Origin of the sequence: Spirosoma pollinicola (assembly GCF_002831565.1) — a bacterium.
GTDB classification, from domain to species: Bacteria; Bacteroidota; Bacteroidia; order Cytophagales; family Spirosomataceae; genus Spirosoma; species Spirosoma pollinicola.
On the sequence record NZ_CP025096.1, the window covers coordinates 5,276,234 to 5,737,606 of the forward strand.

Annotated in this window: 388 protein-coding genes and 2 pseudogenes (2 of these 390 only partly in view); 195 read left to right on the plus strand and 195 right to left on the minus strand. The window is 48.6% G+C overall.

The features are described 5' to 3' along the window. The 25 genes from CWM47_RS22170 to CWM47_RS22290 form a co-directional block, all read right to left on the minus strand. Positions 1–1,101: the 5' portion of an aminotransferase class V-fold PLP-dependent enzyme gene (locus CWM47_RS22170; protein ID WP_100990375.1), read on the minus strand. 120 nt of this gene lie to the left of the window's left edge; only the first 1,101 of its 1,221 coding nucleotides appear in the window; its start codon is at positions 1,099–1,101; its stop codon lies off the left edge, out of view. 63 nt (positions 1,102–1,164) lie between these two features. Continuing rightward, positions 1,165–1,635: a RidA family protein gene (locus CWM47_RS22175; protein WP_100990376.1), complete on the minus strand. Its 471-nt coding sequence runs from the start codon at positions 1,633–1,635 to the stop codon at positions 1,165–1,167. A 22-nt stretch (positions 1,636–1,657) separates the two neighbouring features. Further along, complete coding sequence (locus tag CWM47_RS22180; protein WP_100990377.1) at positions 1,658–3,463, minus strand: PQQ-dependent sugar dehydrogenase; 1,806 nt, start codon at positions 3,461–3,463, stop codon at positions 1,658–1,660. Positions 3,464–3,672: 209 nt separating this feature from the next. After that, on the minus strand, positions 3,673–4,917 hold the full coding sequence (locus CWM47_RS22185) for an amidohydrolase/deacetylase family metallohydrolase (RefSeq protein ID WP_100990378.1): 1,245 nt from the start codon (positions 4,915–4,917) through the stop codon (positions 3,673–3,675). Positions 4,918–5,038: 121 nt separating this feature from the next. Then, positions 5,039–6,262: an aminotransferase class V-fold PLP-dependent enzyme gene (locus tag CWM47_RS22190; protein WP_100993991.1), complete on the minus strand. Its 1,224-nt coding sequence runs from the start codon at positions 6,260–6,262 to the stop codon at positions 5,039–5,041. A 29-nt stretch (positions 6,263–6,291) separates the two neighbouring features. Further along, positions 6,292–7,011 carry a carbohydrate-binding family 9-like protein gene (locus CWM47_RS22195; protein ID WP_240625391.1) on the minus strand — a complete coding sequence of 240 codons (720 nt, stop codon included), beginning with the start codon at positions 7,009–7,011 and terminating at the stop codon, positions 6,292–6,294. Positions 7,012–7,129: 118 nt separating this feature from the next. Next, positions 7,130–7,588: a RidA family protein gene (locus CWM47_RS22200; RefSeq protein WP_100990379.1), complete on the minus strand. Its 459-nt coding sequence runs from the start codon at positions 7,586–7,588 to the stop codon at positions 7,130–7,132. Positions 7,589–7,749: 161 nt separating this feature from the next. Beyond that, on the minus strand, positions 7,750–9,312 hold the full coding sequence (locus CWM47_RS22205; protein ID WP_100993993.1) for a SusD/RagB family nutrient-binding outer membrane lipoprotein: 1,563 nt from the start codon (positions 9,310–9,312) through the stop codon (positions 7,750–7,752). An 18-nt stretch (positions 9,313–9,330) separates the two neighbouring features. Beyond that, positions 9,331–12,774: a SusC/RagA family TonB-linked outer membrane protein gene (locus CWM47_RS22210; protein WP_100990380.1), complete on the minus strand. Its 3,444-nt coding sequence runs from the start codon at positions 12,772–12,774 to the stop codon at positions 9,331–9,333. Positions 12,775–13,059: 285 nt separating this feature from the next. After that, positions 13,060–14,181 (minus strand): FecR family protein, encoded by a 1,122-nt coding sequence (locus CWM47_RS22215; protein WP_100990381.1) that lies wholly within the window; start codon positions 14,179–14,181, stop codon positions 13,060–13,062. A gap of 287 nt (positions 14,182–14,468) precedes the next feature. Then, a complete protein-coding gene (locus CWM47_RS22220; RefSeq protein WP_100993994.1) occupies positions 14,469–15,548 on the minus strand; it encodes a dipeptidase in 1,080 nt (359 codons plus the stop codon). A gap of 127 nt (positions 15,549–15,675) precedes the next feature. Continuing rightward, the gene (locus CWM47_RS22225) at positions 15,676–16,671 is read right to left on the minus strand and encodes a 3-hydroxyacyl-CoA dehydrogenase family protein (RefSeq protein ID WP_100990382.1); all 996 of its coding nucleotides are present in this window, start codon (positions 16,669–16,671) and stop codon (positions 15,676–15,678) included. Between the two features lie 12 nt (positions 16,672–16,683). Continuing rightward, entirely contained in the window at positions 16,684–17,973 is a 1,290-nt protein-coding gene (locus tag CWM47_RS22230) for an MFS transporter (protein WP_100993995.1), read from the minus strand. A gap of 189 nt (positions 17,974–18,162) precedes the next feature. Continuing rightward, positions 18,163–18,861, minus strand: coding sequence for a bifunctional 4-hydroxy-2-oxoglutarate aldolase/2-dehydro-3-deoxy-phosphogluconate aldolase (locus CWM47_RS22235; RefSeq protein ID WP_100990383.1), 699 nt, complete (start codon positions 18,859–18,861; stop codon positions 18,163–18,165). Beyond that, on the minus strand, positions 18,858–19,865 hold the full coding sequence (locus CWM47_RS22240; protein WP_100990384.1) for a 2-dehydro-3-deoxygalactonokinase: 1,008 nt from the start codon (positions 19,863–19,865) through the stop codon (positions 18,858–18,860). The genes CWM47_RS22235 and CWM47_RS22240 overlap by 4 nt, the downstream gene beginning before the upstream one ends. A 22-nt stretch (positions 19,866–19,887) precedes the next feature. Further along, a complete protein-coding gene (locus CWM47_RS22245; RefSeq protein ID WP_100990385.1) occupies positions 19,888–22,146 on the minus strand; it encodes an outer membrane protein assembly factor BamB family protein in 2,259 nt (752 codons plus the stop codon). A 218-nt stretch (positions 22,147–22,364) separates the two neighbouring features. Then, entirely contained in the window at positions 22,365–23,354 is a 990-nt protein-coding gene (locus CWM47_RS22250; RefSeq protein ID WP_100990386.1) for a hypothetical protein, read from the minus strand. Between the two features lie 125 nt (positions 23,355–23,479). Continuing rightward, positions 23,480–24,958, minus strand: coding sequence for a RagB/SusD family nutrient uptake outer membrane protein (locus CWM47_RS22255; protein ID WP_100990387.1), 1,479 nt, complete (start codon positions 24,956–24,958; stop codon positions 23,480–23,482). Positions 24,959–24,979: 21 nt separating this feature from the next. Beyond that, a complete protein-coding gene (locus CWM47_RS22260) occupies positions 24,980–27,970 on the minus strand; it encodes a SusC/RagA family TonB-linked outer membrane protein (protein WP_100990388.1) in 2,991 nt (996 codons plus the stop codon). 48 nt (positions 27,971–28,018) lie between these two features. Beyond that, positions 28,019–29,266, minus strand: coding sequence for a galactonate dehydratase (gene dgoD, locus CWM47_RS22265; protein WP_100990389.1), 1,248 nt, complete (start codon positions 29,264–29,266; stop codon positions 28,019–28,021). 282 nt (positions 29,267–29,548) lie between these two features. Further along, positions 29,549–30,904, minus strand: coding sequence for an enolase C-terminal domain-like protein (locus CWM47_RS22270; RefSeq protein ID WP_100990390.1), 1,356 nt, complete (start codon positions 30,902–30,904; stop codon positions 29,549–29,551). Between the two features lie 159 nt (positions 30,905–31,063). Then, positions 31,064–32,599, minus strand: coding sequence for a SusD/RagB family nutrient-binding outer membrane lipoprotein (locus CWM47_RS22275; protein WP_100990391.1), 1,536 nt, complete (start codon positions 32,597–32,599; stop codon positions 31,064–31,066). A gap of 47 nt (positions 32,600–32,646) precedes the next feature. Continuing rightward, positions 32,647–35,778 (minus strand): SusC/RagA family TonB-linked outer membrane protein, encoded by a 3,132-nt coding sequence (locus CWM47_RS22280; protein ID WP_100990392.1) that lies wholly within the window; start codon positions 35,776–35,778, stop codon positions 32,647–32,649. Between the two features lie 273 nt (positions 35,779–36,051). Further along, positions 36,052–37,293: a mandelate racemase/muconate lactonizing enzyme family protein gene (locus CWM47_RS22285; RefSeq protein ID WP_100990393.1), complete on the minus strand. Its 1,242-nt coding sequence runs from the start codon at positions 37,291–37,293 to the stop codon at positions 36,052–36,054. A gap of 87 nt (positions 37,294–37,380) precedes the next feature. Further along, positions 37,381–38,421: a LacI family DNA-binding transcriptional regulator gene (locus CWM47_RS22290; protein ID WP_100990394.1), complete on the minus strand. Its 1,041-nt coding sequence runs from the start codon at positions 38,419–38,421 to the stop codon at positions 37,381–37,383. Positions 38,422–38,649: 228 nt separating this feature from the next. Between CWM47_RS22290 and CWM47_RS22295 the strand changes: the two genes are divergently transcribed. Together CWM47_RS22295 and CWM47_RS22300 are read left to right on the plus strand one after the other, a co-directional pair. Further along, complete coding sequence (locus tag CWM47_RS22295) at positions 38,650–39,465, plus strand: purine-nucleoside phosphorylase (protein ID WP_100990395.1); 816 nt, start codon at positions 38,650–38,652, stop codon at positions 39,463–39,465. 214 nt (positions 39,466–39,679) lie between these two features. After that, on the plus strand, positions 39,680–40,081 hold the full coding sequence (locus CWM47_RS22300; protein WP_100990396.1) for a hypothetical protein: 402 nt from the start codon (positions 39,680–39,682) through the stop codon (positions 40,079–40,081). Between the two features lie 107 nt (positions 40,082–40,188). On the opposite strand, the gene CWM47_RS22305 is transcribed toward CWM47_RS22300, so the two are convergent. The 6 genes from CWM47_RS22305 to CWM47_RS22330 form a co-directional block, all read right to left on the minus strand. Next, positions 40,189–40,599: an arsenate reductase ArsC gene (locus CWM47_RS22305; protein ID WP_100990397.1), complete on the minus strand. Its 411-nt coding sequence runs from the start codon at positions 40,597–40,599 to the stop codon at positions 40,189–40,191. A gap of 11 nt (positions 40,600–40,610) precedes the next feature. Beyond that, complete coding sequence (locus CWM47_RS22310; protein WP_100990398.1) at positions 40,611–41,102, minus strand: GNAT family N-acetyltransferase; 492 nt, start codon at positions 41,100–41,102, stop codon at positions 40,611–40,613. Between the two features lie 64 nt (positions 41,103–41,166). Beyond that, positions 41,167–42,063, minus strand: coding sequence for an arsenite methyltransferase (locus tag CWM47_RS22315; RefSeq protein ID WP_100990399.1), 897 nt, complete (start codon positions 42,061–42,063; stop codon positions 41,167–41,169). A gap of 149 nt (positions 42,064–42,212) precedes the next feature. Beyond that, positions 42,213–44,243: an alpha/beta hydrolase domain-containing protein gene (locus CWM47_RS22320; RefSeq protein ID WP_100990400.1), complete on the minus strand. Its 2,031-nt coding sequence runs from the start codon at positions 44,241–44,243 to the stop codon at positions 42,213–42,215. A gap of 13 nt (positions 44,244–44,256) precedes the next feature. Continuing rightward, positions 44,257–45,147 (minus strand): alpha/beta hydrolase, encoded by an 891-nt coding sequence (locus CWM47_RS22325; RefSeq protein WP_100990401.1) that lies wholly within the window; start codon positions 45,145–45,147, stop codon positions 44,257–44,259. 240 nt (positions 45,148–45,387) lie between these two features. After that, positions 45,388–45,717, minus strand: coding sequence for an ArsR/SmtB family transcription factor (locus CWM47_RS22330; protein ID WP_100990402.1), 330 nt, complete (start codon positions 45,715–45,717; stop codon positions 45,388–45,390). A gap of 243 nt (positions 45,718–45,960) precedes the next feature. Between CWM47_RS22330 and CWM47_RS22335 the strand changes: the two genes are divergently transcribed. The 4 genes from CWM47_RS22335 to CWM47_RS22350 all read left to right on the plus strand — a co-directional run bounded on the left by CWM47_RS22335 (position 45,961) and on the right by CWM47_RS22350 (position 52,119). After that, complete coding sequence (locus CWM47_RS22335) at positions 45,961–48,954, plus strand: alpha-amylase family glycosyl hydrolase (RefSeq protein ID WP_100990403.1); 2,994 nt, start codon at positions 45,961–45,963, stop codon at positions 48,952–48,954. A 267-nt stretch (positions 48,955–49,221) separates the two neighbouring features. After that, a complete protein-coding gene (locus CWM47_RS22340; RefSeq protein WP_100990404.1) occupies positions 49,222–49,956 on the plus strand; it encodes a (Fe-S)-binding protein in 735 nt (244 codons plus the stop codon). Positions 49,957–50,158: 202 nt separating this feature from the next. Further along, positions 50,159–51,538 (plus strand): lactate utilization protein B, encoded by a 1,380-nt coding sequence (locus CWM47_RS22345; protein ID WP_100990405.1) that lies wholly within the window; start codon positions 50,159–50,161, stop codon positions 51,536–51,538. Continuing rightward, positions 51,535–52,119: a LutC/YkgG family protein gene (locus tag CWM47_RS22350; protein WP_100990406.1), complete on the plus strand. Its 585-nt coding sequence runs from the start codon at positions 51,535–51,537 to the stop codon at positions 52,117–52,119. The genes CWM47_RS22345 and CWM47_RS22350 overlap by 4 nt, the downstream gene beginning before the upstream one ends. A gap of 54 nt (positions 52,120–52,173) precedes the next feature. Here the strand turns inward: CWM47_RS22350 and CWM47_RS22355 are convergent, their stop codons facing one another. From CWM47_RS22355 to rpmH, 6 genes are all read right to left on the minus strand, one after another. Next, positions 52,174–52,887 carry a LytR/AlgR family response regulator transcription factor gene (locus CWM47_RS22355; RefSeq protein ID WP_100990407.1) on the minus strand — a complete coding sequence of 238 codons (714 nt, stop codon included), beginning with the start codon at positions 52,885–52,887 and terminating at the stop codon, positions 52,174–52,176. After that, entirely contained in the window at positions 52,884–53,948 is a 1,065-nt protein-coding gene (locus tag CWM47_RS22360; protein ID WP_100990408.1) for a sensor histidine kinase, read from the minus strand. The genes CWM47_RS22355 and CWM47_RS22360 overlap by 4 nt, the downstream gene beginning before the upstream one ends. After that, positions 53,945–55,039 (minus strand): DUF4932 domain-containing protein, encoded by a 1,095-nt coding sequence (locus tag CWM47_RS22365; RefSeq protein ID WP_157816044.1) that lies wholly within the window; start codon positions 55,037–55,039, stop codon positions 53,945–53,947. Before CWM47_RS22365 ends, CWM47_RS22360 begins: the two co-directional genes overlap by 4 nt. A 174-nt stretch (positions 55,040–55,213) precedes the next feature. After that, positions 55,214–56,872, minus strand: a complete 1,659-nt coding sequence (locus CWM47_RS22370; RefSeq protein ID WP_100990410.1) for a S41 family peptidase — start codon at positions 56,870–56,872, stop codon at positions 55,214–55,216. A gap of 112 nt (positions 56,873–56,984) precedes the next feature. Then, positions 56,985–57,365 (minus strand): ribonuclease P protein component, encoded by a 381-nt coding sequence (locus CWM47_RS22375; RefSeq protein ID WP_100990411.1) that lies wholly within the window; start codon positions 57,363–57,365, stop codon positions 56,985–56,987. 74 nt (positions 57,366–57,439) lie between these two features. Continuing rightward, a complete protein-coding gene (gene rpmH / locus CWM47_RS22380) occupies positions 57,440–57,607 on the minus strand; it encodes a 50S ribosomal protein L34 (RefSeq protein ID WP_100990412.1) in 168 nt (55 codons plus the stop codon). Positions 57,608–57,749: 142 nt separating this feature from the next. On the opposite strand from rpmH, the gene CWM47_RS22385 reads away from it, so the two are divergent. Both CWM47_RS22385 and CWM47_RS22390 read left to right on the plus strand, forming a co-directional pair. Next, the gene (locus CWM47_RS22385) at positions 57,750–59,333 is read left to right on the plus strand and encodes a M61 family metallopeptidase (protein ID WP_100990413.1); all 1,584 of its coding nucleotides are present in this window, start codon (positions 57,750–57,752) and stop codon (positions 59,331–59,333) included. A gap of 152 nt (positions 59,334–59,485) precedes the next feature. Next, positions 59,486–60,580, plus strand: coding sequence for a glycoside hydrolase family 130 protein (locus CWM47_RS22390; RefSeq protein WP_100990414.1), 1,095 nt, complete (start codon positions 59,486–59,488; stop codon positions 60,578–60,580). A gap of 36 nt (positions 60,581–60,616) precedes the next feature. Here the strand turns inward: CWM47_RS22390 and CWM47_RS22395 are convergent, their stop codons facing one another. Further along, the gene (locus CWM47_RS22395) at positions 60,617–61,543 is read right to left on the minus strand and encodes a DUF389 domain-containing protein (RefSeq protein ID WP_100990415.1); all 927 of its coding nucleotides are present in this window, start codon (positions 61,541–61,543) and stop codon (positions 60,617–60,619) included. 110 nt (positions 61,544–61,653) lie between these two features. Here CWM47_RS22395 and CWM47_RS22400 point away from each other — a divergent pair, with 110 nt between their 5' ends. The 4 genes from CWM47_RS22400 (at position 61,654) to CWM47_RS22415 (ending at position 66,464) form a co-directional block, all read left to right on the plus strand. Beyond that, the gene (locus tag CWM47_RS22400; RefSeq protein ID WP_100990416.1) at positions 61,654–63,183 is read left to right on the plus strand and encodes an amidase; all 1,530 of its coding nucleotides are present in this window, start codon (positions 61,654–61,656) and stop codon (positions 63,181–63,183) included. A gap of 296 nt (positions 63,184–63,479) precedes the next feature. After that, positions 63,480–64,190: a hypothetical protein gene (locus tag CWM47_RS22405; RefSeq protein WP_157816045.1), complete on the plus strand. Its 711-nt coding sequence runs from the start codon at positions 63,480–63,482 to the stop codon at positions 64,188–64,190. Positions 64,191–64,200: 10 nt separating this feature from the next. Beyond that, on the plus strand, positions 64,201–65,799 hold the full coding sequence (locus CWM47_RS22410) for a hypothetical protein (protein ID WP_100990418.1): 1,599 nt from the start codon (positions 64,201–64,203) through the stop codon (positions 65,797–65,799). Positions 65,800–65,957: 158 nt separating this feature from the next. Further along, entirely contained in the window at positions 65,958–66,464 is a 507-nt protein-coding gene (locus tag CWM47_RS22415; RefSeq protein ID WP_100990419.1) for an OmpA family protein, read from the plus strand. A 28-nt stretch (positions 66,465–66,492) separates the two neighbouring features. On the opposite strand, the gene CWM47_RS39345 is transcribed toward CWM47_RS22415, so the two are convergent. The 8 genes from CWM47_RS39345 to CWM47_RS22450 form a co-directional block, all read right to left on the minus strand. Beyond that, a complete protein-coding gene (locus tag CWM47_RS39345; protein WP_240625392.1) occupies positions 66,493–67,185 on the minus strand; it encodes a hypothetical protein in 693 nt (230 codons plus the stop codon). 24 nt (positions 67,186–67,209) lie between these two features. Next, positions 67,210–67,614: a hypothetical protein gene (locus tag CWM47_RS39350; RefSeq protein ID WP_240625393.1), complete on the minus strand. Its 405-nt coding sequence runs from the start codon at positions 67,612–67,614 to the stop codon at positions 67,210–67,212. A 108-nt stretch (positions 67,615–67,722) separates the two neighbouring features. After that, entirely contained in the window at positions 67,723–68,958 is a 1,236-nt protein-coding gene (locus tag CWM47_RS22425; RefSeq protein ID WP_100990420.1) for an MFS transporter, read from the minus strand. A 100-nt stretch (positions 68,959–69,058) separates the two neighbouring features. Further along, on the minus strand, positions 69,059–69,457 hold the full coding sequence (locus CWM47_RS22430) for a GxxExxY protein (protein ID WP_100990421.1): 399 nt from the start codon (positions 69,455–69,457) through the stop codon (positions 69,059–69,061). 145 nt (positions 69,458–69,602) lie between these two features. Further along, on the minus strand, positions 69,603–71,300 hold the full coding sequence (locus CWM47_RS22435) for a sodium:solute symporter family transporter (protein ID WP_100990422.1): 1,698 nt from the start codon (positions 71,298–71,300) through the stop codon (positions 69,603–69,605). A gap of 233 nt (positions 71,301–71,533) precedes the next feature. Further along, a complete protein-coding gene (locus CWM47_RS22440) occupies positions 71,534–71,947 on the minus strand; it encodes a hypothetical protein (RefSeq protein ID WP_100990423.1) in 414 nt (137 codons plus the stop codon). Between the two features lie 115 nt (positions 71,948–72,062). Further along, positions 72,063–73,304: an MFS transporter gene (locus tag CWM47_RS22445; RefSeq protein WP_100990424.1), complete on the minus strand. Its 1,242-nt coding sequence runs from the start codon at positions 73,302–73,304 to the stop codon at positions 72,063–72,065. A 106-nt stretch (positions 73,305–73,410) separates the two neighbouring features. Further along, positions 73,411–74,679: an MFS transporter gene (locus tag CWM47_RS22450; RefSeq protein WP_100990425.1), complete on the minus strand. Its 1,269-nt coding sequence runs from the start codon at positions 74,677–74,679 to the stop codon at positions 73,411–73,413. 253 nt (positions 74,680–74,932) lie between these two features. On the opposite strand from CWM47_RS22450, the gene CWM47_RS22455 reads away from it, so the two are divergent. Then, complete coding sequence (locus tag CWM47_RS22455; RefSeq protein ID WP_100990426.1) at positions 74,933–76,312, plus strand: hypothetical protein; 1,380 nt, start codon at positions 74,933–74,935, stop codon at positions 76,310–76,312. A 67-nt stretch (positions 76,313–76,379) separates the two neighbouring features. Here CWM47_RS22455 and CWM47_RS22460 read toward each other — a convergent pair whose 3' ends face one another. The 6 genes from CWM47_RS22460 to CWM47_RS22485 form a co-directional block, all read right to left on the minus strand. After that, on the minus strand, positions 76,380–77,324 hold the full coding sequence (locus CWM47_RS22460) for a hypothetical protein (RefSeq protein WP_206170536.1): 945 nt from the start codon (positions 77,322–77,324) through the stop codon (positions 76,380–76,382). Positions 77,325–77,400: 76 nt separating this feature from the next. Next, a complete protein-coding gene (locus CWM47_RS22465; protein WP_100990427.1) occupies positions 77,401–77,898 on the minus strand; it encodes an NADH-quinone oxidoreductase subunit B in 498 nt (165 codons plus the stop codon). Positions 77,899–77,902: 4 nt separating this feature from the next. Next, entirely contained in the window at positions 77,903–78,427 is a 525-nt protein-coding gene (locus CWM47_RS22470; protein WP_240625395.1) for a hypothetical protein, read from the minus strand. Between the two features lie 26 nt (positions 78,428–78,453). Continuing rightward, complete coding sequence (locus tag CWM47_RS22475; protein ID WP_100990429.1) at positions 78,454–78,921, minus strand: NADH-quinone oxidoreductase subunit A; 468 nt, start codon at positions 78,919–78,921, stop codon at positions 78,454–78,456. A gap of 89 nt (positions 78,922–79,010) precedes the next feature. After that, positions 79,011–79,619, minus strand: coding sequence for an outer membrane beta-barrel protein (locus CWM47_RS22480; RefSeq protein ID WP_100990430.1), 609 nt, complete (start codon positions 79,617–79,619; stop codon positions 79,011–79,013). A gap of 146 nt (positions 79,620–79,765) precedes the next feature. Then, positions 79,766–80,326, minus strand: a complete 561-nt coding sequence (locus CWM47_RS22485; protein WP_100990431.1) for a YqgE/AlgH family protein — start codon at positions 80,324–80,326, stop codon at positions 79,766–79,768. A 238-nt stretch (positions 80,327–80,564) separates the two neighbouring features. Between CWM47_RS22485 and CWM47_RS22490 the strand changes: the two genes are divergently transcribed. Continuing rightward, complete coding sequence (locus CWM47_RS22490) at positions 80,565–81,149, plus strand: outer membrane beta-barrel protein (RefSeq protein ID WP_100990432.1); 585 nt, start codon at positions 80,565–80,567, stop codon at positions 81,147–81,149. Positions 81,150–81,205: 56 nt separating this feature from the next. Here the strand turns inward: CWM47_RS22490 and CWM47_RS22495 are convergent, their stop codons facing one another. Next, positions 81,206–81,391 carry a hypothetical protein gene (locus CWM47_RS22495; protein WP_100990433.1) on the minus strand — a complete coding sequence of 62 codons (186 nt, stop codon included), beginning with the start codon at positions 81,389–81,391 and terminating at the stop codon, positions 81,206–81,208. Positions 81,392–81,564: 173 nt separating this feature from the next. On the opposite strand from CWM47_RS22495, the gene CWM47_RS22500 reads away from it, so the two are divergent. Together CWM47_RS22500 and CWM47_RS22505 are read left to right on the plus strand one after the other, a co-directional pair. Continuing rightward, on the plus strand, positions 81,565–82,800 hold the full coding sequence (locus CWM47_RS22500) for a sulfite oxidase (protein WP_100990434.1): 1,236 nt from the start codon (positions 81,565–81,567) through the stop codon (positions 82,798–82,800). A gap of 23 nt (positions 82,801–82,823) precedes the next feature. Then, positions 82,824–83,234 carry a hypothetical protein gene (locus CWM47_RS22505; protein WP_100990435.1) on the plus strand — a complete coding sequence of 137 codons (411 nt, stop codon included), beginning with the start codon at positions 82,824–82,826 and terminating at the stop codon, positions 83,232–83,234. A gap of 36 nt (positions 83,235–83,270) precedes the next feature. Here the strand turns inward: CWM47_RS22505 and CWM47_RS22510 are convergent, their stop codons facing one another. Next, positions 83,271–83,864: a DUF4230 domain-containing protein gene (locus CWM47_RS22510; RefSeq protein WP_100990436.1), complete on the minus strand. Its 594-nt coding sequence runs from the start codon at positions 83,862–83,864 to the stop codon at positions 83,271–83,273. A 230-nt stretch (positions 83,865–84,094) separates the two neighbouring features. Between CWM47_RS22510 and CWM47_RS22515 the strand changes: the two genes are divergently transcribed. After that, positions 84,095–84,697, plus strand: a complete 603-nt coding sequence (locus tag CWM47_RS22515; RefSeq protein ID WP_240625396.1) for an OmpH family outer membrane protein — start codon at positions 84,095–84,097, stop codon at positions 84,695–84,697. Between the two features lie 97 nt (positions 84,698–84,794). On the opposite strand, the gene hemA is transcribed toward CWM47_RS22515, so the two are convergent. Further along, on the minus strand, positions 84,795–86,078 hold the full coding sequence (gene hemA, locus CWM47_RS22520; protein ID WP_100990438.1) for a glutamyl-tRNA reductase: 1,284 nt from the start codon (positions 86,076–86,078) through the stop codon (positions 84,795–84,797). Between the two features lie 347 nt (positions 86,079–86,425). Here hemA and CWM47_RS22525 point away from each other — a divergent pair, with 347 nt between their 5' ends. Next, entirely contained in the window at positions 86,426–87,622 is a 1,197-nt protein-coding gene (locus tag CWM47_RS22525; RefSeq protein ID WP_100990439.1) for a sensor histidine kinase, read from the plus strand. A gap of 499 nt (positions 87,623–88,121) precedes the next feature. Here the strand turns inward: CWM47_RS22525 and CWM47_RS22530 are convergent, their stop codons facing one another. Next, entirely contained in the window at positions 88,122–88,670 is a 549-nt protein-coding gene (locus tag CWM47_RS22530) for a hypothetical protein (protein WP_100990440.1), read from the minus strand. 38 nt (positions 88,671–88,708) lie between these two features. On the opposite strand from CWM47_RS22530, the gene CWM47_RS22535 reads away from it, so the two are divergent. Beyond that, entirely contained in the window at positions 88,709–89,860 is a 1,152-nt protein-coding gene (locus CWM47_RS22535; protein WP_100990441.1) for an acyl transferase, read from the plus strand. 154 nt (positions 89,861–90,014) lie between these two features. Here CWM47_RS22535 and CWM47_RS22540 read toward each other — a convergent pair whose 3' ends face one another. Further along, the gene (locus CWM47_RS22540) at positions 90,015–91,166 is read right to left on the minus strand and encodes a sigma-54-dependent transcriptional regulator (RefSeq protein ID WP_100990442.1); all 1,152 of its coding nucleotides are present in this window, start codon (positions 91,164–91,166) and stop codon (positions 90,015–90,017) included. A gap of 379 nt (positions 91,167–91,545) precedes the next feature. On the opposite strand from CWM47_RS22540, the gene CWM47_RS22545 reads away from it, so the two are divergent. After that, a complete protein-coding gene (locus CWM47_RS22545) occupies positions 91,546–92,493 on the plus strand; it encodes an alpha/beta hydrolase (RefSeq protein WP_100993996.1) in 948 nt (315 codons plus the stop codon). Positions 92,494–92,528: 35 nt separating this feature from the next. Here the strand turns inward: CWM47_RS22545 and CWM47_RS22550 are convergent, their stop codons facing one another. Then, positions 92,529–93,059: a DUF2911 domain-containing protein gene (locus CWM47_RS22550; protein ID WP_100990443.1), complete on the minus strand. Its 531-nt coding sequence runs from the start codon at positions 93,057–93,059 to the stop codon at positions 92,529–92,531. Between the two features lie 87 nt (positions 93,060–93,146). On the opposite strand from CWM47_RS22550, the gene CWM47_RS22555 reads away from it, so the two are divergent. Continuing rightward, entirely contained in the window at positions 93,147–93,632 is a 486-nt protein-coding gene (locus CWM47_RS22555; RefSeq protein ID WP_100990444.1) for a CdiA C-terminal domain-containing protein, read from the plus strand. 115 nt (positions 93,633–93,747) lie between these two features. On the opposite strand, the gene uvrB is transcribed toward CWM47_RS22555, so the two are convergent. Then, a complete protein-coding gene (gene uvrB, locus CWM47_RS22560) occupies positions 93,748–95,769 on the minus strand; it encodes an excinuclease ABC subunit UvrB (RefSeq protein ID WP_100990445.1) in 2,022 nt (673 codons plus the stop codon). Positions 95,770–95,971: 202 nt separating this feature from the next. On the opposite strand from uvrB, the gene CWM47_RS22565 reads away from it, so the two are divergent. Beyond that, entirely contained in the window at positions 95,972–96,496 is a 525-nt protein-coding gene (locus CWM47_RS22565) for a hypothetical protein (RefSeq protein WP_100990446.1), read from the plus strand. Positions 96,497–96,498: 2 nt separating this feature from the next. Here the strand turns inward: CWM47_RS22565 and CWM47_RS22570 are convergent, their stop codons facing one another. Then, entirely contained in the window at positions 96,499–97,212 is a 714-nt protein-coding gene (locus tag CWM47_RS22570; RefSeq protein ID WP_100990447.1) for a VIT1/CCC1 transporter family protein, read from the minus strand. Positions 97,213–97,507: 295 nt separating this feature from the next. On the opposite strand from CWM47_RS22570, the gene CWM47_RS22575 reads away from it, so the two are divergent. The 4 genes from CWM47_RS22575 (at position 97,508) to CWM47_RS22590 (ending at position 101,205) form a co-directional block, all read left to right on the plus strand. Then, positions 97,508–98,365, plus strand: coding sequence for a chromate resistance protein ChrB domain-containing protein (locus CWM47_RS22575; protein WP_100990448.1), 858 nt, complete (start codon positions 97,508–97,510; stop codon positions 98,363–98,365). 225 nt (positions 98,366–98,590) lie between these two features. Beyond that, positions 98,591–99,010 carry a hypothetical protein gene (locus tag CWM47_RS22580; protein WP_206170537.1) on the plus strand — a complete coding sequence of 140 codons (420 nt, stop codon included), beginning with the start codon at positions 98,591–98,593 and terminating at the stop codon, positions 99,008–99,010. Between the two features lie 46 nt (positions 99,011–99,056). Continuing rightward, positions 99,057–100,037: a DUF1259 domain-containing protein gene (locus tag CWM47_RS22585; RefSeq protein WP_100990449.1), complete on the plus strand. Its 981-nt coding sequence runs from the start codon at positions 99,057–99,059 to the stop codon at positions 100,035–100,037. A gap of 22 nt (positions 100,038–100,059) precedes the next feature. After that, entirely contained in the window at positions 100,060–101,205 is a 1,146-nt protein-coding gene (locus tag CWM47_RS22590) for a chromate transporter (RefSeq protein WP_100990450.1), read from the plus strand. Positions 101,206–101,250: 45 nt separating this feature from the next. On the opposite strand, the gene CWM47_RS22595 is transcribed toward CWM47_RS22590, so the two are convergent. Both CWM47_RS22595 and CWM47_RS22600 read right to left on the minus strand, forming a co-directional pair. Continuing rightward, a complete protein-coding gene (locus CWM47_RS22595) occupies positions 101,251–102,183 on the minus strand; it encodes a sugar phosphate isomerase/epimerase family protein (protein ID WP_100990451.1) in 933 nt (310 codons plus the stop codon). Between the two features lie 93 nt (positions 102,184–102,276). Beyond that, positions 102,277–103,932, minus strand: coding sequence for a GH39 family glycosyl hydrolase (locus CWM47_RS22600; protein ID WP_240625974.1), 1,656 nt, complete (start codon positions 103,930–103,932; stop codon positions 102,277–102,279). Positions 103,933–105,620: 1,688 nt separating this feature from the next. Here CWM47_RS22600 and CWM47_RS22610 point away from each other — a divergent pair. Continuing rightward, positions 105,621–108,911, plus strand: coding sequence for a SusC/RagA family TonB-linked outer membrane protein (locus CWM47_RS22610; protein ID WP_100990453.1), 3,291 nt, complete (start codon positions 105,621–105,623; stop codon positions 108,909–108,911). 85 nt (positions 108,912–108,996) lie between these two features. Further along, entirely contained in the window at positions 108,997–110,754 is a 1,758-nt protein-coding gene (locus tag CWM47_RS22615; RefSeq protein WP_100990454.1) for a RagB/SusD family nutrient uptake outer membrane protein, read from the plus strand. Positions 110,755–110,894: 140 nt separating this feature from the next. On the opposite strand, the gene CWM47_RS22620 is transcribed toward CWM47_RS22615, so the two are convergent. The 7 genes from CWM47_RS22620 to CWM47_RS22650 all read right to left on the minus strand — a co-directional run bounded on the left by CWM47_RS22620 (position 110,895) and on the right by CWM47_RS22650 (position 117,123). Then, on the minus strand, positions 110,895–111,122 hold the full coding sequence (locus tag CWM47_RS22620) for a type II toxin-antitoxin system MqsA family antitoxin (protein ID WP_100990455.1): 228 nt from the start codon (positions 111,120–111,122) through the stop codon (positions 110,895–110,897). Next, entirely contained in the window at positions 111,119–111,400 is a 282-nt protein-coding gene (locus tag CWM47_RS22625) for a DUF4258 domain-containing protein (protein WP_100990456.1), read from the minus strand. Before CWM47_RS22625 ends, CWM47_RS22620 begins: the two co-directional genes overlap by 4 nt. A 4-nt stretch (positions 111,401–111,404) precedes the next feature. Then, positions 111,405–115,040 carry a DNA polymerase III subunit alpha gene (gene dnaE, locus CWM47_RS22630; RefSeq protein WP_100990457.1) on the minus strand — a complete coding sequence of 1,212 codons (3,636 nt, stop codon included), beginning with the start codon at positions 115,038–115,040 and terminating at the stop codon, positions 111,405–111,407. Positions 115,041–115,217: 177 nt separating this feature from the next. Next, on the minus strand, positions 115,218–115,832 hold the full coding sequence (locus CWM47_RS22635; protein WP_240625398.1) for a nucleotidyl transferase AbiEii/AbiGii toxin family protein: 615 nt from the start codon (positions 115,830–115,832) through the stop codon (positions 115,218–115,220). Continuing rightward, positions 115,787–116,086, minus strand: a complete 300-nt coding sequence (locus CWM47_RS22640) for a DUF6922 domain-containing protein (protein WP_100990458.1) — start codon at positions 116,084–116,086, stop codon at positions 115,787–115,789. Before CWM47_RS22640 ends, CWM47_RS22635 begins: the two co-directional genes overlap by 46 nt. Continuing rightward, positions 116,083–116,358, minus strand: coding sequence for a hypothetical protein (locus CWM47_RS22645; RefSeq protein WP_100990459.1), 276 nt, complete (start codon positions 116,356–116,358; stop codon positions 116,083–116,085). Before CWM47_RS22645 ends, CWM47_RS22640 begins: the two co-directional genes overlap by 4 nt. A gap of 21 nt (positions 116,359–116,379) precedes the next feature. Further along, positions 116,380–117,123: a PD-(D/E)XK nuclease family protein gene (locus CWM47_RS22650; RefSeq protein WP_100990460.1), complete on the minus strand. Its 744-nt coding sequence runs from the start codon at positions 117,121–117,123 to the stop codon at positions 116,380–116,382. Positions 117,124–117,272: 149 nt separating this feature from the next. On the opposite strand from CWM47_RS22650, the gene CWM47_RS22655 reads away from it, so the two are divergent. Next, positions 117,273–117,788: a pyridoxamine 5'-phosphate oxidase family protein gene (locus tag CWM47_RS22655; protein ID WP_100990461.1), complete on the plus strand. Its 516-nt coding sequence runs from the start codon at positions 117,273–117,275 to the stop codon at positions 117,786–117,788. Between the two features lie 79 nt (positions 117,789–117,867). Here the strand turns inward: CWM47_RS22655 and CWM47_RS22660 are convergent, their stop codons facing one another. Both CWM47_RS22660 and CWM47_RS22665 read right to left on the minus strand, forming a co-directional pair. Beyond that, a complete protein-coding gene (locus CWM47_RS22660; protein ID WP_100994000.1) occupies positions 117,868–118,305 on the minus strand; it encodes a hypothetical protein in 438 nt (145 codons plus the stop codon). A gap of 91 nt (positions 118,306–118,396) precedes the next feature. Next, positions 118,397–119,689, minus strand: coding sequence for an NAD(P)/FAD-dependent oxidoreductase (locus CWM47_RS22665; protein WP_100990462.1), 1,293 nt, complete (start codon positions 119,687–119,689; stop codon positions 118,397–118,399). Positions 119,690–119,866: 177 nt separating this feature from the next. On the opposite strand from CWM47_RS22665, the gene CWM47_RS22670 reads away from it, so the two are divergent. Further along, positions 119,867–120,196 (plus strand): endonuclease domain-containing protein, encoded by a 330-nt coding sequence (locus tag CWM47_RS22670; protein WP_240625400.1) that lies wholly within the window; start codon positions 119,867–119,869, stop codon positions 120,194–120,196. 46 nt (positions 120,197–120,242) lie between these two features. On the opposite strand, the gene CWM47_RS22675 is transcribed toward CWM47_RS22670, so the two are convergent. Continuing rightward, on the minus strand, positions 120,243–121,583 hold the full coding sequence (locus tag CWM47_RS22675) for a TldD/PmbA family protein (protein ID WP_100990464.1): 1,341 nt from the start codon (positions 121,581–121,583) through the stop codon (positions 120,243–120,245). A 5-nt stretch (positions 121,584–121,588) separates the two neighbouring features. Beyond that, positions 121,589–123,229, minus strand: a complete 1,641-nt coding sequence (locus CWM47_RS22680; RefSeq protein WP_100990465.1) for a TldD/PmbA family protein — start codon at positions 123,227–123,229, stop codon at positions 121,589–121,591. Between the two features lie 220 nt (positions 123,230–123,449). Between CWM47_RS22680 and CWM47_RS22685 the strand changes: the two genes are divergently transcribed. Both CWM47_RS22685 and CWM47_RS22690 read left to right on the plus strand, forming a co-directional pair. After that, positions 123,450–123,965: a hypothetical protein gene (locus tag CWM47_RS22685; protein ID WP_100990466.1), complete on the plus strand. Its 516-nt coding sequence runs from the start codon at positions 123,450–123,452 to the stop codon at positions 123,963–123,965. A gap of 36 nt (positions 123,966–124,001) precedes the next feature. After that, entirely contained in the window at positions 124,002–125,303 is a 1,302-nt protein-coding gene (locus CWM47_RS22690; RefSeq protein WP_100990467.1) for a serine hydrolase domain-containing protein, read from the plus strand. A gap of 116 nt (positions 125,304–125,419) precedes the next feature. Here the strand turns inward: CWM47_RS22690 and CWM47_RS22695 are convergent, their stop codons facing one another. After that, on the minus strand, positions 125,420–125,935 hold the full coding sequence (locus tag CWM47_RS22695) for an acyl-CoA thioesterase (RefSeq protein ID WP_100990468.1): 516 nt from the start codon (positions 125,933–125,935) through the stop codon (positions 125,420–125,422). 224 nt (positions 125,936–126,159) lie between these two features. Here CWM47_RS22695 and CWM47_RS22700 point away from each other — a divergent pair, with 224 nt between their 5' ends. Next, positions 126,160–127,026, plus strand: coding sequence for a sterol desaturase family protein (locus CWM47_RS22700; protein WP_100990469.1), 867 nt, complete (start codon positions 126,160–126,162; stop codon positions 127,024–127,026). On the opposite strand, the gene CWM47_RS22705 is transcribed toward CWM47_RS22700, so the two are convergent. Further along, complete coding sequence (locus CWM47_RS22705; protein WP_100990470.1) at positions 127,018–127,497, minus strand: hypothetical protein; 480 nt, start codon at positions 127,495–127,497, stop codon at positions 127,018–127,020. The two genes, CWM47_RS22700 and CWM47_RS22705, sit on opposite strands and share 9 nt — an antisense overlap. A 169-nt stretch (positions 127,498–127,666) precedes the next feature. Here CWM47_RS22705 and CWM47_RS22710 point away from each other — a divergent pair, with 169 nt between their 5' ends. After that, positions 127,667–128,659 carry a fasciclin domain-containing protein gene (locus tag CWM47_RS22710; protein ID WP_100990471.1) on the plus strand — a complete coding sequence of 331 codons (993 nt, stop codon included), beginning with the start codon at positions 127,667–127,669 and terminating at the stop codon, positions 128,657–128,659. A 151-nt stretch (positions 128,660–128,810) separates the two neighbouring features. Here CWM47_RS22710 and CWM47_RS22715 read toward each other — a convergent pair whose 3' ends face one another. The 3 genes from CWM47_RS22715 to CWM47_RS22725 are packed head-to-tail and all read right to left on the minus strand — an operon-like array spanning position 128,811 to position 132,231. Beyond that, positions 128,811–130,103, minus strand: a complete 1,293-nt coding sequence (locus CWM47_RS22715; RefSeq protein WP_100990472.1) for a Zn-dependent hydrolase — start codon at positions 130,101–130,103, stop codon at positions 128,811–128,813. Between the two features lie 52 nt (positions 130,104–130,155). Further along, the gene (locus CWM47_RS22720; RefSeq protein WP_100990473.1) at positions 130,156–131,022 is read right to left on the minus strand and encodes an alpha/beta fold hydrolase; all 867 of its coding nucleotides are present in this window, start codon (positions 131,020–131,022) and stop codon (positions 130,156–130,158) included. Between the two features lie 45 nt (positions 131,023–131,067). After that, a complete protein-coding gene (locus tag CWM47_RS22725) occupies positions 131,068–132,231 on the minus strand; it encodes a cytochrome-c peroxidase (RefSeq protein ID WP_240625402.1) in 1,164 nt (387 codons plus the stop codon). Between the two features lie 172 nt (positions 132,232–132,403). Here CWM47_RS22725 and polA point away from each other — a divergent pair, with 172 nt between their 5' ends. Continuing rightward, positions 132,404–135,478 carry a DNA polymerase I gene (gene polA, locus CWM47_RS22730; protein WP_100990475.1) on the plus strand — a complete coding sequence of 1,025 codons (3,075 nt, stop codon included), beginning with the start codon at positions 132,404–132,406 and terminating at the stop codon, positions 135,476–135,478. 171 nt (positions 135,479–135,649) lie between these two features. Here the strand turns inward: polA and CWM47_RS22735 are convergent, their stop codons facing one another. Next, complete coding sequence (locus CWM47_RS22735; protein ID WP_100990476.1) at positions 135,650–136,576, minus strand: DUF808 domain-containing protein; 927 nt, start codon at positions 136,574–136,576, stop codon at positions 135,650–135,652. A gap of 560 nt (positions 136,577–137,136) precedes the next feature. Here CWM47_RS22735 and CWM47_RS22740 point away from each other — a divergent pair. The 4 genes from CWM47_RS22740 to CWM47_RS22760 all read left to right on the plus strand — a co-directional run bounded on the left by CWM47_RS22740 (position 137,137) and on the right by CWM47_RS22760 (position 140,628). Beyond that, on the plus strand, positions 137,137–137,727 hold the full coding sequence (locus CWM47_RS22740; RefSeq protein WP_100990477.1) for a TetR/AcrR family transcriptional regulator: 591 nt from the start codon (positions 137,137–137,139) through the stop codon (positions 137,725–137,727). A 140-nt stretch (positions 137,728–137,867) separates the two neighbouring features. Then, positions 137,868–138,593, plus strand: coding sequence for an SDR family oxidoreductase (locus CWM47_RS22745; protein ID WP_100990478.1), 726 nt, complete (start codon positions 137,868–137,870; stop codon positions 138,591–138,593). Between the two features lie 138 nt (positions 138,594–138,731). Beyond that, positions 138,732–139,733 carry an NADP-dependent oxidoreductase gene (locus tag CWM47_RS22750; RefSeq protein ID WP_100990479.1) on the plus strand — a complete coding sequence of 334 codons (1,002 nt, stop codon included), beginning with the start codon at positions 138,732–138,734 and terminating at the stop codon, positions 139,731–139,733. A 616-nt stretch (positions 139,734–140,349) separates the two neighbouring features. Beyond that, entirely contained in the window at positions 140,350–140,628 is a 279-nt protein-coding gene (locus tag CWM47_RS22760; protein WP_100990481.1) for a hypothetical protein, read from the plus strand. Positions 140,629–140,940: 312 nt separating this feature from the next. On the opposite strand, the gene CWM47_RS22765 is transcribed toward CWM47_RS22760, so the two are convergent. After that, a complete protein-coding gene (locus CWM47_RS22765) occupies positions 140,941–143,289 on the minus strand; it encodes a TonB-dependent receptor (RefSeq protein ID WP_100990482.1) in 2,349 nt (782 codons plus the stop codon). Between the two features lie 219 nt (positions 143,290–143,508). Here CWM47_RS22765 and CWM47_RS22770 point away from each other — a divergent pair, with 219 nt between their 5' ends. Both CWM47_RS22770 and CWM47_RS22775 read left to right on the plus strand, forming a co-directional pair. Continuing rightward, a complete protein-coding gene (locus CWM47_RS22770) occupies positions 143,509–144,552 on the plus strand; it encodes a hypothetical protein (protein WP_100990483.1) in 1,044 nt (347 codons plus the stop codon). 446 nt (positions 144,553–144,998) lie between these two features. Continuing rightward, positions 144,999–145,412, plus strand: a complete 414-nt coding sequence (locus tag CWM47_RS22775) for a hypothetical protein (RefSeq protein WP_100990484.1) — start codon at positions 144,999–145,001, stop codon at positions 145,410–145,412. Positions 145,413–145,594: 182 nt separating this feature from the next. Here CWM47_RS22775 and CWM47_RS22780 read toward each other — a convergent pair whose 3' ends face one another. Further along, positions 145,595–145,924, minus strand: a complete 330-nt coding sequence (locus CWM47_RS22780; RefSeq protein ID WP_100990485.1) for a hypothetical protein — start codon at positions 145,922–145,924, stop codon at positions 145,595–145,597. 763 nt (positions 145,925–146,687) lie between these two features. On the opposite strand from CWM47_RS22780, the gene CWM47_RS39355 reads away from it, so the two are divergent. From CWM47_RS39355 to CWM47_RS22800, 4 genes are all read left to right on the plus strand, one after another. Continuing rightward, positions 146,688–147,929, plus strand: a complete 1,242-nt coding sequence (locus tag CWM47_RS39355; RefSeq protein ID WP_240625404.1) for a TonB-dependent receptor plug domain-containing protein — start codon at positions 146,688–146,690, stop codon at positions 147,927–147,929. Positions 147,930–148,007: 78 nt separating this feature from the next. Beyond that, positions 148,008–149,990, plus strand: coding sequence for a TonB-dependent receptor domain-containing protein (locus CWM47_RS39360; protein ID WP_240625405.1), 1,983 nt, complete (start codon positions 148,008–148,010; stop codon positions 149,988–149,990). A gap of 36 nt (positions 149,991–150,026) precedes the next feature. Next, positions 150,027–151,454, plus strand: coding sequence for a SusD/RagB family nutrient-binding outer membrane lipoprotein (locus CWM47_RS22795; RefSeq protein ID WP_100990487.1), 1,428 nt, complete (start codon positions 150,027–150,029; stop codon positions 151,452–151,454). A 110-nt stretch (positions 151,455–151,564) separates the two neighbouring features. Continuing rightward, positions 151,565–152,905 carry an MFS transporter gene (locus tag CWM47_RS22800; protein WP_100990488.1) on the plus strand — a complete coding sequence of 447 codons (1,341 nt, stop codon included), beginning with the start codon at positions 151,565–151,567 and terminating at the stop codon, positions 152,903–152,905. Positions 152,906–153,098: 193 nt separating this feature from the next. Here the strand turns inward: CWM47_RS22800 and CWM47_RS22805 are convergent, their stop codons facing one another. Then, positions 153,099–154,346 carry a DUF418 domain-containing protein gene (locus CWM47_RS22805; protein ID WP_100990489.1) on the minus strand — a complete coding sequence of 416 codons (1,248 nt, stop codon included), beginning with the start codon at positions 154,344–154,346 and terminating at the stop codon, positions 153,099–153,101. Positions 154,347–155,122: 776 nt separating this feature from the next. Here CWM47_RS22805 and CWM47_RS22810 point away from each other — a divergent pair. From CWM47_RS22810 to CWM47_RS22905, 20 genes are all read left to right on the plus strand, one after another. Beyond that, positions 155,123–155,371: a helix-turn-helix domain-containing protein gene (locus CWM47_RS22810; RefSeq protein WP_100990490.1), complete on the plus strand. Its 249-nt coding sequence runs from the start codon at positions 155,123–155,125 to the stop codon at positions 155,369–155,371. A 138-nt stretch (positions 155,372–155,509) separates the two neighbouring features. Continuing rightward, a complete protein-coding gene (locus tag CWM47_RS22815; RefSeq protein ID WP_100990491.1) occupies positions 155,510–156,181 on the plus strand; it encodes a tetratricopeptide repeat protein in 672 nt (223 codons plus the stop codon). 110 nt (positions 156,182–156,291) lie between these two features. After that, entirely contained in the window at positions 156,292–156,966 is a 675-nt protein-coding gene (locus tag CWM47_RS22820) for a tetratricopeptide repeat protein (RefSeq protein WP_100990492.1), read from the plus strand. A gap of 26 nt (positions 156,967–156,992) precedes the next feature. Beyond that, complete coding sequence (locus CWM47_RS22825; protein ID WP_100990493.1) at positions 156,993–157,739, plus strand: 3-oxoacyl-ACP reductase family protein; 747 nt, start codon at positions 156,993–156,995, stop codon at positions 157,737–157,739. A gap of 45 nt (positions 157,740–157,784) precedes the next feature. Further along, positions 157,785–159,014, plus strand: a complete 1,230-nt coding sequence (locus tag CWM47_RS22830; protein ID WP_100990494.1) for a beta-ketoacyl-[acyl-carrier-protein] synthase family protein — start codon at positions 157,785–157,787, stop codon at positions 159,012–159,014. Then, positions 159,008–159,472 carry a 3-hydroxyacyl-ACP dehydratase FabZ family protein gene (locus tag CWM47_RS22835; protein WP_100990495.1) on the plus strand — a complete coding sequence of 155 codons (465 nt, stop codon included), beginning with the start codon at positions 159,008–159,010 and terminating at the stop codon, positions 159,470–159,472. The genes CWM47_RS22830 and CWM47_RS22835 overlap by 7 nt, the downstream gene beginning before the upstream one ends. A gap of 14 nt (positions 159,473–159,486) precedes the next feature. Beyond that, positions 159,487–160,737: a beta-ketoacyl synthase N-terminal-like domain-containing protein gene (locus tag CWM47_RS22840; RefSeq protein ID WP_100990496.1), complete on the plus strand. Its 1,251-nt coding sequence runs from the start codon at positions 159,487–159,489 to the stop codon at positions 160,735–160,737. A gap of 47 nt (positions 160,738–160,784) precedes the next feature. Then, positions 160,785–162,053 carry a lysophospholipid acyltransferase family protein gene (locus tag CWM47_RS22845; protein WP_100990497.1) on the plus strand — a complete coding sequence of 423 codons (1,269 nt, stop codon included), beginning with the start codon at positions 160,785–160,787 and terminating at the stop codon, positions 162,051–162,053. A gap of 43 nt (positions 162,054–162,096) precedes the next feature. After that, positions 162,097–162,498: a DUF2141 domain-containing protein gene (locus tag CWM47_RS22850; protein WP_100990498.1), complete on the plus strand. Its 402-nt coding sequence runs from the start codon at positions 162,097–162,099 to the stop codon at positions 162,496–162,498. Positions 162,499–162,538: 40 nt separating this feature from the next. Further along, a complete protein-coding gene (locus CWM47_RS22855; protein WP_100990499.1) occupies positions 162,539–164,029 on the plus strand; it encodes a class I adenylate-forming enzyme family protein in 1,491 nt (496 codons plus the stop codon). A 3-nt stretch (positions 164,030–164,032) separates the two neighbouring features. Continuing rightward, on the plus strand, positions 164,033–164,692 hold the full coding sequence (locus tag CWM47_RS22860; protein ID WP_100990500.1) for a 4'-phosphopantetheinyl transferase family protein: 660 nt from the start codon (positions 164,033–164,035) through the stop codon (positions 164,690–164,692). 5 nt (positions 164,693–164,697) lie between these two features. Continuing rightward, positions 164,698–165,423 carry a thioesterase II family protein gene (locus tag CWM47_RS22865; RefSeq protein WP_100990501.1) on the plus strand — a complete coding sequence of 242 codons (726 nt, stop codon included), beginning with the start codon at positions 164,698–164,700 and terminating at the stop codon, positions 165,421–165,423. A gap of 118 nt (positions 165,424–165,541) precedes the next feature. Further along, the gene (locus CWM47_RS22870) at positions 165,542–165,823 is read left to right on the plus strand and encodes an acyl carrier protein (RefSeq protein WP_157816047.1); all 282 of its coding nucleotides are present in this window, start codon (positions 165,542–165,544) and stop codon (positions 165,821–165,823) included. 864 nt (positions 165,824–166,687) lie between these two features. Beyond that, positions 166,688–167,950, plus strand: coding sequence for a M50 family metallopeptidase (locus CWM47_RS22875; RefSeq protein WP_100990503.1), 1,263 nt, complete (start codon positions 166,688–166,690; stop codon positions 167,948–167,950). Positions 167,951–167,995: 45 nt separating this feature from the next. After that, positions 167,996–170,197, plus strand: coding sequence for a TonB-dependent receptor (locus tag CWM47_RS22880; protein WP_100990504.1), 2,202 nt, complete (start codon positions 167,996–167,998; stop codon positions 170,195–170,197). A gap of 35 nt (positions 170,198–170,232) precedes the next feature. Next, positions 170,233–171,264 (plus strand): NADP-dependent oxidoreductase, encoded by a 1,032-nt coding sequence (locus tag CWM47_RS22885; RefSeq protein ID WP_100990505.1) that lies wholly within the window; start codon positions 170,233–170,235, stop codon positions 171,262–171,264. 89 nt (positions 171,265–171,353) lie between these two features. Continuing rightward, positions 171,354–171,620: a helix-turn-helix domain-containing protein gene (locus CWM47_RS22890; RefSeq protein ID WP_100990506.1), complete on the plus strand. Its 267-nt coding sequence runs from the start codon at positions 171,354–171,356 to the stop codon at positions 171,618–171,620. A gap of 36 nt (positions 171,621–171,656) precedes the next feature. Then, on the plus strand, positions 171,657–171,884 hold the full coding sequence (locus CWM47_RS22895) for a transposase (RefSeq protein WP_100990054.1): 228 nt from the start codon (positions 171,657–171,659) through the stop codon (positions 171,882–171,884). Between the two features lie 297 nt (positions 171,885–172,181). Next, positions 172,182–172,787 (plus strand): hypothetical protein, encoded by a 606-nt coding sequence (locus tag CWM47_RS22900; protein WP_100990507.1) that lies wholly within the window; start codon positions 172,182–172,184, stop codon positions 172,785–172,787. A gap of 149 nt (positions 172,788–172,936) precedes the next feature. Next, on the plus strand, positions 172,937–173,830 hold the full coding sequence (locus CWM47_RS22905; RefSeq protein ID WP_100990508.1) for an NmrA family NAD(P)-binding protein: 894 nt from the start codon (positions 172,937–172,939) through the stop codon (positions 173,828–173,830). Positions 173,831–173,845: 15 nt separating this feature from the next. On the opposite strand, the gene CWM47_RS22910 is transcribed toward CWM47_RS22905, so the two are convergent. The 4 genes from CWM47_RS22910 to CWM47_RS22925 form a co-directional block, all read right to left on the minus strand. Further along, positions 173,846–175,003 (minus strand): FAD-dependent oxidoreductase, encoded by a 1,158-nt coding sequence (locus CWM47_RS22910; RefSeq protein ID WP_317046647.1) that lies wholly within the window; start codon positions 175,001–175,003, stop codon positions 173,846–173,848. A 26-nt stretch (positions 175,004–175,029) separates the two neighbouring features. Next, positions 175,030–175,788: a helix-turn-helix domain-containing protein gene (locus CWM47_RS22915; protein ID WP_100990509.1), complete on the minus strand. Its 759-nt coding sequence runs from the start codon at positions 175,786–175,788 to the stop codon at positions 175,030–175,032. Positions 175,789–175,822: 34 nt separating this feature from the next. Further along, positions 175,823–176,704 (minus strand): sugar phosphate isomerase/epimerase family protein, encoded by an 882-nt coding sequence (locus CWM47_RS22920; RefSeq protein WP_100990510.1) that lies wholly within the window; start codon positions 176,702–176,704, stop codon positions 175,823–175,825. Between the two features lie 347 nt (positions 176,705–177,051). Beyond that, positions 177,052–178,065 carry a fasciclin domain-containing protein gene (locus CWM47_RS22925; protein WP_100994002.1) on the minus strand — a complete coding sequence of 338 codons (1,014 nt, stop codon included), beginning with the start codon at positions 178,063–178,065 and terminating at the stop codon, positions 177,052–177,054. A 251-nt stretch (positions 178,066–178,316) separates the two neighbouring features. Between CWM47_RS22925 and CWM47_RS22930 the strand changes: the two genes are divergently transcribed. Further along, positions 178,317–179,354, plus strand: a complete 1,038-nt coding sequence (locus CWM47_RS22930) for a Gfo/Idh/MocA family oxidoreductase (protein ID WP_100994003.1) — start codon at positions 178,317–178,319, stop codon at positions 179,352–179,354. 401 nt (positions 179,355–179,755) lie between these two features. On the opposite strand, the gene CWM47_RS22935 is transcribed toward CWM47_RS22930, so the two are convergent. After that, entirely contained in the window at positions 179,756–180,538 is a 783-nt protein-coding gene (locus tag CWM47_RS22935) for a hypothetical protein (RefSeq protein ID WP_100990511.1), read from the minus strand. A gap of 406 nt (positions 180,539–180,944) precedes the next feature. Between CWM47_RS22935 and CWM47_RS22940 the strand changes: the two genes are divergently transcribed. Then, a complete protein-coding gene (locus tag CWM47_RS22940) occupies positions 180,945–181,199 on the plus strand; it encodes a hypothetical protein (protein WP_100990512.1) in 255 nt (84 codons plus the stop codon). Between the two features lie 253 nt (positions 181,200–181,452). After that, on the plus strand, positions 181,453–181,695 hold the full coding sequence (locus CWM47_RS22945; protein ID WP_100990513.1) for a hypothetical protein: 243 nt from the start codon (positions 181,453–181,455) through the stop codon (positions 181,693–181,695). A gap of 170 nt (positions 181,696–181,865) precedes the next feature. Here the strand turns inward: CWM47_RS22945 and CWM47_RS22950 are convergent, their stop codons facing one another. Beyond that, positions 181,866–182,270, minus strand: a complete 405-nt coding sequence (locus tag CWM47_RS22950) for a hypothetical protein (protein ID WP_100990514.1) — start codon at positions 182,268–182,270, stop codon at positions 181,866–181,868. A 427-nt stretch (positions 182,271–182,697) separates the two neighbouring features. Between CWM47_RS22950 and CWM47_RS22955 the strand changes: the two genes are divergently transcribed. Beyond that, on the plus strand, positions 182,698–183,471 hold the full coding sequence (locus CWM47_RS22955; RefSeq protein ID WP_100990515.1) for a tyrosine-protein phosphatase: 774 nt from the start codon (positions 182,698–182,700) through the stop codon (positions 183,469–183,471). A gap of 10 nt (positions 183,472–183,481) precedes the next feature. Here the strand turns inward: CWM47_RS22955 and CWM47_RS22960 are convergent, their stop codons facing one another. The 3 genes from CWM47_RS22960 to CWM47_RS22970 form a co-directional block, all read right to left on the minus strand. Then, positions 183,482–184,471: a glycosyltransferase family 9 protein gene (locus CWM47_RS22960; protein ID WP_100990516.1), complete on the minus strand. Its 990-nt coding sequence runs from the start codon at positions 184,469–184,471 to the stop codon at positions 183,482–183,484. After that, a complete protein-coding gene (locus tag CWM47_RS22965; RefSeq protein ID WP_100994004.1) occupies positions 184,468–186,057 on the minus strand; it encodes a hypothetical protein in 1,590 nt (529 codons plus the stop codon). Before CWM47_RS22965 ends, CWM47_RS22960 begins: the two co-directional genes overlap by 4 nt. A 155-nt stretch (positions 186,058–186,212) precedes the next feature. Then, positions 186,213–186,845, minus strand: coding sequence for a hypothetical protein (locus tag CWM47_RS22970; protein WP_100990517.1), 633 nt, complete (start codon positions 186,843–186,845; stop codon positions 186,213–186,215). A gap of 238 nt (positions 186,846–187,083) precedes the next feature. Between CWM47_RS22970 and CWM47_RS22975 the strand changes: the two genes are divergently transcribed. The 6 genes from CWM47_RS22975 (at position 187,084) to CWM47_RS23000 (ending at position 195,293) form a co-directional block, all read left to right on the plus strand. Beyond that, complete coding sequence (locus tag CWM47_RS22975; protein ID WP_100990518.1) at positions 187,084–188,181, plus strand: acyloxyacyl hydrolase; 1,098 nt, start codon at positions 187,084–187,086, stop codon at positions 188,179–188,181. Between the two features lie 220 nt (positions 188,182–188,401). Further along, a complete protein-coding gene (locus CWM47_RS22980) occupies positions 188,402–189,916 on the plus strand; it encodes a capsule assembly Wzi family protein (protein ID WP_100990519.1) in 1,515 nt (504 codons plus the stop codon). 20 nt (positions 189,917–189,936) lie between these two features. After that, positions 189,937–191,550 (plus strand): ArnT family glycosyltransferase, encoded by a 1,614-nt coding sequence (locus CWM47_RS22985; RefSeq protein ID WP_100990520.1) that lies wholly within the window; start codon positions 189,937–189,939, stop codon positions 191,548–191,550. A 43-nt stretch (positions 191,551–191,593) separates the two neighbouring features. Next, entirely contained in the window at positions 191,594–192,574 is a 981-nt protein-coding gene (locus CWM47_RS22990) for an NAD-dependent epimerase/dehydratase family protein (RefSeq protein ID WP_100990521.1), read from the plus strand. After that, the gene (locus CWM47_RS22995; RefSeq protein WP_100990522.1) at positions 192,571–193,530 is read left to right on the plus strand and encodes a glycosyltransferase; all 960 of its coding nucleotides are present in this window, start codon (positions 192,571–192,573) and stop codon (positions 193,528–193,530) included. Before CWM47_RS22990 ends, CWM47_RS22995 begins: the two co-directional genes overlap by 4 nt. 605 nt (positions 193,531–194,135) lie before the next feature. Then, positions 194,136–195,293, plus strand: a complete 1,158-nt coding sequence (locus CWM47_RS23000) for an endo-1,4-beta-xylanase (RefSeq protein ID WP_100990523.1) — start codon at positions 194,136–194,138, stop codon at positions 195,291–195,293. Positions 195,294–195,396: 103 nt separating this feature from the next. On the opposite strand, the gene CWM47_RS23005 is transcribed toward CWM47_RS23000, so the two are convergent. From CWM47_RS23005 to CWM47_RS23075, 15 genes are all read right to left on the minus strand, one after another. Then, entirely contained in the window at positions 195,397–196,443 is a 1,047-nt protein-coding gene (locus CWM47_RS23005; RefSeq protein ID WP_100990524.1) for an endo-1,4-beta-xylanase, read from the minus strand. 36 nt (positions 196,444–196,479) lie between these two features. Next, a complete protein-coding gene (locus tag CWM47_RS23010) occupies positions 196,480–197,244 on the minus strand; it encodes a WecB/TagA/CpsF family glycosyltransferase (protein ID WP_100990525.1) in 765 nt (254 codons plus the stop codon). A 214-nt stretch (positions 197,245–197,458) separates the two neighbouring features. Next, positions 197,459–198,205 carry a (d)CMP kinase gene (gene cmk / locus CWM47_RS23015; protein ID WP_100990526.1) on the minus strand — a complete coding sequence of 249 codons (747 nt, stop codon included), beginning with the start codon at positions 198,203–198,205 and terminating at the stop codon, positions 197,459–197,461. A 116-nt stretch (positions 198,206–198,321) separates the two neighbouring features. Further along, positions 198,322–199,110: a 6-hydroxymethylpterin diphosphokinase MptE-like protein gene (locus CWM47_RS23020; protein WP_100990527.1), complete on the minus strand. Its 789-nt coding sequence runs from the start codon at positions 199,108–199,110 to the stop codon at positions 198,322–198,324. A gap of 64 nt (positions 199,111–199,174) precedes the next feature. Beyond that, positions 199,175–200,506: an O-antigen ligase family protein gene (locus tag CWM47_RS23025; RefSeq protein WP_157816048.1), complete on the minus strand. Its 1,332-nt coding sequence runs from the start codon at positions 200,504–200,506 to the stop codon at positions 199,175–199,177. Between the two features lie 148 nt (positions 200,507–200,654). Continuing rightward, complete coding sequence (locus CWM47_RS23030) at positions 200,655–201,635, minus strand: hypothetical protein (RefSeq protein WP_100990529.1); 981 nt, start codon at positions 201,633–201,635, stop codon at positions 200,655–200,657. Further along, positions 201,632–202,432, minus strand: a complete 801-nt coding sequence (locus CWM47_RS23035) for a 6-hydroxymethylpterin diphosphokinase MptE-like protein (protein ID WP_100990530.1) — start codon at positions 202,430–202,432, stop codon at positions 201,632–201,634. Before CWM47_RS23035 ends, CWM47_RS23030 begins: the two co-directional genes overlap by 4 nt. 6 nt (positions 202,433–202,438) lie before the next feature. Further along, positions 202,439–203,875 (minus strand): polysaccharide biosynthesis protein, encoded by a 1,437-nt coding sequence (locus CWM47_RS23040; protein ID WP_100990531.1) that lies wholly within the window; start codon positions 203,873–203,875, stop codon positions 202,439–202,441. Positions 203,876–204,016: 141 nt separating this feature from the next. Then, entirely contained in the window at positions 204,017–204,748 is a 732-nt protein-coding gene (locus CWM47_RS23045; protein WP_100990532.1) for an SDR family NAD(P)-dependent oxidoreductase, read from the minus strand. 1 nt (position 204,749) lies between these two features. Beyond that, entirely contained in the window at positions 204,750–205,694 is a 945-nt protein-coding gene (locus tag CWM47_RS23050) for a phosphoglycerate dehydrogenase (protein ID WP_100990533.1), read from the minus strand. Further along, positions 205,691–206,374: an acylneuraminate cytidylyltransferase family protein gene (locus CWM47_RS23055; protein ID WP_100990534.1), complete on the minus strand. Its 684-nt coding sequence runs from the start codon at positions 206,372–206,374 to the stop codon at positions 205,691–205,693. Before CWM47_RS23055 ends, CWM47_RS23050 begins: the two co-directional genes overlap by 4 nt. A gap of 87 nt (positions 206,375–206,461) precedes the next feature. After that, positions 206,462–207,406 carry a glycosyltransferase gene (locus tag CWM47_RS23060; RefSeq protein ID WP_100990535.1) on the minus strand — a complete coding sequence of 315 codons (945 nt, stop codon included), beginning with the start codon at positions 207,404–207,406 and terminating at the stop codon, positions 206,462–206,464. Positions 207,407–207,408: 2 nt separating this feature from the next. Further along, entirely contained in the window at positions 207,409–208,083 is a 675-nt protein-coding gene (locus CWM47_RS23065) for a sugar transferase (RefSeq protein WP_100990536.1), read from the minus strand. 37 nt (positions 208,084–208,120) lie between these two features. Then, positions 208,121–210,451: a GumC family protein gene (locus CWM47_RS23070; protein ID WP_100990537.1), complete on the minus strand. Its 2,331-nt coding sequence runs from the start codon at positions 210,449–210,451 to the stop codon at positions 208,121–208,123. A gap of 7 nt (positions 210,452–210,458) precedes the next feature. After that, positions 210,459–211,121, minus strand: coding sequence for a polysaccharide biosynthesis/export family protein (locus CWM47_RS23075; protein WP_240625407.1), 663 nt, complete (start codon positions 211,119–211,121; stop codon positions 210,459–210,461). Positions 211,122–211,802: 681 nt separating this feature from the next. Here CWM47_RS23075 and CWM47_RS23080 point away from each other — a divergent pair. Next, positions 211,803–212,426 carry a hypothetical protein gene (locus tag CWM47_RS23080; RefSeq protein WP_157816049.1) on the plus strand — a complete coding sequence of 208 codons (624 nt, stop codon included), beginning with the start codon at positions 211,803–211,805 and terminating at the stop codon, positions 212,424–212,426. 70 nt (positions 212,427–212,496) lie between these two features. On the opposite strand, the gene CWM47_RS23085 is transcribed toward CWM47_RS23080, so the two are convergent. After that, positions 212,497–213,165, minus strand: a complete 669-nt coding sequence (locus CWM47_RS23085) for a TetR/AcrR family transcriptional regulator (RefSeq protein ID WP_100990540.1) — start codon at positions 213,163–213,165, stop codon at positions 212,497–212,499. Between the two features lie 369 nt (positions 213,166–213,534). On the opposite strand from CWM47_RS23085, the gene tsaB reads away from it, so the two are divergent. Then, on the plus strand, positions 213,535–214,242 hold the full coding sequence (tsaB, locus tag CWM47_RS23090) for a tRNA (adenosine(37)-N6)-threonylcarbamoyltransferase complex dimerization subunit type 1 TsaB (protein ID WP_100990541.1): 708 nt from the start codon (positions 213,535–213,537) through the stop codon (positions 214,240–214,242). 97 nt (positions 214,243–214,339) lie between these two features. Further along, on the plus strand, positions 214,340–215,113 hold the full coding sequence (locus CWM47_RS23095) for a type III pantothenate kinase (RefSeq protein WP_100990542.1): 774 nt from the start codon (positions 214,340–214,342) through the stop codon (positions 215,111–215,113). A gap of 80 nt (positions 215,114–215,193) precedes the next feature. Here the strand turns inward: CWM47_RS23095 and CWM47_RS23100 are convergent, their stop codons facing one another. Both CWM47_RS23100 and CWM47_RS23105 read right to left on the minus strand, forming a co-directional pair. Continuing rightward, positions 215,194–215,376, minus strand: a complete 183-nt coding sequence (locus tag CWM47_RS23100; protein WP_100990543.1) for a ribbon-helix-helix domain-containing protein — start codon at positions 215,374–215,376, stop codon at positions 215,194–215,196. Positions 215,377–215,508: 132 nt separating this feature from the next. Continuing rightward, complete coding sequence (locus tag CWM47_RS23105) at positions 215,509–216,372, minus strand: SPFH domain-containing protein (protein ID WP_100990544.1); 864 nt, start codon at positions 216,370–216,372, stop codon at positions 215,509–215,511. A 209-nt stretch (positions 216,373–216,581) separates the two neighbouring features. On the opposite strand from CWM47_RS23105, the gene lysS reads away from it, so the two are divergent. Next, complete coding sequence (lysS, locus tag CWM47_RS23110; RefSeq protein WP_100994005.1) at positions 216,582–218,357, plus strand: lysine--tRNA ligase; 1,776 nt, start codon at positions 216,582–216,584, stop codon at positions 218,355–218,357. Positions 218,358–218,523: 166 nt separating this feature from the next. On the opposite strand, the gene CWM47_RS23115 is transcribed toward lysS, so the two are convergent. Further along, a complete protein-coding gene (locus tag CWM47_RS23115) occupies positions 218,524–218,730 on the minus strand; it encodes a cold-shock protein (protein ID WP_100990545.1) in 207 nt (68 codons plus the stop codon). A gap of 338 nt (positions 218,731–219,068) precedes the next feature. On the opposite strand from CWM47_RS23115, the gene CWM47_RS23120 reads away from it, so the two are divergent. Further along, positions 219,069–219,290 carry a PspC domain-containing protein gene (locus CWM47_RS23120; RefSeq protein ID WP_100990546.1) on the plus strand — a complete coding sequence of 74 codons (222 nt, stop codon included), beginning with the start codon at positions 219,069–219,071 and terminating at the stop codon, positions 219,288–219,290. Positions 219,291–219,364: 74 nt separating this feature from the next. Here the strand turns inward: CWM47_RS23120 and CWM47_RS23125 are convergent, their stop codons facing one another. The 3 genes from CWM47_RS23125 to CWM47_RS23135 form a co-directional block, all read right to left on the minus strand. Then, complete coding sequence (locus tag CWM47_RS23125; protein WP_100990547.1) at positions 219,365–220,390, minus strand: glycosyltransferase family 2 protein; 1,026 nt, start codon at positions 220,388–220,390, stop codon at positions 219,365–219,367. Positions 220,391–220,508: 118 nt separating this feature from the next. Continuing rightward, positions 220,509–220,853: a YbaB/EbfC family nucleoid-associated protein gene (locus CWM47_RS23130; RefSeq protein ID WP_100990548.1), complete on the minus strand. Its 345-nt coding sequence runs from the start codon at positions 220,851–220,853 to the stop codon at positions 220,509–220,511. A gap of 30 nt (positions 220,854–220,883) precedes the next feature. Then, a complete protein-coding gene (locus CWM47_RS23135) occupies positions 220,884–222,851 on the minus strand; it encodes a T9SS type B sorting domain-containing protein (protein ID WP_100990549.1) in 1,968 nt (655 codons plus the stop codon). A gap of 211 nt (positions 222,852–223,062) precedes the next feature. Here CWM47_RS23135 and CWM47_RS23140 point away from each other — a divergent pair, with 211 nt between their 5' ends. Together CWM47_RS23140 and trxA are read left to right on the plus strand one after the other, a co-directional pair. Further along, positions 223,063–224,355 carry a bifunctional 3,4-dihydroxy-2-butanone-4-phosphate synthase/GTP cyclohydrolase II gene (locus CWM47_RS23140; protein ID WP_100990550.1) on the plus strand — a complete coding sequence of 431 codons (1,293 nt, stop codon included), beginning with the start codon at positions 223,063–223,065 and terminating at the stop codon, positions 224,353–224,355. A 105-nt stretch (positions 224,356–224,460) separates the two neighbouring features. After that, positions 224,461–224,766: a thioredoxin gene (trxA, locus tag CWM47_RS23145; protein WP_100990551.1), complete on the plus strand. Its 306-nt coding sequence runs from the start codon at positions 224,461–224,463 to the stop codon at positions 224,764–224,766. Between the two features lie 81 nt (positions 224,767–224,847). Here the strand turns inward: trxA and CWM47_RS23150 are convergent, their stop codons facing one another. The 3 genes from CWM47_RS23150 to CWM47_RS23160 all read right to left on the minus strand — a co-directional run bounded on the left by CWM47_RS23150 (position 224,848) and on the right by CWM47_RS23160 (position 227,842). Further along, on the minus strand, positions 224,848–225,330 hold the full coding sequence (locus CWM47_RS23150) for a hypothetical protein (protein WP_100990552.1): 483 nt from the start codon (positions 225,328–225,330) through the stop codon (positions 224,848–224,850). A 139-nt stretch (positions 225,331–225,469) separates the two neighbouring features. Then, positions 225,470–226,741 carry an AGE family epimerase/isomerase gene (locus tag CWM47_RS23155; RefSeq protein WP_100990553.1) on the minus strand — a complete coding sequence of 424 codons (1,272 nt, stop codon included), beginning with the start codon at positions 226,739–226,741 and terminating at the stop codon, positions 225,470–225,472. A 96-nt stretch (positions 226,742–226,837) separates the two neighbouring features. Beyond that, positions 226,838–227,842 carry a bifunctional heptose 7-phosphate kinase/heptose 1-phosphate adenyltransferase gene (locus CWM47_RS23160; RefSeq protein WP_100990554.1) on the minus strand — a complete coding sequence of 335 codons (1,005 nt, stop codon included), beginning with the start codon at positions 227,840–227,842 and terminating at the stop codon, positions 226,838–226,840. 323 nt (positions 227,843–228,165) lie between these two features. On the opposite strand from CWM47_RS23160, the gene CWM47_RS23165 reads away from it, so the two are divergent. Together CWM47_RS23165 and CWM47_RS23170 are read left to right on the plus strand one after the other, a co-directional pair. Next, the gene (locus CWM47_RS23165; protein WP_100990555.1) at positions 228,166–229,527 is read left to right on the plus strand and encodes a D-arabinono-1,4-lactone oxidase; all 1,362 of its coding nucleotides are present in this window, start codon (positions 228,166–228,168) and stop codon (positions 229,525–229,527) included. A 367-nt stretch (positions 229,528–229,894) separates the two neighbouring features. Then, positions 229,895–230,578, plus strand: a complete 684-nt coding sequence (locus CWM47_RS23170) for a hypothetical protein (RefSeq protein ID WP_100990556.1) — start codon at positions 229,895–229,897, stop codon at positions 230,576–230,578. Between the two features lie 37 nt (positions 230,579–230,615). Here CWM47_RS23170 and CWM47_RS23175 read toward each other — a convergent pair whose 3' ends face one another. Beyond that, the gene (locus CWM47_RS23175; protein WP_100990557.1) at positions 230,616–231,887 is read right to left on the minus strand and encodes a neutral/alkaline non-lysosomal ceramidase N-terminal domain-containing protein; all 1,272 of its coding nucleotides are present in this window, start codon (positions 231,885–231,887) and stop codon (positions 230,616–230,618) included. A 353-nt stretch (positions 231,888–232,240) separates the two neighbouring features. Here CWM47_RS23175 and CWM47_RS23180 point away from each other — a divergent pair, with 353 nt between their 5' ends. Both CWM47_RS23180 and CWM47_RS23185 read left to right on the plus strand, forming a co-directional pair. Next, complete coding sequence (locus CWM47_RS23180; RefSeq protein WP_100990558.1) at positions 232,241–233,296, plus strand: methyltransferase; 1,056 nt, start codon at positions 232,241–232,243, stop codon at positions 233,294–233,296. A 115-nt stretch (positions 233,297–233,411) separates the two neighbouring features. Then, entirely contained in the window at positions 233,412–233,861 is a 450-nt protein-coding gene (locus CWM47_RS23185) for a hypothetical protein (RefSeq protein WP_100990559.1), read from the plus strand. A gap of 462 nt (positions 233,862–234,323) precedes the next feature. On the opposite strand, the gene CWM47_RS23190 is transcribed toward CWM47_RS23185, so the two are convergent. From CWM47_RS23190 to CWM47_RS38260, 6 genes are all read right to left on the minus strand, one after another. Then, the gene (locus CWM47_RS23190) at positions 234,324–234,929 is read right to left on the minus strand and encodes a DUF1684 domain-containing protein (protein ID WP_100990560.1); all 606 of its coding nucleotides are present in this window, start codon (positions 234,927–234,929) and stop codon (positions 234,324–234,326) included. Positions 234,930–234,949: 20 nt separating this feature from the next. Beyond that, positions 234,950–235,306, minus strand: coding sequence for a VOC family protein (locus CWM47_RS23195; RefSeq protein ID WP_100990561.1), 357 nt, complete (start codon positions 235,304–235,306; stop codon positions 234,950–234,952). Positions 235,307–235,311: 5 nt separating this feature from the next. Further along, positions 235,312–236,349: an aldo/keto reductase gene (locus CWM47_RS23200; RefSeq protein ID WP_100990562.1), complete on the minus strand. Its 1,038-nt coding sequence runs from the start codon at positions 236,347–236,349 to the stop codon at positions 235,312–235,314. Positions 236,350–236,512: 163 nt separating this feature from the next. Next, on the minus strand, positions 236,513–237,175 hold the full coding sequence (locus CWM47_RS23205; protein WP_100990563.1) for a mannitol dehydrogenase family protein: 663 nt from the start codon (positions 237,173–237,175) through the stop codon (positions 236,513–236,515). 294 nt (positions 237,176–237,469) lie between these two features. Next, on the minus strand, positions 237,470–237,781 hold the full coding sequence (locus CWM47_RS23210; RefSeq protein WP_170069441.1) for a hypothetical protein: 312 nt from the start codon (positions 237,779–237,781) through the stop codon (positions 237,470–237,472). Positions 237,782–237,860: 79 nt separating this feature from the next. Beyond that, positions 237,861–238,025 (minus strand): hypothetical protein, encoded by a 165-nt coding sequence (locus CWM47_RS38260; protein ID WP_157816050.1) that lies wholly within the window; start codon positions 238,023–238,025, stop codon positions 237,861–237,863. 425 nt (positions 238,026–238,450) lie between these two features. On the opposite strand from CWM47_RS38260, the gene CWM47_RS23215 reads away from it, so the two are divergent. The 3 genes from CWM47_RS23215 to CWM47_RS40325 all read left to right on the plus strand — a co-directional run bounded on the left by CWM47_RS23215 (position 238,451) and on the right by CWM47_RS40325 (position 240,110). Continuing rightward, on the plus strand, positions 238,451–239,473 hold the full coding sequence (locus CWM47_RS23215) for a LacI family DNA-binding transcriptional regulator (protein ID WP_100990565.1): 1,023 nt from the start codon (positions 238,451–238,453) through the stop codon (positions 239,471–239,473). A gap of 73 nt (positions 239,474–239,546) precedes the next feature. Then, entirely contained in the window at positions 239,547–239,882 is a 336-nt protein-coding gene (locus CWM47_RS23220) for a DUF6883 domain-containing protein (RefSeq protein WP_100990566.1), read from the plus strand. A 12-nt stretch (positions 239,883–239,894) separates the two neighbouring features. Next, a complete protein-coding gene (locus CWM47_RS40325; protein ID WP_100990567.1) occupies positions 239,895–240,110 on the plus strand; it encodes a DUF4926 domain-containing protein in 216 nt (71 codons plus the stop codon). Between the two features lie 171 nt (positions 240,111–240,281). Here CWM47_RS40325 and CWM47_RS38800 read toward each other — a convergent pair whose 3' ends face one another. Further along, positions 240,282–240,530 (minus strand): hypothetical protein, encoded by a 249-nt coding sequence (locus CWM47_RS38800; protein ID WP_170069442.1) that lies wholly within the window; start codon positions 240,528–240,530, stop codon positions 240,282–240,284. A 79-nt stretch (positions 240,531–240,609) separates the two neighbouring features. Continuing rightward, positions 240,610–243,090: a ribonucleoside-diphosphate reductase subunit alpha gene (locus CWM47_RS23235; RefSeq protein WP_100990569.1), complete on the minus strand. Its 2,481-nt coding sequence runs from the start codon at positions 243,088–243,090 to the stop codon at positions 240,610–240,612. A 602-nt stretch (positions 243,091–243,692) separates the two neighbouring features. Between CWM47_RS23235 and CWM47_RS23240 the strand changes: the two genes are divergently transcribed. The 3 genes from CWM47_RS23240 to CWM47_RS23250 all read left to right on the plus strand — a co-directional run bounded on the left by CWM47_RS23240 (position 243,693) and on the right by CWM47_RS23250 (position 244,720). Further along, positions 243,693–243,965, plus strand: coding sequence for a type B 50S ribosomal protein L31 (locus CWM47_RS23240; RefSeq protein WP_100990570.1), 273 nt, complete (start codon positions 243,693–243,695; stop codon positions 243,963–243,965). Positions 243,966–244,052: 87 nt separating this feature from the next. Further along, positions 244,053–244,289: a hypothetical protein gene (locus CWM47_RS23245; RefSeq protein ID WP_100990571.1), complete on the plus strand. Its 237-nt coding sequence runs from the start codon at positions 244,053–244,055 to the stop codon at positions 244,287–244,289. Further along, positions 244,286–244,720, plus strand: a complete 435-nt coding sequence (locus CWM47_RS23250) for a type II toxin-antitoxin system VapC family toxin (protein ID WP_100990572.1) — start codon at positions 244,286–244,288, stop codon at positions 244,718–244,720. Before CWM47_RS23245 ends, CWM47_RS23250 begins: the two co-directional genes overlap by 4 nt. 199 nt (positions 244,721–244,919) lie before the next feature. Here CWM47_RS23250 and CWM47_RS23260 read toward each other — a convergent pair whose 3' ends face one another. Further along, positions 244,920–245,534, minus strand: coding sequence for a trimeric intracellular cation channel family protein (locus CWM47_RS23260; RefSeq protein ID WP_100994006.1), 615 nt, complete (start codon positions 245,532–245,534; stop codon positions 244,920–244,922). 301 nt (positions 245,535–245,835) lie between these two features. Between CWM47_RS23260 and CWM47_RS23265 the strand changes: the two are divergent. The 3 genes and pseudogenes from CWM47_RS23265 to CWM47_RS23275 all read left to right on the plus strand — a co-directional run. Continuing rightward, positions 245,836–246,520 (plus strand): annotated as a pseudogene (locus CWM47_RS23265) (acyl-[acyl-carrier-protein] thioesterase); the annotation flags it as partial. Positions 246,521–246,541: 21 nt separating this feature from the next. Beyond that, positions 246,542–247,489 (plus strand): DUF1338 domain-containing protein, encoded by a 948-nt coding sequence (locus CWM47_RS23270; RefSeq protein WP_100994007.1) that lies wholly within the window; start codon positions 246,542–246,544, stop codon positions 247,487–247,489. A gap of 81 nt (positions 247,490–247,570) precedes the next feature. After that, positions 247,571–248,407 (plus strand): sugar phosphate isomerase/epimerase family protein, encoded by an 837-nt coding sequence (locus CWM47_RS23275; protein WP_100990573.1) that lies wholly within the window; start codon positions 247,571–247,573, stop codon positions 248,405–248,407. Positions 248,408–248,464: 57 nt separating this feature from the next. Here CWM47_RS23275 and CWM47_RS23280 read toward each other — a convergent pair whose 3' ends face one another. From CWM47_RS23280 to CWM47_RS23310, 7 genes are all read right to left on the minus strand, one after another. Next, positions 248,465–248,908 carry a hypothetical protein gene (locus tag CWM47_RS23280; RefSeq protein ID WP_100990574.1) on the minus strand — a complete coding sequence of 148 codons (444 nt, stop codon included), beginning with the start codon at positions 248,906–248,908 and terminating at the stop codon, positions 248,465–248,467. A 65-nt stretch (positions 248,909–248,973) separates the two neighbouring features. Then, positions 248,974–250,059 carry an aminotransferase class I/II-fold pyridoxal phosphate-dependent enzyme gene (locus tag CWM47_RS23285; RefSeq protein WP_100990575.1) on the minus strand — a complete coding sequence of 362 codons (1,086 nt, stop codon included), beginning with the start codon at positions 250,057–250,059 and terminating at the stop codon, positions 248,974–248,976. Beyond that, positions 250,056–251,078 carry a dipeptide epimerase gene (locus CWM47_RS23290; protein ID WP_100990576.1) on the minus strand — a complete coding sequence of 341 codons (1,023 nt, stop codon included), beginning with the start codon at positions 251,076–251,078 and terminating at the stop codon, positions 250,056–250,058. Before CWM47_RS23290 ends, CWM47_RS23285 begins: the two co-directional genes overlap by 4 nt. 28 nt (positions 251,079–251,106) lie before the next feature. Next, positions 251,107–251,757, minus strand: a complete 651-nt coding sequence (locus CWM47_RS23295) for a response regulator transcription factor (RefSeq protein ID WP_100990577.1) — start codon at positions 251,755–251,757, stop codon at positions 251,107–251,109. A gap of 187 nt (positions 251,758–251,944) precedes the next feature. Next, positions 251,945–252,745: a sensor histidine kinase gene (locus tag CWM47_RS23300; RefSeq protein WP_170069443.1), complete on the minus strand. Its 801-nt coding sequence runs from the start codon at positions 252,743–252,745 to the stop codon at positions 251,945–251,947. Continuing rightward, positions 252,721–253,368 (minus strand): hypothetical protein, encoded by a 648-nt coding sequence (locus CWM47_RS23305; protein ID WP_100990578.1) that lies wholly within the window; start codon positions 253,366–253,368, stop codon positions 252,721–252,723. Before CWM47_RS23305 ends, CWM47_RS23300 begins: the two co-directional genes overlap by 25 nt. 40 nt (positions 253,369–253,408) lie before the next feature. Next, entirely contained in the window at positions 253,409–253,624 is a 216-nt protein-coding gene (locus tag CWM47_RS23310; protein ID WP_100990579.1) for a hypothetical protein, read from the minus strand. A gap of 478 nt (positions 253,625–254,102) precedes the next feature. Between CWM47_RS23310 and purQ the strand changes: the two genes are divergently transcribed. Beyond that, on the plus strand, positions 254,103–254,789 hold the full coding sequence (gene purQ, locus CWM47_RS23315) for a phosphoribosylformylglycinamidine synthase subunit PurQ (protein WP_100990580.1): 687 nt from the start codon (positions 254,103–254,105) through the stop codon (positions 254,787–254,789). A 66-nt stretch (positions 254,790–254,855) separates the two neighbouring features. On the opposite strand, the gene CWM47_RS23320 is transcribed toward purQ, so the two are convergent. Together CWM47_RS23320 and CWM47_RS23325 are read right to left on the minus strand one after the other, a co-directional pair. Then, entirely contained in the window at positions 254,856–255,947 is a 1,092-nt protein-coding gene (locus tag CWM47_RS23320) for an alkene reductase (protein WP_100990581.1), read from the minus strand. Between the two features lie 94 nt (positions 255,948–256,041). Beyond that, positions 256,042–256,311: an ArsR/SmtB family transcription factor gene (locus CWM47_RS23325; protein WP_100990582.1), complete on the minus strand. Its 270-nt coding sequence runs from the start codon at positions 256,309–256,311 to the stop codon at positions 256,042–256,044. An 87-nt stretch (positions 256,312–256,398) separates the two neighbouring features. Between CWM47_RS23325 and CWM47_RS23330 the strand changes: the two genes are divergently transcribed. Together CWM47_RS23330 and CWM47_RS23335 are read left to right on the plus strand one after the other, a co-directional pair. Beyond that, positions 256,399–256,968 (plus strand): type 1 glutamine amidotransferase domain-containing protein, encoded by a 570-nt coding sequence (locus CWM47_RS23330; RefSeq protein ID WP_100994009.1) that lies wholly within the window; start codon positions 256,399–256,401, stop codon positions 256,966–256,968. Positions 256,969–257,232: 264 nt separating this feature from the next. Beyond that, positions 257,233–259,419, plus strand: coding sequence for an alpha-galactosidase (locus CWM47_RS23335; RefSeq protein ID WP_100990583.1), 2,187 nt, complete (start codon positions 257,233–257,235; stop codon positions 259,417–259,419). Between the two features lie 12 nt (positions 259,420–259,431). On the opposite strand, the gene CWM47_RS23340 is transcribed toward CWM47_RS23335, so the two are convergent. From CWM47_RS23340 to CWM47_RS23365, 6 genes are all read right to left on the minus strand, one after another. Further along, positions 259,432–260,169, minus strand: coding sequence for an HNH endonuclease family protein (locus CWM47_RS23340; protein WP_100990584.1), 738 nt, complete (start codon positions 260,167–260,169; stop codon positions 259,432–259,434). 3 nt (positions 260,170–260,172) lie between these two features. Continuing rightward, entirely contained in the window at positions 260,173–261,465 is a 1,293-nt protein-coding gene (locus tag CWM47_RS23345) for an AAA family ATPase (protein ID WP_100990585.1), read from the minus strand. 139 nt (positions 261,466–261,604) lie between these two features. After that, entirely contained in the window at positions 261,605–262,861 is a 1,257-nt protein-coding gene (locus CWM47_RS23350) for an FG-GAP repeat domain-containing protein (RefSeq protein ID WP_100994010.1), read from the minus strand. 233 nt (positions 262,862–263,094) lie between these two features. Next, positions 263,095–265,968, minus strand: a complete 2,874-nt coding sequence (locus tag CWM47_RS23355) for a PVC-type heme-binding CxxCH protein (RefSeq protein ID WP_100990586.1) — start codon at positions 265,966–265,968, stop codon at positions 263,095–263,097. A 229-nt stretch (positions 265,969–266,197) separates the two neighbouring features. Then, positions 266,198–266,965, minus strand: coding sequence for a 3-keto-disaccharide hydrolase (locus tag CWM47_RS23360; protein WP_100990587.1), 768 nt, complete (start codon positions 266,963–266,965; stop codon positions 266,198–266,200). Between the two features lie 21 nt (positions 266,966–266,986). After that, complete coding sequence (locus tag CWM47_RS23365; RefSeq protein WP_100990588.1) at positions 266,987–268,375, minus strand: glycoside hydrolase family 140 protein; 1,389 nt, start codon at positions 268,373–268,375, stop codon at positions 266,987–266,989. A 181-nt stretch (positions 268,376–268,556) separates the two neighbouring features. On the opposite strand from CWM47_RS23365, the gene CWM47_RS23370 reads away from it, so the two are divergent. Then, positions 268,557–269,000: a VOC family protein gene (locus CWM47_RS23370; protein ID WP_100990589.1), complete on the plus strand. Its 444-nt coding sequence runs from the start codon at positions 268,557–268,559 to the stop codon at positions 268,998–269,000. Positions 269,001–269,105: 105 nt separating this feature from the next. Here the strand turns inward: CWM47_RS23370 and CWM47_RS23375 are convergent, their stop codons facing one another. Next, on the minus strand, positions 269,106–269,684 hold the full coding sequence (locus CWM47_RS23375) for a dihydrofolate reductase family protein (RefSeq protein ID WP_100990590.1): 579 nt from the start codon (positions 269,682–269,684) through the stop codon (positions 269,106–269,108). Positions 269,685–269,777: 93 nt separating this feature from the next. Between CWM47_RS23375 and CWM47_RS23380 the strand changes: the two genes are divergently transcribed. Continuing rightward, on the plus strand, positions 269,778–270,218 hold the full coding sequence (locus CWM47_RS23380; RefSeq protein ID WP_100990591.1) for an EVE domain-containing protein: 441 nt from the start codon (positions 269,778–269,780) through the stop codon (positions 270,216–270,218). 43 nt (positions 270,219–270,261) lie between these two features. On the opposite strand, the gene CWM47_RS23385 is transcribed toward CWM47_RS23380, so the two are convergent. After that, complete coding sequence (locus CWM47_RS23385; RefSeq protein WP_100990592.1) at positions 270,262–272,043, minus strand: ABC transporter ATP-binding protein; 1,782 nt, start codon at positions 272,041–272,043, stop codon at positions 270,262–270,264. Positions 272,044–272,342: 299 nt separating this feature from the next. Between CWM47_RS23385 and nusB the strand changes: the two genes are divergently transcribed. From nusB to CWM47_RS23420, 7 genes are all read left to right on the plus strand, one after another. After that, positions 272,343–273,479 carry a transcription antitermination factor NusB gene (nusB, locus tag CWM47_RS23390; protein WP_100990593.1) on the plus strand — a complete coding sequence of 379 codons (1,137 nt, stop codon included), beginning with the start codon at positions 272,343–272,345 and terminating at the stop codon, positions 273,477–273,479. Positions 273,480–273,617: 138 nt separating this feature from the next. After that, positions 273,618–273,920 (plus strand): YtxH domain-containing protein, encoded by a 303-nt coding sequence (locus CWM47_RS23395; RefSeq protein WP_100990594.1) that lies wholly within the window; start codon positions 273,618–273,620, stop codon positions 273,918–273,920. Between the two features lie 106 nt (positions 273,921–274,026). Continuing rightward, positions 274,027–274,479, plus strand: coding sequence for a DUF1573 domain-containing protein (locus tag CWM47_RS23400; RefSeq protein ID WP_100990595.1), 453 nt, complete (start codon positions 274,027–274,029; stop codon positions 274,477–274,479). Between the two features lie 12 nt (positions 274,480–274,491). Then, positions 274,492–274,809, plus strand: a complete 318-nt coding sequence (gene yajC, locus CWM47_RS23405; RefSeq protein ID WP_100990596.1) for a preprotein translocase subunit YajC — start codon at positions 274,492–274,494, stop codon at positions 274,807–274,809. Positions 274,810–274,812: 3 nt separating this feature from the next. Beyond that, positions 274,813–275,517: a hypothetical protein gene (locus tag CWM47_RS23410; RefSeq protein WP_100990597.1), complete on the plus strand. Its 705-nt coding sequence runs from the start codon at positions 274,813–274,815 to the stop codon at positions 275,515–275,517. A gap of 77 nt (positions 275,518–275,594) precedes the next feature. After that, positions 275,595–276,203, plus strand: coding sequence for a dephospho-CoA kinase (coaE, locus tag CWM47_RS23415; RefSeq protein ID WP_100990598.1), 609 nt, complete (start codon positions 275,595–275,597; stop codon positions 276,201–276,203). A gap of 50 nt (positions 276,204–276,253) precedes the next feature. Continuing rightward, complete coding sequence (locus CWM47_RS23420) at positions 276,254–277,921, plus strand: amidase (protein WP_100990599.1); 1,668 nt, start codon at positions 276,254–276,256, stop codon at positions 277,919–277,921. Positions 277,922–278,039: 118 nt separating this feature from the next. On the opposite strand, the gene CWM47_RS23425 is transcribed toward CWM47_RS23420, so the two are convergent. After that, a complete protein-coding gene (locus CWM47_RS23425; protein WP_100990600.1) occupies positions 278,040–278,951 on the minus strand; it encodes a nucleotidyltransferase family protein in 912 nt (303 codons plus the stop codon). 236 nt (positions 278,952–279,187) lie between these two features. Here CWM47_RS23425 and CWM47_RS23430 point away from each other — a divergent pair, with 236 nt between their 5' ends. The 4 genes from CWM47_RS23430 to CWM47_RS23445 all read left to right on the plus strand — a co-directional run bounded on the left by CWM47_RS23430 (position 279,188) and on the right by CWM47_RS23445 (position 282,914). Beyond that, entirely contained in the window at positions 279,188–280,378 is a 1,191-nt protein-coding gene (locus CWM47_RS23430; RefSeq protein WP_100990601.1) for a homogentisate 1,2-dioxygenase, read from the plus strand. Between the two features lie 106 nt (positions 280,379–280,484). Continuing rightward, a complete protein-coding gene (gene hppD / locus CWM47_RS23435) occupies positions 280,485–281,609 on the plus strand; it encodes a 4-hydroxyphenylpyruvate dioxygenase (protein ID WP_100990602.1) in 1,125 nt (374 codons plus the stop codon). A 98-nt stretch (positions 281,610–281,707) separates the two neighbouring features. After that, positions 281,708–282,430: a phenylalanine 4-monooxygenase gene (gene phhA, locus CWM47_RS23440; RefSeq protein WP_394341948.1), complete on the plus strand. Its 723-nt coding sequence runs from the start codon at positions 281,708–281,710 to the stop codon at positions 282,428–282,430. A 46-nt stretch (positions 282,431–282,476) separates the two neighbouring features. Continuing rightward, entirely contained in the window at positions 282,477–282,914 is a 438-nt protein-coding gene (locus tag CWM47_RS23445; protein WP_100990603.1) for a MarR family winged helix-turn-helix transcriptional regulator, read from the plus strand. A 57-nt stretch (positions 282,915–282,971) separates the two neighbouring features. On the opposite strand, the gene CWM47_RS23450 is transcribed toward CWM47_RS23445, so the two are convergent. Next, positions 282,972–285,311 (minus strand): PDZ domain-containing protein, encoded by a 2,340-nt coding sequence (locus CWM47_RS23450; RefSeq protein WP_100990604.1) that lies wholly within the window; start codon positions 285,309–285,311, stop codon positions 282,972–282,974. Between the two features lie 266 nt (positions 285,312–285,577). On the opposite strand from CWM47_RS23450, the gene fahA reads away from it, so the two are divergent. The 4 genes from fahA to CWM47_RS23470 all read left to right on the plus strand — a co-directional run bounded on the left by fahA (position 285,578) and on the right by CWM47_RS23470 (position 289,786). Then, positions 285,578–286,750: a fumarylacetoacetase gene (gene fahA, locus CWM47_RS23455; protein ID WP_100994012.1), complete on the plus strand. Its 1,173-nt coding sequence runs from the start codon at positions 285,578–285,580 to the stop codon at positions 286,748–286,750. Continuing rightward, complete coding sequence (locus CWM47_RS23460; protein WP_100990605.1) at positions 286,747–287,634, plus strand: flavin reductase family protein; 888 nt, start codon at positions 286,747–286,749, stop codon at positions 287,632–287,634. The genes fahA and CWM47_RS23460 overlap by 4 nt, the downstream gene beginning before the upstream one ends. Before the next feature lie 82 nt (positions 287,635–287,716). Next, positions 287,717–288,310 carry a hypothetical protein gene (locus CWM47_RS23465; protein WP_100990606.1) on the plus strand — a complete coding sequence of 198 codons (594 nt, stop codon included), beginning with the start codon at positions 287,717–287,719 and terminating at the stop codon, positions 288,308–288,310. A 237-nt stretch (positions 288,311–288,547) separates the two neighbouring features. After that, a complete protein-coding gene (locus CWM47_RS23470) occupies positions 288,548–289,786 on the plus strand; it encodes a glycosyltransferase family 87 protein (protein WP_100990607.1) in 1,239 nt (412 codons plus the stop codon). Here CWM47_RS23470 and CWM47_RS23475 read toward each other — a convergent pair. The 3 genes from CWM47_RS23475 to CWM47_RS23485 form a co-directional block, all read right to left on the minus strand. After that, a complete protein-coding gene (locus CWM47_RS23475; protein WP_100990608.1) occupies positions 289,767–291,224 on the minus strand; it encodes a M20 family peptidase in 1,458 nt (485 codons plus the stop codon). The two genes, CWM47_RS23470 and CWM47_RS23475, sit on opposite strands and share 20 nt — an antisense overlap. A gap of 225 nt (positions 291,225–291,449) precedes the next feature. Then, the gene (locus CWM47_RS23480; RefSeq protein WP_100990609.1) at positions 291,450–292,136 is read right to left on the minus strand and encodes a DUF421 domain-containing protein; all 687 of its coding nucleotides are present in this window, start codon (positions 292,134–292,136) and stop codon (positions 291,450–291,452) included. Between the two features lie 7 nt (positions 292,137–292,143). After that, positions 292,144–292,833 (minus strand): DUF421 domain-containing protein, encoded by a 690-nt coding sequence (locus CWM47_RS23485; protein WP_100990610.1) that lies wholly within the window; start codon positions 292,831–292,833, stop codon positions 292,144–292,146. Between the two features lie 181 nt (positions 292,834–293,014). Here CWM47_RS23485 and CWM47_RS23490 point away from each other — a divergent pair, with 181 nt between their 5' ends. The 7 genes from CWM47_RS23490 to CWM47_RS23520 all read left to right on the plus strand — a co-directional run bounded on the left by CWM47_RS23490 (position 293,015) and on the right by CWM47_RS23520 (position 303,533). Continuing rightward, positions 293,015–294,751 (plus strand): alpha-amylase family protein, encoded by a 1,737-nt coding sequence (locus CWM47_RS23490; protein ID WP_100990611.1) that lies wholly within the window; start codon positions 293,015–293,017, stop codon positions 294,749–294,751. A gap of 41 nt (positions 294,752–294,792) precedes the next feature. Further along, positions 294,793–295,050 (plus strand): alpha-glucosidase C-terminal domain-containing protein, encoded by a 258-nt coding sequence (locus CWM47_RS23495; RefSeq protein ID WP_262512027.1) that lies wholly within the window; start codon positions 294,793–294,795, stop codon positions 295,048–295,050. A 246-nt stretch (positions 295,051–295,296) separates the two neighbouring features. Next, positions 295,297–297,207 carry a malto-oligosyltrehalose trehalohydrolase gene (gene treZ / locus CWM47_RS23500; RefSeq protein WP_100990613.1) on the plus strand — a complete coding sequence of 637 codons (1,911 nt, stop codon included), beginning with the start codon at positions 295,297–295,299 and terminating at the stop codon, positions 297,205–297,207. A gap of 222 nt (positions 297,208–297,429) precedes the next feature. After that, on the plus strand, positions 297,430–297,906 hold the full coding sequence (locus CWM47_RS23505) for a MarR family winged helix-turn-helix transcriptional regulator (RefSeq protein WP_100990614.1): 477 nt from the start codon (positions 297,430–297,432) through the stop codon (positions 297,904–297,906). A gap of 60 nt (positions 297,907–297,966) precedes the next feature. Next, the gene (locus tag CWM47_RS23510; protein WP_100990615.1) at positions 297,967–299,304 is read left to right on the plus strand and encodes a TolC family protein; all 1,338 of its coding nucleotides are present in this window, start codon (positions 297,967–297,969) and stop codon (positions 299,302–299,304) included. 20 nt (positions 299,305–299,324) lie between these two features. Then, a complete protein-coding gene (locus CWM47_RS23515) occupies positions 299,325–300,380 on the plus strand; it encodes an efflux RND transporter periplasmic adaptor subunit (protein ID WP_100990616.1) in 1,056 nt (351 codons plus the stop codon). 21 nt (positions 300,381–300,401) lie between these two features. Beyond that, the gene (locus tag CWM47_RS23520; protein ID WP_100990617.1) at positions 300,402–303,533 is read left to right on the plus strand and encodes an efflux RND transporter permease subunit; all 3,132 of its coding nucleotides are present in this window, start codon (positions 300,402–300,404) and stop codon (positions 303,531–303,533) included. 74 nt (positions 303,534–303,607) lie between these two features. Here CWM47_RS23520 and CWM47_RS23525 read toward each other — a convergent pair whose 3' ends face one another. From CWM47_RS23525 to CWM47_RS23540, 4 genes are all read right to left on the minus strand, one after another. After that, entirely contained in the window at positions 303,608–304,192 is a 585-nt protein-coding gene (locus tag CWM47_RS23525) for a TetR/AcrR family transcriptional regulator (protein ID WP_100990618.1), read from the minus strand. 169 nt (positions 304,193–304,361) lie between these two features. Next, positions 304,362–305,171 (minus strand): ferritin-like domain-containing protein, encoded by an 810-nt coding sequence (locus tag CWM47_RS23530; protein ID WP_100990619.1) that lies wholly within the window; start codon positions 305,169–305,171, stop codon positions 304,362–304,364. A 15-nt stretch (positions 305,172–305,186) separates the two neighbouring features. After that, entirely contained in the window at positions 305,187–305,906 is a 720-nt protein-coding gene (locus tag CWM47_RS23535; RefSeq protein WP_100990620.1) for a ferritin-like domain-containing protein, read from the minus strand. A 90-nt stretch (positions 305,907–305,996) separates the two neighbouring features. After that, the gene (locus CWM47_RS23540) at positions 305,997–307,277 is read right to left on the minus strand and encodes a sensor histidine kinase (protein ID WP_100990621.1); all 1,281 of its coding nucleotides are present in this window, start codon (positions 307,275–307,277) and stop codon (positions 305,997–305,999) included. Between the two features lie 827 nt (positions 307,278–308,104). On the opposite strand from CWM47_RS23540, the gene CWM47_RS23545 reads away from it, so the two are divergent. Then, on the plus strand, positions 308,105–309,235 hold the full coding sequence (locus CWM47_RS23545) for an acyltransferase family protein (protein ID WP_157816051.1): 1,131 nt from the start codon (positions 308,105–308,107) through the stop codon (positions 309,233–309,235). Here CWM47_RS23545 and CWM47_RS23550 read toward each other — a convergent pair whose 3' ends face one another. Together CWM47_RS23550 and ggt are read right to left on the minus strand one after the other, a co-directional pair. Next, entirely contained in the window at positions 309,236–309,940 is a 705-nt protein-coding gene (locus tag CWM47_RS23550; RefSeq protein WP_100990623.1) for an SGNH/GDSL hydrolase family protein, read from the minus strand. A 371-nt stretch (positions 309,941–310,311) separates the two neighbouring features. Continuing rightward, positions 310,312–312,120, minus strand: coding sequence for a gamma-glutamyltransferase (gene ggt, locus CWM47_RS23555; protein ID WP_100990624.1), 1,809 nt, complete (start codon positions 312,118–312,120; stop codon positions 310,312–310,314). Positions 312,121–312,323: 203 nt separating this feature from the next. Between ggt and CWM47_RS23560 the strand changes: the two genes are divergently transcribed. The 5 genes from CWM47_RS23560 to CWM47_RS23580 all read left to right on the plus strand — a co-directional run bounded on the left by CWM47_RS23560 (position 312,324) and on the right by CWM47_RS23580 (position 317,544). Next, on the plus strand, positions 312,324–313,565 hold the full coding sequence (locus CWM47_RS23560) for an ABC transporter permease (RefSeq protein ID WP_100990625.1): 1,242 nt from the start codon (positions 312,324–312,326) through the stop codon (positions 313,563–313,565). Positions 313,566–314,203: 638 nt separating this feature from the next. Then, positions 314,204–314,536 carry a winged helix-turn-helix transcriptional regulator gene (locus tag CWM47_RS23565; protein WP_100990626.1) on the plus strand — a complete coding sequence of 111 codons (333 nt, stop codon included), beginning with the start codon at positions 314,204–314,206 and terminating at the stop codon, positions 314,534–314,536. A gap of 7 nt (positions 314,537–314,543) precedes the next feature. Then, positions 314,544–315,689, plus strand: coding sequence for a fatty acid desaturase family protein (locus tag CWM47_RS23570; protein ID WP_100990627.1), 1,146 nt, complete (start codon positions 314,544–314,546; stop codon positions 315,687–315,689). Positions 315,690–315,744: 55 nt separating this feature from the next. Beyond that, positions 315,745–316,650 carry a class I SAM-dependent methyltransferase gene (locus CWM47_RS23575; protein ID WP_100990628.1) on the plus strand — a complete coding sequence of 302 codons (906 nt, stop codon included), beginning with the start codon at positions 315,745–315,747 and terminating at the stop codon, positions 316,648–316,650. A 30-nt stretch (positions 316,651–316,680) separates the two neighbouring features. Continuing rightward, the gene (locus CWM47_RS23580) at positions 316,681–317,544 is read left to right on the plus strand and encodes a transglutaminase family protein (protein WP_100990629.1); all 864 of its coding nucleotides are present in this window, start codon (positions 316,681–316,683) and stop codon (positions 317,542–317,544) included. A gap of 71 nt (positions 317,545–317,615) precedes the next feature. Here CWM47_RS23580 and CWM47_RS23585 read toward each other — a convergent pair whose 3' ends face one another. The 3 genes from CWM47_RS23585 to CWM47_RS38265 form a co-directional block, all read right to left on the minus strand. Then, a complete protein-coding gene (locus tag CWM47_RS23585; RefSeq protein WP_100990630.1) occupies positions 317,616–319,658 on the minus strand; it encodes an alpha-1,4-glucan--maltose-1-phosphate maltosyltransferase in 2,043 nt (680 codons plus the stop codon). A gap of 136 nt (positions 319,659–319,794) precedes the next feature. After that, positions 319,795–320,196 carry a LytR/AlgR family response regulator transcription factor gene (locus CWM47_RS23590; RefSeq protein WP_100990631.1) on the minus strand — a complete coding sequence of 134 codons (402 nt, stop codon included), beginning with the start codon at positions 320,194–320,196 and terminating at the stop codon, positions 319,795–319,797. A gap of 92 nt (positions 320,197–320,288) precedes the next feature. Further along, complete coding sequence (locus CWM47_RS38265) at positions 320,289–320,450, minus strand: hypothetical protein (RefSeq protein ID WP_157816052.1); 162 nt, start codon at positions 320,448–320,450, stop codon at positions 320,289–320,291. Between the two features lie 200 nt (positions 320,451–320,650). On the opposite strand from CWM47_RS38265, the gene CWM47_RS23595 reads away from it, so the two are divergent. After that, positions 320,651–321,082 (plus strand): DUF6526 family protein, encoded by a 432-nt coding sequence (locus CWM47_RS23595; protein ID WP_100990632.1) that lies wholly within the window; start codon positions 320,651–320,653, stop codon positions 321,080–321,082. 151 nt (positions 321,083–321,233) lie between these two features. On the opposite strand, the gene CWM47_RS23600 is transcribed toward CWM47_RS23595, so the two are convergent. The 12 genes from CWM47_RS23600 to CWM47_RS23655 all read right to left on the minus strand — a co-directional run bounded on the left by CWM47_RS23600 (position 321,234) and on the right by CWM47_RS23655 (position 335,847). Beyond that, entirely contained in the window at positions 321,234–322,742 is a 1,509-nt protein-coding gene (locus CWM47_RS23600; RefSeq protein WP_100990633.1) for a phosphatase PAP2 family protein, read from the minus strand. A 105-nt stretch (positions 322,743–322,847) separates the two neighbouring features. Then, entirely contained in the window at positions 322,848–323,765 is a 918-nt protein-coding gene (locus CWM47_RS23605) for a hypothetical protein (RefSeq protein ID WP_100990634.1), read from the minus strand. 163 nt (positions 323,766–323,928) lie between these two features. Next, on the minus strand, positions 323,929–325,158 hold the full coding sequence (locus CWM47_RS23610) for a DUF3179 domain-containing (seleno)protein (protein WP_100990635.1): 1,230 nt from the start codon (positions 325,156–325,158) through the stop codon (positions 323,929–323,931). 8 nt (positions 325,159–325,166) lie between these two features. After that, positions 325,167–325,754, minus strand: a complete 588-nt coding sequence (locus CWM47_RS23615; protein WP_100990636.1) for a carboxymuconolactone decarboxylase family protein — start codon at positions 325,752–325,754, stop codon at positions 325,167–325,169. Between the two features lie 119 nt (positions 325,755–325,873). Beyond that, positions 325,874–326,452: a carboxymuconolactone decarboxylase family protein gene (locus CWM47_RS23620; protein ID WP_100990637.1), complete on the minus strand. Its 579-nt coding sequence runs from the start codon at positions 326,450–326,452 to the stop codon at positions 325,874–325,876. 50 nt (positions 326,453–326,502) lie between these two features. Next, entirely contained in the window at positions 326,503–327,723 is a 1,221-nt protein-coding gene (locus CWM47_RS23625) for an MFS transporter (RefSeq protein ID WP_100990638.1), read from the minus strand. 34 nt (positions 327,724–327,757) lie between these two features. Next, positions 327,758–330,550 (minus strand): TonB-dependent receptor, encoded by a 2,793-nt coding sequence (locus CWM47_RS23630; RefSeq protein ID WP_100990639.1) that lies wholly within the window; start codon positions 330,548–330,550, stop codon positions 327,758–327,760. Positions 330,551–330,714: 164 nt separating this feature from the next. After that, positions 330,715–331,275: a carboxymuconolactone decarboxylase family protein gene (locus CWM47_RS23635; RefSeq protein ID WP_100990640.1), complete on the minus strand. Its 561-nt coding sequence runs from the start codon at positions 331,273–331,275 to the stop codon at positions 330,715–330,717. A 22-nt stretch (positions 331,276–331,297) separates the two neighbouring features. Beyond that, entirely contained in the window at positions 331,298–332,845 is a 1,548-nt protein-coding gene (locus tag CWM47_RS23640) for a phosphatase PAP2 family protein (protein ID WP_100990641.1), read from the minus strand. Between the two features lie 18 nt (positions 332,846–332,863). Further along, positions 332,864–333,760, minus strand: coding sequence for a transporter (locus CWM47_RS23645; RefSeq protein ID WP_100990642.1), 897 nt, complete (start codon positions 333,758–333,760; stop codon positions 332,864–332,866). Between the two features lie 96 nt (positions 333,761–333,856). After that, on the minus strand, positions 333,857–334,972 hold the full coding sequence (locus CWM47_RS23650; protein WP_100990643.1) for a hypothetical protein: 1,116 nt from the start codon (positions 334,970–334,972) through the stop codon (positions 333,857–333,859). A 335-nt stretch (positions 334,973–335,307) separates the two neighbouring features. After that, positions 335,308–335,847, minus strand: a complete 540-nt coding sequence (locus CWM47_RS23655; RefSeq protein WP_100990644.1) for a hypothetical protein — start codon at positions 335,845–335,847, stop codon at positions 335,308–335,310. A gap of 204 nt (positions 335,848–336,051) precedes the next feature. Between CWM47_RS23655 and moaA the strand changes: the two genes are divergently transcribed. Then, entirely contained in the window at positions 336,052–337,032 is a 981-nt protein-coding gene (moaA, locus tag CWM47_RS23660) for a GTP 3',8-cyclase MoaA (RefSeq protein ID WP_100990645.1), read from the plus strand. Between the two features lie 152 nt (positions 337,033–337,184). On the opposite strand, the gene CWM47_RS23665 is transcribed toward moaA, so the two are convergent. Further along, entirely contained in the window at positions 337,185–338,138 is a 954-nt protein-coding gene (locus CWM47_RS23665; RefSeq protein ID WP_100990646.1) for an ABC transporter substrate-binding protein, read from the minus strand. A gap of 273 nt (positions 338,139–338,411) precedes the next feature. Further along, entirely contained in the window at positions 338,412–339,185 is a 774-nt protein-coding gene (locus CWM47_RS23670; RefSeq protein ID WP_100990647.1) for an NUDIX hydrolase, read from the minus strand. Positions 339,186–339,273: 88 nt separating this feature from the next. Between CWM47_RS23670 and CWM47_RS23675 the strand changes: the two genes are divergently transcribed. From CWM47_RS23675 to CWM47_RS23685, 3 genes are all read left to right on the plus strand, one after another. After that, positions 339,274–342,063 (plus strand): PQQ-dependent sugar dehydrogenase, encoded by a 2,790-nt coding sequence (locus tag CWM47_RS23675; RefSeq protein WP_240625409.1) that lies wholly within the window; start codon positions 339,274–339,276, stop codon positions 342,061–342,063. 21 nt (positions 342,064–342,084) lie between these two features. Then, positions 342,085–343,113: a sugar phosphate isomerase/epimerase family protein gene (locus CWM47_RS23680; protein ID WP_100990648.1), complete on the plus strand. Its 1,029-nt coding sequence runs from the start codon at positions 342,085–342,087 to the stop codon at positions 343,111–343,113. Positions 343,114–343,221: 108 nt separating this feature from the next. Further along, a complete protein-coding gene (locus CWM47_RS23685; RefSeq protein WP_100990649.1) occupies positions 343,222–344,061 on the plus strand; it encodes a ThuA domain-containing protein in 840 nt (279 codons plus the stop codon). A 124-nt stretch (positions 344,062–344,185) separates the two neighbouring features. Here CWM47_RS23685 and CWM47_RS23690 read toward each other — a convergent pair whose 3' ends face one another. From CWM47_RS23690 to CWM47_RS23700, 3 genes are all read right to left on the minus strand, one after another. Further along, complete coding sequence (locus tag CWM47_RS23690) at positions 344,186–345,049, minus strand: polysaccharide deacetylase family protein (RefSeq protein WP_100990650.1); 864 nt, start codon at positions 345,047–345,049, stop codon at positions 344,186–344,188. A 259-nt stretch (positions 345,050–345,308) separates the two neighbouring features. Then, positions 345,309–346,250: a polysaccharide deacetylase family protein gene (locus tag CWM47_RS23695; protein WP_100994014.1), complete on the minus strand. Its 942-nt coding sequence runs from the start codon at positions 346,248–346,250 to the stop codon at positions 345,309–345,311. A gap of 216 nt (positions 346,251–346,466) precedes the next feature. After that, a complete protein-coding gene (locus CWM47_RS23700; protein WP_100990651.1) occupies positions 346,467–346,865 on the minus strand; it encodes a VOC family protein in 399 nt (132 codons plus the stop codon). Positions 346,866–347,049: 184 nt separating this feature from the next. Between CWM47_RS23700 and CWM47_RS23705 the strand changes: the two genes are divergently transcribed. Next, complete coding sequence (locus CWM47_RS23705; protein ID WP_206170538.1) at positions 347,050–347,649, plus strand: isochorismatase family protein; 600 nt, start codon at positions 347,050–347,052, stop codon at positions 347,647–347,649. Between the two features lie 99 nt (positions 347,650–347,748). On the opposite strand, the gene CWM47_RS38270 is transcribed toward CWM47_RS23705, so the two are convergent. Continuing rightward, positions 347,749–348,309 (minus strand): hypothetical protein, encoded by a 561-nt coding sequence (locus CWM47_RS38270; protein WP_157816053.1) that lies wholly within the window; start codon positions 348,307–348,309, stop codon positions 347,749–347,751. Between the two features lie 249 nt (positions 348,310–348,558). On the opposite strand from CWM47_RS38270, the gene CWM47_RS23715 reads away from it, so the two are divergent. From CWM47_RS23715 to CWM47_RS38275, 8 genes are all read left to right on the plus strand, one after another. Beyond that, a complete protein-coding gene (locus CWM47_RS23715) occupies positions 348,559–349,116 on the plus strand; it encodes a gluconate 2-dehydrogenase subunit 3 family protein (protein WP_100990654.1) in 558 nt (185 codons plus the stop codon). Between the two features lie 171 nt (positions 349,117–349,287). Next, positions 349,288–350,997 (plus strand): GMC oxidoreductase, encoded by a 1,710-nt coding sequence (locus tag CWM47_RS23720; RefSeq protein WP_100990655.1) that lies wholly within the window; start codon positions 349,288–349,290, stop codon positions 350,995–350,997. A gap of 191 nt (positions 350,998–351,188) precedes the next feature. Then, the gene (locus tag CWM47_RS23725; protein ID WP_100990656.1) at positions 351,189–352,157 is read left to right on the plus strand and encodes an NAD(P)/FAD-dependent oxidoreductase; all 969 of its coding nucleotides are present in this window, start codon (positions 351,189–351,191) and stop codon (positions 352,155–352,157) included. A 153-nt stretch (positions 352,158–352,310) separates the two neighbouring features. Next, positions 352,311–354,476, plus strand: a complete 2,166-nt coding sequence (locus tag CWM47_RS23730; protein WP_100990657.1) for an alpha-amylase family protein — start codon at positions 352,311–352,313, stop codon at positions 354,474–354,476. Positions 354,477–354,749: 273 nt separating this feature from the next. After that, on the plus strand, positions 354,750–356,522 hold the full coding sequence (locus CWM47_RS23735) for an L-lactate permease (protein ID WP_100990658.1): 1,773 nt from the start codon (positions 354,750–354,752) through the stop codon (positions 356,520–356,522). 170 nt (positions 356,523–356,692) lie between these two features. Then, positions 356,693–357,649: a D-2-hydroxyacid dehydrogenase gene (locus tag CWM47_RS23740; protein WP_100990659.1), complete on the plus strand. Its 957-nt coding sequence runs from the start codon at positions 356,693–356,695 to the stop codon at positions 357,647–357,649. A 106-nt stretch (positions 357,650–357,755) separates the two neighbouring features. Continuing rightward, entirely contained in the window at positions 357,756–359,807 is a 2,052-nt protein-coding gene (locus tag CWM47_RS23745; RefSeq protein WP_240625410.1) for an alpha/beta hydrolase domain-containing protein, read from the plus strand. 91 nt (positions 359,808–359,898) lie between these two features. After that, positions 359,899–360,222: a hypothetical protein gene (locus CWM47_RS38275; RefSeq protein ID WP_170069444.1), complete on the plus strand. Its 324-nt coding sequence runs from the start codon at positions 359,899–359,901 to the stop codon at positions 360,220–360,222. Positions 360,223–360,238: 16 nt separating this feature from the next. Here CWM47_RS38275 and CWM47_RS23750 read toward each other — a convergent pair whose 3' ends face one another. The 4 genes from CWM47_RS23750 to CWM47_RS23765 form a co-directional block, all read right to left on the minus strand. Continuing rightward, positions 360,239–360,793 carry a rhodanese-like domain-containing protein gene (locus CWM47_RS23750; protein WP_100990660.1) on the minus strand — a complete coding sequence of 185 codons (555 nt, stop codon included), beginning with the start codon at positions 360,791–360,793 and terminating at the stop codon, positions 360,239–360,241. A gap of 92 nt (positions 360,794–360,885) precedes the next feature. Then, on the minus strand, positions 360,886–361,737 hold the full coding sequence (locus tag CWM47_RS23755) for a DUF5958 family protein (RefSeq protein ID WP_100990661.1): 852 nt from the start codon (positions 361,735–361,737) through the stop codon (positions 360,886–360,888). Positions 361,738–361,889: 152 nt separating this feature from the next. Beyond that, complete coding sequence (locus CWM47_RS23760) at positions 361,890–364,055, minus strand: glycoside hydrolase family 31 protein (protein WP_100990662.1); 2,166 nt, start codon at positions 364,053–364,055, stop codon at positions 361,890–361,892. A gap of 240 nt (positions 364,056–364,295) precedes the next feature. Beyond that, positions 364,296–366,377: a CehA/McbA family metallohydrolase domain-containing protein gene (locus CWM47_RS23765; RefSeq protein ID WP_100990663.1), complete on the minus strand. Its 2,082-nt coding sequence runs from the start codon at positions 366,375–366,377 to the stop codon at positions 364,296–364,298. 163 nt (positions 366,378–366,540) lie between these two features. On the opposite strand from CWM47_RS23765, the gene CWM47_RS23770 reads away from it, so the two are divergent. Together CWM47_RS23770 and CWM47_RS23775 are read left to right on the plus strand one after the other, a co-directional pair. Further along, complete coding sequence (locus CWM47_RS23770) at positions 366,541–367,887, plus strand: Gfo/Idh/MocA family protein (protein WP_100990664.1); 1,347 nt, start codon at positions 366,541–366,543, stop codon at positions 367,885–367,887. 98 nt (positions 367,888–367,985) lie between these two features. Then, positions 367,986–369,737 (plus strand): alpha-L-rhamnosidase-related protein, encoded by a 1,752-nt coding sequence (locus CWM47_RS23775; protein ID WP_100994016.1) that lies wholly within the window; start codon positions 367,986–367,988, stop codon positions 369,735–369,737. Positions 369,738–369,932: 195 nt separating this feature from the next. On the opposite strand, the gene CWM47_RS23780 is transcribed toward CWM47_RS23775, so the two are convergent. Continuing rightward, positions 369,933–371,882 (minus strand): glycoside hydrolase family 127 protein, encoded by a 1,950-nt coding sequence (locus CWM47_RS23780; protein WP_100990665.1) that lies wholly within the window; start codon positions 371,880–371,882, stop codon positions 369,933–369,935. An 812-nt stretch (positions 371,883–372,694) separates the two neighbouring features. Here CWM47_RS23780 and tcmP point away from each other — a divergent pair. The 4 genes from tcmP (at position 372,695) to CWM47_RS23800 (ending at position 376,269) form a co-directional block, all read left to right on the plus strand. Further along, entirely contained in the window at positions 372,695–373,417 is a 723-nt protein-coding gene (gene tcmP, locus CWM47_RS23785; RefSeq protein WP_100990666.1) for a three-Cys-motif partner protein TcmP, read from the plus strand. Between the two features lie 2 nt (positions 373,418–373,419). After that, entirely contained in the window at positions 373,420–374,133 is a 714-nt protein-coding gene (locus CWM47_RS23790; RefSeq protein ID WP_100990667.1) for a DUF5131 family protein, read from the plus strand. A gap of 170 nt (positions 374,134–374,303) precedes the next feature. After that, entirely contained in the window at positions 374,304–374,627 is a 324-nt protein-coding gene (locus CWM47_RS23795; protein WP_100990668.1) for a hypothetical protein, read from the plus strand. 358 nt (positions 374,628–374,985) lie between these two features. After that, positions 374,986–376,269: a Gfo/Idh/MocA family protein gene (locus tag CWM47_RS23800; protein WP_100990669.1), complete on the plus strand. Its 1,284-nt coding sequence runs from the start codon at positions 374,986–374,988 to the stop codon at positions 376,267–376,269. A 113-nt stretch (positions 376,270–376,382) separates the two neighbouring features. Here CWM47_RS23800 and CWM47_RS23805 read toward each other — a convergent pair whose 3' ends face one another. Beyond that, entirely contained in the window at positions 376,383–379,241 is a 2,859-nt protein-coding gene (locus CWM47_RS23805) for a two-component regulator propeller domain-containing protein (protein WP_100990670.1), read from the minus strand. A 233-nt stretch (positions 379,242–379,474) separates the two neighbouring features. Between CWM47_RS23805 and CWM47_RS23810 the strand changes: the two genes are divergently transcribed. The 5 genes from CWM47_RS23810 (at position 379,475) to CWM47_RS23830 (ending at position 388,350) form a co-directional block, all read left to right on the plus strand. After that, a complete protein-coding gene (locus CWM47_RS23810) occupies positions 379,475–382,504 on the plus strand; it encodes a SusC/RagA family TonB-linked outer membrane protein (protein ID WP_100990671.1) in 3,030 nt (1,009 codons plus the stop codon). Between the two features lie 12 nt (positions 382,505–382,516). Continuing rightward, positions 382,517–384,052, plus strand: coding sequence for a RagB/SusD family nutrient uptake outer membrane protein (locus CWM47_RS23815; RefSeq protein ID WP_100990672.1), 1,536 nt, complete (start codon positions 382,517–382,519; stop codon positions 384,050–384,052). A 169-nt stretch (positions 384,053–384,221) separates the two neighbouring features. Beyond that, positions 384,222–385,118, plus strand: a complete 897-nt coding sequence (locus CWM47_RS23820; protein WP_100990673.1) for a LamG-like jellyroll fold domain-containing protein — start codon at positions 384,222–384,224, stop codon at positions 385,116–385,118. A 74-nt stretch (positions 385,119–385,192) separates the two neighbouring features. After that, a complete protein-coding gene (locus tag CWM47_RS23825) occupies positions 385,193–386,860 on the plus strand; it encodes a glucoamylase family protein (protein WP_100990674.1) in 1,668 nt (555 codons plus the stop codon). Between the two features lie 104 nt (positions 386,861–386,964). Beyond that, complete coding sequence (locus CWM47_RS23830; RefSeq protein WP_100990675.1) at positions 386,965–388,350, plus strand: glucoamylase family protein; 1,386 nt, start codon at positions 386,965–386,967, stop codon at positions 388,348–388,350. 14 nt (positions 388,351–388,364) lie between these two features. On the opposite strand, the gene CWM47_RS23835 is transcribed toward CWM47_RS23830, so the two are convergent. Together CWM47_RS23835 and CWM47_RS23840 are read right to left on the minus strand one after the other, a co-directional pair. Beyond that, positions 388,365–389,885: an FG-GAP-like repeat-containing protein gene (locus CWM47_RS23835; protein ID WP_100990676.1), complete on the minus strand. Its 1,521-nt coding sequence runs from the start codon at positions 389,883–389,885 to the stop codon at positions 388,365–388,367. Between the two features lie 90 nt (positions 389,886–389,975). Next, on the minus strand, positions 389,976–392,144 hold the full coding sequence (locus tag CWM47_RS23840) for a S9 family peptidase (protein WP_100990677.1): 2,169 nt from the start codon (positions 392,142–392,144) through the stop codon (positions 389,976–389,978). 164 nt (positions 392,145–392,308) lie between these two features. Between CWM47_RS23840 and CWM47_RS23845 the strand changes: the two genes are divergently transcribed. The 22 genes from CWM47_RS23845 (at position 392,309) to CWM47_RS23955 (ending at position 416,502) form a co-directional block, all read left to right on the plus strand. Next, complete coding sequence (locus tag CWM47_RS23845) at positions 392,309–392,983, plus strand: DUF3431 domain-containing protein (protein WP_100990678.1); 675 nt, start codon at positions 392,309–392,311, stop codon at positions 392,981–392,983. Between the two features lie 218 nt (positions 392,984–393,201). Then, a complete protein-coding gene (locus tag CWM47_RS23850) occupies positions 393,202–394,701 on the plus strand; it encodes a M20/M25/M40 family metallo-hydrolase (protein ID WP_100990679.1) in 1,500 nt (499 codons plus the stop codon). 93 nt (positions 394,702–394,794) lie between these two features. After that, a complete protein-coding gene (locus CWM47_RS23855) occupies positions 394,795–395,193 on the plus strand; it encodes an FtsL-like putative cell division protein (RefSeq protein ID WP_100990680.1) in 399 nt (132 codons plus the stop codon). Continuing rightward, positions 395,183–397,312: a penicillin-binding protein gene (locus CWM47_RS23860; protein WP_100990681.1), complete on the plus strand. Its 2,130-nt coding sequence runs from the start codon at positions 395,183–395,185 to the stop codon at positions 397,310–397,312. The genes CWM47_RS23855 and CWM47_RS23860 overlap by 11 nt, the downstream gene beginning before the upstream one ends. Before the next feature lie 86 nt (positions 397,313–397,398). Then, positions 397,399–398,868: a UDP-N-acetylmuramoyl-L-alanyl-D-glutamate--2,6-diaminopimelate ligase gene (locus CWM47_RS23865; RefSeq protein ID WP_100990682.1), complete on the plus strand. Its 1,470-nt coding sequence runs from the start codon at positions 397,399–397,401 to the stop codon at positions 398,866–398,868. A 160-nt stretch (positions 398,869–399,028) separates the two neighbouring features. After that, the gene (mraY, locus tag CWM47_RS23870) at positions 399,029–400,237 is read left to right on the plus strand and encodes a phospho-N-acetylmuramoyl-pentapeptide-transferase (RefSeq protein ID WP_100990683.1); all 1,209 of its coding nucleotides are present in this window, start codon (positions 399,029–399,031) and stop codon (positions 400,235–400,237) included. A gap of 126 nt (positions 400,238–400,363) precedes the next feature. Next, positions 400,364–400,807 carry a 50S ribosomal protein L13 gene (rplM, locus tag CWM47_RS23875; protein ID WP_100990684.1) on the plus strand — a complete coding sequence of 148 codons (444 nt, stop codon included), beginning with the start codon at positions 400,364–400,366 and terminating at the stop codon, positions 400,805–400,807. Positions 400,808–400,813: 6 nt separating this feature from the next. Beyond that, the gene (gene rpsI, locus CWM47_RS23880) at positions 400,814–401,200 is read left to right on the plus strand and encodes a 30S ribosomal protein S9 (RefSeq protein ID WP_100990685.1); all 387 of its coding nucleotides are present in this window, start codon (positions 400,814–400,816) and stop codon (positions 401,198–401,200) included. A gap of 163 nt (positions 401,201–401,363) precedes the next feature. Next, a complete protein-coding gene (gene rpsB / locus CWM47_RS23885; protein ID WP_100994017.1) occupies positions 401,364–402,200 on the plus strand; it encodes a 30S ribosomal protein S2 in 837 nt (278 codons plus the stop codon). A 202-nt stretch (positions 402,201–402,402) separates the two neighbouring features. After that, positions 402,403–403,236: a translation elongation factor Ts gene (gene tsf, locus CWM47_RS23890; protein ID WP_100990686.1), complete on the plus strand. Its 834-nt coding sequence runs from the start codon at positions 402,403–402,405 to the stop codon at positions 403,234–403,236. A gap of 381 nt (positions 403,237–403,617) precedes the next feature. After that, positions 403,618–404,223 (plus strand): RNA polymerase sigma factor, encoded by a 606-nt coding sequence (locus CWM47_RS23895; protein ID WP_100990687.1) that lies wholly within the window; start codon positions 403,618–403,620, stop codon positions 404,221–404,223. 209 nt (positions 404,224–404,432) lie between these two features. Next, positions 404,433–405,269 (plus strand): mechanosensitive ion channel family protein, encoded by an 837-nt coding sequence (locus CWM47_RS23905; RefSeq protein WP_100990689.1) that lies wholly within the window; start codon positions 404,433–404,435, stop codon positions 405,267–405,269. A gap of 46 nt (positions 405,270–405,315) precedes the next feature. Beyond that, complete coding sequence (locus CWM47_RS23910) at positions 405,316–406,272, plus strand: DUF3078 domain-containing protein (protein WP_100990690.1); 957 nt, start codon at positions 405,316–405,318, stop codon at positions 406,270–406,272. A gap of 77 nt (positions 406,273–406,349) precedes the next feature. Next, on the plus strand, positions 406,350–406,682 hold the full coding sequence (gene mscL, locus CWM47_RS23915) for a large conductance mechanosensitive channel protein MscL (protein WP_100990691.1): 333 nt from the start codon (positions 406,350–406,352) through the stop codon (positions 406,680–406,682). A gap of 91 nt (positions 406,683–406,773) precedes the next feature. Further along, positions 406,774–408,126 carry a UDP-N-acetylmuramoyl-L-alanine--D-glutamate ligase gene (gene murD, locus CWM47_RS23920; protein WP_100990692.1) on the plus strand — a complete coding sequence of 451 codons (1,353 nt, stop codon included), beginning with the start codon at positions 406,774–406,776 and terminating at the stop codon, positions 408,124–408,126. Between the two features lie 67 nt (positions 408,127–408,193). After that, complete coding sequence (locus tag CWM47_RS23925) at positions 408,194–409,315, plus strand: FtsW/RodA/SpoVE family cell cycle protein (protein ID WP_100990693.1); 1,122 nt, start codon at positions 408,194–408,196, stop codon at positions 409,313–409,315. A 124-nt stretch (positions 409,316–409,439) separates the two neighbouring features. After that, positions 409,440–410,531 (plus strand): undecaprenyldiphospho-muramoylpentapeptide beta-N-acetylglucosaminyltransferase, encoded by a 1,092-nt coding sequence (gene murG, locus CWM47_RS23930; RefSeq protein WP_100990694.1) that lies wholly within the window; start codon positions 409,440–409,442, stop codon positions 410,529–410,531. An 87-nt stretch (positions 410,532–410,618) separates the two neighbouring features. Then, on the plus strand, positions 410,619–412,004 hold the full coding sequence (gene murC, locus CWM47_RS23935; RefSeq protein WP_100990695.1) for a UDP-N-acetylmuramate--L-alanine ligase: 1,386 nt from the start codon (positions 410,619–410,621) through the stop codon (positions 412,002–412,004). A gap of 37 nt (positions 412,005–412,041) precedes the next feature. Continuing rightward, positions 412,042–412,815, plus strand: a complete 774-nt coding sequence (locus tag CWM47_RS23940) for a cell division protein FtsQ/DivIB (RefSeq protein ID WP_100990696.1) — start codon at positions 412,042–412,044, stop codon at positions 412,813–412,815. Further along, positions 412,812–414,209, plus strand: coding sequence for a cell division protein FtsA (gene ftsA, locus CWM47_RS23945; protein ID WP_206170539.1), 1,398 nt, complete (start codon positions 412,812–412,814; stop codon positions 414,207–414,209). The genes CWM47_RS23940 and ftsA overlap by 4 nt, the downstream gene beginning before the upstream one ends. A gap of 83 nt (positions 414,210–414,292) precedes the next feature. After that, complete coding sequence (gene ftsZ, locus CWM47_RS23950) at positions 414,293–415,726, plus strand: cell division protein FtsZ (protein WP_100990697.1); 1,434 nt, start codon at positions 414,293–414,295, stop codon at positions 415,724–415,726. A gap of 68 nt (positions 415,727–415,794) precedes the next feature. Further along, positions 415,795–416,502, plus strand: a complete 708-nt coding sequence (locus CWM47_RS23955) for a DNA alkylation repair protein (protein WP_100990698.1) — start codon at positions 415,795–415,797, stop codon at positions 416,500–416,502. Positions 416,503–416,566: 64 nt separating this feature from the next. On the opposite strand, the gene ffh is transcribed toward CWM47_RS23955, so the two are convergent. After that, complete coding sequence (ffh, locus tag CWM47_RS23960; RefSeq protein ID WP_100990699.1) at positions 416,567–417,886, minus strand: signal recognition particle protein; 1,320 nt, start codon at positions 417,884–417,886, stop codon at positions 416,567–416,569. A 376-nt stretch (positions 417,887–418,262) separates the two neighbouring features. Here ffh and CWM47_RS38280 point away from each other — a divergent pair, with 376 nt between their 5' ends. The 4 genes from CWM47_RS38280 to CWM47_RS23980 all read left to right on the plus strand — a co-directional run bounded on the left by CWM47_RS38280 (position 418,263) and on the right by CWM47_RS23980 (position 425,090). Continuing rightward, a complete protein-coding gene (locus tag CWM47_RS38280; protein WP_157816055.1) occupies positions 418,263–418,610 on the plus strand; it encodes a hypothetical protein in 348 nt (115 codons plus the stop codon). A gap of 356 nt (positions 418,611–418,966) precedes the next feature. After that, a complete protein-coding gene (locus tag CWM47_RS23970) occupies positions 418,967–422,245 on the plus strand; it encodes a SusC/RagA family TonB-linked outer membrane protein (RefSeq protein ID WP_100990701.1) in 3,279 nt (1,092 codons plus the stop codon). Between the two features lie 19 nt (positions 422,246–422,264). Next, positions 422,265–424,052 carry a RagB/SusD family nutrient uptake outer membrane protein gene (locus CWM47_RS23975; protein ID WP_100990702.1) on the plus strand — a complete coding sequence of 596 codons (1,788 nt, stop codon included), beginning with the start codon at positions 422,265–422,267 and terminating at the stop codon, positions 424,050–424,052. A 195-nt stretch (positions 424,053–424,247) separates the two neighbouring features. Then, the gene (locus tag CWM47_RS23980; protein WP_100990703.1) at positions 424,248–425,090 is read left to right on the plus strand and encodes an endonuclease/exonuclease/phosphatase family protein; all 843 of its coding nucleotides are present in this window, start codon (positions 424,248–424,250) and stop codon (positions 425,088–425,090) included. 230 nt (positions 425,091–425,320) lie between these two features. Here the strand turns inward: CWM47_RS23980 and CWM47_RS23985 are convergent, their stop codons facing one another. Beyond that, positions 425,321–427,021 carry an amidohydrolase gene (locus tag CWM47_RS23985; protein ID WP_100990704.1) on the minus strand — a complete coding sequence of 567 codons (1,701 nt, stop codon included), beginning with the start codon at positions 427,019–427,021 and terminating at the stop codon, positions 425,321–425,323. Between the two features lie 379 nt (positions 427,022–427,400). Here CWM47_RS23985 and CWM47_RS23990 point away from each other — a divergent pair, with 379 nt between their 5' ends. Beyond that, on the plus strand, positions 427,401–427,829 hold the full coding sequence (locus tag CWM47_RS23990) for a response regulator (RefSeq protein WP_100990705.1): 429 nt from the start codon (positions 427,401–427,403) through the stop codon (positions 427,827–427,829). Between the two features lie 26 nt (positions 427,830–427,855). Here CWM47_RS23990 and CWM47_RS23995 read toward each other — a convergent pair whose 3' ends face one another. Beyond that, complete coding sequence (locus tag CWM47_RS23995) at positions 427,856–429,031, minus strand: hypothetical protein (RefSeq protein ID WP_157816056.1); 1,176 nt, start codon at positions 429,029–429,031, stop codon at positions 427,856–427,858. Between the two features lie 250 nt (positions 429,032–429,281). On the opposite strand from CWM47_RS23995, the gene CWM47_RS24000 reads away from it, so the two are divergent. Further along, positions 429,282–430,499: an NADP-dependent isocitrate dehydrogenase gene (locus tag CWM47_RS24000; RefSeq protein WP_100990707.1), complete on the plus strand. Its 1,218-nt coding sequence runs from the start codon at positions 429,282–429,284 to the stop codon at positions 430,497–430,499. Positions 430,500–430,610: 111 nt separating this feature from the next. After that, the gene (locus CWM47_RS24005) at positions 430,611–431,018 is read left to right on the plus strand and encodes a Dabb family protein (RefSeq protein ID WP_100990708.1); all 408 of its coding nucleotides are present in this window, start codon (positions 430,611–430,613) and stop codon (positions 431,016–431,018) included. Between the two features lie 76 nt (positions 431,019–431,094). Here the strand turns inward: CWM47_RS24005 and CWM47_RS24010 are convergent, their stop codons facing one another. The 4 genes from CWM47_RS24010 to CWM47_RS24025 all read right to left on the minus strand — a co-directional run bounded on the left by CWM47_RS24010 (position 431,095) and on the right by CWM47_RS24025 (position 436,669). Next, positions 431,095–434,388: a M4 family metallopeptidase gene (locus CWM47_RS24010; protein ID WP_100990709.1), complete on the minus strand. Its 3,294-nt coding sequence runs from the start codon at positions 434,386–434,388 to the stop codon at positions 431,095–431,097. A gap of 198 nt (positions 434,389–434,586) precedes the next feature. Further along, positions 434,587–435,087: an FAD-binding oxidoreductase gene (locus CWM47_RS24015; protein ID WP_240625412.1), complete on the minus strand. Its 501-nt coding sequence runs from the start codon at positions 435,085–435,087 to the stop codon at positions 434,587–434,589. Positions 435,088–435,213: 126 nt separating this feature from the next. Then, the gene (locus CWM47_RS24020) at positions 435,214–435,720 is read right to left on the minus strand and encodes a SixA phosphatase family protein (RefSeq protein WP_100990710.1); all 507 of its coding nucleotides are present in this window, start codon (positions 435,718–435,720) and stop codon (positions 435,214–435,216) included. Between the two features lie 151 nt (positions 435,721–435,871). Continuing rightward, a complete protein-coding gene (locus CWM47_RS24025) occupies positions 435,872–436,669 on the minus strand; it encodes a 3-keto-disaccharide hydrolase (RefSeq protein WP_100990711.1) in 798 nt (265 codons plus the stop codon). Positions 436,670–436,792: 123 nt separating this feature from the next. On the opposite strand from CWM47_RS24025, the gene CWM47_RS24030 reads away from it, so the two are divergent. Both CWM47_RS24030 and CWM47_RS24035 read left to right on the plus strand, forming a co-directional pair. Continuing rightward, complete coding sequence (locus tag CWM47_RS24030) at positions 436,793–438,694, plus strand: family 16 glycoside hydrolase (RefSeq protein WP_100990712.1); 1,902 nt, start codon at positions 436,793–436,795, stop codon at positions 438,692–438,694. Positions 438,695–438,788: 94 nt separating this feature from the next. Further along, positions 438,789–440,798, plus strand: a complete 2,010-nt coding sequence (locus CWM47_RS24035; protein WP_100990713.1) for a c-type cytochrome — start codon at positions 438,789–438,791, stop codon at positions 440,796–440,798. Between the two features lie 453 nt (positions 440,799–441,251). On the opposite strand, the pseudogene CWM47_RS40330 reads toward CWM47_RS24035, so the two are convergent. The 3 genes and pseudogenes from CWM47_RS40330 to CWM47_RS40675 all read right to left on the minus strand — a co-directional run. Next, a pseudogene (locus CWM47_RS40330) lies at positions 441,252–441,422 on the minus strand (hypothetical protein); the annotation flags it as partial. Between the two features lie 755 nt (positions 441,423–442,177). Beyond that, a complete protein-coding gene (locus CWM47_RS38290; RefSeq protein WP_157816057.1) occupies positions 442,178–442,465 on the minus strand; it encodes a hypothetical protein in 288 nt (95 codons plus the stop codon). Between the two features lie 7 nt (positions 442,466–442,472). Beyond that, entirely contained in the window at positions 442,473–442,703 is a 231-nt protein-coding gene (locus CWM47_RS40675) for an ISAon1 family transposase N-terminal region protein (protein ID WP_240625413.1), read from the minus strand. A gap of 349 nt (positions 442,704–443,052) precedes the next feature. Here CWM47_RS40675 and CWM47_RS24050 point away from each other — a divergent pair, with 349 nt between their 5' ends. The 4 genes from CWM47_RS24050 to CWM47_RS24070 all read left to right on the plus strand — a co-directional run bounded on the left by CWM47_RS24050 (position 443,053) and on the right by CWM47_RS24070 (position 447,530). Continuing rightward, a complete protein-coding gene (locus CWM47_RS24050; RefSeq protein ID WP_100990715.1) occupies positions 443,053–444,333 on the plus strand; it encodes a site-specific integrase in 1,281 nt (426 codons plus the stop codon). Positions 444,334–444,344: 11 nt separating this feature from the next. Further along, the gene (locus tag CWM47_RS24055) at positions 444,345–445,106 is read left to right on the plus strand and encodes a hypothetical protein (RefSeq protein WP_100990716.1); all 762 of its coding nucleotides are present in this window, start codon (positions 444,345–444,347) and stop codon (positions 445,104–445,106) included. Between the two features lie 69 nt (positions 445,107–445,175). Then, positions 445,176–445,538: a hypothetical protein gene (locus CWM47_RS24060; protein ID WP_100990717.1), complete on the plus strand. Its 363-nt coding sequence runs from the start codon at positions 445,176–445,178 to the stop codon at positions 445,536–445,538. A 639-nt stretch (positions 445,539–446,177) separates the two neighbouring features. Further along, entirely contained in the window at positions 446,178–447,530 is a 1,353-nt protein-coding gene (locus CWM47_RS24070) for a DUF3987 domain-containing protein (protein WP_157816058.1), read from the plus strand. A gap of 390 nt (positions 447,531–447,920) precedes the next feature. On the opposite strand, the gene CWM47_RS24075 is transcribed toward CWM47_RS24070, so the two are convergent. Next, positions 447,921–448,247: a hypothetical protein gene (locus tag CWM47_RS24075; protein WP_100990720.1), complete on the minus strand. Its 327-nt coding sequence runs from the start codon at positions 448,245–448,247 to the stop codon at positions 447,921–447,923. Between the two features lie 628 nt (positions 448,248–448,875). Here CWM47_RS24075 and CWM47_RS38300 point away from each other — a divergent pair. The 6 genes from CWM47_RS38300 to CWM47_RS24105 all read left to right on the plus strand — a co-directional run bounded on the left by CWM47_RS38300 (position 448,876) and on the right by CWM47_RS24105 (position 456,283). Then, a complete protein-coding gene (locus CWM47_RS38300; protein ID WP_157816059.1) occupies positions 448,876–449,136 on the plus strand; it encodes a hypothetical protein in 261 nt (86 codons plus the stop codon). 48 nt (positions 449,137–449,184) lie between these two features. Then, on the plus strand, positions 449,185–449,844 hold the full coding sequence (locus CWM47_RS38305; RefSeq protein WP_240625975.1) for an ISAs1 family transposase: 660 nt from the start codon (positions 449,185–449,187) through the stop codon (positions 449,842–449,844). Between the two features lie 508 nt (positions 449,845–450,352). Beyond that, positions 450,353–452,536 (plus strand): beta strand repeat-containing protein, encoded by a 2,184-nt coding sequence (locus CWM47_RS24090; protein ID WP_100990723.1) that lies wholly within the window; start codon positions 450,353–450,355, stop codon positions 452,534–452,536. 487 nt (positions 452,537–453,023) lie between these two features. Then, complete coding sequence (locus CWM47_RS24095; protein WP_100990724.1) at positions 453,024–453,599, plus strand: dihydrofolate reductase family protein; 576 nt, start codon at positions 453,024–453,026, stop codon at positions 453,597–453,599. 847 nt (positions 453,600–454,446) lie between these two features. Then, on the plus strand, positions 454,447–455,283 hold the full coding sequence (locus tag CWM47_RS24100; RefSeq protein ID WP_240625415.1) for an AAA family ATPase: 837 nt from the start codon (positions 454,447–454,449) through the stop codon (positions 455,281–455,283). A 13-nt stretch (positions 455,284–455,296) separates the two neighbouring features. Beyond that, on the plus strand, positions 455,297–456,283 hold the full coding sequence (locus CWM47_RS24105; protein ID WP_100990725.1) for a DUF3871 family protein: 987 nt from the start codon (positions 455,297–455,299) through the stop codon (positions 456,281–456,283). A gap of 188 nt (positions 456,284–456,471) precedes the next feature. On the opposite strand, the gene CWM47_RS24110 is transcribed toward CWM47_RS24105, so the two are convergent. Next, positions 456,472–459,750 carry a ligand-binding sensor domain-containing protein gene (locus tag CWM47_RS24110; RefSeq protein ID WP_100990726.1) on the minus strand — a complete coding sequence of 1,093 codons (3,279 nt, stop codon included), beginning with the start codon at positions 459,748–459,750 and terminating at the stop codon, positions 456,472–456,474. An 811-nt stretch (positions 459,751–460,561) separates the two neighbouring features. Between CWM47_RS24110 and CWM47_RS24115 the strand changes: the two genes are divergently transcribed. Next, on the plus strand, positions 460,562–461,373 hold the 5' portion of the coding sequence (locus CWM47_RS24115) for a PAS domain-containing sensor histidine kinase (protein WP_100990727.1). It continues 370 nt past the right edge of the window; 812 of the gene's 1,182 nt are visible here — the first part of the coding sequence; its start codon is at positions 460,562–460,564; its stop codon lies off the right edge, out of view.

The following is a 461,373-nucleotide window of genomic DNA, read 5'->3' on the forward strand; positions in this document are numbered from 1 at the left end:
CGAGGGGTCGCCTTTGCGTAGATTTTCCTGTAACTCTTTGCCCGTGATGTGCAGTTTCGCGGGGTCCCACGAGATACGTAAGGTTGGCGTATGGTTACCTAGTGGCGGCACGTGGACTTCGGTCGTTACGCCGTTGACTGTTTTGACCGTGTTTTCGATATGGGCCGTGTTTTCTTCCCACATCCTCCATACTTTGTCGTGGTCTTCATTGATAAACCGCTCCAGGGCAACATACATCCCCAGAATTTCCTCTTTGTTGACCTTCATACCCCGCCCTATATTGAACCCACGGGGTGGCATATGCAGACGAGCCGCCGATATGATGTCTTTTTTGCCCATCAGTAACCCGGCACTCTGCGGACCGCGCATGGCTTTGCCGCCCGAAATGACGACAAAATGAAAGCCCATATCGTTGAATTTCCAGAGGTTTTCGACGGGCGGCACATCGGCGGCAATGTCGATGGACGTTGGAATGTTGTGTTTCTTCCCCAAGGCTACCCATTCTTCGTGCATGATCTTGCCTTTGTCGGCTTCGATGTGCAGAAAGTGCATCAGGGCGGTTTTCTCGTTGATGGCCTTCTCCACGTCTTCGGCTGTTTCGACAACCACAATTTTACAGCCTGTGTTGGTTAGAGCATGGTTGTAAACAATGTCGTGGGCTTTCTGGCAGATAACCTCGGTTTTCATGCCGGTGCCCTCCAGATGGGGCAGCATCTCTACTTTTTTCTGATCCATTCCGGTCAGAATTCCCGCCAGTCCGAGGGTCATACCGGAGAAGGCCCCTGAGGTGACAACGGCCGCTTCGGAGTGAACCATCTGCGCGATTTTCACCCCGACTTTGTCCTGAATTTCGTCGAGCAGACAAAATTCTTTCGCGCCATAATTAATGGCATCCAGTACCTCGTCGTGCATCAACGAGCCGGTCATGTAGGTGAGTGTGCCAGCCGCATTGATGAACGTGCGTATGCCGAACTCTTTGAACAGGTCGCGTTTGGGCGTGGGTTTGGCTTCGGCCTCAAGCGATAGAGGAAGTCCGCCCACCAATCCGCCTAAAATGGGGACGCTCGAAAGGCGTTTGATGAGTTTGCGTCTGCTTAACATGGGAAGGGAAACGGTTAAGAGTTTTGTTTTTGGAAGCTGTCGCGTGGCGTCCATGCTACAGAATTAGATATACGCGATGCAATCCATTTCAACTAGTGAATCGCCCGGAACACCGCCATAAACGGCAACTGTTGTACGAACGGGAGGCTTTTTGCCAAAGCGGCCTTTGTAGACTTCGTTCATGCCTTTGTAGTCGTTGAGGTCGTGCAGGAATACGCTTACTTTCAGGACTTTCTCCATCGATGAGCCTGCCTTGATGAGTTCTTTCTCAAGCTCCTTCAGTACCTCATCGGTGTGCACTTTAATGTCGCCCTCTTTGTGATAGCCTTTGCCCGCTACAAACACCAGGTTGCCCATTTTGGTAGAACCTGAGAATAATGGAACATCATCCTGCATGACCACGTTGAAGACTTCTTTTTCGGCGGCAGCTTCGGTAACAGGTGCAGCGATGGTCTTGCTGGCAGCACCCAACCCAACGATACCGGCGGCAGATGCGAAAAGGCGTTTAAGAATAGAACGGCGTTGTGTTTCCATGAGAAATTGACCTGGTTAATTGTTATCGTTTGCTTTTTAAAGTAGGCTTACGTTTTGGGGTATTCTCTTTCCGCTCCTGCTGGTTGATCGCCAGCCGGACTTCATTGACCTCGGCCGCGCTGATGCTATCGGCCGTGTTGCCGAAGTTCTGCCGGATGTGGGTCAATACTTCAGAAAGCTCCTCATCTTTCAGGAAGCTGTGTTGCGGCATGGCGTTGTTATACGATTGTCCTTTGACCTCAATGGGACCTTCCAGACCTTTTAGTAGCACTGAAATCAGCTTTTTCTTATCGCCCGTTACCCATTCCGAACCGGCTAAAGGTGGAAACCGCTGCGAATCGCCAAGGCCGTTGCGCTGGTGGCAAGCCGAGCAGTAAACGCCATAAACTTTACCGCCTGCCACAGGTCGGTCTCTGTCCAGATCGTCCGTAATACTATCCGGGTCGCGGATGTTCGAAAGGGTTTTACGCTTTTCCATCTGGGCCAACTGAGCCGCACCAAAGGTCTGTTTGTTGCCTTTGTAAGTCACACGCCAGATCTTCCCTTTCTCTGTTTCGGCGAAATACAGCGAGCCATCTGGCCCCATAGCAACACCCATTGGGCGATAGGCTGCATCGCTTACGTTCACGATTGGGTCGACCCCAGCAAAGCCATCGGCAAAGACTTCCCAATCGCTGGACAGCGTGCCCTTTTTAGCGGGGACGAAGCCAATAAAATAACCCGCCTGCGGATAGGGAGCCCGGTTTGTGGAACCATGAAAAGCAATAAATGCCCCGTTTTTATACCGCTCTGGGAAGCCATTCGTGGCGTTGGTGCCCTGATAAAACAGGATGTCGTTGGGTGCCCAGTGCGCAGGAAAGCCAATTAGCGGCTTTTCATAATCGCCACAACGGCCAACCAGTTTTCCATCGCCCCCATATTCGGGATTGAGGAGTTTTTTACCCTGAATCTGATCGTAATAGCAATAGGGCCAGCCGCCATGCATACCGTCTTTCACCTGGAAAAGCTCTTCAGCCGGAAACACGGCACTTTGCCACGGACTGTATTTTTCAGCCCATAACATCAGTAAATCATCGCGTCCGTGCTGAAGTGCATATAAACTATTATTGGCCGGGTTCCAGTCCATGCCCACCACGCTCCGCAGGCCGGTGGCGTAACGATACCCGTCTTTCTGGGTCTGATCGGTTTTGTTGGCATCGAACCGCCAGATGCCGCCATGATCTTCCAGCATCGGGCAGGGGTCAATACCGGCCATGTTGGGCGTCCGATTTTTGGGCTGACATCCGTTAGAAGCCGCTCCGAAGGCAACGTAAATATGGCCGTCATTGTCGAAGGTAACGGGTTTGGCAATGTGTTCGTGCAGTCCGTGTTTGTGGTCGTCGGTCAGGATAGTTTCCATTGGACTACTGGGCACCAGCTCACCCGGCTTGAGTTTGTAGCGAAACACGTTTAGCTCAGAACTGAAATACAGGTAACCGTTGTAGATGCGCATGGCGGTTCCATAAGCTCGCTCCTTACCGATACCGCCGAACGTTTTGATGATGTCGGCCCGACCATCGCCATTCGTATCCCGCAACGCGATAACCGATTCGTCTTTGTTTCGCGCGAAGCGGGCTTTCACATAAATGTCGCCGTTTTCATTGACAGCCAGGTGCCGGGCGCGACCAGGAAGGCTATCGACAACGACCGTAGCTTCAAAGCCTTCGGGCAGAAAAAGCCCACCGTTGGCTTCGGTCTGAATGGGCAGTCCATTTTTTGTCGCCCGCTGCGTAAATCCGACAAAAGCCAGTAGGGCGAGGATAAGGCCTTTGATGTAAAATTTTGTCATTGGAGTTGAGAGTAAAAAAAGGGTTAAAAATTACCACCCCCGGTTTACCACCCCCAACCCCCTCCTAAAACAGGAGGGGGCTATGCCAAAGGGGATTCCACTCTCGGTTCCACTTATAATAGGAGGGAACTAGAACAAGAATACCCCGTTACAAAGCCCCCTCCTGTTTTAGGAGGGGGTTGGGGGTGGTCCGACCGGGGACGGTAAACTCACTTCGAATCAGCTATGCCAATCCCATTCAAATCATACACGACTTTGCCACCTTTGATGGTCATTTCGCATTCGAATTTCTGCTTGCCCATCATTTTATAGCCTGTTTTGTCATAAAAGCCGAATGTTCCCTGCCGCATTGAGAAAATAGCTACGTCGGCAATGGCGCCCACTGACAAGTGCCCCAGGTTTTCGCGGTGAATTACCTGTGCCGGAGTCCAGGTGCTGGCTTTAATGACACTTGGAATATCTTCGCCCATCGCCACGAATTTGGACATGATGCTGAGCATATCTTTCATAGAGCCGTTCATGCTGCCGGTGTGCAGATCGGTGCTGATTGTTGTTGGATAAAACTTGGCTTTGATGGCTGGAATCGCCTGTGAGTAGTTGAAGCTGGCCCCTCCATACCCCACGTCGAATACGATTCCTTTTTTGCGGGCTGCCCAGGCAAATGGCTTCACCGTTTTGGTCGCTTCGTCTACAATTGTCTCCCGGACATTGCCTTCCAGCAGGGTATAGGCATGGGTGAAAATATCGCCCGGACGGAGGTGCTTCATGAATAGCTCTTCGAGCGATAGGGGTGGGTTGTTACCGCCAAAGTCAATGATAACGGGCATATCGGCCAGTTTTCCGGCGGCTACTGCATGATCGACGGGTGCCCAGCTTGGTCCCTGAAAGTGGGCAACTTTAAAGCCGACCACGTCATTTTTGTTTTCGAGCGCGACCTTAGCGGCCATCTTGGGGTCCATGTCGGTGGTGTCCTGCTCGAAAACGCCCCCGCGCATACCTTCGCCAACGATGTTCATGAACGACAGAACGCGTGTCTTCGATGTAAAAATGATGTTCTTCTTGAACGTTTCGAAGGACTTCCACCCAGCACCACCCGCATCGACAATGGTGGTTACGCCTACGCGAAAGGTGAACCCGTCCGGCGATACCGCCACAAGTCCATTGCTGAGATAGTGGTCAGGTTCGGTGCCATAAAACACGTGCCCGTGAATGTCGATCAGGCCGGGTGTTACATACATACCCTTGGCATCGACAACCTGTTTGGCCTGTTTTGCATCAATCGACTTCGCTACCTGCGTCACCTTTCCATCGGTGATAGCCACGTCCATAATGGCGTCGATGTTGTTTTTCGGGTCAATCAAATGCCCGCCTTTTATGACGATGCTGTATGGCTGCGCCAGGGCGGAAAGGCTGAGGAAGGAGAGTAGGAATAGAAAAAGGTATCTGTTCTTCATGGGTAAAGGGTATCTGGTATGTAGCGAGTAGCGCGGACATCCTGTCCGCGTAGCCGTAGGCTAAAATACGGCTTGAGATGGTTAGCCTACGGCTACGCGGACAAGATGTCCGCGCTACTCGTTACACGGCTGCTTTCGTAAATTCTTCTTTCAGCCTTGCCGCTACGATCTTATCTTGGCCGGGCTTCAGCATCCATGTCGTCATACTGATGCCAGTTGGTTCGCCGACGACTTCGATGGATGGGTTTCCATTACGTAGATTTTCCTGTAATGTTTTGGTAGTCAGGTTGATCTTGCCCGTATCCCAGGTGACGCGCATCGTCGGTGTGTGATTGCCTAAGGGTGGCGCATAGGTTTCGACGGTGATACCGTTGATACCTTTCACCGCCCCCGAAATGGTGGCTACCCGGTCTTCCAGTATTTTCCACTCTTTCTGATGATCGGTGGCGATGAATTTGTCGAGGGCGACGTACATCCCCAAGATTTCTTCTTTGTTGACTTTCATGCCCCGGCCAATGGTCGACCCGCGTGGCGGCATACTGAGCCGGGCGGCTGCGATGTACTGCTTTTTGCCCATCAACAAGCCAGCACTTTGTGGACCGCGCATGGCTTTACCACCCGATACGCAGACCAGATCGAACCCCATGTCATTGAATTTCCAGAGATTTTCAACGGGAGGCACATCGGCGGCAATGTCGATCATGGTAGGGATATTGTGCTTCTTGCCCAGATTTACCCATTCCTGATGCTGAATTTTACCCTTATCGGACTGGATGTTCAGGAACCAGAGCAAGGCAGTTTTGTCGTTTATCGCTTTCTCGGCTTCTTCCAGCGTTTCTACCTGAATGATTTTACAACCCGTATTAGTCAGGGCGTGCGAATAGCCAATGTTGTGCGCTTTTTGGGCAATCACTTCCGATTTCATATCGGTGCCTTCGAGGTGCGGGAGTAGTTCCACTTTTTTCTGATCCATGCCCGTAAGCACGCCCGCCAGCCCCAGCGTCATGGCCGAGAAACAGCCCGCCGTAACCACCGCCGATTCGGCATGAGTCAGGGCGGCAATTTTTTCGCCCACTTTGGTCTGCACATCATCGAGCATGACGAACTCTTTCGACGATGCATTGATCGTTTCAACAACGTCATCTTCCATGAGCGAACCCGTCATGGCGGTGTAAGTGCCAGCTGCGTTGATGAACGTGCGGAGACCTAATTCTTTCAGTACATTCCGTGAAGCAGCTTTGGCCGGAGCCGCCAAAACCGATTGCAAAGGAACTGCACTACCAAAAAGACCGCCGAGTAACGGCATCGCCGATAGGTGTTTAATGAGGGTTCTTCTATTGATCATGATGAAATAGATGTTAAAAATTTTAATGTTCACTCAAAAACGAGCGTTCCGAACTTTTTGAATTCGTGGAAACTGCCACTTGTCTTTTGCCAAGACCAGGTTTGGTATCCCTCGTCATAATCAATGCGGTAGAGATTGCCTCGCCAGGTTGTTCCGGACGTTGGTGCCGCCGAAACGATAGGGTTTAACAAACTATACGGGATAAAAAACTCAGCCATCCAGCCCTTTATCGTCGCCTTGCTTACCTTATCTCCACCCTGAATACTGGTCGCGTGCTGCACCTTCGATTTGCCGGTGTAATTCCAAGGTTTCCAGCCCATGAATTTCCCATTCAGATTCGGCACCAGAATAGGTAGTTCGTAATTCAAGGGTGAAACTTCGTACTCAAAATAAATGGGAACTGACTCATCGGGCCAGAGGAAAACTTCCACCACGTCTTCAGTATACAACGCCCCAAAATCTTCCTGAATAGTTGCCGTCAATTTTTCATCTTCACACTGAAACAGGAAGTAAATGCCCGTGCCTGAATATAGCGTTTTTGTCTTCGTTGCTAAGGTTCGCCCCGCCGATTCCTGAACGGTTATGGGCACCCAATCTGTCTTCGCCCACGCGCTGTTATCGCCAGTTCCGTTCACCTGAAAATCGTCGGTCTTTCGGATACGCAAGTGCGTTTGATCGCTGGTTTGGGCATTGATAGACATGTGGCTGAATCCGAGTAAAGTAGCTAAAGTGAGCGTGGTGAATTTCATTGATTGTATGTTTTGTACCGAACAGCTTCCAGCTGTTTGAGCCGAAGGCTAACAATGTCGCTACCTTATTAGCCGCTTCGCGACTCAAACAGCTGGAAGCTGTTTGGTACGGAACTCACTATACATACGCGACACAGTCAATTTCGACCCATGAGTTGCCCGGCACGCCAGCATGGACGGCTACCGTTGTGCGCACAGGCGGGTTTTTGCCAAACCGGCCTTTATAAACCTCATTCATCGCTTTGTAATCCTTGAGGTCGTGCAACAGCACATTCACTTTCAAAACCTTTTCCATCGACGAACCCGCTTTGATCAGTTCCTTCTCAATCTCCTTAAGCACATGGTCGGTGTGCGAACGGATGTCCCCTTCGAAGTGAGCCCCCGCCCCCGACACAAATACCAGATTACCCAACTTGGTCGAGCCTGAATACAGCGGGATGTCATCCTGCGCTACAACTCCCGTTACTTCCTTTTCGAGCGTTGGCTCAGCCAGAGCTCGGGTAGATGTACCAAGTCCGGCAACACCGGCGATGGAAGTAAAAAGGCGTTTTAAGAGGAATCGGCGTTGTGTTTTCATGAATCGGTTAAAAAAGGGAAAGGGAGTTTTTTTAGAACTTACTCTAAAATTAACCTACTGCCTGTCAATTTATTAAAAAATATTAGAAACGTGTTGGTCTTGTGGTTTAGTTGGTGTGGTGTCAGGTTCAGGAACACCACACCAATCAAATCAACACTCAATTACTTGTCCCACCAGACAACGCTGGAAAGCGTGTTTGTGCCGCCCTGACGGGTACGCGCGTCAAGGAAATTAGTTTTGTTGTAGGTTTCTTCTGAATCGGGGATAACAAAGCGGGTCGGGATTTTGCCGCCGGTGAGGTTCCCCGGATAGTTCGTTGGCGTGAGAGCCGGATAGCCTGTACGGCGCCAGTTGGAGAAGATCTCGTATTCATCTTCCAGAAAGAGCGACACCCATTTTTGCGTCTGGATCTGTTCCATTTGCTGCGCCACCGTGCCGCTGGTTTTGTAAGGATTGGCCGTTAGGTAAGCGTTGATACGAGCGTCGGAAATGGTGCCGCCGGTTCCGAACAATGCCCACTGCCGCATACCGGCTTTAACGGCATTGGGATAGGCTACCGCAGCCGTAGTTCCGCTGGCCCAGCCGCGTACCGAGGCCTCCGCCAGTAACAGGTTCGTTTCGGCATTTCCCAGAACGATCAGCGGGCTGCTGTACTTCAAGAGCGTGTTGGGGTTTGGCTCCGAGAACGAATTGAAGTTGGCCGGTAAGTTGTTGTAGGCCGCGTTTGGCATGCCGCTTTGGAGGGCCGTTGTCGTATCAGCTGTGAAGGTTTTACCATCGGTAGTCGTCCAGACAATGGAAATCACGTTCAGACGTGGGTCTTTGGTATTCTTCAAATAGTCGATAAACGTTTTGGCATACTTGCCGCCTTCTACATTGTCGCCACCGGGTGTAACGTAGTCGGTGCTGATCAGGCCGTTGGCGATGAAGTTACGGCTGGCCGTCTGCGAACCGTCGACATAGGCAATGACTGCCCGGTCGGCATCGTCCAGAATGACACCCCCGGCAATGGCTTTTTCACTCCAGGTTTTGGCCAGAGCCGGGTCCACTTCGGTCAGGCGCATACCCAGGCGCAGCATCAGCGTGTAGGCAAATTTCTTCCACTTGGTAATGTCACCGCTATACATCAGGTCGGCCGTGCCGAAGGTCGCTTTGCTGGCGTCGAAAGCCGAAATCGATTCGTCAAGCTCTTTCAGCAGATCGGCGTAAATGGCTTGTTGCGTATCGTATTTGGGGCTGTAGTTTTTGTTAGAAAGGGCCTTCCCTGCGTCGAAATAGGGAATATCGCCATACATGTCCGTCAACCGGTGGAACATATACGCTTTCCAGATGCGAGCCGCCGACAGTTTATTGACATCGAGCGGACTGGTCGACACGGCGTCGATAACCTGGCGAATGGAAATGACAGCTCCCTGTCCGGCCAGGGTTCCGGCGTAGGCGCTCCAGTTGCCGGTCGAGTAGCTATAATTGAAGTATTTGTCGCCTGCTGCCGGTACTTCCTTATAGGTTGCGAACTGCTGCATCGACTGGCCAATGGTCAGGTAAGCGGCTCCGGTAAAGTTGGTGCTTACCCCGTCGAGCTGGGCTCTGGTGAATAGATAGCCAGGCACAACTTCAGAATATTTATTCGGGTCCACGTTCATCTCTTCGAAACCTTTGTCGCAGGCCGATAAGAGTAGACACAGTGGAGCTATATACAGTATTTTTTGGATCAGATTGTTCATCGTCAGCATGTTAGTTGGTTAGAATTTCACCATTAAGTTGACCCCGAGGCTTCTGGTTCTGGGTACGCCAAACGCTTCCAGACCCTGTGCATTGGTGCTGGTATAGCCCGACTCCGGATCGAAATACTGATTCTTTTTGTCTTTGTAGAGAATGGCCAGATTACGCGCCACGAACGAAATCGTTGCCGATTGCAGCTTCAGGAAGGGCAATTTGCTGACAGGCAGGTTGTAGCTCAGAATCACCTGACGAAGCTTCACGAAGTCGTTGTTGAACATGAATATGGAGGTGTAGTTCTTGTCGTTGTCGTAGTACGTATCGACTTCTTCTTTCGCCCATGTTTTGCTGTATGGGTTCCCCTCCGGCGTTACGCCCGTAACGGTGATACCGGTTTCACGACCCGGAAGCGTCTCCTGTGGCAGACCAAACCGATACGCATACTGGTACAGGTTCGAGTAAACGATGCTGCCGAATTTGCCATCGACCAGGATGTTCAGCGAGAAGTTTTTGTAACGGAAATTGTTGGTGATCCCCATCGTTAGTGGCGGGGTACCCTGTCCAATTTCTTGCAGATCACCCCGCACGGCGTAGCCGCTGGCCGTATTGAAAACAACATTACCACTGGCGTCAGTTTTTTTACTGTATCCCCAAACGGTACCATACGGTCTGTCCAGAACGTTCCGTACCAGTCCGCCACCAACACCAGTGCCCACGTCGATACCGGTTATGCCATCGGCAAGCCGTTCGATTTTGCTTTTGTTGTAGGCCATGTTGTAGCTAACATCCCAGGTAAAAGGGCCCTTGCTAACGGGCGTTCCGGTCAGCAGCAACTCAACACCCTTGTTGCTCAGCACACCCACGTTCAAGAGCGCAGAGGTATAACCCGACGAAAGGGCGATGTTGGACGTTACGATATCGTCGGTTGTTTTCCGGTTGTAGAGCGTCAGGTCAATACCCAGGCGGTTATTCAGGAATTTGGCTTCGAAACCGCCTTCGTAGGTGGTTGAGGTTAGCGGTTTCAGGTCGGGGTTTGGCACCTGCGACGAAGACAGAACCTGTACCGGACGGCCATTATGACCACCCTGCTGCATTGAATAGTACTGGTAAATCTGATACGCATTCACGGTAGCACCACCGACCTGTGCCCATGAGGCCCGTAGTTTGGCAAAGCTGATGGCTTTCGGCAAACGCATCGCATCCGTTAAAATCAACGAGCCTCCAACGGATGGGTAAAAGATGCTGTTGCTCTTTGGATTCAACACCGAGAACCAGTCCTGCCGACCGGACAGGGTCAGGTAGGCCACGTTTTTATACCCGAAATCGGCCGACGCGAATACCGAATTAATGGCACTCTTCAGGTAGGTTGGGGTGGTTGTCGAGGTCGCCAGGTTGGTGTAGCTGTAAAAATACGGCACCGTAAATTCGCTACCCGCAATAACGGTCTGATCGAAAATGCTCCGCTGGGCGTTGAGTCCCGCCAGCGCCGAGAAGCTTATGTTATTAAAATTGGTATTGTAGTTCAGCGTCAGCATGCCGTTGGTTTCCGACGAGGTCGTTTTCCGGGCTTCATACGTACCCAGCGGCTGATAGGCGTTGTTGGTTGGCTGGACATACTCCGACGAGAAACTATAGTAATCCTGGCTCACACTGCCTTTGAGGAACAGGTTGTCGAGAATGTCGTAGCGGATGCTTCCCTGGCTGATGAACCGGTGTTTAACGTCATTATTTTTGAATTTATTAATGACGAAATACGGGTTTGGTGCGGCAGGTACCGGGTTCCATTCCATCTCTTTGCCCGTTACTGGGTCATAACCCGGTGCCAGACTGCGAATGTCGACCACGTTGGCAATCAGGTAAGTAGCCCAGTGAGGGTTGAAATCGGCATACCCAACTTTAGGGCGGTTTGTGCCTTCTTCCACGTTGTACTGAAACACGGTTTCAACGCTCAGTTTTTTGCCCAGAAAGGCATTCATGCTGAGGTTCGCAATGCGTCGGGCAAACGAGGAGTTCGGTACGATGCTGTTCGATTGTGTATTGTTCAGACCCAGCCGAAAGTTCATCGTCTCGCTGCCACCGGTAAAGGCAATCGAGTTGATGTAGTTGCTCCCGGTGCGGTAGAAGTTCTTCAGGTTATCTTTCTGGGGCGAGTAAGGGTGCAATTGGCCGTCGACCTGAATGGTAGGCAGACCATCCATCCGGGCACCGTACGAAAGCCGTCCTGTACTTTTTGCCTCCGTAATGGTGGTTGGTTTTTTGCCATCCACCCCCTGGCCATATTCATACTGCCAGTTCGGAATTACGGCGATATCTTCAAAGGTGGTGTTGCTGTTAACCTCCACACCGATTCCTTTCTGGGAACGTCCTTTTTTGGTGGTGATAAGAATGACACCGTTGGAGGCACGGGCCCCGTAAAGGGCTGCCGCCGGGCCGCCTTTCAATACGCTGATCGACTCGATATCGTCCGGGTTTATTCCGCCGATACCATCGCCCCGGTCCACGTTCATACCGTTGCCATCGGCTGCGGTGCCACCTGGCGTGCTGTTGTCCATCGGCATCCCGTTGATGACGTACAAGGGCTGGTTGTTTCCGTTCAGGGAGCCATTACCGCGGATAATGATCCGGCTTGAGCCGCCGGGGCCGGTGGCCATACCGGTTGCGTTTACCCCGGCAATTTTACCGGTCAGTGCATTGGCAACGTTGTTTTCACGGGCCTGGGTAAGCTCGTTTCCTTTCACTTCGGTAACGGCGTAGGAGAGGGCTTTTTTCTCCCGTGCAATACCAAACGCAGTAACCACCACTTCGCCGAGGGTACTGGCTTCCGGAACCAGACTTACCGACAGGTTACTCTGACTGCCCACGGTGACCTCCTGACGTTTGTAGCCCACAAAACTGAACACCAGTACGGCCGGTACGCCGTCGCGGCCCTGATCGGGAATGTCCAGCGAAAATGTGCCATCGGCAACGGTAGTTGTTCCCTTTTGGGTTTCTTTCAATACGACACTTACGCCAGGCAGTGTGGCTCCTTTTTCGTCGAGAACGACCCCGGTTATTTTGCGTTTTGGGGCTTCCTGTTTTGTTGCCGACTGGCCATTCGACTGCGACTCCTGCCGCTTCAGGATAATACGTTCTTGGAAAACCTCGTAGGCAACCTGATAGGGCGAAAGAACCCGGTTGAGTACGTCGGAAAGTGATTCGTTCTGGAATTTATAATTGAGTTTACGCTCTGGCCCGAAGATTTGCGGGTTGTACAAAAACTTGACGTGCGTGACTGTCTCGATCTTGTCCAACACCTTTTCCACATCGGCGTTGGTCATCTGGAAGGTAACTTTTTGCTCAAGCACCTTCTGTCCATTTACCACGTGGGCATGGACCAGGGTCACGAAAGCGACAGAAAGAAAGGCCTGGTAAAATCCAATGCGCATGATTTTCTGTAGTGTCTTTTGACAAAGTACTCGTTTTGACATAGTTTTGGCTTTTGTCGGGTGAAAAATTCGGCACAATGATGTCCCACTCCGCATTATTGCGGATATCGTAATGAGCTTACACGAGGGGCGGTTTTAAGTCGGGGATGTTAGCGCATCTTCGACTTTTTTTGTGAGCATGTCGGGTCGTCGTTGACCATAGGCGATTGGTTGATTAGGTTATTGGTTAAGTGGTTAAATAGTGGAGTGGTTAATTGGTGGAGTGGTTTTATAGCTTGGTACTATTTAACCACTCCACTATTTAACTACTCCACCAATAACCAACATTTAGCAGCCGTTACTGCTGATAATGATGGTGCCATCCACTTGCTTGTAGGTGGCGTTTATTGTGCGACAGATGAGTTCCAGTTTATCGAAAAGGGGTTCGTCGGAAAAGGACGCCGTAAGTGAGCAAGTGCGCATGACTTCTTCGTCGAAAACGATTTTTATGCCATACGACTGTTCGAGCGCCGTGAACACCTCGGCAATGGGTGCACGCTTGAAGGCAAATGTATGCTGTTGAGCCGCCTGCTCCAGCGGAACCGGCTTCTCCACTAAGCTCTTGGTTAAATGCGTTTCGGTTTCGGCGGGGGAAAAGACAATCTGCTGATTGGGCGTCAGGACAACACCTTCCAGCTTGTAGGTTTCTTTTTTTGCGTTGAGAGCTACCTGATCCTGCGTATAAACGGCCACCCGACCTGTTTTAACCATAACCTGCATTTGTCGGGCACCTTCAAAGGCCTGTACTGTAAAACTGGTGCCTAATACTTTAGTGACCAGTCCATTAGCATATACATAAAATGGCTTCGACGGATTCTTGGTGACCTCGAAAAAACCTTTCCCAGACAAATAAATTTCCCGTTTGGCACCCGCAAATGTGCTGGCGTAGCTCACCCGGCTTTTAGGGTAAAGCATGATCGTGCTTTTGTCCGGCAGGTTTACCAGTTGTGGGGCATTGGTCGTATTGCTTACCTCCAGAAGTGGCTCCGTTACCTGTGTTACCAACTCGCTATAGGTCACGCCCGTTTTCTCAGTCTTTGGCTGAAGCAGATACCAGCCAAACAGACCAAGCACAACCAGAATACTGGCAGCCATGCCATACCGGATCGGCGCAAATTGAAACCACTTTACGGCGACAACCGGACGTTCAAGCGAGTCGTGTAACCGACGGATTTCTGACTGAATTTCTGAATCAGAAATGGCTACCCGTTCCGAAAATTGCTGGTCGTAGGAGTGGTGCAGTGAAAGAAGCAGGGAAGCCGCTTTGTCAACGAGATCAGCTTTATCGGGATTTTGAATCAGCCACTCCTGCCAGAAAGCACTGGCCGTTGGGTCATTGCTCAATTGCCAGCGTTGGAAAGACGAATCAAGGGCTAATTCTTCGGGTTCTACATCCCTGTACTCCTGCATACGATCTAATGCGCTATTGGTGCATTTGAAGGAAAGATGCAGGAGTCGTTGGCGAATACTCTCTTTTCCGGAATTTTATTTTAATTTTTTTTAAAATGGCAGATTTTACCATACCCCGGATTGCATCCGGGGCTAACCATAGTCAACCCCTTTGGGGTTGGGGCATTGATGAGAACCCCGGAGGGGTTGACTTTGGCTAACCCCGGATGCAATCCGGGGTTAGCAGGTACTTCAGGGTATGACAGATGTGCCTTGTGGCAACAACCCCAACGGGGTTGACTATGCCATCACCTCCACGCTCCCCGCAAAAACCGTAGCCAGTTTTTATGGAAGATATTTTCAATGTCCTCGGGCGAGTAGCCTCGCTTGGTGAGCAGTCCGGTCAGATTCTGTAAGTCGGCGATTGTGTCGAGGTCGCTGGGGGATTGTTCGATGCCGTACGTGCCGTCGAGGTCGCTGCCGATGGCAATGTGCTGGCTGTTGCCGGTGAGCTGACAGATGTGGTCGTAGTGGTCGATGATGGTTTCGAGACTGATACCGAATTCGGTGGGGTTGCTCACGCGCTGGGTGAAACCGGGCTTCATCATCCAGGCGTCGAAGCACCCGCCAACGACCCCATCCCGTTCAGTTAACTGCTTGATCTGGTCGTCGGTGAGTTGCCGCTGGTGTGGCACCAACGCCCGACAGTTGTGGTGACTGGCCCAGACTGGCCCCTTGTATAAAGACAACGCTTCGGTAAAGCCGTCGTCGGTAAGGTGTGTTGCATCCAGAATAATCCCCAGCCGATCCATTTCCTTGACCAACTCGCGCCCTTGGGCGGTCAACGGACCCGTCAGGCCGGTGCCGGGCGCATACCGCCCCGTACTGTAATGCGCGGGGCCAAGTGCCCGTAAGCCATAGTTATAGGCTTTTTCGAGGTACGACAGGTTTACTATCGAGTCGGCACCTTCCAGACTGAGAATATAACCAACGGGCTTCTTGTCGTTGGCAATGCTTTCGTCGAGCCACAGCGTCAAGTGATTTTCGAGACTGGCCCGATCCAGAATCTGGACCATCTCGCCTGCATCGACCATTGTTTCGTACCAGGCCCGTTGCGCCTGCGTCATAGCCCAGGCCTGTTCGGGAGAGTTCCAGCCAGCACCGGGCAGGTTGCCGTTGCTTTGGTTGAAGCGGGCAATCTGCGTGGCTACCACCAGACCGATGTTGCCACGGCGGAGGTCGGGCAGGGAAACGGTGCCTTTCGCCCGGTCTATTTTATCGGTCAAATCCGCTTCCAGTTCGCGGAGTTGATAAGCCGAAAGCCGGTAGTCCCGGTTCCATTCGATGGCGTTCAGCGCCATGTCGAGGTGGGCGTCGATGATGAACATGTATGTGTTTAGTTTTGTACCAGACAGCATCCCTGCTGTCTGAGCGGAAGGCTAAGTGTTAGTGCAGGGAAATTTATCAGCCGCTATCGCGGCTCAGACAGCAGGGATGCTGTCTGGTACAGTCAGACTAGTCTTCAGTATTTTCTCCCAGCTTCTTCTTCACCACATCGGCCGGGTATTTGAGGGCCAGTTTACGAATGTCGTAGCTGAATTCTTCGTAGGTTTCCTTCCAGAGTTTGGCTTCTTCAGGGGTGTATTCGTAGAACCCGTGGGCATTTTGTACGCCTTTGCCCCCCGCTTTCACAATATCGTCGATGAGTTTGGGTACTTCGGTCTGGTTGCTAAGGGTCGGGAATAAATCTTTCATAACGGTGTGATAAGCCGCTACGCCCGTCAGGTCCATCCACCGGAAAACACCTACCAATGTCATCCAGTAGCCGGTATTGTTTCGGCAGGCGCGGTCCACATCCTCAACCGTAGCGTACCCGTTTTCTACCAGATTGAAAGCCTCGCGATACATAGCGTAGGCCAGCCGGTTAGCAATAAACCCCCGAATATCCTTGCGTACCAGCGTTGGTTCTTTGGCCCATAAATGCGCGAGTTCATAAAGCCAGTCGCCGGTTTGTTGATCGCTTAAGTCGCCACAGATGATTTCCAGAAAGCGGGTGGTGTGCGAAGGTTCGGCCCAATGCAGACCCAGAAATCGCTCCGGCAACCGAATTTGCCGCTGGAGAATACTGATCGGAATGGCCGAGGTGTTGCTGGTAATCACAGTATCATCGGCAACAACGGCGTCGATTTTGTTGTAAACGGCTTTCTTGATGGCGATATCTTCGAGCGTACATTCAAGTACAAGCCTGCAGGGTTTCAGCAGGCCGTAGTCTTCGGTAATAGTCAGTTTCTCCAGGTAAAGCTCGGGGCTTTTGGTAATTAGTCCCTTGTCAAATGCTTTGGTCAGATGCTCCCGAATACGGGGCTCGGCCGTTTCCATATCGACCGGGAGCGGGGCAACGGCCACTACCGGATGACCTGCAATCAGCAGACAGACGGTAATGCTACAGCCCATCAGACCCAGCCCTACGACGCTTACGGGTATTTCTGCCGGATTTAATGGTTGGTTCATTTAATGGCCAGGTTAAGTAAGTTGGCTTATATCGACTAATTTCGGTTTTCTCGTAAGCAAATGAATGATCAGCCAGGCGATCAGATAGGTGCATCCGCAGATGGTGAATAACACGTTGTAGCCACCCGATAGGTTTCCGGCTGCTTTGTACGTATCCAGTAAATCACCAACCAGCATCGGGAAGAATATTCCTCCCACGGCTCCGGCCATCCCTGCAATCCCAACCACTGAGCTGACGGCTTGTTTCGGAAAAAGGTCGGACGCCAGCGTAAATACATTCGTTGCCCAGGCTTGGTGAACGGCCACCGCTAAACTAATCAACCCCACGGCTACCCAGACATCCGTTGCAAATTGAGCAAGGATAATGGATAATTCCAACCCGGCAAATATGATAAGAACCGTTTTTCGGGCTTTCAGCGTTGGCCATCCCCGTTTTATGAGCCAGGACGATAAATACCCTCCGCCAATGCTGCCCACGGTGGTAGCCAGGTAGATAAGCATCAGTTCCAGGCTCGGCTTTTTTAGATCCAGCTTAAACGTAGATGAAAAGTAGGAGGGAAGCCAGAACAGGAAAAACCAGTAAATGGGGTCAATGAGTCCTTTGCCCGTAATGAGTGCCCATGTTTGCGGCAACGTGAACAGCTTAAACCACTTGACGGGCAGTTTCTTTTTCGTTTCGGCTTCCTGACCGCTGACGATATACCTGTATTCTTCTGCCGATAGTCGTTTCTGTTTGGCTGGTATTTCATAAAATACCAGCCAGAAAATGAGCCATACAAATCCCATTGCGCCTGTAATCCAGAATACTTCCTGCCAGCCGTAGTTATTCAGTATCCAGGGCACAATCAGCAGGGCCGCTACCACGCCAATGCTTGTCCCGGCATTGAATAGTCCTGTTGCCAGGGCGCGTTCTTTCTGTGGAAACCACTCTGCTACGGTCTTTACCGCAGCCGGGTAATTTCCCGCTTCGCCCAGCCCTAATCCAACGCGGGCAACGCCAAATCCAAACGCACTTCGGGCCAAGGCATGGAGCATACCCGCCACACTCCACCAGATGATGGTGACGGTATAGCCTAGTTTTGTGCCAACCTTGTCAATGAACCAGCCGAACACCAGCAAACCGACAGCGTAAGCAGCCGTGAAGGCAATGACAATCCGGGCGAAATTGGTTTCGGTCCAGCTAAATTCAACCTCTAAAATGGGTTTTAATAACCCTATTATCTGGCGGTCGAGGTAGTTGATGGTTGTTGCCGTAAATAATAAAATGACGATAATCCATCGGTAGTTATTGGTTTTGGAAATAGTCACAGGGGGTAGGGGGTTTAGGATGAGTAGAGATTTCGGACGTGGGTATTTACTCGTGCTTTTCACCACCCCCAACCCCCTCCTAAAACAGGAGGGGGCAATGCCGAAGGATGTTCCACTCTCGGTTCCACTTATAACAGGAAGGAACTAGAACAAGAATACCCCGTTTCAAAGCCCCCTCCTGTTTTAGGAGGGGGTGGGCCGGGCGGCCGATGCCGGTGGTAAGACGGTTGCCGGTGGTGAAATTGCCTTCTGCATTCGTTCGACAAAATCCCGTAGATGGTTTGTCAAGCCAGCCCAGTTCTTCTCGTTAATAAGCTTCTTGTCGAAAAGGTGGCTCCCGATGCCTAAGCCATCGGCACCAGCCTTAAAATAGGCGGCCATGTTATCGAGGCTGATACCACCCGTAGGCATGAGTTTCAATTGGTTAAGGGGTGCTTTTACATCCTTGATGTATTCTGGGCCGAGCGACGTAGCCGGATACACCTTGACCATCGACGCGCCTAATGACCAGGCTTTGTAGATTTCGGAGGGGGTAAATGCACCGGGGAAAATAGGGACTCCGTGCTTCACACAGGCTTTTATGACTTTTTTGCTGATGACGGGCGTAACAATAAACTGGGCACCCGCTGCCAGTGCCTTGTCCAGATCGTCGAGCGTGCAAACCGTTCCGGCACCGATGTTCAGGCCCTCGCTGTGGTGGTCTATTGCCTGTTGAATAATGGCTTCGGCACCGGCAGTGTTCATCGTTATTTCGATGGTTGTCAGGCCCGCTTCCCGGTACACGGGGAGGATTTGGTTAATGTCATCGGGCTGCAACCCTCTGATAATGCCTACGACGGGCGCTTTATAAAATAACTCCCAGGAGAATGGTTGTCGACTCATTTTGGTAAGGTTACGAATTGGATTTGGGCAATCTTGACTTGTCCGGCAATGGTTGCTTGATCAATTAGATCGGCAGAAATAGTCGTTGTTCGTTCACTCAACTGAAGTTCTTCCATTGCTAGCTTGTACAGCTCATACAAATTATTTCCACTGCATAAAATCAGTTGCCACTGCTCTTGGTCGACAAGCGTTTTTAGTTCGGCACCTATCAATAATCCACTTAAATACAGGGCGTTTTCGGTCTTAGTCAATTTGCCGAACAATTGATTTGTCCGCACCCGAAATAAGCTGTTCAGGATGGATGGAGAATTGGATTCATTAACCCCTAATTTGAACGCGTCGAGTTCGTTAGTCGAAAATGTGTTTCGTTCGGTTAGCGAAACAGAGTCCTTTAAAATGCTGTTCATCGCCATAAGATTAAACACTTCACCGGTCATAAAGGTCTGAAAGTCAATAACCTGCTGATGTTGAATGTAGATGTGCTTTGAATGAGTACCGGGAAAAATAAGAATAGAGACTTCGGGCGTATAATGCTGTATATCCAATAGCGCCAGTAAACCAATAAGCTGCGTTTCCTCCCCACGCATCACATCGTGCTGCGTTTGAACGCCCGAAATGAGGGTAATGTCGTGCGGAAAATCGGGCTGTGCCGAAAGTCGTTTTGTGCTGGCCCGGCTACCATCGACCGGAAAAGGCAGGGTCGCATAGGGCACTTCCTCCATGCCAATGGAAGACGAAGCCATACCGGAAACAATGATAGGAATACCGGCCAGGTTACCCGCTACTTTGGTGGATAATAAATCGACCTGCCTTTTTAATTGCTGACGAAAGAACTGTGCCCGGACAATTCCCTGACTTTCTCCGTTCATTTTCCAGTCGGTAAACGTACTGGCAACACCTTCCGATGATCTGATTTCGCCAATAAGCTGAAGGTTCGTGCTGTCTATGAGCCGTAGCCGAAACGAGGAGGTGCCCCAATCACAACCTAATAGATAGTTTTTCATTAATTCACTTTTTATGTACGACTTACGGTAATGCAAAGGCAACGTATGAACCGCCGGATTTCAGGCCGTAGCGGGTTCCACCCGCAGCAATAGCGATATACTGTTTTCCATTCACCATGTAGGTGATGGGCGTGGCAAAACCACCGGCGGGCAATTTGTATTCCCACACGATTTTGCCCGTTTTCTTATCAAATGCCCGAAGCTTTTCGTCATACGTAGCCGCAATGAAAACCAGTCCGCCTGCCGTTACGATTGGCCCACCGTGATTTTCTGTACCGGTGGGCGGAATGCCTTTCTTTGTCAGTTCCGGATATTCGCCCAGCGGCACTTGCCACAGGTACTCACCGGTGTTCAGGTTAATAGCGTTCAATGTGCCCCAGGGTGGTTTGATGGCCGGATAGTTATCCTGATCCCGAAACTGTGTGTTGCCATTGTTCAGGTAGGGTGGACTATATGGAAAGTCAGCACCTTCGGGCGTCGCCGTGTTCACCACCGAACTGTGCTGATCATTGGCCGCTATGGGCGTTGTCACTGACCTGGTGTCCAGTTTTAGCAGGAAGCGGATAATAGCTTCCCGATCATCGCCGGAAAGATGCCCAAAGGAAGGCATCCGGCCGCGTCCAGTTGTCAGAATGGTACTGATTTGTTCTTTGGTCAGTCGTTTGCCAACGTCGGTCAGGTCAGGATACGCCTGCGCTGTTTGACTTGCCCCGCCCGATTTGCCGCTTGCTGTCTGACTGCCTGCCGCGTGACATACCGCGCAGTTTGTGTTGAACAGGCTACCTCCGCGTGACAAGGCTACGCCATTGCCCTGAGCGCGAACGTCCCGCATTTTCAGCCACCAGAGCATTGTATTGGCATTTTGATACAGAATGCCGTCTGGGTCGGCGGCATTACCGCCCCACTCGGCCCCACCGCCAAAGCCATAATACAACGTGCCTTCTTCGCTGGGGGGCATGTATTTGCTGCCATGCCGACTGTTGCGATAGCGGTCGAGTACGTAGGCGTGGGCTTCGGGCGTGCGGGTCGTGATTTCGTCTTCCGTTAACTCCTGCCGAACAAACGGAGCCGGTTTAGTTGGGACGGGTTGCGTAGGCCAGGGGTGTTCGCCGGGTAAAGCGGGCGACATGATAACGGGCACCTCCTTTACCGGAAACAGCGGTTTGCCGGTATCCCGATCAAGCACAAACACGTACCCATCTTTAGTCGCCTGTGCCACCGCATCGACCAGCCGGGGCCGACCGTTGGGGTCGTTATGTTTTACGGTAATGAGGTTGGGTGGACAGGGTAAATCGCGGTCCCACATATCGTGATGCACGGTTTGGAAATGCCACACCCGTTTGCCGGTTTTTGCATTCAGCGCAATAACACAGTTGGCAAAGAGGTTTTGCCCCTCTCTGGCCCCGCCATAAAAATCGACGGAGGGCGAGCCCGTACCGGCATAGACCATACCCCGCTTTTCGTCGACAACCAGCCCGGCCCAACAATTAGCTCCCCCCAGCTTCCTGTATGAATCTTTAGACCAGGTTTCGTAGCCGTATTCGCCGGGCAATGGAATGGTTCGGAACACCCATTCCAGCTTGCCGCTCCGCACATTGAACGCCCGAATGTAGCCCGGTGGCGCGTCGCCCCCTTCGTTCACGGCCGAGCCTGTAATTAACAAGTCTTTATAGATAACGCCCGGTGTCGTAACGCGAATGGACAGGTTGGCGATCTCATGGCCGAGGGTTTCTTTATCGCCCAGTCCTTCGTGCAAATCGACCGCACCATTGTTGCCGAAGCTTTCGATCAGTTTGCCCGTCGATGCATTGACGGCATACAGGAACGAGCCAACGGTATAGAGTATCCGTCTGTCATCGCCAGATTCCCAATACATGACCCCGCGTACCGGATGAAATCGGGGTTTCTTGTCCGGGTCGGCGAAGGGGTCAAACTGCCAGTGTTGCCTGCCGGTGGCGGCATCGACGGCAAAGAGTTTCATGCGGGGCGATGTGCCGTAGAGGACGCCTTTTATCACAATGGGCTGGCATTGGATGTCCATGCCCCGTTGCGACGCGTCTTTATTATCGCCCGTATCATATGCCCAGGCCAGTTGCAATTGCTTTACGGTTTGGGTATTGATCTGCGACAAAGGCGAGTAACGATTACCCGCATTGTTACCCCCATAGGTTGGCCAGTCGTCGTTCGGGGGCGACTGTTTAACGGGGGGCTTGTCGTCTTTCAGGGATATAAAACTTCCCAGAATCAGCAGGCCAACTAAGGATTTCAGGAATGTATTCATTGATGAGTTTAGGTTGTTAATGGGGTTTTACCACCCCCAACCGAAGCGTTGGACCGTCCCCTCCTAAAACAGGAGGGGGCTTAAACAAGGGTACTCTTGGCACAGTCCCATCTTCATACAGGTGGAGCCAAGAACAGGCTGCCCCTCAGCATAGCCCCCTCCTGTTTTAGGAGGGGACGGTCCGACGCTTCGGTTGGGGGTGGTGTTTTCAGTAAACATTACTTCGTTTTCTCATAAAACCCGTACACGATCTTCCAGCTAACTTCCTGACCGGGGGCTGCTTCCAGTCGTATGTAGGGCTCGGGGCAGGAGGTGGTTGCGCAGGCCCAGTAAACCAGTTTTTCCATAGGCTGGTCGCTGGTGATGTGGACGCCCGCGCCCGTTTTCTGGTTCTCGATGCGGATGTTATAATCGGTAGCAACAGGTTTGAATCCCTGCAAACCGGCGCTGTAGACCTGCTCTTTTTTCTCTAAATCGCGCGAATAAACAAGCCGGTTTCCTTGTGCCTGAATCGTACTGCCAAAGCCCTTTCCTTCTGCGTTTACCTCGAACGGAAACTGAATGTTAACCGTCGGGCCGGTGGGCTGTTTGTCCAGGATAAAGAAATTGTGGTCGTATACACTCGTCTTGATCGGCAGCTTGCCAGTGTTGGTCAGGCTGTGTTCCAGCACCATTTCCGGCTTCCCGTTCACGAGTCTCACCGTTTTGCGATAGCGGTAGCCGTAGCCCGACGGGTCGCTTAGTTCATGCGTGAAGTCGATGCGGTCTTTGTGCCGTTTTACAGTCCATTTTCCGTGGTCGGCTACGTCGTAGTAGGCCGCAAAGGTGTACGGTTTGTCATCTGGCTTACGAAGTGTTCCAACACCAATCTTGACGAACGTTTCGCCGGGTTTGGCCTCTGCATAGCCAAGTGGCGTAAACTCTTCGGCGGGGCCATTGATGGCGTCGTGCATTTTGGGATCATACTTCTCAAACCATTGGTCAATGAAACTATGCTCCTTATAGGTAAGGCTTTTGAACGCCCCGCCCCAGTCGAAACGAGTACCCTGATAATACCCCTGGCTGGTATCCGGCAGATAAAGAGTAGTTTGAATAATTCCGTTTGACAGGTCAGCCTGTGGCCATTCGGCTACGGGTAGGGTAGTGCCAATACTGAATAAGGCAAAAACAGGGAGGACGATTCGTTTCAAGAGGCTTAGGTTGTTCATGAGTTGATTCGAGTAGAGTAGGTGAAGTAGGTGGAGTAGGTGGTGTGAGTGGAGTGGTGCTAGTGGCGTTCCAGGACCCGACACCACTAGCACCACTCCACCACTACTCACTCACACCACTCACCTCACTGATTCAAATTCGGATTAATTGACGTATCGGTATACGGCAATGGAAACCAATAGTTTGCCTTCGTAATGGCCTTGATGGGTTGCAGATCGTCGGGGCTTTTGGCTGCATTGGCCGCTTCGACCCGTTCGAGCCGAATCAGGTCAAACCAGCGTGTGCGCTCGCAGGCAAACTCCCAGGCTCGTTCCTGTACCACAGCGTCGGCAAATTGAGTGGCTGTCAAGCCGTCGGCTGACGATAACGCTTTGGTGCCCGCAGGTAAACCCCGCAACCGAATCTGGTTGAGCGCATCGTAGGCCGCCTGATCGGGGCCACCCGCTCCGCGTGCTTTGGCTTCGGCATAAATGGTCAATACGTGAGCGTAGCGCATCATGACCGAAGGTAACGAAATGCTCGACGTTACGATGTTGCCCTTGATGTACCACTTCTTGTAATACGGGTGCTTGGTCAGGCTTTGCTGCCAGGGAATGGTGGTTGTGCCCAGGCCAAACTCCGTCCGGAAGGTGGCATCTTTTCGCGGACCAGCGGGGAACGAGTTGAAAAAATTAAGCTCGGCAAACATATCGTCCCAGCCGCCTTCTTCACCCGGCATGGTGGTATTGCCATAAGTCGCATTGGCCGTACCACTACCAGCCGCAAAGCCACTGATCTGGTAAACGGCTTCGGCAGTGCCCGCCACGGCCGGGTCATTTTCGAATACGGCCGCAAAGGTTGGCAGAAGTTGAAAACCATAGGTAGCCCGGTTGTCGATTACCTCTTTGGCTTTGGCCGCAGCCAGATCATATTTGTCGGTTTGTTTCAGGGGCCAGCCCGCCATCGTCAGATACACATCCGCCAGAAACGCCTTGGCCGAACCAACGTTCGGACGACCCGGATCACGTTTGGTGTTGGGCAGCAAGGTTTCGGCTTTCTTCAAATCAGATATGATTAACTCATAAATCTGCGCTGGTGTCGACTTCTTGATCGTGAGCAAACTATCCGAATATTCACCCGCCAGAACGAGCGGAATGTTGCCATAAAACCGGGTGAGCCAATAGTAGGAAAACCCACGGATAAAATACGCTTCACCCGCAATGATGTCGATTGTGGCCTTGGTGCCAACGGTTTTTGAGTAATTATTAATGACGTTGTTCGCACCCTGAATGGCTTTGTAGCAGCCATTATACACCGCCCCCGACCGTTGATTGGTTGTCGATACGTTGAACTGGTCAAACTCCCGCCAGTCGGCTTTGTTGCTGGCCGGGTGCGTCGTTACGTCATCGGCCCCAAGCACGGCGCCATTGGCCGATGGGTGAATAAATCCGTATGTCCATTGGGAACCCAATCCTTTATAAGCACCTGTCAGGGCAGATTCCAGACCATCCTGCGTCGACAGTACATTTGGGCCGTAAAGCAAGCCCGTCGTATCTTCAGTGAGGTAATTTTTGCAGCCTGCCACCAGCATAACCGCAACTATAAAGAGTGTTATCTTTTTCATGTTTCAACGAGTTTGACGGGCTTAGAAACCCAGATTGAGGCCGATTGTGTATGTTTTTGAATTTGGGTAGGAACCGTAGTCGATACCAATTGCTGTATCTGTCGTGGAACCCACGTTGCTTGTTTCCGGATCGGGCCCTTTGTATTTGGTGATCGTCAGCAGGTTAGTCGCGCTGGCAAATACCCGGATACTTCCTTTGTTGTGAATGAAGGCCGGTGGTATCGTATAGGACAGGCTCACGTTTTTCAACCGAACAAAACTGCCGTTTTCAATGAATCGGCTGGATTGAGTGAAGGGCTGATAGGTTTTCGTGAACGCCGGTATGTCCGACGTTTCGTTGCCGGGGCGGTAGTAATCCCGAATTTCCGACAGGATGAACTGCCGGGCATCGCCCGCACCCGACAGCGCAGCCGCCCGCGTGTAGTTGAGCTTATCGACGCCAAATACACCATTGAAGAACACGTTCAGTGTTAGTCCTTTATACGTAAACGTGTTGTTCCAGCCACCCGTTAATTTAGGAAATGCGCGGCCAATGATCTGGAAATCATCGGTAGTAATTGAGTTGTCGCCGTTGAGGTCCTGGTAGTGAGGGTCGCCCGGAACGCGGCCAAATTTGGCAGCCAGATCGGCTTCGTTGGGTTTAAAGGTGCCGAGGTAGTTCAGGCCCCAATAGGAGCCAAGGGGTTCGCCGGGCATGAGCATAAACTCGTTGGTGGTCGACATACCTGCACCCACACCGGTGCCGGTACCCAGCCGGGGCAAGCCGCCCAGGCTGATAACCTTATTCTGCAAAGTCGACAAATTCAGGTTTGTCTCCCAGCGGAAACCTGTGCCGGTGAGGGGCGTACCGCCAATTGAAAATTCAAACCCTTTGTTCTCTATTTCGCCAATGTTCCGGGTCTGGGTTCCGCCACCGGCGTAGCTTGGTAAGGCGGCATTGAGCAATAGGTCGGTGGTGTTTTTGTGGAAATAATCGGCTTCAATGCGAACTCGACCGTTCAAGAACTCCATTTCCAGCCCTACGTCCGTCTGGCGGGTAGTTTCCCATTTCAGGTTTCTATTTCCCTGATTGCCCTGAATTACGCCCGCCACGGCCGCCGTGTTATTGAACGCGACGAATGTGGTGGTGTAGGGCGACAGGGTGGCGTATGAATTGATGGCCTGACTGCCCGTCATTCCCCAGCTTCCGCGCAGTTTCAGGTTACTGAAAATGTTGAGGTTTTTGATGAATTTCTCTTCCGACAACCGCCAGCCTGCGGCTACAGACGGGAAAACGCTGTACCGATTTTCGGGGCTGAACTTGGACGAACCATCGCGCCGAACGGCGGCCGTTATCAGGTATTTGTCTTTATACGCATAATTCACCCGGCCCAGCAAGGAAAGTAACGTCGATTTCGAATAGGACGAAGCCACCGAAGCCGCCGAATTGCCGCCTATGTTGTCGTAGCCTAATTGCGGGAATCGCAAACCCGTAGCCGTAGCGGTGAAGTCCCGGTTTGTGAACTGCTGCGTTTCCAAAACGGCCACCGCTGTGATCGAGTGATTACCAACCGTCAGGTTATAATTCAGATTGTTGGTGTTTTGCAGCGTTACCTGTTCTGCCGAATAGCGGCTGGCACTGGGGTTGTTGTTGGAAAGCCGCTTGCCGGTAAAATTGAGATTCTGCGCGTTCAGGTAATTAATGGCATACGACACGTCCAGCGAAAGCCCTTTGATCGGCAGTTTATAGTTAAGGCCACCAATGGCGTTGAACGTAGCCCGGTCAACATCAGCCGATTGGTCGTATAAGTAGTCGATAGGGTTTCGGTAAACTGACCCAATTGGGTCCGTAAACGTAGGCTGACCGTCGGCACCGTAGGCGGGTGTGGTAGGTGCCCAGGCCAGTACCTGAATGAGGGCGCCACCGCCATTGGTATTATGATTGTGGGTTTTCGATCCCGATAAATTGAGCCGCAGCGATAGTTTGTCGTTAATCTGTGACGTAAAATTAGACCGGAGAATATACCGTTTGAAATCGCTGTTCTGAACAATACCCGACTGCCCAACGTAGTTTCCCGAAATCATAAAGGTTGTTTTGTCGCTGCCTCCCGAAACCGTCACCTGGTGCTGTTGGCCGCTTCCTTTTCGGTAGACAAGCCCCTGCCAGTCGGTGCCGCCGGTTTGTTTGAAGCCCGCAACCTGATCGGCCGTAAAAGGCAGATTCGACCCTGTAGCCAACGCCCGTGCATTCACAATGTCGGCAAATTCACCGGCGGGCAGTACATCGAAACGCTTGATTATATCCGAAGTACTGGCCTGCCCTTCATACATCACCTTGATACCTTTCGACCCTTTTTTTGTCGTGATAATGACTACCCCGTTCGCACCCCGACTTCCGTAAATAGACGTAGACGCGGCATCTTTCAGGATTTGAAGGGTCTCAATATCACTCGGATTCACGAAGTTGAAATCGGCACCAACAAACCCATCCACCACGTAGAGCGGGTTGTTATTGCCCAACACCGAGTTGGCCCCCCGAACCCGGATGCGCGAATCACCACCCGGCGCTCCATTGGCCTGGGTTACCTGAACACCGGCCGCCCGCCCCTGTAAAACCTGATCCAGACGGGTAATGGGCTGTTGAGCAAAATCCTTGGTAGAAATAGCCGTTAACGCACCCGTTACGTCCGTTTTTCGCTGCGTGCCGTAACCAACGACCACCACTTCGTTGAGCGTTTTCTGATCATCGGCCAATTGAACATTAATAACCGAGCGGCCATCAATCGCCACCGTTTGACCAACATAACCGATGTTCGAAAACACCAGCGAACCCGTACCCGGTGCATTCAGCGTAAAATTCCCGGATACATCGGTTGCTGTACCCACAGTCGTGCCACTAACTTGGACATTGACGCCCGGCAGCCCCTGATTGTCGGGGCCGGTGACTTTGCCGGTCACTCTGGAGTTTTGTGCAAAGGCATAGCCCTGGCCCAGAAACAACAGTAAAAGGAAAAGTTTTACATTTTTTTTCATGGTAAAATTGATTGAGTAAAAGGGAATTGATTGTGTTTAAAATATTGACTACCAGTCGACTACTGAGCCATCAAGCGCATTGTATAATTCCGGGTTTTTCCAGTCGTGGCCGATTTTGTCTTTCATTTGAGCTTCGTCCAACTCGACACCCAAGCCGGGCCCTTGCGGAATCATAACCGTTCCATCTTTTTGTAATTTGAAGGGGTTCTTTAAGTATCCTTCGCCCAGCGAGACTTGCTCCTGTACTAGAAAATTCGGGACACTGGCGGCTAATTGTAGACCAACGGCCAGCGAGATTGGCCCCATTGGGTTGTGCGGGGCAATGGGGACATAGTAAGCTTCGGCCATACCTGCAATCAGGCGGCCTTCCGTAATGCCACCCGCATGACAGAGGTCGGGTTGAACGATGCTGACGGCCTTTTTCTCCAGCAATTCACGGAAGCCCCATTTGGTGAAAATCCGTTCCCCGGCGGCAATGGGCAGGTGAGTTCCCCGCGCAATGTCGACCATCGTATCTACGTTCTGTGCCTGACAGGGTTCTTCCACGAACATGGGCTGGTACTGCTCCAGTTCTTTGATCAGAATTTTGGCGGTCTGCGGTGGAATGTTGCCGTGGAAGTCGATGGCAATATCCATATCGTCGCCCCCGGCTTGCCGCAACTCGGCAAAATTATTGATCGCATTTCTAATGAATCGGGGGTTTTCGATAAAGTTGGCAGGGTCTTTTTTGTACACCCCCGTTTTAATGACGGTGTACCCTTCGGCCTTGCGTTTCTTTATCTCCTCGCCCGAACTCGCCCGGCCATATACGCGCACCCGGTCGCGGGTAGGGCCGCCTAGTAATTCGTAAACCGGCACGTTGAGGAGCTTGCCTTTAATGTCCCATAACGCCTGGTCGATACCGCTCAGGGCGCTCGTCAGGATGGGGCCACCGCGGTAAAAAGCTTGTCGGTAAATGGCCTGCCAGTGGTGAACAATGTGCCGGGGATCTTTCCCGATCAGGTACGATTCTACTTCTTTGATGGCCGTTTGTATCGTGAGCGCCCGACCTTCTAGCAGCGGCTCACCCAGTCCGACGACACCCACATCGGTATGGATTTTCAGGAAGATCCATCGGGGCTTGACCAGAAAGGTTTCCAGCCTGGTAATCTTCACCTTACTGTAATCGGCAAAGTGGCCGGGATTGGCAGCATAGGACGATTTGGGTAGGGCCATTGCCGTCATACCCGTTACGCCCAACACCGACTGTATGGCCGCTCGTCGGGATATGCCGGTTTTTTTATTTGATGATTTCATGCAGGTTCAGGAGTAAAGGAGATGGTTGTTTAATCGGTTAAGCAAGAGGGGGGTGGGGTGTGAGGGCTTTACCACCCCATTTTACCACCCCCAACCCCCTCCTAAAACAGGAGGGGGCTATGCCGAAGGGTATCCTTGTCTTTGTCCCGGCAACCTTTATAAGAAAGTTTTCTTACTTCCCCTAAAGACAGGTGGAAACCTTAAAATAGCTACCCTTATAGAAAGCCCCCTCCTGTTTTAGGAGGGGGTTGGGGGTGGTTGGGCCAGTTGGGGGTGGTAATCCTACGGCCTGATAATCGTCCCATCCATTTTTCGTACCTGCCAGTTCGACTTAGTGCTGATGGGATATTTTGCCGCTTCTTTCTCGTTGATATCGACACCCAGACCCGGTACCTCATTGACGGACATATACCCTTTGTTCATCGTTGGGCAACCACTGAAAACGGCTTGTGTCTTCTCCGAAAACTGCACCGCTTCCTGAATGCCGAAGTTCCAGACAGCCAGATCAATATGCGCGTGAGCTGCGTGCCCTACCGGCGACACATCGCCGGGGCCGTGCCAGGCCGTGCGGATGTTGAACCACTCGCCCAAACGAGCCACTTTTATGGCCGGGCTGATGCCGCCAATCTGCGAAACGTGTATCCGAATGAAATCGAACCACTGGTTGATCATCGGTTCTTTGAACTCGTTGATGTTGTTGAACAACTCGCCCATCGCGATGGGCACCGAAGTCGCCTGCCGAAGATTCGCGAACCACTTCATGTTTTCCGGCGAGAACGGATCTTCAATGAAGAACGGTTTGAATTCTTCTAGCCGCTTGATCATGTTAATGGCGTCGATAGGCTGTACCCGCTCGTGAATGTCATGGAGTAGTTCGATCTCTTCACCGCACTGTTTGCGAACAACTTCGAACATCTTGGGCACCGATTTCAAATACAGCCGTTCATTCATGTAATTATCCGTTTCGCCCCCAAAGCCAGCGGCTTTAAAATCGGGTTTGTCGGCAGTGGCACCTACGGCCCCGTAGCCGCCCTGCTGAATACGGATGTATTTGAAGCCATCATCCATGAACTTCTTAACACTGTCGGCGCAGGCTTCGGGGGTATTGCCGCCCGCGTGGGTGTAGCACGGAATAGCGAAACGAACTTTGCCGCCAAGTAGCTGGTAGACAGGCATATTGGCACGTTTGCCTTTGATGTCCCAAAGTGCCTGATCGAGTCCGCTCAGGGCGTTGTTAAGGACCGGCCCGTTTCGCCAGTAGGAACTCACGTAAGCGGCCTGCCACATGTCTTCGATATTGTCAACGTCTTTGCCAACGCAAAACTCGTTGAGGTAGGTGTTGATGGCGACAATGACGGTGGCCGCCCGCTGGGTGAAAGTGGCGCAACCCAGCCCATAAAGGCCCGGCTCCGTAGTTTCGACCTTCACCACAATCAGGTTAGAGCCTTGTGGAGCCGTGGCGATGGCTTTAACACTTTTGATCTTGACGGGTGCCAATCCTTTGGCATACTGCGGGACTACCTGTTGTTCGCGGGCTTCGGCCGTAGAGATACCACCAAAAAGGCTTAACAAACCGGCTGTAGAGCCAGCACCAAGCATTTTTAACGTGTCGCGTCGGCTTTGATCAGGTTTATTCATGAATGATTTAGTAAAGAGTTTTGAATGATTGAAAGTCTGATGCTTCGGGTATTTACCGCTTTTAAAACTGAGCTTATCGGTGCTGATTTTATGTATCAGACAGCAGGCCGGGTGGTCGGAGCCATGCTGTCTGATACACTGATACACTTATTGTAAAAACTACTTCTTATCCCACCAAACCCGCGTATCGAGCGTGTTAGGACCCTGTCGCGCAATGGCTTCGTTTAATTTGCCCGAGTTAACAACTATCTCGCTGTCAGGGTACGGCATGCGCCGGATGAAGTCGCCTTTTACTTCAGAGCCGGGATAAGGGTTTTTGGTCAAGGCTGGAAAACCGCTGCGCCGGAAATTGGCGAACGCTTCGTTACCGTCCAGAAAAGACGCTACCCAGTACTGCGTGTTGATCTGATCCAGTGCTTTGGCGGCATCCAGCGGGTGAGCGTCCAGATACGCTTTGATGGATGCTTCCGGCAGGGTTGACCCATACGATGCCATTTGTTCCAGATTGGCTCGAATACCTTTGGCAAAATAGTCGGCAGCCGCCCCCGCCACCCATCCGCGAACAGCCGCTTCGGCCAGCAGGAGTTGAACTTGTGCGTAGGTGATGTGAAATTCGGGAGCGTCAAGTTTAAGCACCGTGTTCAGGTTGACCTGTGAAAAGTCCCACAGGCTTGCCACATTATTCTGCGCCAGCACGGTATTGATCGAGACATCGTTATAGCCCATCGGCATGCCAATCTGAACTGCCGGGTCAGAGGAGGCCCGTGCGGCCACCTGCTCCTGACCACCTTTGGCACCTACATAGCGCACGGCAAAAATGGGTAACCGGGGGTCGTTATTGGCCTTCAGATAATTCACAAAGGGGGCAGCGAGGTAGAAGTTGGTTTTTTCGCGGGCGGCTAAGTGGTTGGCAATGTAGTTGTTGTAAATGGCTGTATGCCGAATGATCGAGTTGTCGGCATTCGATTGGAACACCCCACCCGTAACGGCTTTGGTCACATACGACTGGGCCGTTGCCGGATCGACCTTGGTTAAGCGCATGCCAGCCCGTAACATAAAGGAGTATCCCAGTTTTTTCCATTTAGCCACGTCGCCACCATACAGAATGTCCGTAACAACCGGCGACTGTGCCGTAGTCAGAGCTGCCGATGCTTCGTCGAGCTCCTTCAAAATATCCTTGTAGATAGCCTCCTGCGGATCGTATTTGGGCGTGATGATCTCGTTGGTATAGCCCTGTCCCGCTTCAAAATAGGGAATGTCCCCATAAGTATCGGTCAGGATCATGAAGATGTAAGCTTTCCAGATACGGGCTGCATTGTAGGTGTTGGATTGTAAGGGATCGCTTTTGGTTTGATCAATCACCGCCACCAGTTGTTTGAGCACGTTGCGGTAAAAATTTACCCACACCAGGGGTGTATTACCCCCATTGATCTGATCGTAATTAGCCCCCGACAATGAGCTGCCATAAGGGGTAATGATCTGCTGGACAATGCCGAAATTGTAGGTCAGCATACCCAGCGTACCAAATCCGTCGAGGTAGTTCGTGCTGATAATGCCCTTGTTGAGCACCATCGAAGGAGACAGGGACGTTGGGTCAACCTTGTTTATATTCACCTCGTCGAAGCCCTGATCGCAGCCTGAAAGAAGACTCAGTGACAGGCCTAACGCTAGTATATAATTGAGATTTGTTTTCATGATGTTTGTCGCTTGGATTTTGTCATTTTTGAGAGACGACAGAAAAATTAGAATCGAACATTCAGGTTAAAACCGATGCTGCGGGTAGGGGGCAGACCGGGCCAGAAATCGAGTCCCACGCCATTATCCGACGAAACAAGCGCTTCTTCGGGGTCCATATTTTCCGTCCATTTCTTGATAATCAGGACGTTGTTGGCTACGGCATTCAGTTTCAGACCTTTGATGAAAAGCCCCTGGGGGAGAAGCTTGCTGAAATCATAGCCCAGCGAAACTTGCCGCAGTTTCCAGAAGCCAGCGTTAAAGACAAAATCTTCGTTGATTCCCAATGGGTTAATGGATTCGTAGAATGGTTGTACAGCCGCTTTTGTCTGGTTTATTTCACCGTTAGGATTGACACCGTTACCGATCACGTAGCCCACATCCCGACCCGGTAGCGTCCGTTTCGACAGGCCGTGGCGCATGTAGTTTATGTTCCGGCCAGCAATCATTTTATGCCCCAGCTTAAAGTCGATCAGGGCAGATAATGAAATGCCCCGATAGGTGAACGTATTGGTGATACCCCCGAAATAAGTTGGGAGCGCATTGCCCACATTTTTCAGGGTATTGTTGCGTAGAGGCATGCCGCTATTCTGGTCGAACACCTGCCGCCCCTGTGCATCGCGCAGATACGTGAAGGTGTACAGTTGCCCGATTGGTTTGCCAACAACCTGATTCAGCGTCCGTCCACCACCGCTGTTCACTGTGATGACAGTATCATTGGGCGACAACCCTAAGCGCAGGACTTTCGAGGTATTGTAGGAGACGTTGGCGCTTACATCCCACCGGAAGTTCTGGGAAACAACGGGCGAGCCGGTGAGTAGTATCTCAAGGCCCTGATTCATACTCCGGCCTACGTTGATCAGCTTGCTGGTATACGACGAGGCATCCGAGATCTGGGCGGCCAGAATCTGATCGTCGGTAGTTTTGTGGTAATAGGTAAAGTCGAGGCCTAATTTGCTGTTAAACAGCTTTAATTCCAGACCAACTTCGGCTTCCTGAATGCGGAGCGGACGGAGGTTTTTGTTTGGAACGACCGTTGCATTGATGCCCCCCACCGGTACCAACTGCCCCGACGGATTGGGAAACGAGTTATTGTCAACGGCATAATAAAGCGCGTTGGAATACGGATCTACGTTATCCGAACCCACTTGCGCATAGGCTGCTCGCAACTTCCCAAACGACAGCCAGGGGGGCAGGTTTTCAAAGGCCTGTGAGAACACAAAACTGCTCGTAACGGAGGGGTAAAGAATGCTGCGGTTTGCCGGTGCCAGCGTGGAAAACCAGTCGTTTCGGGCCGTTACGTTCAGGAACATGTAATCCCGATAGGAGAGGGTTGCCGCCCCAAACAGGGAGTTGATGTTCTTCTCGGCCAGCGCGTAAATAGGGTTTTTGATCCGGCCATTGGCCACCGTGTACAGTCCCGGTGTCACGAAATCCTGCACCGTCACGCTGTTGTAGTCATTCCGGGCATAACGCGCGTTGCCGCCGAGCGTAATGTCTACGCCAATTTTTCCGAAGGTTTTATTGGCCCCCAGAATGAAGTCCAGGTTTCGTTCGGTATTCTGGCGTACATCCTGTGTGTACGAGCCGTTTACGTAGCCAACGGGTGCTTTGGCAATGGGTGCATACCCGTTCGGAATGTTGTAATCCTGATTACGTATGTAATAGTCCTGAGCAATTCTTGCCTGTAAATAGAGCCAGTCGGTAAACTGGTACTTAAGGGCCACATTGCCAAACAGACGGTCGCGCCGGATGTTTTCGAAGTGGCGGCTCATGGAATAGTAGGGGTTGTTACGCACCAGAAAGCGCGAGAACACATACTCATCACCGTTGGGCTTGGTCTGGTTGTCGCGGAGGGCGTCGAAGGGCATGGAATTGGCCAGGGTGAAAACCACCGTCGAGACCGAAAAATCCTGCGTATTCAACTGGGGCGGGTTGATGTTATTCTCCTTCGAGTAATTGATATTTCCCGATGCCGTTAACTTGCTGGTGATGTTCTGAGTGAACCCCAGGTTAATTACTTTGCGGTTGAAGGTATTATTCTCCATAATTCCCTTGTTGTCGGTATTGCCAAATGACAGGCTGAACCCACCATTCTGCCCGTTATTTGCCACGGTAACGGTGTTGGTAAAGTTGGTGCCTACGCGGTAGAACTGCTTCACCCGATTATAGACGGGTTCGTAGGGGTAGGTTTTATTGTCGAACAGCACCTGTGTCATGCCCGGCTGAAACTTCTCGCCGAAGCTCCACACTCCCGATGTAGGGTCTGGAGTGGTGGGTCGTTTGCCGCCCTCACCCTGCCCATATTCGTACTGAAAATCGGTAAAATCCAGTGGAGTATCGGTGGTGAAGTTGGTGTTGTATGTAACGCTATACCCCTTGCCCGCCCCCCGGCTTTTGGTGGTAATCATGACCACGCCGTCTTTGGCACGGGAGCCGTATAAGGCCGCTGCGGTAGCGCCTTTCAGCACGGTCATGGTTTCGATATCGTCAGGATTGATACTGCTCAGGCCATCGCCCCCGTCGGAACTGTTGGCGGCACGTGAGCCAAAATCACCCCCGAGGGAGTAGTTGGAGTTGTCGATTGGCACCCCATTCACTACGATGAGCGGGTTGTTTTGTCCGCTGAAAGACGACTGCCCGCGAATACGGATTTTGGCTGTTCCGGCAGGGCCTGTTCCCATCGTGGTAATGTTTACACCCGCCATTTTGCCTTGCAATCCGCTTACAAAATTGGGCGTACGGTTCACAGAAATCTGATCGGCATTAACCGTTGCGGTTGCATAGCCCAGCGTTTTGGCTTCTTTCTTGATACCTAGCGCTGTAACGATAACTTCGTCGATGGCTTTGGCATCCTCTATTAATTGTACATTGACGATGGAGCGATTGTTAATTGGTACCGTCTGGCTTACGTAACTGATATAGGAAAAAATCAGCGAAGCGGTAGCGGGTGCATTGATCGAATAATTACCTGAAGCATCGGTGGCGGTACCTACCGATGTGCCGCCAACTAGAACGTTTACACCGGGCAGTCCCTCCTTATCGGGTCCGGTTACTCTACCGGTTATTTTGTTCGTCTGGGCAAATGCCAGACTACTACACACGAGTAGATGAAAAAGTAGAATTAGAGCTTTGTTCATGTTCAATAGAGATTAAGGTTTAAAAGGCAAAATCATCCATTTATATCAATACTTTAAATTGATATAATTACAATTTACGGGGGCTCTGAAAATGACTCCTCAATCCAGCTATAAGGTCGGATTTTGTATGGTTTTGGTAGTCGTATCAGACAGCATCCTGCTGTCTGGCCGTCAGGCTAAAAAATGACCACAAGTAGTCAAATCCCAATGGGTAAGTAGTGTATTTTAGCCTAACGGCCAGACAGCAGGATGCTGTCTGATACATGGGCACGCTTACCAGTTATGAATGGCACCATCCGGGCTTTTCAAAATCGGGTGTGGAAACTGCGTTTTGGCCGCTACTTCCAGCACAAACGTTGCTTTTTTGGGATCGAATTTGACACCCAGACCCGGCGCCGGATTCAGGTATAATTTGCCGTTTTTGAAGTTTATGAAATCCTCATTGAAATAATCGGGCCGTTCGGGTTCACCACCGCCCAGTTCCATCAGGCAGCGCGTTGGGCTGCTGGAACCAAGTACATGCACCAGTGCCGCCGTGGATAGAGGGCCGGTAAAGTGCGGAATCATACCCGCATAGTGTGTTTCGCACAGAGCGGCAATTTTCTTGAATTCGCCAATGCCGCCCGTATTAGGTAAGGTAATTCGCGTATAGTCGATCAGGCGCTGTTCAATGAGCTCGTTGATGTCCCAGCGGTCGCCAAATTGTTCGCCAACCGCAATAGGTACGGTGGTCATCTGCCGGACGGTTTTATAAACAGCCGGATTTTCAGACCGAACAATGTCCTCTACGAAATAAGGCTCCATATTCTCAAGCGCCCTGCAGATTTTGATGCCTTCGGTGGTATCAAAACGTGTATGCAGATCAAGTGCCCATTTGCCGCCACCACCAACCGCCGAGTCAATTCGCTTGCAAAATTCGATGGTCTTTTTGGCGTTGTCATAAAAGTCAAAGGGTTGATCGCCGTTGCCGCCGGTTGGGCCAATTCGGTAGGCTCGCAGGCCCGCTTCGATACAATCCCGCGCCCGTTCTTCTTCTGTTTTGGCTTTGGAAGCCCGAAAGCCAGTGGCGTAACATTCAACATAGTCGCGGGTGGCCCCGCCCAGCAAGTCATAGACTGGTACGCCCAGGGCTTTTCCTTTAAGGTCCCATAAGGCCATTTCCAACGCTCCAAGCGCGTGCAATTTCTCCCGACCGGGTGGATAAAACATGCCCCGGTACACGTTTTGCCAGAGGTGCTCAATGCGAAACGGATCTTCGCCAATAATCATCTGAGCGCACTGCTCGATCATATCTTTAGAGCCGCCTTCGCCAATGCCGATAACGCCCCCATCGGTATAGATTTCAACAATGCCGCGAGCCTGGTTGAAGAGGGGTTTGTTATAACCGGGGGCACTGTAATACCTGATTTTTGTGATTTTTAATTTTGGAGCCGCCTGCGCCATGCTCATGGGCAGACCGCTCCAAATAGCTGTTGAACCGACCAATGCAGACTTAAGAAAGTTTCTTCTTTCCATGAAGGTAAGGGAATAGGAATAATCAGTTAGTGGCAATGAATTTGTAAAGAAAAGTGCTTGCTTAATCGGTTAAGCAAGGGTTTAAAACTAGGTGACCACGCTCTTTTTTGTTTTTGACGAGGCTCGTTCGATCAATTCTGCTTTCATAAGTATCTGCGCGGGTTCAGTTGATTTGTGCGTCAATTTTTTCACCAGTAATTCAACGGCAGTTTGGCCCAGCAATACAATGGGCTGTTTCAAATAGGTTATGGGGCAATAATAAAGCTCAAAAACTTCGGCCTGGCCAAAACTGACAATGCCTAAATCATCCGGCACCTTTATACCCAGGCTATTTATATGTTTCAGGCCACTTACAGCCAGACTATATGTCGCAAATAAGAGCGCATCGACGGGTTCATCAGCCGCCAGCATAGTATCAATGGCCGCTTTTACACCGGCGTCAATCGCGTTGATTTTTATCCGTTTTAACCAGTGTTCCTGACCGGTAACCTTACTGTCTCTCAGCGCATCCTGATACCCTCTGATGCGCTCCTGCATATGGAAAAGTTGCGAATCATAAGCAATCATCCCAATGCGTTGATACTGGTTCCTGATTAAATGGGTACCTGCGTCATACGAGGCTCTGTAATGGTCTGTCGAAACAAAATCGGTTGGTATTTCCGGGAAATACCGGTCTAATAAAACAAAGGGAATATGCTTATCTAGTAAAAGCTGAATCTGTTCTTTCGAGTCTTCTGCCGAAACAATGATAAATCCATCAACTTGCCTGTTAATCAGTACATCCAGTAAGTCCCGTGACTTGTCGGCGTTTTCATCTGAACTGCCAATGATGACCGTATACCCGTTCCGTTTTGCTTCGTCTTCAACTACCCTGGCTATATTCGCAAAGAACGGGTTCGATATATCGGCTATAATCAGCCCAATGGTGTGTGTTTTTCCGCTTCGCAAACTCTTCGCCAAATGGCTTGGCTGGTAGTTTAATTCTGTCGCTATTTGCTTAACCTTCAATGCAATTTCCTGCCCAACCCGACTCTCTTTTTCTTTTCCGTTAAGCACATAAGACACTAACGCTGTTGAAACGCCCGCTTTTTGGGCTATGTCTTTTATAGACACCTTTGTCTTACTCATGCTCGCTATAAATGATCCTGCTGACACGGTAGGATGGATAGATGGGTGCCGCTAACAAAATCAAACAAATATATAGTTAATCGTTTAAGCAAAGCAAGAACTATTATTATTTCTACTCAAATTTGTTTTATTATCAGATGAGAGGTTTTTAATTGGGGCTGACAAAAACGTCGAAGATTAAACAAGTAAGCGGTTAATTTGCAAAAAAAAGACATCCACCTTATTTGTATGCTCGAACAAATTCAGGAAACGGCACAGTTTATACAGTCGAAAACAAATCTTACGCCAACCATCGGCATTATTCTCGGAACCGGCCTTGGTGCCTTAGCCAACGAACTGGACATTGAAACGACGCTCCCGTATGCGTCTATTCCTCATTTTCCCCTGTCGACGATTGAGTCTCATTCGGGCAAATTATTGGTGGGTACATTGGCGGGGAAGCCGGTTATGGTGATGCAGGGACGCTTTCACTATTACGAAGGATACACTATGCAACAGGTAACGTTTCCGGTGCGGGTGATGCATGCGCTTGGCGTAAAAACGTTGCTGGTATCGAACGCGGCTGGTGGCATGAATCCAGCCTTCCAAACTAGTGACCTGATGGTAATCGACGATCATATTAGCTTACTGTTGCCGGGAAATCCATTGATTTGCCCGAATCCGCCCGTGTTTGGCGAACGCTTCCCCGATATGTGTGAGCCCTACCGACAGTCGTTAATTGATCTGGCTTTCTCGATTGCCGACGAGTTGGGTATCTCCCTCAAACGTGGGGTATACGTGAGTGTAACGGGGCCGCAATTGGAAACGCGTGCCGAATACCGGATGCTGCACCAGTGGGGTGCCGATGCCGTGGGCATGTCTACGGTACCGGAAGTTATTGTGGCCAATCAACTGAGTATGGCCGTTTTTGGCGTGTCGGTCATTACGGACCTTTGTTTCCCCGACACCCTCGAAAAAGCCGAACTCGTTAAAATACTGGCAGCCGCAGCGAAAGCCGAACCGAAACTAACGATGTTGATTCGCGAAATGATAAGCCGGTTGTAAGGCCAGACCCGGATCCGGTTGATTCAAAGGAGCCGTGTTTCGGTTTCCTACAAACTGGAATTGTACGATAGTGGACCTTATTTGTCCGCTATCGTACAAGATGCAGAATGGTATTTTTATGTAACTAGCTGACTGTTAGTTATTTTATTCTGTTGGCACGCTTGTTGGCATTTAAGTAATCGAACTCAAAAACTTACAACAACAACATACTGCCATGAACAACTCACTTACGTCCGCTTTTGCAAAAACAGTTGCCGCTCTTTTTATCAGCGCTACACCTATGTTAGCGAATCCCGCCAACCCAACAAAACCTGCTTCGTTCGAGGCCAGTGTCTACGTCACGAATAAAAACACGATTAAACTGTCCATCGATAAAACGACCGCTGAGTCGCTAAGTATTAGTTTACGCCCAACTGACAAGAGCGGTGATTTGTTCATCAAACAGATTGGTAAACGACAAACTAATGCTCGTTTACAACTCAATGTGGATGAATTGCCGAATGGCGTTTATGAATTAGAAATCAGATCGGCTGGCGGTGTTCGCATCGTTAAACAAGTCCAGCTTGGCACGACAACGCCGACAATACCCACCGGACGCCTGGTCGCTATTAATTGACCTGGTCTGGATGTTGCCCCAATACCAAAAAAGGCTTAAATCGACTAGTGCCGATTTAAGCCTTTTTGGTATTGGGTAGGGTAGCTGGGTTTTTGATTCCGGAATACCTAGGCCAGCCGGTCGTTAATAAATTGTTCGCAATAAAGTTTGATCTGATCCCGAACGACGCGAAACTGCGCCAACTTTTCGCTCTCGGGTGCATGAGACGGATCGCTAAAACTGTGGTGAATGAGTTGTGCCGTTGAGGGGAAATAAGGGCATTGCTCCCGGGCATTGTCGCAAACGGTAATAACGTAGTCGATGGGCTGATTCACGTATTCATCAACATGGTTAGAGGTGTGATGCGAAATGTCAACACCGTCTTCGGCCATCACCTGAATAGCCAGTGGGTTGACACCGTGAGGTGCTACGCCGGCGCTATAAACCGTAGCGCGGTCGCCCGCAAAATATTGGAGGTAGCCGTGAGCCATTTGCGACCGGGCCGAGTTGCCCGTGCAGAGTACTAAAATTGAGGTCATTTTATTGATATTTAATCAATGCCAACTTGTGTGCTGCGCCGTTCGAGCAGCAGAATATTTCGCCAGATGCCAGCGCGTTTGCCAATCCGTTCGTGGTGGCCGATCTCCCGGAAGCCGCAGCGTTTATGAAGGGCTATGCTGGCTGTGTTTTCGGGAAATATGCTGGCCTGCAATGTCCACAGGTTCTTTGTTTCGCTCTCTATAATCAGTTGATTCAACAATTGTTGTCCAACACCTTTGCCCCGGTGGGCGGCATCGACATACAGGCTCACTTCAGCTACGCCTGAGAACACGCACCGGCCCGATACGGCTGTTAACAGTGCATACCCAATTACGGTACCGGCCTCAACGGCCACTAACTGCGGAGAGGTCATATACGCGTTTGCCATTGCTTCGGGCAATGGGGCCCGCGTTTCCATTGTGGCATTGCCCGTGTCGATGCCTTGCTGGTATATAGCGGCCATTGCGGACCAGTCATTTAGTTGTACAGATCGGATTTTCATGACGTAACGCGGGTGGAAACCCGCGATTATTGTTCAGAAATCGCGGGTTTCCACCCGCGTTACATTAACAACAACCGCTGCCGGGCTCGCAGCAGGCATCCGCTTTCCTGGTTAAGTCGGCGAGTTGAACACGTGGTTTCGACGGTGTCGTTGGCTTCTCGGCATAGGCCGTGAGGCTGACGATACCCGTACCTGACTGCCGATAAGCGGCTATTTCGTCTATAGTCAGGTAGTTTGCCAGTAGTTCATCAGGGAGGAAAATGGCTTTCTGTTTTTGCAAGGTCAGGTTGGTGAAGCCTGCTTCCTGAATCAGACCAATATATACGTCCTGCTGAATCGCTCCCGAAACACAACCGGCATAGAGTTCTGCTGCTTTGAGTAGGTTGGCGGGGAGGTCACCAGCCAGCACAATGTCGGAAATGCTGAAATGGCCGCCGGGTTTGAGAACACGCCAAATTTCGGCAATCACGTTTTTCTTGTTAGGAACCAGATTCAGTACGCAGTTCGACACGATCACGTCCGCCGTGTTATCCACAACGGGCATTTGTTCAATGTCGCCAACGCGAAATTCGACATTGTTATAGCCCAATGTATCGGCGTTTTTCCGGGCGCGGTTAATCATGGCATCAGTGAAGTCGATGCCAATTACTTTGCCAGTTGGTCCCGTTTCATGACGAGCCACAAAACAATCGTTACCTGCCCCCGAACCCAGATCAATAACCGTATCGCCGGGTTTGATTTGGGCAAATTGCGTCGGCAAGCCACAGCCTAAACCGAGGTCGGCATCGGCAACATAACCGGCTAACTGGCTATAATCGTCGGCCATAATAGCCGGGTTATCGGTTGGCGAACAGCAATTGGTGGCACCGCAACAGGAAGCTTCGTTGTAAGCCTTCGATTGGGTAGCAATCTGGCCATAGGCCTCCCGAACAACGGTTTTTAACTGGTCATCAATTTGCATGGTAGTATGTGTTAATTGTAATATTACGATTAATTTGGCTGTTGTTAGGATAATTGTCTCGCTATCTACTTGACAATCAGTAAAATTATCTTCCCAATTCTTTCGGTCAAAGCAAGCGAGAAAACCATTAGCACCGGCAGGGGTGGGATTTAGTTTAATACGGTACTATTTTGTGCCTTTTGTATCTCATGCTGTGCATCCTCCGGCAAAAGTAGTCCTTCCTTCACCAGATCATTTGCGGCTTTCTGAACTGCCGCTACATAGGCCGCATGCGTACCGTAGCGTTCTTCCAGCGACAGGCGCGGGTCGTTAGCAACTATCCGCTCGGCTTTGGTTTTTTTAAAGGGAATGAACATACCGTTGAGTGAGGCTAGGTCGCCTTCGCCATAGCCTGCCCGACGCAAACTCCACCCCGTATATGTGCCAAGTGGTACGCGCATAGTGGTGTTCCGAATGCCCCCCAGTTCGTTGCCATCCTGATCGACCTTTGGCACCAGAACCGTGTATACGTTTGCCTTGATGACTTTCGGGGGTTCCTGTAGCACAATGCCTGTAATATGGTGGCTGTTGTAAGCTGGTCCAAAATCAAGCAGCGGTACATTGTTGAACTGGCCATTGTATACCACGCCCGGAATTGATGGCCAGCCGATACTATTCTGGTCGGGGCGCACCAGTGTTTTGGCTTTGATGGTTGGATATATGCTGGCAGGAGGCAGCTTATCCTGCAACACCCACTGCTCCAGCGCAATCAACAACGCACGCAGGTTAGGCTGATTCTGATTGGGATTCGTCATGAAGCCCGATACCGGGTCCAGTATACTACCCGGCGAATGTTGCGTACCGGCAAATAGATAAATTCGAACGTTGTCGGGAATGACGAGGTCCTGCTTCCCATGAGAATCTGTCGTTGGCAGCGACGCCCGTATCTGGCGATATTCTGACGAGCTGAGCGTTTGCATGATTTTAGGGCAATTACCCATGGGCGAACAGGCTTCCAGAATACCACCGGTAATACCCGAAACCGGATCGCGGGTAACGTTCCAGGTAAAGGGGGCTTCATTGCTCGGGTAAAGGTGATCTTCGTGCTGAAGCCCTCCGCCCCCCGGCCGACCAAAGCGAATGTTCAGGGAGATCCGGCGAGTGGCGATGTGGGCGTTGATGCCATCGAACACCCGCTGGCCCGGTTCGTCCTGATTAAAGCCCAGTTGCAGAAATGTACGGGTGAAATTACTGCACTGAGATACCCCCTGCATGATCGCGGCCCGAATTGGAAGCGTAGTTGCCCCCGCTACCAACAGGGGATTTGGGTTGCGGGCGTCGTCGGTGGTTGACTGCCGCAGAAATGACGCCATATCCCGAACCGCAGCAAAACCCAGCCCCAACACCAGCGGATTTTTGGCGGTATATACCAGTTCGTAAATGTAATTTGGGTCGAATCCTTCCTTCAACGAAAGCTTTGTATTGCTGGCTGTGCCGGGAAAGGGCTGAGTTGTACAGTCAGAAAAGGCCCAGTCACTGTTAGGAATAGGCATACGGGCATCAGCTTCATGTACACGTTTGGTTAGTACTAACCCGGTGTTGTCGAGACTGATGGTTTCGTAGCTGTGGTGTGTTATACCGCTGAAAGGGCCGCTGCTCAGACTCTGTGTTTTAGCGGGTACAGTGACCTGAAATTCGGCCCGGAGCAGGCCCGTTATTTCCTTGCCATTGTTGGTCGCTACGGGCACCTTAATCGTCAGGCGCGGACTGCCCGGAACGGTTTCTCCGGCTAAAACATCGCCCTGCCAGCCGCACCAGACATACACATAACCTCGTTTGAGCAGGGCCGTATCGGCCGGAAATACGTTTCCCCGGTTGGGCAGGCTCAGAAACAGCAGGCCGTTACTCTTACCTATGTCTTTGGGGCGCAGCAATGCAAACTCAGACACGTATTCGATCATACCCCGCTCATTTTTAGGAGCCAGTTGCAAATCCTGGATGATCTTGTTCTGGGCCAGCTTCGGGTCTACTTCGCCATATGCCTGACCCGTAACTCGCTCATAAGCACCCGCGTTGCCGAAGGCGCGACCACTCGCGTAGGCTTCTGTTTTGGTGATAACTAACTTGACAATACGCGCCTGCGCCGTGAGCGTGAGACCAAGCAACAACAGTACGAAACGAAGGGATAGGGCAAATTTCATATTGATAAAAGACTTAGTTTCCGTTTAACACCTTACTGAAAAACAGCACTTGGTAAGGAAGGGCGTTTTGCCAAAATTCCCAGCTATGACCGCCGGGCCGTTCGCTGTAATCGTGCGGTGTTTGGTTGAAAACCAGCCGATGATGTAATTCGCGGTTGGGCTCAATCAGAAAATCATCTACCCCACAGTCGATGACCAGTTTCAAGCCGTTTGTTTTCATTTTATCGGCCATGCCCACGACCGAATAGGAGGCCCATCCGTCGGGCGCCTGGTCGAATGGCCCCAGAATTTTTTCGAACTCTGCCTTGATGTTCTTTGTCGCATCGGGCGGAAGCTTCCAGGCGTTCATATCGAGATTCAGTGCCCCACTCATGCTTCCAGCTGCACAATAGAGGTCGGGATGGCGGGTCGCCAGATATAATGCGCCATAGCCCCCCATCGACAGCCCTGTAATTACCCGGCCTTTAGGTGTGCGAATAGTGCGATAGGTATTATCAATTTTAGCAATAACCTCTTTGGTCAGGTAGGTCTCAAACTGGCTGTCTTTGATGACGGGACTATCCACATAGTAGCTGAACACCTCGCCTTCGGGCATGACAATAATGAGGTTATACTGATCGGCGAGCCGGTGAATCAGGGTTTTATCGGGCGTTTTTGTAATCCAGTCGTTAAAGTGCCCAAAGCCGCCGTGGAGCAGATAGAGTACCGGGTACATCGTTTTATTCTTTCCGGCAGATGCATAGGAGTCGGGCAAAACGACCACCGCCCGAAGGTTCTTTTTCATCACCGCGCTGGGTACGTCCAGGGAATCGACTTTGGCCGCATAGAGCGGAAGTGTTAGCAGAAAACTAAGAAGGAATAGTAATGGCCAGAGCGAAGGTTTAGGCTGATTTATTTTACGCATACGAGTTTGACGTTAATGCCGGTTTAATAGGGTGAAATATCCTCTGAAAATGCCTGGTAACGTGTCTTTGGAGAATATGTGTTGAGACAAGTTGCCCAATCGTTTTGACAAAAAGCTGTTCGATCACTACTTGGCCAATGACGTAATAAATAGATCAGCATTAATAAACTAGACCTTACTAGAAGTCCACTGTAGTAACAGTAATTATTTATAGCCTCTCGTTAAAGAGGCCAATACTGATCAACAACAGCTTTTTTGATTAACAAATGAGTCCAGTACTTCGCCAAACACCTGCCGGGCTTCTTCCCAAACGGGTTCGTTGATGCAGTAACAAACGCGGGGTGGGTCGATGCTGCCCTGGATGATGCCAATACGTTTCAACTCCTTCAAATGCTGTGATACGGTAGCCTGAGCCAGGGGCAATTCATCAACAATATCGCCACACACACAGGCTTTTTTCTGAGCTAACAATTGCAGAATAGCTACGCGAGCCGGATGCGCAAAGGCTTTGGCCAGATCGGCCATGCGGTTCTGCTGATCCGTAAAGATTTCGGTTTTCGTCGCTCCCATGTGCCAAAGGTATGAAGAAATTTGATTATCGCAATATTACGATGAAGTTGTTTTTTGGCTATGTATTTGCGAGGCTTGTTTACCACCCCCAACCGAAGCGTCGGACCACCGTAAATAAATTTTAACCCTAACCCCACTTATAAATAACCGGGAAATAAAAGCCCATGTAAGAGTCCGTAAGCTGTTGATTACCTTGAGATAAAGCCTCATTATACAACCTTTCACATTTTAATTCTTCACACCATGTTCGTTCTAATCCACGCGTTTTCCCGGCTCGCAAGTCCCGGTCTGTATGTATGGCGATCCGAAGTAGCCGGTAATCTGGTTGCCCCGTTTAGTGATGATCGTACTACTGGCTGGTCGACGTTTCAGGTGCTGCTCGATCCGCAGATAAAGCCCCTTGTTCAGTTCAAATTAGTTGGTCGCGACTCGGAAGGGAAAGGTGTCGACTGGGAACTGGACGATTATAACCGGGAGCTAAAACGATTGCCCGACGATACGTTTCCGGCTGAAATCTGGATATTCCATAACGCCCGCCGTATACTTGATGTCGACCCAATGACGGCCTTGCCACAAAGCCGACTGACAGTCCATCTCATTACGTTGAATCGGTACCGGGAAAGTCAGCTTTGTCTGAGCGATGCCAACGCTCACGAAGTCCGGTTTGAACCCGGTCTGCCTGATAATCTCGGACCTGTTTTTACCGTTGACCTGACTGGCCTTCAACAGCAATTCTTTTATTTCAGGTTTGTCAAGGGGGATAAAGTAAACGGAAACCGGACCGATTTTGAGCCGCCCATTGCCAACAAAGTATACGTTGCCGATGATGGCAACGAGATATGGGTCCACAGTGATGCCGATATTATTCGGGATAGCCAGCCCGTTCTACGGCAGCTGACGGTTCATGTTCACAAAGAATCTGATTGGAACGACGCTCCCGAGATTCACCTTTGGCAACCGGGTTCGGGTTTCGAAGTAGACTTACCAGCCGAACAGGAAGATGACGGATGGAGCGCCCACCGGATATTACTTTACACCAATATTGAGTACCGTTTTTATGTACGCTATCGGTCGCTAGCGGTCGTCTGGCAGGAACCTAATCGGGCGCATCGGCGGCTGACCATTTTGCAGGAAACCGAATGCTGGACCATTGAGGGCGATGATGTGGTATTCGACAGTCGGCCTGCGCGCGACCTGGCCGTAACGATTCGTATTGCTGCCCGACCCGCTGGTGGAGCCTATGCCGGGCCGTTCCAGGCGCGGGTGGGTGTTCTGGATGCCGGCGGCTGGTCTGAATCGAATTTGACGGTGTCGGCTAGTGATTCGATAAGCTTTAGTACCTATCAGGGTATTGCCTTGAAGCTTGATTATATGCGTGCCGGAACCGTCATCTCGTCGCATCGGTTCGATACACCCGAAACGGGAGATACGTTCGATGGGTTTTCGGTTTTGTCGAAGCCGATTGTGTTGCGTGAAGCTCCACCAGCCGCTCTGTTTGCCGATCCGCCTTTCACGATTTTACGGCCGGGCATATGGGAGCAGGCTGGGACGCTTCATTTTGCTCTTCATGTTCAGGATGTATCGCGGGCACGGCTCAAAGGGGCATGGACAAATACACTCGTCGACCTGTCGCTCACTAACGATGGTACCTTTTTCTGGGCGCAGATACCCATTACAGATATAGCACCCTTGGGGACAGACTATCATAAACAGGCGTATAACTACATTCTCAACGACGATTGGCTGATTCACGATCCAGCCGCTCAGTGGGTGGAAGGGTCGACGCCGGGTAAGCATTCGCTCTTGTTCAATCCAGATCGTCATCAATGGCGGTCTTATTCCTGGCAGCGACCGGGTTGGGAGTACCTGATTATTTACCAGATCCACCCTGCTCGCTTTTCAGATCGGCATCCAGAGTTAAGTCCTCTATTGCAGGTAGCCCGCGAAATAGATGAACAGGCCGGTCATTTGCGCGATCTGGGTGTTACGGCTATTGAATTGTTGCCCGTCAACGAAGTAGGATCGCCAATATACGGCTGGGGATATGATCCGGCGTTTTTCTTTGCCGTTGAAGCCAATTACGGTGGCCCCGCCGATTTGCAGGAGCTGGCCGATACTTGTCATGCGCATGGTATAGCGTTGATACTGGATGTGGAGTTCAACCATACCGGCAATACGGATAATATTCTGTTCTCCACGGCTCATGACACGTTCATTGACGGCGATACACAATGGGGGCCGCTGATTAACTTCGACAACCCTATTTGCCGTTTCTTTTTCAGGACGAACCTGATTTATCTCGCCGAGACGTTCCGTATCGACGGATTCCGGTTCGACCATACCGACACCATTATTAATGGCCACAAACAGCAGGGGTATATCAATGTTCCCGGCTCAGGTGGCGGTTGGGAGTTCCTGAACGACATGCGTCAGGCACTAAAAAAGCTTGATCCGAACATCGTTATGATCGCGGAGGAGTTGCCGAACGACTGGTATCTCACGAGTCAGGGGGCTATGGATAGTCAGTGGTGCGATGATTTTCACGACCGCATGGTTGACGTGTGCCGCCGTCGGGAATCTGTTTTTAGATTGGGGCAGGCGTTGGAACTAACCAATCCTGTTTATCAGCACTGGTATAGTGCAACTAACTATGCCGAAAGCCACGATGAGGTTGGTAATGAAGATAACCGGATTGCCAAATGCGCTGAGTTTGGTTCAGGCCTGCGGCTGGCTAAAGTCGCACTCGCTACAGTGTTGCTTGGTCGGGGACTACCACACATTTTCATGGGTGGTGAAGCGGGCGAAACGCGTCAGTTTGCGAAAGATAAACTCGACACACTGCCGCTGGCTGTTTACCGATCCGATGTCAACCAGAAAAACGTATTGGCCTGGTTTCAAATACTTTGTGGATTACGGAAAAATGATAGCCGAATCAAAGGCCCCTCACCCTTAAACGTTCGTTATGCCGATGGAAACCTGTTGGCTTTTTCGCGGGGTGGCGCTGGTGAGTTTTTCATCGTGCTGAACTTTGGTACTTGGTCGGGCAGCATCGGCCTGTCTACGCTAAATCTGCCCGACGGCGTTTATTGCGAACTATGGAATTCGACATGGCCTGCGTTTGCCATTTCGGGCGAGTGGGAAAACGAGCACACCAACTGGGGGCGGGATGCCCGGTTGAGCCGAAACAACTCGCTGAACATCCCGGATTTTGGCGTAGTAGTTCTTGAGCGGGTGTAAACAAGTAGCATGGACATCCTGTCCGCGTAGCAGTAAGCTAACGGTTGTGGGTCTTGTTTTAGCTTACGGCTACGCGGACAGGATGTCCACGCTACAGAAAAAAGAACGATTTGGAATTAGCCAGAACACAGTAACGTTTCCTGATATATGCCTTTTAAGTAGGAGAGTACAGGACAGATTAAGCTTTGTAGTATCTACATTTGTTACTCAATGCTACCCTGTTTGGCCCAACGTTTTTTGTGGGCAATTGCATAGTCTGAATCGAATATGAAAGTTGGTCTGTTTATTCCCTGTTACATTGATCAGTTCTATCCGCAGGTAGCCATCGCTACCCTGAAATTGTTGGAAAAAGTCGGCTGCAAGGTGTCGTATCCGCTCCAACAAACCTGCTGCGGTCAGCCAATGGCCAACTCCGGCTTTGAACACCTGACGGGGGGATGCAACGAGAATTTCGTTCGCAACTTTGCCAACTGCGACTATATCGTTTCGCCCTCCGGGAGCTGCACACTGCACATAAAACATCACCTGCATTCGGCCAATGAGGAAGTAGCTACGGGTATCCGCTCCCGTATTTATGAACTTACCGAATTTCTGACAGATATCGTGAAAGTCAATACACTAGATGCAACGTTTCCCTACAAAGTTGGCTTGCACCAAAGCTGCCACGGACAACGGGGGTTACACATATCCCAGATGTCGGAATTGGTTGCACCGCCCTTTTCGAAGCCGGTACAGTTGCTCAACTTAGTGAAGGATCTGGAACTAATTCAACTCGACCGGCGCGATGAGTGCTGTGGATTTGGCGGTACATTCTGCGTAACGGAAGAAGCCGTTTCGGTTAAAATGGGGAAAGACCGCGTAGCCGATCACCTGCGTCACGGGGTCAATTTCATCACCGGCGTCGATGTGTCGTGCCTGATGCATATGGAAGGTATTCTGAAACGGGCTAATTCGAATGTAAAAGTTAAACATATTGCAGAAATATTAACGGCTACCATATGACCACCCCCAACCCCCTCCTAAAACAGGAGGGGGCTATGCCGAGGGGTAGCCTGTTGTGCAATTGAAGAGGTTTTTTCTTTAAAAACAGGTGGTAATCTTAAAAAAAACTGCCATCATGTAGAGTCCCCTCCTGTTTTAGGAGGGTGTTGGGCCGGGCGGCCGGTGCCGGTGGTAAGAATAGCTTGACTAACAACATTACTCAATGAACAAGCAGCTCACATTAGATCACGCTGACGCAGCGCTGGAGTTTAATAAAAACGAAGCGAAAGTCGATTGGCACGACGAAACGCTCTGGTTTGTACGTACCAAACGCGACCGGGCCGTGGCGCAGATTCCCGAATGGGAGCAACTTCGGGAAGCGGCCTCGCAGATTAAAAACTACGGGCTGTCCAACATGCACGATCTGCTGATCCAGTTTGAAGAAAACGCGATTCGCAACGGTATCAAAATTCACTGGGCCGCCGATGGTGACGAACACAATGCCATCATTCTCGACATTATAAAACAAGCGGGGGCGAACCGAATGGTTAAGTCGAAGTCCATGCTGACCGAAGAGTGTCACCTGAACCAATTCCTGACCGACAAGAGGATTGAAGTAATAGACAGCGATCTGGGCGAACGAATTGTGCAGATGCGGGGCGAGCCACCGTCCCATATTGTGCTGCCCGCCATTCACCTGACCAAGGCCGAAGTAGGCGAAACCTTTCACGAGCATCTGGGCACCGACAAAGGCGCAACTGATCCGCAATACCTAACCGAAGCCGCTCGCCAGCACCTGCGCGAAACGTTTCTGACGCGCAAGGTGGCACTCACGGGTGTCAACTTCGCCATTGCCGAAACGGGTGGATTTGTCGTGTGTACCAACGAGGGAAATGCCGATATGGGCGTCCATTTGGCCGACGTGCACATTGCGGCTATGGGTTTTGAAAAGATCATTCCCCGTGCCGAACACCTGAGTGTATTTCTACGATTGCTGGCCCGTTCAGCAACGGGCCAGCCTATTACTACATTTTCGAGCCATTTTCATCGGCCTCGTCCGGGTCAGGAGATGCACATCGTTATTGTCGATAATGGCCGTAGCCGTCAATTGGGACGCCCTGATTTTCGCAATTCGCTCAAGTGTATTCGATGCGCGGCCTGTTTGAATACCTGCCCGGTTTACCGACGGTCAGGTGGATTTAGTTACCACAGTGCCGTTGCCGGGCCAATTGGCTCTATTCTGGCGCCGAATCTGGATATGAAACAAAACGCCGATCTGCCGTTTGCGTCAACGCTCTGTGGGTCGTGTTCCAACGTGTGCCCGGTCAAGATCGATATTCACGACCAGCTCTACAAATGGCGGCAGGTGCTTATGAAAGAAGGCTATGGTCCTGGTAGCAAGACCGTTGCCATGAAGGCGATGGCTACCGTCCTGGAGTCGCCCCGGTTGTACCGGATGGCGGGTAAAGTTGGGCGGGGGGTATTGCGGTTTGCGCCGATCACGGTCGAAAACGGGCTGAATCCCTGGTATACCCAACGAGAAATGCCCGAACCGCCCGCAGAAAGTTTCCACGACTGGTACGTTAACCACAAAAAAGCATGACCACCCGCGACCAGATGCTGGCGAATATAAAGGCCAACCAGCCAGCCTTACGCCCTGTTCCAACCGACTTTACATTCACATCAGTTTACCCAGACCTGACAAAGCAATTTATTGATGTGCTCACGTTTGTGGGTGGGGCAGCCCTAATTGTTGAGGATTTTGCCGCTATCCGCGCTTCGTTGCAAACGCAGTTTCCAAATATGACCAGCGTTGCAACTACCTGTCCGGAACTCGCTGATCTGGCCGATGTGACCATGAACGTTACTGACCCGCATGAGTTGTCGGGACTCAATCTGGCAATTATAGAAGGGCCATTAGCGGTAGCCGAAAATGCCGCTATCTGGGTCGACGAGCGGCAGATACCCCAGCGGGTAGCACCCATGATCACGCAATACTTGGTGATCATTATCCATCAATCGACTATTGTGCCTAATATGCACGACGCCTACAAGTTGCTGAAGGTCGATGCAACCGGCTTTGGTACGTTCATCTGTGGCCCGTCAAAAACCGCTGATATTGAGCAAAGTCTGGTGATTGGTGCGCACGGTGCCCGGTCGTTGATGGTGTATATATTGCCGTAATGAATATCCCCGATCCGCACAGGAATGTAGTCGTATCCGTTCTGTGAACTTAATTTACGTTCCTAGCAACTTATAAAACCTGTCTCGATAGGCATCGCCAATCGGAATGTTCACCGGTTCCCGATTGCCATTGTTGATGTAAATACGACTCCGTTCTACCGTAGAAATATGGGCCAGGGCCACGATAAATGATTTATGCACCCGGACAAAAGCCGATGGTGGCAAGCTAGTTTCCAAACTACTGAAGGTTTGCCGGGCTATCACTTTTTCGGTTACGGTATGGACTATTGTATAGTTCTGCAACCCCTCTGCGTATAGGATGTCGGCTATATTGACCCGTTGCATGCGGTGCTCCGTGCGAATGAACAGATAGGCTCGCGGCTCAGGTGATAGATCGAGTGAAGGTCGCATCTGCTGCTGAACTTTCAGGACTGCCCGATAAAATCGCTCAAACGAAATTGGCTTGAGCAGATAATCTACCACATCATGTTCGAAGCCATCCAACGCATACTCTGCGTAAGCCGTCGTTAAGATCACCCGTGAACGGCTGTTGAGGGCTGTAAGGAACTGCAGGCCGGTAAGCTCCGGCATTTGAATATCCAGAAAAACCAGGTCTATCGGTTCGTCGGCTATCCGCATCAGCGCGTCGAGTGGGTTCGTCGTTGCCGCTACCAGGTGCAAAAAAGGCACTTTGCCGATGTAATCGGTTAAAATGTCGAGAGCCAGGGGTTTGTCGTCAACAACCAGACAACGAATGGGTGAGGTCATAGGTCGAGGTGCAGGTTTATCCGGTAATCGATTGGATGGTCGATCACCTCCAGACGGTGCTGACCAGGGTATAACAGCTCAAGCCGCCGTTTGACATTGGCCAGGCCGATACCACCCGTATGATCTTTATGCTGCTGGTTTTTACGGTTGTTCAGTTGAAAGTCCAGGGTTGTTCTGGTTAAGTTGAGTGTCAGGCAAATGGGGTGCTGCGGGTCTGATACCACGCCATGTTTGAAAGCGTTTTCGACAAAAGATACAAGCAGTAAAGGGGCTATCATTTGTCCGTTGATCGAACCCTGAAGTTGATACTCAACATATAGATTGTCTTTAGCGCCGATACGCTGCAAATCGATCAAGCTATGCAGGTAATCAAGTTCGCGGGCCAGAAGCACGTAATCGTGCCGGGCCTCGTGCAGAACATAGCGGAGTAATTCTGATAGCTTAAGTAGGGCTCTTGGTGCCTCTTCAGATTTACAATAGACTAACGCATAGATGTCGTTGATGGTGTTGAACAGAAAATGCGGATTCAACTGTGATCGTAGAAAAGCCAGCTCGGCAGATGTTCGGGCCTGTTCCGTTTCCCGGCGGAGTTGTTCGTTGATAAAATGACGTTTGATAAAGGTGTAGAGCAGCCCATACGTAATGTAGTCGGCATAGTAAAACACGCTATTGCGTATGAACCAGGCTGTCGTAAGTGCTTTATTACGGCTGTAATTATCAAAACCCAGCACTGGCTTGAAGAGGTGCATCTCCAGAATATAGCGCCATGAAATGATGCCTAGCATGGTCGTCAGGAGTCCGCCCATAGCCCACCCATACTGTCGCCAGCTAAGTGGTCCCGTCAATAAAGGTCGGGCTACCAGAAAAATGGAACCATAGAATGCACCGGCACTGATGGAGGTATAGCCGATAACCAGCAGCCAGTAAGTAGCGATGGCCGTTTTGGGAACCGGATACGTCGGATTGTAATACATATCCGCAACGTCTTTTATTACCAGAAGCGTCCAGACGAGCACATGAATGCTCCACTCGGGTAACGCGCGAAATCGAAACGTGTTCATCGATCAGTCAATTGCCTATTCGGGTATTTCTGAGCCAGATAGGTTAAGATTTGCGGAAAGAATTGGGGAAAACTGCCGTAGGCAGGATTACCAATGTAGTTATTCGTCAGCACATCGGCAATGTCTTCCGCGTATAGGAAATCGCCAACTACTTCGCGAGCTGTCTGTTTTCGAGCTTCTTTGGGGCTACGATATTGGCGGAAGAGGGCAATGACAATACCCCGGACCAGATTCTCATCGAAACAATGGGCCCAGGTATTGATGTTGTTGCGTTTCATGCCCTCATCGTCTTTGTTCAGCAGATAGGCCAGCTTGTCAATATCGGCCGCGTATCGCTTTTGCAACTCGTTGGTATAGCTATGACTCCCCTCATGCCAGACCATTGAAACCGGCTCCGAACCAATTGTAAAGGTAGGCGCGTCCGTTTCTTTGGCGTCTTGATTAAAGAAGCCAACATTGTACACCACATGGTCTGCATACCAGGGATTGATTGTTTTGGTCATGATTGCATGTGCCCCCCAACTATTAAGGGCGTCCAGACAAATTGTCCAGTTGGTATGACTATCAAATCGATAAAAGGAGTCCAGTTTAGCTACCCATCCTTTCTGCGTAAATTCTTTCTTTACGGGTGTGGCCCAGGCCGTGTAATCCGTTTGGTGTTGCTGGTAGAAGTCCCAGAATTTCGTGTCCTGAGAAAATTGTTTACACAGTTTCATATACGTCTGTACCGTGTCTTTTCCATATTTTTTGTACCAGTGCAGACTGTCTGGATAATAAATCCGGATGGACGGAAACTGGTCAAAGCAGTAACCCAGTTCGGCCAGGTCGGCATATACACGGCCCATTTTTTTTACCTGCTCCACCGCCGGGTGGTTGGCATAAGGCTTGAAATAGGTTTCAACCGCTTTGGCATAGGCTGATGGATTGGGCATTCTATACTGACCAGCCAGCAGTTGTACCACCGTGAAGAGTTCAATGCCCGGATGGACAATGACCTCGACCCGTTTAGAAGGCGGAACCGAGGTAGACAACTGAGCCTGTATGGACTGCGTTAGTCCGAGTAGTAGGAGGCAAAAGAGTGTAGGTTTCATGGCAGACGTATTGATTGGACGTTTCATCCATAAACCTACGCACCCAGTCATACAGCATCAAAAGCGATTGACCAATGCTTGATTTTCGTTGACGAACCGGGCTGTTACAAGACGAACGCCATATCTCTCAGATATGGCGTTCGTCTTGTAACAGCCCGGTTCGAATCTTAGTGGTTATTTTCCCTTCAAAATCGTCCCATAGCGGGGCATATCCTTGAACAAATCCAGAGCGGCCTTCATCTCTGGGTCAGTGGCGAACGAGGCTTCTTTAAGACCCTTTTGCAGGTAGTAATGCCCGGCTATTTCCTGTTCCAGTAAGGTTTTGAGTTCAGTCCTGAATGTACTCAAATCGGCATCTTTGCTATGCGACATTTTGGTTTTCAGCGACTTTAGCTGATCCTGAATCTGGTCGAAATACTTCTCCTTTTTTGCCGACGCTTCGAGGGTGCCGAGGTCTTTTTCAACCTGCGTTGTGTAGTCGTATTCTTTATCGCCGACCCACTTGGTAAAGTCGGTGTATTCGGCATCGGTCAGGCGGAACTCGCGGGCGGGCTTAATGCTCGCGTGTTCGTGACGGTACTTCACGGCATAGTCGAAAATCAACCCTTTGTTGGTCAGGCTGAGGGCAACGGGAGAAGGCGTCTGGGCGTCAATGACAACATCGGGCAACACGCCCCCGCCATCATACACCACACGTCCAGCTTTGGTTTTAAACGCCGTCTTAAGCGAATCGGGAATCTTGCCAACGCTACCGTCAGCGTTGCGGTGGCTGTAGTCGATAGCCTGAATACAACGGCCGCTTGGAATGTAGTACTTGGCGGTAGTGATCTTGAGCTTGGTATTGAACGACAATTCGCGGGTGGTTTGAACAAGGCCCTTGCCGTATGTACGCTGTCCGATCAATACGCCCCGGTCGTAATCCTGAATAACACCCGAAACGATTTCGGCAGCCGATGCGCTATGGCTGTTGGTCAAAACAACAATCGGCATGTCGAGATCCAGCGGTGGATTCATGGCCGTATAGGTCTTGTTCCATTCCGTCACTTTGCCCTTGGTGGTCACTACTTCCGAATCCTTCGAAATGAAGATATTACAAATGTCGATGGCCATATTGAGCAGTCCGCCCGGATTTTCACGGACATCGAGAATAAGTTTTTTCATGCCCTTACCCTTCAACTCCTGGTAAGCGGTGCGAACTTCGCGCGAGGCTGTAGCCGTAAAATCCTTGAGGTCTATATACCCAACGTCTTCGGTGATCATGCCGTAGTAGGGTACGTTGGTCATCTTCACCACATCGCGAATAACGCTGAGGTCTACCGGGTCTTTCTGCCCAAACCGACGAACCGTTAGTTTTACGGCTGTGTTGTTCTGGCCTTTCAGGAGTTTACCGGGGTCAGCGTCTTTGCGGGTTTTCAGGTCAACGCCATCGACTTTTATAACCTCATCGCCAATTTGCAGACCCGATTTCTCGGCGGGGGTTCCCTCATAAACCATCAGCACAATACTCTTGCCCTGACGCTGCCCGATGAGCGCACCAATACCGTTGTAACGGCCGGTGGTCATCGTCATATAGTCCTCGATTTCGTCTTCGGCGAAGAAGTTCGTGTAGGGATCGAGGTTTTTCAGCATGGCGTCGATGCTGGTTTTAACCATGCGGTTCGGGTTCACCTCATCTACATAATAGAGGTTGAGCTCCTTGAACAGCGTGGCGTAGATATCGAGGTTACGGGCTATCTCGAAAAACCGGTCGTCGGTTTTAAACGAAAAGAAGCCAATACCCCCCGCTACAAGGGCCGAGGAGGCTAACAGAGTAAGTCGTTTAGAGAAGCGCATAGGAATTTTTGAATGAAGAATGTATAATGAAGAATATATAATAAAGAATGAAGAATATATAATAAAGAATGAAGAGTTTATTGCTAGTATTCTTCACTCTACATTTTTCATTCTACATTTTCTTCAAGGCTAATTTCATACCTTTTTCTATCTCTTCAAACGAAATTATTTGTTTGGCGGTATAAAGAAAGGCAATGTAAGCCGGTGATGGCTTTTGCGGGCTAAAAAGAGGCTTATTGAGCCGATACGCTTCCCGCACCCGACGACGGATCAGGTTGCGGTCAACAGCTTTTTTGAAAATGCGTTTGGGAACGGTAATGACAATAGCGGGCAGAGGAGGCTCGGTGTCCGGACTGGTTTCGGCTTGGGGAATATAGAGCATCCGAAACGGAAAAAGGTAGAACGTCCGCGCGGAGGTACTACCTTTTTTAAATAATTCTCCCAGAATTTTTTTGCTGCAAAGCCGTTCGGATTTCGTAAAGGTTTGCGGCATGGGAGGCTGGCAAGTCAGTAAATTAATACATTTAGGACGTAGCTAGCGTATTAATTTGCTGACTTGCCTACTAATTAAATTTTAAAGCGTTCGCCTTTTTTCTCGTCAGAGACAGTCAACTTGTGGCGACCTTTGGCACGACGGCGGGCCAAAACCTGACGGCCATTGGCAGTAGCCATCCGCTCGCGGAAGCCGTGTTTGTTTTTCCGCTTCCGGTTCGATGGTTGGTACGTTCTTTTCATGATATATAATCCCTAAAACCTTTATTTTTCCAAATGAGTCCGCAAAGATACGGGAATGACCTCATTTTACCAAGTCTCAATTCATAAAAACGATTTGATTAGCTGGTAGTTACTTTTGTACGAATTATCCTCCTCTTAGTCTATGCATTATCGTCTGTCTGCTGACCCCTCGCACCCCCACTATATAGCTGTTGACGCATTTTTGACTGATATTTCGGCGCCGGAAGTTGAATTACAATTGCCCGCTTGGCGTCCGGGGCGTTATGAACTACAGCAGTTTGCGAAAAATATTCAGCGATTCGAGGTGGTTGATGGTGAGGGTAATCCGTTGATTTCTCGCAAAATTACGAAAGATCGCTGGCGGGTGCAGACAAATGGCACCACTGTATTAACAGTTCGGTACAATTATTATGCCCTGTTACCAACGCCTAACCAACTCAACGCGGGCAGTAGCTTTATCAGCGATACGCTCCTGTACGTAAATCCGGTCAACTTGTGTATATATGCCGAGGAGCGAATTTCGGAATCCTGTACCCTCGAATTAGCCATTCCCGATAGCTGGACGATCGCTTGTGGATTATCGGAATCGGACACGCAAAAAACGGGTTCGCGAACGCTCTACGCAGCCGATTTTTATGAACTGGTCGACTGTCCGCTCATAGCCGCCCCGGTAATTCAGGATATTCAATATGAACTAGCTGGAGTTACATTCCATGTCTGGATTCAAGGCGGACGCCGAACAGATGGTGACCTTACTTTTAGCACTGAGCGAATCATTGACGACTTTAGCCGGTTTTCGGCAAAACAGTTGGAACTGTACGGCGAATTCCCCGAAAAAGAATATCATTTTCTAACGCTTATTTTACCCGTTCCTTACTACCACGGCGTCGAGCACCGCAACTCGACGGTGTTGGTACTCGGCCCGAATGACGAGGGGGAGGGACTGTATCAGGATTTACTGGGCGTATCGTCGCACGAGTTGTTTCATGCCTGGAACATCATTCGAATTCGCCCCGTCGAGTTGTTGCCCTATGACTTTACCAAAGAAAACTACTTCACTACCTGTTTTGTGGCCGAGGGCGTAACGACTTACTACGGAGATTTAATGCTTCGGCAATCGGGGGTGTTTTCTGATGAAGCGTATCTGAAAGAATTGCAGGTCTTATTTAAGCGACATTTCGAGAACAACGGACAGGCGTTTCAGTCGTTGACCGAATCATCCTGGGATTTGTGGCTCGATGGTTATGACAAAGGTGTACCTGATCGCAAAGTGTCTGTGTATCATAAAGGGGCGATTGCCGCCCTGATTCTGGATTTGCACATCCGGCAATCGACAAACCACGCCCGTTCGCTGGATGATGTGATGCGGATCATGTGGGAACGCTTCGGCAAGCCTTTTGTAGGCTACACACTTGATGATTATCGGTCCATTACCGAATCGGTGGCGGGCGAATCGCTGGCCTGGTATTATGATTTATGTATTTTTGGTAATCAGCCGCTCGAAGCGAAATTAAACGAGTATCTTGCCTGGGTTGGTTTACTTATTGCGTATGAAGAGCCAACACCCGATCAGCCGGGTGGTATTCGGTTACTTGAGTTAGATAACGAAGATGGTCGTCAGCAACGGGCACACTGGTTTGGCGGATTTCTTAGCGAATCAACGCCCGATGTGCATATACACCCTATTTCCGAAGAAAAATTAGGCAAAAAAGTCGTAGCAAAATGATGGCGCAAGACTCTGGCCTTGTGTCTACTATTCGCCGGCCTCCGGCCGGTATCTTGTCAAGTTATTTACATAATCCGGCCGGAGGCCGGCGAATAGTAGACACAAGGCCAAAGCCTTGCGCCATCGCTAACATACAATTATAAAGTACATTCATGACAAAGCGTTTACCATTATTATTTCTTTTCCTGCCGGGCATGCTCCTGGCACAGCCGAAACCCGAAAAACCCTGGATGCTTGGCCCGTTTCAAAAAGAGAATGCCTACAATCCCATTTTAGACGCCAAAGCCAGCACTGTTTTCTATTGCCCGGTGCAGAAGAAAGACGTTCGCTGGGAAGAAAAGGACGTGTATAATCCGGCAGCCGTAGTACGCAACAATAAGGTGTACATGATCTACCGGGCTGAAGATACCGTTCGGGCGGTGGGGGGAACCTCTCGTTTGGGACTGGCTGTGAGTAACGATGGAATTCATTTCAAACGCATGCCCAAGCCCGTATTTTATCCCGATAATGATGCCATGAAAAAGTACGAGTGGCAGGGGGGTTGCGAAGATCCACGTATTGTGGAAAGCCCCAACGGCGTGTATATTATGACCTATACGTCTTACGATGGCGATAAGGCCCGGCTTTGTGTGGCGACATCACGCGATCTGATAACCTGGAACAAACAGGGGCTAATTTTCGGCGAGTTCGAGAATGGAAACTACCGCAATAGCTGGTCGAAATCGGGGGCTATCGTTTGTAAACGCATTGGAAGCCGTCTGGTGGCACAGAAAATAAACGGTAAATACTGGATGTATTGGGGTGACAAACCTCAGCTTCGTATCGCTACTTCCGATGACCTGCTGCACTGGACACCCCTCGAATCCAGCACCGGCCAACCAATGGTAGCGGCTGAGTCGCGCAAAGGAAAACACGACTTCCGATTGATCGAACCGGGACCCTTCGCCATGCTGACACCCAAAGGGATTCTGTTGATTTATAACGGCATGAACGACGCGAAGAACGGCGATGTAACTCTGCCCGAAGGCGCTTATGCGGGTGGGCAACTGCTGTTCGACGCCAATGACCCGACCAAATTACTCGACCGGTCGGAAAACCATTTCATCAAACCCGACCAGCCGTATGAAATGGTTGGACAGGTAAATCAGGTTTGTTTTCTGGAAGGCATGGTGCCCTTTCGGGGCAAATGGTTTTTGTACTATGGCACAGCCGATTCAAAAATTGGCGTGGCTGTGGCAAAGCAGTAAAGGATAGCGTGAGGCAGACCCTTGCGCTATCAGCGTTTAGGCTACGGGTCGGCGATGATGGAAAAATTGCTGCTTTCCCCAGAACACCAGCCCGCAGGATAGTAGTATGAGTACTATGTCGAATCCGAAGCGCTGCAATCCTTCTGCTGCCAGATCGTAGCGACCGCAGGCCAGACCAATGCCAATCATAGCGGCTGCATTGATAATAACCATAGCGATCAATGCACCGGCAATGACACTCTTGCGAAAGGACGACAGGATAATGGCGCCGGCCAGTGTCCCGCAAATGGACAGTAACGTGTCGGCGGGAGAAGGGTGGGACAGGTGGTGAATCTCCTCACTGGCGGCAAACTGGCTGGTATCGGCTTCCCCAAGAAATTGTAAAAGCAGAAATGTCAAGGCTGAGGCTGCAATCAGAATGCTGTATCCTACCAGGGTCGATTTGAGGGCTCGCCCTAATACCAGCCAGCGACGTAGAACCACAGCCAGGGCCATACCGGCTATAGGTTCAAAACCTGGAGCAATAATGGCGGCAGCTACGAAGGGCATGATCTGACGCGTCGACTCCGATACAAGGCCAATGGTTGCCATGATACCGCCTAGGCCCATCAATAGCATAAAGTTGGGTGTTACCCGCCCCTGATGCCGCATGCCGGATTCAATCTCTTCCCAGATGGCTTCATCGGCATCGTTCTCAAGCTTTTCGGCCTGGTTTGGTTCGATGATGCTCTCCGTCAGTGCTGTGCTAACCATATAGGGCGAATCGCCACAACATTCGGCTAGTGTTCGAAGCACTTTATCGGACCCTGTATTGAGCAATTGCACCGATAAGGCGTCGCCCGGCGGTTTATGAGAGCTGCCCGGATAAAAGGCTACGCCAATTACCTCATCAATGTCGAGCAGATGGGCCAGTACAGCAGCTGTTTTATCGGTAGATAGTTGAATCTGAAACGAGCGATGCATAGAATAGGTGATATGGAAATCTAACCCAAGGTGTTTCGTAAATGTTTGCCGTATGGTTCTGGCTGTAGCAGTTGAAAGAATGGTATATTTCGCAAAACCACTGGCTTCCTATGCAAACGTCCCGCTCAAAAACCCTGTCTTTCGAGGAATACGTCAAACACGATGCAACGGCTTTAGCTGAACTGGTTCGCAAGGGCGAGGTTACACCTACCGAACTGCTCGAAACGGCCATTGCGCGTGCTGAAGCCGTTAATCCACAACTCAACGCTATTGTAACACCCCTGTACGATAAGGGCCGGGAGATAGCGAATCAGTTGCCGGAAACAGGACCGTTTCGCGGAGTGCCGTATCTACTGAAAGATCTGGAACTTGAGTGGGCTGGAACGCCAATAAAATCAGGCTGTAGAGGTTTTCAAGATTATGTGTCAGCTACCGACAGTGAGAGCGTTAAACGCCTGAAAGCGGCCGGACTCGTGTTTTTCGGTAAGACAAACACGCCGGAGTTTGGCCTGACGCCCTATACGGAGTCGCAATTGTATGGTCCGGCACATAATCCCTGGAAAACAACCCATTCGCCAGGTGGGTCAAGTGGGGGTTCGGCGGCTTCGGTGGCGGCAGGGATTGTTCCGGCGGCATCGGCATCAGATGGGGGCGGGTCAATCCGGATTCCGGCGTCCTGCTGCGGGCTGTTTGGCTTAAAGCCCTCACGCGGTCGTATTACCCTCGGTCCGCGCTATGGCGAAATGTGGGGTGGAGCCGTAACGGCTCATGCCGTTACGCGAAGCGTTCGCGATAGCGCAGGTTTGCTGGATGTCATGGCTGGCGGTCCAACGTACCGGCCATTGGCGGGTGATCCGTATAGCATAGCTCCGCCTGTTCGACCATTCGCCGATGAAGTGGGCCGGGAGCCGGGTAAGTTGCGGATTGCTTTTTCTACACAGACATTGATAGCCTCGCAACCCGTTGATCCGATTTGTATTACTGCCGTTCGGGAAACGGCCAGATTACTGGAAAGCCTGGGCCATACAGTCGAGGAAATCCCCTTGCCCTACGAGAAAACGCTGGTTACGCAGGCTTTTTTTCTGAATGTCCTGAGCGAAACAGCCGCCACACTTAGGGAGTTGGGCACTTATCTGGGTCGTCCGGTTCGGCGAGACGATGTGGAATTGAATACATGGGCACAGGCTCGACTGGCCGAGGGTTTTTCTGCTGCCGATGCAGCTTATCAGAAGCGTCGCTGGAATACCCTTAATCGAAGCATGGGCCAACTGCACGAAACCTATGACCTGTTCTTAACGCCAACTTTACCACGACCACCCATTCCCATCGGAACGTTTCAGAATACAGAGTCGGAGAAACGCCTGCTTAAACTGGTCGATTCGCTGGGTGGGTTGAAATACATGAACGGCAGCAAAACAGTAAATGATCTGGCAGAGCGTTCGTTGGGATACATCTCATTTGCGGTCATTACGAACATGACAGGTCAGCCATCCATGTCGGTTCCGTTGTACTGGTCGGAAGATGGATTGCCTATAGGGGTGATGTTTGCTGCCAAACAAGGTGATGAAGCCACTTTGTTGCGGTTGGCCGGGCAATTGGAACAGGCGCAGCCGTGGTTTAATAAACGGCCTGCGTTGTAGTGATTGAATAAAAACAGCAAAGGTCTTTATACAACCTGGATGCCCTCACGGAAACCGATGGCGTCATTAGTAAGCTGTTTAAACTTTCTTAGATATCAATAGGTTATTTTTTGTCATTCCGACGATAGGAGGAATGACAAAAAATAACCTATTGATATCTAAGAAAGTTTAAACTGATTCCATAGAAAGTGTAAACGTATTATATTTTCAAAATATGATATGAAATAAACTTTATATTTACTTATTACTTATAATATAAACTAAAACATCGTTATTTGTAGGAAATAACGATGTTTATGCGCCCGTATCTACTGCTACTATTATTACAAGCATTTTCCTTGACGGCCCATAGCCAGGCAAATCCGACTGACAGACCATCCAGGCCACTACCACTATATAGGCCGGGAGTAGCTCTGGCTGTGCATGCTGGCACGGCTGGTATTGGTGTTGATATTTCCAAGTCGATTTTTCGCCAATTATCCATACGGGCTGGCGCTAATTTATTTACTTATAATGGCAATCTGAAGTCGGGGAAAGACAGCGACGATCTTCAGATTGGCTTCGATTACACCGTTAAATTATCGTCGTTCAACTTGTTGCTGGACTATTACCCGATCAAACGGGCGGGCTTTCGACTAACAGCCGGAGCATACTACAATCAAAACCAGATCAGCTTTTTTGGCAAGCCAACTAAAGATGTAAAATTCAACGATGTTGTGTTTACGGTTGATCAGGTTGGTACCGTCGATGGAAAGGCGAATTTTAGTAAAGTAGCGCCGTATGCGGGCATCGGCTGGGGGCACCCATTCCTAAAAAATCGACTGAAATTCATGGTTGATGTGGGTGTTTTTTACCAGCAGTCGCCCACGATCACTTTTGCAACAACGGGTATGCTGGAGCCTTCCAGCGATCAGGGCCCTATTATTCAGGATAACCTCAAACCGCTGAAATATTATCCTGTCGTCAATCTGGGTATCTCCTATAACCTCGTATCCACCCGTTTTTAGACTTACTGCTATGACTATTAAAAACTATACAGTCTGGCCTCGCCTGGTAAAAGGTGTGGTTATGACAATCGCTGCCGTGGCGCTGGGAACCGCTTGTCAGGATCTAAAAGACATTCAGAAACTCGACCCCTTAAAGGGCGTTGTGTTTAAAATCAATTACGAACCCTCGCCAACGGCGCTTCAGGGATTAGTGGTCGATGCGAAAACGGGCGAAGCGCTAAGCGTTCCGGTTCAGGTCAACATATATGGTCCCGACGCCAGCCGGGTACTTACCTATGAGGGTGTTGCGACAACATCGTTCAAAAGCCCCAAAGCTGATTTATTTCTGGGTTTAAAAGGTGTTGTTCCAACGACAGCCAAACCCGCTGAACTCCGTATTGTGGTCGATGCGCCCGGCTACATTGCTTCCAGCATTTATTTGTTCGTCGATAAAGCCAAGCCAGAGCCATTCGAAATCCGGTTAGTTAAAGAAAATGCGCCAGTAGGGGGAGTCGCCATAAAACAGGATGTTGTCGAAACGTCGGCAACGGGTGCCGTTAAGTCGGATGAGACGATAACAACGCCTATAAGCGCATCCATGACAACCAGCGTAACTGTACAAATACCGGCCAATACACAGCTGAAAGATGCAAAAGGACAAGTCGTAACCGGCAACCTGACTGCCCAGGTTGCTACCTTCTCCAGCAGAATGGAATCATCGTTACAAGCATTTCCCGGTGGTTTTACCACTCGTGTAAACAAGGACGATCAGGGAGGGGCCAATGTTGTAGGCACGTTTACAACAGCCGGGTTTGTGTCTATCGAACTGGCGAATGCCAGCGGTCAGGTCGTAACAACGTTTAGTCAGCCGGTTACAGTAAATGCAACAGTCGATAATACGATGACGAACCCTGAAACGGGTCAGAAACTAAAATCGGGCGATTTGATACCGGTATTCAGTTATAATGAGCTGACCGGCGAATGGGTGTATGAGCGGGATGCTGCCGTAAAACAATCGAGTAATGTCTTGCAGGTCGCCATTCCGATTACGCATTTGTCGGGCTATAGCCTGTCTTTCTGGGCGCCAAGTGGTGCCAGTTGTGCAGAGGGCGGCCAGTGGACAATTACCGGAAAGCCGGATGGCAAACCTTTGAACTGGACGCTTTATAATGGCGACCAGATTTATCAGAGTGGGTCTACCGCAGGCAATACCATTTCGTTTCCCCGGCCCTTTTCCGGTGCCGCCCGGCTTGATCTGTTTTCGCCCGATGGCAAGCAGATTGGTACGTCAACGGTTAGTAAGCTGTGCGGCACTCACACTGTGAGCGTTGTTTATCCCGTAAATCTGATCGACCTTGATGTGGCTATATCAGCTTATTGTGAAAATAAATCCGATGTGCAGATTACGCCCAGCGCCTGGGTTAAATACCGGAAACTGGGTACAAACAACTGGCAGCAGTCATTCCTGACGAGTGGAAAAGGCAAACTCGTTGGTCTTGAACCAAACGCCGATTATGAAGCCGGTGTGCAGTACAATGGCTTCAACCCAATTACCATCAACGCCGGACAGAACACGGGCACGCGGATGATCGAAATCAAATTCTCGAAAGACGTTAGTATCTGCCAGTAACAGCTCCTCGTTTACAGTCATCATGAACCAGACGGGAATCGTCTGGTTCATGATGACTGTATGACGGTAAAGAAAAGTCTGTTATTTTGCCTTCGGTCAGTCATCATGTAAATCCTGGTATTGCTGCTGGCTGGCTCTCGCCCAAACGATAAATCGGCATGCTGTTTTTGACCGTAGACCATCCGTTAACCGGATTGCTTAAAGCGTTGACCTTAGCTATTCGACCTAAGCGTGTCCAAAGGTTAATTGGTTTTCTATTGGCGCTAAGCACCTGTACTCAGGCGCAGGTAGTAGCTCAGGAACCGTCCGGAAAAGCGATGATGCTCCCGGTGAGTATCACCATTCTATACTTTGATCAAAGCAGCCCTATGCTGCGCCCCAGGGTAAAAACAACCCTTGATTCGCTGGCCCGGCTGTTGATAAACCAGCCTACGTTAAGCGCAACTCTGACTGGTTACACCGACGATGTAGGTAAGCGTGAGTTGAACCTGATTCTGGCCGAGAAGCGTACCAAAGCCGTTGCGATGTATTTAACGCAGCGGGGTGTGCCTGCCGATCAGATTATTGCTCGCTGGGAAGGGCCTGATAAAGACGCATTAGCGGATGACCCGAAGGCGGTAAAAACAATTGGTCGGCGAGTTGCTGTTCAGCTTTTACCGAGGTGAACTTAATTAATAAACCTGCATAACCGCTTTATCGTCGTAGCCGGGAGAGTTGTATATCCAGTGTGTCATGCCTCAGAATCCCCTGGAGTCGCATAGCCTCAGTTGTACGATTACTAAGGGTGGCCCGTAGGGTATCATGAGAATAGAAGGCTACTTGCAATTTGTTTTGCAGGCTATCGAATTCATAACTGCCGAATAAACTTTCACCAGGGTCAAACCGGTACGGATTCGGACTAAAAGCACAGCCTTCATAGCCCGCAAAGTAGATTCGGCTCCAGGCTTTCTTATTTGTTAACCAGGCCGTAGCTTGTTGGACTTGGCCGTTACGGACCAGTTTTTCCACTTGCCAGGTACCTTTTAGCGTTTGGTCATAAGGATGAGTGGCGATCAAGGCTTTAAGTGAGACAAAGGCTACCGCAATGGGCAGTACGCGCAGGCTGTGTTTAACCCAACCACGCCCTAATGGAATGCCAGGCAACTGATCGACTAAATCCCAAAAGATAAGTTTGAGTCGTTCTCGATGGAGCAAAAGCAGAAAGACTAGGGCGACTGAATAAAGGACTGAGTTAAAAAAGGCCCCAATACTAATTTTATAGAATATATTAATTAGGACGATGTTGACCATCACCGGCAAAAGGGTCATCGCTCCCAGTAAGGTTGTCCGGCGATAGAGCAGCAGGATAGACCCGCCTATTTGAAAAAGGGCAATAATAACCGCCAATTGATATGAGTAGCCAAAATAATACTAGGTCAGTCCCATTCCACTTACCACGCCCAAAGGCATATCGAGGAAGTAATCCGCAGTTTGGAATTGCGTTTTTAAAATCTTGGCAAAGCCATAAGACGATATCGATAAGGCCAGCCAATAGCGAATAATGCCTTGTAGCCAGGCATGCTGTAAGGCGCTGTGCATGGTATTTGCCTGTTCGCGACGGTGCCAAAACCAGACGTATAACAGGCTACCAAGCAAGGCTGCTCCAACCATGCCAGCTAACAAATACTCAAAATACTGGCCGTATTTCTCGAAAAATGAGGCAGGCAAGAACTCCAGAGGAAACAGAAGGAGGTTCAGCAACGCAATAGCCGCCAGCGCACATTCACAAAATTTAAAAAACCAGGAGGTACGGCTGTCTGATAAGGCTTGTGTCATAACTTGACTTTGGATCGACAGAGGAAGAACGGTTGGTTTTGTTTCTTTCTTGTGATTTTAGATTGTACCCCAGCAGATGCAAAAATCACAACCCTTAAAGCCAATCCCCTACTCCGTGTAATCCAGTTCTTTCCCAAATGTCTCGCCTAGTGTTGCCAGCGACCAGTAGCCCAGAGCGAAGCAGATAAAGGCGACTACGGCACCGGCTTCCAGAACGCCGATAACGGGCTTCATGGCCTGAAAAGCGGGGATGGTGAGTAAGGTTGTTGCGCGGACGTTGTTCGCGACGGATGTTGTAGCCGTGGCGCGGAGGTTGGTACCGAAACTCTCGGCCGTAATGGTCAGGAACATGGCAATGTAGCCAATGCCAAAGCCCATCATCAGACAAAGAGCATAAAAGGCACCCGTTGAGTTGATGCCGCCAAATAAATACATGATGACAAACACAAACGTCAGGCTCATCATCAGGCCGATGGCTTTCCGGCGGGAGCGGAGATATTGACTTAGCAGCCCGCTTGTTAAATCGCCTATTACGGTGCCCACATACGTAAACATCACACAGCGGCCGGGCGTGATGGCTTCGGTAATGCCGAGTGCCTTGCCAAACTCATTGCCAAACGTGGCCAGAATGCCAATAACGAGGTAGGTGGGCAGGGCTAGTCCCATGCATCGGAGGTAGCGCAGGAACCGTTCGCGCCCCTGGAACAATGCCCAGAAATTACCCCTGACTACGCCCGTTTGCTGCGTGCGTTTGAACATGCCTGATTCAAAGACGCTCACCCGCAAAATGAGCAGCCCAAGGCCCATGCTTCCGCCAATAAAATAGGTTGTACGCCAATCGAACAGAGTAACGGTGAAGTAGGCCACTACGGCACCAAGCAGACCAACACTCGCTACCAGCGATGAACCATAACCGCGCAAATGGGGTGGTAAAATCTCGCTAACCAGTGTAATACCCGCGCCCAGTTCACCCGCAAGTCCCAAACCAGCTACAAACCGCAGGATGGCGTACACCTGCGGGTCATGCACCCAGCCGCAGGCAATATTTGCCAGCGAGTACGTGATAATGCTACCAAACAACACTGACAGCCGACCGCGTTTATCGCCCAGAATACCCCAAAAAATACCGCCAAGTAGTAAGCCCGCCTGTTGAAAGTTCAGGATTCGTCCGCCAATGATAGAAATGTCGGCTTCTGACAGACCCAGTTCTTTAAGGCTCGGCACCCGTACAATGTTGAACAGCAGGAGGTCATATACATCGACAAAATACCCTAGTGCCGCTACAATGACGGGGAGTGCGAATAAGGGGCGTAGGGAAACGGGTGAGGAGGAAGATGTTTGCATAAGTGACTGACGAATGCACCAAAAAGGAACACAGATTTAACAGATTATACGGATAGACCACAGATTTAGTTGCTGTAGAAATCCGCTTTGTACTAAGATTTCAGCAGTTTCTTAACCTCTTTCGGTTATTGGTGTATACCAGACGCTTGAACTCTGGCTTTTTGCCAAAATTAAGTAGTAGACCGACCTCAATATCCGTAGCTCGGAGGTAGTTGAGTAATTGAACTTCGTGTTCTTCGGCAAGGGACTCTGTCGCTTTCAGTTCTAGTATGATACAGTTATCGATGAGTAAATCTGCAAAATAATCGCCCACCAGCAATCCCTTATAATATACTTTTATTTGCTGCTGGGCCGTTACGTCAAATCCTTCGTTTTTCAGTTCCGCGTACATCGCATTCTGATAGACGCGCTCCAGGAAGCCATAACCAAGTTCATTGAAAACATCGTAGTAGATGCCAATAATGGCATCGGTCAGTTCTCTATGAAGTAGTTTGGGCATATTTTATTGAAATTGGCAACGCCTTAATTAACACACACGGATGGAACGCATAACGGCGAGGGGCTGACAGCTCTATCCGTAAAAATCCGTTCCATCCGTACAATCTGTGTGCTAAAAAATAAATGTCTAGAGGCTACAAACAGCCTTACCAGAGTCGAACGTATAGCACCGTAATGAGCAGCAGGATAATAACTGCCAGAGCCGTTGCCGATGGGGCTAGTTTGAACATACTCGAATCGATGGCAAACGCTTTAGGGTTGATGGCTGGTCCTACAAGGCTAATCACCACCATCAGTAATACCGTAAAGAAAAACGCCCAGCCCATACAAATCAGGAAGGGAATTTCATACCCACCCGCACCATTCGGATAAGCCGTGTACAACAGGGTTTCGTTACCAAACAGCGAAGGAGCGAAGTTGTTGAACAATACGGCCAGGCCAAAACCACCCAAAATACCCGCTACTGCGGCAGCACCTGTGGTACGCTTCCAGAAAAAGCCAAGAATAAAGACCGCGAAAATGGCAGGACTTAGGTAGCCCGTGTATTTCTGAATGAACGTAAACCCACCTTCACGACCAATACCCAGTGCATCCTGCCACGTCAGGCCGATAGATAACAGCATGGCGGCAAAAATAGTGATACGGCCAACCCACACCAATTGTGTTTGGGAAGCGTCTTTTTTGATGTATTTCTGATAAATATCGAGGGTGAAAATCGTCGAGATCGAGTTGGCTTTACCCGCCAGCGAGGCCACGATAGCTGCTGTCAAGGCCGCCATCGAGAGCCCTTTCAGACCGTTTGGCAGGAAGGACAAAATTGCTGAATAGGCATTATCGGCGAGGAGTTTGCCGCCCGGAGCCATTTCGTTTTGCAGGCTACCATTTTTGTAGAGCACATAAGCCGCAATACCCGGCAGCATTACGATAAGCGGCATGAAGATTTTCAACAGGGCCGCAAAGAGAATACCTGTACGAGCCGTTTTCAAATCGGCACCCAACGCGCGTTGGGTAATGTACTGGTTGCAACCCCAGTAGTTCAGGTTCACAATCCAGATACCGGCGAAGTACATGGCAAGGCCGGGTAAGGTCAGGTATTTATTAATGTCGACCTGCGACGTATTTGGCCCCGGTTTTTCAAAAATCATGTGGAAGTGATCGTCGGCATCGCCCATCATGGCCGAGAAACCCGCAATAACGTCGTTCCCCAAACCGAACTTCTGACTTACCAGCGTAAGTGCAATGTAGGATGTTACCAGACCACCAATGATAAGAACGGCTACCTGAATTACGTCGGTGTAGCCAATTACTTTCATACCGCCCAGCGTAATCACGATCGCAAAGAGGCTAAGGCCAATAACGATCGGGTGAAACGAATCGCCCCCAACCAGCGTGCTGATGGCCAGTGCGCCCAGAAAAAGAATAGAGGTCAGGTTAACGAATACATACAGGAACAGCCAGAAAATGGCCATGATAAGACTAACCGTTTCATTATACCGCGTTTTCAGGAACTGCGGCATGGTGTAGATGTGGTTTTTGAGGTAGATCGGCATGAACCAGACCGCCACAATAATCAAGGCGATAGCCGCAAACCATTCATATACCGCAACGGCGGCTCCAAAGGTGAAGCCGTTTCCCGACATGCCAATGAACTGCTCGGCCGAGATGTTAGAGGCAATCATGGATGCTCCGATGGCCCACCAGGTTAACGACCCTTCGGCCAGAAAAAAATCTTTGGTGTCAAGTTTGGTAGTTTGTTTTCGTTTGTAAATCCAGTATCCGTAGGAGGAAACACCAATGAAGTACAGAAAGAAAATAATGTAGTCTATTTGTTTAAGTTGGTTCATTGCTTCTAGTATAGAATGAGTTTTTGGAATCAGCCTGTAAAAAAGCAATTATTTCTCCAAATAGGCTTACTGTAGGGTAAAATCATTTGCAGATTTGTGAAATCAGGATTAGTTCGTGAAGGCAAATTCCGGAATGACAGGAGATTATGTCTGGAACCCAGAAAGGCTCGGAGTCGACTCCGAGCCTTTCTGGGTTGGTACTCAAATAAAAATACCTCTTTAGCCTACTCTTTCTACTTAATGGCAATAAGCCGCACGGGCTGTATCGCTTCTACGGATGGCGTTGTAAGCTTAAACGTGCGTTCTTCCTTCTGAGTCCCCGCTATAATACGGAATGTGTAGGTGCCATCGCTTAGCTCGCTCATATCGAATTGCTGACGGTATGCATTTTGTTTGCTGTTTTTGCTGCATACCGTTTCCTGAAATAGAACCTCACCCCGTTCATTGACCAACATCAGGTCAATCTTGCTTTCTGATTTGTATTTTTCCAGACACAGCCAGAGTTTGGAATTTTTGGCGGCAGGAAACATGGCCGCGGCAAAAACCTTGTCTTGTGACTTGTGATCGTCGGCCAGGGCAGGCGATGAGAAAGAGGCTGTTAGAGCCAAGAGGAGGGTACTGGTGAGTAGTTTAATGGACGTTTTCATTGAGTTGATACTAGTTAAGTGATTACCTTTAGCTGTCAACCCAATGATGCCGTGAAGCCCCTCAAACGCTGTCGTTCTGGAGCAACGGCTTAGAAAAATGATGAGCGGTTAAGGCTCATTCCATAAAGTCTAAATCTTTCCCGAAGGTCTCATCCATTCGGCTCAGCGACCAGAATGATACACCATACACAACAATACCCAACAAACCAGCCGCCATTAAAGCACCCATCGAGGGCTTTAAAGCCTGGAAAATCAATGTCATCGGAATTAGGATACCACGCACAACACTAGGCACAGAGGTCGTGGCCGTATTGCGAAGGTTGGTGCCGTAGAGCTCGGCCACCATAGTCAGATACATAGCAATGTAACCTGTGCAAAGGCCTGCAAATAAGCACACTGTGTAAAGGCCGCTCGCCGTTTTGATGCCGCCAAATAGATAGATTCCACAAAACAGAGTGCCAAAAAGTAACAGGCCCGTAATAGCTTTCAGACGCGATTTCAGCCAGTGGCTCAGGGGACCACTGAGCAAATCACCAACGGCCATACCGACGTAGATCATCATAACGCACCGACCGGGTTTTACGACTTCGTCGATACCCAGCGCTTGGCCAAGTTCATTGGCAAACGTGGCCAGAATACCAACAACAAACCAGGTCGGCATACCTACCGACACACACCGAAGATACTTGATAGCTTGTGGCCAACTACTGAAAAAGTACAGAAAATTTCCCCGGCTAACTTCTTTATGCTCGGATTTCATGCGGCTGAAAACCCCCGATTCAAAGACGCTCACCCGAAGCAGGAGCAGGGCAATACCCATACCGCCACCTACCCAGAAAGCCGTGCGCCAGTTGAAATATTCGACAGTAAAGTACGCTACGCCCGCACCGAGATAGCCAATGCCCGCCACAATTGACGAACCATAGCTCCGAATGTTCTTGGGTAGAATTTCGGATACCAGCACAATGGCCGCACCAATTTCGCCGGACAGGCCAACGCCAGCAATAAACCGCAGGAGGGCGTAGGTATTCACGTCCTGCACAAAACCACAGGCAATATTAGTTAATGAATAGGTAACGATGCTTCCGAACAGGACCGACATCCGACCGCGTTTGTCGCCCAGGGCACCCCACAAAAAACCGCCAATTACCAGACCCGCCTGCTGGCAATTGAGAATAAATGTACCAGCTTGCGAAACGTCTATTTCTGATAAACCAAGCGATTGCAGACTCGGCACTCGTACAATGCTGAAAATCAACATGTCATACACATCGACAAAGAAGCCCAGTGCCGACACAATGACAGGTAAGGCAAATAACGGTCGGTAGGAAACGCGGGGAGGGGAGAGGGTTTGCATGAAAAGGGAGTTAGTCAGGCAGTGATGTGGTTGGATTAGGTGAAGTCAGTAGAATGCGATGGAGGTATTCATTTCACTGACTTCACCTACTCCAACCACATCACTACTATTCTTCTAAATAATTCAAATCCTTACCATGCGTTTCGGGGATGGTCAGAATGGAATAAAAGCCGATAATGAAACAAACCAGCCCCACAACGGCTCCGGCGTTGATAATGGCCAGAGACGGTTTTAGGAATTGATACGACATCGTCATGGGAATGACCAGACCCCGTACCATGTTGGGTATGGTGGTGGCGGCCGTAGCGCGAAGGTTGGTGCCAAATTGCTCGGCGCCAATAGTCACGAACATAGCCCAATAGCCAATTCCGAAGCCCATTGCCAGACACAAGCCATACAAAGCCGTGGCCGATTTGATACCCGTAAAGAGATAAACCAGACTGAAAACCAGAGCGATAGCCATGAGTAAGGATACCCCTTTTTTTCTTGAAGCCAGCGCATGGCTGATGAATCCACTGGACAGGTCGCCGAGGGCCAGACCAACATAGCACCACATGATCGCCAGACCCGGCTGAATTTCTTCAGTGATACCGAATGCCTTTCCAAATTCGTTGCTGAACGTAGCCAGAATACCAATTACGAACCAGGTGGGCAGGCCAATACCAATGCATTTGAGGTAGCGGCTGAGCCGGTCGGCATTGGTGAAAAATGAGAGAAAATCGCCCCGGTTAACGTGTTTTTGATCCGTCACATCTTTGAACATCCCCGATTCCACTACACCTACCCGCAATAATAACAGTCCGAAACCTAAGCCACCACCCACGAAAAAAGCGGTTTGCCAATCAAATAATTTAACAGTGAAGTAGGCAACTACGGCGCCAAAAAGACCAACGCCAGCCACGAGCGAAGTGCCGATAGCCCGTTTCTCTTTAGGCAGCACTTCGCTTACCAGCGTGATACCGGCACCCAACTCACCGGCCAACCCGATACCCGCCACAAAACGCATAAGGGCATAGTAGGTAGTGGGGTCCATAAATGTGATGTGCTTGACAAAGCCGCAGGCAATGTTGGCTATTGAATACGTGATAATGCTGCCAAACAGGACCGAAAGACGACCGCGTTTATCGCCTAGAATACCCCAGAAGATACCGCCCAGCAGTAAGCCACCCATTTGCCAGTTGATTATACTGGTACCAACGGTCGAGATCTGGTCGGGTGTGAGGCCGAGGTCTTTCAGACTGGGTACGCGAACAATACCAAAAAGGAGTAAGTCATAAATATCGACAAAGTAACCTAAGGCGGCCACAATAACGGGTAAACCGAATAGCCCGGTCGCAGAGGCTTTTGGTTTAGATGAAACGGTAGGAATAGCCATACGGCAAAATCAAGGATTAAAAAGCGAAATAGTTTTGCAAGTATACGAAATGACCAAAGAAGATTGTGCAGAAAGACGCATCCAGCATAAATCATTGACTACTTTATGGGTACTCGTGTTGCATTGATCTTTATCAGTAAGTACCGACAACCCGTGTCAACGAAAGAAGGGTTTTCATAGAACGGAACTACCCTAGGGTGTCGATTCGCGGGTAATCTATTAAATTTGACCAATTTAAATTTTAAGTAGCTTGATGAAACTATCAACAGCACCAGCCAATTTACCCGACGTTTCAAGAACAACAAATGAGAACAAGGCCTATGCTTGGTATTTCGCAGCCATCAGTGCGGTTTATTTAATCATTGCCGCCGGGCTCGCTGTACGGGTTAAATGGGGGGTTATGGATGAAGATTTTCATCTGGAATCCAGTAAGCCGTTTGCCCAGTTTGGGATCAATTACACCACCTTGTATAATCATGTACCACCCACGGGTGTATCCAGTCACTTTTGGTTTGCTTTTTGGCTCTGGTTATTTCCGGGTATTGATTACATCGGTCTTCGTCTGATTACCTGCGCCGGGCTAGCGTTGCTCGTAGGCCTGATTTACTTTTATCTAAGAACAATTTCGGTTGATTCACAGCGGAAAATCCTGGGTGCCAGTTTATTTATGCTGGCTTTCCCTTATTTTTTCCTGAGTGTCTCTACCGTTATGACGGAAGGCCCGTCTTATATTTTTCTGTTTGCCAGTCTGTTGATTCTTGCCGTTTCACGACTTAGGCAGCTTCCCCTCTTTTTTCTGGCTTGCGTGCTGCTGGGATGCACAACGGTGTCGCGCTTTTATTTTATTCCTCTTTTACCGGCTCTGTTTGTTGTTTTGTTTGTAGCTGATTGGGAGCAATACAACCAGCAGGGTGCCGTAAACGAGTTGGGCCGTAAACTACTGAGATACTTGTTTATTGCTGTGGGGATACTGCCACTGGTTGGCCTCGCTATTATATGGGGTGGGTTAACGCCACCAGCCTTCCATCAGTGGTCCAAGTTACGTTCGGGTATCAGTTTCAATACCTTCCGGCCCCTGTCAACATTCATATTGATAGGTATTTATGTTGCTCCTATTGTGCTGGTTAATGTGTATTGGAAGGCTAAAGGACTACTACGTTCGGTTGGTATTGGGGTAGCTGTCGCCCTGATTTTAGCGCTGGTAAATGTTAATCTCTTTCACGATTCTTCGTCAGTTAACGACGTAACAAGTGGGCCGGTTGAGCATACGTTAGCTTGGCTGATATCGAGAGGTGAGTTGGCTTATCGGGCAGGGCTTTTTATGTTTTATAGCTTGAGCTTTATCAGTATGGCAGTCATTATACCGTGGATAGTCGATTTTGTCAAGGCAAAAGATTATTCCGATAAGGCGCTTGTCTATTCGATTGCGTTTGTTGTGCTCTTCGTTATTTCTCAGGCGTTTGTGGGCGGAAATCATCCGTTTTTCGAGCGTTATCTTACGCACCCGTGGCCGTTTCTGGGCTATATACTGGTCTGTATGTTTCCTAGATTCCTTACAACACGAACGTATCTGGCGTTGGGCGTATTTACCGTCTTCTCGGTATTTATGTTAATTAAGTGGGGGGTACAGTAAACCGGTGTCGAATTTTCAATGACCGGTATTTTAACCGATTTAGTGTTTACCACTCACTGATTAAAACTCAGTAGGGATCAATAGTACTCAAGGGCGTTTCCGGGTCTATTTCCGCTAAGGGTTCGGGCTGGGGCGCTTGTCTCAAAACTGGTGCAGGTTTTGGTAAAAATTGATAACTGCCATAAGCCGTTCCTAACCACCAGACTTTCAGGCCCACACGAGCGAAAATCAATGTTTGCTGGATTAAAAACATAACGCCAATAGTGAGCCAGCCGCTCATCAGAATGGCTTCGTCAAGTAAATAGTAGATCCCAAACAGGGCAGTTCCCAACAGGATCATCAACCAATACAAGCCATATGTCCGGGCGGGGTTTCGCATAACGAGTCGCCCGGCATGCCCAAATGCACGAAAGGCATTGTGCTCATCTTCCCGAAACATGAGCACCTTTGCATAGTCGCCTATACAAAGCATTAGCGTAGCCGTTACCGCAAAGAGTGAAAAGAAACCGGCTCCTATCCAGAAGAGGCCGCGTTCTGTAAAAGAATCGTTGACCGCAATGCTGACTAACGAGCCTATAACCAGCCACAGGCCGCCCCCAACCACAACAAAAAGCAGTGTAACACCAAAAAGCCGCAGGAACCGTCCGGTATAATGCGCGCATCCCTGCCAGAACATACCACTACTAAATGGCGTGTTCGGCTGCGAAAAACGCAACAGGATTCCGCCCGCAAAAAAGACGCTTAGAAATACATATACTATGCCTAACCAACGGCCAACACTCATTAGCGGAGAAATGACCCGTCCACTGCGATTCATAAAGTCAGAATAGACCGTGTAATCGAAGCCTTTGAGCAAATTCAGAAAGGCCAGCGAATTCTGGTCTTCAACCTTGAGGGTATTATAAAACGGGAACGCAACCAGCAATCCCAACACCAGGGTGATGCCATAAATCAGCCACAAGAGCCGAAACGATTGCATCGTTTGGCCGAAGGATGTGCAGAGAGAGTTCACGTTCTTATACAGGGTTTCAGGTTCGCTGACTCGATGAAATTACAGGGGATTTTAACTGAGATCTGGCAAATGAAATTTATTTATTGTCAGAAAGCGGGTGTTCGGTTCTGATTTTCTCCTGCAATTTCAGAAAGCCATCAATTAACGCTTCCGGTCGCGGTGGGCAGCCGGGCACATACACATCAACCGGAATGATCCGATCAACTCCTTTCACAACGTGGTAACCATGCTGCCAGTAGGGCCCGCCACAGTTGGAGCATGACCCCATCGAGATCACATAACGGGGTTCAGGCATTTGTTCGTAAAGTCGTCGAATCCGGTCAGCCATTTTGTAGGTTACCGTGCCGGATACAATCATAACATCAGACTGACGGGGCGAAGGACGCGGAAAAATGCCGAACCGTTCGAGGTCGTAACTGGCCGCAAAGGCCTGCATCATTTCAATAGCGCAGCACGCTAGCCCAAAGCTCAGGGGCCACATGGATTTTTCCCGCGACCAATTCAGCAGGTCTTCGGAATGCATCATGATTACACTGGCTTCGCCAGTCTTGTCGGCTATAGATTGGGGTGTCATCGTTTTAATTAGGATTAGGCAAACTATTGATCATGTCTTCCTGATACCGGATTGTGAAGGGTTCTATCTGACGGAATAGAAATAGTTCGGGATTGTTTCGATCCAGCGGACGAATAACCCGGCCACTTATATTACTAATGAGCGAGCCTACCAATAACCCGGCGGCTGCACCGCCAGCCGCAGAGAGTGTTATGGTAAGGCCATAAATAAGGGGTGTGCGAACCTGGTTTTTCTGCAAGGATTGGTTGGCAGCATACCCCGTTAGTAAGCCGCCAACAATGGCTCCGCTTATAAACGCATTCTTTTTACTATTTCGACGAACAATCACTTTGCGGATAGTTGCCAATTGAACAAGGCCTCCCCGGCTATTGTTGGTTGCTCCTACTCTAAGGTACGAGTCATCAACGTCGGACAGTAAACCCCGAAGGCGCTGTCCGGTTTTCAACACAACCGTAACCCGATAAACAGCAGCTTCATGTTGTTGGGCAAATAACCCAACCGATACCAACAAATGTAGGGCTACTGCCAAACAGGTATGACGCAGCAAACGTTGACTTATCGCCTGTACCGTTCGTTTACCTGCTGGTATAGTTGGTCGGGTACTTTGGTTTCTATTGATGGTACTTTGGGTTGTGGTTTGACCCAGTCAAGGTAACCTTTTGCCCATACATAGGCAAGACCGAGGGCAAGAACGACGACAAACAAAATGGCTTCGGTCAGGGCAAACCAACCCCACAAACCACCTGTCTCGCTAATGTATCGCTCCTGGCCAAATACCGTTGCCCACGGAAAGAGAAAAACCAGTTCGACATCGAACAATACAAATACCAGCGCTACGACATAAAACCGAATGTTGAACTGCACATTAGCGTTGCCAATCGGTTCTTCGCCCGACTCATAGGTACTGTTTTTCTCAACGTTCGGCCTGTGCGGACGCAGCATACGCGCCACAAACAGCACGATGGCGATGAACGCAAACGCAGCTAGAATAAACAGCAGAATGATACCGAAGTCGGAAAGCACGTGGAGCTAATTTATGGTTTTTCGGTTTTCGGCAGGCGTACGCGTGAACAGTTACGCGTCAGCCCACCGAATACCGTAAACCGAAAACCTTATTTCTTCTTCTTTTTTGGGAACAGATTATATACAATCGACACCTGAAGGTTGCGGTTGTAATACGATGCTGTTGCTTCGTTCGATACGTTGGTAAAGCCATACACATAGCGAACATGCAGGCTGAACTTATTGAGCATATCCAGGAAGTCGTAGTGTACTCCTAAAACTGCACCCAGGTCATTTTGCGCACCAGGGCCATTTTCTGAACCCGCATTGAGGGCATAACTGAACTCAGGTCCGGCTTGTATGGTCAGCCCTTCAGTTGGAATGTAGCCAAGCAGGACAGGCACGCTGGAATAGTAATAGGAATGGCTTGATGTTGATCGGCCCCCCACAATTTCCTGTTGAAAAGTACCGCCTTTAACCGCAAGAAGCACTTCGGGCTGGAGCACCAGCTTGTTGTAACGATACCGATACATAACACCCAGGTTGGGTACCAAAGCCCGTTTCGGGATATTGACAGTTGTTCCTGAAATGGACACCTGTGAGAATGAAGCACCTATTTTAACACCGAAATGGCCGCCAATGGGTTTGTCACTTTGCGCCTGCGCAAGCAGGGATGAGGTCACTAAAAAAAATAGAATAAGGAAACGATATGTGTACATACGGGACTGCTGAAAGGTAACTAACCTTACAATAACGAGTTTCTGCCCGGGTAAGCCGGACTGCCCGAAACGTCGGACCGTCGTAAAATTGGTGAAAAAAGTTAAGAAATGGCTGTTAAGATTCGTTAACTGGATGAGCCGGGCAGCTAGTTAAGCCTTGGGTCAACGGGATAATGGGCTATCGACTTATATTCACCTCCCTTGCGTTTCAGGACCTCGCGCCAGAATTCGGTTGTTGGGGTATCGAATAAAAAATCGGCTTTGGTTCGGCTGATGATCCACGCTTTCTGCGTTAGTTCACTGTCCAGCTGCCCTTCGTTCCAACCCGAATACCCGATAAAGAAACGGATATCCCGCTCGGTAATGGTGCCCAGATTGACGGCTTGCTTGATTTGCTCAAAATCGCCACTCCAATATAGATCATCGACCACGCAGATCGAGCCATCAATCAAATCGGGCCGACGATGAATAAAATGCAGGGTATTTTGCTGAACAGGCCCACCCACAAATAGGGGCAAATCGGTATGAATGTCGTCAATAACATCGCCCAGGTGAATATCAGTCACTTGATTCAGAACCAAACCAAAGGTGCCAACGGCGTTATGCTCACAAACCAGTACAACACTGCGTTCAAAGTTATTGTCGCCCATAAAGGGCTCGGCAATCAATAAATCTCCATTCTTAACAATCGGCGAAGACGTATTCATAGGTCAAAATGCGGTTAACGAGTAATGTACTAAAACGCCTTTTCTGTAAGCGATATTGGTTAAAAACTGTTAAATACGCTAGCTGAAGCTATAAAATTGACCTTACGGACGGATTTTTAAATTAGTCTTATTGTAGAGAAGGAAAACATAGTAAATGACCCCTATATCTTACTTCTACTTTATAGATGAACATAACATCACTTATGTGTAGTCGATTAACGTCCTATCAGCTACCCTCATGAAAACGTTTATTTTTATCTTATTGGCAAACACTTGTCTATTAGCACAAAGTAAAGTGTCAATTGCTCCAAGTTACTGGTTTCTACATAGTAACTATAATTACCAAATTCAATCAATTTATGATGGGACAATTAAGGGATATGACGGTTATTCCGTGGCCTCATCTATTGGTCTCAATGCCAGATACCATTTTACACCAAGGTGGGATTTATCGGCTGGATTACTTTACAATAAAACAACATCACATTTGAAGGACCCATCAACTAATGACGTCAGGTTGGGAACCAAATATATCCAATTGCCTATACTCATAAATTTCAGGTCATCTGTCAAACGCATATCACCTTACTTCTCGGCCGGTGCTATTTTAGAGAAAAGTGCATTAGCTGGTAATGATCGGGTAAAGCCAAGTGCTGTTATTGGTATAGGAGTAGATTACAGAATTAGTAAGAATGTTGACTGGTTGGTCCAGCCAACTGGTAGTTACTTATTCTACAAGCCCGATTCAGGGTGGTTATACCAATTTAAAGATTATAACTCATACAGAATTGGCATACAGACTCAACTTATGTTTCACTTCTGAATAAGCGTCACAGACGTTTATTTTAGGGGCTGGCTTAGTATATCTACTAAGTCTAACTATGAAACGAGTCCGGGAATTAACTGACTGCCTGTAACGGTAGTAACCTTTGTTATACCAGCAATACCCATATAAGCAACGCCTTCCTTCGTGTCAATTCGCTGAACAGACTGGCACTCCTGCCCTTGACAAAACTGACTGAAGAAGCAACTACCAATTGTTAACAGGAGAATGTAAATCTTCATGTTGATGTTTTATGCGTGAAATCAGGGTTACTTGCCTGGTAAAAATAGGGTAAAAAGGACATTTGCCATGGTTTCCTGATTGAAAAAACGACCAATTTATTGATTGGACTTGCTGACTATATCTCGTTAGTATTTACCAACTTTGTCTACGCAAGAAAAACTAGATTGACTCAATGCACGATCAGATTCACGACCGGCGCGGTTTTCTCCGGAAAAGTGCTTTAGCTACGCTTACAACGTTAGTAGGTACCCATATTGCTTTTGCCGACAAGATTCCGCCTTTTTATACACCGATAGGCTTCGATTATGATCCTTTGAAGGGCAAGAGTCCTGACATGAAAGTGCTGGGCGATAAACCCTGGAATGTCGAATCGCCCATTCATTTGTTAGACGATGCCATTACGCCCGTCGAAAAGATGTTTATCCGCAACAACGGTTTGATTCCATCCGAACCGATTGATCCGGCGACCTGGACGCTCACTATAAAAGGAGAATCGGTAAAAGCGACAAAAACATACACGCTCAATGACCTCAAAAAACGTTTCAAACCGTATACGTACCAGCTTGTGCTCGAATGTGGCGGTAACGGTCGCTCAGGCTATGAGCCCCAAACAACGGGTAATCCGTGGGATCAGGGAGCCGTTAGCTGCGCCGAGTGGACGGGCGTTCGTCTGAAAGATATTCTGGCCGATGTGGGGCTGAAAGACGATGCCGTTTACATTGGCTATTATGGGAAAGACCCGCACCTGAGTCAGGACCCCACAAAAGTGGCTATCTCTCGCGGGGTGCCGATGAAAAAAGCCCTCGAAAACGAGACGCTTATTGCCTGGGCATTGAACGGAAAGGATATTCCGTTGGCTCATGGCTATCCGCTTCGGCTGGTCATTGGCGGTTGGCCTGCCTCGGTATCGGGCAAGTGGCTGCATACGATTGCCGTTCGGGACAAAATTCACGATGGGGCAAAAATGGAAGGCCATAGCTATAAGATGCCGATTCGGCCTGTACAGCCCGGCGAGAAAATTCCTGAAACACCCGAAAACTTCCGCATCATTGAGTCGATGCCCGTGAAGTCGATGATTACGTACCCTAAAACGGGTGCCATGGTCGATGCAAAAAAAGTGCTTTCCCTGCGCGGTCACGCGTGGGCGGGCGATCGGGCCGTTCAGGAGGTGCAAACATCCATCGACTACGGCGCTACCTGGCAAAAAAGTAAGCTACAGCCACCCAAAAATCGACTCGCGTGGCAACACTGGTCGGCCGAATTAACATTCCCCCAATCAGGTTATTATGAGGTGTGGGTGCGGGCTACCGACAGCAGTGGCGTTACGCAGCCAGTTGTCATTCCCCAATGGAACCCCGGCGGTTATTTAAATAATGCCTGCCATCGGATTGCTGTAAAAGCAAGTTAGGTCTGGCAAAAGCATCAAACGTAATGAAAACAGTAAATACCTTTTTGTTAATTGGCGTCCTACTAATTAGCCTGCTTAGTTTTCAGGGTGTTTATGCGCCCCGGAAACAGACAGCTTTAATTGCCGTAGCCGACACCGCCAAAATTGATGCCGAATCAGGAATGGTCAATGACCCAAGTCTGATGATGGTAAAAGCACAGTGTACGGCCTGCCATTCGTCGAAACTCATCTTGCAGCATCGGTTTAGCCGGGCTGGCTGGCTGGAACGTATCCGCTGGATGCAGAAATACCATAAACTCTGGGACTTGGGCGAATCGGAGAAGGTCGTGCTGGATTATCTCGAAAAAAATTACGGGCCTCAGACAGCCGTTAATCTGACAAATTTTCGACGCACTCCACTGAAAGAAGTCAAATGGTATAAACTGGATCAATAAGCAGGTATTCGTTCTTGAAAAACGTGCATCACTATGCTATTCCTGAAACGTCAGGCCTACTTTTTTGCCAGAAATGCGTTCGAGTAAGGGCCGAAGCATCTGGTTGGCATTTTGACGCGTTTGGTTGAGGATGCCGCCGTTCAATGCCGATTGTTTTACCAGATGCTCCGCTTTTCTGTAGGCATCGCTTACCAGTTGAGATTCGTTCAGAAAGGAGAACCGGGTGTCATACACCCTTGACCGGTCGTGGTTGATTTTCCAGGTGCAAAGCTCAGCTTTGGGAAGCTTGATAGTGATCGAATCGGTACCGGCCACAATGTCGTCCAGCTTGATTTGTGTTAGGTCAATACAGCCCGTGGCTTCTCCTTCCACGATTAAAATGGCGTTTGCATTGGGTAGAAACGTATTTACCTGCTCGTGTTCGACAATGTCTTTGAAGGTATATTTCACCAACTCCAGTTTTCCAAGCGCCTTCACTTCCGTCAAAACAATGCTCTGCGTTGTGTTTTCCCCCCGCCGGAATCGACTCATAAAACCGTTCCCACGAATCTGCTCCCAAAGGGCGATCAGGCCGGCCACTAGTAAGGTAATAAGGAATAGACGTAACAGTGTATTGATGAGTCGGGTCATAGAGTATGAAAAAGTAGGTTACTTGATTATGAGGCCAGGGTGTTGACCGTACTGAGCGGTAGTTAACGAAAGTTGTTGCGAAATCTGGCTGAACTTAACAATATTTAACGAATCAAAGCCCGGCCCTATCACTAAATTTGGCCAATTGCCGCAACTGCTTTCTGGCTCACACGTGTACAACGCCAAGGCAGATGTTCACTTGTCTAAACCTGAATAAACCAATAGTTAAAATGAAGAATACGTTTGTTTATGCGCTTGCAGGCGTTTTGTCATTAGTTTGTTTGGCTGTAGAAGCCCAAACGATGAAAATAGGTCATACGAGGATCGACTATATTTTATCTCTAACGCCTGAAAACAAGGTAATTACGGATTTATTAACAAATCAGCAGAAGCAAACACAGACTGAGATTAACCGGTTACAGCAGGAATTGCAGGATAAATATGCCCTGTATCAAAAAGGTGTAGCTCAGATGACAGATATTATTCGAAAAGACAGAGAAACGGAATTGCAGGGTTTGCAGTCTCGTATTCAGGAATTTAGTCGAACCTCCGACGAAGCTATCCAAAACAAATACAAGCAGCTGATATGGCCAACCGTTGCTAAAATCCAGCAGGCTATTGACACTGTTGCTAAGCAAAACGGCTACACACACATCTTAAGCACCGGAAATACCGGCGCTATACTTTACGCGCCTGAAGAAACCAATATTACAGAACTGGTCCTTAAGTATTTAGATATCACACCTGGTCAAAATGTGGGACAACCTGCTAAAGCTCCCAGTCCATCGACACCCGCGAAACGAGTAGCGCCGAAACCGGCTAAAAAGAAATAGCCATTTGCACAGCTAGCGTAACGCAAGATCACCAGGCAGAAAAGCAAAATGCCCGACTCAGCAATAAGTCGGGCATTTTATTTGACGGAAACGTCAGTTAGTACGTATGTTTTTGTTCGTCTACTGAGTGCTTTTCTAAATCGAATAAATCGTTCAGTACGTCAATCAGTGTTTCGGCTTCACCCCGTTTGCAGGCTGCTTTGAGTTGAAGAACGGGTAATTTTATTATTTTCTGCATAATACCCCGTGTGATTTTGTCTACTTTTTCTGACTCACCAGGTGTAAGATGTTTCAAATGGCGGGCAATTTCATCGCGACGAATCTGCTCCAGCGCATTTTTGAGTTTGTTGATCGTAGGCGATACAACCATCTCTTTCGACCAGTCGCCAAACTCTGCCACGGCCTGCGTAACAATCGCTTCGACCTGTGGAATAGCCGCTAAACGCTGGTTCAACGCTTCGTCGGCACGGTTACGGATATGGTCGATGTTGTACACCAGAACACCCGGAATCTGTTCAACGGCAGCATCAACACTGCGGGGTACAGATAGGTCAATAAAATATTTGAACGTCAGTACGTTTACGTCTTTAAGAAGCTCGGGGGTAATTAGTGGCTCATCGCGCATAATCGACGAAATGATCACATCGGCCCGGCGAATTTCGTCGGTCAGATTATCAAAGTCGGCTACCCGGAAACCGTATTGACTGGCAAGTACATCTGCCTTCGATTGGGTACGGTTGCAGAGCGTAATATTCGTCAGATTGCGGGCTTCGAGGTTTTTACAAACGTCGGTGCCAATTTCGCCCAGCCCAATGACCAGTACACTTGGGTTTTGCTTTTCGCCAATCAACTCGTCGATCAACTCAACCGCAGCGTAAGAAACAGAAGCGGCTCCGTCGCGGAAGGGTGTTTCCTGGGTTACTCGTTTATTGGTAAAGAAAATTGTGTGCATCAGTCGATGCAAAAACGGACCGGCCATATCCAAATCGGCCGACCATTGGTACGACTGTTTCACCTGATTCGGGATTTGCATATCGCCAACAACCTGCGAATGCAAGCCAACGCACACTTCGAACAAATGCCGAACGGCCTGATCGTGGGCGCCGAAAAACTGGAAATAAGGCAAATACGTGTCGGTATCTGTCAGGCCTTTTTCAATGAGTAACAGCCGGGCAATATCGGCGTTTAGATCCTGATCAAAGGCATAATAGACCTCGGTGCGGTTGCAGGTTGAAATGACCAGCAAATCGGACAGACCGAAAAAGTCTTTCAGCCGGAACATCAGCCGCTTGGCTTCGTCTTCGTTAAGTGCAATTAGTTCACGCACCTGAAGGGGTGCCGTTTTGTAGGATAAACTAATTGTTTTGAAGGTGTCTAACATGGTGGTAAATCACGCAAATTGGCTAGTAGCCTTTACAAATTTACGGCATAATTGCCGGACATAGACATACCCAATACAATGGATTTGCTATTTAGAATTCGTCCAAATAATTGACTAAATTCTTTGCTCAATCCTATTCAAATAGATAACGTAGCGGCCAGGTTTGTGGTTCTTATCTGCACAATTAAACCGATTTTCACGTTTACCTGATACAGGAATGTAGTTAGTATCTGAACGATCAATTACTTTACGGTTTAGTCGCCTGATACCCTTTATTTTGTAACACCACACAGGTTTCTTTTAGTCAACGGTCAATTTGGCCTTTTACACGAAAGGAGCAAGACGATATGCTGAAGTCATTTGATATTTATAATCAGAATAACGTTCTGAAAATTATTGTTGCCCTGAACCTGCTTCTGGTTGGAACGGGGTCATTACTTTATACAGACCGGCTTATTAATCGGCTGGAGGATCGGGAGGAACAGTATGTACAGCTTTACGCTAAAAGTATAGGTTATCTGTTTGGTTCAAGTCACCCAAATGCCGGCGACCTTACATTCGTAACCGATCAAATCATTCAGGCTAACACAACCATACCCGCTATTTATGTTGATCCAAGCGGAGCATTTGCAGCGCACAAAAATATTGACGACATGCCTGCCGGGTTGACGCCTGAAGAAACCCAGAAATTTTTAAAGCAAAAGACGCTCGAAATGCGTAAGAAGCATGGACCATTGATTGTGGATTTAGGCGATGGCGAACAGGGACTGGTTTATTACACCAACTCAAGCCTGCTTCGACAGATAGCCTATTTTCCGTATGCGTTGCTGGCTATTCTTACCGCTTTGGGCCTGTTGGCATATCTGTCGTTCAGCTCATCACGCAGGGCTGAGCAAAACCGGGTTTGGGTTGGGTTAGCCAAAGAAACGGCTCACCAACTTGGTACACCTATGTCGTCGCTTATGGCGTGGGTGGAGTATATGCGCTCAGACCCTGACCAGTTTGACGGATCAATCACCGACGAAATCGAGAAAGATGTTCAACGTCTGGAAACAATTACCGCTCGTTTTTCGAGTATCGGCTCTGTACCAACGCTAAAAGAAGAAGACGTGAACGAAGTTGTCCGGCAGTTTACGGATTACCTCGCAAAGCGTATTTCGACAAAGGTAAAAATGAGCGTTACCAGCCAGTTGCCACCCGGTCAGCAGGTGCAAATCAATAAACTACTGTTCGAATGGGTAATCGAAAACATCTGTAAAAATGCCGTCGATGCTATGAAAGGGGTAGGGGAGTTGCGGCTGAATATGGTATCGCTGCCACATCAGGAAGTAGCCATCGACATTACTGATACGGGTAAAGGAATGTCTAAAGCCCACATGCAAAAAGTATTCTCGCCCGGTTTTAGTACCAAAAAGCGAGGCTGGGGACTGGGCCTGACACTAGCCAAGCGAATTGTGGAAGAGTACCACGATGGGCGGCTCTTTGTAAAAAATTCAGAAGTGGGGAAGGGAACAACGTTTCGAATTGTACTCAACAGGAAATAGGCGATCGTAACTTACTTTTCTGCTTTTAAAAATCAACGTTTTTAAGAGTCAAGCCCGGTAGCTTAGCCAAATGTGCCAAATCCATCAACCGATGAACCCGTTTTCAGAGTTAGCGTTTTAACATTGCCCAACGACTTGATTTTCGGTGCACTATACTTTTTTTTAGCTATCAAACCTGCTCTCTTTTCTGTCATGGTACTTATTCCTAGAACTAATGTATAAGGATAAAGGAGTAATTTTAAAATTGAATCTGTTATATCGTTGCAAGATAAGTAATAATACAATATTGTTAAAATCGTTTACTTATTTGTTTTCAAGTACTTTTCGGCCTACCTAAATGCGGAGCACTTTCCGGAAGATTAAGGAAGGCTGAATCTAATACGGGGAGTTTAACACGGATTTATAGAAAAATAGGCATGATGAAAAGCAGAGGGTGTTTCATAAACCATACCTTAATGATATGGCCTACGAAACACCCTTTACTCTGTTCTGGTATAAGCTATAAGGTTTTGGGAAATGGAACTGAGATCGTGTCGGTTTCAACTATGTTGCTGGTATTCAGAACCCGATCCCGAATTTCAATCTGAAATTTGGTTGGGTATAGTTGATAACTTGTGCCGTACTGAAAAATTTGATTGAAGTCCAGCGAGCCTTCAATAGCCCCTTTTGGTTTGCCCTTGGTGAGGTCTGGAATGTACAGTGTGTTATTAACGGCTTGCAATAATTCTTCGTATTTGTTATTGACAAGCCGGAAGGTACGAATTCTATAACTACCCCAGTTACCATTTGATTGGTACAGAAGAGAATCGGCCTTCGGTAATGGAATACTGTTGCCAATGTTTCCATCGCCGTCTTTAAAACCAACGGTAATAACAACGGAATCCCGCTTGCCTTTACCTACGCCTTTACCCGCTTCAATAGTATATTTAAACATCCCCTCATAATTGATGGCGGGGGTATTTGAGTAATTGGGTTCGTTAAAACAGGACGATAGCGTAAGGACTATGCCTACTACGAAAAGATACGGTTGAATTAGTTGCCGTCGCATACTGTTGTATTCGTTGTGCAATAAACGCTTTTGTTACTTTGTCTTTCTTATCAACACTCTCAGCCGAGATCGCTGCACGCCGGCAGTTACTTCGGCAACAAATTCTGACGCTTGGTTTCGGTTCACCCGACCGCGACGCATTCGAGTCTCTGGCTTTGGCCGTTTTTCGCTATCAGGCGGCTTACAATCCCTTATATGCAGCTTACCTGCACCACCTGAACATTCTGCCCGAAACGGTTTCTGACTTGCGCCAGATACCGTTCATGCCTATTAATTTTTTTAAAATGCATCCGGTATTAACGGGTATCGATGCAAACCAACCCGTGGTAAACGGTGAAACCGAACTAACCTTTGCCAGCAGTGGTACTACCGATCGTAGTGTTGGTCCGGTGGTAACCAGTCAACATTTGGTGCCCGATCCAGACCTCTACGAAGCCATCAGTATCCGGATTTTTGAGGAAACGTATGGCCCACTTAGCAATTTCCACATTCTGGCTTTACTGCCGTCCTATCTTGAACGAAATAACTCCTCGCTCGTGTATATGGTTCAGCAATTTATGGACAGAAGCGTACGCTCACAAGCGGATACTAACCAGTCGGGATTTTTCCTTCATAATCATCGAGAATTAACAGAACGACTGCGGCAACTTGCTCAACAGCCTGATCAAAAGCGGATTTTGCTCATTGGTGTTACGTTTGGCTTGCTCGATTGGGCTGAATCAGAACCGGACTTGTCGTTTCTGGGCCAGCTACCCAATCTGGTTGTTATGGAAACAGGCGGTATGAAAGGTCGTCGGAAAGAACTCCTGCGCGAAGAGGTACATGAAATCCTGACAGACAGGCTGGGCGTGAAAGCAATCCATTCCGAATATGGCATGACCGAACTTCTTTCTCAGGCTTATTCGGCGGGCCGGGGAATATTCCGTCCAAGTTCAACCCTGCGTATTTTTCTGCGTGATATTAATGACCCGTTTTCCATCTATCCCGATCAGCCAGTTCAGACCCGCACCGGCGAGCGTCGCACTGGAGGTATTAATGTTGTCGACCTGGCCAATCTGGATTCATGTTCGTTTATCGAAACGCAGGATTTGGGGCAATATGTTGCCGAGGAAGAAATGCCGGGTAGTTTTCGGGTTATTGGCCGCTTCGATAATTCCGACGTGCGGGGCTGTAACCTGATGACTATCTGAACCGCGTAACCTGGACCGGGATTTTCTTAAGATTTAAAGGATTAAACAAGATTATCGAATAGAGCTCTTCGAACTATTCAAACAGGATAAGGATACTTTACCTGTTGGATAATCTTGTTTAATCCTTTAAATCTTAAGAAAATCCCGGTCCAGGTTACGCGTACAGTTTCACATCATCCAGCATGATTTCATCTCCGCACATAATAACAAGTCGCTCGATCACGTTCCGCAGTTCACGCACGTTACCTGACCAGGGCAATGACTGTAAGTAGTTCATGGCTTCGGGTGTGATCTCTTTAGCCGGAGCGCCGTACTCTGTGGCAATATCATGAAGGAATTTATCTGCCAGAAGTGGAATATCGCCCCGCCGTTCGGTCAGGGGCGGCACATGAATCATGATCACACTCAACCGGTGGAATAAATCTTCCCGAAAATTGCCATTAGCGATTTCCTGACGCAGGTCTTTGTTCGTAGCGGCAATAACCCGTACGTTGACTTTAATCTCTTTATCGCCCCCAACGCGCGTAATTTTACTCTCCTGCAAAGCCCGAAGCACTTTTGCCTGTGCGGAAAGGCTCATGTCGCCAATCTCATCGAGAAAAAGCGTTCCCCCGTCTGCTTGTTCGAACTTGCCTACGCGCCGGGCAGCTGCGCCTGTAAAGGCACCTTTTTCGTGACCAAATAGCTCACTTTCAATGAGTTCTCCTGGAATGGCAGCACAGTTTACTTCAATCAACGGTTGATTGGCTCGACTGCCTTTCTCATGAATTTGTTTGGCAACCATCTCTTTCCCTGAACCATTGGCACCCGTTACAAGTACCCGTGCTTCGGTAGCTGCCACCCGATTGATCGTATCTTTAACCTTCTTGATCGAGTCAGACTCGCCAACGATCTCATTCAGTTTATAGATGCGTTTTTTGAGCGTTTTGGTTTCCTGAACCAATTTTGCCCGTTCAATCGCGTTACGAACCGTAATGAGCAAGCGGTTCAGATCGGGCGGTTTGGTAATGAAATCGAACGCACCACGCTTGGTAGCCTCAACGGCGTTTTCGACATTGCCATAGGCCGAGATCATTATAATCTGCGTACTTTTTTCGGCTTCGTTGACTTTCATGAGCAATTCCAGCCCATTCAGTTTGGGCATCCGAATGTCGCACAGAGCTACGTCGTAGTTCGTACGCATAATCATGTCCAGTCCTTCTTCGCCGTCTTTCGCTTCGTCAACATCGTAGCCTTCATACTCTAAAATATCGCGTAGTGCCGCCCGAATAGGTTTTTCGTCGTCCACGATAATCAGTTTGGCCATACAAATGGGGTAATTTTGAACAGTGAATTGTAAGTGTGTAAAAGTAGTTAGTCCAGGAACGATCCGTTGGAGCGCCAAAGCTATTATTATTGTTAATAAATTATTGATAACTAGTTGGTTACTAATAGATCAATAGCAAAGTAACAGTTTATTACTACTTAGTATAGCCCGAAAATAGGGGATTTTGCATCGGCATCCGTTATAGAAGGGTTGATATTTGCTAAAATCTCTTTTCTTTTTCATAAAATGCCACAATAGTATGCTCACTAGCTGTCTCTATGTGTACAATTAAATAAAAAGCCTGATTCATGAGTTAGTTAAGTATAGGGCCGTTTTTTCACTATAAATTGAGTTACTATTAACTCATTCCATGAAGCGTATGGTTATTCGTAGTTTGCTGATTTGTTCATTGATGGCTTTTTGGGTAACAACGGTTTCGGCCCAGTCGCGCCGACGTGCGCAACTAACGGCTCAGCAAACCAATGGTCCCGTACCCGTTGTAGCCGCTCCGCAAACTCGGTTACTAGAGAGTATGGTGATGGGCAGTTCGCTGATGAACCAGGCCATTAAATTTTCGATCTACCTGCCGCCCGACTACTATACGTCTAACCGACGCTATCCGGTTCTGTATCTATTACATGGTTACGGCGACAACGAAACTAGCTGGATACAGTTTGGTGAAGCCGACCGCATTGCCGACGAGGGTATTAAAAATGGGGAACTTCCCCCTATGATCATTGTGATGCCAAACGGCGGAGCTACCTGGTTTGTGAACGACTACCAGAATAAAGTTCGCTACGAAGATATGTTTGTGCAGGAGCTGATTCCGCATATTGACTCGGCGTTCCGTACGCGTACTCAACGGGAATTTCGGGGAATTTCGGGCCTCTCGATGGGTGGATTTGGCTCGCTCACATTAGCTATGCACCACCCGGAACTGTTTGGTTCGTGTGCTGCCCTCAGCGCAGGTATTCGCACTGATGAAAGTTTTAAGGATATTCCCGATGACCGATATAATCTGGTTTTTGCGCCTGTATTTAGTGGACCGGCAAAAGGAGAAGAACGTCTAACTATTACCTGGAAGCGAAATAGTCCCATTACGCTGGCTAAATCGGCACCGGAAAATGACCTCAAACAAGTACGCTGGTATATCGACTGTGGTGACGATGACGCGCTGACCGTTGGTAATTCGATGTTGCATCTGGCATTGCTCGACCGTAAAATTTCCCATGAGTACCGTGTTCGCGATGGCGCCCATACCTGGTCATATTGGCGCACCGGCCTTCCCGATGCGCTCAAATTCATTGCCACGAGTTTTCACCGATAAAAGGCATTCCTTTTAGCAGTGATGGACTCACTAATTTACTGCCGCTTTTGAATGGGAACAATAGCTTCGGTTTCATCCCATGCCAGCACCATATCGGTACCGTTGGTGGCGGGTCTGAATGAAATATAAAACTGTTCGGCTTTGGGGCTGTGTTTATGCGAAGCAACAGGCACGCGTAGAATGTCTTTTGTTTGGTCGTAATTGGTGCCCCACTGACCGGTTTCACCGTTAAAAATAACAATCCAGCCATCAGGCGAAGGAATGGTCCACAAAGAGTATTCGCCTTTGTCTAGGGGCTGTCCGGCTACAATGACATTCTGGTCGAAGTCAATAACGGTAGCTTCATTGGCACCCGTGCGCCAGACTTGTCCGTAAGGAACCAGTCCACCAAAAATCTTACGTCCTTTTTTATACGGCTGGCAGTAATCAACCTTGATTTGGAGGCCGTTTTGATCGATTTGGGCAATGGCTTCCGGGCTACCGGATTTTGTCCAGCTACGTAAGGAAAAGAAGCCAACAAGGGCTATAGCGGCAATAACACCAAGAATTATAAGGATGCGTTTCATGGACATTCAGTGGTTATGAGCTGATAGATTGCAAGGTATGAAGATTTTGTAACTTGCGAACTTCTGAATAGTGCCCACCGTATCTTAATGTCCAGAATAGACTATCCACTCATTTACCCCGACCTGCGTAAGGACGAAACCGAGCCCTCTGGCGGGTATGTAGAAATGCATATAACGCACGCATCGCACGAAGCCGCTCGAAATATCGAAACTGCTATCATACTGGCTAGACAAGGTTTGAAAGTGCGGCTTTTACCGATCGATAATACACCCCACATCAAAAATCCAGATGCGTATTTTATTGATCAGGAAATTGTTGTTGAGTTCAAGCATAACTATACACCTACAGCATCTGCTATCGAGCGTGAAGTGCGCAATGCTAAAAAGCAGGCAAATCACATTTTGATACATGTGATGAGTGGAATTACAAAAGAAGAATTAATTCAGGGCTTAAGGCAACATTTACACCGAGCAGAGAATATTATTACCGTTTGGCTGATGTTCAATGGCAGTACATATACCTTCTCTTCTGAAGAGATACGTAACAAACACATAGAGGATAAAATGCAATGAGGTGACACAGTTGCCTGCATCACCTCAAGGTAGGGGCCTGGGATCTCTCCCTGACCAATGCAAAAGTACAATTTCTGTTGTTCAAAAACAAGCAAATTGGCGTGTTTTTGACTGTCTACGCCGTTTCCTTCTTCAGCTTATCACGTAGTTGAAACAACTCGTCACGAAGGCGGGCGGCTTCCATAAAGTCAAGGTCTTTGGCCGCACGCTCCATTTTCGATTGCGTTTCCTGAATAACTTTTTCTAAATCCCCTTTACCCATGTAACGCATAACGGGATCGGCGGCAATCCGGATTTCGTCTGGCTCCACATAGAAATGCTTTGCCTTCGAATCGGCCACTTTAGTTTGACCCATAATGGCTTCGCGCGATTTCAATACTGTTTTCGGTGTAATGCCGTTGTCGTTGTTATACTCCAACTGAATGGCCCGACGCCGGTTTGTTTCGTCAATGGCTTTTTCCATCGAGCCGGTAATTCGGTCGGCATACATAATCACCTTGCCGTTCACGTTCCGGGCGGCACGGCCAATTGTTTGAATTAATGACCGGATGTCACGCAGGAACCCTTCTTTATCGGCATCCATAATGGCGACCAGCGAGACTTCAGGCAAATCAAGTCCTTCACGAAGCAGGTTGACGCCTACCAGTACATCGAAATTGCCCAACCGTAAATCGCGCAGGATTTCGACCCGATCAAGGGTTTTTACTTCGGAGTGAATGTAGCGGGTTTTAATACCCACCCGGTCAAGGTACTTGGTCAATTCCTCGGCCATGCGTTTGGTAAGCGTTGTAACCAGCACACGTTCGCCGTTTTTGATGCGTCCGTCGATGGATTCGAGTAAATCATCTATCTGGTTCAAACTCGGGCGCACTTCGATTTCAGGATCAAGCAAGCCCGTTGGCCGGATAAGTTGCTCCACAATAACGCCATCGCTTTTCCGAAGTTCGTAGTCTGATGGTGTAGCTGATACATAGATTGACTGGCCGCACATATCTTCAAACTCCTGAAACGTAAGCGGGCGGTTGTCCATAGCCGATGGAAGTCGGAAACCATAGTCGACGAGGGCGGTTTTGCGGGAGCGGTCACCGCCCCACATGGCCCGGATTTGCGGAATGGTAGCGTGACTCTCGTCAATCACCATAAGGTAATCGTCCGGAAAATAATCGAGCAGACAGAACGGCCGCTGACCCGGTTTGCGCTTGTCGAAATAGCGGGAGTAGTTCTCAATACCGGAGCAGTAGCCCAGTTCGCGCATCATTTCGAGGTCAAATTCTGTGCGTTCGCGAATGCGGGTCGCTTCCTGTTCCCGAAACTCCGATTCAAAATAGCGGACCTGTGACACCATATCGTCCTGAATCTGATACATGGCGTCGTTCAACGTGTCACGACCCGTTACGAACAGGTTGGCTGGGAAGATCGTCACCAGTGTTTCGTTCGATATTTTCTTGCCCGTTTCGGGGTCGATTCGCTGAATGGTTTCGATTTCGTCGCCGAAGAAAATAACCCGGTACGCAAAATCGGCATAAGCAACATACAGGTCTACAGTATCGCCTTTTACGCGAAAATTGCCCCGCTGAAATTCGCCCTCTGTTCGGCTATACAGAATGCTCACTAACTGATGCAGAAACTGGTTGCGGCTCATGTTCTGCCCCACACCAATATTGACCACATTTCGTTTGAATTCTTCGGGGTTACCCATGCCATAAATACACGACACCGATGCGATTACGATAACATCGCGCCGACCGCTCATGAGGGCCGAGGTGGCAGCCAGCCGCAGCTTGTCGATTTCCTCATTGATGGCGAGGTCTTTTTCAATATACGTATTGGTGGTAGCAATGAAGGCTTCGGGCTGGTAATAGTCGTAGTAAGAGATGAAATATTCAACTGCGTTTTCCGGGAAGAACTGTTTGAATTCGCCGTAAAGCTGAGCTGCCAGCGTTTTGTTATGGCTAAGCACAAGCGTTGGGCGATTGGTTTGGGCGATGAGGTTGGCGACCGTAAAGGTCTTACCCGACCCAGTGACCCCGAGTAATACCTGTGCGGGTTCACCTTCATTTATACCCTTAACCAACTGTTCGATAGCCTTAGGCTGATCGCCGGTTGGTTGAAATTCAGAGGTTAGTTTAAAGTCCATTAATGCCGTTGATAATCTGGCTAATTTACGAAAATTCGGGATGGATTACAAGGGCGATTTTGATATAAATCGTATGTCAACGATACCTCTGTAAGTCACATTACCCTAGAATCTGTAATCGTTTGAGGTTAAAATTTACATTTATTCGGACTCAGCTCAATGCTTATTTTTATATTGAGCGCCAACTAAAAGAAGTGTACTGATGCAAAGTGGTTATGACTCGAATGGGTCTGTCGAGTATGTGAAAAAACAACCCGTTTGGGCGTTCTGTTTATTATCGTTTTTATCCTTCGGCTTATACACCGTTTATTGGTTTTATAAAAACTGGTACTTTTTCAGGGATCTGTACGAATGGGATATTTATCCAATCTGGCGTGCCATCTTCGATATCTTCTTTGTCCATACATTACTGGAGCAGATTAACGACCGCGCCATTGAGAAAGGGCACCCCGGTATCAGTAGCAACTTATGGGCAACGGGTTATGTAGTTGTCTCGCTTTTAGCCAGGATTCTGGATCGTACCTTACCACCATCTCTGGCTGTATTGACTGTGTTTTTGCCGCCCTTCCTGTTTCTGATTCCGAGCGTCATGCAAGTCAATTACCTCTACGAAAAAGCGCGTCCAAATGAGTATCAGCCCACGTTTAGTTCTGGCGAATATATTGTTCTGGCGCTGGGTGGAACCCTGATGGGATTTGTGCTGATTAGTGCGTTAACCGCAGCCTAGATCTAACTAATCAGTTTTGCAACTCCAAAGGCGGCAGCCGCAGCTAATGCGCCAATAACCATAACTTTAAACGCACCGGCAACAGGCGGTTGGTCGGTTACTTTGCTCTTGAAATAACCAAAAACAAAAAGGCAAATGAGCGTTATTCCACAGGAGTACAGAAGTGAATCAAAGGGGTTTGAAATTAAAAAATAGGGCGATAATGGAATCAACCCGCCAACAACATACGATAGCCCGATAGTCAGGGCACTCTTGGTGGCGCGGTTAGGGTCGGGTTCGTCGAGTCCTAATTCGTATTTCATCATAAAATCCACCCACTTCGCTTTATCTTTCGACAATTCGTCGGCAATGGTAATTTGTAAGGCCGGACTCAGGCCCATGTCGGCAAAAATCTCGCGCACTTCTTCTTTTTCCCGTTCGGGTACCGTTTCAACTTCGTTAATTTCCCGACGAAGTTCGGACGAGTAATGATCTGCTTCAGTACGCCCTGCCAGATAACCGCCCAGACCCATAGCAATAGACCCGGCAACGATTTCGGCAATACCCGCCGTAACCACAAGCGATGAATTAGCCACCGCCCCGCTCAAACCTGCCGCGAGTGCAAAGGGAACGGTGAGCCCGTCGGACATGCCAATAACAATATCAGAAATGAAATCGGAACTATGCAGGTGATGTTCCTGATGAGGTGTATGCGAATGCACACTGGTATTTGTCATTGTATTCTTTTTTACGGTTGGGCTTCGTTTTTTCAGGACAGTAAGGTAAGGAAGATCTGATCGAATACCCAATGCCCGGGCAGCGCTAACAAAACAGCCGCCCTCTAAATTAGATGGCGGCTGTTGTATCTCACCGTAATGTATTTGTAAATTATTGTTTCTACTGTTTTCGACCAGCTTTCGTTTTTTGCCAGACAGAATTATGAGGAAATGGGTCTAAACGAAGACGACTCTGAAGTAGTTTTACCATAAACTATGAAACAGGTGGCATCCAGCGCTGCCTTACTAATACCCTATGATCTGGGTCACCCGCGAGCGTCCTAAAATTGATCGATTAGCCTGTCCGTGGCTCATCAAGCGATTTATTGACCCGGAGGCTACCATTCTTTTTCTGCCTGAATCGCAGGTTCTTCAACAAGCGCAGATATTAGAGGCTACTCCGTTCGATGTGCCCGGTGTCGAGTATTCTCACTATGAAGACCGATGCACGTTCGATTACTTTTTGCAAAAGCATGCCTTGTCTGACCCGGCCCTGGATGCGCTGGCGTCTATTGTTCGGGGAGCCGATACCGACGACCATGCCCTGGCCGCACAATCGGCGGGATTATGGGCCATTTCGGCAGGATTGGCTTTTAACATTCCCGATGATCAGCAATTGCTGATGCAGGGAATGGTGATTTATGATGCGCTTTACAGTTGGGCAAAGCACCTTCAGTTCGTTAAACATACGCAAAACCCTACTGAGCGATTGCTTTTACAGGTACTAAATACGTATCTCAAACCTACGGGAAAGCGGAAAACGCCAGCCTGGGTCAGTGACTTGAAAGAGTTGATTCAGGATCAGATAGATACCAATCTCACGCTTAGCCTGTCGGAATTATCAGAAAGCCTGGATGTAAATCCGACCTACGTATCCCGGACTTTTGCCCGTTACTTCGATGACCTGTCATTTGGCGAGTATATTCGTAAATTACGCATTGAGAAAGCGATTCAATTACTGGAATCGACCACCTATAGCCTGTCTGAGATTGCTTACCTGACAGGCTTCTCCGATCAGAGCCATTTTACCCGAATTTTCAAAAAATTGATAGGACAAAACCCATCAGACTATCGAAAAAATAAGGCAAAAAGTAAAGCAGATACAAAAGGTTGAATCTGTTCTATTTCCTGTTTAGCGACTGGTTTATTCTTGTAGTAAAATTACGAATAAGCCAAATCAGGGATAATGGATCATAGTGTTATTGGTTGGAAAGGGAAAGATTGGGGCTACAACGCCACTTTTAGGAAGGCTTTTAAAGGCTGTTTTCTTTTTTTGGTTTTAACAATTTCGCCAGCGTTTTCGCAGACGACGACCACCACACCAGTAGCCTTTCCCCGCATGGCAGCTTATCTTGGTGTCCTGCATCCATTGGTAACTATTGATCAAAAAGGTAGTGAAACAAACTTCAACCGGTATTATACAGTCGGTTTCCCCATTGGCATAAATTTGTGGAAAACCGGTAATCTGGGATTCTCGGTAGAAATCGTTCCGCTCATTCGGGCCGAAAACGGAACCAGTAAGGTTGCCAATGTGCTGTTTCATCCGGGTGTTCTGGTGAACTTAGGCAATGATTTCACCTTTGCTGGTCGGCTTGCATTCGAGACATCCGGACGATATGGCATTACGCCTGTGTTAAATAAAATTGTGAAGCGTGGCAAGACGAATAATTATTTTGTAGCTGTACCTATTCCGATTCGCTTCGGTAATGATAAGCCAACTGCGCTGACTGTAGGCTTTCAGTTCGGTATTGTTTTCTAACTCTTCGGGCCGTAGATCGCTCAACTTTACCTTTCCTGACAAATCCATGAAACGACGAAATTTTTTACAGGCTGCGGCCTTGACAAGCGTGATTCCAATTTGCGGATTGCCTTCCATAGAACCCCTGCCGTTTGGCAAAACGCCTGCTTTATCAGCCGAAGAGCAAGAGGCTATTGCAGGAGCTTTAGGGAAAAAGGGAACGTACAATGAAGCACAGGCAACCTATGCTGTACCATTGCCCCGCAATGACCTGAAAGTGACGGTGAAAGGAGAAGCAGTACCCATTCCATTTGGGTTTGGCGGCTGGGTGGCTTTTAAAAAGACGCTGGATGGCAAGCAGACCGTAATGATGAGCGATACGGTGCTGCTCGAAGATGAAGTTAATCCATTGATCGACGCTACCCATGCCGCCGGACTGGAAGTAGGAGCCATTCATAACCACTTCTTTTACGAACAGCCCCGAATTTTTTATATGCACCTGCACGGTATGGGCAATACGGCTGATCTGGCAAAAAAATACGCACAGGCAATTCGTAACACCAAACTGTTTCCAGCCAATCAACCGGCTGCACCTGCGCCCGTTGCCGAAACGGCAGTCAACGTTCCAGCCTCTACGAGTAAAGAACTGTTCGATCTACCTGCACTGGATGAACTTGTCAAGTATAAGGGCGTTGTGAACGGACCTACTTATAAATATACCATTGGCCGCGACGACCTACAGATTGTAGCGATGGGGGCTGAAATGACAGCGGCTATCGGGTTAAATTCCTGGGCGTCGTTTGCCGGTAAACAGGATGCCGCTCATATTGCGGGCGACATCGCCATGCTGGAAGGTGAGGTAAATAACGTAGTTAAAGCCTTACGTGCCAATAACCTGGAGGTGGTTGCTTTGCATCACCACATGTTGGGCGAGCAACCGCGTACTGTCTTTCTGCACTATTATGGACGCGGTCCGGCTAGTACACTGGCCAAAGGCTTCCGGGCCGCCCTGGACCAGTTAGGAAAAGCGGGCCCTATGAAACACTAACGTGCAAGCTGGACATTCCCGTATGAAAACATCCCCATCTTACTCGTTGCGTGAGTTGGTGCGATACTTCCTGCGCCTGGGAACACTGGGTTTTGGAGGGCCACCCGCTCTGGTGAGTGCCATGTACCAGGACTTGGTGGTTGAGCGGCAGTGGATTACTGAAGCCGACTATCGGGAGGGGCTGGCACTGGCTCAACTGGCACCGGGGCCGCTGGCGGCTCAGTTGGCAATATACCTTGGCTATGTACATTATGGCGTTTTGGGTGCTACCCTGACGGGTGTCATTTTTGTGTTACCATCCTTTTTGATGGTGCTGATTGTCGGTTGGGCTTATGTGCGCTTCGAGGGCTTGCCCTTAATGCAGGCCATCTTTTACGGCATTGGAGCCGCCGTTATTGGTATCATCGCGGTGGGTACCTACAAGCTAACAACCAGGACTATTGCTAGAGACAGACTTGGCTGGGTCTTATTCGGTCTATCGGCTGTGGCTACCGCAGTTACGGAATCAGAACTACTTTGGCTGGTTTTGTTATCGGGTGCGATTTACTGGCTGATGAAAACGCCACCCCAGTTTTTACGGCCGGGTGCAGGAAGCAGTCTGACTCCGTTTCTGCCGCAACTGCTGGCATTACCAACCGACTCTATCCTCTGGAAACTAGCGTTTTTCTTTGCTAAAGCCGGTGCTTTTGTGTTTGGCAGCGGGCTGGCTATTGTGCCGTTTTTATACGGTGGTGTAGTGAAAGAAAACGGCTGGCTGACCGAGCAACAGTTTCTGGATGCGGTGGCTGTAGCCATGATTACACCTGGTCCGGTCGTTATTACGGTAGCGTTTATCGGGTATCTGATTGCTGGTTTTTGGGGTGCCTGCGTGGCCGCTTTGGCCACATTTCTTCCCTGTTATCTATTTACCATTTTGCCCGCCCCTTACTTCAAACGTTGGGGGAAACATCCAGGCATAAAAGCCTTTGTCGATGGCGTGACAATAGCGGCTGTTGGTGCCATTGCCGGAGCGGTAGTTGTACTGGCACGTCGACAGTTGATTGATGCACCCGCCATACTTATTTGCTTATCAACTGTAGGCCTGCTTTATCGTTTTAAAAAACTACCCGAATTGAGTATTATTGGTGGGGCCGCTGTTATTGGGCTGCTGCTTCAGCAGGCTGGTTAGCCACATAGTAATAGAATGATATTTGCGCTTAATCCTGGCTACCTGTCAAATGGTAATTCCTTCTTTCGCGCCTACGGATCGGATATAAGAAGCTGCTTTCTGGTATTCTTCGGTTGTTGGCAGGTGTTCCATCATCAGCGGAATATCTTTCAGTTTACTAAGTTCGGTTAAGTAAACAGAGTAATCCATCTGGCCCAAACCCGGTCGACATTCGACCAGTTGGGGCGTATACACCTCTTCTTTCAGAATAATATCTTTCCCGTGGCAACTCTTGATGTAGGGTCCCAGCTTTTTAAAACATTCTTTGATCAGGGCACCGTTCGTATAGAATACCTGCGGACTAACAATAATATTCATAGGATCCAGGTGAACCGCAAATCGTTTGTTGTCAATGGCTTTGATTAGGCGTACATACGAATCGACAGAGTCTGGGTAGCTCCAGGGCATGAGTTCCAGCGCGAAGTGAGTCCGGGTAGGTTTTACGGCATTGATAATTCGCCGGGTAACGTCAACTATTTGGTCGAAGGTTTCTTTTGTCAGGTTGTCTTTATGCGGTCCGGCCCATTGGGCGGGGTTTTTGGAGCCACTGATATTGACACAGCAATTGGCTCCAATGGCTTCGGCAAGAGCCAACGAATCCACGCATTTCCTGAACGCCAATTGAGCGCTGGCGGAATCAGTGCTGATTGGATTACTCCAGGCACCTACCTCGGCGATAACGATGTCTGCTTTTTTTGCCGCGCTTTCATACGCTTTTATCTGATCGGTGGGGGCGTCGGTTTTGAGTGGGCAATAGGCGGCTCGATAACTATACTTCTTTAAGGCAGCTACCCATTCATCGGGGCCGTCGTATTTGTCAAACAATGGTCCGCCTAAGCGGATGAAGGGCCTCTCGGCGGTGAAGGCTGGCAGAGAAGACATTACCCCAAGAATAGAAGCGGCTTGCACCGTTTTTTTTGTAAAGGCTCGGCGGTTCATGGTAATTTATTTGTGTTAAAGTTGCTGTACCCACGGGCTTCAGTCCGTGTTTATTTGGGAATACAACACGGGCTGAAGCCCGTGGGTACAATTTTACCAGGATAGCTTTACCAACGATACACCCTGACCCGGTAATAAAAAAGGCATGTCCACCTCGCCATTTTTGACATTAATCCACATTGGCGAGGTAAGCAATTGCAGTTGCCCGGCCTTTTCCAACTCAGAAATCTGCTCGGCGGTTGGCGATTTTGGCGAGCCCATTTTTTTCCAGACCTCATACGAATTGCTGAACTGCTGGTCGATGCGGTAATGCTGGACAAACACCCGTTGGGCTGGAATGCCTTTCAGCTTCACATCGACCGGCGACGCAGGAACCACAACGTTATCATCGTGATAATTCCAGACCATCACCGTGGCCGATTTGCTGTCTTTAGCTGCCAGCGCGTTGATATCCCGTTCTCCCCGAACACTTTCGTTTTTTATTTTAGTAAAATCATACGCTAAGTCAGTGTTGACCTCTACTCGATTTCCCTGCATCATGCCAAACATGCGGAACACATTCAGTACCGGTTTATCGACGCCGTTGGTTGCCAAATCCCGAAATCCCCGAAACCAGGGCTGGTCTTCGAATTCAAACGCCCAGGTCACGGCACCCAGCAGATTAACCCCGCGCGATTTCGCCAAATCATATTTTCGGGCAAAGGCTGCTGCTGTATAACTTGAATACATGGTGCCGTTCCGATAGGCATTTTGTGGATGTAAATCTTCCGAACAGGCCGCACAACCTTCCGGGTCCGACTCGCCAATTATAATGGGCAGGTTCTTCAGCGTAGGGTAGGAGGCAACGATCTCAAAGCCCTTGTCGATGTCGCGGAATTGCGTGCCCATGTTCATCTGCACAACACCATTGACCAATTTTGGTGAACCTTTGGCATGGAAAGTAATAAAGTCAATAGGTGCGCCTTTTTTGCCGGTGGCGGCATTCGTGCCACTGGCAATGTGGTCCATAAAGGCCCGGAAAAACCTGGCTGAGCTTTCGCTGCCTGGTCCGGTCACCTCCGGGCCACCCATTTTTGCGGTGGGAAGTGCCCGTTTTACCGCATCGGCGGTATAGTCATACAGCTTAATATATTCGTCAACGGTGCCTTTCCAGTAACCAATGTTTGGCTCGTTCCACAACTCCCAATACCAGCTTTCAACTTCTTTCTGACCATAGCGAGCTACCGAGTGCTTTACCCACTGATAGACCAGCTCACTCCATTTTTTATAGTCTTTGGGTGGGTAAGCCCAACCCGTATAGATATCGTTGTATTGGTTGCCTGGGCTCCAGTTATGTTTGTAGGGTTCTGGTTTTGTCGACATCGCTTCGGGCATGAACCCGATCTGGGCAATGGGTTTCATACCCCGCTCAATGTAGGTGTCGAATATTTTGTCAACAATAGTCCAGTCATAAACGGGGTTTCCGTTTTTGTCTTCGGTATACGCATTGGTCGAGCCCCACTTAAGAGCAGCCTTGCCATCGCCGGTAACCAGTAAGCTATGCGCCCGCACATACACTGGCACCTGACTCAGGTTGGCGATTTCGGACAGGAGTTTCTTCCCATCTTTCATATAGGTGTAGTTCGGCTCGTCGTAGCCAAACCACCCCCAAATAGGTTTTAAAGGCTCTTTTGTTTTTGATAGATCAACTCGAATTTCCACTGATTTTGGCTGGGCAAGGCTAATCGTATTGCTCAGTAAACCCACCATAAACAAGCCGGTAACAAGTAATTTAAATCTGTGGATGTGCATCCAAATAAGCATAAGCGTAAAAAGTAATTGGGGATGACCTGAGTCTGCAAGATTGGGCTGCTACTAAGACTTGAGCACCTGACTCGTAAAAGGCATCAATAGTAGACTGACTACTTTAGGTAGGTTAACTAATTGTGACTCGATGGGATACTGATAAGGCTAGGCTTACGCTCTGTTTCGCCCAATTTACAATCATCCTTGCCACTACATGGAGTCATTTTTAATGCATTATAATTACTTACTATAATGCTATCTATCTACTTGATTTATTACTGAAATCCGTTTGATTATATATCACATATACTAGTAAAATTACTCACTTAGTTTAAGCTTTTTTTAATTGACTGTAAATTTTATTTGCTGCTTTTTTCAATTAAATCTGTCCATATTTGCGCGAAAAACGGATTCTACGTTTGCTATTCATACTTATACGTAAGTCTGCATTTTGAGTATTAAATGAGTTGGTGATTTTAGTAGAAATTAGTGAGATAAAAAGCAATTTTTCACAATGCCTATTCTGAATTTATTAATGATTTCAACTACCAAAATTCCGGGTTTAACCACTTAAATCTGTCATTGACCATCTTTTATTTCGCCTTCATTATTTAGTTGGCAAACTTAGCCATGCTATTTTCCCGTTTCATATGATGAGCAAGCAATAGCCTGGCTAACGCAAAGATGTTCGCAGTCTATATCATTAGAATTTTTTAATAAAGTATTAAAAGAACAACGTTATGAATTATTATTTTTATGCGTATCTGCGAAACCCTAAAGTAACGCTTCATCGGGGAAACTGTCGCTTTTGTAACGATGGAAAAGGAATGCAGCCCAAAAAACTTGGGTACATAACAGGTCATTGGAAAGGAGGTTATCCGAGTTTTGAACTTGCTTTGGAAGCGGCCCATAGAATTAGCCAGAGACTGGGTATAGAGCCCGTTTACTGCCAGCGTTGCCTGTCTCAAAAGATGGAACTGTCATAGTGTAGAGCAATATTTTGCCAGTAGTCAAATCAATAAGCACGTATTTCTTATCGAAAACTGCTCGCTAACTTACCATTCGGTGAGGATCGAAATAAGTGTGTTTAATTATTTACTTAAACAGATTGGCAAGTATTGGAACCTCTATACTATTGTATGAATTTGCTTTACGCTTCAGGAAAATTGGGCGGCCCATCCTCTACAAGAGATGCTGGTAGGTATGAATTATACTATTCTATTTTATACTAGTTTGATTTTCCATGAAAAAATTCATTTTTTTATGGAAAACTAAGTACTTATAGCTAAGTATTATTACGTTTAATTTTATTGCTAACTCCTATTTATCAACAAATTAGCCCGTCATAAAAATTCGTTTTTTTACGTAAAAAAACGAATTTTTATGACGGGCTAATTTGTTGATAAATAGGACAAAACTATTAATGTTTATAAAAATTTAATTTGTAAAAAATAAAGTAATTTAATTAACATAATTTGATAGTTAACTTACTGATAATCAGTTGATGGGTTATATATAAATTTAATTATTTTTATAATTGAATTATTTGGTGAAAAAATGAGCCTTAGTACTATTTCTATATCTTTTTGAAATATAATTTCCTTGCTATAATATTGGAGCGTTTACTTATAATATAAACCAACCTATAATTTATGAAATCAACGTTCTACAGGTTTCTGCAAACCGCTTTTTTGGGTGCAGTCCTCCTGCTGGGAAGTTTAAAGGCTTCCGCCCAAGACCATCAGGTAACGGGCAAAGTTGTTGGTGCCGATGGCCCCGTTCCAGGTGCAAACATTGTACTTAAGGGTACACAAACCGGAACCTCCACAGATGCCAATGGTAGCTTTAAGATTAGCGTACGGGGCAGCAGCCCTACACTTGTGATTTCGGCCATCGGTTTCAAAACCCAGGAAGTGGCCGTCGGTAATCAAACCAACATTGACATACGAATAGAGGACGACGCAACCGCCTTGAGCGAGGTCGTTGTAACGGGTTACACGACAGAGAATCGACGGGATGTGACCGGGGCTGTTTCGACAGTGAAGCCTGCCCAATTGAAAGTTGTTCCGTCAACCAACGTTGAGCAGCAATTACAGGGACGTGTGGCCGGAGTTACGGTTATCACGAACGGACAGCCTGGAACTTCCAGCCAGATTCGTGTTCGGGGCTTTGGCTCATTTGGAGGTAACCAGCCACTATATGTAGTGGATGGTGTGCCTACCCAGAACATCCAGTACATTTCGCCTGATGATATTGAAAGTACAACGGTACTGAAAGATGCAGCATCGGCCTCTATCTATGGAGCGCGGGCAGCCTCGGGCGTTATTGTTATTACCACTAAAAAAGGCAAACGGCGGTCTCAAAAACTAAGCATCAGTTATGATGGATTGTATGGAGTAACTGACCCCGGAAATGGGCCAAAGAATCTTAATCCTCAAGAACAGGCCGACTGGACCTGGCAGGCTCGTAAAAATGATATCTATCAGGCTGGTGGTACGGTTGGCCCGGATAGCTTTACCGGTATTGCTAATGGACAGTATGGATCAGGTCCAACACCGGTATTGCCAGACTATTTGTTAGTAGGTACGAGAACCGGACTATCTGCATCGCAGGTTGATTTGACAGCAGAAGCTAAAAATTACAACGTAAATCCTCTCAACGGAGCTATTTATAATGTAATTCCATCCAATAAAGCAGGAACCGACTGGTATGGGGCTATTACAAGGGTTGCTCCATTGACCCGCCACACGCTGGGCTTTCAGGGTGGTACGGAATCCAGTAGCTTCTACATCAGTTTAGGGGTGCAGAATCAAGCGGGTATTGTGAAGTATAACAACTTCTCCCGCTATTCTCTGCGTGCTAATACGGAGTTCGACATCACCAAGAAATTACGTTTTGGCGAAAACTTTCAGATAGCCTACATATCCAACACAGGAGTGCTGGGAAGTGTAGGGAGTCAGCTAGGTAATAATACCAATAACAACTCCAGCTCGTCGTCGGATGAGAATGACGTTTTGCTTGCTTTCCGTCAATCGCCAATCATTCCGATTTATAACTCATTCGGTGGGTACGCTGGCACAGCAGCCAAGGGTTTTAACAACCCAAGTAACCCTGTCGCCAACCGGGATGCCGCACAGAACAACGGTAACTTCAACATATATGGGTTTGGCAATGCCTATCTCGAATATGATGTGATTCCGGACTTGACCCTCAGAAGCAGCATTGGTGGAACCTATTTCAGTAATTACTACAATAGCTATGGACGGGTGCAGTACGAAAACTCGGAAAATAACACGACCTATACGTACGGTGAAGGATCGGGTTACGGCTTATCATGGACGTTCACTAACACAGCCGCTTACAAACATAAGTTCGGCATTCATGACATCTCGGTGTTAGGCGGTATTGAAGCCCTAAACACCGGTTCTGGACGCAGCATTAGCGGGTCGGGTCAAAACCCATTTACCACCGATCCTAACTATGTGACAATCAGTACGACTACGCCTGGCGCTACTCGCCAAGTAGATAGTTTTTATGGATTGGGCAACAACTTCTTCTCACTGTTTGCACAGGCTCGGTACACGTTCAACGATAAGTATATCGTAACAGGTGTTGTTCGTCGGGACGGTTCATCGCAGTTTGCTCCCAGCAATCGCTACGGGGTATTCCCGGCTATATCGGGTGCATGGCGGATTTCTTCGGAGGAGTTCATGAAAAATCTGCCGTGGATATCGGATTTAAAGATTCGTGGTGGATATGGTATCATGGGTAACTCGAACTTCCTGAGCGCTACTAACCAGTATAACCTGTTTGCCTCTAATGCGGGTAATGGTTACGACATCGGTGCTTCAAATGGTACAGTTGCATCGGGATTCTACCGCAGCCAGATTGGTAACGCGGCTGCTAAATGGGAAAGCAGTATCACCTCGAACATCGGTATTGATGGCGCTTTCTTCAACAACAAATTAGAAGTTGTAGTTGATTTCTGGCAGAAGAACACCAAAGACCTCCTGTTCCAGTTGAGCCTGCCTGGTGTTGTAGGTGACCGGGCCAGCGCACCTTTCTCCAACGTTGCGGCTATGAGCAACAAGGGAATTGACCTGTTGCTGACCAATCGCGGAACAGTTGCCGGTGGATTGACGTACGAAGTGACGGGTATTGCCAGTTACTTAAGTAATAAAATTACATCGCTGGCTCCGGGTGTTCCTTATACCCAGTCGGGTGGTACGCGTTTGAGTGGTAACGTAGTTCGTAACGCGCCAAATCAGGCCCTCTCATCTTTCTACGGGTACAAAGTAATCGGTCTTTTCAATAGCAAAGCAGAAGTGGACGCGGCCCCTACGCAGGATGGAGCAGCTCCAGGCCGTTTCCGGTATCAGGACCTTAACGGCGATGGCAAGATCGATGACAACGACCGGCAGTTCCTGGGTAGCCCAATTCCGAAAGTGACGGGTAGTATTACACTGACTCTTCGCTACAAAGGATTTGATCTGGCAACCAACCTGTATGCTACGTTTGGCAACAAAATCTTTAATAACCAACGCTGGTTTACCGACTTCTATCCTTCTTTTACAGGAGCCGCTGTTTCCGCACGGGTGAAAGATTCCTGGTTGCCAACGCACACGGATACAAAGATTCCTATTTTCGAAAGTGCGTCGAATTTCAGTACCAACACACAGCCAAACTCATACTATGTTGAAAATGGCTCATATGGCCGGATGCAGTACCTGACTTTAGGTTACACACTGCCATCTAACCTGCTGACCAAGGTTAACTTAAACAGACTGCGGCTCTCGTTAACAGCAACCAACTTATTCACGATCACCAAATACCAAGGTCTCGATCCCGCCGTTGGTGGCTCGGCAGATACCAACTTTGGTATCGATGTGGGTAATTATCCTATCACCCGTGCCTACAACGTTGGCTTAAGTTTCGGTTTCTAAATTAATTGACAGGCTATTCAGCCAATGGTTGAATAGCCTGCTTCAACGACTCTAAATCATCTATTTTCTGAGGAAAATTAGCACTATGAAAACATCGATTATAAAGGGTACGCTCATGGCCAGTATGCTCGCGCTGGTTACGTTCGCCTGCAACGACAAATTTCTGCAAGTACCGGCTACGGGTCAGTTGGCGAGTGACCAATTAACATCACGAGCCGCGCTGGATGGGCTGTTGATTTCAGCTTACTCTCAATTAAATGGCCGGGGCTACGACCAGTCGGCGGCTTCTTTGGATTGGGTACGGGGCGATATGTCGGGGGGGGATGCTAACAAAGGCTCTAACTCCGGTGACTTTAATGCCCTGACACCTTTTCAAACCTATGTGTCATTGAACGCGACGAATGCCGAGGTTAACTTTAAATGGCGGGCATTGTATGAAGGCATTAGCCGGGCCAATATGGTGCTTCGACTAATACCCAGTGCGGCATCGGATGTTACGGATGCCGACAAGAAGCGCATCTCGGGCGAAGCTCGTTTTCTGCGGGGGCATTATTATTTCATGCTAAAACGCCAGTTTAACATGGTTCCTTATGTTGACGAAACTGTCGACTACGGTACGGGCGTTGATAAAGTTCCTAACACAGAAGATATCTGGGCTAAAATTGAGGCTGATTTCCAATTTGCGCAAACGAATCTTCCTGCTACGCAATCGGCTTCCGGCCGGGCGAATAGCTGGGCGGCAGCATCTTATTTAGCCAAGACATACTTGTATGAAAAAAAGTATGCACTGGCTAAAGCGTTGTTTGACCAGATTATTGCCAGCGGAACAACGGCGTCAGGGGTTAAATATGCACTGGTTGCCAATTACACCGATATTTTTAATGCGGCCAAGGAAACCAATTCGGAATCTATTTTTGCCGATCAGGCTGCTGCCAACACGGGTAGCGCAGATAATGCTAACCCAAACCTGAACCTGAACTTCCCTTATAATACGGGTTCAGCAGGTCCGGCAGGTTGCTGCGGATTTTTCCCGCCTACCTTCGAAATGGCCAACTCGTTTCGGGTAAATGCCAATGGGTTGCCTTTACTGGATGGCTCGTATAATTCGTCGGCTAATGAGTTAGTGACCGATATGGGCCTAGCCTCCAGTGCAGCTTTCACACCTGATGCAGGCCCGGTTGATCCACGATTGGATTGGTCAGTTGGTCGTCGGGGTCTTCCTTATTTGGATTGGTCGGTTCACCCAGGTCAGGACTGGATTCGTGACCAGACATTTGCGGGTCCTTATTCACCTAAAAAGTTCGTTTTTTACAAATCGCAGGATAAAACGCTGACCGATGGTAGTTCCTGGACGGATGGATACTCGGCTATTAACTACAACTTTATTCGTTATGCCGATGTACTGCTGATGGCTGCCGAATGTGAAGTTGAAGTAGGTAGCTTAGCCACATCGCTGAACTATGTTAACCTGGTGCGTAATCGCTCTGCAAATTCTGCTTTCTGGGTGAAAACAGCTGCCGGTGCTAATGCAGCTAACTACAAAATTGCCCCTTACACGGCTTTTGCTGATCAGGCAACTGCCCGGACAGCGATTCAGTTTGAGCGTAAACTGGAACTATCGGGCGAAGGCCACCGGTTCTTTGACCTTGTTCGTTGGGGTGTAGCCGCTCCGGTGCTGAATGCGTTTATCGCCTACGAAAGCAAAAAACTACCCGTAGCCTATGCCGGTGCTAAATTCACCGCAGGTCGGGATGAATACCTGCCGATTCCACAAACGCAGATTGATTACCAGGCTACAGACGCCAGCGGTAAGAAAATCCTGACTCAGAATCCAGGTTATTAATTTACAGGTTACGTATCATAAAAAGTCCCCGATCTCCTGAGCAGATCGGGGACTTTTTATGTATGGGTCATTACGCTACGCCACCTTACAGGTCACACCGTCAATCGCTTCCAGTGCCTTCAGAAGCAAGAGAGAATTGATTAGGCTGCCTGTAAACGAACAACTTCCAATTCTGCACCTTTTTCCACAGCATCCTGTGCCTGGGTAAGCAGGCGATTAGTAATTTCAGCGTCAAAATACTTTTCTCCACAATTAGAACAAATACGGGCTGGAACGTCCTTAAAAACGATAATCGCTCCATCCCGTTCTAAAGTAACGGTTGTCAAGCCAGCCTCAGGCGTGCCAACTTTGCAGGTTAAACAGGTCATCGCTTTTTGGTTTTAAAATCAGCTTCCCAAATAAAAACGCTTGGTTCGTAAGCAGTTACGATAAAGCACTCTCCTGTTTCATCTTGTGCTACAACAATGTGAATAGGACGGCTGTGTACGAAACCTAAACGTAGAACGCTCGGATAAGGTTTATCATTGGGATACTCTGTAATAGTTTCACCTTTATTAATAACCGCATCTACTTCAGGTTGTGTAATGTTACGCTTAAACATCTGTTCAACTGCATGAAGTCTGTATGTTACTTTTTTGCAATTCATTACGCTACGCCACCTTACAAGTCACACCGTCAATCGCTTCTAGTGCCTTCAGGAATGAGTTGGCGGGGGAGACTTTCAACGTTCTTGCCTGCAAACTAACTTCGATTCGCTCGCTGTGATCAATCACATTGAGCGATAGTGTACAACTGCCGGGGTGGGCATTCACTAACTCGTTAATTCTGGCTACAAGTTGAGCATTCAACGCATCTAAAGTCAGCGATACGCGCAGCTCTTTGCAGAATTTCTCCCGCATATCGTTCAGTAACCGGATGCTGGTGGGCTTGAACTCTAATTGCTCGGAACCCCATTTGTTCTGAGTTTTGCCCGTAATGTGCAGGAAACGACCCACCTCAATGTATTGCACCAGCCTCACATAATCATCGCCGAAAAGGGCCATTTCGAGGGATGAATTATAGTCCTCGACTTTGAAAATACAGAACGGGTTACCGCTTTTAGTGACCCGCATTTGCACGGCCGATACGATGCAGCCAACCTTGATTTCGGGTTGTTTCGTCTCGAAAATGTTGGCCAGTGTACAGTTGCAGAATCCGTCCATTTCGAGTTTGAACTCATCGAGCGGGTGTCCCGTGATGTAAAAGCCAACGACGTCCTTCTCGAATTTCAATTTTTCGATCTGGTTCCATTCTGTTACCATAGGGGCCTTGGGCCGCGCAAGCATCGGCTCCCCATTCATCATGGCGCCAAACAGCGACTGTTGGGCGGCTGCTTTCTCGGCGTGGTAGTTACTGCCGTAGCGGATAATTTTGTCAAGAAATGGCGAGGTATCGGTGTCCGACATATCGAAATACTGCGCCCGGTGATACTCGTCGATACTATCGAACGCACCGGCGTAAGCCAGCGATTCCCAGGTTTTCTTGTTCACCGTGCGGAGGTTGACCCGAACTGCAAAATCAAATATATCTTTAAACGGTCCGCCCGCCTTGCGCTCCTCAATGATGGCTTCTACGGCGGCATCACCTGCACCTTTAATACCCCCCAGGCCGAAGCGAATTTCGCCCTTTTTGTTAACACCAAAGAAGCGTTCCGACTCGTTTACATCGGGCCCCAGAACGGGAATGTTAATATTCTTACATTCTTCCATGAAGAACGTAATCTTGTCAATCGTACCCAGACAGCTCGTTAATACGGCCGCCATATACTCAGGCCGGTAGTGAGCTTTTAGAAAAGCCGTTTGATAGGCAACGAATGCGTAACAGGTTGAGTGCGATTTGTTAAAGGCGTAGGAAGCGAAGGCTTCCCAATCGGTCCAGACTTTTTCGCATACTTTCAGGGGCAGGTTGTTAGATGCACAGCCATCCATAAACTTACCCTTCATTTTATCCAGCGTGGCTTTGTCTTTCTTTCCCATCGCCTTTCGCAGTACGTCGGCGTCGCCTTTGGTGAAATTGCCAAGCTTCTGCGAGAGCAGCATCAACTGCTCCTGATAAACCGTAATGCCATAGGTGTCAGCCAGATACTCTTCCATTTCTGGCATGTCGTACTTGACTTCTTCGCGGCCGTGTTTGCGGTTGATGTAGTTCGGAATGTAAGCAATTGGACCCGGACGGTAGAGGGCGTTCATGGCAATGAGGTCACCAAAGCGGTCAGGCTTCAGGTCTTTCATGTGCTTTTTCATACCGTCGGATTCAAACTGGAAAACGGCATTTGTTTCGCCCCGCTGGAAGAGCTTGTAGGTTTCCTCGTCGTCAAGGGGAATATCATCAATGTCGGTTTCGACACCGTTGATCAAAAAGCCGCCGTGATTTTGCCGGATCAGTCGCAGACATTCCTTAATGATGGTCAGGTTTCGCAGACCCAGAAAGTCCATCTTGATTACACCCGCATCCTCAATAACTTTCCCCTCATATTGGGTAATAATCAGGTTTGTATCTTTTGAGGTCGACACCGGAACAATGTCCGACAAATCGCTGGGGGCGATGATAATACCGGCTGCATGAAGGCCGGTATTGCGTACCGTGCCTTCGAGTTTTCGGGCTTGTTTGAGTACGGCAGATACCTTTTCGTAGTCAACGATCCGCATGGCCGCTGCCGCGCTCTTATCGCCCGATTCGAGTGCCCGCATCCGCTTCACGTTATCCAGTTCTTCGGGCTGGATAACGCTTGCCAAACCGCCCGGCCCATCGAGTGGGTCCTCGAAAATGCGCTTGAGCGTCATGTTGTATGTCGGCTTGTCGGGCACAAGTTTCACCACGGCGTTGGCATCCTGCAACGGCAAATCCATCACCCGAGCCACGTCTTTGATCGACGATTTCGACGCCATTGTGCCGTAGGTTACAATCTGCGCTACCTGCGACTTGCCATACTTCTGAACAACGTAATCAATCACTTTCTGCCGGCCTTCATCGTCGAAGTCCGTATCAATATCGGGCATCGACTTCCGGTCGGGGTTCAGGAACCGCTCGAACAGCAAGTCGTATTTAATGGGGTCAATATTTGTGATACCCGTGCAATATGCCACCGCGCTACCCGCTGCCGACCCACGGCCCGGCCCAATCATAACACCCAGATCGCGCCCGGCCTTAATGAAGTCGGCTACAATAAGGAAGTACCCGGCGAATCCCATTGTCTTGATCGTGAACAGTTCAAAATCAAGGCGTTCCTGAATGTGGGGCAGGATGTCAACGTAGCGTTCTTTAGCACCCGTGTAGGTCAGGTGGCGCAGGTATTCCCACTGGTTCAGTACGTCGTCGGTATGCTGCTGGAACTCCTGCGGGATAGGGAAGTTGGGAAGCATAATATCGCGCTTCAACTTCAGCGTTTCGACCTTGCCAACGATCTCGTTGGTATTGTCGATGGCTTCGGGCAGGTCTTTGAACAGCGTCGTCATCTCCTGCGTGTTCTTAAAATAGAACTGGTCGCTGAAGAAGGCAAAGCGGGTGTTCTTCGGCATCACATCATCGTCGCTGAAATCCTTCATCGACGGCGTGCTTTGCTTTTCGTTGGTGTTCACGCACAGCAGAATATCATGCGCTACCCAGTCGTCCTGATCGACATAGTGCGAATCGTTGGACGCGATGATCTTAACGTTGTATTTCCGGGCGAACTTGATCAGAATTTCATTGGCTTTAATCTGATCGGGAATTTCATGGCGTTGAAGTTCAACGTAATAATCTTCGCCGAAGCGGTCGAGCCACCATTTGAATTCAATTTCGCCCGCAGCTTCGCCTTTTTTCAGAATGGTTTTTGGAACGGAGGCACCAATGCAGCAAGTAGAGGCAATCAGCCCTTCTTTATACTTATCAATCAGCTCTTTGGTAACGCGGGGATATTTACCATAAAGCCCCTCCATGTAGCCCAATGAACACAGTTTTGCCAGATTTTTATAGCCCTGCGCGTTTTTGGCTAACAAAAGCTGGTGGTATCGAACGTCTTTTTTCTCTTTTGTGAACTGTTTGATCGTATGATCTTCCACCACATAGAACTCGCAGCCGACAATGGGTTTGATGCCCTGCTTACTGGCTTCGGCCACAAATTCGAACACGCCGAACATATTACCGTGATCGGTAATGGCAACGGCGGGCATATTATCAGCTTTCGCCTTCTTGATCAGCTTCTTAATATCGGCCTGACCGTCGAGCAGCGAGTATTGGGTATGGCAGTGGAGGTGAGAGAATTGCATATGTCTGATCGGACCGCCGACGCGGCCGGGATTACAAAGATTTTCCTGATTTCTGATTTATCAGGATTTCGTTCGTCTGTAAATTTAAACTAAACAAGCCGGGAACGGATAACGATGTATCTGGATTTTTTAAAAGATTTTGATAAGCGTCTGAATGTGAAAAGCTTGGTAGAACATCTAGACTAATTCTTTAACGGCCTGTAAAATGCGTTGTTTTACCTCAGGCCACCCTATATCATTGAGCGTTATTGGGTCAAGTTGACTATCTGCGTCCTCAAAATAGGTTAAGGAACGAACCACGTAACCGGGGTCACTATTGGCGTATTTAGTTGTAAAGAACTGGAGCATTTGCTGGAGCGAAAAATGGTTAAGTAACTCAGTAATGTCCCAAAAATCTTTCTTTGCCCCTCGTCCGCTAACCGCTCCAAGCTTCATCGCGATAACGTCTTCAATTGACCAGAATCGGATGCCGGCCTCTTCAATAAAAGGACTAATTAACGGGTAACGATGGGCTAACAAATCGACTTTAACCCCTTCAATAAATAAACTGAGGGTATTTCTTGCTTCGTCTGTTTTGATTGTCGTTGGAAAATTAAGGAGCAGTTCGTCAAATAGCTCTTGCTCGGAAAATGATTGATTCGTGAATAAATCCAGATCGACCGATAAGCGATGCCCAAACTGTAAAGCAAGGCTTGTACCACCTGCCAGGGCGAATGACTTAAGAATTGGCTGTTGCATAAGCCGTTTCAATAATTCCAGGGTAGCGGGTTCGACTGTTGACGGGTGTAGCATCGAAACTGATTGGGAGTGAGATCAAAGATAGCGCAGCAGAATGAGAGCGTTTTCTTTTTGAGGTAAGCTGCCTGAACAACCTCCGCTTTCACACGTTCGCGGCCATAATACCGAACTACTTCCAGTATATCGGCCCACAAACCATAGTTCATTACTTTCTCAATCACGAAGCGGGCGTTGGTTTCGTAATCTATCGCTGCCATGTTTATGTCCCAGAAGGCTGTGGGGGAGAGGTGTGGTTTGGGCGCTGTCATTGTAGAAATGCTGTATCTAAAATGTGCTGCGCTTTTTTTAGGTTTTCTAGTGTTGCGTCAAAGTCAAGTTTTCCTTCCTTCACTTCTCGATAGTTACCTTTCCAGCGTGAGACTGTCATGTATCGTCCATTACCCATTCTAGCTGGCCGCTTTATTTCCAAGCCTAATTGTTCACTTGCTTTTGCTAGTTTATTGTAAGCATCAAGACGGTACTCTTGACGTTTGAGTTCATCTATTACTTCGATTTTGAAGCACAGTTCCTGATTTTCCAACTGAAGATACGGTTTATATGCCTAATCAGGTAATTCTATGAAATACCACCAGAAGCCGAAAAATCCGCCTGCTGGGTTGGCAATGTAACTCCAATTTGCCCCGTCATCTTGGGTAATAGTATAGAGTTGATCTCGGTTATCATATATCCTTAAGAAGAAACCTCGCCAGTCGTTGTCGCTCCATAAAGACTTACCCGATTCATCAAATAAGTTTGTTTTCTCATATTGGTTGACCACATATTCCATTCCTTCCAAGTGGTCTAGGAAATCTCGATAAATATTATTTGCTGTAGATTCTCCCCGCAAAAATTGCAGGAAATCTTTACGCAAATAGGTTTTGTATCGACCTACGTCAAACTTTGACTGATAGCCGGTTTTAAAATAGATTGGTACAATTTGGTCTTCTGTATACTCCTTCAATATATTACTGTAGTACCGATCAAGTTGGCCTGAGTGATGATCTGTGTGAGTTTTGTCTTCAATTAAAATAGCTAGTTGATTAGCTTCTTTTGCATTGATCTCAATTAATACGTCAAGTTTTTCCACTTGTCGGCGCACTTTTACAGTTTGAACACTTTCCATGGCGTAATCAGGCTTATGCTTATGAACGAGTGACAGTAGAAATTTACGAGATATTTGATGTAACTCAGCATCAGCTAGTGTTGGATCAGCCCAAGCGGCCAGCCAACAGATAAAGGCATCTTGTGATAACTCGCTGGTTGCGTAATGAAATAAATTCGGTTGGTGTGGTTTTTCGGTTTCCATGTGGTCGTTCTGGTTATGCTGAATTTTTAAGCAGTCGTTATGAGCCTTCTACTCCAGACCATTCCCTCAACTTATCAAAAATTTATAAAAATCTACAAACTCTATACTTTAACATATGATTCTGATTTTACAACAAAACCCAGAATCTCATGCAAACGCAACAGCGCACATTGAATCCGGTTGAACTGGATAAGCTTAAAGACAAAATCAAGGACATACGTATTGCCATGCTGACGACGCAGGAAGCCGATGGCGACTTTCACACGCGGCCAATGGCTACTCACGAAATAGAGCCCGACGGTACGATGTGGTTTTTTACCTACGACAACTCGAACAAGGTGAACGAAATTCGCCAGAACGAACGCATCGCGCTGGGATTTTCAGACCCCGGTTCAGAAGTGTATGTCTCTACGTCGGGCCATGCCGAAGTGGTGAAAGACAAAGCAAAAATTGATGAGTTGTGGAGCGATGTTCTGAAAACATGGTTTCCCAATGGCAAAGATGATCCAAATCTTGCCCTGTTGAAAGTAACAACCCACGCGGGCGAATACTGGGATCGGCCGGGCGGGAAAATGGTGAAGCTGTTCGAAATGGCGAAAGGGGCACTTACCGGCGAAACGGACAAAACGGGTCGCAACGAAAAATTTGGCGATGAGCCACAGTAATAAAATGACGAAAGCATAGTTCTGGCGCGGGTGTTCATCCGCGCCAGAACTATGAGTTCATTACTGAATGACAGAATGTTTACAAAGTTTGCTCTGCCCATACGTAGCAGGTTGAATCGGGAACAGGCCGTTTCACAAACGAAAAATACCTGGACTGGTAATCCTTACCAGTCCCGCAATTAACGGATACCTGAACGACAAATTTTGGCGCATCTTTAAGGATAGACTCCCCAATAATTATCTGTTCACCTGAGGCATTTCGGTAGGAACTAGTCGTGACGTCATTTGACAGGGTATCTTTCTGAAGAAAAATATTGTAATCAAACTGCAATACGGAGCCTACCCGATAATTAGATACTATTAATTGAACCCCTGGATAACCACTGTCGCAGGGGGCTTTGGCAATGAGTGTCGTTGGTGGCTGACAGTCGGTTTGCTGTGGGTCACTCTGTGTTTGACAGCCGATGAATACGAGGGAACCAATAAACTGACTTAAGAGTAAGGCCAGGTTTTTCATAGTCATGTTCAGAATGATTTATCCTTTATACAACTAATGAAGACGTATTTATGTGTTCAGTATAGCGCGTTTTTTTTAGTAAAATTTATACTTATCCAAGAAGTCGGGTTAGTGCAAACTGCTTGATCTTTCCCTGATCACCAGCAATGGTCCTGGCGGCAATCTCTCCAAATGAAGCTCCCTGTTTGTAGCCGTGCCCGGAATCACCACCCATTAACCACAGATTACTGGCTTCAGGGTGCGTGTCCAGTATAAAATCTGAGTCGGGCGTGCTTGTATACTGGCAAACCCGTTGTTCAATTAACGGCTGACCAACCATTTTGGGGAATCGCTTTTTGATGACGCCCAGCACCATGTCCAATTCTTCCTGTTTAGCCATGCGGTGATAAGTGTCGAATCGATCTGTTACATTGTTGTCAGGGGGTGTCAGGCCAACTTTGAATCCCCGAAAATCGCTGCCCGGTATGCCGAACGAGCGAAACGGGCCATCTATGTCCCGGTCCATCCAGGTTGGCAATTTATTCTCCATAAGATCGGCTTGACCTGATGGCGACGCAAAGAAGAAACATAGCGCCCGTGTCACTTTAAGCTTTTTCGTTAGCTCCGGAAACAAGCGCACTAGCCACGGACCACAGGCAAATACAAACTGATCGGCTTCCAGCAAACTCCCATCCGAAAGAGTTATCGATGTTACTCTGCCCCCTTTGATTGCTTCCTGTTTTACCTGGGTTTGCAGAAAGGTGCCGCCTTCTTTAACGAATAAATCACAAACAGCCTGACAGCCTTTTCGGGCATCCAGATACCCGGCGTTGGGATCGTATAAGACATGATCCAGACCTTCCGTCCCGATTTGGGGCCACCGTTTTACTGCATCAGTCAGACTAACGTTTTCGAGGGGTAAGCCCGCTTTTTTATAAATGGCAATGGCTGATTCGGATTCTGCCTTGCTGGATGGGTAATTGAAAAGCAACAGGCCGTTCTGATGAAGTAGTTTCTGCCCCATACGGGGTTCGTTCTCTTTCCATAAGGTTACGGCCCGCATGGCCATGTCAACGTAAATCGGGTCGCTGTAATAGGCACGAATTAGCCGGGTTTCGCCACCCGAACTGGCCTGACTATTACCAGCCCCGAACTGATCGATGAGTGTTACTTTGTAGCCTTGGCGCAGCAGATGCAAGGCTGTCCAGCCACCAAACGCACCAGCTCCAACAACAATGATCTTCCCTTTTTTGACGGGTGCTTTGATGAACGCAGCGGACGATTGCGCGGGTTTAAATAAGGTCGTACCAAAAGCAGTTAGGGCTGTAGCCTGAAGGCTGGATTTTAGTAGTTGGCGCCTGTTTATATGGGTTGTGTCTCGGTCGTTTTGAGATTCAGTTGGCATGGTCTTGATAAGTTGGTTGGAAGAATTAGAGTAGCCTCACGGCAGCGGCCCTCACCCCAACCCCTCTCCCAAAACGGGAGAGGGACTTTTTGTCGGTGACTTCGTAACCTGTGGCCTGTAGTTTCGTCTACTGTTGTAAAAAGTATATCTATGAAACGGGCTTCGAGTACACCCTCTATGAAAGAACTTCGTCGGGAACTTCGACAGAAACAGACAAAAGCGGAAGAAGTACTGTGGGCAGAACTACGCGGACGACGATTGATAAATGTAAAATTCCGTCGTCAACACAGTTTTGGGCATTTCATAGTTGATTTTTACTGCTTCGACTTTAAGCTTGTTATCGAAATTGATGGTGCCGTTCACAACACTAGAGAAGCTCGTATCAGTGACGCAGAGCGCGAAGTGGTTCTTTGTGACCTAGGCTTAACGGTAATGCGTTTTACAAATAACGATGTACTGAACAGGCTGGATAACGTCCTTCAAAAGATTCAAGAGAATCTACAGTAAAAGCCCCTCTCCCGTTTTGGGAGAGGGGTTGGGGTGAGGGTACTAATCACACCGCATCCGACAAACTCGTAAACGTAAATTCCCGAATCTTCATGGCTGGAATCAGGTAGTTCGTGAAGGAGCCTTCTGTGCTCACAACCCGTTCTACTTTCCCGAGCGTTTCCAGATTGTTGAGCATGATAACCGGGCTTTCGTTGAACCGGAAATTCTTGACTGGGTGCTTTATTTTACCGTTCTCAATGTAAAATGTCCCATCGCGGGTTAGTCCCGTAACCAGTAGCGACTGTGGGTCGACCGAGCGGATGTACCAGAACTTGGTAACCAGAATGCCGCGCTGAGTGCTTTTGATGAGTTCGTCGAGCGAAGCTGTTCCGCCTACCATCATCACATTCGTTGGGGCAGGAACAGCTTTTACGCCTTTCTTTTGCGCCCAGTAGCGAGAATATGACAGGTTTTTGACAACGCCTTTCTCAATCCAGTTTATTTTCTCCTGCGCTCGTCCGTCGGCAGCCCAGGGCGATGCGGGTAGTTCTGGATTGGTGGGGTCAGAGTAGATCGTTACCCGCTCGTCCATGAGTTGCTCGCCGAGTTTCGTTTTGCCGCCGGGTTTGCTCAGGAAGGAGCGGCCTTCATCGGCGCTACGGGCATCCAGACTACGAAAGAGGTGTTCGAGCAAAACAGCAGCCGCCAATGGTTCGAGAATAACGGTGTACTTGCCCGGCTCTATGGCCCGTGCACCGACCGAACCAAGTGCTTTTTGGAGCGCAATCTGTGTAGCCGATGCGGTATTTAATTTGGGGAAATCACTCACGCCCTGAGCTGAAAAGCCCGAACCTGTTCCGTTTTCGGTACGGATCGTTGCGCTGAAATTGACCTTTGTGCTGGGATAATACGCGAATAAACCTTTGGTGTTCATCATGGCCGAATAGCTGACCCTGTCTTCCAAATAACCAGCCACGGTCTGTTTCTCCGAACGGGCAATTTGTATACTCTGGCCGACTGCTTTGGCACGAGCTTCTGCCGAAAGGGTTGCCGTAGCATCGAAGAAGCCACTTGCTGGTACGTATTTTTGTGGTCCCAGTACGCCCATGTATTCCGGATTTTCGGGAGCCAGCCGGGCGATTTCTTCCGACCGACGAACGACTTTTTCCAGCGACGCATCGTCCAGTTCGTCGATGGTCGCAACGCCTACTTTTTTGCCATAAGCTGATTGAACCGACAGTGTTTTATAGACTTTGGAACCGCATGTGGAGACTTTATTGAGGGCGTATCGAATATTACTCCATTCTTCGCCCTCTAAATGCACTTCGCATTCGTCGGCTTTCGAGTAGGTTAATGCCTTTTGTAAGAGCGCTTTGGCGTCGGCTTCGGGTAGAATAACAGACATGGCTATTAAATTTTACGACCTGTATTGATCACATTTACCCCGTTGAAGCGGGCTGTTGCGCTGCCGTGCGATACGGCATTGATCTGAATTGGCTGCCCTTTTCCGTCGAAAAACGACCCGCCTAGTCGGTAATCACGCTCGTCGCAGACTTTCACGCAGGAGTTCCAGAATTCCTGTGTATTCGACTGGTAGGCTACATCTTTCAGCATGCCGATGATTTGCCCGTCCTTGATTTCGTAGAACAGCTGCCCGCCAAACTGGAAGTTATAGCGTTGCTGGTCAATGGAGTAGGAGCCATCGCCAATAATATAAATACCCTTCTTGACGTCTTTAATCAGTTCATCGACCGATAACCTTTCTTTCCCGGCAGCCAGTGAAACATTGGCCATACGCTGAAACTGAACCGAACCCCAATTGTCGGCATAACAGCAGCCTTGCGATTCGTTCTCGCCTAAAATGTGAACCTGATCACGGATGGTCTGATAGTTGACCAGAGTGCCATCTTTAACCAGATCCCAGCGTTTGGTTTGAACGCCTTCATCGTCGTAACCAACAGCCCCCAATGAGCCGACCTGTGTTTTATCGGCGAAGAGGTTGACCTGTTTACTTCCGTAATTAAAGCTTTTGGATTTCCATTTGTCGAGCGTGGCGAAACTTGTTCCGGCGAAGTTGGCTTCGTAGCCCAACACCCGGTCCAGTTCCAGCGGGTGCCCAACCGACTCGTGAATGGTAAGCCAGGTGTGCGATGGGTCGAGAACCAGATCGTATTTACCCGCTTCAACGGATTTGGCGGTAAGCTTTTGTTTGGCCTGTTTTGCGGCCGCTACGACATCTTCCAGCATATCGTAGCCTCGGTTATAGCGAGTCGTAATGCCCGGTATTTTGTCGGCTGGATTAACTTGCAGGTATTCGTAGCCCATGCCAACCGGTGCACTCAAGGCGTCTCTTGTTTCAAACTTGCCGCTCCTGGGGTCAATAACGGTTACTGTAAAACCCGGCCAGAGCCGGTGTATATACTGATCGATATACGAGCCATCTGTCGATGCGAAGTACTTCTGCTCGTTGACAAGAAATAACTGCGAGTTTACAAAGTTGGCTCCGTTCTTCATGGCTGCTCCGTTGACGGCCATCAGCAAGTCAACTTTCTCTTTGATGGGTACATTGAAAGCGTTTTTCTGAATCGGCGTTTTCCAGCTTGTTTCCCCAAAGCCCTTTTGAGGTGCCAGTTGAACCGGTTCCTGCGATAGCATGGCATTCGCTTTAGCCATAGCTACAGCTTTTTCGGCGGCTTTGGCCAGTTCGGCTTCGGTCTTTGCATCGCCTATTGCAGCAAAGCCCCAGCACCCATTCGCAATAACACGAACGCCTACGCCATACGACTCGACGTTGGAAATGCCCTCGACTTTATCTTCACGGGTTATTACAAATTGATTGAGGTACCGGCCAATACGCACGTCGGCATAAGAGGCTCCTTTTGCTTTGGCGGCATTGAGAGCAGCGTCGGCCAGCCGTTTTTTTACAGACACATCCAGTCCTGGTTCCAGCAGGGCTTCGGCAGATACGGGCCTACCGAAAACCGGAATTTGGGCTAACGTAAGTGCGCTGACGCCCTTACCCGTTGCGTACATAAAATCTCTACGATCCAAAAGTATTTCCTGCGTTTAGGTATGTAGTTATTGAATAAGCGTCTGTATGAGTTCCAGTTGTTCGCTTCGTTGAGCCGAGCTACCCGACTAAGAGCCTTTTTTTTACAGCTGGTCACGCTTCTATATAAATGTACGCTTTTTATGGGTTTTCATACTTGACAAACCCGGCACGGCGTTTGATAGAAAACGTCTACGCATAATTCACTATATATCCCCAATCATGGTTCCACATAATGCCGTTCGGTCTTTACGTACTATAGTTCTTGTTTTATTTGTCATTGGTTCGCTCACTACTGCCTGTAAGAAATCGGGTGGAGCCGATGACGTTGACCCCCGCGATCAGTATGCAGGAACGTATGTCGGTACATCACGGCGGACGTTTTATGTGAGTGCCGATATTTTTCAGGGACCTATTCCCGGGGTATCAACCACAACCGTTACCAAAGCCTCAAACCCCAAAGAAATATATATTGAAAATACGGTTGTGTTTAATGGTGGGTTTACGGGTGGATATACCGTGAAAGTGACCGCCGAATTAGATGGCTCAACCTTCACCGTCATTGATAAGTCAACCGATCAAATCGACTTGCCCAGTGGTAAAGTGGATTCCGATTACACCGCCACTGGTGTATTTGATACAAGCACCAAACAAATAGTGTATTCATCGACAGCAAGAGCGCTGCGCAATGGCGCCCAGTATTCCCGGACGGATGAAACGACCAGTACGCTAAAATAGCTATCTTAGCACCAGTTCCTAAAACTTCCGGTGTTTATGAAAATACGTGTATTAACCGGCCTGCTGGCCGGTTTTTTTGTTTTTGCCGGGGCACAGATATCTGTTGCCCAAAAGCCTGTATCAGGTCCCGTCTTGAAAGAGGCTGCTGCCGAAACGGTTGGTATGAGTACCGCCCGACTTCAACGGATGGATGCCGTGATCAACGATTATATCGCGAAGGGTCGTCAGGCGGGTGTTGGTGTTATGGTCGTGCGTAATGGCCAGATTGTTTATCATAAAGCGTATGGGATGGATAATGTGGTAACTAAAACACCTCTCAAGCGCGACGCTATTTTTCGTATTGCTTCGCAAACAAAGGCAATCGCCAGTATTGGCCTGATGATGTTGTTTGAAGAAGGGAAATTCCTGCTCGATGATCCGATCTCGAAATACATTCCGGCTTTCAAAAATCCGAAAGTGCTGGAAAAATTTAACGAAAAGGATTCATCATTTACGACTGTTCCGGCCAAGCGTGAGATCACTATCCGGCAGTTGCTGACGCACACATCGGGAATTAGTTATCCCGGAATTGGCGCGAAAGAGGCTGTGGCGATGTATGCCAAATATAGAATTCCCAGTGGTATCGGCACGCCCAGTGGTACACTTTCGGATGCGATGACTCGGCTGGGTGCGTTACCGCTTCTGCATCAGCCCGGCGAAAAATGGACCTATGGCCTGAGCGTCGATGTGGTAGGTTACCTGATTGAAGTGCTGTCGGGGCAGTCGCTCGACCAATATTTGCGGACCAGGTTATTCGACCCGCTGGGCATGAATGACACTTTTTTCTATCTCCCAGCCGGTAAGCAGAGCCGCCTGACAATGGTCTATACCGAAGATTCCACAAAGGCAGTTAAACCGTTACCGTCCTTAAATGGCCTCTCGCCAGATTATCCCAAACAGGCGGGTACTTATTTTTCGGGTGGGGCGGGTTTGTCGTCGACGATGTATGATTACGCTATTTTTCTGCAAATGATGCTCAATGGTGGTGAGTACGGCGGCAAGCGTTTCCTGAGTCCAACAACCGTCCGGCTGATTACGACGAATCAGATCGGGGAGTTGAATCAGGGCCTGAACAAGTTTGGCCTGGGCTTCTCCATCACATCGGAGAAAAGTGCGGCCCGATTGCCCGTTTCAGAAGGTACATTCGATTGGGGCGGCTTCTTCGGAACAACCTATTGGGTCGACCCGAAAGAAGGCATAGTTGCCCAGATTTATACCCAGAAGGTGCCCAATAGCTATGGCGACCTGACCGATAAATTCAAGGTGCTGGTGTATCAGGCTATTATGCAGATGAAATAACCTGAACCGGGATTTTCACAAGATTTAAGGGATTAAACAAGATTGCCGCAAGAGCAGAATGTTGGCTTCTCTTGCGGCAATCTTGTTTAATCCTTTAAATCTCGATATAATCCCGGTCAGACTTTCAAAAACTCCCTCAATTCCGTTGCCTCCTGGGCATTCATGCGTCCGGCAAGAACTAATCGAAGTTGCCGCCGACGGAGTGCGCTGGCGTAGCGTTCTTTTTCGTCGTCGGTTTCGGGGATTACGGCGGGTACTTCAATGGGCCGCCCGCTCTGGTCGACAGCTACAAATGTGTAATAGGCACTGTTGGTACTCACCCGATGGCCCGCCGGAATGTCTTCGGCCCAAACCTCAATAAAAATTTCCATTGACGAACTGAAAGCTCTGGTTACCTGCGCTTTCATAGTCACGATATTGCCCAGACGAATGGGTTCGGCAAATGAAACACTGTCTACTGAAGCCGTGACTACCAGACGGTTCGAGTGTTTTTGAGCGGCAATGGCAGCCGCGATATCCATAAAATGAAGCAGTCGCCCACCCATCAGATTACCAAGCGTATTGGTATCGTTGGGAAGTACCATTTCAGTCATAACCGTCATGGATTCGTGGGCATGTTTGGGTTGAGGCATTTTGTTTATTGACCGTTAATAAAGGAGTCGCTTGTTAAAAGTCGCTTGTTGAACATCAATTTCAGCAAGCTCTTGTTGTATATGGCGCACAAACCAACGACCAAAAAGGGAAACGCACAAACGAAGTGATAAGATTGGCAGCCTGTGAAGGCTTGAACAGATAAATGGGCGTTACTATTTCGTTGTAAATTTGTATAATTGAGTTAAAAAATAAGACAGAGTTTATGGAGCGGTTAGTAGACTATTTCGAGCATATCCCGTCATCGCACCGGAGTCTGATTTTGGTCGGCGGCATTACGCTGTTCTGGCTTATCGAAAGTGCAATACCCCTGTTTCGGTTTTCGCAGGCCACCCCCGGCTACAGTAAGCTCCATCACGCAGGGATCAATATATTCTTTACACTAACGACCATCGTCGTCAACTTCATACTGGCCTTTATTCTGTTCCGCACCAGCGACTGGGTCGTGCGTCAGCACGTTGGCCTGTTATCTTGGGTCGATATGCCGCTTTGGGCCGAAACAATTGTTGGGTTGCTGGGGCTGGATTTGATTGGGGCCTGGCTGGCTCACTGGACTCAACACAAGGTTACATTCATGTGGCGGTTTCACCTGATCCACCATACCGATGCGTATGTCGATACCACCACTGCTAATCGCCACCACCCCGGCGAAAGTGTCATCCGGTTTGTTTTTACAACGCTTGCTGTTCTGGTAATGGGAGCACCCATGTGGTTGGTATTTCTGTATCAGGCACTCTCTGTGTTGCTTTCGCAGTTCAATCACGCCAATATCGAACTGCCCCGCTGGGCCGACCGACTGTTAGGTTTGGTCATCGTAACGCCTAACATGCACCATGTACACCACCATTATGTGCTGCCCGTTACGAACACCAACTATGGCAATATTTTTCCCTGTTGGGACCGGCTTTTCGGAACCTATCACGAAATGGCGGGCAAAAACATTCACTATGGAATTGATACGCACACCGAGCCGAACGAGCATTCGCAGATCGGCAGTTTGTTGAAAATGCCATTCCAGAAATACCGTCCGCCGGTAGGGGAGAAGACTCCGGAAACTAAGGAACTAGCGTAGTGGAGTTGTAGAACAATCGACTTTCGGTAACATGTAGCGGTATCCAGACTGAGGGTCTTTCAGAATCCATTTGCCGTCTTTTTCAATGCGTTCACCCTCAAGCCAAGAAATGCCGCTGTCGCCTTTCAGTGTGAAATCCAGCGCATAAGGTTGTGTGGTGCCTTCGCCCGAACGCTGCCAATCGGCATGAATTTGCCCCTTATTCAGAATTCCCTGAAACGGCCCCCGCGCCCGATCTTTTTCATACGGGTTGCTATCTAAATAACCTGAAACCTGATTGCCGTTGGTGATCAGTTGCAACGTTGTGGTATCGCGGCTCAGGATCTGGCGGAAACAGAGTGTGTCGGGTGCAGTCGAGGTATCTGTTTGCGACGGATTTGTGCTGGATGTTTCCGTTGTGGATTGTTCCGACGGCCGACTTTGGCAAGCGAATGTGAGGGATAACAGACCGAAAATTAGGTAGTTGTGCATTGTAATGGGGAGTTTTGAGAAAATAACTACCGGTCTGAAGAATAGTTTTGCCTGATAGATCGCCTTTGAATAGAGTTGTTCCCTAACTAGCACCGAACAATATGGATAGATTGTTGTTTTTTTTCAGGACAGATAACCCAAACCATCCTTTACCAATTCCCATTCACTCATGTTAACGACTCAAAACGCTTTTTCAGCGCGTAAGTGGAGCTTAGTTGTGGCTTTACTCATTTCACTAACGTTCGCATTTACTGCCTGTAAAAAAGCGGATAATACAACCCCAACACTCTCAACAATTGGCGATCTTGTCAACACAGGAAGCAAGTTTACGTTGCTTAAAGCAGCGCTCGTCCGGGCAGGATTAGATGGTACGCTGGCCCAGCCCGGTACCTACACAGTGTTTGCTCCAACGGATGATGCCTTCAAGGCCTTTGGTTATGTCGATGAGGCCGCCATCAAGGCAGCTCCTGTCGATTTACTGAAAACAGTGCTCCAGTACCATGTACTCGGAACCCGAGTGGCGGCTGCGGATGTACCCACGGCTATAAATACAGCCCAGCAGACACTGGCGGGTATGCCCGTATATGTATCGAAAGTAGCGTCGGGAACCGGCACGTCAACGACTATTTCCGTCAATGGCGCGCATATTTTACAAGCCGATGGACAGGCAAGTAATGGTGTTATTCATGCCATTGACCGGGTGTTGTTGCCCCCTGTTTTCGGTAATATTGTTCAAACCATTCAGGGTATTCCATTACTGTTACCAACGGCCTCGTTTAAGCTGCTTCAGGCGGCTGTGACGAAAGCAGGCGTTGGAGCTGCACTAACGGCACCCGGCCCGCTTACCGTATTTGCACCGACGGATGCGGCTTTCAAAGCTGTAGGTATTGATTCGGCGGCAATCGCCAATACGCCTGTGGCTACCCTGACCAGCATTCTAACATATCATGTGCTTAATGGCCGAACATATACGCCAACTATTACAAACGGTTCAAGCTTATCAACGCTTCAGGGAGGAACAATTACAGCGGGGATCAGCACGACTGCGCTGACCGTTACAGGCACAGGAAATAAAGGAACGGCATCGAATATTACCGGACCTGATGTTTCGGCAACGAATGGCGTTGTACATATCATCGACCGCCTGTTATTGCCTCAGTAAAAAATTAAGCAGAATTAAAGAGATTTATTAAACACAGAGGCACCGAGAACACAGAGTTTATCAATGACTTGATCTCTGTGTTCTCGGTGCCTCTGTGTTTAATAAATCTGCATGGCTACCCAAGTTGTTAGATTGATTATTGGTACAATAATTAATTTCGGTCGATGGTCAACATCGTTTGCAATAGGACATTGGCCCCGTTGCCGATGTCAACGCCTTTCGAGAACTCTTTAGGTGAATGACTGATGCCGCCCACACTCGGTATAAAAATCATACCAACTGGTGCTATTTGTGCTATCTCCTGCGAATCATGCCCGGCTCCGCTCTGCATGTATCGGTACGAAAATCCCATCGATTTTGCGACACTGATAATTTTATCCTGAATTGGCTTGGCCGTAAGCGCGGGTGTAACACCTACACTCGACTGAGTAAACGTGATGGTCGTTTCTGAAGTCTTGGCAATTTCTTTGGCTTTGGCTTCTACCTCGTGAAACAGCTTCCATATTTTGTCGTACGACAAATCCCGAATTTCGATCCCCATCACCACTTTACCCGGAATAACATTGTAGGCACCCGGCTCGACCGCTAGTTTGCCGACGGTTCCAACCTGCCGCCCTTCCTGACTGGTAACTACCTCATTCAGTGCAACAATCAGTTTGGCCGCTGCCAGTAATGCATCGCGACGGACGTTCATGGGTGTTGTACCGGCATGGTTGGCCGCGCCTTCAATCGTGGCGTCCCAATGTTCAATCCCAACAATTCCTTCGACCACCCCGATCTGCTGGTTTTGGGTCATCAAGATGCCTCCCTGTTCAATGTGCAACTCAATGAATGCGGTCAGATCACCTTTCTTTCGGACCACTTTGCTCAGGCTGTCGGGGTTCCCGCCAATGGCCCGGATACCGTCGGCTATGGTCAGGCCGCTTTGTGTGACCGACTTCAGCGCGGCAGGGGTTATTTTGCCAATCATAGCGCCACTACCAACTGTTCCCCCTTCTTCATTGGCAAAAATGATCAGCTCCAGCGGGTGTTCGGTGACGACCTTGTTTTCGTTGAGGGTTTCAATGAGTTCCAGTCCGCTAATTGAACCGACGGGGCCATCATAATTGCCACCATTGGGAACACTATCAATGTGTGAGCCGAAGGCAATAGGTTTCAGACTCGGGTTTTTTCCTTTTCGTTTGCCAATGATATTGCCCGCATAGTCGATGGATACGTCGAGTCCGGCGTTTTTCATCAGCCCGATAAAATAGGCCCGGCCTTCCTGATCGGCTTTGCTGTAGCCCACCCGATCCACGCCACCATTGGGTAATGCGCCAATTTTGGACAACTCCAGCAGCCGGTTCTGAATCCGTTGCTGATTGATTTTCAGGTTGCCAGTCTGCGCCTGAGCAAAGGCTGTTGATGATGCCAGGGCAAGGCAAATAAGTAATCCTTTTTTCATGGAAAGATAGGTCGTATTGATGTAATTGGTTAGGTATTGGTTGCCACTTTTCTCATTCTAGTTGGGCCATACCCTTTATTTTTCGATAAGGTGTTTTGAAAAAATCCCCGACGACTTGGTTGAAGATATCCTTGTAAACAACGAGGGTCGAATGCCCGGAATTGGGTAAAATCCACAGGTACGCCTGTGAAATGGCATGAGCAATCGCCATCGTATGTCTTGGTAAAATCACATCATTATCGCCACCAATCACCAGCGTAGGGCACTTTACCTGTTTCAGATCTGTGATTGAAATATGAGGCTGGAGAATCATCAGGCTGAGCAGTTTCTTCTGCGCTTTTACCGCTGGTATTTGCGGTACCTTGGCCAGGCTATCATTGGTGGCAACGATCCACTGAAAAAGGTCGGGCTGAACGGCCGTTGTATCGGGCCATAGGTTTGCACCCGTAACGGCCAGTTTTTTTACCTTTTCGGGATGGCGCATGGCTAGTAATAACCCATCAATACCACCATCGCTCCAGCCAATGACGTAACACGAATCCACATGAAGTTTATTCAGCAGGGCGTTTAGATCGTCGGCCATCATTTCGTAGGTGAGCGAATCGCTGGTATCGGTCGATTTCCCCTGCGCCCGGCTATCGGCCACAATCACTTTGTAGTTTTTAGCGAAGTAAGGAATCTGATTTTTGAAGTTTTCGATGGAACCTCCGTTCCCGTGAATCAGTAGGAGAGGCTTACCGGTGCCATACACCTCGTAATACATGTTGAATCCCCGGATGTTGGCGTATTTCCCAACTTTAGGATTGTTGCCATACACCGTTTTGCCGGATGCCGCAACCGGCAATGTCGACTGAGCAAATGCAGACTGCATCAGCAAGGAGGCAATCAGGAACAGAAGGCGTTTTTTTGGTGGATTCATGATGAGTCTTTGCTAACTAGTTGTTGGAAGGTACTGAAACGTAAGCTACCGGATGTTGCCACCCGGATTAAGGCCGCTGGGGACGCGAGCCGGAATGTACTTATTAAAAGAAGGATCGGTTAGCGCGTTCAGAAAGGCAATCACCTGGTCCTGCTCATTGTTACCCAGTGCGATACGCTGTATTTTCGAGTCTAACTGCTGCACCGAAACATGTGGATTTTGGGAAATAGGCTCGCCGATATCATCATAAAATTTCATGATCTGCTTTAGATTCTGAAAAACACCATTGTGCATATACGGAGCCGTCAGCCCGACATTTCGTAACGAAGGGGTTCGGAACGCGTAGGTGCCGCCTGCGCCTGCGTCAGAGCTGGCCAGTTGCACATTATCAGGCACCGACATCACGTGCAGTTTATAGTCGGAAAACATCGGTCCCGAATGGCAAATGGCACAACCTTCATCTTTAAAGAGCAGCATACCCTGAATTTGCTGGTCAGTCAGGGCCGTTTTATCGCCTTTCTGGTAACGGTCGTAAGGCGAATTCATGGCAACCAGGGTGCGCTCGAATGTTGCAATGGCTTTGGTGATGGTTGCCGCCGTAATGGTCTGGCTGCTGCCAAAAGCCGCCTGAAACAGTTGCCGGTACTCTGCAATTTTCGTCAATCGAGCCACCAGACTATCCAGTGCAACGGCTTCGCTGTACGCATGGCCGCGCATTTCCTCAACTGTCGTTAGTGGGCCGATCAACTGATTTTCGAGACTTTGGAGCCGTGAGTCCCAGAACATGGGTGCAGTAAACGCTACATACTTTCCGTTGGCATCCATGCCATTAAAAGCCGCATTGAGGAGGGTCTGCGTATTTCGCTTCGTCAAGGGTATGTCGTTTGGTTGCAGAAACCGGCGATTTTGCCCATAGCCAATGGCATTGGCACCCAGGGAAAGCTCCAGGCCATCGGTATAGGCGTTGTTAGGATGATGGCAGGTCGCGCAGGCTACGTCCTTACCGCCCGACAGAATTGGGTCCCAAAACAGCGCCTGGCCAAGTAAGGCTGTATCGTTGGTAATGGGGTTCGTGGCCGTGACGGGCTGAACCGGTGTCGGTATTACGGGGGCGATACTGGTGCTGGAATCATCTTTCTTACACGCTTCAATAACAACTGTGAAAAAAATTAGTATCGACAGCAGGGTAAATAGATTTTTGCGCATCATACGGTGGAGGGCATTACGATCTGAGTCCCAATTTATAGGAATCAAACGGCTTCTACAACTGTTCTATTTTTATAGGATTCTCTGTCACTGCTTCGCAATTTGTCAGGCTTACACTGCGTGATTGTCCGCAAGACTTTCGACCTTTGGGCTATTGACCCGTTACTTCTATCGAATGGCCAAACCAACTAAAAAACTGTTTTTGTTAGACGCGCTGGCGCTTATCTATCGCGCGCATTTTGCCTTTAGCAAGTCACCCCGTATTTCATCAAGGGGCATCAATACCTCGGCCGTTTTTGGCTTCATGAATGCCATGATCGAGGTATTGACCAAAGAAAAACCAACCCACATTGGTGTCGCTTTCGACTCGGCCAAAAAGACCTTCCGGCACGAGTCGTTCCCGATGTATAAAGCTAACCGGCAGTCGCAGCCCGAAGATATCAGCGTGGCCATGCCCTATATCAAACAGATCATAGAGGCTATGCACATACCCATGTTGATTCTGGATGGTTACGAAGCCGATGATATTATTGGGACGATTGCCAAAAAAGCCGCTCTGGCCGATTTTGAGGTGTATATGATGACACCCGATAAAGATTACGGGCAGTTGGTGGAAGAGCACATTCATATTTATAAGCCCGCTTTTATGGGCAAACCTGCCGAAAAACTGGGTGTTAACGAAATACTGGAACGCTGGCAAATTGAGCGGATCGACCAGGTGACGGACATGCTCGGTTTGATGGGCGATTCGGTCGATAACATTCCGGGGATTCCGGGTATCGGCGAGAAAACAGCGCAGAAACTCGTAGCTGACTTTGGTTCGGTCGAAAATCTGATTGCCCGCGCCGACGAGCTGAAAGGGAAACTCAAGGAAAATGTTGTCAATTTCGCACAGCAGGGCTTGCTCTCGAAAGAGCTGGCAACCATTCATTTGACGGTACCGGTGCCTTTTGACGAAGAACACCTGCGCCATACTGAATACGACAAACCCCGGCTAGCCGCGTTGCTGGATGAGCTGGAATTCCGGCAAATGAAAACCCGTTTGTTAGGAGGTAGTTACGACGAAAAGCCGTTGCCTGATACATTCAAAACAGGCGGCACGTCGCAGATGAACCTATTCGATTCTCCTGGCGGTGACGCGCCTGCCTTCCTGCCTTTCCCCAATATGGGAGCCTCCAACCCATCGGGGGCGGGTGATCTGCCCTTTGATTTTGGTTCCGGCGATACACCAACGGCGACACCTGTTGAAAAGCCAAAAGGTAAACGAACGGCGGTAAAAGCGCCGGTTGCGTCGGCTACCGAAGCGACCCCCGGCGATGTGACGGATACCGTTACGACAGATGATAATACTGGGGCTGAGGTTACCGAAACCGAAGCACCGGCTTACCTCGACGTCTATCCGGATTACGAAATTGATGAGAATCAGCCTGAACGGCGCAAGACGATTCTGTCTGTAAAACACGACTATCGGCTGGTCGACACGCCCGAACTACGAGCCAGTCTGGTGCATTATTTAGGTATTCAGACAAGTCTTTGTTTCGACTCCGAAACGACCGCCATTGACCCTGTTGAGGCCGATCTTGTTGGTTTGTCGTTTGCGTATCGCACGGGCGAAGCTTTTTATGTGCCGGTTCCTGCGGATCGTGACGAAGCCCAGGCGATAGTCGATCAGTTCAAGCCTGTCTTTGAAAATCCGGTTATCGAGAAAATAGGCCAGAACCTGAAGTACGACTTGCTGATGCTGAAAAAGTATGGCGTAGAAGTGCAGGGCAAGCTGTTCGATACGATGGTTGCCCACTATCTTATTGAGCCCGAAATGCGCCATAATATGGACATGATGGCCATGACCTACCTGAATTACAGCCCCGTCGAAATTGAGTCGTTGATTGGCAAAAAAGGAAAAGGCCAGTTGACGATGCGCGACGTAGATATTCAGAAAGTGGTTGACTATGCGGGTGAGGATGCAGATATTACATTGCAGCTCAAAGAAGCTTTTGCGCCCCGACTCGAAAAAGACAGCTTACATAAGCTCTTCGATCAGGTTGAGATGCCGCTCGTTCAGGTTTTGACCGATCTGGAGCTGGAAGGTATTACGCTCGATACCAATGCCCTGGCAGAACTTTCTGCTACGCTTGAAGTCGATATGCGGCAGGTGCAGCAGGAGATTTTCGATATTGCGGGTGAGACGTTTAACATTGGTTCGCCGAAACAGTTGGGCGAAGTGCTTTTCGATCGACTCAAACTCGATAAGAACGCCAAAAAGACCAAAACCGGACAATATGCCACGGGCGAGGAAATCCTGTCGAAGCTGGAAGTCGAACACGAAATTGCCCGAAAGATTCTGGACTACCGGGAATTGATCAAGCTCAAGAATACCTATGTCGATGCCTTACCGTTGCTGATCAGCAAACGCACCGGGCGGATTCATACCTCGTTCAACCAGGCTGTAGCCGCCACCGGGCGACTGTCATCCACGAATCCGAATTTACAAAACATCCCGATTCGTACCCCACGCGGACAGGAAATTCGGAAAGCGTTCGTACCACGCGGGCCGGAGTTCGTGATCATGTCGGCCGACTATTCGCAAATCGAATTACGGATTATGGCGGCTTTCAGTGGTGACCAGACGATGCTCGAAGCTTTTAACAACGGCGTCGATATTCACACCCAAACGGCTAGTAAAGTCTTTCATGTTGAGTTGAACGAAGTTACGGGCGATATGCGTCGGAAAGCCAAAACCATCAATTTTGGTATTATCTACGGCATTTCGGCGTTTGGTTTATCGCAGCGGCTGAAGATTCCCCGGAAAGAAGCGGCTCAGATCATCGACGAATACTTTGCGGGTTTCCCGGCCGTGAAAGATTACATCGACCAGTGTATTGAAAAGGCGCGGGGCTTTGGCTATGCCGAAACCATTCTGGGCCGTCGGCGGTATTTGCGCGACATTAACTCCCGTAACCAGACCGACCGGATGTTTGCCGAACGCAACGCCGTAAACGCACCTATTCAGGGAAGTGCCGCTGATATGCTCAAGATTGCTATGATCCAGATTCACGAGTTTATGCAGGCCGAGCGGCTAAAGTCCAAAATGATTCTGACTGTACACGATGAACTGGTCTTCGATGCTCACCGCGACGAAATCGAGCTGCTCCGTGTTCGTGTCGACGAAATCATGCGGAACGCCATTCCAATGGGCGTGAAGATGGAAACCGGTATCGGCACGGGTGAGAACTGGTTAGTAGCGCACTAATATGACGAAAGCTATTTTTCATCCTATTGTGCGTGAAGTTCTTCTTAACGATGGTTAGGCAATTATACATGATCCGTATTTTGTTGCTGTAATGGATCGGAACAGTGATATTGACCTAGCGGCAGAGCAACTGGTTGGGGCAGAAAAAGGGGTAACGCAGAACTGTTTGCACTACTTCTCGGAGCGGGAAAATACCCTCTTCACCAGAACCACCAGTTTCTCAACGATAAACCCTATCGCAAGTCCGGCAACTCCACAGGCCAGAGCCTTGCTTAACCAGGCCACTACCGGCATTGAGGATAAGTTTTGTTCTAAATCGTGCAGTAAATGAGCCGTAAATGGTATGCCATGTGCAATAATTTCGGCACCTACCCAAAGCATGGCAGCTGTTCCTACATAACCGAGCCAACGCAGGAAATGCGGCATGAATTTTACAATGCCGCGACCTATTTTTTGAGTTGCCGGGGGGTATTTATCGCCAGTCAGGTGTAGCCCCATATCATCAGCCTTAACAATCAAGCCAACAAACCCATAGACGGCTACCGTAATAAAAACTGCCACCGCCAGCATCACTATAAGCTGGTTTACGATCGGCTGGCCGGTTATCTGGCTATAAGCAATGGCCATAATTTCTGCCGACAAAATAATATCCGTGCGAACTGCACTACCCACTCGTTCCTTCTCTAATTCCTCGGGAGTAATCTCTTTTATCTGCTCTTGTTCAGGGTGCCCGTCGGGGTGATGACTAAATAGTGAATGAACCTTTTCGTAGCCTTCAAAACATAAATAAGCGCCACCTACCATTAAAATAGGCGTAATTGCCCAGGGGGCAAAATAGCCAAGCAACAAGGCTGCCGGGCTTAATATCAGGAGTTTGTTGATCAGCGATTTTTTGGCAATCTGGTAAATAACAGAAAGCTCCCGGGATGGATCGAGCCCCACCACATACTTGGGCGTAACGGCCGTATCATCAATAACAATGCCCGACACTTTTCCGGTCGTTTTAGCTACTTGAGCAGGCACATCATCCAAACTGGCCGCACTTGCTTTTACCAACGCCGAGATATCATCCAATAAAGCAAAGAGTCCTGAAGGCATCGTCTAAAAGTTGGCTACTAATATAAATACTGGAGCGGTTGCATCAACAAAACCCCTATTTTCAGAGTCCCGCCCCTCAGATGGTACCGGTAGGGCAAGGCTGGTGTCAGGTTGCTGGAACGGTGCGATTGCCTACACAAAAATCGCTGTGTTTACTCCTTTATAGCCGTCTCTGAGATAGTTTAACTGGCTTGCCAGGTGAAAGTTGGAAAGAAGTTGATAATTCATGCCCCAGTTCAACTTCGTCAAAATCATCAGCCCCGCAAATGACGGCCAGCAGCGTGGTGACCAAAATGTCGAATAAGTCATGTTTCCTTATACAATTGAGCTGAAAATCCGGCACGTGGCAAGAAATGTTCACCAGTTCATGCCATAAAGGCCTGAACCAGGCCCAAACTCTACTAGTTAAATGCGTTTAACCTATCTGTTTATTGATCTGTAATAGTCGTTTATTGACAACTCTTCAGTTACTGAAAGATCAGAAGTTTTGAAAAAAAAATGACTTTACCTCGATTAGAAAATATACTATTTAGTATATTTGCATCAACATAAGGAATGCCATGTTCACAAAAGCAGAAAAGACGAAGCAGTTTATACTGGAAACGGCAATACCCCTTTACAATGTAAAAGGGATAGCAGGGGTAAGTATAGACGATGTACTGAATGCCACCAAGCTGACGAAAGGATGCCTGTATGGACATTTCCAGAGCAAGGAAGACCTGTCAGAGCAAGTTATTGATCTCGCTCTAAAGAAAACTGTTGATAAGATCCACTTGGCTGTTGCCGGTGGTAAAACAGCAAAGGCAAAAGTGTTTGCCTTTCTGGATTTTTACAAAGACCCCATACAAACCTATGTTCCAGGTGGTTGCCCTATTTTCAATACGGCTACTGAAGTCGACGACAATCATCCTGTTATGAAAGAAAAAGTAGCGGCAGTTATAAAAGCTGGCCAACAGGAGATGACCAAGCTGCTCGAAGAAGGTATTCAAAACGGGGAATTTTCGAACAAGCTGAACCCACCCGTCCTGGCTTTCAAACTTGTAGCGGCCGTAGAAGGGGGGCTGATCATGTGCCGTATAATGGACACAGTAAAGCCGATGCACGCCCTGATCAAAAGCCTGAAATCGGAACTGGAACAGTATATTTCATAAATTTTTTTCGATGAATATATACTTTTTAGTCTATTTTTTTTGCATCAGAAATAGACTAAAAAGTATAAAATGGAAATTTTAATAGTAGGGCTGATTAATCAGAATTGATTGAAAATCGTCTTTTTAAACAATCACAGGACATGAAAACAACAGGAAATACAGTATTTATAAGTGGTGGGAGTGCGGGCATTGGGTTGGCAATTGCCAAAAAGCTGAGTGCCGCAGGGAATCGAATTATCATTAATGGCCGCAATAGCCAACGACTACAAATTGCTTTGAGCGAGCTTAACGATGCCGTAGCCCTTCAGGGCGACCTGTCTGTAGAAGCCGATCGCATCCGCATCGCGCAGGAACTGGCCGCTCAGCATCCCGACGTCAATATTGTCATCAACAATGCGGGAACTGCTTTTATGAATAACCTCGGCGATAGCACCAACGATGCCGTTGGGAAAGCCTATCAGGAGATTAATACGAATTATCTGAGCGTCATTCACTTCACCTCGCTGGTATTGCCCCATTTATTGAAACAGGCCGATGCCGCCATCGTAAATGTGACCTCAATCGCGGTTTTCAGAGGCAACAAATACCTGCCGACGTATTCCGCCAGCAAGGCCGCCCTACACAGTTACACCCAGGGCCTGAGAGACACGTTTGCTGAAAATGACAAATTGAATATCTATGAATTATATCCACCCCTGGTCAATACGGAGTTCTCGGCCGAGATAGGAGGGGCCAACGGTATTCCGGCTTCGGAAGTAGCCGACGAACTTTTGCTGGCGCTGGCCAACGACCAGTTTGAGGTGCCGGTTGGCGATGCAAAACGATTTCATCAGTTAGCAGAACCGCTTTCAGTCAGCAGCCATTGAGTACAGTCGGCCAGCAATTTTCTGGAAATAAAAATTACCAAAACGCGATCATGATGACACACTATTATACGGTCGTGCGAAAAAAAAATACCAACCAAAAAGGTCGATAACACGGCTTCACGACAATAGATAATCACCATGAAAGCATTCTTGATTAACAAATACGACAAAGCGGGGGCCATGCAGCTTGCGGACGTACCTGAACCCGTGGTCAACGACACGGACGTGCTGGTAGACATCCATGCGGCCGGGTTGAACCTATTGGATTCTATGATAAAATCAGGTGAATTCAAGCTGGTTTTACCGTACAAATTTCCCCTGATCATGGGCCACGATGTGGCGGGTGTTATTACTCAGGTTGGCAAGCGGGTGAAGAAATTCAAGGTTGGCGATGAAGTCTACGCCCGGCCCGCCGATGGCCGGATTGGGACCTTCGCTGAACAGATTGCCATCCATGAAAACGACGTAGCACTGAAGCCCAAAAACCTATCGATGGCCGAAGCCGCTTCCCTGCCGCTGGTAGCGTTGACCGCCTGGCAAGCGCTGGTTGAGCAGGCTCACCTGAAAAAAGGGCAAAGCGTGTTCATTCAGGCCGGTTCCGGTGGAGTTGGTACCATCGCCATCCAGCTTGCCAAACACCTGGGAGCAAAGGTCGCTACCACCGCTGGAGCCTCCAGTTTCGATGCGCTGAAAAAGCTGGGAGCCGATGTCCTGATCGATTACAAAACCCAGGACTTTGAAACGATCCTGACCGACTACGACGTCGTGCTGAACAGTCAGGATACAAAAACACTCGAAAAATCGCTGAACGTAGTGAAACCTGGTGGTACGGTTGTATCCCTTACAGGCCCGCCAACGGCTGATCTGGCTGTGCAGAAGAACGCTCCCTGGTTTGTGAAAATTGTTATGGGCTTGCTAAGTATGGGCATCCGGCGAAAAGCAAAGAAACGAGGCATCAATTATCGTTTCCTGTTCATGCGGGCCAGTGGTCAACAGTTGACGGAGCTGACCAGACTGGTCGAAGCAGGCATCCTCAAACCTGTAGTCGACAAGGTTTATCCGTTCGAGAAAGCCAACGACGCTCTGGCTTACATGGAAAGCAAACGAGCCAAAGGAAAAGTAGTTATCAGCTTAAAATAAATTGGTCACTCATTCACGTAGTCGACTATCACGTGAAACCTATTACCTGGGAGAAGGGCATACGCTTGATAATATAGCAGTATGGTTTAGTAAAGAAAAAATTCTCTATGGTGGTTGTTTGACGAAGGGGGCTGATGCGGAGAATTTGGGTTACTTGGGCGATGCCAATGAAACTGACTATGAGACAACGCTAAAGCGAGTTAGAAAAAAGTGTCCCAAACCCAAGTTTATCATCGTTTCCCACCACGACTGGACGAATCTAAACTCGTTGAAAAACTCGATAAAATTGGCTAAGCGACTACGAATGAAGAAAACGCGAGCTATGGGATTTCCCGTGTTTAATGGCCCAGGCAAAGAATAAATAAGACTGCAAGAGGAGTAATGGATGCTTACTCTCGAATAGCAGCTTGAAGCCGCTGACGAAACTTCTTCCTTCTTGCAGCTTAGCAGTAAAAGGGTCATCAAAAACAGCGCTGAACTGTATCGCATGAGGTCTCGTTCCATTGCAAGACACTGAGTTACTCGAAAGGGTTGGAAGCACGTAATGCTGGTTGGCAGAATTCGTATATTGGGGCTTCTGAGTCACTTTCTTCTGAAATCTCAACGCTCATCAAGTATGAAAACCATTAACGTTGCTATTGATCTTCGCTCGTTTTTGCTGGGTGCGCTTGCTTTAGGCGGCCTGCTAACACTAACTAACTTCAAGTCCGCCCATGATGGCCAGCCCGACCCGGCGGTTGTGGATACACGCCGGTTTCAGGTGGTTACCAGCGATCGACAAACTATCATTCTGGATACGAAAACGGGACGGTTCATTCTGGATCCATTTGGCACCACCAAACCCAAATGGGTGGTTGGCGATTTTGAGGAACTACAAAAGCCGGAAGGTAAATAAAAAGCGCTACTCTTTAGCGTCTGAACCCCGTCGGGCGAGACTAGCCACTCCAGTAGCTGACAAACAGTAAATTTCGTGCAGAAAGCCTTGATGTGAATCAAGCATTTTTGCGAATGGTTATTGAGTAGGAAGGAGAAAACAACTGTCAACGCTAATTGGTAGAATACGGTCCCGGGTTCTCAATCCGCTGGAGAATCTCTTGATTGAGCAAATCAATCTGCTGGTGCAGAAGAGCAACTTGATCAGCAATAGACATAGCTGTGGTGGTTTAAGTATCGGAAAATGGTATTGAGCGTTAACATAGGCTTTCGCCTAAAAATGAATGCGCCAGTTCAGATTTGGGTAAAAACCGATCTGGTACACTGACACCAGCCGGTTACGCTGGTTGTCGTACTGAAAACCATATAAATTCCTGGCATTGGTAATGTTCTGGAAATCAATAAACCACTCCTGCATAGCCCGGACCGAGTTGCGTCGGTAGGTTAGCTTGACGTCCGTCCGGAAATATGGGTTCGTATGTTGGGAAAAGGCCAGTGCTGGATTATCGACCTCTGTATGCTGCTGACTGGAAGCAACAATGTCAATGGGTGTATACGGTTTTCCCCCCACCCAGCTTGTGCGCACATCAATCGCTAATACGTTACGAGTTCCAAGTCGTAACTCTTTTCCTGCCAGCAGGTTAGCTACGTGATTAACCGCATAGGCCGTGGCGCGCAGAATCCCGTCGCTGCCCCGGTATTGACTGTTGAACAGGGATGCCGTACCCAGAAAATAGTAGCCGTTGGTATAGGTGCGTTCCAGCGTTAGTTCAACGCCATAGTTACGTCCCGTACCGGAGTTGACCAGGTTCGTTCGGTCGGTTACGACATAGCCCGTACCTGAGTTCAGCAACGAATACGACGAAGCGATGCGTTCTACAGGCACGTTGCTGATGGCCTGGTAGTAGCTCTCCAGTTTAACCCGCCAGTTTGCCGGAAGCTGATGCTCATAACCCACGACGACCTGATCGCTGTAAGTGAAATCCAGGTTCCGGTTCGTTTGTTGATTCTCGGCCGGGTTCCCGGCCTGATTTAAATATAGACCCAGCGGCTGCATCTGACTGTGGCGACCCAGACCAAACGTCAGGTTTGTCGTCGGGTTTAGGGCATACCGCATGTTCAGTCGGGGTTCGAATGAATAATGACTGTTCAGCGCCAGCAGTTGGGTGTAAAAGCCGGTATTCAGGGTTAACCGTTCATCGAATCGGTGCTGGTACTGGGCATAGGCCTGATAGAATAGGGTCTGCCCCGAAAAATTACGGATTGTGCGGAAGCGATTGGTTACCAATACACTATCTACCAGATGTGCGGTCACTTGGTTCGTTATTAACCCCAGTATCAGGGTATTACGCGTATTAATTTTCCTGTTGAACGTCAGGTGAGCCGTCAATTTGCCCTGCCAGGAATGATCACGGAATTGCGGAAACGCCTGCCGGGCCTGATTCAGACTGTCCTGTAAAATACCCGTCTGAATCCCTGAATAGGCAATAACCAGTTTGGTAAACGTCGACCGATTCCAGAAGTAGGTGTGGGTTGCGCCCAGCACCCCGGAGCGATTCTGCGTCGTTACGTTCGTGTATGGGTCGGTATAGAAATTGGTCGTATCGGCCAGACTGCCTTTGAACGTGATATGGCTGCTCCCGGCCAACCCGAAAACAGTAAACTGCCCTGCCTTTTTGGTGGGAATATTCAGTTTTAGTGATAAATCCTGGTAGTAGGGAATGGCTCCGCCGGTACCGAAGTTAATGCCGAGACCCTGTAGCAACGCGGGGGCTGAGTAGCGATAATTAATCAGATAGGACGACCGCCCCCCTTTTTTGATTGGTCCTTCGGTCCCCAGTTCGAATCCGTTGAAGCCAATCTGCCCCACGTATTCACGCTTTTCAGCGTTGCCGTTCCGGAACCGTAAATCAAACACGCCGGACGTGGCATTGCCATACATGGCCGGAAACGCCCCGGTTAGAAATAGCGACCGGTCAAGTACATTGTTATTGATCTGACTGACCGGCCCGCCCGTGCCGGTCAGGCTGCCAAAATGGTTTGGATTGGGAATGTCGACGCCCTCCAGCCGCCAAAGTAATCCGGCCGGTGAGTTGCCCCGGATTATAATGTCGTTTCGGGCGTCGTTGGCACTTACCACACCCGCGTAATTGGCCGCCATCCGCGAAGGGTCGTTGCGGCTACCCGCAAACCGGCGTGTTTCTTCAGCATTGAACAGGCGGCTGCTACTGGCTGCGTACGACAGGGCCGCATTCGTGGGGTTGTCTGTTCCTTTCACCGTCACTTCCTTTAATGTACTGATGTCTTCGCCTGCCTCAATATCGAGTACCATCTCCTTACCCGACGTCAACAGAACGTTCGGAATAATCTGCTCCCCGTAACCCATATAGGTGAACCGAATCTGCTGTCGGCCGAGGGGTACGTTGGTCAGTCGGTAAACGCCATGCTCATCGGTAGTCGTGCCGATCAGGGGCGATGAATTCAGCACAACGACCGTTGCTCCGGCCAGCGGAGCTTTCGACTGGTTATCGATTACGCGGCCTTTCAGTGTCTGGGTCAAAAGCTGGCTGTGCCCCGGCAGCTGAACCAGCATCAGTCCCAGCGCGATGAGTACGTTTTTCATGATGAGTAGCTCGTTTACAAGCTGTTAGTTACGCCTGCATTAGGTGAAGCAAACTTATTGCACCCTCCGGTCTGCCGCAATAATGAACCGTTATAGTTTATAACCTGCCCCCAGGGTGTTCCTGTAATGGCTGCATAAACTAAAACCTCACGTTGTTGCCCACGCGCGGTGAAGCCCGGATTTTTGCTAAAAAAAACGCGCTAAAATGACGTATCGGCTATGCTTACCAGACTCGTTTGTTCGCCTGCTCCGGTCCGTTACCGGGCCTTTTTCAATCAACTAAATGGATTATGCAGCGCCTGTACGACGCTGGATGCCAAACCGCTTATGCACGAAACCATTTTTCAGCAATTGCTGCTGGATATGGTCGATGCGGAACGCCCGGTGGAGTTCCGGCGTTTCCAGCGCCTGATGTTTGAAGCTATGGTGCATTTCCGGCATATGAAAGAAGGCGACCTGTTGAATGGGTTTACGCAGCTACAGCGGCTGCGAACCACGTTCCCCCCGCTATCGCCCACGGTTCGGCAGTTGGGCGAGGCCATGCTGACGCCCATGATCGCCTATTATTATTTTCGGATTCGCGATTTTGCAACGGCCACCTACTATAATCAGTATTCTGTGGCGATCAGTAGTGAGTTGCAGGCTACGTATCCGGTATTGCACCTCCACCAGATTCAGCAGCAGTTTAACCTGAGCCGAATCGAACTGGCCCAGCACCGGTATGAGGAGGCCCTCAGCCGATTGAAAGAACTCATTGACTACCTGCTCACGGGCCGCGCTCCTAACCTGACCGGTGTGTGGACAAGCGCTATGCGGGCGGGACTGGCTCAGCCAATCGCGACCAATCAGTTGCTGGACATTATCAACGAACTCGTTTTTCATTCGCTTAAGTCAGACGAACTGGAAACCATGATTCCGCCGGTTGTACTAGCCGAATCCAGTTTGTGGACTGGTCGAAAAAAGCTGCGAATTCCTTCACCCGAAGCCGCCATCCAAACCTGGTGGCAGGCTTATCAGCCGGAGTCCGATGAGCAGCAGCACCTATTCCTGACGGGCATCATTACGCTCATTCAGCAGTACCCGCTGGAATATGACCAACTCAAGCTACTGCTGCTGGGCCGACTTCACCACTTCACCGCCCATTCGGAATGGGTCAGTTCTGAGCATCTGTTGCTCATTCGCCGGTTTGTTAACACTAAGCTGCATCTGTCTGATCGGCTATTGCGGCACATCCGTACAATCCGTAGTCAGCCCACTCGATAGCTGTACACACAGCTTCGATGGCCCGAATAATCAGTAGCTTCCTTTGCGATGGCTACTGGTTATTCGGGCCATTTATTATTCAGGCATTGGTTGTTTTGCCATTTCGTACGGCACCGGCCGCCCGCTCAAACGGCCCTGCGTAAAATGCGTCATCTGGTAGTCATCAATATGTATCATTACTTCAACAGATAGCTGAAAAAAAGACGCAGATTAATGCGATGGTAATTTGAGACCGTAGACTAGTTATAAAAATAAGATTATCCCTTAAAACAGGTTATCTTAGAAAAAGGGGCGTTTAATTAATCTGTTGCTTTCCTAAATTGCGTCAGGAAACTTCGGCTTACTAAGCCCGTGAATTATTTTTACAGTGTAAGACAGAAGGTAGTTTTTTGTCTCACAATTTGAATTACTTTACACAACAGCACTTATAAAACAGTCATACCACAATGAAAGCCTCGCAGATTGGTATTTCAACTTTGTTAATCCTGGCTATTGTAGCCTTGCTTGTTGTTTGGCTTAATACGACTGATACAAAGACCGCTCTAATTGTACTGGGGCTAATTCTAGTCTTATTTTACAAACTTGACGTCCAGGTAACAGATCAGGACGTTACGCTTAAGTTTGGTATCGGTCTAATTCGTCGAAAGATTCCACTTGATCAGATCACTAATGCTAAAGCTGTTAAAAACTCAGTATGGTCAGGATGGGGTATTCGAGTTGGTCCAAGTTTTACCCTTTACAATGTATCTGGATTTAGCGCCATTGAATTAACTTTAAGAGGTAAAAAACGAAAAGTCCGGATTGGTACGACAGTTCCTGAAAAGCTAAGCCAGTACATCAATCAAAAAGTTATAAGCTAATTGACTTTTTTCAAGCAGATCTTTCCAAGTTTAAAAGGACAGTGATACGGGCTACTACTTGATCCACGGAGTGACCTATCTACTTTCGCAACAGCCTCTGACTTCATGTAAAGAAATTTTTTTGAGATTACGATTTAACCTTCCTGGTAGCTGTCATAAGAAATGTGATGGTCCATAACTGGTTAGTTCTTCTTAGGCAGAGTTGTAGTAGGCATCACTCGGATCAATGAATCTACTGACCAATGCTTTACTTGCTCGCTCATAGCTTTCACACTCACTGAAACTTGTTCTTCAGAAGTTAAGACAACTGGCATAGACCGGTTGGGCATAGGTATTGCATCCCCCTTCCCATTTCGAGTAGGTATGTCCAACGCATTCCCTTGCCCTTTACGGATAGGCATGTTATCTATATTCTGATTCTGCAATGAATCGCTTTTTCCCTTCACTGGATTTTGTTGGGCAAAACTTGCTGTTACAACCAGCAAGCATACAAAGGTTGCTACTATTTTCATGGTCAGTTGTTTATGCGTTTATATATGGCCCCGCCTTTTACGTATAAGCTTATTGTATGTTAAACTCAGCGAGACTGTCTCCGGTCTCGCTGGTCTTCAAAGCCGTTCATGCCACTTTGGCGGCACACGGCTCCTCCGTGAGTTGGTATGCGCTCGTTTCAATTTACTACCTAATGGCGCTCAGAGAAACACTACCCGCTAATTTTTTTCTTTAACATACTTAAATTCAACGAAATACTGCTTGCTATTGAAACATTTTTCGGAATGTTGGTAACCTCCCTGTACGCTTGCCTCCATAGTTCAACTTTGTCCTTGGCATCTTCCCGTAATATGAACCAGTGAGCGTTCAAATATTCATCCGCGCAGGCAGCCCTGCCGAAAACTACCGCACAGGTTAGCAATATCATTTAAACTGTTTGGGAAGTTCAAGGAATCAACGCTTGGTGCAGGGAACATTGAGGCTGGCAAGAGTCAGAAAAGCACTCTGTTCTTAGCCCTTCTCCTCCGTCTAAACACTGCGATAGGCAACGCCAAAATACAGATTAATTTTTGCTTGATATTTTGTTTCAAGTCCCAATCAAGTTAGCAAACAATCTCCATAGACAATTGGATAAATAACTGTACTCAATGTAGTATTCACAATAAGAAGTTGAGGAATAGGCAACCAGGTGCTCGTTAAACAGTGAACAGGTTAGGCGTCAATGGTGAAGGCGTTTGATCAATCGGGCAGGGGCAACACTTACGCTAATTTTAACGAAACCATATGTATAAAACACTACTGCTAAGTCTGTTAATATTATTCACAACCCATGCGTCGCTGTGGGCACAGAGCCGCGACATCACTGGCATCGTACGTATGGAAGAAGCAACCGGCGGTTTTGCCGGGGCAACGGTACTTATCAAAGGAACAACCAGTGGTACGATAACAGATTCAAATGGGGCTTATCGCCTGACTGTTCCCGCATCGGCTACCACGCTGGTTTTCTCGGCGGTTGGGATGCAGACCGTCGAAGAACCTATCGGTGGACGCAAAACGATCGATGTTCAACTCCAGACCGATACACGGCAGCTCAACGAAGTCATTATTACGGCCCTGGGTACGAAAGCTGAACGCGATAAGTTTGCCTCGTCTATCACCACCGTAGAGGGCAAGAACATTGCTAAAACGGGAGAAACAAGCCTGTTGACAGGGTTAAGTGGCAAAGCGGCCGGGGTGCTCATCACTCGAAATGGGGGCGATCCCGGCGCGGGAGCCTACATCCAGATTCGGGGGCAAAATACTATAAATGGCAACATTCAGCCCCTGTTCATCGTCGATGGTATGCCGGTCAGCAATGCCAGCGACAATCTCGGTACAGCCGCTGGAAATGGCATCGTGCAGCAGTCACGAATCAATGATATCAACCCCGAAGACATCGAAACCCTGGAAGTATTGAAAGGGGCATCGGCAGCCGCACTGTGGGGAACGCGGGCGGCCAACGGGGTTGTCGTGATCACGACAAAAAAAGGACGCGACACCAACGGAAAAGTCAATATTACGGTCAAATCGACGGTTTCATTCGATCGGGTCAACAAGATGCCCGCGCTTCAACAGACCTACGGGCAGGGCTCAGGCGGCCTGTATGTGCAGGGACAGCGCAACAGTTTCGGGGATCGGATTGCCGATCGGACGGGTGGCGCTGACGCCTACATCACCGACCCGACAGGGGCAGCTTACCAGGGGTTCGTAACGTTTCCTGATGGTAGCCAGCGGTACGCGATTGCGTCGGGTACGTTGGCCAATCCGCACGGTGGCAAGAACTCCCGCGATACCTACGACCATACGACCGATGCATTTCAGACGGGTCATTTCACCGACAATAGCATCAACATCAGCGGAGGTAATAGCCGGTCGAATTTCCTGGTTAGCTACGGCAATCTGAACCAGCAGGGAGTCATCAGAGCCTATAGTAATTATCAGCGAAATACGGCCCGCGTGAGCGTATCGAGCCAGTTTACCGACTAGTTTCGGGCATCGGCCAATGTAGGCTACACCAAAACCTATTCCTCCCGAACACAGGAAGGCGACAACGTCGACGGCATCATGCTGGGGGCTTTGCGTACCCCGCCCGATTTTGACAACAGCTATTATACAGGCACGTACACCAATCCCGCCGGGCAGGTGTTCAATAACGCTCACGTGTCGTACCGCAACCCACTGGGCAAGGATTTAAGCACTATCTACTCCAACCCGATCTGGACGATCAACAATAACCGCAACACCAGCGATGTCGACCGGCTGATCGGAACGGTAGAACTGGACATTACGCCCGTATCGTGGCTGACCGTAACGGGCCGCACGGGAATCGATAACTTCACCGATAATCGTCTGGAACGTTTCGCCCGTAATTCCGCCCTGCAACTCAACGGCTATCTCTCGAAAAACTGGATTACGGAGAAGCAGTTCAACACCGACGTTTTTGCGAGTGCTAACAAGACATTAAGCAACAACTTCAGCGGATCACTGCTGGTGGGTGTCAACTATAACAGCCGCCGAAGGGCCACGTTGTCGGACGCCATTACGAACCTGATCGTGCCAACGGCTCCGGATATTCTGACCAATGCCCTCAACTCGAATCTGACGGCGGGAAATTACAATTCGCTCATTCGCACGTATGCCTATTACGCTCAGGCGGAGGTGCAGGCATACAACCAGCTCTTTCTAACCTTGACGGGCCGCAGCGAGAGTGCATTGACATTTGGAGCCAAAACCGACCCCAGTTTCTTCTTTCCATCGGCAGCGCTGGCCTGGCAGTTTAGCAAATCAGGCGCCCTGGAAAACAGTTCGTGGCTCAGCTTTGGTAAGCTGCGGCTTACGTGGGGGCAGGTCGGTATTCAACCGCAACCTTACCTCAATTTCACGACCTCCAGTCCGGCCGGATACGCCGATATGTTTACGCGGGGCCTGACGGGAACGAGTGCATTGTATGGCGGGGGCTATGTCCGTAGTAGCATAGCGGGCAACGATTTCCTCCGCCCGGAACGTAAAACCGAAGCCGAGATTGGCGTCGATCTTCGCTTTTTCAAGAACCGATTCAGCCTCTCGGCAACCGCCTACCGCAACTCCACCCGCGACGTAATTTTGTCGCTGAATGTGCCGAATGAAACCGGCTATACCATCCGTAACTCTAACGCAGCTGAACTTTCAAACAAAGGTGTGGAACTGGAAGCGAGCGCCGACTTGATTCCACAGGGGGCCTTTCGATGGAACATTTCGGCGAACTATTCGATGAACCGAAATAACGTCGTGTCGCTGGCAGGAGCTTCCGTTTACACCCTGCCCGATAGCTACATGCAGAATTCGTCGCTGATTCCGGGGCAGCCGTTCGGCATTTTTTATTCGACCGATTTTCGCAAGGACGAGTCGGGCAAGTACATCCTGGATGCCAACGGGTTTCCGCAGGCGGGGATCAACAACGAAATCATTGGTAACCCAAACCCTGCTTGGCGGGGTGGGCTGGGCAGTACGTTTGGGTACAAAGGGCTGTCGCTATACGTGCTGTTCGACCGGGTAGCAGGGAATGATTTCTTCAACGGCACGCGTGGGTCGCTTTATAATTTTGGCGTTCATGCCGATCAGGGCAACACGGTGGTAGCCCCGGCTGGTGGGTTGAAGGATGTCAACGGTACTACGATTGCTGCTGGCACAGCCTTTCAGGGGCGGATTCAGGATTTCGGAGCCGGTCCGGTGGCTATCAATCAGGCGTGGTGGCAAGGGCGGGGTTCGGCGTCCAACTCGGCGTCCTATAAGCAGTTTGTGGAAGATGCCAGTGTGACCCGGTTGCGCGAGATTACGTTGACGTACAGCTTGCGTAGTTCGGGCGGTCCGCCGGGGCGGTTCCTTCGGTTTACGCACCTCTCAAATGTCGATTTCAGCCTGACAGGGCGCAACCTGGTATTGTGGACCAAGTATACCGGTACTGATCCCGAGGTCAACATTACCGGCGCGGGCCTATCGCGCGGACAGGACTGGTTCACCAATCCGAATACGAAGTCGCTGCTGTTCTCGGTCAAAATCACGTACTAACCTCAACGGATCAATTCCCTCATTCGGCGTTCATTCATGAAAAAATCAATTTCCTGTAAAGTTATCATTACCCTGCTGGCAATCAATCTGTTGAGCGGGTGCCGACGCCTGTTCGACGAACCCAGCATCCAAAGTAATCCGAATGCGGTAACCGATGTCGATGTATCGACACTGTTAGCGGGTACGCTCCTTGGCGTTTCGTTCCTGCACGAAGATACCGACGTACGTATTGCGTCAATGTGGGCGGGTGAGTTGAATGGTCTGTCGAGGGCGCACCAGGGATTTGCGCAGTATATTGTCTCGTCGCAGAGTTTTATGTGGAGTCCGCTCTACCCGGTAGCGGGACAGGCCCGGCTCATTCAAACAAAAGCCGATGCCGTGGGTGACAAATGGACGAAGGGCGTCGGGCAGGTTCTGGAAGCGCTGGTCATCGCCAAAGTTACTGATCTCTACGGCGACGTACCCTACAGTCAGGCGTTCGACGACGTAGCGTACCCTACACCAGTCTTTGACAAACAAACCGATGTCTACGCGGCTCTGCATACCACCCTCGACAACGCCATTCAGAATTTATCGGCCTCGTCGGGACTGGCTTTTAACACCCAGGATTTTATTTATAAAGGCGATGTGGCAAAATGGCGGGCGGCTGCCAATACGTTAAAAGCCCGGCTGTATCTACATACCGGCGAGTATGCCAAAGCAGTTGCCAGCGCCAGTTCAGGCATTAACAGCACAGCAGGCGACGCCCTGATTCCGCACGGCACGAGTCTGGGGGTGGATATAAATCAGAATTACGATTTCTTCCGGGTTAACCGGGCGGGAGATACGGGTTTCGATGGGGCCTACCTGCCCGTACTCCTGCGGTCACGCATTGGGTCGGCCAATACCAAAACCGACGAAACGGCGATTTACAACCACTATATCAAAGTGGGTATCACCGCCACAGGTGCACTGGACCCCAACACGACCGACGGTGCGTTCACGGCCAACTCGCCCCACCCCATCCTGACATACTACGAAAATCAGTTGATCCTGGCCGAAGCACAGGCCCGATTGGGTGTATCTGACAAGGCACTGGCAGCACTCAATACCGTCCGGTCGGCATTGGCAAACGGGTACGTAAACGGCAAGACAATTTCGGGCACTGGCCGGAAATATGACGCTTACACGCTGGACGATTTCGGGCCTGCCGGATTAGCGAATTTAACAAAGCTGGCGACTGTACAAACGGCGCTGCTGTACGAAATAATCAGTCAGCGGTTTATCCTGTTTCTAATGCAATACGAAGCGTTTAACGACTACCGACGGCTGGCGAAAGCGGTGCCTGTTGTACAGTTGCCTATTCCGCTATACACTGGTTCACAACGGCCACAACGATTCATTTACCCGCAGGGCGAAATCAACACGAATCTAAACGTACCTAAACCGTTGCCCGATCAATTTACGAGAGTAGCCGTATTTTGACAGAACGCGGATTGTTATGATCCTTATTATTTTTTGATCTTGATTAGTCTTGACGATCAACCTTTTATTACGTTTTAATACCCCTGCATGACTCAATCAACTTCCTCTCCATGACTACCCGCACGACGTTACCCACTCTTTCGGAAAGTGCATTCTGGCGGTATTTCGCGTTCACCGCGTTGTACTTTGCGGAAGGGCTTAATATGGGACTTCTGTTCGTCGGGATTCCGGCCTGGATGGCCCAGAACAACAAAACGCCTACCGAAATTGGTCAGTTTGCAGCCGCCTGCGCCCTGCCCTGGACCTTTAAATTTGTGGTGGCCCCGTTGATGGACCGTTATGCCTACCTGCCAATGGGCCGCAAACGACCCTGGGTACTTTTCGGTCAGCTTGGCCTAATGGGAAGCCTGATCGTGATGGCGTATGTGCCTGACCCGTTGAACAACCTGAAACTCTTTGCGGGAGCGGCTTTTCTGGTATCTTCGTTCGGAGCCATTCAGGATGCGGCTGTCGATGGTATGGCCGTTGACACCATTCCTGGTGAGCAACAGGCCCGTGCCAACGGGTTTATGGGTGGTGCCCGAATGATTGGCAGTTCACTGGCGCTGGCCGGTGGTAGCTGGCTGATGAACCAGTATGATTTTACGGTATCAACCCTGGCACTGGCCTTCCTGATTGGCCTGATGACGCTGGTGCCTGCCGTACTTCGGGAAGATCGGGGCGAAAAAATCTTTCCCTGGACGGCGGGAGCGGTATCGCCGGAAGCGCAGAAAAGACAGATCACGAGCTGGACAACTATTTTGCAATCGCTATATAGCCTGTTTCGCCTGAAAAACTCGTTGCTGGTGGCCCTGCTCATGTTCATTACAATGGGGTCGTACAACTACTTCGAAACGCTGCTGCCACTTTTTGCTGTCAACGTTTCCGGCTGGACCAACGTATCGTATTCACAGGCCTTTGCTTCCGCCGATTTAATCGGGGGTATCAGCGGTATTCTGCTGGGTGGTGTGTTGATCGAGCGGTTTGGAAAAAAGCGTATGATTGGCCTGTATCTAGTCGGCATCATGGGCATCACCATCGCCCTTGCTCTGCTGACGCCCTACTGGACCGACAGCGTGTTCATTCACGGCTTTATCATTGTGTATCGCTGGCTAAATGCCTTTGCCAAGATCGGCGTTTACGCGATTGCCATGGAATGCTGCTCGAAGAAGGTCTCTGCCAGTCAGTTCACGTTTTACATGACCATTGGGGCTGTCGGGTCGATGGTTGGTGCAACGCTGATTGGGCCGATCAAGGAAAACTTTGGCTGGCAGTTCACGATGCTATTCTTTGTAGGACTGATCGCCCTTGCCTGGGTGGTGGTGCGGTTGCTGAACATCAGTAAGCTGGAAACGCAAATAACGGAACTGGATGAACAAACTATCGAGGATGGAGTATACTGGCCAGTGTAGACGCCCTTAAAAAAGGGGAAGGATGTAGAGCAGATACTTATCATTCCGGCATAAGTCTCAACCGGGAGGCCGGAGCCATAGTAATTCGGGCGTGATGGCCCATTAGAATAAGTACTGCTGATATGACCAAACAAATCCAGCTGATAAATTAGATTGGTCTAGTAGAAGGTACTCGTTCATACAGACTACCTGATTATACGCGCATCGCTTGGGCTTTACCATAGATCAAACTACGCCAAACCCATTCGACAGGCCCATAGCGAAAATGTTTCATCCAATACTTGCTAAAACCTAACTCAAACAGGAAAATAGGCACACTTAACAAAATTGCTTCCCACATGTCAACTACTCCCAGGAGACCCAAGCCGTATCCAAAAAACAGCAATGAGCCTAATAGCGTTTGGAGCAGATAATTAGTCAAAGCCATAGTACCAATCGGACTAAACATGGGTATGACCCATTGCCCAAGCCGATATTGGAAAAATAGTGTCAGGCTTCCTATGTAAACGAGAGTTTGTGAGGCATTACCCAAGTCATAAACCAGTTGATAAAGTGATTTAATTAACGCTGAGGCTTGTTGCTCAGAACCATACATGTGGTCGAAAATGATAATCGATACTTTAGTACCTAAAAAAGCCAGCACACAATAAATTGTGTATTTCCACCATAATGGCCGATCAGCTTTTAAATGTTGAAATAGTCGTTGCCGTCCAGCATACAAACCCACTAAAAAGAATCCCAGGGTTTTATAAATCCGACCAGAACTAAACTGAAAGCTGATCGATTCACTCATATGCTTTAAATTATCTAAGATCGTATCCGTGTAACTACCATATAAAAGGACACGAAAATTAGAAATTTCCCTCTGCGCCGACAACGTTATTTCAGCTTGTCGTTCCAGCTCTATCAATTTAGGGACAGCATCCCAATAGAAAAATAAGTCCATTAGCCTGGTTGGGATATTGAGGACAAGCAACATAGCTGTTAGCAAGATAATCTTATTGGAGGTTTGGTTAAATAGCAATAATGGCCATCCAAGCAGGGCATAGATTAGCAGGATATCACCCCGCCAGTGCAGATAGTGCAGTAAGCCAATGATACCTAGAATAAACAGCCTACGGGCGAAAATTTTCTTAAAAGCAGCAGGTTTTTCAAGCGAGCGGCTGAGAATCAGCGTGAAACTTAAGCCAAATAAGAATGAAAATATAGTATAGAATTTATTCTCAAACAGGAGAGCCATCTTATCAACTATAAACCTATCAACCACACTGGCGGCATGGATTTGATAAAAATCACTGGGCAGCCTTATTGGCGAAAAGTACTGGCTACAATGGGTTATCAAAATACCTAATAATGCAATTCCTCGTAAGGCATCGACTAGTTGAAGGCGCTCGGATTTAGGTTGTACAGGTTCTTGAACTTTGGAACTGGGATTTTGCATAAAATCTTTTTGAGAATATCACCAATCGAAGTAAGACGGGAAATCTAATAGATAACGCCACCATCTCGTATGCCTGTTGATTTACTCAGTGATATATTATTATAAGATGCGTTTTGTCGAACTTATTCGTAAATAACTTACAAATGTGAGCGACTATCCTGTCTTTTCAGACTGGACTTTCAACAAAAGTACCTAATCAAATCTAACTTACATTTTACTTTCCTGCGGTACGAGCCGCCAAAAACGCTGTATCACTCTGTCTGAGTCCGAGCGACTCACCTTGCGTGAAGCCATTAAAAACCATCCTGAGCATGAGTCCCGACGAGCTTGTCAAAGCTTACGTTGGAGTCGTAAGGTAAAGCTCATTCAAAACCAGTTTTCGTTGTCTTATATAGTTTCTGGCGTCGATTATAGAAGGCGGTTTTTGCCATAATTCTCTCGTTTGGCAAAGAGTATAGCCTCTGTTTCGATCAGTTAGTCACGCAGAATGAAATGTACTTTGATTCTGCGTGACTACTTACTCCGGGCGGTGCCGTACGAAATGGTAAAACAACACAGGTATTTGTCGAGCCGGTGCGGTTAGCTTCTCTGTTTCTGTCGATGAATGGCATTGGTCGATAGAATCGGCTGTCAATGACTGAATAAATGCACCTGACGGTGAAAGAAGCGCATTGGTCGAAGGCCACCGGGGATTGGTCGAAATAATTTTCGGAGCCGGGTAAGCCGACATTCCTTTGTACTATCAATCACGAATAAACACACAAAACTCAAGTAATATGGACGCTTTCGCAATCAAAATCCGCAAACTACGTGAGGTGTACGGCTATCCACAAGAGTACGTGGCGTATCAGATGGGGATCAGTCAGGCCGCCTATAGTAAAAAAGAAACCGGCAAAACCGAATTGTCTCTGATGGGCCTGCAACAGGTTTCACAGCTCTACAACGTGCCGCTCATCGACTTGATCAGCCTCACCTGGCAGGACCTGGTCGTGAACGTGGTTCGCAAAACCAATTTGCCCAACTAGGCAGAACGGTATATAACCATACCGACTACACTAGAAAGGCAGGTTGTTGTTCAAAGCAAACGCATTGATCAAATTTGTCAAGTCATTGAAAATCAGCGAATAATTCGTCACTACACATCCTTAAAACACGATAAATACATGAAGCCGCTTATTCCTATCCTTTCCCTGACCCTGATTCTGGCCGTGACCAGTGTAAAGGCTCAAGATCAGTACCAGGCCGCTATGAGTCAGCTTGTCACCTACAGCGATACGGCGAAGTCTATCGATAATCTCAAATTAGCCAACAGCTTCGGACGCATTGCCGAAACCGAAAAGACGAAGTGGCTGCCATTCTATTACGCGTCGCTTTTTACAACCCTGGAATCGCTAAAGCAAACGAACCTCGGTCAAATAGACCCGCTATGCGATCAGGCTACGCAATATCTGGATCAGACCGATAAGCTCGCCCCTAATAACTCGGAGGTGTATTGCCTGCGAAGCCTGATTGCGCTGGCACGCATCAAGGTCAATCAGACCGCACGGGGTATGGCGGGGCTGATGGAGGCTCAACAGGCCCTGGAGACCGCCAACAAACTTGACCCGACCAACCCCCGCGTGTATCATATGCTCGGCCAGCAGGCCTTCAATACACCTGAAGCGTTTGGGGGTAGCAAAGAGAAAGCGCTACAGTATTTCGAGAAAGCGCTCAGTCTGCTTGAATCCCAGAAAGACCGTGAGTCAACCATTGACGTACATTGGGGAACCAGAACAACGGTGCCGATGATAGCAATCTGCCGCAAGTATCTCAACACCGTTACGAAGGCAAATTAAGCCCAATCACACTACACACAGCTTTTTTACGCTTCCGGGCCCTACTTGCCCGGCTATTGGAACCTCGTTGGCAAATGGCTGATAAAACCTCCTCAAAACGCGATAATCGCATGAAACCACAGACACTTATTCCCACCCTTTGCCTGATTCTGGCCGTGACCAGTGTAAAGGCCCAGGATCAGTACCAGACCACCATGAGTCAGCTCGTCATTCGGATTGACACGACGAGGGGTCAACTGGATAACCTCACTATGGCCTCCGACTTCGAGCGGATTGCCAGGACCGAAAAGACGAACTGGCTGCCATTCTATTACGCAGCCTACTGCATGACCCGGGAGTCGTTGGATAAACCCGACGTGAGCAAGGTGGACTTCCTATGCGATCAGGCTACTCAGTATTTGGACCAGGCCGACAAGCTGGCCCCCAATAAATCGGAGGTGTATTGCTTACGCGGCCTGATAGCGCTGTCGCGCATTAAAGTCAATCAGGCCGCACGGGGAATGTCAGGGCTGATGGAGGCTCAGGAAGCCCTGGAAACCGCCCAGTACCACGACCCGGCCAACCCCCGCGTCTACTTTCTGCTCGGCCAGCAGGCATACAACACACCCGAAATGTTTGGCGGCAGCAAAGAAAAGGCTCTGCGTTATTTTGAGAAAACCCTCACCCTGTTCGAAGCCCGGCAGGAGAGCCAGTCAACTATTGAGGTGCATTGGGGCTACAAGACAACAATAGGAATGGTATCGGCCTGCCGGAGTCAGTTGCAGGCGAGTACCAAGTCAAATTAATTCAACCCTTTTCACCCTCCAAGATCATGAATGAGCAAATTATATTAGTTACGGGCGGTTCACGGGGTATTGGCCGCTCCATTTGTCTGACTTTAGCCGAGCGGGGTTGCACCGTATTATTCACCTACCTCAGCAGCGCCGATAAGGCCCTGTCGCTGATCGCTGAAATTGACGCATTGAACGGTGGACGGGCCTACGGGTATCAGTGCGATATGAGCGACCTAAAACAGGTACAGGCACTGGCAGCCCGGTTTCGTAAAGAACACGGTCGGCTGAGTGGGCTCGTCAATAACGCGGGAATTCTGGGCGACGGCAAGCCGTTTTTGATGGGCAACGATGATAATTGGTGGAACGTAATGCGGACCAACGTCGGCAGCGTGACCAACACCTGCCGCATCATGCTCCCCCTGTTTATCGCCCAGCGCAGGGGCCGGATTATCAACATGACCTCTATATCGGGCCAAAAAGGTAATGCTGGCCAGTCGGCTTACTCGGCATCCAAATCAGCGATTGTGACCTTTTCAAAAACGCTGGCTAAAGAAGTGACGCGGTTCGGGATCAGTGTCAACTGCGTGTCTCCGGGGCTAATTGAAACCGATATGACCGCCGATGTTCCGGATGAGTATGTAGCCAGTCGCCTGACGAATATGCCCATGAAGCGTAAAGGGAACGTAGAAGAAGTAGCCAATTTGGTCGCCTATCTGCTGTGCGACGCGCCAAATTATATGGTTGGCCAGGAACTGACCATCGACGGTGGACTGGCCATTTCCTGAGTGAAACCAGTCTAACCAATTTATTTCTATCAATACTGAAAAATTATGGAACGTGTTGTCGTGACCGGCATCGGCATTTGCTGCTCAATCGGTCGTACCAAGGATGAATTTCGAGATAACCTCTACCAGGGGCAGCTGGGTCTGAAACCCATTTCGGCAGACCGCTTTTCGACCGAAAACGCTTACTACGCGACCAAAAAGGCCTGCGTTATCAAGCAGGAGTGGTTTGAGGAAGCCAGCCAGGAAGATGATCGGGTGCTCAGCAGCCTGGCTACCAGGGTAATCAGTGAGGCCCTGACCGATTCAGGACTGCCTGCCACCGGGCTGAATCGTCGGCGCATAGGCTTGTTCATGGCTACTACCATCGGCGGATCTTACCCATTCGTCAAGTTCACCAGAAAGCGCCTGGCGGGTGATGTACAGCCGGCAGATTACGAGTTGCTGTTCCGGGCATCGACCCCGAACATAACGGGGGCGCTTATGAAACACTTCGATTTTCAGGGGCCCTGCTCAACGATCTCAACGGCCTGTGCGGCCGGTACCAACTCCATCGGGCGAGGGTTCGACTTCATCCGAAACGGGCGAATCGACGTAGCTGTCACTGGGGGTATCGATATCTTCACCGAGTTGAGTTTTGCCGGTTTCAACTCCCTCAAATCATTGTCCAAGACACTCTGCCAGCCCTTCGACCGGCACCGCGACGGCCTGACGTTAGGCGATGCCAGTGCGTTTGTAGTCCTGGAGAGTCTAAGTCACGCCCAGCAACGGGGAGCAACCATTTACTGCGAAGTGAAAGGCTACTCGGCCAACAACGAAGCCTATCACCCTACCGCACCTAACCCGGACGGCAGTACGGCTTTCCTGACCATGCAGCAGGCCCTGGAACATGGCGATATGGACCCCGCCGAGATCACGTATATCAACGCCCACGGTACGGCCACAGCTGTCAACGACAGTATGGAACTCAACGGCATTCGTCGGCTCATTGGCGACCGAAGCGTTCATGTCAGTTCTACCAAGTCAATGGTGGGCCATACCTTGGGGGCGGCTGGCAGCCTGGAGTTTATTGCCACCACCCTAGGCATGTACCACAACTTTATGCCGCCTTCCTGTAATATCGTCACCAACATGGCTGATGAAGACGAGCAGATTCGGATTGTTGGCGATCAGGCCATCGAACAGTCCTACGACGGCGCCTTGTCTAATTCATTTGGTTTTGGCGGCTGTATGGCTTCCATTGCCCTCAAACGCTTCACTGCCGAAACGCTATGCTAACCACTACCGCCCTGCCGCACCCGGCCGAATTGCTGCCGCACCGGCACCCGATGTTGCTTCTGGACACGATTCAGACCTATACGCCCGGCGAGTCGGTAACGGCGGCCACTTTTGTCCACCCGGAGACTATCTTCTTTGAGGGCCACTTTCCCGGCGAGCCGATACTGCCGGGGGTGATTCTGGTAGAAATGATGTTCCAGACCTGTGGGCTCTTTGGCAGACTGGAAGGATTACAGAACGCTCAAGCCGGGGAAGTAAGACAGATCAAATCGGGTCGTGCAATCAAGATCGACACGCTTACCTTCAACGAGCCCGTGCTACCCAACGACCACCTGCTGATTACAGCCGTTTTTAGCCACAAACTGCTCAATTTTTCCGTGTTCAACGCACGGGTAGATATTGCCGGGCGAGGGCGTACAGCCGCTCGCGGCACCGTCACTGTATTAATTAACCCTTAATCTGTTATACGATCATGCGCACAACCAGTCAGGTAGTTATCACGGGAGGAGGAGTCATTTCAGGACTAGGCATCGGGCTGGATGCGTTCTGGCAGGGTGTGCTGGCCAACGAGTCGGGGGTCGTTGTCAAGAACGACTGGAATGTCCCGGATCTGGCCACCGATGAGGCCATCTTTTATAGCCCGTCGGCTCCATTTGAAGTAGGGTCATTTGTGGATAACCTGAAGCCTCCTTATCCGCTCAAATATTCGCAGCTAGCTATGGTGGGCTGTCAGTTAGCGATCCAGAATGCACAACTTGACCTGACAACGCTGGTTCCTGAGCGACTGGGTCTTATTCTGGATACAAGTCTAAGTGCTAACCAGGCCACCGAAACATTCCTGACCAAGTTATTTCAGGATGGCCCGGCCAAAGTAAGTCCCTTTGTGTTTACCAAAACCACGACCAACTGCGCTCTCGGCGATGTGGCACGGGCATTTAAACTACGTGGTCCCAGTTCCATTCTGCTCGGCGAAAACAGCGCCTGCTATGGCTATGACCTGATCAGGGAGGGCAAGGCCGATGTGGTCATTTGCGGTGGCTTCGATGAGATGCGGGAAGCGTATCTGCTGGCCAACTGTAGGCGCGGTTATGTTCCCTCTGCGCAGATTGACGGTCGGTCCCGATCATTGGCCGAAGCGGTAGCCGACGATGATGGAGTGATCGTCTTTGGCGAAGCAGCGGCTTTCGTTGTGCTCGAATCTGCCGAACATGCCCGCCAGCGGGGAGCCACTATACTGGCAGAACTGGTTGATTACCACATCTCCCGCGACACTGCCTACCAGGATTTTATCTACGAACGAAGTGCTTCCGACCTGGTTGAACACGTTCAGGATTTGTGCGAACAGGCCCATATTGACCCCGCAGCCGTAGCGCTGGTAGTAGGGGGCGGGGGATTGCCCAAACACATCCGCTCCTACGAAACTTCCGCGATGAAGACACTATGGCCAACGGAAGAGGCTTTACCGCGTTACACCAACGTCAAAGCCCATACGGGCGAGACACTCAGTGCGTCTCCTATGCTATCGTTACTAACGGGTGCGCTCTGCCTGTTTCATAACAAGGTGGCGGGTACGCTCTATGAGCCGGAACAGCTCGGATTGGCCGGATTGGCCTCGGCTCACACCGCCGATCACCAATTCGCTTCCACCGACTATGCATTGGTCAACTCCCTGCACGTAGGCGGCAATACCGTTACGATGGCACTGCGGCCTTCAACGAACTAGGGTCAACGCATCAGCCTACCTGTTTAACCTTTCTATTCCCTTCTGCCATGATCTCCTCAACTGAACTCATTACCCCCTATCGAAAAACTGTTCGAGCTGCGTATCAGGCTGCTACAGAAGCGGTAACGATCCGCGAAAACATGAAAATGCAAGCCGGGCAACGGAAAGATTTTCAGTTTCTGGCCGCCAATCTGGCGCATTTTATGCCGCACATTCATGCGTCAGATTACGAGGCTATCTACCGCCAAATTTTAATTTATCACCTGCTGAGTAAGTCTTATCCGGCAGATGTCAATGTGGGCTCGATGGATGACATGCGGGTTGAGGGCGACACCGCCTTTCTGGACCCGCAGGCCGGGCGAACCGCCCGCATTTTCTGCTCGTTTCATATGGGCGGCTATCAATCGGTGATGGCCCTGCTGGCCAACGCAGGCTACTCCCTGTCTGTGGTGACTACCCGCGTGTTTTACGACACGCAGCGGGACACAATAGACCGTATTGCCCGGGAAATCAATTCGTTTAAAGGAACAGAGCTTACGATTCAGCTCCTCAATGCGGAAAGTACTGATATTGGAAAGCAAATGGCCATGTCGCTGGCATCGGGTCGATCCATACTGATTTTGCTGGATGGAAATACGGGGATTGGGGGAGCCCATCACCGGGATTCGCGCCAGTTGCGGGTGCCGTTTCTAAACCAGACCATCTTCTCCCGAACGGGCGTGGCTACTCTGTCGCACGCGTTTAAAGTGCCCATCATTCCCGTAACGTCGTATTACGTACACATCGACGGCATACCCATTCCACACTACCATTGTTCACCCGCCATTACGCCGGGCCTGCTGGCCATGCCCCAGGATGAGTACGTCCGCCATGCGACCAGCGTGATGTATCAGGTACTGGCCGACCGGGTCGGGCAATACGTCGATCAGTGGGAAAACTGGTTCTATGTCCACAAATTTCTGGACACCGACGCCCTGGTTGCCCAGGCCCTTCCTGCCCGGGAAGAGCCCATTAATCCAGTGGCAAAACTGTTCTTCGATAACCATCGCTTCGGCCTCTTCAAGTTGGAATCAGATGGCTACCTGTTTGACAAACTGACCTACCTGGCTTACCCACTGACTAGCTCAGTTTATAACTGGCTGAGTGATCTCTCGACTAACGTTTACCTGGGCCAGTCCATGACGGACATGCTCAGTCAGCAACCCGCTTCGGTTATCAATCGATTTTACCAACTCCGCTCGCTGATCTATTACCATGAAGCTTCTTCTTTCGACGTATACAAACAACCGTTAGTGGAGTTGGAGCCTCATTGCTGATTTTAACATGAATTTCTCACGTACCAATCAAACTCGTTTTTTTATGAAAACTGTCTTATTTTCGGCTGCTCTGCTGGCCGCTACACTGACCGCGAAGGCTCAGACCTACACGTTGACCGTGAAACTGGGTGAGTTTAAAGCCCCCTCCGGCACCATCTTTATTGCGTTGCAAGCCCCTGACCAGAAGCAGGTGCAGCGTCAGGCGGTACCGTTGAATACCAAAGATGCCACGGTTGTATTTCAGAATGTACCGGAAGGCACGTATGCGGTTCGGTTTTTTCACGACGTGAACAACAATCGGGAACTCGACCGGGGCATGTTCGGCATACCCAAAGAGGAGTGGGGCTGCTCCAACAACGTAAAAGCGAGCATGGGTCCCCCCAAGTTTGAAGATATGTTGTTCCAATTCACCACCGACAAAACCATCGCCCTCCGCGTCAATTAAGCAGGGTGGTCTTTTCTGGTTCTTTTTCCTTCTGAATTATATGGCTTCCAGTCTGACTACTCTGCCCCAGAGTGTCCGGTCAAAACCGGCGCTCCTTTCTCCTCCCGACCGTCTGGCCGAACTATTACGGTATCGAAACCAACTGCATCCTGAGGATACGGCGTTTATTGAGCATAATCAATCGGTGTCCTACGCGGAGTTGTGGCAACGGGTAGATCAGGTTCAGGCCAGTTTTCGCAGGCAGCAGATTGGGCCCGGCGAAGTAGTGGCCCTCTGCTCGCCCAATAGTCTGGCCCTCTGTGTGGCTTTCCTCGCTGCGTTGCAGCATGGAGCTGTACCCTTCGTGATCAACTATAAACTGGATGTTCTGGGCGATTTGAGTGCGCTCAATGTCAGGCACTTCCTGGTATCGAAGTCGAATAGTGCCGCCCGGCGATACTTTAAAGAACTGCCCTACTTTGACCAGAATGCCTTCAATGAGCAGTTTGACTGCTACCAGAATCCGTATGCTTCACTGGACCCATTAACCAACACCGCGCTGCTGGTGACCAGTTCGGGCAGCAGCGGCCAGGCTAAAGTAGTGCAGCTAACCCACCACGGCACACTGGCCAACATCCAGGCCAATGTGCGCGCCCTGCAACTGTGTTCCGACGATGTGACCGCTATCGGGTTGCCCATCGGGTATGCTTACGGGCTGGTGGGGCAGTTGTTGAGCCACCTGTATGTGGGGGCTACGGTCCTGCTGCTGGACAGCTTGTTTTTCCTGCCGAGTCTGACACAGGCCGTCAGCAAGTACAAGGTAACCAACCTGTTCACGGTGCCCCCAATGATTCGGCAGGTGAACTATCTGCGCAGCCAGAACCAGTTCAAAGGCGATTTTTCGTCGCTGCGGTTTGTGGCGGTGGGAGGCAACCGGATCGAGAGTACCTCGGTCAAAAAGGCGATGGAACTCTTCGGCTGTCCGATTATTAAAACCTACGGACTGGCCGAAGCTGGCCCACGGGTGGCGACCAACTTGATTACCGATCTGGAAGCCGTTACGGTCGAGTCAGTGGGGAAACCCAACGATGGCGTGCACATTGATGTGCTGGACAGTGCCGGGCAACTGGTGTCACCTTACCAGCCAGGAACGATCTGCATCCGGAGTCCGTCAGTTACGCTGGGGTACTTCAACGCGCCCAACCGGGATACCATTCGACCCGGCCAGGCGGTCATCACCAGAGACATTGGTTTTGTCGATGAGGAAGGCCATTTATTTATCCTCGGTCGCCAGGGAGACCAGTTCGTTATCGGCTCCCGACAGTACTGGTTTCGGGAGGTAGAGGGTGTACTCTATGCTCGGTTTGCCTTCCTGAAAATATCGCTTCAGTCCATTGATGATCAAGTGATTGTGAGCGTGGTAGCGATGCGGAACTACGAGGTTGATCTACCCTCGGTACAGCAGCACTTACGAACGGTCTTCGGGCCGGAAGCTGACACGACGTTTACCCTTAAGCTAATTCAATCCAACACATTGCTCAATGAAAAATAACTTATGCCATCCCGAACCCTGTACGTCTATTGGGCGGAACACGACCCATACCTCCCGCCGGTACCCGAAGATGATCTGCACCTGTCTGTTCGCGTGCAACAGCGGTGGAAGCGGTATCGGACGCTTCAGCAGCAAAATATGTCACTCCTCGCTAAACGACTGTTGTTCTTTGGATTACAGCAACTGCGGTGGCGGGTTGGGGGCGATCTAGCTGATTTCTCCTATCACCCCAGCGGCAAGCCCTACTTGGCCGATCTGCCTGTCCACTTTAGTCTGTCGCACTCTAAACAAGTAGCCGTTTGTGTGCTTTCAGCCGATATGCCGGTTGGCGTCGATGTGCAGGAGTGGCTGCCCGTACCACCCGACAGCGAAGGGCTATTCATCGTCACCGATGAACGGCAGAAAGTAGGGTCGGCCGACCGGCTGGCGCTTTGGTCTCAGAAAGAAGCAGCTTACAAGGCCGTTGGCAGCGACTTAGGGGTTTCGTTCAGCCAGTTTCGCTTCAGCGAACCCCAACGGGTGACGTGTCCACAGATGACGCTGGAGCTGATTCCGCAGTTTATTCGCCAGGGATACATCTGTTGCCTGGCCGTCCCGTCGCCTGATTCACTGCCTCTGGCTCCAATTCAGATTGCCGTCGAACGGGTGTTATATCCTTACTGATTATCATGGAACCTCTATTCGTATATAGTTTTCCGTTTGCCGCCGGTAGCCGCTACTCCTATCACCCGTTGGTGCAAACCTCTCCCGACTGGCTACGGTGGATACCGCTCGATTATGCGGGGCGGGGCCGGCGGTTGTTTGAGCCGCCCATGACGGTGCTGACCGACATTGTGACCGACCTGAAGACCCAGATTTTGGCCCGCCCCAAAACGTCCTTCGCTTTTTACGGACATAGTATGGGTAGTTTAGTGGCCTATCTGGTAACGGTGGAGTTGATGCGGGAGCAACAACCGCTGCCTCAACACCTGTTTTTGTCCGGTAGGAGCGGGGCCTGCATTCCCGAACGCCAGCGGCATGCCCTACAAATGAGCCGGGACGAGATGGTGGCGGAATTGCAGAGAATGGACGGTGATCTGTCGCTGCTCCTGCGCAATCCCAAACAATTTGATCGCTACGAGCAGGTGCTGCGGGCCGATATGGCCGCCCTGGACAGTTACCAGTACGTATCAATCAGCCCGGACAAGCTGCCCATGCCAGCCACCGTTTTTGTGGGTAGTGCCGACACCTGCACGCCTGAGCAGGCCCAGCTTTGGCAAGAGGAATTTCAGGAGCCAGTAGCGGTTCATGTCCTGGCGGGCGGGCACTTTTTCATCGACAGTCAGGCCGAAGCCATGATCCGGATTATGACCAGTGACCTGTGTCAGAATTTACTTCCCCTGACTATAACCTGACGGACTAAAGTAGTACCATAGGTTTTTGATTGTCAGTGATTTAGGTGAGACCTTTGATTTACTGAATGACGCCAAAGACTGCATCAAACGCTTTTTTTTCATCCTTAACAAAACGACCATGTTTGAATTAGAAACCATCAAAAACCAGATCCGCGTCATTGTGACGCAAGTTTTGCAAGTGGATGCTGCCACCGTAGAGCTGGACGACAACACCCCTTTCTTTGGCACGGATGAGCATCCGGGTCTCATTCAGGACTCGCTGGCCATCCTGGAGATTGCCTCCCAGCTGGCCGACGCCTTCGGACTGATGCCATCCGATCTGGGCGAGGAAGCCTTCCTCAACCTGGAAACGCTTAGCCAGTGCGTGTTCACGAAAGTGAACCAGGCCGAGCTGGTTTAAACCAGCCTGGTCCACCCCCGCTGGCTGCTCTGGTGGCCAGCCTTCAACCGAACTAAACTTGCTGTGCATAGTAGGGAAGAATCGCGGCCTTCCCGTTTAGTTAATCATAATTCTCCCTTTTTTCTCACAATCAAACCAGGTAAACCATGCAACCATCAAACGACGCCTTGACCATTGTTGAACTCGAAGACCGTTTCGAGACTACTGTTGCCGCTGCTGATTCAGCCGTGTGCTTTGACATCACAGTCAACAGCAAGTAAGCACCACAGAGTACACAAACTTTCATTTTTCTCATTTTCTCACAATCAAATCAATCAACTCATGCAACCATCAAACGACGCCCTGACCATTGTTGAACTCGAAGATCGTTTCGAGACTACTGTTGCCGCTGCTGATTCAGCCGTATGCTTCGACATTAACATCAAATAATACCTAAGCACCAGACGGTGTACAGGCTTTCATTTTTCTCACAATCAAACTAAGCAAACCATGCAACCATCAAACGACGCCCTGACTATTGTTGAACTCGAAGACCGTTTCGAGACTACTGTTGCCGCTGCTGATTCAGCCGTGTGCTTCGATATCACAGTAAGTAAATAAGCACCGGAAGGTGCCTAGCTGACCCACTCAGCGGCTTTACTCCCCAGACGTACACGGCAATCTCTCACCCATGGGCTCACATCAGCCCCCCCGGGATTACCAGGCGTTTTGAGCGGACCTTCTCTTAGCTGAGTAGCCAACGTGCCGGTTTGCCAGCCCTACCGGGCAGAGCAATCCCAAGTCAACAGCCTCCGAAGGAGATGTCAGCCAGCGAGCTGATATCTCCTTCTTTATCAACCTACTACTTTCTGTCAGATTTGACTAATGCTTCCCCTCCAGACAACTACCTATCAACTCGAAGCCATTGAGCAGGCTGGTCCCGAACGCTATTACCTGCTGACAATACACGGGGCTTCGTATAAAATCGGCGAACTAATTTATCTGATCGTAGATGGATTGGCGCGTCAACTGACTTACCAGGAAATTGGTTCGCTGCTGAACGCCAGCCTCAACGAGGATCGGTTTTCGGCTCAGGATGTGGCCACTGTGGTACAGAACAAGCTGACTCCAATGGGGCTGTTTGGTACATCGGACACGGCCGCACCGAAGGCCACACCGACAGGGGCCATTGCGTTCCGCCGGCGGCTACTGGCTTTCGAACAGTACGAATGGTTATTGCGGCTGGTGAAGTATGCGTTTTCACCTGCCGTATTTTTCTCCGTTCTGGGCCTGGCTCTGCTGGCCAACGTGTTTCTAATGAGGGAATTAATGGCCCTCGAACATTACGTAACTTCATACACAAGCCAGCTCACCGCCACGGGCGAATGTGGGCGGGGCGCTACCTATCTGCTATTTTTTTATCCGGCGGTGCTGTTCATCCTCATCAGTCATGAGCTGGGCCACGCAGCAGCCAGCTACCGTTTTGGCGTTAAACCTAAAGAAATTGGCATTGGCCTCTATTTGATATTTCCTGTTCTGTATGCGGACGTGACCGAGATTTGGCGACTGAATAAAACCAAACGGGTAATCGTCAACTTGGGCGGTTTTTACGTTCAACTGCTTATCAATCTACTGTTGATCTGGTTTTTGGTTAGCAATTTCGGCAACGCTGACCGGATCACGATTAGCCGCTACCTGATCCAGCTGAACGTGGCTATGATGGTCATCAATACCATTCCGTTCATCAAACTCGATGGTTACTGGCTTTACAGCGACCTGTTTTCCCTACCCAATTTGCAGCGGCAGGCCAGCGTATGCCTGATGGCTGCCGGATCGGTTCTGTTTCCCCGCTGGATTCGCAGACCAAATCTGGAATCGATTAACGTCAGGAATCCCTACCTGATTTTCTACACGGTCGGCCGCTATGTATTTCTACTTTCTTTGGTGTGGTGGGGTGGGCAGTATTTGGTCGACAAGATGGTCATGTACCCCCGCCTGATAGGGGCCGCTATCAACGAGTGTACACTCTGCACGGTAGAACCTTTGCTCAAAACTACGCTCACATTCTGCCTTTTCGGCGTTCCGGCCACCCGCTCGCTCGCACCGGCCTATCACTGGGTAAAGCGATTCCGGCAGCTGCGTTCCTGATTCCGTAGCCCGGAGCGGTCCAATCTTCCCTAATTTTTCCAACTCATGAAACACTCCCTATTCGTTCGCACCGGCTATGGTCTGCTACTAGCCGGACTACTATCTTCAGCCGTTGCTGGTCAGGTACTTATCCAGGGTGTGGTCGTAGATGCCCAGCAAACCCCTTTAGCCAACGCTAACGTCAGGGTCCTCAACAGTTATGACGGAACTTCGACCGAAACGGATGGTACGTTTAAGTTCAATACGAACCAGCAGGGGATCATTACGGTGGTCGCACAGTCGATTGGGTACGCCGATCAGCAACTGACTCTCCAACCCGGTGAGACAATCCGCCCGCTGCGACTGGTGCTGGCCGAACGGAGCCAGATGCTCGACGCGGTGACGGTACTGACCAAGAAAACCAATTTTCTGGCTACTCAGGGTCTGAATAGCCTTCGGCCCCTCGAAATTCGAGCCATGGGCGGAGCGAACGCCGACATTGGTAACGCGATCCGGGCCTTGCCAGGGGTTCAGGCCACCAGCGATGCAACAGGGCTGTTCGTGCGCGGTGGTTCAGCCGACGAAACGCGGGTCTATGTCGATGGGTTGACGGTCAATAATTTCTTCTACACGGGCAGCCCCGATGTGTCTCAACGAAGCCGGTACGCCCCTGAACTCTTTAAAGGTACATCCTTTAGTACGGGAGGCTATTCAGCTCTGTATGGCCAGGCGATGTCGTCGGCCCTGATCCTTGAGTCTAATACCGTTGCCAGTCGCTCCACCGTGGGCGGCAGTATAGGCACAACGGGTGGCAACTTCGACTACAACCGGGTACTCAGAGCCGACCGGGCTTCTGTAGGTGTCCAGCTGAATTACACCAACCTCGGGCCGTACTACAACACAATTCCGCAACGGCGTTCATTTGGTCGCAGCCCCGAGCAGGTCGATCTACTTATGAACGGGAAGTATAAGTTATCAAACGGCGGGCTAATTAAGGTTCTTTTTAGCCTGGGAACCAACAAGTTGCAATTCAAGGATCAATCGTTTGCCCGACCCACGCAGTATGGCTTGCTTAGCCGGAACGCCTACACCAATGTGACATACACCGGTAGTATGGGAGCCTACTGGACCATCAACGCGGGGGCGGCCATTACCCTTACCCACAATCGGTACAGCCGGGACTCGCTGCTCTCTGCCAGCGACACCGACTGGACCAGCAACACCCGGACGCTCGACCTGAACACCTATACCAGTCGATTAGTAGCCCGGCGACCATTGGGCGGGTCGGCAGATCTGTATATCGGAGCTGAACACACCGCCACCAGCATCAGCAGCGTATATGCCCAGCAGGATGGCCGGAGTTACAGGCTTCGGGCCGATGACCAGTATGGCGCCTTTTTTGTTGAAAGCAACATTAGTCTAAGTCGTTCGCTGCAACTGCGGGCGGGGTTGCGTGCTGAGGCTTCCAGCCTGGTTAGAGACGCAGCCCTGTCGCCCCGGCTAACGCTAACCTACGCGTTGAGAAAACACCTGAACCTGACGGGTAGTTTCGGGCAGTTTTACCAGGAACCTACCGCCGACTATCTGCTTCAGCAGGCCGGAAAGCTATCGTTCCAGCGAGCTACTCACTTCATTCTGAGCGGTCAGTACGCAAACGTCAACAAACTTTTTCGCGTAGAATTTTACCAGAAGCAGTACAGCCATCTGCTCCGTACCACGCCCGATACCAGCACAACCGGCATGGGTTACGCGCGGGGTTTCGATATTATGTGGAAAGAAGACGGCCGAATCAAAAATGTCAACTACTGGGTATCCTATTCGTACCTGGATACCAAACGGCAGTACCTGAGTTACCCATCGTTGGCACGGCCTGGTTTTGCCGCCCCGCATACATTGAATATGGTAGTCAACGTCCTGCTGCCGACCGTGCCACTCAACATTGGGCTAACCTATGTTGCAGCCTCCGGGCGATCGTACTACAATCCGAACCAGAGCGAAACCAAATTCATGACCAATTACACACCTGCTTACCATAATGTTGGCCTGACTGTAGCTTATCTAAGTCATTTCTTCCGGGCGAACTCAACGTTGGCTTTTTCGGTGAGCAACCTATTGGGCAGTCAGCAAATTTTCGGGTACCGCTACAATAGTCCTACCGAGCGCGTAGCCATCACCCCTCTCGCTACACGATTCTTTTATCTCGGTCTCTTCCTGAACTGGGGTACGGCTGGCCGTGCTAAAACAACTACGCCGTTCCTACCCAATTAACCTGTATCAGCTTCCTGTTAAACATCCATTCAGCTATGAAAAATACCCAGATTCGTCTGATAAACCGTCCTTTGGGTGCGCTCAAAGTAACCGATTTTTTGGTTGACCGGAGCGACATTCCCCCATTGGCGCCTAATGAAGTACTGGTTAAAAATCTATATCTGTCCATTGACCCCGCTATGCGTAGCTGGGTGAGTGGTGGTAAATCGTACATCGACTCGGTGCCCATTGGCGAGGTCATGCGGGCAATGGGTACGGGCGTGGTTATAGAATCGCGGCACGCTGACTTTGTGCCGGGCCAGCATGTGTATGCCGGTCTGGGCATGCAGGCATTTTCACACCTTACCGAGGAACGGCTCAACAGGCCGCTTTTCGGATCGCAACTGACGATTATCGATGCCGCCCTTCCGTTGCCGACTTATCTGGGCGCCCTGGGGATATCGGGCATGACCGCTTACTTTGGGCTGTTGCGGATAGGGCAGCTCCAGCCGGGCGAAACGGTGGTTATCTCCGGTGCGGCAGGTGGCGTAGGAACCATTGCCGGGCAGATTGCCCGGCTGAAAGGGTGCCGGGTCGTTGGAATTACCAGCAGCGATGAGAAGTGTAAGGCGCTGGTCGATGCGTTTGGTTTTGATGCAGGATTAAACTACAAAGCGGGCAAGCTAACGAACCAACTGGCCACTGCCTGTCCGGAAGGAATCGACGTATTCTTCGATAATGTTGGCGGAGACGTACTCAACGCGGCCCTTGGCCATCTGCGTCCTGGCGGCCGGGTAGTGCTGTCGGGGGCTGTTTCTCAATACAACAATATGCGCTTCATGCAGGGGCCAGCCAATTACTTAGCACTGATCGTTAATCGGGCCCGCATGGAAGGATTTGTTTTTACGGATTTTGCAAACGAATTTGAGCATGCCCGTGCCGAAATTCAAGGCTGGATTAAAGCTGGGCTGTTAAATGCCGATACGCACGTCATACCCGGTAGTGTAGATAGTTTCGTAGCGTTGGTCGATCAACTATTCAGCGGTCAGAATATGGGCAAAATGGTTCTTGAAGTTCACGATAACTAATGACAATAATTTTCCGAAAAAATAAACCCTGAAACTGCCACATGCATAAGTAATCACGCAAATTTAACTTTCATTTATTAACTTGCAGTATGAGCCGACCAAAACGCTGCATCTCCTTGTCTGACACCGAGAAACTTACTTTACAGGAAGCCATCAAAAACCACCCTAAGTACGAGTTTAGACGGGCTTGTCAAGCATTACTTTGGAGTCATAAAGGCTTCTCGGCCAAAGAGGTAGCAGGCCACACCGAAGTCTCCCAGCATTCGGTTGGCAAGTGGCTTTCTGCCTGGCAAGAACTGGGTTTGGTCGGGCTCATGCGCCAAAAAGGGCAAGGCAGAAAACCCCTAGCTAGCTAGGAGAAGACGACCGATAAGCTTTATGGCTTAGCCCGCTTGGCCAAATGGCATGAAAAAGTACGCCAAGCGGGATTCAAAACTTTCAACACCGTGGCCCGTTCTATCCAAAATCATTATGAAACGATTCTCAACTACTTTGACAACCGCAGTACCAACGCTTCAGCCGAGTCGTTCAATGCGAAGATCAAAGCATTTCGAAGTCAATTCCGCGGGGTGCGAAACATCGAATTCTTTCTGTACCGCCTAACTCAGTTATATGCTTAATCCTTGATGCTCCACAACTTTTGGAATTGATCCCTTTAAAGCCATAAGAGTATAAATGAGTGTCTGATCTATCCATTCACTTCGCTTATATTTTACTTCCTCTTAGTTCGCTCCCTCGACCGTTACAAGCAGTCAAACGAAATAAATAATGTCTGGTGGAGTTGAACAGGGAAGCACCAAGTCTCTTTAATGCCTGTAAGCGGATACCCCTTATTCATCTCGGACACAATTAGACCAGCAAGCAAGAAATTGACACTAATCGACTAACATTTTTAGGCTCTGAACGCTTTTAAAGGCATGAGCACTGAACCCAAACCTACTACTGACCTGTCGCTGGCTGATTCGAGTGGTCGGGAACTCCTCCAGTCTACCCTAACTGAGTACGTTAACTTTCTTCGCAGACAGCCTGCTGTTTGTGGCACTGCCGAACAACAGGAAACTCTTGTTAAGCATGTAGCCCAGGGACATGAACTTATCAAGCTGGTAGCGGCCGAACGACTTAAAATCACCCGTCAGCTCGATAAGCAGAAACACGACTGGATGGAGTTAGAAAAGGAAATGACGGCGCCTATCCTGACCGCCATGCAGCCACTCAAAGATGCCGTTGAACATTACAATCGGGAGTTGCTGCGGGTGCGCGAGCATCAGCAGGCCGACGTTGCCCAGCAAGCCTCACTGGCTCCATCAGGCGATATCAACTGGCTTACCCCTCAAGTATCCCTTGTGGCCTTGCCCAAAGGTGTACAATTGAAATGGACATTTGAGATCATTGACCGCAACCAGATTCCCAACGGCTATTGGGCCATTGATGAAGGAGCCATCAAAACGGCTATTGCCAGTGGGGTTAGAGACATACCCGGCATACGGATCTACGAAGAGGCCATTACGACCTATCGTAAGTAGTATGATATAGTTTGCTGATAGCGAATAGGAGGCTGTTTGTTTGCCATTTGGGCAAGGCACAAAACCGGGCTTTACACAAAACACTTTTCTTATACGAGTTATTAGTATTAGTCTACACGTAACGAGACGTAAACTCAAAATCCTGTTAGATGTCAACAACAATTGTCGTAGCCGGTGGTACCGGCGATCTCGGTGGCCGAATTATTCATGCTTTGCGTAGCAAAGGCGCCAACGTTCGTGCGCTGGTTCGCGCCAGTACCGATAGTGCTAAACTAGACACACTTAAACAACAAGGGGTTGACGTCATTCAGGTTGACATGACGGATATTGCCGAACTTACACAGGCGTGTACCGGAGCCTCCTGCGTTGTCTCGGCCTTACAGGGGTTGCGCGATGTTATTGTCGACGCCCAGTCAAGCCTGCTCGATGCGGCAGTGGCAGCAGGCGTTCCCCATTTTGTTCCGTCCGATTTTTCGAGCGACTTCACCAAACTTACCCCCGGCGACAACCGCAATTTCGACTTGCGACGGGAGTTCAATACATACCTGGATACCCAAAAAACCATTGCGGGAACGTCAATTCTTAACGGGGCTTTTGCCGAGTTATTAACCTATAATATTCCCTTTCTGGATTTCAAAAAGAAAAGCGTTGGGTATTGGGAGAGTGCCGACTGGCGGGTAGACTTCACGACGATGGATAACACAGCGGCCTTTACGGCAGCAGCCGCTATGGATCCATCGGCACCAAGAATTCTGCGCATAGCCAGCTTCCAGATCAATGCCAATGAACTGAAAGCGGTTGCAGAAGAGACTATGAAAGAGCCATTTACATTGGTTCGTCTGGGCAGTCGCGATGATCTGGCGGCCTACAACAAGCGTGAGCGGGCTGCGCATCCCGAAGGCGAGCAGGAAGTTTACCCAAACTGGCAACGAAGCCAGTATATCCAAAGCATGTTCAGCGTTCAAAACGAACCGCTCGACAACGGCCGTTACCCGGATATACAATGGACAAGTGTACAGGAGGTGCTGGCCAAACGCCGGTAGTGTAGTGGCAGGTCTCTAGTCGAAAATTGCCATCATCGTAGCCATTGCATTGGGTGAGTGCAGGGCTTCTGTTTGCTCCAATGTTAGTTGGGCCGTCTCAGAAGCTCTTGCCCGCATCTGATTTTCATACACCTCAATGGCTGTTTTCACATCCGGGAAACCAGTACTGGTCAGGCACTCGCTCAACTCCAGCGCATCGAGCATGGCCATGTTTACGCCCTCTCCCGCATAGGGTGGCATCAGGTGTGCCGCATCGCCCAGCATGGTCAAATTCGGCAGCGCATCCCAGGTTTGGTCTACCGGCATGCAGTATTGCGGGCGAGGCATAAACTGCGCCTTGTCATTGTCAAATAACTCCCACCAAACACTGTCCCAGCCCGAAAACTCCTGCTTGAACCAGGCCAGCACCTGCGCGTTATCGGCGAAATTGATGTTGCTTGACTGTGCCCAATGCTCATTCGTTTTACAGCCCGTATAGAACGCTAGGCTCCCATCCCCTTTGGCACTGACAATAAGCGTTTTGCTGTCATCCACAGCGAACACCTTACCCCCTTTCAAGAGCGAATAAATACCCGGAACGGTGGTTTCGGCGTCATATACACTTCCTTCCACAACGGTAATACCGGCATAAAAGGGTTTTATAGGTGTAATGAACGGGCGTATCTTCGAGTTGGCACCATCGGCGGCTATAACAATATCGGCTTGGGTAGATGTGCCATTCTGAAAGTCAAGTTTCCATGCACTCCCTAGTTGCGTCATGGATAGAAATTGGCTGTTCCAGACGACTGTATCGGGTTGTAAGGACTCCAGCAATAGTTTTCGCAATGGTCCACGGTCAATTTCCGGCCGAAAGGCTTCATGCCCGAATGTTTCTTTATCCGGGGCCGTATGTTCGTCAAAAACGATTGTTGCGTGTTTATCGACGAGCCTGACCTTGTCTGCGCCGGGTCGGTAGTGTGCTTTAAAGGCTTCCAGTAAACCGGCCTGTTTGAGGGCTTTCAGACCCGATTCATCGTGCAGATCGAGCGTAGCGCCCTGTACGCGGGCATCCTTTTTTACATCCCGTTCATATACGATTACAGTTGCCCCGCGCATCTGTAAGAGTCTTGCCAGCGTCAGACCACCGGGCCCACCGCCGACTATAGCTATTGTTTTACCTTGCGTTACCATCATTGAAAATCAAGTTTTATGAGGCAAAACTAGATCTTCGTCAGGGCTGAAAATTGTATAAATCGGTCGTTTTTGTTTTTAGCCAGTTCTTTGGGCACTGCACCCGATAGTCGTTTTACTTCTTTTATGAAATGAGCCTGGTCGGCAAACTTCAACTCCGGGTATAGTTTTCCTTCCTGTATGTGCTGAAACGAGGCTCTGAATCGTAAAATAGAGCAGTAGGTTTTTAACGAAATACCAAACTTCTGATTGAAGTACCGGTTAATCTGTCGGCTGCTCCAGGCCGCCCTGTCCGACAATTCGCTGACAGACATTGAGCCGTTTGAGGCATAGATCAGGTCGAACAAGACGCGTTTTCGATTGTCAATTTCCCCGTTGATCAATCCGACCATTTTGGCCGAAACCTTATTGTAGAAGTCATCAAAATCGGTAAGATCAGCCGCAGTAATGCCCCAAAAATCATCAGGCAAGTAGCTGGCGGAATTTAACAGGGAGGATACGGGCATTTCAATCAGGTATTCAATTGCGAGCAGTTTAAAACTGACAGCGTAGATAACAGTTTTCGATGTAATTGTGGTTTGTGATGCCTCACTTCCCAACCCCATCAGGGAAACATGGTAGGGCTCGGTAGCGGAATAAGAAAAGAAGATATCAAATCGTCCGTCGGGCAAAACAACGGTTTCCAGATCAGCGTCTGACTGATTGGCAATCATCCAGATACTATCCACAAAATCGACCAGCGCAGGAATAGGCCCGGCTAGTTTATAGTCAAGATCATTGCGAGCCATTTGTAGTTCATCCTGTTTACACGAATGCCCGCCATTATGCCTTCGCCAGCATCCGGTCAAAAACGGCTCTTTGTCCGTTCATTGAGGCTACTTTATCCGCTGGGTTGGTATGGCATTCGAGAAGCACCCAGCCTCTATAGTTCATCTTTACCAGATTGTTCAGCAAGTCCTGGTAGGGGTAATCGGTTCGGTCCAGTTCACGAACGTGGCAGGTCGCGCCAAAACGATTTTTGACCAGATCGAAGTTGGCCTGAAACCCTTTGCCATTTAGGTCCTGTGGGTTGCAATTCCAGCAAATTGTGGCATTCGGATGGTTGGCAACGTCCATAATCCGCTTTGTCATGGGTAGTTCCTGGGTTTCTTCGCCGTGAACTTCCAGCCGAATCTGTTGCCCCAACTCAGCCCCGTAGCGAGCTAATTCATTCAGGGCTTCACCAATCTGGGTCACTGTTTTTTCGACAGGCACTTCTTTATGCAGGCCATTGGGTTTCACCTTCACGCCCGATCCTCCCACCTCCGCACTCAACCGGATAAACGCTTTTGCGCGTTCGATAGAGGCTTTCAACTGGCCCTGATCCAGGTAATCGAACTGTTGATTTGTTCCCAGCCCAACCAGTTGAACGGGGCTATCGGCAAATCGTTTTTTGACTTCCAGCCGTTGTGCGGTGTTTAGTTCGGGCATCACGTTATGGGCATGTTCTACACGCAGCTCCACACCGGTTATGTTTGTATCGGCACAATTCTTTATTAGCGTGGGCAAATCCCAGTCTTTCCCCCACAAATAGGTAACGAAGCCCAGCTTGATCGCCGATTTGTCCCGCGCCAGGTCAGCAGCAAAGGCTGGTCCGGCCAGGATAGACGCGCCTGCCAGCAGGGAAATGTCTTTCAGAAATGTTTTTCTGTCAATAATGGACATAGCGTTTGGGGAGAGATGGGCGGTGATTACCTCTGTTCACCTAACAAATAAAGTTCATCCGTTTCCATTGCTACTTAATCAAGTACAAATAGTTCAGAGTATTCTTAAGGTTATTTTTGATGAATCACTCATCGTGCAATAAGCCTGACTTTCAATTCCTGAAATATTACGCCTGCTCATGCTTTTAAGCCTAATAACTAGACACCAGGGATGCTGGCTGATGCGCTTCCCAAATACAAAAAGCGGTCGTTTACCACCCGACAAAGGCAATAAACGACCGCATCATTTAAGTGTATATTCGAAAGCAGGATGGCAAAACCATTGCACCACTTCCCTACTCTACCAACTTATGGTAACAGCACCCGATCAATTTTATGAACAACACCATTCGTAGCGGTGATATCCCGATTCTGGACGCCTGTGGTATTAGCCAGTACATTAGATACCTGGCCGCCATTACCCGGACTCAGCAACGTTAAAGCCGTACCTGTGCCCACCGTTGCCGTTACACTCCCGGTACCGAAGGTGGTGATGGGACCGCTAACAATCGTAGGCGAATATGCCCGACCGGGGTTAACCACTACATGGTTCGTCAAAATAGCTGTCAGCGCGGCAACCGGAGCCGCATTGATGGCGGCCACCGTGTTATATGGCGTTGCCCGAAAAGCGGCATTGGTTGGTGCAAAAACGGTCAGGGGTGTTGACCCCGATAAAGCAGATACCACAGCGGCACCACCACGTGCTGCTGCAGCACCCAATAAACTCAGCGTTGTATCGGCCTGTACTACCTGAAGTACATTACCGGTTGCAGGCATCAGCACCCGATCAATGGCATGAACAATCCCGTTGGATGCCTGAATGTCGGCCGTAATAACGCGGGCGCCATTGACCGAAACGCCGGTCCCTGTCGTTGCGGCAGCTTTCGTAACATACGTTGTTCCGTTTGCACTAAGCGACGTAGGCAAGGCTGTTTGGCCGCTCGGAATAGCCGATGCAGGATAGGACCCGCTAAGAACGTGGTACAGTAATATCCTGCGCAATGTAGTATCCGCAACAGCACTTACGGCCGCAGCATCCGCAAAACCGGCCGCCCGGAACGCATCATCCGTAGGCGCAAAAACAGTGAACGGACCCGTGCCCGATAAGGTGGTTGTCAGACCCGCCTTAACAACAGCCGCTTCGAGAAATGTAAATTGATCCCCGGCAACGACCAGATCAGTAATGGTCGATGAACCCGAGGGTGGCGTTGTCGTTGGATTTTCGTCGTCTTTACAGCTTGTAAGCGCTACTGAAAAACAGACAAGGAGAGAGGCTAAAATACCAGAGGCCCGACGGCCGAATTGAACTGTTGAAGCATTCATAAACGATTGCGTTTTTTTAAAAATTGAATTAACGTACTCTATTAAAAACACGTTAAAAACAAGCTCATGTTTATTTTTATTGTTTAAGAAAAGAGCAAAAAACATAAACATTAGTATAAGGAGTATACTGATCCGGTTGATTTTTGAAGAGATGTTACTAATAGCGTATGATGTTATTTACCTGTCTGGCGGGTATTTAGCCATCTGATGCACCTTTTATAAGTTATTCTCTGATGTCTATTTCTGTCGATATGTCTACTATTATTCAGGTTGGTATAGTGGGATTTGGATTGTCTGGCCGGTATTTTCACGCACCGTTCCTGTCGATCAATCCACGCTTTCATCTTAAAAAGATCGCAAGTAGCCGTCCCGATGCTGTTCATGAATTCGACTCCTCGATTGAGTGGGTCGCTACAGCGGATGAGTTATTTGCCGACCCATCCATCGACCTGGTTTTCATCTGCACCCCCAACGAAACCCACGTCGACTACGCCCGACGGGCGTTGGAGCATAAAAAACACGTGGTAGTCGAAAAGCCATTTGCTACGTCTGAGCGAGAAGCTAACCAACTACTGGAGTTGGCACAGCAACAGGGCTGCATAGCTACGGCCTACCAAAACCGGCGATGGGATTCCGATTTCCTGACGATTAAACGCTTACTAAACGCAGGTGCGTTAGGCACTCTTGTGGAGTATGAAGGCCGCTATGATCGGTACTCGCCTGTGAACGTAAACGCACGAACCTGGAAAGAACAGCCGGGCGTAGGTCGGGGTAATCTTTACAATTTAGGACCGCATATACTGGATCAGGCATTACACCTCTTCGGCGCACCCGACAGCGTGCAGGCCGCTATCCGAATTATCCGGCCCAATAGCCTCATCAACGACTATTTCGATATTAAACTAGGCTACGCAGACAAGGTCGTCCGACTGGAATCCAGTCTGCTGGTCTATCACAACGCCCTGCGCTACAGCCTTCACGGTACAGAAGGCTCCTTCATAAAAAGCGGATTAGATGTGCAGGAAGAGCGACTTCGGCTCAATCAACTGCCAGGCGAGGCTAGCTGGGGCACCGAACCGCAGGACCGTTGGGGAACGCTTTACCGGAATGGCCAATCCGAACAACTGGAAAGCGAACAGGGCAATTACACTCCCTTTTATGATAACCTGTACGAAGCCATTGTCAACAAGGCTGAACCAGCCATAACACCCAACGATATTCGGCAGCTCGCCAGGGTGATCGACCTGGCGCTGGAGAGTAGCCAGACTCAACAGGTCATGCCATTTTAACCACAGGTGGTTAGCAGGTACACTATAAAAAAAATTTAACCACAGAGGCACAGAGGTGTAAGCATCTGATAATTAATCGACTAAAACTCTGCATTCTGTGTGTCTCTGTGGTTAAAAAATTTTCATAGGTACTTAATTCACATCCGCTTTTTTTCTAAACGAGCGGGCAAATAAAAAGCCCGACCACATCTGGGCAGCCGGGCTTATTTAGTCATCAAATTAATTCAACCACTGGTTTAGACCAAGTTAGCCTATAGCCGGTCACATAAATTGCGATGCAACATTGTGAACTGAGCCAGCGTACAGACTTATGTTTTTAATAGAGATTATTTTCAGGCGGTGTCCGATTGGGCGCCGTTTGATTTTTCGGCGAATTGTAAAGCACAGGCCGTCCCAACCGCTTAAAACAACGGGTATTCATCAAAATTCGATTGGCAGACAGGCAGTCTGTAGCCAAACCGGATTATAGTGTCTTTGATGAGTTCGACAAGCCAGGTCGGCTCTCCCGGTGCTACGCGTACCGATTCAATCAATACCTGCAAATCAACGGGAACGGATTCCTGCAGGCGTGTATTGGGTTCGCCTAAAAACTGGCTAGAATCTTTGCTATCCTGCTGAAACTCGTATGAATCGACATAGCAAATTCGCAATTCGCGCTCATGTTCGAAGGATTTCCGCTTACACATAACACTGAAGAATCCCTCTTTCTCGTCCTTTATATACGTTTGATGATCAACATAATTGACCTCACCTATGTGGCAACTGTCAGGCAGCGCATTCCTTAATTTTGCATAGGTTGTTTGAATGGCAATGGTAGCATTTGCCTTCCTATACGACCTCCACATAGCTGCCGATTCATAGTCTGCCATATGCCAACAGTTTATGAATACGTATTGGTGTTGGTATTTTTTCCACAAGCTCCCCAACACAGCCGATAACTGCTCTGGCGAAACGGAATCTTTGTCTGTAATTTCATTTTTATAGGCTCCCCGTCTCGATTGATTACCCTTATTCTGCACAGCTCCCTCGTACTGATCGTCGAACTGATCGCACCGGGTCAGGCACAAACTTGCTGAATTGAGCAGAGCAACAAATCTGGTAAAATCCATATAGCGCCAAACGTATACATGTTCGTTGGAAGGCGGGCCGAACAGCTTATTATCAAATTCCTCAAATCTCTCCATAGCAAGGCCAGGCGATGTTTTGGTGCCAGATTGTAGGGACTACGTATCGACAAAGTATGGATGCAGCTGTCTCTCAAATAGCGCATAAAAAGGGCGTAACCCTGTAGATGCGCAATATAATATATGTATCGCAGTGTATTGCAAGTAAAATATAAAATATAGTGTTCTCCATTTTTTTATTAACAGGTACCACCTTTTTTATTATTTGTTCGTTATAAATTATGAATAAAGCAGTAGCTCCGTTTCCTTTGGCACTTAATTGTCAGCCAAAGGAACGGAACAATTAAAATCATCTATCCGGAAGCCAAAGCCAGTACCCATAAGATTAAGGTTCTGTTAATAATCAGAATTACATAAAACATTAATCAACAAGGCACGGTTTGGCTTCATACTATCATTTATTGACATGAAGTCAACAGTAGATAACATCAAGAATTTGTGGTTCGGTGCAGATACACCCATCCGCCAGCATAAAATCAAGTTGCACCCCGAGTTATGGGCTGCCTGTCAGCGTGTGAATGAAGGCTTTTCTCCACCATCGGGCGCTCCACATATGGAGCAATATCGTAAATCGGACAGGCTGGCGTTTGCACGGGCTGTGTTGAAAGAGTTGAATCAGCAAGAGTCCGTTTCAGAAGAAAGAAGTTTACAGCTGGCCTAGAGACAGAACGCTTAATACGTCTGCCAGGTTAACAAGCTACTTTGCAACTCCAGTCATCGAAGCCTTATTTTACAGGGCTTCCACTGGTTTATTGGCCTGATACAACAGGGACTTGCGAGCGACATTTGGTATCGGTGTTAACGGAATGTTATCCGGGATAATTTCCAGTTGTAAAAGAAGCCATAGGTGTTTGGGCGATTGCTTTGTTTCGTTATCTTTATAACGTCAAACTGTCTTAAAAAAACTGGTAAGAATGATTAGTAATAAAGAGGAAACTCAATTAGCGAACGCCCTCACGCATGATATAAATGATGCGTTGAACCGTCGGATTGAAGAACGATTCCGAGCTGCGCTATTTCTGGCCGATCCGGGCTTAAGCATGGATACCGTTACCATTGTTAGTAACGTAGAGAATGATAACGAACTAACAATTGATGGCGTAGACGACGAAACTATTGATAAAGCAATGGCTATTTTCGAGCAGCAGGCAGACTAGTAACTACCTGACCAGGTCTTACTACGAAGCTGTTTAAATTTTGATTACAATACTGAATTTGTCATGGCTCCGGCCACCCGGTCCGACGCCACAACAGGAAATAGCTAGTTTGTAACTGAAAAATGCCCGGCTGTTGAAGCCGGGCATTTTTTATAGTATGCTGAGCCAGATCATTTTGGCTTTTCCTCTGCTTTGGGCTTGAGTATACCGCGGGCAATAGGCTCGGGCTTTGACTTTGGCGTCGTGTAACGCATCAAGGTCGCCGTAGGAAATTCGTCTTTGGGGGTCTTTGTGATAAGCAGTTGGTAGGATCGTGTGCCAACAACCAGATTCGAATAGGTTATGTACGGGCTCGACTCCTGCAACAGCCCCCAGTTGGCGGTCGATTCCTTAGCCAGTAGGTTTATGTCATCCTCCGACAAGGCAGCGAAGCTTGTGTCGGGGAGAAACTGCTTGCCACTAACGCCTTCAATCGCTGAAACGACAGCAGGTGGCGTGGTCGTTGCGGGCTTGGTTTGCGCCAGTGTCGAAAATCCCATCGACAAAAGGACGACTATTATGAACAATCTTTTCATAGTTTCCTGTGAAAACGATGCCTGTTGAATCGCGTTCTATACCGTTTAAAACCCCAGGCAGGCTCATTTGTTTATATTGGCCTTTCTGATTGGGTCATCCAGGTAATCCCTGCAGGCAAAATAATCAGCATGCGTTCGCGTTACCAACGCAACCCGACCCGTCAGAACTACGTAGTTCTTTTATAACTCTTTCCGAGAAAACCCTATACTTGTTTTTATCGTAAGTGATGGAAGTGTCAACATGAAAACAATAATTTTTAACGCCAGCTTAACGTCGGCAAATTAATTTTAAGTACAACCTGTTAAGACGATTAACCCTTTTATTGCTAAATAGGCACTCAATTAGTCGGGTTACATTGAGTAAGTGACAATCGGTCTATTTTTTGTTAGCCAACCGATTTTGTAGATTTGGACAGATTACGCAATTATGAACGCTTGGGAACGATTTAAGAAACGGTTTATTCCGACTTCGGGCAATGACCCCTTATCGGTTGATGAAGCTTGTTTCTGGCAGGTAGATATGCATTCACACTTACTCCCCGGCGTCGACGATGGTGTTAAAGATCCTGAACAAACACTCATCTGCCTGCAACAAATGGTAGCCTGGGGTATTCAACGGATCATCACTACACCCCACGTTAGCCGGGACTGGTACCCAAATACATCAGCGATGTTGCGGGAGGGACAAATTCAATTACAGGCACTGGCCGACGCTAACGACATTCCGATTCAGATTGATGTGGCGGCCGAATACATGCTGGATGAGTTCTTCCCTGATTTATTGAATGCCGATGATTTGCTGACCTTTGGCGCTGAGCGCTATTTGCTTATCGAAACAGGCTGGGTTGCCGCCCCCCAACAACTGGAAGACATTTTATTCCGCATTCAAACACGTGGCTATACACCCATACTGGCTCATCCCGAACGCTATACGTATTACCACAACGATGAAGCAACCCTTGCCAGAATACGCGATGTCGGGTGTTTATTTCAACTCAACTGGCTTTCGTTAACAGGTCGTTATGGCAATAAAGTGCGCACACAGGCACAGCGTATTCTCAAAAATAATTGGGTCGATTTTATAGGCAGCGACATGCATCGCCCCGAAGATTTACCAGCCCTGGGCTCACTATTCAACCTTCCTGAATACGAATTACTGCGCACTCAACCTTTGCGGAATATGACACTGGTGAGTCAGTGAGTTTAAAATCTTAAAACTCACTCTGCTTCGCGGTTTCCCAGATGAATGCCGGATCAAGGTTAAATGATAAATCATTCATGCACTTAAAATGCCCGAGCGGACATTGATCGTGCCCGATTTTTGAGCAGGGACGACAGGGAAGTGTTGCATTCTCGATAATCAGAGATGGGGTTTTATAGGGGTACATACCCAGCTGGGGCGTTGTACTGCCCCATATAGACACAATCGGCTTCTTTAAGGCAGCCGCGATGTGCATCAGACCTGTATCGTGACAAAACACCACCTGCGACTGCTCAACAAGCGACGCCGATTGGTTGATGGTGAATAAACCGCAAGCGTTATAAATCAGGGCGTCGCCCAGCTCATCGCGAATAATTTCACCTGCATCGCGGTCATGTTCATCGCCCAGCAAAACAATTGGACCGCCTATTTTACGGCAAAGTTCAATCATTCGGTTTACCGGCAGCCGTTTGGTTGCGTGCTGCCCTCCTATGGCATAGGCCACGTAGGCTGAGCGATGCGTGTAAGGCAATTGGCTCAACGAGACGTGTTCCTCTTCCGAAATAAAATGGTCCAGTCCTTTTCCATCGTTGGCTACACCGAGCCACTTTATTGTTTCCATATAGCGATCCACGATGTGAACTGATGGCATAACATTGATCTTGAAGCGCACATATAACCACTTCTGAGTATTGATCTTGTTAACGGAAAACGCCCGCTTACCCAGTAGCCGCTTGATGATACTTGTGCGCAGGTTGTTGTGCAGATCAATAACCAGATCATACTGCTCGTTCCGTAGCTGACCCACCAATGTAGCCAGGCGATCATCCAGGTAATAGCCTTTGTCGACATACGGATTGGCATCAATCAACTCTTGATACCGGCGTTTAGTACAATAGTGAATCTCAACGTCGTTAATAGCCTGTTTTAAACACCGCATTACGGGTGTTGTCAGAACGATGTCGCCAATGGATGAGAAACGGAGGATCAGTATTTTCATTTACAGTACATTTCTGCCCGAATTTTGAGTATCCACTCGGGCTTGTCGACTAAATAATTAGGTTGATGAAGAGGCCAGGTGGCACCACCATCTGTACTGGCCCGAAAATCGTAATGGCGACCTACCTTCAGTTTGTAGGATGTTGCTTTTCGATTTGTACGAGTAGCTCTTATTAGATCGTGCCAGTTTCCCTGCCCCACTTCGCTATATTGGGTTATGATCAGGGCGGGTAATGAAGCCTCATTCAGGGTCGTACCGTTGGGGCAGGAAAAGGAAAATTCCAGTTTCATGACAGGCGGCACCGGCAAAGCTGCCAGATTAATAGCTACAGGCGTCTGGTCGCAGGAAACGCCCGTGCCGGATTCGGCGATCAGGCCCCCTTTTGTTCCTTTGCCCCAGGCGTCGGTTTCGTCATATAACTGAAGCTTCAATTTTCGATTTTTCGACTGATTGGTTATTCGAATAACCGAGCCGTTGTTGGCATTGGCATAAAAGGAGGCAGCCTGTTTGCCGGTTGTCACGTCAATCAATTTGCAGAGGTAGTTCACATCTACATTGGCCAGCTTACTACTGACCTTAAAGTATGGCCCCTCGGCACAAATCGATTCTGCCCATCCCGCTACATAAGCTACCGCCTGAGCAGCCTCGGCCCGGCACTCCAAACGCCCCGTTTGGGCATTGCGGCTTACAACACCGGGTCTTTCCATCTGCCAGCGGCTTATGAACTCATCATAACTAAATAAAGGGATCGAATCGCCCACCTGTATAGCCCGGCTTTTGCTCACATTGTAGGCATTTGGATTTAAATCCATAGTCCATTGACCAGCTGGCGACAGGCTCCGGACCAATTCATACTGCTCATTATAAACCTTTATAGTGACCGAGCCAGCAATGGTCAGAAACCGGAAGTTTCCGAGCGAAGGGCCACCATTTCGCCCCGCCACCGCCGACATTATTCCTCCTCCCGGTATATAGCTGGCAGCTTCATCGCTGCGGGCATTCGTATGAATAACAGACAGCACCAGTTCACCCCCAACAACGTTTCCTTCTCTGTTGGTAAGTTTAGTACCTGAGGTAAGCGTAACCATTGCATGATCGGCATCGCTTTTTTGCGCGGCCGTTGTTACACCAAAGGTTGCAGCCACGGCCCCATTAGCATCAGCACGCCCGGTTGCCAGAGCGGCATTGAGTGTCGGGGGCGGGTTGAGCAAGCTGATCCGACGGATAGGACGAGTTTGCCGATTGAGGCTGGTGAGCACTACCGACTGAACAACTGGCAGGTAATTATAAGCCTCAGCTACAACAGTGAATCGAAAGGGGCTTTGAGCCGACACAGATGTTCCCGGTAAAGCAGCCAGCAATAAATCTCCATCGCTGTTAATCTTGTATTTTTTGGTATTAAGCGTCGTAACTACCTGTTGGGCATCTGGCCCGGCAATTTTTATCTGATTGCCGACAGGTAAGGAATTTCCGGCCGGATCATAAAACTGAAATTCAACCACACCATCCTGAATTGGATCTTTCAGCCCGATTGTTACCCCATCGAGCGGGTTACGACAGGCCACAAGGAGTAGTGTAACAAACAAATAGTAAAAGAGTGCCGCGCTGGATAGCGAAAGAGCAAAAGAGTGGCCGACGTATTCACAATCACCCTTTCGTTCTATCAACATCCGTTGCAGCATTCTTTCGTTAATTCGACCCTTCACTATCCAGTGTGGGACTCTTTCGCTCTTTCGCTCTTTCACTTTCCCTCCCTTAGTTTGTATGAAAGCGTTAGACTAATACTCGGCAAATAGCGGTAGCTGGCTAGATTTCGCTCAACGGCAGGCACCTGTTCATCAATAGTGGTCGTTTCCAAAAAGCCTTCGTAATCTAGTTTTACGGTAGGTTTGCCCAGATAAAAAACGCCCATTTCAACCCCAATACCCAGGCGTTTTGTCGGCATACTCCGGCCAAACCCCCAACCGAGGTAACCAACAACCGGATGCCAGCGAAAGCCAAGGTTTATGGTTCCAACATCCTGAGGAGTTAACTCAAGCCCATCGAAATTGAGGGTATTCTCGGCCGTTATCACAAAGCGCATATCCGGATGCCAGGTATAGCCAAGGCCACCGGTAACGAAAAACGAACTACGCTCGAACGGATGCCATTTCAGGTTCACCTCCGCAATGCCAATTGTCAGATCGGGCTTAATCTGTATGTAGGAATCGTCGGCGGCTTTAACCCGTATCTGGTTACGATAAGCAAAGTACTGTCCGCCCACCCGCAACGTCAGTCGATGCGACGTACTTACCACCCTGTTGTAGAAAACACCCAGCCCAGTAGTACCCATCTGTAAGCTAATCGATTGCTGCGCCGGAACTGAATCTACCAAGGCAACTTGAACAGCACAAGCACCTACCCTACCGGAGCAACTGACGAGTATATACAGGCAGCATCCAACTAACAATCTGGTGTGTAATGCACAACCATGTGTTGCAATAGGCATGTTTTTATTTATATTTACCTATAATTATATATTTAATTTATTCTTATTTATAATATCATTAACTTATTTTACGAATATAGAATAATTATCTCCAAATGAAAAACTTATCTATACATTACTTTTTATGGTTCGTTTAACGATTTTTTTGGCAGTCTGGCTACTTCTTTACTGTACCACCTGCTTATTGGGTCAGGCAACTGAGCCGACAGAAGAACGAGAGGTAGGCCTGATCGCCCTAGCAGGCTTAAACAAACCAACACACATTACCCCAGTCTCGACGCAAAGCCCGATAGGTGTTGAGTTTCGCTACAGTCATTTATCGATGCGAAAAGAGTCATGGGAGCAGTGCCAATGCTTTTTTCGGTCAGGTTTTTTTGTCAATGCCTATTCCTTTCGTAACCCGGATGTCCTTGGCCGCTCGATAGGGGCGGGTCTTTTCTACGAACCGATTCTTGTGCATACTGCCCGATGGGGTCTTTCGATTCGCGCATTGGCGGGTATCACCTATGTCTCGCGCAGTTACGATGTTACCACCAATCCCGGCAACGTAGCCTTTGGAACGCCTATAAACGGGCTTATTGGCGCAGGTCTTTACGCCCGCTACAACGTGGCATCCAACTGGCGTTTACTGGTGGGCTTCGACTACAAACATATTTCGAACGCGGGCGTCCGATTACCAAATCAGGGATTGAATATACCATCATTAGCCTTTGGCATTCAGCACTATACAGGGTCGATAGCCTTACCAAACCCGGCTGGCTGGCGGACCACCAAGGTAAACAAACGCTGGATGTTTCGCGTGCTGGCTCTGGCTTCTGTGAAAGTGATGGAAGCCACTAGCGAGACACCGGAGCGAGGCTATCCCATCTATGGCCTGAACCTGCTGGCGGGCTATCATCTGACCCGAACCCATGTCGTATCTGGCGGTATCGAACTGCTCGATGATCATTATTTTAAAGAGCAAATCAAGCAGTGGACAGACCGTTACCAACCCTACCAGCAGGGAACACTACTGGCAGGCTATGAATACTGGCAGGGGCACTTTTCATTTACGGCTCATATGGGCTGGAATGTAGCGCGCCCACTCTGGTATAAACCGGCTACATACCAGAAATATGGTTTACTGTATCGGTTTGATAATGGATTTACGGGTGGCGTGGTCGTGAAAGCCTATGGTGATAATACTAAAAATTTTCAGGCTGTTGCGGGTATGACCTTATAGCGATTGTATAAACCAGCAGTATATTAATCGGTTAGTTATGTTACTCATTACAATTTTAGTTAAATTTATAATTAATTTATATTAGATTTGGAAGCATAATATATATCAATAGCGGTTTCCCATTAAAGTTATTACCTATCTTGAAGTGCCTATACATAAGCACTTTTTATACTCTTATTTATAACGATATACTTCGTCAGTTATCAAAGCCCTTGACTCTATGGTCAATCGACTACGATTTTTCTTTATTTCATTAGTCTACTTCATATCTACCAGCGATCTGATTGGCCAGGCCATACCCGATACAGTAACCGCCCGGCAAAGCATTATGGCCGAAGTAGGCGGATTCGGTTCGTCGGCTACTCAAACGCCATTCTGGTTCCGTTCGCGCCAATATGGTGCCATACCCCTACAGGGGCCCGCCGGTATTATGCGGGTGGGGTTTATAAGGCAGTTTGGCGACTACCAAAACTCCCGCAAAATACACGCGAAAGTAGCTGTCGAGGGGGTAGCTAATGCAGGCAGCAGTTCGCAGCTCATTTTGCCGGTTGCGTATGTTAGTCTGTTTTCCAAAAATTTTGAGCTCTATGCCGGTCGTCGGCGAGAAGTGTTTGGTTTGGTCGACACACTCCTGTCGTCAGGCTCGTATGCCTGGTCGGGCAATGCCTTACCCACCTACAAAATTCAGTTTGGCACTCGTGGGTATGTACCGCTGAGGTTCACAAAGGGCATTGTTGCTTTAAACGGTATGTATGCCCACGGCTGGTTTGGCAACACCGATTCAATAAAGAATTCATTTCTCCACCAAAAGGCCTTATTTGTCCGAATCAATCTCTTCCGCAACCGGGTAAAGCTATATGGGGGCCTTACTCATTATGCTCAGTGGGGAGGTTATTCCAAGGCGCTGAGTAACCGATTTGCCGTAGATGGCAAGATTGCGAGTTCACTGGATACCTACAAAGATATTGTTCTGCTCAAGCAGCCACCAAATGACACGACTCAGTACAGCGGGCATGACATAATCAATCAGGCGGGTAATCATCTTGGGTCTATTGACGTAGCCCTGGAAATTGATAATGCCCAGTCCAACTGGTTCCTATATTATCAGCACCCCTTCGAGGATAAATCGGGGGTGGCTTTTCAGAACATGCCCGACGGCTTGTACGGCATTCGCTGGAAAAACAAACAAACGGAAGCCTACAATGGCTTTCGCCTGATGCAGATAACGGCCGAATTTTTAAGCACTGTAGATCAGGGCGGCTTTAATTTCGAGATTGGCAGTCGTTTGTACAACGGTGCCGATGACTACTTCAACAACTACCAGTATGTTGATGGCTGGACGCATCGGCAGCGTGTTATTGGCACACCCTTTATAACCCGCAGACCAGACGCACGCGCCGACTTACAGGATTTGGTGGGAGGCAATGGAAAGCATGGCCTGATGATAATCAGCAATAACCGCGTTCAGGTCAGTCACCTCGGTTTGCTGGGCCAGTGGCCGTCGGGTGCGCAGATACGTGCCTTACTTTCCTATAGCCGAAACTTTGGGCAGCCTATGCGCAGTGATCCAAGAGCGCCACTATCGCAGTTTTCAGGAATGGCCCAGCTCATGTTACCCGTACCCTGGCTGGGGGGATCACAGCTCAATCTGGCGCTGGCTCTCGACCAGGGTCAGTGGCTGACGAACAATGTAGGCGGTTGGCTAAGTCTGCGTAAAGTGATCCAGCAACGATAAACAAATCTATCCCGTAACGTATGGATTTCCCGACAACAATCGAACGGCCGTCTGTCCGGCACAAAACCACTCAATGGCCACTTATCATAAGTGTAGGCCTGGTGGTTGTACTGGTGTCTCACCTGGGTTTTATGCCGCTCGATACGGGCGATGAAGCCCGCAGGGCGCTGGTCTCGCTGGAGATGATGCTATCCGGCGATTACATTACCCCTACCCTGCATGGTGAACGCTATTTCAACAAACCACCCCTATATAACTGGCTGATCATTGGCTCTTACCGGCTGTTTGGCGACTATTCGTCGTTTGCGTTGCGGTTTCCCATGCTGGTTTCGCTGCTGTTGCTGGGCCTCACGATGTTTGTTGTTGTCCGAAAATACACCAACTCAACCGTTGCATGGGTGGCGGCTTTGATGACCCTGACCAACGGCCGGGTACTACTTTATGATTCCATGCTGGGGCTGATCGAGATCACATTCTCACTGGCGATTTATGCCGCCATGATGCTGGTGTATTACTACGACAGAAAGCGAAATTACTGGCTGCTCTATCTCACCACATACACCCTGACTGCGCTGGCCTTCCTGCTAAAAGGCTTACCCCCCGTGGCGTTTCAGGCACTAACGTTGCTTGGCTGGTTTGTTTACACCCGTCGAGTGCGTTTGCTTTTCCATCCAGCTCACGTTGTCGGTATTGGCGTGTTTCTTCTTATTACAGGTAGTTATTATGCGGCTTACTTTAGCCAGAACGCCATTCCCTATCAGGATGTAGCCAGCGTTTTGCTCAGCGAAAGTACAAAGCGAACGGGCCTTTATTTCGGCTGGGGTCCAACGCTGCTGCATCTGATTACGTTTCCTTTTGAATTCATTTACCACTTCGCCCCATTCACGCTGCTGGTGGTACTACTCATGCGTCGGGATCTTTTGCCGACCATAAAGAAGAGTCCATTTGTAGTGTTTAATGCCCTGACCTTTATCCTGACGGTGCTCATTTACTGGTCGTCTCCACAGGCCTACGGCCGCTACCTGATCGGGCTAATTCCCATGTTTTTTACGGTATTGGCGTACCTCTATTGTGAACATTCTTCTCCTGCCGATCGTGGACGCTGGTGGGTCGAACGCATCTGGCTGGTAACAACCCTCGTGGTGGCGGTTGGCGTCTGGACCGCCGTATTTTACCCAACCACCCGCGTTCTTCCGGGCGTTTTCTGGAAAACCGCAGTCATATCGATTCTACTTTCCGGGTTGGCTTGGCAAATGACCCTCAACGTACCAAACCGGCTCGTGCTCATGATTGCCGTGTTCATCGTCATCCGGATGGGGTTCAACTGGCTGGTGCTGCCGGGGCGGGCCACCAAACGACAGTTCTATCAGGAAAGCGCCACGCAGGCGGCCAATCAAACACGGGGGCATCGGCTGTATGGCTATAAAACGACAGTAGGCGACGGTCCTGCTACCGATGTGAGTTCGTTTCATATAACAGCCGCACGAGGTGAAATTTTAAGATTAACCGACAAAAAAATTGCAGATGCCTATTATATCGGCGACTCGGTTACGCTGGCCAATGAACATTGTACGACCATTGGCCGCATGGTCCTGTTCGACAGGCACCCGGCATCAATTGTCCAATTTAAGTGAGGTAAAAAGTAGTCGTTGAAACAGATTCTTAATTAGTCGTACTATGACGATCCTGATTACTGGCGGAGCGGGTTTTATTGGCCATACGTTAACCAGCCATTTGCTGAGCCAGGGGCATACCGTGCTGCTGGTCGATAATTTCAACGAAAGCTACGACCCCGCCATAAAATGGCAGCATATCGAGTCATTAAGTCATCTGCCAAACTGGTCGCTCTTTCAGGGAGACATCCGTGACAAAAAATTTCTGCGTCAGATTTTTCGGACTCACGCGGTCGATGGTGTCATCCATCTGGCGGGATTGGCCGGTGTGCGCGCTTCGTTGCAGAACCCGGCGGCTTACTTCGACCATAACGTAAATGGCACCACCGTTCTGCTGGATGCCATGCGGGCGGCCAATGTCAAACGACTGGTGTTTGCCTCATCTTCATCTGTATATGGCGCACGAACGGGCGGAACGTTTCAGGAAACCGACCCTGCCGAGGATGCCGTTTCGCCATACGCCTTATCTAAGCGAGCGGCCGAACGAGTATGTCTGCGGCATCATCATTTATACGGGTTGAATGTTTTTTGCCTGCGGTTCTTTACCGTCTATGGGCCACAGCAACGGCCCGATATGGCCATTTCACGCTTCATTCATCAACTCTATACCAATCAGCCAATTTGCCTCTTCGGCGATGGGCTGAGTCAGCGCGATTATACCTACGTCGATGATATTGTCAGCGGTATCGGTCAGGCAATTGAGCGGGTGAAGGGCTACGAACTCATCAATCTGGGTAGTGCCAATCCCGTTACCCTGCTGGACCTGATTGCCCAGCTCGAACAGCTAACCAGGCAGCGTGTCCCTATCAACTGGTTATCCATGCAGCCCGGCGATGTTCCCTACACCCATGCGGCTATTGAGAAGGCCCGTCGGGTATTGGATTATCGACCAACGACCAATCTGTATGAAGGATTACGCAGAATGGTAGCCAGTTATCAGCAATCACAGCTACACGCAAGCCCACAGCTAACTCCAGGTTTATGAAACAGCCCTATGTATCGGTTGTTGTTTGTGCTTATAACGAAGCAGGAAACAGCAAACCCCTGATTGCTCAAATCAACGCGGCTTTACAAACGATTGATTTCGAGATCATCTATGTGAACGATGGGTCAACCGATGCAACTTTGGCCGAGCTAAAATCTATTCGGGATGAACGACTGACGATTCTCGATCTACAGAAAAACTATGGCCAGAGTGCTGCCCTTGCCGCCGGTATCGACGCGGCAATGGGCAAATTTATTGTTACGATGGATGGCGACCAGCAGAATGACCCGCTCGACATACTCCCCATGATTCGGGTAGCCGAAGATCTGGACATGGATCTGGTCGTAGGGCACCGGCAACATAGGCAGGACAATGGCTTGCTGCGCCGGTTTCCGAGTTGGCTGGCCAATGGGCTTATTCGCAAAACGGTTGGCCTGCGAATCAATGACAACGGTTGTGCGCTCAAGGTTTTCCGGGCCGATGTGGCCAAACGGATCAGGCTATATGGCGAACTGCATCGGTTCATCACCATACTGGCCCACTTCGACGGTGCCCGGATCATTCAGGTACCCGTCCGGCATCACCCGCGCCGGATTGGCCAATCCAAATACGGATTAGGGCGTACAGGCCGGGTTCTGAGCGACCTGCTTTTACTCGTATTCCTGAAACGATACCTGAACAAGCCTATGCACCTGTTTGGCGGCCTGGGTCTTTTGCTCCTGGTAAGCGGCTTTGGCCTGGCGATGCGTTTTCTATGGGGTAGCGATCAGAGTATGAATAGTCTTGATCGCTTTGCTCTTGGTATCGTCTGGCTACTGGCTGGTTTACAATTCCTGGCGTTCGGCCTGGTGCTTGATCTCCAGATGAGAACCTATCACGAATCACAGGGCAAAAAAACGTACATTGTTCGTCGTGTTTACAGGTCAGTGACGGCCGAACGGGTGCCGTTGTTTTAACCATATGCCGATACACTTAAACGGCTGTTAACGTCTGTTTGTAGCGACGGGAGAAACGTTCTGTAACCAAAAAAATTAATGGATTAGATAATATACCTATTGTGAGCATTTGCTATAAAATGCTCACATAACTGTAGTTCATAAGTTACGCGACAAATGGGTCGGCTCTGTGCATTAGCAAGAGCCGACCCACTTTTTTTGCCATACTTCATGCATCCTGTTACTACAAATAACACAATGGTAACGTTTTAGTAAGTAGCATTCAAAAAGAGGAATAATACAAAAACTAATCTTCCTACATTTTTTTTGAAAAGCATAATAGAATTATGAAACTAGCAATTTTTATTCGATAAATCGCTTAAAATGCCCGCTTTTTGGATAAAAAAGCTAAAATCAGGGCATTTCTACTATTTTTAACATGAAATTATCATTTTTTAATTTCGGTTAACTATAAGTATAATACAATTATTCTTATTGAAACAAGAAACCGTTTTCCTTCAAAAACTACCATATATCGGGTAAAAATTACTGGTTATCGAATAGAACCGACCACCCCCTTTTTAAGAAGCCAAATTTGATCAAGCAAACGCAAAAAGATCAAAAACATGGCAAATTATACTGCAACCAACAATACTCAAAACTCAACCATTCGCAGCTTCCGTGCTGTTGTTTTCGCAGCTCTGATCGCATTACTTTTCAACCTGACAAGCTGCAATCCAAAGGCCGATGCCATCAGCCCGGAAACCGAAACAATCGTTGCATCGAGTCTACGAGCTGTTGCCTCCAGCGACAGCAGCAATACACTGAAGGGCGTTGCTTCTTTCCCAATTGGCGCGGCTATCAACCCTCAACTCCTGGCGTCGAACGCACTATACAAGTCGGCTCTAGTAAAGAATTACAATAGCATCAGCACCGAGAACTGTGCTAAGATGAACCGGCTTCAGCCTAAAGCTGGCCAATTCAACTGGACTGATACAGACGCGCTGGTGAACTTTGCCAGGCAAAACAACATGAAAGTACATGGCCACACGCTGATCTGGCATGTAGCTGTACCAACTTGGGTTACCAATTTTCAAGGTGATTCTCTGGCCTGGGAAAAATTAATGAAAACCCACATCCAAACGGTTGTAGGTCACTACAAAGGCAGTATCAAATCCTGGGATGTTGTGAACGAAGCTTTTGAAGCAGATGGGTCATTACGGAAATCAATCTGGTATCAACATTTGGGGGCAGACTACATTGCTCGTTGTTTCCAGTACGCCCATGAAGCAGACCCACAGGCACTTCTCTTTTACAACGATAATAACTCTGTTTATCAGACTAAAAAGTCAGATGCTGTGTATGCCATGCTTAAAAACTTGAAACAGCGAAACATCCCCATAAACGGCGTTGGTTTACAAATGCATATCACGGTCAATACGTCAGAGTCGATCCTTACAAACGTTATTCGTCAATATGCAAGCACAGGTTTATTAATTCATATTTCCGAGTTAGATATTCGGATGAATTACAGCCTTTCAACAACATTTGTATTAACCGACGCCGTTAAAAATGCCCATGCCAGTAAATATAAAGCTATTGCAAAAATCTACAAAGGTGTCGTCGCAAAAGCACAACAGTTTGGTATTACCAACTGGAACCTTGGCGACAGTGATAGCTGGTTGTTAACAGAAAGCAAAAGCGAAGATCATCCACTTCTCTTCGATGAAAACTACAATCGAAAGTTATCCTTTTATGGCTTCATGCAAGGTTTGACTGAGTAAAATTAGAATTTAAGATCACGTATTGGGTTTGCCTAAAAAAGCTTCGGGTTAGTAGTCAAGACTACTAACCCGAAGCTTTTTTATAACCGTTAAGTTTTTGGTATTATTGCCTCAGTGCCCCCATCAGTCCTTTATAGGCCAGTTTCTTTTTATAGCCCGTATCAAACAGTAGTGGCGCATCGGGACACTTGCAATCGTTTACCAGATAACTGTCGTTATCGCCTACACTCCAGATTGTAATGCCATATTGCTGTTTTTTAGGAACTGCCGACTTGTAGGCTCTTACAATAGCCGCATACTTCTGTTGCTGTTGCTGTAATAAAACATCTGACACAATGAAGTCTTTTATTTTTTTGGCGTTTAGTCGAATATCCAGCTCCGAAATATGTATTTGTAAACCCGTAGACGCCATGTCATCAAGACAGTCCCTGAACTTGCTGTCAGAATTGTAAATCGATATATGAGCTTGTAAACCAATACCATTTATAGGAATTCCTCTCCGCTTAAACTCCATTACCATCGCCTTCACTGCAGCGGCCTTAAGCGGCTTAATGTCCAGACTAAAATCATTGTAGAATAGCAGCACATCAGGATCTGCTTCGTGGGCGTACTGGTAGCAACGAGCAACGTAGTCGGAACCTAAGTGCTCCAGCCAAATTGTTTTACGGAGAGAGCCGTCAGCTTCAAATGCTTCATTGACAACATCCCACGATTTAACGCGCCCCTTATAGTGGCGAATAACGGTTTGAATGTGACTTTTCAAGAGATTTTCCCACGCCAGTGAGTCCCCCTGGAATGTCTGTACCCAGTTGGGTACGGCTACATGCCAAACAAGCGTATGCCCATGCATACGCTTGTTTGTTTGACGGGCAAAATCAACCAGTGCATCTCCACCTGTCCAATTATATTGATTGGGTGCCACAAGAAGACGGTTCATCTTTAAGGCATTCTCAGACGTTAGACTGCTAAACTCCTGGTTAACGGTATGTCTGTAAGCCGAGTCTGTCATTAGCAACTTCACATCGACTGCTACCCCTATTGGGAACGGAGCGGCTTGTTGAAGCGTCATCCTGTCCTGTTCAGGATTCAGGGGCGCGTCTGCTGCCCGCCAGACAAAAGCGGGTATTAATAGTATGAAAAGCCAGCGCATATGAACGTGCGTTTTACTAACGATGAGATGTACCGCTTAAGCGCTTTTAAGCGCGGCAAGCTCCTGACGTTTTAACTGTTGAACACGTCGGAGGAAAACAACATTACCAATTACATAGCGTTTGAACAGCCGCCGGGGTTCAAGGAGCAACCGAAATGCCCATTCTACCCCCATCTGCCGAACCCAGTTAGGGGCTCTTTGTACTTTCTCGCCCCAGTAATCAATTATAGCCCCTCCATTAACAAGCACACAGGGGCTATCGAGTTGTTCTTTCAGAAAAATAGACAACCGCTCCTGTTTGGGCATGCCCATTCCCAAAATAACCACGTCTGGTTTAGCTTTCTGCATGATTGGCAGATAATCGGGGATGGCATGAAAGCCATGAGCCGTTAGAACAACGTTATGACCTTTTTGTTTTAAGAAATCGGCTGCTTGTTGCAGATAAGGCTCCTGTGTACCAATCAGTGCGATCCGTTTTCCTTTTGCCAGCTTGAGTAATTGAGGAATAGTATCCGTACCACACATGTTAATACCCGGCTCCCGGTCAAGGGTTTTATAAAGCATTTCTATCCCTTTTCCATCGCGCAACAGATAATCCGAATTTAGCAAAGCCTCTGCGAAATCATGGCTATCAAAGCACAGATTGAACGCATGAGCATTGATGTACGAAATGACCGTAGGGCCTGAACTGGCTAGCGCCTGATTAAATACCTGATCGGCAGCTGCAGCGTCTTCGATAAGATTGACTTTATCAATAATCGACTGGGTAGTGGGTTTAGCTACGGCGAGTAAGGTTTCCATGATGGTGTTTTAAGTTGATATTGTACGGATGAGTGATGTGCATAGCCCAAGCATCGAATGGTACACATTGGGCAGAAAGCAGTCGTTTGTTAAAGGAAAGGCAATAGCGTAGCGTATCCAGCATTTGAGTGCTGGTTAATTATACATTATCGCTAGTATGGTTATATTTTTATGCCTTGCCCAAGTCTGCGTTTAAAGGGATAAAGTGATGCAACTAGGCTGAGACAATCTCCAGACTAATCTTTTCTTTCAACTGGGTCATTCGCTCACGAGCCGCCTGTATCACCCACTCGATTTGCTCATCGACTGTGCGATAGGAGGTATCCAGCAAAATCGAATCATGCGCCCGGCGTAAAGGACTCACAGCACGCGTAGTATCATCATGATCACGTTTTTTGATGTTTTCCAGTATTTCATTCAATCCAACAATAGTCCCTTTAGCCAGCAGTTCGGCCTGTCGGCGTTCGGCCCGGATGAGTGGATCGGCCGTCATAAACACCTTAAGTTCCGCGTCAGGAAAGACGTGTGTACCAATGTCTCGTCCATCCATCACAATACCGCGCTTTTTGCCCATTTGGTGCTGGAGTGTCACCATAGACTGGCGTACCTGGGGCAGCGCACTAACCTTACTTACAGCATTGGCAACGTAGAGCATTCGAATCTCGCCTTCAACAGGATCGCCGTTCAAGTAGGTCTCATTTCGGCCCGTAACGGGGTCAAATCTGAACGATATGGAAATAGAATCAAGCGCCCGCCTAATGCCATCAGCATCGTCTAATTCGACCCCGTTTCGGAGAAAAAAAAGCGTAACCGCACGATACATAGCGCCGGTATCAATGTAGGCGTAGCCCAGGCGGGCTGCCACCTGTTTGGCTGTTGTACTTTTACCACAACTTGAATAGCCATCTACAGCAATAATTAAGGTTGGCGATGAATACAATAGATCAGTAATAGCAGTCATATTTCTTCAGGTTGAAAACGGTGTATTAGATGCTATTGGAATTGAGAATGTGAAAAGGAAAGACGGTTTTAATAACCGGCAACACAACTAGGGCATTCTATAATAAAGCCTTGCAATTATAAATAGTCGGAAAAAGTGCCTTTTTCAAAAATTGTGCATTTACCCCCTACTGTAGCGTCAATAATTTTGCGACCATTTTTTCTATAAAAATCACGAGCCAGCGCATACGAGTATTCTGATTTATCCAGATCAGGCAACTTCCACTTTATTCCTTTAGGGAAATAGTTTGGATCAAAATGGCTTTCATCTTTTTCATAATTCCTCACTTCTACTTTGGTAGCCATTCCTTTTTCTTTAAAGCTATGGTCCATACCAATAATTATCACTTCCTCAAAACCCATATAATAGGCTAATTGAAGACAGGCATAAGTTACGGTTCCGCCAAAGTGAGTTGGCTCCATTAGATTATCCTGAAAGAACGGATTAAATGAATAAGCTTCCTTCAGAAAATGTGCCTTAGGAAAATGCTTATAAAAACGCCAGTTAAAAAAAGTTTCGCAAGGCAGATTATTGAAATCCTCTTTAAACTGATCGAGTACTAACTCCTCAACACACGTTAAAAAAGTAGGCACAAAGCCGAGTTTATCAAAATAGATATAGAACCGATTCATACACATAGTGTATTCATCTTTCAAAACCGAAAGATCCATATCTTTTATGCTGGGCCCATTCGCTATCAAAAAGAGACGTTTACCTGCATAGCGGTTGTGTAGTTGCTGAAGGTAACTCCTGTTTTTTTGCCCCTGCTGGGACTGGTACCAAGCCTGGGTAAACGGTACCTCTTTCAACCGGCGCTCTACTGCTGGAAGAATTCGAGATGGAGATAGTCTGGTTAGATCGATCATACATATATTTTTTATAATTAAAAATTCTAATTACATGCACATTGAGATAATTAATAATAACCACTTAATAACTTTGCAATTTTGGCAACTGACTATTGGATGTATTTCTTACCATGTTAGTACTACTTTTAAAATTTTTACCATTTTTCGATCGACTAGTAGCATTTTCCGTAACTAATATAGGGCTGTTACCAACAAATTCAGCAAATAGAAATACAAAGAAAAGTATAAAATAATTTGGCGAGTAAAAACCGATTAATGTTTCTGTAATTCCTGCAAAAATATTAAAAGAAAAAAATCCAAATAGCAAAACATTTCCTTCGCGATTTATATTCCAAAATCTAGAAATTCGCTTAAATGTATTATAAATAACAAGAACGTAAACGACAAGACCTAAGTAACCATGATCAAAAAGTATTGTAAAAAAAGTATTGTGAGAAGTTTTCAAGTCACCATCAGTCCAAGTTGAAAATATACTAGACCAAGATGCGGAGACCCCTGAACCGAAATGTCCAAAATATCCAAATCCAATTAGATGAATAGGCTTAAATTCAATAAATTCCAACAAGCAAGCTGACCATATAAGAAATCTCGAATTTCCAGTAGCTAATTCTTCGCTGTTCCTTGTTATCGATTCGATAAAAGGAAGTACCATCATTAAGGGAACCATTAAGTATAAAAACAAAGGCCCTAAAACAATTAGATAAGTTAAGTATGGCATATTTTTAACATAAGCCTTTGATTTTTGCCATAATATTAAGGTAAAGCAAATTAATATTGGATAGTAAATAGATGCTCTTGAATCAATTAAAAGTAATGTCGCAAGAAATACTAAGCAACTTGCTATTGTTAATATTTTATATTTTTTTGTATTTGATACAAATAAAAGTACAAGACAAATAGTGAACATAGCTCCACTGATGACTGCATAATTATTCAAGCCCGTTGATAATGGAAATTGAACTCTATCTATATTGAGTCCAAAATATGACAACAATACTGCTTTTTTATTAACGACTTCGTCAGTCATAACACTTTCCTTAATTGATATGCCTGCAGCCCATAGTAAAAAATTAATTAAGCAATACAGGCAATATGGTAGAATAATAAATTTCGCCACTATATCAACAATGGAATAATTATATTTATTTTTATAGTAATGAAAAGCCGAGAATACTGCGCTAAATAGTAATACAGTGTTTATTGTTCTACTTATTGTAAAGCCAATAGTCTGGTCTGGAAAGTTTGAACGTACGTTACCTACTAATATTAGTAACAGTAGAAATATTGCCATTAAATTCTCTTTGATAGTCTTGAACAAATAGTTGCCATTACTAATGATCAAAAAATAAAAAAGCGCTAAAGCTGATGTAACTATTGGAAGAGTCTTAATCAATATAGACTCGGAGTAAGAGTTAACTTGTAGCAACGAAATTATTATAGCGAAAATAACAAGGTACATAGCTTCTTTGGCCTTAGCCTTTAAAAATCCGTTAAATTACCAATATATATTCATTTAGAATATTGACATCACCGATACATCCTTATGCTTCTTGTAGCAAGAACTCTCTTAATAATTCTGATTCATCAAACTGATTTATTTTGGAATTATTCGAATTGGTATCGGAGATATTATCCCAGTCAATTTCATCCATTTGAGCTAAACTAGTCACACGTATCGAACTAGTATAGGGTATAGAACCTAAGTAGCTATTAAGTGGCACAATCACTTTTTTATTTAATTGCATAGCCCGCCCCATGAATCCACTTGGTTTGTCATTGTTATAGTAACAATAAATAATGTCCAGCTTTTCCATAAAGTAAATCATCTCTTCATTACTCACATAACGATTGATCAATACAACATTATGTTTTATATCATTTCTCAAAAAAGATGAATCCCCTATTATGAAAAATCTGTACTTGTTTGATGTAAATATCCAATCAGATAATTCAGATAAATTTTTCTTAGCCTTACTAGTATTATTGAATATTAATACAGATTTAATCAGAGGATCTTCAATATATAAATTCAATAACTCCTTCGGCTGTTGATAGCCAACATTCAAATATGGCAAATCATAATATTGAAAATCGTAAGTAAGAAAGGACGTTATATCTTTCAACTTCCCCTCATAATCTGTCATTTTATGAATAGATATTAATTTTAAGCGATCAGATGACTTCAAAAGCTTGAATACGTTATACTTTGCTTTCTTTTTTATTAAACCCAATAAATTCCTATAATGTATACTTGGAATATTATTTTTGTTTATTAAAGATTCAACAGAAACAGATACCCCAAAGTTTTTTTTACTAAATAAGCTCCTTAAAAGTGACCAATACATGTCTTTATGGTCTATATTAAGGAAGATAACGTTTTGATTGTATCTGAATAATACTGTTAACTTTTCTTTAAAACTTCTAACAGTTTTTACCTCATGATTTTTTAAAAGATTATTCAAAAAACTTGAATAATCTTCGTAATGACCTTTTTTGTTTGGTATAAATATATTGAATATCATATCTTCAAAAAGTCTTCTAATGGTAAACGATCAAATAAATCAAGATGGCCGCCTGCGGTACAATTATATATTTGTCTTCCGTAGTTACTATACACTTCATTAGCCATTGAATAGCTGTACTCATTTTGGGGCAAATCTGGCAAGTGCCATTTTTGACCACTAGCAAAGTAATTTTTATCAAAGTGATTGTCATCTTGGCCATTAAAAACGGCAAGTGCGTTTGCAGGACCTTTATCTTTGAAATAATGATCGCATCCTATGAGGCCCACTTTACTAAATCCATAATGAAAGGCCAATTGGAGTGCAACATATGTTACAGTTCCGCCCTGATTCACACTTAATGAGCAATCTTTGGCAAATGTTTTTACTGGTGAAGAGTGTAAAAAGGTGACATTTTTTCTATTTTTAACTAGGTAAGCTCCTTTTTCATCTATGTAAAGTGGAATTTGTGTATCATTAAAAAAGTCATAATTCTGCTCGATAACCATGCTATTTACTGCCACTATTGCCGATGGACGAAAATTGCCTCGATCGAATAGTAGATTAATTTTATTTAATCCAAACGTAAAAACACCATCCAATTGTTGAAAATCCACTTTGTTCAAGCTCGGACCATTACAGATAATAATTGCTTTTTGGCCTTGATATTTATTTTTGACTGCTTGGAGTTTCTTTCTTGAATCCCAAGATAATTTATTAAAATCCCATTTGAGCCTATTCTTGATTAGCAAAGCAGCTTGACGATACGGGTTCAATGTATCCCTTAGTTGTAGATTTTGATTTTCCAGTAAGTCCATATAATATTAGATCAATTGAGTGGCTGAATAAATAATTAATAGTAACATTGGTAGAAGAGAGACTTTATACTCGAATTTAAAGACGCTCACATGTATAGATTTATAAGAATAATAAGCGGAGTACCAAGCGTAAAATCCTAAGTAGCCCGCTATCATACCAATTGGTATAGCATAAATTTGATATGAATTGATCAATAATAAGGTTACACCAATAAAAATTATTCCCGAAATCCCATCTGCAATATGACCAACAACATGGTTAGTTGTTAAATATAATTGCATATGCATAGCACCGTAACGATGTATAAAATAGGCAAGTGATAATAACAGCCATAATTCATTTGGAACAAATTTTATATCACTGTTAATATAGATAAGTAAGTAATTAGAAGTTAGCCCCACAGCAATTACACCTACGGTAAAAACAAGATGTGATAGAAACATTCCCCTCTGCGCTTTTTGAATTAATTGAGGCAGATCTCCCTGTATTCGCAAACGCGAATACAGGGGAATTTTACTATAAAATGGAGCCATTGAAATTTCTTTGATTTGCGCTATAATTCGTAGGGCAAGGAGATATGAAGCCACACTAGCACTATTTCCAACTTGGGCATATAACACGCTACTAAGATTACTTAGCCCATTTGACATAAAGCCTGATAATCCGCTCTTCCAGGCTACTGGCCAAATCTTTGAGAAAAATTGATAATCAAATGAATAGTTAGTTTTAATTTTTTTAAACTGACTGTCATCAACGGCTCTGCTCAGAAAGTAATTACGAACAACGGATAAAATAACCCACAATTGGTTAATAAATACTAAGAGTAGTAAACTATCATTAATTGTAAGAGCAATGATGCAGCATGTAATCGACGCGGTTGACGTAAGGGCTTCCCACCTTCTGACTAGAGCAATCTTGTTTAAGCCTTCCAGGTAATTTGAGTAAATAGAACCATAAAATCTGTAAGCAGAAGCTATTATAATTACACCCCAAGCCACCCACGCAGATCCATTATCTTTTACAAATGAAATAGGCCGCAACATTGACCAACTTCCTAATGTGATCATAATCAAAATGACAGCAATCGTAAGCCAGCTGTAAATGTGAGACATATTTGCATACACTTTCCCAATCAATTCCCAGTTCGGCGTATTTGAAAGTTTATTGGGTGTTTTTACGGAAACAACAGACGTGATCTCAGTTGCTCCTCCCATTGCGTAGGAGATTAACCGAATGAATGTATTTCTGAAGCCCATATCCAACAGCCCCTGTAAGGATATGATTGTTGAAAAGAGATACCACAAAGCAACCTCACCTTCGGAAAATCGCTTTAATATCAATGGAAGCACAACAAAAAGACTCAATGCCTTTGTTGAGTAACTCATCCACGTTGCTATCGTGGGCGAGTTCCATAGCTTATTGGCGATTAATTTGATTTGCATAGATAGATACCGGTTACGGCTATACGTATTGAATGAACTTAGATATTTTTATTAGTAGCCTATTTTTATAATTATACTTGTTTTAGTTGGGTGAGGATAAATCACCTCACCCAACACGTCGTTTATTATCTCATAGTGTTACTACAAATCTTTCAACACCGAGCTAATGCCTCCGTCGAGCGTCAGGTTGGCGCCGTGAATGAAACCGGAGCTTTCCGAGGCCAGGAACAAGGCCATTTTAGCCACGTCGTTCGGGCTGCCAATACGCTGTACGGGGTGAATTTTCCGTAGTTCATCCAGCGCACCCTGGTTACCATCAAATCCCGCCAGGAGCATGTCTGTTTCAATGGCCGCCGGACTGATAGCATTGACCCGAACACGGCCTTCGAGGTCTACCGCCAACGCTCTGGTCAGGCCAATAAGCGCACTCTTCGACGTGGCATAGCTGATAAACCGCCGTTTGGTGAGTTGCTGGTGAATGCTGCCAATATTAATGATGCAGCCATTTACCTCTTCCAGCGATTCCAGAAAGTGCTGGCCGAGTAGTAAGGGGCCGGTCAGATTTACCGTCATGGTATGGTTCCAATCGTCCAGTTTCAAGTCGGCCAGGCTATCCAATAACTGCACCGCAGCATTGTTGATCAGTACGTGGAGTTCCGGAATCAACGCATTGAAATTGCGCTTCCACTCGTTCCGGTACTCCTCATCGGTGCTGAACTTGTGCAGGTCGAACTGGATCAGGCGGTCGGCTTCATGCCGCTCAGAATTCTGAATATCAAGTCCATAAACATAAAAACCAGCTTCCCGAAAGGCCAGCGCCAGGGCGCTGCCAATACCACCTAATACGCCCGTAATCAGTACTTTTTTCATCATCTTACGCAGTTACGCCAACTTCCAGAAACTCGAATATGGTACGGATGGCCTGATGGCTGGCGCGTCGAACGCCCTGTATGGTGTTGGAGCCGTTATGGGTTCCGAACATGCACCGGTCAAACGTCCGTAGCTCGGAGTCCATTGGCAGCGGTTCTACTTCGAATACATCCAGACCAGCCGAGTGTACTTTGCCACTTTTCAGGCCCGCTATTAAGGCGGCTTCGTCGATAATTGGCCCTCTGGACACGTTCACAATGCGAACACCATCTTTCATGCGCTGGATTGTTTCGGCATTGATCATGTGTTTGGTACCCGCTGTCAGAGCGCAGGTCGTCACCACGAAATCAGCGGTTTCCAGGTCTTCAGGAAAGGATAGAAAACGATAGGCTTCTTCGTCGGCTTCTGTGCGGCTGGCAAATGGATCGTACACATTGATGTGCATATCGAAGGCTTTCAGAAAACGAGCCGTTGCCTTGCCGATGTCGCCAAAACCAACCAGTGCCACGGTATGACTTGCCAGCGACATACCCGCCGGTTTCACCCAGTTGCCCGCCCGAACTTCGCGGTCGATGTAATAGGTTTGCCGGGCCAGTCCCAGAACGTATGATACGGCGATGGTGGCTACTTCGGCACCAAACATCAGGGGTGTGTTAATAATGGGAATATCAAGGGCTTTGCAGGCCTTAAAATCGACGTTGTCGACACCAATACCCCACTTAACGGCCGCTTTCAGTTTACCGGCTTTGCCCGCTTTAAACACGCGTTCGGTAGCCGGGTCGTCACCAATAATCCAGCCATCGACCGTTGGTACAAGGTCAATTAGTTCTTCTTCCGACAATACCTGAACAACATTGGGCGCGATCACCTCAATGCCTGCCTCCTCAAAAATGGGCAGAAATTCTGCCAGTTGCCCCAGCATGGGTGGGCATGTGATTAAGACTTTCATAGGGCCATTTCAGGATAAAGTTCGGTAAAGAGGAATTCAGCTACTTTAAAGTTCAGTTCAACGTCAATGTCCTGCGCTTCGATTTCAGCGATTTCGTACATGAAAGGCCGGTCGCCAATCCGATTGCCTTTCTGAAGCAGTGTTTCTTTTTTGAAAATATACATGCAGGAATTCTCCATATAAACGGGAGGTAAATCCTGCGTACGGAGCAGAATATTGGAGTTATGGTTGATGGCCCGCGCTAACGGATCCCATAAACGTGTCTGCATACGTGTCACGCCAAACAGGGTATCGTATACAGGATATTGATTCAGAAATTGCTTTACGCCTTTCTCAACAGTTTCGGCAGAGAGGAGCGGATTTGTGCTGTGGGTCTGTAAGTAAAAATCGGCAGGAACCTGTTCGCAGGTATTGAGCAGCACATTGTTCATCGGGATAGACCCGTCGCGCAGGTGTTGCGGGCGTTCCAGAATCGTTACGGATGGGTAATAAATCTCAGCCTGTTCGATAACGGTGGGGCTGTCGGTGTCAATAACAACCTGAGTAATTGACGGGCATTCCAGTAAGGTATCAATGATGCGATGAAAAAGAGGCTTACCGGCAAAGTCACGGTAGTTTTTTCCAGGAACGCGTTCGCTGGAATGACGCATAGGAACAATAGCAGCAACTGAGTAAGACATAAGCTAGTATTGATGTTAGTATAAAGTATAGATTAATAATTTCGATACAGTAATGCGCGGCCTAAGCCGCTGACGTGTTGACGTTTGCTAGTCGTACGCAATTTGTTTCATGAGTGTCTGAACCGATTGGTCCGCTCGCTCGCGCCGGAAAAACTCGTTCGGATAATAGAACCGCTCCCGCAATGTGCGGTCAAGCGTACCGATAAAGCGATACCCTTGGTAAGTGCCCCAAAACTGGAGTACCCGAAAAACAGGTATGTCAAAAACATTGGTCAGAAACGTACCCTCATGTGCGGCAGCGATGTAGTCGCTCAGAATGTTGGTAGCCGACAGATAGACGAAATTCCAGGCGTTGAACCGAGCGTGCGGTTTAAGCCGTTTAAACGCAATGGCTTCCCGATAATATCGGTTGTAAATTTTGCGGGGTGTTTCTTCGTGCACGTGTACAATGACAGCATCGGCATCATAAGCAATTTTGTAGCCTTGCTGTTGAATGGTACCGGCCCAGTGCAAATCTTCAAGTCCGGTCAGGGACTCGTCATACGACATCTGTTCCCAGAGTGAGCGACGGATAGCCGTGTTCGCGTTGTTACAAAATGGAATCGGCTGGTCGTAGTTGGAAACAGCCGGAAACCATTTGGCAAATAGCTGCTGTTCGGAGAATTTGCTCAGGTGATTGCCAATCTGCCGACCGTAGGTCAAACCTACTTTGGCATCGTCGAAAGGGGCCAGCATCCGATCAATCCAGTTGGTATAAACCGGATATACGTGTGCACTGGCAAAAAGCAGAATATCGCCGGTAGCACGCTGGCAACCCAAGTTCAGCGCCCGCCCGAATGAAAACTGATCCGGACGAATTCGAACAACTTTAGCGCCTTTTTCCTCGGCAATCTGAACGGTATTATCTGTTGACCCTGAATCTACCAGTATAATTTCTACAGTATGTTGACTCTCCCGGCAGGCGATACCGTCCAGTAGTTTACCAATATGTTTTTCTTCGTTAAATGCGCGAATAATGATACTACATTTCATGATTACCAGGCTTTTTTATCTCCCTTGACTGTACTCATTACTGTCCACCAGCAAATCTTTATATCCAATAGCAAAGACCGGTTAGCGATGTACCAGCGGTCCAGACGAACCCGGTGTTCCATTTTCTGAAGCGTATCGGTTTCTCCCCGGCATCCCCGCACCTGCGCCAGTCCCGTTATTCCGGGTTTCACAGCGTATCGCTCCGGATAATTAGGAAGCGAATACCAGTGTTGAGCATCCAGTGGAATGGGGTGCGGCCGTGGACCTACGATACTCATATCGCCCAGGAGAACATTCAGAAATTGGGGCAGCTCATCTAAATTGGTTCTGCGCAACAGCTGCCCCAGCTTCGTGATTCGTGAGTCGTTTCTAGCCGCCTGCCGAAACTCCGCTTCGGGTCGGCTGATCATCGTTCTGAGCTTGAAACACCGGAACTGGCGACCGTTGCGGCCAGTGCGCAGTTGAACAAACAACATAGGCCCAGGTGAATTGAACCGAATGGCAAGTCCAAGAATTGGCAGTAGCCAGGAGAGAACAAAAAGGCTGACCAATAAGGAGAAACTGATGTCAAATATTCGTTTAAGTACGATTCCCGTTTCGGTGGCCGAGGCTGTAAAAACCTCGGCCTCACTATCTATATACGGGCTGGTGTCGGAGAAAGAGGCATTACTAAGCATGATATTTTTGATTAGCTTTTCATGGGATAGACGTTAACTAGGATAAGGCCTTCCGGGATTTCCGGGCCGACTTATCTTCTTCGTAGTATTCACCGTAACTGTAACTGTAGTAATAGGACTCACCATCATCAACGGCATTCAAAATGACGTTCAGGTTATTGAATCGGTGCTCTTTATACAGTGTATCGACCATTTTGAGGTGAGTCTTCGGCGTAATATCATGTCGAACCATGTAAAGCGTTGCATCGGCAAAAGGCGCAATTACCTGAGCATCCGTTACCAGGCCAATTGGGGGTGAATCGACAATGATGTAGGCAAAACGGGCCTTCAATTCGTCAAATAACTGGGCCAGATAAGGGCCGTTGAGTAATTCTGAAGGGTTTGGCGGCAGCGGACCACAGGGAATCAGAAAGTAGTTCGGGAATCCTTCAATCGGTTGCAGCACGTCGTCGAGGGTGGCTTCGCCAATCAGGTAATTACTGATCCCTACCGAGTTGCGCATACCTAACGACATATGCAGCTTCGGTTTCCGCAAGTCCATCTCCAGAATAACCGTTGGACGATCTACCAGGGCCAGACTGGCACCCAGGTTCATCGACATAAACGACTTGCCCTCACCACTAATGCTGGACGTGAACAGGATAATTTGACTACCCGTTGGGTTACTGCGCAGGAATTGCAGATTTGTCCGCAGGGCCCGTATCTGTTCGGCAATAACCGAGCGGCTTTTAGAGACAACCACGAGTGCCTTCTTGCCATCAGATTTAACGACTTCACCCAGGATGGGGACTTGCGAAGCATCTTCCACATCCGAACGGCGACGAACCCGGTTGTTCAGCATATCGCCGGAAGCCAGCACACCAATTGGCATCAGTAAACCAACAATGCCAAACAGCAGGAACGTAAGTGCTTTTACAGGTTTTATAGGATCCGCTTCGTGACGTGGCAGATCAACCGTACGGCTATCGGGCAATGCAGAGGCATAGGACAGAGCGGTCTCTTCACGTTTTTGCAGCAGGTACGTATACAGGTTATTTTTGATGGCCTGCTGGCGTGTAATGTTCATCAACGCCCGCTCTTTGTGAGGCACAGTGCGCACCATGCTTTCGAGCTTCCGATTTGTTGTTGAAAGCTGGCCCTTTGTGCTGTTGAGCTGTTGCTTAATGGACTGGATATTTTCCGAGATGCTTTCCTTCGTAGCTTTTATCTGGCCATCAAGGGTTTGAAGCAGCGGATTTTTCTCTGACGTCGTACGCGCCAGCACATCATGCTGAAGTTCAAGCTCAGATACCTTTGTTACCAGGCCAACCAGAACAGGATCACTCAGGCTCAGCGTAGCAGGCGTAGTGCCCCGGCTGGATGCTTTACTGTCAACGTATTTTTCAATATCGTTCAGTGAACTCAGTTGAATATTTACCTGATTGAGTTTGGTATCATTGTCCTGCACTGTCATCAGAAACGATTGTGCCTGCGTGCTCAGGTCGGTGATACCCTGTTGCGTTTTGTATTGCTCAACATCTTTTTCAACAGTAGTCAGCTCACCCGATATTAAGCTTAGACGGTCCTCAATGAAACTCAGTGTACTGGCCGCCAATAAATTTTTATCGACAAGAGCCGCCTGGTTATATTCATCAATGAGCTGGGCCAGTATCGCTTCACCTTTAGCCGGTACGGCTTCTTCGAGGGTTATCTGCAACACCGTCGATGCTTTGCTGGTAGTTTCTACGGTCAGCAGTTTTAAATAACCATTTACCGTTTCCGTGCGGGGCGATACTTTAATTTTCATTGGCTCCATTGACGCCATCAGCGGTTTTTTGGCAAACACGCGCAGCCGGCCATAGGGCGTATGAATAGACTGGTTAACCGGATAAACCTTGTCATTGATACGGACATGACTCTTGTCGATCACGGTAAGCAAAAGCTTATCTTCATACAGCTCCGACGTTGGACGCTCCACGATGAAACGGAATGGTACATTACCATAAACTTCTTCGTCGATAGTAGCCGTCGGCATAAAATATTGCACATCAAGATCAAGACGATTTACCACCTTATCCATAAGGGTAAACGAACGTATGATCTCAACTTCATTTTCAACCGTTTTCTTCGGAGCCAGAATATCCATTTCCTTCAGGATGCTTTCTCCGTCAAGGCCTTTTTTCTCGTCCTTGATGAGTAAACTGGCCTGAATTTTATAGATAGGCGTTTTATATTGCAAATAGACGTAACCCGCAGCTCCCGCCAGAGTCAGTGAAAGTGCAAACCACTTCCAATGCTTCAGATAGCGAAGCAGTATTACCCGCAGATTGGGCTCATTCTCTGTGCTATAAACCTGATAAGGCGTATATGAGTAGGCATTTTCTGACATATATATATTATTTAAAGCGACTAAATATGATAGCTAAAAAAGAAAGTGCACTTATAGCAATAGGTAATAACTGGTAGGTTCTGTCGGCAGTGGCTACGCGGGCGCGGCCGGGCTCAACGTAGATCACATCATTAGGGCGCAGGTAATAGTTTTGAGAACGAAACAGGTCACGATTGGTAAGGTCAATGCGGGTAAAAGTCCGCTGGCCGTTCACTTCCCGAATGAGCAGGACATTTTCGCGTCGACCATAGATCGTGATATCGCCAGCCAGACTCAGCGCTTCCAACATCGTAATCCGTTCATTGGGAATCGTGAAGAGCGATGGACGAGCAACTTCGCCCATGACCGAAACCCTGAAATTCTGGTTCCGGATATTGACGGTCGGCTCTTTGAGGTAGTCCTTGAGTTTTTCGCGGATGCGGTCAGAAGCCTGCGCGGTAGTTAATCCGCCAATGGCTATTTTACCAATCAGGGGCAATTCAAGCGTACCGTCTGGATTGACCAGATACCCCGTTAATTCTGGCAGTGCTGTCATGGTCGGCGTCATCATCCGATCAATTGGCATGGTAGCCGATGGGGGGTTGAAGAACGTAGTCGCTTCCGGGCTTAAGCTACTTACCCGCACAGTCAGAACATCGCCCGGTTGCACTGTCGGAACAAACCGATCCATTAATTTAATGGAGTCAGACGCGGCTACTTGATCCTGGAAGTAAACTAACTTTTTAGAAGAAATGCAGCCTGAGACAAGTGAGGTTAAGGCTATTCCGATTACTAAAGACAGTTTTTTGAGAGAAGAGGATAATACCATAAAGTGGCAGGCTTGGCTAAGTAAAACAGGATGAGAAATAGTAAGAATGTTTGAACAGATCAGGCTTCTATATGTTAGTTACCCTTTAGTTATGTATTGTTATTTTTTGACTATAAAAACCGATCATATATGATCATAATACTTGTATGTTTTAGGCACAATATCTTGTTATCAGTTTCCAAATATATAGCATCTTTTCTATAGTAACAAGGATTTGAGTATATATTATATTAACAGTTTAAATAATTCATAAACAATTTATTGACTGCATTTCAGTAATATAATTATTTTTTGGTTTAATATTTAAAAATGAAGGATATACTAAACTGTTATCTATACTTATGATACTATAAAGTTGTAATTTAATACTTACTAATATAAATATTATACACTATAGTATTCTTTTTATAATTTCACTACTTTAACTGCATTATTTATAAAATTATTTTTACTAATAGTTGTACAAAATACATATTAGGCGGTTTTATGCTTAGCGTAAGTTTAAAAAAGTTGCATATTTGCAAAAGCCACTATACATATACTATGAATTTACAGACTTCATTAAATATATTACAAAATAGACAATGGAACTTAGTCAATTCAGGTCCCTCCTGCAACATATATCATTCTGATAATCAACATCTTATTACTCCACTGAAAAGCGTTGGCAGAATACCGTCGGGTACTATCGACTCCATGTTTCGGTCTGTTTACAACGCACGAGAAATCGGTTGTCCAACGATAAGTAAGAATGCTAAACCGTTGCCTGTGTTAACAATCATCCTTGAAAAACAGGCAAGCCAATTTTGGGGGCGTATTGAGCGGAAGAATTTATTGGCTATTACTACGGGCAATACACCCGAGATCGTTGCTAAAAAGCTAAGTTCGCAACTAAGGGAATTTACAAACTACCTTGGTTCACACAGCAGCGAGGAGTTTATGCTGTCTGGCGATTTTACATTTAATTACTTATACGATATGACTCGCGTTAGAGAGTTATTCCAGCAATTCAGAATTAGCTCTTTAGCTGAACAAGCTAATATCTCACCAGATACGCTAAGTCAGTTCATGACCAGTAAACAGCATCCTTCTTATCAGCAAGCCCAGCAGATAGAAGAACTCATCCAGCAGTTTGGCCGGGAAATGATAAATTTTTCACTCCTGTAAGTACACATTGAGCATAAAAAAAGCTTCTCTGTTGCAGGGAAGCTTTTTTTATGCTCAATGTGTTGGTTCTTTACCATTGACTTGTTGGTAGGGCTTTGGGCTGAGCGCTCAATTTTACTATCTGAGATTCAACAGCCATTTTATTTAATGCCAGGTAAATTATTTTAACGGCACCTTCAATCCGTTGCCATCCCTGCTCACTTCGAAGATCAATACCAACCATTGTATGATTATTCTGAGCCTGAATAGTGAGGTAGGATAAAGCCCCCAGCATTACCGCCGATATCGCTTGGTTATCGGGACCTTCTATAAACGAAAGCTGACCCACCAAGCGCATCAGTTCATCATCCTGTGCTTTGCTGATGACGTCGGCAGTTGGATCGTTCTCAACCACATTCGCTTTTAATACCTCACGGGCAGCCTTCGATGTTCGCATATACCGAAACATCTGTATTGCCTGACGGTACCATACCTTAGCCAGATCACCTTGATGCATAGGGCGAATTTGGTCTAGCATGGCTGGTGTGAACTGGGGGAACATACGTCCCATCCGCACATAGTATTCCATTAGACCATCTAAACCGCCAAAATATCGGTAGATAAGCACTTTGCTTATACCTGCTTTTTCAGCAATTTGATTGATTCTAGCTCCTTCCAGACCCTGCTCGGCTAGTACATCTTCAAGGGCATTCACGATGCGCTGTGTGGTCTCCGCGCGATTTCTTCTAATTTTTTCCATCTATATTCTGAGGCAACATTAGATTCTTACTGCTAATGTAGAATTTATAGTTAACAAAAAGTCACCTTAAAACAACTATTTATTTTAAGTACATACTTATAATTAACGATGATTGGCAAAAGTACATTACCTAAACGTTAAATATATACTAAGTTACTTAAGTAGTTTTTCTTAGTTAATCAAAGATTAATACTTATTGAAATCGAATTATCAGTCAATAACCATCCGTCTAATTGTAAAGAAAGCAACGGCAAAAGCGTTTACATTCCTTAGGCTTGTTAGTTGCCCTGTTTAATTGCGCAATATTGGCCGTACCGATTGTAATTCATCACGCTACTGCTTATTTTGACTTTCTATTTTTTCAGTCACATGTCTCTACTTATCTCCGTCGACACATCGACAACAGTCTGTTCAGTTGCGTTTCATCGCTATAATAGCTTAATTGACTGTACTTTACTTGGTTCTTACGAACTATTTACCGAACGGACCTCCTCAGCCATGCTTACTACACTTATCAGCGACATTGTGACTCAGTCAGGTTACAATCTGGCAGAAATAAGCGCCATTGCCGTTGCGAAAGGCCCCGGCTCCTATACAGGCTTACGAATTGGTGTTTCAACAGCAAAAGGGCTCTGTTTTGCGCTGGATAAACCCCTGATCGCGATCAATACATTAGCCGCAATGTCTGAACAGGTTCGGGCTTATTTTCCGGCAGATTACTTGCTTTGCCCAATGATCGACGCCCGGCGAATGGAGGTCTACTGTGCGATCTATAGCGCCGATGGACGGGAGGTTCAACAAACATCAGCGAAGGTTATTGACGAGCAATCGTTTTCGGACTGGCTTGACAAAACACGTGTTGTCTTTTTCGGTGATGGAGCCGAAAAATGTCGGTCACTTATTGGCTCCCACCCAAATGCAATTTTTCCGGATATAGCCGTTCTCCCTTCGGCCCGCACGATTGGCCAATTGGCAGCGCAGGCATTTGGCCAGAGCCAATTCGAGAATGTAGCCACTTTTGAGCCGTTTTATCTGAAAGATTTCATGGCTATCAAGCCCAAAAAGGCGATGTTTTAATGGGAGAAGTAGCCATTCTCATTGGGTGAGTCGGCCAGTAAGGTGGGAATGTGCCGTTTTTCTCCTTATTTCGCCCCGGCAACTACATCCATCGCTCGTGCAAATTATCGTTGATATCGGCAATACCGACGCCGTTTTCGGACTTTATACCTCCACCACCTGGCAATGCATCTGGCGAACACCCGCCCGGCGCGATGAGCCAGCTCAATCGTATGAAGGTCGGTTGCGGCTTTGGTTGCTGGAAGCCGGCATTCCGCTGAGTGCTGTAAAGTCAACTGTCTTGAGTAGCGTCGTTCCCGATCTGAGCCCTGTTATGCGGGTCATGCTGACCGAACTATTCGGGTTTGAACCGGTAGTGGTTGGGCCGGGGATTTATCCGCTTCTGCCTATTGAGGTGTTACGGCCGCACGAAATTGGCGCCGACTTAGTGGCCAATGCACTGGCAGCTTATACCCGCTACCGTCGTACTTGTGTTGTGGTCGACTTTGGTACTGCTTTAACCTTCACGACCGTATCGGGCGAGGGGAAACTCCTGGGCGTAGCGATTGCGCCGGGCCTGAAAACAGCCATTCGATCTTTATTTGCCAATACCGCGCAACTGCCCGAAGTCCCTATAGAAGTGCCCTCATCGGCATTGGGTACCAGCACGACTCATGCCATTCAGGCGGGCGTTGTGTTAGGGTATGAAGGATTGGTACGATCGCTGGTTGGCCGGATTCAGACTGAACTGAATGGCGACTGTATTGCTGTAGCCACCGGTGGTTTATCGAGCCGGATTCCTTCTCTACAGGATGTATTCACCGACATTGTTCCATCGCTAACGCTGGATGGCATCCGGTTAATTGGTGAGTTAGTCACGGCAGCAAAGTAGTTTTTAGGTGCTGTGGTTATCCAGCAAGACATAACATTCGACATTAGCATCTCTCCTCCTAACTCAATTACCAATTACCCCTACTTTGTTGCTTCATCATCAGCCGAATTCGGAGTACGTTTTCTACGCTTCTGCAGGGCATCATTCAATAAATACTCAATTTGCCCATTCACACTTCGAAACTCTTCCTGCGCCCAACGCTCCAGTTCCTTTAACGTTTCGGGTTGAATGCGTAAGACAAATGCTTTTTTTTCAGCAGCCATAAGAAAGGGAATAAGGGGAAGAGAGGGAGGAGAGGGAATAAGGGGAAGAAAGGGAGGAGGTATGAATAGGCAAGTTTCCCTTACTTCCCTTTTTCCCTCTCCTCCTTCTCTTCCCTCCCTTCCCTTTTCTCCTTAATTATACAACGTTCCCGCATTGACAACCGGGCTAACTGATTTCTCACCACAGAGCACGACCAGCAGATTGCTTACCATAGCTGCTTTGCGCTCTTCATCCAGCGCAATTACGCCATTTTTTTCAAGTCGCTCCAGCGCCATTTCAACCATACCAACGGCGCCTTCCACAATTAAACGACGTGCCGCTATCATGGCCGATGCCTGCTGGCGCTGCAACATGGCACCAGCAATTTCGGATGAATAAGCCAGGTGACTAACGCGGGCTTCAATAATGTCGACACCGGCCCGTTCGAGTCGTTCATTTAATTCCTGTTCCAAAAATACGTTAATCTGACCCGTACTATCACGTAATGTTACCGATGAGGTTTCATCTTCCATGTGGTCATACGCATAGGAGTTAGCTAACTTCCGTACGGCAGCTTCGGACTGAATCTGGACGAAATTTACGTAGTTGTCAACCTCAAATAGCGCCCTGGCCGTGTCTTTCACCTGCCAGACTACAACCGCAGCAATTTCAACGGGGTTACCCATTTTATCGTTGACCTTCAAAGTCTGGCCGTTCAGGTTACGAGCCCGCAGGCTAATCTTTATCTTATTATAAAGTGGATTCACCCAGCGCAGACCCGTTTCTTTAATCGTCCCAACATAGTCGCCAAAGAAGGTAGCCGTCATCCCCTCTTTCGGGTAAATAATGACGATGCCTTTTAAAATGAAAAAGCCCAAAAGGAGCATAATTATTCCCGGAATGGGACCGTACTCCTTGAACAATCCATAAAACGCAAGACCAGCCAACCCAAAACAGGCTAACGCAGCTAATAAAAATAGGTACCCGGAAACGGACGTAAGCTTTTTCTCCTGCATGACCGTAAAAGTTAGTTCAAATAATTGATATCATTTTGATAGCACAATGATATACAAAAACTCGTTCACTTTAGAGAAAATTGGAAGAACGGTTCGGGAATTCCATCAACGGCTTCTTTGACGCTATCACTATAAACGCCAATCCTTTTCACTATTTTTGCACCCTTAAATACTGGTCGGCTTTCTGGCTGACCGACTCGTTGACTATCATGCTGCTGAGTGAACAGGAAATAAATCGCCGACAAAAGCGCGAAGAATTAATGCGGATGGGCATTGACCCCTACCCCGCCGAGTTATTTGACGTAAATACAACCATCGCCGACATACGGGCGGCTTTTCAAACCGAAGGCCCCGGTACAGAAGTTGAACCCGAACAGGATTTTTCGGGCGATGAACGCTGGGGAAACATCCAGCTGGCAGGCCGGTTGATGGTGTTCCGTATCAGCGGTAGTGCGTCGTTCGCCGAGATACAGGATTCTACGGGCCGGATGCAGTTCTACTTTCGGCGCGACGACATCTGCCCCGGCGAAGACAAGACGCTGTATAACACGGTCTTTAAAAAACTACTCGACATTGGCGATATCATCGGCGTTCGGGGAAACGTGTTCACAACCAAAACCGGTGAGCTATCGGTCTATGTTCGTGAATTCAAAATCCTGAACAAATCGTTGCGCCCGTTGCCGGTGGTAAAAGAAGTTGTGAATGAGAAAGGTGAAAAAGAGACCTACGACGCCTTTACTGACCCCGAACAGCGGTATCGGCAGCGTTATGTGGATCTGATCGTGAACCCACAGGTGCGCGACGTTTTCGTCAAACGTACCAAACTTGTCAACTCCATTCGGCAGTTTCTGAGCGCCAAAGGCTACCTGGAGGTTGAAACACCAATTTTACAGCCTATTCATGGTGGCGCAACGGCACGGCCGTTCAGCACACACCACAACTCGCTCGACATGAAGCTGTATATGCGGATTGCCAATGAATTGTATCTGAAACGGTTGATCGTTGGCGGCTACGACGGCGTGTTTGAGTTTGCCAAAGATTTCCGGAATGAAGGTATGGACCGTACCCACAACCCGGAATTTACGCAGGTTGAGTTCTATGTTGCCTACAAAGATTACCTCTGGATGATGGACACCATTGAGGAGATGGTCGAAAAAGTAGCGCTGGATGTTGCGGGTACAACAAAGGTGACGGTAGGCGAAAACATTATTGATTTCAAGCGCCCCTGGAAACGGCTCACCATGTTCGAGGCTATTCAGGAATATACCGGCGTCGATGTATCGACAATGGAAGAAGATGAGCTTCGACAGGTAGCAGAAGGGCGGGCTATCAAAGTGGATAGCACCATGGGCAAATCGAAACTGATCGATGAGCTGTTCGGCGACGCTTGTGAGCCGAACATGATTCAGCCGACGTTCATTACCGATTACCCCGTCGAAATGTCGCCGTTGACCAAGAAGCACCGGAGCAAACCCGGCCTGGTTGAGCGGTTCGAAGCGATCTGTAACGGAAAAGAAATTGCCAATGCCTACTCTGAGCTAAATGACCCTATCGACCAGCGCGAGCGGTTTGAGGAACAGTTGCGGCTGGCCGAACGGGGCGATGAAGAAGCGATGGTTCTTGATGAGGACTTTTTGCGGGCGCTCGAATATGGTATGCCGCCAACGGCGGGTGTAGGTCTGGGTATCGACCGTCTGGCTATGATCATGACCAATCAGGCGTCTATTCAGGATGTGTTGTTTTTTCCGCAGATGCGCCCCGAAAAGAAGCAGGAGCAAGCTGACGAGAGCGATTTCATTGCGGCTGGTGTTGCGCCTGAGTGGGTTCCGGCTTTACAGAAATTAGGCTTTATGACGGTAGATCAACTTCAGGCTGCCAACCCAAACAAGTTATTTAACGATTTGGGTGGTGTGCGCAAGAAACTGAAGCTAGACGCTAAAATGCCAACCCTCGATGAGGTGAAAGGCTGGATAGGGGAAAAGTGAGTGAGTTAAAAGTAGGTGGAGTAGTAAGTGATTGGTCAACGGGCTAGCACAAGTATGGGTTTATCCATTGACCATTCACTTACCGCCCTACTTACTAACTTAAAACAATAACCCTCGCCTGATGTAAGGTGAGGGTTATACATACATGACAAGACGCGCTGAAGACTTAATACTCTGAATCTATCTTTTTCACCTTTACGGCGTTCAGTCCCTTTTTGCCGTCAACCACTTCAAATTGAACCCGGTCTTTCTCTCGAATGGTTGTACCGTTGAGGCCGGTGATGTGGACGAAGATGTCCCGGTTGGTATCGTCTTCAACAATGAATCCGTAACCCTTACTTTCGTTAAAAAATTTTACTACACCTGTTTGCATAAAACTTAAACAATTTAACAATTAAAAACTTAAAGGGTCAGTTATCAACAAAGAGCGCGAACTACACAGCCGGATATCTAAATCAGTAGATACATTCGTAAAATCAGCGATATTTGTTGGACATAAAAACGATGTAGCCCTTTTTTAGGCATCGATGTCGTTATAATACAAAGAAAAGAAAAATGTTATTACCGCAAGTAGATAGAGGCTATTTTTTAGCTATTTTCACTGCGTTTATATGGGCATTTTGTGTAAACGGCAAACAATCTATTTACTAGAGCCGTTAATTTACCAGAATAAAGATTTACCTGAATATATACACTTCGCAAACCAAAGGCATGGATAAGATCAGATATTTTGTTGAAAATCAGGTATTTGGCGTCTGTTCACGACTGGGAGAGAAAATGAATATTTCGGCCAGTAGTATCAGGCTGTATTTTATTTATACATCATTCTTAACGCTCGGTTCGCCAGTCATTCTGTACCTGATCCTGGCGTTTTGGATGGAAATGAAAAAGCACCTCCGCCGACACGCCCATCCAACAGTTTGGGAACTGTGAAAAGATGTATGATGTAGGGCGTATTACTTTTTGCGTATCTGACTGACTATATCATAAATCAGATATCATACATCTTACATTATTTCGCCAAACGTTTTTTTCCCTTCGGCGAAATACTTCCAGACTATGCTGTCTGGATATAGAGGTACCTCTGTTGTTTGTTGAGCTTTTAACCGTTTGCGCTCGCGATGGAGTTGTGGTAAGCGGCCATAAAAGGCAAAATGCGCCCTTATAATTGCCCATACATCACGCCATTGACCAACTTTCAGGAATAAGATCGCTGACAGTCCGTCGAGTATTAAACGAAACATAATTTTAGGCCATAGCCAGAAATCAGCTGGCCAGTTTTTGTACAGCATAAACAGGCTGTTGCGGTAATTCAAGTACGTTTTATGCGGATTGGACTTGTGAAGTGTACCGCCCCCAACGTGATAAACCGTCGACTGGCCGCACGCCCAAACCTCGTAACCGAGTCGCTGTATACGCCAGCACCAGTCGATTTCCTCCATGTGAGCAAAAAATGACCCATCGAAACCACCGGTTTCGTGAAACACCTCAGCCCGCATAAATAGACACGCTCCCGTGGCCCAGAACACCTGTCGGTTATCGTCATACTGACCCCTATCTTCTTCGAACGTGGCAAAAACGCGTCCCCGGCAAAATACATAACCCAGCCAGTCGACAAAGCCCCCGGCAGCACCGGCATGCTCAAATAAGGCAGGCTGATCATAAGACCTGATTTTTGGCTGACAGGCAGCAATTTTTGGATTGGTCTCCATCATCGCCAGCACCGGCGACAGCCAACCGGGTGTTACGGCAATATCAGAATTAGGAAGCACGTAATACCTGGCTCCACCGTAGTGTGTTCGTATGTGTTCGAGAGCAAGGTTATACCCACCGGCATAGCCTTCATTGCGGGGAAGCTCAATGATACGAACGGTGGGGAAGGTAGCTCTAAGAAATGAAACCGATGAATCGACAGAGGCACTATCGGCTACGTAAACCGGATGCCCATCGGCATTGGCTAGAACCGCAGGAAGAAATTTAGCTAAAAACGGCTGCCCGTTGTAATTAAGAATAACAATGGCAAGGGTATCCACAAAGTGCTTTTATAATTTACAGTTTACAGTTTATCGTTTTGAGTTTACTGCTGGCCAACACCAGCGCGTATTACACCCATCGCCATAAACTATAAACCGTAAACCTACTAATTCTTTACTACATTAACCCATCCAGATTCAGGCCGGGGATATTTGGCAGCAGTCCTTCAGTGGCCTGCCGTAGTTGTTCGCGAGCTTTAATTTCTACATTACCCATTGCTTTGTTGGTGGCGGCTACAATAAGATCCTGTAGCATTTCGCGATCTGCGGCCGGGGTCGCGCTCGACTTGATCAGATCGGGGTCAATTTCGATTTTCAGCACATTTTTCAGTCCGTTAACCGTCACTTTCACCAAACCTGCCCCCGATTCGCCCGTTTCTATAACGGTGCTAAGGTTTTCCTGGGCATCTTTCATTCGGGATTGAACTTCCTTCATTTTCCCGAACATATCCATCATATTCATACTTGTAGTCAGTTATCAACGTATCACTGCTTATCGTACTAATAACACAGCACCTGTGCGAACAGTTTTCAGACCGGTCAGGTCTATGACCTCAATGCGATACATATATTGGCCGGCGGGTGCAATCTGACCGTTTGTAGTCCCATCCCAACCCTGTGTTTTATCGGTTGTGCTATACACTACTTCGCCCCAGCGACTGTAGACATTCATGACAAACTGATCAACGTAAATACCTTTTGCCAGCAGAATATCATTCATTCCATCGCCATTGGGCGTAAAGACATCAGGCACAAAAATCATAGATTCCCGCCGAAACGTGTAATAATTGGAATAGCTTTCGAACCCATTTTTATCAGTTGCCACTATTCGATACCGCTTCGATTGCAGATTAGGGTCGTTTTGGTCAGGTTCGTAATGCGTATTGCTACCTATGGAAATCAAATCAGTGAGGCTACTTATCAAGTCGTTTACTTCTACCGTATAATGATCGATAGTCTCCGGTGCAAACGGCGAGTCTGGATTCCAGTCAATCCCCGTAGCCGATTTTGACGTCAGGAATACAGTACAAACGGGTGTAGATGGCTTGGATTCCAGCCCACAACTATTTTTATATGTCACCTGGTAGCAATAAGAGCCACTGGATGCATCTACAGCATTATCATTATACCTGTTTATACGTTCAAGAGCGGCAATTGGCTGGAAAGTACCCGAAGAGCCAGATGCCCGACTAACAATCATCGTGTAACTATCAGTAGCACCAATATTGGCTGGTGGCGTAATAATTAACAATGGGTGCCCATCCTGAATAGTAACAAATGAATCAACAACATCGCCCGGCATATCGCCACTAATGCCCGTTACACAAGCGTTGTTGGACGTAATGATCGTCTGTGCTACACCATCAATAGTTGCGACAAGCTGGTAACAGTATTGGTTACCACAGTCGATAGAACTATCATCAGCATATGTGCTGGTATTTTTGTTAATTATTCTGGCAGGAAAGGGTGCGCTGTTCCGATTGAACCCGTAAAAACGTAACGATCCTGTACCGGCATAGGGTTGCCAACTCAGGTTGTTCTGTTTATTTGCAGCTTTAACATCCAGCACCAGACTACATACCTCATCAGATTTCAATGGAGTGCTGTTGCACGCGTCCTGAGTAACTAATTGAAAACACTGTACCTGTTTCGCATCCGTCTGAACGGTAAAGGTGCCTGTTTCAGTACCCTTCTGCCCTGTTGCGGTATAAGTACCATTTATTTTCTGATAAAGCAGCACAGTTACCCCCGTGCTGGCCTGATACGTAATGTCAATGGCTTTGTCGCTCGTTGTAGTTAAAGCCGTAATAGCGGGTTGATCTGCCGACGATAAAAGGGTATAGGGAACACTGCTATTTGATTGAGTACCGCTGCATGCGTTCGTATATACCCCTTCTACTGTTATTGGATTAGGGTTTGAATTACTATACGTGTGTGATGGCTGGGCCTGTAACTCAGCCCGGCTAAAATTATCGACAGCGCCATCGCCCCACCGTACAGTATAGCTGTCATATTGGCCCAATGTCGATGGGTCAGCCGTTATAGTCACTCGTCGGCCCAAACAAGCCAGTACTTTAAAGGTGACAGAGTTGAGTGGCAGTACGGTAATAGTTTTACAGGCGTAGGCATCAAATCCGTTCAAGTTCCCTACCTGCAGAATAGTAAATGTCCCCGTTTTAGTATAGGTATGGCTTTTCTTTTGGTCAAACGAACTCGGAAGACCTTTCCCATCATACTCATACACATAAGCCGTGTTTGTCAAGCCTGCCTGTTCGCTTCCAGCTTTGATTTGCACTGTGCTCCCAACGCATATTCTGTCATTCACTACTGTAAAACCTCCCGGATTTGAACCAGCCGGAGGTTTCGAACAATAATTATCCTGCGCCAACAATGATTTTACAGGCAAAAACAATAAAAGCAATAAGGCAACCAGACTGGCAGGAAATCCACTCGTTTTCACTTTAATCCTGGTTGGCCACGGTCGTAAAATTCGCACGAAGAGTATTTTTTTATCGTTCGTATATATAAATCGCTTCTACGTATAGAAACGGCTTCGGTGGACATTTTCGCATCCGGCGAAACGTATCTTTCTTAAAATCAGTTTTCCGTTTAAACCGAAGCCAAAAACGGCTTACCAAAGATACCTGCACTGACGTGCACCAACCAATAAAATGAGCAATAATAGTACCAACTCTGAAACCACTCCCGAAGTGCCGGGAAATTCGAGCGAGGCAACTCCTATTCGGCTGGATCGAATTGAGGATGCTATTGCTGATATTAAGGCGGGTAAGATCGTGATCGTGGTAGATGATGAAGACCGCGAAAATGAAGGTGACATGATCTGCGCGGCCGAAATGATTACCCCCGAACTGGTCAATTTCATGGTTCGCGAAGCCCGCGGCCTGATGTGTGCCCCCCTGACTCAGGAACGCTGCGACGAACTGGGTCTGGATATGATGGTAATCAGCAACACCTCTGTTCATACAACGCCGTTTACCGTATCGGTCGATTTGCTCGGTAATGGCTGTACGACCGGCATTTCGGCTTCAGACCGCTCTAAGACCATTCAGGCACTGGTTGACCCGAACACCAAGCCCGACGATTTGGGTCGACCCGGCCATATTTTTCCGCTACGGGCTGTTGAAGGCGGAGTAATCCGGCGGGCAGGCCATACAGAAGCTGCCGTGGATATGGCCCGCATGGCGGGTTTATTACCGGCTGGCGTGCTGATCGAGGTGCTGAGCGAAGACGGCACTATGGCTCGTTTGCCCGAACTACGTCTTATGGCCGACAGATTCGATATGAAGCTCGTTAGTATTCAGGATTTAATTGAATACAGGCTGCGCACCGAAACGCTGATCCGGCGCGAAATCGGGGTGGATATGCCCACACAATGGGGGCACTTCGACTTGATTGCCTTCAAACAAAGCAATACGGGTGATACGCACCTTGCTCTCATAAAAGGAACCTGGGAGCCTAACGAACCGGTGTTGGTTCGTGTACACTCATCCTGCGTTACGGGCGACATTTTCGGTTCCTGTCGATGCGATTGTGGTGCCCAACTCCATGCATCTATGGAGCTGGTCGAAGCCGAAGGGAAAGGAGTGGTCGTCTACATGTTTCAGGAAGGCCGGGGTATTGGTCTGCTTAATAAACTGAAAGCCTATAAACTTCAGGAAATGGGCCGCGATACAGTGGAAGCGAACCTCGACCTGGGTCTGCCAATGGATTCCCGTGACTATGGCGTAGGAGCTCAAATCCTGCGCGACCTTGGTGTTCGCAAGCTTCGGCTAATTACGAACAACCCTAAAAAGCGGGCCGGTTTGATGGGCTACGGACTTGAAATTGTCGACACCGTACCCGTCGAAATTCAATCCAACCCACATAATGAACGCTACCTGCGAACAAAACGCGACAAAATGGGTCATACCATTATGAACGAGCCGGTAAATGAAGAGCAGTAGACCAGTAAATAGTGAGGTAGTAAAGTAGTTAATGCGTGTATAAGTAAAGCCGCCACCCGATTACTTCACCACTTCACTACTTACGAATCAACCACTTTACGAACTATGAACAAGCAATCGTTTAAAGACCTCATTAACGGAGATAAACCGGTGCTGGTCGATTTTTATGCCGATTGGTGCGGGCCTTGCAAACAACAGGCCCCTATTTTAAAGCAACTTACCGACCGCTCGGGCGATAAAGTTCGCGTTGTTAAAATCGACGTCGACAAAGCCCAGGCCGCGGCCCAGCAATACCAGATTCGGAGCATTCCAACCATGATCATGTTTAAAGATGGCAAGATCGTCTGGCGGCAGTCGGGCGTTCAGAACCTGAAAACGCTGGAAGGATTAGTACAACAGTTTGGTAGCTGATAACGTGTATATAAAGCAAAAACTCCGACCGTGGAAACGCGGTCGGAGTTTTTGCTTTTAGAAATTACTGTTCGCTCAGTATTACTTGGCATTTTGCGCTAACCCAAAGTTTTTCAGGTTGGTTAACGCCGTGACATTAATGATTTTCCACTGTCCGTTAATTTTCTCGACTGTTCGCGACTCTTTAGATTCTGTTTTGCCGTGACTATCCACAAGCGTTTGGTCGTAGGCAACAAAAGCCATATTACCATTCTGATGAATGGTATAATTTGAATTTTGCACCGTTACCTTATCCGATACTTTGGAGCTTTTGAACTGACTGGCAAACTGTTTTTCCAGCTTATCCCAACCTTTTATCAGCATAAAATCGCCCCCATACAAGTTGGCCGCAAAATGAATGTAGGGTGTATGTGCCCATGCATTCGACCACTCGGCTTTGTCTCGTTTAAAAAATCCCTCGGTTTCACTCCGCAACACACGTTTAATGGCATCGTTGTCGGCCTGGGCCAACCCACACATCACGGTACTCAGCAACAAGGCGGTTACCAAAAGTGGCGTTTTCATGACCAGAAAATGTTTAGTTAACGGTCAAGTTATAGAACGTTATTAGAATAAACAACTATTTTTTTGCACTTTTATTCTAAAAACAATATACTCTATATATGTACTTATTTTTTACGATTACGTCTGATCTATATAACAACTAGCGGGTAGTCAACAACTTATCCAGCCGCCGGATCGACTGCACCACCGATCGAACTGTGTGGTAGTTAATTTTCCAGGAATGGCTCATGTGCGTCCAGATTGGCACACCCTGACGGGTCATAAGCGGCCACCACTCCCCTGCTTCATGGTTCACCATTTTATCCAGCACAAAGCGGTGAACATTTTCGTAAGCCCGCCAGTATTTCTCATCACCGAAAAGACGATAGGCATCCAAAAAACCAATAAGTACTTCGGCTTGCTGCCAGAACTCTTTCTCCCGATCATACACCTTTCCCCCATGCGAGCCTTCGACAAAGACGCCCCCAAACTCCCAGTCTATACCGTAATCAGCGGCATGTGAAAGGGCTTTTTGCAATTGATTGAAGTAGGTCTCATGAGGAATCTCCAGAATGCTTAACGCATGAATCAGCAGCCAGGCGAACTCTGCATTATGGCCATAACTGGTATTATCTTCGGCCTCCCGCTTAACGCCGTCTTCAGTGAAGCGATCCCAACCCCAGATCACGTCGAACTTAATTTGGGGAGCTACGCGCCAATCGGCCCAGAACTGCGGCACACCCGTGCCATAGATTGGGTGCATAATTTTTCCAACCAGCAGGTTAATAACTTCCAGCAATTTTCGGCGATGAATGGGCTGACGGGTGCATTCATACAACGCAGTGAAGGCTTCCATCAGGTGCATATGGGCATCGAGCGTTTTGCGATTGCCTCCGGCAGCCCCCGGCCCCGATAATGTCCACTGGCGGTCAAATACCTCAAAATAGCCGCCATAACACGTATCTGCCCCATATTTCTGTAATAGATCAAATACCTTCTGAGCATAATCGACCCCACGCGGGTCGCCGGTGGCCAGCGTATACTCACTCAGGCAATAGATGGCGAAACTCTGCCCATAAACGATCTTCTGATCGTTCAATACCTCCCCTTTTCGGTTGGTCATCCAGTAAAACCCACCGTGTTCGGTATCCCACATTTTCGCTAGCAAATACTCTACGCCATGCCGGGCCAGCTCGGCTAAAGCACCGTTGCCGTAGACTGCGCGATGAGCGGAGGCATAGGTATAAATGGATCTGGTTTGGGCGATGAGCGATTTTTCATCTTCGCCCGAATCGTTTCCGTATTCGTCAAAGTGGGTGATGAAGCCGCCATTTATGTGGTCGGCGGTTCGGGCTGTCCAGAAGGGCAGCAATTCGGTGGTGAGGTGAGTGTGCAGTTCCTGACGGCACCGCAGCAGGGTTTCGTTCGTCATGATAGGATAGGAATAACCCGCAGATTGCACGGATCAAACGGATCAGCACGGGTCTTATCAGCGAAACCCGTTTAATCCGTGCAATCTGTGAGCCTATTATGTATAGATTTTATGCAAAGCAAGAATTTCGGACAGGCTTGCGGTGCCCGTCTGGTTCAGCTTCTGAACGGTCACAGCAGCGGCCAGATTAGAAATTTCCAGCGCTTCGGCGGGAGTGGTTCCGGCACCGAGACAAGCAGCCCAGGTAGCCACCACGGTGTCGCCCGCGCCAACAGTATCGAGTTCGCTTCGAAGCGGCAAGCCCTTCACAAATTGCGTTTCCTGATCGTCCAGATAGAGAATTCCGGCCTCACCACGGGTGATTAACAAAGGACCACCAGACTGTTTCCGGAAGGCGTTTCCATGTTGAACGCACCAATCCAGGTCGGGCGACGCAGGCACATCGATCGTTAGAAAATTGGCTAACTCGTTGGTGTTTACTTTCAGCGTAGCTCCCCGCACCAGCGTTCCTACATCGCGCATATCGGCCAGAAACTGAACGGTTGGAAAGCGAGCCATCAGCTCATTTATCACTCCCATCCGCTCTTTGCTGAGCAATGGGTTTGCAAATTGCTGGTTGATCACAACGACATCCAAGTCGGAAAGGGCCTCCTCCAGACCTGTTATAAGGTCGGTAAACAGAGCCTCGGATAACTGATTGGCCACGCCGAAATCAATTCGATTTGCTTCCTGTTCATTCAGATTGGGCTTGGTATACAAGCAGGTATCCCAGCCCGTATCAAGCACATGCAGGTGCTGCGTGTTTACGCCCAACTGATTGAACAAGTGCTGCATTTCGCGTCCGAACAGATCATTGCCAACGCAGCCAATTACCCGGCAATTCAACACGCCTAAAGCAGCCAGATTCTGAACCACATTGCCCGCTGCGCCAAGAGAAGCTCTGGGCCGACTTCCCCAGAAAACATCCCGGTGAGTTTCCAGCGAGCGTTCGCCGGTTTGTGTTTGTAAGGTAAAATAGAGATCGAGGGCAAAGTCGCCAATAACGCCTACGTTAATCGTTTCAAATCGTTTAAAAAGTGCTGTAATTTCAGATGGTGTCATTCAGTAAGGCAGGAATTTAGCTAGCAGTCTTAAAACCAGTTCTGACCCGCTGGCTACTCACTAGATGAATCAAGTAATTTATTGAAAACACATCAGGTTATTTTTTGTCATGCTGACGAAGGAAGCATCTTCGGATGAGTCTATTTTAGTCAGCCCGAAGATGCTTCCTTCGTCAGCATGACAAAAGCAGCTAGTCCGAATACTCCAGACTAGTTGTACTTGAGTACTTGGCACGTATGCCTTTCCGGTATTTTTCCGATTTTAATTTGTACGCGATTAATTTGTTAAATTATCCAATTAGTTTAGCGTTAAACCCTTGTACTATGGAAAAAAGAACGTTCCTCAAATTATCATCTACGCTATTGGCAACACCTATTCTATCGCCATTACTTAGCTGGACTGCTGACAGTAAGCTGCAAAACTGGGCGGGAAATCTACAGTATAGCACCGACCGTCTGTATCCGGCCAAATCCATTGCGCAGGTGCAGGAGTTTATCAAAAAACAGCCCAAATTGAAGGTTTTGGGCACGCGCCACTGTTTCAATACCATTGCTGATAGTAAAGATAATTTCCTGTCGCTCCAGGCAATGGATGATGTCATTTCACTCGATACAAACGCGCATACCGTAACGGTTGACGCCAGTATGAAATACGGCCAGCTGGCCCCTTACCTCGACAAAAAAGGTTTTGCCTTACACAATCTGGCATCGTTACCCCATATTTCCATTGCGGGCGCCTGCGCTACGGCCACGCATGGGTCGGGCGTAAAGAACGGCAACTTATCTACAGCCGTATCGGGTATGGAAATCATTACCGCAGCGGGCGATATTCGGACGTTGTCCCGCGCTAAAGACGGCGATACGTTCCGGGCGGCCGTTGTCCATTTAGGGGCGCTGGGTGTTGTAACAAAGGTCACGCTCGATGTTGAGCCGACCTTTCTGATGCGGCAGGACGTATACGAAAACCTGCCAATGGCCCAGCTGAAAGATCACTTTGAAGCCATTGTGTCGGGCGGTTATAGTGTAAGCCTGTTTACCGACTGGCAGAAAAGCCGCATCAGCGAAGTCTGGATCAAACGGCGCATCGACAAGGGCGTGAAGCTGGATGCCAAACCGGAGTATTTTGGGGCAACGCTGGCCAAAAAGAACCTGCACCCCATTGCTGAGTTATCGGCTGTGAACTGCACCGAGCAAATGGGCGTGCCCGGCCCGTGGTACGAACGCATGCCGCACTTCCGAATGGGCTTTACCCCAAGCAGCGGCAAAGAACTGCAATCAGAATATTTTGTACCCCGTAAAAACGCGGTAGAGGCCATTCTGGCCGTTGAGCGTCTACGGGACCATATAAGCCCTCATCTGATGATTACGGAGCTCCGCACCATCGACGGCGACAATCTTTGGATGAGCCCGTGTTACAAGCAACCCAGCCTGGCTATTCACTTTACCTGGAAACAGGAGTGGGCCGCAGTCAGGAAAGTATTGCCCATGATCGAAAAAGAGCTGGCTCCTTTTAAAGCCCGCCCACACTGGGGCAAGTTGTTTACTATGGCTCCATCGGTGTTGCAATCGCGCTACGAAAAACTCCCGGCCTTTAAAGAACTGGTAAAAGAGTATGACCCCAAAGGCAAGTTTCGGAACGCTTTTTTAGATACGAATCTATACGGCAGTTCAAAAGTGGTGACCTAGACCGCTGGTTATAGTGATGCAATGTATCGTTGAGATAAACGAATGAAAGACGCCCTAAAAATGGGGCGTCTTTTTTTGTACTATTCCTATATTCATCCGAGATATAGAATTATTTACAGACCACTAGCTAACTATTGATTTTGACTGGAATTTAATCTAAAAAGAGAAAAATAGAACTATACATTTCTTTTCCTCAATCCGTTCAATTCAATCTTTTTATAATTAAAAAACTAGCTATAGGACAATTTTATAGCGCATAACAAAGTATTTAGGTATTGATTATACTGATTAGGAAGCAAGACTTATAGCATTGGTTTGTAGGTCAGGTTTTGAAAGTATTTCATACATAATCTAAACATGCATAGTTATGAGAACTCTACATACGTTCATATTTGCCTTGTTGTTTGTACTTTTCCTTGTCTCGTCAATTCAGGCGTCGGCTCCTAAATTTCCCTGGAAAGCGGGGCATTTAGAGCTTTGGGATAACACAACCCTAGAGGGCGACCTATCTTATAATTGGGCCGCCGAGATGGTATCTCTTCGTCAGGAAAACGGTCGAATCCGTACATTTTCGGCGAATCAGGTAGCGCGGTTTGCCTGGTTCGATTACTCGGTGCATAAGCTTCGGAATTTTGTTTCGCTAGTAAAACCGCTAGATAAGGGCCGTACAAACCAGGTATTTTATGAAGTCTGCATGGATGGGTCATTGACCGTCATTCGCCGAATGAGACAGTCACATGGCTTTCTGAAACGTTGGTTCAGCCACCCATCGCACGCCACCGATCAGCCAGTCATGGCGCAGAACACAGACCACTTCGATTACTTTGTGTATGATGCCGGGCAATTATTGAACCTTAATCGCTACTATCAGGATATTTATACGCCACTGATGACGGCCTATGATCGGGAACTGCACCACTATGTACAGACGCATAACATTAATGATCGGGCATTGCCAGGTCGTCTGGTAGTCATTAGTCGCTACAACTGGCTGGTACAATCCGATACGAAAGCAGCCTCGAACAAAGGGGTTGCTAATGCCCCAAACTAGACCACCGCTGATACAGCCATCTTCTCGTACTGGCCAGCTATTTTAAACTACTGACCAGACTTTGGGTAATATCGTTAAAAAACTCGGCCGTATGAGGACCGAATCGATTGATTTGCCCAATCGCGTAGGGACTATTTTCAGCATAATAGTACTTATCGGGAACGATCTGCCCCAGATTTCCGCCATTGTAGCTGGTGATAACTAACTGTCGTTGAGCCGCTACGGGCAAGTTCAGCAGGCTATTGCCCAGTTCAGCCGATACGCCACCGGGGCATCCCACAAAAACGGTTTGGCCTATGCGCAAGGCTTTTAGTTCGGCGGGATAATCACCGTAGAGCGCTTTGGCTAACCAGGGCTTTAGCCGAACGTATTGGCTAACACGAATGTGCGGATCATTCTGGATAAGGGGTGTCGTTTGAGCGACTAAAGTACTGTCGGTTTGGAACGGTTGCCGATCCAGCAAGGTGGTTAGTTGAGCCGCGAGTGCAGCCGGATCTTTTTGGCTTACCGAACCAGGCTGGCCTGCATCCAGAATAGAGCCAACAAGCCCCAGGGTAAACGAGTGCGTCTGTTTTTCAAGCTCTTGGGCCAACGAGTAGAATGAATTAGTCGAATCCGTTGAGTTCTCGCTGGCGAGACCGGAGCAAATAAGCGCCGATTGGCCTGTTTGTTTACGGAGTTGGAGCACATAAACGGGTTCTGCTGCTCGTGAGCCTCCGCCAGATGATAGCTGTTTTTGACCCTCTCGCTCCGATTTGGTATACCTGATCTGGACCGTCTCTTTAGTTTGTTGGGCCACGGTTACTGCTTTCAGAATAGCCTCTGTCAATTGATTGACCCGTTGTTCATTATAAGTACCCATTTTTTGCTGTCCCATGTAATCGCTGGCCCAACCACCCGGATCAGACTGAGAGTAGGTCGCTCCCAGGTAAACATTTTTCCAGGCGAAACCCAGTTTAGGCAACCTTTTTTCGAGTGCCTGAGCAACGGTGGGCGGCATCATTGGCAAATCGACGGTAATCATAACCGCTCGTGTTGTGCCATTATCGAGAACGAGTGCCCGCGTCTGAATGGAGTCCTTTCTACTTGTTGAAGAAGCCCCCGACGGACTGATGGTTACCTTTGCCCAGCCTGCCTGAATGGTGTATTTAGGGTGCGGATCGCTGAGTAACCAGGCAAAACGCTGGCGGGTGAATCGGTAATAAAGCGAACTTTTGTAACTATCCCGGCTAACAAACGTAAAGCTTAGGCCCAGGACATTAATTACCACCAGGGCTATAACAAAGAGTGTGACTCTATAACGGCGCATATATTTTCTATTTTACCAATAAATGCCTTAGCTGGATGATCAGGCAAATTTGGCTCATACGAATAGGCTAAACGTAATTACGGCCTAATTCGTCCAACTTAGGGATTTTTAGTTTGGAAAGAGACAGGTCAATCAGCAGCCAACGCATGGAATTCTTTCATATTTTTTCGTCACATCCAAGCAGGTATATTCTATCGGCGCACTGATTTCAGACACTTCTAGCATCAAAAAACGGGCGTTTTCCCCAAGCCTCACGAAACAAGCGGTATTTTTTGGGATGAAAACCGTTTATACTAAGCTGAAGCAGCCAGCCTGTTTATGTTAGCTACACTTTCTATAACGTATTAGCGACAATGCTCAACAATTCCCAACTCGACCTTGCTCCTATTACCCGTCATTTACGGGCTATGTTTGGCTCACGCTTATTGGTCGCAGCCGTTCATCACCTGCATGTTTTTGACCAACTGAACAGTGAACCGCTCTCAGTAGCTGAACTACGTAATCGGATTGGGTTGAGCGAACGCCCGGCTATGGTTCTATTCCCAGCTCTCTGTGCTATGCAGTTGCTGGCTTATGATGCCGATGGCCGGTTATTCATTACCGAACTGGGCCGCTATCTGACAACGAGCCAAACACCTAATTTAACGGGTTATACCGGTCTGGAAAAGGACGACATTGGGGCTGTCGAAATGGCCGTTCGGCTTAAAAATGATGGCCCGATGGACACTCCGGAAGGCATTTCATTCGTAAAAGAGGGCGATGCGCCCTCCCCTATGGATGATCCCGAACTATCCCGAAAATTCACGCTTGGTCTGGCCGGACGCGCCAAACACCTGTCGCCGATTGTAGCTGCCAACCTATCAAAACGCGAAGGGCACCTACTGGATGTAGCCGGGGGAACAGGCTATTATACCTACGAATGGCTATTGAACAATCCTGCCTCAACGGCTACTATACTGGATCGCCCGGCGGTACTGAGCGTAGCTGCCGAAATACTGGATGAATTTAGCCATAGTGATCGTCCGGGTGCTGGTAGTTTGAAGGAGCGTGTACGTTTACTGCCAGGCGATATGCTTACGGATGAACTTCCCCAAACAGATATTCTCCTGGCGGCCAGCCTCTTCCACGACTGGCCTACACCCACCTGCCAATTACTGGCTCACCGGTTTGCCTCGGCACTGCGACCCGGTGGCGAGTTATGGGTGCATGATGCATTCCTGAACGATGCACTGGACGCCCCGCTACCCGTAACGGACTATTCTGCTCAACTATTCTGGGGAACCAAAGGCCGATGCTACAGCCGGGCTGAGTACCGAAGCTGGTTCACCGAAGCGGGCTTGCAACCAACGCCTGATAATATTCCTACACAAATGGACTACGGTTTAATTTGGGCCAGGAAAACTACGTAACGTGGGTGGAAACCCGCGCTCAGCGCAAAACGATCTGCGAAAATTTTTTGAGTAGTTCACGCAACTTGAACTGGTAGTTCTCCGTATTGGTATAAACCCAAAACGCGCTATACCTATGAAACTTGTTGTATTATTACTAGCGGTATTAGTTACTACGACTTTTTCCTGCAAAAAGTCAGATGACGCTGTGCCTGCCGCAACAACGGCTGCAATTGACGTGAAGACTGTTATGCCGGTGGGCAGCTGGTCGGTGGGAACGCTGCGCCAACGTACGGAAGACAAATCGTCCAGCTTTAAAAACATAAGCTTCGTTTTCTCGGCAGATGGGAGCGTGACGGCTACTGATAACGGCAAAACGACGAAAGGGACATGGGTATATTCACCAGCGGTAACCTATTATGGTGGTAACGGCCTGGCCTCTATAACGCTTAGTATGGGCACATCGAAACCATTCGACATGCTCAGTGGAACCTGGAATCTGAACAGTGCATCGACATCCTCGAATCTCCTGCTCGACTACAAAGAGCCAGCAGAAGATGAACACCTGTCATTTGTGAAATTATAACCAACCTAATCTATATAACGTGTTGCCTGGATCCCCTTTCCCTTTGTTCTAACAGATTTAGGGAAGGGGATTTTGGTTTATAGGGCTTTCTTCTAAAATGTGAATAACTATCATTTACGTATGCTGCATGTAGTTGATTTTAAGCGTTTAACAAAGGTTTTTTAACCACAGAGGCACAAAGAGCACAGAGGTTCAACGGGATACTTTTTGTCCTATCAAACCTCTGTGCTCTTTGTGCCTCTGTGGTTAAAAAACCTTTAATTAGTTGACTGAATCTAAATACATACAAGCTCAAGTCAGTAAATTATTTACGTGAATACGGATTTTGACGATAAGAGGAACACGGATGGTACGGATTATACAGATCTGTACGGATTTTATCCGCGTGAATCCGTATAATCCGTACCATCTGTGTTCTATTTTTTACCCCATGTAGTCGCGTAATACAGGCAGAAGCCTCTATCAATGGTCTTTTCCGTAGGCTTTCTCGCCCGCTTCAACAGCTACGGTTAACACATTAGTTTTGGGTGGAATTGGGCAGGGATATCCTTCTTTGAAGGCACAATATGGGTTATAGGCTTTATTAAAATCCAGTGTTACATGTCCATTTTGAATCTCTCCCGTCCGTAAATCAAGGTAGCGCCCGCCCCCATACGTCTCCTTGCCTGAGCTGGTATCTTTAAACGGCAGGAACAGATAATCGCGGTATTCCGGTATGCGGATGACGTTCAGATTGCGATAGAGCGTCAATTTTTGTGGCTTGCCGTTCAAGTTAAATGTCAACAATGCGTAGGCCACATGCGATCTTGTTTTGCCGTTATACGTGGGCATTTCGAACGGTTCTGCATTGGGTATCCGCTCTACGGTAGCCGTTACGCGGTAGGTTGAATCGGGCGCGTAGAACTGCACATAAGCTAAATCTCCCTCTTCCGAGATTGGCCCACCCGACGTGGCCAGCAAATCTTTTTTATACGTCTCCCGGTGTTTGGCAAGTTGCACATCAAAAGGTGTTTGAGCAACTGCCGCCGTTGTCAATAAACTCGTGAGTAGGACTATAAAAAAGCGCATGTGTGAAGTAGTAAACCCGTTTAGCTAACAAATTCCAGAAACTCCATTCGATTACCAAATGGATCGCGGATAAAAAACCGCTTCCGGCCGTCAATATCCGACGAGTAAGAAATAGAAACTCCTTTTTGCTCCAGTTCCTGTCTGGCCGCATCCAGATTTTTGACTTCGAATGCCGGGTGCCGCAAGGATTCGCTCCCTCCGGCCTCTTCCCGCAGGTGCAGTTGAATATCGGCAACCTGAAACCAGATCGCACCGCCGGGGTGATCGCCGGGAATTTCGGCAAGGCCCAGCACCCCGCTATAAAAGGCCCGGGCCTCGCGAGTTTTCCCCTCCGGAATGGACACAAGAATATGATCTAATCGGCTGAACTGAATCATATGGCCTAGTAAAATTTCGGGGGGGGATTCAGCGTCAGGTTCTGGCGTTGATGCCAGTACGGGTAAATGGTTGGCACATCGCTGGCAGCGTCCAGTTTCTTTGTCTGGTCGATTGTCAGGTTCCAGCCTACCGCATCCAGATTTTGCCTGAGTTGCTCCTCATTGCGGGCACCAATAATAATGCTCGATACGGTTGGGCGTTGTAATAACCAGTTGAGCGACACCTGCGCAACGGACTTCCCGGTTTCGGCAGCTATTTCGTCCAGGGCATCGGTAATTTTGTAGAACGTTTCTTCGGGTACGACAGCCTGCGGCACCGGGCTTTTTCCTTCCAGAACACGACCTTCCGTTGGCGCGGGTTTGTTGCGGCCATAACGACCACCCAACCGACCACCCGCCAGCGGACTCCAGATAAAAGCCCCCACTTGCTGATCGAGGCCAAGCGGCATCAGTTCCCACTCATATTCCCGGTTCACCAGCGAATAGTAAACCTGATGTGCCACAAAGCGATTCCAGCCATACTGCTTCGAAATAGCCAGCGATTTCATCAAATGCCAGCCCGAATAATTGGAACAGGCAATGTAACGGACCTTGCCACTTTGCACCAGATCATCCAGTGTGCGCATGGTTTCCTCAAGGGGTGTAACCCCGTCGAAGCCATGCATGTGATAAATGTCGATATAGTCGGTTTTCAGGCGTTTGAGGCTGCTTTCACATTGTTTTAGCAAGTGAAAACGAGATGAACCCTGGTTGTTCGGCCCCGCACCAAACGGAAACGTAGCCTTAGTCGAGATCAATACTTTATCGCGCTGCCCTTCGATAGCCTTACCCAGAATCTCTTCCGAAAGACCATCTGAATAAACATCGGCCGTGTCGAACATATTTACACCCGCATCCAGACACAGGTTTACCAGCCGGGTAGCCTCTTCCACCTGGGTGCTGCCCCAGGCTTTGAAAAATTCGTTGCCACCACCAAATGTGGCCGTACCAAAACTCAACACCGGAACCTTCAGACCCGATGCACCTAGTTGCCTATACTCCATATGTCTATTGATTTCTGGAAACTCGTAGTTGTTTCCCAGACAAAAACAGAGCCGCTCCGGTTCCTGTTATTTCCAGAATTACGCCAGCTACGCCACTTTTCCAGTAAACGAATAAGTGGCGTAGCTGGGTGCTATCGAATAGGGCAACAAAATACACTCTTGTTTATCTATGTGCTTCGGGCTCTTCTTCCCAGAAGGCACAAAGGGTCTGTTTGAGCGAAAAGGTAAGCCCATAACAGGCAATCTGATTTCGGTACGATTTGTACTGACTGACAAACTGCGGGAACGACCGTAACCCGGCCGACGCAAAAGCCGAAATATCCAGAAGAGATACTACATCCCCATTGGCCAGAATTGCCCAATCGTGGTTGGTTAATGCTGGTTCATCGACCGTGTATTCCTCCCCTTTGTCATCGACGCCCGCTTGCAGGTAATGGCCGTAAGCAGCCAGTAGAAAGGCAAAGGATGATACCTCTTTGCCCTGTTCGAGCCGGTCGAGCAAGACAGGCAGAACAAAGGCCGGTAGTTTAGACGCGCCATCTCTACTTAACACACTTAACGGATGGGAAACCTCCAAACTCAATAAGTGGTTGACAGCCAGGCCAATTGATTCGTCCAAATCATTGTCAGCCGACAAATCACCCAGTGATTTATCGGCTATCACTAAAGACGTGTGCAGATAAGCGTTAAGACAGTCATTTGCAATAGCCTCTTGGACAGACCGGTACCCGGCCAAAAGAGCTGGATAGGCCAACAGACTATTGGCTGTATTTAAAATACGGAGCTTAGTAGGTTCCGTTGATACTTCCTGAATGGTTGTGAACATCGGAAAGAAGATTAAGATTGTTGATGTCAGATTGGTAGTTGCAGTACTGTTTTACTGTAGAGAAGGCACAGGCAGACAACCGACTTGCCAGCGCTACGGTAATCAGTTGAGCATAGCTCAAGGATACCCCTTGATTTATGAGGGGTATCAAGGGTCACGTTAAGTACGTACGTTGACTTTAAGTAAATGGACAATTAATAATGTAAAACGAATAATGGCTATCGAGAAGCAATTCATTGATAGTCAGTGTTTTAAAACTTAATATTATCGATTTTACATTATTCATTTACTTACTTAGGCAAAGAAACTAGGCCTTCTGAATGTGCTGGCTGGCTGCCAGGTGGCGTCACGGCGACGTAGCGACTGCGCAATCGTAATGATTTGCGTGGCTAATTTGCCTTGTTCTTCAAAATCCGCCTGATTGTAGTTTTGCTGGCGGCTGGGTTCCCACTCGAAGAGTTCAGTCTTGGCGTCGTAGATACCGACGGGTACCCGTTTTGTGTTTGTCGATAGGTTGTTTAACATGGACAGGGCTTCCTGATGGGTCGTAGCGCCAATGTGGTGATACTGTCCTTTAAACATATATAAAACTGAGAAACGATTCATGTCTGTTGATATTAAGTTTATACCAGAAGCGACTACTTCGTACTGACGAGTCTTTCCGCTCCTTTTTTATCTTGCTGCATTACCGGTTGCCAGCCAGTAACGACCCACCAAAGGGTGCCTGAGTGCGGGATAGTGTTTCGAACACACCCGCGTGTTGATTGATGAATGTTAAAACTGATTTTCGAAGTGACACACGCAGACTTGCCAGGGTCGTTGTCGATCTATTGATTTGATGTTGTTCCATTGCTGTTTACTTATTTACGGGTCCGTCTCGGATGAATCTGACTAACCAGATTCTTTTACGCTACAGACCGGATTTTGCCTGTGGTCGTATGCAATCATTCTGACATTTCTGAGCGTTTGGTAAGTAGCCTTTCTGTGGTTGACAGAAGGTTTAAATCGCTCTTACTAAGCCTGTTCGCATCGACTTACTACAGGGTTTCAGCTATAAAACGTGAACCAAAAGGTATTGGTTTAAACGTTTAAACCAAAAACCACCTAAATGGCTAAAGTTCTTTATAATTAACCTTGCTAATAATAGAATAGTACAATAAAACGTCCAATAATATTCTTTTTTTGTGATTATACGGTTACTTCATATGTCGTTCAAACAAGTCAGTTGTTTAAACGATTAAATTATTTATTGACTTTTTCTTATGTTTGCTCACTATGACCAGAAAGCCATCTTTAAAGGATATTGCCCAAACGGTAGGTGTTTCAACAACGCTTGTATCATATGTGCTTAATAACCAAAAAGAAAACAGAATCAGTAAAGTAGTGGCTCAAAAAATTAGGGAAGTGGCCCAGGCCCTCAACTATCGGCCCAACCAGATTGCCAAGAGTCTCAAGACGAATAAAACGTTTACAATAGGGCTGGTCGTAGCCGACATTTCAAACCCGTTCTCCTCTTCCCTTGCCCGCATTATTGAAGATGAAGCGGAGAAGTACGACTATACCGTTCTCTTCGGAAGCTCAGATGAGAAACCCAGGAAAGCCCAAAAGCTTATATCGACATTGCTGGACCGTCAGGTCGATGGGCTGCTGATTTTTCCTTCAGAAGGAGCCGAGCCCCAACTAATCGAACTACAGAAGCAGGGCATTCCATTCGTTTTGATTGACCGGTATTTCCCCGACCTCAAAACCAGTTATGTAGCATTGGACAATTACGCGTCTATTTATAAAGCTGTCCAGCACCTGATTGACTCGGGCTATCGCCGAATTGGGATGGTTACGTTCGACACGGCTTTGTTCAATATTATGGAGCGTAAGCGAGGTTATCTATCTGCGTTAAAGGCCAATAAGATCCCGGTTCGTAAAACGCTGGTGAAGGAATTACGCATGGATGCAGAGGGAGCAGACATCGCCAAAGCAGTTGGTGAGCTGTTAACAGGCACTAAACCCGTTGATGCCATCCTGTTTGCCTCCAATACACTTGCTCTCTACGGCCTGCAACAGATCAACGCCTTACACCTGAGTGTACCGGAGCAGGTAGCCGTCGTGAGCATCGACCAGGCCGAATCGTATAACCTGTTCCACACATCGGTCACATATATCAGGCAACCTTTGGTGGAAATGGGTCAACTGGCCACGAAAATCTTACTGGAGAGCATAAAGAAGAACAACACTATCACGCAGGCCAATCTGGAAGGTGAGCTGGTAATTCAGGATTCAACCCGGCCGGTAGATGGGTAAGTTTGGGATTGATAAGTATGCATATAATGCTTATCAGAAATTAGTATTTTGCAAGAAATAAGCTTTTAGGCCTATGTTATTACCTTTTGCCGAGCAGGCCTATGCTGATGATTCTAAGTTTTTAGATTATTGTCTGAATACAGAACATCCTTACGGAAAGCATAAAGCTCGCGTGTTTAATTCGGCATTAGGCATAACGGCTGCGAACTGGAAACTTTTGCGGGATACTGTTTTAACCGCCGTTCTACTTAATTCCGCTTCCTATGCCGGTCGTAATGGTTATGGAGAAACGTATGTTGTTGATTTTGATATGACGCATAAATCCAAAACTGCTACGGTTCGCACAAGTTGGATTATTCATGATGACGAAAACTTTCCACGATTAACCAGTTGTTACATCATTACATAACTTACAGCCGCAATGGAAGAACTAAAACTACATGACGTTGTCGCTCTTACGAAGCCCATACCTGAACATAACCTCCGCCGGGGGGATATCGGGGTTGTCATTGACATGGGCCCTAATGGACAGTGCTTGCTGGAGTTTGCAGACCGTAACGGTATACCCTATGCCATGCCGACTGTCAGCTCTGAAGGATTCATGAAAGTGTATTTACATGCGGACATGGTAGAGTAAACGCGCTTTTAGGCAGTTCGTCCCAAGTCAATATGATGCAAGATTGACAGGCTCTCATCAGCTTTTCGTATTTAGTTGGCAGTGAGGGTCTCCACAGCAATTATATAGCCCTTTAGCGGTTGATAACGTAATCTGTATTAGGTTGCTTCTGTGAATCTATACAGGCATTAATTAAGCTTTTCGCCTTCTCAAATGCTTAGGCAAAGGATGTTTAGCCAAAAACTCATTAGCCTGCGCCAACTTTTCAGGAAATATAACCCCACTCTTAAAGATATCATCCAAGCGCGGATCGTCCAATCTGTTCAACGCCTTCTGGCTCGTCTTTTTTACTGTTTCCGCATTCATATATTGAGTGTACATTATTTTCTTCTCATTATAAACGCTTCGTTGTACTTCTCTAACTGCATAGATCAACTTCATTACGGCAGGTATAAAAACACAACTCCCGGCCATGTTACCACAGCCGGGAGTTGAAAAACACTCAAAATATCAATCTAACCTAACTCCCACACATCTCACACCCTTCCGGATCATCGAGTGAGCAGGTCATGGCGGCATACTGCTGTTCGAGGTCCGTTACCATCGGTACAGGCTGCGGAGTCGTGTTTCGGGCGTGCTCTTTGGCGTATTGTACGTAATCGAGGGGTTTTTCTACAGTTACAGATTCGACCATGACGGGCTCCAGTTGTGGCTCGGCTTGTGGTTGTACAACCGTGAACTTCACAGCATCGGAAGCGGCTTTCGTGCGGAGGTAGTACATACCCGTTTTCAGGCCCGCTTTCCAGGCGTAGAAGTGCATGGACGTTAGCTTGCCGAAGTTCGAATCCTGAATGTGGATGTTCAGCGACTGCGATTGACAGATGTACGCACCACGGTCGGCGGCCATGTCGATAATGTGCTTCTGCTTGATCTCCCAAACCGTTTTGTACAGGTCTTTAATGTTCTGTGGAATGTTCGGAATTGCCTGAACCGAGCCGTTGGCCAGAATCAGGTTGTTCTTCATGGCGTCGTTCCACAAGCCGAGCTTCACGAGATCCTTGAGCAGGTGTTTGTTTACCACTACGAACTCGCCCGACAATACGCGACGGGTGTAGATGTTGCTCGTATACGGCTCAAAGCATTCGTTGTTACCCAGAATCTGCGAGGTCGACGCGGTTGGCATCGGGGCCAGCAGCAGCGAATTCCGAACGCCGTGTTCTACGACGTCTTTCCGTAGGCTTTCCCAATCCCAGCGACCTGATTTTGGCTTCACTCCCCACATATCGAACTGGAAGATTCCTTCCGAAATTGGCGAGCCTTTCCAGGTTTCGTATGGGCCGGATTCTTTGGCCTGCTCCATAGACGAGGTCATAGCGCCAAAGTAGATCGTCTCGAAAATATCTTCGTTCAGGCGACGCGCTTCATCCGACTCAAACGGCATCCGAAGCATGATGAACGCATCGGCCAGCCCCTGCACACCAATACCGATGGGCCGATGGCGCATGTTGCTCCGACGAGCCTCTTCAACGGGATAATAGTTGATGTCGATGATCTTGTTCAGGTTGCGGGTGGCCGTTCTGGTCACGTCATACAACTTCTGGTGATCGAACCGAAGTATCCCATCCGTGCCGCGCGTCAGGAACTTCGGCAGGGCAATGGACGCCAGATTACAAACGGCGATCTCGTCGGGGGCTGTGTACTCGATGATTTCGGTACAGAGGTTACTCGACTTGATGGTGCCGAGGTTTTTCTGGTTTGATTTCTTATTGGCTGCATCCTTATACAGCATATAAGGCGTGCCGGTTTCGGTTTGCGATTCCAGAATTTTGAACCACAACTCCTGTGCCTTGATGGTTTTGCGGGCACGACCTTCGCGCTCGTAACGCGAGTATAGAGCCTCGAACTCATCGCCGTAGCAATCGGCCAGGCCGGGGCACTCGTGCGGGCAGAATAACGACCAAACGTCGTCATCTTCAACGCGCTTCATGAACAGATCGGGCGTCCAGAGGGCGTAGAACAGATCGCGGGCGCGGCCTTCCTCTTTACCCGAGTTCTTTTTCAGATCCAGGAAGTCGAAGATATCGGCATGCCAGGGTTCCAGATAAATAGCGAACGAACCTTTACGCTTGCCACCACCCTGATCGACGTAGCGGGCTGTATCGTTAAACACGCGCAGCATCGGCACAATCCCGTTGGATGTTCCGTTTGTGCCTTTAATATACGTACCCGTAGCCCGAACGTTGTGAATGCTCAGTCCGATCCCCCCCGCTGACTGCGAGATTTTAGCGGTTTGTTTCAGCGTGTCGTAGATACCGTCGATGGAGTCATCCTTCATCGTTATCAGGAAACAGCTCGACATTTGCGGTTTTGGCGTTCCGGCATTGAACAGCGTCGGAGTTGCATGGGTGAACCACTTTTCGGACAGCAGATTGTAGGTCTCAATGGCTGCGTCGATGTCCTCCTGGTGAATGCCAACGGCTACACGCATCAGCATATGCTGCGGACGTTCGGCAATCCGGCCATCCAGTTTCAACAGATACGATTTCTCCAGCGTCTTATAACCGAAATAATCATAGCCATAATCCCGATCGTAGATGATTGTCGAATCGAGGAGTGCCGCGTGCTGGCGCACCACTTCATACACTTCTTTCGAAATCAGCGATGCATTTTCGCCGGTTTTCGGATCTTCGTACTGATACAGTTTTTTGATAGTGCCGGAGAACGACTTATTCGTTTCCTTGTGCAGGTTCGAAATAGCAATTCGGGCAGCCAGAATAGCGTAATCGGGGTGCTTGGTTGTCATCGACGCGGCTGTTTCGGCAGCCAGATTGTCGAGTTCGGTGGTTTTAACACCGTCGTACAGACCACTAACGACCTTTACAGCCACCTCTACTGGTTGTACATAAGCGGGGTCGAGACCATAACATAGTTTCTCGATCCGAGCCGTGATTTTGTCGAATTTAACCGACTCCCGGCGGCCATCGCGTTTAACAACAAACATGAGCGTTTGGGTTAGTTTTTAATGTATGAAAAAATGATGAATTCGGTAAACGTTCTGGTAAAAGGGCTTGGATTACGCCGTAGGCGGGTTTTCTCCCTTGAGTGACATCTATCAGGAAGCTGATCGAGCAAATTCAACAACAGTTGAACGCTATCACCGAAATAGAATGCCGTTTTAAAGTTCTCTTGAAATAGACGGAAAAGCAACCCGGAAGGTTCGGGAATTTCCAGAATTCATTGAAAGGTGCAACTCTATCAAACAGGTTAAGAAATTGTTAAGTCGTCAGCCTTAGCGACTTAACAATAGCCCATTGTAGAACTAGTCTAAAAAATAAAAAAAGAGATTTTATTAATCGGGCAGAAAGGCAAAGCCCGTTCTGCGTTGTTCGTTAGAGGAAGAATATTTCTATGGAAAAGTAAGAATAAACAAGGATAGGCACAAGACTATGTGACCCTAATATTAGGAAACGGCACCAATTTAGTAGGTTCATAATCACCCTGCAAAAGAAGCCGGAAAAGGTTTTGGTATTCCAGTCAAACGCCGTACCTTTGCAGTCCTTTTCGGTCGGAAACCGAGAAGATGACAAGAAACTGAGATTAATCATGAAAAAGGGCATTCACCCGGATTACCGCGAAGTGGTATTCCACGACCTGTCGAGCGACTATAAATTTCTGACCCGCTCGACCGTTCAAACCAAAGACACTATCGAGTTTGAAGGCCAGACCTACCCGCTCGTAAAGATTGAAGTTAGCTCGCAGTCGCACCCATTCTATACGGGGAAAAACGTACTGCTCGATACGGCCGGTCGTGTGGACAAGTTCCGCAAGCGCTATGGCACCAAAGAAAACGCAACGCCAACATCGACCCAACAGTAGTCGGTTCGTTCACATCACAAAAAACTCCCCCGCTGCGGTCAACGCGACGGGGGAGTTTTTTTGTATATTTGATAAAAACTGAAGCCCATGTTAGTAGCTGTTGAAGGAGTCTATCAAAATGGACAGGTTTACCTGCATGACAAAGTCCCATTTGAAAATGAGACTAAGGTTATTGTTACTTTTCTGGAAGCTCCCGCAATGAAACCGAAACACAAACGGCTGACATTAGCAAATTTCTCGTTCAGAAAAACCCGTGAAGCATTGAAAGACTACAAAGGATCATTTAGCGAGGAAGTCATAAAGGAACGAAGAGAGTCTTTATGAACATTTTTCTGGACACGTCCTCCTTATTTAAGTTGTATTTTCAAGAAAATGGCTCAACTGAATTAGAACAATTGTTTGAATCCCAATCCATTGAGCAGATTTATTTATCCGGATTGGCTACGATTGAATTTCGGTCCATTGTCTGGCGCAAAGTCCGAATGAACGAAATTACGGCTCAAAATGCGACTCTCCTGCTGGATGCTTTTGATAACGATTGCTCTGTCTATACGCTTGTCCTTACAGATGACTCTCTCCTTAAACTCTCCCGACAATTACTTGATAAATATGGGCAGCGTGGTCTCCGTAGTCTTGATGCCATTCAATTAGCCTCGGCGATTAGCATCAAACACGACGTTCAGCTTTTTAAGACAGCGGACGATTTATTGAATACATTCTTCATTGTCGAATCCCTGCCTGTATCCATCGGGTAAGTTGATTCGATACGGCCGGTCGCGTGGACAAGTTCCGCAAGCGCTATGGCACCAAAGAAAACGCAACGCCAACATCGACCCAACAGTAATCGATTCGTTCGTATCCATAAAAAACTCCCCCGCTGCGGTCAACGCGACGGGGGAGTTTTATTTTGTAGATTGGTGCCGGAGAACCTAATCAAGAAAGCGGCCTAAATCATCATTTTTGAATTTGTGGCAACGCCCAATTTTTACGGATAGCGACGAGCCGAAACACCGTAATGGCGCTCACCGACACGATGAATGTTAGCGTTGGGTCGATGGGTAATGACCGCCCAAGTTGATAAAGAAGGGCTCCCGCCAGACAGGGAGTAGCGTATAATTGACGACTAAAGATTAAGGGTAGGTCATTGACCAGTGTATCCCGAATAACACCTCCAAACAAAGCAGAAATAATACCCAACAGGATAGATGCCCAATCATTAACACCCAGGGCAAGCGCCTTTTGCATACCAAGTATTGTGTAGATACCCACCCCAATCGTGTCAAAAACAAGTAATGGCCGTTGCAATCGTCCAAGCCACCACTTTCGACACAGAACGGCCAGCATAACGCTGCCAAGAATAACGATCAGGTAATTCGGGTCGCGTATCCAGGCAATGGGATGTGCTCCGATAATGATGTCACGGAGGGTACCACCGCCCACAGCCGTCAGAAACCCAATAAAAAAAAGACCAAACAGGTCGTGGTACATCTTTTTGCTGAGCGCCGATAAAGCCCCCGAAATCGCAAAAACGCTCGTACCGACTAAATCCGTTATATACCAGACTGTCATAAAGGAAAAGAATTCGTCAATGGTAAGCTGACTAATTGAATTGGCCAATTACCCGCAAAAGAAGGCAGAAAAGCCCGTATTTTTATGCCGACGGGATGCGACCTAGTATAACTTATCCAGTCATGTACAGGACCGCATCCTGCTGTCCAGCCGCCAGACTAATTTTTCACCAGTAGTACATACAATTTTAGCTCACAGGGCTGGACAGCAAGATGCGATCCCGTACAGGACTCAAAACTTTATACTACTGTATATTGTCCCGCTTAACTTTACCAATCGACGTTCTACCGTTCTTTGCAGCATGGCGTTTATCCAGACAGATACCTTTACAATACGCGGCTACGAATGTGATGCCTTCGGGCGAATGAGTATTCCGGCCCTGATGAACCTGATGCAGGAATCGGCCAATCGAAATGCTATCGACTACGGCATCGGCATTGCCGATTTGGGTCAACGGGGCTTTGGCTGGATGCTGATGCGGTTTTGCCTGCGGATGCACCAATACCCGCGCTATGGCGATACAATTCAGTTGATGACCTACCCCACCACGGTCGATAAGTATTTTATTCACCGCGACTTTCGGATAGTGGCCGAAGATGGAACGCTGCTGGCCGACGCCGGTAGTACATGGCTGGTGTTCAGTATGGAAAAGCGGAGTATGGTTCCCCTACCCGATTTCATTCGTCGGCCAAACAATTCCCTTCGTTCCAACGGATACCAAACGGGTACAGGTCGGCTGGTTGAGCATCGACCAGAATAAGCACGTCAATAATGTGGCGTATGTGCAGTGGTTAATCGAATCCATTGACACCGAGACATTACAATCGCGGGAAATTGCCGAAATTGATTTAGTTTACCGCATCGAAAGCCACTGGCACGATTGGCTGGATGTTCAAACCGCCATAGAAACGACAGACGCGCTGCTACATCGAATCGTTCAAACCGAATCGGGCAAAGATGTGATCCTGGCGAGAAGCCGCTGGCGTTCCAGCATGACAAAAACAACCATGACCACTTCAACAAATAAACCAACCACAACTACTGTCGACGCTGTGATGAGCGGCCTGATGCGCCGGTACAGCGAACGCGTTCCCGATGTACATAAAGTACTGGACTCTATGGTTAAGGAAGGGATTATCCAGTCTCCGGGCGACGTGGAGAATGATCACATTGCCTTCCGAACGATGGGTGTACCGAATCTGGGAATAGCCTCGTTCGAGAAAATTTTTATGCATTATGGCTACGAACGGCGCGACGAATTTAACTTCGTCGGCAAGAAATTAACGGCTTACTGGTACAGCCCGCCCGGCGTGGATTCGCCCCGCGTGGACTCGCCCCGGCCTGATCTTCCCCGCATTTTCGTTAGTGAACTGCGCGTGCATGAATTGTCGGAGGAAGCGCAACGAATTATTCACAAATACACCGACACTGTAAAAAGTGACCCCGTCGATTCGCTGAACCTGGACGATGCCGAAGCCGTTGACCAGTTCCTGCACCAGCCGCTTTGGGAAACGCCCACCCTGGTCGACTACCAAACATTACTGGCCGAAAGTGAATATGCGGCCTGGGTGATCTACAACCGCTATTACCTGAATCATTTTACCATCAGCGTGCATAATCTGAAAGCGGGTTATAACACCATCGATGCGTTCGTTGCCTTTCTTGAAGAACAGGGACTGAAACTCAATTCGGCGGGGGGCACTATTAAAGTAAGCCCGGATGGCGACCTGCGGCAAGCCTCTACCGTTGCCCAGATGATCGACGCCGAATTCGCAAATGGCGACATTTTCCGCATTGCGGGCTCCTACGTCGAATTTGCCGAACGGCGTATACTGCCGCCATTCAGGGACTTACCTGCTGACCAGATCACCCGCCAGCACCGACGCGAAGGGTTCGAAACCGGCAACGCCGACAAGATTTTTGAAAGTACGTTTACGACCCAAACGGGTAGATAGTTTACCGTATTCGGTTTACGATTTATGGTACGTCTGCTAACCATAAACCATAAATCGAATACCTTTTAACTCTTTCGCTCCATGAGTTTAAAATCTACCTTTTTACTTGCCGGGCTGCTGGTCTGTAGCCTGATTTCGCTGGGACAGAAACCTGCGCCGGTAGGGCTGCAACTGTATAGTTTCCGCAACCAGTTTGCGAAGGATGTGCCGGGAACGCTGGCCAAAGTGAAAGAGATGGGCTTTCGGGAAGCAGAAATTGCCGGAACCTATGGCCTGAGTCTGGATGATTTTCGTAAACTTCTTGATCAGAACGGCATTAAAGCCATTAGCACAGGGGCAAGCTTTGAGGATTTGGATAATAACGTACCGAAAATCCTGACAGAAGCGAGAGCACTAGGCGTTAAGTATGTCGTGTGCACCTGGATTCCTCATGGAGGAGATGCGTTTACTATTTACGATGCCGACCGGGCCATCGACGTGTTCAACACGGCTGGGAGACTATTAGCCCAGAATGGCATTACGCTCTGTTACCATAATCATGGGTACGAATTTCAAACCTACAAAGACGGTACTTTTTTTGACTACATGGCAGAGAATCTTGACCCTAAATCGGTTAGTTTCGAGATGGATGTGTTTTGGGTGAAAGCGCCCGGTTATGACCCGGTTGCACTGTTGCAGAAATATCACAAACGGTTTCTGCTGATGCACCTGAAAGACCGTAAACCCGGCACGCCCGATAGCAACAACGGGCACTCCGACGTGGAGTCGAATGTAATTCTGGGGCAGGGCGATGTAGGTATTGCCGCGATTATGAAACAGGCTAAAAAGTCGGGTGTGAAACACTTCTTTATTGAAGATGAATCGTCGCGCTCGATGGAACAAATGGCTCCAAGCCTAGCCTTTTTATCGGGTTTGTAACAGGCGTTTAAACGCAAACGGCGCAAAGAGCGCCATTCTTTTCACTGCGTAAAGTCTCTATTTCTTTTGTCCGGCGTAGACTTCCCGGTAAGTAATACCCTGGTCGGTGTAGGAGTAATCAATGGTGAACGTTTTCCCGTCCGTAGAACCTATTTTATTGGCCCCGTAGTAAATGTCGTACGGGGATGTGGTCCCCTTCAGTTTCAATTGACCAAACGTGTCGTTAAAATCACTAAACCCTGTCTGTTTGATGGTATAGGTTGTATATACGACCGTTGCCGAATCCCGCCGGACCGTAATTGCACCTGATACGGCCGCTGCTCCAGTAATAGGAAGCGCAAGATTATAGATACTAACGCCCGCCGAATCATACCGCAGCGTGCTCATTTCATAGGTCCCGGCCACTTGGGTAGCTGGATCGCTTGGAGCAATGTCATTTTTTTTGCTACAAGCGGCAATAATTACTGTAATAAGGACAAGCAGGGCGTATCGTATTTTCATCGCTAATTACCTTTTTTAGTATATACGCTATTTTACAACCTTTGGTGGCGTCAAACAAAAACTATTTAAGAAACGGCTTTACAAATGGCTAAGATCTGATCGGTTACTCGCTTAATATCCTCCAGCTCATGAAAAGCACTAATCACAATACGAGTATTGGCCCGGTGGGCAGCGGTTGGATAAGCAAATGAGTAAATTAATATACTGTGCTGTAGCAAGTCTGCATACAATTCATCGTGTTCTGTGAAGAAAACCGGGTAGCCCTCAGCATGTTGAAAAAGCCCGGTGGGCAGCAACAGTTCTTCGGCCAGTTGTATGTTCCGTTGCAGTCGCTCGTAACCTTCGGCATACAAGTTATCGGCCTGTAAGTAAGCGTCCAGGCAGGCGGGGACCATCGGCGAGCAAGCCCCAAAAAAGGCCGTCTGACGTATCGTTTTTATCGTGTCGGCATCGCCAAAAACCATTCCTCCCGGCAGGCCCATTCCCTTGGCCAGCGAGCCGGTCCCTAACAGGCATATTGGCCCACCAGCCCGGCTCGGATTTCGCGGAATCTGCGGCCAGATACCACGTCCATTATTGAGTACACCCAACCCATGCGAATCATCGACAACCAGCGTAATGGGCCGGTTGTCGGGTAGGTTGTTGACCCACTCGAAATTGTAATAGTCTGAACAAACCGCATCGAGTGAGTTGGTTAGAATAGCCACCGGGCCGGGCGGCAGAGCGTTTACAAGATCGGGGAGTTGGTCTATCCAGTCGGCAAAGGACAGTTGGGGTATAGTAACCGTGGGTGCATGCCAAAGTGCCGGATGGGCATGAGGAGCATACAGGAAACTGGCAGTCTGACTCCGCAGCCAGTTTATGATCACCTGCCCGGCCATCATCCCCGACGAGAGCGTCAGGGCGGCTTCGGCTCCCGTTCGGGCGGCCAGTTTCGCTTCGGCTTCTTCGTAGACGCCAATGCGTACATTACCATTTCGGGAGCTGCCAAAAACAGTGCCGTAGCGGTACATACTCTCGGTCATTAACCGATGAAAAGTTGGGTGCTGGGGTATGCCCAAATAAGCCGTACCACTAAAAAAAAGATACTCTTGACCGTTGTGAGCTATCGTTCGGTTGGGCAGTTGATCTATGTGAAAAATCTCACTCATTCGCTTGTCAATAAATTCACCCCTGTGCCATTTTCAGTGGCGTAAACGACTTTGCCATAGTCAAATGTAACGCCCGTGGCGGGGTCGTTGGCAATAAGCATCGCCCCATCCAGATCGGCATAATCGAGCAGTGGAAGCAGTTGCGCTATGGCCGAAATACCCACACTCGACTCGGTCATGCAGCCAACCATAACCTGTAAACCCAGTTCGCGCGCACGACTGATCATACGCCGGGCGGGTGTCAGCCCTCCACATTTGGTAAGCTTGATATTAACGCCGTGAAAGTAGCCTGCGCACCGGTCAACATCGCTTTCAACAATGCAACTCTCATCGGCAATGATGGGCAAGGCACTCCGTTCATAGACATTTTTTGCCCCATCCCAATCATCGGCGGGGAGTGGCTGCTCAATAAATTCAACACCTAATTGCTTCAATACCTCCGATTTCCGGATGGTATCGGCGGCTGTCCAGCCGCAGTTGGCATCGACCCGAAACACCGCATCGGAATATTCCCGAAGGCTGCTCACGAGCCTTATATCCATATCGGGCCGCCCTAATTTTATTTTGTAGAGCGGCCAGGGGCGTTCCTGCATTTTCTCAACCATCCGTTGGGGCGTGTCGAGCCCAATCGTATAATCTGTAATCGGGCTATTGGCCGGGTTCAGGTTCCAGAGTTTATAGAGCGGTTGGTGCTGCCGTTTGGCCCATAAATCCCATGCCGCCTGATCGAGCGCACAGAGGGCAAATGGGTTTTGGGCCAGAAAAGGCTGCATATCGGCCCAGAAGGTTTCCGGGTCTGTGAGGGAGGACGTTTCGACACGATTGCGAATCGCTTCGAGCGCGGCCACCATGCCGTCAATGGTAATGCCATAATAGCGGGTGGCCGTGGCCTCGCCAAACCCGCTGTACTGGCCATCGCGCAGTTCCACGATTAGTGTTGGCTGCACGTCGCGGCTATCATGCGCAATAGTAAAGGTGTGATTCAGGCGCAGATCCACCCGATGAAAGAGCAATTGCATTCGGTAAAGATAGAAAAAAGGGAGGCCCTTACAATTCCACTAAACCGTGTCGCATCGCTTCCAGCACCATGCCTACGCGCGTTTTGACGTTCATTTTCTGGAAAACAACTTCGCGATAGCCATCTACGGTACGCGGACTAACGAACATTTTTTCGGCTATTTCACTATAAGTCAATTCACTACACGCGATTTTCAAAAATTCAAGTTCGCGACTATTCAGGTTAAAGGGTAAATTATGGCCATTTTCGGCAGGAGCGTTCAGGTTCCGAATGAGCTGTGTTGTCAGGAAATCGGAATAATAAAAACCCTTGATCATGATCTCATCCAGCGCCCGTCGAAATTCTGTTGGGCGGCACCCTTTAAGCAGGTACCCTCTGGCCCCATTTCGTATCATCTTGACTATGTGCTCTTCGCGATCATCCATCGACAGGGCCAGCACTTTTATGGCCGGATATAACTGCCGAAGGCAAAGAGCGGTCTCAAACCCGTCCATTTCCGGCATGCTCACGTCCAGCAAAACAATGTCAGGAAGTTGGTTCGCAAGAGCCAGTTGATCGAGTAAATCGCGGCCATTTTCGGCCACGAGCAACACATCATACTCCTCAAACTTGCGGATCATATCAGACAAAGCTGCCGCTACTAAATGGTGATCATCAGCAATGGCTATTGATACGGGCATAGGATTGGTAACGTAGATGTAAATTGCTAGCTGAAAAATAGAAAGCTAAACCTAACCACACAATACCCTATTAAACTATTTTAACCTAAAAAGAATCAATTCTATCTCTTTAGTATACTATAAATATACATTAGTACTAATAAAAAATTACAATGTTGATATAACCACGATTGACTATCGTTGCAAACTATTGGCTGCGAGGCATTCGGATGTCAACGCGGGTGCCCGCTCCGGGTTGGCTGGTAATCACACAGGTTCCCCCGAGCAGCGTGGCCCTTCGGTAGAGATTAGTCAAGCCAGATCCTGCTTCATCAAGTTGCCGGGCAGTGGCTTTCTGAACACTAAAACCCCGGCCATCATCGCTGATTGTCAGGATAAAACTATCGGATTTAAAGTCGGCCAAAACGTGTAAATTCTTGGCCTGAGCATGTTTAAGGGCATTATTAAGTGACTCTTGCGTCATTCGGAGCAGGACGATTTCTACCTGTTCTCCCAGTATATAGGGTTCTCCTAGAGTACTTAATTCGGCCTGTATCCGGCCAGTTCGTTGAATCCGCTCCAGTTCGAGTGTTAGGCTGGGCAATAGACCAAACCGACGAACGGTATCGTGGTCGAGTGTTTTGGATAGTGTACGAACGTCAGCAATAACCGTTCGGACCAGATCCCGGGTTTGCAGAACAGCCGCCTGCTGGGTAGGTTCAGCGACCTCATCTTCAAGGGCGTTCAGGCGCATAACCACTACGGTGAGCAGTTGCCCAACGTTATCGTGCAGGTCATTGGCAACCTGCTGAAGCGTCTGATTCTGAATCTCGATCTGTGACTGGAGAAGTTCGCGCTGGTAGAGGTTCTTCATCTGCTCTTTGTCTTGCAGATAGCGCATATACTGGCGTTGATGCATCAAAACGAAAGCAATGGGTGCCAACGTGATGAGCAACAAAAATACCGTAGCAATACTAACGAGTTCTATCTCTCCGGTAAGGTTTTGCATCGCATACCAATAAAAAAGTAAACGCACATCACCAGAAAAACGGCATTATGGATTTTCCATACGATACCGATGTTGACCAAATTACGGCTTACCAACGTATTGTAGGTTAGGAAGATAAAGAAGTTGCTGGCGTAATACGTGAAGATACCGTTGACGTACCAAAAATCCCTAACCTTTAAAATATTTTCCCTGGGCTGGCCAGATAATTGTTGCCCATAATAGGACAAGCAGCCAAGGGTGATTAATGAACTAACGGCTCCAAACGGCACACTGGTAAAAGTACCTACTGTACTCGATACCTGTAAGGTATACATTAAGTTTAGTTGATACAGGCTAACAAGGCCCATGATGAGCCGCTTCAGTACTGGCGAGGCATAAAGCCGGGCGAAATACAGCGATAAAATGAAATAAGACCAGGAAAAATTGAGGGAGTAAGCAAATAGATTATCCCTTTCTAGCTCATTCAGGAGATTGGCATAGCCGTTAAAAAAAAACTGACAGCATAAATAACAGACAATATAATCCCTCCCCGGTCGACGCATCGTGGAAACGGCCATGATGAGCAACAGCAGAGGAGGGACTGTATCGAAATAATCAATGGCTTTTGCAACGAATGGCCACATTAGAGTAAATCAGCTATTTGATACGTGGACAACATGCCGGTCAACCACAACCGGGAGGGCGAGGGCAACCGTTAATTTCCGAGCCGCCCTTTTCGCTAACATCGCCCGTTTTTTGACAACGGGCAATAACCGTTGCCGGAAAAATACTGTCTTTGCCCATGCTAAAAGCCAGTTGGACAAGTACCTCATCCTGATCATCCGGAGATTCGTCAATCAACGCCTTCAGTCTTACTTTATTGAATACAAATTCTAACATAGCAGTGAGGTTTAAAAAAGTTAAGGCAATAGTTTCAGGAAGCTAACAAGGTCGGGTAGGAATTAAAAATAAAATTGATGCGATTTAGTCAAAGTTTTACAGCTAGTCCATTGATTATCAATTATTAAAACCAATTTAAACAAGTATTCTCAGAATAAATACGGGAATTTTCCCGTATCCGTTACCGTAATTCTCCCCCCTTATAATGGGCAATTCTCCCCTATCCTTTTAGTCCTACATCTATCATCTTTGTAGAGTTATTTCTATCTACATCCACCCACATCACCTTCCTGATAATACAGACCGCCGGGTATTTACCCGGCGGTCTGTCTGTGTTAAGCCCTATTTGTAGCGCTAGAAAGCTGAGGCAACGTCGATCTAACTGGTGATCTTCGTGCAGAAGACAATGACTGAGTCGTAGAAGTAGCGATTGAACTGTTATCTTTGTGAATTACTTCGATTTAGCAATTCTCCCGCTATGAAATTTGGCGTTGTTGTATTTCCCGGCTCTAACTGCGATCAGGACGCAGTAGACGCCCTGGAACTGATGGACCAGGAGGTCGTAAAACTCTGGCATAAAGATCATGATCTGCAAGGCTGCGATTTTATTATCCTGCCCGGCGGCTTCTCCTACGGTGACTACCTGCGCACTGGTGCTGTAGCTCGCTTTTCGCCAATCATGAATGAGGTGATTGCCCATGCTAACCGGGGCGGCTACCTAATGGGTATTTGCAATGGTTTCCAGATTCTGGCCGAAGCACGTCTGGTTCCGGGGGTTCTGCTACAGAATAGTAGTCAGAAATATGTTTGTAAAAATATCTACCTGAAACCCGAATCGACCGACGCTTTGCTGACGGCTGGTTTAGATAAGCCAGCCTATAAAATCCCCATTGCTCATGGCGACGGGCGGTATTTTGCCGATGCTGATACGTTGAAAGCTTTGAACGACAATAACCAGGTATTGTTCCGCTACTGCGACGAGACTGGAGCTGCTACCGAAGCGGCCAACGCAAATGGTAGTCTGGAAAATATTGCGGGCGTAGCCAATAAAAACAAAAACGTTTTTGGTATGATGCCCCACCCCGAGCGGGCTGCCGACTCTGCTCTTGGCAATACCGACGGACGGTTAATTCTGCAACAACTTCTAAAAACGGTGTTGGTATAACAGTATCAGGAGTGAGAAGTGCTGACGCGCCGAATGGCTTCTACTCCTCACTCCTGATTCTATCACTTAGGCCTTCGCTTCTTCAAGCACCGGATAATCGGTATAGCCTTTCTCGCCGGGTGTATAGAAAGTCGAGAAGTCGGGCTGATTTAACTCAGCACCCGTTTCCATACGTTCGACAAGATCAGGGTTGGCAATAAACGGCCTCCCGAAAGCGACCAGATCCGCTTTCTCATTCGCCAGCGCATCCTCTGCCCGCTCGGCATCATAGCCTCCGCTTAAAATAAGCGTACCGGTGTATTTATCCCGAATAGCGTCTACTATAGCCGGATCGACCGCTGGGGCTCCCATCGACAAATGATCGACAAGGTGAATATAGACAACGAAGTCCGATAGCTTTTCAGCTACGTAATGGTAGATCTTATCGTCGTCTGGTGAGTAAGGCATATCATTAAATACGCCGTAAGGCGACAACCGGATACCGGTTTTTTCTTTGCCAATAGCGGCTGCTACCTGTTCGGCAACTTCCAGGGCAAAGCGGGCATTATTTTCGGCAGAACCGCCATACTCGTCGGTTCGCTGGTTTGTTGTTGACCGTAAAAACTGCTCAACCAGATACCCGTTGGCACCGTGGATTTCTACACCATCAAAACCGGCTTCAATCGCATTTTTTGCTGACTGCACAAACTCCTGAATTGCATCTTTGACCTCCTGGGTCGACAATGCCCGGGGAGTTGGATGGTCCAGCATCCCGTCGGTATCGGTATAAATTTGTCCAGCCGCAGCAATAGCAGAGGGAGCGATAACCTCGCCACCTTCATGCATGTTGACTGGATGGCCAACACGCCCACTGTGCATCAACTGAGCAAAAATCTTCCCGCCTTTTGCATGAACAGCATCCGTAACGTTTTTCCACCCGGCTATTTGTGCGGGTGTATACAGACCTGGTACACGAGCATACCCATTACCATTTGGCGAAGGCGCGATGCCTTCGGTAATAATCAGGCCAGCCGAGGCTCGTTGCGCATAATACGTACTCATAATGTCCGTTACAGCATGATCTGTTGTTGCCCGGTTCCGGGTCATGGGAGCCATGACAATATGATTCTGAAGTGTTAAGTTGCCCAGCGTAGCCGCCGAGAAAAGTTTTTGTGCCATCCAGATAAGTCCGTATTACTACGGGTTTAATTTTTGTATACGGACAGAAAACTGATTTAAATATTTAAAAGTTTAAATGTTTTTGGCAAAATTTTTACGTCAGCTTCGAGAGGAAAAGCGATAATTGGCGGGTTGTGTCTTTATTCAGGCGCAGATATATGTTTCGGCCTTCTTTATCGGCAGTCACTAATTCACTCTCCGTTAACAAACGGACATGATGTGACACGCAGGGTTGCGACAAACCCGTCAACTCCTGAATATCAGATGAGGTCATCCTTTCCCGCTGAGCCAGTTCCAGTAAAATCGAGAGCCTGTATTTATCGGCAATAGCGCCGGTTGCCTTTTCACATGATTTAGCGTCCATACTACAAACCTAACAAAAAACTACCCTTATGGCATAACCTTCCGCCTGATCGCTGGTTAATAGAGGACAACAAAACACTCAATGATTATGGAAACGCAGCAACGATTGCAGGGAAAGAAAGTAGCGATTCTGCTAACCGATGGATTTGAACAGGTCGAAATGACCGAACCACGCAAAGCACTACAGGACGCTGGTGCCACAACGCACCTCATCGCTCCGAATGGCGGTGAAGTAAAAGGATGGGACGAGACTGAGTGGGGCGACAGCTTCCCGGTTGATTTGCCCCTCGCCGGTGCCGACCCGAACCAGTACGATGCTCTGTTACTACCGGGTGGCGTCATGAATCCGGATAAACTCCGCACAGAACCTAAAGCGGTGCAGTTTGTGAAACATTTCTTTGAAGCCCATAAGCCGGTTGCGGCCATTTGCCACGCGCCAATTATGCTTATTGAGGCCGATGTAGTGAAAGGACGTAAATTAACTTCATACCCGTCTATCAAGACCGACCTTATCAATGCCGGTGCTAACTGGGTCGATGAAGAAGTGGTAACGGATCAGGGTCTGGTAACCAGTCGCAAGCCCGATGATATTCCCGCCTTCAATCGGAAGATGATTGAAGAAATCCGGGAGGGCAAGCACCAGGGCCAACACGCCTAACAAGAAAGGATGAGTCCTAATAAATACTCACCCTAATTTGCAGTAGTTTATGTCAGATTGTTTTTTATCATGCTGGAACGCCAGCCCGGTGCCGAAGGAAGCATCTTCGGTAGGTTGCTTCGGCACCGGGCTGGCGTTCCAGCATGACAAAAAACAATCTGACATATTTTCACAGAGCTCCTTATAAAGCTGATCTTTCAAAATATTCTCTTTATTTAGGCCTTTCGTCGCAGAATAGCGCCTAACATCCTAAACAAGAAGAGAATGAGTATCAGAATTTGGCTACTGGCTTGCGGGCTTTTAGCGCAAAATAGCTTTGCTCAAATCAATAACCTGCCACTATATAGGCCTACACCTGTTAAAAGCGACTGGCTAATTACACCCCTTACGCAGAAAGCCGGGGTATTTCAGGCCAACAACGGTAAAGACCTGGTTTTGTCAAACGGCCTGCTCACACGCCGGTTTCGAGTAAGTCCTAATCTGGCAACGGTCGATTTTCAGAACCTGTCTACGAATGAGCAGTTTGTGCGTTCCATCCAACCCGAAGCACGGGTAATTCTGAATGGTAAAGCGTATGCCGTTGGCGGTCTTTACGGGCAGAAAGAACATGCCTATCTGCGTGAGGAATGGCTCAACGGATTTACAGCCAATGCCGCCGATTTTCAATTCAAGTCGTTTACGGTTTCGGCATTAACACCCTACATCAACTGGCAGTCACGCACCTGGACGCAGAACCGAAAGCAGGCCGCCGGTCAAGAATTGACGTTGCGGTTTACTTCCAGCCAGCCTGAGGTGCAGGGCGTTGAGGTAATCGTCCACTACGCGCTATATAACGGCATGCCAACCCTGTGTAAATGGGTAACGATTGAGAACAAAAGCCAGAGACCGCTCCACATCAATCAGGTTATCAACGAGATACTGGCCACGCCCGAGGAAGAATCTGCCGTAGTTGGAAAGCCCGAGCGGATGAAAAAACCGCAGCGAATCTATGTCGAAAACAACTTTGCGTTCAACAACGCGATGCGGTACGACCTCTCCGATCAGGCCACGCACTGGAAAACCGATTCGGCCTACACCTCACAAGTCAATTATAATTATGAGACGCCCTGTCTGTTAGAAGTGTACCCCACACTCGGCGTAGGCATCGACCTCGACGCAAGCCAGACGTATACGTCTATTCGTACGTATGAACTCTTACTGGATAGCTACGACCGCGAACGCAATGGGCTAGCCCGGCGGCAATTCTACAAGACGGTAACACCCTGGACAACACAGAATCCAATATTCATGCATCTGGTCAGCACAGACCCGGCCACGGTAAAACGGGCCATTGACCAATGTATAGAAACAGGTTATGAGTTGGTGATTCTGAGTTTCGGCAGTGGGCTGAATATGGAAGACGCCAGCGACGCAAACATCAAAAAATTCAAGGAGCTTGCCGATTATGCCCACGCGAAAGGCATCTTGCTAGGCGGTTACTCGCTGTTCAGCAGCCGCCGGATCGACGACGAAACGGACGTGATCGACCCCAAAACCGGACTGCCCGACAAGGGGGCTTTTTTCGGACATGCGCCTTGTCTGGCAAGTCAGTGGGGCATCAACTACCTGAATAGCCTTAAGAAATTCATTACCGAAACGGGCTTCGACTTACTCGAACACGACGGCCCCTACCCCGGCGATGTGTGTGCATCGACCAAGCACCCCGGCCACAAAGGACTGGCCGATTCGCAGTGGGTACAGATGGAGATGCAGAAGAAATTTTACCGGGACCTGAATGAAAAAGGCGTGTACATCAACGCCCCCGACTGGTATTTTATGGACGGTACCAACAAGATCGCATTGGGTTATCGGGAAGTCAATTTTTCACTATCCCGCGAACAGCAGAAAATCCTGAACCGGCAAAACATCTTCGATGGCACCTGGGAGAAAACGCCAGCGATGGGCTGGGGCTTTGTGCCGCTCACCAAATACCAGGGCGGTGGTCCCGAAGCCGTACTCGAACCCCTCAGCGAACACCTCACCGACTACAAACAACTAATGATGCAGTATTATGGAGCCGGTGTACAGGCCTGTTACCGGGGCCCGCGTCTCTACGATACCGAAGCGACTAAGCAGACCGTAAAGCAGGTTATTGACTGGTACAAAAAATACCGGCTTATCCTCAACACCGACCTTGTTCACCTCCGCCGACCCGACGGCCGCGATTGGGACGGTTTCCTGCACGTGAGCCCCACAGGTAAAGAGAAAGGGCTGGTCATGCTGTTCAATCCGCTCAAAACAAAAATTATCCGGACCATCAAACTGCCGCTCCATTACACCGGTCTACGCGAAACGGCCATGATTCGGCAGGGCGAAGGAAAAGCGAAAGCGTATAAACTGAATCGGAATTATGACGTTGAACTGATGGTGGAGATCGAGCCGGAGGGTTATGGGTGGTGGGTGGTGGAGTAAGAGGACGCTAATTTAGATTAAGTCGGGGAAGTTGGCGCGTACCATAGCGGAATAGAGGTGTTTCCTCTTTCCAACCTCTTTGAAATGAGCACGGCATTCCATAGCCGTTTCTGTATCTCCTTTTGCTGCCTCTTCTAAAAATCGTAGCGTTTTTAGATAGGAAAGCCGCTCTTCTAATAATGCTGGGCGGTTTAGCCCTGTTCGTTTGATTGTTTCGGCACCTTTTTGAGAACCATTTTTTGGTTTGATGATCTCCGCTTCAAACACTAAATGGTCGTCAATTACATCGAGCGCCGGATGCAGAATCAAACTTTCTTCCAGTGTGTAGTCGTCATTATGCGAATTGGCCCGCTTACGTTCGTCGGCTAGTGGAAAGTAGTTCTTCTTGTATGTCTGGTTGCACACCTGACAACAGAAAAACAGGTTGCTGAAATCATAGGCCAGCCAATAATAGCCAGGCTTTATTAACGCCTGCATTTCATCAATTTGATAACCCGCTTTAGGCCGAAAATGCTCGACATCACCGTGCGAAATATGAGTAATTTTGGCTTCGCAGAAACAACATTTATTATGCTGAATTTCGATCAGTGCTTCTTTTACTGCTTTATGACCATAAATAGCTTTGTTAAACGCAAAGGTTGTCTCTCCCTTATCAAATAAAGCCTTTAGCGCATCTGCTGCCTGTTCCCCTCTGCCTTTACTCGCTAAAATTGATGGTATTACTACGGCGGACTTGTCAATTTTAATCACGAGTTATTTGCTCAAAACTTTACCTATTAGTTCAAGTGCTTTTAAGGCTTCTTCCGACTCTGAAGCCTTTAGCTGACCGAGTTCTTCTTCCAGTTGCTCCAGTTCTTTATCTTCTTTTTCGGTTCGGTTATCTTTCAATAACAACGCTCGTCGGCGTTGCATTTTATCTTCTGCTTGTGGCGGTCTGGGGCTAATGCCGCCAAACAAATCGCTGCTTAGAATCTGGTCAACACGCCAGCTATGCACGTCTATGCTATCAGCGACCACCGTTTCGTTCCCCTCACGCTTCAGTAAAATAATGTTTGCATCTTCTGCGGACTGAACAATCAACGGACTATGCGCCGTAACGATGAACTGTGTATTTGGAAAGGTTTCGGTCAAAAATTGAATGATAGTCCGTTGAAATTTCGGGTGCAGGTGTAAATCAATCTCATCAACCAGACAAACGGCGGGTTCAGCAAGTGGAGTTTTACTATTAGGATAACGGTCAAGCAATCCTTTGGCAAAGTCAACCATCCAGGCAATAAGTGTTTTATAGCCAAGACTAAGTTCATGAAGGCGCACGTTTCCATAATGCGTTTTCAAATATACTTTGGGTACCCCGGTATCGGCATCAATGCTTAGATCTAGAACTTCTTCTCGCAGAACTGTTAGAATTGTTTGCTTTACTAGGTCGTAACGAGTGCGAAGATCTGTGTTCTTATATGCAACATAATCAGCTTGTATTAACCACTCTTCTGCATTAAGAAGATTTTCAGTATCATCAAATAATGTAATAAAAGATCCCTCAGAAGCTTCAGATATTCCAGATTCACCTATTCTTCGAGAAGCTCCATACGTAAAAACAGTAGGCTTAATTTCACCTGGCTCCAACACATTTATGCGTTCATCTTCTATAGTAGTAGCGGAATAGACAGTTGGATATGTATTATCATCAGCATGAAATTCCTCTTCTGCTTCTTCACTTATAAACAAAGTCAACAATGCATGTCTATTCTTTTTTTCTTCCTTTACAAATTCATCAGTCTCAACATTGATATCCGCTACCAAATAATCTTTTCTAAGTAACGAGTAAAAGTCAAATGCATATCGACTTAGATTATACTTCTCGTTTACTGCTAAAAATAACCCCTTCAACACCGTCGTCTTCCCCGTTCCATTATCACCCAAAATCACATTCCAGCGGGCGGCATTGCCGTCTTTATCGGTGAAGTTGATCGTCTGCTTCGTGCCGAAGGAACGGACGTTTTTGAGCGAGATGCTCTTGAACCAGACGCGGGGATTTTCAGTAGCCATACTTCTTAAATTTATATTCACTCAGTTGTCAGCGTTCCACTGACCCCGGACGGGACGTCCAGGCTACTCTAAAACAATGTAGGCGAAGATACCGAAATATCCCCGCCTAACCGTAAACCGTAATCTGTAAACCGTAATTCTACTTCTTCAGCTTATTCTCAAACAGGAACACGCCGTTCTTGTTGGCAATGACGATGTCGGGTTTGCGGTCGCCGTTCATGTCTTGTGCTACGATGTTGAGGCCCGCGCCGGAGTCGTTGTCGATGATGTGTTCTTTATAATAGGGGGCCTTTCCGGGCGTAAACTCGAACCACATCAGGATACCCGGATCACTGTCGCCGGGGTCGCGGCCGTGGTGGGCCAGAAACCGCTTGCCGGTAATGTAGTCGGCACGGCCATCGCCGTTCAAGTCGGCCATGATGGACGAGTGGGTTTGGGCGGTGGTGTTACTCATCAGGTGGGTTTTGAAGTTAATACCCCCCTGCTCATCGGCAACCTGCTCATGCCACCAGACGCCAAGCTGATGCGCCGATGCACTGACGACATCATTTTTACCATCACCGTTCACGTCCAGCACCTGCATGTGCGAGCAGGGTTCGCCCAGATCGGCCGGGTGAAATACCCAATCGCCGGATGTTTTGTCAGCCGTTCCTTTAAACCAGCCCTCCCGAATTACAACGTCTTTGATACCGTCTTTATCTACATCGCCATAGCCAATTCCGTGCGAAAATATCTCGGTTCCGGGCACATTTTCTTTACTCAGCGGATACCGTTTCCATTCTGTTTCGCCGGGTTTAGACGGTGGTTTCAACCAGACAATCTGCTTTTTAGCCTTGTCTCCGCAAAGAATATCGATCCGTCCGTCGCCGTCTATATCAATAAACCCCGGCGACTCATTAGCGATCCCTACCGAATCGGCAATAATGTGCTTTTTCCATGCGCCTGTAGTAGATGCACCCGACTTACTCTTCGGGTTCTCGAACCAGAAAGCGGATTTACCGGGAAAGTCAATAATCACTACATCGTCCCAGCCATCCTGATTTACATCCATACCCATATTCAGAAATGACTCGCTGTATTCTTTTCGGGGGTCGAACGTGCGGGAAGGAGCCATCTCGTGGCGGGTCCAGTTGGGAGCTTCAAACCAGTAATAACCGGCAACGATGTCCATGCGCCCATCTTTATTCAGATCGGCAACGGCCACACCCTCCGAAATGAAATCGCGGGTGAGAGTGGTCTTTTTGAAATCGCCCGATGGTACGACTGGAGTTGCCGTCGCCCGTGCTGGTGTATTATCAGCCTGCTGTTGGCGCACCTTAAACAGCGGTTTTGTCTCCTGACCATATGCAGTTGTCAGACAACAGGCGAGGAGTAAGATGGTTATACGTTTGGTCATGGTCATGGTGAGATCTATCATCTCTATGGCTACACCCACCGGAGGCTACGCCCCCGGCTATCTAAAGTCAACCCCTACGGGGTTGTTAAGTACTAGTCAATCACATCATAACCCCGTAGGGGTTGACTCCGGATAACCGGGGGCGCAGCCCTCGGTGGGCGCAGCCCTCCGGTAGAGCGTCGCCCACAGCCCTCGGATACAGGCAGCCCCCGGTCGTAGGCTAGCTACAGCCCTCACTCTTCCAGCACCCTGGCAATCAGTTCCTGAATTTCGTGATTTTCGTGCGAGTGATCCAGTTTTCCCACACGCTCGTTCAATTCCTTCAGTAGTTTCTTTGCATCGTCTGTACCGATGGCGCCGATGCGCTGAATGGTGTAAGGCAACTGCTTTGGCATCTTCGATTTCTGAGCCATTTCCAACGCCCGTTTCATGTCGATAGCCGCCAGCGGTTCGGATGCATACCACACCATCAGCGGCAGGTTATGATCGTCTTTATCCTCCGACTTCTGAACGAGCGCATCCATGACATCCCATCGTTGAGCCGGTTCCAGCCGAAGCATGGCCGAGGTCAGGTAAAGCCGAACGAGGGGGGAGTTGTCATTTTTTGCCAGATCAGCAAACCGTTTCAGGGTTTCGGGCGAAACGTTCTTACTTTCTGCCAACAACTGAATGGCCCAGCTTCTGACGTAATCGTTTTCATTGGCCAGCAAATCTGTCAACTCTTTTTCGTTAAGCCCTTTCGTAACGTGAAGTGCCCACAAGGCGCGGAGTTTCCGAGTAGGATCGGGGTTTTTCGCCAGCATCTCTTTCAGGGCTTTGTGCACCTTTTTGTTCGGACCGCGCTCCTGCAAAAGCGTTCGAGCCTGCCGGACGTACCACTCGTTGGGGTTCAGCTGGTAATTGACCAGTTCCATGTCCGAGGCTTTAGCCAGATCGACCTGTACCCATTTGTCGTTTTCGTGGGTGATCTTGAAAATGCGGCCCATCGTTTTATTATGCACGTCCGGGTTTGGACTGTGGCACTGGTTCTTGTCGTACCAGTCGATAGCCCATACCGAACCGCTGGGGTCGTATTTCATATTCAGCCATTGCGACCAGGAGTCGTTCATGGTCAAAAAATCGGGTTTGTGGGTAACCATATAGCCTGAACCAGCCCGAACAGGGTGGTCATTATTCAGCTTGGCCCCGTTGATGTTGTTCATGAAAATGTCGTTCCGGTACTCTTTCGGCCAACTGTCGCCACCCAGGTAAATCATAGCTCCGGAGTGTGCATGGCCGCCACCCGCCGATGCCGACCGGAAGTTTCCGGCATGAGGGCCACGTTCGCCTACCCAATGCACGTGGTCGGCGTGGGTTTTAATGTCGTCGTAGGTGTAAGGGTTGAAATGCTTGCCCGCCTGCCGGAAGTATCGCCCGCCCTGTATCATATTGTACATATGCGGAATCACGCAGGCCGTTACGAACGCGTGGCCGTAATCGTTGAAATCGAGCCCCCAGGGATTACTGGTACCTTCGGAAAATAGCTCAAATTTTTGCGTGGTCGGGTGAAAGCGCCAGACACCAGCATTTAATTTCGTCCGCTCGGCGTCGGGTGCCCCCGGCTTGCCAACGTTGGAGTGAGTAAATACGCCGTGCGTGCCATATAGCCAGCCATCGGGGCCCCAACGGAGGCTGTTTAGTACTTCGTGGGTATCGTCGGTGCCCCAGCCATCGAGCATTTTTTGGGGTGGGCCACTGGGTTTATCGTTCTTGAAGTCGGCAGGGATAAACAGCAGGTATGGAGCCGCACCGAGCCACACGCCCCCCATGCCGACTTCAATGCCGCTAACCAGATTCAAGCCTTCGGCAAAGACCTTCCGGCTGTCCAGCGTCCCATCGCCATTGGTGTCTTCGAGAATAAGAATGCGGTCACGACCCTGTCCTTCCGGTGCCGGAACGGGATAAGTGTGCCCCTCAACCACCCAAAGCCGCCCTCGCGGATCTGTTGTAAAACAAATCGGTTTAACCACATCCGGTTCTGCCGCTGCCAGCGTGATTTTGAACCCCTTTGGCAGGGTCATTACTTTGGCCGCTTCGATACCTGACAGTCCGGCATGAAGAACGGGGTCCAGGGGTGGCAGAATGATAATATCCTTTTGATTCAGTTCATTATCGAAAACAGGCCGCGTCGGATAAAACAGGAAATCATCAAAATTGATGTGCGCCATTTTATCATTTGCGATGTATGGGATCTGCGAAATACCGGTCTCATTGTCGATGATTCGGATAAAAATTTCCTGATTCTGGTAGGGAGTCAAATCAACCACAACCGGCTGAAGCGTAGCCCGACCCTGTCCGGTACTGTGAAAAATAACCTTATCTGTTCCTGCTTGTACGAGTTCGACCCGCGTATCCTGCAATGCCCCACCCGACACCTTGAATGCAGCAAACGGTTGCGTAACCGTAAAAGGAACCGAGGTCAACGTGCCGGTTTGTTTATAGTTTACCGTACCTCCACTGCTCAGAAAGTACTTCCCGTCGAAACCAATATGCATCTCTTTATCATGTACCGGCGATGGGTCCTGATCGATAAGTGGGTTGGTAAAGGCATCGCCGGTAGCGGTCCAGTCAGCTAGTGTACCCGTTTCGACGTTCAGATTTAGCGGCTTTCCGTTCTTCATGGGCAACTGTCCGGCCACAGTGGCGGTGGTTAGTGAACCCTCCACGACCTCGAAATTGCCAACCATACCAGCCGCGCGGTGTCCCGGCACAGAGCAGTAATACGTATCGCTTTTATCAGCTGTAAACGTAATGCTGGTACTAGCCCCCTTATCGTTGATCGACTTACTTTTGAGACCGAGTTTCTCCAGGGAAATGTCGTGCGTCATCTGCTCACCGTTGGTAATTACAATCCGTACACGGTCGCCTTTGTTAGCCTTTAAAGTCGGGTTTCGGGCTCCATCCTTCGAAAAATAGCCCAGCATAGTTGCCTCCATCGCATACTCCCGGTCGACCTTGTCGGTGGATTGGGCAACTGGTTTGGCTTTAGTCGATTGGGCCAGGCCTTGCGGGCTGGACAATGCGAGAACAGCATACACAATAGGGACGAATAGATAGAGCCTGTTCATTAGAAGACGTCGTAAGCTGGTGATTGTAAAGTAACTAGATACACGTTTGACTAGGAAACTATATGATTTAGTTTTCCTACTGATTGAGTGTGGTATTAGTTTGATGTAAGCACCACCCCCAACCCCCTCCTAAAACAGGAGGGGGCTCCGTAACGGGCTACCCTTCTTAAAGCCCCCTCCTGTTTTAGGAGGGGGTTGGGGGTGGTAAAAGGTTGGGGGTGGTAAAGCCTTACAACTCCACTATCACTAAATCCCGAAATTCAACCTGGGCAACGCCCCCGCTATGAATCTGAACGGCAATGACACCTTTCTGGGGAATCTTGCTATCCTTCTCGATGTAGTCGCAGGTTTTCACGCCGTTTATGTACAGTTCATGGCGGTTGCCTTTGCAGCGGATGATGTAGCTGTTCCAGCCCTCTTCTTTCAAAAGGTGTTTGAGCGTTCGCAAGTCGCCACCGACAAGTTTGCCCCGACGGTGTTCGTCGTACAGATCACCCCAATAGCCATTGCCCATATCGGCCTGATAACCAAATATTTTGCCACCCTCCAGCACCGACCGGTATTGAATACCACTATTGATCATGCCTGTTTTGGGGTCGCCGTACAGGCGAAACAGACACCGAAATTCAAAATCGCCATATTCCTTTAGGGTATGCAGGTAGGTATTTTCGGGTATTTTATGAACGCCATCACCGCTCTTTATCAGACTATCGGCCACCGACCAGAGTTTTTGATGAGCCGGGTCAACCGTTTTCCAGCCGGTCAGCGTTTTGCCGTCAAACAACGAAATAGCCTTCTCCGGCGACTGGGCAAAAATAGGCAGACTAGTAAAGGCTTGCCCAGCTACACTAACAAATAGGATAACCAGCTGGCTCACTAGCAGCGGCCTGCGAGAAGAAAATAATGGCGATTTAGGCGTTGTGGACTTCGCTACAGAAGCATCCAGCCAAATACGGCCTGACGTAAGTAGTACATAAATTTGCCGGATTGATTTCATGGTTCAATAATCTAGTGAATGTTACAAAGCCGGATAATTTTTAGCGGTATCGTCCAGCACCAATACCCAATCCTGACCGTAGCCCTGCGTTGGTGGTTTAAACTGGACTGGCTTCTGATTATCGAATGTATTCGCCGATTGCGTTTTGCCCGAACGTGGATCGAACCAGGTTGCGGTAACCGTTTTGCCCGAAATCTTTCCCGGATTCACCGTAAACGGCTTCCCGGCAGCTGAATAGATAAGGGCATAATCGGTGCCCCGCGTGGCCTGAATCCGTTCAGATGGGTTCAGGTTATTTTCTACAATGAGCGACTGGTCGGGCACACGATCGAGAATGGGACGGGCTGTCATTAATCGCTTAACATGTTTCATCTGATTGGCACCAGATAAGTCGAGGGCTTCCTGCCAGAAAATATGCGGCCCATTAACCGCAGGCCGCTTTGCACTGTACATCTGCCAGATGTCGTGGCAGCCATAGGTGTGTCCATGAGCACCCGCAAACAAATCAAGATACGCATACAGGCGAACGTCATAGGCATTGGAGGTGCCTAAGTCTTTGACGTTAAAACAAACCGGATGATCTTCGTAAATTGGTTCGGCATCCATCGTCGGTTTTGTGGGCTGGTTATTGTACGACACAGTAATATTATCGTACATCGGCGTATCGCGGCAATGCCCGTTTTGGTGCATATTGAAATCGAACCACGCATCGCTTTTAAACCACTTCGACGCCCCTCCGTTCAACCCGTTGGGTTGTGGGTGATAGGTCATGAGGGCTTTATCGGTCCCGCCCACGGCCTCCTGAATGCCAGCAGCCATTGCCCGCCACAGCTCTACGTCAGTCGAACCATCGCGCGGCTGACGATCGCCACCCAACACCCAAACAATGTTTTCGCGGCTTTTGTAGCGATTGCCCAGATACTGTCCATACACCTTCGCGTTGGACGGGTTAAAAATTTCTGGCCCTTGTCCCCAGCTACTCTTAAAGATCTTATCGCCCCAGGTAGGTAGAAAAGCGATGACAAGTCCATACTGAGCGGCTTTGTCAATAATATAGTCAACGTGGTTGAAATAGGCTTCGTTTGGCTTTGTAGGGTCATTGTCTACGAGCGGCACCTCGCCATAAGGATTCGGTTCTTTTAGGCCATCGAACTCGGCCAGGGCTACAGCCTGCACAACAGTAAAGCCCTGCTCGGCCCGATGTTTGAGATATTGATCGGCTTCTTCCCGGTTAAGCCGGTGAAACAGTTCCCAGGCGGTATCGCCCAGCCAGAAAAACGGTGTACCATTTTGATGAACCAGATACCGTTTATTATCCGAGACTTTCAGCCGCCCGTTGGCGAAGGGTTTTTGAGCCAACACAAAACCAGACAGGCAGGTAAACAAAAACAGGAAAACAGACTTCTTCATAAGGTTTAGAAACAGGAAACCAAAAGGCCATAAACCTATTTCTTATACTCCTGTTTCTTATAGCTTAGCCCGCGGTCTATACTCCTTATATACTGTCGTATCCAACCCTGTTATTGACGCTTTAGCATCCCTATGCAGAAACTCGATACTGTATCTTTGTGCTACCAGCAACTAGCAAACCATGCAAAAGATCACGACATTCCTAACGTTCGACAATCAGGCGGAAGAGGCCGCCAATCTGTATACATCTATATTCAAAAACGCAAGTATCGGTCGTGTTAGCCGCTACGGCGAGGGAACTGTCCTATCGGTCAATTTCCAGATTAATGGGCAGGAGTTCGTCGCCCTGAATGGTGGCCCGCATTTTACCTTTTCCGATGGTATTTCCCTATTCGTCAACTGCGAAACACAAGAGGAAGTGGATGAGTATTGGGATAAACTCTGCGAGGGAGGAAAGCCCGGGCAATGCGGCTGGCTGAAAGACAAGTTTGGTGTATCGTGGCAAATTGTCCCTTCCGATTTAGGCAGGCTTCTGGGCGATAAAGACCCCGAAAAATCCAAGCGAGCCATGCAGGCGATGATGAAAATGAGTAAGATTGACATCAAAGCACTGGAAGAGGCATAAAAATAGTCTGTACAAAGCGAAACGGGCAGGAAACACTTTTTGAAAGGTATCTCTTACCCGTTTCGCTTTGTCACCCGTATTCTTCCGGCCACTCCGCCCCTGAACTTATCCTTCGTTAGCGGTAGCTGGTTTATAATTCTGTACGACGATACCACAGGCGAAGGCTTGCGATTTTACCAGTTCAAGGTTCAGTCTGTTTTCCAAATTACTAAAGATAGGCATTCCGCTGCCTAACGCCACCGGGTTGACGAAGAGGTGATAGTCATCGACCAGATTATTCTTAATCAACGACGACACAAATTCAGCACCGCCGTAAGCAATCAGGTCGCCACCCGTCTGCACCTTTAAGGCGGTAACTTCTGCAACCAAATCGCCTTGACTCAGCGTCACATTCTTACCTTCAATACGTTCCAGCGTACTTGAAAAAACGATTTTATGCGAGTCATTCATTTTATGGGCACCAGCATCGGCTGTTTCAGGATTTTCAGCCCTTGATTGCCAGGCACCAATGAATCCTTCGGCTAACTTTCTACCTAACAAAATGGTCTCAACTGGCTCGGTGAGTTCCTTGACATACGTCATCAGCGCATCATCCCAATTCCATATTAGCCAATCCATTTCACCATTCGGTCCGGCAATGAACCCATCTACTGAAATCTGTACCTGCAGTTTTAACTTTCTCATGACTACCCACCGTTTACGTATTATCCAGGTAAAAGTAGGGCGTCAGTCGTTTTAAAAAAATCAACAATAAGTAATGCAACCAGTTTCTATCGTATGAGCGAATCACCAAAATACTGGATCGTGGTAGCGTCAAAAGATCATGTGATGCGAGGAGTTTCTGGAGGCTTTATGCAAGCCAACCACGGAAAACAGGCTCCTCTAAAACGGATGAAGACAACCGACTGGGTGATTTTCTATTCACCCAGGCAAATTCTGGAAAGTGATCAGAAATGCCAGTCATTCACCGCGATCGGGCGAGTAAGCGATGATGCTATATATCAAGTTGCCGTGTCGGAGGATTTCGTCCCTTTCCGGCGCAATGTGACATTTCAGGCGGTTAAAGAAACGTCCATACTTCCCCTAATCAATGATCTTGACTTTATACCGAATAAGAAGTCATGGGGCTATCCGTTTCGATTTGGCTTCTTCGAAATCGGTAAACATGATTTTGACTTGATTAGCAAAAATATGCTAGACAATAATAAAGCGGATTGATTTCCAGAGATAGGTGAGTAATGTAGAATGAATAATGCCCGAATTACGCTTCTTCCGTCTGTAACTGTTTCTCGTACAGCTCACGGTAGGCTCCATTTTTGGCCAGTAATTCTTCCTGCGTACCTTCTTCAACTACCTCACCCTTATCAAGCATGATAATATAGTCGGCCAGCTTCGCAGACGACACGCGGTGCGAAATCACCACCGAGGTGCGATCGGCCATAATACGCTGCAGGTTGTTTAAAATGATGTTTTCCGTATTTGTATCCACCGCCGAGAGGCAGTCGTCCAGAATCAGAATTTTAGGGTCGCGGGCAATAGCACGGGCAATACTCAACCGTTGCTTCTGCCCACCCGATAGGGTTACACCCCGCTCGCCAACACGGGTCTCGAACTGTTCGGGAAATTCCAGCACATTCTGGTACAGATCAGCATCACGGATAGCTTGTTCTACGCGCTCCTGCGGCAGGTCGGGCTTGCCAAAGCGGACGTTGTTGCTGATGGTTTCCGAGAAGAGGAAAACATCCTGCGGCACGTAGCCCATCTGCTCTCGCAACGAGGTCAGGTTGTAATCTTTTAGTGGAATTCCATCCACCCTGATCTCACCGGACGTTACATCATACATCCGCGTCAGCAAGTTAGCCAGCGTACTTTTGCCGGAACCGGTTGTTCCCAGAATTGCCACTGTTTCGCCCGCCCGAACATGCATCGAGAAGTTTTTGATGGCCTCAATACCCGAATCAGGATAAACGAAGCGAACATTCTTAAACTCGATTTCGCCCTTAACGGTATGCTCGATATTCTTCTGCGATACGATGTCGGTCTTGATGTTCAGAAATTCGTTGATGCGTTGCTGAGAAGCAGCCGCCCGTTGGGTTTGGCTGGTTGTCCAGCCAAGGGCCATAACCGGCCAGGTCAGCATGTTTACATACAGAATGAATTCCGTAATATTTCCCGGTGTGAGCCGTCCGGCCAGGATTTCCTGCCCGCCCACAAAAATCACCAGTACGTTGCTTAAGCCTACCAGAATGGCAACGATGGGAAAAAACAGGGAATCGACCCGCGTTAAACTCAATGATTTACTCCGATATTCGTCACTTTCCAACTCGAATTTTGCGGCCGAATTATCTTCCTGAACGAAGGCTTTCAATACGCGAATCCCCGAAAAAGCTTCCTGCACATAGGTCGACAGCCGCGACAACGACCGCTGTATTTCTTCTGACCGGCGAATGATAATATTGTTGACGATATAAATTGCGACCGACAGAATGGGCAGCGGCAAAAGCACGTATAACGAAAGGCGGGCATTGATGCTTACCATGTAGGTGATAACCAGAACAAACAGCACAATCAGGTTAAGCCCATACATGATACTTGGTCCTACATACATCCGAACCTTACTGACATCTTCTGAGATACGCGCCATCAAATCGCCGGTATTGTGCTGACGGTAGAAGCTCAGCGGCAACGTTTGATAGTGATTGTAAATCTCGTTTTTCAGGTCATATTCAACATGGCGCGACATCACAATAAGCGTCTGCCGAACCAGGAATAAAAAGAACCCTTTCAGCAAAGCCAATACCAGCGTAAGCACGCCAAACAGCAAAATACTGAATGCAAATACATCGTAGAGGGATGATTGCAGGGGCGATTTATCGTACAGATAATAGACGTCAAGCGTTTCGCGCACTAAATCGAGGGCGTACCGAACCAGTTGAGCCGGAAAAATACCGAACAGATTGGAAATCGCGGTAAACAGCGTTCCCAAAATCAGGTACCATTTATACTTAAGGAGGTATTTGTTGAGGTAAGAAAGTGCTTTCACAATTTAACCAACGGCGTTTTATTTCTAACCGCCCCAAACGGCGAAAAGTTGCAGGAAAGGGGAGTGAGTGAAGTAGGTAGAGTAAGTGCAGTAAAAGCCAATTGTTCATGCGCTCGTCCCATTCACTTCCTCACTTTACTTACTGCCCTAATTTCACTCACTCCACCTTTTTACCCCTCGACTTGCCTTTTTACTGGAAAAACCGTACTTTTGCACCCAATTCAAGAAGTTCTTTTCTTACTGGTAGCAAATAGATTTTAGGCGGGATGCTCAATAGGCGACTACTCCGAATAAAGGTCATGCAGGCGTTATATGCGCTTCGGCAGGCCGAATTCTCCAATCAACAACTAGCCATAGACGGCATTAATGATCTCTTCCAACCCGACCTGAACTCGATGTTGCCGCAGAATAAGCGACAACTCGAAGGCTACCGTAAACTGGCCGGTCTTCTGTTCGAAGAGGCCATCAAAAAAAACCAATCTGCTCAGGACGACGAAGCACCCCGTAATGTGCTCAAAGCAGCTAATGATGGGTTTGTATTCTACCAGATTCGTACCAGAAAAGATCGCCAGCACCTTGCCCAGATGATGCTGAAGCAGGTAAACGGCATCTACGACGATTATTTACTGGTTATGCTCCTGCTTGTCGAACTGGGTCACGCAGCCCAAATTGACAGTGAGCGTCAATACCGCGACGTCGACGAAACCCCCTTTCCATTTGAGTCGAATCTGGGCGATAACGCCGTTATAAAGGCGCTTTCTGAACACCAGCCCCTCACGAACGAAGCCGTTCGGCACGGAATTTCCTGGGTCGATGATCTGGGTTTTGTGCGTAAGGCGCTGCGCGAAGCCCTGAAAACAGACGATACCTACCGCGCTTACTGCGACCAGCGCACCCACACCGCCGACGAAGACCAGGCGCTAGCCCAACATGTGCTGCGTACGCTTATATTCAAACACGAGGTTATTCGCGATCACCTGTCCGAAATTGACCTGAGCTGGGCAGAAAATAGTGAAGTGGTGCGGGGTCTGGCCATCCGAACGTTAAAATCGGCACAAAGCCCCACGGGTTTACAACTCGAACCGCTCACCGACGATTGGGAAGAAGACGAATTGTTCCTTAATACGCTGTTCGAGCAATCGATCGAAAATGATGCTGAGTATGAGCAGCTACTAGCAGATCAACTCCAGAACTGGGATGTTGAACGGGTAGCGATGATTGACAAAATCATTCTTAAGTTAGCCGTTTGCGAGTTGCTCAGTTTCCCAAACATTCCGGTCAAAGTAACGATTAATGAATATATCGAGCTGGCAAAGTCGTACAGTACGCCTAAAAGCGGTAAATTTGTCAACGGTATTTTAGATAACCTGTCTGAAAAGCTAGTCGCTTCGGGGCGTTTGCGTAAAAGCGGACGAGGGTTGTTGGACAATAAGTAAAGGAGTTTACGGTTTGAGATTTACGGCGGTTCGTCGCACAATGATCCGTCGATACGTTGGCTAACGCTACAAATTACCCGCGCTGTCGCTAATGTGAACCGATTACCGTAAACCAAAAACCACAAACATTTTTAAAAGATGAGCAGAATTGGACGTGATTTAACCTTTTTGCTGACCGGTATTGCTACTGGTTCCCTTATTGGCTTGCTGTATGCGCCCGACAAGGGCAAGATTACGCGTGATCGACTGTCATTCCGGCTGTCGAAGTATAGAGAGCAAATTAATCAGTTGCTGGAAGATTTAAGCAACTCGGTCGAGCTACCAGAAAATTCGTCGAAAAACGAAGGACAGCGTGTCGTGAATGATGCACGCGAGAAAGCCGAACGCCTTTTAGAAGACGTTGATCGATTGATGGCGCAAATCAAACAGCAAAACGCATAGTATGCACGGTGCCGGGTATTTGGTTTACAGTGTTCGATAATCGGTTGGCCGACGCACACCGACTACTGAAAACTGAATACCGTAAACCGAAAATTTTAAGTCAATAATGAACGTAAGAAATTGGCTGTTTATAGTGGCTATAGCCGGAATAGGTTATGGGCAGGTAAGTTGCGATAACCGGCAGCAAGGCCAGGCCTCAAAAGAAACGGTTTCGGCAAAGATGCCCCGAATTTCCTTTGCCGAAACGGGTATTCATGACTTCGGTACGTTAACGGAAGGCGATACAGTTGAGCATGTTTTCGCCTTTACCAATACGGGGGAATTTCCGCTGATTATTAACAATATAACTGCGTCGTGTGGGTGTACTACACCCGAATGGCCACGGGAGCCTGTATCTCCCGGTGCAAAATCGTCGGTTCGGGTACGGTTTAACAGCCGGGGTAAAATGGGTGAACAAAACAAAACCATCACCATCTTTGCCAATACAGAGCCGGCCATGACCGATCTGCAGTTTAAAGCCCTGGTGAAACCAAAGGCCGATACCACCAAAACATCCTAAAACCACTACTCTATGTCAATTTTATTACAAGCCGCAGGCTCCAACACCTCAATGATTTATAATGTACTCCTTTGGGTAGGCATTGCCGGGGTGTTTTATTTTTTCATCATTCGCCCGCAGCAGAAAAAGCAGAAAGATCAAAAGAGCTTTGTGGATAGCCTCAAAAAAGGAGACAGTGTCGTTACCATTGGTGGGCTACATGGCCGCATTGCCTCTGTTGACGCAACAACCGTAACACTCGAAGTGGATCGGGGCATTAAAATGACCTTTGAAAAAAGTTCTATCTCCCGCGAAGCCACCGGAAAACCGACTGACGCGGAGAAACTATAACGAGTGAACAGCGCCCAAAACGTCCGATCTTTTCAGCCTACCAAAGCCTTGCTTTGTTTGGGAGCAGCCGCGCTGTTCTGGTTTTTGAATGCGCTAAATAAACCGGGCTATACACTCAATGTCGAATACCCAATTCGATTTGTATATGACGACTCCTCGTTTGTAGCAACTTCACCCCTGCCACACGATGTGCGCGTGAATGTGTCGAGCGATGGCTGGGGACTGTTGCGCCATTCCTGGCTGCCTTTTCGAGTTGAACCGGTCGATTATATTGTGCAGGACCCGCTGCGGGCAACGGTTATTAATACATCATCGCTGGCAGCGGCTTTGGCAGAACAGGTTAAAAAACTTCATGTTAATTACGTAGTCGCCGACACACTCGAAATGAGTTTCGACCGGCGTATTACCAAAACGGTTCGTCTGCTGCCAGACAGTTTACATCTGAACATGGCCCCCCGTTTCATGGTGTCCAGCCTTATCAACATGACGCCCCGAACCATTCAGATAGATGGCCCGGCCAAACTGGTACGTGGCCTCCCCGACACGATATGGGTTAAGATTCCACGCAAACGGATCTCTGATAATTACGATGAGGAACTTCCGTTAAACCAACTGCGTCACCCCCTCCTGCGCACCAGTGCCGATCGTGTAGCGGTTAGCTTCGAAGTTGGCGAACTGTTATCACCTGCTCCCCAAAACAAAAGGTGAAAGAGCGAAAGGGTGAAAGAGTGACTCACCAGCGTATCACTCTTTCGCTCTTTCGCTCTTTCGCTCTTTCACCTTTTATGAAAACTCCCCTCCAGATTGGCGTAACAGGTGGTATTGGCTCGGGTAAGAGCGTCGTTTGTGCTGTGTTCAAGGCATTGGGCATTCCCATTTATGAAGCCGACGAACGGGCCAAATGGCTCACGGAACACGACCCTATTCTAAAAGCCGATATTCTGCGAGTGCTTGGGCCAAACGCTTACACAGAGCCGGGCCGCTATAACCGAGCCTGGGTGGCGTCGCAAGTATTTGCGGAACCTGCGCTTCTGGCTTCACTCAATGCCGTCATTCATCCTAGAGTACTTGCCGACACAGCGGCCTGGGTCATTGAACACGCCAACAAGCCTTATGTAGTGAAAGAAGCCGCTCTGATGAAGGCGGCAGGTTTGGGCAATTCGCTGGATAAAGTCATCGTCGTGCAGGCACCGGTTGCCTTACGCATCGAGCGCATTCGCAGACGCGACCCGCATCGCTCCGAAGCTGAAATACAAAACATTATTGACCGTCAGATCAGCGACGTCGAGCGTTTACAACTCGCTGATTACGTAATTGAAAACGACGAAAGCCAATTATTACTTCCACAGATTATTCGGCTACACGAGATTTTTTTGCAACAAACGGCTCATTAATTCTCCTTCTGCCGTAATTTGGCTTATTCCTTCATCAATAAGCCAAATCAATGAAACAACGCTTACTTCTGCTTACTGCCTGCGCCAGCAGCTTTCTACTGGGTGCATTCATAACCAACGACGACCCTCAAAAACCGTTGACCGCCGATATGGTAGAAGTAGCGGCAAAAGTATTTGGACTGGAATTTACTCTGGCCGAACGCGACTCAATGCTCGGCAATCTAAATAACGCCCGCACCAATTACGAGGCTTTACGCAAGATTGATTTACCCAATGATATTGCTCCTGCCCTGTATTTCAATCCCCTACCGGCTGGGTTTAACATGCCTACGGGGCCATCATCGTTTAAAGCGTCGGTTTTAGGAAAGGTAAGCTTGCCTGCCGATCGCAATGAACTGGCGTTCTATACTATAGGGCAGTTGGGCGAATTGATCCGGACAAAACAGATTTCATCCGTCGAACTAACAACCTTTTTTCTGAATCGGCTCAAAACCTACGACCCTAAACTTCATTGCGTCATTACGTTAACCGAGGAATTGGCTCTGAGTCAGGCCAAACGCGCCGATGCGGAATTGAAAGCGGGTAAATACCGAGGACCGCTTCATGGCATTCCCTATGGAGCCAAAGACTTACTGGCAAAAAAGGGCTACAAAACGACCTGGGGCGCCATGCCTTACAAAGACCAGACGCTCGACCTCGACGCTACGGTTATCCAACGACTCGAAAAAGCCGGGGCCGTATTATGCGGAAAAATGACGCTGGGTGCGCTGGCTATGGGCGATGTCTGGTTTGGCGGCATGACCCGAAATCCGTGGAGTACAACGGCCGGTTCCAGCGGCTCATCGGCCGGATCAGCTTCGAGTGTATCGGCGGGGTTATTGCCCTTTGCTATTGGCACTGAAACGCTGGGGTCCATCGTATCGCCGTCAACGGTTTGCGGCACTACGGGACTTAGGCCAACCTTCGGGCGCGTGAGTCGGCACGGCGCTATGGCATTGAGCTGGAGTATGGATAAGATTGGTCCAATCACGCGTAGTGTGGAAGATTGCGCGCTGGTTTTCAACGCTATTTACGGACCTGATGGTAATGACCCTACTGTTATGGCTGCTCCTTTTCGCTATGCTCCGTTGACAACCCTGAAAGGCATGCGCATTGGCTATGTCAAAAAAGCCTTTGAAAGCAATTACCCCAATCGGGCCAATGATTCACTTACCCTCCAGACCCTGCGCACACTGGGCGCGGAGCTGGTTCCGTTCGATTTACCAACGGGTGTTCCAGCGGGCCGGATTTCGTTTCTGCTGACGGTAGAAGCGGCTGCTTCATTCGATGAATTGACTCGTTCAGGCCGCGATGATTTGCTGGTTCGGCAGGGGAAAAACGCCTGGCCAAATTCCTTTCGTTCAGCGCGGTTTGTTCCGGCAGTCGAATATATTCAGGCAAACCGTGCCCGCACAAAACTAATCAACGAGATGGCCGCGCAGCTTAAAGCCGCTAAGATTGATGTGTATGTATCTCCGGCTTATGCAGGTGGAAACCTGACGCTTACCAATCTCACGGGACACCCGTGCGTGGTGCTGCCCAATGGATTTACAAAGCAAAATCTGCCCACCAGTATCACCTTTATGGGGCAATTGTTTGAAGAAGGGAAAGTATTGGCGGTTGCCAAAATGTATCAGGATGCTACCGAATGGAACAAAAAACACCCTACGCTTCAGTAAGGACGCCCCTACCAGGCAGTTCAAAGAAATTATTAACCACAGAGGCACAAAGGCCACAGAGGATTGAACCCTCTGTGGCCTTTGTGCCTCTGTGGTTAATAATTTCTTTGAACCACAACTACCACAACTTTTCCGGATAAGCCCCCCCATCATGTAGCTCCTTCAGAGCAGCCTGCACTACGGGCTTATCGTCGGGATAGGTAACGCCAAACCAGGCCGACTGACTGCGGAATACCTTACAGTGGCCCGTATCGGTCTGGATCAGGTTCGTCATGACGGTTGGAATATAAAATTCAGCCTTGGGCGAATTGATATTCGCAATCGCATAGCTCTCGAACTGGTGCTGTACTAACGGAAATACCGTTGGTTTAAAGCCCCAGAAATTCATCGAAACAGCCGTTTCAGGAGCCAGTGGCGTTAGACCGTCGGCTTCTTCAAAAACAATTTTCTTTTCATCTGTTCCATTCGCCTGCTCGTAAATTTTCGTGCGCTCAATCACCGAAATAAGATTGCCGTTTTCGGCAACTTCACAAACTCCTCTGGATACCGACCCATTTTCGGACAGCGTATTTTTGACTTCGTAACCAACCATGGCGTGAAGTTGATCGTCGGTGTCAGTTGTCAGGAAATCGTTGATGAGCTGGAACGCTTCCAGTCCGTAAAAGTCGTCGGCGTTGATGACGGCAAATGGCGTTTGCGTGTGGTCTTTTGCGCAAAGCATCGCATGACCAGTACCCCAGGGTTTAGTGCGTCGTACTTCACCTACCTCCGCCGGCACATACGAGTCGAGCGCCTGAATGGCATAATCTACCTCGATTTTTTCAGCTAGTTTCTGACCAAAAACCTCCTCAAAATCATGGCGGAGTTCTTCCCGGATGATAAAGACAACCTTCCCGAAACCAGCCCGGATGGCGTCGAAGAGCGAGTAATCTATGATGGTTTCGCCATTAGGGCCAAATTGATCAAGTTGTTTGATACCACCGTAGCGGCTGCCCATACCGGCCGCTAAAATTAAAAGGGTAGGTTGCATTTCAGTTATCACCGGAATACCGGTGCGTTAAACAGTTGTTAGTCTCCAATTACAACAAACGTTGCCCACTCAAAATTAAAAAAAGGGGGTGGGCTTTGCTATTTAAAGCAAATTTTAAGCAATCATGTTCATCCATACCCCTTTTAATAAAATTTAATCTAAACAACATACTATTTTATACAGTTGTCGTTATAATTGTATGCTAGACAACAGTTGTCTTAACAAATAATAAAGCAATGCCTTTCTATCATACACTCGGCCATATCCCACCCAAACGCCACACACAGTTTGCCAGGCCTGCAGGTGATACCGGCACAACGGCTAATGCTGGCGACGGGCCATTTTATTACGAGCAATTGTTTGGTACCATTGGTTTCGAGGGTATGTCTTCACTGACGTATCACGTTCACCGGCCAACAATGGTGCGCGAAGTATTGGAGAGTATTGATATGACTCCGAAACTGGCCGTTGCGAAGAATATGCTCTCCCGAAAATTGCTTGGTTTTGGGGTTGAACCCGCCGATGATTTTCTGGACAGCCGGGTGCCGCTGCTTGTAAATAACGACCTGATTTTCGGGCTGGCCGCTCCGCGTCAATCGCTCACGGCTTATTTCTACAAAAATGCCGATGCCGATGAGCTATTATTTGTGCATCGCGGCTCAGGCAAACTCAGGACGCTGTTTGGCACGATTCCTTTTCAGTATGGCGATTACCTGATTATTCCGCGCGGGGTAATCTATCAGATCGAGTTCGATTCGGCGGATAACAGGCTGTTGTATGTTGAATCGCATTCCCCCATTTATACACCCAAACGCTACCGAAATCAGTTTGGTCAACTGCTCGAACACTCGCCCTTTTGCGAGCGGGATATAGTGCGTCCGGGCAATCTGGAAACGCACGATGAAACCGGCGATTTTCTGATGAAAATCAAGAAACAGGGTGCCCTGCACTCGCTGGTTTATGCGTCGCACCCATTCGATGTGGTTGGCTGGGATGGCTATAATTTTCCATATAGTTTTTCGATTTTCAACTTCGAACCCATTACGGGCCGGGTACACCAGCCGCCACCGGTGCATCAGACATTCCAGACCGATTCGTTTGTGGTTTGTTCGTTTGTGCCGCGTCTGTACGATTACCACCCGCAGGCAATTCCGGCGCCTTATAACCACTCGAACATCGACTCCGACGAGGTCATTTATTATGTCGATGGTGATTTTATGAGCCGCAACGACATTGCCCCCGGCCACATTACGCTACACCCCGGCGGCATTCCGCACGGACCCGCACCGGGCGCTATGGAACGCAGTATTGGCAAGAAAGAAACGCAGGAATACGCCGTCATGGTCGATACCTTCCGACCGCTGATGGTTACGGAACAGGCCCTAAAGATTGACGACGGAAAATATTATAAATCATGGATCATGTAGCGTGGGCGGAAGCCCGTGCAGCCGAAGGCTAAAAATATAATCCTCTCCAATCAGCCCTCGGCTGCTCGGGCTTCCGCCCACGCTGCACACATTAACATCAACAAACATGGAAACACTCGAATTAACTCAACAAACTACTGTCGAAGACTTTCTGCCGCTCAACGGTACGGATTACATCGAATTATACGTTGGAAATGCCCGGCAATCGGCGCATTATTTCCAGACGGCTTTTGGGTTTCAACCTGTAGCACATGCGGGATTGTCGACGGGGTTGCGTGACCGGGAATCGTATGTGGTGCAGCAGGGAAAAATCCGGCTCGTGCTAACTTCACCTCTGTATGGAGACAGCGAAATAGGACGGCATATTGACCGGCACGGCGATGGCGTTCGGGTGGTAGCGTTGTGGGTAGATGATGCCACAAAGGCGTTTGAGGAGACCGTCCGCCGGGGGGCTACTGTCTATATGGAGCCAACCCGCGCACAGGACGAACACGGCTATATTGTCCATTCGGGTATTCATGCCTACGGCGACACGATCCACGTATTCGTGGAACGCAATGACTATACCGGCGTGTTTCTGCCGGGTTATCAACCCTGGACACCTGACTATCAGCCTACTGATGCCGGGTTAAACTACGTAGACCATATGGTTGGCAATGTGGGCTGGCATGAGATGAACCACTGGATGACTTTTTACCACGATGTAATGGGCTTTCAGCAACTGGTTTCGTTCGACGACAAAGACATTTCTACCGATTATACGGCCCTGATGAGCAAGGTCATGAGCAACGGCAACGGGCGCGTAAAATTCCCCATCAACGAACCCGCAGAAGGCAAAAAGAAATCGCAGATAGAAGAGTATCTGGATTTCTACGATGGTCCCGGCATTCAGCACATTGCCGTAGCGACCGACAATATTGTTGAAACGGTACTGGCTCTTCGGGATCGGGGTGTCGAATTTCTGACCGTACCAGAAACGTATTACGAACACCTTGCCGACCGTATCGGGCAGATCGACGAAGAGATAGAAACGCTTCGCCAGCTAGGCATTCTGGTTGATCGCGACGAGGAGGGGTATCTACTCCAGATTTTCACCAAACCTATTTGCCCCCGCCCGACGCTCTTTTTTGAGATCATCCAGCGCAAAGGGGCCCGTTCATTCGGGAAAGGTAATTTCAAAGCCTTATTCGAGGCCATCGAACGCGAACAGGCATTGCGGGGGACGTTGTAATAAGTATGAATGAGGGACTGATAGACTGAGTGAATAATAGGGCAACCGGTTCCTCCTTCATTCACCCATTCTATCATTCACTCATTCTCTCATTAATCATGCAGACATACACCAACTATACCCCCGACGATCAGGCCGTTTGGCGGTTGCTGTTCGAACGGCAAATAGCGCAGCTGCCCGGAAAAGCCAGTCAGGCTTACCTGAATGGTATTTCGGCAACGGGCTTCCGTGCCGACCGTATTCCTGATTTCGAACGGGATCTGAATCTACGGTTACAGAACCTAACGGGCTGGCGAGTGCAGGACGTAGAGGGGCTAATTCCGAATCGTGATTTTTTTGAACTGATGGCGAATCGAAACTTTCCGGCCACTACCTGGCTGCGTCGGCACGACCAGTTGGATTATTTGCCGGAGCCGGATATGTTTCATGACACCTTTGGGCATGTGCCTATGCTGTCGAATCAGGCTTTTTGCGATTTTCTGGCGTCGCTGAGTCAGATTGCGCTGCATCATATCGACAGTGAAGAAGCCATTGCTATGATTTCGCGGCTGTACTGGTACACCGTCGAGTTTGGCTTGATTCAGGAAGGAGATCAACTTCGGATCTATGGCGGGGGTATTTTATCGTCCGTTGGTGAAACGACTTACAGCCTGCTCAGCGACAAGCCGAAACGCATTCCGTATGACGTTGAGACGTTGCTTAAAACGCCATACATCATCGACCATTTTCAGGAACAATACTTCGTGATTGAGTCCTTCGACCAGCTTTATCAATCCGTTCAACAGATAGAGACAACGCTGGAAGGCTTGTTAGTAAGCTAGATTGGTTATTTTTGTCAGTTACACCATCTGATTCTGATTACTGACAATGACGCATCCATCCGATACGCGGGCTTATTTTTTTAAGATTGACACGACGATCAAGAAAATCCGAAATGCGCTGCAAAAGCAATTTACCGATGCGGGTTTTGAGCTGACCGTCGATCAGTGGGTAATCATTGATCACCTCTACCGCAATCCGGGTATTAGTCAGAATACGATTTCGGAGATGACGACCAAAGATGCGCCAACCGTTACGCGCATTATTGACCTGCTCAGTCAGAAAGGCTTAACAGAACGGCGTATGGCCGATACAGACCGGCGTAAATTCCTGGTCTATCTGACTGAAGCCGGTGAAGCAAAATATAGTGAAGTACTGCCGGTTGTCTCTGCCATGCGACGCAAAGGCTGGGGCGACCTAAGCGACGATGATTATCAGCACTTTGTGCACATCATGGACTCTATTTATAGCAATATAAGTGAGTGATGAGGAGGTATGTCTGGCTAGGTCTGGCGCGGGTATTTACCCGCGCCAGACATACAACTACTTCAGGGGCAGCGTCAACTCAACAGATTGCTGATTCCTCAAAACGGTTACCGCCAGTCTTCCTGTCCAGTTCACCTGCTGTTGAATAGCCATCAACCGGCCTATGTTCCGTACGTCTTCCTTGTTGGCGGCTCGAATTACATCTCCTTTTTTTAGTCCTGATGCGGCCAGCAAACTTCCTTTAGGGATGTCAACGACAATAATGCCCTGTTCGTCGGGAAGCCCGAACGCCGAGCGATCGCCCAGCCCGCGTACATTGCGAACAGATGCGCCCAGCCAAACCAGTTCGGTAATGGTTTCTTCCAGTTTTGCGTTCAGTAGTGTTGGTATTTTCGGCGTTTCAGCGATGAATCGTAAGGCTGGCCGTTGGACTCCAAACTGGTTCATAGCGAAGTTTTGAAACCCGATTTTTAACGCCGGGCTATCGTCCTTCACCCGATAATCTCCTTTGGCGGCATTGATAAAGTTTGCATCACCCGCCAGACTGTGCGTGTCCGTGCCGTTTTTCTGCGCTTGCGCCAGAGCGGTTAAATCCGGAAACAAGTTAGTGTCTACTTCTTTCCCCCACTCCGTAATGCCAATGGGCGTATAGGGCCGCATGAGAATATTCTTTCTAAACACATCGCCACTGTTTTTAAACCACACGTGCGGATGGAATGTATTGTTAATCAGGATATTGTTTTCGGCCACCCGATTGAACCCCTCCCGAAACTTGAGCCCGCCGTTCAGCAAAACATTGTTAGCGATGTAATAATTACTACTGCCGTCGTCCAGGTCGATGTCCCATCCATGATCGCAGCGAAAGCGATTATTTCGGATAATAGTTGTCGTTTGGGCGTCGAGTTGAATTAATTCGGGATGAGCGGTCACCAGACTATCCATCGAAGCCCGGTCAGGATGCCAGAAACGATCCCGGCCCCACGAATTGAACGAGCCATGATCGCCCGTTTCGAGTACGGTATCGAATACGTCATTGTATTCGAGCAGATGCCCGCCCCACGTACCCTCGCTGATATTGATACCCGCCCGGGGCACCTGGTAAATGGAATTATGCCGCACCACAATACCGGCTGCCATCGAAATTTCGACACCCGTTGCCTGCTTTTCAAGCTGACCAATATGATGAATCAGGTTATCTTCGGCCACACACTGGGCTGGATACGCTTCATTCTTCGGCCCCGACTGCCGGTCCAGTTGCGCATACGGAATAAACTGCTCATACCGGAACGAAGGGGACCGAACCGCCGATGAGTCGCCAACGAAGCAGATAGCACTAGCCCCGATATGGTGGAAATAGGAGCCTCTGACAACCGAGTTACGATTGTAGCCACTCATAAACAAGGCGTTACCGCCGAGCTCGGTGAACTCACTATTGACAATCCGGCAATTCTCTGTGTTTGCCAGGAGAACGGCTGCCCCCCGGTAAATCATCCAATCGCTCCGTAATAGTGGCTCGTTGGTTTCCATAAACGTGCGTTCGGCGTTGACAAACCGGATGCTCTGAATGTGAACATTTCTGAGCGGACTGCCTGGGTTTCCTTTTAGTTCGATCAGGCCTTTTAACCGCGACACATCAATGCGGGCCGTTGCCAGGTTAACCCCTGCTGGCGGTATCACCGAAAGCACGTGGGTCTTTTTGTTATAAAACCACTCACCGGGTACGTCCAGTTCGTCGATTATATTCTCGACAAACCGTTCCTGCGGGTGCATGGGTGCCGGACGGTTGTTCTGCCAGCCACCTTCGAGCGTAACCTGCCCCCCGCTTTTGCCGGTTATCCGGTAATGAAAATCACCCCATTCACCCTTGTGCAAAGCGTGTACATAGCCCCCTTTCGGAGATTTCCAGCGACTAACCCGCTCGTCACTCAAGGCATCAGCAGCGGTGCCGTTGTAGACGCGCGCACTGGCGTCGTAATTGGGGTAGCGAGCCAGAATTTGTTTCTGACCGTTGATGAACAACTGCTCAAAGGCCGGGCCCGTTACGGTTGATGTCCAGATGCCTTTTGCATTCTTTTTCCACTGAAGCGCCAACCGCCTGCCTCCGCTCAATTGTGCAACTTCGGACTGATAGCTGCTAATCGTCAGGCTTTTTCCTTGCGTAACTTGTGGGTTGATGCGTACCGTTCCCGGCAGATAGTAAATGCCTTTCCGTAAAATGATCTGGACTTTATCGGAAGGCGCTGTTTTTACTTTTGTCAATGCTTTCTCCAACGTGGCAAATGGGCGTTTGATGGTGCCCGGATTTGCGTTGTTGCCCGTTGGAGCAACAAACAATTGCGTCTGGGCGCAAACGGTCGATGTTGCCAGGTAAAAAAAAGACAGTATCCAGTTTTTCATATGCCTTTGACGCAGTAGTCACTACTTTTCAGTTCGCCGGTTCGGTTACGTTCTTAGGGTGTTCAGGTTTGATCCGATACAAATCAACTCGTATTACGTTTTCCAGGCAAATTGATCTATCATTACTCAAATTTTCAAGTGCCTTTGCTGTTGTCCGGCAAACATAACAAAGTCATTACTCTTTATATAATTGACTTGGTGCGTAGGCTGTGTTCCGGTTTACATCAGCGCTGAAACAGTGTCTTGAAGCCATCCCTGATTTTATGTTGTACGGCATTTTTAGTTATGATACGTCGACACCCCGCATGGGTCTGAAACACAAGGACCATGTTCTCGATTTGGAGGTTGTGGGCTTGTTAGGCTATTTCGATAACCTGGCTATAGACCCCGCTGTGTTCACCAAACCTTTTTTGAACGATTTCATTGCCCTTGGCAAACCCATTCATCGAGCCATCCATCAACGAATCAACGCCTTACTGGAGCATGATGCCACGGCGTTTGCGGAGGTTCACGACCAGGTTTTCATTCATGAGTCGCGGGTGCAGATGCACTTACCCGTTCATATTGGCGACTATACCGATTTTTACGCGGGCATTCACCACGCCGAGAACGTAGGTCGTATGTTTCGGCCCCAGGGCGACCCGCTGCTTCCTAATTACAAACACCTGCCCGTTGCTTACCACGGTCGCGCGTCGTCCATCGTGGTGTCGGGAACTCCCATCCGTCGACCCAAGGGTCAGTTCATGAACGATGGTCAACTCATGTTTGGCCCATCAACCGCACTGGATTTTGAACTCGAACTGGGGTTAATTATCGGTAAAGCGTCTACGCTGGGTGAGCCAATTTCTGTAAACGAAGCCGAGGATTACATTTTCGGAATTGCCCTCTTTAACGACTGGTCGGCGCGGGATATTCAACGCTGGGAATATCAGCCGCTTGGGCCGTTTTTGGGTAAAAATTTCGGTTCGAGTATCTCCGCCTGGGTGTTGCCGTTCGATGAACTGGAACCCTTTCGCGTGTCGGGTGCCGAACAGGAACCAGCCCCTTTACCGTATTTACAAAATTCGGGTGATGCTAATTTCGACCTGGAATTAGACGTCTGGCTAACACCCGCTGATGGTGAGGAGGTGTTTATTTGCCGTACAAATGCCCGCTATCTGTACTGGACGTTCGCACAAATGATTGCGCATCATACCGTCAATGGCTGCAACCTCAACATTGGCGATGTGCTGGCAACGGGCACTATTTCAGGACCAGAACCCGGCACCTATGGCTCTTTACTAGAAATAAGCTGGAATGGGGAACGCCCCCTTCATATATCCCACACCCTATCCCGAACATTCCTGGCCGATGGCGATACCGTGACCTTTCGGGGGCGTGGCTTCCTGAACGGCATTCGAGTCGATTTGGGGGAAGTAACCGGCACTATTCATTCATGAAAACAATCAATCCCGCAGACTTGAAACCCAATGAATTTTACCGGTTTATAATCGGTACCATTGGCCCGCGGCCCATTGCTTTTGCCAGCACAATCGACGCCAACGGACTGGTTAATTTAAGCCCGTTTAGTTTTTTCAACATCGTTGGCTACAACCCGCCCACGCTGATTTTTGCGCCAACCATTAACCGGCATGGCCATAAAAAACACACGTTGCTGAATCTGGAAGAGGTTGGCGAAGTGGTTATAAACATCGTCAACTATGCGATGGTTGAACAAATGTCATTGGCGAGCGCTGAGTTTGAGCGGGGTATCAACGAGTTTGAAAAAGCCGGTTTTACCGCTATTCCGTCTGATCGGGTTCGTCCGCCACGGATAGCCGAATCGCCAGCCGCGTTTGAGTGCGTGGTAAAGCAGATCGTTCCTACGGGCGATGGACCAGGCTCGGGGAATATAATTATCTGCGAAGTCGTTATGGGGCATTTTCACGATACCATTTTCGACTCAACAGGAGCCGTTGATCCCCATCAGCTCGACCTTATTGGCCGTATGGGGGGCGACTGGTACTGCCGCGCCCAGGGCGATGCGCTATTTGAGGTAGGTCGGCCCCAAACGGGCATTGGCGTGGACAACATACCGGCTGCTATTCGAAACAGCGCTATTCTGTCGGGAAATGATCTGGGGAAATTAGGGAGCTTCCCGGCTTTACCCGACCCCGAAGAGGTGAATGCCTATCGAGCGTCCGGTGCCTTGAATGAGTTGTTCGACGAAGCTAGAAATGGTTGCCAGTATTTACCTGATCTACTCCACCTGCGGGCCAAACAGCTTCTGGCCGAAGGTAATGTAAAGGATGCCTGGCTAACGCTGCTGACCAGTCAATTGTAATGTCGGCTGAATCGTAGAATAGAACTGATTTTTAATGTTATTTTAATATCTTGCGACCCTAAACGCATTTTGAATAATACATATGAAATTTTTTTCCTTTATACTGATTCTTGGCCTATTAATGGGTCCTCAACTCTATGCTCAGGATGCTCCGTCTACCAGAGAAATTGGTTTACGGGCGAGTGATCTGAACAGCTTTGGGCTGATTTACAAAAAACAGATTAGCGAAAATACATACCGACGGTATCGGCTGGCGTTTGGCAATCTGGGCGTAAACTTTATCCGGTCAAACACACTGGTTGGCTTTTCGGCGGGTGGTGCTATGGGGAAAGAAAAGCGCAGGCCGATTAGTGACAAGATGCAGTTTATTTATGGGACCGAATTGATTGCGAGCGTGAATCTAAATTATACATCGGCAGGATCAATAACGGTTGACAATGGGAACGGTGGCACAACCAGCTATACCGGCTCTGACCTCCTGATTGTTACACCCTCTGTTGGCATTGGCTTCGTACTTGGCGCACAATACAATTTTAACCCTAAATGGTACATCAGCGCCGAACTGATTCCGTCGATCACGGGCAGTGGTTCATTTGGTGCCGGATCGGCTCTGTATAGTTTTCAAGCAGGCTTTAACTCATCGAGCGCAGGTATTACAGGTGCTTATCGGTTCTAAAATTCAGGTATTGAATAGCTTACTAAAACTCGAGCCTGCCATCTTTTTCGGCTGTCTGCTACATATTGCGGGCGGCCGAAACTGTAATTAGGTATAGAAAAGTCAACTTAGAACGCTCTTCCAAGTCGCCCCGCTCGTTTCGTCTCTACCATTTACTAGACTTGACTACTAGACCAAATGAGTATATTACCTTTAGTTTTACTTAACTAGTGCTTCCGTTAGAAATTCACAGTTTACATGCTCAACTCACGTTATAAAACCATTAGTCAATTTTTCGGTAAAGAGTCGGTCCTGTTAAGTGCTTACCTATTAATAACCCTATTGGCGAGCATACAGCAGTATTTATTACCCGACCAACAAATTGGGCCCAGCGTTCAACGCTACTCAAATTACAACAACTACATCATCTTCAAAAACTCGTTTATCCACTTACTCACCCATAAAAATCTCTATTCGCTTCACCTGACCGAGCAATGGGATTTATTCAAATACTCCCCCACGTTCGCATTGTTCATGGGCTTGTTTGCATTCCTGCCCGATTGGCTGGGACTAACAGGCTGGAATCTGTTAAATACGCTGGTCCTGTTCTTTGGTATTAAGCACCTGCCGTTTGTGTCTGAAGACAGCAGAGTGAAAATCCGTTGGTTCATTCTGGTTGAGTTGCTAACCTCCATTCAAAACGCCCAGAGCAATGGATTAATAGCGGGGCTATTTGTCTGGAGTTTCATCTGGCTGGAACGAGAAAAGTCCTTATGGGCTAGCTTACTTATGCTTTTCAGTACATTCATCAAGATTTTTGGCGTCGTCGGATTTGTTCTGTTTTTGTTATATCCCCGCAAGCCGACGGCTATCTTATATACAATTGGCTGGACGGCAGTACTGGCCATCCTACCCCTAGCTGTCGTTCCTTACCAGGAGTTATTGAATCAGTACATAAACTGGTGGGTCATGTTGCAGAATGATCATTCGAGTTCGATTGGCCTGTCGGTGATGGGTTGGCTGAATACGTGGTTCTCGCTGGATCCATCAAAACTATTGGTGGTCGTTATTGGGGGCATCCTGCTCATGTTGCCGCTGCTCAGAACCGACCAGTATAAGTCCAATCAATACCGCCTGTTTCTCTTAGCGTCGGTTCTGATCTGGGTCGTTATTTTTAATCACAAAGCCGAATCACCTACGTTTATTCTGGCCATTACAGGCGTTGGTATCTGGTACTTTTGTCAGCCTGTCACCGTCACAAATCGGGTACTGGTCATACTGGCTTTTGTTTTCACCTCACTCTCCCCCACGGATGTGTTTCCAACGGCACTTCGCGATCTACTTGTCTTGCCTTACGTACTAAAGGCGGTCTTTTGCATCGCCATCTGGGCGAAACTTACCGTCGAGCTGTTAATCAACGATTGGCAATCCATTGATATTGACTGTAGCGTGGGCGGAAGCCCGCCCACGCTACGCCCTACTGGCTATTACGAATGAGCGTTACGTAAAACCAGATTATGTTTTTGTAATCCTTGATACTGATACGCTCATTGGTGCCGTGAACACCCGCTAATTGCGCATCTGACAGGGGAATGGGCGAAAACTTGTAGATGGATGGCGTAAGAGCCGCGTAAAATTTGGAATCGGTGGCACCAAGCATGACGAAGGGCGCAACTACGACTTCTGGAAAGACGCTCTTAATGGTCTTATTAATCGTCTGGAAGCCCATGTTCTCGGTGCTGGCCATTGGAGCGGGGTTATTACCCTTACCCAAAATACTGACCGTAATACTATCATTATCAATCACTTCCTTAACCCGACTGATAACTCCCTCAACTGTATCACCTGGCAATATTCGAAAATTGACCGTAGCGACGGCATCGATGGGGAGCACATTGTCTTTAGCCCCGGCCCGAAAAATGGTCGGGGCCGTTGTGGTCCGCAAGGTGGCGCTCCCCGACTTCGTTTCGGCGATGGACCGCTCAATCACTGGACCAAATAGCCACTGATTGGCAAGGATAATACGTTTGCTAAACGGGGCTTCTGACGCCAGGTAACTCAGCAACTGGTCCATTCCTCCGTTTAGCCGGGCCGGAAACGGGTTATGCTCCAGTTTACTGACCGCTTCGGCCACCATGCCAATACTTGTTTGTGCAGGCGGCATAGACGAGTGTCCCCCTTTACCGATGGCCGTCAGTTCCAGACTCATATAGCCTTTTTCGCTGATGCCGATCAATGCAACGGGCTTGTTGATACCGGCAACACCTTCGGGCTTTATCTCGCCCCCTTCATCCAGAATATATTCCAGCGACACCCCCCGTTTTTTGAGGGCAGCCGCAATGGTTTGAGCGCCTAGCTCGCCCGATGTTTCTTCATCCTGCCCGAAGGCCAGCAACAGCGTTCGCTCGGGCTGAAAGTTCGACTTTAGCAAATAGTCGACTGATTCCAGCAGGCCCATCATGCCCATTTTATCATCGAGTGTACCACGTCCGTAGAGATACCCATCGTCGATAATACCTGCAAAAGGTGGGCGTTTCCACATGCCCTGCGTTCCCTGAATAACCGGCACGACATCGTAATGAGCCATTAACAAAACGGGTTTCAGCGCTGGATTCCGGCCTTTCCACTCATACAACAAGCCATAATGATTGAACGTCTGCGGGTTCAGTCGCTGATGGATGAGCGGGTACGCTGCCCGTATGTAGGCGGTAAACTTGTCAAATTGGGTCGTATCCGTCAGCGTGTAATCGGTGTATGAAACGGTGGGAATGCGAATAGCTCCGGCAAACCGCTGAATAGCCGAATCAGGTACCGTAATTGGTGCCGCCGGAGGCACGTTCGTTAGTTGGTGAGACGTTAGCCGGAACGTGTTAACGAGCAGAACAACAAGAAGAAATACAAGCAGAAAACCAAGAATTCGTAGAATGAAGCGCATTCGTTGACGAGGGTAAATGGTGAAATGAGCGACTACAGAACCCATACGTTCTAAGTACGAACAGGTTTGTGCGTCCCAAAAACGCCATTATTTATCAAAAGCCAACGTTTATTTGGAGATTCAAAGAAATATTAATTTTTAATAGCTTGATTTTGTGTTTTAGACCCAGTAAATAGGGTAAAATCAAAATTCATCTATTGCCCGCAGTGAAGTAATGGTATTGCCCTATTTCAACGCCGGAACCCACTCATTATTCCCGCAATTGGTACACTTGTCCTTTGGGCCGGATTTTGGCTGCGCATTGCCGCAACGATAGCACACAAGCTGCCCGTCTGCTTTTTCCTGCTGATCAACAAAATCGGTATCCCATTCGGGTAAGATTGAAAGACCAGGCGTAGGATTCGGTTCTTCAATGAGTGTAAAAGCGCCGTTAGCTTCCATATACAATCGCTTCACATGCCCCAGATGAATCACGCCACTCGAGCGAAGCTGGGCAAAAAGCAACTCACGGGTAATGGTTGATTCGCTCATTCCCGCTAGTTGAATAACCGAGTTTTGAACCAGCGTGCTGAATCTACCCTGTGAGATGGTTTCAAATTTTTGATTCTTTGCGGCAAAATACGATATGACACGTTGCGTAAACACCACAACCATGGCAATAACGAAGGCCGGTAGCACTCCTCGCTGCGCGTCCAGGATAGCGACCCCAATTGCAGCCGCGAGCGAAACCATTGCGGCCATCTCATTACGGCTTAATCGGGAGGCCATACGTCGCCCCATTAACCGCATGGCCAAAACCAGAATCAGGTAGATTGTGGCCGCCCGAATCAAAATTTCTACGTAAAAAAGGCCCGGCACCTCGCCTACGAGAATTCGCTGCCAGTCGTATAAACTGATATCTTCTTTATGCATGACTTAGTTAAAGAACGGCTCCTACCCAGCTATCGACCTGACAAACAGAGCAAAGACCTGGTTTCGGTTGCGCCGGAATGGTATTACCACAGTTACTACACGCCACATGGTTGTCGTCTTTTTGCTCATGAATTGACTGAACTTCGGCATCTGCTGGCGGCAGCACCGATAAACCCGGTTTTTTTTGTTTATCCTGGTAAATACTGAACATCCCATACGCTTCCAGATACATACGCTTTACGTTGGCCAGATTATAGACATTTTCGGTTCGTAAAGCGGCATAAATCTGTTGGTGCGAAAGCCTGTTTTCGGCCATCTGTTTCAGTTGAAAGACGCCATCTTTGATTAGCACTGTTCCTGTCCCCTGAATAATTCTTTCGGCTTTGCTGTGTTTGAAGCCCAACCAGTTGACGCCCCGCAAAAAGGTGAGCGCACAAGCAAGAGCCAGCATTCCCGACAATAACCCACGATCAGGTAGCTGCATGGCTGGCGAAATAATAGCTCCCATTGTGAGCATCACAGCCAGTTCCAGATTGGTAAGCTGCCCATTCATTCGCTTTCCAAGAAGGCGCATCACAACCAGAAGTACCAGGTAGATCAGCGATGTACGAATGAATACTTCCAGCAAAAATTCTACAGGAGCATCGCCAATTAGTATACGCTGCCAATCACCCAGCTTGATGTCGTCTTTATCCATGCCCACCTAACTTTTGATTAAATCGAATTGATTGGTCATAAAGGAAAAAATCTGGATTTATTCATATAATCTATAAAGTATGCTTAATAAATAGACCAGACAATCAGGAAACGGTCTTCTTACTAACAGGATGCTTGGTTAGCTGGTTGGTTTTGTAGCGAATACGATCACGACATTATCAATGAAAAAACTAGCCTTACTTCTGTGTATCGGCATGTTCACCGCCTGTCAGAAAGACGCAGATGACACAAAATCGACCACTGTTCCTCCGGCTCCCCTGCCAACCGATTTCATTGAAGAACTCTGGTATAAAAACGGACTCGTTTATAGCGTAGACGTGGAGGTATTTAAAGACTCTGACAAAGATGGTGTTGGTGATTTCAAGGGAATTATGCAACAGCTCGATTACCTGAAAACGCTTGGCGTTGAAACGATCTGGCTGGCTCCGTTCCAGCCTACGCCAAACGAAGATGACGGGTATGATATAGCTGACTTTTATGGCATCGACAAACGTCTGGGTACAACTCAGGATTTTGACGAATTCATGCGTCAGGCGAACCAGAAGGGCATTCGGGTCATGATGGACCTGGTCACAAATCATACCTCCAATCAGCATCCGTGGTTTCAGCAGGCCCGTCAGCGTACCGATTCTCCTTACCGCTCGTGGTATGTGTGGTCAAAAGAACGCCCGAAAAAGTGGGATTCAGGCATGGTGTTTCCGGGCGTCCAGAAAGACATCTGGTCCTACGACAAACAGGCGGGCGAATACTTTTATCACCGATTCTATGAATCCCAGCCAGACCTGAACATGCAGAACCCGGCTGTTCAGCGGGAGATGCGAAAAATTGTTCGGTTCTGGCTTGACAAAGGCATTGCGGGTTTCCGGGTAGATGCCGTTCCGTTCCTGATCGAAATTGCCAATAAAGATTTTGACCCCGACAAACCCGAGCACCAGTTCGACATAATTACCCAATTGCACGAGTACATTCAGTGGCATAAACGGGACGCTATTCTATTGGGTGAAGCCAATGTTGACCCCAAGGAACAGGAACCTTATTTCGGTAAGGAAGGGCAAAACATGCAGACGATGTTCAACTTTTTCGTTAATCAGCACCTGTTCTATGCTCTGGCCACCGGCGAAACCAAGCTGCTGAAGAAGGCGCTGGACGATACCAAAAATATACCCCCAACCGCCCAGTGGGCGCATTTTCTTCGTAACCACGACGAAATTGACCTGGGCAGACTGAGCGATAAGGAACGGGATAAGGTATATGCCCGCTTCGGTCCTGATACAACGATGCAGCTTTATGACCGGGGCATTCGCAGGCGTCTGTCTCCAATGCTGGGCGACCCGAAACTAACGGAATTAGCCTACAGTATCTTATTTTCCTTACCCGGTATGCCCGTGATTCGGTACGGCGAAGAAATTGGCATGGGCGACGATCTTAGCCTGAAAGAGCGGCTATCCGTCCGGACGCCTATGCAATGGTCGAATGGGCCGAATGCCGGGTTTTCGGAATCGGCCAAAACCGTTCGACCCATCATCAATAAAGGCCCTTATAGCTACACAAAGATCAATGTAGCGGCACAGCGTGCAGATTCGACCTCCCTTCTGAATCAGGTAATCAAATTTTCCCGGCTTCGGAAGCGGTGTCCCGAAATTGGCTGGGGAGCCTGGAAACTCATCGACACAGGTTCGGAACACGTGCTGGCTATGCAATATGATTGGCAGGGCCGTACGCTGATGATGGTTTATAATTTTAGTAAGGAGCCGCAGCAATGCCAGCTACAAACATCAATGAAAACGGGTCGAGGGCTGGTCAATTTATTGGATAGTTCAGCAACCCAAATTGGTTCTAATGGCAGTTATGCCGTCAAGTTGCCGGGCTATGGGTCGGGTTGGTATCGGGCAAAATAAACTCCTAGGCCGCTTTCTGGTGGCTGGCNCGGTGTCCCGAAATTGGCTGGGGAGCCTGGAAACTCATCGACACAGGTTCGGAACACGTGCTGGCTATGCAATATGATTGGCAGGGCCGTACGCTGATGATGGTTTATAATTTTAGTAAGGAGCCGCAGCAATGCCAGCTACAAACATCAATGAAAACGGGTCGAGGGCTGGTCAATTTATTGGATAGTTCAGCAACCCAAATTGGTTCTAATGGCAGTTATGCCGTCAAGTTGCCGGGCTATGGGTCGGGTTGGTATCGGGCAAAATAAACTCCTAGGCCGCTTTCTGGTGGCTGGCGCGGGTATTTACCCGTGCCTGTCCATATCGCCAGTATTCACTGGCGCATGAATAACCGAAAGGCCAGTGAATACTGGCGATATGGACAGGCACGGGTAAATACCCACGCCAGAATGGTCCGTTGACCCACTCTTCGAACTGTTTTGCAAACCTGCCCGATAGCTACTGGTTGTATATGGTTGGTAAGCAAACATGACGAAAACCATCTTACAGCTAAAATGTATCAAGTAAGCATTCATAAACGATCACTCGGTGTAACATTTCCAGATCAGCAACAGGCGCAGGTGGTAGTATGGGGCCCTACTGTTAAACACATAGAACTCAAAATAAATAACCAATCAGCGGCACTCTCGTTGACACAGGAAGAGTTGGGCTACTGGTGCCTGGAAACCAGCCAGCTTAAACCCGGTGATTTATATACGTTTATTCTCGATGGCGAAACGGAACGCTCCGACCCGGCCTCACTTTGCCAGCCAAACGAAGTACATAGGCCCTCGAAGGCAATTGATACCGCTTCGTTTTATTGGGAAGATCAATGCTGGGTCAACCCACCAGTCGAAAACTACCTGATTTATGAACTTCACACAGGCACGTTCACGCCCGAAGGCACCTTTGCTGCGCTGGAAACCAAGCTCGACTATCTGAAAGCTTTGGGCGTAACGGCCATTGAACTCATGCCGATCGCCCAGTTTTCGGATTCCCGCAACTGGGGCTACGATGGCATTTTTACCTTTGCCGCTCAGTACTCGTATGGAGGAGCTACAGGGTTGCACCACCTGATTAACGCGTGCCATTACAGAGGTATTGCGGTGGTGCTTGATGTGGTGTACAATCACTTCGGCCCGGAGGGCAACCACCTCAACGAATTCGGTCCCTACCTGACCAGCAAGTATTGTACCCCCTGGGGTGATGCAATTAATTTTGATGATACCTGGTGCGATGGCGTCCGGCATTATTTTATTGAAAACGCCCTGATGTGGTTCCGGGATTTTCACGTCGATGCGCTTCGCCTGGATGCTGTCCATGCCATAAAAGACTTCAGCCCGGTTCATATTTTGCAGGAACTCCGGCAAAAAGTCGATCAGTTGACGCAAACGACTGGCCGTCGGTATCACCTGTTCATCGAGAACGACCTGAACGATCCACGTTATATTAATCCGATAGCCGAGAATGGATATGGTATGGACGCGCAGTGGATGGATGAGTTTCATCATTCGCTACGCGTAACGGTTGGCGAAAAAAAAGATGGCTATTATGCCGACTTCGACGGAATTGGCCAATTAGAAAAATCTTATCGGGATGCCTATGTTTATGATGGGCAATTCTCGACCGTGCGCAAAAAGCTTTTTGGCATTAAGGCCGATAAAAACCCAGGCCAGCAGTTTATCGTGTTTTCACAGAATCACGATCAGGTAGGCAATCGAAAAATGGGCGAACGTACCAGTCAGTTGTATAGCTACGATACGCTGAAATTGATGGCGGGAGCGGTGTTGCTCAGTCCGTATGTGCCGTTATTATTTATGGGCGAGGAATGGGGCGAATCAAATCCGTTCTTTTATTTCGCCACCCACCATAAGCCAGATTTAATAGAAGCCGTCAAGCAAGGTCGGGAGGACGAATTTGGCCCATCGGATGAGGATGTGCCTGACCCGCAAACACAAGAAACGTTCGAGAAAACCAAACTCCAATGGAACTCGATTGAGCAGCAGCCTCACCAATCGCTGCTCCGGTATTACCAAGTCCTGATTGCTTTACGCCAGCAGTTACCAGCCCTGTACACCCTGAACCGCCAACAATTGGAAGTCACCGCCTGCGACAACCAACAAACGCTGTTGCTGCACCGCTGGCACGAAGATCAGCATGTTTTATGCCTGATGAATTTCAATAAACAACCGCAATCCATAGCTCTGTCCATCACTGGCAACAACAAGCCGTGGCAAAAACTGCTCGACTCGGCTGAGCCGCAGTGGCACTCACAAACAGACACGCCACTTGCCCCCGACTCCCTGGATAACGATCATTCGACCATCATCCTCCCCCCCGAATCGCTCGTTATTTATGCGCAAGGGCATGAAAAATCTCAGATCAAACTGCCAAATCCTATTTCACCAAGGCTGTATCAGGGGTAACCACCCCCAACCGGCGTAAACCACCCCCAACCCCCTCCTAAAACAGGAGGGGGCTATGCTGAGGGGTAGCCTGTTCTTAGTTCCACTTATATAAGGAAAGTACTGTACCAAGAGTACCCTTTTTAAGCCCCCTCCTGTTTTAGGAGGGGTTGGGGGTGGTCACCCACAAAAACTTTTCCTCAAACTATTTGGTTGACATATCAACTTACTTACCTTTGCCGCATGATAACGGATAGCACATCAGGTGTACAGCAACGAATAGCCGCTCAGATGAGCCAATTCGTTACGTTTAATATAAATGCTGTAGCCCACCTCATGACTCGGAAAACGAACCGGGAGTTGGCGAAGCTGGGCTACTCGCTGCAGTTTGAGCAATTGCCGGTTTTGTTTGTAGCGCACTTCTGGGGGTCAGATTTACCTTCTCAACAGGAGATCGCCAACCAGTTACAGAAGGATAAATCGGGCATACAGCGCTCCATTCGCACATTGGAGCGAGATGGCTATCTGCGCGTAGTGGCCGATAGTGCCGATCGACGCAAAAACCTGATTCAGTTAACACCAGCGGGCAAGCTTATTATTCAAAAGGTTATGGAAACCGCTGAATTGTTCGATCAACAGTTGACCAGCCAGCTAACGCCCGAAGAGGTTCAGTCATTACTCAGTGTATTGAAAAAAATCTCAACCATTCTAGATCAATAGTTCTCTTTTTTTGTTTTAATAGTTGATATGTCTACAGTTGACAGCTCAACGTTTGTATTTATGACACGTAAAATTGCACTTGCCCTGGTTTTGCTGCTGACAGTATCAGCCAGCATCCGGGCACAAACCACTCCCGGCTTTCGGCTGAAAGACTGTGTCGACTACGGTTTGAAAAATTTTGGCACTACCCGCATTGCGGAATATCAGACAGAAAACGCTAACCAACAGGCGCGTCAGGCGCTGGGGCAATACTTGCCTCAGGTAACGGCAACAGGTACATCTATCGACAACCTGAAGCTGCAACAGAGTATTATTCCTGCGGGTGTGTTTGGGCCGGAACCACGTGTATTCATCATTGGGCAGAAATATCAGACAACGCTGACGGCACAGGCTACGCAAACCCTGTTCGATCGTTCGTTACTGATCGGCATCAAGGCCAGCAAGCCAAATCAGCAGCTGGCGCAACTGAATACCCGCCAAACCCGCGAAGATATTGTTTACAACATCGCCAGCAACTATTATCAGGTGTTTGTGGCGCAACAACAGATTGCCTTGCTGCGTGACAACCTTCAGCGGACGCAACAGGTGCTGAACATCCTGAAATTACAGCGCGATAATGGGGTCATTCAGCCGGTCGATTATACGCGTACGGAAGTCAATTTCAACAGCACCCAGTCGCAGTTGAGTTTGGCCGAGAATGACCTGAACCTGGCCCTGAACCGACTCAAGTATCAGATGGGATTCCCCGCCGATCAGGTGTTGACTTTGTCCGATTCGACCCTGCTCACGCAGTTGCCTACTATCGACCAGTCACCATTTGAGGCCCGTAGTCTGGTTTCTTTCCAACAGGCCGAAACGAACCTGATGTTACAGCGGTTGCAATTACAGCGAATCAAGGCGGGTTATATTCCCACGCTCAGCCTGACCGCCAGTTATGGTACGGTGAATCTGGGAGCCCAGACTTTTGACAAGATACTTACCAACTTCGTTGGGTTCGGGAACGTTGGGTTGCGGTTGAGCATCCCCATTTTCGACGGTTTACAGCGCGATGCCCAGGTGCAGCAGCAACGGCTAACGGTATTGACACAGGAAGAACAGCAAAAACTGAACGTATCGGCTTATCGGCTTCAGTTCAACAACGCCCAGTCGCAGATTCAGCGCGCACAAACTAATGTTAAAAACGACGACCTGAATGTTAAACTATCGCAGGATGTCTATAACGTCACGACGCTTCAATATAAACAGGGGACCAAGTCATTGACCGATCTGCTCAATGCGGATACGTCTTACCGGCAGGCCCAGTCGAACTACATCAATTCATTGATCAACCTGTATCAGGCCCGGCTCGACCTGGAGCAATCGCAGGGTTCATTACTTAATTTTTACAACCAACTCTAAGGCTATCAGCTAATTACATTATGAAAAAGACAACGATTATTGTGATAGCAGGCATCCTGGCCGTTGTATCACTGATCGGCTTTCGACTGGCTTCCAACAAGAAAGAAATTGACAGGAAGAACCAGATGCCAACGAATACCAATGCCGCCATTCCGGTGACGGCCGCTACGGTTGCAGAAGCCAATGTAGCGCAACAGCTTATCAAAACCGGCAACCTTATTCCGTTCAAAGAAGCCGATATTATGGCAACGGTTCCGGGTAAAGTGACGCGGGTGAATTTCGACCTTGGCTCAACCGTTCGGCAGGGTTCGACACTTATTCAGGTCGACAGCAAGCTGAAAGAGCTGTCGCTTGAGGCCACTCAGTTGAACATCGACAAGCTGAAGAAAGATGTGACCCGGTATAACACGCTCCTGGCGGGCAATGCCACCACCGAAATTCAGGTAAACGATACCAAATATAATTACGAAAACGCACTGAATCAGGCCGACCAGATTCGCAAGCAGATTCAGGACGCCGATGTAAAGTCTCCTATCAGCGGGCGGATTGTCAAGAAAAATATCGAAGCCGGTGAATACGTAAACGCCGGAACAGTGCTGGGTACGATTCTGGATATTTCGCGCCTGAAAGTACAGGTGCTGGTCAACGAAAAAGACGTGTATGCCCTGCGGGAAAGCCAGCCGGTGCGCGTTACGGCCGATGTATTCCCCGACCGAATCTTTAACGGAACGATTTCATACATCGCTCCCCAGGGCAATGAGGAACACAATTATCCGGTGGAGATCACGCTCAGCAACGGTGGCCTGCTCAAAGCCGGTACGTTCGTTAACGTCGATTTTTCCAAAAAATCCAATCAGCAGGCGCTACAGATCCCCCGTTCGGCACTGGTGGCCAGCATCAAAAATCCATACGTGTATGTGATTGAAGGCGGCAAAGTTCGTCAGCGCCCCATTGGTGTGGGCCGCGATTTTGGCGATACCATCGAAGTAACCAGCGGCCTCACAGCAGGCGAACAGGTTGTTACAACCGGGCAGATCAATCTTAGCGACGGCTCACCCGTGCAGGTAACGAAATAAGTACAGACACTCCAACAGACCATGTCCATTACAGAAATAGCCATAAAACGACCCCTACTGGTGACGACCATCTTCACCGTATTGGTTCTGTTCGGCTTTCTAAGCTACAAGCAGTTGTCATACAACCTGCTGCCCAAGTTTGAAGCCAATGTAATTAGTGTTGCAACGGTATACCGGGGAGCCTCGGCCGATGAGGTGGAAACCAACGTAACCAAACGCATCGAAGATGCTCTCTCGTCGCTGGAAGGACTGGACCGGATCAACTCCACCTCGCAGGAAGGGGCGTCGATTGTAATCGTTCAGTTGAAAAACGGCATCGACGTAAACCTCGCTCAACAGGACGCTCAGCGGAAAGTAGACCAGATCGTAAACCTATTGCCAGACGAAGCCGATAAGCCAACGCTTAACAAGTTCTCGACCGACGAATTGCCGGTATTGCGGATGGGCTTAACGGCGAACCTCTCGCCTACCAAGTTGTACGACCTGATGGACGACAAGATCAAACCGCAACTGTCGAACGTGCCGGGTGTGGGTCAGATCAGTATCATTGGCGGCTCCGAACGGGAGATTCAGGTGAACGTGAACCCGGAAAAATTACGGGCTTACGGCTTGTCTATTGGGCAGGTGTCGCAGGCCATTAATGCGGCTAACGCGAGCTACCCGGCTGGTCAGTTGCAAACGCAGGAAAACCAGTATTCCATTCGATTCGATGCGACAGTAGCCACCACCAACCGGCTTCGAAGCCTGATTATTGCCCGCCGGACCGATGGCGGTCAGGTACTGTTGCAGGACGTGGCCGAAGTGGTCGACGGTACTGCCGAAGCGACAGCACTTAACCACATAAACGCCCGCCCATCTATTGGGGTACAGGTGCAGAAACAGTCCGATGCCAACGCAGTCGATGTGAGCCAGTTGGTACGGGAGCGGATTACCACGATTGAAAAACAGTACGCCAACATTGGTCTGAAATTCAACATTGCCTCCGACCAGTCGACTTACACGCTGGCCTCGGCCGAAGCCGTTGTTGACGACTTGTTTCTGGCCGTGTTGATCGTGTCGGTTGTTATGCTCATGTTCCTGCACAGTGTTCGTTCGTCGTTATTCGTGTTGGTGGCACTGCCATCGTCCATGATTCCGACCTTCATTCTAATGTATGTGTTTGGCTTCTCGCTGAACCTGATGACGTTGATGGCCCTGTCACTGGTGGTGGGTATTCTGGTTGATGACTCCATTGTTGTACTGGAAAATATTAACCGGCACATGGAGATGGGCAAGGACAAACGGACAGCCGCGCTTGACGGTCGGAATGAGATCGGCTTTACGGCCCTTGCCATTACACTGGTCGACATTGTGGTGTTCGTGCCACTTGCCTTAACCTCGGGTCTGATCGGGAATATTCTGCGCGAATTTGCACTCGTCGTGGTTTTCTCGACCCTCATGAGCTTGCTCGTATCCTTCACGCTGACGCCCTTGCTGGTATCCCGTTTCGGTAAGCTGGAAGTACTAAACCCCAATACGCTCTGGGGCAAATTGAACCTTGGTTTCGAACACTTCCTGGATCGGTTGAAAGAGGGGTATGGCCGTATTCTGACATCAGCCTTGGGTCATAAGCGCTGGGTGTTCATCGCAGTCATTGTGTTATTTGTTGGCTCGATTGCGCTGGTTCCGGGTGGGTTTATCGGAGCCGCTTTCATGCAACAAAGTGATCAGGGCGAGTTCAACGTTAATATCGAACTGGCTCCCACAGCCTCCATTTACCAGACAAACCAAGTATCGCAACGAGTTGAACAACTCCTGTTAAAACACCCCGAAGTGACCAACGTTTTCACGAACGTAGGGTATACCAGCAGCGGCATTGCCACCTCGTCGAACAGTAACGTGGCCGATATGACCGTAAAACTGGTCGACAAAAAAGCCCGGCCTATGTCGACAGAAGAGTTTGGGAGTCAGGTGAAACAGGAGATTGCCCAGATTCCCGGCGTTCGGGTAACGGTTAGCCCTATTTCCATTGCCGGTGGTACGCAGGCGCCTATTCAGATTGCGATAAAAGGCACCGATCTACCGTCTATTCGGCAGGCGGCCGCGCAGGTGAAAAAAGTGGTTGAGTCGGTGCCGGGCACGCAGGATGTGCAGTATTCTGTAAAAGACCCCAAGCCCGAAGTAAGCGTCCGGCTGAATCGGGAGCGGATGTCGCAACTGGGTATCAGCGCTACTGATGTTGGACAGGCCCTGCAAATCGCCTTCCGGGGCGACGACCGCTCGAAATTCAAACAGAACGGAAACGAGTACGACATTCTGGTTGGGCTCGATAAATTCGATCGCTCGGATGCGGCCGATATCAGCCGACTGTCCTTTGTAAATAACCAGGGTCGTTCGTTTGAGTTGTCGCAGTTTGCGCAAGTTGAGCAGCAGGTGGGCGAAAGCGTACTGCAACGCATCGACCGTTTGTCAGCCATTTCGGTCAACTCGCAGGTAGTTGGTCGCCCATCGGGTTCGGTGGGTGCCGATATTCAGGCTAAGATGGCGAATGTAAAGCTTCCCGAAGGAATCTCCATTCAGTATCTCGGCCAGTTACAGCAACAGTCCGATGCCTTTGGCAGTTTAGGTCAAGCCCTTATTCTGGGTATTTTGCTGGTGTACTTCATCATGGTAGCCCTGTACGAAAGTGTTGTGTATCCATTCGTCGTGCTATTCTCCATTCCGGTAGCCCTGATTGGTGCCTTGCTGGCCCTCGCCCTGTCGATGCAAAGCCTGACGGTGTTTTCTATTGTGGGGATGATTATGCTGCTCGGTCTGGTAGCTAAAAACGCCATCCTGATCGTCGATTTCACCAACCAGCTAAAAGCAGAAGGTATGCCGGTGGTCGAAGCTCTGATCGAAGCTGGTAAAGAGCGGTTACGCCCTATCCTGATGACCACGCTGGCGATGATTGTGGGTATGCTGCCCATTGCGCTGGCAAGTGGTGCCGGTGCCGAAGTAAAAAACGGGATGGCCTGGGTAATTATTGGTGGCCTGAGCAGTTCGCTGGTATTGACGCTACTGGTCGTACCGGCTGTTTATCTGGTCGTCGACCGGATTATTGCCCGATTCACCGGCAAGAAGACCGAACCCAAAAAGCCGCAGGAACTGACTGTTGCCAAAGCGATTAATTAGATGTTGGCGCTGTGGTGTTGGGTTTTGGAACGCCAGCCTGTAGAACTAAGATATTAACGAACAGACCGGGACCGCTAATTAGTGGTCCCGGTCTGTTTTACAGCTAACGACTCATACAGGGCTAAGCCCTTTTGTGTCAGCAAACCGCGAACGAAGTGATGCTTGAACGCAGTTTCTGCGCCTTCGAATGGAACTTCCAGTTGGCTTTCTTCGGCCCATAACCAGGCCAGAGCCGTTTCGTCCAGATCGTTTCGATACAATCCCTGCTCAATACCTTCCCGAAAATTCGTTACCAGAATTATGTTGATATATGTTGCCCGAAAAGTCTGAAACATACGCCAGACGGTTGGATAATGACGTTCAATATCACGCAGCATATTCGGGTTCGTCGTCTGTCGATAGCGAATCAAACGATCCCATATAAGTAAGGCGCTTACGATAGGATTTGCCGTTTGAGCATGAATGGCGTTGGCTTCGCGCAAGTTTTCGTCCAGTTGCGTTTCCAAAACCTGCCTCACAAGGGCTTCCTTATCCACAAAATGTTGATAGAGTGTCTTTTTGGAAATACCCAATTGATTGGCAACATCTTCCAGACGCACCGTTCGCACGCCCAACTGATTAAATAAATGCCCTGCCTCAGTAATAATTCGTTCTTTCACGTCGCTAATCAGTACTAGTCTTTCTATAAAAGCAGACTCGATTTCCCTTTACTAGTCCTGATTCTTCTTTGTTCAGATTGGCATGAACAAAGTTGACGTATAATGCAAAAAACAAGCCACTGGCATATCAGTATGATATACCAGTGGCTCACTACCAATGCATTCTTAGTTAGTTCGGTGTTTCGATAAACGGCATAACGATGGCCGTCACCTGCTCCTTCGTTAGTGGCTCATCGAACGCTTCAGTGATCCCTTCCAAAGGCACCTGCCCTGCCAGAAGGTCGGCCAGATTGATGCCTTTTTGTATAACATTGTCGTCACCCGCATATACACCGGCAGCAACCTGGGGTAATCCCGATGGACTCGCCAGGGGTATCCAGCCTTTCTGACCACGCAGGTAGCGAACTCGGGCAGCATGGGTTGCTTCTGTAGCATGGATACGCAAGGCCGTTTCCAAAATTGGTTTGGCGTTCATCAGGTTAGGAGCCTGACCTTTGTAAGCGCGAACGCCTGTGTCTTCAAACGCCTGCGAAACTGCGGCAAATGTTTGAAAATTAGTAAACGTATCAGGAAAAGCACCTTTAGCGGAGAAATCAAACGCTGGTTTTTGAATAGCCTTTGATCCCAATACCATCTTCAGCAGTTTGACATGCAGCTCCTCATGGCGCCGGATGTATTCAAATGCTGGTTTGTCCTGATCAGGAATCAGACCGGGTACGTTGGTACCAATTTCATAGAAATCGGATTCGAGGTGTTCCAGCAGCAAGGCGAAGTTCAATACATCGACAACATTTTGGGGTAAGTCGCTGCTTTGACCATAAGCTTTCGTCAAGGCCGATGCCATAATAGCGGGGGCCGCTACGGCTACCGTTTTGCGGGACAACGTACTAAACAAACCTCGCCGTGACACGTGATCGAGCCGATCAAAGAATTCGCTGTCAACCTTTTCGAGTTCAGTAAAAATAGATTGGAGATTCATAATCGTTGAAAAGGGTTAGGCGACAGCTGTCGGCAGGTTATGGGCATCAATTGTTTCACGGACGTATTTTTGCGCTTTGGGCAGCACTTCCATTGGCTCAAGCTTGATAAACAAGCCCTCTATCACGATGTTATCGCCCGAAAACGCAGTCTGGTTCATATACTCCATTTCGCGAATGATCGAGACGTGTCGCGCTTCGACCGATACTATTTTACCGGCTACCGCCAGGTTCTCGGGATCGGTTAAATACTTCCCTCCGCCATTATAAGCCGCTGTACCAATTTCGGCAAACATGCGTGCAGCTTCCATTACATTGGTACGCTGGCGGAAGTTGATGTCGCTAAAATCAAGTGTTAAATCCGGGATGCCAGCGCTGCCCAAAGCTGCCCGGTAGAAAGCCCGGTGCGTCACCTCATGGTTGCGCAGATCCTGAAACAGCTGCATCTCCATCGCAGTCATGTTTTCGTAGGGATTGGCAAGCACTAACTCATAAAATCGAGACTCGATCTGCTCCAGCACAAAAGCATAGTTCAGAATGCCCAAATCCCCACCGGGAAGCGTAATCACATCGCCAGCGGCCCGGCCACCATTTGGGCTGACCTGCATATCGGCGGTAGAACAAGCGGTGAGTAGACCACCGGTAACGGCTGCGGCTCCAACCGTTCGCAAAAATGACCGCCGTTGAGCATGCGCCACAGAGGAGGTTACCTGCGTAAATTTGTTAACGTTTTCCATTGAGTAAATAAAAAATAGAGCTACAAAAACTTAACTCAGGTAAGACTATTTACCGAAAAAGTAGTTCTATTTAGTGAGAGTATGGACCTCTCAAGTAGGAAACCGAATGCGGAAGAGTGTACCCCGGCCAGGCTGGCTCTCAATTTCCAGTTCAGCACTCAATAGGTCACACAGCCGCTTGACGATCTGCAAACCAACGCCCTCCCTCTGACCAGACTGCCCCGCCTGTTTTATTAAGACCGGACCTGGTGGTACCTCCTGTGTGTTTTGAGGAACAGGAATGGGGGGTTCTGTCTGATCCATTCCTGTTGACGCGTTAGCATCCAGAATAGGTTTAAGCTGCTTGGCTAAAAGCTTGCTTAGCGCGTTAGGCAAACCTGGGCCTGAATCCTGAATACTCACAACCCAACGCATATCGCCCTGCTGTGACCAGGACACCGATATAAAGCCACTTTCTGTATACGTCAGTGCGTTGAGCATTAGATTTTGTACAATCCGCTGAAGCTTAACTCTATCGGTTTCAACGAGCAGCGCATCGGGGCCAGTTGCCTGAAGGGTAAGGTTCTGCTGAGCTGCTATTTGCTGAGCACTGGCAACAATTTCATTTAGCAACGCACTGGCATCAAGTGACTCCATTCGGACAATTTCCTCACCAGCCTCCAGTCGTGCCAATTCTATCAGACTATCCAGCATTGACTGCACGCTCGTCAGGTTTCGATTTAGCATGTCAAGATACTGTTCACGTTCTTTGTCGCTAAGCCCTTCTGCCTTGAGCAGATAAGCGGCACTGTTGATAATACCGAAGCTGCCCCGCAAATCGTGCGAAGATGTCCGTAATATATCACCCCGCTGACGAGACAGTTCATCCATTTGATCGACGGCCTGCTGCAACGCAGCCACCCGATTAGCAGCCTCCAGCCGTTGTAGTTCATCGTATTTTTCTACACTGCCGTAGGTTGTTTCACTCATAACCTGAACGATCTGCTGCTGCACCTGCAGAAGTGCTTTGGTATCCAGCTGCGGAAATAACTCAAGATAGCTCTGAAGCTCCCCCATCAGTATTTGTGTCAGGTAGTTCAACTCCCGTATCGTTTCGGGCAAAGCGAGTGACTTCTGCCAGCGGTGCAAGCCATGTGATATGGCTGTTACCCTCAGATCAGCCTCCGGTTGTTGATTTAACAGGCGCTGTTCCAGAATATCCAGAATGATCGGCAACAGGTCGTTAAACTCTTCGCGACTCAGGATAGAAACTTTGGCCAGTGCGGGGTCCTGTTCACATGTCATACGCCAGTTGTGCAGAATTGCTTCCCGTCTTGCAAATAAATAAGCAACCAGTTCAGTCATCGGAGTAGTTACGTGGGGAGCATCCATAAGTAATACGGTTTAAAGACGACACCCATCCAATGATATAGCTCGCTACAAATGTGCGAAATTGCTATGACGCGATTAACATGCCAACAGCCTGGATGGTCCTCTTACCAGATAAACCGCTTGGGTCGGCAAAGGTTATTATCGATAGCCATACGCTATTGTCAAATAGGCCTCCTGCCCATTGACTAATATACAGAACAGGTTAGTCTATGAGCAGGAAGCCTGTTTGACAATCTTGATCAGCATACTCAATAGTCTCGTATTGTGTCAATTACTATGGCTTGGAGGAGCCTCTACAAGAGCCATCTAGCCGAACATGTAAGCAATTAAACTACTTCTATTGGAATACTTTTTTTTATATTTTACATCGACAAATTAAATGGACACTACTTGCTTAATAGTTGAGAGTGATTAGTCCTCGAATCACTGCTGGATAGAATAAGTATATTTATCAAATTATTTTGTATAGTAGCATTAAAACAACAAATAAACATTTCGGAAATTATTAATTATTAAATGGCTCAAATTCATAAAAAAGTTGATCAAAGCATCGTTCGCGACAAACATAAAACTGTATCAAAATAGATACTAAATCAACGGAATAACACAACTTCTTTCCTTGATTCAGTACTCATTTTGATACTACAGAATCTTAAAAAACGTTAAAAAAAATAATCAGATTTTTACCAATGTAATTTTAATGTAATTTTTTTCTGAATCGATATTAAAATTGCAATAAAACAACAGAGTTCAATAATTGTTTATTATCTGATTCGGAAAGGAATTTCCTCTTTTTGTAAGTTATTTTCAACTCAACGTAGAATCTTTTGAAGACAGATACCCTACCACCAATCCAACCACAAGCCACCGGCAGATTCAAACCTAATTATTCTTTTGTCAATTGGATACGATTTGTTGCAATGGTCTCTATCGTTTATGAGCATTGCATGGATCTTCAAGTACCAGGTGACACCTCACACAGCACAAACGCCAATGGTCATTACGTGACAAACGTCAGTCAGGCATTAGCGATGCCCTGGATAGTACAACCAATGAAATTTGGTACTCTTTGTTTCTTTATTATTTCTGGTTACTTGTTAGGCAAGCATCTATTGCTTCAGAGTTCACCCTGGACATATTATAAACGTAGGCTTCAAGTGGTCGGCATCCCCTTTATTATCGCATTGGGGTTATTTATGTCAAAACACCTAGGTGTGTTTGGTCTGTTAATTGGTAGATATGATATATCGATGTTAACGCCAGAATTTTTGAAATTAAAAATATCGGTAATCCTGTTCAACTCAGCCTACTGGTTTGTATTTAATTTTCTAATTGTGCTGGGTTTGTTTCTGGTATTTTGGCGCCACTCATATAAGCCAATCTTCGGCTGGATCACGGGAGCTATTGCCGTATTTTACGGCATAAATATTTATTTCGGCTGGGTCGAACAGCGACACAATCTGGTTATAGCACCTTATCTTTTTTACTTATGGCTGGGTGTTTGGTTATCACGCCGACAGGATGTACTAGATTATCTGCAACGACTACCGAATCGCTGGCTAATAGGTGCTGTTCTCCTCTCCCTAGGTTTAGCCATATCTGAAAGCCGTTATTTATGGTCACCAGACACTATTAGCCCCTTTAATTCATTACGACTCTCGAATCAGCTATTTTCTGTCCTGGTGTTTGTGCTCCTCTTACGAAATGATTTCTCAAATCGGTTAACCTGGATCAACCCCCGAACCGAATCATTCGGCATATATCTGTATCACTTATACTTTGTACAGATAGCTAACGCAATCTTTATCTCATTAAATATTCTGACCTATTCTGTTAATCTTTCCGGCTTGCAATTAGCTGCCGTGACATTAATTAGATTTTTTGTTATTTATAGTTCTACGCTATTATTTGTTAAACTGATTAACAAAACCCGATTTAAGTGGCTATTCGGCAACTAATTAAAGTTGCTCGAGTGCAGTCCGAACTTGATCGAAGAGAATTTTGTGCCCATCATCATTTGGATGAATACCATCAGACGATAGTAACTCCGATCTAAATAGATTAGTAGAATCGGCGACAGGATTAAAAAAATTGATGGCATACTTTCCGTAAGTATTAATAATACGGTCTCGCTGTTCCATATATTTAGCTGTTGCTGCTGAACTAATTTTACGAGGGTGAGAAGTCGTGATGTAGATTTGCTTGACGCCTTTTGCCATAGCTAAGTCCCGAACAGTTTTTAGGTTACTCATGAGTTCATCCACACGGTAGCCGCCACTTACATCATTTGTGGTCATGCTAATAATTAAAATGGTTGGATTCTTTTCCAGCGCAGCTGTAATGTTACGAGTTGTATCTACAGCCGGACGGTTGGCTACTTGAGTTGCGTTAGTAGGCAGAATATGGTAAGTTGTGTACCCTGGCTTTGCCAGATTGATTACCGGCATTTTTTTGGTATAATATGCCTTAAGTTGACCTGCCCAGGAAGAATTGTAAGTGGAAGCACCAAATCCCGACGCAGTCGACGATCCCAGAATAACAATCAATGGAACGTTACTCCTGGCCGGAGCTTCACTATCTGAGTTTGTTGGTTGAGGTTCTGCTAATTTGTTGCAGCTAGTGAATAATAAAGCAAACGCAATCAAACAATAGATATTCTTCATCAAGTTAATTATCAATGGCTATTAAAGGCCTAATTTTAGCAGATACAAAAATACAGATTGACCGTAATTATACGTAGTTAAATATACTCAATTCGGCAACCGCTCAGTAAATAATAAATTAATATATAGTTAACATTGGCCAGACGCAGTCGCGCTAGTATACAATTCTCAAAAAGTAAATCATTAAAAATAAATACTAGAATCAATGTAGTAATTAATATGTTTTGGCTTTGTCCGAAACTCACTGATTGAAATGGTTAAGGCGCTATATCCGCAAACGATCCTGGTTAAGGTCATGTACGGATAGAACGCCCCTAAAAGAAGTTTATAAGCTCGTCCAATCAACCACAAACGGATGAGACAAATGTCTATCAATAGCCTCGCGCCGTATTATCGGCCCTCGGGTCAGAGGCTCCTTCATAGGAACCATCAGGCCGAATGAGTACACAATCCATGCGACCCAGGGTATTCGAAAGTTTTTCCAGAATATACCCCCGACTCTTCAACGCATCTATCGTTGCATCAGAGAAAGCGCCGTTCTCAAAAATCGTTTTATCAGGTAGCCACTGGTGGTGAAATTTAAGGGCGTTAACCGATTGCTGCATGGTCATGCCGTGTTCAATTACGTTCAGGACCGTCTGATATACCGATGTCATAATTGTTGACCCGCCCGGTGTACCCACCACCATAAACAGTTTGCCGTCTTTTTCCAGAATGGTGGGCGTCATAGACGAAAGCATCCGTTTGTTTGGCGCAATGGCATTGGCTTGATTGCCAATCAAGCCATACATATTGGGCGCACCCGGCTTCACGCTGAAGTCGTCCATTTCGTTGTTCATAAAAAACCCAGCTCCACCAACCACGACACGGCTGCCATACCCCCCATTGAGTGTTGTGGTAATACTCACCGCATTTCCGGCCTTATCTACTACGGAGAAATGGGTTGTTTCCAGACTTTCGTAACCCGGAATAGTCCCTCCTCGTACGGACCGGCTGTCGGTTGCTTTGGCCCAGGAGAAATCAGTCCAGCGGGTGCGCAGGTAGTCGGGGCTCATGAGTTGCGTGGCAGGAACTTTAACAAAGTCAGGATCACCCAGGAACTTGGCGCGGTCGGCATAGACCCGGCGTTCGGCTTCGATCATAACCTGCACGGTGCTGTCACGATTCCAGCCCCAGCGACGCAGCGGGTATGGCTCTGTAAATCGCATCATTTGCACCAGGGCAACACCACCGCTCGAGGTGGGCGGCATAGTAATCACATTATAGTTTTTGTAGGTCGCCTGAATAGGATCGCGCCAGACAGAATGGTAGTTTTTCAGATCTTCCTCCGTAATCAGGCCCTTACCCCGCACCATTTCTTCGGCCAGCAAACGAGCCGTTTCGCCTTCGTAAAAGCCCGCCCGCCCCCGTGCCTGAATACGTTGCAGGGTTTTAGCCAGATCACGTTGTATTAGCAAATCGCCCTTGTGCCAGGTTGTTGTATCGGTTGGGACGGCAGTTTTTAAAAAGTATGTCTTGTTAGGGTTAATGGTATTCAGGTCGGTCTTGATGCGGTTCAGTCCCGTTGCATCGCGCTCCGTCATGGCAAACCCTTTCTCGGCCAGATCAATGGCGGGCTGTACTACCTGTGCCCAGCTCAGTTTTCCGAATCGTTTATGCGCTTCGACCATGCCATCTACCGAACCCGGTACGCCACTGGCCAGATGCCCACTAATACTCAGGCCCTGACGAACATTGCCTGCTGAGTCGAGGTACATGTTCTGGGTAGCCTGACCAGGTGCTTTTTCGCGGTAATCGAGTGAATATGATTTACCTGCACTCTCGCGGTACACCATAAACCCCCCCCCGCCAATATTACCCGCTCCCGGATAGACAACGGCCAGCGCAAACTGCACGGCCACAGCCGCATCGACCGCATTACCCCCTGCTTTCAGAATATCGAGTCCAACCTGTGAAGCCTCCGGGTGGGCTGATGCCACCATACCATTTCGACCAGTAACGCCAACTCGATCGGAGAAGAACGGCTTAACCGTTGGGTCTTCGTCGCGGTATTGATAAACGCCCTGGCTTTCCTTTACCCTGGTATCGGCAGTCGACACGGTAGGCGATTGGGTTTTACAGGAAGCGACTGCTACAGCAAAAAGGAGCAGGAGCGAATAAGGAGCAACACGTTTGTTCATAGAGAGATTCTTATTGCGGTTGTAATTCGGCAATTTACGAAAATAGTTATCCAGCCAATACCCCGATCAGCCACTTATCCGCCTGAACGTGATACTTGTCCGAAATGGTTTGGCGATAAAGACCCTATGTCGTACTTTCAGTGGATTGAGTCGTATTACGATAACGCTCTTTCGCTCGTTCACTCTTTCGCTCGTTAACATAGGTGAAGTTCATTCGTCAGACATTTGAAAGTTTTCGGTTCGCGTGGCAGGCACTGCGCTCGAATCTGCTGCGTACTATGCTTTCGCTGCTGGGCGTAACCATTGGTATTTTTGCCATTATTGCCGTGTTCACGCTGGTAGATTCGCTGGAGCGAAATATTAAAGACAGCTTGTCATTCATTGGCGACAAGGTAGTTTATGTCCAGAAATGGCCCTGGTCGTTTGGGGGTGAGTACCAGTGGTGGAAGTATTTCCAACGACCTGAACCCACCTATAAAGAATACCGATTTCTGAATGACAAACTTGAGAATGCAAAAGCTATGGTGGCTATGGATTTTAAAGGGCGTGTGACTATCAAGAACGGAAATAACAGCATGGCCGCCCTCATTCAGGGCACAACAATCGACTATAACAAGATTTCGGACGTACCCATCGAAACGGGGCGTTACTTTACTCAACAGGAAATCGATGTATCGCGCAACGTAGCCATCATTGGCTCCGACGTGGCCGATAATCTGTTTCCAGCCCAGGACCCCGTTGGTAAGCGATTCAAGATCAGCGGTATGAATTTCACAGTTATTGGTGTTCAGACCCGAAAAGGGGAAAGCATCCTTAACGTGGGCGGTAATCCTGACATTAAGTGCCTGATTCCTTACGGGTCATTTGCCAAGATGTTCCATTCAATAAACCCGAGTATCGACATTGCCATCAAAGGCTACGATTCTGACGAGGGCCTGCTCGAACTCGAAAGCGAAATTCGCGGGCTTATGCGAACCCGGCGCGGATTACGGCCCGTTCAGGATGATAACTTTGCCATCAATCGACCCGAAGCAGCTGCTCAGGCCATTAGTGGTGTATTTTCGGTACTTACGGTGGCGGGCTGGGTTATTGGCGGCTTCTCTATTTTAATCGGCGGTTTTGGTATTGCCAATATTATGTTCGTTAGCGTAAAGGAGCGAACGAATATCATCGGTATTCAGAAATCGCTGGGAGCCAAAAATTATGTAATTCTTTTCCAGTTTCTGTTTGAGGCTATTTTACTTAGTCTGGTGGGTGGCCTTGCCGGTATCTTTCTGGTTTATCTGCTGTCCTTCATGAGCTTGGGCAGTCTTGAACTTACCTTAACGGCAGGTAATATTATACTTGGCCTGGGTGTTTCGAGCGTCATTGGTGTATTATCGGGTATTATTCCAGCCTTTTCAGCCGCCCGTCTCGATCCGGTTATTGCTATCCGGGCTAAATAAGTCAGTGCCCAGCGAAAGCCCAAACTAATAAAAACAGGCTTAACACAGAGTCACCAAGCCCACAGAGAGTTATCTTTTTTGTAGACTTGGTGACTCTGTGTTAAGCCTGTTTTTGATTTACAGCTTATATATAATGTATGCCTATACCAGACAACTAGTTGTGTTACATTCGTCAATAATCAGCTAATTTTATTCCTCTATCTATAATTTGTAAGGAACTTACTTCTGTGTAATTAAGTTACCTGTGAGAAAGTGAAATTACATATCTCTCTCTTTATCCTCTTTAATAGTAGCCTATTTATCGCATCTTAAATAAGGGCTGACTTTCATCTCAATTTCTTACCCATTTAATCGGGTTTTAATGTAATTTACCCGACAATCTGCCTACTGTCCTCAAATAGACCAAAACTTTAGGCCGAACATAGCTCACGATTTTTAATTCATAATTTTATTGAGAATTTTTAAGCTTTATCTGAGTTCATTATCTTTGACGCAATGGCTTGATGGTACTTTCGTTCTACTTAACGGCTATCTGCCTGTACCAGCCCGATTGTTGCGTGTTCAGGTAATCTGAATTCATCACATCACTGCCTCGGCCAGGGCTACACTACTGATTCGGTTCGGTTAACATTTATATAATGACGAATAGTACCCGAAACGAGCTATCTTTCGAACCTGACCTGCTTTTAATCAATGCTGCTTTAGTAGTCGTCTCCGGAAAATGGCGATTATACATCATACTGATTTTAGGCGAGCAAACGCTCCGATATAGCCAACTCAGCGAGCGACTGCCCGGCGTCAGTGAAAAAGTATTAGCCAGCGAACTTAAAGCCCTCGTTGGTCTTGGCGTTATGAAACGAGAAGCCTTCGCCGAAATCCCCCCCAGGGTTGAATACACACTCACCGAACGAGGTCGACTAGCGCTGCCCATTTTGAGGCAGATACAGCAGCTTGGCCAGATTTTTAACTAATACCTTGATGTCAACACAAGTTAAATTCAAAGACAAGAACCGATCACAATTTTTCCCTACAGTTAGAAAACGAGTCGACGCTTATTTTAAAACTCAGGGTATTTCCACCCATGCCAACGGAGCTATGTGGCGCAAAACGAGTTTCTTCTTAATCGGCTACGCGACGCTTTACGGACTAATTTTATCCAATCAATTTGGGTTATGGGCCATGCTTGCTATGGCTATAGTACTGGGTATGTTTGCTGCCTTTATCGGCTTTAACGTATCGCACGATGGCCTGCATGGCTCTTTTTCGGCTCGTAGCTGGGTCAATAGACTTACCGGTAACAGCTTTTATCTGCTCGGAGCGAATCCATACATCTGGAAGGTGACACATAACATCGTTCACCATACCTACACCAATATTCCCGGTCATGACGAAGATATTGAACTGGCTCCGGGTCTGGTTCGACTGGACCCCGCCGAAGATCTTCGCCCCTGGCATAAGTATCAGCAATGGTATACTTTTCCGCTGTATGCGCTGGCTTCACTGTCGTGGGTATTTCGTAAAGACTTTGTGAAATTTTTCAAGAGCGAGATTGGGCATCATGATAACTCATCGCACCCCCGTGCAGAGTACGTCAAATTATTTGTATCCAAAGCACTCTATTATGTTTTCTTTCTGGTTATTCCTTATGTTGTGCTTGGCCTCACCTGGTGGCAGCTAGCCATTGGTTTTGTGCTGATGCACGTGGCAGAAGGGTTGGTACTGGGGCTTGTTTTTCAGTTGGCTCATGCCGTAGAGGGCACCGATTTCCCAATGCCTGACGAGCGGGGCGACATACAGGCAGCATGGGCAGTTCACCAAATGCAAACCACGGCCAATTTCGCGCCCGACTCTGCACTGGCAGCCTTTTTATGCGGTGGACTAAATCGCCAGATCGAGCACCACCTGTTCCCCAAAGTGTGCCATATCCACTATCCGGCAATCAGTAAGATTGTCAAGAGTACAGCCCTTGAATTTGGCTTGCCTTATCTGGAAAATCGCACGTTTGGTTCAGCCCTTATGTCTCACTTTCGCCTTCTGCGAACACTGGGAAAAACCGCACCAATTCAGGTTGAGAAGCCTGTTATTGTACCCCTAACAAAGCAAGTACCTGAACCGGTCATGTAAAGTCGGGTTCAGATTTCTCCGTTACTTAACTTACTTCCTCTCCCTTCTTTGGCTTATGGCGTCGCAACAAGACCTCGATTTTACGTATACAACCATTGACAAAGTTTTTCGTCTGAGCATGGGGGAGACCGGCGATTATAGCGGGGCCATGTACAACGGTGATTTTTCACTTACGCTTGAGCAGGCTCAGGAGCAGAAGCATAAATTCATTGCCGATAGCCTGAATGTGAAAGCCGGTTCTAAAATCCTGGATATGGGTTGTGGTTGGGGGCCATACTTAACGTACGCGACTAAAAAACGTGGTGCAATTGGCCGTGGCGTCACGCTCTCCAGAGGTCAGGCTGAAGCCTGCCGGGCCAATGGACTAAATGTAGACATCAAAGATTGCCGAACGATTACCCCCGCCGATTATGGTACCTTCGACGCTGTTAGCTGCATTGGTGGAATGGAGCATTTCTGTTCCATTGAACAGTATCTGGCAGGTGAACAGGATAAGGTATACGCCGACTTTTTCAAAAAACTGTATGACTTACTGCCGGTAGGTGGACGGTTTTACATGCAGACGATGGTGTTCGGCAAGAACATGATTCCGTTTGAGGAGATTAGCCTGGATGCGCCCAAAGATTCGGATTCATATATGCTGGCGCTGATGATTGCCCAATTTCCGGGTTCATGGCTACCTTACGGCCCTGAGCAGGTAATTCGTAACGCCCAGCCGCTGTTCAAACTTATTTCGCAAAGCAGCGGACGACTTGATTATATCGAAACAATTGGTCAATGGCGGAAACGGTTCCGGGCTTTCAATCTGGAAAAATATGCCCTTTACCTGTCATTGCTACCCAAATTATTGACAAATAAGCCCTTTCAGGATTTAATTGCCGTTTTCAGAAAAAGCCCGAATCGGGTTTGCTTTGAACGGGAAACCATGGAGCACTACCGATTGGTTTTCGAAAAAGTATAAGTCAGAAAACAAGCTCACTCATCATCAACTATGCCTGTCCGCGTCGCCATTCATCACCATACCCAATATGATTATGATCGGGTAGTTTCTCTTTCGCCCCACCTGATTCGGCTTAGGCCGGTGGCACACAGTCGGGCGGTGATTGAATCCTATACGCTGACAATTAAGCCGGATAACCATGTCGTTCACTGGCAGCAGGACCCTTTTGGCAACTTCGTAGCGCGGGTCGATTTCTGGGAACCGATGGAAATGATGTCGATCGATGTCGACATTGTTGCGCTACTTGTGCCAACGAATCCGTTCGACTTTTTTCTGGATACATATGCCATATCGTTTCCGTTCGACTACGAGCCTCAACTAAAAAAAGACTTGGCGCCCTATCTGGCGGTTGACGAACAGGGGCCTCGTTTGACACAGTGGTTGCAGACAATCGACCAAACATCGCAAGGCACCATCGACTTCCTGATCATGCTTAACCAGCGAATTTTTCAGGATATTGCCTATACGACACGCATGGAACCCGGTGTGCAAACGCCCGACGAAACGCTCGATCTGGCTATTGGTTCGTGTCGCGATTCGGGTTGGTTGCTGGTGCAAACGCTTCGACAGTTTGGACTGGCCGCTCGTTTTGTATCCGGTTATCTGGCGCAGGTGGTACCCAGAACGCCATCGGAATTAAAAGAAAACTCATTGGCATTGCATGCGTGGGCAGAGGTGTTCATACCGGGAGCCGGCTGGCTTGGCCTTGATCCAACATCAGGCATGCTCGCCACCGAAGGCCACATTCCGCTGGCTTGCACCTCCGAACCCAATGGAGCCGCCCCCGTAACGGGAACATCAGACGTGAATAACACCACGCTTTCGTATACGAATACGCTGGAGGTTCTTGATTGAGTCAGTAAGTGGCTGGCACGGGTGAATACCCGCGCCAGATCGGTGAATATTCGCGCCAGTCAATTACAAAACTACACCTCAATACGAAACAGGTGCATAGGCAGTACATACGGGTCTAACTCCACATAATTCTGTTCGCCTTGCCAGGTATAGTACGCACCGGTAAGCAGGTCGTAAACTTTATAGGACTGACCGTGCTCGATGCCCAGCTGCCAGATAGGTACCTGTACCATTCCTGCCCGCCGTTGGTAAGCATCGGTATTGACGATGATCAGTAACCGATTGCTTCCCGTTATTTTCAGATAGGCCATAATGGCATCGTCGCTTACGGTACAAAACGTGATGTTATTGGTTGTTTGCAAAGCTACGTTCTCGCGCCGAATTCGGTTAACCAGCGTAATGAGGTAGGTCATTTTGTTGGTTTTATCCCAATCCCAGAGCCGAATTTCGTATTTCTCCGAGTTCAGGTACTCTTCTTTGTTCGGGAAGGGCACATGCTCCATCAACTCGAACGACGGACCGTAAATTCCGTAGTTACTGGACAGGGTAGCGGCCATAAAATAACGAATCAGAAACTGCGGCTCATGACCCGACTGCAAACTATAGGGGTTAATATCGTGGGTAGTCGGCCAGAAATTCGGTCGAAAATAATACTTCATTTCTCCCTGCGTCAGCTCCGTCATGTACTCCTCCATCTCCGCCTTTGTATGACGCCACGTATAGTAGGTATACGAATGCGCAAACCCTCGTTTGGCCAGTTCCTGCATCACCCTCGGCTTGGTAAACGCTTCGGACAGGAAGAGCATATCCGGGTACTCTTTTTTAACTTCGGCAATCACCCATTCCCAAAAAACAAAGGGCTTGGTATGTGGATTGTCAACCCGAATGATCCGAACACCCCACGATCCCCACACCAGTAACACACGCTTTAGTTCTTCCCAGAGGTTTTGCCAGTCTTCGGTTTCGAAGTAAACCGGGTAAATGTCCTGATACTTTTTCGGCGGATTTTCGGCGTATTGAATGGTGCCGTCAGGTCGCTTTTTAAACCATTGCGGGTGTTCTTTGGCCCAGGGGTGATCAGGTGAGCACTGAATAGCAAGATCCATAGCGATTTCCATCCCGTAATTCTTAGCGATGGCAATCAGGTGTTTGAAATCATCAACCGTACCCAGTTCGGCGTGAATGGCATCATGACCACCGGCCTCTGAGCCAATGCCATAGGGAACCCCTGGTTCGCCCGGCTGGCAAATAACCGAGTTGTTTTTACCCTTCCGATGCGCCATGCCGATGGGGTGAATGGGCGGTAAATAAAGCACATCGAACCCCATATTCGAGATACGTGGCAACAGTGCTTCTACGTCTCTAAATGTGCCGTGCTTGCCCTCTTCCCGCGCAGCAGAGCGCGGGAAGAGGCAATACCAGGTGCTATATCCGGCACGTGCTCTGTCAACCTCGACACCCAGCTCATGCACATAGCGCGTGGAATATTTACGTTCGGGATAGCGGTTGGCATAAAACGTAAACTGGTCGCTTTCGGCAACAGACACGGCCTCGTCGTAACGGTCGCCATCACGAAAAAGAGCCGCCAGTTCTCGCAGTACCTTTACATCATGCGACTCTTCGATAGGCTCAGCCTTCTTTTTACCCTTCCCTTTAGTAGCCACTGCCGTTGGTTCGGCTTTCGCTCCACCAGCTCGTTCAACCATGCCGTCCAGGTAGGTAGCTCCAGCCAGCAATTCGCTCGTGATGCGCTGACCATCAGCCACTTTTAAATGAATTTCGTGCTGCCAGGAAGCCGGATGATTAATCCAGGCTTCGAAGGTATATAGATAACGACCCTGTTTTTCGGCGATAAACGAGGCACCCCAGCGGTCATTCCAGAGGGGTGCCATCGCAGTTTCTGTCCAGGCAGTATCGTCGGTATGTTTATAGAGCAAAACAGCGGTGAGGTAATCGTGGCCGTCGGCAAAAATGTCGGCTTCAACAGCCACAACATCTCCGGGAATAGCTTTTATAGGAAATTGACCGCCGTCAAGTTCGGGACTAACACGTTCGATAACGACGCGGGACTGGCCGAAACCGGGTTGATCGGAAAGCGAATTGGGTAGACTCATTACAAAATCGTTTGATTTATTAATCGTAAACGGTTGAGCAATGTTACAAAAAAAGCTGGTTCTACTCGATTAATCTGCTTTAGACCGAACGCTTAGCTGATCTGTTTTCCCTATCTATGGTCTAATGAGGCCCAAACTAATCTGCCAACATTTTCTGTGACCGGCTGACCATTCGGCGAACGGTGTACCATCTACGACGCGAAACAGGCAGAACGACACCTGATTTCAAATAGGCAAGCCCGCCCTTATCCGGATATATCTGTTCCAGTCGCTCGATGTAGTTTATGTTAACAATGCAGTTGCGATGCATCCGAATAAATAACGCGCCGGGCAGATGAGGCTGGTAATATTTTAAGGTTCGTGCCATTAATATCCGCTGCCCATCTTTCCAGTACAACCAGCTATAATTGCTGGTGGCCTGTAAAAACATCAGGTCTGTTACAGGAAGAGCAAAAGGGCCTTTTTGGCCAACATACAGGTTGTGTGTTTCTGCTGGCTTATTGGGATTCGGTTGGCTGGTATAGAGGGAAGAGTTCATGATTTTTTTATTGAGTAAACTGACTTATTAATTTTTAATCAATCGACCATCAACACCCACTTGTGGAGGGGGTACCAAATAAATACAGAAAATCACTTCCAGAGAGCAAAAGGCCAGGTCGATATTGAGAGACGAGCCGGGTCATTCAGAAAATACAAGGCCATAAGCCAGGCAGCGGAGATGAGTGCCAAACTCAGCGTAGTGACGAAGATTGCCAGTGAGAAACTGAGGGCTGTATCCGATAAACGTTGCATACCGATAAGCAGTTAATTTTGAGGAAGATATGACAGGTTGATTGTCCATCCTGGACGAATCAAAGGTCTGGCTGTTTCTCAGGGAAGGCTGTCAGATTTGGGAAATAAGTTGGTAAGTTTGAGTCAGCAAAAGCTATCTACCCCTAAATCAGGCAGGTAGCGGTCTGAATGAGTATCAATTCACCGTAAATTCAGCATGAATGGAAAGTCAGAATTATGTTAACCACCGCAAATTTGTAAAAGGATACCACTATGCATTGAGTGCATTGCTTTTAATCGGTCTCATTACCGCCGTAGTCAATGTTTTTCTAAACTGGGGAAATGGCAACCAGCTTAGCCTGTTGCTTATTCTGATCTTATTTATTTGTGGGTTCCTGCTGGCAGCATTCACGCGGTCGTTTCCGCTGAAAGCGCAGGACAGAGCCATACGCGCCGAAGAGAATTTAAGGCACTTTGTGTTAACCGGAAAATTACTTGATGGTAGTTTGAAGGTCGGCCAGATAACGGCCTTACGCTTTGCGCCCGACGAGGAATTTATTCCATTGGTAGCCAAAGCAATTGGTGAGAATTTATCCCCCAACGATATCAAGAAGGAAATAAAAAACTGGCGGGCTGATCATCATCGGGTGTAAGAGAAATTATCAACCACAGAGGCACGGAGGCCACAGAGGTCTAACGGAGTAAAAGTAACCTGTTAGACCCCTGTGGCCTCCGTGCCTCTGTGGTTATATCTATTTTTTGTTCGACTGATTCGTGGCTCAAATCAATTCATTACACTCTCACCTACTTCGCCCCGTCGGCTTTAGCTCCTGCAATGGCCATTTGCCCAATAGCCGTGCCCAGCGTTACGCCGGCTTCTGTATCAAAGCGAAACTGAGTGCCACCATACAGTCCCGATAAAGCCGCTTCGGTAGCTTGTGCATTCAGGCTGGTCGTTTCGTCAGGAAATAGATAGGTTAGTACGGTGGTCGCGGCCACCGATACCGCAGCCTGGTCGGATACGTAGCCGGGGGTATTTGGGATAACCGTAGCCGTTTTGATCGTTGCGTCCAGTTGCGACGGACGGGGGGTAAAGTAAGTATATTTGGTACTCCATGCCGCCGTGGTGGCATCCTGCATGGCCCGGTTCATGAGCGCATACGTGCGTGCCGCCCGGAGTTCATTCTTGCTGTTTTGCCGGATGAGGTCTTCGACCAGGAAATTCCAGAGGCCGGAAAGAGAATATGTATTGGTGCCGTTATCCCAGTAATTGGCAATGCGTGACTGGTCGCGCGTGCGGGTATTGGCAATGTCACGCACCTCCGTCAGGGCTTTCTGAAACTCTGCCGAGGTCGTCAGCGGGGGTGCAGCAGGCAACGCCCGAACCAGTGCCGTTGAATCGAACCAGGTTTTCACCTTACCTGCCAATGGCAATATGGGAGCGCGTACGGGTATCTCCAGACTAATCCAGGTAAGATCATAAGGCGCCAAGGCACTCTTTTTTTGCCAGGTCGCCGTTGGGTCGAGCGCCGAAGTGAAGCGGTCGGTTTTAGCGTAGTCGAGGACTTTAGCGGTCACGGCGGCTGCCAGTTCCTCACCCGCTTTTACATCACTGGGAACATTGGCACCAGCCCAAACCCGACTTTGCTTATGCTCAGCGGCTTTGGCCTTGAGAAAGGCAACCTCATTTGGAAAGAAATAGGCCAGCATCTGGCACGAAGCTTCGGCAATAGCCGCATCCTCCGACGGATACGAAGGCACATCCAGCACAGGCACTTTTGTGAAAATACCCTGTTGCTCCAGCGGTGCGCGATTGTATTGATACTTGGCCCGCCAGGCAACAACCAGCGCATCATATTGCACTACGCTCAGCAGCGCATACACCCGAGCAGCAAAAGGTGCCCCGGCATACGGGTTAGCGATGGAAGACGTAATCGTCTGCCCCGTTGCGGCATCGTAGCCGGGAGGTACATTATACTTTGCCACCAGTTGACGGGCAATCTGGTTCCAGCGAATAACTCCCCCGGCCGCCCAGTAATTAACCGCTGTGTTCTGTTCGGGCGTGACCGTTATCAAGCCATTTTTAACGTCACTCAGTTCATGCAGGTACGCATCTGAAGTGACAGCAGCAGGTTGAGGCACAAGAACATCTGTGGCCGATTTGAGCACAATGGGCCGCCATGTGCCGCCGTCGGCATCGGGTGCGCCGGGGGTGGTAAACGGCAGAATACCTTCATCAATGATGGGCTCCCGACAACCCGCCATCCACAGGAATAAAGCACTGATAAGTAGGTATGGAAAATACGTTTTCATAGTTGATAAGGTTTTCGTAGCGCGAACATCTTGTCCGCGTAGCTGTAGGCTAGCAGTTCTAAGTCCTATTTTAGCCCATGCTACGCGGACAAGATGTCCACGCTACTAATTATTAGCGGTCCAGTGGCCAATGACTAACCCGGCATTTATCTGTGTACTTTTTCCGGTATTACGCCCGTCGAGGGTGGTGCTGTAGCCCGCCGTTAGCCCAAATTGCTTCAGCAAACGTATGTAGGCTGTTGCCCCAACCTTCGTAAAGCCAATTACGTTGGTTGGAAACGGAATGCCAGGGCCAATATCGGTGCCCGAACTTTGAGGTCTTTGCCGTTGCCCCCACACATCTATATTAAATAGCTTTGTCACAAATCCACCCCGAACAATAAGCTCGGTTACGTCGGGCACGTTGACCTTCGAGCCGCTGTTTGGATTCGTTTGACTTGGGTCGTAGTAATTGACAATATGATCGAGGTTGACCTGCCCATTTCGTATATAGCCATACTGACCGGTCAGAAAAAACGAGCGCGTTTTCAGGTGCAGCATCGTGCGACCATCCATATTTTTGGAACCGCGCCCAATCGCGACCAGCGCATCATTGACATAATTCTGTATGGGCATGGAGTACCCGGCGGCAAATATCCAGGAAAGCCGGGCGCGGCCAATTTTGTAGTCAAACGCTTCCCACCGAAGGGCCGCCGAAACATCCTGAAAGCCTTCCTGTTTGGGCGAATACCCCGCGCTGGACTGTGTGCGGATATAGGGCGCGGCTACAATCAGGTCGAGGTCGTAACCTAGACCATAGGTCCCCACCACGGTGAGCGCTTCGGTTGTGACCGTACCGAGGTTCGGGTTTTTGGCCTCGGTCGTGTTGACAAAATAAGTATCGTAAGTTGACCGTGAGCCGAAAACAGCCAGACTGGCCTTTCGCTGGCCGCGCATAAACCCGTCAATTAGTCCCTGCGCCTGTGTCTGTTTCGCAAACGACAGCAGTGTAAGGCTAATCAGGGCAGTTGATAGAAATCGCATACATCCATGTTAGGTTGTGCAAAAGTAGCCGTTCGGACTGAGCATACCCTATGAACGACGGTTTTCCTTGTTTGTGGTCAACCGGATACTAGAATTCAGTCAAAAAAGCTTTTTCATGGGCTGAACAAACAAAGAGCCGGACTTTCGGCCCGGCTCTCTGGTATCAGTGCGATTCATCCCGCTTGGTATCGGGGTGGAAACTGCGCCACGAATGCCAGAACTCCTGATAGGCTTTCGGCATAGCATTGAGTCGTTTTCCCCGCAGCGGACCCGCCACGCAATGCCCTCGCCAGGTCCAGACCGATTTCGTTTCCTGATCGGTAAGCTGTCGGTTGGCGTAGTTAAACGTGAGCGTTTGTACCCCTACCCGCCTGCTGCAGGCCCCAAACGATATATTGTCGGGCGCTATGGCCAGCAGCATAGGCTCATTCCCTACTACGTCGCTTAGAATACGTTTTTCCACCAGTTCATTCCAGTCGTAAGCCTTAGAAAAACCAGCCTTCTCCACGCCGATAACCCACGATTTGGGTTGCCATGAAGCTGAATCGCGCCGGGTAAGTTTTCCCTTAGACAACCCCTTTTCGTAGTTCTTCATGTTATCAAACTCGTCGGTAAAGGCTGAATCAGCCTGCAACACGCGCGTATTAGGGTGTTCGGCGGCCCACTCGCCCAGAGTCATGTGCTGGCCCGCCAGTTCAGACAGACTGGTTCCTTTCAGGGGCCCCAGAATAGCCTCTCCCGTAGCTTGCCGCCACCAGGAGCCCGTCCGTTTGTCTTCGAACATGGCATTGAAATGATCCATACCCACCAGCCGAAACTCATCGGGCTGGCCTTTAATGATCGGGCTAAACACGCGCCCTGTCCGGCAAACGGTACAATACGTAATCATAACCGACTGGCCGCCTACCGTATCGCGCACCTGATGATGGTAGCCAATGAGTTGGATCGGATAGGCTGTTGCCTGGCCCATAGCTGTGAACCCCAGCACCAGCTTATTGAGTGGAATCTTGTTCTGGCTCATGGGTACCACCTGCTTATTGATGGGTTGCTTAAACATCTGGTCGGCCATCATCTCCTGATTCACTTCATAGAACACAAATCCATAGAGCAGCGCCAGTCCGCCCACCACGTAGCGGTGCCACGTCCGGCGGGGCTTCGTAACCACCAGAAACGCCGGATAGATCAACAGCAACCACCCAACTGCACGTAACCAGCCCATATTCTGGTGTAGCCAGTAGGCCAGTTCAACCCGACCCAATGACGTATTGCCCGAATCGGATTCGCCGAGGCCAAGCTGACTGCCGGGGAAAGGCATGATAAAGTAGACGCTCAACACCTCCAGGGCAATTAGCAGAAAAATTAACACCAGAAAAAACAACAGGGAACGTTTCATCAATGAGGTTAGGTTGGCGACCCGGTGGTCGGCATATAATGATCTTCGTGTGTGTAGCCGTATTCGGCCACTTTCTGAGCCCGGTATTTATATAAGGCTGGGTCGTCGGGTGCCCAGGTAGCCAACCCATCGACATAGCGGTTGAACATACAGAAAGCAGCCGCAATCAACACGGTATCGTGAATATCGTGATCGGTAGCACCCTCAGTACGGGCGGCTTCGATTTGCGCGGGGCTAACCGACTTACCACCCTGTTGAACGCTTCCGGCAATGGTCAGTAATGCTTTCATTTTCGGCGAAATAGCCGCTTGCTGGTAATCACATTTAACGGACGTCACCAGCGACCAATCGTCATCGCCGAGGTGTTGGCTGGCCACCGCCCCGTGAATCGTCTGGCAAAAGAAACAGTCGTTCAGCGACGAAACATGGGTAGCGATCAGTTCGCGCTCACCTTCACTAAGGCCCGAATCAGGCCGGTGCGCATTTGACCGCAGTAACACATTAACCAGTTCATTGAGTGGGCGGGCTGTTTCAGGGCTGAACGCCATTGGTCCGCGAATACCGGGTAACCCGGCGGGTAGTTCGATATGGGGCATAATTATGTGAAGTATTTAGTAGTTGAGCACACCGTAAAGTATGTCTTGTGGATGAGTAGCGGAAAGCGTATGCACAAAAGTGCCCCGGCCACAGAGCAGCCGGGGACTAATTACTATACCTATAATAAATGAGTAGCAGGGCTAGCCTGCGGTGTTGGCAATTGGTAACCCAAGGTGCCCATTCGCTCACCCATGGCATCATACGCGGCCGGGTCGGTGGGGGTTAGAGTGGCGAGACCGTCAACGTACCGATTGTACATGCAGAAGGAAGCGGCAATCAGTACCGTGTCATGAATGTCGCCATCGGTTGCGCCTTTTTCGCGGGCGGCTGCAACCAGATTGTCAGAAACGGTACGCGCATCGGCCCGAACATGATCGGCAATGATCAACAGCGCTTTCAGTTTGGCCGAAATTGGGGCCGTTTCCGGATTGGTCAGGGTCTGATCGACCAGATCGCGCTGGTCGGCGAAGAGATGACGAGATGCCGCAGCGTGACTCTTCATACAGAAATCGGTCTGGTTCTGCTTCGACACAAAAGCGGCAATCAGTTCGCGCTCCGCACTGGTCAGGGTGCTATCGGGCGAACCGGCACGCAGGAGTGCCTGAGCCAGTGCATACAAATGCTGACCCGTATCGGGCCGATACATGACAAGGCTCCGAATACCCGGAACGCCGTCTGGAAGTGGAATATGGGGCATAATCAATGTAGAATTTAAAATGAGGGAATGATTGAATGCTATCGGTTCGTTTACTTCCTTATCCAGATAGCACCGAAGGCGATGAGGAAGGCGGCAGAGAATACGACAAGTGCATTGCCAATTCCGCCCAATGTACTAGTTAAGCTGCCGACAAACAGCACCGCCGTGGCCGTAAACAGCCGCCCAATGTTGAAACAGAAACCCGTAGCCGTAGCCCGTATCGAGGGCGAAAACAAGGTTGGCACGTAACTCGACAGCGAACCCTGACTAATCCCGAAGAATAACGACAGCAGGGCCACTTCGCCATACACTACAGGCGAGAATACATGATTAGTGAGAAAGAGCAATCCACAGGCCAGTATACAACCCAGAAAAGTCAGGAGCAATGTAGGTCGTGGTCCTAATCGGGCCACCAGAAAACCCGACGCAACACCGCCCAGAATACCCCCCATTCCCAGCAGCATCATGGTAATGCCACGTTCGGTCTGGCCGGTTTGGCCCGCTGGCAACAGCGATTGTACCCAGGTAGGTATCCAGGAAAAAATCCCCCAGAGACCAATTAAGACCGAACCAAAAATAATGGCCCCGCTGATCAGATTGGGCTTATTTTCGACACTAAACAGATTGGGTTTGCTTGTCGACAGTTCGCTTCGTCCCTGTTGCCAGAGAATTGACTCGGGCAGGAATATCCAGACCAGAAACGCCACCGTGAGCGGCAGGATTCCGATGCAAAAAGCCAGTCGCCAATCGCTGAACCCACTCATCAGGCCACCCGTTGCCACAATACCCACCGGAAACGCCGTTGCCAGCACACCCAACGCAATCGGACGCGAATTCACAGGCCAAACCTCCGACAAATAGACGGTTGAGATCAACAAAATACCGCCTACACCGGCACCCGTTAAGGCCCGAAGTAGAAACAATACATATTCGTTCGGCACAAAAACCGTTGCCAGCATTGCGCCCCCGCATAATCCCGTCGCCAGCGCTAACGCCCGAACGCGCCCCAGCCGGTCGGCCAATGGACCAAAGAGTAGGCCGCCCGTCATCCAGCCATAGAGAAAAGCCGCGCTGACCCAGGCACCCACTTCTCCTATTTCCTCAGCCGATGTGGACCCGTCAAGGAGTTGAGGCAGCGCTACCGGCAAATAGGTGGCCATAAGTGTACTGGCCGTCCCCCCGAACAGGTAGGCTACCAGGCAAAGAGCGAAACCAACCCAAGGCAATTTTACAGATTTTACCTGATTTACAGGAAGTTGTATGGTGTTCATAACTTAATTTTTAGCGATGCATATAGACTGAAACCTACCGCAACATACCCTGATCGAACGTCAGCGACAGGTAATACAAACCACCCACGGCCGGTGAACCGTAGGCCTGCACAACGTACTGATTGGTCAGGTTCGACGCGCCTATTTTGAGTAACGCCTTGTAGCTCGGCAGTTTGAGCGTGACCTGTGCGTCGATCAGGTTATAGGCCTGAATACGACCGGGACGCAGGTCGTTGAACGAGCCCACCCAGTCGAATGCATCCTGCCAGTGCCAGGCCACATTGAAACCAACATTGGGCATGATAGTCCGATGTCCAATCGTCACATTGGTTTTATACCGGGGTGTATTGAAAGCCGGAATGTTGTTTGGGTCCGCATTTTGCAGGTTAAAGGCCGACCAGGTACCATTGCCCGTCAGGGTATAGCCACTGGCGGTAACGTAGTTCAGGCCAAGCGTGGCTCCCTGCGCCGTTACGCGGTCGGGCGCATTGGTATATAGCTGAAATGCCTGATAGGCCGAATTCAGAATATCCTGTGCGGCAGCGGGATTAATGCTGCCATCAGCCGCCAGCACGGGACTATTGGGTCGAATGACAACGGTGTTCAGGATGAAATTTCGATACGCCCCAAAGTAGTAATTTGCATCGAGTGAGAAGCGGCTCGATAGCAACGCCCGATAGCCAACTTCGAAGCTTTGCACCCGCTCGGGAGCGATGTACGGCACATTCGACTTACTCAGGTTATTTTTGTTGTTCAGCACCGCCTGTTGCGGACCAACACTGTTGACCTCGCCCAGAAAGCCGTTCACAAAGCCGCCGATACTGGTTGAGTTAAATGAGTTTTCGTACACATTCATCCCGGCGCTGTTGCTCGGTGCACCGCCCAGAATCGTGATGGGGCCAACATTGAGTTTGATAAACTGATCGCTGGGAGTTGGATTTCGATAGCCCGTCTGGAACGAAGCCCGAAAATGATGCCGGTCGCCGGGCGAAAACACCGCCGAGGCCCGGGGCGTAAAATACCCCGCGAAGTTCTGATTTTTGTCGTAGCGACCTGATACGGTTAATTTCAGCTTATCAGCCAGCATCGACCTGCTCAATTGAGCAAACGCACCAACCTCGCTGTACAAAATCCGACCGCCTTTATCGTCAAATAAGGTTCCGTTCGTGAACAGGCTGAACTGCCGAAAATTACCCCCAACCAGCAAATCCGTACCCGATAAACCTGCCGATTTCAACGCCGGAGTGAAGTTGTACTGCGCATCGGCATGGTACATATTCGTCTGGCTCAGAATACCCGCACCGGCCAGTCCCTGAATGCCAATGAGCCGCGCCTTTTGCTGTTCATAGTCGGCGGAGCCAGGCAACAAACGACCCTGATCGGCAAATGAGCGGGCACTTGTGTTATCGCTGCCCGTTACGCCCTGAATTTTCCCCTGATAGGCGGCTGTGTACCGGTCGAACCAGGTTTGATCGGCTACATTCGGGGCCACCACGTTTCCGTTGAGATCGCGCACCCATGTCCGGGCAATTTGCTGTCCCAGCGAACGCGTGTTATACGAATCGTGCGAATCCTCCTGATTGGTGTAGCCGCGCACCATAAAGTTGGCTCCCCGCAATTCGACCCGGTGCTGAAGCAGCGAAAAGCCGTTTACCGAAAATCGGTTACTGCCCGTATAATTAGCGGTTCCCTTCGCGTAGTTGAACGAATAAATGGCCTCCAGTTTTGGGGTAATCCGGTAATGAACCGCCCCGTTCAGTTTCAGGCTATAGACGTTGTAATCAGTCAGGTCTTTTTCGAGATACCCCGTCCGGGCTACTTTGCCAATGCCCGTGATGGTACGATTTACCTCATCGCCATACACATTCAGACCATTGTAAGCCGGGTTGCCGAGTCCCCGCTTTTCGGGCGATGTAGTAGCGTCCACATCGGTATAATCGGTAGCAAACCAGTCGAGGCCCTTCATATACGACCCCACCAGCTTTATTGCCAGCCGGTTACTAAACACTTTGGCATAGCGCAGGCCGTAGTCCTGATAAACTGCCGCCCCCGTATTGGGGTCATTAATATGGTTGACGCCAACTTTCGTCTGCACGCTCAACCCCTGATAGGTAAACGGATTTTTGCTGGTCATCAGTAGTGCCCCATTGAAGGCCGCCGGACCGTATAAAGCCGAAGCCGCGCCCGGCACCAGCTCAACGCTCTCGGCATCCAGATCGCTCAGGCCAAACATATTACCGACCGAAAAGCCAAAGCCGGCCGGTTGATTATCGACCCCGTCGATGAGTTGCAGGAACCGGCTATTTCCAGTGCTGGCAAAACCCCGCGTGTTAATCTGTTTGTACGTCAGGCCACTCGTGACCATATCAACCCCTTTCAGGTTATTGATGCCTTCGTAAAACGTAGCCGACGGTGTCTCCCGGATGGCACGTGCGTCCATTTTCTCGACGGTTACGGGAGCCAGCAATAAACTCTCCTCCACCCGCGATGCCGCCACAACCACGTCCTGCAACGCATTGGTAGCCACTTGAAGTACCACCGTAACAGGCTGGTTTCCTTCAGCTACGGTAACTGTCCGGCTTTGATAGCCAACCATCGAAATCTTCAGTGCTAAAGGGCCACGTTGATTGGTCGTCAACGAAAACTGACCGGCGGCATCCGCGACGGTGCCTGTTTGCTGGCCTTTGACAACCACGCTGGCCCCCGCCATTGGCTGGCTGTTATCGGCATCGCGTATGGTTCCCGACACCCGTCGCGACTGCGCCCAGGCGGTCGACGTAGCTAGATATAGCAGGGTCAGCAAGGCAATAAGTACGCTTGTTTTCATGTCTATTTGAGTAAAAAAAGCAAATGAGGGGGTATGCCGGCCAAAAACAGGTAGTTTCCGGTCGGTTGACTAAAATCCAGTAAATGAGTGAATCGGTTTGTTTTTAGGTTCGCCGTTCGGCTATATGTACCGCAAGACTTGAGAGCAATTACCCTGTCAACCAGTTAATGTTTTTGTGTAGGATATCCACCCGGTGGCCGAACATAGCCCCGCCCGGTAATCCGCTCGCCAAGCATTTCGTAGTATGCCGGATCGGCCGGGGCTACCGTTGCCAGCCCATCCACATACTTGTTGTACAACGAGAACAGCGCGGTTATCAGCACGGTATCGTGAATCTCGCGGTCGGTGGCACCGGCTTCGCGGGCGCGGGCAACGGCTTCGGTCGTCACGGCTTTCCCGCTCGTTTGGGCAAGAGCTGAAATCTGAAGCAATGCCTTCATTTTTTCGCTGACGGGAGCCGTTTCGATATCCTGTTTCACAGCACGGGCTGTTTCGTCGTCGCCCAGCAACAGATCAGCGGCCTTGGTATGAGCCGCTTCGCAGAAGTTCGTGCAGTTGCGCGACGACACCAGCGCGGCAATCAGTTCGCGCTCCCCCTGCGACAACGTTGATTCGCCCCGCAGCAGAATCTGCGTCAACTCGCGAATGGGCTGAGCCGTATCTAAACGATATTCGAGCAGTCCCGTAATACCGGGAAGTTGCTCAGGCAGTGGTATGTGTGGCATGTGTTGAGCTATTGAATTTTTTCTACAACCCCGACCCATCCGCTTTACCCCGTGCTGCGGCGTAGGAACCAATATTTTTACCACAGGTCAAGCCCACTGAGCAGTCAAAACGGTAGTGGATCAGGCCGTAAATCCGTGAGTTCGACGCTTCCTGTGCCTGTGCCCAGAATTCGTCTGTCCGTTCGGGGAAGATGCTGCCTAACACAACAGCCGCAGCCGCCGAGAAGGTCGAGTGCCCCGAGGTGTAGGAAGGGAAGTTAGGCAGGCCAACCGAGGTTTTCATGCCAAACTGCTGCGGACGAGGGTAGTAGTAATACGACTTCGTATCCCAGCAGCAAATGCCCGCATCCATTAGTGCCGTGCCAACTAAGGCCAACGTCCGGGCCATACGAACTTCGCTGTATTTGGCATCATTGGCCGCGTTGGCAGCCGCCCTCATCCAGTGGCCGGGGGGCGTGTAGCTGCCAGCACCATCCGACCAGTAGTTGGCAATTCGGGCCTGCTCGCGGGTCTGGCTTTTATTGATCGTTTTCAACTCGTCCATCGCTGTCGCAAACTCGGGGCTGTTGAGGGCCGGTGGCGGTCCAGGCCGAAGCGCAACTTTTGTAGCGGCATCGAAATTCCAGGTTGTTACCGCCCCGTAGTTTGGCAGCATAGGCGGGCGCAACGGACTTTCCTGACTCAGCCAAACCTCACTCAATCCGCGTCCTTTAGCCGCTTCGATCATACCCGCCGTGAGGGTCTGGTTGTTAGCGGCACTCATACCATCGGTTTTGGCGCGGGCCATTAGTTTAGCGGCCACCTGATTACCCAGATCAGCACCAGCCGTTAAGTCGCTCGCTACGTTCATACCCGCCCATAAACGGCTGTTTTTATGCTCGGCCAGTTTGGCGTCCAGGTAAGGGCCTTCGCCGGGAAACATCGCTTTTAATACTGTATAGGATGCAGCCGCCACCACCGCATCTTCCGACGGATAGGCCGGTAGAGCCGAAGCTGGTAAGGCGACCCGAACGGTTGCATCGACTTTTGAGGGAGCCGACCGGTTGAATTTGTACTTGTAATTCCAGGTGGCTACCAGTGCATCGTATTGCGCTACGCTCAGGTAGGCAAATGCGCGGGCTGAATAGGGCGGGTTAGAAAACGGAAACTTCGGATCGGCCAGTGGGTTGGCAGCATCGGGCAGCGGGTATTTCCCATCGGCATTTGAGGCTGGCGGCACGTTGTAGCGGGCGGCCAGTTCGCGGGCAATTTCGTTCCAGCGGTATACGGCACCAGTGCCCCAGTACACAACGGCTTCCTGTTGTTCCTGCGTTAAACTCGCCGATTTGGTTTTTAAATCAGCAACTTCAGCGAGGTAATCGGCGGAGGTTACCGCTGTTGGCGTGGCCACGGTTACGTCGGTGGGAGCAGTAAGGATGTATGTTTTCCAAGCACCGGCTTTCTCATCGACGCTGGCGGGTGCGTACCCCACGCGTTGCGGCTCGGTAATACTTTTATCGCAGGAAATGATGGCGGCTGATAAACCGATCATCAGGCAGCTGATGGTAAGTAATTGACTGTATTTTTTCATGGCGCTACGGCGATCCAGTTATTTTTTAAAATTGATTTGATACAACAAGCCCAGCATATAGCTCGTGCTCTGGCCTACATTCACCCCATCAACCACGTACCCGACGCGGGCATTGACGCCAATGTTGTGCGGCTGCACTTTGGCATACCAGCCCACCGAGGTAGCCTGCATGTTATTGGTCGGAAACGGCATATCGTTCCGGCGAATGTTGTCGCCATTCAGGCAGGACATGCGCTCGGCCCAGAATTCCGTTTGAAAGCCTTTCCGCAGCACACCTAACCGAACGGCGGCATCATAGGTATTGGGCACCTGTACTTCGTTTGTGTTATAGACCCGGTCGTTGGCCTGATAGGCGTCCTGGTCGATACGGGTGTTGCTGCGCCAGCCGTAGCTGCCATGCGCTGTTACATAAAGCCCGGTTTTACGTTCCCGGTAATTGAGCAACAGGCGCCCGGTAACGGTGCGGCACTGCAACCCGATCGACATTGGTAGAAAATTCGGCACATAATTACCGACTGGAATAGACCCACCCACAACGGCATTGACCGAGAATCCGCCAACCTGCACGGCTTTGACTTTCAGCCAGGCCGATACATCCTGAATGCCATGCTGCCCCATCAGGTTGCCTGCACTGGTACTGGTCCAGACATACGGCAGACTCAAAATAACGTTAACACGCTTGCTGATGCCGATAACGGGCATGAGCATAAAACTCTGCGTCGTTTGCGTACCGATGTTCAGGTTTTCGCGTTTCAGGCTTCCCTCCCAGTACTGATTCCAGGAGCTGTAACCGTACATGCCAGCCACACAGATTTGCCGCTTACTCATATATATCGCATCCTGCGGCATCTGGGCCTGAGCCGCAAAGGGCGTCAGAAAAGCAGCAACGATAAGGCATTTTAGACTTCTTTTCATTGGTTGGTTCTTTACTATACGATGGAGGTGTAGTGGATTGGTTGAGTAGTTAATTGTCAACTACTCAACCAATCCACTACTAGACTATTCAACTACTTAAAACCAGCGGGATACGTTGATCGAAACCAGGTAATCGGCAAAAGCAGCATCGCCATGTTTCAGACCCAGTGGGTCCAGGCGATCAGCATAACTGGTAATCCGGTTGCGATACACGGCAACAGGCACCGTGGCAGCTATCGACGTTTTGTGGCGCATGTACGACACGCCCGGCTCTACCGAGACGATATAACCCGGACGACGGAAACCGCTGCTGCCACCAAAGGCATCAATAGCCGGAACACCTTCAACCCGGCCGCCCAGCATAATAGCCAGGCCCGGAATCGCCTTGATTGACTGGCTCAAGCCAATACGAGCCGCAAACTGATCGGCTACGGAGAACTTACCCGTTACGAGGTCAATTGTAGTCGCTTCCGGGCTGCGTACAGTGCTGTTCGTTTCGCGTGGATTAAACAGGTAAAACCCATTCGCATAGGCCGTTAACGTTTTCGTTAGCGATACATATCCCTGAAGCTCAACGCTGACACCCACTCCGCCATCGCCTAACTGGATTGACTGATCGACAGGCTTGTTGATCGTATAATCGACCCCTTCTTTGGTGAGTTTATGAAAATTGTCAGTTACGCCATAGTTGCCCGTTGGCAGTTTGACACCCAACCCGACCGATAAGTTTGCTTTGGGCAGTTTGACAGGATTAACCAGCCAGTAGCTTCCCGAAAGGCGCAAATCGCCGATTCCCTGTGAGCCGGTATGAAAGCGTTTTTGCTCTGGATTTTGCGCGACGGTGTTGCCATAATGTTCATAAAGCGACGAGCGGTCATTGTCCTGAAGCGGCAGATTGACCGAAAAAGATAACCGCTGATTGACCATGTAGGTAAGCCCCAGGTCGATAGCGTGCGACACATTGATCACGTTGGTACCCTGTTCAACGCGCTGTTTTTGTTCTTCATCGCCCACAAAGTGCTTGTAGGACCGAAAGAAGCGGTAACCTGCCGATACCTGCCAGTGACCGGTACGTTGTTTGAAATAATCGGCAGAACCCGCCGGAGCAGCACAGCTCATGTGCCGAACGGCTACACAACCTTGCGCCGATACCGGGGCATTGGAAAGTACTATATAGGCAAACGCCAGAACGATTGTATAAATCGACTTCATGTAAAGAAATGTCTGAGATGGAAAATGAATGGACCATGGGATGACCCACAACGACAGGGCCGACGCAGCGCATAGGTTGTGCAAACACAAACCAGTATGGCCTATCAGTCCATCAGCATGATCAAAACCCGTCTAATCGCGGAGCCGAAACAGCTGAGCAGCAGGCTACAACCAGGAATGGTAAATTGATAGCAGTCACATAGTATAGTGTAGCCGTTTCAACGATACCAGCGCAGGTATCGAACGAATACGACTTATCTACACGAAAATGTGCAGACAAATAACCAGCAAAAGCTACGTCAATTTAGATCCGGAAACGCGATCAGGAATTCACCTCAGACTTCGGGAGGGGGAGAATGAACGGGGAGGGCGCGGGCAGCAAACACAAACAGAACGTTTGGAATGCGGACGGCTTCGCGCCAGCCAGGGGAGAGAAAGTTGAAAATGGATCCTGGATTAGGGGAGTATTCCTTTAGCAGGAATTTAAGAAGCTGATTGGCTTTTTTGTGCGGGTCTGTTGCCCCTGAAATATGGTCGTTTAGAAACGACAGCAAATCGCTCTGCCAGAACGAATGACTTTCGGACTGTAAACCCGTTATATGCAGTACATCGCCCTGTACTTCCAGACTTACCACACTGTAGTACTGCCCCCGGTAACTAAATCCATCGGAGGTCGTTCGGGTAATGGCACTGGCATCGGGCTGGCCTTTCAGGGGAATCTGAAACTCGACCATGCTATCCACCGACCGGTACACCATGAGCTGTTCCGACAGGTCATGCTCTGCCTGCCACCACGTACCCACAAACACCAGCACATACGCCAGGGTGTGGTAGAGGAACAAGCCAAAGAGACCGATGGATACTGCTTTCTTCACAAGTGTGATCAGTGAAACTTTTCTCAAAAATAATACTAATTTCTTAACAAAAACTAATCACTCTAGTTAACCGCTATTTTTTAATCAGTTTATAGGAATCTGTACAACGAACGGGGCCGCCTATTGTACAGATTCCTATAAGTAGCGCAATTCGGATTGTCCACTGCAATCAAAAGGCGTAGATTTGTGTTAGTAGACTACTGCATGATTTACGACAACCACAACCGCCCTATTTCCTATCTCCGGCTGGCCGTTACGGACCGCTGCAACTTGCGGTGCTTTTACTGCATGCCCGAAGAAGGCATAAAGTACCTGCCTAAACATCAGGTACTGTCCTATGAAGAGATGGAACGGCTGGTGCGCGTGTTGGCGAAACTGGGCGTTGAGAAAGTTCGTATCACGGGTGGTGAACCGTTCGTACGAGCTGGTTTGATGGACTTTCTGCATCGGCTAGCCGAGATTGATGGCCTCAACGACATTTCGCTGACAACCAATGGCGTATTGACGGCTCCGCACATACCGGCTCTGGCCGCTCTTGGCGTTAAATCAGTTAACTTGAGTCTGGATACCCTCGACCGGGCACGATTCCATAAAATTACCCGGCGCGATGAGTTGCCAGCCGTGTTGAAAACCCTGGATGCACTGCTGGAAGCGGGTATTCAAACCAAAATCAACGCCGTTGTTATGGATGGTCAGAATACGCAGGATCTGGTGCCATTGACGGAAATGACCCGCACCATGCCTGTCGATGTGCGGTTTATTGAAGAAATGCCGTTCAACGGCGAAGGGAGCCATTACCCGGTGCTCAACTGGACTCACAAACGCATTATTGAGGAAATCCGGGCGCATTTCCCTGATCTACAAAAACTACTCGATCCACCATTTTCGACGTCGGCCAACTACCAGATTCCGGGACATCAGGGGACTATTGGCGTCATTGCCGCTTTCAGCAGGACCTTCTGCGGCACCTGCAACCGCATTCGCATGACGGCGCAGGGAACGCTTAAAACCTGTTTGTATGATGACGGCGTTCTCGATGTTCGGGCGCTAATGCGCAGTGGTGCTTCCGACGAAGAACTCACAACCGCTTTCCTGAAAGCCTTTTCTCATCGCCCCGCCAACGGTTTCGAAGCCGAACAAAAACGGGATACCGTTACCGAGTCAATGTCTACGATTGGGGGGTAATGAACGCTGGCGCGGGTTTGAACCGCACGGGCGGCCCCGCCGTGCCTTTTTATATAGCCAGCATTCGCTGGCGTTCCAGCTTATTTATCCGCGTCAGTAAATACTGACGAAATAAGAGGCACGGGCGAATGCCCGCGCCAGCAACGCACTTCCTACCGCATCATGGCGGGAACACCTTCCAGGTATTTATTCGTGAACAACGCATCCACGTCCATCCGTTGAATCAAATCACCGGTAGGATCGGTAAGCAAGTGATTGCGAATCATCCAGTTGACAAACGATACCCAGACATTCCGGTGCATAAAGCCCCAATGGCCTTCTCCATCCAGATAATAGCTGGAAACCATTTGCTGACTTTGCTCGACAAAATTCCGTTTTAAGCTTGGGTGATTTGCCGTTTTCATTAAAATTCGGGCGGCTTCGTCGGGATTTTTGATGGCATACCGGTAGCCAGCCGCTGTTTCCTGCAAAAACCGTTTCAAAGCGTCACCGTTTTCTTCCGTCCATTTACTATGGCCGGTAAGAACGGGGTTGTATCCATACGGTATTTCGAACTCATCAAATAAAAACTGATTCAGTTCTACACCCTGAATATCGGCCAGTACACCCTCCCAGGTTAACCAGCACCAGGCAGCATCGACTTCCCGGGTCAATAAGGCACGCCAGATTCCCGACAAGCCTGATTTATGCGACACAAACTGACCACGACCATCGTCGTTCTGGATCATCTGCCGAATAATATCTTCCTCATATCGAGCACCGTATGAAGCATATACTTTACCATCCAGATCTTTCGGTCGGCTGATACCGCTTTCTTTCAATGTAACAATAGCACTAACGTCGCGGGCCAGTACAGAAGCCACTGCTAGTAACGGCACTCCATTTGTCTGGTAACTAACAACGCTTTCGGAGGGGGTAATACCTAGTTCGGCATTACCCTGAGCAACGCGCCGGGCGGGTGGTGTCTGGTAATTATCCTGATCGGGCAATATAAATTCAACATCAAGGCCGACCCGCTCATAATCTCCTTTTGCCAGAGCGACATAAAATCCTGTGTGGTTTGTATTTGGCGTCCGGTCGAGGGCTAAGCGAATTTTCGTGTTCATAATATTCGGTACTGCTACGGCTTCTTTATATGTCAGATCAAAAAACTAAACGGTCATTCAGGCAACTATAGACAAAAGTAATCAATTGAAAACAAACAGATTAACCTAATAATCAGGATCAGTTAATACCTACTTACCGTATGCCATTAATTAACTACAGAGTTGATGTAAGGTTTTTAAAAAATGACCTTACTACCCAATAAAAATGCAAAGGTGCAACGACTAAAAAACGTGTTCAATGACATGCGTCAGTAAACACGTTTGCACTAATTATCAACCTACAAATAGAATCTCATCAGCCAGGGCTTTTTCGTATTTTTCTTTACTGAATCGATATAAATAAGGGGCTTTATGTGCGCCACCCGTTTTGCGTTCGTCAAGCCGTTCAAGAATACCGTAGCCCAGCATCCGTTTCTGAAAATTCCGCCGGTCGAGCGGCTGGCCAAGAATCGTTTCGTAAAGTTGTTGCAGATCGGGCATGGTAAACTTATCAGGCAACAAATTATAGCCGATAGGCTGATAGCTCAATTGCCGACGCAACGTTTTCAAGGCCAGTGTAATCATGTCATTATGATCAAAGAGCAGGAGTGGAATTTGGTTGATGTCCCACCAGCGACACTCTGCGGCAAAAAAATCGGGTGTGGGTGTCACGCCGGCAAACTCGACCAGCGCATAATAACCAACGGAAACATCGCGGCTGGCAAATTCCTTCAGCGCTTCGTCGGGTAGCCCCAGCTTGGTCAATGTTTCCTCCCGGCTGTAGTTTTTATATCGGATCACATCGCCGAAAGTGTGAAACTGTTGCAGGAATAGTTCACTCAGCCCCGTGCGTTCCCGTAAGCTACGGTAGGCAGCCGTCTCCAGATTTTCTTCATGACGAATTCGACCACCCGGTAAACACCAGTCATCCGTTTCTTTCCAACGCAACAAAAGGACTTTCAACTGGCCATCATGAAAGCCAAATATGACCAGATCCATCGACACCGAGGGCAGGTAATTTGTCTTTAGATCAGAAATCAGCCGCTCCAGTTCTTTTTTGTATTCCATCAAGAAAATAATCAACTATTAAAAGTGTGTTTTTTTTACACAATGAGAAAATATTTCGATATTATTGTGTTGAAACTACGCATTAAACATGAATTCCAAGGCCTACTCATTAAAATCATACCGAACGCTGGCTTTACTGTGTCTGGGCACTATTGGCCTATGGGCTTACACGGCAAAACCGTTCGTAGACCCCGGCGATCTGCCCGACGAAAACCGCTTCACCAAGGTAGTACTGGCCGAGAAGCTTAACGAACCGCTCGAAATGGCCATTTTGCCCGATGAGCGCGTACTGCTAGTGGAACGTCACGGCGATATTCGCATCTACTCGCCAACGACCAGACAGCTCAAAACCATTGCGACCATTCCGGTTAGTACGAAGTATAAAGATAAAGAAGGCCACGAAACAGAAGCCGAAGACGGCCTTCTGGGCGTTAACATCGACCCCAACTTCGAGAAGAACCACTGGATTTACCTCTACTACTCCCCTGCGGGCGAGGCTCCCAAGAATATCCTGACCCGCTACGAACTTCGGGGCGACGAATTGGTACTTTCCTCTAAAAAGGTGCTGCTGGAAGTGGTAACCCAGCGCGAGCAATGCTGCCACACGGGCGGCTCCATTGACTGGGACCGTGACGGAAACCTCTACCTATCTACCGGCGACAATACCAGCCCCCGCGCCACCCTCTACGCCCCCATTGACGAACGCCCGGAGCGTGGCCCCTGGGATGCCCAGAAATCGTCGGGTAACACCAATGACCTGCGTGGCAAAATTCTGCGTATCCACCCCGAAGCCGATGGCACCTACACCATTCCCGAGGGAAACCTGTTTCCCAAAGGTACCCCAAAAACCCGCCCTGAAATTTTCACAATGGGGCACCGCAACCCGTATCGAATTTCGGTCGATAAACACAATGGCTACGTCTATTGGGGCGATGTAGGCCCTGATGCGGGTGAAGATTCGGTAGGGGTTGGCCCAACCGCCGAGGATGAATACAACCAGGCGAAAAAACCGGGCTTTTTTGGCTGGCCCTATTTTGTAGGTGCCAACAAGGCCTATTACGACAAAGATTTTACCACCGGAAAAGGAGGTGTCCAGTTCGATCCGGCTCACCCATTCAACGATTCTCCTAACAACACCGGTCTACGCGACCTCCCTCCTGCCCAACCAGCCATGATTTCATACACGGCAGCCGAAACCAAAAAGTTTCCGATTATGGGCAGCGGTGGCCGCAGTGCGATGGCAGGACCGACCTACTACAAAGACGATTTCAAGAATGCCAAACGGTCTTTTCCAGACTATTACAACGGCAATGTATTCATGTATGAATGGATGCGCGACATGATTCTGGCCGTTAGTTTCGACGGGAAGGGCGACATGACCAAAATGGAGCGTTTCCTGCCTAACATGACGTTCAGCCACCCCATCGACATGGCCTTTGGCCCCAATGGCGATTTGTATGTACTGGAATATGGTACGGGCTGGTTCCTTAAAAATGACGATTCCCGTCTGGTACGCATTGAATTCAACGCCGGAAATCGTAAACCCAGCATACAGGTGGCGGCCAGCCAAAAAGCGGGTGCTGTTCCTCTGAAAGTTAATTTATCGTCGGCTGGAACGAAGGATTTCGATGGCGACGCGCTGACATATCAATGGAAAATTGTATCGAAGGCAGGTGGCCAGCCAACCGTTTTATCCGAACCGAATCCAACGTTTACCTTCCAGAAACCCGGCCAATACAAAGCCATTCTGACGGTTACGGATGCGAAGGGACTGAAAGACTCTCGCGAGGTAGATATTCTGGCGGGCAATCAGCCGCCACAAGTAGCACTGGAAATTACGAAAGGGAATAAGAGCTTTTACCTTCCCGGCCAACCGATTGCGTATCAGGTAAAGGTGACGGATAAAGAAGACGGCAGCCTTGCCCAGTCGGGCGCAACGCCGGGCCGTATTCTGGCAAAGCAGGTGATGGTACGAGCAACTTATCAGGACGAAGCCACTGCCCAGAACGTCAGCGAAGCCGGTCATAAGTTTTCAGAAGCCGCCTATCTGGGAACCGGGCAGGCACTAATGGAGAAAAGCGACTGCAAAGCCTGTCATTTTACGGATAAAAAGTCAGTTGGGCCAGCCTTTATGGACGTTGCGAAACGCTATAAAGGGGATGCAAACGCTGTGGCCAGCCTGTCGAACAAGATTATTAAAGGCGGGGGCGGTGTTTGGGGAGATGCCGTTATGACGGCTCACCCACAGTTAACCTCGCCCGATGCGGGCGAAATTGTCAAGTACATTATGACGCTGTCGGACAAGAAAACAGCCAGTCCATCGCTACCGACACAGGGCACCTACACGCCAAAGGAAAACGAGAAAGGCATTCTGGTTTTGCAGGCTTCCTATAAAGATAAGGGAGCCAACGGCTTGCCGCCCCAAATGGCCGAACAGGTGTTGATGCTGCGGAGTCCACTGGTGGCGCTGGGTACATCCAACAGCCAGTCAAAAGGAATTACCCTGTTCAAAATGGGGACTCAACCTTATCCGCTCGTGGTGGTGATGGGTTCTGATACCTATGTAAAATTCGACCAGCTTGACCTGACAGGTATTAAGACAATGGAGTTTGCCGTGGCCGTTCCCAAAGCGCAGCTAAACGCCGTGGGCGGACGAATTGAAGTGCGGATCGACTCGCCAACGGGCCAACTGCTTGGGCAGACCGAACAGCTACAACCCAATGAGAGCAAAGACCCGGCAGCTATGTTTAACCAAAGTATGGCGAAGGCGTCCATTACGCCAACCACTGGCCAACACGATTTATACTTCGTCTTTAAAAACGAAAAAGCGGGCAAGTCTCCGCTGTTTGTACCCGTTACTGTTCAATTTTCTAACTGATCTCACCCCTGCTTATTAACTATGACACAATCACGTCGCGACTTCCTGAATCAACTTGGCCTGACAGCCGCCGGAGTAGGCATGGCATCAGTCTTACCAACATCAACTTTTGCCGATATGACCACTAAAAAGGCGTTCAACTTCGACATCTCATTGGCAGAGTTTTCGTTTGCTGGAGAACTTATGTCGGGCAAGATGACCAACATGGAATTTCCAGCCCGGACCAAGAAGGATTTTGGTATTAACGTGCTCGAATATGTTTCCATGTTTTTCAATAACAAGCATACTGATCAGACCTATTTGAAAGAACTCAAGCAACGAAGTGATGATCTGGGCATGAAAAACAACCTCATCATGGTCGACGGGGCGAATATTGCCGACTTGGATGCAACCAAGCGGCAACAAGCGGTAGAATCTCATTATGCCTGGGTCGATGCCGCGAAGTTTCTGGGTTGTACGGCCATCCGGGTTAATCTGGGGGATACCTCGAAAGCTATTTCGGGGGCCGACGACGACCCAGCCGAAGAAGCCGCCAAATCTGCCGCCGATGGTTACCATAAACTGCTCGAATATGCCGCTAAATCGAAGATGAATGTGATTGTTGAAAATCACTTTGGCAACTCGACCGATATTGATTGGCTGGTGGGTGTTCTGAAGCAGGTAAATATGCCCAACGCGGGCCTGTTGCCCGATTTTGGCAATTTCTGTCGGCAACGCAGCAAGCCCGAGACTAACGATATTAAGGGCATTATGGGCACCAAATGCGTCAAAGAATACGACCGCTACGAGGGCGTGAAGAAGATGATGCCCTACGCCAAAGGTATCAGTGCCAAGACCCACAAGTTCGACGCCAATGGCAACGAAACCGAAACCGATTTCCGGAAGATGTTCAAGATCATCAAAGATGCCGGTTTCAAAGGCTACGTCGGTATTGAGTACGAAGGGGGAGTTATTGGTATGTATAACCCAACGGGTGGCTATCTACCCACAAATGAGGGTATCCAAGCTACCAAAACCTTACTCGAACGCGTGCGTACTGAACTCGCCTGATTTTTAGAATTTTAGCGATGGGACAAACGCCATATCTTCAAGATATGGCGTTTGTCCCATCGCTAAAATTCTAAAAATCAATTAAAGCCCTAAATTCCAACTCCTCCAATGCTTCGTAAATCCCTGAAAATTCTCTTAGGCATCGTCCTCTTTCTAGCTTTACTAGTAGGCAGTTTCGTCATTTTTGGTATGTATGTTACCCGCCAGTTACCCTGGCAAAAACCTGAATTCGATACCGCGCGTCCGGCCGATCCCGGTCAGGTTGGCGCAAAAGGCGTCCTGATTTTCTCCAAGACAAATGGTTTCCGGCACGAGTCGATTGAGCCGGGTATCGAAGCCCTCAAAAAAGTGGGCAAAGAAAAAGGCTGGGACGTTCGAACGACCGAAAACGGCGCTTTCTTCAATGACAGCTACCTCAGTCGGTTCAAAACGGTGGTTTTTCTGTCGACCACAGGCGATGTGCTGACGATGGATCAGGAAAAAGCTTTCGAGAAATTCATCGAAAATGGGGGTGGCTACGTGGGCATCCATGCCGCTTCCGACACAGAATATGGCTGGGATTGGTACGACCATATGCTCGGTACGCACTTCCGCGACCATCCGCTGTATCCGGAACATACGCCCGATGCGGAAGTTATTACGGATGTTAGAAACCACCCTACCACGCAGCATTTACCAGCCAAATGGCATAAGTCTGACGAGTGGTACAATTTCAAACAGAGTGTGCGGGGTAAAGACAGCATTCAGGTGTTACTGACGCTGAACGAAGCCACTTATAAGGCCACCTGGCCTAAAGCGATGGGGGGCGATCACCCAATTTCGTGGACTAACGTCATTGGCAAAGGTCGTATGTTTTACACTGGCATGGGCCACACCAACGAAACCTTCACTGACAAATACGCCATGCCGCACATTGTAGCAGGTATTGAATGGGCAGGCCGGTTTTAGTTCTTTAAACACAGACGTCGATAGGGTATGTAGTACCGACCGTCCCGGTCGGGTGAGCCTGTGACACGCCCGACCGGGACGGTCGGTACTACATACCCTATCGACGTCTGTGGCTAATCCCTTTTTACCTCCCTAAATCGCTATACCCAATCAACTGAATCCCTTTTGATTTGATAAGCGACTTCACACGGGGGTTGGTCCAGATGTCCGTTACGCCCTGACGGTCGGCAGCTACGTTTTCGTAGCCAATATGGTGAATGGCCTGCACTTCGGGGACATCCAATCCGGGGTGATCGACGAAAATATAGGTTTTCCCGGCTTCAAGACTTTCGAGCATCTTCATAAAGCTTTGCAGCTTTTCGTCGGAGGTGATGTGCGCACCGATGTAGCCTGCCATCAGTACCCCGGAGTCCATCAGGCTCATGTCATACTGTGCAATATGATACTCCTGCGCTAACTTTTTGACGAGTGCTTTCACTTCATCATTGAGACTGGTGCAGCCCATATGCCCGGATAAATGACTGATTCGGGGAATTTTCCGCATCGCCAGTTCTATTTGTGCCCGAAACTCCTTTTCAATCTCGGCCAGCTTCCAGTCATTCTCCACCACCGAGCGTTTGGGATAGTTCTTGTTTGGACGAATCATCGGGTAAAAATAGCCATCTGCGTCCCGTAGACTGGGACAGTCGGTCAATGGGCGCCATTTGATGTTGTCCCATTCGCTGGTCAGGGTTAAATGGATACCCACATCAGCAGTCGGAATTTGCTTAAGCATCTCAACAGCCTCCGGAAACCAGGGCGACGGCACGAGTACTTCGATTGACTTTTCGATACCTTCTTTATAACATTTCAAAATGGCTTCATTGCCCGCGTGTGCATAGCCCATGTCATCTCCCCGAATAATCAGGCGGGGTAGATTCGATTGAGCAGTAGCGGAATATAAGCTTGATAAAATAATCGACAGTGTCAGGAAAATTCTGGTTGTCATTGACTGGTGAGTTTGTATTCGATACAGGAAAAAGCCGATATTGACGTAATCTCCTGATGAATGTTTACCATAAACAAACGCAACTTATGTGCTTACGTACAACGGAATGATATTCCGTTGTACGTAAGCACATAAGTTGCCAGGTAGGCCTAACGGCCCAACGGAATATCATTCCGTTGCACATAAGTACGCAAGTTGAATTATAAACAACAAAAGCAACCGAAGCCGCTTTTGTTACTCCAGGCAGAATTTCATTCGTTTAGTCAAAACTCTGGATCATGTTCCGGTACATGGTTGTTGCTTTCCACTGACCTCCGGCAATAATCCGCCGAACGGTATAGAGCGGCATAGTATCGTCCCGTTTGTCGGCCAGCGTAAAGGCGGCTGCATAACCCCGCTTTTGCAGTTCGGGCAATGCTCCATGATTCCACAGGCCAAAGGGATACGCAAAGTACTTAATAGGCTTGCCGATGATGGTTTCCAGTTTGGCTTTAGGTTCTTCGACCTGAATTTTCCAGTCGTCGCCCTGGTATTTTTTGACGTTGTGGTGATCCCAGGTATGCGCGCCAATCGTGTGCCCCCGATCTGACAGGTCTTTAATCTGCGTTTTGTCCATGTACGGCTGTTTTCCATGCCGGCCAATGGCAACAGTCATGATAAAGAAGGCCCCTTTGAATCCGTGTTTTTCGAGTTCGGGAGCCGCTACGGTGTACTGGTCGAGGTCACCATCATCGAAGGTAAGCATGATCGGTTTGGCTGGCAGGGGTGCCCCGGTAGCCAGATACGCATAGAGCTGATCCGGCAAAACGGTATGATAGCCGCTATCGGCCAGCATCTGCATCTGCTCGCGGAAAGCCGCTACAGGAATAATATAATCTTTAGCTGATTTTGAATCGCCGGCCCGCCAGTCGCGAATCTGGTGATAGCACAAAATTGGCACCTGCGGACGAGCCAGAATCGTGGCGGCATTGGCTATTTTACTGGCCGGAATACTGGATGGATTAGGGGCGGCTGTCGTTTCAACCGCTTTATCGGCTGGCTTTTCGGCGGTGGTTTTCCCGGCTGCGGTTCCGATAGCGGCAGCATCAGACGTGGTTTCAGCCGTTGAGGAACCCTTTGACTGGCAACTCGATAAACCATTAGAAAGTAAAACAGAAAGGCCGATGGCCGTAACAAAAGAGAGCGTTTTTTGACAGAACATAATCAATGAATATGCCCCAAACATAACAAAAACTCCAGTGGTACCAACGGAAAATCAGTCAATAACTCAAACTTTATTTCTGATTATATAGAGTATCTAGTCTAAACGTATACGCATCAAGACTTCCACCAGATATCTTCTCGTTATTCCCGTTGACAATCATGAAGTTTTGTGCCTGCTACTCTCCGGTAATAGCCAGGGAGTAGCAGGCACAATTTAGCTGGCCATAGGTCTAGCTTCAATAACAGACAGGATATTACCGGCGGGGTCGGTAAACCAGGCGACGGCTGGACCACGTCCGCGAACAATTCCTTTTTCGTCGGTCTTGATTTCCCCCTCGTAATGTTCAAAACGAACACCAAGCTCCGTAAGGGCATCCACTGTTTTTTCTACATCGTCGACAGGAAAGTTGAGAATAGTGAAGGAAGCTGGCGTATGATCGGGCTTGGGGTAAATCAGAATGGTGCTACCACCACTTATATGCAAAGTCAATAAAGTAGCTGGCCCCATTTTTTCTTCGGTAACCTCCAGTCCAAGTATATTCTGGTAGAACGCCTTTGCTTTCTGGATATCATCTACCGCAAATCCGCTAAATACTTTTGTGTCTTTGAACATAGTTTTGTTGTTTATGGAAACAATTAATCGACTTATAGAGTCAGTAAAGTTAGCAATAAGCTCCCGTTGACCAGACCCTTAAACGCGTCGATTTAGCGGGTCGATTGCGACAGGGTGCTACGTTTCGTTCTCGCTTATTAACTAATCAAGACCTCTATCGGTTAAGGGTGAATAGGTATAAATTATGATGACAGCCATCGATAAACAGACAGCCCTGGTGCTAATTGACCTGCAAAAAGGCATTGCCAGTGGCGACAAGGCGCACCCCGTACCGGGTATTCTTGCCAATGCATCCCGACTCAAGGCCGCTTTTCGGCAGACACAGCTACCTGTTGTGATCGTGCATGTCGAACCCATTGGTGCTCCGGCTTCCCTGGTTCGTTCCGAAAAAGGCAACTTTCCGAAAGATGCTGCCGGACAGCAACAGGCGTTGCAGAAGATGCGGGCAGATGGCTTCTTCGACATTGTAGACCCTGTCAAACCCGAGCCCGGCGACCTGCAAATCACGAAAGAAAACTGGGATGCGTTTTATAATACACCCCTGCATGATGAATTGCAGAAACTGAGTGTGACGGGTATTGTACTGGCTGGTATTTCGACCAGTATCGGTGTGGAAGGCACGGCTCGGTCGGCCAACCAGCGCGGCTACAACGTCACTTTCGCCACCGACGCCATGACGGATACCGTTGCCGCAGCCCACGAAAACAGCTTGACCTACATTTTCCCTCGAATCGGCGAACTGGCGACTACGGATGAGATTATCACAAAATTGGGAGGGCGATAAATGGAAACGGGAAATGACCTAGAGACCGTAAAAAAGACAAAACCGGCCCAATAGAGCCGGTTTGTACGTTGTGAATAACGATAAGTAAACGTGTAAATTTTATAGAGCAAACTCGATACGCTCACCGGATAAAGGTTCGAAATTATCCAGCACAACGTCTTTTGTTGAGGTTGCCAGATTAACATTCCAGGTAGCACTCAGGCGTGACAGTTGCTTCGGCGCCGACTTACTGAAGCTCATGGTCAAGGCAGTGATCGAGGGCGCTCCGCCGTAATATGGAATCTGACCGCCAACCGTAGCGTACCACGAACCAGAATAAGTATTGCCTCTGTTGTCGGTAACCGTCACCACATTGGGTGTGAATACAAATTTGTAGCCACTATAATCTGACGTATTATCGCTAAAAGACCGATAGTAAGATTTAACCGACCATGTTCCGGTTGGCATCACTGGCCCTAGATCATTAATTGGGCTGGGATTTGGCGTCAAGGCGGGCAATGTGGTTGGGGTAGGTGCCGGGGCAGTTGTGGTTGACGTGGGAGTCGATGACCCTCCCCCCTGGCGGGCACCACTAACAGGAGCGATAGACACTTGAGGTTGTGAGCAGGACAGGGCACTTACAGCGAGCAACGTAATTGCAGAAGGGATAATAAATTTCATAAAATAGTTGGTTAAAGGTTTCACTCGTCAGTACGGACGATGTTTCTTTTGGGTTGCGTGATGTTTTTCAAGCACACTTAAATTTTAGCGCACTGCTAGCCAACCTTTCGTTCCTATTTATTCGCTATCTTTAGAAGAGCTATCTCGTTTGCCCTCATTCTCAGCAGAACTCCAAATAAAGTCAATCCCCCAACGGGGTATTAATTGCCTACAATCGCCTTTACCAAACGTACTTAGCTAAATCAACACATGAACAGACGGGAAGCATTATCGCGGGTTAGCCTGATGCTGGGCGGAACTCTCTCGGCCCCGACCCTACTGGCCTTTGACCGATGGAGCCAGACAACTCCGGAAAACCGCAAAACCGGCGCGTCCATTCTGAACGAAGAGCAGCGTGAAGTGATCGCCCGCGTAGCCGAATTGATCATTCCTAAAACAGATACGCCGGGGGCCATTGATGCGGGTGTACCGGCCTTTATTGAGGTGATGCTTCGAGACGGTTACACCAAATCCGTGCAGGATGTGTTTCTGACCGGTCTCGGTAATCTGGCGGGAAAAGGTCTCCTGACCGCTTCGCCCGATCAGCAAACGACACTACTGAAACAGCTCGAAGCCAATGCGCTGGCCAATGCCAAAGCTGGCACGGTATCGTTCTGGCAATTGATTAAAGAGCTAACCGTTTGGGGCTACTTTACGTCGGAAGCGGGTATAAAGTCGTCGCTCGATTACCAGCCCATTCCGGGAAAATTTGAGGCCATCAAGATTAAGCCGGGTCAGAAAGATTTCATGTACGGCAATCAGGTTTAACCTTATTCACTACTTCAACTTGTGATATACTTGGTTGCTGTACAACGGAAAGGTTTTCCGTTGGGCCGACAGGCCAATTGACAGCCTTTTAAGCCTTTCGGCTCAACGGAAAACCTTTCCGTTGTACAGCAACCAGGTTTAGTCCCCATCACTACTTCTAGTAATAACTATATGAACCTTAATATAAACGCACAAAAAGCCCAAACCTTCGACGCCATTGTGGTTGGTTCCGGTATAACGGGTGGCTGGGCGGCCAAAGAACTCACCGAAAAAGGATTGAACGTGCTGGTGCTGGAGCGTGGCTACGAAATCAAGCACGTTGAGGATTACAAAACGGCCATGCAGGACCCCTGGGAGTTCGAGCATCGGGGGAAAATTACGGCCGTATCCGCCGAAGAACATTATGCCAGCATGTTCTTTTCGGCCAAAGAAGGCAGCCAGTTCAATTTTACCAACGACAAAGAGCATCCGTACATCCAGAAGCGGCCGTTCAACTGGATTCGGGGGTACCATACCGGGGGTAAATCGCTGATCTGGGGCAAACATACCTACCGCTGGAATCGGGAGGATTTCATGGCGAATGCCAAAGAGGGACTTGGCGTCGACTGGCCAATTCGGTATGAGGACCTTGTTCCCTGGTACACCTACGTCGAAAAATTTGTGGGTATCAGCGGGCAGGCCGAAGGGCTGGACGTGTTGCCCGACAGCACTTTCCTGCCACCAATGGCAATGACCGCCCCCGAGCGGCATTTCAAAAAATCGGTCGCGCAGAAGTTAAATCGCCCGATTGTTATGGGGCGGGTAGCGCACCTCACCAAGCCGCAGCCCTGGCATACGGCGGTGGGCCGGGCGAGTTGTCAGTTTCGGAACCGCTGCACGCGGGGCTGTCCGTTCGGGGCTTATTTCAGTTCACTGGCGGCTACCTTACCAGCCGCCCGAAGCACCAACCGGCTGACGATCATTCACAACGCCATCGTGAAAGAGATTATCCTGGACGATCACGCCCAGAAAGCCAAAGGCGTTCGGGTCATTGACCAGAATACGATGGAAGTGCGGGAATTCTACGCCAAAGTGCTATTCCTGAATGCCGGAACAATCGGCTCCACGTCGATTCTGATGAACTCAAAATCGGCCCGTTTCCCTAACGGATTGGGCAACGACAGCGATCAACTGGGCCGCAACCTGATGGACCACCATCTGGCCGTTGGCGCAAGAGCCGATATTGAGGGATTTGAAGACGATCACTACTTTGGGGCGCGTCCGGGCAGTTTGTACATCCCGCGTTTCCGGAACTGGGGAAACGACAAACGCGACTACCTGCGCGGATTCGGGTATCAGGGCGGAGCCTCCCGCGCCGACTGGGCGAGGGGCGGGACGGAGCCGGGTTTCGGTGCCGATTTCAAGAAGAAAATGACGCAGCCCGGCCCCTGGAAAATGAGCCTCACCGGCTTTGGCGAAGTGCTGCCCGACCCCAATAACCGCTTCTACCTCAGTCCTGACAAAACCGACAAATGGGGACAGCCGCAGGTTGTGTTCGACGCTGATTTTAGTGCCAACGACCGGGCCATGCGGAAAGACATTATGAACGACGGTGCCGAAATGCTGGAAGCCGCCGGATTCAAGAACGTCACCACTTACGATAACCCGGCGGCACACATGGGGTTGGGTATCCACGAAATGGGAACTGCCCGCATGGGCAAAGACCCCAAAACGTCGGTGCTCAACAAGTACAATCAGGTACACACCTGCAAAAACGTATTCGTGACAGATGGCTCGGGCATGACGTCGGCCTCAAACGTCAACCCGTCCCTAACCTACATGGCCCTCACCGCCCGGGCCGCCAGCTACGCCGTAGCGCAGCTGAAAGCGAAGAATCTTTGAAGATTAGTGATGTATCAGACAGCATCTTGCTGTCTGGACGTCAGGCAAGATGTATTCTCTAGCGACCCAAAACGTAAGCCCGCTTACTTAACCTAGGCAAGCAAACTCTGTGGGCTAACTTTTTTGCCTATCGGCCAGACAGCAGGATGCCGTCTGATACAACTCCACCTCCAACCATCCGTTTCAACTAAATGTCGTCTTCTCTGATTATTGGCGCGGGTATGGCCGGTTTGACCACTGCCCGCGAATTGCGCTTACAAGGTTGGGATGTTATTGTTCTGGACAAAGGCCGGGGCGTTGGCGGGCGACTGGCAACCCGACGCATCGAACAGGCCCGCGCCGACCACGGTGCACAGTATTTCTCGGCCACGACACCCGCTTTTCAGGAAGTCGTACAGGAGTTACTGGCTGATAAAGTCATTGCCAAATGGGAACCCGCACAACCCAGTCCCGCCGACACGACCGTTGACCAACCGCATTATATTGGCATCGACGGCATGAACACCGTGGCCAAAGCCCTGGCCAAAAACCTGACCGTACACACGTCTGAAACTATTGTTTCTTTCCGCGTTGACGATAGCCAATGGTTGGTTGAAACCGAGTCGGGTGGGCAATACCGGGCCGATGCACTTCTCATTACCATCCCGGCTCCACAGGCACTGGCCCTGATTGAGAAAAGCGGATTTCCGATAACAACGGCGGATAAATCCGCGCTCTCGGCCATTGCCTATCAACCCTGCCTCGCGGTAATGGTAGCTCTACATCAACCCAGTACCATGCCCAACGCCGTTCGCTATGACACCGGCGACATTGCGTGGGTTGCCGACAATGCACAAAAAGGTATCTCGCTCGGCCAGCCATCCATAACCATACACGCCAGCGCCGACTTCAGCCGAACGCATTTCGACGATGACCTGAACGCCATTGGGCGGCAACTGGTCGATCAGTTATCGGATTTGATTCCTGCCGACAACATCAGTACCATTCAGGTACATCGGTGGCGATACAGCCTGGCCGACCAGCGGCACCCGGCTCCCTTTCTGAAAGCCGAAGCGCCACTCACGCTCCTCTTCGGCGGTGATGGATTCGGTGAAGGCAATGTGGAAGGAGCCTTCACGTCAGGACTGGCGATGGCCAATTTTTGTACCGCGGATCTTTAGTCCGCGCAGCCGTCAGGCTAATCGTTCATAGTCTTGTTTTAGCCTGACGGCTGCGCGGCCTAAAGATCCGCGGTACAGGAATAAGAGTAGAATACAGCCCAAATTAGCTCTGTTTTTTTGAGAACCCGTCGTGTTCATCTCTGTCCTTACCTCATGGAACGAAGAGCGTTTATCAAGACAACCGGCCTTATTGGTGGGGCTTATGCACTGGCCGGACAGGCATCTATGGCCAGCATCATTTCGCCAGCGGAAACGTTCTGGCTCGACGGTCCGATGCGATGGGCTCAGCTTGCCTTTGTGGAGCGCGACCCCGGCCATTACGACCCCGACTTCTGGCTCAGTTATTTCAAGCGGATTCATGCCGATGGTGCCCTGCTGAGTGCGGGCGGTATTGTGGCGTTTTATCCGACCAAAATACCGCTGCACCACCGCAGCGATTTCATGGGTAATGCCAATACGCTGGGTTATCTGGTAGAAGGCTGCAAAAAACAGGGTATGAAGATCATGCTTCGTACCGATCCTCACGCGGCCCGGCAGGAGGTGTATGACGCGCACCCCGACTGGATTGCCGTAACCGTTGACGGACAAAAACGCCGTCACTGGGCTAACCCTGATTTATGGGTCACCTGCGCCCTGGGGCCGTATAATTTTGAGTTTATGACCCAGGTAAACCAGGAGATCATGGAGCGATTTCAGCCCGAAGGTATCTTCTCGAATCGCTGGGCCGGTCATGACATTTGCTATTGCGAACACTGTACAACTAACTTCAAAACGGCTTCTGGTCTGGAACTGCCCAAAGCCATCAATAAACTCGACCCCACCTACCGCAAGTGGGCCGACTGGCGAATGAAGCGGTTACGGGAAGTATGGTCGGTATGGGATGCGGGCATCCGCAATCAAAAACCAACCGCCCGGTTCATTCCCAACGGCTTTCCCGACAAAGTGATGACAGGAAAAGAAGCCGACCTTTTCTTTGCCGATCAACAGGCCCGCCGTGGACTGATGGCCCCCTGGTCGAACGGCAAAGGGGCGAAGGAACTCCGGTCGACGCTGGGCATGAAGCCGCTAATCGGCATCTTCAGCGTGGGTATCGAAGAAGAATTCCGCTGGAAAGACTCCGTTCAGAGCGACGCCGAAATCCGTATCTGGGTGGCCGAAGGAACCGCCAACGGGATGCGGCCGTGCTTCGTTAAATTCGGGGGCGACATCTACGACAAACGGTGGATGGAAGCCGTGGCGAAAGCGTACGAGGTTTATCACAGAAACGAAAAATATCTGCGCAATACCGCGTCGATGGCCCGCGTGGGCGTGGTGTACTCCGAACAAACCGACCGCAATTATGGCGGTAAACCTTGGCAACAGAAAAGCAGCGATCACCTCGACGGTATGTATCACGCGCTGGTAGAGAGCCGTACTCCCTTCGATATGGTGAATGACCGGCTGCTTTCGGCAACCGATTTGAAGCGGTTCAAATTGCTGATTCTGCCCAACATTGCCGCCCTTTCCGATAGCCAGTGTGCACAGCTACAGGCATTTGTCGATGCGGGCGGCAGTCTGGTGGCTACTTTCGAGACATCGCTCTATGACGAAGACGGTAAGCAACGGCCCAATTTCGGGCTGGCGAGTTTGCTGGGTGTGGCGTATAACCAGAAAGTGGAAGGTCCCATGCGGAACAGCTATCTGCAACTACGACCCGACGCGACGAACAGCCAGACTAGGCAAATTCTGAAAGGGCTTGACGATACGCCCCGCATTATCAACGCCATTTATAAAGTCGATGTAACCCCGACGGCGGCTTTCCCCAGTCCGATTACGCTCATTCCGACCTACCCTGATTTGCCGATGGAAGATGTGTACCCACGTGTGGCCGAAACCGATACACGGGAAATCTATCTGCGGCAAGTGGGCAAGGGTCGCGTCGCCTACATCCCCGGCGATCTGGACCGCTCGTTCTGGCAGTTGCTCAACGTCGATCACGGGCAGTTGTTGAGTAACGTCGTTCAATGGGCACTCGACGAACAACCCATTGCTGCCGTAACCGGGCCGGGTGTGCTGGATGTCAACGTCTGGCGGCAGGCCAATTCCATGACCGTTCACCTGGTTAACTTAACCAATCCAATGATGATGAAAGGCCCGTTCAGGGAGTTGATTCCGGTCGACGCGCAGGTATCCGTTCAGGTACCAGCCGGTGCCAAAGTGACAGCGGTGAAATTGCTGATGAGTGATCAGAAACCAAAATTTGAGAGTAAGAATGGACAGGTATTCGTAAGCGTACCGAAGGTTCTCGATCATGAGATTGTAGCGCTGGATTTGGCGTAGTGATATTACCACCCCCAACCCCCTCCTTGAAAAAAGGAGGGGGCTATGCCAAAGGAGACTTTTTCCTGATTTCCTCATCATTAAAATGGGTGAATTGTTTTCATCTTAGTACCTATAGGCAGGTTCTACTTCTATCTCTAGTAAAAAGAAAACACAAAACGGCACACCTCGGCATAGCCCCCTCCTGTTTTAGGAGGGGGTTGGGGGTGGTCGATTACCGACAATAAGCACACTCAACTGTTCTACCGAAACAACCAACAACTCCCACTCCCCATGACCTGGAAACAAGTTATTGATCCGTTCCACAACATCGCATTATCTGTATTGGTGGCCCTTATACCCATCCTGTTCATATTCTGGGCACTCATCATTAGAAAGATGAAAGGGTATCAGGCTAGCTTGATCGCCACGGGACTCGCCATGCTGATTGCCACGCTGGTGTATGGCACGCCCGTCAAACTGGCGTTACTGTCGGCGGCACATGGGGCGTTGTATGGCCTGTTTCCTATTTGCTGGCTGGTGATTATGGCGGTTTTCCTGTTCAACATCACCGTCAAAAGCGGCCAGTTCGAGATCATCAAACATGTCATGGGGTCCATCACCGCCGACCGGCGGTTACAGGGCTTGCTGATTGCCTTTTCGTTCGGCTCCTTTCTGGAAGGCACGGCCGGTTTTGGGGCACCCGTGGCCATCACGGCGGCCATGCTGGTGGGGCTGGGATTTAACCCGCTCTATGCGTCAGGCATTTGCCTGATTGCCAATACGGCTCCCGTTGCCTTTGGCTCTATTGGCATTCCTATTACAGTGGCCTCGCAGGTGTCGGGCATTCCCGAACTACCCATTTCGCAAATGGTGGGCCGGACGCTGCCCATTCTCTCCGTCATGCTGCCGTTTTATCTGGTTAGCATCATTGCCGGATTCAAAAAAGCCCGCGAAATATGGCCTGCTGTTGCGGTGTCGGGCATTTCGTTTGCCTTTCTCCAGTATTTCTCGTCGAACTTTCTAGGCCCTGCCCTACCCGATGTTATTGCGGGTTTGGGTTCTATTATCTGCCTGATAACGTTTCTGCGTTACTGGAAACCAAAAACCATCTGGCGCTTTGATAATGAACCAGCGGCAACGATCAACACGGACTTTAGCTACACAACCGGTCAGATTATCCGGGCGTGGTCGCCGTTTATCATCCTGACAATCATCATCATTTCGTGGGGTATGCAACCCATCAAAGACGTATTGAATGCAAAAGGCCTATTTCAGTTTGAGTTTCCGGGCTTGCACAACGTGATTCTGGGGAGCGATGGCAACCCGATTCCAAAACTCTTTAAAGTCAACTACCTGTCGGCGGCAGGGACAGCTATTTTACTGGCCGCTCTGATCGCCATTCCGCTGGTCGGGCTGACGTATAAAGTGGGATTAACCGTATTCGGCGAGACCTTAAAGCAGTTACGATTCCCGATTCTTTCAATCGCTTCGGTTTTGGCGTTCGCCTACATCCTCAACGATTCGGGCATTACCCTCACGCTGGCCGCTGTACTGGCGAGTACGGGCGTTCTGTTTCCTTTTTTCGCGCCTGTACTGGGCTGGCTGGGCGTGTTCATTACCGGTTCCGATACCTCAGCCAATGCGCTGTTCAGTAAGCTTCAATACGCCACGGCCCAATCTATTGGGGTCGACCCGGTGGTAACGGTGGCGGCCAACATATCGGGTGGCGTAGTTGGCAAGATGATTTCGCCACAATCCATTGCCGTAGCAGCTGCAGCCGGTAATTTAGTCGGCAAAGAATCTCAACTATTTAGGTTTACGGTGAAACACAGCTTTTTTATGCTGGTATTCATCAGCTTTCTGACGCTGGCGCAGGCTTATATTCTCAAATGGATGATTCCAGTCTACGAAATGCTCGACGGCAAGAAAGCGGTTGCTTTGCCGGATCTATCAAGAGGGTATATGTATCTGGGTATGTTGGCAGTGATTTTGGTGGCGATTGGGGTTAGTATTGTGTCAATGAGGAAGAAAGGGGCTGCTTTACCACCCCCAACCCCCTCCTAAAACAGGAGGGGGCTATGCCGAGGGGCGCCCTTGTTTAAGCCCCCTCCTGTTTTAGGAGGGGGTTGGGGGTGGTGAAACAGTCGCCAAGCCAGAACTTGGCTCAGACACGAAACCGACCCTCTCACAAACCATTTATCAACAGGACAAATAACAAAAGAAAACAACCAATAATGAAAATTGTCGTATTAGATGGGTACACCCTGAATCCGGGCGATTTGTCCTGGGAAGGTGTTGAGAAACTGGCCGACTTAACGGTGTATGACCGGACGCCCACCGATAAAATCGTGGAGAGGGCACAGGACGCCGACATTATTTTTACCAACAAAACACCGCTGGACGAGGCAACGCTCAACCAATTACCCAACCTGAAATTCATCAGCGTACTGGCTACTGGTTTTAACATTGTCGATATTACCGTCGCGAAAAAAAACGGGGTTGTCGTGAGCAATGTGCCCGGCTATGGCACACCGTCCGTCGTTCAGTTGACGTTTGCGTTGTTGCTCGAATTGACCCTGCATGTGCAGCGGCACAGCGATTCGGTGCGGGATGGCAAGTGGGCACGCTCGGTAGATTTCAGTTTCTGGGATTATCCGCTCATCGAACTGGCGGGCAAAACGATGGGTATCATCGGGTTTGGGAGTATCGGCGAGAAAGTGGCCGATGTGGCCACGGCCTTCGGCATGAAAATTATCGGCTCGAAACGGAATCGCACCGATCAATCGCACCGGACGAATTTTAAGTGGGCGGAGATACCTGAACTGTTGACGGAGTCGGATGTGGTGAGTATCCACACCCCGCTGGTTCCCGAAACGCAGGGCCTAATCAACAAAGAAAATCTGGCGTTGATGAAGCCCTCAGCCTTTCTGTTAAATACCTCACGAGGTCCGATTATTGTGGATCAGGATCTGGCCGATGCCCTGAACAACGGCGTCATCGCCGGGGCAGGTATCGACGTATTATCGAAGGAACCACCCTTGCCCGATAACCCGCTGTTCAAGGCTAAAAACTGCCTGATCACCCCACACATTGCCTGGGCAACCACCGAAGCCCGCGCCCGGCTTATGGCCATCACGGTCGAGAATCTGGCCGCGTTTCTGAACGGAAAGCCGATGAATGTGGTGAATTAATAACGGGCGTATTTTGTCATCCCGACGCAAGGAGGGATCTTGAGTTAAGTCAATCATCAAGATCCCTCCTTGCGTCGGGATGACAAAAATACATTTGTAGTAAACTATGATTCGTATTCTTCTATCCTCCTATATGCGCACTCGTTTACTCTTTTCGCTTATTCTCCTGATCGGCTTCTCCTACCCAACGCTGGCGCGCATCATTCGTATTGAGATCACCAGTGTTCAGTCGCCCACGTTTGAGGGGAAAATATTCGGACGGATCGGGGCCTATGAAAAACTTCGAGGGAAAGCTTACGGTGAACTTGACCCGAACAGTTCACAAAATTTACTCATTCCGGATATTCAACTGGCTCCCCGTAATGCGAAAGGCATGGTCGAATACGCTATGGATATTTACATTCTTAAGCCCATTAACCTTGCCATTGGCAACCACAAACTCTTTCTGGAAATCAACAACCGGGGCGGAAAACTCTTTGGCGGGTTCAACAAAAGCAATGGCGGCAATGACCCTACTACGGCCGCCCAGGCTGGCGAAGGCTTCCTGATGAACATGGGCTATACCCTTGCCTGGAACGGTTGGGATTGTTCAGCAGCCCCATCCAATAATAACCTGACTATTACCGTTCCCATAGCCCGAAACGCCGATGGTTCATCTATTACCGGTCCATCGTACGAATACATCTCCTTTGATAATGCCACGTCACTAACTTACTCGCTCGCTTACCCGACCGCTACAATGGACCAATCGAAAGCGACGCTTACCGTGCGCGACCGGTTAGGGGATACTCCTTCACGTGTTTCGTCAGAGGGCTGGGAATATGCCAGCGACAAAACCATTCGGCTGATACCAGCCGGAACGCCCTTCCGGCAAAGTGCCATTTATGAATTTACCTACACAGCCAAAGACCCCGTTGTGGCCGGGATAGGATTTGCGGCCACCCGCGATTTCGTCTCGTTTCTGCGGTATGCCAAAGCGGATGATTTCGGTAATGCGAACCCACTGGCGGGTGATATTCGCTACACGTTTTCGTATTCACTTTCGCAACCTGCCCGCTATGTCAATGATTTTCAGACGCTGGGCTTTAATACCGATGAGCAAAATCGGCGGGTGCTGGACGGCATCGAAAACTGGCTCGGCGGGGCAAGTAGCATCGCCCTCAACTACCGCTTTTCGCAACCTTCACGGACTGAGCGTAACCGGCAAAATCATCTGTATCCCGAAGGCGTTTTCCCATTTGCGTATCCTATCATGACCGATCCACTTTCGGGCAAAACCGCCGGTCGGCTGGCCCGATGCACTGCCAGCAACACCTGCCCGAAGGTATTCGAGATCAACTCGTCAAACGAATATTGGGTAAAAGCCGCTTCACTCCTTCATACGGATAGCCGGGGCAATGACCTGCCCGACCCCGACAATGTCCGCTTTTATTTGATTTCGGGAGCGCAACATGGCACAGGAAACGAAACCAGCCGGGGTACTTGTCAGCAGTTCCAGAACTCAACCAACGGCGAATCAGCTTTGCGGGCACTTTTCATCGCTCTTGATGACTGGGTTACGAAGGGTATTGCGCCACCAGCTAGTAAAGTCCCCCGAAAATCAGATGGAACAGCTGTCATCGCCCTCCCGCAACCGGGCTCTCAAACGGGGGTAGTGCCACAGGCCGCTCTCGGCTGGCCAACCATTCCGGGCGTAACCTATACGGGACTTATCACCACTCGTTACCTCCTCAACTTCGGGCCTTCCCTCGATCAGGGAATTTTAACGACTTTCCCAACCAGTGTAGCCAATCGGCCTAGCTACGTCAATTTTGTTTCTAAAGTTGACAAAGACGGGAATGAAATCGCCGGGATTCGCTTACCGCCCGTTGCCGTTCCCATTGCCACCACAACCGGCTGGGCGCTACGCCGGGCAGAATACGGCGAAAATGACGGTTGCGAAGGCGCGGGGCAGAATATTCCATTTAAGGCGACTAAAGCCGAACGACTATTGGCAAACGACCCGCGATTGTCTTTGCAGGAGCGTTACCAGACGCATGAAGGGTACGTAGATGCCGTCCGTAAGTCGGTGCATATGCTGATTGACCAACGATTTATCCTGGATGAAGACGGTCAGCAGTATATCAAAGCGGCTCAGGCAAGTAGTGTCTTGCGGTAGTCATACTGTCCACTCGCTAAATATAATCACGTCGGACAGCCTCTCTGCTTCGTTCGTAGTTCTGTATTTGTATTACGTTATGAAGAAGGATATGAAAACGCAGATAATAGTAAGTTTAGTAATGCTGGCGTTGGCCTTTAATGCTCAGGCGCAAACGACTACGAGCAAGCCAGTTCAAACGAGTACCCCTAAATCAGCCAGAGCGACAACGACAACCCTAATTATTGACAGTGCCTCGAATGCCGGTGCGACAAATGACGGTGCCAGCGGGCAGAGCGGTCGACCAGTCGCAATTCCATCGAGTTCAACAAGTCAGGGAGTGTCCACTCGGGGAGCATCCACTCCGGGAGCACCCACTCAGCGTCAAAGCAACAGTACCCGCAAAGTTAAGCAACGTACGCGCAGCAACAGTTAACGCTTCCAAAGCGGAGTTACTTTACCAACAGGCTTTTCCCCATTGGCAGTTGCCCTACGGAGTCAGTCCAGATGGACATGCCACCGGTCATATTTTTGACATTCGTAAAGCCGTTTTCGGTCAGGATGTGGCTGGCCCGTGGGCTACGATGGCTGTGTGAGCAGTACACGATGATCTCCTTGTTTTTCGCGTTTTTCAATTCAGCCAACCGGCTTTCCAATTGCTGAACCGGAATATTAACGGCGTTTCTCAAGTGTCCAAAATTATCATGCGCCCTCCCCGAAAACTCTTCGGGGGTGCGTACGTCCAGCAAGAGTACATCCGGGCGAGTGGCAACGGTCTGACAAAGTTCGGCGGGACTGATATTCTTAAAAACAACGCTCTTTTTAAGCACCAGCCGCATGCCGCAATGCGCACACGTACCCGGTCCATCAACGATAGCATGATCACAATTTGCTCCGCAGGGCAGGCAGACATATTGTTCGGCAACCGGTTTGGTTTTTGCTGTCTGCCCATAAATCGGTCTGGTTAGAACCGACAGAAATACGAGCAGAAGTAGTAGCAGTTTCATTGGCTGGCGTTTTTTCACAAAACTACCAACGTGCAAGATTTCGCTGTATTAATTATGACGGGTGGTAACTGCCAGCTATGTATGTTAAGATACTATAAGTCAGAATTATATGTTTCCCGCAAATGCCTCTCAATAACATCGACCACCAATCGGTTTGCCTGCTCAGCAGTTAAGACATAACGTATGGCAAGTGCCTGTGTCAACGATTGCCGCAGAAGTCTTATGCCGTAGGCCCCTTTATGATCAAATAATGTTGTATTCTTCGTCATCAACTCATCGTACGTAAGAAAATCAAAATGAGTTTGACGTTCAGGAGTGGATTCATCAAGCGCAGTTTGTCCCGTAAATATGGATTCATACCACTGTTTAGCTATGCAGACAAATTCACTCCGAAAGCTGGGGTGCTCATAGACTTGCTCCACCAACTCCCTGTGCCGGGTTAAGATTCCCCGCGCGATCTCGCTATTCGACAAGTCCCGAAACCGCCAATCAGTTGGAGTTTCCTGCTCCCGCGAAAAACTGGGTCGGTAGTCTATTTTGAAGTTAGTTCGAGTACTTTGCTCAGTATCTGTATGCTGACCAAACCGCCGTTGGTAGTCTATTTTGAACAGATACAGCAGCAACTCGTAGGCTTTACCTAATTCACCTCCGGGTGGATTTGCTGATTCAGGTACACAGACTATGCCCTTGAAGCCAGTTGCCAGCGAACGGAGGTGTAAGTACTCGTACATAGCATCCGTAGCGCTCAGCGAGCAATTAGCCAATGCCTGCTCAATATCGGCGTCAACAAGTTTGGCATCCCATACCTGAAAATAAAGATCAACAAACCGTTTCCTTTGCTGATCCTTCTCCAGTTGACCGAATTGTTCCAGCATATCAGCAACCGAATAGACTCCCTGCCCAAACTGGCAGATTACGATTTCCTCTTCTAAGTTCATTGGCATGGTCGTATGCGTTTGCTTACAATAACCTAACGAGATAGCCTCCCAATCGTCTGTATACCAGGCAAAACCACGAGCAGGAAAAGCTCGTCTAATTTACGATTCTTTTACAAAGATTTAGTCTATTCAAACTATAGAATGACGGATCGGTTTCGTCATTTTGATACGTTCGTGGTCATGAACCGCCACGTTACATTCCCGACGGTATTGGGCTTGCCTTGTTCCGGCTTTGAGATTGTGCCCTTCCATTGCCCGCTTTTTTGTTTCTCCACATTAATTGTCCGCCAGGAATACTGCCCTTTCTCGTAATTGAAGGTTTCGCCGTCGTCGTCATAGAGTTTATATTGACCCGGTTTTTCGCCGTAATGCCGAATGTCGAGGTCGACTTTCTGATCGGGTTTTGGCGCGTGGAGCAGGGATGGCATCATCGGAATGATACCACCATCTTTCACAAAAACAGGAATTTTGTCCAGCCCCGGCGTCACCGTGATTAACTCCCCATCGCCCGCAAACTGGCCGGTGTAAAAGTCATACCATTTCCCTTTTGGCAGGATAACGGTACGCGATTTCTGCCCCGTAAACAAAGGGGCAACCAGCAAATACTCCCCTGCCATGTATTGATCTTTCACTTCTTTTCTGACAGCTTCGGCATAGGGATTTTCTTCGAGGCTGGCGGTGAGCACTTCTTTTCGGTCAGCTACCTGAAAACCAGCTTCCAGATTCATCGCCCGAAAGGGTGGCGTACCGTCGAAATGGTAGTTGGCAAAGGCCGTGTACCAGTACGGCATCATCTGCATACGTAATTGCGCCATTGCCTTAACTTGCTCGGCCACGTCGGGAAACGACCAGGGTTTTGTGCTGCTCGACCAGGCATTGATCATAGCCATCGGCGAAAAACAGACCGTCTGAAACCGACGCAGCCATTCTTCACTCGTTTTAGACGCCCGCACTTCGGGCGTCCAGAGAACACCCGCAAAACCACTGTTCACCAACGCCGTAATGAAGTCTTCGTGGCTATAATTATCGTTGTAAATGACATAGGGAAGTGACGACCCACCGGCATTCGATGCCCGTACCAGTCCATAGGTCCGCTGATTCCGTTTCCGAAATAGATCGGTGCTTTGCTTTTGAACCAGCAGGCCATACGTTTGCCGCATCTGTTCGGCGCTTCTCCCCGACGGAAACGTAGCGACATCGGGCCAGAGGTAATAGTCGTAGCCATCTACTTCATCAATCTTGTAGCCACCAACGCCGATGTTCACATGGTCACTGGCAAATTTACCCCAGAGGATTTCCCGTGCCTGCGGCATGGTCAGGTCGGGTACCGCCCCTACCCAAACGGTATGCGAACCTGTAAACGGGGCAATTTTCGGGTAAATGGACGCTTCGGGCGACACGAACAGGTTTGTCCAGAGGTTCATCCGAACGCCCTTATTCAGCATCGTTTTGATAAAGGCTTCCGGTTGTGGAAAGCGGGTTTTATCCCATTCAAAGGTGCAGGGATACGACTTGCTTTGCCAGCCCGGCTCCAGCCCGATGAAATCCAGTGGGTACTTTTTGTCTTCAAACGCCTGCGCTTCCTTCTCAACATCTGCGGCAGAAAACAGCCGGTTAACGCGTTGCGTAAAGCCCAGTCCCCAGCGTGGCGGCAGGCAACCGCCCCCATTGAACAGGTTAAACCGGCGAACTGCGTCCATCGTCGTTGGCCCACCAAATACATACAACTCAACGCCCTCAGCGGGCACCAGCATCTCAACGGCATCGGAGTAAGGCCGGGCGCTCCAGTTTTTATCTGTGTTACGATCCTGTACTTCGGGCGGGTTTTTACTGTCTTTCCGTACCGCCGAACCGGCATACACATTAATGTATCGGGCTGAGTTAACAAATACGCCATAGCCCTTCGACGACACATAAAACGGCAACGGCGCATGGGTACGACCATCGTCTTTAGTACCGTAGTGGTCGACATGGAGTTGCATAATCCGCCCGCGCTGATGCACCGTCTGGAAGTTCAAACCGAACCCGAAAATCTGTTCGGTCCGGTCGAGTGGAAAGCGCAGGTAGGTTTTACCGCCTTCCACCCGAAGCGAAATATCGGATTTGTCTAACGGGAAAGCAGTTGTACCAAGTCGCGTCAGGGCAGCCAGATCAGGGCTCGATTCGGCCGCAATCAGCAGGTTATAAGCTTCGGGTTTCCCCACCGATATTTTCCAGACACCGGGAGCCGTTTCAGTCCAGGATTGTGCCTGACTGGGCAGGGTTACGGTGAGGCAAGAAACCAGTAAAGTCCAGCTTACTAACTTGTAAATTGTCTGCTTCATGCGACGTTGTGTTCTGGTTCTGATTATAAATATATTTTACTACTCCATCTTACCACCCCCAACCCCCTCCTAAAACAGGAGGGGGCTATGCCGAAGGGTATTCTATTATCGGTTTTATCTGTATAAAGAAGGGACCAAGACAAGAACAAGAGTACCCTTTTTTAAAGCCCACTCCTGTTTTAGGAGGGGGTTGGGGGTGGTAAGATGGGGTGGTAAAACGGCGGTTGGGGGTAGCAGTAACTACTCCTTCACCCACATCTGCTGCGTAAACGCGCCATTGACAGCCGCATCCCACACTTCAAGGCGTACCCATTTTTTGCCTTTCAAATTAGTGTTGAACGTGAATTTCTGTTTGCCGAAGGGCAGTGTATTCGTCAGGTCGATTCGCTCCCGAAACACCTGTTTACCATCACCGGAAATAATCTCGGCAAAGGTTAAGGGAAACGTCCAGTCCATATCGACCATGATTGTTGCTTTACCATCACGTGCCAGCGTGAGCGAATCGCCCGCGCCTTTTCCGTTGACAGTGAACGTCGGCAGGAGCACTTCGCCGGTCGAGACGAAGAACTTGCCTTGCTGCATAACGTCTAAAACGGGCTGCCAACCTTTGTTATAATCCGGTAGTTTATCGAGTTGCAGGTAGTTGACATTAAGGTGGGCATACATTTCGTTTTCCGGCTCAATACTAAATAGATCAGCTTCGGCGATGACGTGCTTCTTCAGTCCCCAATTGGCCATGTCGTCCATCAAATCCAGCACCCGTCGGCTCAGTCGGGGTTCCGATAAATCGGCGGGTATATTTTTCCAGGCTGCGCCGAAGAACCTGTCGGATTTATAGAATTCTTCGTCTTTGTATTTATCCGGGAAGCCCGTGGAGCCTTTGGTTCGGGCATGGGCTGTCCAGGCCAAGCCATTTTCCGCTTCCAGCAATTTTAGCATATCCGTTTTATCGCCAATACGATACACTTTTCCGTAGGTGGGATCGTCCATAACAAACGGCATCTCGGGCTTTCTGGACATGATCCAATACACTGGTTTCGGGAAGAAGCTCAACCAGTGCCCGCCAAAAAACTCGTTGGGTTCTTCGCCCGGCAGTAACAGAAAATCCTTATCCGACCATCGCTTGCACATATCGTGCAGGGTTTTCAATTCTAGCAGCCGCTGATCGTCGGGGCCTTTAGGGTGCGCCGTGTAGTGAAACTCAGCTAAGTGTACAATGTCGACGCCGGTATTTTTAAACACGTTGACAAAGTTTGGCACTTCCGGCACCGGCTTCTCTGCCAGCAACACCTTCATCACATACTCATTATGAAAATGACTCGACATGGTTTTGTAGCCCGGAACCACTGGATACTTGTCATTATGGGTAAAACGCTTCACTTCGTTAAGTGCTTTGTCGGGCGTATCGGTGCTTAACAGACAGAAGAAGTTTAGCCGCTGCCGGGTTTTCGGAGGTGCATTGACCCAGGGCACCCAGCGTTTGTCGCCCATTAAATCCTGCCGAATTCCAATACCAAAATCGGGTACAAGGCTTCGATACTTTGTGCCGTACCAAGTAAAATCCAGATTAAAGGCTTCGTCCAGCGGATAGAAATATTGGTGCGGAGCCGGAAATACGGCCAGACTTCCAGTTGGACCCGCGCCAATTATGGTGCGATACTTCACCGCCTGCGCTTTGTTAAGCTGGTTCAAATCGGCGGGTACGCTCTGCATTTTACCGTCGGTATCTGACCAGGCAATAGTTTTCCAGTTCGGGAGTTTACTCGTCAAACCTGCATCGTACAGAATGGCGGTAGAGTCGACTTCGGTAGCCATTACGACGGCTATGTTAACCAACGGACTGCCGTTATATACCGTGATTTCGATGGCCCCGCTAAACGTAGCTGCCTTTATATCCGACACCCGAATCACGGTTCGGGAGCCGTGGCTTTGCACACTGGCGTCTCGTTTGCTAAGCGCGACGGCATAAGATGTATGAGGCAGCTTATTGGTCTTGTCGAAGAAGATATTCCAGCCATTCTGCGAAATCAGGTCCCGTTTGCCTACGGTCAGCACAAAGGCCGGGTCGAGCGCTTTGGCGATTTCTTTAAACCTTCCCCCTTTGGTGAGTTGGATACTACTGAAAAGCGGCTTGTCTTTGGCTAGGTCGATAACCAGTTTACCAGTTTCCTTTGCGCTGGCGGGCCAGTTTATCACCAGCGTGTTTTGCCTCGACACGACAGTAACGCCATTCTTCTGCTGATAGCCAGACAAATCGACCGGGATTTGTGCATAGGCGAAGGAGCTTACAATGAGTAATAGAAGGAAAAGGCGGGCTTTCATAAGCTACAATACGGCAAAGACAATTTATACTATGTACGTAACAAAACGACAGTAAAAATCTACCCGGAAAGACTGTAGTGCCGACCGTCCCGGTCGGGCGTTACATAATCCATCTTACACCCGACCGGGACGGTCGGCACTACAACTAAACCTATCTAAACGCATGAACCCGACACGCAGAAACTTTTTACGCAACTCCGCGATGGCCGCTACAGGTGCTGGCCTGATCAGTCTCCCAACACTTGAGGCTATTGCCAGCGAGCGAAAATCCGTATCCGCTAACGACAAACTTCAGGTAGGATTGATTGGCTGCAACGGCATGGGCTGGTCGGATCTGCGCTCGCATTTACTCCAAAGCGATGTGCAGTGTGTAGCCTTGGCCGATGTGGATCAGAGTGTACTCGACAAACGGGCAGTCGATGTAGAAACCATGCAGCGCACGAAGCCCAAACTGTATAAAGACTACCGGAAACTGCTCGAAGACAAAACCATTGACGCCGTCATCATTGGCACGCCCGACCACTGGCACTGCATGGCTATGATCGACTCGGTGTCGGCGGGCAAGCACGTTTACTGTGAAAAACCGTTAGCCAACAGCATTGAAGAGTGTAATCTGATGCTGGCCGCAGCTAAAAAGTACAACAAGATTGTGCAGATTGGCCAATGGCAGCGCAGCGGATCACATTACGAAAAAGCGATTGAATACATCCGATCGGGCAAATTAGGCAATATCCGGTTGGTGAAAGTATGGGCGTATCAGGGCTGGATGAATCCCGTTCCCGTTCGGCCCGACAGTGCGCCCCCTGCCGGTGTAGACTACGATATGTGGCTCGGCCCCGCGCCTAAACGACCCTTTAATCCCAACCGTTTCCACTTCAATTTCCGGTGGTTCTGGGATTATGCCGGTGGGCTCATGACCGACTGGGGCGTTCACGAAATTGACATCGCTCTCTACGCCATGAATGCCAAAGCACCGAAGTCAGTGATGGCGTCGGGGGGTAAACTGGCCTACCCGGATGATGCTTCCGAAACCCCCGACACGTTGCAGGCTGTTTATGAATACGACGGCTTCAACATGCTCTGGGAACACGCCACGGGTATCGACGGCGGCAATTATGGCCGAACAGAAGGCATCGCCTTTATTGGCAACAACGCCACGCTGGTACTTAACCGCGACGGCTGGTCGCTCCTGCCCGAAACCGAAACGAAGAATGGTATCAAAGTCTACAAAGTGGAAGATATTCCCAATCAGGCCCGCAACGGCGACTACCTGAATGAGCACACTAAAAACTTCGTAAAGGCGATAAAAGCCAATGACCCGACTATACTCAAATGCGGCATTGAAACGGGCAGCATTGCGGCTATCAACGCCCACATGGGTAACATCGCTTATAAAACAGGGCGGAAAGTGTATTGGGATTCAGTAGCCAAAGGCTTCAAAAACGACCAACAAGCCAATGCATTAACAGCCGCTCATTACCACAACGGCTGGAAATTGCCCGTTGTGTAACTGTTGTGTATCAAACAGCAAGATGCTGTTTGCGGTAATGACTAGTTAAACTGCACGCAAACAGCAAGGTGCTGTTTGATACAACCAAGAATCAACTCATGACGCGTATCGCCACTCTGGCTATTCTCTTTTGCGTACTTCTTTGCCAGTCCGTTTTCGCCCAATTACCACCCATTTTCGACAAGAGCCGGGCACAGTCGGCACAGAGTGAAGCTACCGTTCGGCGGTTTCTGTCGCCGGTAAAAATACTGTGGAAAACAGGATCGATTGCGAATGCTGAGCGACTTTTGACACCCGGCAATGGGCAGGCCGATCTATCAGGGAAAGACATGTGCTCCTTAAAGAACAACGCCAGCGGAAAAGCCAGTGTCCTGCTTGATTTTGGTAAAGAACTACATGGTGGTCTTCAGGTTGTTACGGGGCAGTGGAACGTGAGCAAGCCCATTACTGTACGAATTCGCTTTGGCGAGTCGGCGAGCGAGGCTATGGCCGATATTGAGCCGAAACAGAACGCAACAAATGACCACGCCATTCGGGATATGACCGTGCAACTGCCCTGGCTGGGTAAGCTGGAAGTAGGCAACACAGGCTACCGATTTGTCCGTATCGATCTGGTTGATGGCGATACCGAACTGTTGCTCAAAGAGGTACGAGCCATTTTTACGTTTCGAGACATTCCATACCTTGGCTCCTTTCGCAGTAGCGACGAGCTTTTGAATAAAATCTGGGCAACGGGTGCCTATACTGTTCACCTCAACATGCAGGACTACCTCTGGGACGGTATCAAGCGCGACCGGCTGGTGTGGGTGGGCGATATGCACCCCGAAGTATCGACCATAAACGCGGTATTTGGCTATAACGATGTAGTCCCAAAAAGTCTCGACCTCGCCCGTGACATTACGCCCCTACCCGGCTGGATGAACGGCATCAGTACCTACTCGATGTGGTGGATTCTCATTCAGCGCGACTGGTATCAGCACAATGGAAACCTGCCTTATTTAAAAGAACAGAAGAACTACCTTGTCAAATTGCTCAATCTATTAACCGAAAAAATCGACGATAAAAACAGCGAAAAACTAGACGGAACCCGTTTTCTGGATTGGCCTTCCAGCGAAAACGCCAAAGGCATTCATGCCGGATTACAGTCTATGATGGTACTTTCGCTGAGTGCCGGGGCCGACCTCTGCCGTATCCTGAATGACCCGGCTACGGCAAAAAAGTGCGACGAAGCCGTGGCACGTCTGAAAAAATATGTACCTGATGCCAACGAGTCCAAACAGGGCGCGGCCCTGCTGGCGCTGTCTGGTCTGGTACCCGCCGAGAAGGCGAATAAAGATGTTCTGGCGGTACAGGGTGCCCATAATTTCTCTACTTTTTATGGGTATTATATGCTTCAGGCCAAAGCCAAAGCGGGCGACTACAAAGGGGCACTGACCAACATCCGGGAGTTTTGGGGTGGTATGCTCAATCTGGGTGCCACTACCTTCTGGGAAGATTTCAATCTGGATTGGACAACCAACGCCGGACGAATTGACGAGTTGGTGCCCGAAGGCAAAAAAGACATCCACGGCGACTGTGGCGCCTACTGTTACATCGGTTTCAGGCACAGTCTGGCGCACGGCTGGGCCTCGGGTCCAACGCCCTGGCTAACAGAACATGTGCTGGGCATTAAAGTCATGGAGCCGGGATGCAAAGCCATCAAGATTGAGCCGCATCTGGAAGACCTGACCTTTGCCGAAGGCAGCTTTCCAACCCCATACGGGCTGGTGAAGGTGAAGCACACAAAACTGGCAAACGGTAAAATTCAGTCGGAGGTTAGCGGCCCAAAGGAAGTGCGGATTATTCGGTAGGTTGGGTATTTTACCACCCCCAACCGAAGCGTCGGACCGTCCCCTCCTAAAACAGGAGGGGGCTTTGTAACGGGGTATTGTTGTCCTAACCCCAACTAATTAATATAGGTAGAACCAAGAATGGAATACCCTTCGGCAAAGCCCCCTCCTGTTTTAGGAGGGGACGGTCCGACGCTTCGGTTGGGGGTGGTAAATTCACTCCTTCACCTGCCCAAACCAAACCGCCATTTCATTGGCGCCCCGGTGCGACCAGGCGTAGTACGGAATCAGGGTCAGGTTGGTGTTTGACAGCGAAACAATACCACCAAGTTTTTCGGGCTGCATCATGGGCTGGAACGTCATCCCTGCCGGAACCGCGAGCGACAGAGCCTTTCCACCATTATCGGCGCCTTCAGCGCAATACAGAACGGGGCCACGTTCAACGGCTACTTTATGCTGATCGTCTGTAACCTGCTCGTTTGCTTTCACTTCCCGAACGGGCATATCGAGCGTCCATTCCAGCCGGTCGCCGGGTTTCCAGGTGCGGCTGATACGGGCATATCCAGCCTCCATCGTATAAGGCGTTGCCTTTCCGTTGACCCGAAGGATGGGCGCTTTGGCTTCTGCGTTAACATAGGTATACAACTGCCCGGGCATGGGTTTTCCCATTGCCCAGCCCGGTAGTCTCATCCGCAGGGTGAATGTTTGAGCCTGTTTCGGCTGAAGGGTCACCGCCACTTTACCATCCCACGGATAATTTGTTTCCTGACTGATCTGCACTGGCTTTCCGTTTACCAATACCTTCGACTGGTTGGTCAGGAAGAGGTTGACGAACAGGTTATCGCCTTTTGTGGCATAGACATAACCGGGCAACGAGGGCAGAAACCGCACGACGTTGGTTGGACAGCAGGAAGTGCCAAACCAGGGCGCGCGCGTGGCTGCCTGCCCCACATTGAACTTACGTTTACCGTCGGATGCCAGCGGGTTAACGTAAAAAAACGAGTCGCCTTCGAGCGAGACACCTGCCAAAAAGCCGTTGTAAAGCACCCGCTCAAACACATCCATGTATTTTGATTCGCCGGTTAGCAGAAACATGCGGTGGTTCCAGAGCATGTTCGCCACAGCCGCGCAGGTTTCGGCATAGGCCACATCATTTGGCAACTCATAGGCTTCGCCAAAGGCTTCTCCGTGTCCGCGAGCACCCAGCCCACCCGTAAGGTACTGCTTCCGCTCGACTACATCGTTCCAGATAGCCAAAAGCGCATCCATGTAGGCTTTGTCATTCTGGATAGCGGCAATGTCGCTCATGGCAGCATACATATAGCCCGCCCGCACCGAATGGCCAACGGCGGTCTTTTGCTGGGTCACCGGCACATGATCCTGCAAATAACTGGCTCCCTGGCCCGAGTGAGCAGGATCGGGAAAGAGCGTTCGCTTATCGGCACGGCCGCGCATATCAAGGAGGAAACGAGCGAAATCGAGGTAACGTTTATCGTTGGTAACGCGGTACAGTTTGACCAGACCAATTTCAATTTCCTGATGACCCGGCACCACAACCAGCTTATCAGGCCCAATGGTGCGTATCAGGTAATCGGCATTTTTCAGCGCGATATCCAAAAACGAGCGTTTGCCGGTTGCCAGAAAATGAGCCACAGCGGCTTCGTACATATGCCCCACGTTGTACAATTCATGACTACCAGCCACGTATGAAAACCGCGTTGGCCCCGCCTGATCGTCTTTGATATTGGCACTGTCTTTCAGGATAGTGCGAATCGTGTATAGATACCCGTCAGGTTCCTGCGCTGCGGCAAACAGGGTAATCAGGCTATCCAGGTATTTATCCAGTTTGGGATCATACTTGGTTTGCAGCGAGTAAGATGCCCCTTCCACCACTTTAAATACGTCGGAATCGTCGTATCGTTTCCCCTTGAACGTTCCTTTGGCCAGCCCTCCCGCTACGGCAAAATTGTTGATCCGGCCCGTTTCTTCGCATTTTTTAAAGTCGAACGGAATGGTAACAGTACGGTTTGTGGCTAATCGGGGCTGCCAGAAACCGCCATTGATCGAAACACTCGTGAACGGCACCGGCACAATCGGGTAATCCTGTGCACGGGCAACGGTTGCCAGAAAAAATAAGGCTATACTGAATGCTGTTCTTCTTACCATAAACTATAGTCAACTACAGGGCCCAGTCGGTTTCTCTACGGTAGACTTTCATCTTGCCTACTACCGTAATCTGGCAGTAAGCAAGATGAACAATGAACTACTAAACCAACTAATTCCCAGGCCAAATCAGGTAAGCCCAATCAGTAGCCCGATCATGTAGATGAAGCATTTTTCAAACAAAACCTACCGGTGTATTTATGGATTTTTCGGTGTTGTCAGATTATTATGGGGTGTAAATAGGCGACGTTGCAAGGAAAGATGACGCGACTTTTGAGAGGGTTGTAAACTATGATTAAAATTGTCTTCCTCTATTTGCAAATAAGGTATATATTTTCATATTTGCAGAAGGCGGTGTGGCATAGGTAGAGCTTTTGCTTATTAAGAAACAATAAAATGATAATTGATAAATCCTTGTGGTTCTGCAAGTTTGCAAACAATGATACGTTGGGTGTCACCAACTGGCATACTATGCGATGTATTCCACAATCCGGCAAAATTTGGTAGGGTAAAACTCATTTTTATAGTTGGTTTTAAGCCATATTGTGTCATACCCTACAACTTGCCTCGACACCATTTGTCCATACATGTACAACTTTACTCTATCAGGATTGGCTCGGGCGAGCAATACAGCGAGAGTATACGAGTTTGACAACGCGTTTTTATTTATCACACCACTTCAATTATACCTTATGTCTAAATTTTCGCCTATAACTTACGTAACTAATGATAATCTAGTCGTACCAGAGATCGGTGACTGGGGATTGCTTAAATACAAATTACTTGGAGCGTAGTGTGATATTTTCACGAGCGCAATGAAAGGTAAATGGGAGCGGTTAGTTTATATAGATTTATTCTCTGGTTCTGGGTATGCCAGTATAAGAGGTATAGATCGTATTGTACAAACTTCCCCGTTAATTGCCTTGAATACTCCAAATCCATTTACTGATTTCTTTTTTTCTGAATTCGAATCACCTAAAATGGAGTCACTAAAGGCTAGAGTGAATGATTGTTATCCAAATCGAGATATTACTTACTATGAAGGAGATACTAATGAAAATGTGCTAAAGATATGTGAAGATCTAGAACACATACATTCTAAATACAAAACACTTTGTTTTTGTTTTGTTGACCCATTTTCATTAAACCTACATTTCGATACAATAAAAAAACTGTCAGTATTCAACATTGATTTTTTAATTTTGCTTGCAATCCACATGGATTACAACAGAAATTTATCCCTTTATTTGTCGGAAGAAAATGAAAAGGTAAGCCATTTTTTAGGAAATACTAATTGGCGAGAAGATTTAAAAAAAAGTCCTGATAAACAGAATATAGTGAGCTTTTTAGCTACACAATACGATAAAAAAATGTTAAATTTAGGGTATCTAACCCCAGTAGATAAGCAACAAATAAAGACTGGCTTAACAAATATACCCTTATATCATCTTGCCTTTTATTCACGGCATAAATTAGGAAATGATTTTTTCCTAAAAGTTCGACATCATGGCGAGAGTATGCAACTAAATTTATTCTAAATATGGCACAATCTAGTATTGAGTGGACAGAAATGACGTGGAATCTGACAACAGGTTGTGATAAAATTTCTGCCGGTTGTAAATTCTGTTATGCGGAAGTTATGACTAAGCGACTTCAAGCGATGGGTTCGCCCAAATATTTAGATGGCTTCAAGATAGTAAAAGTTCACGATTCAGAATTACACCTACCATTTACATGGAAAAAACCAAAAGTAGTATTTGTAAATTCAATGAGTGATATGTTCCATAAAGACATACCATTGTCATTCATTCAAAAAGTTTTTGACACTATGAATCAGTGTTCCCAACATACATTTCAAGTGCTTACAAAAAGGGCAGAACTTTTAGTTAAATATTCAGACCAACTAAATTGGTCGAAAAATATTTGGATGGGTGTTTCTGTTGAAGACGAACGGGTTGCTGATCGCATTGAACATTTGCGTAATTCTGGTGCGGCTGTAAAGTTCCTATCGTTAGAGCCTCTAATTGGCCCACTTTCAAATCTTAACTTAACTGGAATAGATTGGGTAATAGTTGGCGGTGAATCTGGCTTCAAGGCGCGTCCAATGAATCCAGAGTGGGTTGAGGAAATTCAAATTCAATGTAAACAACAGGGCGTTGCCTTTTTCTTTAAACAATGGGGTGGAAAAAAGAAGAAGTTAGCTGGCAGAGAATTGAACGGCAAGACATACGACGAAATGCCTGTTGCAGCGTGAAAAGTCCGCCCCTGATGGGCGGACTTTTTTAACATCTTCAAACACATCATCGAGCAACTTCTCAGCGATATTCCTATTACGATCTTATCCTTCTCATGTCATAGACGTAAAACGAATTCGCAATAAGCTTGGCTAACATTCAAAGCGACTTAAAGAAACTGATTTATACCATGAAGACACTTAATACAACCGAACCGACACAGGTTCCCCCGTTCTGGACAGAGGAGTGGTTAGACGCAGCCATTAAGGAATTAGACATTCGTGCTTTAACCCCGGAAAATCGGTTAGCTTATGAAATGACCCTATCCGCGAATGCGTTGGCGATTGAGAATGAGCAGAAAAAGGTTGAGGAAGTGAAGAATCAGGAAAAAGAAGTATTTGTAATCAACCTTCTTCAGCAAACTGATTTTGACTCTATCAAAACTGCAACTATCGCTGGTGTACCAACTGAGTTCGTAGAAGGAGTCAAACAAAAACTGGCTCTTGACGAGTAAAAATTATAACTCCACCGCTCCGGCGACAGGCAGCATATCTCAAAGTCACGGTTTGACAGCCCAACCAGCCATGTGTGTAAAGGCTTACTACGGTCGCCATCAACACCCGTGGACGTTAATGGCGGATTGAATCTGTTGCTGAAATATCGTCTCTCGCACCACATCAAGCTCGTTTTGACAGGTCATATTTCGATCGCCACGAAGTTACTCGCTACTAAATCACCCCTCTCTTCGTGCGTCAAAATCACCCACTTTATTTTCTCCCAACCAAAATCAACCCCTTATACAGTAGATAGCCTGAGTTTTTGACATTTGAGGTAAAGGACTAATAACCTGTCAACTACGTGCATCTTCTGCTATGACGCTCCAATCGAACCGCCGTGATTTCATTAAACAAGGCAGCGCAGCCGCCCTGAGCTTAGCCCTGTTTCCCAGCTTTAAACGTAAAGTTGCGCCCAGCGACAAACTTCGGGTAGCGCATATCGGTCTGAATGGCATGGGTACCAACCACCTCAACTGGTTTGCCAATCTGCCCGAAGTCGATGTGGTGGGCCTTTGCGACCTGGACCAGACGCACCTCGATAAAGCGTTGGACACCTTAAAAAAAATCCACCCTGATACCACAGCCAAAACCTATTCTGATTTTCGGCACCTGCTTGATCGGAAGGACATCGACGCCATCACCTGCGCCACGCCCGACCACTGGCACGCGCAGGTAGCCATTATGGCCTTTCAGGCGGGGAAAGATGTGTATGGCGAAAAACCGCTCTCCTATAGCGTTCGAGAGGGGCAGAAAATGCTGAAGGCTCAAAAGCGTTACGACCGCATTTTCCAATTGGGCACGCAGATTCATGCGGGCGATAATTACCACCGCGTAGTCGAGCTGATTCAGGGCGGAGCCATTGGCAAAGTGCATACCGTTCGGCTCTGGAAAACGGGATTCCCACCCGTGCTGGGACCCGCCAATTACCAAACACCCCCGTCAACGCTCAATTGGGATATGTGGCAGGGGCCTGCTCCCGTTTCGCTCTACACGCCGGAACGCTGTCATTTCACCTATCGCTACTTTCTGGATTATTCGGGCGGGGTGTTTCAGGATTTCTGGTGCCACATTGCCGATGTGGTCTGGTGGTCTGTCAACCCAACGGGACTGAAAAGCATCAATGCCAAAGGTGCCGCCCCCGAGGGCATTGGCGATGCGCCCAAGTGGATCGATATCGACTACGAATTTGATAACCTGAAACTGCACTGGACAAGTACCCCGCCAAATGTGCCGGGTGCCGACAAGAAAGGCATTGGTGCGTATTTCGAAGGCGATAAAGGGACGCTCCTGTGCGACTACAGCACCCGCGAAATAACCATCAACGGTATTGTCATGAACGACATTGCCGAAATACCCATCACGATTCAGCGGTCGCCGGGACACCAGCAGAACTTTGTTGACGCGGTAAAATCACGTAAACAGCCGGAGTCGAATCTGGCCTACGCCCGCCAGATGACCATGCCCATGCACCTTGGCCTGATCTCGTACCGGCTTGGCCAGCCGCTGGAATGGAACGCCCGTAAAGAGAAATTTCGCCACAATTCCGAAGCCAACGCCATGCTGTCGCGGGAGTATCGGAAAGGATGGGATTTGATCTGAGGCCCCCCTGCCTTCTGGCGCGGGCATTTGCCCGTGCCTTCCAATGTAGCGAGCATATGCTCGCATGTATATAACGGCACGGGCAAATGCCCGCGCCAGAATGCAGGAGACCTTCAATACTTGATCATAAACTCGCTCAAATTAGTCTCGGCGTCTATGTTGAGTTTTTTGCGGAGCCGGTATCGTTTTAACTCAACACTACGGGGTGTGATGTTAAGCAGTTGGGCAATCTCTTTGGTAGACAGGTTCATACGCAGATAGGCCGCCAGTTTAAGATCACCCTGACCCAGGTCGGGGTAGTTCTCGATCAGGTGGCGTAAAAACTGTTCATGTACTTTATTGAAGTTCGCTTCGAACAGTTTCCAGTCCTGCTCGCTCGAAATATTCGTATCGATCAGGGTGCTGATGCGGTGAAAATCATCGCCCGGCCGTCGATTGCCGGAGCGGATTTTGATGCGGTTTAGCTCTTCCTTCAACTGTACCAGCAACTCGTTCTTTTGAATGAGCGACATCGTTGAATTCGCCAGTTCTTCCGATTTCTGGATCAACCCCTGCTCTAGTTGCTCTTTTTGCAGCAGAATAATTTCCCGCTGACTTTGCTCTTCCTGATGACGGAGTTTTTCTTCCAGTTTTTCGCGAATCTGGTTCTGGTGCGCGGCCACCCGCCTGAGGTGAAGAACATAAAGGAATCTGGCACAAAGGAGTACTATGGCTATATAGAGCAGCTTACTCCACGCATTCCAGTACCAGGGCGGCTGAATGGTGAAGGTGAAGACGCTTTCGGTCGGATTCAGGTTTGATTTCAGATGGAATACATACTGGCCCGGTGGCAGGTTATTGAATTCTTTCTGATGAATCGCCGTGTAGGGTGACCAGGCTTGTGTGCTGTTTTCGAGCCAGTAACTATAATTGGCGGGCCGGGTATAATAGGGTGTACTAAAGGAAATGAGGACGGTCGACTGTCGGTACGAAAACGATTGCTCGGTGGGTGACTGCCAGAAAGTTCGCGTCACAACGGGGTCATCGCCCGCCGTAACGGCCCGAATAACCGGCGGGCGCACATACCCGCCAACCATTCGGGGCAGTTCGGTGCGCGGCAGGAGCGAAAACCCATTTTCCCGGCAAAGAGCCACGTAATTGGTATCGAGCACAACTATGTTTTCGTACTCATCGACCCACTCGTTATTTCTCACCGGAATAGCCCCCGACAGTTTTTTACCCGGCGACACCCAGTTCAACGATCCATCCTGACGAAGCACAAACAGGTCGGAGCCCGATATGGGAAACAGCTTTCGAATACCCGTCCCAAGACCGGGGAAAACCGACGCAGCCGGGACAAATCGGTTCGTCGGCACATCGTACCGAAGCACGCCCTTTACCGAGGTTATCAGAATTTCGTTTTGAATGCGGCACAGATTAACGGCGGCTGTGCGAAAGTCAGCATCGGCATAGTCCTTACTGGCTTCCACCCGACGCAAATCAGCCGACAGACGCAACCGCTGCACCCCTTGATTAGGGGCTTTATTCACCCAAATGGCCCCTGTTTCATCTTCTTCCAATTGCCGGACCGGTGCAGAAAACCCCTCCACTTTATGCGAAAATGCCCATTGGCCACGAGCATCTTTCTGGTAAATACAGAGGTTGGTATAGGTTCCCTGAATGAGTCGATCCTGGTGATGCCGCAACCGGCGCAATACCCAGCCACCCGTAATACCGCTTAGCAACTGCGCCTTTGTTCCCTCGATGCGAAACGTGCCTTTATTATGGCCGCAAAGCAGTTGGCCATCCATTACAACCAGATTCCAGACCTGCCCCTGTGTGCCGGGAATCAGTTGAAAAGGTGAATCCAATGCGTTTAAGGGTTTGTAATAAACACCCTGATTGGTGCCCAGATAAAGGTTATTCCCGTGTCGGGCCATATCGTAGAGTGTACCCAGATCACCCTCCGAATCCGTGAAATAAGACACCGGCGAGTTGAGGTTGATCAGGTCGATACCTTTGTCCAGACCAACCCACAAATTGCCATCGGCATCTTGCTGCATGGAAAGAACGGTACCATTTTGCAGGCCATTCTTCTGGTTGAAATGGTAGCGGGTGTTCCCCTGCCCGTCTGTAATCAGCACGCCATTGAGCAACGTGCCAAAGGCATAGCGGTCCGGCCCGATCAACAACCCGCGATTGAGCCGATTTTGCTGCATAAAGGCCGTGAGTTGCGGATTAAAGGGCGCGAACGTCGCGCCATCATAGCGGTAAACTGCCCGCTCGGTGCCAATCAAAAAATCGGTATCGCCGACTGGCAGAATGGTATTGATAGCCTCGTGGCCCAGAAACTCGCTGCCTTTGAGAAGAACAAAACGGGAATCTTTCAACTCATACAGTCCTTTGTCGATCACCTCTAGCAGAAGCCTGTTTCGTACCGAATGCACAAATAGCATCGTGCTGGGCACGTCTAATTTTTGAACCCTCCCCTGCTGATAGCGGTACATGAAGGCAAACGACTGAAACAATACGCCTTGGGCTGTAATCTGAATATTCCAGATTTCTTCTGTTCGGAAAGCCCGTTCCTGAATCAAGCCCGTCAGTGAATGGTACGTTAGTTCGCCAGCCACTCCCGGCAGCCAATACCCGAACTCACCGAGTGCGCCCGTAAAAATTCGACCCTGTTTATCTATAGCCACCGACCGCACTTTTTGTCGGCGCGGTAACGCATACACTTTCCATCGACTCCCGTCAAATTCGAGCAGGCCTTTGGAGTTGGCATAATACATAAAACGGGTTTGCGGGTGTTGAGCAATACTCCAGTTCTGGTTATACCCCCCATACGTTTGCCGGGTGTACTGAATCAATTCCGGTCGACAAAAACTATAGGGCGACTGGGCGATACTGAAAACTCGGCTCCCCAAAATCAATAAAAGACCAATTACCAGACGATCCAGCGAATAACTTCTCTGATCGCATACCATGTTTCTCATTTAAATACCCTTCCAACCAGGTGTGATGTAATTAAAAAAGGCGAATACAGCCTAAGAAAGCCTATATGATGTAGTAATGATGTACCCTTATTTTAGGCAACTATACAACACCCCCCTACTTTTGTGCAAAAAAATATTAGAAAGTTAGTGCTATTTTTTGTTACACATCGGCAGAGCTGTTTAAGTTAACGATTACTCAGGCTGTATTAGTAACGACTCAACTAAGATTAGTTATGGAAAACATTTCGCTCCACCAGAGGGTGGGCAGGCGGTCAGTCATGCTTGCCTATCTGCTCCTCTTTCTGTTTTTTCAACCAGCGCTGGCGGGCCGGGCACCCATCCGGATAACGGGCAAAGTAACAGATGGCCCGTCGAGTGTGGGGTTGCCGGGTATAACGGTTCAGGTAAAAGGAACGTCTACCGGAACCGTTACCGATGCCACAGGCGCCTATAGCTTGCAAGCCGACGACAACGCTACACTGGTCTTTTCAAGCATTGGCTACACATCTGTCGAGATCGCCGTTGGGGGCCGCACAGTGATCAATGTACCCCTTGCCGAAGACACAAAATCACTGGCCGAAGTGGTTGTCGTGGGGTATGGCACACAACGAAAGTCCGACGTAACAGGAGCAACCGTCACAATCAAAGGTGATGAACTGGTTAAGCAGCCAGTCCTGACAGCTACACAGGCACTTCAGGGAAAAGCTGCCGGGGTGCAGATTATCAGCAGCGGCCAGCCGGGCAGCTCGCCCGTTGTCCGGATTCGGGGTACAGGAACGGCGCTGGCCGGAACAGCTGCCCTTTTTGTGGTTGATGGCGTACTAACTGACGATATTTCGAACATCAATACAGCCGATATCGTCAATGTCGATGTGCTGAAAGATGCATCGGCCACGGCGATTTACGGGTCACGAGGAGCCAACGGAGTTATTATCATTACGACCAAACGCGGAACCGTTGGCAAAATGACGGTCAATTATACGGGCAATGCCGGTTTCCGCTTACCCGCCAATCTGGTCAAAATGGCCAACGCTGCCGAATACGCCAACTACGTAAGCGCGGCCAGTGGCAACATCGTTAGCCCCGGCACGAACTCTACAGACTGGTACAGCCAGATTCTGCGGAACGGGTTCCAGCAAAATCATGGCCTGTCTATCAATGGTGGCACCGACAAATCGACTTATTTCCTGAGCGCGGGTTACTACACCGATCAGGGCATTGTAATTGACAACGTCTACAAGCGTTTCTCCATCCGGGCCAACAACGACTTCACGTTCAACAAGTATGTCAAGGTTGGCATGTCGGCTTCTTATGCTAACGGCGACAACCAGATTGCAAACCTAAATACAGCTTATAACGATGCATACCGGGCGGCACCGCTCATCCAGTCAATAGAAGGGAGCAAGTACGGAAACACATCCGTTTATCAGAACGTAGGGAACCCCATTCTGGACATTAAGAACAACAATAACAAAGCCACCGACAACCGACTATTGGGGTCGGCTTATCTGGAAATCAAACCTGTAGAATGGCTTACTTTCCGCAGCAACATGGGGGGCGACTGGGTGAACCAGAACAGCCGGGTGTACAATTACCAGTTCAACAACGACACCACCACCTTCATAAACGCGGGCGGTAATCAGCGCAACCCCAACAGCAACCTGAGCGTCGGGAATACGCGCACCTTCCACTGGACATGGGATAATTTACTGACCTTCAATCGCAAGTTCGATAAGCACAGCCTAACAATACTGGCCGGAACAACCGCCGAGCAATACACGCTCACCAGTTTTACGGCTTTTCGGAAAGACGTTCCGGCGGCACAAAACCTCTGGTACATCGGCACAGGTAACGCCAATACCTCAACCAACGACGGCACCGGCGACAAGTATACCCGGAACTCCTATATCGGGCGACTCAACTACAATTACAACGACAAATACCTGTTTACGGCGACTATTCGGGCCGATGCCTCCTCGCGTTTCCCGAGCCAGAACCGCTGGGGCTATTTCCCTTCGGTGGGCGCTGGCTGGCTGATTTCCAATGAGTCGTTTATGCAGAACCAGCATATTTTCGATCTGCTGAAAGTACGCGCCAGTTGGGGACGAGTGGGTAACGACCGGATTCCGTCGGATTCCTACACCGTTACGGTTCAACCGAATCTAGCCTACCCTTTCGGCGGTGGTGTGGCCACTCCAGGCAGTGCCATTACGCAAATCAAAGACCCGAACCTGAAGTGGGAAACGACCGAAGAAGCTGATTTAGGCGTCGAGTTCACTGCCCTGAACGGACGCCTGTCGGGAGAAATAAACTATTACGACAAAAAGGCCCGCGACTTGCTAATTAACGTAAAAGTGCCCTCGGTAACGGGCGATGCCGATGGTGTCGTGCTAACCAATGCAGCTTCGATTCGCAATCAGGGACTGGAGTTTACGCTGAACTGGCGGGGCAAAATCACCAATGACCTGTCGTATCGTATAGGCGGCAATGCCACGCTGAACAAAAACTCGGTGATTGGCCTGAACGGTGGGCAACCAATTCTCGACGGGGGTGTTGGTGCCAACCAGCAATACACCACCCGAACGGACAATGGCCAGCCTGTGGGTAGTTTTTATGTGTTGCAGGTGCTGGGTGTTTTCCAGAATGACGCCGATGTTAGCGGCTACAAAAACTCGGCCGGGCAGATTATTCAACCCTCGGCCAACCCCGGCGATTTCAAATATCAGGACACCAACGGCGACGGCAAAATTGACGATAACGACCGCGAGTTTGCGGGTTCATATCAGCCCAAAGCCTATTTCGGGATTAGTCTGGGACTGACGTACAAAGGGCTGGATTTGAGCATAGATGCCTACGGCAATGTGGGCAATCAGGTGTATAACGGCAAACGCGGCTTCCGTCAGAATGTGCTGGACAATGTAGAACGGTCGATGGCCTATGGACGCTGGACCTCCGGCAGTGGTATTCAAACAGAACCGGCGGCCAACAGCGGCAACCTGCAAGCCTCTACCTACTTCGTTGAGTCGGGAAATTTCGCCCGTATCAATAACGCGACACTGGGCTACAAAATCCCCCAGGTAATCCTCGATAAAGTGAAGGTGAGCAGTGTCCGGGTGTTCGTGACGGCGCAGAATATTCTGACCATCAAGAAATACAGCGGCTTCACCGCCGAACTGCCCGGTAACCCAACCAGTCAGGGGATTGAATTAAATGCCTATCCAACCACCCAAACGTATGCCGTTGGTCTGAACGTTGGCTTCTAACTCAACACAAAAATGAAACGTAATTCTCTAATTTTCAGCAGTTTAACCTTTGCCGCCGTTTTGCTGACCGCTTCGTGCCAGAAGAGTTTTCTGGATGTGCCTGTGCAGGGGCAGGCAACCACCGCTACCGACCCAAATTTGGCAGTAAACCTGGTGACGGGCGTTTACAATAGTCTCTACAGTAGCGAAGCATTTGGCGGAGCCGGTGGCGATGTGCATGGCATCAGCTTCATTGCCGCCACCAATATTATCTCCGATGATGCCGATAAGGGTAGCTTCGACGGTGACCAGCCGAGCCTGAAAGATCTTGACAACTTCACGGTAACGCCAACTAACAATTTCGTTGCGGCCCTCTGGAATGGCTATTATAGTGGTATCTCACGGGCGAATCAGGCGTTGGCAGCGTTGGAATCTGCTTCACTGGATGCCAAAACCAAGACGCAGTTGATTGGTGAGGTTCGGTTTATTCGCGGGTATTATTACTTCAATCTTGTCCGATTTTTCGGTAAAGTGCCCAAGGTAGTCCGGGTGCCGAAAGATGCGCAGGATGCCAATACCGACCCCGCTTTTCAAACCCGCGCCCCGGTCGATACGATCTACAACGTTATCACGCAGGACTTGCAATTTGCGGCTGCCAACTTACCCCTACGCGCGCAGGCCGGTGTTGGTCATGCCAACAAAGGAGCGGCACAGGCGTTGCTGGCCAAAACGTACCTATACCGCAAAAACTGGCAGCAGGTCCAGGCATTAACGCAGGAAGTCATCAATTCCGGTCAGTATGCACTGGTGCCCGACTACACGATCATCTGGCGGTATGCGGGCAACAACAACAGCGAATCCATTTTTGAAACCCAAAGTGGCACTTTCAACAACGGCGATATTGCCGTTGGCGGATATGCCACCTGGCAGGGGCCGCGCGTTGGTGGCAAGGGCGGCTGGACAGACCTCGGATTTGGCTTCGACACACCAAGCCAGAATCTGGTAAACGCCTACGAACCCGGCGATAAACGGCGTGCCTCCACCATTATCACCATCGACAATAGTGGCAAACACGTAGGAACGGTGCTGTACGATGGCTTCCGCATCCCCAGCGCCGATTCGGTGCAGAGTCTGTATTACAACTACAAAGCGTATGCCAGTGAGAACAAAAACGTGGAACCGTATCTGGGCAATCGGGACCAGAAACAGAAAGACGTTCGCCTGCTCCGCTACGCCGATGTATTGCTCATGAACGCCGAAGCAAACAACGAACTGGGCCAGCCAGCCACGGCCATTACCTATGTAAATCAGATACGCGCCCGTGCCGGGTTAGCCACTACAACGGCAAGCGCTCAGGCCGATCTCCGCAACGCGATCTGGAAAGAGCGCCGAATCGAATTAGCGATGGAACACGACCGCTTTTTCGACCTGGTACGGCAAGGACGGGCTGCGCAGGTAATGCAGGCCGCCGGGAAGAATTTCGTTGCGGGCAAGAATGAGTTACTGCCTGTACCGAGCCTACAAATTCAGTTGAGTGGCGGAAAACTGGACCAGAATCCGGGTTACTAGCGGTATTTTTTGTTTTTGTCATGCTGAGGAACGAAGCATCCTAAAGCAATTAAAATGAATTGGCTGGGAACAGTAAGCTGCTTCGTTCCTCAGCGTGACAAAAAACTGTAAAGCATTTTCGATTACCAAGTTCATATAAAACCCAAGTACAATTTAAAAGCGACCAATTATGAAAACGAGACAAATCACAACATGGTTAATGGCTGGTGCTGTCCTAAGCACTGTATTTACCTCATGCAAAAAAAGCGATGATACCGCTACGTTACCATCTATTGGCGGATACAATAGTTCAAACGATGTTTCTTCGTCCAATTTGCTAGCGCACTGGACTTTCGATGGCACAAATAATGAAGCCGTTTCTGGGATGGCTCCTTCAAAAAGCAGCAATGCTTCGTTTACAACGGGTGTGAAAGGACAAGCTTTGCAATTAAGCTCGGGCTACCTGGTGTATCCGACTATTACAGCGTTGAGTAGTGCCAGTGCTTTAGGCAGTGTAACAGTTAGTGCATGGGTTAATACAAGTAATAATGCAACTACAGCCTCTGAAATATTCGCGCTGACAAGCCCTACTGCAACAGACTGGGGTCAAATGGTCAACCTTCTCGTTGAAACAGGTCAAAAAGCAGCTACTATTGACACGCTGATTATACACGGATTTGTAGGGCAATATACAGCAGGAACACGGAGTGGTCAGGATAACATTAACACAGGCGATGCGGTCGATGCTGGAAATAAATTCAAGGTTGTAAAAGGGGCTGGCAAATGGACTCATGTCGTCCTGAAATATGATGGATCAGCCTCTACAATTGATATTTACGCAAACGGCGTCGTCGTATCAAATAGTAATTATAGAGTAAGAGGAACAACGGGCGCATTGGTATTCCCTACGCCAACTCAGGTGCTCATTGGTGCATTCCCAAATGTAAGCTCGGGCTTTGCGAGTTCAGCGAACCAAGTTTGGCAGGGCTTGTTTAATGGCTCCATTGATGAACTGCGGGTGTATAATAAAGCCTTGTCTGATACGGACGTAAGTTCTCTTTACCAACTCGAATTAGCAGGTCGGTAACCCATAGTGAAGTAAAAAACCAGGGGCTGTTTTCGTTGGAGAACAGCCCCTATTCTCAACGTGCTGAAAATATAATGACCCATTCAAAATTAATACTCTTTCTCCTCCTGGGTGTTGTGGGCGTAGCCTGCAAATCGAAGCAGGACGTTGAACCCCCGGAAACGTTTTATTACCGGACATTGCAGGTAAATGGCCAATCGTCGGCCAGTATGAGCTTCCGAAATGTCAGCGTAAAACCGGTTATTACGGTTTCGTTTACAGCTCCGGTTCAGAAAGAATCGGCGTCGATGTCCATTAAACTCACGCAGAAGAACAATGCTGCGTCAGTACCCTTATCATTCACGTTTTCGGGCAGCGATACAATCGTTACGCTAACACCCCAAACGACACTTGCTCCCTTGACGGCCTACCAGATTGAGGTATCCCCTACCCTGGTATCGCAACGCAATACTGCGTTAAACTCAACCATCACGGCCAGCCTACTCACCGTTATTGACAGCACCGACAAGTTTCCGCGTATCAGCGATTCACTCTTGCTCGACCTGGTGCAAAAACAAACCTTTAAATACTTCTGGGACTTCGGACACCCGGTTTCGGGGATGGCCCGCGAACGGAATTCATCGGGCGATGTCGTTACCTCGGGGGGGACAGGCTTCGGTATTATGGCCGTTCTGGTAGCCGCCAACCGGAACTTCATTACCCGTCAGGATGGATTGACCCGGCTCACCAAAATCACCAGCTTCTTAACCAACAACGCCAAACGCTATCACGGCGCTTTTCCGCACTGGCTCAATGGCGCAACGGGGGCCACGATTCCGTTTAGTGCCAAAGATGACGGAGCTGATCTGGTCGAAACGTCTTACCTCATGCAGGGGCTGCTAACCGCCCGGCAGTATTTTAACAGCCCAACCAACGCCGACGAAATCGCCCTGCGAAAGTCGATCAATGATCTCTGGAACGGCGTCGAATGGAACTGGTTTACCAAGAGCGGCACCGAAACGAATCTGTATTGGCACTGGTCCCCCAACTACAACTGGGACATGAACATGCCCATTCGGGGCTGGAACGAAGCCCTTATTACCTACGTGCTGGCCGCATCGTCGAACACCAGCGCGATTCCGAAAACCGTTTACGACAACAGTTGGGCACAAAATGGGAAGATGGCAAACGGCAACAGTTACTACGGTATCAAGCTGCCCCTAGGACCAGCCTATGGCGGACCGCTTTTCTTCTCGCAATACTCATTTCTGGGTATCAATCCACACAATTTAACTGATACCTACGCCGATTACTGGCAACAGAATACGGCCCATTCGCTGATCAATTACACCTATTGCAAAACCAACCCAAAACAATTCGTCGGGTATAGTGCCGATAGCTGGGGGCTCACTGCCAGCGATGAACAAAACGGCTATTCGGCCCACGAACCCAACAACGACAACGGCACAATTTCGCCAACAGCCGCCCTTTCGTCCATGCCGTACACGCCTACCGAGTCGATGCAGGCGCTCCGGTTTTTCTATTATAAACTGGGCGATAAACTTTGGAAAGATCAGGGTTTTGTTGACGCGTTCAACCTAACCAACGTCTGGTTTGCTGACTCCTATCTGGCTATTGATCAGGGCCCCATTATTGTCATGATCGAAAACCAGCGCTCGCAATTATTATGGAAATTATTCATGAGTTGCCCCGAAGTAAAAAAGGGAATGACAAACCTGGGTTTCCAAAGCCCGAACCTATAAGTAGCGCGGTGTAGCGCGGACGTCTCGTCCGCATAGCCGAAATCTAAAATTAATACCAGCTAAGCGTCTTGCTATGCGGACGAGACGTCCGCGCTATAATCTGTATGAAAACCTTACTTCTCCTCCTCCTCACAATAAGCGTTGGCGTTGCCCAACCCAGGCCATACACGTTCACGAAGGCAGATAACGCCTTTCTGGACAGTCTGCAACACGACACCTTCCGGTTTTTCTGGGAAACAGCGAACCCCGCTAACGGCCTCGTTCCCGACCGGGGGCCAACGCCCGCATTTGCCAGTATTGCCGCCGTTGGGTTTGGTCTGACGTCCTACCTCGTAGGTGTTGAGCGGGGTTACATTACACGCAGCCAGGCCGCCGATCGGACGGTGAAAACATTGCGATTTTTCGCGAAGGCTCCCCAGGCGGAGAAAACAACGGGGGTGACTGGCTACAAGGGGTTTTTCTACCATTTTCTGGACATGAAAACCGGCGAGCGCTTTAAACAGGTCGAGCTTTCCACCATCGACACGGCTCTGTTACTGGGCGGCATTCTGAGTGCACAGTCCTATTTCGATAAGAATACCCCTATTGAAATGGAGATCAGACAGCTGGCCGAGCAGATTTATGGACGTGTCGACTGGACGTGGATTCAGGCGCGACGGCCGTTTGTATCTATGGGCTGGCATCCCGAAAAAGGTTTTATAGACGCCGACTGGAAGGGGTATAACGAAGCCATGCTGCTTTATGTGCTGGCTCTTGGCTCTCCCACGCACCCGGTCAATGCCGATGTGTGGCCCGCCTGGACAAAAAGTTATAATTGGGCGGCTCCCCACTGGGCTAATTTTCGGGCGCAACCCCACGTAAACTTCGACCCGTTATTTGGGCACCAATACTCGCACGTATGGATTGATTTTCGGGGTATCAAAGACGCCTACATGACCAGCAAGGGATTCGATTATGCCGAAAACTCGCGCCGGGCCACGTACGCCAACCGGGGATACTGTTCCGCGAACCCGGCAAAATGGCAGGGTTACAGTTCGACAATCTGGGGCCTGACCGCCTGCGATGGACCAAAGGACACAACGGTAGCCGGTCGAATTTTTTTCTCTTATCGCGCACGGGGTGCGGCCATCCAGCAAGTTGTGGACGATGGCACCATTGCCCCCACGGCGGCAGGTGGTTCAATAGCTTTCGCTCCCGAAATATGCCTGCCTGCCCTGCGTGCCATGAAGTCGAAATACGGGGCTAAGCTTTATGGGAAATACGGCTTCCTCGATGCCTTCAACCCAACCTATCGCTACCCCTCGGCTTTCGCGAATGGCTCCACCGCTACCGGTTGGTTCGACAGAGACTACCTCGGTATCGACCAGGGACCTATTTTGCTCATGGCCGAAAACGCCCGGACCAATTTCGTCTGGAATCTGATGAAGCGAAACCCGCACATTCGCAAAGGTCTGGAACGGGCAGGCTTTACGGGTGGCTGGCTGAAGTAGGACGAAAATATACCCTACCGTGTTTTATTTCTCAACACAATCAACGGCAGGTGCATATCCCAGGTCGGTTTCAGCCCCTCCTGAATGATAAACGTTTTTGCGAAATTCCCCAGCACGATATCCGGGTCGCCGTCATGGTCCCAGTCGTTCACGTCCATGCAAATCCAGCGTCCATAGCTGTTGATAGGTAAAGCATGTGGCCGAAACTGTAAGGATTTTTCCTGCTCGAAATACAGGCAACTTTCGGAGGGATCATTTTTAAAATCGGCAAAGAACGCAATGGTCGCAATGTCCAGGTCGCCATCCTGATCGAAATCCGTGGCGATGGCTTTGGTGCAGCCATTGAGAGGATAGAAATAGGCCTGTTTGTAACGAAAATCGCCCTCGTTGAGGTAAATATATAGCCCGTGATACGGTTTCATCACCTTCGAATAATCGCTGTTATCGCCACAGGTGTACAGAATATCCAGCTTTCCGTCCTTATTGAAATCAACTAATTGAAAACTGGTAGAGCCATATACCGATGGAAACCGCAGGAGATTCCGCTCCGTAAACCCGCCCTTTTTATCATTCAGAAATAGCCAGATTCCCTCATCGGCATGGGCAAACAGGACGATCATGTCCGGCCAGCCATCAGCATTAAAATCGCCAACGGTGGCTTCACTTGCTCCGGCAACTTCTTTGATTGGCAACTGGACAAACCGATGATTCGGCTGTTGTTTCAACCAGTACAGTCCTCCCTTATTGTGACCGAATCCACAAACGACCCAATCCATCAATCCGTCTTTATTGAAGTCGGCAGACACCGATTGCAGCGGCCGGGGCAAATCTGTCGCCAAAGCCAATGAATCGCTAGCACGCTGGCCATTCATGGCTAATGAAATCACCTCTCCTTTTGAAATATCAGCCGCCCGCATGGTTCCCAGAATGGTGAACAGACCTCGCTCATTACCCTTTCCGTCTCGGGAAAAGGACGCATTCACAGCCGCCGAATGAAGCTGTTTGAACAAGGTAGGTTTCAACGTTTGATCCCATCGGGTTATGTCGCTCCGAAGGGCGTCGCTGGAATAAAGCTGATGACTAACAGTATCCATCGCCACCATAGTCGTCATAGCGATTTGGCTTGTATCGAGTTGGGGTTTTTCGAGCGCAAACAAGGCCCAGTCTTTTACCGCAGCCTCCGGCTTTTCGGCGGGTTCCAGTTTGTCCGGTGCCAGCGTTTGGTAATAAGCGATTAGTTTCTGCCATTTGTCAAATGTGATAGCCGCTTTCGATCCGGCATAATATAAACCTCCGGGATACACCTCCAGCCCGAGATTGGGCGCCATAGCGGGCAGCACGTGCTTCACCCACGTTTCTTTGTCCAGTAGCTCGGGCGCTGGAACAACGTGGCAAGCCGCGCAATGCTTTTGCGCGAGTTGTTTCCCTTCGGCAATAAGCGGGTCGTTATCACTCCCCGACTGGCAACTGCCAATGAATATGGCAAGCGTGGCAACGGCAAGAAAACAGGTGTAGTATTGAGAAAGGGAGGTCATTGCACGTAGTGCTCACTGTCTGGGTCAATCTCCAGATTGGCCCTGTTATTAACAATAATGGGCCAATCTGGAGATTGGCCCAGACAAAACCTATTGCCGCTCCCCCACCAGATTCAGCATAAACGCATATTCTAACGCGATTTCCTTTAACGCCTGGAAACGGCCCGATGCGCCACCGTGGCCCGCTTCCATATTCGTATGAAGTAAGAGTTGGTTGTTATCGGTTTTCAGGGTGCGGAGCTTGGCTACCCATTTGGCAGGCTCCCAATACTGCACCTGCGAATCGTGCAGGCCCGTGGTTACGAGCATGTTTGGATACGCTTTCTTTTCGACGTTATCGTAAGGCGAATATGACAGCATATAGTCGTAATACTCCTTATTTTTCGGATTGCCCCACTCTTCAAATTCGCCCGTGGTGAGGGGAATACTTTCATCCAGCATGGTCGTTACGACATCCACAAAAGGCACAGCCGCCACCACACCCCGATAAAGCTGCGGTGCCTGATTAATAACCGCGCCCATAAGCAACCCACCTGCACTGCCGCCCATCGCAAAAAGCTTGTCGGTACTCGTGTATTTGTGCTTGATGAGGTAGTCCGATACGTCTACGAAGTCATTGAAGGTGTTTTTCTTTTTCAGCATCTTACCGTCTTCGTACCAGTGGCGACCCATTTCCTGTCCCCCGCGAATGTGCGCAATGGCAAAAATAAAGCCCCTGTCAAGCAAACTCAGTCGAGTAGAACTAAAGCCGGGATCGGTGGAGTACCCGTATGAGCCATACGAATATTGAAGCAAGGGAGCCGACCCATCCAGCTTTGTACCTTTCCGATAAACCAGCGAAACGGGCACTTTCACGCCATCGCGGGCGGTGGCATAGAACCGCTCGGATACGTAGTTGTTTTTGTCAAAGCCGCCCAACACCTCCTGCTGTTTTTTGAGCGTTTTCTCCTTCGTATCCATGTTATAATCGAAGGTTGAGCTGGGTGTTGTGAGTGAGGAATAACTATACCTTAGTACGTTTGTATTGAAATCGGGATTATAGCCTATTCCCGCAACGTAAGCCGGTTCGCCAAAATTGAGGTATTCGTCGGCTTTAGCCGGATCGCCGGACCGTTGCTGTTTGATAACCCGAATCTTCGTTAATCCTGCCTGACGTTCGCCCAGCACCAGGTGATTCGCGAATACGTCCATGTTTTCCAGATACACATCCGGCCGATGGGCAATCACCTCTTTCCAGGCGTTGCGGTCGGTCATTGCCTCTCCTCCCTTTGTTTTAGGGGAAGAGCTGGAGTAATTATCCGGCACTTCCATCAACCGGAAGTTTTCGGCTTTCCAGTTCGTGCGGATGTAGAACTTGTCCTTGTAGTGAACAATGTCGTACTCGTGCCCTTTCTGGCGGGGTAGAAACGTAACGAACTCGCCCAGTGGTTTACTGGCTTCCAACAGCCGGTATTCTGTAGCGACGCCATTATGGTCGGAACCGATGGTTATGTATTTCTTTGACTTCGAGCGACCCAGACCCATGTAAAACTGGTTGTCTTTCTCTTCGTACACCAAAACGTCGGCTTTTGGATCACTACCCAATACGTGTCGATAGACCTGATAACCCAACAGCGTTTGAGGGTCTTTTTTGATATAGAACAGCGTCTTGTTATCCGTTGCCCACGCAAAACTGCCCGCTTCGGTATTGGGGATTGCTTCGGGGTAGAGCTTGCCCGTTTTCAGGTTTTTCACCCGAAGCGTGTACAGCCGCCGACTTACAGTATCTTCTCCGAAAATAGCTAATTCGTCGTTGTCCGACACTTCAAAACCACCGATCTGGTAATAGTTATGGCCTTTTGCCATCGCATTTCCGTCGAACATGATTTCTTCGGTGCCTTCCAGCGACCCCTTCTTTCGGCAATAAATTGGGTACTCGCCCCCCGTTATAAACCGTGTATAGTAGTAGTAAGCCCCTTCTTTGTAGGGCACCGATTCGTCCTGCTGTTTAATGCGCCCCTTCATTTCTTCAAACAGCTTGGTTTGCAAGTCTTTGACAGGAGCCAGCACCTTGTCCAGATACGCGTTTTCGTCGTTCAGGTACTTGATAACCACTGGATTTTCGCGTTCGTTGAGGTAGTAATAATTGTCGGTTCGTTTATGACCGTTCGTAATCAGATCTTTGGGTTTGACAGCCGCCTTGGGCGGAGTTATCGGTTGTGCCTGGGTCATGCTGTAGAGCGTGAGAGATGTAATGAAAAGAAGACAAATCCGTTTCATGGGAGGACGTCGTTTCAGTTTGTTTGACAAGAAGATGTGTAAAAATAAGGGTTCTTAAACGCAAAGGCGCAAGGGAAATCGCAAAGGTCGCAAAGAGGGCATTAATTCTTTGCGACCTTTACTTAACGAAACCTATAAGGTTTCAAAAACCTTATAGGTTTATTATGCCGGAACTCGTCGTTGCTCACTACACCGAAAACCTGAACTGGTTACGAAACCTTCCCAAAGGGCTGCTAAAGACAATTTATACCAAAGGTGCTGATCCGGTAGCTGAATTCGAAACTATACCCTTACCCAACGTTGGCCGGGAAGCCCATACGTATTTGCATCACATCATCAGCCGATACGATTCGCTGGCCGAGTGGACTGTTTTTTGTCAGGGGAAGTCGTTCGACCATGCCTATGATTTCAAGAAAACGATGTATGCCTTTGTCGACAATCCAGATGCCATAAGCCAAACGGGTTTTTGCTGGTTGGGGCATTTGATCGATACCGACGACAACCGGGGGCATCGACTGTTTCAGCCATGGAGCAAAAACGAAGACGGTCGCAGCCTCGACTTGCTCGGATTTCACCGCGACCTGTTCGGCACCGATGGGCCGGAATTATACACATTCGTTTTGGGGGCTCAATTTGCCGTTCATCGCAACGTTCTACAGCAAAAGCCCATATCCTTCTATAAACATGCACTGGCTGTATCGAGCAATTTTCCGGATGCCGCCCATTGTTTCGAGCGGAGTTGGGACCGCGTTTTTGACGTTGTGGGTATCAACCCCGACTGGCTGGCTGGACGATTGACGGTTCAGCTAAAAAAGATGAAACACCAGCAGATGGACTAGTTCACATCTACTAAATATTAATTTATGTCGATTCGTACATGCCCTTTAAATAAAAATAAAGTTAAGTAGAGCGATAAATACGCCTTATCACGTAAATTATAGCGGTATTTTCTCAAAACGACCGAACGCTTTAGACCTACTTTGCGTCTAAACATTCGGCATTAAAACCAACATTTCCATTTTTTCTTTATCTAGAAAACTCTACTTCTCCACTTCTCATGGCCCGCACATTTTACGTGCCTCGCATTCGGCTCGTGCTGCTCTGTATCGGCACTGCCGGAACGTTATCTGCTTTTTCTTTTTACCCTGATAAACTTTCATTTCGAAAGGCGTTTACCCGTATCAACACCGAGGTAAACGAGCACAGCCGTGCCTACGAAACACTCGCCGATGCCTCGCAACGGGTTGGTCACCGCCTAACAGGTAGCCCAAACGGTACTCGTGCCGAAGCCTATGCGTTTGACCTGCTGTCGTCCTATGGATTTAAAGAAATTCGGTATGAACCATTTGAAGTAGAAGCCTGGATGCGCGACACGGTTACGCTGTCTATTGTCCCTCACAAAAGTGATAATTACCGGGAAGTACCGGTTGTAGCGCTGGCGCACTCGCCTGTAGAAGCCCATGTAACGGGCGAAATTATTGACGTGGGCAACGGGCTGGAAGGCGATTTTGCAGCGTTGAAAAATAAACTCAAAGGCAAAGTAGCGTTAGTAAATATTGGTTTGGCCGCGCCAACGCAGGGAGCCCGAAACTTACACCGTTCCGAAAAAACGGCACTGGCTATTCAGTATGGGGCTACGGGCGTCATTATGGTCAATCTGGTAGCGGGCAATGTTCTGTTAACAGGCACGGCCTCGGTAACGGGCAAGTTGATTCCCATTCCGTCGGTCTGTATCTCGCTCGAAAGCGGTCAGGCATTGAGAGCCTGGATGCAGGAAGAACATGAAAAACTTCATGCGCAGATTAACATGACCAATACGAGCCGTAAAATAAAGGCTCGGAATGTGATCGCTACATTAAAAGGCTCTACCTATCCCGACGAAAAAATTATTGTAGGTGGCCATCTGGACTCCTGGGATTTGGCCACCGGAGCCATCGACAACGGCATTGGCTCTTTTGCCATTATGGATATGGCCCGAACCTTTAAAGCCCTGAAACTAAAACCAAAAAGAACAATTGAGTTTGTTCTTTTCATGGGCGAAGAACAAGGTTTGCTTGGCTCACGAGCTATGGTCGAGAACCTGAAACAATCGGGCAATCTCGATAAGGTTCGGTACATGATGAACCTCGACATGACCAATGACCCATCGGGCTTAAACGCATTTGGGCGTACTGATATGGTTGCGTTTTTGAAAACCGTTGGCGAAACGATGAAAGAAATCGAACCGGCCTTTGCCAATCAGATGGAAAATCAAGCCGGCCTTCACTCCGACCATCAGCCGTTTATGCTCGAAGGTGTTCCGGTGGTAGGCATGAACGGGCATCTGGCCCGAGAGGTCCTTGACTGCTATCACGCTAACTGCGACCGCATTAACCTGGTCAATGCCAGTCAGTTGAAAAATACCGTTCGCTATTCGACAATGTTGCTTTACGCCCTGGCCGACGCCGATGACATTCCAACCCGTCGGCAAACAGATACCCAAACCCGCGACTACCTCGTAACGCAGGGTCTGCGTACGCCCCTGCAAATTGCCAACGAATGGCGCTGGAAAGAGTAGCCAGGCTCGATTTTATAAAAATTTAGTCGCTGCCGGACGGAACCCATGACGATGATTGTGTTTCTTTGTATAACTATCGTTTCCTAACCCAACATGGCTAAAAATACCTTCCGGCAACCTGAACGTATTGCGAAGCAGAAGAAGCAACGACGTAAGCTTCGCCTGGCTTCCTGGCTCAATGATTTCATTGGTCTGGATCGCCTTTTCGGGGAAGATAATGCATGGCCTATTCAGCACATCGACCGCATTTTGTGGGTCACGTTCCTGCTCATTCTATACATTGGTCTGAATCACAATGCCGAACGGCTCGTTCGGCGAACACAGCGGGCCAAAGCTCAGGTTGACGAATTGCGCTCGCAGTTTACAGTTCTACAAGCCGACTTCAGTAAAAGCGGCAAGCAATCCGAAATTATCAAGCGTGTTGGATTTTTAGGCCTTGCCGATAGCCAAACCCCACCCAATAAAATTGTTGTCAAGACCGATGAACATTAAGCAGGACATCATTCAGCGGGCGAATCACGTCTTTTACGTTGTTATTATTCTGGCCATTTGCATCGTGTGTCGGCTGGTATCGGTGCAATACTTCCAGAAGGATTTAAAAGGAAAATTCTGGAGTGAACGGGTGGCCGCAACGCTTATTCAGCGTGATACCATCCGGGCAATGCGGGGAAATATTTACGCCAATGACACTAGTTTACTGGCGACATCTTTACCAACCTACGTGGTGGGCCTTGACCCAACCATGGCTAAGCCTGAGTATTTTAACAAAAAGGTAGATTCATTAGGGCTGTTGTTATCCCAAATTTATAGAGATCGCTCCGCACACGATTACACCGACCTTGTGCGGGATGCCCGCGCCCGCAAACGTCGGTATGTGCTGCTCAACCGTCGGCGCGTGACGTTTCAGGAGCGTCAGAAAATGCTCAAATGGCCGTTTTTCAGATCGTCGCCCAAGGTGGCGGCTCGGGGTGGGGTGCTTCGCCCCTATTATGAGCGCTATCACCCCTACGACCAGATGGCCGAACGCACCATTGGCAACCTCGACGCTAAAACGGGCCGGGGCCTTATTGGTCTGGAAGCTAGTTTCCAGCCTGCACTGGCGGGCAGAAACGCCGTCGGGCTGGTTGAGGTCTTGTCGGGTGGCATACGCAAACCTGTCGACGACGGTCCCGATATGCGACCCGAACCGGGTATGGACTTGTACACGACCATTGATGTCAACTACCAGGATATGGCCGAATCGGCACTCCGCTCGACACTCGAAAAATACAATGCCGCCAAGGGCTGTGTGGTCGTGATGGAAGTAGCCACGGGCGAAATACGGGCGATGGCGAATTTATCAAAAATCAATACGAGTGTAGGCCCAAGCCGGTATGTTGAAAATTTCAACCACGCCCTGGCTGGTCGAACCGACCCCGGCTCAACCTTCAAGTTAGCCACAATGATGGCTCTGATGGAAGAAAAAGCCATTTCGCTGAACCAGCCTGTTGCTACGGGTAGCGGCTCGGTTCGGTATCATGGCATGGATATTCGCGATGCCAGCCGAACGGGAAAAGGCACGATTACGGCCCGGCAGGTATTCGAAAAATCATCCAACGTGGGCATTCATATGCTCATGCGCAGTTATTTTTATAGCCGTCCTGACCTCTATTGCCGGTACCTGCGCAAATTTCACCTGACACAGCCAACGGGTATTCACATGAAAGGCGAAGCGATTCCCGTGGTGCGGAATCCCGACATGAAAGGATGGAGCAAACTTTCGCTCACCTCCATGTCTTACGGCTACGAAATGCAGATAACACCCTTGCAGATGCTGGCATTTTATAATGCCGTAGCCAACGGTGGTCGCTGGGTGCGGCCCGTTCTGGTCAAGCAAATAAAACTGGCCGATGAGGTCATTGAAGATAATCAACCTTATGTAGCCCCCGAACCGATCTGCTCCAAAGAGACCGCCCGTAAGGCGCAGGAACTGCTAAGAGGTGTAGTGGAACATGGCACAGCCAAACACATCAATAACCCGTTCTATGCCATTGCGGGGAAAACCGGTACCGCCCAAAAAGTGATCAATGGCAAATACCAGGTAGGTCGATATTACACCTCGTTTATAGGATATTTCCCGGCCAACAACCCCAAATACAGTATGATTACGGTTGTCGACAACCCGCAGGGCGACAACATCGATATGCTGTATGCCGGTGCCGTAGCGGCACCTGTATTCAAAGCCGTAGCTGACAGAATCGTTGCCTATGACTATCGGATGCACCCGCCCATACGGGCAAATACGTCGGGGCCTCGTTCATCGACGGATTTGGTAGCGGGTTATGCCGGTGATCTGCACACCATCAGTTCGGCCTTAAACCTCCCAAATGAGCCATCGACCGAAGGCTGGGTCGAAGCAACGCCAAACGGCCACTGGAAAGGACGACCTACGCGCGATGACCGCGTTCCCGATGTGCGCGGGCTACCGCTACGTGATGCCTTATTCCTGCTCGAAAACCGGGGATTCCGGGTTTTAGTCGAAGGTCGGGGTAAGGTAAAGGAGCAGTCCATTGAGCCGGGCCAGCAAATCGATAAAACACCCGGCAAGGTCATAACGCTGATGTTGGGCTAAACCTGATCAGATAAAATTAGGTAGTCCTAAGCCTAATCTGTTTTTTTGCAGCCGAGAAACGAACCTGTTGTTCGTTCACCCTGCGAATGCAACTCAAAGATCTCTTCTATAAAATTCCGCTGCTGGCTACGTCTGGCAGTATGAACACCGATGTGACGAGCCTGACGATGGACTCGCGCAACGTTGGTGCCGATAGTTTATTTATTGCGGTGCGCGGAACCCTTACCGATGGGCACAGCTATATCGAAACGGCCATTCGGCAGGGGGCAGCCGCTATACTGTGCGAAGAACTACCCGCCGAAATAAGCCCGGATGTGGCCTACGTCCGGGTGCTGGATTCCGCACGGGCGATGGGCTTTGCAGCCGCCAACTTTTATGAACAGCCATCAAAAAAACTCAAGATCGTAGGCGTAACCGGCACCAATGGTAAAACTTCGGTGGCCACCCTGCTTTTCCGGTTGTTCCGTTCGCTGGGCTATCGTTGCGGACTACTATCGACCGTGCAGAACCAGATTGACGATGAAATCATACCCGCCACGCACACTACGCCCGATGTTATTACCACCAATCAGTTACTGACCCGAATGCTGACGCACGGCTGTACACACGTGTTTATGGAGGTTAGTTCGCACGCTGTAGTGCAGGAACGCATTGCCGGATTAACGTTTGTAGGGGGCATTTTCACGAATATCACCCACGACCACCTCGACTTCCACGGCACATTCGACAACTATATCCGAGCTAAAAAAGGCTTCTTCGACCAACTCCCGGCCTCGGCATTTGCACTCACCAATGTAGACGATAAGCGGGGTCTGGTTATGCTGCAAAACACAGCCGCCCGAAAGGAAACCTATTCGCTCCAAACCCTGGCAACCTTTAAAGGCAAGGTCATTGCCGATAGCCTGTTTGGCCTGAATATGTTTATCGACGAGCGCGAAGTATGGTTCAAGCTCATCGGACGTTTTAATGCCTACAACCTGCTCAGCGTCTATGGAGCGGCTGTGCTTATGGGCGAAGACCCGCTGGAAGTACTAACATCACTGTCGGGTATTGCCCCTCCCTCCGGCCGTTTTGAACAGGTTGTATCCGACGATAAAATTGTGGGTATTGTCGATTATGCACACACTCCGGATGCTCTGCAAAACGTACTGGAAACCATCAACGGTTTACGCAACACCGACGAGCAGGATTATCTTCCCCAAATTATTACGGTAGTGGGTTGTGGCGGCAACCGCGATGCGACAAAACGCCCGATTATGGCCGATATAGCGTGCCGCCTAAGCAACCGCGTTATTCTTACCTCCGACAATCCACGCCACGAAGACCCAATGGCGATTCTGGAACAGATGCAGGCGGGTGTTTCGCCGGTAGATTTCAAAAAGACGATCACGATTGAAGACCGCCACGAAGCTATACGCCGGGCCGTTGCGCTGGCTCGTCCGCACGATATTATTCTGGTAGCGGGAAAAGGCCACGAGACCTATCAGGAGATAAAAGGTATCAAATACGACTTCGACGACCGGGTCGTGCTGCGCGAAGCTTTCGCAGAACGTTGAAATCTGTAACTTTGACCTGACTTAAAGAGCGAAAGAATAAAAGAGCGAGAGAGCGAAAGAGTGAAAGAGCGATAATAAACGCCATTTCCTTACGCTCTTTCACCGCTATGGCGGACCACTCTTTCACTGTTTCACTCTTTCACTCTTTCACTCTTTAAAAATGCTCTATTACCTCTTCCAGTTTCTTGACGAACGCTACAACTTTCCCGGCGCGGGTGTTTTTCAATATATTTCGTTCCGTGCGCTTGGTGCCGTTATTACCTCCCTGCTAATCGCGGCCATATTTGGTCGGCGAATTATCGACACGCTGCGTAACCTTCAAATTGGCGAGTCCATCCGCGATTTGGGGCTTGAAGGTCAGATGCAGAAACGAGGTACACCAACGATGGGCGGCTTTATTATTCTGGCATCGCTATTGATTCCGGCCCTGCTGTTTGCTAAACTGTCGAACGTATATGTTGTGCTTGCGCTGGTGTCAACCGTCTGGACGGGATTAATTGGTTTCCTGGACGATTACATTAAGGTTTTCAAAAAGAATAAAGAAGGGCTGGAAGGTAAATTCAAAGTAGTCGGTCAGGTCGGCCTGGGGTTGATTGTTGGGTTGACATTATCGTTTAATGATTACGTTAAAATCCGAAAATATGCTCCCCGGCTACTGAACACCTCGAATGTGCCGGACATCTATACCGATATTAAATCTACACTGACAACCGTACCGTTTGTTAAGAATAACGAGTTTGATTACAGCTCACTATTGTTTGGCTTTGTGCCAGACAGTTATACCTGGATCATTTACGTAATTATCTGCATATTCATTATTACCGCAGTATCGAACGGAGCCAATATCACCGACGGTATTGATGGTCTGGCAGCGGGGACATCGGTTATTATCGGACTTACAATTGGCGTGTTAGCTTACCTGTCTGGTAACAAGGTCTTTTCGCAATATCTCAACATCATGTACATTCCTAACGCCGGGGAGTTAGTAATTTTCTGTGCGGCTTTTGTAGGGGCGTGCGTTGGCTTTCTATGGTACAACTCGTACCCTGCTCAGGTATTTATGGGCGATACGGGTAGTTTGATGCTGGGTGGTGTCATCGCTGTATTGTTTCTGGCCATTCGAAAGGAGTTGATGATTCCTATTATTTGCGGTATTTTCCTGGTCGAGCTGGTATCGGTCATTATGCAAGTCAGCTACTTCAAGTACACCAAGCGAAAGTATGGCGAAGGCAGGCGAATCTTCCTGATGTCTCCGCTACACCACCATTTTCAGAAGAAAGGCTACCACGAAGCCAAGCTGGTAACGCGCTTCTGGATTGTCGGTATTATGCTGGCTGTACTGGCTTTAGTTACGCTGAAGTTGCGATAGGCATGATTTCTCATTATCCCCTTGTTTTTCAGGTCAATATCTCCTATATTTGCACTCCCGTTTCAGGACGGGCCTGTTTTTTATGCAGGTAAGTATTTATAAATCAAACAATTAGTCTCCATAACAGTGAATACGCTCAGTTACAAAACCATCTCTGCCAACAAAGAAACGGTGCAGAAGGAATGGATTGTGGTTGACGCTCAGGGTGAGGTGCTCGGTCGGCTGGCCAGCAACATCGCACGTCTGATTCGCGGCAAACACAAAACCAACTTCACTCCACACGTTGACTGCGGAGATAACGTGATTGTCATCAATGCCGATAAGGTTCGCCTTACAGGTGCCAAGATGACCGACAAAGTCTACGTCCGCCACACAGGCTATCCTGGTGGTCAACGGTTCGCATCGCCCCGGTTGCTGCTTGAAAAACATCCAGAGCGCGTTATCGAACACGCCGTAAAAGGTATGTTACCGAAAAATCGGCTTGGTCGTCGGCTGTACACCAACCTGTACGTTTACGCTGGTGGTCAACACCCGCACGAGGCTCAGCAACCAACCGCAGTTAAATTCTAAGTCATAATGGATCGTATTAATACCATTGGCCGCCGTAAAACTGCCATCTCCCGCATTTATATGTCGGCTGGCAGCGGAGCCATCTCGGTGAACGGAAAAGATTACAAACAATATTTTCCTACCGAAGTACTGCAAATCATTCTTAACCAACCCTTTGCTACCGTAAATGGTGTTGGTGGCTACGACGTGAAAGTAAACGTTCGTGGTGGTGGTGTGGCTGGACAAGCCGAAGCTACCCGTATGGCGATTGCCCGCGCATTAGTCGAAGTGAACGCTGAGTTCCGTCCAGCCCTCAAAAAAGAAGGCTTCCTGACACGGGATTCACGTATGGTAGAACGGAAAAAGCCAGGTCGGAAAAAAGCCCGTCGTCGCTTCCAGTTCTCGAAACGTTAATATGTCAATGTGTAATGAAAAGTGCACAATGTATGTTGGAGTTAAACTCAATGTACAATTTACATTCATCATTATTCATTAAACAAATGTCCAGACTGCCCTTAGATGATGCCGACGGGTGGTGCTGCGTATTTTTCAACAACATTTATTTTTCAAGTCTGAAATGGCACAAATTGAATATAAAGACCTCCTAGACGCCGGTGTACACTTCGGTCACCTTACGCGTAAATGGGATCCCCGGATGGCTCCGTACATCTTCATGGAGAAGAACGGCATCCATATTATTGACCTTAACAAAACGGTTGCTGCACTGGACGAAGCGGCTAATGCCATCAAAGGTATTGTTCGCTCAGGCCGGAAAGTGATGTTCGTAGCAACGAAGAAACAGGCTCAGGAAATCGTTTCGGAAGAAGCGCGTCGCCTGAAAATGCCCTACGTTACAGATCGCTGGCAGGGCGGTATGTTAACGAACTTCGCTACGATCCGCAAATCGCTGAAGAAAATGCAAACGCTGGACAAAATGCTGAAAGACGAGGAGACCGTCAAGAGCATCGCGAAGCGTGAGCGTTTAACCCGCAGCCGTGACAAAGAAAAACTGGAGCGCGTATTGGGCGGTATTTCCGACCTGACCCGTTTACCAGCGGCTCTCTTCATTGTTGACGTAAAACGTGAACACATTGCTGTTGCCGAAGCTCACCGTCTGGGTATCCCCGTATTTGCCATGTGCGATACGAACTCGAACCCGGAAGAAGTAGACTTCGCCATCCCAGCCAATGATGATGCATACAAGTCGATTTCGTTGATTACGCTTGCTATCGGTAAGGCCATCGAAGAAGGCCTGATGGAGCGGAAACAGGATAAAGACGATCAGCGCGTTCAGGAAGAAGAAGAAGCAAAACGTACTGAAGATCTAGCCCAGGCGAAAGCAGAAGGCGCATCGCAGCCCGAAGCTACTTCTGCCCCGGCCGCTATTGCTGAAGACGAGCAGGAAGCACAGTAAAGTTAATGGGTTAGTAAGGTAGTAAGTTGGCATATTGTAGAGTTCTTCTACTATAAACGACTCGCTAACTTTATACCTTAGCAACTTTATAACTTCAGAGGAATAGCCCGTAGCCAGCCGCTATGGGCTATTCCATTTCAGGATACAACCCACGGGTTCCCAAATATTTATTGGCAATTCAATTTCACAATCACCTATTATTATGGCAATTACCGCTGCTGACGTAAATAAACTTCGGCAAGAGACCGGAGCCGGCATGATGGACTGTAAAAAAGCCCTCACCGAAGCCGATGGCGACTTTGAAAAAGCAAAAGAGATTCTGCGCAAGCAGGGTCAGAAGATAGCAGACAAACGGGCTGACAACGCAACGGCCGAAGGTATTGTTCTGGCCCACGTTAGTCCCGATGGCAAGAGTGGTAAAGTAATCGCATTAGCCTGCGAAACCGAGCCTGTTTCGAAAGTTGCCGATTTCCAAAACCTGGCGATGACCGTATTAAGCACTGCCGTTGCTACTGAAGCTATGGACAAAGCGGCTCTGTTAGCGACTCCTCAGGCTGATGGTCGTTCACTTCAGGATCACATCACAGATCTGATGGGCAAAATTGGTGAGAAAGTTGACGTAGCTTCGTTTGAAACAGTATCTGCTGATAAAGTCGTATCGTACATTCACTCGAATGGTAAATTGGGCGTATTAGTTGGCCTGATGAACACAAATGATACCGACGTAACTGAAGTAGGCAAAGACATCGCCATGCAAATTGCTGCTATGAAGCCAGTTGCTTTGGACAAAGATGGTGTTGACGCTACGATTGTACAACGCGAAATCGAAATCGGAAAAGAACAGGCCCGTCAGGAAGGCAAGCCTGAAGCCATGCTCGAAAAAATAGCAATGGGCAAGCTTAACAAGTTTTATAAAGACAACACCTTGTTGAATCAGGAATTTGTGAAAGACAACTCAGTAACTATTGCCCAGTTGTTGGAAAAAACCAGCAAAGGATTAACCGTAAACTCGTTTAAGCGGGTGTCTATAGGTTAATACTGTTGAGAATCTAGCATATAAAAAAAATACCCGGCCTGACAGGCCGGGTATTTTTTTTATATAAGCTGTATATATAATTTATGTATATTTTATAATTTAATGACTATAAACAATATACTATTACTTAATTAAGCGTATATTTTTATAAATATCTTTGCCCTGAAATGAATAAAGTGAGAACAGGTAAACTTTTCTAATTAATTCATAATCAATTATTTAACAGACGTATCATGAGAAATGTTCATTATAGAGAGTTTTACATAACTAATGCACTTGATCAAATGGATTCAATTCTCAATAAACATTTTACATTGGTACCCTTTGGATCAACGTTACTTTTCCTACTTTTTCTGGTCTTATCAACCACCACCGTATAAAATGGAGCATATTTCAGACGAGGATTTAGTTCGCTTATACGTAGAAACCCAAAAGAACATCTATTTTGAGCGATTGTACGAGCGTTACAGTGACAAAGTCTATCGGAAGTGCCTGTCGTTTACCAAAGATCCCGTTCGTGCAGAGGATTTAACACACGACATTTTTTTAAAATTGGTTGTTAAACTCAGCAGTTTTCGAGAGCAGGCTAAATTCTCTACCTGGTTGTATTCTATTACCTACAATTACTGTACCGATCAGTTAAGGTCACATAATTTACGGCGGGAAGTTTACATGGATGATGGTTGGGAGCGTCTGGATGTTGGTACAGATGACGGATTGGCCGAAATGGCTGAAATGGAAGCGACCCAGATGGAACGGGCCCTTCATCAACTCCCACCTGATGAACAAACTATCCTTCTTATGAAGTATCAGGATGATATAAGTATCCGGGATATTGCAAACATCAGCGGCTTGACAGAGAGTGCAGTTAAAATGAGGCTCAAACGATCAAGAGATAAACTGCGCAAGCACTACCTGGAAGGAGCCGTATTCTGGCTACTCGTAGCTCTTAAAGCGGCTCTGTCGATTCGTTGGCCCTTTCGTTAATGAAATTTTATGGAAACGCCAAATCCGTTTAAAGAACTCATCTCGGATGCCATCTGCCCTCCTCATTTGAAAAATGAATTGGTTAGCGAGATAGATCTTATAAGAAATGCAATCACTATTATAGACATCTATATTGGTGATTTATTCGGATTGGCCTCTGTATTAGCAAGCCCACCTCCAATAACGTCTGATGACACAAGTTCTTCCTTATGAAAAAGCTCCCTAATTTGGCCGAAATTTTACAAAATACATTTCAAACCCTTATTGACCAATTCATTGAATTTGTTCCCCGGATTATGGGAGCAATCGTTATTCTGTTAATTGGAATTGGCGTAGCTAAACTAACGGCATTCATCGTTCACCGAATTTTGGACAAAGTAGGGTTTGATAAAGTTGGTGACCGGCTCAATGAAATAAGTATTATCAAACAGCTTAAGACCGAAATTAAGCTAAGCAGCATCATTTCCAAGGTTCTTTATTACTTCATTCTGCTGGTTTTCATAACTGCCGCTACAGAAACACTAGGCGTAGCAGCAATCACCGAAATGGTGTCCTCTCTGGTAAATTTCATTCCCAAACTGATTGCAGCGGCCATTATGCTACAAGTGGGCGTTTTATTAGCCGATACCCTACGGGAAGCCGTAGTAAGTATTTGCAAATCATTCAATATTGAGTCAGGGCGTCTGCTTAGTATGATAGTTTTTAGCTTCTTTATTACAGTTACAATCATTAGTGCTCTCGGGCAGGCAGGCATAAATACAGAGTTGCTTGAATCAAGTTTCAATCTCATTATTGGTGGGGTCATCTTCGCCTTTGCCGTTGGGTATGGCTTTGCTTCCCGTGACTTGATGGCAAATATTTTATCGTCTTTTTACACAAAGAATAAATACAAAGAAGGTCGGACTATTCAAATAGATGAGGTGAAAGGTGAAATTCTGAAAATCGACTCTTTGTCATTAACCCTCCGTACCGGCGATACAACAACCGTCGTTCCATTACAATCGCTACAAACTAAAACGGTGGAAATTTTCCAGCCTATTGACTAATTTACAGCCAGTTACAATAAGTCAATATCAATTTTTCCAACTACACATGAAAACGGCCCTATACGTACTGACAATTCTGATAGGCTTAAAGCAGGCTATAGCACAAGATTCAACCAGAACAACAACCAATTTCAAGGATACTATATCAGTAAGAATTGACACGTCTTATTGGCAAAGGTCGTTTAGTGGCGGGGTCAATTTCAACCAGGCGTCGTTTAGTAACTGGTCGGGTGGCGGTGTCAATTCCATTGCTATTGGTGGTGTTATTACGGCTCGCTCCTTGTATGAGAAAGACAAAGCCTCTTGGGATAATACCGCCGATCTTCAGTTAGGCTATGTCACTCAGTTAGGCAACACGCGTAAAGCTGCCGACCAGATCATGATCATTTCTGTTTTGGGTCATAAAGTAGCACCCAAATGGGATTTGTTCGTTTCTGGAACATTCAACACTTTTTTCGCTGCCGGCTATCGCTACGATAAGTTGCCAACTGACCAAACCAGTCTGAAAGTATCCAATTTTTTCGCACCTGCTCAACTCACGCTTTCGGCTGGCGTCGCATACAAACCTAATGACTGGTTTGCCCTGCGCATAAGCCCTCTTGCTCCTCGCTTCACGTTCCTGGCCGACCAGAGTGTGCGGGTACGTCAGGATGCCGTAACTGGTAATTATGTACCTGACCCAACTCAAAAAGCCTACGGGGTAGATCCGGGAAAAAGCCTTCGTCTGGAGTGGCTGGCGTTTCAATTACAAGCGGCCCTGAACCGGAATTTAAGCGAAAACGTGTCCCTGAACATGCGTTATCAACTATTTACACAATACGCTCAACTGGACAATATTAACCACCGGCTCGACCTAACTCTGACCGCTAAAGTCAACCGGTACCTCAATACGACGCTGGGCCTGATTGCGCTTTATAACAAAGACTTTAGTTCGTCGCTACAAATCCAGCAAACGCTCGCAATTGGGCTCTCCTACAACTTAAGCTCATTTAGAAAGAAATAGGATCCCTCGAAAGTGACATTCACTAAGAGGCTTCTGAATACCCGTTTTTTATATTTTCTCACCTAAACACAAACCTCATGTTAAGCGAATTTCGGACATTTATTGCCCAGGGAAACGTACTCGATTTAGCTGTTGGTGTCATCATTGGCGCAGCTTTCGGTAAAATTATTACCTCTTTTGTTGATGATATCGTCAACCCAATATTGGGTTTAGTTATGGGCGGTACTGATCTCAGTCAACTGAAAATTGTGCTGAAAGAAGCTGTCGGCACAGTACCCGAAGTTGCTATTCGTTATGGTAATTTCCTGAACACGTTTATGCAGTTCCTGCTCATTGCCTGGGTTATCTTTATGATCATCAAAGTGGCCAACAAGACGCGCCTATCCAGTTCATTGGTGCCTCAAGAATAAAGCTTAATTAAAATATTTTGTACAAAGAGCCCTGGCTTATGGCCGGGGCTTCTTCATTTATGCTTTATTTTGCCACTTGTATGAATTAACTATGTCAGTTCAGAAATTAGTCATTCTTGGTGGGGGCGAAAGTGGAGTCGGTGCAGCTTTACTGGCACAGGCAAAGGGTTTCGAGGTCTTTTTATCTGATAAAGGAGCCCTCAAGGAAGAGTATAGAACTACACTTCAGACAGCGGGTATTCCATTCGAAGAAGGTCAACATACCGAAGAGCGCATTTTAGCGGCTACCCAAGTCGTCAAAAGCCCTGGCATTCCGGCAACAGTTCCACTGGTGCAAAAACTACGGGCTCAAGGCACACCTGTTATATCGGAAATTGAGTTTGCAGCACGTTATACGAATGCGAAACTGATTGGTATAACCGGCAGTAATGGCAAAACAACGACCACGCTTCTGATTTACCATCTCCTCAAAACAGCAGGACTGAATGTTGGGCTGGCGGGCAATATTGGCGATAGCTTCGCGGAACAAGTTATTACCGATACCTTCGACTACTTCGTACTGGAGCTGAGCAGCTTTCAGCTGGACGATATGTATGAAACGCATCTCGACATAATGGTGCTGCTCAATATCACCCCCGATCACCTGGATCGTTACAACTATACTTTTCAGAATTACGTAGAATCGAAATTCAGGATTTTACAGAACGCCCGGCCTGAAGATGACTTTATCTACTTCATGGAAAGTCAACCCATTCTGGATGAGTTGGCAAAGCGGCAACCAAACATACACCAACTCCCCATTTCATTACAAACAACCCCTGCAACTGGCGGCTATTTATCTAACGACCAATTAGTTAGTCAAAATAAAAATCGTTCGTTCGGTATAGCACAAAGCGACACTCCCTTACGAGGACCGCACAATGCCATAAACATGCTGGCGGCTATTCTGGCGGCACAATCGGTAGGTATCGATAATAAGTCTGTTGAAGATGGGCTGAAAACTTTCCAGAATGCAGCTCACCGGCTCGAACCCGCTGGAAGCATTAATGGGATTCAGTTTATTAATGACTCGAAAGCAACCAATGTTGACTCGGTTTTTTATGCCCTGTCGAGTATGGACGCGCCCACGATCTGGATAGCCGGTGGCCTGGACAAAGGAAATGATTACAGTCAGTTGGATGAGCTGGTGAGCCGGAAAATAAAAGCGCTGATTTGTTTAGGGATAGACAACCATAAATTAGTAGATTACTTCGGCAGTAAAATTTCATCTATTTACGAAACTCAGGATGTGGCAGACGCCATCGCGAAAGGACTCGAATGGGGGCAGCCCGGCGATGTTGTCCTATTATCGCCCGCCTGTGCAAGCTTTGATCTATTTAAAAATTACGAAGATCGGGGTAATCAGTTTAAAGCAGCCGTTCAAAAAGTGAAGAATGCAGGGTGAATAATGTTGTAGCACATCGTATTCTTCACTGTTTCGCCAGCCGGTCATCATTTATCATTCAATAATTATGTTTCTTCGCGACTGGATTCGTACACATCTCAAAGGTGACCGCCAAATCTGGTGGATCGTTCTTTACCTATCCATTATGAGTGTGCTGGTCGTTTATAGTGCGACCGGCACAAAGGCTTTCCGGGAGCTTGATGGAAATACCGAAGTCTTCCTGCTCAAACATGGGTCTCTTCTGCTCATTGGTCTGGCCTGCACTTACTTCGCTCACAAGATCAATTATGTTTATTATGCCCGGCTGTCGAAGTTTGGTCTATGGCTTTCTATACCCTTATTGCTATGGGCGTTTTTTAAAGGGTCAACTCTTAACGATGCTTCACGCTGGGTAACGATCCCGATTATTAACCAAACGTTTCAGCCGTCCGATTTGGCTAAACTGGCTCTCATTTCCAATCTAGCCGCCATGCTGGCCAAGCGGCAACGATTCATGAGCGACCCCATTGTCTTGTTCAATCTGATTCTGTGGATTGGCGTCATTTGCTCGCTCATTATCCTGTCAAACACCTCAACAGCACTACTACTGGGAGCAACCTGCTTTTTACTGATGTACATTGGCCGGGTTCCGGTACGCTATCTGGTTTATATGATTGCCGTTTGCGTGGTGTTTGGTGGCATAGCCTTAGCGGCAGGGCAACGCTTCGGTACAGCCTCTAACCGGGTTAAAAACTTCATGAGTTCCGACACGATCTTCTACCAAGTCGAGCAATCCTATATCGCACTGGCAAATGGTGGAGTGACTGGTCAGGGGCCGGGTAATAGTCACCAGCGGAACACCCTTCCGAACCCATTTTCTGATTTCATTTATGCCATTATCGTTGAAGAGTACGGTCTATTGTTCGGGGGCATTCCGGTCGTGCTGGCTTACATCTGGTTTTTGTGGCGAGGCATGAAAACCCTCCAAAAGGCTACCCGCCCTTTTGGAGGACTGCTATCGGCGGGTTTAACGTTTAGCATTGTCTTTCAGGCTTTTGCCAGTATTTGTGTAGCTATTGGTCTGGCTCCCGTAACGGGTCAGCCGCTGCCTCTACTAAGCATGGGGGGAACATCGCTCATATTTACAGGATTGGCAATCGGCATTGTATTGAGTGTTAGTCGGGATGAAGCCGACGAAAGCAAGATATAATTTACGAGGGACTAGTTACGAATTATGATTTGTGCAATTTCCCTCTTCTTATACCTAGCAAACTATGAACAGTGACGCCTTTAAAGCCCGCTGTAATTCGTACATCGTAATTCGCAATTCGTAAATGAAAGTAATTATTAGTGGGGGTGGTACGGGTGGACATATTTATCCAGCTATTGCCATTGCCAATGAACTCAAAGCCATTGATCCAGCAACGGAGATTCTGTTTGTTGGCGCCGAGGGTAAGATGGAAATGGAGAAGGTGCCCCGTGCCGGCTATACTATTTTGGGGCTGCCGGTTGTTGGTATTAAACGCGAACTGACGTTATCGAATTTGGCCTTTCCGTTCAAATTAGGCCGTAGCCTGATTCGGGCGCAACAAATCGTTCGAGATTTTCAACCCGATGCAGCCATAGGCGTGGGCGGTTATGCCAGTGGCCCGCTCCTGCTGGCTGCTTCGCTGAAAGGCGTCCCCACACTGATTCAGGAACAGAATTCCTACGCCGGTCTGACAAACAAAGTGCTGGCCCGCTGGGCAAAACGCATTTGTGTAGCCTACCCCGGAATGGATGCGTTTTTTTCGGCAGATAAGATCAAGATGACGGGAAACCCTGTTCGCAGCGATATTCAGTCTGCCAACCAGCAAGTAGATGCCGGGCGCGCCTTTTTCAGTCTGGAAAGCACGCGATCAACACTCCTCATTATTGGTGGGAGCCAAGGAGCCCGAACCATAAACGAGAGCATAGAAGGTGGCTTACAACGATTCGTCGATGCCGGTATTCAGGTGATCTGGCAAACGGGGCCTGCCTTTATCGAACGGGCACGTACAGCCATTGCAAAAACAGGGTCAGCACTGATCAAAGCCTACGATTTTATTTACGATATGGACAAAGCCTACGCCGTTGCCGATTCTGTCGTGTCGCGGGCGGGGGCCTTATCGGTGTCAGAATTATGTTTGGTAGGGCGTCCGGCCATTTTAGTACCTTTGCCAACAGCCGCCGAAGACCATCAAACAAAAAACGCGATGAGTTTGGTGGATCATCAGGCAGCGTTGCTTGTCAATGACCGAACCGCCCGCGAAGATCTTGTAACGGCAGCCCTGAACTTGCTGGCGGATCCAGCTCAGCAATTGAAACTGAGCCAGCAAATAAAAACGCTGGCCAAACCAAACGCGGCCCGTGATATTGCCAACGAAGTAATTAAATTAACAAAATGAGGAGAAGAAGAAACGAGAGGAAGGACTACGGATTGATCACAAGCTCGCTCTACTCCTCTCCTCCTTTCTACTTTTCCTCCCTCAATTATGACACTAGATCAATTTAAATACATTTATTTTCTTGGCATCGGCGGTATCGGTATGAGTGCGCTGGCTCGCTGGTTTCAGGTCAATGGCTATGCTGTAGCCGGGTACGACAAGACGCCCACGGCCCTGACGGATGCTCTTCAGGCAGAAGGGATGATCATTCACTTTACCGACGATATTGATCAGATTCCAGCTGACTTTCGAAAAAACCCCACAGAAACGCTTGTGATTTATACACCTGCCGTTCCGAAAGATCATTCAGAGTTCATTTATTTGACCGAACAAAATTTTATTTTGCAGAAACGCTCGCAGGTGCTTGGGTTACTGGCTGGTCAAATGACGACGATTGGCGTTGCCGGTACGCATGGTAAAACCACTACATCGTCGATGGTAGCGCATATTCTGCGCGATGCGGGCGTTAACTGCGCAGCTTTTCTGGGTGGAATCACCAATAACTACGGCACTAATTTCCTGCTCAACCAACCTGCCGACGACTTGAAATCTGTTGTATGCGTCGTTGAAGCCGATGAATTTGACCGCTCTTTCCTGACGCTGTTTCCAAGATATGCCATCGTCACCTCAACTGATGCTGACCACCTGGATATCTATGGAGCCCATGATGCTGTCCTTGAATCATTTAGCAAATTCGTCAGTCAAATCGAGTCAGACGGGGTATTGTTCATGAAACAGGGTTTATCCCTTGTCGATAAAACAAAAGCCATCGTTCGGCTGTATTCATTAAAGGAGGGAGATTATCACAGCCAGAATTTACGGATCGAAAACGCGACATTTATTTTTGACCTGGTTCATCCGAACGGCATTATTACCGATATTCACCTGATTGTCCCAGGTTTCCATAATGTTGAAAACGCAGTAGCGGCTGGGGCAGTTGCCTTGGAAGTAGGCGTGTCGCCAGAAGCAATCCGGTCAGCGTTGAACAGTTATCGGGGCGTTCGCAGACGATTTGAGTACATAATAAAAACAGAGAATACTGTTTTTATTGATGATTATGCACATCACCCGGCCGAAGTGCAGGCATTTTTGTTGTCTGTAAAAGCCCTTTATCCAGATCGTGAGCTAACAGCCGTATTTCAGCCACACTTGTTCAGCCGTACTCGCGATTTTGCCGAAGGTTTTGCAGAAAGTTTATCCCTGGCTGACCATGTTATCCTTTTGGATATTTATCCAGCCCGTGAATTACCCATGGAAGGTGTTACGTCTGACTTGATTTTTCACGACGTACACTCGAAAACAAAGAAAAAATGCACCAAAGCTGAATTGCTGGACGTTGTGCGAGAAGTAAAGCCATCACTACTTGTCACCATTGGGGCGGGAGATATTGACCAATTGCTTGTACCTTTAAAAAATGCACTTATAGACCAATAGATAAATATATCTCAATAACAATCCAGCTTATTTACAGATGTTTTCTACCTTTAAATCATCCAAAAAGTGGTTACTCACAATGGGCGGTATTTTTAGTCTGTTGGGTTTGATTGCTTTTACCGAAATTCGGCACGGGCAGAAGCACGTGCGGGAAGTGATCATTCGGTTGGATCAAGTTGATGGACATCGTTTTCTGACTCGTCGGGATGTGATGGGGTATCTGACTAATGAAGGAGCTGATCCTGTAATTGGTGAAGATTTCGAAGAAATTGATTTACGAAAACTAGAAAAAAGGCTACAAAAACATGGCTTAGTAAAAAAATGTCAAGTTTTTCGTGACTTAACAGGTAGCTTACTCGTCGTGATTGAACAGCCTCGTCCACTAGCTCGCCTAATGCCTCCCGGTGACGGCATTAGAAATGTTTCAGGACAGTATGTAAGTGAAGAGGGTCGTTTTTTCCCAGTATCGATGAATTACTCGGCCCGCGTACCCATTTTAACAGGCAATTATTTTGCCACAAATCGTTCGCTGACCAATAATCGCAACCGGTTATTGCTGGATTTATTGAAAAGAATTCACGATGATCCGTTTTGGCGGGCACAAATTACCGAGTTGTCGGTAGATGAGCGGGGCGAAATAACGATGTGGCCAGAGATGGGTAATCACAAAATTGAGTTCGGTTTACCTACAGAATTGGATGAAAAATTTAAGAAATTGAAACTTGTTTATACAGACGTGCTGCCGGCAAAAGGCTGGGATCACTACAGTCGGGTAAACGTTCAGTATCGAAACCAAATAGTTTGCGAATGACACCAACGGGTATGGACGAGAAAATAGTGGTGGGTCTGGACATTGGCAGTACCAAAGTATGTGCGGTAGCCGGCCGACTGATTCGAAATAATAAGGAACAGGAAACACTCGAGGTATTGGGTGTGGGCGAAACAAATTTGACAGATGGTGTAGCCAAAGGCTCCGTTGTTAACGTCAATAATACGGTGAATGCCATCAAACGTGCAGTTGCTGACGCATCGAACCAGTCGAACTTAAACATTCATCTGGTCAATGTTAGTTTTAGCGGCTCCCACGTTACGTCGGTTAAATCAAGTGGAAGCATTACTCGTTCGTCATCAGGCGATGAGGTGCAAACAGAAGATATTGACCACCTGCTCAACGACATGTATCGTACCTCGATTCCGGCCGACAAGGAAATTATCCATGTGCTGCCAATGGATTTTGTGGTCGATAATGAAACCAGTGTCAATCAGCCGGTTGGTCGGAATGGCGTCAAACTAGGGGCCGATTTTCAACTTATTACGGCGCAGGCCAACGCAGCCCGCAACATTCGCAAATGCATTTTGCGCAACAATCTGGCGCAGGATACCATGATGCTTTCGGCACTGGCATCGGGCTTAGCTGTTTTAACCGACGAAGAGAAGTATGCTGGCGTTGCGCTGGTAGACATTGGGGGCGGCACAACAGAAATGGCTATTTATTACCGAAATGTGTTACGCCACGTAGCCGTATTCCCCTGGGCAGGAAACAGCCTAACATCTGATATTCAGGCAGGTTGTAAAATTCTTCCGAATCAGGCAGAACTCCTCAAGAAAAAATTTGGTAGTGCAAACCCAAACGAATACAACCTTAATGAGGTAGTAGCCGTACCGGGGCTAAGCAACCGGAAACCTAAAGATGTGCTGCTTAAAAACGTAGCCGTCATTATTGAAGACCGCTTACGTGAAATTGCCGCCTTGGTTCAGGCCGAAATTATTCGGTCAGGATATGATGGCAAATTACTGGGCGGCATCGTATTAACAGGTGGCTCAGCCCTAATTCCAGGCGTTGAACACATATTTGGGCGGGTAACGGGTGTAGAAGAGGTTCGCGTGGGTTACCCCGAACATCTTGAACCCAATGGCCGCGCCGACCTTGTGGGCGATCCGGCTTATGCTACGGCAGTTGGCTTAGTTTGGGCTGGTTACAAAACGATTGACAACCGAATTTCATTTATAAGTGATCCTAACCGGGCTTATAAAGAAGATGAACAACCCATAGGGCCAATTCGACCGCCTTACACCCCAGCAGGCACTACAGCTAAGCAGCCCACGAGTGTTAAGGTGCCAGAACCAGAGCCTAAAAAGAGTTGGTTTGATAAGCTTAAGGAAGCCCTTCAGCCAACGCGAGGGAATGAAACCGATACGTATTGATATGCGTATCGGACCGGCCGAATGCCGGATAAAAGGCAACAAGGCAGTTTTTTTACAACGAACAGACACCTTATACCCACACGATGAATAGTCAGGGCTATAGATTCGAACTTCCAGACGACAACCCAATTATAATTAAGGTTGTCGGCGTGGGCGGCATGGGCGGGAATGCCGTCAAACACATGCACAAATTAAAAATGCAGGATGTAAGTTTTGCGGTGTGCAATACGGATCGTCAGGCCCTTATGAGCAACCCAGTACCTACAAAGTTGCAATTAGGCGACGGATTGGGCGCTGGTACAGAAGCCAAAGCTGGTGAAGATGCGGCTCGTGCCAGCATTGACGAGATTCGGAATCTATTGGCCCCTCCTACCAAAATGGTGTTCATTACGGCGGGTATGGGTGGTGGTACGGGAACAGGTGCAGCGCCTGTAGTGGCCGAAGTAGCTCGTGAAATGGGCTTGCTTACGGTAGCGGTCGTAACGGCTCCTTACTGGTACGAAGGCACAGATAAGAAAGAGCAGGCTCGCGAGGGTATCGAGAAACTCAAGAAAAGTTGCGATACCGTACTCGTTGTGCTAAACGATAAGCTGGCCGAGTTATATAGTGAACTGACCTGGACAGAAGCCTATGCCCACGCCGATGACGTACTGGCTAACGCCGTAAAAAGTATTGCCGAAATCATCACAACTCAGGGTGATATTAACGCTGACTTTGCCGACGTTAAGAAAGTACTCGAACAGGCAGGTCAGTCGGTTATGGGATCAGCGGAGATAGGTGGCGAAGATCGGGCTATTAAGGCAATCGAAGCTGCTCTGAACTCACCCTTGCTCAATGATCATGACATTCGCGGTGCGAAACGGATTCTGTTAACCATCTCGTCGAGTAAGGAACACGCCATGCGTTTGAAAGAACAAATGGCTATCTCGGAGCATGTAGCTAAGAAAATTCAGAGCGAAGCCAAGATGTTTAAGTTCGGAGCTATTACAGACGACAACCTTGGTGAAAGTTTGCGGGTAACTATCATTGCGGCTGGTTTCGACGGAACAACCACCCTGATGGATCAGCTTAAAGATACAACGGTCCATGAAAGTCCAGTTGAAGCTGAGCTGATTCTCGATGAACTGCCAGAGGCAGCTCTGGAGCAGGAAGAACCTATGGAAGAATTAGTACTGGTTGATGCTGATGGCGAAGAAATTGACCCAAACCCCGTAGGGTTGAGTGTTAAATCTGATGACAAACAAACACCAACCGGCTACAATGGTACAACCATAATCCGACCCGAAACACCGGGTATTATTCGTCCGTTTCAAGAAGATGCCGAGGTCCTGTTCTTTGATGATGAAGAACGTCCCAGCGATGTAGACATGATTAAACGAATGGTCGATGCTTTTGTCAAAGGCCAGTATCTGGCAGCCGACCTTGATCGGCCTACTTTTGAGCGTAATAAAACAATGCTTTATTCGCTGCCTATGCTCTCCGAGCAGGAGTTTGTTCGATCAAAACTTAATGATTGATCGAACGCAGCAGGCGTTTTAGGTATTAGGCAGGGATTCAAACGAGTCTCTGCCTTTTATTTTGACTTATGGAATCAACTTTTACTGACGTAAAAAACGCTATTCTGGCATTGGCTCAACCTGAACGGGCCGCTTTAATTGCTCGTTTTTTTCAAACTGGTCCCGGTCAGTACGGCGAAGGAGACCAGTTTGTGGGACTTTCCATGCCGAAACAACGTGCCATTGTCAGGCAGTATTCAAATGTATCCGTGCGTGAGGTTGAGAAGCTGGTCAGCGATCCAGTCCATGAGTGTCGGATGGTAGGATTACTTATCTGGGTCAACCAATCCCAAAAGTCAGACTTAGCTCAGCAGACTACTATCAGGGAACATTATCTGGCAAACCGGAGGTATATTAATAACTGGGATTTAGTCGATGTTACCTGCCCTCATATTGTTGGCAAGTATGTTGCTCTAAGTGGCGACAGTTCGAGTCTCTATGAGTTGGCCAATGAGCCTAATTTATGGAGTCAGCGCATAGCCATTGTGTCAACAATGGCACTTATACGCCTGGGTCAGTTCAGCGATACGTTCGCTATTTCCGAAATACTGCTTTCGCATAAGCATGACCTTATTCACAAAGCTATTGGCTGGATGCTTAGAGAGGTAGGAAAACGCAATACAGACGCGCTGGAAGAATTTCTGCACGATCATACCAGGAAGATGCCCCGAACTGCGTTGCGGTACGCTATTGAACGGTTCGAGCCCGCTCGCCGTCGGTATTATCTGGATATGTAAAACAGCCCAATAGAAAAAGCGACTGATATATTCAGTCGCTTTTTCTATTGGGCTACACCCATACCTACCGCACCATCTTGTTCATCTTGCCCGATGCCTGCATAGTGTTCATTTTCTTCATCATCTTGCGCATCTCATCGAATTGCTTCAGCAGATTATTCACCTGCGTAATGTTCGTGCCGCTACCGGCTGCTATGCGTTTTTTGCGGCTTCCATCAATGATGTCGGGGCGACTACGCTCTTTGGGTGTCATAGAGCTGATAATCGCTTCAATCGGCTTGAATGAATCGTTATCAATATCCAGGTCTTTAACCATTTTGCCCATACCCGGAATCATACCAAGCAGGTCTTTGACATTACCCATCTTTTTGATCTGCTGCAACTGCGACAGAAAATCGTCGAAGTCGAACTGATTCTTACGCATTTTTGCATTAATGCGTTTGGCTTCGTCTTCGTCAAATGCCTGCTGTGCCCGCTCTACCAGCGAAATCACGTCGCCCATGCCCAAAATACGGCTGGCCATCCGATCGGGGTAGAATACATCCAGGGCTTCCATCTTCTCACCTGTGCTGATGAACTTGATGGGTTTATTAACAACCGTTTTGATAGACAGAGCCGCACCACCCCGCGCGTCGCCGTCGAGTTTGGTTAATACAACCCCATCAAAATTAAGCCGCTCGTTAAATATCTTGGCTGTATTGACCGCATCCTGCCCGGTCATCGAATCGACCACAAACAGGGTTTCGGACGGAGAGATGGCTTTTTTAAGCGCTTCGATTTCCTGCATCATCGCTTCATCAACGGCCAAACGTCCGGCGGTATCCACAATGACAATTTTCTTTCCAGTCTTCCGGGCCTGCTCAATACCGTTCAGTGCAATGGCAACAGCATCTTTATTTTCTGGCTCGGCATACACTTCCACGCCAACCTGCTCCCCCAGTACCTTTAACTGATCGATGGCTGCGGGGCGGTAAATATCAGCGGCTACCAGCAGCACACCACGCCCCTGTTTTTTCAGATAGGCAGCCAGTTTACCGGAGAAAGTCGTTTTACCGGATCCCTGCAAACCGGCAATCAGCATAACGGCCGGGTCGCCTTTGATGTTAATGCCCTGCGCTTCACCGCCCATCAGTTCGGTCAGTTCTTCCTGAACGATCTTAACGAACAGTTGCCCGGGCTCTACCGAAATAAGCACCTTGCGATCGAGGGCTTTGTCGCGGATACGATCTGTGATGTCCTTCGCTACTTTGTAGTTAACGTCGGCGTCGGTCAGCGCGCGACGAACTTCTTTAATCGTCGCGGCAACGTTGATTTCGGTAATACGGCCTTGCCCCTTTAAGGTTTTAATGGCCTTATTTAACTTATCCTGAAGATTCTCAAACATAGTCTATGACAAACAATGCAACAAAGATAACAGTTTCTGGCGGGCGTTTTTGCAATGTGATACTAGTTAGGGTGGCTTATACGTTATTTTCCCGTATTCACTCTCGTCAACTGTAGGCAACATCAGGAAAACGCTAGAATACATTTTGAAAATGTGTTGACAACACTCATACACAAAATAATAATCTGCTAACCTATTGGTAAGGCATAAAAAAGTTGGTATGATGTTTGTTTACTTCAATACTATCAGAATTAATTACAAATACTTTAATACAAATATATGAGGCAATAATACTATTACATATATTTGTGATGAATGCAGCTACTTTGCAACCGTCTCGGATAAGCTTTTTTAGTGACTTTAAACCAACTGCCTCATGAGAATTAATTTAATCAAAACTGCAACGGGTTCTTTAGCCATTGTTTCGCTACTAGTTTGCCCGTTGGTCTCATCTAAGACTACCGCGATGCCATCGGGGTCTGCATTCAAAACAACATCGCTACTGGCAACGGAACCGCTCATTCGCACGCAAACGCGGCCAACTACCCTGGACAAAACAACTGTTCTAGCCAAAAATTCATCGGCTAAAACAGAAACCGTTACAACGACTACTGCGCCAAAAGAAAAGAAAATAGAAGAGAAGAAGACAATCAGTCGGTGTTGGAGCCGGCTTATGAATATGGCTCGCGAAATACGCCACGCGCATACGAGCACAAGCAAGTAGACCTTCTCTACCCTCACCATACAAAAATGCCCGACGGTCTATATTGACTGTCGGGTATTTTTGTTGATGAAGCATTCGGTAAAATACCAGCCCCACTGATTTTACCTCTACCAAATACATTTGATAGAATAAGAGCTACTCTCCTACAATTCGTCTTCACTATGATATACAGTGACGATGGAATCGATTAGTTATTAAAAAAATTTACATACAGCAGCCAGAATTAACGATCCCGTAATATAGGCGCCCCTACTTTTGCAGAATTAAAACGGGGTTAATGATGCCCTGTAGTTGATATAATCTATAGATCAAATTTACTTTTCTTTCTCCTCTTTCAACCATGAAAAACTATTAACATGATGAAACGAATACCTCTAAAAAAGAAGCTGTCTGTAACGCTACGCATTACAATTATACAGCTATCAGCCTTGTTCGTACTGTCCAGTTTATCCTTTGCTCACGATCTGCCCATTAAAATAACCAGCGTCGACCAGACCGTAACAGGTACGATTAGTGATGATAAGGGCGAAGTACTGCCCGGCGTAAGTGTGGTTGTAAAAGGTACGCAACGCGGCACGACAACAGATGCTAATGGTCAGTACAAAATTACAGTTCCAGATGCATCAGCTACGCTCATTTTCTCGTTTGTTGGCTATTTGTCACAGGAAATTCTGGTCGGTAATCAGAGTGTACTCAGTGTAACCCTCAAGCCCGACTCCAAATCGCTGGAAGAGGTGGTGGTGGTGGGTTACGGCACCCAAAAGAAAGTTAATCTTACAGGGGCGGTTGATCAGATAACGAGCGAAGTGCTCGAAAATCGCTCACTGCCTAACCTGAGCCAGGGTTTGCAGGGTACGATTCCGAACCTGAACCTGACTATGGGCGATGGCAAGCCAACCCAGTCGCCTTCGTATAACATACGCGGAACAACCTCGATTGGGCAGGGCGGCAGTGCGCTTGTACTGATCGACGGGGTTGAGGGCGACCCGAGTCGGCTTAACCCCAACGATGTAGCCACCGTTTCTGTCCTGAAAGATGCCGCTTCGGCTGCTATTTATGGAGCCAGAGGGGCCTTCGGTGTGGTTCTGATTACGACCAAAAGTCCAACGAAAGACCGTACCAGTTTTACTTACTCGGTCAATCACTCCATCAAGAGCCCAACCACTGTTCCGAAATATGTAACGAATGGGTACCTGTTCGCGAAAATGTTCAACGAAGGCTGGTCGGCCTGGAACGACTATGCACAAACACCCCAGAATATTAACAAAACGGTTCGATTTTCGCCCGCTTACCTAACAGAACTGGAGCGCCGAAACAACGACCCTACACTACCTAAAACCGCCGTTGATCCAACCACGGGAGAGTATGTGTATTACGAAAACACCGATTGGTATGGTGAACTATACAAAAAGAACACCAGTTCGACCGAACACAATCTGTCGTTTTCGGGTAGCAGCGGCAAAGCTGATTTTTACGTAACAGGCCGCTACTATTCGCAGGATGGTATTTTTAAATACAATTCCGACGACTACAAAATCCTGAGCTTACGGGCTAAAGGTTCTATCCAGCTTTACCCCTGGTTGAAGGTTGGCAACAATGCCGACTTCTCGTCAATGAAGTATCACAATCCCCTGAATACCGGCGAAGGCGGCAGCATCTGGCGAAACATCTCCGACGAAGGCCATACAGTAGCCCCAATGTTTAACCCCGATGGAACATTAAGCTATTCGGCAGCCTACACCGTAGGGGATTTCTGGTACGGTAAGAATGGTATCAACATGGATCGGCGGGTGTTTCGGAATACGGCTGATTTCTCGACAAAATTCTTCGACGATAAATTTCGGGTAAACGGAAATTTCACCTTTCAAACTACCGACAATAACGAGTATCGGACGCGTGTGCCAGTGCCGTACAGTCGTAAACCGGGGGTTATTGAATATGTAGGTACGAACTACAATGACCTGCAAAATCTCTATCGGCAAACGCTTTACACAGCAACGAACATTTATGCCGAATACGAACCCCGCTTCAGCCCTAATCATTACATAAAAGCACTGGTTGGCTATAACTACGAACAATCGAACTACCGGAAGCTCGAAGTCATTCGCAATGGCCTGATTTACCCCGATGCGCAGGATATCAGCCTAGCTCTGGGTCAGTCCATAACGACCAACGGAGGCATGGAAACCTGGGCTATAGTGGGTGGCTTTTATCGCCTGAACTACGCCTTCAGGGAACGCTATCTGCTCGAACTGAATGGCCGTTATGATGGCTCATCAAAATTCCCCTCCGATCAACGCTATGCTTTTTTCCCATCGGTTTCGGCGGGTTGGCGCGTCTCGAACGAACCTTTCTGGAAGGTATCACCCAAAGCCATTACGGACCTGAAAATCAGGGGTTCGTTTGGTTCACTCGGCAATGGCAGCATTGGCTCCTATGCGTTTCAGGAGCAGTTCAATATCTCACAATCAGGGCGGGTGCTGAATGGCGTGAAACCACAGAGAACGGGCCAGCCTACCGTTATTCCAAACGGGTTGACATGGGAAACATCAACCACATCTGACCTTGGTGTTGACCTGGGCATGTTGAACAACCGCCTGACCTTTACGGGCGATGCCTACATCCGCACCACGAAAGGCATGTTCACAACTGGGATGACGTTACCAGCGGTTTTTGGTACCGATGTACCAAAGGGTAACTACGCCGATTTGACCACCAAAGGGTGGGAAGCGGTGCTGACCTGGCGCGATAAACTCAAGGTAGCCAGCAAGCCATTAAACTACGAAGTTCGACTGACGATGTCCGATTATCAGGCGACTATTGACAAGTTCAACAATCCGAACCAGCGCCTGACAGATTATTACGCAGGTCAGAAAGTGGGCGAAATCTGGGGCTTTGAAACGGCGGGTTTCTTCACCTCAGCTGACGACATTGCCAAATCAGCGAAACAAACGTTATACAAAGCATCCAACACCGGCCAGTTGCTACCCGGCGATATCAAGTTCAGAGACCTCAACGGCGATGGCGTTATCAACAATGGCGACAATACGGTAGCCAACCCCGGCGACCGGCGAATTATTGGTAACTCCACTCCACGCTATACCTATGGTATTATGCTGGGTGCCGACTGGAACAACTTTTTCTTCTCGGCCTTTTTCCAGGGCGTTGGTAAGCAGGACTGGTGGCCGGGTTCAGAAGCGGGTATCTTCTGGGGGCAGTACAATCGGCCTTATAACAAGCTGCCGGAATGGCAACTGGGCAACATCTGGTCAGAAGATAACCCAAACGCCTACCTCCCCCGTTATCGTGGCTATGTGGCCCAAAATGGTTCCGGCGAACTGTATCAGGCACAAACAAAATACCTGCAAAGCATTGTTTATCTACGGATGAAAAACATCCAGATTGGTTACAACTTACTCCGACCGCTCATTCAGAAGGTAGGGATGAACAGCGCCCGGATTTTTGTATCGGGTGAGAATCTATTAACCTGGGCAGGCTTGTATAAAATCATTAAAGACCTCGATGTTGAAAATACCGGCGCATCTGACCGGGTATTAACAGACGGCAACAACGGAAATGGTAATAACTACCCGATACTGAAAAGTTTCACAATGGGATTATCCGCCACTTTCTAACCCAAAAAATCGAACGATCATGAACACAAACTATAGCTGGCTTTTTTTATTTTGCCTTTTCCTGGTTGGCTGCAACGATCTGGAGCAGGTGCCTCAATCAACCGCTTCGAAAGATGCGGTATTCAGCAGCACAGGTGGACTGGATTTATATGTAAACTCCTTTTATGAAGGAGCAAATACAGGCGTCCTGCCCTCCGGCAACGATATTATTCGAAGCGATGAAATGGCTGATTTTTCGGCCCGAACCCAGGTGCCGGATTTCTTACGGGATGGTGCCTACGGACCCCGGCAAAGTACCGGCTGGGATTGGCGGCCTCTTCGAAACATCAACTATTTTATTGCTAACTGCACAAATCCGGCGGTTCCGGTCGAAACGCGTCGGCATTATATTGGTCTGGCCCGTTTTTTCAGAGCCTGGTTTTACTTCGATAAAGTAAAGCGCTTTGGTGATGTCCCCTGGATTAGCACAGCCATGAGCATTGACGATCCGGCTTTATACAACGGTCGGGATCCGCGTGCTGCTGTGATGGATTCTGTGCTGGCCGATCTGGATTATGCGACGCAGAATATTAGAACGACAAGCGATAACACCCGCAGTTTGATCACAAAGTATGTGGCCTATGGCTTTAAATCGCGGGTCTGTCTGTTTGAAGGGACATTCCGAAAATACCGCACCACGTATAACCTGGGCAGCACAGCCGACAAGTGGCTGAACGAGTCCGTGAAAGCATCTGAGGTGGCTATAAAAGAAGGTGGTTTTAGCTTGAACGAAACCGGGGGCACCGATAAATCCTATCGGCAGTTGTTCACCAACACCACCCCTGTAACCAATGAAATCATGCTGTCGGCCGTTTCTGATGCTACACTAAGTGTATACAATGATGCTAACTGGTGGTGGACCAGCGCCACCTACGGGTCGCGGGTAAGCCTGATCAGAACCTTCGTGAACACGTATTTGAACACCGATGGCACGCCCTTTACTGACAAGCCAAACTACAAGACTCTTACGTTTATTGAGGAAGTGAAAGGCCGCGACAAACGCCTGCAACAAACCATTCGGATGGGAAATTACACCCGTACCAACGCTGGTGCCATAGAGCCCGCGCCACCCATTTTTTCCTATACGTACACAGGTTACATGCCAATAAAGTGGTCGCTGGACGATACCTATTATGATGGTGGCACCCGAAATATCAACTCCATTTCGACAATGCGGTACGCCGAAATTTTGTTGAACTATGCTGAAGCCAAAACCGAACTCGGAACACTCACCAACGAAGACTGGGCCAAAACGGTAGGTGCCTTACGAAAACGGGCAGGTATTACAGCAGGCTTGTCCGTCAAACCGGCAGTGGCAGACCCCTACCTGAAAGCCAACTATTTTCCGGACATTTCAGACCCGGCACTGCTGGAAGTTCGTCGCGAGCGGGGCATTGAACTGGTATTCGAAGGGTTCCGTTTTTCGGACATTATTCGCTGGAATCGGGGAGCGTTGATGGAGCAGACCTGGAACGGCTTTTATGTGCCAGCGTTAGATACGCCACTCGATTTGAATGAGGACGGCAAAAACGACGTCGTTTTCTATAAAGTCAAACCAGCCACCCAACTGGCGGGTGTGACCTACATCAACGTTGCCGAAACAGTTAACGGCGTACCCAATCCGCAGCGGTTGAAAAACGACACCTCCGGTGAGCTGACCTGGCTGAACAACATACCGAGAAAATGGGATGAGAAATTCTACCTCTACCCTATTCCCGAAAATGACCGCCTGCTGAACCCAAAAATTGGTCAAAACCCAGGCTGGTAGAATATATGCCATCGTATGTTTGTATAATTGGGAGCAGGTGGCTGGCGCGGGTTTGAACCCGTGCCTGTTCATGTAGCAAGCCGGGCCAGCGCCCCGGTTCGCTTGCGCCAGTAAATACTGGCTTCATGGACAGGCACGGGTAAATACCCGCGCCAGGATGCTCCCCAACTCAATAACATTTTAAACTCAACACAAATGCGCGTACTGATTTTCCTTTTGCTTGGTAGCTTACTACACACAGAACCCACGTTTGCCCAAAAAGATATGCCTATCACGGTGGCTACCTACAACCTTCGTTACGACAACAAAGGCGATGGAATCAATGCCTGGCCAAATCGAAAAGAAAATGTGAAAGGCCTGATTAAATTTCACGAATTCGATTTATTCGGGACTCAGGAAGCTTTACGGAATCAGTTGAATGATGTTGCCGAACTCGACGAATTTGCCTTTCTGGGCGCGGGGCGCGATGATGGCAGGGAAGCGGGGGAGCATTCGGCCATTTTCTATAAAAAAGACCGCTTTAAAGTCCTCCAGTCAGGCAATTTCTGGCTAAGCGAAACCCCCGATAAGCCCGGTAAAGGCTGGGACGCTACCTGCTGCAACCGCATTTGCTCCTGGGCAAAGTTCAATGATCTGAAAACGAAGAAAGAATTTTACTTTTTCAGCGTTCACTTCGATCATCAGGGCGTCGAAGCCCGTCGGCAATCGGGCAAACTTATGGTTGAGAAGATAAAGGAAATAGCGAAGAATACGCCCGTTATTCTGGTTGGTGATTTTAACTCAACACCCGAAACGGAGCAAATTAAAACCATCCAGACCTTGCTCAATGATTCACGTAGCGTAACCAAAATGGCTCCCTACGGACCAGAAGGCACATTTAACAGTTTTAAATTTGATGCGCCGATGGATAAGCGCATCGACTACATCTTTGTCAGCAAGCAGTTTGATGTGCTCAAGTACGGTGTCCTGACCGATGCTAAAGAGCAACGCTACCCCTCCGACCATCAGCCGGTTGAAGTGAAAGTAGTGCTGAAGTAATAAAGTAGTGCTGAAGTAATTCTGTACGGTTACAGAATTATGCATAAATAACAAGCGCATTTTTGTCATCATTTTGTCATCCCGACGTAAGGAGGGATCTTCGGACAAGACGAAGTGATCCAACTTAACGAAGATCCCTCCTTACGTCGGGATGACAAAAATGCGCTTGTTATTATCAAACATTTACCGTTAATATTATTCGCAGATTCACGTTGTGGGTAACCTCAAAATTACCGCGAAGACGATGACGAGACTTTAGCCGCAGCCGATTTCTCTATTACTTTCTTCACCGCTTCCCGCTGGTCATCGCGTACGGTTGGGTAGGTAATATTAAGCTGTTCCAGATACGTTTTGTATTTGCTTGGATCGTAATAGAACTTCTCCAGCTTCGGTTTGAACTCGGTCATGATCTTCTTATTCAAATAGATAGCCGGTTGCTCTTTAGGTGAAATCAGAGGTTCGTATTTGATGTCTTTCGTCTGTTCATCTTTGTAATAGGCCCAGGCATCTTTGATAAGTTCGGGCTTGAGCAACAGGTCCAGCAGGGTCATAGCCTCCGCTTTGGCCCCATACACAATTCCCTTGTGAGCAATAGGTGTTGCCATCGAAATAGCATTGGCCCAATGGTGACCCGGCAGGCCGGGAATATTGCTTGGGTAACGCAGCACGATAGTGGGCAATGACCAGGAAATATCGGCAATATCATCCGAGCCGCCCCCCATTGGCGTCATAGCCTGCCCGCCCATCATCACGACGGGTGCCGAGGAGGTAGGCATTCCCATCGAATCCAGTTTTACAGCCAGACCATCAATTTTTGGCGCTTGCAGTTCAATCTGCGACGCTCGCGCCAGCAATTGATCTTCGTCGGACCAGGTTGGCAAACCTACCTTCTTGATATTATCATACATAGCAGCTGCTATAGGGCGGTTGGTATGCACCGGCCAGGCCGATCCCAAAATATCATAGGTAAATTTAGTGTCGGTCATCAGGGCCGCGCCTTCGGCTATTTTCACCCCGGTTTCAAACAGTTTCTTGATTTTAGGATACGTTCGTTCGCGGAAGTAGTACCACACGGCGGCTTTGGATGGCACCACGTTGGGCTGGTCGCCACCATCAGAAATAACGTAGTGAGAGCGCTGGGTAAGTTCAAGGTGCTCGCGCCGAAAGTTCCAGCCGATATTCATCAACTCCACCGCATCGAGGGCGGAGCGTCCGCGCCAGGGGGCACCCGCTGCGTGAGCTGCCTGCCCTTCGAAATTAAACCGAACCGACACAAGACCGTTATAGCCATTATCGCCCCAGGACACACCGAGGTTGTTCCCCACGTGGGTGAATATACAAGCGTCCACATCTTTGAAATACCCATCCCGCACGTAGAACGCTTTGGTTCCAACAAGTTCTTCGGCAACGCCGGGCCAGAGCATGAGCGTACCGGGAATTTTGTCCCTTTCCATGAGTTTCTTCACGGCCAATACCGCCACAATGTTTAGCGCCTGACCCGAATTATGGCCTTCGCCATGACCGGGAGCCCCCTCAACGATTGGGTCTTTATACGCTACGCCGGGTTTCTGGCTGGCTTTGGGAATACAGTCAATGTCGGAGCCAATGGCAATCAGCGGCTTACCCGACCCCCAGGTAGCAATCCAGGCGGTAGGTATTCCGGAAATACCTTTTTTGATCGTGAAACCTTCTTTTTCGAGGAGAGTCGTCAGATATTTGTAGGACTCTTCTTCCTGAAAGCCAAGTTCAGCAAAGCTAAACAGCATATCGTTGATCTGCTGGGCCTGCACTTTGTTGGCTTCTACCGCAGCCACCGCTTCGGCTTTGAGCTTTTCTAATTTATCTCCACCCTTTGCAGCTTTTTTACCTTGTCCAAAGAGTAAGGCCGGGGCTAGGAATAAGACAAATAAAAGTTTTGTACAGTTTTTCATGGGTAATGCCAAATTTTGTTTAGGTTATTGCGCTATGAATAGTTAAATGTACTGAAAATTAACACCCAGGGCGTATTTTGTTTTATAAAAAAAGGCAGCTCTGATAACTAGTTATCATTTTCGTCGATGAGAAATAAAACCCACTAACCTTCCCAACAACTGAGTTGCCTGTCGAACCACTATCATACTTTGATTATATTTTGGAAACTCCTACCTTTCTTTAAGTAAATAACATACTACGCGTGGTATGTTACATGACATTTAAGTTAACACATACTGTATTTCTTGACAGTACACATTACTTTTCTGCCATTAAATCGAGTTCATTTACCAGCGCATTTATTATAATTCAAGCTACCTTATCGAAGCAACCTTTACCATGATTCCATCTCAGTCTGAATGCGTCTTTTTAGTGGATGACGATCAAGATGACTACTTCCTGTTTAATTACTTTTTCTCTCGGCATAACCCCGGCTGTAAGCTTAGGCTTTTACCCGACGGAGAGGAATTAGTACAGGCTCTAGAGGAAGTTTCTGAATTCCCAAAGCTGATTTTACTGGACTTGAATATGCCTTTTATGGGTGGCTTTGACGCCCTCAAATTAATTCGCCAGCAATCAAAATATGACAGCATTCCTATTGTAGTCTTCACCACGTCGCAGGAAGCGAGCGACCGTCAACGGGCCACAGCCTTGCGAGTTGCTGGCTACATGACCAAACCGAAAACGGTTGACGGGCTGGATGAGTTTGTCATTCAGGTAACTCACGACTGGCTGGAAGGCAAATGTGTCAGGACGAACGAAACTTAGTCGAGTTTCAACACTAAGCTGTTTCTTTACTCGCGTTTGATAAGCGGCACATTTATTGTGAATTGCAGCGAACGAGAGGTGGCAATGCGAGTCACCCCATCCAATACAAAATGAGGCATTGTACGCAACTCCACATAGATACGATGTTTTTCTGTTAAGGGAATATCAGCGCCCAGACCCGCCAAAAAACCGACTCCTATATTCGTTTTATGATTAATAAAAATATCTGCGTCAACATTAACTTCTGTATACTTTCCACTCATTGCTGTTCTTAATGTGGGTCCCACCCCTGCTTTTAGATACCAGCGTGTCGCTCTATTGATAAATACATACCGACCCGTAACTGGCAACGAAAAGTAGCGTTCGTCAAACGAATACAGCCGGGGGTTTACAGCAGTGGGATCAAGGGGGTTTGTTAACGGTACAGTGAGGCTACCAGTATATTTACTCGCTAACAATTCAACAGAGATCGAAAGCCGTTTACGGGGTACAACCGTAAAAAACGCGCCTATTGTGCCTGTATAAAAAGTGCTATAAACATTATATGGGTTATAGTAAACCGTATTTATTGGATCAGACGTGCCATATTTCCAACTATTCATGCAGCCAATTGCCGATAAACCAGCCTCATAGCGAAATCGTTTTTTGGTCTGGGTAACCCGTTGAGAAGGCCGAACGCACTGGTTATATGTATTGACAACCCGTTCATAGTAAACTTCTGAATTATAAAAAGAACCAAGGCTCAACAAGTGAGACATTTGAGCGCTTTTACATTCCGTCAGGTGTTTTGTCAATGTTAGCAGGGCCAGATTGCCTCGTAATGGAACGAATGTGTTATCTGGCAAACGCAGCGCATGGGTCATTCGACCTTCGGCGTGAAAGAGGCTGTAGAGACTAACGTAGCCTTTAATTTGCTCACGCATAAAATAACTGGAAACAATGCCTTCTTCGGTTAATTGTACCGGCGCATAGTCGATGCCCTCGGCCCGATATGTTACCAGCAGCTCGGGACTATAACTGCGCTCAACGGCTTTATTGTTGTTTCTAAAGAGCAGGGTTTTATTGTCTTTCTGCCTGACCTCTCCCCGTAATGTATCACCAGCGGCCGTTACTACATAACCCGGTGTGAATAACAATTGAGCAGTAGCACTGGTTAAACGCAGTACTGTGAATAGAAGAATAGCAACGTATAGTTTCATCATGGTGTATTTTTTATTGCGAAAAGTAAACATCAAATATGAAAATAGCTATGAATGAATACTTAAAGTCGGTATTAGTTTTGAGGCTCAAAGAATAATTAAATCCGTACAGGTTACTTAACCCTTATGCCATCCGAAAAATAAGTCTGAAAGTCAGTAGCAGGCTTGTTTTTTTTCATTTTCTCCCTTGCCCCGCTTTCACTACTTTTGCACCAAGTTTTGTATCGTTTTCAATCGTTTATAATCAAGTCAAATGGAAAAAATTAAAGTGGCAAATCCGGTTGTCGAACTGGATGGCGACGAAATGACCCGTATCATCTGGAAATTCATTAAAGACAAGCTGATTCTGCCCTACGTTGACGTTGACATTAAATACTACGATCTAGGCATCGAGTATCGCGACGAGACCAATGACCAGGTAACGATTGATGCGGCAAATGCGATTAAAGAATACGGTGTTGGTATCAAATGCGCGACCATTACCCCCGACGAAGATCGCGTTAAGGAGTTCAATCTGAAGCAGATGTGGAAGTCGCCAAACGGCACGATCCGCAATATTCTGGATGGTACGGTTTTCCGCGAGCCTATCGTGATGAACAACGTTCCCCGTCTGGTAACCAACTGGAAATACCCGATCATCGTGGGTCGGCACGCGTTCGGTGATCAGTATCGCGCAACCGATTTCCTGGTACCGGGCAAAGGTAAATTGACCATGAAGTTCGAAGGCGAAGATGGTACAGTTCTGGAATATGACGTGTTCAACTTCCCGGGTGCTGGTGTCGCTATGGGTATGTACAACCTCGACGAGTCGATTCGTGGTTTTGCCAAAGCCTGTTTCAACATGGCTCTGCAAAAGAACTGGCCGTTGTACCTCTCGACTAAAAACACAATCCTGAAAAAATACGACGGTCGTTTCAAGGATATTTTCCAGGAAATCTACGACGCCGAATTTGCCGGTAAAGTACATTACGAACACCGCCTGATCGACGACATGGTTGCCTCGGCTCTGAAATGGGACGGTAACTTTGTTTGGGCTTGTAAAAACTACGATGGCGACGTTCAGTCGGATACTGTAGCACAGGGCTTTGGCTCGCTGGGTCTGATGACATCGGTACTGGTAACGCCCGATGGCGATACAATGGAGGCCGAAGCCGCCCACGGTACCGTTACGCGTCACTACCGCGAGTATCAGAAAGGCAACAAAACGTCGACCAACCCAATCGCTTCGATCTACGCCTGGACGCGTGGACTGGCGTTCCGTGGTAAACTGGACGACAATCAGGAACTGATCAACTTCGCTAACGCACTCGAAGCCGTTTGTGTAGAAACCGTTGAAAGCGGCAAAATGACCAAGGATTTAGCGCTGTCGGCTTATCCGGTTGGCACCAAGCTAACAGCTGGTGAGCATTACATGAACACCGAAGATTTCCTCGACGCGCTGGACGCGAATCTGCAAGCGAAGCTGGCGTAAGTTTATGCGTATTCAGACCTATAAGGTTTTAAAAACCTTATAGGTCTTTTAGTGTCACTCCATAGTAGGGTGGCATTTTTTTATCTTTTACCGACCAAACCTTACTACTTTATGAAACACATGCTTACTATCGTGGCGTTGATGCTTTTATCCGCCACGACTTACGCACATATCCTTAACAGCGATCCTCCTGTCAAAACCATGAAAAGCACTTCTGTTCAGCACATCGTGCTGTTTAAGTTCAAGCCCGAAACAACGGCCGAAAAAGTGAAAGAAATTGTAGCTGCCTTTGAAGCACTACCATCACAGATCAAGGAAATCAAAGGGTTCAAGTGGGGTACCAACAATAGCCCCGAAAACCTGAACAAAGGATTAACGCACGCGTTCATTCTCACTTTCGATAATGAGAAAGACCGGGATGCTTACTTGCCGCATCCAGCTCACAAAGCCTTTGGCGGCATCGTTGGTGCCTGGCTGGCCGACGTTACTGTAGTAGATTTCACAGATCAGGCTAAGTAAACCTGTCTGGTGCAGAAACCCGAAAGCGGTGCTCTGGATCATACCGGGCACTGCTTTCGTGTTTACACCTGTCATATTACTCCTTAATCACCTTGCGGTTCGCTGTGCCGGTGGGTGTTTGTATTTGCAGGAAATATAACCCTTTGGGCAAATGCCCGACCTCCAGCGTGGCCGCGTGCTGACGAGCACGCATAACGGGTTGAACAACCGTAGCGCCTGTTAACGTCTGGAGCGATACGCGCTCGATGGTTTCAGTGCCGGGCAGTTCAATGGTGAGTGTTGAATTGACAGGATTCGGATAAAGTACCATAGCGTCAGACCAGAGGGGTTCTGTACCCGTAACGGTAAGCACGTTAAATGACCGCTCCACAGCCGTGGCCGCATAAAACTGCGTATTGCCATCCTGATAGGCGCGAATGGTGACGAGTCCCGTGCCGGTAAATTTCAGTGTGGAGCCGGTTAGCGTGGCCGGGCCGCTTTTCACCTGGAAACTCACAGGCAAACTGGACGAACAGGTTGCCTTGAGCGTCATGTCTCCCTGGTTACTGTACCGGTCGGCAATGATGTCGAACGTAATTGTCTGGGTGGTTTTTGTGGGTAATGTACGGGTAGCCTGCGTATACCAGACCGGCCATTTTGCGTTCATATACAAGACAGTGGCCGTTCCTGAAGGCGACAGTTTATCAGCCCCCAGATTGATTCCCGAAATATCCTCTCGTGTACCTGTCTCGGTGCTGAACACCAATTTATTATCCAGACGCGAGTAGCTTGGAAAGCCTAATGTATTGTTCTTATACACAGTCTTCAACGTACCCGTACTCAAATCCGTTGCCAGCACATAGTACGTGTTATCGTTATCATTAACGTAATCGAACGAAATAATGTCCGGCGAGTTTTTTGAAAACGATGGGTTTCCAATGCTTTCCCCCTGTTCCAGATCAGAGAATAGCTTCTCGATGGTACCGTCGGCAAAATCGCCTGTTTTATTATTCCAGACATTCATGAACCCCACATCCCAATAGTCAATGGCGTCGCCACTCGTGTTCTTAATTTCGTTATACGCATCATACACGATGTTTTCTCCGGCAAAATCCCACTCGAATGAGTCAGCATACAGCACATCGCCCGTTTGAACGCCCTCTGTATAAGTCGGATTATAGAGTTTAAATTCTGCCCATTTCTTTTTGGCATAACTATATACATAAATAGACCCATCCTGATCGGCCGTAAGCGCAGCTAGCTTGGTGCCATCTTTCGAGATAGCTACGTTATCCCAAATGGTCTCATCGGAGATTACCGTTTCGGTGGCTGTGCCCGATAGGTTCACCGCCCGGATTCGCTTGTCTGCTGTTACGTAATAAGCCGTTTTTCCATCGTCGGTAACACTTGGCCGGTGACGCATACCCAATGTCGATTTCGGGTCGAATTTAGCGGGCTTGACATCTACAACCGTCGAGTAGAGTTTCGAGTCACTTGCATCAGCCAGGAGCAGTAAATCCTGTCCCGCAGCCACCGGCACATCGGGTTGCTTACCGGGTGTCGATGGCGTGCTTTCGGTAATACCTACGGCATCGAAGGCATTTTTAGCAGCAGTCACTTCGGCACCGGTTGACCCATATAAATCTCCGGCGGCCTTGATGATGGCCAATCGCAAATCCAGAAACTGCGATGTGCGAACAAGATAGGTGGTCAGAGCACGATAATACACTCTTTCGGCTTTGTCTTTACCGACAACCGTAGCGAATTTATAGAAGGCAAAGTTAGTAATGCCGCTATTGGTGTGAACCCCACCGTTATCGTCGGTGGTCGTTTCGTACTGCGACATGGTGGCAGGCTGATACCCATTTGGGTCTTTGCTTTTGCCCCCCTGATTTGGATTCGAGAAACTCCGCAATGCTCCCGATGGTAATATACTCGGGGTAGCAATGTCTTCGCCAACCGTCCAGTCATCGCGGTCAATCATGGCGCCAAACACATCGGCAAATGACTCATTTATAGCCCCCGATTGGCTTTTATACTGCAAATTGGCGGTATTTTGTATAACGCCGTGCGTCATTTCGTGGCCTGCTACGTCCAGCGCTCCGGCTAGTGGCTTCAACAATCTGCCGTTGCCATACGCCATAATCTGACCATTCCAGTAAGCGTTATCCAGTCCCTTGCCATCGTCGTCCACAATATTGATCAGGGAGACAATCGTAGCCCCGTTACCATTCAGGGCATTTCGGTTGAATGTGTTCCGGTAGTAATCATACGCGACTCCAGCATTGTAATGGGCCGAAATAGCCGTTGCAGTCCAGTCGGCATTATTGGTTGAGGTAACCTGATACAAAGTGGGATTATCCCCTTTAATATTCCTGGCATCTACTGTCCAGAGCGCACCAACTGGGTCGCCCGGCATTTTAGACGCCGTGGCATTGAACATAGGCCGCGTTGCGTCGATCAGATAATAAGCGTTATTACTCTGCTGATATGTCTGTATAGAACGAGTCACCCCGTTCAAATCCTTACCCGACGCCTTGATTGGGCCAACGACCGTGCAAGTATGATTGTATTTATCCAGTACGTCCCCGGTTTTGGCATCAATAACATATTCCCAGCGTTCGAGCATATTAGGGCGAACGGTCAGTTGATAAGCCAGTTTTGCAAGCCCGTTTTCCGCAAAAACGCACAGTTCACCTTCGATCGATTTCATTTTCAGGATATTATCACCGAACGATCGAACCGTTGACGTCTTTCGAACATCGGCCAGCGCCCGTGCCAACGCATCGGCTAGCGCCAGTCTGGGCGTTATCTCCAACTCATTTGGAATAGATTGGTAACGGCCATTCAACAGAGTCACCTCACCATCGGCCAGGTGAGCTACCAGCTCGGCACCGAGTACCGGAACGCCCCGGTGGGTCTGCATCAACCGAACGTGCTGTTGACCGAGGTCGTCGGTTTCGGTTCGGGTAACGGTAAAGTTCGACGCAGGATTTTCGAGTTTAAGTAACCCACGCACCTGCCCCATAAACTGAAAAGTTACCGAAGCAGCGGCTTCTGCCGAGAGTCGTGCTCCACCACTATTTTTAGCCGAATTTGGGGTGGTTTGGCTGTTTGGTTTTCGCTCGATATATACCGGGAGCCCCGTTGTGGAGTCGTTCACAGCCCTAAGCCGCAGGGATGTCATCGCCTGATTTTTAGCTAGCAAAGCGGTAAGCGTCTGACGGCCTGCGCGATTTGTCGGTATCGGCCTGAGGTCGGCATTCAAGCGTCTGGCCAGTCCTATTGAAGGCTGGGTAGTTTTGACCTTTCGACCAAAGCCGGTGCCGGGCTGCTGGGCAAGCCCGCAAGTGGCGACGAGAAGGGTTAGTAAAAGGAAAGGTAGTTTCATAAGAGTAAAGATTAAAAGCCCTCAGTATTTTGTGTATCAATGATTACAATCAAGGAACTATCTCCCGCCGGTCCGACCACCCCCAACCCCCTCCTAAAACAGGAGGGGGCTATGCAGAAGGATAACCCGTTACTAAGCCCCCTCCTGTTTTAGGAGGGGGTTGGGGGTGGTCGGACCGGTTGGAATTAATAGAACGCGTCATTTCATCCTTGATACCACCGGAATCATTGCCATAAATGAATTATAAAATTTCTTGTAGCTGGCAGGTACGGTCACACCCGCAGCCCCCCACGAAACTTTGTTTTCTTTCCTGCCTTTTTTCCAGCGGATGAAGGTGTATGTATTTCCGGGGTTATCGAACCGGGCTGTTTTTATCTTACACGTTTCCTCAGCTATAGAAAACACGCGCTTTGTGTTGGCGGTCGTTTGCCTACCAATAAAGGTGAACGTCGTATCGCGGCTACGTCGCCCGAAAAGCTTACCATTATCCAACAAGCAATAAGTAGTGGAGAAACCGGTAAACCCACCCCCGCTACCCACCATCACCTGTCGACCGGTGTAAGTTGTTGGCGTGCCGGTTGTAGCCGTCTGCGATACTACCGGCATTTTATCACCCGTTGCGCGGATACCCTGCCCATTTATCAGCAGAAATGGCAGAGACAGGAACATCGAAAGCATTGTCAGAACAAATCGTTTCATTGGCAAAGGGTAGTTAAGCAATAAGTCCAATAAAGGTAAAGCCGCCTATAAACCTCGTCAATACTGGATTTGAATGAAATGATAGAAACAAAGGATAAGTCGGTAAATAAGCAGCACCAGGCACCTTCAGGGAGGTGTTGGCTGGCCGTATGTAGTTGGTAGAAAAGTAACCGACTTATGGAATAACCCCTTTTGCATTTTCACCTGAAACAGGTTATCAAAATCTCCTGATTCAATTTTACTCATTGCTGGTTTAGCCCCAAGTGCCCTGGCAATTTCCAGAATCGTATTGCTGTGCCCTACTACAAGAACCGTTTTGTTTCGAATGCGGCTAATCCGATTAGCGATCGCTTCGACTGGTTTTCCCGGATAGTCTTTCAAGGGAACGCCAGTACGTTTGGAAAGTGCCATAGCCGTTTGACGGGTTCGATTATAGGGCGTCGTAAAAATAGAGTCGATTCCTTTAGCGGCCAGCGTTTCTGCCAGTGCGTCGGCACGTGCATAGCCCGCTGGCGTTAAATCGCTGGTATCCATTTCGTTCACTTTCTCAGCATGCCGGACAATGTATACCGTAGTTGTTGAACAGGCTGTGGAAACTACAATCAGGAAAACAAAAAGAGCAAAGAAGCGCATACATGTACCTACGGGCTTTAGTCCGTGTTTAGATTACTGTTTATGACGTCGACTTACGGGCTAAAGCCCGTTGGTACGTATGTGCAAGTATACAAAAAGCCCCCGGCATTCACCGGGGGCTCTTACTAAGTGGTTAACTTACAGTAGTCTGTTACAATTCGCGAACCCATATGTTACGAAAACCAACTGGATTGCCGTGATCCTGCAACAGGATTGGGCCTGCTCCGTGAGCTTGCACTTTCGGGTAACCAATGTATTCGGTCGTACCGCGAATGGCTGCGTGGTTCTGCACCAGAATACCATTGAGCAATACCGTTACATAGGCGTAATCGAGCATCATGCCCGCTTTGTTGAAACGGGGAGCCTGATAAATAACATCATACGATTGCCACTCCCCGGGCTTACGGCTTGGGTTTACCAGCGGAATAGCCTGTTTGTAAATCGATCCTACCATGCCGTCCACATAGGTTGGGTTGTTGTAGTTGTCAAGCACTTGCAGTTCATAACGGCCTTGTAAAAAGACACCACTGTTGCCACGGCCCTGGCTGTTACCTTCTACTTTTTCGGGGGTTTTGAACTCAATGTGAAGTTGAAAGTCGTTGAATTCTTTTTTCGACCGTGCCGAGAAGCCTTTGGTCGAGTACATTATGCCATCGGTTACCGGCCATTTCAACGGGCCTTCGTTTACTTTTTCCCAGTTAGCGGGCGCATAGCCTTTAATGGCTACCCATTGATCGGTGTTCTTACCGTCGAACAAAACAACGGCATCCGATGGCGCGGTAGTGCCGCTGGTATTGGCAGAAAATACGCCGGGCGTTACAACAGGGGGTACTGGCTCCCAGATTTCAGTAGATTGTGGCGTTTGCTTGGTGGGCTCAAGTTGGGCTAAAGCCTGATTCACGAAGGCAAAACTGAGGCAAACAGCCAGTGATACGCTTAAGTTTTTCATGGAGAAAAAATAGGGTTAATGCATTCCGGATATAAAACGTCCAAAGATAGGGTAAATGTCAATTATCAGTCTTTTACATGGAAAAAATGTAACTTTCGATCTTCAAACTTCTTTTCTTATCTCATGGTAACCCCATCTACTACGACCCGTTTTTTCTGGTCGCTGGGCGTTGGCTGGGTTGCTGGTATTGGATTGGCAATGGCTCAACCCGCGCCAGCACCTGGTATCGCAATCCCCCTCAACGACTTAAGTGCGTTTACATCGCCAACCGCCAATTGGCGCATTGCCGGCAGCGTTCATGCCGACCTGAACAAGCCCAACACTATTACAACCGACAAAGGAACCGGTATTCTCGTTAATGTTCCGCTGGCTAAAATGCCGGAAGATGCCAAAAATCCTTACAAATATGATCTGGTCACGACGCTCCAGCATGGCGACGTTGATCTGGAACTGGATTATATGATGGCGTCGAAATCGAATTCCGGCGTATATCTGCAAGGTCGCTACGAAATACAGATGCGCGATAGCTGGGATATTCGCACGCCAAATGTGCATGACAATGGGGCCGTTTATGAACGCTGGGACGAAAAGCGCCCCGACGGTCAAAAAGGGTACGAAGGCCACGCAGCTCGCCAGAATGCCAGCCGTGCCCCCGGTTTATGGCAACATTTGAAAATTTCGTTTCAGGCACCGCGCTTTAATACTAACGGTCAGAAAACCGAAAATGGACGCGTTATCCGGATTGAGTTGAACGGCGTTCCTATTCAGGAAGATGTCGAGCTAACCGGGCCAACCCGTGGCTCCGCTTTTGCCGACGAAAAAGCAACTGGTCCACTTCGCTTTCAGGGCGATCATGGTGCCGTGGCGTTTCGCAATATTCGCTATGTGGCCTACGACAAACCCCGCCCTGAACTGCTAAACCTTAAGTATGCGGTCTATAAAGGCAAATACGAGAAAGAACCGGACTACGACAAAACTGCGCCCGAATCCGAAGGCGCGACCAAAGTACTGTCTACCTCGATCAACCAGATTCCAAATGAGTTTCTGATTCGCTACACGGGTACCCTGCGCGTATCTGAACCCGGCGAATACCGCTTCAATCTGGGTGTGCCGGGTGGCGGAGGTATGCTAAAGATCAACAAGCAGTCTGTTGTTACGCCCGGTGGCTGGAACGGCAGCGGCAAGGCGACACTGCCCAAAGGTGATGTGCCGTTCGAGTTGTTCTACTCTAAATTTGTAGACTGGGCACAACCTGCGCTGGGTCTGACCGTAGCCGGGCCGGGTGTTCGCGAATTTGTTATCAGCGAAGGTGCCGGAGGCAATGGCGACGACGTTGACCCAATTATTGTCGATGCCCCGAACAACACCATTCTCCGTAGCTTCATGGATATGCCCGGCGTGGATTCGCCCGGCGAAAAAAATACTCAGGGCCGTACTCTACGCGTCGTACACGCTATTTCGGTAGGTAGCCCCGAGCAGGTACATTATACGTATGACCTCGACAAAGGAGCACTAATACAGGTTTGGCGGGGCTCGTTCCTGGATGCAACACCCATGTGGCACGACCGGGGCGATGGTTCGTCGCGGCCAATGGGTATGGTGCAACGGCTGGGTACACCCGTTCTTTTCCTGAGCAAACTAGCCTCACCACAAGCCAACTGGATTGCCGATACCACCGGCTCCAGCTACCGTCCTAAAGGCTATGTGCTGGACGAAAGTGACCGGCCTACCTTCCGCTACCAAAGCTATGGCTCGTCAATCGAAGACAAGGTTCGGGTGTTGCCCGAAGGTAAAGGGATTCAGCGGGAAGTGACCGTTGCCAACCCGGCCGGTGATCTCTATGCCCGGCTAATTAGCGGCACCAGCATTACACCAATGGAAAATGGCATGTATCTCGTTGACGGACAAGAGTATGTCCGACTAGACGATCTGGCCGGTGCAAAACCCACTATTCGGGATGCCAACGGTCGGCAGGAATTAATTGTTCCGGTGAAAGGCAAAGTCATTTACTCAATCTTATTTTAAATAAGAACACAGATTGAACAGATCTCACGGATTAAATAGAGTTTTATTCTTCTATATCCGCTTCATCTGCTCCATCCGCGTTTCCATCCATCAGATGAAAAAACTACTTATTTCCTTACTGGCTACAGCTTCCCTAACGGCGGCAATGGCGCAGGAATCGCCGAAGGAAGAAGATTTCTTTAAACTCCTGAAAGTAACGGCTCCCGAAGGTACACTACTCGAAGTGGGTGGTTTAACTGTATTGCCTAATGGGAACCTTGGCGTAGCCACTCGCCGGGGCGATGTCTGGATTGTTGAAAACCCAACCAGCCGCACACCTTTCTTCCGCAAATTTGCATCAGGTCTGCATGAGATCCTGGGGCTTACCTACCGAGATGGTGCTTTCTACTGCGCACAGCGTGGGGAGCTTACCAAAATGATCGACTCCGATAAAAATGGTAAAGCCGACATTTTCGAGACCATTTACGCCTGGCCCCTATCAGGACATTATCACGAGTACAGTTTTGGTCCAAAAATCGCTCCCGATGGTCAGTTCTTCGTAACGGGCAATGTGGCCTTTGGCGATGAAGAATGGTGGCGGGGCGAAAGTCGTGTCCCCTGGCGCGGCTGGACAATGAAAATCAGCGAGAACGGAACTATGCAGCCCTGGGCCACCGGTATGCGCTCGCCTTGCGGACTGGGCATTTACGATGGTGAACTTTTCTACAGCGACAATCAGGGCGAGTGGATGGGATCGGGCGGCATTTTCCATGTCAAGAAAGGGTCGTTTACGGGACACCCGGCGGGTTTACGCTGGACTGGCATGAACAATTCACCCGTTAAACTCACTACCGAGCAGTTCGTTGCCAAAATTGATGAACGTCGACGCCGAGATGAAAACGGGCGGGCCATCAAACCCGAAAATGTGGTTAACGAAACGCCCAACCTGCTGTATGGCCTGAAAGAAACGTTTTCAAGTGTCGACGTTCAAACGCCCGCGGTTTGGCTGCCTCATGGCATTTTGGGTATCTCTAATTCTGAAATTCTGGAAATACCGGAGGGCGCGTTTGGACCGTTTGCAGGGCAGCTGCTCGTTGGCGATCAGGGCATGAGCAAAATCTCGCGGGTGTTTATGGAAAAAGTAAACGGCGAATACCAGGGCGGGGCTATTGAATTCCGAAATGGGTTCAAATCAGGGGTACTACGTATGGCGTTTGCCAAAGACGGCTCCCTCTTTGTGGGCGAAACCAACCGGGGTTGGGGCTCTGCCGGAGAAGCTAATGAAGGGTTGCAGCGCGTAGCCTGGAATGGCGCCATGCCCTTCGAAATGCGTACTGTAAAAGCCATGCCCGACGGCTTTGAAGTAGAATTCACGAAACCGGTTGACCGTAAATCGGCCGAAGATTTAGCGTCCTATCGGGTAGAGAGTTTTATCTATAAATACCATGCGGTTTATGGTAGTCCGACCATCAACAAAGAAGCGTTACCCCTTAAAGGCGTGAAGGTTTCGGCGGATGGCATGAAAGCCCGGATCATTGTTGGCGATTTACGCAAGTACTATATCCACCAGCTAACACTGGATGGCGTTCGTGGTACAGAAGGCTCCTATTCGCTTGTTCACCCCATTGCCTATTACACGCTGAACAATATTCCTGAAGGTGAGAAACTGGCAATGAGTGAGGTAAGCACGAAAAACTCGGCCGCGGTTTCGGCAGCCCCGGCCGTTCCGGAAACAGGCAAAAAAGTAGTCCCTGCAAAAGCTACGACCAAAGCTGTCATGGGTGGCAAGCCAAAACTAGTTGAAGGACAGGCGGTCACGATGGCTAAAGCGCCAACCTACGATGACGTGAAAGGCCTGCTCACTCGTCATACTTGTGCTGCCTGCCATCAGGCAAACAAGCGGCAGGTAGGTCCAGCTTTCGCCGACGTGGCAAAACGCAAATACACCAACGACCAGATTCTGGCCTTGATTTACAACCCAAAACCTACGAATTGGCCCGATTATGCCACCGAAATGCCCCCTATGCCGCAAGTTCCCAAAGCTGATGCGCTGAAGATTGCCGCCTGGATCAACTCACTGGCTCCATCAAGCGGCAATGCATCGGCGGGTGCGCCAAAGCCTTGATAGGTTTACCATTTTTATCTGATAAATAGAAACCGTATAAACATAATAAGCGCTCTTCGAAGAGCGCTTATTATGTTTATACGGTATGCACATGACCTGAACGTAGTCTAAATTGAACTATCTGAATGAGTTCATCGACTGGCTGGTATCGACGATTCAAAAATAGTCGATCCGATGATGTTTACCATTTCACACCTATTTATACTATTGAAGTGATTAACAACTCTATGGATAGCGAGAACGATCCTTATAAAGGCACAAAGTAATCCCCTTCGCGAAACAACCCCTTAGATTGACAGCCGGGCGTTTGCAAACAGAGTTTGATTAATGATTCTCTAGAAATCATTGACGGGTAAATTCGCCTTCACATCTGTACCGATTTCCGGTAATTTTTGAGCCAGTTCCAGAAACAGTCCTGTAGCTGGAACTGGCTCTCTTAGCGCCCTTCTTTCGCTATTCGGCTATAACACTCCACCCGGCTTTGATAGAATGGCTGGTTTTGCGGGCGTTATCCAATCCCCACGCTGAACTTTTCTCCATTTTCACATTGCTTCTGATACCAAGTAGATTCATCACAATGGTGTAAGCAGTATAACTGTCGTATTTTTCAACAGTTATACAAAAAGATTGTTTACTACTAGTTAACGTTTAGTGATTATTTTTAACTAATATGACTCAGATTATGTATTTTATAATAGATTGTTGAAGCTCAACTCGCCCGAGCATTTGTTGCTTAATCCAAAGTATGTTCAGTTATATAACATTGCCCTATTTTTTCGCTACAAGCAATATATAGTGCCTCAGGAATAAAATTAATAGATGTGGTAACAAACACATGCTTAGTTAAATCATGAAGTCTGCTCTACGTGAAATCGGCCCTCAAATCTACTGAGGGCCGATTTAGTTTGTCCTAACCAATCGTACTGAAATTTACATGAACAGGCTGGGCAAAGATTACAACTTCCTTTTTATTAGACACACCAAAAAAATCAGCTTTGTTATGAATTGACTCAGGCGCAGAAGCAAATGTCACAGCGTGCAGAGGCTTTATCATAATTATATCTATATAATAATAAAGTATATTTAAAATCGATCAACATACTTAGCACACATTCATAAATATGTTAATTTATCTATAAAACTATATATTTATACGATAATTTGTAACTCCAAATTTAATCTAGTATCATATTAATATTATCTAAAGTGTTAAATACTACAAATGAATTATTTTTGTTTATATTTTATCTATATTGTTAACAATTAGTATTTAATAATTTATTTTTGTTAATAAATAATAGAATTATACATTCTTAATTCAATATCTTATGCTTCACCGTCACGTGTTACTCAAATTAACAATCTGTCTTCTACTACTTTTAGGTATTCAGCCCGTGTGGGCACAGCTGGCGCTCTTTAACACCACCGCCACCGCCCTGCCCGGTCAGGCCATCAGCCTGCAGGGAAACTTCTCCCCCACCGCCAAAGCCTTCATGCTCGTGGGTAACGCCAACACACCCACCCCCCTGCCCATCCTGACCCAGAGTGCCAACCACCTGGCCGCCCAGATTCCCGCCCAGACCCCCGCCGACCTCTACCAGGTCTGGGTCGAGGACCAGGGACAACGAAGCCCCGCGGTCTGGATCAACCAGGCCCAGGCTCACCACTAGCTAGCTAGATGTGGAGGAAAACCTGGTGCCCACGAATGGGGAAATCTTGAACCGTGATAGTCGGAAAGAAACCTTTGGAGAGTAGGTTTTTACGTTCCGGATCCCGCTGATCGGCATTTTTCTCTTCGATATGAACGTGAAAGACGCCCTGGAGCCGGTCAATGGATGTCAATTCGAAATTTTCCAGAATAAACTCAGGCAACAGGAACTGGATGATGGGTAAGAAACTCTCCAAAGCAAGTAGGTTTGATTAAGAACACAAACCTAGAAAAATACAACGCTCTCCACAACTTTTGGAATTGATCCCTTTAAAGAAAAGACGTAAATCAAGGAAGGTGTACACCAATAAAAAAGCACTCACAATTTTTACATCGTAAGTGCTTGATTTTCAGTGGTGGGAGTTGAGGGGTTCGAACCCCCGACCCTCTGCTTGTAAGGCAGAGGTCATTATGCAATGGTTAAAGTTGGTTATGTATTATTGTTCTGATAATCAATAAATTATACCTTAAAAAACAGTGGTTGTAGTTGGTTATGGATGGTCATTATCCTACCTTTATGTACACCAAAATGTACACTGTCTGAAGATGGCTACTATTTTTTTGCCTACTGACCGCTTGCCTCAAGTTAAGGTGATGCTTTATACCAGCAAGACTTTAGCTGATGGATCTCACCCCCTTAGACTACGTATAACAAAGGACGGTAATCGAAAATACGTATCGATTGGAGAGAATAGTCCCCTTAACTGGTGGGATGTCGAAAAAGAGCTGCCACGACGGAGCCATCCTGAACAAAAACGATTACTTACTCTCATAAAAAAATGGGAAACCAGTTATTCTGACGCTGCGAAACAGTTGCACGAGATAGGTCATCCCTTCACAATCGATATGATCATTGATTCAGTGACGGAGACTAGTAAGAAACCTCGAAAAGATAGGAAGGGTATTATGCTTCTATCTTACCTTAAAGATATATACGAACAGCTTCAAGTAGCTCAGCGGGTAGGTAATGCTAATGTTTATCATGATACCCGCCGTGTGCTTGCCAAGTTTCTTCATGATCGTGATTGCCCTCTGTCGACGGTAAATGTGTCCTTTCTAAACCAATTCGAAACGTATTTACGAAGTGAGAAGTGCGCCGACACAACAATGAGTATCTATTTCCGAACGCTACGAGCTGCTATAAATCGATCAATCGGAGAAAAATTACTGCCACCAGATCTATACCCATTTAGCCGTCATACATCACAAAGGGATAAATTTAGCTTGGCAAAGTTTGATTTGCAGACGCGGAAGCGGGCAATTACTAAAGCAGAAATTCACAGGGTCAAAACCGTCGATGTTGCAACACCCAGATTATTGTTAGCTAGAGATGTATTTATGTTTTCCTATTATGGAGGAGGTATAAACTATGTAGATATTGCTCAGCTTCGCTGGGGTAATGTACAAGGAGGGAGGTTGCAATATGTGCGTCAGAAAACAGGCGGGCTTTTTAATCTCAATCTTTCTGCACAGCTAAATGTTCTGCTGGATTATTATCGTCCCTTAACTGATAATGGTCCTGATTCCTATGTATTTGCCATTTTAAGCCCTGAAAAACATCAGACACCCCTACAGATTGCCAACCGGCTACATAAAATAAAAGGGCAAATTAACCAGGATTTAAAAGTTATTGGTCAGCTTGCAGGTATTGAAACCCCTTTAACGACTTACGTAGCAAGGCACGCTTTTGCAACAGCACTTAAACAATCAGGGGTGTCTACAGCAGTAATCAGCGAAGCAATGGGTCATCAAACAGAATCTGTAACTCAAACGTACTTAGCTTCCTTTGAGAATGACCAGATTGACGAGGCATTTAACCACTTATAAATTTGTGAAGTATGAAACCGGAAGCCTCAGAAAGTATTCAGAAAGATATAATGGGGGCTTCAAGGTTGTACGTACATCCTTATTTTAGGCATGACGAACAAGGTAACCTAGAGAGCGTTGATGAGTTTGCCCAAGATATGCTAAATTATTTTGAGCCAGATAGTTATCGTCCTCATGTAGTACATACTATAGCAGGTCCGCTTACTGAAAAGCATGTAAATGATAACATAGTCCAGGCACTTAATTGGCTTGGTAGTGGCTATAAGCTGGATACTTTTTTAGATCGACATTTCGGCCCCTTTTATGGAACATTAATGGGTGACCAATCCGCACAGCCCTTTTTCGATTTTTTGGTAGCTATTCTGTCATCTCAAAAAGCAGAATTTCGTAAATATACGTATGATGCTGTATGGGGCTGGATACGTTTACACAAGGATTATTTCCTAGGTATACCGCTTGATGTCCCCTCGTTACCTACCGGCTCCCTAATTCTCAAGAAGGATATTTGCCTCTTCTATATTTATCAAGGGATGGCGTATGATAAAGAAAAAATAAAAGAACTGGCACCACAATTGGGTTTTAACAGCCCAACAAGTGGCTCTCAATTAGCAGATGATTTTTTTGCTCTAAATACAGCAGAAAAGCGAACTGACGTTGAGGGAAGAGCCATTAAGGATCGAATTAGAAAGATACAGAAAGTAATGTCTTTTTTGCCGGATGAATGTAAATCGCTCGCACAAGCAGACTTAGAAACGTTGCAGAGAAAGTTATAAACCTCTTTAAAGGGGTTTAGCAAAAGCACTCCTGTCACTTTTGCATCAGTATTAAACAAATTACTACTGATGCATCATAACCCATTCGAAATCTTTGATGTTCGCCTGAGCAACATCGAGGTTCTATTATCAGACCTGAAGCTTATACATCTAGTTGCTTCAGGCGTACCTGCCAACGAAAGCCGGTTTGGCAATTTTAAGTGGTACATAAATGAAACGGGTCAGGCTGAATCTACCGCCAGACAACGTATCGCAAGGGGAGAGGTTCCGGGAGTTACCAAAATGGGTAAAAAGCTCCTTTTCGAAAAAGCAGTCGTTTTGCAGTCGATTAAAGATCATCAGCGCAAAACAAATGATGAACTGACGACCGCAGCAGAGGAAGAGTTTGCTAAACGGCACACTATCCGGGCGAAAGAGGAAGTGGCTGTATGATTTACACCATCTCCTCGTCTGCTGATAGCCAAACGGTAAAATCTGCAGCAATACGGTCGGTTTCACGGGTGTGTGTAAATCCCAACCAAGGTGCCCACGTTGTTTTCAGTCACTTGCCTGACGAACCACAGCTTACGAATATAACGCCCCACGGACTTTCCCCACCACAACACAGAGTTGTCACTTACTCAGAACATCAAATCTGGGCATAGCTTACCCATCGGTAAGGTATAAGTTCATCTCTAAAAAATCAACAATGAAAATTCCTCAAAATACATATTCGTTCGCATATACTGCCAACCAGATAGGATTTCCGGGCGGAGCGCCAAACTTCATCTTTTGGTTGAGACGCCATCAATATCTTTTGGATGACTTGAGTCCGAATCTACCAGGTTTGAAGCTGGGTATATTTGCTCATCATACCCAGAAGCTACCTGGTATATTAACTGACCATAACGAATCCGTGACGATCCCCCGACTGACTAAAAAAGGGCTGACATACTTTATTAATAAGTTTGAACGGAGTGATTTTTCCAACCTTGATTCGGTCCTAACTGACAACCTTCTTTCATGATGATGACACAATCTGAAAATTCGAATTCTCCCGAAGAATTTACTCCGACAATAAACGGTAATGATATGTCAGCGGTTAGAGCGAAGCTACCTGAAATCCTTCGCCGATTACTAGCTCCCCACGAAGATGACAGCGAATTTATGACGGCTTTGATGACCACTCTTGTCGTCGCTGGTGGGTTGATTCCCAATGTATGGGCGACCTATGACCGACGCCGGATTTATAACATGCTCATGCTATTCGTGATATGTCCACCGGCCGGAGGGAAAGGTGTTGTTAGCTTAGGAGGTAAACTTTTAGAACGAATTAATAAACATCTCAGCGAGACGCACAAGGCCGACTTTGCTACATACCAGCACAGAATGGAAGAGTACCGGGCCACGCTGACATCAGATGAGTTAATTAAGCTGCCAAGTAAACCAAAACGGAGTCAGCTACTGGTGCCAGGCAATATCACCAGTTCAAAGTTGATTCAGCAAATAGCCGACAATGCTCCCTATCCGACGGTGATACTGGAAACCGAAGCCGATGTCTTGGCCGGTGCTTTTAAAAGTGATCATGGTCGGTTGATGAGTACTACTTTACGACAGGCGTACCACCATGAACGTATTTCGCTCGCTCGAAAGACAAATGATGAGCTAATTGAGATTGATACACCGAAAGTAGCTCTGGTGATTTCGGGTACCGACAATCAGGTTTTGTCGATCTTCAATGGTAATCAGGACGGGCTTTTCTCAAGGTTTATGTTTCTGCGAAATAATGCTAGTATTAAGTGGCGTAGCGTTAAGCCCAAAGCCGGTGCAAAACCGTTAGATGATCATTATGAAGAATGGTCAGAACGGTTTTTCACGATATGGCAACAAGCTCAGAATCTACAGGCTGAGGTGACTTTCACAGAGTCTCATTGGGATGTACTCGACAAGTTCGGGGAGGGGAACCAAGCAGCCAGCTATTTGACGGGTGGTGACTACTCTGTAGGTATTGCCCGGCGACATGCGCTAATGGTTATTCGAATGGCCATGACGCTCTCTTTCTTTCGCCGTATAAACCCAGATACAGACGACATTGGAGATTTGGTCAGTGATTGGGATTGCAAAGACGAGGACTTTGATTTGGCACTACTGCTAACCGAACAATCCTTTCAAATGAGTCTTTCTCTGTTCAAAGCGATGCCACAGGCAATGAATGTGCGTTTTGAAAACACCAAACGAACAGCTTTTTGGGCAGCTTTACCCACGCACTTCGAGATGGGGGAAGCCACTCTTACCGCAAACGAACTAGGTATAGCAGAACGTACGAAAACCCGATGGATCAGTGGGTTTCGTGGTACGGGTATGCTAGAACAGATGGGTCGTGGTGAATATAGAAAAACAGGTATGGCGACTGTGGCTACAGTGGCGTTAAGCTTAGTCGCTTAAAAGCTTTACCTTGAAGGTTGCGTAATGTTCACAGGTGATTGTGCTTCTAGTTGCCTGTGAGCCTTGCAGCCAAAAAGCCATTGCGCCACTACGGCCATGACGCTATTTTTAGTAATCCGTATTAATGTACGACTAGTGAAACGCCCGAACAGACTAATTTCTGGATCGGGCGTTTTTGTCTAAGAGAGCCAATGTACGCTGTCGTATCACTGTTCATAACGCATTGGACAGTTCCGTTTTGACTGTAGATAAGCATTGTCGTGATGTTCGCTGTTTTAACCAGAGCGTTATTGTTTAGACGAACCCAGCGTTATAATTTATATTGCCACCCCCCTTTCGCCTGAATGATCCAGATAGTTAACATTCTAATTTTGGTAAGCTTAACTGGGTTTAGCGCAAATGCTCTTTTAGTTTTTCATGATGTTGAATTGATCTATTAATCATATTTATACATAGATATATGTCTTCTTTGAATGCCTGTAATAACTTAATTCGTGCTTCTAACTGCTCTACGTGTACCTCCAGTTGCTTCACGCGTATCTTTAACTGTTCTTTTTCGGGTACCTCTAAAACGTTAGTATCACATTTCAAATATTCATATAATGTCCGCACGCTGATACCATATTCCAGGGCAATCTGAACGTTTGTCTTTCCAGTGTTCTTCTTTTCCTCTTTAATCGACCGGATAATCGCTTCACGGCTTTTTTTCGTTAACATGTTATAGATTAATGTGTGTACGCCGTGAAAGTATCAAACCTTCACATAAGATAAAAGGCACCCCCGAATCCAATATACCGAATTAAAATATTGTAGATCAGTACATTATGTAGAGGTTAAGTGCATTATGTAGAGCTTTCCACTACGGTTAAACCAAGGCCGAAATGTTTGCATTAAACATCATTATATTATTAATAGATAATCACGAAAAAGTAAAAGCCATTCTGGAATTACACTGCGGATTCTGGAAAGATGTTGTAGAACTTATGCGAGTAGAATAGTTATGAAATTTACTATACGGCTTATGATGCAATATGTGCCACCATGCATCTGGTTCGTCTATGAGAGAGGTTGTAACCGAAAGGGTAGAAGCAATACCTATTTCGATACATACATCAGCGTACGGGGCACAGTGTAACAAGGTTGCTTCGAGGATAGAATAGTAGGCAGGAAGGAGAAGTGGTCATGTCTCATCAGCGTCCAGTAAGCACATTCAGTAAATAACTGATGGCTTCTGTGTGAATCAACTATAAACTAAGCCTAAAAGCAGGTGTGGCGGCTGTGGCCTTAATGGCTATAGTGGCGTTAGCGAGTCCAGGCGTAGCTACTTACTAGTGAATGCCTCGATATGCGTGACAACCGGGGTAAACGACAGTCGCTGGCCTTAGTACCGACAGGACTCTTTGCCATCCTGTGTTGCGGACGAGATGGCAACTTATCCCAACTTCACCGGCATATGGTAAACCACTTTAAGAGCTTGCTCGAAGCAACCCGACTTGCTGATCATAAATCCATTTCACGCGTTCAACTCCCCATCCTACTGGCTAAAGTTAACGGATTGTGCTTCGCTCATCCCCTCTTTGAGTGGTGTGGTGTTAACCTCGACTAGGCCCAAAAACGAGGGTTTTTCCTTGATGGAAAAGAACTGTGTGGCAGCATTCAACTCGGTCACACCCGTAGGCAAGTACTCGTCTCGGCACTTTATCTCCAAATCCATCAAGTCGTCGCTCAGGCTTATTATTGTGGGGCCAAAGAAAGTGAACGGCCTGCTGTGGCTACGCTGATAGAAACTCAACACCTGGCCCACCAGGAACTTACGTTGGACGCCCTGCATTTGATCCCCTCGACGCTAGACCTAATTCATACGGGAGGAGGGCGATATGTGGTGGTACTAAAGCCTAATCAGCCTCATCTGTATCGCACAGGTACCCTGACAGATTTGTTCAGTGTAGCTAATTATGAACGGGTTGATGCTAAGACCAAGCAACACGGGCGAGTTGAGCAACGCCGGTGCCGTTGTTTCAAGATGAATGCGTCATCGGCGGCTGTTCGCTGGCAAAAAAGTGGAATGTGTACCCTACTTTGTGTGGTGCGGAGCCGGGAGATATCGGGCCTTATGAGTAAGGAAGTCAGTTACTATGTGAGCAACCATACTCCTACGAATCAGGCGCAGGCTGATGAGTTATTTAATGCGATACGGGGTCATTGCCGGGCCGCCGTTGCGGGGCGTCGGGGTGATACATCACAAACGGGATGTCAGTCTGTCGGAAGACGGCTTACGGACTGGCAAAGCAGCAGTAAATCGTCTACTAGGTAGCCTACGTACGCTGGTTACGAATTTGTTGGAAAGTATGAACGTCAAGAATATGGCAGCTCAGATTGATACGTTTGCCGATAAATTCACTACGCTAATTCAAGTTTTGACCCAGCAAATGGTTTTATAAGATAGTCCTGCTGAGAGCCGTAATCCGAATATTAAGAGATACTGTCAGGCCTATCAAATTTTTTAGCTTGTCGGAAGCCTAATGAACTGACTTTTGAGTGCGAGGATAGTTGATGATTAGGAGGTAGTGTACTTTAATAACTAATTCGAGGCTGAGAGCAACGGCTTCATTTATCACACCTTCAGGTTTATTGTTCCAAAATAGACCCTATACACCTCAATGTCCCAAATTCGATGACACATTTCCCCAATCTGACATTACGTTGCTGAGGAAAAAGGTACCTTTAGTCCACCCAACCGGGGTGCTCTGGCTACTCTCTTTGACCGTCGAGTTGACTGGCCGACTATCCTGCCCGTCTAAATCCGTTTTAACGTATTCTCTATGCATTTTCGCTACAAATATGTTGCCTTGGGGCTAGTATATTTATCACGTCTGAGCAATCCCCTATTGGCACAAACCAACTACGTGGCTAACACGGCCAACTCCGCCACACCTGGCACCTACAATATCTTAGTGGGGCCATTTGCGGGCTATAGTAACACGACGGGGTATAATAATGCCTTTCTGGGCTATGAGGCGGGCTATTTTAACACGACGGGGTCCGGCAACGCCTTTCTGGGCTATCAGGCGGGCCGACTAAACACGACGGGGTCTAACAATGCCTTTCTGGGCTTACAGGCGGGCTATGGTAACACGACGGGCAATAGCAATGCCTTTATGGGCTATCAGGCGGGCTTTTTTAACACGACGGGGTCCGGCAATGCCTTCATTGGCAGTCTGGCGGGCAATTTCAACACGACGGGGTCCGGCAATGCCTTTATGGGCAATATGGCGGGCCGACTAAACACGACGGGGTCTAACAATGCCTTTCTGGGCGCTAGTGCGGGCAATTTCAACACGACGGGCAATGGTAATGCCTTCATTGGCAATTATGCGGGCTATAGTAACACGACGGGGTCTAATAATGCCTTTATGGGCTTTCAGGCGGGCTATTTTAACACGACGGGGTTCGGCAATGCCTTTATAGGCAATATGGCGGGCTATAGGAACACGACGGGCAATAACAATGCCTTTATGGGCAATATGACGGGCTTTTTTAATACGACGGGGTTTAACAATGTCTTCATTGGCACTAGTGCGGGCAACAGTAACACGACGGGCAATAGCAATGCCTTTATGGGCTATAATGCGGGCTATAGTAACACGACGGGGTCTAATAATGCCTTCATTGGCACTAGTGCAGGCAATAGTAACACGACAGGCAATAGCAATGCCTTTATGGGCTATGAGGCGGGCATATTTAACACGACGGGGTCCGGCAATGCCTTCATTGGCACTAGTGCGGGCAATTACAACACGACAGGCAATAGCAATGCCTTTATGGGCTTTCTGGCGGGCTATTTTAACACGACGGGGTCTTACAATGCCTTTATGGGCACTTATGCGGGCCTACTAAACACGACAGGGTCTTTCAATGCCTTTCTGGGCTATGAGGCGGGTAAGAATAACACGACGGGCTATAATAATGTGGCTCTGGGAGTTCGGGCAGCTAATTTAAATCAAACAGGTAAGAATAACGTCATGCTGGGCGATTCAGCGGGCATTAACAATACGGCTTCCGGTAACCTCTTTGTAGGTTCCAAAGCTGGCTTTGCCAACACGACCAATACGCTGAACACCTATCTAGGTTTCCAAACTGGCTTCAACGCTCTGGCCGATTCGAACACCTTTGTCGGCTACCGAGCAGGCTATCAGAACACCACCGGCCAAGGCAATACCTTCTTCGGGGTCAACGCCGGGCGCAATATCTCCACCGGCTCCCGCAACACCATTATTGGCAACAAAGCCGGGCCGGTCTCGGTCAACAGTGATGACAACGTCTACCTGGGTTTCAATACCGGCCAGCACGATCAGGGCAACCAAAACACGCTTCTGGGCAACCAGACGGATGTACTTTCGCCTGATGCCCAACACCCGCTGCATCATGCAACGGCCATTGGCTACGGAGCTACGGTGGCCGTCAGTGATGCGGTGGTGCTGGGACATCAGGCCAATGTTGGCATCGGCACATCGGCTCCCACGGCACGGCTCCACATCCGCAGCGCCCAGGCGAATGAATCAGGAATTCGACTGGAGAGCCTCACCGACCAAAGCCCGGCGGTGGCCACCACCGATCGGTTTCTGAGTGTCGACAGTCAGGGCGGTGTTGTACTGAGCCGGTATCGGGTACAGGTAGAGCGGGTCGAAGATTGGTCGGATAAGGTGTTTGGGGCCGGGTATCGCCTGCCACCTTTATCGGAAATAGCAAGCTATGTCCAAACGCATCAGCACTTGCCAGGTGTACCTTCGGCACAGGAGATGATCGCTACGGGCATAGATGCGGCTCAACTCAATGCCAAACTGCTGGAAAAAATAGAAGAATTGACTCTCTATCTCATTGCTATGAAGCAAGAGCTAGGTGATCTGAAGCAGCAAGACCAGCAGCACAACCAGTTGATTACTCAGCAGGCCAGTCGTATTGAAGAGATGGAAATTCGGCAACTCCCGGCAAAAAACCGTCGTTGATACCGGACCATGGCTCTTCCGTATGAAGTACTTGTGAAACTGGAAGCAGATAATAAATAAGGGTTTTCTAATAAAAAGACAGCAAATCATAGGGCGGTCCCGACTGATGATACAGGTTGAACGGATTTTCACGGCAACAACGACAGTATAAAACAGGTTTTATCAGCACAAATCCGTCCAATCTGTGTCATGGCAACGGTCAACCGTCAGCGTTCCAATTTTAGTCATCATTGGGTGAATCCAATTTTTATAAGAAAGCCCTGCTAGTGAATAAAGGTATAACGTCTCTTACACACCCTGTGCTACGTGGGTGATGTATGGTTTAAAAAGTTTCTCCACCCTTTACGCACTCATTCGCGAGTATATACTACCATTTGGGCCCCTTGCAAAAGGTCACAAAGAAGCCCTCATATTGTCTCGATTGCCCCCCATGTAGGTACCTTGTCCGTTTTAACTTTGTGCAAACATCAAACGGATAGCAACCGAAATGAGAAAGATCAGAGTCATGGAACATATCTCACTGGACGGTGTAATCCAGCATGAAGACGGCGAAGATTTCGAGTATGGCGATTGGACGGCACCCTATCGAAGTTCAGCCGGGTTAGAGGCCGTCGTGGAGGCACAGGGAAGCCGCTTCGATCTGCTACTTGGCCGACGTACTTACGATATATGGGCTGACTACTGGCCTAAAGCCGACAATAGTCCGATAGCGAATAGTCTGAATGGGGCAACCAAATTCGTAGTGACCCATAGGCCGGACAGTCTCGAATGGGCCCCGGTCGAGGACTTAGGTGCGGATCCCATTAAGAGTATTCGTAGCCTAAAGTCAACGGACGGCCCTGATCTGATCGTCTGGGGAAGTTCAACGCTGACGTCCACGTTGCTCAACCATGGATTGGTCGACGAAGTTGTGTTGCTAGTCTATCCGGTCTTGCTAGGCCGGGGTAAACGCTTTTTTTCGGACAGTGCCGACCCATGCGAACTGGCTTTGGTCAGCACGAAGGTTACGTCCACGGGCGTGCTCATAAACACGTACCGGCATGTGGGATCGCTGCGAACCTAAGTCTGCTATTGGAAAAACGAAATAAGTTTGTCTCCTGACCGAAATCTACAATGATTATAACTGTTGATCTTAATTATGATGCAGCAGAAGCCACCATGTACCTGGTGCGTATGTAAGAGAGATTGTCCCCTAAATAGTTAAGGCGATACCTATTTCGGTACACTCATCAGCTCACAGACGATAATCCTTGGAATAGCTATAGCAACTCTGGCATTAATGGCTATAATCACATTTGCGATCAATGAGTTGCTAAAATCCGTGCTCAAACCTCAAAATAACAACACCCACCACACAACTTTGTCCGGCTCTACAACTGGTAACAGTTAACTAGGATCGAAACGATGAACCGATTTTGACAAATCCAGGTGTGCTTCCTGTTCTTCGAACGGGATATCGTTAAACTGGTAAGGCATGCGCGTACGAGTGTATACCACCGTCCTCTTATTATTCAAACGGATTATGCCCTGGTCAAATCACTGTGCCTATGTAATACCTAATACATGGCTATAATCTAACGGTATCAACTTTTTTCAGCTCATAGGGGCCCATTCGGCGTGACCGGGGATTCTCAAAAAAATGATAAAAATTTTGGGCAGATTTCCCTCTGTGCTTTCCCGTGTGCATACCGCCTACGTCCCCTCCCCCGGTCTACCAGTTAGCTACCCTTACCCCCCCCCCGTCTTTCAGATAAATCGCTTCGAGTTAACCCCCCAAACGGTAACTGCCGTAGAGTTAACCGAGTACGCTTTTGAGGTAAGCCATGCCTGGAAAAAACCGCATCACTCGTACCCTCGTTCAGCAAACTCCCACAGTTCCCCAGGAGTCAGAACATTCTAAACTACGAGGTATGCATCTACAAAAAGCGAATCGAACCCAGACCCGAATGCGTCTATGTCTGCAAGGACCATCAGGGTCGGGGAAAACATTGGGGGCTTTACGGGTCGCCCTGGGCTTGACCAACGGGCGGTGGGATCAAATCGCCATCATCGACTCAGAGAATCGGAGCGCTGATCTATATGCCGAACTGGGGCCTTATCAGGTGTTACACATGAATGCCCCCTACTGCCCCGAAGATTATATTCAGGCTATGTCAATTTGTGAGAAAGCGGGCATGCAGGTAATTATCCTGGACTCCATTTCGCACGAATGGGAGTCGCTCTTGGATTACCAGTCAAAGCTGCCCGGCAACTCCTTTATCAACTGGAGCAAGGTGTCACCCCGCCACAGTGCGTTCCTGTATCGCATGCTTTGCTCCTCGGCTCATATCATCGCCACCGTGCGTACCAAAACCGATTATGTGCTCACTGACCGCAACGGCAAAATCGTGCCCGAGAAGGTGGGTTTAAAGGGCATTCAGCGCGATGGCAACGAGTACGAGTTCTCAATATGCTTCGACCTAGATATTCGTCACTTTGCCACCACCAGTAAAGATCGCACCCGGCTGTATATGGACCAACTGCCTTTTCAACTAGACGAGACCGTGGGCGGCCATATTCGCCAATGGTGCCAGATTAATACCACCACCAGCGAAGAGGTCCAGCACCAAATTGAGCAATGTGCCACAATCCCTGACTTGGTCGAGCTGTTCCACCAGCAGACAGCCTACCAAGTGTTGCTCAAACCCAGTTTTGAACGGCGTAAGCATCAACTCTTACTCGTTCCTGTCCAAGTACAACCCGTTTAACCAATCAACCAGTATGCAACCACTTACTTACGCTGTCGAGATTCTTCCAGCACCCAGCCGTCCGATCCTGGAACAGTCATCCCCTTCGAAGGCCTTTATCGAAGCCAACACCATCATCACGACCCTGGATGAAGTACGCCATGAGCACCTGATTCCAGTGTTTGTCAAGGATAACGAACCCCTCATTAGCCAGAGCGACTTTATTGGTGCCACGGTGGATGCCATTACGGATGTTTTTCGGGGTGAGCACATCCTGTATCCTCAGGTTCGGGTATCACACCCCATCAAGGGTCGTATTCCCGAAGCGAAAAACAAACCGGCCAGCCAGCTGCAGGATTCGGAAAAAACACTCTACTACGAACGGATGATCTTCGCCGTCGAAATACCATCCATTCAGGCCACGGTGGGCGGTAATACGCTGTCGCTGACCATCGGCGGCATAAAAGCTTACAACCTGGATAACCTTTATAACCGAAAGGGTGCCGATGAGCACTTCAAAGTGTTCATTGGGTTTCAGAATAAGGTATGCACCAATATGTGTGTGTGGACGGATGGCTATATGAGCGATCTGCGGGTGAAGAACCTGGATCAGTTACACATGGCCATCTACATGATGCTCCGGGCTTATAATCAGGACAACCTGCTTCACCGTGTAGAGTGTTTACCGAATTACACCCTTTCGGAACAGCAGTTTGCCTTATTGTTGGGCCGGTGCCGGATGTACCAGCATTTACCCAGTCCAGCCAAGCTGACTATACCGACTTTACTATTTGGGGATACCCAGTTAGGTGCCGTTTGCAAGGAATACTATCGAGATGAGAGTTTCTGCCGGGAAGCCAACGGCAGTATCAACCTGTGGCGGCTCTACAACCTGTTTACCGGTGCGAACAAGTCCAGTTATATTGACACGTTTCTGGATCGGTCGGTCAACGCCTTACAGTTTGTGGAACAGGTACGGGCGGGCTTGGATGGGCATAGCACGAATTGGTATTTGCAGTAACCATCAGCGATGGGGACAGAAGGCAGGGGCTTACGGGGCCTCTGCTTTCTTAAGCAGGTAGAAAAAAACGTCCGATTCAGACCGGAGGCAACTTGCAAATTTCACTATCTGTCAAACGCTATCAGTCCTATAGGGGGCATTCTACTAATCGAGGCTAATAATAAGCCTTCACCTGTACTGGCTTTTGATCATTCGTTTTCCTGAGAATGGGGCAATGTAACACTGAAAGTTGTTCCTACTTTCTCCTGGCTCTCTACGTGCAGCTGCCCCCCGTGGAGGTCAATGAACTGCCGCACAATGACTAACCCTAAACCCGTACCCTGTATCCCATTCGTATTACTAGCCCGGGAAAAAGCCTGAAACAAGGTTGATAACTCATTGGCGGGGATGCCAATGCCCGCATCGATTACCTGAATCAGTAGGCTGTCAGGCTTGAAGCAAAGCCGCAGAATGGGGGGAGAATGGAGGGAAAACTTAAAGGCATTCGACAACAGGTTCACCAGGACATGGCTCATTAATTTTTCGTCCACCACAAGACTATAAGGGACGCCTTCAAGCTGTTGTTCAACACAACGCTGATCGCTACGATTACTAAAATGAGTCGCTATCACCCGGTCGCAAAGGGCTATGAAATCAATCGGGCAGGCGATAAAGGTGACTTTGCCGGCCTCAATCGTGCCGATCGTTAAGATATCGGTTAGTAGGTCATTGAACTGATAAATCTCCCTTTCGATGACATCCAGGTGCCGGTAGGCAGAGGCCTGCGCAGGGGCCCCGGGCAAGTTCAGGTAAAGCTTAACCAGGTCGACACTGGACTGGATGGTGGCCAGCGGGGTTCGGAACTCGTGCGAGGCCGTGGCCACAAACTGCGACTTTAGTTGATTGAGTTCTTTCTCTCGTTGTAATGATTGCTGGAGAACAAGTTCGGTTTGTTTTTGCTGGGTCGCCTGGCGGGTTTGCTCGTTCAGCTGGTTTTGTAAGGCTATTTGCCTCGCCTGGATATGCCTGACCCGCAACCGGTACAGGGCGTACAAACTACCCAGTATAACAAAAAACACCATACTTTCAAACCAGGTTGTTTGCCAAACCGGTGGAATAATATGCAGCCTGACAAACGTACCGGTTTGATTCCAGACTCCGTCATTATTGGCCCCTTTCACCCGGAATACATAGTCGCCCGGATCCAGATTGGTATAGGTAGCCCGGCGCTGAGTACCCGACCGGATCCAGTGCTGATCGAAACCTTCCAGTTTATACGCATATTGATTCTTTTCCGGTACGGTGTAATTCAAAGCCGCAAACCCGAATGAGAGCACCGATTGCTGATAGGAGAGCGTAATGTCCCGCGTGTCGCTGATGGGCTTGGTCAGCACGGACTGCCCATCGCCTACCCGAACTGATTGATTGAACAACTGAAAGTCGGTAAGATAGACCGGTGGAATGACCGGATTGTCCCGCAGGCTGTCAGGGTAAAAACTGTTAAGTCCGCTTAAGCCGCCAAAAAATAGTTGTCCACTGAGACTTTTATAACAGGCTCCCCGGTTAAAGGAGCTTTCCTGCAGGCCATCACCGGCATCATAGTTCCGAATGAAGCGAGTGCGCGGATCGAATGAACTTAGCCCTTTATCGGTGCTCAGCCACAGTCGACCCCGCTTATCTTCCAGAATTCCCTGAATCACTTCGTTTGTTAGCCCATCCCGCTGCCGGTACGCGGTAAACGTTTGAGTACGGGCATCAAAGCGGTTCAAGCCGCCACTCGTACCTACCCAGAGTTGATGGGAAGTGCTTTCAAACAGCGTATTGACCTGATTACTGCTCAGACTGCCAGGATTTTTGTTGTCCTGCATATACTGGGTAAAGGTGTGCTGAGCCAGATGGAACACATTTATACCCCCCCCATCGGTACCTATCCAGATGTTTCCCCTTCGATCTTCCCACAGAGCCGTGATGGTGTGGTAGTTGAGTTGACCCGCTTGCCCGGGCCGGGCGGGGTACCGGCTTACCAAACCCGTCGCTTTGTCGTAGCGAATCAAGCCCTCTTCGAAGGTGCCCAACCACAGAATGCCATTGCGGGCCTCTAGAATGGCACTAATGCTCAGGGGACTTAAATTCCCTTTCGACTCAAAGGTATTTTTGACCCGGTTGAACCGGGTGAGCCCTCCTTTATAATTACCCGTCCAGATCTGTTTATCCCGGTCTTCGTACAGGGTAATCACAAAGTTGCGGCTCATCGAAGCGGCAAACCGGCTGGTATCCTGGTAAGCCTTAAAAACTGTCTGTCCTTTGGGGATTACGTTGATTCCGCCCCCATCGGTACCCAGCCACAAATCACCCTGTTTATCCTCTAGCACTGCCAGGATGTTGTTATTGCTCAGCTTATTGGCATTCGTGCGAGTGCGCTGGTAAAGGTCAAATTTTATCGAGATGGCATCGAGTTTATTGACGCCCCCTGAATAGGTACCAATCCACATGGTGCCAATGGTGTCCCGATACAGGCAATAGATAGAACCACTATTAAGCCCCCGGTTATTATCGACCTGGTAGGTATAGAAGGAAAACGTTCCATCGGGGTGTAGCAGACTGATGCCCCCATTTTGGGTGCCGATCCAGAGGGTATGGGTATCGTCTTCAGCCAGGGCTTTCACATCATTATGACTCAGCAAACTATTGCTCTGTACAAAGGGGGTGAAATGGCCCGTTAGCCGGTCAAGCAGGTTTAATCCACTTTCGGTGCCCACCCAGAAGCGGCCCTGCGAATCTTCCAAACAGCTGGTTACCCGATTTTGGCTGAGAGAGTGCGGATCAGCGGGATTATGGATGTAATGCGTAAACGAGGCCGTCGATGGATTCAGTTTGTTTAAACCGCCCCCTAGGGTACCTACCCAAATGACGCCTTTTTGATCAATATAGACTGACTTTACCTGATTATGGCTTAGACTACCGGGCCGTTGGGGCTGATGGGTAAAATGGGTAAACGTTTTTTGTCGGCTATCAAACCGATCCAGCCCCCCGCCCCCCGTGCCTACCCAAAAAAAGCCCCTGGCATCCTGGGCAATGGCCAAGACCCGGTTATGGGCCAGACTGTTTGGTCGACCAGGGGTATGCTTGTAATGGGTAAACGTTTCCGTACGGGCATCAAATAGATTAAGTCCCCCATCATCAGTGCCCACCCACAAGCGGCCCTGTTTATCTTCCAGCAGGGCATGAACATGGCTATGGCTGAGGCTAGTAGGATTCAGGGGATCATTTCGATATAAGGTGTAGGTATACCCATCAAATTTATTGAGCCCATCGCGTGTGCCGAACCACATGAAGCCCCTTCGGTCCTTCAAGATGCAGGTGACATTATTTTGAGAAAGTCCCTGGTTGGTGGTCAGGTAAGTAAATCGACTGGTTGGCGACTGTGCTTCACTTGGCTGGGCGAACCCTAGGACTACCCACAGGAGGCAAAGAACACGAACGGACATGAATTGGCTACCAGCTACGGATTATAACTATTAATAAGGGTAAATATAGTAACATTTTATAAAATAACTACCCATTTAAGTCACAATATGTCTGCTATTATTGCCCACAGGAGTCATTCTGACTAACAAGCGACGTTATTCGGTTTCTACCCACAAGCCGGACCGTCAATACGGAAGTTGTTGTCCTTTATGGAGCCAGTAGCGAGGATCTATTCCGTCGTGTTTACTTCTATATGGTACGCATTAAGATTGACAGGTATGAAAATAGTTCAAGCCTTCATCTTGTTCGTGTCTGGGTGCTTTCGTTTATTTAAAGGTCCGATTTAAACTTAAACAGAGTAGGTAACTTTTTAATAACTGTTAACACTTATCTGTAGTATACGATCTCAAGTATGGGAGAAAAGCTAGTTATAATTAAGGTCGTCAGCCTTAAACCAAGACCTGTCAGGTATACGGGCAATGTCAAACCAATAGTGACGAAACACCTACATACCACCCCCAATCACTTTCTGTTCGTTAAGAATAGTATGATTTTAACCTAGTTTTAATATATTACACCACAATAGGTAACTAAATAAGGTGTACATTTATATTATTTGGTTGACTGTTTTGACGTAATCTTAGCGTAAGTTGGTAAATACGGGCAATTACCTGTGCATCTATCAAAGGACTATCTGATGAATGGCTAGCAAGCGTTTATAAATTTTCCACCGGTCATTATCTTCATATCTTTCCTGTAAAAGAGCTAGCGCTTTGGGGTTTTGGGGATCACGTGCCTGATTTATCAACAACGTACCTATTTAGTCAGTCCATGCCACTTCCTCAGCCTATCACATCTGCCGCTGATCTATACCAGCATTTAGACCCTGCTGTACTAGAAGATATCTATCAACATGCCCCCGTTGGCTATCACTCACTCGATGCGAAAGGGCGAATCATGCTCATCAATGACACGGAACTAAGCTGGCTGGGCTACGCCCGCGAGGAGGTAATTGGTAAGTTATTTCTTCACTTCTTTCCCCCCAGCCAACATCAGTTATGCCGAGAGCGGTTTGCAACCTTTCAGCAAACGGGTAAACTTAGCGATGCCCGATTTACGTTTGTGCGAAAGGATGGCAGTTGTTTCCCCATTTTACTAAATGTCACGGCCATTTATGCAGACGACGGGCAGCTTTTACTAACGCGATCAGTGGTATTGGATTTGTCGGTGCAGTATAAACTGGAGACTGTGCTTTTTGAGAAAAAAGAAGAACTTAAATTGCTGAATGAGCAACTTATCTCACTCAACCAAACTAAAAGTCGATTTGTAGAGGTGGTGGCCCATGATTTGCAAAACCCCATCACCAACCTGAGAATGCTGGCCGCTAAGCTTCGTAAAGCCCCCGAGCCACTGACACCCCGCCAATACGAGTGGGTTAATGAAATCGACGAAACGGCTCACCGGATGGGACGACTCATCCAACAGACGCTGGATGTAAACCGGATCGAGCAGAATCAAAACGCGCCCCACTGTAAGTTGATGGATGTACAGCCTTTACTGGCTTCTTTACTCAAACAATTCACGTACCCGGCTGAGCGGAAGATGATCCGTTTACGGTTACTTAATGAGCAGCACGAAGCCTA

Bases quoted from the DNA above. Each gene is read 5' to 3' on its own strand.
- polA (WP_100990475.1), top strand. From the start codon at position 132,404: ATGGCCAAACCAACTAAAAAACTGTTTTTGTTAGACGCGCTGGCGCTT.
- CWM47_RS22280 (WP_100990392.1), bottom strand. From the start codon at position 35,778: ATGAACAAAGCTCTAATTCTACTTTTTCATCTACTCGTGTGTAGTAGT.
- CWM47_RS23485 (WP_100990610.1), bottom strand. From the start codon at position 292,833: ATGGATAAAGACGACATCAAGCTGGGTGATTGGCAGCGTATACTAATT.
- CWM47_RS23490 (WP_100990611.1), top strand. From the start codon at position 293,015: ATGAAAAAACTAGCCTTACTTCTGTGTATCGGCATGTTCACCGCCTGT.
- dnaE (WP_100990457.1), bottom strand. From the start codon at position 115,040: ATGCAATTCTCTCACCTCCACTGCCATACCCAATACTCGCTGCTCGAC.
- CWM47_RS22365 (WP_157816044.1), bottom strand. From the start codon at position 55,039: ATGAAACCTACACTCTTTTGCCTCCTACTACTCGGACTAACGCAGTCC.
- CWM47_RS23515 (WP_100990616.1), top strand. From the start codon at position 299,325: ATGAAAAAGACAACGATTATTGTGATAGCAGGCATCCTGGCCGTTGTA.
- CWM47_RS23685 (WP_100990649.1), top strand. From the start codon at position 343,222: ATGCTTCGTAAATCCCTGAAAATTCTCTTAGGCATCGTCCTCTTTCTA.
- CWM47_RS23925 (WP_100990693.1), top strand. From the start codon at position 408,194: ATGTTTCTTCGCGACTGGATTCGTACACATCTCAAAGGTGACCGCCAA.
- CWM47_RS24005 (WP_100990708.1), top strand. From the start codon at position 430,611: ATGAAACACATGCTTACTATCGTGGCGTTGATGCTTTTATCCGCCACG.
- CWM47_RS22575 (WP_100990448.1), top strand. From the start codon at position 97,508: ATGATCTGGGTCACCCGCGAGCGTCCTAAAATTGATCGATTAGCCTGT.
- CWM47_RS22910 (WP_317046647.1), bottom strand. From the start codon at position 175,003: ATGATGGTAACGCAAGGTAAAACAATAGCTATAGTCGGCGGTGGGCCC.
- CWM47_RS23100 (WP_100990543.1), bottom strand. From the start codon at position 215,376: ATGGCTGCTGAAAAAAAAGCATTTGTCTTACGCATTCAACCCGAAACG.
- CWM47_RS22355 (WP_100990407.1), bottom strand. From the start codon at position 52,887: ATGACCTCACCCATTCGTTGTCTGGTTGTTGACGACAAACCCCTGGCT.
- CWM47_RS23330 (WP_100994009.1), top strand. From the start codon at position 256,399: ATGGAAACGCAGCAACGATTGCAGGGAAAGAAAGTAGCGATTCTGCTA.
- CWM47_RS23050 (WP_100990533.1), bottom strand. From the start codon at position 205,694: ATGAAAGTCTTAATCACATGCCCACCCATGCTGGGGCAACTGGCAGAA.
- CWM47_RS23250 (WP_100990572.1), top strand. From the start codon at position 244,286: ATGAACATTTTTCTGGACACGTCCTCCTTATTTAAGTTGTATTTTCAA.
- CWM47_RS22690 (WP_100990467.1), top strand. From the start codon at position 124,002: ATGAAAATACGTGTATTAACCGGCCTGCTGGCCGGTTTTTTTGTTTTT.
- CWM47_RS22425 (WP_100990420.1), bottom strand. From the start codon at position 68,958: ATGCAAACATCTTCCTCCTCACCCGTTTCCCTACGCCCCTTATTCGCA.
- CWM47_RS23680 (WP_100990648.1), top strand. From the start codon at position 342,085: ATGACACAATCACGTCGCGACTTCCTGAATCAACTTGGCCTGACAGCC.
- CWM47_RS22795 (WP_100990487.1), top strand. From the start codon at position 150,027: ATGAAAAAATCAATTTCCTGTAAAGTTATCATTACCCTGCTGGCAATC.
- CWM47_RS38280 (WP_157816055.1), top strand. From the start codon at position 418,263: ATGAGAATTAATTTAATCAAAACTGCAACGGGTTCTTTAGCCATTGTT.
- CWM47_RS22565 (WP_100990446.1), top strand. From the start codon at position 95,972: ATGCAAAGTGGTTATGACTCGAATGGGTCTGTCGAGTATGTGAAAAAA.
- CWM47_RS23735 (WP_100990658.1), top strand. From the start codon at position 354,750: ATGACCTGGAAACAAGTTATTGATCCGTTCCACAACATCGCATTATCT.
- CWM47_RS23795 (WP_100990668.1), top strand. From the start codon at position 374,304: ATGAAGACACTTAATACAACCGAACCGACACAGGTTCCCCCGTTCTGG.
- CWM47_RS22285 (WP_100990393.1), bottom strand. From the start codon at position 37,293: ATGGAAAGAAGAAACTTTCTTAAGTCTGCATTGGTCGGTTCAACAGCT.
- CWM47_RS23245 (WP_100990571.1), top strand. From the start codon at position 244,053: ATGTTAGTAGCTGTTGAAGGAGTCTATCAAAATGGACAGGTTTACCTG.
- CWM47_RS23290 (WP_100990576.1), bottom strand. From the start codon at position 251,078: ATGCAATTGCTCTTTCATCGGGTGGATCTGCGCCTGAATCACACCTTT.
- CWM47_RS22315 (WP_100990399.1), bottom strand. From the start codon at position 42,063: ATGCAAATTGATGACCAGTTAAAAACCGTTGTTCGGGAGGCCTATGGC.
- CWM47_RS22260 (WP_100990388.1), bottom strand. From the start codon at position 27,970: ATGAAAAAAAATGTAAAACTTTTCCTTTTACTGTTGTTTCTGGGCCAG.
- CWM47_RS22840 (WP_100990496.1), top strand. From the start codon at position 159,487: ATGCGCACAACCAGTCAGGTAGTTATCACGGGAGGAGGAGTCATTTCA.
- CWM47_RS23910 (WP_100990690.1), top strand. From the start codon at position 405,316: ATGAAAACGGCCCTATACGTACTGACAATTCTGATAGGCTTAAAGCAG.
- CWM47_RS23970 (WP_100990701.1), top strand. From the start codon at position 418,967: ATGATGAAACGAATACCTCTAAAAAAGAAGCTGTCTGTAACGCTACGC.
- CWM47_RS23615 (WP_100990636.1), bottom strand. From the start codon at position 325,754: ATGCCCCATATCGAACTACCCGCCGGGTTACCCGGTATTCGCGGACCA.
- CWM47_RS22925 (WP_100994002.1), bottom strand. From the start codon at position 178,065: ATGAATGCTTCAACAGTTCAATTCGGCCGTCGGGCCTCTGGTATTTTA.
- CWM47_RS22850 (WP_100990498.1), top strand. From the start codon at position 162,097: ATGAAAACTGTCTTATTTTCGGCTGCTCTGCTGGCCGCTACACTGACC.
- CWM47_RS23140 (WP_100990550.1), top strand. From the start codon at position 223,063: ATGAGCAATAATAGTACCAACTCTGAAACCACTCCCGAAGTGCCGGGA.
- mscL (WP_100990691.1), top strand. From the start codon at position 406,350: ATGTTAAGCGAATTTCGGACATTTATTGCCCAGGGAAACGTACTCGAT.
- CWM47_RS24030 (WP_100990712.1), top strand. From the start codon at position 436,793: ATGGTAACCCCATCTACTACGACCCGTTTTTTCTGGTCGCTGGGCGTT.
- CWM47_RS23400 (WP_100990595.1), top strand. From the start codon at position 274,027: ATGAACGTAAGAAATTGGCTGTTTATAGTGGCTATAGCCGGAATAGGT.
- CWM47_RS22415 (WP_100990419.1), top strand. From the start codon at position 65,958: ATGCTGTTTTTGACCGTAGACCATCCGTTAACCGGATTGCTTAAAGCG.
- CWM47_RS23055 (WP_100990534.1), bottom strand. From the start codon at position 206,374: ATGTCTTACTCAGTTGCTGCTATTGTTCCTATGCGTCATTCCAGCGAA.
- CWM47_RS23640 (WP_100990641.1), bottom strand. From the start codon at position 332,845: ATGAAAAAATACAGTCAATTACTTACCATCAGCTGCCTGATGATCGGT.
- hemA (WP_100990438.1), bottom strand. From the start codon at position 86,078: ATGTTAGACACCTTCAAAACAATTAGTTTATCCTACAAAACGGCACCC.
- CWM47_RS22450 (WP_100990425.1), bottom strand. From the start codon at position 74,679: ATGGCTATTCCTACCGTTTCATCTAAACCAAAAGCCTCTGCGACCGGG.
- CWM47_RS22945 (WP_100990513.1), top strand. From the start codon at position 181,453: ATGATTAGTAATAAAGAGGAAACTCAATTAGCGAACGCCCTCACGCAT.
- CWM47_RS23780 (WP_100990665.1), bottom strand. From the start codon at position 371,882: ATGGTAAGAAGAACAGCATTCAGTATAGCCTTATTTTTTCTGGCAACC.
- CWM47_RS22180 (WP_100990377.1), bottom strand. From the start codon at position 3,463: ATGACAAAATTTTACATCAAAGGCCTTATCCTCGCCCTACTGGCTTTT.
- CWM47_RS23610 (WP_100990635.1), bottom strand. From the start codon at position 325,158: ATGAAACGTTCCCTGTTGTTTTTTCTGGTGTTAATTTTTCTGCTAATT.
- CWM47_RS22655 (WP_100990461.1), top strand. From the start codon at position 117,273: ATGCAAACGCAACAGCGCACATTGAATCCGGTTGAACTGGATAAGCTT.
- CWM47_RS22595 (WP_100990451.1), bottom strand. From the start codon at position 102,183: ATGAACCGCCGAGCCTTTACAAAAAAAACGGTGCAAGCCGCTTCTATT.
- CWM47_RS22300 (WP_100990396.1), top strand. From the start codon at position 39,680: ATGAACAACTCACTTACGTCCGCTTTTGCAAAAACAGTTGCCGCTCTT.
- CWM47_RS23040 (WP_100990531.1), bottom strand. From the start codon at position 203,875: ATGCAAATCAAATTAATCGCCAATAAGCTATGGAACTCGCCCACGATA.
- CWM47_RS23075 (WP_240625407.1), bottom strand. From the start codon at position 211,121: ATGGATCGGTTTGTTCCGACAGTGCAACCGGGCGATGTTCTGACTGTG.
- CWM47_RS22505 (WP_100990435.1), top strand. From the start codon at position 82,824: ATGAAAACAGTAAATACCTTTTTGTTAATTGGCGTCCTACTAATTAGC.
- CWM47_RS22955 (WP_100990515.1), top strand. From the start codon at position 182,698: ATGAACGCTTGGGAACGATTTAAGAAACGGTTTATTCCGACTTCGGGC.
- CWM47_RS22620 (WP_100990455.1), bottom strand. From the start codon at position 111,122: ATGACCTGTTTAACCTGCAAAGTTGGCACGCCTGAGGCTGGCTTGACA.
- CWM47_RS22245 (WP_100990385.1), bottom strand. From the start codon at position 22,146: ATGAATACATTCCTGAAATCCTTAGTTGGCCTGCTGATTCTGGGAAGT.
- CWM47_RS22290 (WP_100990394.1), bottom strand. From the start codon at position 38,421: ATGAGTAAGACAAAGGTGTCTATAAAAGACATAGCCCAAAAAGCGGGC.
- CWM47_RS22935 (WP_100990511.1), bottom strand. From the start codon at position 180,538: ATGGAGAGATTTGAGGAATTTGATAATAAGCTGTTCGGCCCGCCTTCC.
- CWM47_RS23595 (WP_100990632.1), top strand. From the start codon at position 320,651: ATGGAAAGTCAGAATTATGTTAACCACCGCAAATTTGTAAAAGGATAC.
- CWM47_RS23350 (WP_100994010.1), bottom strand. From the start codon at position 262,861: ATGACCAAACGTATAACCATCTTACTCCTCGCCTGTTGTCTGACAACT.
- CWM47_RS22175 (WP_100990376.1), bottom strand. From the start codon at position 1,635: ATGGAAACACAACGCCGTTCTATTCTTAAACGCCTTTTCGCATCTGCC.
- CWM47_RS22480 (WP_100990430.1), bottom strand. From the start codon at position 79,619: ATGTACACATATCGTTTCCTTATTCTATTTTTTTTAGTGACCTCATCC.
- CWM47_RS23295 (WP_100990577.1), bottom strand. From the start codon at position 251,757: ATGCCCGTATCAATAGCCATTGCTGATGATCACCATTTAGTAGCGGCA.
- CWM47_RS22200 (WP_100990379.1), bottom strand. From the start codon at position 7,588: ATGAAAACACAACGCCGATTCCTCTTAAAACGCCTTTTTACTTCCATC.
- CWM47_RS23045 (WP_100990532.1), bottom strand. From the start codon at position 204,748: ATGATGAAAAAAGTACTGATTACGGGCGTATTAGGTGGTATTGGCAGC.
- CWM47_RS22240 (WP_100990384.1), bottom strand. From the start codon at position 19,865: ATGAAAAACTATCTATTAGGTTGTGATTGGGGCACCTCCTCGTTTCGG.
- CWM47_RS23755 (WP_100990661.1), bottom strand. From the start codon at position 361,737: ATGCCAATGAACTTAGAAGAGGAAATCGTAATCTGCCAGTTTGGGCAG.
- CWM47_RS38260 (WP_157816050.1), bottom strand. From the start codon at position 238,025: ATGGAACAACATCAAATCAATAGATCGACAACGACCCTGGCAAGTCTG.
- CWM47_RS23635 (WP_100990640.1), bottom strand. From the start codon at position 331,275: ATGCCACACATACCACTGCCTGAGCAACTTCCCGGTATTACGGGACTG.
- ftsA (WP_206170539.1), top strand. From the start codon at position 412,812: ATGACACCAACGGGTATGGACGAGAAAATAGTGGTGGGTCTGGACATT.
- CWM47_RS22615 (WP_100990454.1), top strand. From the start codon at position 108,997: ATGAAAACATCGATTATAAAGGGTACGCTCATGGCCAGTATGCTCGCG.
- CWM47_RS23670 (WP_100990647.1), bottom strand. From the start codon at position 339,185: ATGGAATACAAAAAAGAACTGGAGCGGCTGATTTCTGATCTAAAGACA.
- CWM47_RS22580 (WP_206170537.1), top strand. From the start codon at position 98,591: ATGGCAGCTTATCTTGGTGTCCTGCATCCATTGGTAACTATTGATCAA.
- ffh (WP_100990699.1), bottom strand. From the start codon at position 417,886: ATGTTTGAGAATCTTCAGGATAAGTTAAATAAGGCCATTAAAACCTTA.
- CWM47_RS23395 (WP_100990594.1), top strand. From the start codon at position 273,618: ATGAGCAGAATTGGACGTGATTTAACCTTTTTGCTGACCGGTATTGCT.
- CWM47_RS23085 (WP_100990540.1), bottom strand. From the start codon at position 213,165: ATGGAAAAAATTAGAAGAAATCGCGCGGAGACCACACAGCGCATCGTG.
- CWM47_RS23790 (WP_100990667.1), top strand. From the start codon at position 373,420: ATGGCACAATCTAGTATTGAGTGGACAGAAATGACGTGGAATCTGACA.
- CWM47_RS23260 (WP_100994006.1), bottom strand. From the start codon at position 245,534: ATGACAGTCTGGTATATAACGGATTTAGTCGGTACGAGCGTTTTTGCG.
- CWM47_RS22400 (WP_100990416.1), top strand. From the start codon at position 61,654: ATGCAAACGTCCCGCTCAAAAACCCTGTCTTTCGAGGAATACGTCAAA.
- CWM47_RS23585 (WP_100990630.1), bottom strand. From the start codon at position 319,658: ATGAGTCTACCCAATTCGCTTTCCGATCAACCCGGTTTCGGCCAGTCC.
- ftsZ (WP_100990697.1), top strand. From the start codon at position 414,293: ATGAATAGTCAGGGCTATAGATTCGAACTTCCAGACGACAACCCAATT.
- CWM47_RS23845 (WP_100990678.1), top strand. From the start codon at position 392,309: ATGCCGGAACTCGTCGTTGCTCACTACACCGAAAACCTGAACTGGTTA.
- CWM47_RS23445 (WP_100990603.1), top strand. From the start codon at position 282,477: ATGACGCATCCATCCGATACGCGGGCTTATTTTTTTAAGATTGACACG.
- CWM47_RS23745 (WP_240625410.1), top strand. From the start codon at position 357,756: ATGATTCGTATTCTTCTATCCTCCTATATGCGCACTCGTTTACTCTTT.
- CWM47_RS22220 (WP_100993994.1), bottom strand. From the start codon at position 15,548: ATGTTCATCATCGACGCCCACCTCGACATGGCGCTGAACGCCATCGAA.
- CWM47_RS22510 (WP_100990436.1), bottom strand. From the start codon at position 83,864: ATGACCCGACTCATCAATACACTGTTACGTCTATTCCTTATTACCTTA.
- CWM47_RS22855 (WP_100990499.1), top strand. From the start codon at position 162,539: ATGGCTTCCAGTCTGACTACTCTGCCCCAGAGTGTCCGGTCAAAACCG.
- CWM47_RS22745 (WP_100990478.1), top strand. From the start codon at position 137,868: ATGAAAACAACAGGAAATACAGTATTTATAAGTGGTGGGAGTGCGGGC.
- CWM47_RS23185 (WP_100990559.1), top strand. From the start codon at position 233,412: ATGAAACTTGTTGTATTATTACTAGCGGTATTAGTTACTACGACTTTT.
- CWM47_RS22330 (WP_100990402.1), bottom strand. From the start codon at position 45,717: ATGGGAGCGACGAAAACCGAAATCTTTACGGATCAGCAGAACCGCATG.
- CWM47_RS22325 (WP_100990401.1), bottom strand. From the start codon at position 45,147: ATGCGTAAAATAAATCAGCCTAAACCTTCGCTCTGGCCATTACTATTC.
- CWM47_RS22270 (WP_100990390.1), bottom strand. From the start codon at position 30,904: ATGAATAAACCTGATCAAAGCCGACGCGACACGTTAAAAATGCTTGGT.
- CWM47_RS24110 (WP_100990726.1), bottom strand. From the start codon at position 459,750: ATGTCCGTTCGTGTTCTTTGCCTCCTGTGGGTAGTCCTAGGGTTCGCC.
- CWM47_RS23905 (WP_100990689.1), top strand. From the start codon at position 404,433: ATGAAAAAGCTCCCTAATTTGGCCGAAATTTTACAAAATACATTTCAA.
- CWM47_RS23155 (WP_100990553.1), bottom strand. From the start codon at position 226,741: ATGACGAACGAAACCCTGCTGCGGTGCCGTCAGGAACTGCACACTCAC.
- CWM47_RS22880 (WP_100990504.1), top strand. From the start codon at position 167,996: ATGAAACACTCCCTATTCGTTCGCACCGGCTATGGTCTGCTACTAGCC.
- rpmH (WP_100990412.1), bottom strand. From the start codon at position 57,607: ATGAAAAGAACGTACCAACCATCGAACCGGAAGCGGAAAAACAAACAC.
- CWM47_RS23060 (WP_100990535.1), bottom strand. From the start codon at position 207,406: ATGAAATGTAGTATCATTATTCGCGCATTTAACGAAGAAAAACATATT.
- ggt (WP_100990624.1), bottom strand. From the start codon at position 312,120: ATGAACAAACGTGTTGCTCCTTATTCGCTCCTGCTCCTTTTTGCTGTA.
- CWM47_RS23430 (WP_100990601.1), top strand. From the start codon at position 279,188: ATGCCTTTCTATCATACACTCGGCCATATCCCACCCAAACGCCACACA.
- CWM47_RS22590 (WP_100990450.1), top strand. From the start codon at position 100,060: ATGAAAACATCCCCATCTTACTCGTTGCGTGAGTTGGTGCGATACTTC.
- CWM47_RS22715 (WP_100990472.1), bottom strand. From the start codon at position 130,103: ATGAAAAAAGGATTACTTATTTGCCTTGCCCTGGCATCATCAACAGCC.
- CWM47_RS23235 (WP_100990569.1), bottom strand. From the start codon at position 243,090: ATGTTTGTTGTTAAACGCGATGGCCGCCGGGAGTCGGTTAAATTCGAC.
- CWM47_RS22675 (WP_100990464.1), bottom strand. From the start codon at position 121,583: ATGTCTGTTATTCTACCCGAAGCCGACGCCAAAGCGCTCTTACAAAAG.
- CWM47_RS22735 (WP_100990476.1), bottom strand. From the start codon at position 136,576: ATGCCTTCAGGACTCTTTGCTTTATTGGATGATATCTCGGCGTTGGTA.
- CWM47_RS22465 (WP_100990427.1), bottom strand. From the start codon at position 77,898: ATGACACCCCAATCTATAGCCGACAAGACTGGCGAAGCCAGTGTAATC.
- mraY (WP_100990683.1), top strand. From the start codon at position 399,029: ATGCTCTATTACCTCTTCCAGTTTCTTGACGAACGCTACAACTTTCCC.
- CWM47_RS23190 (WP_100990560.1), bottom strand. From the start codon at position 234,929: ATGCGCTTTTTTATAGTCCTACTCACGAGTTTATTGACAACGGCGGCA.
- murD (WP_100990692.1), top strand. From the start codon at position 406,774: ATGTCAGTTCAGAAATTAGTCATTCTTGGTGGGGGCGAAAGTGGAGTC.
- CWM47_RS38800 (WP_170069442.1), bottom strand. From the start codon at position 240,530: ATGAAGTTGATCTATGCAGTTAGAGAAGTACAACGAAGCGTTTATAAT.
- CWM47_RS22215 (WP_100990381.1), bottom strand. From the start codon at position 14,181: ATGCAGGAGTACAGGGATGTAGAACCCGAAGAATTAGCCCTTGATTCG.
- CWM47_RS23775 (WP_100994016.1), top strand. From the start codon at position 367,986: ATGACGCGTATCGCCACTCTGGCTATTCTCTTTTGCGTACTTCTTTGC.
- CWM47_RS22390 (WP_100990414.1), top strand. From the start codon at position 59,486: ATGACAAAGCGTTTACCATTATTATTTCTTTTCCTGCCGGGCATGCTC.
- CWM47_RS23355 (WP_100990586.1), bottom strand. From the start codon at position 265,968: ATGAACAGGCTCTATCTATTCGTCCCTATTGTGTATGCTGTTCTCGCA.
- CWM47_RS23475 (WP_100990608.1), bottom strand. From the start codon at position 291,224: ATGCGCTTCATTCTACGAATTCTTGGTTTTCTGCTTGTATTTCTTCTT.
- CWM47_RS23760 (WP_100990662.1), bottom strand. From the start codon at position 364,055: ATGAAGCAGACAATTTACAAGTTAGTAAGCTGGACTTTACTGGTTTCT.
- CWM47_RS22210 (WP_100990380.1), bottom strand. From the start codon at position 12,774: ATGTCAAAACGAGTACTTTGTCAAAAGACACTACAGAAAATCATGCGC.
- CWM47_RS22860 (WP_100990500.1), top strand. From the start codon at position 164,033: ATGCCATCCCGAACCCTGTACGTCTATTGGGCGGAACACGACCCATAC.
- CWM47_RS23160 (WP_100990554.1), bottom strand. From the start codon at position 227,842: ATGACACCATCTGAAATTACAGCACTTTTTAAACGATTTGAAACGATT.
- CWM47_RS22940 (WP_100990512.1), top strand. From the start codon at position 180,945: ATGAAGTCAACAGTAGATAACATCAAGAATTTGTGGTTCGGTGCAGAT.
- CWM47_RS22320 (WP_100990400.1), bottom strand. From the start codon at position 44,243: ATGAAATTTGCCCTATCCCTTCGTTTCGTACTGTTGTTGCTTGGTCTC.
- CWM47_RS39360 (WP_240625405.1), top strand. From the start codon at position 148,008: ATGCTGGGGGCTTTGCGTACCCCGCCCGATTTTGACAACAGCTATTAT.
- CWM47_RS24105 (WP_100990725.1), top strand. From the start codon at position 455,297: ATGCAACCACTTACTTACGCTGTCGAGATTCTTCCAGCACCCAGCCGT.
- CWM47_RS22440 (WP_100990423.1), bottom strand. From the start codon at position 71,947: ATGAAAACGTCCATTAAACTACTCACCAGTACCCTCCTCTTGGCTCTA.
- CWM47_RS24035 (WP_100990713.1), top strand. From the start codon at position 438,789: ATGAAAAAACTACTTATTTCCTTACTGGCTACAGCTTCCCTAACGGCG.
- CWM47_RS23590 (WP_100990631.1), bottom strand. From the start codon at position 320,196: ATGAACTCTTCCCTCTATACCAGCCAACCGAATCCCAATAAGCCAGCA.
- CWM47_RS22835 (WP_100990495.1), top strand. From the start codon at position 159,008: ATGCTAACCACTACCGCCCTGCCGCACCCGGCCGAATTGCTGCCGCAC.
- CWM47_RS38270 (WP_157816053.1), bottom strand. From the start codon at position 348,309: ATGAAATTTATTATCCCTTCTGCAATTACGTTGCTCGCTGTAAGTGCC.
- CWM47_RS23985 (WP_100990704.1), bottom strand. From the start codon at position 427,021: ATGAAAAACTGTACAAAACTTTTATTTGTCTTATTCCTAGCCCCGGCC.
- CWM47_RS22530 (WP_100990440.1), bottom strand. From the start codon at position 88,670: ATGCGACGGCAACTAATTCAACCGTATCTTTTCGTAGTAGGCATAGTC.
- CWM47_RS23505 (WP_100990614.1), top strand. From the start codon at position 297,430: ATGATAACGGATAGCACATCAGGTGTACAGCAACGAATAGCCGCTCAG.
- CWM47_RS23840 (WP_100990677.1), bottom strand. From the start codon at position 392,144: ATGAAACGGATTTGTCTTCTTTTCATTACATCTCTCACGCTCTACAGC.
- murC (WP_100990695.1), top strand. From the start codon at position 410,619: ATGACACTAGATCAATTTAAATACATTTATTTTCTTGGCATCGGCGGT.
- CWM47_RS23620 (WP_100990637.1), bottom strand. From the start codon at position 326,452: ATGCCCCATATTCCACTTCCAGACGGCGTTCCGGGTATTCGGAGCCTT.
- CWM47_RS24095 (WP_100990724.1), top strand. From the start codon at position 453,024: ATGAGAAAGATCAGAGTCATGGAACATATCTCACTGGACGGTGTAATC.
- CWM47_RS22740 (WP_100990477.1), top strand. From the start codon at position 137,137: ATGTTCACAAAAGCAGAAAAGACGAAGCAGTTTATACTGGAAACGGCA.
- CWM47_RS22920 (WP_100990510.1), bottom strand. From the start codon at position 176,704: ATGTCCATTATTGACAGAAAAACATTTCTGAAAGACATTTCCCTGCTG.
- CWM47_RS23180 (WP_100990558.1), top strand. From the start codon at position 232,241: ATGCTCAACAATTCCCAACTCGACCTTGCTCCTATTACCCGTCATTTA.
- CWM47_RS23855 (WP_100990680.1), top strand. From the start codon at position 394,795: ATGGCTAAAAATACCTTCCGGCAACCTGAACGTATTGCGAAGCAGAAG.
- phhA (WP_394341948.1), top strand. From the start codon at position 281,708: ATGCAGACATACACCAACTATACCCCCGACGATCAGGCCGTTTGGCGG.
- murG (WP_100990694.1), top strand. From the start codon at position 409,440: ATGAAAGTAATTATTAGTGGGGGTGGTACGGGTGGACATATTTATCCA.
- CWM47_RS22875 (WP_100990503.1), top strand. From the start codon at position 166,688: ATGCTTCCCCTCCAGACAACTACCTATCAACTCGAAGCCATTGAGCAG.
- CWM47_RS23165 (WP_100990555.1), top strand. From the start codon at position 228,166: ATGGAAAAAAGAACGTTCCTCAAATTATCATCTACGCTATTGGCAACA.
- CWM47_RS22345 (WP_100990405.1), top strand. From the start codon at position 50,159: ATGAACAAGCAGCTCACATTAGATCACGCTGACGCAGCGCTGGAGTTT.
- CWM47_RS23370 (WP_100990589.1), top strand. From the start codon at position 268,557: ATGCAAAAGATCACGACATTCCTAACGTTCGACAATCAGGCGGAAGAG.
- CWM47_RS22810 (WP_100990490.1), top strand. From the start codon at position 155,123: ATGGACGCTTTCGCAATCAAAATCCGCAAACTACGTGAGGTGTACGGC.
- CWM47_RS22370 (WP_100990410.1), bottom strand. From the start codon at position 56,872: ATGCGCTTCTCTAAACGACTTACTCTGTTAGCCTCCTCGGCCCTTGTA.
- CWM47_RS23305 (WP_100990578.1), bottom strand. From the start codon at position 253,368: ATGTGGCCATTCGTTGCAAAAGCCATTGATTATTTCGATACAGTCCCT.
- CWM47_RS24070 (WP_157816058.1), top strand. From the start codon at position 446,178: ATGTCAGCGGTTAGAGCGAAGCTACCTGAAATCCTTCGCCGATTACTA.
- CWM47_RS23800 (WP_100990669.1), top strand. From the start codon at position 374,986: ATGACGCTCCAATCGAACCGCCGTGATTTCATTAAACAAGGCAGCGCA.
- CWM47_RS22435 (WP_100990422.1), bottom strand. From the start codon at position 71,300: ATGAACCAACTTAAACAAATAGACTACATTATTTTCTTTCTGTACTTC.
- CWM47_RS23675 (WP_240625409.1), top strand. From the start codon at position 339,274: ATGAATTCCAAGGCCTACTCATTAAAATCATACCGAACGCTGGCTTTA.
- CWM47_RS22710 (WP_100990471.1), top strand. From the start codon at position 127,667: ATGTTAACGACTCAAAACGCTTTTTCAGCGCGTAAGTGGAGCTTAGTT.
- CWM47_RS22495 (WP_100990433.1), bottom strand. From the start codon at position 81,391: ATGAAGATTTACATTCTCCTGTTAACAATTGGTAGTTGCTTCTTCAGT.
- CWM47_RS24055 (WP_100990716.1), top strand. From the start codon at position 444,345: ATGAAACCGGAAGCCTCAGAAAGTATTCAGAAAGATATAATGGGGGCT.
- yajC (WP_100990596.1), top strand. From the start codon at position 274,492: ATGTCAATTTTATTACAAGCCGCAGGCTCCAACACCTCAATGATTTAT.
- CWM47_RS23115 (WP_100990545.1), bottom strand. From the start codon at position 218,730: ATGCAAACAGGTGTAGTAAAATTTTTTAACGAAAGTAAGGGTTACGGA.
- CWM47_RS23825 (WP_100990674.1), top strand. From the start codon at position 385,193: ATGACCCATTCAAAATTAATACTCTTTCTCCTCCTGGGTGTTGTGGGC.
- CWM47_RS22985 (WP_100990520.1), top strand. From the start codon at position 189,937: ATGGATTTCCCGACAACAATCGAACGGCCGTCTGTCCGGCACAAAACC.
- CWM47_RS22545 (WP_100993996.1), top strand. From the start codon at position 91,546: ATGGTTATTCGTAGTTTGCTGATTTGTTCATTGATGGCTTTTTGGGTA.
- dgoD (WP_100990389.1), bottom strand. From the start codon at position 29,266: ATGAAATCATCAAATAAAAAAACCGGCATATCCCGACGAGCGGCCATA.
- CWM47_RS23195 (WP_100990561.1), bottom strand. From the start codon at position 235,306: ATGATTCAGTTCAGCCGATTAGATCATATTCTTGTGTCCATTCCGGAG.
- CWM47_RS24015 (WP_240625412.1), bottom strand. From the start codon at position 435,087: ATGAAACGATTTGTTCTGACAATGCTTTCGATGTTCCTGTCTCTGCCA.
- CWM47_RS22255 (WP_100990387.1), bottom strand. From the start codon at position 24,958: ATGAAAAAGATAACACTCTTTATAGTTGCGGTTATGCTGGTGGCAGGC.
- CWM47_RS23335 (WP_100990583.1), top strand. From the start codon at position 257,233: ATGAGTATCAGAATTTGGCTACTGGCTTGCGGGCTTTTAGCGCAAAAT.
- CWM47_RS23105 (WP_100990544.1), bottom strand. From the start codon at position 216,372: ATGCAGGAGAAAAAGCTTACGTCCGTTTCCGGGTACCTATTTTTATTA.
- CWM47_RS22225 (WP_100990382.1), bottom strand. From the start codon at position 16,671: ATGAACCAACCATTAAATCCGGCAGAAATACCCGTAAGCGTCGTAGGG.
- CWM47_RS23170 (WP_100990556.1), top strand. From the start codon at position 229,895: ATGAGAACTCTACATACGTTCATATTTGCCTTGTTGTTTGTACTTTTC.
- CWM47_RS22975 (WP_100990518.1), top strand. From the start codon at position 187,084: ATGGTTCGTTTAACGATTTTTTTGGCAGTCTGGCTACTTCTTTACTGT.
- CWM47_RS24025 (WP_100990711.1), bottom strand. From the start codon at position 436,669: ATGAAAAACTTAAGCGTATCACTGGCTGTTTGCCTCAGTTTTGCCTTC.
- CWM47_RS23360 (WP_100990587.1), bottom strand. From the start codon at position 266,965: ATGAAATCAATCCGGCAAATTTATGTACTACTTACGTCAGGCCGTATT.
- CWM47_RS22765 (WP_100990482.1), bottom strand. From the start codon at position 143,289: ATGAAAAACGTACTCATCGCGCTGGGACTGATGCTGGTTCAGCTGCCG.
- CWM47_RS23750 (WP_100990660.1), bottom strand. From the start codon at position 360,793: ATGAAACTGCTACTACTTCTGCTCGTATTTCTGTCGGTTCTAACCAGA.
- CWM47_RS22685 (WP_100990466.1), top strand. From the start codon at position 123,450: ATGGTTCCACATAATGCCGTTCGGTCTTTACGTACTATAGTTCTTGTT.
- CWM47_RS22950 (WP_100990514.1), bottom strand. From the start codon at position 182,270: ATGAAAAGATTGTTCATAATAGTCGTCCTTTTGTCGATGGGATTTTCG.
- CWM47_RS22275 (WP_100990391.1), bottom strand. From the start codon at position 32,599: ATGAAAACAAATCTCAATTATATACTAGCGTTAGGCCTGTCACTGAGT.
- CWM47_RS22515 (WP_240625396.1), top strand. From the start codon at position 84,095: ATGAAGAATACGTTTGTTTATGCGCTTGCAGGCGTTTTGTCATTAGTT.
- CWM47_RS23575 (WP_100990628.1), top strand. From the start codon at position 315,745: ATGGCGTCGCAACAAGACCTCGATTTTACGTATACAACCATTGACAAA.
- CWM47_RS23480 (WP_100990609.1), bottom strand. From the start codon at position 292,136: ATGCATAAAGAAGATATCAGTTTATACGACTGGCAGCGAATTCTCGTA.
- CWM47_RS22695 (WP_100990468.1), bottom strand. From the start codon at position 125,935: ATGCCTCAACCCAAACATGCCCACGAATCCATGACGGTTATGACTGAA.
- CWM47_RS22445 (WP_100990424.1), bottom strand. From the start codon at position 73,304: ATGCAAACCCTCTCCCCTCCCCGCGTTTCCTACCGACCGTTATTTGCC.
- CWM47_RS22500 (WP_100990434.1), top strand. From the start codon at position 81,565: ATGCACGATCAGATTCACGACCGGCGCGGTTTTCTCCGGAAAAGTGCT.
- CWM47_RS23470 (WP_100990607.1), top strand. From the start codon at position 288,548: ATGCTCAACTCACGTTATAAAACCATTAGTCAATTTTTCGGTAAAGAG.
- CWM47_RS24100 (WP_240625415.1), top strand. From the start codon at position 454,447: ATGCATCTACAAAAAGCGAATCGAACCCAGACCCGAATGCGTCTATGT.
- CWM47_RS22525 (WP_100990439.1), top strand. From the start codon at position 86,426: ATGCTGAAGTCATTTGATATTTATAATCAGAATAACGTTCTGAAAATT.
- coaE (WP_100990598.1), top strand. From the start codon at position 275,595: ATGAAAACTCCCCTCCAGATTGGCGTAACAGGTGGTATTGGCTCGGGT.
- CWM47_RS22350 (WP_100990406.1), top strand. From the start codon at position 51,535: ATGACCACCCGCGACCAGATGCTGGCGAATATAAAGGCCAACCAGCCA.
- CWM47_RS23240 (WP_100990570.1), top strand. From the start codon at position 243,693: ATGAAAAAGGGCATTCACCCGGATTACCGCGAAGTGGTATTCCACGAC.
- CWM47_RS22905 (WP_100990508.1), top strand. From the start codon at position 172,937: ATGTCAACAACAATTGTCGTAGCCGGTGGTACCGGCGATCTCGGTGGC.
- CWM47_RS23325 (WP_100990582.1), bottom strand. From the start codon at position 256,311: ATGGACGCTAAATCATGTGAAAAGGCAACCGGCGCTATTGCCGATAAA.
- CWM47_RS23565 (WP_100990626.1), top strand. From the start codon at position 314,204: ATGACGAATAGTACCCGAAACGAGCTATCTTTCGAACCTGACCTGCTT.
- CWM47_RS22550 (WP_100990443.1), bottom strand. From the start codon at position 93,059: ATGAAACGCATCCTTATAATTCTTGGTGTTATTGCCGCTATAGCCCTT.
- CWM47_RS23520 (WP_100990617.1), top strand. From the start codon at position 300,402: ATGTCCATTACAGAAATAGCCATAAAACGACCCCTACTGGTGACGACC.
- CWM47_RS22555 (WP_100990444.1), top strand. From the start codon at position 93,147: ATGTCCAGAATAGACTATCCACTCATTTACCCCGACCTGCGTAAGGAC.
- CWM47_RS23150 (WP_100990552.1), bottom strand. From the start codon at position 225,330: ATGAAAACGCCACTTTTGGTAACCGCCTTGTTGCTGAGTACCGTGATG.
- CWM47_RS23080 (WP_157816049.1), top strand. From the start codon at position 211,803: ATGAATTTACAGACTTCATTAAATATATTACAAAATAGACAATGGAAC.
- CWM47_RS23770 (WP_100990664.1), top strand. From the start codon at position 366,541: ATGAACCCGACACGCAGAAACTTTTTACGCAACTCCGCGATGGCCGCT.
- CWM47_RS22610 (WP_100990453.1), top strand. From the start codon at position 105,621: ATGAAATCAACGTTCTACAGGTTTCTGCAAACCGCTTTTTTGGGTGCA.
- CWM47_RS23715 (WP_100990654.1), top strand. From the start codon at position 348,559: ATGAACAGACGGGAAGCATTATCGCGGGTTAGCCTGATGCTGGGCGGA.
- CWM47_RS22980 (WP_100990519.1), top strand. From the start codon at position 188,402: ATGGTCAATCGACTACGATTTTTCTTTATTTCATTAGTCTACTTCATA.
- CWM47_RS22600 (WP_240625974.1), bottom strand. From the start codon at position 103,932: ATGGTGGGTTTACTGAGCAATACGATTAGCCTTGCCCAGCCAAAATCA.
- CWM47_RS22750 (WP_100990479.1), top strand. From the start codon at position 138,732: ATGAAAGCATTCTTGATTAACAAATACGACAAAGCGGGGGCCATGCAG.
- CWM47_RS22775 (WP_100990484.1), top strand. From the start codon at position 144,999: ATGAAAGCCTCGCAGATTGGTATTTCAACTTTGTTAATCCTGGCTATT.
- CWM47_RS23130 (WP_100990548.1), bottom strand. From the start codon at position 220,853: ATGAATATGATGGATATGTTCGGGAAAATGAAGGAAGTTCAATCCCGA.
- CWM47_RS22770 (WP_100990483.1), top strand. From the start codon at position 143,509: ATGCTTACCAGACTCGTTTGTTCGCCTGCTCCGGTCCGTTACCGGGCC.
- CWM47_RS39350 (WP_240625393.1), bottom strand. From the start codon at position 67,614: ATGACACAAGCCTTATCAGACAGCCGTACCTCCTGGTTTTTTAAATTT.
- CWM47_RS23510 (WP_100990615.1), top strand. From the start codon at position 297,967: ATGACACGTAAAATTGCACTTGCCCTGGTTTTGCTGCTGACAGTATCA.
- CWM47_RS23740 (WP_100990659.1), top strand. From the start codon at position 356,693: ATGAAAATTGTCGTATTAGATGGGTACACCCTGAATCCGGGCGATTTG.
- CWM47_RS23375 (WP_100990590.1), bottom strand. From the start codon at position 269,684: ATGAGAAAGTTAAAACTGCAGGTACAGATTTCAGTAGATGGGTTCATT.
- CWM47_RS23975 (WP_100990702.1), top strand. From the start codon at position 422,265: ATGAACACAAACTATAGCTGGCTTTTTTTATTTTGCCTTTTCCTGGTT.
- CWM47_RS23270 (WP_100994007.1), top strand. From the start codon at position 246,542: ATGACCACTTCAACAAATAAACCAACCACAACTACTGTCGACGCTGTG.
- CWM47_RS23665 (WP_100990646.1), bottom strand. From the start codon at position 338,138: ATGAACACGAAAATTCGCTTAGCCCTCGACCGGACGCCAAATACAAAC.
- CWM47_RS38300 (WP_157816059.1), top strand. From the start codon at position 448,876: ATGCGTGACAACCGGGGTAAACGACAGTCGCTGGCCTTAGTACCGACA.
- CWM47_RS23580 (WP_100990629.1), top strand. From the start codon at position 316,681: ATGCCTGTCCGCGTCGCCATTCATCACCATACCCAATATGATTATGAT.
- CWM47_RS23865 (WP_100990682.1), top strand. From the start codon at position 397,399: ATGCAACTCAAAGATCTCTTCTATAAAATTCCGCTGCTGGCTACGTCT.
- CWM47_RS23550 (WP_100990623.1), bottom strand. From the start codon at position 309,940: ATGAAGAATATCTATTGTTTGATTGCGTTTGCTTTATTATTCACTAGC.
- CWM47_RS23420 (WP_100990599.1), top strand. From the start codon at position 276,254: ATGAAACAACGCTTACTTCTGCTTACTGCCTGCGCCAGCAGCTTTCTA.
- CWM47_RS23280 (WP_100990574.1), bottom strand. From the start codon at position 248,908: ATGAAAATACGATACGCCCTGCTTGTCCTTATTACAGTAATTATTGCC.
- CWM47_RS22800 (WP_100990488.1), top strand. From the start codon at position 151,565: ATGACTACCCGCACGACGTTACCCACTCTTTCGGAAAGTGCATTCTGG.
- CWM47_RS23065 (WP_100990536.1), bottom strand. From the start codon at position 208,083: ATGCTTAGTAATGCCTCTTTCTCCGACACCAGCCCGTATATAGATAGT.
- CWM47_RS23650 (WP_100990643.1), bottom strand. From the start codon at position 334,972: ATGAAGTCGATTTATACAATCGTTCTGGCGTTTGCCTATATAGTACTT.
- CWM47_RS22340 (WP_100990404.1), top strand. From the start codon at position 49,222: ATGAAAGTTGGTCTGTTTATTCCCTGTTACATTGATCAGTTCTATCCG.
- CWM47_RS22700 (WP_100990469.1), top strand. From the start codon at position 126,160: ATGGAGCGGTTAGTAGACTATTTCGAGCATATCCCGTCATCGCACCGG.
- CWM47_RS23995 (WP_157816056.1), bottom strand. From the start codon at position 429,031: ATGATGAAACTATACGTTGCTATTCTTCTATTCACAGTACTGCGTTTA.
- CWM47_RS23010 (WP_100990525.1), bottom strand. From the start codon at position 197,244: ATGGAAACCTTACTCGCCGTAGCTAAACCCACTACCCAGTCGATTATT.
- CWM47_RS23300 (WP_170069443.1), bottom strand. From the start codon at position 252,745: ATGCAAAACCTTACCGGAGAGATAGAACTCGTTAGTATTGCTACGGTA.
- CWM47_RS23690 (WP_100990650.1), bottom strand. From the start codon at position 345,049: ATGACAACCAGAATTTTCCTGACACTGTCGATTATTTTATCAAGCTTA.
- CWM47_RS23940 (WP_100990696.1), top strand. From the start codon at position 412,042: ATGTTTTCTACCTTTAAATCATCCAAAAAGTGGTTACTCACAATGGGC.
- CWM47_RS22305 (WP_100990397.1), bottom strand. From the start codon at position 40,599: ATGACCTCAATTTTAGTACTCTGCACGGGCAACTCGGCCCGGTCGCAA.
- CWM47_RS22295 (WP_100990395.1), top strand. From the start codon at position 38,650: ATGCTCGAACAAATTCAGGAAACGGCACAGTTTATACAGTCGAAAACA.
- CWM47_RS23720 (WP_100990655.1), top strand. From the start codon at position 349,288: ATGAACCTTAATATAAACGCACAAAAAGCCCAAACCTTCGACGCCATT.
- CWM47_RS22375 (WP_100990411.1), bottom strand. From the start codon at position 57,365: ATGCCGCAAACCTTTACGAAATCCGAACGGCTTTGCAGCAAAAAAATT.
- nusB (WP_100990593.1), top strand. From the start codon at position 272,343: ATGCAGGCGTTATATGCGCTTCGGCAGGCCGAATTCTCCAATCAACAA.
- CWM47_RS22960 (WP_100990516.1), bottom strand. From the start codon at position 184,471: ATGAAAATACTGATCCTCCGTTTCTCATCCATTGGCGACATCGTTCTG.
- CWM47_RS23450 (WP_100990604.1), bottom strand. From the start codon at position 285,311: ATGAAAAACTGGATACTGTCTTTTTTTTACCTGGCAACATCGACCGTT.
- CWM47_RS23830 (WP_100990675.1), top strand. From the start codon at position 386,965: ATGAAAACCTTACTTCTCCTCCTCCTCACAATAAGCGTTGGCGTTGCC.
- CWM47_RS22780 (WP_100990485.1), bottom strand. From the start codon at position 145,924: ATGAAAATAGTAGCAACCTTTGTATGCTTGCTGGTTGTAACAGCAAGT.
- CWM47_RS22820 (WP_100990492.1), top strand. From the start codon at position 156,292: ATGAAACCACAGACACTTATTCCCACCCTTTGCCTGATTCTGGCCGTG.
- CWM47_RS22205 (WP_100993993.1), bottom strand. From the start codon at position 9,312: ATGAACAATCTGATCCAAAAAATACTGTATATAGCTCCACTGTGTCTA.
- CWM47_RS23020 (WP_100990527.1), bottom strand. From the start codon at position 199,110: ATGATCGATCTAACCAGACTATCTCCATCTCGAATTCTTCCAGCAGTA.
- CWM47_RS22760 (WP_100990481.1), top strand. From the start codon at position 140,350: ATGAAAACCATTAACGTTGCTATTGATCTTCGCTCGTTTTTGCTGGGT.
- CWM47_RS23625 (WP_100990638.1), bottom strand. From the start codon at position 327,723: ATGAACACCATACAACTTCCTGTAAATCAGGTAAAATCTGTAAAATTG.
- CWM47_RS23035 (WP_100990530.1), bottom strand. From the start codon at position 202,432: ATGGACTTACTGGAAAATCAAAATCTACAACTAAGGGATACATTGAAC.
- tsf (WP_100990686.1), top strand. From the start codon at position 402,403: ATGGCAATTACCGCTGCTGACGTAAATAAACTTCGGCAAGAGACCGGA.
- CWM47_RS22830 (WP_100990494.1), top strand. From the start codon at position 157,785: ATGGAACGTGTTGTCGTGACCGGCATCGGCATTTGCTGCTCAATCGGT.
- CWM47_RS23345 (WP_100990585.1), bottom strand. From the start codon at position 261,465: ATGGCTACTGAAAATCCCCGCGTCTGGTTCAAGAGCATCTCGCTCAAA.
- CWM47_RS23810 (WP_100990671.1), top strand. From the start codon at position 379,475: ATGGAAAACATTTCGCTCCACCAGAGGGTGGGCAGGCGGTCAGTCATG.
- CWM47_RS24075 (WP_100990720.1), bottom strand. From the start codon at position 448,247: ATGTTAACGAAAAAAAGCCGTGAAGCGATTATCCGGTCGATTAAAGAG.
- CWM47_RS23285 (WP_100990575.1), bottom strand. From the start codon at position 250,059: ATGAGTGAGATTTTTCACATAGATCAACTGCCCAACCGAACGATAGCT.
- CWM47_RS23175 (WP_100990557.1), bottom strand. From the start codon at position 231,887: ATGCGCCGTTATAGAGTCACACTCTTTGTTATAGCCCTGGTGGTAATT.
- CWM47_RS22995 (WP_100990522.1), top strand. From the start codon at position 192,571: ATGAAACAGCCCTATGTATCGGTTGTTGTTTGTGCTTATAACGAAGCA.
- CWM47_RS40325 (WP_100990567.1), top strand. From the start codon at position 239,895: ATGGAAGAACTAAAACTACATGACGTTGTCGCTCTTACGAAGCCCATA.
- CWM47_RS22870 (WP_157816047.1), top strand. From the start codon at position 165,542: ATGTTTGAATTAGAAACCATCAAAAACCAGATCCGCGTCATTGTGACG.
- CWM47_RS22665 (WP_100990462.1), bottom strand. From the start codon at position 119,689: ATGCCAACTGAATCTCAAAACGACCGAGACACAACCCATATAAACAGG.
- CWM47_RS22865 (WP_100990501.1), top strand. From the start codon at position 164,698: ATGGAACCTCTATTCGTATATAGTTTTCCGTTTGCCGCCGGTAGCCGC.
- CWM47_RS22705 (WP_100990470.1), bottom strand. From the start codon at position 127,497: ATGCACAACTACCTAATTTTCGGTCTGTTATCCCTCACATTCGCTTGC.
- treZ (WP_100990613.1), top strand. From the start codon at position 295,297: ATGTATCAAGTAAGCATTCATAAACGATCACTCGGTGTAACATTTCCA.
- CWM47_RS23200 (WP_100990562.1), bottom strand. From the start codon at position 236,349: ATGGAGTATAGGCAACTAGGTGCATCGGGTCTGAAGGTTCCGGTGTTG.
- CWM47_RS23805 (WP_100990670.1), bottom strand. From the start codon at position 379,241: ATGAGAAACATGGTATGCGATCAGAGAAGTTATTCGCTGGATCGTCTG.
- CWM47_RS23600 (WP_100990633.1), bottom strand. From the start codon at position 322,742: ATGAAAACGTATTTTCCATACCTACTTATCAGTGCTTTATTCCTGTGG.
- CWM47_RS23820 (WP_100990673.1), top strand. From the start codon at position 384,222: ATGAAAACGAGACAAATCACAACATGGTTAATGGCTGGTGCTGTCCTA.
- CWM47_RS22410 (WP_100990418.1), top strand. From the start codon at position 64,201: ATGACTATTAAAAACTATACAGTCTGGCCTCGCCTGGTAAAAGGTGTG.
- CWM47_RS22660 (WP_100994000.1), bottom strand. From the start codon at position 118,305: ATGAAAAACCTGGCCTTACTCTTAAGTCAGTTTATTGGTTCCCTCGTA.
- hppD (WP_100990602.1), top strand. From the start codon at position 280,485: ATGGAAACACTCGAATTAACTCAACAAACTACTGTCGAAGACTTTCTG.
- CWM47_RS23070 (WP_100990537.1), bottom strand. From the start codon at position 210,451: ATGTCAGAAAATGCCTACTCATATACGCCTTATCAGGTTTATAGCACA.
- CWM47_RS23220 (WP_100990566.1), top strand. From the start codon at position 239,547: ATGTTATTACCTTTTGCCGAGCAGGCCTATGCTGATGATTCTAAGTTT.
- CWM47_RS22405 (WP_157816045.1), top strand. From the start codon at position 63,480: ATGCGCCCGTATCTACTGCTACTATTATTACAAGCATTTTCCTTGACG.
- CWM47_RS23570 (WP_100990627.1), top strand. From the start codon at position 314,544: ATGTCAACACAAGTTAAATTCAAAGACAAGAACCGATCACAATTTTTC.
- CWM47_RS23530 (WP_100990619.1), bottom strand. From the start codon at position 305,171: ATGAATCTCCAATCTATTTTTACTGAACTCGAAAAGGTTGACAGCGAA.
- CWM47_RS22455 (WP_100990426.1), top strand. From the start codon at position 74,933: ATGAAACTATCAACAGCACCAGCCAATTTACCCGACGTTTCAAGAACA.
- CWM47_RS22625 (WP_100990456.1), bottom strand. From the start codon at position 111,400: ATGAATTGCAAAAAAGTAACATACAGACTTCATGCAGTTGAACAGATG.
- uvrB (WP_100990445.1), bottom strand. From the start codon at position 95,769: ATGGACTTTAAACTAACCTCTGAATTTCAACCAACCGGCGATCAGCCT.
- CWM47_RS22310 (WP_100990398.1), bottom strand. From the start codon at position 41,102: ATGAAAATCCGATCTGTACAACTAAATGACTGGTCCGCAATGGCCGCT.
- CWM47_RS22930 (WP_100994003.1), top strand. From the start codon at position 178,317: ATGTCTACTATTATTCAGGTTGGTATAGTGGGATTTGGATTGTCTGGC.
- CWM47_RS23695 (WP_100994014.1), bottom strand. From the start codon at position 346,250: ATGTTCTGTCAAAAAACGCTCTCTTTTGTTACGGCCATCGGCCTTTCT.
- CWM47_RS22915 (WP_100990509.1), bottom strand. From the start codon at position 175,788: ATGGCTCGCAATGATCTTGACTATAAACTAGCCGGGCCTATTCCTGCG.
- CWM47_RS23275 (WP_100990573.1), top strand. From the start codon at position 247,571: ATGAGTTTAAAATCTACCTTTTTACTTGCCGGGCTGCTGGTCTGTAGC.
- CWM47_RS23895 (WP_100990687.1), top strand. From the start codon at position 403,618: ATGGAGCATATTTCAGACGAGGATTTAGTTCGCTTATACGTAGAAACC.
- rpsB (WP_100994017.1), top strand. From the start codon at position 401,364: ATGGCACAAATTGAATATAAAGACCTCCTAGACGCCGGTGTACACTTC.
- CWM47_RS23700 (WP_100990651.1), bottom strand. From the start codon at position 346,865: ATGTTCAAAGACACAAAAGTATTTAGCGGATTTGCGGTAGATGATATC.
- CWM47_RS22845 (WP_100990497.1), top strand. From the start codon at position 160,785: ATGATCTCCTCAACTGAACTCATTACCCCCTATCGAAAAACTGTTCGA.
- CWM47_RS22815 (WP_100990491.1), top strand. From the start codon at position 155,510: ATGAAGCCGCTTATTCCTATCCTTTCCCTGACCCTGATTCTGGCCGTG.
- CWM47_RS23730 (WP_100990657.1), top strand. From the start codon at position 352,311: ATGGAACGAAGAGCGTTTATCAAGACAACCGGCCTTATTGGTGGGGCT.
- CWM47_RS23980 (WP_100990703.1), top strand. From the start codon at position 424,248: ATGCGCGTACTGATTTTCCTTTTGCTTGGTAGCTTACTACACACAGAA.
- CWM47_RS24000 (WP_100990707.1), top strand. From the start codon at position 429,282: ATGGAAAAAATTAAAGTGGCAAATCCGGTTGTCGAACTGGATGGCGAC.
- CWM47_RS23705 (WP_206170538.1), top strand. From the start codon at position 347,050: ATGATGACAGCCATCGATAAACAGACAGCCCTGGTGCTAATTGACCTG.
- CWM47_RS23630 (WP_100990639.1), bottom strand. From the start codon at position 330,550: ATGAAAACAAGCGTACTTATTGCCTTGCTGACCCTGCTATATCTAGCT.
- purQ (WP_100990580.1), top strand. From the start codon at position 254,103: ATGAAATTTGGCGTTGTTGTATTTCCCGGCTCTAACTGCGATCAGGAC.
- CWM47_RS22490 (WP_100990432.1), top strand. From the start codon at position 80,565: ATGAAAACGTTTATTTTTATCTTATTGGCAAACACTTGTCTATTAGCA.
- CWM47_RS23460 (WP_100990605.1), top strand. From the start codon at position 286,747: ATGAAAACAATCAATCCCGCAGACTTGAAACCCAATGAATTTTACCGG.
- CWM47_RS22885 (WP_100990505.1), top strand. From the start codon at position 170,233: ATGAAAAATACCCAGATTCGTCTGATAAACCGTCCTTTGGGTGCGCTC.
- CWM47_RS23815 (WP_100990672.1), top strand. From the start codon at position 382,517: ATGAAACGTAATTCTCTAATTTTCAGCAGTTTAACCTTTGCCGCCGTT.
- CWM47_RS22670 (WP_240625400.1), top strand. From the start codon at position 119,867: ATGAAAGAACTTCGTCGGGAACTTCGACAGAAACAGACAAAAGCGGAA.
- CWM47_RS23835 (WP_100990676.1), bottom strand. From the start codon at position 389,885: ATGACCTCCCTTTCTCAATACTACACCTGTTTTCTTGCCGTTGCCACG.
- CWM47_RS24050 (WP_100990715.1), top strand. From the start codon at position 443,053: ATGGCTACTATTTTTTTGCCTACTGACCGCTTGCCTCAAGTTAAGGTG.
- rpsI (WP_100990685.1), top strand. From the start codon at position 400,814: ATGGATCGTATTAATACCATTGGCCGCCGTAAAACTGCCATCTCCCGC.
- CWM47_RS23425 (WP_100990600.1), bottom strand. From the start codon at position 278,951: ATGCAACCTACCCTTTTAATTTTAGCGGCCGGTATGGGCAGCCGCTAC.
- CWM47_RS39355 (WP_240625404.1), top strand. From the start codon at position 146,688: ATGTATAAAACACTACTGCTAAGTCTGTTAATATTATTCACAACCCAT.
- CWM47_RS22725 (WP_240625402.1), bottom strand. From the start codon at position 132,231: ATGATGCGCAAAAATCTATTTACCCTGCTGTCGATACTAATTTTTTTC.
- CWM47_RS22640 (WP_100990458.1), bottom strand. From the start codon at position 116,086: ATGACAGCGCCCAAACCACACCTCTCCCCCACAGCCTTCTGGGACATA.
- CWM47_RS23365 (WP_100990588.1), bottom strand. From the start codon at position 268,375: ATGAAGAAGTCTGTTTTCCTGTTTTTGTTTACCTGCCTGTCTGGTTTT.
- CWM47_RS23380 (WP_100990591.1), top strand. From the start codon at position 269,778: ATGAGCGAATCACCAAAATACTGGATCGTGGTAGCGTCAAAAGATCAT.
- trxA (WP_100990551.1), top strand. From the start codon at position 224,461: ATGAACAAGCAATCGTTTAAAGACCTCATTAACGGAGATAAACCGGTG.
- CWM47_RS24010 (WP_100990709.1), bottom strand. From the start codon at position 434,388: ATGAAACTACCTTTCCTTTTACTAACCCTTCTCGTCGCCACTTGCGGG.
- CWM47_RS22825 (WP_100990493.1), top strand. From the start codon at position 156,993: ATGAATGAGCAAATTATATTAGTTACGGGCGGTTCACGGGGTATTGGC.
- CWM47_RS23205 (WP_100990563.1), bottom strand. From the start codon at position 237,175: ATGTTCACAACCATTCAGGAAGTATCAACGGAACCTACTAAGCTCCGT.
- CWM47_RS22335 (WP_100990403.1), top strand. From the start codon at position 45,961: ATGTTCGTTCTAATCCACGCGTTTTCCCGGCTCGCAAGTCCCGGTCTG.
- CWM47_RS23605 (WP_100990634.1), bottom strand. From the start codon at position 323,765: ATGCGATTTCTATCAACTGCCCTGATTAGCCTTACACTGCTGTCGTTT.
- CWM47_RS23535 (WP_100990620.1), bottom strand. From the start codon at position 305,906: ATGGAAAACGTTAACAAATTTACGCAGGTAACCTCCTCTGTGGCGCAT.
- CWM47_RS22990 (WP_100990521.1), top strand. From the start codon at position 191,594: ATGACGATCCTGATTACTGGCGGAGCGGGTTTTATTGGCCATACGTTA.
- CWM47_RS23955 (WP_100990698.1), top strand. From the start codon at position 415,795: ATGGAATCAACTTTTACTGACGTAAAAAACGCTATTCTGGCATTGGCT.
- CWM47_RS23765 (WP_100990663.1), bottom strand. From the start codon at position 366,377: ATGAAAGCCCGCCTTTTCCTTCTATTACTCATTGTAAGCTCCTTCGCC.
- CWM47_RS23000 (WP_100990523.1), top strand. From the start codon at position 194,136: ATGGCAAATTATACTGCAACCAACAATACTCAAAACTCAACCATTCGC.
- CWM47_RS22190 (WP_100993991.1), bottom strand. From the start codon at position 6,262: ATGATCAATAGAAGAACCCTCATTAAACACCTATCGGCGATGCCGTTA.
- CWM47_RS23850 (WP_100990679.1), top strand. From the start codon at position 393,202: ATGGCCCGCACATTTTACGTGCCTCGCATTCGGCTCGTGCTGCTCTGT.
- CWM47_RS23540 (WP_100990621.1), bottom strand. From the start codon at position 307,277: ATGGATGCTCCCCACGTAACTACTCCGATGACTGAACTGGTTGCTTAT.
- CWM47_RS23210 (WP_170069441.1), bottom strand. From the start codon at position 237,781: ATGAATCGTTTCTCAGTTTTATATATGTTTAAAGGACAGTATCACCAC.
- moaA (WP_100990645.1), top strand. From the start codon at position 336,052: ATGATTTACGACAACCACAACCGCCCTATTTCCTATCTCCGGCTGGCC.
- CWM47_RS38265 (WP_157816052.1), bottom strand. From the start codon at position 320,450: ATGCAACGTTTATCGGATACAGCCCTCAGTTTCTCACTGGCAATCTTC.
- CWM47_RS23215 (WP_100990565.1), top strand. From the start codon at position 238,451: ATGACCAGAAAGCCATCTTTAAAGGATATTGCCCAAACGGTAGGTGTT.
- tsaB (WP_100990541.1), top strand. From the start codon at position 213,535: ATGTCTCTACTTATCTCCGTCGACACATCGACAACAGTCTGTTCAGTT.
- CWM47_RS22235 (WP_100990383.1), bottom strand. From the start codon at position 18,861: ATGAGTCGACAACCATTCTCCTGGGAGTTATTTTATAAAGCGCCCGTC.
- CWM47_RS22540 (WP_100990442.1), bottom strand. From the start codon at position 91,166: ATGGCCAAACTGATTATCGTGGACGACGAAAAACCTATTCGGGCGGCA.
- CWM47_RS22430 (WP_100990421.1), bottom strand. From the start codon at position 69,457: ATGCCCAAACTACTTCATAGAGAACTGACCGATGCCATTATTGGCATC.
- CWM47_RS22805 (WP_100990489.1), bottom strand. From the start codon at position 154,346: ATGCAAAATCCCAGTTCCAAAGTTCAAGAACCTGTACAACCTAAATCC.
- CWM47_RS24090 (WP_100990723.1), top strand. From the start codon at position 450,353: ATGCATTTTCGCTACAAATATGTTGCCTTGGGGCTAGTATATTTATCA.
- CWM47_RS22900 (WP_100990507.1), top strand. From the start codon at position 172,182: ATGAGCACTGAACCCAAACCTACTACTGACCTGTCGCTGGCTGATTCG.
- CWM47_RS22890 (WP_100990506.1), top strand. From the start codon at position 171,354: ATGAGCCGACCAAAACGCTGCATCTCCTTGTCTGACACCGAGAAACTT.
- CWM47_RS23465 (WP_100990606.1), top strand. From the start codon at position 287,717: ATGAAATTTTTTTCCTTTATACTGATTCTTGGCCTATTAATGGGTCCT.
- CWM47_RS22195 (WP_240625391.1), bottom strand. From the start codon at position 7,011: ATGAAATTCACCACGCTCACTTTAGCTACTTTACTCGGATTCAGCCAC.
- lysS (WP_100994005.1), top strand. From the start codon at position 216,582: ATGCTGCTGAGTGAACAGGAAATAAATCGCCGACAAAAGCGCGAAGAA.
- CWM47_RS23310 (WP_100990579.1), bottom strand. From the start codon at position 253,624: ATGTTAGAATTTGTATTCAATAAAGTAAGACTGAAGGCGTTGATTGAC.
- CWM47_RS23990 (WP_100990705.1), top strand. From the start codon at position 427,401: ATGATTCCATCTCAGTCTGAATGCGTCTTTTTAGTGGATGACGATCAA.
- CWM47_RS22720 (WP_100990473.1), bottom strand. From the start codon at position 131,022: ATGAATCCACCAAAAAAACGCCTTCTGTTCCTGATTGCCTCCTTGCTG.
- CWM47_RS24020 (WP_100990710.1), bottom strand. From the start codon at position 435,720: ATGCGCTTCTTTGCTCTTTTTGTTTTCCTGATTGTAGTTTCCACAGCC.
- CWM47_RS24060 (WP_100990717.1), top strand. From the start codon at position 445,176: ATGCATCATAACCCATTCGAAATCTTTGATGTTCGCCTGAGCAACATC.
- CWM47_RS23120 (WP_100990546.1), top strand. From the start codon at position 219,069: ATGGATAAGATCAGATATTTTGTTGAAAATCAGGTATTTGGCGTCTGT.
- CWM47_RS23005 (WP_100990524.1), bottom strand. From the start codon at position 196,443: ATGCGCTGGCTTTTCATACTATTAATACCCGCTTTTGTCTGGCGGGCA.
- CWM47_RS22635 (WP_240625398.1), bottom strand. From the start codon at position 115,832: ATGCTACACCCGTCAACAGTCGAACCCGCTACCCTGGAATTATTGAAA.
- CWM47_RS23320 (WP_100990581.1), bottom strand. From the start codon at position 255,947: ATGGCACAAAAACTTTTCTCGGCGGCTACGCTGGGCAACTTAACACTT.
- CWM47_RS22360 (WP_100990408.1), bottom strand. From the start codon at position 53,948: ATGAACACGTTTCGATTTCGCGCGTTACCCGAGTGGAGCATTCATGTG.
- CWM47_RS22385 (WP_100990413.1), top strand. From the start codon at position 57,750: ATGCATTATCGTCTGTCTGCTGACCCCTCGCACCCCCACTATATAGCT.
- cmk (WP_100990526.1), bottom strand. From the start codon at position 198,205: ATGACTGCTATTACTGATCTATTGTATTCATCGCCAACCTTAATTATT.
- tcmP (WP_100990666.1), top strand. From the start codon at position 372,695: ATGAAAGGTAAATGGGAGCGGTTAGTTTATATAGATTTATTCTCTGGT.
- CWM47_RS22650 (WP_100990460.1), bottom strand. From the start codon at position 117,123: ATGGAAACCGAAAAACCACACCAACCGAATTTATTTCATTACGCAACC.
- CWM47_RS23030 (WP_100990529.1), bottom strand. From the start codon at position 201,635: ATGATATTCAATATATTTATACCAAACAAAAAAGGTCATTACGAAGAT.
- CWM47_RS23725 (WP_100990656.1), top strand. From the start codon at position 351,189: ATGTCGTCTTCTCTGATTATTGGCGCGGGTATGGCCGGTTTGACCACT.
- CWM47_RS23860 (WP_100990681.1), top strand. From the start codon at position 395,183: ATGAACATTAAGCAGGACATCATTCAGCGGGCGAATCACGTCTTTTAC.
- CWM47_RS22570 (WP_100990447.1), bottom strand. From the start codon at position 97,212: ATGACAAATACCAGTGTGCATTCGCATACACCTCATCAGGAACATCAC.
- CWM47_RS22250 (WP_100990386.1), bottom strand. From the start codon at position 23,354: ATGAACAACCTAAGCCTCTTGAAACGAATCGTCCTCCCTGTTTTTGCC.
- CWM47_RS38275 (WP_170069444.1), top strand. From the start codon at position 359,899: ATGAAAACGCAGATAATAGTAAGTTTAGTAATGCTGGCGTTGGCCTTT.
- CWM47_RS22585 (WP_100990449.1), top strand. From the start codon at position 99,057: ATGAAACGACGAAATTTTTTACAGGCTGCGGCCTTGACAAGCGTGATT.
- CWM47_RS22185 (WP_100990378.1), bottom strand. From the start codon at position 4,917: ATGAAGAACAGATACCTTTTTCTATTCCTACTCTCCTTCCTCAGCCTT.
- CWM47_RS22485 (WP_100990431.1), bottom strand. From the start codon at position 80,326: ATGAATACGTCTTCGCCGATTGTTAAGAATGGAGATTTATTGATTGCC.
- CWM47_RS22395 (WP_100990415.1), bottom strand. From the start codon at position 61,543: ATGCATCGCTCGTTTCAGATTCAACTATCTACCGATAAAACAGCTGCT.
- CWM47_RS23645 (WP_100990642.1), bottom strand. From the start codon at position 333,760: ATGAAAAGAAGTCTAAAATGCCTTATCGTTGCTGCTTTTCTGACGCCC.